The organism is Pandoraea sp. XY-2, assembly GCF_004193915.1.
In the GTDB taxonomy this organism is placed as follows: domain Bacteria; phylum Pseudomonadota; class Gammaproteobacteria; order Burkholderiales; family Burkholderiaceae; genus Pandoraea; species Pandoraea cepalis.
The window spans coordinates 2994629-3456001 of the sequence record NZ_CP030849.1 but is presented as its reverse complement, the minus strand read 5'-3'; the positions used below and the strand labels follow the sequence as shown (position 1 = coordinate 3456001).

The 461373-nt window shown below is 63.2% G+C and carries 356 protein-coding genes, 10 tRNA genes, 45 pseudogenes and 1 riboswitch (2 of these 412 only partly in view); of the genes and pseudogenes, 226 read left to right on the top strand and 185 right to left on the bottom strand.

Translation table 11 applies throughout. The features are described 5' to 3' along the window. The 3 genes and pseudogenes from xdhC to xdhA all read right to left on the bottom strand — a co-directional run. Window positions 1-234: pseudogene (gene xdhC, locus DRB87_RS15545) on the bottom strand (xanthine dehydrogenase accessory protein XdhC); it reaches 845 nt to the left of the window's first position. Beyond that, window positions 234-2582, bottom strand: coding sequence for a xanthine dehydrogenase molybdopterin binding subunit (xdhB, locus tag DRB87_RS15540; protein WP_130026542.1), 2349 nt, complete (start codon window positions 2580-2582; stop codon window positions 234-236). The pseudogene xdhC and the gene xdhB overlap by 1 nt, the downstream one beginning before the upstream one ends. Window positions 2583-2594: 12 nt before the next feature. Next, window positions 2595-4066, bottom strand: a pseudogene (xdhA, locus tag DRB87_RS15535) (xanthine dehydrogenase small subunit). Between the two features lie 190 nt (window positions 4067-4256). On the opposite strand from xdhA, the gene DRB87_RS15530 reads away from it, so the two are divergent. Next, window positions 4257-5222: a LysR substrate-binding domain-containing protein gene (locus DRB87_RS15530; RefSeq protein ID WP_130026541.1), complete on the top strand. Its 966-nt coding sequence runs from the start codon at window positions 4257-4259 to the stop codon at window positions 5220-5222. Between the two features lie 95 nt (window positions 5223-5317). Here the strand turns inward: DRB87_RS15530 and DRB87_RS15525 are convergent, their stop codons facing one another. From DRB87_RS15525 to DRB87_RS15510, 4 genes and pseudogenes are all read right to left on the bottom strand, one after another. Continuing rightward, window positions 5318-5830 carry a disulfide bond formation protein B gene (locus tag DRB87_RS15525; protein ID WP_130026540.1) on the bottom strand — a complete coding sequence of 171 codons (513 nt, stop codon included), beginning with the start codon at window positions 5828-5830 and terminating at the stop codon, window positions 5318-5320. A gap of 221 nt (window positions 5831-6051) precedes the next feature. Further along, window positions 6052-7436 (bottom strand): annotated as a pseudogene (locus tag DRB87_RS15520) (amidase). A 2-nt stretch (window positions 7437-7438) separates the two neighbouring features. Next, a complete protein-coding gene (locus DRB87_RS15515) occupies window positions 7439-8206 on the bottom strand; it encodes a GntR family transcriptional regulator (protein WP_240756014.1) in 768 nt (255 codons plus the stop codon). A gap of 85 nt (window positions 8207-8291) precedes the next feature. After that, window positions 8292-8978: a DUF2848 domain-containing protein gene (locus DRB87_RS15510; protein ID WP_130026538.1), complete on the bottom strand. Its 687-nt coding sequence runs from the start codon at window positions 8976-8978 to the stop codon at window positions 8292-8294. An 86-nt stretch (window positions 8979-9064) separates the two neighbouring features. Between DRB87_RS15510 and DRB87_RS15505 the strand changes: the two genes are divergently transcribed. Both DRB87_RS15505 and DRB87_RS15500 read left to right on the top strand, forming a co-directional pair. Further along, complete coding sequence (locus DRB87_RS15505) at window positions 9065-9388, top strand: hypothetical protein (protein ID WP_130026537.1); 324 nt, start codon at window positions 9065-9067, stop codon at window positions 9386-9388. 63 nt (window positions 9389-9451) lie between these two features. Continuing rightward, entirely contained in the window at window positions 9452-11233 is a 1782-nt protein-coding gene (locus DRB87_RS15500; protein ID WP_130026536.1) for a cation:proton antiporter, read from the top strand. Window positions 11234-11339: 106 nt separating this feature from the next. On the opposite strand, the gene DRB87_RS15495 is transcribed toward DRB87_RS15500, so the two are convergent. The 3 genes from DRB87_RS15495 to DRB87_RS15485 form a co-directional block, all read right to left on the bottom strand. Further along, window positions 11340-11906 (bottom strand): PaaI family thioesterase, encoded by a 567-nt coding sequence (locus DRB87_RS15495; protein WP_130026535.1) that lies wholly within the window; start codon window positions 11904-11906, stop codon window positions 11340-11342. A gap of 188 nt (window positions 11907-12094) precedes the next feature. Next, window positions 12095-12838, bottom strand: coding sequence for a 3,4-dihydroxy-2-butanone-4-phosphate synthase (ribB, locus tag DRB87_RS15490; RefSeq protein WP_130026534.1), 744 nt, complete (start codon window positions 12836-12838; stop codon window positions 12095-12097). 97 nt (window positions 12839-12935) lie between these two features. Continuing rightward, window positions 12936-13115, bottom strand: a riboswitch (FMN riboswitch). A 228-nt stretch (window positions 13116-13343) separates the two neighbouring features. Further along, window positions 13344-13544 carry a heavy-metal-associated domain-containing protein gene (locus DRB87_RS15485; RefSeq protein ID WP_130026533.1) on the bottom strand — a complete coding sequence of 67 codons (201 nt, stop codon included), beginning with the start codon at window positions 13542-13544 and terminating at the stop codon, window positions 13344-13346. A 271-nt stretch (window positions 13545-13815) separates the two neighbouring features. On the opposite strand from DRB87_RS15485, the gene DRB87_RS15480 reads away from it, so the two are divergent. The 4 genes and pseudogenes from DRB87_RS15480 (at window position 13816) to DRB87_RS15465 (ending at window position 18367) form a co-directional block, all read left to right on the top strand. Then, window positions 13816-16362 (top strand): heavy metal translocating P-type ATPase, encoded by a 2547-nt coding sequence (locus DRB87_RS15480; RefSeq protein WP_130026532.1) that lies wholly within the window; start codon window positions 13816-13818, stop codon window positions 16360-16362. Window positions 16363-16537: 175 nt separating this feature from the next. Next, window positions 16538-17299: an endonuclease/exonuclease/phosphatase family protein gene (locus DRB87_RS15475; RefSeq protein WP_370363097.1), complete on the top strand. Its 762-nt coding sequence runs from the start codon at window positions 16538-16540 to the stop codon at window positions 17297-17299. Window positions 17300-17351: 52 nt separating this feature from the next. Further along, window positions 17352-17741 (top strand): annotated as a pseudogene (gene cueR, locus DRB87_RS15470) (Cu(I)-responsive transcriptional regulator); the annotation flags it as partial. Window positions 17742-18226: 485 nt separating this feature from the next. After that, window positions 18227-18367 (top strand): DUF3563 family protein, encoded by a 141-nt coding sequence (locus DRB87_RS15465; RefSeq protein WP_017234185.1) that lies wholly within the window; start codon window positions 18227-18229, stop codon window positions 18365-18367. Between the two features lie 243 nt (window positions 18368-18610). Here the strand turns inward: DRB87_RS15465 and DRB87_RS15460 are convergent, their stop codons facing one another. The 4 genes from DRB87_RS15460 to DRB87_RS15445 form a co-directional block, all read right to left on the bottom strand. Beyond that, window positions 18611-19075, bottom strand: a complete 465-nt coding sequence (locus tag DRB87_RS15460; RefSeq protein WP_130026530.1) for a DUF995 domain-containing protein — start codon at window positions 19073-19075, stop codon at window positions 18611-18613. Between the two features lie 233 nt (window positions 19076-19308). Next, the gene (locus DRB87_RS15455) at window positions 19309-19974 is read right to left on the bottom strand and encodes a DUF799 domain-containing protein (RefSeq protein ID WP_130026529.1); all 666 of its coding nucleotides are present in this window, start codon (window positions 19972-19974) and stop codon (window positions 19309-19311) included. Then, the gene (locus DRB87_RS15450; RefSeq protein WP_130026528.1) at window positions 19971-20342 is read right to left on the bottom strand and encodes a DUF4810 domain-containing protein; all 372 of its coding nucleotides are present in this window, start codon (window positions 20340-20342) and stop codon (window positions 19971-19973) included. The genes DRB87_RS15455 and DRB87_RS15450 overlap by 4 nt, the downstream gene beginning before the upstream one ends. 123 nt (window positions 20343-20465) lie before the next feature. After that, complete coding sequence (locus DRB87_RS15445) at window positions 20466-21107, bottom strand: CsgG/HfaB family protein (RefSeq protein WP_130027897.1); 642 nt, start codon at window positions 21105-21107, stop codon at window positions 20466-20468. Between the two features lie 295 nt (window positions 21108-21402). Between DRB87_RS15445 and DRB87_RS15440 the strand changes: the two genes are divergently transcribed. Further along, entirely contained in the window at window positions 21403-21879 is a 477-nt protein-coding gene (locus DRB87_RS15440; protein WP_017234183.1) for a nuclear transport factor 2 family protein, read from the top strand. A 58-nt stretch (window positions 21880-21937) separates the two neighbouring features. Here the strand turns inward: DRB87_RS15440 and DRB87_RS15435 are convergent, their stop codons facing one another. Beyond that, window positions 21938-23248, bottom strand: coding sequence for an Nramp family divalent metal transporter (locus DRB87_RS15435; protein ID WP_130026527.1), 1311 nt, complete (start codon window positions 23246-23248; stop codon window positions 21938-21940). 19 nt (window positions 23249-23267) lie between these two features. On the opposite strand from DRB87_RS15435, the gene imuA reads away from it, so the two are divergent. The 5 genes and pseudogenes from imuA (at window position 23268) to DRB87_RS15410 (ending at window position 29844) form a co-directional block, all read left to right on the top strand. Continuing rightward, the gene (gene imuA / locus DRB87_RS15430) at window positions 23268-24053 is read left to right on the top strand and encodes a translesion DNA synthesis-associated protein ImuA (RefSeq protein ID WP_165385333.1); all 786 of its coding nucleotides are present in this window, start codon (window positions 23268-23270) and stop codon (window positions 24051-24053) included. Window positions 24054-24194: 141 nt separating this feature from the next. After that, window positions 24195-25568, top strand: a complete 1374-nt coding sequence (locus DRB87_RS15425; protein ID WP_165385332.1) for a DNA polymerase Y family protein — start codon at window positions 24195-24197, stop codon at window positions 25566-25568. 184 nt (window positions 25569-25752) lie between these two features. Then, a pseudogene (locus tag DRB87_RS15420) lies at window positions 25753-29060 on the top strand (error-prone DNA polymerase). A gap of 127 nt (window positions 29061-29187) precedes the next feature. Continuing rightward, window positions 29188-29469, top strand: coding sequence for a type II toxin-antitoxin system RelE/ParE family toxin (locus DRB87_RS15415; protein WP_281352581.1), 282 nt, complete (start codon window positions 29188-29190; stop codon window positions 29467-29469). 63 nt (window positions 29470-29532) lie between these two features. Further along, window positions 29533-29844 (top strand): HigA family addiction module antitoxin, encoded by a 312-nt coding sequence (locus tag DRB87_RS15410; protein WP_130026523.1) that lies wholly within the window; start codon window positions 29533-29535, stop codon window positions 29842-29844. A gap of 61 nt (window positions 29845-29905) precedes the next feature. Here the strand turns inward: DRB87_RS15410 and DRB87_RS15405 are convergent, their stop codons facing one another. From DRB87_RS15405 to DRB87_RS15385, 5 genes are all read right to left on the bottom strand, one after another. Beyond that, window positions 29906-31276 (bottom strand): nucleobase:cation symporter-2 family protein, encoded by a 1371-nt coding sequence (locus DRB87_RS15405; protein WP_017231792.1) that lies wholly within the window; start codon window positions 31274-31276, stop codon window positions 29906-29908. Window positions 31277-31707: 431 nt separating this feature from the next. Beyond that, window positions 31708-33216 (bottom strand): HDOD domain-containing protein, encoded by a 1509-nt coding sequence (locus DRB87_RS15400; protein ID WP_130026522.1) that lies wholly within the window; start codon window positions 33214-33216, stop codon window positions 31708-31710. Window positions 33217-33234: 18 nt separating this feature from the next. Continuing rightward, entirely contained in the window at window positions 33235-34689 is a 1455-nt protein-coding gene (locus DRB87_RS15395) for a bifunctional diguanylate cyclase/phosphodiesterase (RefSeq protein WP_130026521.1), read from the bottom strand. Then, window positions 34668-35051 (bottom strand): hypothetical protein, encoded by a 384-nt coding sequence (locus DRB87_RS15390; RefSeq protein ID WP_130026520.1) that lies wholly within the window; start codon window positions 35049-35051, stop codon window positions 34668-34670. The genes DRB87_RS15395 and DRB87_RS15390 overlap by 22 nt, the downstream gene beginning before the upstream one ends. A gap of 258 nt (window positions 35052-35309) precedes the next feature. Further along, on the bottom strand, window positions 35310-35882 hold the full coding sequence (locus tag DRB87_RS15385; RefSeq protein WP_240756013.1) for an aspartate/glutamate racemase family protein: 573 nt from the start codon (window positions 35880-35882) through the stop codon (window positions 35310-35312). Between the two features lie 53 nt (window positions 35883-35935). Here DRB87_RS15385 and DRB87_RS23685 point away from each other — a divergent pair, with 53 nt between their 5' ends. Then, entirely contained in the window at window positions 35936-36148 is a 213-nt protein-coding gene (locus DRB87_RS23685; RefSeq protein WP_240756012.1) for a hypothetical protein, read from the top strand. On the opposite strand, the gene DRB87_RS15375 is transcribed toward DRB87_RS23685, so the two are convergent. Together DRB87_RS15375 and DRB87_RS15370 are read right to left on the bottom strand one after the other, a co-directional pair. After that, a complete protein-coding gene (locus DRB87_RS15375) occupies window positions 36139-37041 on the bottom strand; it encodes a transporter substrate-binding domain-containing protein (RefSeq protein WP_017231796.1) in 903 nt (300 codons plus the stop codon). The genes DRB87_RS23685 and DRB87_RS15375 overlap by 10 nt on opposite strands. Before the next feature lie 191 nt (window positions 37042-37232). Continuing rightward, a complete protein-coding gene (locus tag DRB87_RS15370; RefSeq protein ID WP_130026517.1) occupies window positions 37233-38489 on the bottom strand; it encodes a D-amino acid dehydrogenase in 1257 nt (418 codons plus the stop codon). Window positions 38490-38708: 219 nt separating this feature from the next. Between DRB87_RS15370 and DRB87_RS15365 the strand changes: the two genes are divergently transcribed. Further along, window positions 38709-39668: a LysR family transcriptional regulator gene (locus tag DRB87_RS15365; protein WP_130026516.1), complete on the top strand. Its 960-nt coding sequence runs from the start codon at window positions 38709-38711 to the stop codon at window positions 39666-39668. 15 nt (window positions 39669-39683) lie between these two features. Here DRB87_RS15365 and DRB87_RS15360 read toward each other — a convergent pair whose 3' ends face one another. Both DRB87_RS15360 and dbpA read right to left on the bottom strand, forming a co-directional pair. Then, complete coding sequence (locus tag DRB87_RS15360) at window positions 39684-40295, bottom strand: hypothetical protein (protein ID WP_017231799.1); 612 nt, start codon at window positions 40293-40295, stop codon at window positions 39684-39686. 75 nt (window positions 40296-40370) lie between these two features. Continuing rightward, window positions 40371-41783 (bottom strand): ATP-dependent RNA helicase DbpA, encoded by a 1413-nt coding sequence (gene dbpA / locus DRB87_RS15355; protein WP_026131565.1) that lies wholly within the window; start codon window positions 41781-41783, stop codon window positions 40371-40373. Between the two features lie 141 nt (window positions 41784-41924). Between dbpA and DRB87_RS15350 the strand changes: the two genes are divergently transcribed. Beyond that, on the top strand, window positions 41925-46985 hold the full coding sequence (locus tag DRB87_RS15350; protein WP_130026515.1) for an NAD-glutamate dehydrogenase: 5061 nt from the start codon (window positions 41925-41927) through the stop codon (window positions 46983-46985). A 236-nt stretch (window positions 46986-47221) separates the two neighbouring features. Continuing rightward, window positions 47222-48441: pseudogene (locus DRB87_RS15345) on the top strand (MFS transporter). Window positions 48442-48456: 15 nt separating this feature from the next. Here DRB87_RS15345 and DRB87_RS15340 read toward each other — a convergent pair. Continuing rightward, the gene (locus DRB87_RS15340) at window positions 48457-50067 is read right to left on the bottom strand and encodes a PLP-dependent aminotransferase family protein (protein WP_240756011.1); all 1611 of its coding nucleotides are present in this window, start codon (window positions 50065-50067) and stop codon (window positions 48457-48459) included. A 261-nt stretch (window positions 50068-50328) separates the two neighbouring features. On the opposite strand from DRB87_RS15340, the pseudogene DRB87_RS15335 reads away from it, so the two are divergent. Then, window positions 50329-51053 (top strand): annotated as a pseudogene (locus tag DRB87_RS15335) (GNAT family N-acetyltransferase). Between the two features lie 186 nt (window positions 51054-51239). Here DRB87_RS15335 and DRB87_RS15330 read toward each other — a convergent pair. The 3 genes from DRB87_RS15330 to DRB87_RS15320 form a co-directional block, all read right to left on the bottom strand. Next, complete coding sequence (locus DRB87_RS15330) at window positions 51240-52532, bottom strand: NCS2 family permease (RefSeq protein ID WP_130026514.1); 1293 nt, start codon at window positions 52530-52532, stop codon at window positions 51240-51242. Between the two features lie 91 nt (window positions 52533-52623). Further along, the gene (locus DRB87_RS15325) at window positions 52624-53664 is read right to left on the bottom strand and encodes a porin (protein ID WP_130026513.1); all 1041 of its coding nucleotides are present in this window, start codon (window positions 53662-53664) and stop codon (window positions 52624-52626) included. Between the two features lie 1116 nt (window positions 53665-54780). After that, window positions 54781-55620: a metal-dependent hydrolase gene (locus tag DRB87_RS15320; protein ID WP_130026512.1), complete on the bottom strand. Its 840-nt coding sequence runs from the start codon at window positions 55618-55620 to the stop codon at window positions 54781-54783. Window positions 55621-55776: 156 nt separating this feature from the next. On the opposite strand from DRB87_RS15320, the gene DRB87_RS15315 reads away from it, so the two are divergent. Continuing rightward, entirely contained in the window at window positions 55777-56427 is a 651-nt protein-coding gene (locus tag DRB87_RS15315; protein WP_240756010.1) for a TetR/AcrR family transcriptional regulator, read from the top strand. Window positions 56428-56536: 109 nt separating this feature from the next. Here the strand turns inward: DRB87_RS15315 and DRB87_RS15310 are convergent, their stop codons facing one another. The 5 genes and pseudogenes from DRB87_RS15310 to DRB87_RS15290 form a co-directional block, all read right to left on the bottom strand. Beyond that, window positions 56537-58777, bottom strand: coding sequence for an NADP-dependent isocitrate dehydrogenase (locus tag DRB87_RS15310; protein WP_130026511.1), 2241 nt, complete (start codon window positions 58775-58777; stop codon window positions 56537-56539). A 706-nt stretch (window positions 58778-59483) separates the two neighbouring features. Next, window positions 59484-59558 (bottom strand) — tRNA-Val (locus DRB87_RS15305). Window positions 59559-59815: 257 nt separating this feature from the next. Then, window positions 59816-60555: pseudogene (dnaQ, locus tag DRB87_RS15300) on the bottom strand (DNA polymerase III subunit epsilon). Window positions 60556-60667: 112 nt separating this feature from the next. Continuing rightward, window positions 60668-61117 carry a ribonuclease HI gene (rnhA, locus tag DRB87_RS15295; protein ID WP_017231812.1) on the bottom strand — a complete coding sequence of 150 codons (450 nt, stop codon included), beginning with the start codon at window positions 61115-61117 and terminating at the stop codon, window positions 60668-60670. Window positions 61118-61128: 11 nt separating this feature from the next. Next, complete coding sequence (locus DRB87_RS15290; protein ID WP_017231813.1) at window positions 61129-61989, bottom strand: methyltransferase domain-containing protein; 861 nt, start codon at window positions 61987-61989, stop codon at window positions 61129-61131. 59 nt (window positions 61990-62048) lie between these two features. On the opposite strand from DRB87_RS15290, the gene gloB reads away from it, so the two are divergent. The 3 genes from gloB to DRB87_RS15275 all read left to right on the top strand — a co-directional run bounded on the left by gloB (window position 62049) and on the right by DRB87_RS15275 (window position 67149). Further along, the gene (gene gloB, locus DRB87_RS15285; protein WP_240756009.1) at window positions 62049-62831 is read left to right on the top strand and encodes a hydroxyacylglutathione hydrolase; all 783 of its coding nucleotides are present in this window, start codon (window positions 62049-62051) and stop codon (window positions 62829-62831) included. A gap of 325 nt (window positions 62832-63156) precedes the next feature. Further along, complete coding sequence (locus DRB87_RS15280) at window positions 63157-64839, top strand: transglycosylase SLT domain-containing protein (protein ID WP_130026509.1); 1683 nt, start codon at window positions 63157-63159, stop codon at window positions 64837-64839. Window positions 64840-65247: 408 nt separating this feature from the next. Next, window positions 65248-67149, top strand: coding sequence for a propionate--CoA ligase (locus DRB87_RS15275; RefSeq protein WP_130026508.1), 1902 nt, complete (start codon window positions 65248-65250; stop codon window positions 67147-67149). A 217-nt stretch (window positions 67150-67366) separates the two neighbouring features. Here DRB87_RS15275 and DRB87_RS15265 read toward each other — a convergent pair whose 3' ends face one another. After that, window positions 67367-68284, bottom strand: coding sequence for a LysR family transcriptional regulator (locus tag DRB87_RS15265; protein ID WP_130026507.1), 918 nt, complete (start codon window positions 68282-68284; stop codon window positions 67367-67369). Window positions 68285-68501: 217 nt separating this feature from the next. On the opposite strand from DRB87_RS15265, the pseudogene DRB87_RS15260 reads away from it, so the two are divergent. Further along, a pseudogene (locus DRB87_RS15260) lies at window positions 68502-69898 on the top strand (M20 family metallopeptidase). Next, window positions 69895-71249, top strand: a pseudogene (locus DRB87_RS15255) (MFS transporter). Before DRB87_RS15260 ends, DRB87_RS15255 begins: the two co-directional pseudogenes overlap by 4 nt. A gap of 254 nt (window positions 71250-71503) precedes the next feature. Here the strand turns inward: DRB87_RS15255 and DRB87_RS15250 are convergent. The 11 genes from DRB87_RS15250 to DRB87_RS23080 form a co-directional block, all read right to left on the bottom strand. After that, entirely contained in the window at window positions 71504-72094 is a 591-nt protein-coding gene (locus tag DRB87_RS15250) for a hypothetical protein (RefSeq protein ID WP_130026505.1), read from the bottom strand. Window positions 72095-72380: 286 nt separating this feature from the next. Continuing rightward, complete coding sequence (locus tag DRB87_RS15245) at window positions 72381-72632, bottom strand: hypothetical protein (RefSeq protein ID WP_130026504.1); 252 nt, start codon at window positions 72630-72632, stop codon at window positions 72381-72383. Then, window positions 72607-75087: a hemagglutinin repeat-containing protein gene (locus tag DRB87_RS15240; RefSeq protein ID WP_130026503.1), complete on the bottom strand. Its 2481-nt coding sequence runs from the start codon at window positions 75085-75087 to the stop codon at window positions 72607-72609. The genes DRB87_RS15245 and DRB87_RS15240 overlap by 26 nt, the downstream gene beginning before the upstream one ends. A gap of 65 nt (window positions 75088-75152) precedes the next feature. Then, window positions 75153-75608: a hypothetical protein gene (locus tag DRB87_RS15235; protein WP_130026502.1), complete on the bottom strand. Its 456-nt coding sequence runs from the start codon at window positions 75606-75608 to the stop codon at window positions 75153-75155. Then, window positions 75608-76027, bottom strand: a complete 420-nt coding sequence (locus DRB87_RS15230) for a GIY-YIG nuclease family protein (protein ID WP_130026501.1) — start codon at window positions 76025-76027, stop codon at window positions 75608-75610. Before DRB87_RS15230 ends, DRB87_RS15235 begins: the two co-directional genes overlap by 1 nt. Then, a complete protein-coding gene (locus tag DRB87_RS15225; protein WP_130026500.1) occupies window positions 76024-77361 on the bottom strand; it encodes a hypothetical protein in 1338 nt (445 codons plus the stop codon). Before DRB87_RS15225 ends, DRB87_RS15230 begins: the two co-directional genes overlap by 4 nt. Next, window positions 77256-80522: a hemagglutinin repeat-containing protein gene (locus tag DRB87_RS15220; RefSeq protein WP_240756321.1), complete on the bottom strand. Its 3267-nt coding sequence runs from the start codon at window positions 80520-80522 to the stop codon at window positions 77256-77258. The genes DRB87_RS15225 and DRB87_RS15220 overlap by 106 nt, the downstream gene beginning before the upstream one ends. Window positions 80523-80710: 188 nt before the next feature. Continuing rightward, entirely contained in the window at window positions 80711-84856 is a 4146-nt protein-coding gene (locus DRB87_RS15215; protein WP_165385329.1) for a hypothetical protein, read from the bottom strand. Beyond that, window positions 84853-86370: a filamentous hemagglutinin N-terminal domain-containing protein gene (locus tag DRB87_RS15210; protein ID WP_130026497.1), complete on the bottom strand. Its 1518-nt coding sequence runs from the start codon at window positions 86368-86370 to the stop codon at window positions 84853-84855. Before DRB87_RS15210 ends, DRB87_RS15215 begins: the two co-directional genes overlap by 4 nt. A 9-nt stretch (window positions 86371-86379) precedes the next feature. Beyond that, window positions 86380-88053, bottom strand: a complete 1674-nt coding sequence (locus DRB87_RS15205) for a ShlB/FhaC/HecB family hemolysin secretion/activation protein (RefSeq protein WP_165385328.1) — start codon at window positions 88051-88053, stop codon at window positions 86380-86382. 131 nt (window positions 88054-88184) lie between these two features. Then, window positions 88185-88382: a hypothetical protein gene (locus tag DRB87_RS23080; RefSeq protein ID WP_165385327.1), complete on the bottom strand. Its 198-nt coding sequence runs from the start codon at window positions 88380-88382 to the stop codon at window positions 88185-88187. Window positions 88383-88695: 313 nt separating this feature from the next. Between DRB87_RS23080 and DRB87_RS15200 the strand changes: the two genes are divergently transcribed. The 9 genes from DRB87_RS15200 to mctP all read left to right on the top strand — a co-directional run bounded on the left by DRB87_RS15200 (window position 88696) and on the right by mctP (window position 98624). Next, window positions 88696-91038: a bifunctional salicylyl-CoA 5-hydroxylase/oxidoreductase gene (locus tag DRB87_RS15200; protein WP_130026495.1), complete on the top strand. Its 2343-nt coding sequence runs from the start codon at window positions 88696-88698 to the stop codon at window positions 91036-91038. Between the two features lie 9 nt (window positions 91039-91047). Then, window positions 91048-91860, top strand: coding sequence for an SDR family NAD(P)-dependent oxidoreductase (locus tag DRB87_RS15195; RefSeq protein WP_130026494.1), 813 nt, complete (start codon window positions 91048-91050; stop codon window positions 91858-91860). A 35-nt stretch (window positions 91861-91895) separates the two neighbouring features. Further along, the gene (locus tag DRB87_RS15190; protein ID WP_130026493.1) at window positions 91896-92759 is read left to right on the top strand and encodes an enoyl-CoA hydratase family protein; all 864 of its coding nucleotides are present in this window, start codon (window positions 91896-91898) and stop codon (window positions 92757-92759) included. A 13-nt stretch (window positions 92760-92772) separates the two neighbouring features. After that, the gene (locus DRB87_RS15185) at window positions 92773-93957 is read left to right on the top strand and encodes an acyl-CoA dehydrogenase family protein (protein ID WP_130026492.1); all 1185 of its coding nucleotides are present in this window, start codon (window positions 92773-92775) and stop codon (window positions 93955-93957) included. Window positions 93958-94016: 59 nt separating this feature from the next. Next, a complete protein-coding gene (locus DRB87_RS15180; RefSeq protein ID WP_130026491.1) occupies window positions 94017-95660 on the top strand; it encodes an AMP-binding protein in 1644 nt (547 codons plus the stop codon). Window positions 95661-95756: 96 nt separating this feature from the next. Further along, window positions 95757-96227, top strand: coding sequence for a thioesterase family protein (locus DRB87_RS15175; RefSeq protein WP_017231831.1), 471 nt, complete (start codon window positions 95757-95759; stop codon window positions 96225-96227). 2 nt (window positions 96228-96229) lie between these two features. Continuing rightward, window positions 96230-96637, top strand: coding sequence for a RidA family protein (locus DRB87_RS15170; protein ID WP_026131573.1), 408 nt, complete (start codon window positions 96230-96232; stop codon window positions 96635-96637). Window positions 96638-96846: 209 nt separating this feature from the next. Further along, window positions 96847-97077, top strand: a complete 231-nt coding sequence (locus tag DRB87_RS15165; protein WP_130026490.1) for a DUF3311 domain-containing protein — start codon at window positions 96847-96849, stop codon at window positions 97075-97077. Beyond that, a complete protein-coding gene (gene mctP, locus DRB87_RS15160; protein ID WP_130026489.1) occupies window positions 97074-98624 on the top strand; it encodes a monocarboxylate uptake permease MctP in 1551 nt (516 codons plus the stop codon). The genes DRB87_RS15165 and mctP overlap by 4 nt, the downstream gene beginning before the upstream one ends. A gap of 574 nt (window positions 98625-99198) precedes the next feature. Here the strand turns inward: mctP and DRB87_RS15155 are convergent. The 3 genes from DRB87_RS15155 to DRB87_RS15145 all read right to left on the bottom strand — a co-directional run bounded on the left by DRB87_RS15155 (window position 99199) and on the right by DRB87_RS15145 (window position 102247). Then, on the bottom strand, window positions 99199-99732 hold the full coding sequence (locus tag DRB87_RS15155) for an ureidoglycolate lyase (RefSeq protein WP_130025838.1): 534 nt from the start codon (window positions 99730-99732) through the stop codon (window positions 99199-99201). A 78-nt stretch (window positions 99733-99810) separates the two neighbouring features. Then, window positions 99811-100833, bottom strand: a complete 1023-nt coding sequence (gene alc, locus DRB87_RS15150) for an allantoicase (RefSeq protein WP_130025837.1) — start codon at window positions 100831-100833, stop codon at window positions 99811-99813. An 82-nt stretch (window positions 100834-100915) separates the two neighbouring features. After that, window positions 100916-102247: a C4-dicarboxylate transporter DctA gene (locus tag DRB87_RS15145; RefSeq protein WP_130026488.1), complete on the bottom strand. Its 1332-nt coding sequence runs from the start codon at window positions 102245-102247 to the stop codon at window positions 100916-100918. A gap of 438 nt (window positions 102248-102685) precedes the next feature. On the opposite strand from DRB87_RS15145, the gene DRB87_RS15140 reads away from it, so the two are divergent. The 8 genes and pseudogenes from DRB87_RS15140 (at window position 102686) to DRB87_RS15105 (ending at window position 112523) form a co-directional block, all read left to right on the top strand. Beyond that, window positions 102686-103447 carry an SDR family NAD(P)-dependent oxidoreductase gene (locus tag DRB87_RS15140; protein ID WP_206100029.1) on the top strand — a complete coding sequence of 254 codons (762 nt, stop codon included), beginning with the start codon at window positions 102686-102688 and terminating at the stop codon, window positions 103445-103447. Continuing rightward, window positions 103444-105087, top strand: coding sequence for an alpha,alpha-trehalase TreF (treF, locus tag DRB87_RS15135; RefSeq protein ID WP_130026486.1), 1644 nt, complete (start codon window positions 103444-103446; stop codon window positions 105085-105087). The genes DRB87_RS15140 and treF overlap by 4 nt, the downstream gene beginning before the upstream one ends. 144 nt (window positions 105088-105231) lie before the next feature. Continuing rightward, window positions 105232-105992: pseudogene (locus tag DRB87_RS15130) on the top strand (FadR/GntR family transcriptional regulator). Window positions 105993-106187: 195 nt separating this feature from the next. Beyond that, complete coding sequence (gene carA, locus DRB87_RS15125; RefSeq protein ID WP_130026485.1) at window positions 106188-107333, top strand: glutamine-hydrolyzing carbamoyl-phosphate synthase small subunit; 1146 nt, start codon at window positions 106188-106190, stop codon at window positions 107331-107333. A gap of 39 nt (window positions 107334-107372) precedes the next feature. Then, window positions 107373-108041: a leucine efflux protein LeuE gene (leuE, locus tag DRB87_RS15120; protein WP_130026484.1), complete on the top strand. Its 669-nt coding sequence runs from the start codon at window positions 107373-107375 to the stop codon at window positions 108039-108041. 18 nt (window positions 108042-108059) lie between these two features. After that, window positions 108060-111301, top strand: a pseudogene (carB, locus tag DRB87_RS15115) (carbamoyl-phosphate synthase large subunit). Window positions 111302-111547: 246 nt separating this feature from the next. Then, complete coding sequence (gene greA, locus DRB87_RS15110) at window positions 111548-112024, top strand: transcription elongation factor GreA (RefSeq protein WP_017231907.1); 477 nt, start codon at window positions 111548-111550, stop codon at window positions 112022-112024. Further along, a complete protein-coding gene (locus tag DRB87_RS15105; protein WP_130026483.1) occupies window positions 112008-112523 on the top strand; it encodes a DUF4149 domain-containing protein in 516 nt (171 codons plus the stop codon). Before greA ends, DRB87_RS15105 begins: the two co-directional genes overlap by 17 nt. Window positions 112524-112643: 120 nt before the next feature. Here the strand turns inward: DRB87_RS15105 and yhbY are convergent, their stop codons facing one another. Then, window positions 112644-113144: a ribosome assembly RNA-binding protein YhbY gene (gene yhbY / locus DRB87_RS15100; RefSeq protein WP_130026482.1), complete on the bottom strand. Its 501-nt coding sequence runs from the start codon at window positions 113142-113144 to the stop codon at window positions 112644-112646. A 139-nt stretch (window positions 113145-113283) separates the two neighbouring features. Here yhbY and DRB87_RS15095 point away from each other — a divergent pair, with 139 nt between their 5' ends. The 11 genes and pseudogenes from DRB87_RS15095 to phoR all read left to right on the top strand — a co-directional run bounded on the left by DRB87_RS15095 (window position 113284) and on the right by phoR (window position 125977). Next, window positions 113284-113934 carry an RlmE family RNA methyltransferase gene (locus DRB87_RS15095; protein ID WP_017231904.1) on the top strand — a complete coding sequence of 217 codons (651 nt, stop codon included), beginning with the start codon at window positions 113284-113286 and terminating at the stop codon, window positions 113932-113934. 119 nt (window positions 113935-114053) lie between these two features. Further along, a complete protein-coding gene (ftsH, locus tag DRB87_RS15090; protein WP_130026481.1) occupies window positions 114054-115928 on the top strand; it encodes an ATP-dependent zinc metalloprotease FtsH in 1875 nt (624 codons plus the stop codon). Window positions 115929-116387: 459 nt separating this feature from the next. Next, a complete protein-coding gene (folP, locus tag DRB87_RS15085; RefSeq protein ID WP_240756319.1) occupies window positions 116388-117167 on the top strand; it encodes a dihydropteroate synthase in 780 nt (259 codons plus the stop codon). 190 nt (window positions 117168-117357) lie between these two features. After that, a complete protein-coding gene (gene glmM, locus DRB87_RS15080; RefSeq protein ID WP_130026480.1) occupies window positions 117358-118701 on the top strand; it encodes a phosphoglucosamine mutase in 1344 nt (447 codons plus the stop codon). 491 nt (window positions 118702-119192) lie between these two features. Further along, window positions 119193-120227 (top strand): phosphate ABC transporter substrate-binding protein PstS, encoded by a 1035-nt coding sequence (gene pstS / locus DRB87_RS15075; RefSeq protein WP_130026479.1) that lies wholly within the window; start codon window positions 119193-119195, stop codon window positions 120225-120227. Window positions 120228-120363: 136 nt separating this feature from the next. Then, entirely contained in the window at window positions 120364-121338 is a 975-nt protein-coding gene (pstC, locus tag DRB87_RS15070; protein WP_130026478.1) for a phosphate ABC transporter permease PstC, read from the top strand. Continuing rightward, window positions 121338-122233: pseudogene (gene pstA, locus DRB87_RS15065) on the top strand (phosphate ABC transporter permease PstA). The gene pstC and the pseudogene pstA overlap by 1 nt, the downstream one beginning before the upstream one ends. 60 nt (window positions 122234-122293) lie before the next feature. Next, window positions 122294-123076, top strand: a complete 783-nt coding sequence (gene pstB, locus DRB87_RS15060) for a phosphate ABC transporter ATP-binding protein PstB (protein WP_130026477.1) — start codon at window positions 122294-122296, stop codon at window positions 123074-123076. Between the two features lie 20 nt (window positions 123077-123096). After that, window positions 123097-123804 (top strand): phosphate signaling complex protein PhoU, encoded by a 708-nt coding sequence (gene phoU, locus DRB87_RS15055; protein ID WP_017231896.1) that lies wholly within the window; start codon window positions 123097-123099, stop codon window positions 123802-123804. A 36-nt stretch (window positions 123805-123840) separates the two neighbouring features. After that, on the top strand, window positions 123841-124542 hold the full coding sequence (gene phoB / locus DRB87_RS15050) for a phosphate regulon transcriptional regulator PhoB (protein ID WP_130026476.1): 702 nt from the start codon (window positions 123841-123843) through the stop codon (window positions 124540-124542). 91 nt (window positions 124543-124633) lie between these two features. Continuing rightward, window positions 124634-125977 (top strand): phosphate regulon sensor histidine kinase PhoR, encoded by a 1344-nt coding sequence (phoR, locus tag DRB87_RS15045; protein WP_130026475.1) that lies wholly within the window; start codon window positions 124634-124636, stop codon window positions 125975-125977. A gap of 57 nt (window positions 125978-126034) precedes the next feature. On the opposite strand, the gene ppk1 is transcribed toward phoR, so the two are convergent. Continuing rightward, the gene (ppk1, locus tag DRB87_RS15040) at window positions 126035-128155 is read right to left on the bottom strand and encodes a polyphosphate kinase 1 (protein WP_130026474.1); all 2121 of its coding nucleotides are present in this window, start codon (window positions 128153-128155) and stop codon (window positions 126035-126037) included. Between the two features lie 152 nt (window positions 128156-128307). Here ppk1 and ppx point away from each other — a divergent pair, with 152 nt between their 5' ends. After that, window positions 128308-129852: an exopolyphosphatase gene (ppx, locus tag DRB87_RS15035; protein ID WP_130026473.1), complete on the top strand. Its 1545-nt coding sequence runs from the start codon at window positions 128308-128310 to the stop codon at window positions 129850-129852. Between the two features lie 115 nt (window positions 129853-129967). Here the strand turns inward: ppx and DRB87_RS15030 are convergent, their stop codons facing one another. Continuing rightward, a complete protein-coding gene (locus tag DRB87_RS15030; protein ID WP_130027893.1) occupies window positions 129968-130795 on the bottom strand; it encodes a GNAT family N-acetyltransferase in 828 nt (275 codons plus the stop codon). 184 nt (window positions 130796-130979) lie between these two features. Further along, window positions 130980-131456: a histidine phosphatase family protein gene (locus DRB87_RS15025; protein WP_130027892.1), complete on the bottom strand. Its 477-nt coding sequence runs from the start codon at window positions 131454-131456 to the stop codon at window positions 130980-130982. Between the two features lie 177 nt (window positions 131457-131633). Between DRB87_RS15025 and DRB87_RS15020 the strand changes: the two genes are divergently transcribed. The 5 genes from DRB87_RS15020 (at window position 131634) to DRB87_RS15000 (ending at window position 135798) form a co-directional block, all read left to right on the top strand. Next, a tRNA-Pro gene (locus tag DRB87_RS15020) sits at window positions 131634-131710 on the top strand. A gap of 495 nt (window positions 131711-132205) precedes the next feature. Then, window positions 132206-134035, top strand: coding sequence for a DEAD/DEAH box helicase (locus tag DRB87_RS15015; protein WP_206100028.1), 1830 nt, complete (start codon window positions 132206-132208; stop codon window positions 134033-134035). A gap of 197 nt (window positions 134036-134232) precedes the next feature. Continuing rightward, a complete protein-coding gene (locus DRB87_RS15010) occupies window positions 134233-134589 on the top strand; it encodes a hypothetical protein (protein WP_130026472.1) in 357 nt (118 codons plus the stop codon). 367 nt (window positions 134590-134956) lie between these two features. After that, window positions 134957-135169: a 30S ribosomal protein S21 gene (gene rpsU, locus DRB87_RS15005; RefSeq protein ID WP_017231887.1), complete on the top strand. Its 213-nt coding sequence runs from the start codon at window positions 134957-134959 to the stop codon at window positions 135167-135169. A gap of 155 nt (window positions 135170-135324) precedes the next feature. Then, window positions 135325-135798, top strand: coding sequence for a WbuC family cupin fold metalloprotein (locus DRB87_RS15000; protein WP_130026471.1), 474 nt, complete (start codon window positions 135325-135327; stop codon window positions 135796-135798). 35 nt (window positions 135799-135833) lie between these two features. Here DRB87_RS15000 and DRB87_RS14995 read toward each other — a convergent pair whose 3' ends face one another. The 4 genes from DRB87_RS14995 to DRB87_RS14980 form a co-directional block, all read right to left on the bottom strand. Beyond that, window positions 135834-136469 (bottom strand): hypothetical protein, encoded by a 636-nt coding sequence (locus DRB87_RS14995; RefSeq protein WP_130026470.1) that lies wholly within the window; start codon window positions 136467-136469, stop codon window positions 135834-135836. A 197-nt stretch (window positions 136470-136666) separates the two neighbouring features. Further along, entirely contained in the window at window positions 136667-137827 is a 1161-nt protein-coding gene (locus DRB87_RS14990) for a DNA adenine methylase (protein ID WP_130027890.1), read from the bottom strand. Between the two features lie 5 nt (window positions 137828-137832). Next, entirely contained in the window at window positions 137833-139116 is a 1284-nt protein-coding gene (locus DRB87_RS14985) for a hypothetical protein (protein ID WP_130026469.1), read from the bottom strand. After that, entirely contained in the window at window positions 139113-140711 is a 1599-nt protein-coding gene (locus tag DRB87_RS14980) for a DGQHR domain-containing protein (RefSeq protein WP_240756008.1), read from the bottom strand. Before DRB87_RS14980 ends, DRB87_RS14985 begins: the two co-directional genes overlap by 4 nt. A 217-nt stretch (window positions 140712-140928) precedes the next feature. Here DRB87_RS14980 and DRB87_RS14975 point away from each other — a divergent pair, with 217 nt between their 5' ends. Then, the gene (locus DRB87_RS14975) at window positions 140929-141228 is read left to right on the top strand and encodes a hypothetical protein (protein WP_130026468.1); all 300 of its coding nucleotides are present in this window, start codon (window positions 140929-140931) and stop codon (window positions 141226-141228) included. A 228-nt stretch (window positions 141229-141456) separates the two neighbouring features. Here DRB87_RS14975 and DRB87_RS14970 read toward each other — a convergent pair whose 3' ends face one another. From DRB87_RS14970 to DRB87_RS14915, 9 genes are all read right to left on the bottom strand, one after another. Continuing rightward, window positions 141457-144261, bottom strand: coding sequence for a toprim domain-containing protein (locus DRB87_RS14970; protein WP_240756007.1), 2805 nt, complete (start codon window positions 144259-144261; stop codon window positions 141457-141459). Window positions 144262-144269: 8 nt separating this feature from the next. Beyond that, window positions 144270-144620, bottom strand: a complete 351-nt coding sequence (locus DRB87_RS14965) for a DUF1484 family protein (protein ID WP_165385326.1) — start codon at window positions 144618-144620, stop codon at window positions 144270-144272. Beyond that, window positions 144613-144789: a hypothetical protein gene (locus DRB87_RS23075; RefSeq protein WP_165385445.1), complete on the bottom strand. Its 177-nt coding sequence runs from the start codon at window positions 144787-144789 to the stop codon at window positions 144613-144615. Before DRB87_RS23075 ends, DRB87_RS14965 begins: the two co-directional genes overlap by 8 nt. A gap of 849 nt (window positions 144790-145638) precedes the next feature. After that, a complete protein-coding gene (locus tag DRB87_RS14950; protein ID WP_130026465.1) occupies window positions 145639-146364 on the bottom strand; it encodes a hypothetical protein in 726 nt (241 codons plus the stop codon). Between the two features lie 8 nt (window positions 146365-146372). Beyond that, window positions 146373-146546: an AlpA family transcriptional regulator gene (locus tag DRB87_RS14945; RefSeq protein ID WP_240756006.1), complete on the bottom strand. Its 174-nt coding sequence runs from the start codon at window positions 146544-146546 to the stop codon at window positions 146373-146375. Window positions 146547-147816: 1270 nt separating this feature from the next. Further along, on the bottom strand, window positions 147817-148566 hold the full coding sequence (locus DRB87_RS14930) for a hypothetical protein (protein ID WP_130026463.1): 750 nt from the start codon (window positions 148564-148566) through the stop codon (window positions 147817-147819). Window positions 148567-148760: 194 nt separating this feature from the next. Next, window positions 148761-149981 carry an integrase arm-type DNA-binding domain-containing protein gene (locus DRB87_RS14925; protein ID WP_130026462.1) on the bottom strand — a complete coding sequence of 407 codons (1221 nt, stop codon included), beginning with the start codon at window positions 149979-149981 and terminating at the stop codon, window positions 148761-148763. A 163-nt stretch (window positions 149982-150144) separates the two neighbouring features. After that, window positions 150145-150219, bottom strand: a tRNA-Arg gene (locus DRB87_RS14920). A gap of 158 nt (window positions 150220-150377) precedes the next feature. Then, window positions 150378-151601, bottom strand: coding sequence for a CaiB/BaiF CoA-transferase family protein (locus DRB87_RS14915; protein WP_130026461.1), 1224 nt, complete (start codon window positions 151599-151601; stop codon window positions 150378-150380). A gap of 239 nt (window positions 151602-151840) precedes the next feature. On the opposite strand from DRB87_RS14915, the gene alaS reads away from it, so the two are divergent. From alaS to DRB87_RS14890, 5 genes and pseudogenes are all read left to right on the top strand, one after another. Further along, window positions 151841-154465 (top strand): alanine--tRNA ligase, encoded by a 2625-nt coding sequence (gene alaS, locus DRB87_RS14910; RefSeq protein WP_130026460.1) that lies wholly within the window; start codon window positions 151841-151843, stop codon window positions 154463-154465. Window positions 154466-154934: 469 nt separating this feature from the next. Further along, window positions 154935-156198: pseudogene (locus tag DRB87_RS14905) on the top strand (YbfB/YjiJ family MFS transporter). A 55-nt stretch (window positions 156199-156253) separates the two neighbouring features. Continuing rightward, the gene (locus tag DRB87_RS14900; protein ID WP_130026459.1) at window positions 156254-157024 is read left to right on the top strand and encodes a class II aldolase/adducin family protein; all 771 of its coding nucleotides are present in this window, start codon (window positions 156254-156256) and stop codon (window positions 157022-157024) included. Between the two features lie 107 nt (window positions 157025-157131). Continuing rightward, window positions 157132-157332: a 4-oxalocrotonate tautomerase gene (locus DRB87_RS14895; RefSeq protein ID WP_017231880.1), complete on the top strand. Its 201-nt coding sequence runs from the start codon at window positions 157132-157134 to the stop codon at window positions 157330-157332. A 226-nt stretch (window positions 157333-157558) separates the two neighbouring features. Next, on the top strand, window positions 157559-158551 hold the full coding sequence (locus DRB87_RS14890; protein WP_240756005.1) for a low specificity L-threonine aldolase: 993 nt from the start codon (window positions 157559-157561) through the stop codon (window positions 158549-158551). A 42-nt stretch (window positions 158552-158593) separates the two neighbouring features. Here DRB87_RS14890 and DRB87_RS14885 read toward each other — a convergent pair whose 3' ends face one another. Beyond that, window positions 158594-159838, bottom strand: a complete 1245-nt coding sequence (locus tag DRB87_RS14885) for a chloride channel protein (protein WP_370363096.1) — start codon at window positions 159836-159838, stop codon at window positions 158594-158596. 286 nt (window positions 159839-160124) lie between these two features. On the opposite strand from DRB87_RS14885, the gene DRB87_RS14880 reads away from it, so the two are divergent. Both DRB87_RS14880 and DRB87_RS14875 read left to right on the top strand, forming a co-directional pair. Then, window positions 160125-160655: an NUDIX domain-containing protein gene (locus DRB87_RS14880; protein ID WP_130026457.1), complete on the top strand. Its 531-nt coding sequence runs from the start codon at window positions 160125-160127 to the stop codon at window positions 160653-160655. A 99-nt stretch (window positions 160656-160754) separates the two neighbouring features. Continuing rightward, window positions 160755-160982, top strand: a complete 228-nt coding sequence (locus DRB87_RS14875) for a sulfurtransferase TusA family protein (protein ID WP_017231876.1) — start codon at window positions 160755-160757, stop codon at window positions 160980-160982. Window positions 160983-161098: 116 nt separating this feature from the next. On the opposite strand, the gene galU is transcribed toward DRB87_RS14875, so the two are convergent. Both galU and DRB87_RS14865 read right to left on the bottom strand, forming a co-directional pair. Then, on the bottom strand, window positions 161099-161983 hold the full coding sequence (gene galU / locus DRB87_RS14870; protein ID WP_130026456.1) for a UTP--glucose-1-phosphate uridylyltransferase GalU: 885 nt from the start codon (window positions 161981-161983) through the stop codon (window positions 161099-161101). A 29-nt stretch (window positions 161984-162012) separates the two neighbouring features. After that, window positions 162013-164874, bottom strand: a complete 2862-nt coding sequence (locus DRB87_RS14865) for a valine--tRNA ligase (protein ID WP_130026455.1) — start codon at window positions 164872-164874, stop codon at window positions 162013-162015. Between the two features lie 111 nt (window positions 164875-164985). Here DRB87_RS14865 and DRB87_RS14860 point away from each other — a divergent pair. Next, window positions 164986-167305: pseudogene (locus DRB87_RS14860) on the top strand (UvrD-helicase domain-containing protein). Between the two features lie 90 nt (window positions 167306-167395). Here the strand turns inward: DRB87_RS14860 and DRB87_RS14855 are convergent. From DRB87_RS14855 to DRB87_RS14845, 3 genes are all read right to left on the bottom strand, one after another. Beyond that, window positions 167396-168205: a BPSS1780 family membrane protein gene (locus DRB87_RS14855; RefSeq protein ID WP_130026454.1), complete on the bottom strand. Its 810-nt coding sequence runs from the start codon at window positions 168203-168205 to the stop codon at window positions 167396-167398. 31 nt (window positions 168206-168236) lie between these two features. Beyond that, the gene (locus DRB87_RS14850; protein WP_130026453.1) at window positions 168237-169208 is read right to left on the bottom strand and encodes a homoserine kinase; all 972 of its coding nucleotides are present in this window, start codon (window positions 169206-169208) and stop codon (window positions 168237-168239) included. A gap of 128 nt (window positions 169209-169336) precedes the next feature. After that, window positions 169337-169708, bottom strand: a complete 372-nt coding sequence (locus tag DRB87_RS14845) for a hypothetical protein (protein ID WP_150610586.1) — start codon at window positions 169706-169708, stop codon at window positions 169337-169339. 352 nt (window positions 169709-170060) lie between these two features. Here DRB87_RS14845 and DRB87_RS14840 point away from each other — a divergent pair, with 352 nt between their 5' ends. Next, window positions 170061-171296, top strand: a complete 1236-nt coding sequence (locus tag DRB87_RS14840; protein ID WP_130026451.1) for a YeeE/YedE family protein — start codon at window positions 170061-170063, stop codon at window positions 171294-171296. A 116-nt stretch (window positions 171297-171412) separates the two neighbouring features. On the opposite strand, the gene DRB87_RS14835 is transcribed toward DRB87_RS14840, so the two are convergent. Then, window positions 171413-172147 carry a TIGR00730 family Rossman fold protein gene (locus DRB87_RS14835; protein ID WP_130026450.1) on the bottom strand — a complete coding sequence of 245 codons (735 nt, stop codon included), beginning with the start codon at window positions 172145-172147 and terminating at the stop codon, window positions 171413-171415. Between DRB87_RS14835 and polA the strand changes: the two genes are divergently transcribed. From polA to DRB87_RS14815, 4 genes are all read left to right on the top strand, one after another. Beyond that, a complete protein-coding gene (gene polA / locus DRB87_RS14830; RefSeq protein WP_130026449.1) occupies window positions 172148-174886 on the top strand; it encodes a DNA polymerase I in 2739 nt (912 codons plus the stop codon). 214 nt (window positions 174887-175100) lie between these two features. Beyond that, a complete protein-coding gene (locus DRB87_RS14825) occupies window positions 175101-176492 on the top strand; it encodes an NAD(P)/FAD-dependent oxidoreductase (RefSeq protein WP_165385444.1) in 1392 nt (463 codons plus the stop codon). 265 nt (window positions 176493-176757) lie between these two features. Further along, window positions 176758-177633 (top strand): dienelactone hydrolase family protein, encoded by an 876-nt coding sequence (locus DRB87_RS14820; protein WP_130026447.1) that lies wholly within the window; start codon window positions 176758-176760, stop codon window positions 177631-177633. Between the two features lie 186 nt (window positions 177634-177819). Then, complete coding sequence (locus DRB87_RS14815; RefSeq protein ID WP_240756004.1) at window positions 177820-178689, top strand: ZIP family metal transporter; 870 nt, start codon at window positions 177820-177822, stop codon at window positions 178687-178689. On the opposite strand, the gene DRB87_RS14810 is transcribed toward DRB87_RS14815, so the two are convergent. The 3 genes from DRB87_RS14810 to DRB87_RS14800 form a co-directional block, all read right to left on the bottom strand. Then, window positions 178620-179504: a sulfurtransferase gene (locus tag DRB87_RS14810; RefSeq protein WP_130026446.1), complete on the bottom strand. Its 885-nt coding sequence runs from the start codon at window positions 179502-179504 to the stop codon at window positions 178620-178622. The two genes, DRB87_RS14815 and DRB87_RS14810, sit on opposite strands and share 70 nt — an antisense overlap. A 51-nt stretch (window positions 179505-179555) precedes the next feature. Continuing rightward, on the bottom strand, window positions 179556-180410 hold the full coding sequence (locus tag DRB87_RS14805; protein WP_130026445.1) for a DMT family transporter: 855 nt from the start codon (window positions 180408-180410) through the stop codon (window positions 179556-179558). A 270-nt stretch (window positions 180411-180680) separates the two neighbouring features. Next, on the bottom strand, window positions 180681-181796 hold the full coding sequence (locus DRB87_RS14800) for an aromatic ring-hydroxylating dioxygenase subunit alpha (protein ID WP_130026444.1): 1116 nt from the start codon (window positions 181794-181796) through the stop codon (window positions 180681-180683). 228 nt (window positions 181797-182024) lie between these two features. On the opposite strand from DRB87_RS14800, the gene DRB87_RS14795 reads away from it, so the two are divergent. The 4 genes from DRB87_RS14795 (at window position 182025) to folE2 (ending at window position 186438) form a co-directional block, all read left to right on the top strand. Next, window positions 182025-182294, top strand: a complete 270-nt coding sequence (locus tag DRB87_RS14795) for an exodeoxyribonuclease VII small subunit (protein ID WP_130026443.1) — start codon at window positions 182025-182027, stop codon at window positions 182292-182294. Window positions 182295-182408: 114 nt separating this feature from the next. Beyond that, on the top strand, window positions 182409-183314 hold the full coding sequence (locus DRB87_RS14790) for a polyprenyl synthetase family protein (protein ID WP_130026442.1): 906 nt from the start codon (window positions 182409-182411) through the stop codon (window positions 183312-183314). 198 nt (window positions 183315-183512) lie between these two features. Continuing rightward, a complete protein-coding gene (gene dxs, locus DRB87_RS14785; protein WP_130026441.1) occupies window positions 183513-185429 on the top strand; it encodes a 1-deoxy-D-xylulose-5-phosphate synthase in 1917 nt (638 codons plus the stop codon). Between the two features lie 199 nt (window positions 185430-185628). Further along, on the top strand, window positions 185629-186438 hold the full coding sequence (gene folE2 / locus DRB87_RS14780) for a GTP cyclohydrolase FolE2 (protein ID WP_130026440.1): 810 nt from the start codon (window positions 185629-185631) through the stop codon (window positions 186436-186438). An 82-nt stretch (window positions 186439-186520) separates the two neighbouring features. Here the strand turns inward: folE2 and tsaD are convergent, their stop codons facing one another. After that, window positions 186521-187552: a tRNA (adenosine(37)-N6)-threonylcarbamoyltransferase complex transferase subunit TsaD gene (gene tsaD, locus DRB87_RS14775; RefSeq protein ID WP_017231856.1), complete on the bottom strand. Its 1032-nt coding sequence runs from the start codon at window positions 187550-187552 to the stop codon at window positions 186521-186523. A 92-nt stretch (window positions 187553-187644) separates the two neighbouring features. Between tsaD and DRB87_RS14770 the strand changes: the two genes are divergently transcribed. From DRB87_RS14770 to DRB87_RS14750, 5 genes are all read left to right on the top strand, one after another. Beyond that, complete coding sequence (locus tag DRB87_RS14770; protein ID WP_130026439.1) at window positions 187645-188895, top strand: NAD(P)/FAD-dependent oxidoreductase; 1251 nt, start codon at window positions 187645-187647, stop codon at window positions 188893-188895. 261 nt (window positions 188896-189156) lie between these two features. Further along, a complete protein-coding gene (locus DRB87_RS14765; RefSeq protein WP_130026438.1) occupies window positions 189157-189603 on the top strand; it encodes a GatB/YqeY domain-containing protein in 447 nt (148 codons plus the stop codon). Between the two features lie 67 nt (window positions 189604-189670). Continuing rightward, window positions 189671-191554 (top strand): DNA primase, encoded by a 1884-nt coding sequence (gene dnaG, locus DRB87_RS14760; protein WP_130027884.1) that lies wholly within the window; start codon window positions 189671-189673, stop codon window positions 191552-191554. A gap of 191 nt (window positions 191555-191745) precedes the next feature. Then, entirely contained in the window at window positions 191746-194247 is a 2502-nt protein-coding gene (gene rpoD / locus DRB87_RS14755; protein WP_240756003.1) for an RNA polymerase sigma factor RpoD, read from the top strand. Window positions 194248-194275: 28 nt separating this feature from the next. Beyond that, a tRNA-Ile gene (locus DRB87_RS14750) sits at window positions 194276-194351 on the top strand. A 152-nt stretch (window positions 194352-194503) separates the two neighbouring features. Here the strand turns inward: DRB87_RS14750 and DRB87_RS14745 are convergent. Continuing rightward, window positions 194504-195624, bottom strand: a protein-coding gene (locus tag DRB87_RS14745; RefSeq protein WP_130026437.1) for an IS3-like element IS407 family transposase whose coding sequence is annotated in 2 segments (ribosomal slippage) — window positions 194504-195366 and window positions 195366-195624 — 1122 coding nt in all. Because the reading frame shifts where the segments join, the coding sequence is not laid out codon by codon here. Window positions 195625-195976: 352 nt separating this feature from the next. On the opposite strand from DRB87_RS14745, the gene DRB87_RS14735 reads away from it, so the two are divergent. Further along, the gene (locus tag DRB87_RS14735) at window positions 195977-197299 is read left to right on the top strand and encodes an IS5 family transposase (protein ID WP_130024442.1); all 1323 of its coding nucleotides are present in this window, start codon (window positions 195977-195979) and stop codon (window positions 197297-197299) included. A gap of 1697 nt (window positions 197300-198996) precedes the next feature. On the opposite strand, the gene DRB87_RS14730 is transcribed toward DRB87_RS14735, so the two are convergent. From DRB87_RS14730 to DRB87_RS14705, 6 genes and pseudogenes are all read right to left on the bottom strand, one after another. Continuing rightward, complete coding sequence (locus DRB87_RS14730) at window positions 198997-199452, bottom strand: carboxymuconolactone decarboxylase family protein (protein ID WP_130026436.1); 456 nt, start codon at window positions 199450-199452, stop codon at window positions 198997-198999. 24 nt (window positions 199453-199476) lie between these two features. Beyond that, window positions 199477-199893, bottom strand: a complete 417-nt coding sequence (locus tag DRB87_RS14725) for a cupin domain-containing protein (protein ID WP_130027882.1) — start codon at window positions 199891-199893, stop codon at window positions 199477-199479. Window positions 199894-200013: 120 nt separating this feature from the next. Continuing rightward, entirely contained in the window at window positions 200014-201438 is a 1425-nt protein-coding gene (locus DRB87_RS14720; RefSeq protein WP_130026435.1) for a PLP-dependent aminotransferase family protein, read from the bottom strand. A 124-nt stretch (window positions 201439-201562) separates the two neighbouring features. Beyond that, window positions 201563-201942: pseudogene (locus DRB87_RS14715) on the bottom strand (transposase); the annotation flags it as partial. Window positions 201943-202156: 214 nt separating this feature from the next. Next, window positions 202157-203389 (bottom strand): FAD-binding oxidoreductase, encoded by a 1233-nt coding sequence (locus DRB87_RS14710; RefSeq protein ID WP_130026434.1) that lies wholly within the window; start codon window positions 203387-203389, stop codon window positions 202157-202159. Window positions 203390-203537: 148 nt separating this feature from the next. After that, window positions 203538-203891: a RidA family protein gene (locus DRB87_RS14705; RefSeq protein WP_130026433.1), complete on the bottom strand. Its 354-nt coding sequence runs from the start codon at window positions 203889-203891 to the stop codon at window positions 203538-203540. A gap of 184 nt (window positions 203892-204075) precedes the next feature. Between DRB87_RS14705 and DRB87_RS14700 the strand changes: the two genes are divergently transcribed. After that, a complete protein-coding gene (locus tag DRB87_RS14700) occupies window positions 204076-204732 on the top strand; it encodes a helix-turn-helix domain-containing protein (protein WP_130026432.1) in 657 nt (218 codons plus the stop codon). Window positions 204733-204975: 243 nt separating this feature from the next. Here DRB87_RS14700 and DRB87_RS14695 read toward each other — a convergent pair whose 3' ends face one another. From DRB87_RS14695 to DRB87_RS14685, 3 genes are all read right to left on the bottom strand, one after another. After that, entirely contained in the window at window positions 204976-205206 is a 231-nt protein-coding gene (locus DRB87_RS14695; protein WP_130026431.1) for a hypothetical protein, read from the bottom strand. Window positions 205207-205410: 204 nt separating this feature from the next. Continuing rightward, window positions 205411-205614: a cold-shock protein gene (locus tag DRB87_RS14690; RefSeq protein WP_017231945.1), complete on the bottom strand. Its 204-nt coding sequence runs from the start codon at window positions 205612-205614 to the stop codon at window positions 205411-205413. A gap of 314 nt (window positions 205615-205928) precedes the next feature. After that, window positions 205929-206639 (bottom strand): IclR family transcriptional regulator, encoded by a 711-nt coding sequence (locus DRB87_RS14685; RefSeq protein ID WP_130026430.1) that lies wholly within the window; start codon window positions 206637-206639, stop codon window positions 205929-205931. Window positions 206640-206800: 161 nt separating this feature from the next. Here DRB87_RS14685 and DRB87_RS14680 point away from each other — a divergent pair, with 161 nt between their 5' ends. The 7 genes and pseudogenes from DRB87_RS14680 to DRB87_RS14650 all read left to right on the top strand — a co-directional run bounded on the left by DRB87_RS14680 (window position 206801) and on the right by DRB87_RS14650 (window position 214713). Continuing rightward, window positions 206801-207499: an RraA family protein gene (locus DRB87_RS14680; RefSeq protein ID WP_017231947.1), complete on the top strand. Its 699-nt coding sequence runs from the start codon at window positions 206801-206803 to the stop codon at window positions 207497-207499. Continuing rightward, window positions 207499-208446 (top strand): NAD(P)-dependent oxidoreductase, encoded by a 948-nt coding sequence (locus tag DRB87_RS14675; RefSeq protein ID WP_130026429.1) that lies wholly within the window; start codon window positions 207499-207501, stop codon window positions 208444-208446. The genes DRB87_RS14680 and DRB87_RS14675 overlap by 1 nt, the downstream gene beginning before the upstream one ends. Before the next feature lie 23 nt (window positions 208447-208469). Next, window positions 208470-209399 (top strand): SMP-30/gluconolactonase/LRE family protein, encoded by a 930-nt coding sequence (locus tag DRB87_RS14670; protein ID WP_130026428.1) that lies wholly within the window; start codon window positions 208470-208472, stop codon window positions 209397-209399. A gap of 79 nt (window positions 209400-209478) precedes the next feature. Further along, entirely contained in the window at window positions 209479-210897 is a 1419-nt protein-coding gene (locus DRB87_RS14665) for an MFS transporter (protein ID WP_130026427.1), read from the top strand. Between the two features lie 13 nt (window positions 210898-210910). After that, window positions 210911-211956: pseudogene (locus DRB87_RS14660) on the top strand (amidohydrolase). A gap of 38 nt (window positions 211957-211994) precedes the next feature. Then, window positions 211995-213233, top strand: coding sequence for an MFS transporter (locus tag DRB87_RS14655; RefSeq protein ID WP_240756318.1), 1239 nt, complete (start codon window positions 211995-211997; stop codon window positions 213231-213233). Between the two features lie 154 nt (window positions 213234-213387). Then, the gene (locus DRB87_RS14650) at window positions 213388-214713 is read left to right on the top strand and encodes an MFS transporter (RefSeq protein WP_130026425.1); all 1326 of its coding nucleotides are present in this window, start codon (window positions 213388-213390) and stop codon (window positions 214711-214713) included. A 476-nt stretch (window positions 214714-215189) separates the two neighbouring features. Here the strand turns inward: DRB87_RS14650 and DRB87_RS14645 are convergent, their stop codons facing one another. Further along, complete coding sequence (locus DRB87_RS14645) at window positions 215190-216545, bottom strand: MFS transporter (RefSeq protein ID WP_130026424.1); 1356 nt, start codon at window positions 216543-216545, stop codon at window positions 215190-215192. 112 nt (window positions 216546-216657) lie between these two features. Between DRB87_RS14645 and DRB87_RS14640 the strand changes: the two genes are divergently transcribed. Beyond that, window positions 216658-217668 (top strand): asparaginase, encoded by a 1011-nt coding sequence (locus tag DRB87_RS14640; protein WP_130026423.1) that lies wholly within the window; start codon window positions 216658-216660, stop codon window positions 217666-217668. Window positions 217669-217716: 48 nt separating this feature from the next. Further along, window positions 217717-218442, top strand: a complete 726-nt coding sequence (locus DRB87_RS14635) for a GntR family transcriptional regulator (protein ID WP_130026422.1) — start codon at window positions 217717-217719, stop codon at window positions 218440-218442. Window positions 218443-218778: 336 nt separating this feature from the next. On the opposite strand, the gene DRB87_RS14630 is transcribed toward DRB87_RS14635, so the two are convergent. Then, entirely contained in the window at window positions 218779-220275 is a 1497-nt protein-coding gene (locus DRB87_RS14630) for an acetyl-CoA hydrolase/transferase family protein (RefSeq protein ID WP_130027881.1), read from the bottom strand. Between the two features lie 195 nt (window positions 220276-220470). Here DRB87_RS14630 and DRB87_RS23280 point away from each other — a divergent pair, with 195 nt between their 5' ends. Together DRB87_RS23280 and DRB87_RS14625 are read left to right on the top strand one after the other, a co-directional pair. Then, window positions 220471-220686: a LysR family transcriptional regulator gene (locus DRB87_RS23280; protein WP_206100027.1), complete on the top strand. Its 216-nt coding sequence runs from the start codon at window positions 220471-220473 to the stop codon at window positions 220684-220686. A 26-nt stretch (window positions 220687-220712) separates the two neighbouring features. After that, window positions 220713-221387, top strand: a complete 675-nt coding sequence (locus DRB87_RS14625; RefSeq protein WP_206100026.1) for a LysR substrate-binding domain-containing protein — start codon at window positions 220713-220715, stop codon at window positions 221385-221387. A 34-nt stretch (window positions 221388-221421) separates the two neighbouring features. Here DRB87_RS14625 and DRB87_RS14620 read toward each other — a convergent pair whose 3' ends face one another. After that, window positions 221422-221835, bottom strand: coding sequence for a hypothetical protein (locus DRB87_RS14620; RefSeq protein WP_130026421.1), 414 nt, complete (start codon window positions 221833-221835; stop codon window positions 221422-221424). Window positions 221836-222273: 438 nt separating this feature from the next. On the opposite strand from DRB87_RS14620, the gene DRB87_RS14615 reads away from it, so the two are divergent. The 4 genes from DRB87_RS14615 to DRB87_RS14600 all read left to right on the top strand — a co-directional run bounded on the left by DRB87_RS14615 (window position 222274) and on the right by DRB87_RS14600 (window position 225870). Continuing rightward, the gene (locus DRB87_RS14615; RefSeq protein ID WP_130026420.1) at window positions 222274-222537 is read left to right on the top strand and encodes a hypothetical protein; all 264 of its coding nucleotides are present in this window, start codon (window positions 222274-222276) and stop codon (window positions 222535-222537) included. Between the two features lie 589 nt (window positions 222538-223126). Beyond that, on the top strand, window positions 223127-224482 hold the full coding sequence (locus DRB87_RS14610; RefSeq protein ID WP_130026419.1) for an MFS transporter: 1356 nt from the start codon (window positions 223127-223129) through the stop codon (window positions 224480-224482). Between the two features lie 174 nt (window positions 224483-224656). Further along, a complete protein-coding gene (locus tag DRB87_RS14605) occupies window positions 224657-225280 on the top strand; it encodes an MFS transporter (protein ID WP_165385324.1) in 624 nt (207 codons plus the stop codon). Next, a complete protein-coding gene (locus DRB87_RS14600; RefSeq protein WP_130026417.1) occupies window positions 225280-225870 on the top strand; it encodes a hypothetical protein in 591 nt (196 codons plus the stop codon). The genes DRB87_RS14605 and DRB87_RS14600 overlap by 1 nt, the downstream gene beginning before the upstream one ends. Before the next feature lie 34 nt (window positions 225871-225904). Here the strand turns inward: DRB87_RS14600 and DRB87_RS14595 are convergent, their stop codons facing one another. Beyond that, on the bottom strand, window positions 225905-228259 hold the full coding sequence (locus DRB87_RS14595; protein ID WP_130026416.1) for a cytochrome P450/oxidoreductase: 2355 nt from the start codon (window positions 228257-228259) through the stop codon (window positions 225905-225907). 230 nt (window positions 228260-228489) lie between these two features. Between DRB87_RS14595 and DRB87_RS14590 the strand changes: the two genes are divergently transcribed. The 6 genes from DRB87_RS14590 (at window position 228490) to DRB87_RS23070 (ending at window position 233856) form a co-directional block, all read left to right on the top strand. Next, window positions 228490-229413, top strand: a complete 924-nt coding sequence (locus tag DRB87_RS14590; RefSeq protein ID WP_240756002.1) for an IclR family transcriptional regulator — start codon at window positions 228490-228492, stop codon at window positions 229411-229413. 150 nt (window positions 229414-229563) lie between these two features. Continuing rightward, on the top strand, window positions 229564-231168 hold the full coding sequence (locus tag DRB87_RS14585; RefSeq protein ID WP_130026414.1) for an ABC transporter substrate-binding protein: 1605 nt from the start codon (window positions 229564-229566) through the stop codon (window positions 231166-231168). A gap of 387 nt (window positions 231169-231555) precedes the next feature. Further along, on the top strand, window positions 231556-231681 hold the full coding sequence (locus tag DRB87_RS23965) for a hypothetical protein (protein WP_255501240.1): 126 nt from the start codon (window positions 231556-231558) through the stop codon (window positions 231679-231681). 60 nt (window positions 231682-231741) lie between these two features. Then, entirely contained in the window at window positions 231742-232344 is a 603-nt protein-coding gene (locus DRB87_RS23275) for a hypothetical protein (RefSeq protein WP_206100126.1), read from the top strand. Between the two features lie 418 nt (window positions 232345-232762). Continuing rightward, window positions 232763-233572 carry a MetQ/NlpA family ABC transporter substrate-binding protein gene (locus DRB87_RS14575; protein WP_130026413.1) on the top strand — a complete coding sequence of 270 codons (810 nt, stop codon included), beginning with the start codon at window positions 232763-232765 and terminating at the stop codon, window positions 233570-233572. Between the two features lie 122 nt (window positions 233573-233694). Continuing rightward, window positions 233695-233856: a hypothetical protein gene (locus DRB87_RS23070; protein ID WP_165385323.1), complete on the top strand. Its 162-nt coding sequence runs from the start codon at window positions 233695-233697 to the stop codon at window positions 233854-233856. A gap of 28 nt (window positions 233857-233884) precedes the next feature. On the opposite strand, the gene DRB87_RS23675 is transcribed toward DRB87_RS23070, so the two are convergent. Together DRB87_RS23675 and prpR are read right to left on the bottom strand one after the other, a co-directional pair. Next, on the bottom strand, window positions 233885-233983 hold the full coding sequence (locus tag DRB87_RS23675; protein ID WP_240756001.1) for a helix-turn-helix domain-containing protein: 99 nt from the start codon (window positions 233981-233983) through the stop codon (window positions 233885-233887). Window positions 233984-234033: 50 nt separating this feature from the next. After that, on the bottom strand, window positions 234034-236019 hold the full coding sequence (prpR, locus tag DRB87_RS14570) for a propionate catabolism operon regulatory protein PrpR (protein WP_240756000.1): 1986 nt from the start codon (window positions 236017-236019) through the stop codon (window positions 234034-234036). Between the two features lie 353 nt (window positions 236020-236372). Between prpR and prpB the strand changes: the two genes are divergently transcribed. The 5 genes from prpB to DRB87_RS14545 all read left to right on the top strand — a co-directional run bounded on the left by prpB (window position 236373) and on the right by DRB87_RS14545 (window position 244040). After that, the gene (prpB, locus tag DRB87_RS14565) at window positions 236373-237263 is read left to right on the top strand and encodes a methylisocitrate lyase (RefSeq protein ID WP_130026412.1); all 891 of its coding nucleotides are present in this window, start codon (window positions 236373-236375) and stop codon (window positions 237261-237263) included. 28 nt (window positions 237264-237291) lie between these two features. Beyond that, window positions 237292-238443, top strand: coding sequence for a 2-methylcitrate synthase (gene prpC, locus DRB87_RS14560; RefSeq protein ID WP_130026411.1), 1152 nt, complete (start codon window positions 237292-237294; stop codon window positions 238441-238443). Window positions 238444-238614: 171 nt separating this feature from the next. Then, window positions 238615-241224, top strand: coding sequence for a Fe/S-dependent 2-methylisocitrate dehydratase AcnD (gene acnD, locus DRB87_RS14555; protein WP_130027880.1), 2610 nt, complete (start codon window positions 238615-238617; stop codon window positions 241222-241224). 20 nt (window positions 241225-241244) lie between these two features. Then, window positions 241245-242435: a 2-methylaconitate cis-trans isomerase PrpF gene (gene prpF, locus DRB87_RS14550; protein WP_130026410.1), complete on the top strand. Its 1191-nt coding sequence runs from the start codon at window positions 241245-241247 to the stop codon at window positions 242433-242435. Between the two features lie 156 nt (window positions 242436-242591). Continuing rightward, window positions 242592-244040 (top strand): bifunctional 2-methylcitrate dehydratase/aconitate hydratase, encoded by a 1449-nt coding sequence (locus tag DRB87_RS14545; RefSeq protein ID WP_130026409.1) that lies wholly within the window; start codon window positions 242592-242594, stop codon window positions 244038-244040. 49 nt (window positions 244041-244089) lie between these two features. Here the strand turns inward: DRB87_RS14545 and DRB87_RS14540 are convergent, their stop codons facing one another. Then, complete coding sequence (locus DRB87_RS14540) at window positions 244090-245334, bottom strand: MFS transporter (RefSeq protein WP_240755999.1); 1245 nt, start codon at window positions 245332-245334, stop codon at window positions 244090-244092. 169 nt (window positions 245335-245503) lie between these two features. Here DRB87_RS14540 and DRB87_RS14535 point away from each other — a divergent pair, with 169 nt between their 5' ends. Further along, window positions 245504-246391 (top strand): LysR family transcriptional regulator, encoded by an 888-nt coding sequence (locus DRB87_RS14535; protein ID WP_240755998.1) that lies wholly within the window; start codon window positions 245504-245506, stop codon window positions 246389-246391. A 99-nt stretch (window positions 246392-246490) separates the two neighbouring features. Here the strand turns inward: DRB87_RS14535 and DRB87_RS14530 are convergent. Further along, window positions 246491-247641, bottom strand: a pseudogene (locus DRB87_RS14530) (glycerate kinase). Between the two features lie 385 nt (window positions 247642-248026). On the opposite strand from DRB87_RS14530, the gene DRB87_RS14525 reads away from it, so the two are divergent. From DRB87_RS14525 to glpK, 4 genes and pseudogenes are all read left to right on the top strand, one after another. After that, entirely contained in the window at window positions 248027-248539 is a 513-nt protein-coding gene (locus tag DRB87_RS14525; protein ID WP_130026407.1) for a hypothetical protein, read from the top strand. Between the two features lie 130 nt (window positions 248540-248669). Continuing rightward, window positions 248670-249494, top strand: coding sequence for a DeoR/GlpR family DNA-binding transcription regulator (locus DRB87_RS14520; RefSeq protein ID WP_130026406.1), 825 nt, complete (start codon window positions 248670-248672; stop codon window positions 249492-249494). Between the two features lie 176 nt (window positions 249495-249670). After that, window positions 249671-251208, top strand: a pseudogene (glpD, locus tag DRB87_RS14515) (glycerol-3-phosphate dehydrogenase). Window positions 251209-251238: 30 nt separating this feature from the next. Next, window positions 251239-252749 (top strand): annotated as a pseudogene (gene glpK / locus DRB87_RS14510) (glycerol kinase GlpK). 738 nt (window positions 252750-253487) lie between these two features. On the opposite strand, the gene DRB87_RS14505 reads toward glpK, so the two are convergent. Both DRB87_RS14505 and DRB87_RS14500 read right to left on the bottom strand, forming a co-directional pair. Further along, the gene (locus DRB87_RS14505) at window positions 253488-254192 is read right to left on the bottom strand and encodes a fumarylacetoacetate hydrolase family protein (protein WP_130026405.1); all 705 of its coding nucleotides are present in this window, start codon (window positions 254190-254192) and stop codon (window positions 253488-253490) included. A gap of 110 nt (window positions 254193-254302) precedes the next feature. Then, window positions 254303-254722 carry a VOC family protein gene (locus DRB87_RS14500; protein WP_130026404.1) on the bottom strand — a complete coding sequence of 140 codons (420 nt, stop codon included), beginning with the start codon at window positions 254720-254722 and terminating at the stop codon, window positions 254303-254305. 179 nt (window positions 254723-254901) lie between these two features. Here DRB87_RS14500 and DRB87_RS14495 point away from each other — a divergent pair, with 179 nt between their 5' ends. Continuing rightward, window positions 254902-255831, top strand: coding sequence for a LysR family transcriptional regulator (locus tag DRB87_RS14495; protein WP_130026403.1), 930 nt, complete (start codon window positions 254902-254904; stop codon window positions 255829-255831). Here the strand turns inward: DRB87_RS14495 and DRB87_RS14490 are convergent. The 4 genes from DRB87_RS14490 to DRB87_RS14475 all read right to left on the bottom strand — a co-directional run bounded on the left by DRB87_RS14490 (window position 255804) and on the right by DRB87_RS14475 (window position 260415). Next, entirely contained in the window at window positions 255804-257324 is a 1521-nt protein-coding gene (locus tag DRB87_RS14490; protein ID WP_130026402.1) for an efflux transporter outer membrane subunit, read from the bottom strand. The two genes, DRB87_RS14495 and DRB87_RS14490, sit on opposite strands and share 28 nt — an antisense overlap. A 7-nt stretch (window positions 257325-257331) precedes the next feature. Then, window positions 257332-258474 (bottom strand): ABC transporter permease, encoded by a 1143-nt coding sequence (locus tag DRB87_RS14485; protein ID WP_130026401.1) that lies wholly within the window; start codon window positions 258472-258474, stop codon window positions 257332-257334. After that, window positions 258471-259382, bottom strand: a complete 912-nt coding sequence (locus tag DRB87_RS14480) for an ABC transporter ATP-binding protein (RefSeq protein ID WP_370363095.1) — start codon at window positions 259380-259382, stop codon at window positions 258471-258473. Before DRB87_RS14480 ends, DRB87_RS14485 begins: the two co-directional genes overlap by 4 nt. 67 nt (window positions 259383-259449) lie before the next feature. Beyond that, on the bottom strand, window positions 259450-260415 hold the full coding sequence (locus DRB87_RS14475; RefSeq protein ID WP_240755997.1) for an HlyD family secretion protein: 966 nt from the start codon (window positions 260413-260415) through the stop codon (window positions 259450-259452). Between the two features lie 182 nt (window positions 260416-260597). On the opposite strand from DRB87_RS14475, the gene folE reads away from it, so the two are divergent. Then, window positions 260598-261164 carry a GTP cyclohydrolase I FolE gene (gene folE / locus DRB87_RS14470; protein ID WP_130026399.1) on the top strand — a complete coding sequence of 189 codons (567 nt, stop codon included), beginning with the start codon at window positions 260598-260600 and terminating at the stop codon, window positions 261162-261164. 75 nt (window positions 261165-261239) lie between these two features. On the opposite strand, the gene DRB87_RS14465 is transcribed toward folE, so the two are convergent. The 5 genes from DRB87_RS14465 to DRB87_RS14445 all read right to left on the bottom strand — a co-directional run bounded on the left by DRB87_RS14465 (window position 261240) and on the right by DRB87_RS14445 (window position 265181). Then, window positions 261240-261614, bottom strand: coding sequence for a YbhB/YbcL family Raf kinase inhibitor-like protein (locus DRB87_RS14465; RefSeq protein ID WP_240755996.1), 375 nt, complete (start codon window positions 261612-261614; stop codon window positions 261240-261242). Between the two features lie 11 nt (window positions 261615-261625). Beyond that, the gene (locus DRB87_RS14460) at window positions 261626-261811 is read right to left on the bottom strand and encodes a hypothetical protein (protein ID WP_130026398.1); all 186 of its coding nucleotides are present in this window, start codon (window positions 261809-261811) and stop codon (window positions 261626-261628) included. Next, window positions 261795-262793: a cytochrome d ubiquinol oxidase subunit II gene (gene cydB / locus DRB87_RS14455; protein WP_130026397.1), complete on the bottom strand. Its 999-nt coding sequence runs from the start codon at window positions 262791-262793 to the stop codon at window positions 261795-261797. The genes DRB87_RS14460 and cydB overlap by 17 nt, the downstream gene beginning before the upstream one ends. Before the next feature lie 40 nt (window positions 262794-262833). Continuing rightward, window positions 262834-264279, bottom strand: coding sequence for a cytochrome ubiquinol oxidase subunit I (locus DRB87_RS14450; RefSeq protein ID WP_130026396.1), 1446 nt, complete (start codon window positions 264277-264279; stop codon window positions 262834-262836). 230 nt (window positions 264280-264509) lie between these two features. Continuing rightward, a complete protein-coding gene (locus DRB87_RS14445) occupies window positions 264510-265181 on the bottom strand; it encodes a DUF1345 domain-containing protein (RefSeq protein WP_130026395.1) in 672 nt (223 codons plus the stop codon). A 471-nt stretch (window positions 265182-265652) separates the two neighbouring features. Here DRB87_RS14445 and DRB87_RS14440 point away from each other — a divergent pair, with 471 nt between their 5' ends. Beyond that, entirely contained in the window at window positions 265653-267041 is a 1389-nt protein-coding gene (locus DRB87_RS14440; protein WP_130026394.1) for an MFS transporter, read from the top strand. A gap of 166 nt (window positions 267042-267207) precedes the next feature. Here the strand turns inward: DRB87_RS14440 and DRB87_RS14435 are convergent, their stop codons facing one another. Then, window positions 267208-268032: an oxaloacetate decarboxylase gene (locus DRB87_RS14435; RefSeq protein WP_130026393.1), complete on the bottom strand. Its 825-nt coding sequence runs from the start codon at window positions 268030-268032 to the stop codon at window positions 267208-267210. Window positions 268033-268337: 305 nt separating this feature from the next. Here DRB87_RS14435 and DRB87_RS14430 point away from each other — a divergent pair, with 305 nt between their 5' ends. From DRB87_RS14430 to mnmH, 4 genes are read left to right on the top strand one after another with little or no spacing between them, the layout of a single operon-like run. After that, window positions 268338-268919, top strand: a complete 582-nt coding sequence (locus tag DRB87_RS14430; protein WP_130026392.1) for a cytochrome b — start codon at window positions 268338-268340, stop codon at window positions 268917-268919. Next, the gene (locus DRB87_RS14425) at window positions 268916-270421 is read left to right on the top strand and encodes a glycosyltransferase (protein WP_206100025.1); all 1506 of its coding nucleotides are present in this window, start codon (window positions 268916-268918) and stop codon (window positions 270419-270421) included. Before DRB87_RS14430 ends, DRB87_RS14425 begins: the two co-directional genes overlap by 4 nt. A gap of 23 nt (window positions 270422-270444) precedes the next feature. Continuing rightward, complete coding sequence (locus DRB87_RS14420; RefSeq protein ID WP_130026391.1) at window positions 270445-271089, top strand: lipopolysaccharide assembly protein LapB; 645 nt, start codon at window positions 270445-270447, stop codon at window positions 271087-271089. Beyond that, complete coding sequence (gene mnmH / locus DRB87_RS14415; RefSeq protein WP_130026390.1) at window positions 271086-272141, top strand: tRNA 2-selenouridine(34) synthase MnmH; 1056 nt, start codon at window positions 271086-271088, stop codon at window positions 272139-272141. Before DRB87_RS14420 ends, mnmH begins: the two co-directional genes overlap by 4 nt. A gap of 144 nt (window positions 272142-272285) precedes the next feature. Here the strand turns inward: mnmH and DRB87_RS14410 are convergent, their stop codons facing one another. Beyond that, window positions 272286-273176: a LysR substrate-binding domain-containing protein gene (locus DRB87_RS14410; protein ID WP_150610382.1), complete on the bottom strand. Its 891-nt coding sequence runs from the start codon at window positions 273174-273176 to the stop codon at window positions 272286-272288. A 173-nt stretch (window positions 273177-273349) separates the two neighbouring features. Here DRB87_RS14410 and DRB87_RS14405 point away from each other — a divergent pair, with 173 nt between their 5' ends. The 8 genes and pseudogenes from DRB87_RS14405 to DRB87_RS14370 all read left to right on the top strand — a co-directional run bounded on the left by DRB87_RS14405 (window position 273350) and on the right by DRB87_RS14370 (window position 280515). After that, window positions 273350-274417 carry an ABC transporter substrate-binding protein gene (locus DRB87_RS14405; protein WP_017233413.1) on the top strand — a complete coding sequence of 356 codons (1068 nt, stop codon included), beginning with the start codon at window positions 273350-273352 and terminating at the stop codon, window positions 274415-274417. A 23-nt stretch (window positions 274418-274440) separates the two neighbouring features. Next, window positions 274441-275519: pseudogene (locus tag DRB87_RS14400) on the top strand (ABC transporter ATP-binding protein). After that, window positions 275516-276454 carry an ABC transporter permease gene (locus tag DRB87_RS14395; protein ID WP_370363094.1) on the top strand — a complete coding sequence of 313 codons (939 nt, stop codon included), beginning with the start codon at window positions 275516-275518 and terminating at the stop codon, window positions 276452-276454. Before DRB87_RS14400 ends, DRB87_RS14395 begins: the two are co-directional and overlap by 4 nt. Window positions 276455-276465: 11 nt before the next feature. Then, window positions 276466-277281 carry an ABC transporter permease gene (locus DRB87_RS14390; RefSeq protein WP_039830192.1) on the top strand — a complete coding sequence of 272 codons (816 nt, stop codon included), beginning with the start codon at window positions 276466-276468 and terminating at the stop codon, window positions 277279-277281. Next, window positions 277282-278384 (top strand): annotated as a pseudogene (locus DRB87_RS14385) (NAD(P)/FAD-dependent oxidoreductase). It begins immediately after the preceding gene. After that, a complete protein-coding gene (locus DRB87_RS14380) occupies window positions 278362-278670 on the top strand; it encodes a (2Fe-2S)-binding protein (RefSeq protein ID WP_130026388.1) in 309 nt (102 codons plus the stop codon). Before DRB87_RS14385 ends, DRB87_RS14380 begins: the two are co-directional and overlap by 23 nt. Next, window positions 278667-280100 carry an NAD(P)/FAD-dependent oxidoreductase gene (locus tag DRB87_RS14375; RefSeq protein WP_130026387.1) on the top strand — a complete coding sequence of 478 codons (1434 nt, stop codon included), beginning with the start codon at window positions 278667-278669 and terminating at the stop codon, window positions 280098-280100. The genes DRB87_RS14380 and DRB87_RS14375 overlap by 4 nt, the downstream gene beginning before the upstream one ends. Window positions 280101-280158: 58 nt before the next feature. Beyond that, window positions 280159-280515, top strand: coding sequence for a RidA family protein (locus DRB87_RS14370; RefSeq protein WP_017233420.1), 357 nt, complete (start codon window positions 280159-280161; stop codon window positions 280513-280515). A gap of 107 nt (window positions 280516-280622) precedes the next feature. Here the strand turns inward: DRB87_RS14370 and DRB87_RS14365 are convergent, their stop codons facing one another. Next, window positions 280623-281294 (bottom strand): Crp/Fnr family transcriptional regulator, encoded by a 672-nt coding sequence (locus DRB87_RS14365; protein WP_130026386.1) that lies wholly within the window; start codon window positions 281292-281294, stop codon window positions 280623-280625. Window positions 281295-281628: 334 nt separating this feature from the next. On the opposite strand from DRB87_RS14365, the gene DRB87_RS14360 reads away from it, so the two are divergent. From DRB87_RS14360 to DRB87_RS14330, 7 genes and pseudogenes are all read left to right on the top strand, one after another. Beyond that, a complete protein-coding gene (locus DRB87_RS14360) occupies window positions 281629-283602 on the top strand; it encodes a long-chain fatty acid--CoA ligase (RefSeq protein ID WP_130026385.1) in 1974 nt (657 codons plus the stop codon). A gap of 66 nt (window positions 283603-283668) precedes the next feature. Further along, complete coding sequence (locus DRB87_RS14355) at window positions 283669-284475, top strand: ABC transporter ATP-binding protein (RefSeq protein WP_130026384.1); 807 nt, start codon at window positions 283669-283671, stop codon at window positions 284473-284475. A gap of 52 nt (window positions 284476-284527) precedes the next feature. Continuing rightward, on the top strand, window positions 284528-285442 hold the full coding sequence (locus tag DRB87_RS14350; protein ID WP_130026383.1) for a branched-chain amino acid ABC transporter permease: 915 nt from the start codon (window positions 284528-284530) through the stop codon (window positions 285440-285442). A 55-nt stretch (window positions 285443-285497) separates the two neighbouring features. Then, entirely contained in the window at window positions 285498-286574 is a 1077-nt protein-coding gene (locus DRB87_RS14345) for a branched-chain amino acid ABC transporter permease (RefSeq protein WP_130026382.1), read from the top strand. 115 nt (window positions 286575-286689) lie between these two features. Further along, window positions 286690-287982 (top strand): ABC transporter substrate-binding protein, encoded by a 1293-nt coding sequence (locus DRB87_RS14340; RefSeq protein WP_240756317.1) that lies wholly within the window; start codon window positions 286690-286692, stop codon window positions 287980-287982. Window positions 287983-288062: 80 nt separating this feature from the next. Continuing rightward, window positions 288063-288873 (top strand): annotated as a pseudogene (locus DRB87_RS14335) (ABC transporter ATP-binding protein). Window positions 288874-288933: 60 nt separating this feature from the next. After that, window positions 288934-290172, top strand: a complete 1239-nt coding sequence (locus tag DRB87_RS14330) for a phenylacetate--CoA ligase family protein (protein ID WP_130026380.1) — start codon at window positions 288934-288936, stop codon at window positions 290170-290172. A 65-nt stretch (window positions 290173-290237) separates the two neighbouring features. Here the strand turns inward: DRB87_RS14330 and DRB87_RS14325 are convergent, their stop codons facing one another. The 3 genes and pseudogenes from DRB87_RS14325 to DRB87_RS14315 all read right to left on the bottom strand — a co-directional run bounded on the left by DRB87_RS14325 (window position 290238) and on the right by DRB87_RS14315 (window position 294588). Next, window positions 290238-291554, bottom strand: a complete 1317-nt coding sequence (locus DRB87_RS14325) for an MFS transporter (protein WP_130026379.1) — start codon at window positions 291552-291554, stop codon at window positions 290238-290240. A gap of 93 nt (window positions 291555-291647) precedes the next feature. Beyond that, window positions 291648-292837, bottom strand: a pseudogene (locus DRB87_RS14320) (CaiB/BaiF CoA transferase family protein). After that, window positions 292834-294588 (bottom strand): acyl-CoA dehydrogenase family protein, encoded by a 1755-nt coding sequence (locus tag DRB87_RS14315; protein ID WP_130026378.1) that lies wholly within the window; start codon window positions 294586-294588, stop codon window positions 292834-292836. Before DRB87_RS14315 ends, DRB87_RS14320 begins: the two are co-directional and overlap by 4 nt. A 142-nt stretch (window positions 294589-294730) precedes the next feature. On the opposite strand from DRB87_RS14315, the gene DRB87_RS14310 reads away from it, so the two are divergent. The 10 genes from DRB87_RS14310 (at window position 294731) to DRB87_RS14265 (ending at window position 305263) form a co-directional block, all read left to right on the top strand. After that, on the top strand, window positions 294731-295624 hold the full coding sequence (locus DRB87_RS14310; RefSeq protein ID WP_130026377.1) for a LysR family transcriptional regulator: 894 nt from the start codon (window positions 294731-294733) through the stop codon (window positions 295622-295624). A gap of 185 nt (window positions 295625-295809) precedes the next feature. Then, a complete protein-coding gene (locus tag DRB87_RS14305) occupies window positions 295810-296319 on the top strand; it encodes a MaoC family dehydratase (RefSeq protein ID WP_130026376.1) in 510 nt (169 codons plus the stop codon). A gap of 112 nt (window positions 296320-296431) precedes the next feature. Continuing rightward, window positions 296432-296755: a hypothetical protein gene (locus DRB87_RS14300; protein ID WP_130026375.1), complete on the top strand. Its 324-nt coding sequence runs from the start codon at window positions 296432-296434 to the stop codon at window positions 296753-296755. Beyond that, window positions 296736-298259 (top strand): amidase, encoded by a 1524-nt coding sequence (locus DRB87_RS14295; RefSeq protein ID WP_130026374.1) that lies wholly within the window; start codon window positions 296736-296738, stop codon window positions 298257-298259. Before DRB87_RS14300 ends, DRB87_RS14295 begins: the two co-directional genes overlap by 20 nt. A gap of 105 nt (window positions 298260-298364) precedes the next feature. After that, the gene (locus DRB87_RS14290) at window positions 298365-299762 is read left to right on the top strand and encodes an MFS transporter (protein ID WP_130026373.1); all 1398 of its coding nucleotides are present in this window, start codon (window positions 298365-298367) and stop codon (window positions 299760-299762) included. A 36-nt stretch (window positions 299763-299798) separates the two neighbouring features. Next, window positions 299799-301232, top strand: a complete 1434-nt coding sequence (locus DRB87_RS14285; protein WP_130026372.1) for an MmgE/PrpD family protein — start codon at window positions 299799-299801, stop codon at window positions 301230-301232. 29 nt (window positions 301233-301261) lie between these two features. Then, window positions 301262-302434 carry an acyl-CoA dehydrogenase family protein gene (locus DRB87_RS14280; protein ID WP_130026371.1) on the top strand — a complete coding sequence of 391 codons (1173 nt, stop codon included), beginning with the start codon at window positions 301262-301264 and terminating at the stop codon, window positions 302432-302434. Further along, window positions 302431-303621 (top strand): CaiB/BaiF CoA-transferase family protein, encoded by a 1191-nt coding sequence (locus DRB87_RS14275; protein WP_130026370.1) that lies wholly within the window; start codon window positions 302431-302433, stop codon window positions 303619-303621. The genes DRB87_RS14280 and DRB87_RS14275 overlap by 4 nt, the downstream gene beginning before the upstream one ends. Before the next feature lie 36 nt (window positions 303622-303657). Further along, window positions 303658-304407, top strand: coding sequence for a GntR family transcriptional regulator (locus DRB87_RS14270; protein WP_130026369.1), 750 nt, complete (start codon window positions 303658-303660; stop codon window positions 304405-304407). A 46-nt stretch (window positions 304408-304453) separates the two neighbouring features. Continuing rightward, window positions 304454-305263, top strand: coding sequence for a CoA ester lyase (locus tag DRB87_RS14265; protein WP_130026368.1), 810 nt, complete (start codon window positions 304454-304456; stop codon window positions 305261-305263). A 95-nt stretch (window positions 305264-305358) separates the two neighbouring features. Here the strand turns inward: DRB87_RS14265 and DRB87_RS14260 are convergent, their stop codons facing one another. Next, on the bottom strand, window positions 305359-306276 hold the full coding sequence (locus DRB87_RS14260) for a LysR family transcriptional regulator (RefSeq protein WP_130026367.1): 918 nt from the start codon (window positions 306274-306276) through the stop codon (window positions 305359-305361). Between the two features lie 137 nt (window positions 306277-306413). Between DRB87_RS14260 and DRB87_RS14255 the strand changes: the two are divergent. Further along, window positions 306414-307681: pseudogene (locus DRB87_RS14255) on the top strand (MFS transporter). A 60-nt stretch (window positions 307682-307741) separates the two neighbouring features. After that, window positions 307742-309244, top strand: coding sequence for a M81 family metallopeptidase (locus DRB87_RS14250; protein WP_240755993.1), 1503 nt, complete (start codon window positions 307742-307744; stop codon window positions 309242-309244). A gap of 140 nt (window positions 309245-309384) precedes the next feature. Here the strand turns inward: DRB87_RS14250 and DRB87_RS14245 are convergent, their stop codons facing one another. Continuing rightward, window positions 309385-309663, bottom strand: a complete 279-nt coding sequence (locus tag DRB87_RS14245) for a hypothetical protein (RefSeq protein WP_130026366.1) — start codon at window positions 309661-309663, stop codon at window positions 309385-309387. A gap of 28 nt (window positions 309664-309691) precedes the next feature. Beyond that, window positions 309692-310861, bottom strand: a complete 1170-nt coding sequence (locus DRB87_RS14240; RefSeq protein ID WP_130026365.1) for an HPP family protein — start codon at window positions 310859-310861, stop codon at window positions 309692-309694. Between the two features lie 155 nt (window positions 310862-311016). Here DRB87_RS14240 and cynR point away from each other — a divergent pair, with 155 nt between their 5' ends. Further along, window positions 311017-311877 carry a transcriptional regulator CynR gene (cynR, locus tag DRB87_RS14235; protein WP_206100024.1) on the top strand — a complete coding sequence of 287 codons (861 nt, stop codon included), beginning with the start codon at window positions 311017-311019 and terminating at the stop codon, window positions 311875-311877. Window positions 311878-311952: 75 nt separating this feature from the next. Here cynR and DRB87_RS14230 read toward each other — a convergent pair whose 3' ends face one another. From DRB87_RS14230 to DRB87_RS14165, 14 genes and pseudogenes are all read right to left on the bottom strand, one after another. Next, a complete protein-coding gene (locus DRB87_RS14230) occupies window positions 311953-312582 on the bottom strand; it encodes an isoprenylcysteine carboxylmethyltransferase family protein (RefSeq protein ID WP_165385441.1) in 630 nt (209 codons plus the stop codon). A gap of 213 nt (window positions 312583-312795) precedes the next feature. Beyond that, a complete protein-coding gene (locus DRB87_RS14225; RefSeq protein WP_130026364.1) occupies window positions 312796-313767 on the bottom strand; it encodes a type II secretion system F family protein in 972 nt (323 codons plus the stop codon). A gap of 22 nt (window positions 313768-313789) precedes the next feature. Beyond that, a pseudogene (locus DRB87_RS14220) lies at window positions 313790-314766 on the bottom strand (type II secretion system F family protein). Window positions 314767-314808: 42 nt separating this feature from the next. Beyond that, window positions 314809-316119 (bottom strand): CpaF family protein, encoded by a 1311-nt coding sequence (locus DRB87_RS14215; protein WP_240756316.1) that lies wholly within the window; start codon window positions 316117-316119, stop codon window positions 314809-314811. Between the two features lie 87 nt (window positions 316120-316206). Next, window positions 316207-317415: an AAA family ATPase gene (locus DRB87_RS14210; RefSeq protein ID WP_130026362.1), complete on the bottom strand. Its 1209-nt coding sequence runs from the start codon at window positions 317413-317415 to the stop codon at window positions 316207-316209. Between the two features lie 28 nt (window positions 317416-317443). Next, window positions 317444-317884 (bottom strand): TadE/TadG family type IV pilus assembly protein, encoded by a 441-nt coding sequence (locus tag DRB87_RS14205; protein WP_130026361.1) that lies wholly within the window; start codon window positions 317882-317884, stop codon window positions 317444-317446. Beyond that, on the bottom strand, window positions 317881-318402 hold the full coding sequence (locus DRB87_RS14200; RefSeq protein ID WP_130026360.1) for a TadE/TadG family type IV pilus assembly protein: 522 nt from the start codon (window positions 318400-318402) through the stop codon (window positions 317881-317883). Before DRB87_RS14200 ends, DRB87_RS14205 begins: the two co-directional genes overlap by 4 nt. Window positions 318403-318411: 9 nt before the next feature. Continuing rightward, complete coding sequence (locus DRB87_RS14195) at window positions 318412-319644, bottom strand: pilus assembly protein TadG-related protein (protein WP_130026359.1); 1233 nt, start codon at window positions 319642-319644, stop codon at window positions 318412-318414. Window positions 319645-319798: 154 nt separating this feature from the next. Next, on the bottom strand, window positions 319799-320131 hold the full coding sequence (locus DRB87_RS14190) for a hypothetical protein (protein WP_165385322.1): 333 nt from the start codon (window positions 320129-320131) through the stop codon (window positions 319799-319801). Window positions 320132-320155: 24 nt separating this feature from the next. Continuing rightward, window positions 320156-321931 (bottom strand): type II and III secretion system protein family protein, encoded by a 1776-nt coding sequence (locus tag DRB87_RS14185; RefSeq protein WP_130026358.1) that lies wholly within the window; start codon window positions 321929-321931, stop codon window positions 320156-320158. 82 nt (window positions 321932-322013) lie between these two features. Then, complete coding sequence (gene cpaB / locus DRB87_RS14180; protein ID WP_130026357.1) at window positions 322014-322853, bottom strand: Flp pilus assembly protein CpaB; 840 nt, start codon at window positions 322851-322853, stop codon at window positions 322014-322016. A 12-nt stretch (window positions 322854-322865) separates the two neighbouring features. Next, window positions 322866-324299, bottom strand: coding sequence for an ATP-binding protein (locus DRB87_RS14175; protein ID WP_130026356.1), 1434 nt, complete (start codon window positions 324297-324299; stop codon window positions 322866-322868). Window positions 324300-324330: 31 nt separating this feature from the next. Beyond that, a complete protein-coding gene (locus tag DRB87_RS14170) occupies window positions 324331-324870 on the bottom strand; it encodes a prepilin peptidase (protein WP_130026355.1) in 540 nt (179 codons plus the stop codon). A 116-nt stretch (window positions 324871-324986) separates the two neighbouring features. After that, the gene (locus DRB87_RS14165) at window positions 324987-325172 is read right to left on the bottom strand and encodes a Flp family type IVb pilin (RefSeq protein WP_130026354.1); all 186 of its coding nucleotides are present in this window, start codon (window positions 325170-325172) and stop codon (window positions 324987-324989) included. A gap of 1213 nt (window positions 325173-326385) precedes the next feature. Between DRB87_RS14165 and DRB87_RS14160 the strand changes: the two genes are divergently transcribed. Genes DRB87_RS14160 through DRB87_RS14150 form a run of 3 tightly spaced genes read left to right on the top strand, consistent with a single transcriptional unit; the run spans window position 326386 to window position 329667 of the window. Further along, a complete protein-coding gene (locus tag DRB87_RS14160) occupies window positions 326386-327681 on the top strand; it encodes a glycosyltransferase family 87 protein (RefSeq protein ID WP_240755992.1) in 1296 nt (431 codons plus the stop codon). After that, complete coding sequence (locus DRB87_RS14155; RefSeq protein WP_130026352.1) at window positions 327678-328625, top strand: phosphatase PAP2 family protein; 948 nt, start codon at window positions 327678-327680, stop codon at window positions 328623-328625. The genes DRB87_RS14160 and DRB87_RS14155 overlap by 4 nt, the downstream gene beginning before the upstream one ends. Continuing rightward, a complete protein-coding gene (locus DRB87_RS14150) occupies window positions 328606-329667 on the top strand; it encodes a glycosyltransferase family 2 protein (protein ID WP_130026351.1) in 1062 nt (353 codons plus the stop codon). Before DRB87_RS14155 ends, DRB87_RS14150 begins: the two co-directional genes overlap by 20 nt. Window positions 329668-329671: 4 nt before the next feature. On the opposite strand, the pseudogene DRB87_RS14145 reads toward DRB87_RS14150, so the two are convergent. From DRB87_RS14145 to DRB87_RS14130, 4 genes and pseudogenes are all read right to left on the bottom strand, one after another. Next, window positions 329672-330045, bottom strand: a pseudogene (locus tag DRB87_RS14145) (GtrA family protein). 3 nt (window positions 330046-330048) lie between these two features. Then, window positions 330049-330785 (bottom strand): annotated as a pseudogene (locus DRB87_RS14140) (class I SAM-dependent methyltransferase). Between the two features lie 178 nt (window positions 330786-330963). Continuing rightward, window positions 330964-331389: a cupin domain-containing protein gene (locus tag DRB87_RS14135; RefSeq protein ID WP_130026350.1), complete on the bottom strand. Its 426-nt coding sequence runs from the start codon at window positions 331387-331389 to the stop codon at window positions 330964-330966. A gap of 77 nt (window positions 331390-331466) precedes the next feature. Next, complete coding sequence (locus DRB87_RS14130) at window positions 331467-332294, bottom strand: AraC family transcriptional regulator (RefSeq protein WP_130026349.1); 828 nt, start codon at window positions 332292-332294, stop codon at window positions 331467-331469. Between the two features lie 209 nt (window positions 332295-332503). Between DRB87_RS14130 and DRB87_RS14125 the strand changes: the two genes are divergently transcribed. Beyond that, window positions 332504-333841 (top strand): DEAD/DEAH box helicase, encoded by a 1338-nt coding sequence (locus DRB87_RS14125; RefSeq protein WP_130026348.1) that lies wholly within the window; start codon window positions 332504-332506, stop codon window positions 333839-333841. 262 nt (window positions 333842-334103) lie between these two features. On the opposite strand, the gene DRB87_RS14120 is transcribed toward DRB87_RS14125, so the two are convergent. Further along, window positions 334104-335123 carry an AraC family transcriptional regulator gene (locus DRB87_RS14120; RefSeq protein WP_165385321.1) on the bottom strand — a complete coding sequence of 340 codons (1020 nt, stop codon included), beginning with the start codon at window positions 335121-335123 and terminating at the stop codon, window positions 334104-334106. A 177-nt stretch (window positions 335124-335300) separates the two neighbouring features. Here DRB87_RS14120 and DRB87_RS14115 point away from each other — a divergent pair, with 177 nt between their 5' ends. The 15 genes and pseudogenes from DRB87_RS14115 (at window position 335301) to DRB87_RS14045 (ending at window position 352754) form a co-directional block, all read left to right on the top strand. Continuing rightward, window positions 335301-336281, top strand: a complete 981-nt coding sequence (locus DRB87_RS14115; RefSeq protein WP_130026346.1) for a quinone oxidoreductase — start codon at window positions 335301-335303, stop codon at window positions 336279-336281. 25 nt (window positions 336282-336306) lie between these two features. Further along, window positions 336307-337154 (top strand): annotated as a pseudogene (locus DRB87_RS14110) (TauD/TfdA dioxygenase family protein). Between the two features lie 31 nt (window positions 337155-337185). After that, complete coding sequence (locus DRB87_RS14105) at window positions 337186-338241, top strand: 3-keto-5-aminohexanoate cleavage protein (RefSeq protein WP_130026345.1); 1056 nt, start codon at window positions 337186-337188, stop codon at window positions 338239-338241. A 91-nt stretch (window positions 338242-338332) separates the two neighbouring features. Then, the gene (locus DRB87_RS14100) at window positions 338333-339700 is read left to right on the top strand and encodes an MFS transporter (protein ID WP_130026344.1); all 1368 of its coding nucleotides are present in this window, start codon (window positions 338333-338335) and stop codon (window positions 339698-339700) included. Window positions 339701-339734: 34 nt separating this feature from the next. Then, the gene (locus DRB87_RS14095) at window positions 339735-340298 is read left to right on the top strand and encodes an alpha/beta hydrolase (RefSeq protein ID WP_130026343.1); all 564 of its coding nucleotides are present in this window, start codon (window positions 339735-339737) and stop codon (window positions 340296-340298) included. Between the two features lie 151 nt (window positions 340299-340449). Continuing rightward, window positions 340450-341121 carry a DsbA family oxidoreductase gene (locus tag DRB87_RS14090; protein ID WP_130026342.1) on the top strand — a complete coding sequence of 224 codons (672 nt, stop codon included), beginning with the start codon at window positions 340450-340452 and terminating at the stop codon, window positions 341119-341121. Window positions 341122-341124: 3 nt separating this feature from the next. Next, window positions 341125-341424, top strand: coding sequence for a DUF1289 domain-containing protein (locus DRB87_RS24280; protein ID WP_370363093.1), 300 nt, complete (start codon window positions 341125-341127; stop codon window positions 341422-341424). After that, window positions 341421-343058: a 3-(methylthio)propionyl-CoA ligase gene (locus tag DRB87_RS14080; protein ID WP_130026341.1), complete on the top strand. Its 1638-nt coding sequence runs from the start codon at window positions 341421-341423 to the stop codon at window positions 343056-343058. The genes DRB87_RS24280 and DRB87_RS14080 overlap by 4 nt, the downstream gene beginning before the upstream one ends. Window positions 343059-343140: 82 nt before the next feature. After that, on the top strand, window positions 343141-344268 hold the full coding sequence (locus tag DRB87_RS14075; RefSeq protein ID WP_130026340.1) for a porin: 1128 nt from the start codon (window positions 343141-343143) through the stop codon (window positions 344266-344268). Between the two features lie 76 nt (window positions 344269-344344). Then, entirely contained in the window at window positions 344345-345976 is a 1632-nt protein-coding gene (locus DRB87_RS24040) for a methyl-accepting chemotaxis protein (protein ID WP_130026339.1), read from the top strand. Further along, entirely contained in the window at window positions 345946-346992 is a 1047-nt protein-coding gene (locus tag DRB87_RS14065) for an AraC family transcriptional regulator (protein ID WP_240756314.1), read from the top strand. Before DRB87_RS24040 ends, DRB87_RS14065 begins: the two co-directional genes overlap by 31 nt. A 152-nt stretch (window positions 346993-347144) precedes the next feature. After that, window positions 347145-348935, top strand: coding sequence for an acyl-CoA dehydrogenase (locus tag DRB87_RS14060; protein ID WP_130026338.1), 1791 nt, complete (start codon window positions 347145-347147; stop codon window positions 348933-348935). A gap of 14 nt (window positions 348936-348949) precedes the next feature. After that, a pseudogene (locus tag DRB87_RS14055) lies at window positions 348950-350621 on the top strand (electron transfer flavoprotein-ubiquinone oxidoreductase). 42 nt (window positions 350622-350663) lie between these two features. Further along, window positions 350664-351872 (top strand): beta-ketothiolase BktB, encoded by a 1209-nt coding sequence (bktB, locus tag DRB87_RS14050; protein ID WP_370363990.1) that lies wholly within the window; start codon window positions 350664-350666, stop codon window positions 351870-351872. Window positions 351873-351902: 30 nt separating this feature from the next. Next, a complete protein-coding gene (locus tag DRB87_RS14045) occupies window positions 351903-352754 on the top strand; it encodes a 3-hydroxybutyryl-CoA dehydrogenase (RefSeq protein WP_130026336.1) in 852 nt (283 codons plus the stop codon). Window positions 352755-352984: 230 nt separating this feature from the next. Here DRB87_RS14045 and DRB87_RS14040 read toward each other — a convergent pair. The 9 genes and pseudogenes from DRB87_RS14040 to DRB87_RS14005 form a co-directional block, all read right to left on the bottom strand. Beyond that, window positions 352985-354363, bottom strand: a pseudogene (locus DRB87_RS14040) (MFS transporter). 72 nt (window positions 354364-354435) lie between these two features. Then, window positions 354436-355587 (bottom strand): FAD-dependent monooxygenase, encoded by a 1152-nt coding sequence (locus DRB87_RS14035; RefSeq protein ID WP_130026335.1) that lies wholly within the window; start codon window positions 355585-355587, stop codon window positions 354436-354438. A 41-nt stretch (window positions 355588-355628) separates the two neighbouring features. Further along, a complete protein-coding gene (locus tag DRB87_RS14030) occupies window positions 355629-356408 on the bottom strand; it encodes an Asp/Glu racemase (protein ID WP_130026334.1) in 780 nt (259 codons plus the stop codon). Then, a complete protein-coding gene (locus DRB87_RS14025) occupies window positions 356405-356893 on the bottom strand; it encodes a thioesterase family protein (RefSeq protein ID WP_130026333.1) in 489 nt (162 codons plus the stop codon). Before DRB87_RS14025 ends, DRB87_RS14030 begins: the two co-directional genes overlap by 4 nt. Continuing rightward, window positions 356890-358599 carry an AMP-binding protein gene (locus tag DRB87_RS14020; protein WP_130026332.1) on the bottom strand — a complete coding sequence of 570 codons (1710 nt, stop codon included), beginning with the start codon at window positions 358597-358599 and terminating at the stop codon, window positions 356890-356892. The genes DRB87_RS14025 and DRB87_RS14020 overlap by 4 nt, the downstream gene beginning before the upstream one ends. Before the next feature lie 29 nt (window positions 358600-358628). Beyond that, the gene (locus DRB87_RS24275; RefSeq protein WP_130026331.1) at window positions 358629-358907 is read right to left on the bottom strand and encodes a hypothetical protein; all 279 of its coding nucleotides are present in this window, start codon (window positions 358905-358907) and stop codon (window positions 358629-358631) included. Further along, window positions 358904-359299 (bottom strand): VOC family protein, encoded by a 396-nt coding sequence (locus DRB87_RS24270; protein WP_370363092.1) that lies wholly within the window; start codon window positions 359297-359299, stop codon window positions 358904-358906. Before DRB87_RS24270 ends, DRB87_RS24275 begins: the two co-directional genes overlap by 4 nt. A 137-nt stretch (window positions 359300-359436) precedes the next feature. Continuing rightward, window positions 359437-359550: pseudogene (locus tag DRB87_RS24265) on the bottom strand (VOC family protein); the annotation flags it as partial. Between the two features lie 52 nt (window positions 359551-359602). After that, window positions 359603-360889, bottom strand: a complete 1287-nt coding sequence (locus DRB87_RS14005) for an alpha/beta hydrolase (protein WP_130026330.1) — start codon at window positions 360887-360889, stop codon at window positions 359603-359605. Window positions 360890-360987: 98 nt separating this feature from the next. Between DRB87_RS14005 and DRB87_RS14000 the strand changes: the two genes are divergently transcribed. Then, window positions 360988-361758, top strand: a complete 771-nt coding sequence (locus DRB87_RS14000) for a TetR/AcrR family transcriptional regulator (RefSeq protein ID WP_240755990.1) — start codon at window positions 360988-360990, stop codon at window positions 361756-361758. A gap of 327 nt (window positions 361759-362085) precedes the next feature. Here DRB87_RS14000 and DRB87_RS13995 read toward each other — a convergent pair whose 3' ends face one another. Beyond that, the gene (locus DRB87_RS13995) at window positions 362086-362538 is read right to left on the bottom strand and encodes an Rrf2 family transcriptional regulator (protein WP_130026328.1); all 453 of its coding nucleotides are present in this window, start codon (window positions 362536-362538) and stop codon (window positions 362086-362088) included. 101 nt (window positions 362539-362639) lie between these two features. On the opposite strand from DRB87_RS13995, the gene DRB87_RS13990 reads away from it, so the two are divergent. Next, window positions 362640-363545, top strand: a complete 906-nt coding sequence (locus DRB87_RS13990) for an NAD(P)/FAD-dependent oxidoreductase (protein WP_130027869.1) — start codon at window positions 362640-362642, stop codon at window positions 363543-363545. A 334-nt stretch (window positions 363546-363879) separates the two neighbouring features. On the opposite strand, the gene DRB87_RS13985 is transcribed toward DRB87_RS13990, so the two are convergent. Then, window positions 363880-364842, bottom strand: a complete 963-nt coding sequence (locus DRB87_RS13985; protein WP_130026327.1) for a LysR family transcriptional regulator — start codon at window positions 364840-364842, stop codon at window positions 363880-363882. On the opposite strand from DRB87_RS13985, the gene DRB87_RS13980 reads away from it, so the two are divergent. Then, window positions 364841-365659, top strand: a complete 819-nt coding sequence (locus tag DRB87_RS13980; protein ID WP_240756313.1) for an SDR family oxidoreductase — start codon at window positions 364841-364843, stop codon at window positions 365657-365659. The genes DRB87_RS13985 and DRB87_RS13980 overlap by 2 nt on opposite strands. Before the next feature lie 245 nt (window positions 365660-365904). Here the strand turns inward: DRB87_RS13980 and DRB87_RS13975 are convergent, their stop codons facing one another. Further along, window positions 365905-366561, bottom strand: a complete 657-nt coding sequence (locus tag DRB87_RS13975; protein WP_130026326.1) for a hypothetical protein — start codon at window positions 366559-366561, stop codon at window positions 365905-365907. Between the two features lie 79 nt (window positions 366562-366640). Next, window positions 366641-367537, bottom strand: a pseudogene (locus DRB87_RS13970) (IS3 family transposase); the annotation flags it as partial. 67 nt (window positions 367538-367604) lie between these two features. Here DRB87_RS13970 and DRB87_RS23270 point away from each other — a divergent pair. Beyond that, window positions 367605-367850: a hypothetical protein gene (locus DRB87_RS23270; protein WP_206100023.1), complete on the top strand. Its 246-nt coding sequence runs from the start codon at window positions 367605-367607 to the stop codon at window positions 367848-367850. Next, window positions 367823-368647, top strand: a complete 825-nt coding sequence (locus DRB87_RS13965; RefSeq protein WP_240755989.1) for an IS110 family transposase — start codon at window positions 367823-367825, stop codon at window positions 368645-368647. Before DRB87_RS23270 ends, DRB87_RS13965 begins: the two co-directional genes overlap by 28 nt. 253 nt (window positions 368648-368900) lie before the next feature. On the opposite strand, the pseudogene DRB87_RS13960 reads toward DRB87_RS13965, so the two are convergent. Continuing rightward, window positions 368901-369143, bottom strand: a pseudogene (locus DRB87_RS13960) (transposase); the annotation flags it as partial. A gap of 122 nt (window positions 369144-369265) precedes the next feature. Between DRB87_RS13960 and DRB87_RS13955 the strand changes: the two are divergent. From DRB87_RS13955 to DRB87_RS13945, 3 genes are all read left to right on the top strand, one after another. Continuing rightward, window positions 369266-369910 (top strand): hypothetical protein, encoded by a 645-nt coding sequence (locus DRB87_RS13955; RefSeq protein WP_130026325.1) that lies wholly within the window; start codon window positions 369266-369268, stop codon window positions 369908-369910. A 392-nt stretch (window positions 369911-370302) separates the two neighbouring features. Next, the gene (locus tag DRB87_RS13950) at window positions 370303-370767 is read left to right on the top strand and encodes a hypothetical protein (RefSeq protein WP_130026324.1); all 465 of its coding nucleotides are present in this window, start codon (window positions 370303-370305) and stop codon (window positions 370765-370767) included. Window positions 370768-370814: 47 nt separating this feature from the next. After that, window positions 370815-371822: an FRG domain-containing protein gene (locus DRB87_RS13945; RefSeq protein WP_165385320.1), complete on the top strand. Its 1008-nt coding sequence runs from the start codon at window positions 370815-370817 to the stop codon at window positions 371820-371822. A 339-nt stretch (window positions 371823-372161) separates the two neighbouring features. Here DRB87_RS13945 and DRB87_RS13940 read toward each other — a convergent pair. Next, window positions 372162-372251: transfer RNA gene (locus DRB87_RS13940), tRNA-Ser, on the bottom strand. 314 nt (window positions 372252-372565) lie between these two features. On the opposite strand from DRB87_RS13940, the gene DRB87_RS13935 reads away from it, so the two are divergent. Further along, window positions 372566-374290, top strand: coding sequence for an acyl-CoA synthetase (locus tag DRB87_RS13935; RefSeq protein ID WP_130026322.1), 1725 nt, complete (start codon window positions 372566-372568; stop codon window positions 374288-374290). A gap of 18 nt (window positions 374291-374308) precedes the next feature. Here DRB87_RS13935 and hemW read toward each other — a convergent pair. From hemW to rph, 3 genes and pseudogenes are all read right to left on the bottom strand, one after another. Beyond that, a pseudogene (gene hemW / locus DRB87_RS13930) lies at window positions 374309-375537 on the bottom strand (radical SAM family heme chaperone HemW). Then, window positions 375534-376151: an RdgB/HAM1 family non-canonical purine NTP pyrophosphatase gene (gene rdgB / locus DRB87_RS13925; RefSeq protein ID WP_130026321.1), complete on the bottom strand. Its 618-nt coding sequence runs from the start codon at window positions 376149-376151 to the stop codon at window positions 375534-375536. The pseudogene hemW and the gene rdgB overlap by 4 nt, the downstream one beginning before the upstream one ends. A 2-nt stretch (window positions 376152-376153) precedes the next feature. After that, entirely contained in the window at window positions 376154-376882 is a 729-nt protein-coding gene (rph, locus tag DRB87_RS13920; protein ID WP_130026320.1) for a ribonuclease PH, read from the bottom strand. Window positions 376883-377093: 211 nt separating this feature from the next. Between rph and DRB87_RS13915 the strand changes: the two genes are divergently transcribed. From DRB87_RS13915 to DRB87_RS13900, 4 genes are all read left to right on the top strand, one after another. Next, window positions 377094-378023, top strand: a complete 930-nt coding sequence (locus DRB87_RS13915; protein ID WP_165385319.1) for a YicC/YloC family endoribonuclease — start codon at window positions 377094-377096, stop codon at window positions 378021-378023. A gap of 5 nt (window positions 378024-378028) precedes the next feature. After that, window positions 378029-378706 (top strand): guanylate kinase, encoded by a 678-nt coding sequence (gene gmk / locus DRB87_RS13910; protein WP_130026319.1) that lies wholly within the window; start codon window positions 378029-378031, stop codon window positions 378704-378706. Between the two features lie 90 nt (window positions 378707-378796). Further along, window positions 378797-379003, top strand: coding sequence for a DNA-directed RNA polymerase subunit omega (gene rpoZ / locus DRB87_RS13905; protein WP_017233499.1), 207 nt, complete (start codon window positions 378797-378799; stop codon window positions 379001-379003). A 60-nt stretch (window positions 379004-379063) separates the two neighbouring features. Next, on the top strand, window positions 379064-381487 hold the full coding sequence (locus DRB87_RS13900) for a bifunctional (p)ppGpp synthetase/guanosine-3',5'-bis(diphosphate) 3'-pyrophosphohydrolase (RefSeq protein WP_130026318.1): 2424 nt from the start codon (window positions 379064-379066) through the stop codon (window positions 381485-381487). A gap of 66 nt (window positions 381488-381553) precedes the next feature. Here DRB87_RS13900 and greB read toward each other — a convergent pair whose 3' ends face one another. Next, window positions 381554-382117, bottom strand: a complete 564-nt coding sequence (greB, locus tag DRB87_RS13895) for a transcription elongation factor GreB (protein WP_130026317.1) — start codon at window positions 382115-382117, stop codon at window positions 381554-381556. 199 nt (window positions 382118-382316) lie between these two features. On the opposite strand from greB, the gene DRB87_RS13890 reads away from it, so the two are divergent. After that, window positions 382317-383216 carry a pirin family protein gene (locus DRB87_RS13890; RefSeq protein WP_130026316.1) on the top strand — a complete coding sequence of 300 codons (900 nt, stop codon included), beginning with the start codon at window positions 382317-382319 and terminating at the stop codon, window positions 383214-383216. 100 nt (window positions 383217-383316) lie between these two features. On the opposite strand, the gene DRB87_RS13885 is transcribed toward DRB87_RS13890, so the two are convergent. Both DRB87_RS13885 and DRB87_RS13880 read right to left on the bottom strand, forming a co-directional pair. Then, a complete protein-coding gene (locus tag DRB87_RS13885) occupies window positions 383317-384027 on the bottom strand; it encodes a universal stress protein (RefSeq protein ID WP_165385318.1) in 711 nt (236 codons plus the stop codon). Beyond that, window positions 384024-385757 carry a cation:proton antiporter gene (locus tag DRB87_RS13880; RefSeq protein ID WP_240755988.1) on the bottom strand — a complete coding sequence of 578 codons (1734 nt, stop codon included), beginning with the start codon at window positions 385755-385757 and terminating at the stop codon, window positions 384024-384026. Before DRB87_RS13880 ends, DRB87_RS13885 begins: the two co-directional genes overlap by 4 nt. Window positions 385758-386029: 272 nt before the next feature. Between DRB87_RS13880 and trxA the strand changes: the two genes are divergently transcribed. The 14 genes and pseudogenes from trxA to DRB87_RS13810 all read left to right on the top strand — a co-directional run bounded on the left by trxA (window position 386030) and on the right by DRB87_RS13810 (window position 402377). Further along, window positions 386030-386881 (top strand): thioredoxin, encoded by an 852-nt coding sequence (gene trxA, locus DRB87_RS13875; RefSeq protein WP_130027866.1) that lies wholly within the window; start codon window positions 386030-386032, stop codon window positions 386879-386881. A gap of 32 nt (window positions 386882-386913) precedes the next feature. Continuing rightward, window positions 386914-387291: a cupin domain-containing protein gene (locus DRB87_RS13870; RefSeq protein ID WP_130026313.1), complete on the top strand. Its 378-nt coding sequence runs from the start codon at window positions 386914-386916 to the stop codon at window positions 387289-387291. Beyond that, window positions 387288-387875, top strand: coding sequence for an AAA family ATPase (locus DRB87_RS13865; protein WP_130026312.1), 588 nt, complete (start codon window positions 387288-387290; stop codon window positions 387873-387875). The genes DRB87_RS13870 and DRB87_RS13865 overlap by 4 nt, the downstream gene beginning before the upstream one ends. Before the next feature lie 251 nt (window positions 387876-388126). Continuing rightward, window positions 388127-389116 (top strand): amino acid ABC transporter substrate-binding protein, encoded by a 990-nt coding sequence (locus DRB87_RS13860; protein WP_165385317.1) that lies wholly within the window; start codon window positions 388127-388129, stop codon window positions 389114-389116. Between the two features lie 308 nt (window positions 389117-389424). Next, the gene (gene kdpF, locus DRB87_RS13855) at window positions 389425-389517 is read left to right on the top strand and encodes a K(+)-transporting ATPase subunit F (RefSeq protein WP_017231679.1); all 93 of its coding nucleotides are present in this window, start codon (window positions 389425-389427) and stop codon (window positions 389515-389517) included. Next, the gene (gene kdpA / locus DRB87_RS13850; protein WP_130026310.1) at window positions 389514-391319 is read left to right on the top strand and encodes a potassium-transporting ATPase subunit KdpA; all 1806 of its coding nucleotides are present in this window, start codon (window positions 389514-389516) and stop codon (window positions 391317-391319) included. Before kdpF ends, kdpA begins: the two co-directional genes overlap by 4 nt. Window positions 391320-391416: 97 nt before the next feature. Next, the gene (gene kdpB, locus DRB87_RS13845; protein ID WP_240756312.1) at window positions 391417-393474 is read left to right on the top strand and encodes a potassium-transporting ATPase subunit KdpB; all 2058 of its coding nucleotides are present in this window, start codon (window positions 391417-391419) and stop codon (window positions 393472-393474) included. Window positions 393475-393551: 77 nt separating this feature from the next. Continuing rightward, window positions 393552-394136, top strand: a complete 585-nt coding sequence (gene kdpC, locus DRB87_RS13840) for a potassium-transporting ATPase subunit KdpC (protein WP_130026308.1) — start codon at window positions 393552-393554, stop codon at window positions 394134-394136. A 183-nt stretch (window positions 394137-394319) separates the two neighbouring features. Then, window positions 394320-397136: a sensor histidine kinase KdpD gene (locus tag DRB87_RS13835; protein ID WP_130026307.1), complete on the top strand. Its 2817-nt coding sequence runs from the start codon at window positions 394320-394322 to the stop codon at window positions 397134-397136. Next, a complete protein-coding gene (kdpE, locus tag DRB87_RS13830) occupies window positions 397129-397839 on the top strand; it encodes a two-component system response regulator KdpE (RefSeq protein ID WP_130026306.1) in 711 nt (236 codons plus the stop codon). The genes DRB87_RS13835 and kdpE overlap by 8 nt, the downstream gene beginning before the upstream one ends. Window positions 397840-398125: 286 nt before the next feature. After that, the gene (gene sugE / locus DRB87_RS13825; protein ID WP_017231395.1) at window positions 398126-398443 is read left to right on the top strand and encodes a quaternary ammonium compound efflux SMR transporter SugE; all 318 of its coding nucleotides are present in this window, start codon (window positions 398126-398128) and stop codon (window positions 398441-398443) included. A gap of 280 nt (window positions 398444-398723) precedes the next feature. Beyond that, on the top strand, window positions 398724-399299 hold the full coding sequence (locus DRB87_RS13820) for a DUF4126 domain-containing protein (RefSeq protein ID WP_370363091.1): 576 nt from the start codon (window positions 398724-398726) through the stop codon (window positions 399297-399299). Window positions 399300-399305: 6 nt separating this feature from the next. Beyond that, window positions 399306-401854: pseudogene (locus DRB87_RS13815) on the top strand (ABC transporter permease). Window positions 401855-401933: 79 nt separating this feature from the next. Next, window positions 401934-402377 carry a group II truncated hemoglobin gene (locus tag DRB87_RS13810; RefSeq protein WP_130026305.1) on the top strand — a complete coding sequence of 148 codons (444 nt, stop codon included), beginning with the start codon at window positions 401934-401936 and terminating at the stop codon, window positions 402375-402377. A gap of 280 nt (window positions 402378-402657) precedes the next feature. Here DRB87_RS13810 and DRB87_RS13805 read toward each other — a convergent pair whose 3' ends face one another. The 4 genes from DRB87_RS13805 to DRB87_RS13790 all read right to left on the bottom strand — a co-directional run bounded on the left by DRB87_RS13805 (window position 402658) and on the right by DRB87_RS13790 (window position 405557). Beyond that, a complete protein-coding gene (locus DRB87_RS13805) occupies window positions 402658-403368 on the bottom strand; it encodes a hypothetical protein (protein ID WP_130026304.1) in 711 nt (236 codons plus the stop codon). 22 nt (window positions 403369-403390) lie between these two features. Further along, on the bottom strand, window positions 403391-403798 hold the full coding sequence (locus DRB87_RS13800) for a hypothetical protein (protein ID WP_130026303.1): 408 nt from the start codon (window positions 403796-403798) through the stop codon (window positions 403391-403393). Window positions 403799-404094: 296 nt separating this feature from the next. Further along, window positions 404095-405108, bottom strand: coding sequence for a hypothetical protein (locus DRB87_RS13795; protein ID WP_165385316.1), 1014 nt, complete (start codon window positions 405106-405108; stop codon window positions 404095-404097). Between the two features lie 38 nt (window positions 405109-405146). Next, the gene (locus DRB87_RS13790; protein WP_130026301.1) at window positions 405147-405557 is read right to left on the bottom strand and encodes a M48 family metallopeptidase; all 411 of its coding nucleotides are present in this window, start codon (window positions 405555-405557) and stop codon (window positions 405147-405149) included. A gap of 396 nt (window positions 405558-405953) precedes the next feature. Here DRB87_RS13790 and DRB87_RS13785 point away from each other — a divergent pair, with 396 nt between their 5' ends. Beyond that, on the top strand, window positions 405954-406685 hold the full coding sequence (locus DRB87_RS13785; RefSeq protein WP_017233272.1) for an alanyl-tRNA editing protein: 732 nt from the start codon (window positions 405954-405956) through the stop codon (window positions 406683-406685). 55 nt (window positions 406686-406740) lie between these two features. Continuing rightward, a pseudogene (locus tag DRB87_RS13780) lies at window positions 406741-407351 on the top strand (DUF924 family protein). Window positions 407352-407371: 20 nt separating this feature from the next. On the opposite strand, the gene DRB87_RS13775 reads toward DRB87_RS13780, so the two are convergent. The 11 genes and pseudogenes from DRB87_RS13775 to DRB87_RS13725 form a co-directional block, all read right to left on the bottom strand. Beyond that, a complete protein-coding gene (locus DRB87_RS13775) occupies window positions 407372-407905 on the bottom strand; it encodes a DUF2062 domain-containing protein (protein WP_165385315.1) in 534 nt (177 codons plus the stop codon). Between the two features lie 267 nt (window positions 407906-408172). Beyond that, window positions 408173-408769: a TIGR00730 family Rossman fold protein gene (locus DRB87_RS13770; protein ID WP_130026299.1), complete on the bottom strand. Its 597-nt coding sequence runs from the start codon at window positions 408767-408769 to the stop codon at window positions 408173-408175. 3 nt (window positions 408770-408772) lie between these two features. Further along, window positions 408773-409441, bottom strand: coding sequence for a TetR/AcrR family transcriptional regulator (locus DRB87_RS13765; protein ID WP_130026298.1), 669 nt, complete (start codon window positions 409439-409441; stop codon window positions 408773-408775). A 142-nt stretch (window positions 409442-409583) separates the two neighbouring features. Continuing rightward, window positions 409584-409979: pseudogene (locus DRB87_RS13760) on the bottom strand (diacylglycerol kinase); the annotation flags it as partial. A gap of 77 nt (window positions 409980-410056) precedes the next feature. Continuing rightward, complete coding sequence (locus DRB87_RS13755) at window positions 410057-411091, bottom strand: glycosyltransferase family 1 protein (protein ID WP_130026296.1); 1035 nt, start codon at window positions 411089-411091, stop codon at window positions 410057-410059. 205 nt (window positions 411092-411296) lie between these two features. Then, window positions 411297-412070: pseudogene (locus tag DRB87_RS13750) on the bottom strand (UDP-2,3-diacylglucosamine diphosphatase); the annotation flags it as partial. Window positions 412071-412387: 317 nt separating this feature from the next. Further along, window positions 412388-413344 carry a triacylglycerol lipase gene (locus DRB87_RS13745; protein WP_130026294.1) on the bottom strand — a complete coding sequence of 319 codons (957 nt, stop codon included), beginning with the start codon at window positions 413342-413344 and terminating at the stop codon, window positions 412388-412390. Next, entirely contained in the window at window positions 413341-413913 is a 573-nt protein-coding gene (locus tag DRB87_RS13740; RefSeq protein WP_130026293.1) for an RDD family protein, read from the bottom strand. Before DRB87_RS13740 ends, DRB87_RS13745 begins: the two co-directional genes overlap by 4 nt. 216 nt (window positions 413914-414129) lie before the next feature. Further along, complete coding sequence (locus DRB87_RS13735; RefSeq protein ID WP_130026292.1) at window positions 414130-414963, bottom strand: DUF3106 domain-containing protein; 834 nt, start codon at window positions 414961-414963, stop codon at window positions 414130-414132. 21 nt (window positions 414964-414984) lie between these two features. Then, window positions 414985-415413 (bottom strand): DUF3619 family protein, encoded by a 429-nt coding sequence (locus DRB87_RS13730; RefSeq protein ID WP_017233283.1) that lies wholly within the window; start codon window positions 415411-415413, stop codon window positions 414985-414987. Next, a complete protein-coding gene (locus DRB87_RS13725; protein WP_130026291.1) occupies window positions 415410-415982 on the bottom strand; it encodes an RNA polymerase sigma factor in 573 nt (190 codons plus the stop codon). Before DRB87_RS13725 ends, DRB87_RS13730 begins: the two co-directional genes overlap by 4 nt. Window positions 415983-416431: 449 nt before the next feature. On the opposite strand from DRB87_RS13725, the gene DRB87_RS13720 reads away from it, so the two are divergent. From DRB87_RS13720 to lysM, 6 genes and pseudogenes are all read left to right on the top strand, one after another. Further along, window positions 416432-418201, top strand: coding sequence for an acetolactate synthase 3 catalytic subunit (locus DRB87_RS13720; RefSeq protein WP_130026290.1), 1770 nt, complete (start codon window positions 416432-416434; stop codon window positions 418199-418201). 82 nt (window positions 418202-418283) lie between these two features. Further along, the gene (ilvN, locus tag DRB87_RS13715) at window positions 418284-418775 is read left to right on the top strand and encodes an acetolactate synthase small subunit (protein ID WP_130026289.1); all 492 of its coding nucleotides are present in this window, start codon (window positions 418284-418286) and stop codon (window positions 418773-418775) included. A gap of 78 nt (window positions 418776-418853) precedes the next feature. Continuing rightward, the gene (gene ilvC, locus DRB87_RS13710; protein WP_017233287.1) at window positions 418854-419870 is read left to right on the top strand and encodes a ketol-acid reductoisomerase; all 1017 of its coding nucleotides are present in this window, start codon (window positions 418854-418856) and stop codon (window positions 419868-419870) included. Between the two features lie 377 nt (window positions 419871-420247). Next, window positions 420248-420883 carry a phosphatidylserine decarboxylase gene (locus tag DRB87_RS13705; protein ID WP_026131823.1) on the top strand — a complete coding sequence of 212 codons (636 nt, stop codon included), beginning with the start codon at window positions 420248-420250 and terminating at the stop codon, window positions 420881-420883. Between the two features lie 157 nt (window positions 420884-421040). Beyond that, window positions 421041-421919, top strand: a complete 879-nt coding sequence (gene pssA / locus DRB87_RS13700; RefSeq protein WP_130026288.1) for a CDP-diacylglycerol--serine O-phosphatidyltransferase — start codon at window positions 421041-421043, stop codon at window positions 421917-421919. Window positions 421920-422112: 193 nt separating this feature from the next. Then, window positions 422113-422597: pseudogene (lysM, locus tag DRB87_RS13695) on the top strand (peptidoglycan-binding protein LysM). Window positions 422598-422750: 153 nt separating this feature from the next. Here lysM and DRB87_RS13690 read toward each other — a convergent pair. Then, entirely contained in the window at window positions 422751-423029 is a 279-nt protein-coding gene (locus DRB87_RS13690) for a hypothetical protein (RefSeq protein WP_165385314.1), read from the bottom strand. On the opposite strand from DRB87_RS13690, the gene DRB87_RS13685 reads away from it, so the two are divergent. Further along, a complete protein-coding gene (locus DRB87_RS13685; RefSeq protein ID WP_017233291.1) occupies window positions 423028-424572 on the top strand; it encodes a 2-isopropylmalate synthase in 1545 nt (514 codons plus the stop codon). The genes DRB87_RS13690 and DRB87_RS13685 overlap by 2 nt on opposite strands. Before the next feature lie 105 nt (window positions 424573-424677). Here DRB87_RS13685 and DRB87_RS13680 read toward each other — a convergent pair whose 3' ends face one another. Continuing rightward, window positions 424678-425202 (bottom strand): hypothetical protein, encoded by a 525-nt coding sequence (locus DRB87_RS13680; RefSeq protein WP_240755987.1) that lies wholly within the window; start codon window positions 425200-425202, stop codon window positions 424678-424680. A 199-nt stretch (window positions 425203-425401) separates the two neighbouring features. On the opposite strand from DRB87_RS13680, the gene DRB87_RS13675 reads away from it, so the two are divergent. The 7 genes and pseudogenes from DRB87_RS13675 to DRB87_RS13645 all read left to right on the top strand — a co-directional run bounded on the left by DRB87_RS13675 (window position 425402) and on the right by DRB87_RS13645 (window position 430596). Next, entirely contained in the window at window positions 425402-426676 is a 1275-nt protein-coding gene (locus DRB87_RS13675; RefSeq protein ID WP_130026286.1) for a branched-chain amino acid ABC transporter substrate-binding protein, read from the top strand. A 304-nt stretch (window positions 426677-426980) separates the two neighbouring features. Next, window positions 426981-427250: a 30S ribosomal protein S15 gene (gene rpsO / locus DRB87_RS13670; protein ID WP_017233294.1), complete on the top strand. Its 270-nt coding sequence runs from the start codon at window positions 426981-426983 to the stop codon at window positions 427248-427250. 341 nt (window positions 427251-427591) lie between these two features. After that, window positions 427592-429747, top strand: a pseudogene (gene pnp / locus DRB87_RS13665) (polyribonucleotide nucleotidyltransferase). 183 nt (window positions 429748-429930) lie between these two features. Then, window positions 429931-430006, top strand: a tRNA-Ala gene (locus DRB87_RS13660). A 163-nt stretch (window positions 430007-430169) separates the two neighbouring features. Further along, window positions 430170-430245: transfer RNA gene (locus DRB87_RS13655), tRNA-Glu, on the top strand. A 98-nt stretch (window positions 430246-430343) separates the two neighbouring features. Continuing rightward, window positions 430344-430420, top strand: a tRNA-Asp gene (locus tag DRB87_RS13650). Window positions 430421-430519: 99 nt separating this feature from the next. After that, window positions 430520-430596 (top strand) — tRNA-Asp (locus tag DRB87_RS13645). Between the two features lie 253 nt (window positions 430597-430849). Here DRB87_RS13645 and DRB87_RS13640 read toward each other — a convergent pair. From DRB87_RS13640 to wrbA, 9 genes are all read right to left on the bottom strand, one after another. After that, window positions 430850-432199, bottom strand: a complete 1350-nt coding sequence (locus tag DRB87_RS13640; RefSeq protein ID WP_130026285.1) for an MATE family efflux transporter — start codon at window positions 432197-432199, stop codon at window positions 430850-430852. Window positions 432200-432237: 38 nt separating this feature from the next. Continuing rightward, entirely contained in the window at window positions 432238-433968 is a 1731-nt protein-coding gene (locus DRB87_RS13635; RefSeq protein ID WP_130026284.1) for a glycosyltransferase family 39 protein, read from the bottom strand. Between the two features lie 306 nt (window positions 433969-434274). Beyond that, the gene (locus DRB87_RS13630; protein WP_017233299.1) at window positions 434275-434541 is read right to left on the bottom strand and encodes a type B 50S ribosomal protein L31; all 267 of its coding nucleotides are present in this window, start codon (window positions 434539-434541) and stop codon (window positions 434275-434277) included. Between the two features lie 186 nt (window positions 434542-434727). After that, on the bottom strand, window positions 434728-435579 hold the full coding sequence (locus tag DRB87_RS13625; protein WP_130026283.1) for a zinc-dependent peptidase: 852 nt from the start codon (window positions 435577-435579) through the stop codon (window positions 434728-434730). A gap of 73 nt (window positions 435580-435652) precedes the next feature. Then, window positions 435653-437167 (bottom strand): MFS transporter, encoded by a 1515-nt coding sequence (locus DRB87_RS13620; RefSeq protein WP_165385313.1) that lies wholly within the window; start codon window positions 437165-437167, stop codon window positions 435653-435655. A gap of 86 nt (window positions 437168-437253) precedes the next feature. Next, window positions 437254-437775 carry a MerR family transcriptional regulator gene (locus tag DRB87_RS13615; protein ID WP_130026281.1) on the bottom strand — a complete coding sequence of 174 codons (522 nt, stop codon included), beginning with the start codon at window positions 437773-437775 and terminating at the stop codon, window positions 437254-437256. A 199-nt stretch (window positions 437776-437974) separates the two neighbouring features. After that, window positions 437975-439396 carry an FAD-binding oxidoreductase gene (locus DRB87_RS13610; RefSeq protein ID WP_130026280.1) on the bottom strand — a complete coding sequence of 474 codons (1422 nt, stop codon included), beginning with the start codon at window positions 439394-439396 and terminating at the stop codon, window positions 437975-437977. A gap of 65 nt (window positions 439397-439461) precedes the next feature. Continuing rightward, entirely contained in the window at window positions 439462-439797 is a 336-nt protein-coding gene (locus DRB87_RS13605; RefSeq protein WP_130026279.1) for a DUF2069 domain-containing protein, read from the bottom strand. 209 nt (window positions 439798-440006) lie between these two features. After that, complete coding sequence (gene wrbA / locus DRB87_RS13600) at window positions 440007-440594, bottom strand: NAD(P)H:quinone oxidoreductase (RefSeq protein WP_130026278.1); 588 nt, start codon at window positions 440592-440594, stop codon at window positions 440007-440009. A gap of 371 nt (window positions 440595-440965) precedes the next feature. Between wrbA and DRB87_RS13595 the strand changes: the two genes are divergently transcribed. Next, window positions 440966-442282 carry a YihY family inner membrane protein gene (locus tag DRB87_RS13595; RefSeq protein ID WP_130026277.1) on the top strand — a complete coding sequence of 439 codons (1317 nt, stop codon included), beginning with the start codon at window positions 440966-440968 and terminating at the stop codon, window positions 442280-442282. Here DRB87_RS13595 and DRB87_RS13590 read toward each other — a convergent pair. From DRB87_RS13590 to DRB87_RS13580, 3 genes and pseudogenes are all read right to left on the bottom strand, one after another. Continuing rightward, window positions 442272-442595: a DUF962 domain-containing protein gene (locus DRB87_RS13590; protein ID WP_130026276.1), complete on the bottom strand. Its 324-nt coding sequence runs from the start codon at window positions 442593-442595 to the stop codon at window positions 442272-442274. The two genes, DRB87_RS13595 and DRB87_RS13590, sit on opposite strands and share 11 nt — an antisense overlap. 32 nt (window positions 442596-442627) lie before the next feature. Continuing rightward, a complete protein-coding gene (locus DRB87_RS13585; protein ID WP_130026275.1) occupies window positions 442628-443443 on the bottom strand; it encodes an alpha/beta fold hydrolase in 816 nt (271 codons plus the stop codon). After that, a pseudogene (locus tag DRB87_RS13580) lies at window positions 443440-444746 on the bottom strand (O-acetylhomoserine aminocarboxypropyltransferase). The gene DRB87_RS13585 and the pseudogene DRB87_RS13580 overlap by 4 nt, the downstream one beginning before the upstream one ends. Before the next feature lie 411 nt (window positions 444747-445157). On the opposite strand from DRB87_RS13580, the gene DRB87_RS13575 reads away from it, so the two are divergent. The 3 genes and pseudogenes from DRB87_RS13575 (at window position 445158) to aroC (ending at window position 448811) form a co-directional block, all read left to right on the top strand. Beyond that, window positions 445158-445613: a CBS domain-containing protein gene (locus tag DRB87_RS13575; RefSeq protein WP_130026274.1), complete on the top strand. Its 456-nt coding sequence runs from the start codon at window positions 445158-445160 to the stop codon at window positions 445611-445613. A 101-nt stretch (window positions 445614-445714) separates the two neighbouring features. Then, window positions 445715-447528 (top strand): annotated as a pseudogene (locus DRB87_RS13570) (MFS transporter). Between the two features lie 179 nt (window positions 447529-447707). After that, window positions 447708-448811 carry a chorismate synthase gene (gene aroC, locus DRB87_RS13565; protein ID WP_130026273.1) on the top strand — a complete coding sequence of 368 codons (1104 nt, stop codon included), beginning with the start codon at window positions 447708-447710 and terminating at the stop codon, window positions 448809-448811. 87 nt (window positions 448812-448898) lie between these two features. Here the strand turns inward: aroC and DRB87_RS13560 are convergent. Continuing rightward, a pseudogene (locus DRB87_RS13560) lies at window positions 448899-450568 on the bottom strand (electron transfer flavoprotein-ubiquinone oxidoreductase). A gap of 178 nt (window positions 450569-450746) precedes the next feature. Between DRB87_RS13560 and DRB87_RS13555 the strand changes: the two are divergent. The 3 genes from DRB87_RS13555 to DRB87_RS13545 all read left to right on the top strand — a co-directional run bounded on the left by DRB87_RS13555 (window position 450747) and on the right by DRB87_RS13545 (window position 453363). Then, complete coding sequence (locus tag DRB87_RS13555; RefSeq protein ID WP_130026272.1) at window positions 450747-451523, top strand: SDR family oxidoreductase; 777 nt, start codon at window positions 450747-450749, stop codon at window positions 451521-451523. A 179-nt stretch (window positions 451524-451702) separates the two neighbouring features. Next, window positions 451703-452767 (top strand): TRAP transporter substrate-binding protein DctP, encoded by a 1065-nt coding sequence (dctP, locus tag DRB87_RS13550; protein WP_130026271.1) that lies wholly within the window; start codon window positions 451703-451705, stop codon window positions 452765-452767. A gap of 212 nt (window positions 452768-452979) precedes the next feature. Then, on the top strand, window positions 452980-453363 hold the full coding sequence (locus DRB87_RS13545; protein ID WP_130026270.1) for a thioesterase family protein: 384 nt from the start codon (window positions 452980-452982) through the stop codon (window positions 453361-453363). A 50-nt stretch (window positions 453364-453413) separates the two neighbouring features. Here the strand turns inward: DRB87_RS13545 and DRB87_RS13540 are convergent, their stop codons facing one another. Further along, window positions 453414-453959 carry a PAS and helix-turn-helix domain-containing protein gene (locus DRB87_RS13540; RefSeq protein ID WP_130026269.1) on the bottom strand — a complete coding sequence of 182 codons (546 nt, stop codon included), beginning with the start codon at window positions 453957-453959 and terminating at the stop codon, window positions 453414-453416. Between the two features lie 228 nt (window positions 453960-454187). Here DRB87_RS13540 and DRB87_RS13535 point away from each other — a divergent pair, with 228 nt between their 5' ends. The 7 genes and pseudogenes from DRB87_RS13535 to thrS all read left to right on the top strand — a co-directional run. Then, entirely contained in the window at window positions 454188-454886 is a 699-nt protein-coding gene (locus DRB87_RS13535) for a CoA transferase subunit A (RefSeq protein WP_017233315.1), read from the top strand. 23 nt (window positions 454887-454909) lie between these two features. Next, entirely contained in the window at window positions 454910-455548 is a 639-nt protein-coding gene (locus DRB87_RS13530; RefSeq protein ID WP_017233316.1) for a CoA transferase subunit B, read from the top strand. A gap of 275 nt (window positions 455549-455823) precedes the next feature. Further along, complete coding sequence (locus tag DRB87_RS13525; protein ID WP_130026268.1) at window positions 455824-456702, top strand: alpha/beta fold hydrolase; 879 nt, start codon at window positions 455824-455826, stop codon at window positions 456700-456702. Between the two features lie 66 nt (window positions 456703-456768). Next, window positions 456769-457125, top strand: coding sequence for a RidA family protein (locus DRB87_RS13520; protein ID WP_017233318.1), 357 nt, complete (start codon window positions 456769-456771; stop codon window positions 457123-457125). A 48-nt stretch (window positions 457126-457173) separates the two neighbouring features. After that, window positions 457174-459470, top strand: a pseudogene (locus DRB87_RS13515) (bifunctional (p)ppGpp synthetase/guanosine-3',5'-bis(diphosphate) 3'-pyrophosphohydrolase). Between the two features lie 74 nt (window positions 459471-459544). Beyond that, a tRNA-Val gene (locus DRB87_RS13510) sits at window positions 459545-459620 on the top strand. Window positions 459621-459857: 237 nt separating this feature from the next. Continuing rightward, window positions 459858-461373, top strand: partial view of a threonine--tRNA ligase gene (gene thrS, locus DRB87_RS13505; protein WP_130026267.1) — the 5' portion only. Its footprint extends 392 nt past the window's final position; 1516 of the gene's 1908 nt are visible here — the first part of the coding sequence; it begins with the start codon at window positions 459858-459860; the stop codon falls past the right edge of the window.

The following is a 461373-nucleotide window of genomic DNA, read 5'->3' as shown; positions in this document are numbered from 1 at the left end:
CTCGACGTGCCGCGCGCCTTGCTGTCCGTATTGGCGCAGCAACTGGCGCGCGACGTCCATCGCTCGCCATTCGAGATGGCCGCCGCCGATGGTCTCCCACACGTGCTCGCGGGTCACAAGCAGGTGCGTGCCCGCTTCGCGCGGCGCGGAGCCTTCCACGCGCGCGATCGTGACCAGCACCGCGGCCTCGCCGCGGACCAGCAGCTTGTGAGCGGCGTCGACCCAGCGATGCATCAGGCGGTGCTCCGCGTGCGCAGCTCGGTAATCGCCGTGAGCAGCGCCTCGGACGTTGCCGGCGCATTGAGCACCGGCTCGTCCCGATAGTCGTTCACGCTCGCCACGGCGTCGCGCAACGCGTTGAATACCGAGAACGGCAGCAGCAGCGGCGGCTCGCCCACGGCCTTGGAGCGATGGATGGAGTCCGACACGTTCGTGTTCTCGAACAGCGCCACGCGGAAATCCGTTGGGCAATCGCTGATGCCGGGGATCTTGTACGTGGACGGCGCATGCGTCATGAGCTTGCCCTCCTGATTCCACCACAGTTCTTCGGTCGTTAGCCAGCCCATGCCTTGAATGAACGCCCCTTCCACCTGCCCGATGTCGAGCGCGGGGTTGATCGATTTTCCCGCGTCGTGAAGCACGTCGGCGCGCAGCAGACGCCATTCGCCGGTGAGCGTGTCGAGCACCACTTCGGAGACGGCCGCGCCGTAGGCGAAGTAGAAGAATGGGTTGCCGTTCATGGTCGCGGCGTCCCACGACAGGCCCGGCGTGGCATAGAAGCCGTCGGACCACAATTGCACGCGGGCCCAGTAAGCCGCTTCCACCAGATCGGGGAAGGGGATGTCGTGGCCGTTTGCACTCACCACATCGTTGGCGAACTGCACGTCGTCGGGCGCACCGCCGTACTTCTGCGCGGCAAACGCGGCCAGACGTTGGCGGATCTGCCATGCGGCGTTCTGCGCGGCCTTGCCGTTCAGGTCGGCGCCCGTCGAAGCTGCGGTGGCCGACGTGTTCGCCACCTTGCTGGTGTCGGTCGCCGTCACGCGCACATGCGAGAGATCGACGCCCAGTTCGTGCGCCACGACCTGCGCAACCTTCGTGTTCAGGCCCTGGCCCATCTCGGTGCCGCCGTGATTGACCAGCATCGAACCGTCACGATAGATGTGCACCAGCGCGCCCGCCTGATTGAAGGCCTGCACGTTGAACGAAATGCCGAACTTGAGCGGGGTGAGCGCGAGGCCCTTGCGCAGCACGGGACTCGTGCGGTTGAACGCGCGCACGGCGTCGCGCCGCGCGCGGTAATCGCTCGTCTGCTCCAGTTGCGCGACGAGTTCGTGAATGACGTTGTCCTTGACGACCTGCCCGTACGGCGTGACGTTGCGCTCGGTCTTGCCATAGAAGTTCACGCGACGCACGTCGAGTGCGTCTTTGCCCAGGCGCCGTGCGATGGCGTCCTGCACGACTTCCATGATGAGCGCGCCTTGCGGGCCGCCGAAACCGCGAAACGCCGTGTTCGATTGCGTGTTCGTCTTGCCGCACAGCGCGCGCAGGTCGGCGTCCGGCACGAAGTAGGCATTGTCGAAGTGGCAGATGGCGCGCGTGGCGACCGGTCCAGACAGGTCGGCCGAGAAACCGGCGCGCAGCGTCATGTCGACCTTCGCGCCCGTGATACGGCCGTCGTCGTCGAAGCCGACGTCGTATTCGAAGTAAAAGCCGTGACGCTTGCCGGTCATCATGAAATCGTCGTCACGATCCAGGCGCAGCTTCACGGGGCGTTTCAGACGCGTGGCGCACAACGCGGCGACACAGGCAAACAGCCCCGATTGCGATTCCTTGCCGCCGAAGCCGCCGCCCATGCGACGGCATTCGACCTGCACCTGATGGCTGTGCCAGCCCAGCGCGTGCGAGACGAGTGCTTGCATCTCGGTTGGGTGCTGCGTCGAGCAGTAGACGTGAATGCCGTCGTTTTCCTTCGGAATCGCGTACGAAATCTGTCCTTCGAGATAGAACTGCTCCTGCCCATTGCACTCGAACGTGCCGCTCACACGGTGCGGCGCGGCTTGCAGCGCGGCGTCGGCGTCGCCACGGCGCAGTTGATAGGGCGGCAGCACGCTGGCCCCCGCTGCCTTGGCGGCCTGTGGCGTGAGAATGGCGGGCAGGTCTTCGTATTCGCCCTTGGCCAGACGCGCCGCGCGGCGGGCCGCGTCATGCGATTCGGCCACCACGGCGAACATCGGCTGACCGATGTACTGGACGAGGCCGTTCGCGAGAATCGGGTCGTCGTGAATGACCGGACCGCAATCGTTCACGCCGGGGATGTCGGCGGCGGTGAGCACCGCAACCACGCCCGGCGCCCGACGCACGGCGTCGAGATCGAGCGAGAGCACGCGTGCGTGCGCCTTGGGCGACGCTCCGAGCGCGCAGTGCAGCGTGCCTTGCAGTTCGGGGATGTCGTCGGTGTAGGTGGCTTCGCCGGCCACGTGGAGTTCGGCCGACTCGTGGGGCCGCGAGCGGCCCACCTGTGCGCTGGCGCCTGCCGCGGCACCGGTCTGCGTCATGAAGCCTTCGACTTGCGTGTTCATGGGCAACTCCGGTTAGACGTTGGCGAACGCGTTGACTTCGTGTGCCGCAAGCGGCGCATCGAGGCGCGTCTCCAGGAAAAAACGATACAGCAGATTCTGCGCGCCGGCGAGCCGGTAGGCGCGGGTCGCGCGCATGTCCGAGAGCGGCTGGTAGTCAGCGGGCAAGGCCGCCATCGCAGCGCGCACGGTGGCGTCGGTCCAGGGCTGGTGGATCAGGGCCGCTTCGATGGCGCTGCCGCGCTTGGGCGTGGCCGCCATGCCGCCGAAGGCCACGCGAGCCGAGCGCACGATCTCGCCGTCGAGTTCGACCGCGAAGGCCGCGCACACCGCCGAGATGTCCTGATCGAAACGTTTGGCCAGCTTGTAGGTGCGAAAGCGCTGGGCCGCCCCGGCAGCGGTACGCGGATGCCCTGCACGAATTCGCCCGCTTCGAGCGCGTTCTTCTGATAAGCGACGTAAAAGTCTTCGAGCGGCATTTCACGCACGACCCCGTCGCGATGCAGCACGATGCGCGTGCCGAGCACGATCAACGCGGGCATCGAATCGCCGATGGGCGAGCCGTTCGCGACGTTGCCGCCCAGCGTTCCGGCGTTGCGGATCGGGAACGAGGCGAAGCGCTGACGCAGCTCGGCCAGATCCGGATAGTGGGTGATGAGCGCATCGAACGCATCGTTGAGCAGCGCCCCCGCACCGATGTAGAGGCCGTTCGGACCCTCCGAAATCTCGCGCAGTTCCGCCACCTGTCCGATATAGATCAGGTGCTTCAACTCGCGGAATTGCTTGGTGACCCACAGACCGACGTCGGTGCTGCCGGCCAGAAGGCGCGCGTCCGGGTACGCGGCGCGCAGGCGGCCCATCTCGGCCAGCGTGCGCGGGGCGTGGAAGACCTGGCCGTCGTGCGAATACGACAGTGTGTCGTCGCGCTGCAATGCCTGGAGCTGCTTGGCCAGCGCCGCGCGGTCGAATTCCTGGCGCGGCAGGTCGAACATCTGCTGGGCGGCGTCGACGATCGGACGATAGCCGGTGCAGCGGCACAGATTGCCGGAGAGCACGTCGTCGATCTCGCGGCGGGTCGGGCATCCGGCCTGCTCGGGGCGGTTCACGTACATGGCCCACAGCGACATCACGAAGCCCGGCGTGCAGAAGCCGCATTGCGAGGCGTGGCAGTCCACCAGCGCCTGCTGCACCGGATGCAGCGCGCCGTTGGGCGCGCGCAGATCCTCGACCGTGAAGAGCGCGCGGCCGTCGAGTGTGGGCAGGAACTGGATGCAGGCGTTGACCGCGCGCAGCGCCACGTTGCCATCGTCGGCCAGTTCGCCGATCACGACGGTGCAGGCGCCGCAGTCGCCCTCGGCGCACCCTTCCTTGGTGCCGGTGCAGTGCAGGTCTTCGCGCGTGTACTGAAGCACGGTACGGGTCGTGGCTTCGCCAGTGACCTCGTGCACCTTGCCGCGGTAATAGAAGCGGATGGCTTGTGTCTCCATGGTTCTCAGTGTAGTGCAGTGGGATTGCGGGCGCGCCGGGACATGGCCGGCGTGGGAATGAGCCGAAGATAGCACCGGCGGCGGGGGTAAATATTTCGCGGCCATGATGATGGCTATTCGGTCGCCCCGATGACGTGGCATTGTCATAAACTATGGCTCGACCCCAAGCCTCGCAGAGCGCGCCCGCCCCATGCAAAGACCCCGCGAACAGATCGACGCGTACCTGCTGCGGGTACTGCACACACTGCTCACCGAGCAGAGTGTCTCACGCGCTGCGCTCAAGCTCGGCCAGTCGCAGCCGGCCATCAGCAACTCGCTGCGCCGCCTGCGCGAGATCACGGGCGACGCCATCCTGGTGCGCGGCAAGAGCGGCATGGTGGCGACCGAGCGTGGCCGGGAGTTGCTGGGCTACGCCACCGACGCGCTCGCCGCCATCGAGCGCATCACCCATCCTGCTACGGAATTCGCGCCTCAGACCACCACGCGGGCGTTTCGCCTCGGTGCCCCCGATTACCTGGACGCCGTCTTCCTGCCCAACATCGCCGAAATGCTGCGCCGTGACGCCCCCTCGGCGCGGCTGCACGTGCAGCCGATCAACTCCGCCTTCGACTACGCGGGCGCGTTGGAGAACGGTTCGCTCGACGTGGTGATCGGCAATTGGCTGGAGCCGCCGCCGCAACTGCACATGTCCCGGCTGTTCGACGACGAAGTGGTTTGCATGTTGGGCGCGCAGCATCCGCTCGCGAACAAGGGCATTTCGCTTAAGCATTATCTGGAATTGCCGCATCTGGCACCGACGCCTTACGTGGCTGAGCGCCAGAGTTTTATCGACGGATGTCTGGCCGAGCAGGGCCTGCGCCGCAATATCCAGATGACGATGCCGTACTTCGGACTCGTGCCGTACGTGCTGATGCGCACCGATCTGGTGTTCACAACCGGGCGGCAGTTTGCGCAGCACTATGCCCGCTATCTGCCGATTCGCGTGTTGCCGTCGCCCTTTGCCTTTCCGCCGATGCGCTTCTATCAGCTATGGCACGAGCGCACGCATGCCGCACCGGAGGTGACGTGGCTGCGCCGGCGCGTGGCGGAGGTGGCAACGGAGCTCGATGCCGCGAACGGCGGCGGGACGCCGGCGCCCGTGCTGGCGCGACCTTGATGGCGGGGGACGGACGTTCGAACGGCCGGACGTCTAACGGGGCGGTGAGACGAGGCCGCCGCCCGGAGGCAGGCGGCCCGGGAGAGGCTTGACGCTCAGCGCAGCGAAATTGCGCGACGCGGACGATGCAACACCAGCGAGAGGAAGATCACGACAAACGCGGCGAGCGACCACATCGGCAGGGTGAGACCGAGGATGGGCGGGTACATCGTCTGACACATCCCCTGAACCTGGAAGACTTGCGGCAGCAGGCGCGACGTCGGCAACGCATCGACGAATGCCTCGACCACGTCGTACCCGCAGCTCACCAGCGGATTGGCCTGCACATAGATCAGATACCCCGACGCCGCCATGCCGCCGATCGCCGACAAGGCGGCGAGCACACGTGCGAACTGAATACCCGCCCAGCCACGCGAGACCGCGCCGGCCAGCCCGAAGATCGCGATCAGCACAAGCGCGTAACGCGCCAGAATGCACAGCGGGCAAGGGTCTTCGTGACGCACGTATTGGAAGTACAGCGCGCCGCCCAGCAGGGCGAGACAGACGACGGTGAGCAGGAGGTACCGCAGGCGTTCGCGGCGCAGGGCCGGGTCGATTTGAGCGTTCATTTCACTTCGGGCGGTGGGCCATCACGAATCCCGCTCAACCCCGCATGACGCCGGGCAGCAGGCACTTGGGCAGGCATTGTAACCCCTGCCCGAGGCCTGCGTGAGTCGAAAAATTACGGAACTTTCTGTCAGAAAATCAGACGTTTGCGCGCGCTGCACCAGCGTTCATGGCCCCGTGTTGCGACGCAGCGCGAGCGATGCCGCCGCCCGCGCGGTCGACATCATCCGCCCAAGCCCGCCGAGCGCAGGGCATGCTCAATGGCGCGCCCGACCGGGAACAGGCGGGCGTCGTCGCCCCCGCGGCGCTGACCATCAGGCCGATGGGCGCTTCGCCTTCGGCCTGGCACGGCAGCGAGAACGCGCAACCGTCGATCATGTTGATGGCCGTCGGGTTGCGCAGCACCAGCGCGTTGGTGGCCGTGAACGTGTCGTCGTTCGCCTCGAGCGGTGCGATGGCCGGAGGCGTGAGTGGCACGGTCGGGCACAGCACCGCGTCGAAGCCCTGCCAGACAGGGGTCGCCGCCGCGATGAGCGCGGCGCGCGCGTTCAGCAGGTCGATATAGTCGGCGGCGCTGGCCGGTTCTCCCTTTCGGATGCGCACCAGCACACGCGGATCGTAGTCCTGCGCACGCTCGGCCAGCAGCCTGCGATGCCACGCATAGGCCTCGATGGGAGAAAAGCCGAAGCGGTTGATGGTGGGCAACTGTTCGAACGGCGTGAATTGGAATTCCACCAGCGTCGCTCCCGCCTTGGCGAGCGTGGCGAGCGCGCGCTCGTAGATGGCGATGGCGGCGGGTTCCGCGCCGTCCAGCACGAAGTTCGTCAAGACGCCCAAGCGCATGCCGCGAACGCTGCGTGGTGCCGGCAGCGTGTCGACGACCGCATGGCCTGAGAGGATCGCATCGACCCAGGCGCAGCAATCGACCGAGCGGCCGATGGGACCGACGGAGTCCAGAGACGTCGACAGCGGCAGGGCACCTTCGCGCGGCGTGCGCGTGGCGGTCGGCTTGAAGCCGGTCAAGCCGCAGAAGGCCGCGGGAATGCGGATCGATCCGCCCGTATCGGTGCCGAGTCCGACCGCGGCCATGCCATCGGCCACCGACGCGGCCGCGCCCGACGACGATCCCCCGGCGATGTGCCCGGCCTGACGCTGCCACGGCGAGCGCGGCGTGCCGTAATGCGGGTTCAGGCCGAGGCCGGAAAAAGCGAATTCGGTCATGTTGGTGCGGCCGATGATGACGGCGCCGGCCTGACGCAGACGCGCCACGGCGAGGGCGTCGTGCTTGGCCGGGGCGGCGTCCGACAGGACTTTGGACCCTGCGCGCGTGACTTGTCCCGCCACGTCGAACAAATCCTTCACCGACACGGGAACGCCCATCAGCGGCGACAGACGTGCACCGGCCCGGCGCAGGGCGTCGAGGCCGTCGGCGGCGCTGCGCGCGGCCTGTGCATCGACTTGCGTGAAGACGACGTTGCCCTGACCCGCCGGATCGGCGATGCGCGCGAGCGCCTGCTCGGTCAGTGCGCGGCTGCTGGTGCGCCCGGCGTCGAGCGCGGCGGCGAGATCGGACAGGGGGCGTTGAAGATCGATGGCGTCGGTGCTCATGGTCAGATCGCTTTCAGGATATGGGTGCGGAATTCTTCGATATGCCGGGCGATGGCCCGGCGGGCGCGTTCGGCATCGTGCGCGGCAAGCGCTTCAAATAGTTCGAGGTGCTCCTCGTAGACGTCTTCCAGATGGCTGGGCGTCGACAGGGCGAGAAACCAGAAACGCAGCGAGCGCTCGTGCAGGCCGCGCAGAAGCTCGGCGAGCGTCTGGTTGCGCGAGGCGCGCGAGATGGCCAGATGGAAGTCGCGGTCGATGCGCATCATCGCCGCTACGTCGCGTGCTGCGATGGCCGCCTGAGACCGTGCCAGCACGGCTTCGATGACGGCGAGGTCGTCCGGCGTGGCGGCGCGCGCGGCCAGCGCCGCGCAATACGTCTCGTTGATCATGCGCACGTCGATGATCTCGAGCGCATCGTTGAGCGAGACCGGCGCGACCATCGCCCCCTTGCGCGGCAGGATCACCACCCACCCTTCGAGGGCAAGGCGGTGCATCGCCTGATGCACCGGGGTGCGTCCGAGTCCCGTCGACTGCATCAACTGCGCTTCGTTGAGCGTCTCGCCCGGGCGTAGACGCAGCGTGATGATGTCGTGCTTGATCGCGTCGTACGCGCGCTCGGTCAGGCTGCGGCCATCGGCGGCGGCCTGCGGTGCGGCGGTAGCGGCCACATCCGAGATAGCGGCCACATCCGAGATAGCGGAGGCATCGGAGGCATCGGAGGCAGTCATGCGGGGCGCGAGCAGGGTGTCGTCTTGGGTGTCGTTGGGCATCGGGCAGGTCGGTTCGGTCGGCCGGAATCGATGGCGCTCGGCGCTTCGGTGGACTCCGGTCGGCCTCAATCAGCGCTAATCGGCTTCAGTCGGCAATCGCCAGCGCCTGCGTGGCGTAGCGGTGCCGGATCGTGCGGCCGAGCACCGGGTCATGCAGTTCGATTTCGAACTGCTCGCCGCCGGCCACGCCGCCGATGGCAGCGAGTGTGCCACAGAACATGGCGGTGCCCGCCGGCAGGCCGTCTGACCCGAGCTTTTCCATCAGATCCTGCGGCGAGAGCAGGCTGGACACGGTTCCTTCCTGATAAAGGCGCCGTGCGCCGTCGCACGTCACCCAGGAGCGCAGCATCAGCTGATCCCAGTGCGCGGCGACATCGGCAAAGCGCCACGCGTCGCGTGCCACCGGCTTCGCGCAGATCTGCTTCGAGACGGTCACGCCATAGGCTTCGACTTCGCGGTCGGTGTGATCCGAGCCGACGCTCACGAGCAAATCGCCTCCGTGGCGCACGAGCACGCATTCGGCTTCGCCGCTGCTCGTCTGGCCGACGACGTCGATGGTGTCATCTTGCGCGAGCAACGCGGGCGCAAGTCGGTAGAAGCACGGTGTGCTCGACGGGCGGCGCACGCCCAATGCGGCCAACTCGGCAATGTGGTGCTCAACGGCGTGGCGATCGCGCCCGGCCCAGCCGGCGATGATCAACGTGTCGACGGACACGTCGACGCACGGATGGGGGCCGTCGCCGGACACCCTGAAGGACAGATGGGAACGCATACGTGACCACTCCTGTAAAATTCTATTGATATTTGTGTGATATTTCACAAGGTCGGAAGACAAAAAGCAAGCGGAAAAATTTCGTCGTGCGCGACGAATATCGGGAATTTTTTATGAAAAGCCCCGTCAATCCTGGGTTGCGCGCGTGTTCGCCCATCGCGTATATTGAATCGGCGTCGGTATTGGGTTGGATATTCGGGTCGGATATTCGTCTGATTTTTGCCGAAACGGTCGCGGAGGCCGAAACCCCTCAGGGGGATCGGCGGCGCAGCGGCCCGGCGGCCAATGCCCGAGTGACAACCGGGCGAACGAGCGCAACGTCAATCAAGTCGGCAGCACACAGCCGGCTTCCCACCTTCATCAAGCATCACGTTCTGCATCGTCGCGGCGGCCCGTCAGGGAAGCGGTGAGCGGCTGGCGTGACATCAAAAACAGCAAAATCGGCGCAACGCGCCGCGGGGAGAACGTATCGGATGCATCACGCCATCGACTTCATTCAGGACCTGGCCGTCATCATGCTGCTGGCAGGCATCGTGACGGTCATCTTCAACCGGTTCCGGCAGCCGGTCGTGCTCGGCTATATCGTGGCGGGCGTGATCATTGGCCCGTATACCCCGCCGTTTGCGCTGATACATGACGAGAAGACGATCGGCATCCTGGCCGAACTCGGTGTCGTATTCCTGATGTTTTCGCTGGGGCTGGAGTTCAGCTTGCGCAAGCTCGCGCGAGTGGGCGTGACGGCATTCGTGGCGGCGATCACCGAGATTGTGCTGATGCTCTGGCTCGGCTACGAGATCGGCCGCTTCTTCGGTTGGAAGGCGATGGACTCGATTTTCCTTGGCGCGATGCTCGCCGTCTCGTCGACCACCATCATCGTCAAGGCGCTCGACGAACTCGGCATGAAGCGGGAGCGATTCGCCCAGCTCATTTTCGGCGTGCTGATCGTGGAAGACGTGCTCGCCATCGGCATGATCGCGCTGCTCTCGGGCATTGCCATCAGCGGCTCGGTCGACGCCGGCGAGGCCACCTTTACGCTGGGCAAGCTGCTGCTGTTCATGGTGGTGTCGCTTGTCGTGGGCATTCTGCTCGTGCCGCGCATTCTCGCGTACGTGGCGAAATTCAAGAGCGACGAGATGCTGCTGGTCGTCGTGCTCGGCCTGTGCTTCGGCTTCTGCCTGCTGGTGATCCAGATGGGTTACAGCGTGGCGCTCGGCGCGTTCCTGATCGGCGCGATCATGGCCGAGGCGCGAGAGCTGCATACCATCGAGCGCTTGGTTGCACCGCTGCGCGACATGTTCAGCGCCGTGTTCTTCGTCACGATCGGGCTGCTGCTCGATCCGCACGTGCTGGCGACCTACATCTGGCCGATTCTCGTGATCACCCTCGCCGTTGTGATCGGCAAGATCGTCTCGTGCGGACTGGGGGCGTACCTTTCGGGGCAGGACGGCCGGACGTCGATGCGCGTGGGCATGGGGCTGTCGCAAATTGGCGAGTTCTCGTTCATCATTGCGTCGCTTGGGTTGTCGCTCAAGGTGACGAGCGACTTCCTGTACCCGATTGCGGTCGCCGTCTCGGTCATTACGACACTGCTCACGCCGTACCTGATCAAGAGCGCCGATCCGTTCACCGGATGGCTCGGCCGCATGATGCCCGGGCGTCTGTCATACGTGCTGCGTCAGTACACGCAGTGGTTGCAGAGCATTCATCTGACGGGCGATAGCGCGGCGCTCGTCGGCATCGTGCGTCGCATCGTGATGAGCGTGGCGATCAATCTTGCGCTCGTGGTGACGATTTTCCTCGGCGGCGCCTTCTTCTATCGGCGTTTGGCGGCGCTGATGTCGCCGTGGGTGCGCGACCCGAGCCTGCAAAGTGCTGTGGTGTGGGGCGTGGCACTCGTGCTGTCGCTGCCGTTCCTGATCGCGGTGTACCGCAAGCTCAAGTCGCTCTCGCTCCTGCTTGTGGAGTTGTCGGTGCCGCCGAGCCTGACCGGACGCTACACATACCAGGTACGCCGCGTGGTGGCCGAGATTCTGCCGATTGCCGCCATGGTCGGGGTGATCCTGCTGGTGGCGGCCTTGTCGGCGAGTATCCTGCCGTCCACGGAGATGGTCGTGCTGATCGTGGCGGGAACGGTGGTGCTGGCGATCGTCATGCGGAGCTGGTTCGTGCGCATGCACGCCAAGCTGCAGATCGCACTCAAGGAGACGCTGGAACACCAGCCCGATAGCGAGCAGGGCGGCGGCTCCCCGCATTGATCGACGCGCGAGCCGTGGCGACGTCCTGACGACGGCGCGCAGCGGCACAAAAGCCCGCCGGTGGATTTGCTTCCCCGGCGGGCTTTTTCATGGCGCGTCGCTGCCCTTATGACTTGCGCGGCGGCAAGTCGAAGATCAGGCACGTCGTCGTGGCGTGCGCATACAGGGTCCCATCCGGACCGACGATGCGGCCCTCGGCGATGCCGACCTGACGCCCGACCTGGATGACTTCGCCTTCCGCACGCACGCAAGGCACGTCGCGCGTGAGGGCGCGCAACATATTGGTCTTGAGTTCGAGCGTGGTGTAGCTGCGTCCCGCGGGTAGCGTGGAGTGCACCGCGCAGGCGAGCGCGGAGTCGAGCAGCGTGGCGAACCAGCCGCCGTGTATGGCACCGAGCGGGTTGTAATAGGGCAACGCCGGGCGGCCCTGAAAGACCGCGCGGCCGTTCGCGGCTTCGATGGCGATGAAGCCCAGTGTCTCGCTGATCGGCGGCAGCGGCAGCCTGCCGTCGAACATCGCTTCAAATATTTCCGTGCCCGACAGGCCGATCACTTCGGACGGCGTTGCCACGCCGTAGCGTAGCGGACCGCTACGTGTGAGCCGTTCACGCACGGCGGCTTCGTCGGCTTCCCATTGCGCCAGTACGGCGGCGGCATCCGGTCGGGTATTCATGGCGTTTTCCTCGTAACTTTTATCAGGCAAGCGATGGCGCGAGATTATAAAAGTCGCGGTGCGCCCCGGGGGTTTCGGCGTTAGAGGGAAGCGTCGAGACCGAATCACGGCAACGGTGGCTCTCGCCGTCGCCGCGATTCGGGTTGTCGCCGGTACCTCGGAAGGAGGGCGCTGGCCGCGCCGCCGGCTCAGGCCGCTTGGGCGCGGCTGCGACGATACTGGGCCAATTCGTCGATGGTCAGGATCGGCAGGCCATGTTGCTCGGCAAAGCGCTCGATGTCGGCGCCGCGCGTCATCGTGCCATCTGGATTCATCAATTCGCACAGCACGGCGGCAGGTTTCAGACCGGCAAGCACCGCCAGATCGACCGAGCCCTCCGTGTGACCGCGACGCGTCAGCACGCCGCCCGGCTGTGCACGCAGGGGGAAGACATGGCCCGGGCGGGACAGGTCGGCGGGCTGGGCATCGTCGGCGATGGCGGCGCGAATCGTGGTCACGCGGTCGGCGGCGCTCACGCCGGTGCTCACGCCCTGACGCGCCTCGATTGTCACGGTGAAGGCCGTGCCATGGCGGCTCTGATTCTGCTCGACCATCGGCGGCAGATCGAGACGGCGCAATGTCTCGTCAGGCAGACACAGGCACACGATGCCGCTGCATTCGCGGATCAGCATGGCCATGGTGGCCGGCGTGATTTTCTCGGCGGCGACGATCAGATCGGCCTCGTTCTCGCGGTCCAGGTCGTCCATCAGAATGACCGGACGGCCTTCGCGCATGGCGTCGAGCGCGGCTGGCAGACGGACGTCGACCGATGCCAGGTTGGCGAACGCCGGGTAGGCATGCAGATCGTCGGTTGTGCGGGGCGCATCGGCCCTGTGCGCTGTGGATGTAACGGCTTGCGATACGGCTTGAGTGGTGCTTTGGGTAACGGACATGAAACGCTCCTCGCGTAAATCAATCGGGCGAAAAACGTTTTCGGGGCATGCGAACGGACGCCTCCATGGAACGGCGTCCCATGGCGCGCGGGTATCGACGCATCTTCTCTCATCCGGACTATGACCGTCGGCTCTGGCCTTGCACCAGATCTGCTGACCCTGCCAGTGTCACGTAAGCGACGGTGGCAGGCGCTCGCGGGCTCATGACACACGCAGCTTGCACTGCGCGGCGTCACATACCGCCGGTGGGGACTTTCACCCCGCCCTGAAGACGTGTATGCCGCACGCAGCGCACCTCGCGGTCACTGATCGCGTGGCGTGGTTGCGTAGTCGGCGAGAGAGAGCGTAGCACAGGGTGTTGCGGCGCTGCAGGGAAGACTGCGCCGCGCACGTGGGAATGATGGTGGGTGATTGGGTCGACGTCGGCTCGGGAGGAGGGCCGGCGCGGATGTCGCGCCGGCCGCCGACGTGAGCGTTGCGCGACGTCGGACGTGCCGGGTGATGCTCAGGCGTGGGTGCCCTTGACGGTATAGCCGGCGTCGCCGATGGCGGCGCTGACCTCAGTGGGCGAGAGTCGGCTTTCGACATCGACGCGACCCGAGTCCAGATCCACATTGACCTTGGCGGCGGGATCGCGCTCGGTGATCGCACGCGTGACGGCTTTGACGCAATGACCGCAGCTCATCCCTTCGACTTGCACTTGCATGTTGCACTCCTTGAAAGCGGTTTCGGTGACGGTGATCAGACAAATCGATAATAGACCTTCCTACGACAGGAAGCTCAAGCGCTATTTTCAGTGTATTCGCTGGATCGCCCAGACGCAGCCCAAACCCGAGTGGTTCCGGGCGCGCTATCGTAATAAATGACGAGACTGGCATGGCAAGGCGTGCGGCAGATTGACGCTGGCGGCTTGACCTTCCCTTCATGGAAAGGTCTATGCTTCGACGCACGATGACAATGCTCCTGGAGACCCTGAAATGATTCGGAACTGGTCGGTCGGTATCGAAGGTATGACCTGCGCCTCGTGTGTGACACGGGTCGAGAAGGCATTGCGGCGCGCGCCGGGTGTGGCCAGCGCCAACGTCAATCTCGCGACCGAGACGGCGGCCGTGGAAGCTGCACCTGGCGTGACGCCCGCGGCTCTGCTTGGCGCGGTCGAGACGGCCGTCAACGACGCGGGATACCGGGTGGCGGAGCAATCGTTCGAGTTGGCGATTGGCGGCATGACCTGCGCATCGTGCGTGGGGCGTGTGGAGAAGGCCCTTCGCCAGGTGCCCGGTGTGGTCGAGGCAAACGTGAACCTGGCGACGGAGCGTGCCGCCGTGCGCGGGGTGCGTGGCGTGCTCGACGTGGCGGCGCTCACCGCTGCCGTGGAGCAGGCGGGATACGAGGCGTCGCCAGTCACGGACCCCGCGCAGGCGGCCGCATCCCACGAAGGTCCGGCGTGGTGGCCGGTTGCCGTGGCGGCGGTCTTGTCCCTGCCGTTGTTGCTGCCAATGCTGCTCGAACCCTTCGGCATTCATCTGATGCTGCCGCCGTGGGTGCAATGGTTGCTCGCCACACCCGTGCAGTTCTGGTTGGGGGCGCGCTTCTATCGGGCGGGGTACAAAGCGGTGCGCGCCGGTAGCGGCAATATGGATTTGCTGGTGGCATTGGGCACGTCGGCCGCCTACGGGCTGAGTCTTTACGAATGGTGGCGTGCCCCGGCGCACGGCATGGCGCACCTGTATTTCGAAGCGGCGGCCGTGGTCATCACGCTGGTGCTGCTCGGCAAGTGGCTGGAAGCGCGGGCAAAGCGTCGCACCGTGGAAGCGATTCGTGCGCTGGCGGCCTTGCGTCCCGAGACCGCGCGCGTGTTGCGCGATCCGCAGGGCGCGGCGAGCGAGGTGACGGTGCCGTTGGGCCAGGTGAAAGTCGGCGACTGGGTGGTGGTGCGCGCCGGTGAACGGGTGCCCGTCGATGGCGTCATTCGCGAGGGGGCGAGCCAGCTCGACGAGTCGTTGCTGACCGGCGAACCGTTGCCGATCGAAAAAGCAGGCGGCGACAAGGTCGTTGGCGGCTCGATCAACGGCGCCGGTACGCTGCGGGTGGAGACGACGGCGGTCGGCGCCGATACGGCGCTGGCCCGCATCATTCGCATGGTCGAAGATGCGCAGGCGGGCAAGGCGCCGATCCAGCGCGCCGTCGATCGGGTGGCCGCGGTGTTCGTGCCGGTGGTGGTGCTGGTCGCCGTCGTGACGCTGGTCGTTGGCTGGGGGCTCGGCATCGGCCTGGAGACAGCGCTGCTCAATGCGGTGGCAGTGCTGGTCATCGCGTGCCCTTGTGCGCTGGGTCTTGCAACGCCTGCCGCGATCATGGTGGGCACCGGGGCGGCGGCACGGCAGGGCATTCTGATCAAGGATGCCGAAGCGCTCGAACTGGCGCACCGCATCCGCGTCGTGGCGTTCGACAAGACGGGCACGTTGACCGAGGGCAAGCCGCGCCTCGTGGCCCACCTGCCGGCGATGGGGGTGCGTGCCGATACCTTGCTGCGATGGGCCGCGGCGGTGCAGTCGGGCAGTTCGCATCCGCTGGCGAAGGCGGTCACGACCGCCGCCGCGCAAGCCGGGGTGACCTCGGCGGTGCCGACGGCATTCGACATTGCTGCGCTGCCGGGGAGAGGGATGCGGGCACGTATCGAGGAAGTTGGGGAGGGCGAGGGGGTTGGGGGCGTCGAGAACGCGGGCGCCTCGCGCAACGGTCATACGCTGCAGTTGGGGAACGCGCGGTTGCTTGAGGAGTTGGGGGTCTCGGAAGGGGCACTGGCTCACGAGGCAGCGCGTCTGGCGGCCGAGGGACGTACCGTCTCGTGGCTGGTCGAGACTGCGGGGGAAGGCGCAAATGACGACGCGCCGGCGCGCTTGCTGGGTCTGTTGGCGTTCGGTGACACGCTCAAGGCCACGGCGCGGCCGGCGGTCGAGCGCTTGCATGCGCTGGGCGTGCGTTGCGTGATGGTGACCGGCGACAACGCAGGGAGCGCCAAGGCGGTCGCCGACGCGTTGGGACTCGACGAAGTGCATGCCAACGTGCTGCCGGAGCACAAGGCGGCGGTGATCGCGCAACTCAAGCGCGACGGCGCGGTCGTAGCGATGGTGGGCGACGGCATTAACGACGCCCCGGCGTTGGCAGCGGCCGACGTCGGCATCGCGATGGGCTCGGGTACCGACGTGGCCATGCAGACGGCGGGCATCACGCTCATGCGCGGCGATCCGCTGCGGGTGGCCGATGCCATCGATGTGTCGCGTCGCACCTGGTCGAAGATTCGCCAGAACCTCTTTTGGGCGTTCGCGTACAACGTGGTCGGGATTCCGCTGGCGGCGTTTGGGCTCTTGAGCCCGGTGATTGCGGGGGCGGCGATGGCGCTCAGCAGCGTGAGTGTAGTGAGCAACGCGTTGCTGCTGCGGCGCTGGCGTTCATCGGCGACGCAAGACGTCAGTGCCGGCGCTGCCGCCAAGATTGGCGAGGCCCGCAGCGCCAGTGCTTGAGGGCGGTTTGCCCGGGCACAAGGCGAACGGCGCATAATGAATTCGTTAGGGGGGGCGCGCGGTCGGCGACCGCCCGATGCGGTGCCTGAATTTTTAACTGACTTGAAATTCGTCGAAAGCGGCATCATTTGACTGATATCGTCTGCCTTCCGGCGCGGAATGAATCCTGCCGAACATGAATAGCCTCCATATTGCGAGTTACAACATCCACAAGGGCTTTTCCGCATTCAACCGTCTGCGTGTTCACGAACTGCGTGCCGGCTTGGAAGGGCTTGCGCCGGATCTGGTCTTCCTGCAGGAAGTGCAGGGCCTGCATCAGGGGCATGCGGTGCGTCACAGGAATTGGCCGGTGCAGCCGCAGCACGAGTTTCTGGCCGGCGCCATGTGGCGCGATCACGCGTATGGGCGCAATGTCGTCTATGAACAGGGGCATCATGGCAATGCGATTCTGAGCCGTTATCCGATCGTCAGGTCGGACAACCACGACATCACAACCTATAGTTTTGAGAAGCGCGGCATGCTTCACTGCGAGATTGCCGTGCCGGGTTTGAAACAGCCGCTGCATGCCCTGTGTGTGCATTTGTCGCTGGCCGGACGCGGTCGCCGTCGCCAGTTCGAGATGTTGACGGAGCGTGTGGCCGACGCCATTCCCGCCGATGCGCCGTTGATTATCGCGGGTGACTTCAATGACTGGAGCAATCAGGCGGACCGGTTGCTGGCGGAACGCTTGGCGCTGACCGAGGTGTTTCAGAACCGCGGGGGCGTCCGGCGCGCAGTTTTCCGAGCGGATTGCCGCTTTTACGACTTGACCGCATTTACGCACGAGGCTTTCATATCGAAGGGGCGCAGGTTTTACACGGGCGTCCCTGGTCACGGATTTCCGATCATTCACCAATCAGCGCCCGACTTGTGCCGTCGGACGCCGACAAGACGATGAACGGTTCCTCCACCCCCGTCGTTCAACCCTCGTTCCCCCCAGTGAGGCAGCCATGAACATCGGACAAGCGGCGCAGGCCAGCGGCGTGACGGCCAAGATGATCCGGTACTACGAAAGTATCGGCCTGATGCCCCCGAGTCCCCGCTCCGAGGCAGGTTACCGGCGATACGGCGAGCAGGATCTGCATCTGCTTCGCTTCATTCGTCAGGCGAGGCGGCTGGGTTTTGGGATCGATCAAATCCGTCAACTGCTGGCACTATGGCAGGATCGAGACCGAACCAGCGCGCAGGTGAAGGCGTTGGCGCAAACCCATGTCGATGAACTCAACCAGCGCATCGGTGAATTGGTGGCCATGCGCGACACGCTTTCTCATCTCGCCATGCACTGTCACGGTGATGATCGTCCAGACTGCCCGATACTCGAGGGGATCGCTGCCGCTGAACTTCCCGGCGACCTGGGCGGCAAGGGGGCGCGTTTCGCGAGCGCGAAAGCGTCGTGCGGTCCGGCGCAGTCGGCCACAGCCTCAGACGCCGCGACCGGCACCGATGCCCCGGCGTCGGCAGGCGGCTCGGTTAGTGACAGCGAGGGGCAGATCCGTCACGTCCCCCAGCCCTAACACATGAAGCCGACATGACCGGCTGACGCCCGATATCCCCTATGACGCGCCGCAATGACGGCGCTTTTTTTGTTTCCTGAATTTTGATTCGCCCGCTGCGACAGCATGCCGCAGCGGGGTGTTGCGTTACGTAGACAACTGCATATGTATATGATTTTAAATAAAATTTTCATGAATTGACTGTATTTGAAGTGAGCCTCTAGCAGATTTTTGATGTTTTTTGCAAATAGGGGCTAACCCTTAACGGGAAAACCCTATACAATGCGAAGCACTGCTGCGATGCAGCACACTAAATGAATTGGAGAAACATCATGGTTGCCGCCCTGTTTGAAGTCGTGAACACTTGGTTTGAAACGGCTGAGCGTCGTCGTCGCGAAGCGTTCCTGGCTGAGTCGAAGGACATCATTGAACTGGAACAACGTATCCGCGCGCTCGAAACCGCCGGTTACTAAGCAAGTTTGTAGCAAGTCCCTCCGGACGAACGGTCGTCGCTGGCGCAAGCAGGCAAGTCAATCGTCACAACGGGCGATCCCCGTCATCCATGCGATGGCGTGCGACGGCGCCCAACCGTGAGTCCGGATGCCAATCCCTGCGGTTTCGGGGTTGGCGAGTGCAAGCCCGCCACTTTGGCGGGCTTTGTCGTTAATGTCCTGCCCTTTCGTCCTTCGCTTTCGCCGTACCCCGGCGGAACGTGTCTATTTCTCGATCCTGAACTCGGTGGCGAGCGCCGCGCCGTTGGCGAGCGAGGTCACACCGTAGTACTTGTCACCGACCTTGAACATGAAGCGGCACCAGTTCTCGGTCATCGCGCGCCATTCGAGGTTCACGCAGTACGATCCGTTGTCGTTGACCGACCACGTGCCGGTGGCGTGAGCAACCTGATTCGCGCGGCTACCCGACCCGATGCTGCCCTTGTTGTCGCTCGTGGCATTGAGCGACCCATTGGTGTCGTTGATCCATTTGCGCGTACTGCCGTTGTTGGCGAGGTGGGTGATGTGCGCGCCGGGCATGAGCGAACGCAATTCGTCGACACTGAGTTGCTGACCGTTGGCACTCTTGATATCGGAGAGATGCATCGGGTCCGCGTGGGCGAACGACGATAGTGCGAGCAGGCCGGTGGCAAGCAATGCCGTGGCGGGGGATGTGAAGCGGCGGACCATGATGACTCCCGGACGAAGCCTGCCGATGTCGCATGCAGGCCGACGGTACGCGCGCCGCGATCGGTCGTGCGTGCCGTCAGACGTTATCGTCCCGCATTGAGACGCGGTGTCGCTATCGGTCCAGATGATGCGCTACTACTATAGGCGACAAGCGGGCGTCTGCACAGACGCGTGCCGCCCGGGGGCGCGCGGTGAGCGACCCACCGCCTCGTCCCGGGGCACATGAGGTGGCCTCAGTCGGTGCCGTACTTCGGAGACCGTGGGCCATAGAGCAGCCCATTGGCATGCCCGGCCGACAGCAGACGTGCGTTGGCGGTGCCCGCGACCGTGTAACCGGCGTTCGACACACTGTTCACGATCTGCTTGACCGCTGCCGTGATCAGCATGCCGATCAGACCGCCGCCGCTGTTGTTGTTCCCCTCGTTGTTCGACGCGCTGGCCACCCCGCTCCACAACTTGGCACCGTTGCGTAGATCGATGAGGTCGGCCGAGACCGTCACCACCGTGGCGCTGTCGAGCACCATGTACTTCGTGCCGTACTGCGTGATCTTGAGGTAGAGCGCGGCGTCGGCCCCGAAGATCTCGCGCAGCTTGGCCGGACTGACCTGATGGATGTCGCCGGCCACGGTCAGGCCGTTCTGGCGAAACGACTCGTCAACCAGGGCGACGGGCATCACATAGTAGCCAGCCTCACCCAGCGGCACCGTGACCTGCGAGAGCACACTGTAGGTTGCATCGATGTCGGGCGAGTCGTTCAGCGGCGGCAACACCAGAATCGACTTCGGGCGGCTTTCCTTGAACGCGGTGTAATCGTACGGTTTGGCTTGATGAACCGCACAACCGGTCATGAGGGCGGCCAGCGCCGCTACCGTCATCCATTGGCAGAGTCGAACGATCATTGCTTGGCCTCCGGGGTCTTGTGCTTGAGGAGAAAGTCGATGTAACCGGCCGACTCGGGGAACAATTGCTTCTCGGTCTGGAATTCCTCGACCATCTTGTCGGACTTGCCCACCGATGCGTAGAGCAGACCCAGGTGAGCGTGATAGCCCGGCGGCACGGCGCGATTGGCGGCCTTGATCTTCTCGAGATCGCGCTCGAGCGCGATGATCTGCGCTTCCTTCGATTCACCCTTGAAGTATTCGTAGACTTGCGGCTGATAGCTTTCCCAGTCGTACAGAGGCTTGGGCGGCGTGACGCAGCCCGTGAGCAGCGTGCCACCGAGGATGGCCAGCGCGGCGGCACGGGCGGACGAGAACTTGCGATTCATGGCGATAGAGATCCTGACAGGCAGGCGGCGGGCGAAGGCATCGCGCCCGCCTGCACGTGACGTGCGAGGCCCGGCGCATCGCGAACGATACGCCGCGCATGCGACAACTAAGGCGTTTCGGGTTTACTTGCCGGGCTTCCAGGCACCGCTCTCGATGCCTGCGACCAGGTTGTTGACGGCTTCGCGCATGGCGAGGTCAAGGACCTTGCCGTTGAGCGTCGAGTCGTAGCCCGCGGTGCCGCCGAAGCCGATCACTTCGCGATTGGACAGCGCGAACTCTCCTGCACCGCCGCTCGAGAAAACGACTTCCGAGGTGGCGATATCGACCACGTTCAGGTTGACCTTGGCGTAGGCGATTTGCTCGCGGCCCCGGCCGAGAATACCGAAGAGTTGCTTGTCGCCCACTTCCTTGCGGCCGAATTCGACGACGTCGCCGGTGATCACGTAGTCGGCGCCCTTGAGCGTTTGCTGGGTCTTCTTGATGTCGGCTTCCTGACGAATCTCGGCCATGTTGTCGCGGTCGAGCACGTTGAAACGGTTGGTCTGCTGCAGATGGGTGATCAGGATGGTCTTGGCCTGACTGCCGAGGCGGTCGACATTATCGGAAAAAACGCCACGCATGTACGCGGAACGGTTGTCGAACTTGCCGACGGCGATCGGTGTGCGCACCCCGACGTAGGGACGGCTGGCACTTTCGACCTTGGCGACTTGCAAGGTGCGCGAGCTTTCGGTGGCGCAACCGCCGAGCGCGCCGGCGGCGAGCATGACGGCGCTGAGCAGCGCAATGCTGGACTTGCTTTTCTGCACGGTGATACCCCTGTATGTATTGTTACCCGGCGGGCGAGGCGCGGTGGCATCGATCCGTGACGGGCATCTGGTTCCCTTGCCGCTCGGTTGGCTTTGCTTTTTTCGAATTTGGTAAGGGGTGCTGATCTTAGCATGCAGCATTGTCGTGTTAGTGCGTCGACGGAGGTATGCGCGCCCCTGCGCCAAGCGCCAAGTGCAGCTTGGCGATACACTCGCACGGCCTTCCCCTCATACTTTCGATAGGAGTGTTGTCATGGCCGACAGTGAAGCCCGCCCGCCGTTTCCGCCATTCACGCGTGAGACTGCAATTCAGAAGATTCGTATGGCCGAGGACGGCTGGAACTCGCGCGATCCTGCGCGGGTTGCGTTGGCCTATACGGTCGACAGCCGCTGGCGCAATCGGGCCGAATTTCCGCGTGGCCGTGAGCAGATCGTCGAATTCCTGACGCGTAAATGGCAACGCGAACTCGACTACCGGCTAATCAAGGAACTGTGGGCGTTTACCGAGAATCGCATCGCGGTGCGGTTCGCTTACGAATGGCGAGACGATTCGGGTAGTTGGTTCCGTTCATATGGCAACGAAAACTGGGCGTTCGACGCGCAAGGGCTCATGGCCGAGCGCCATGCCAGCATCAACGACTCGCGCATCACCGAAGGCGAGCGCCTGTTCCATTGGCCGCAGGGACGCCGTCCCGACGATCATCCGGGATTGACCGAACTCGGGCTGTAAAGCCGGCGGGCATGGCGACGATGACGCTGACGCGCGTCGCGTCGCCGTTTGCGCGACCTCAGTCCAGCCCAACGATGAGCAGCAGGTTGGTGGCGGTGATGACCGCGAAGAGGCCCCACGCGAGCGCCTGTGCGGGACGCCCGAGCGTGTTGCCGTTCATCACGCGCGGGTCGCTCACCGAGCGGATGAGCGGCCACATGGCGAACGGCAGTTGCAGACTGAGCAGCACCTGACTCCACACCAGCAGCTTGCCCACGGCGCCGTCGCCGAGCCACAGCACGCCGATCAGCGCGGGCACGAGCGCCAGCCCGCGCGTGATCAGACGACGTTGATAGCAGGGGATCCGGGCGTGCAGAAAGCCGTCCATGATGACCTGCCCGGCGATGGTCCCCGTGAGCGTGGAACTTTGTCCCGACGCAAGCAGGGCGATGCCGAACAGGAAGGCCGCGGCGCCGCCCGCGAGCGGCGTGATGAGCCGATATGCCTGCTCGATATCGGTGACGTTGGTCTGGCCGCTGGCGTGAAATACCGAACCCGCCAGTATCAGAATGGCCGCATTCACGCACATGGCGAGCGCGAGCGAGACCCATGTGTCGATGCGCACCAGCGCGAGGGTGTCGCGCACGTCGCCGCGTTTGCCGCCGACCACCCGCCGCGTCTGCACGACCGACGAGTGCAGGTACAGATTGTGCGGCATGATCGTGGCGCCGACGATGCCGAGCGCCAGCACGAGGGCATCGTGCCGGTCGTGGCTGGGCGCACCCGGCACAAGACCGGCGACCACCGCATGCCAATCGGGCGGCACCATGGCCACTTGCGCGACGAAGCACAGCGCCATCGTGCCGATCAAGCCGAAGACGATGGCTTCGATCTGACGGAAGCCTTTGCCCTGCAGGCCGAGCACGATCATCGTGTCGAGCGCGGTGAGGACGATGCCCCAGGCGATCGGCACCCCCAGCAACAGCTTGAAGGCGAGCGCACAGCCCAGGACTTCGGCGATATCGCAGGCGACGATCGAGATCTCGGCGGTGATCCACTGGACGAGTCGTCCCGCCCGCCCGTAGCGCTCGTAGCTCGCCTGCGCGAGGTCGCGCCCGGCGACCAGTCCCAGCCGGGCAGCGAGCATCTGGAGAAAGATGGCGGCAAGGCTGGAGAGCGCCACCACCCAGAGCAGTGAATAGCCGAATTGCGATCCGGCCTGGATGTCCGTCGCCCAGTTGCCGGGGTCCATATAGCCGATGGCGACGAGCAGGCCTGGGCCGGCAAAACGCTTGAGTTTGATCCAGCGGGGTTCGCGCGCGTCGATGACGATGCTGCCTTTGACTTCGGAAGGGCAGAAGGGCGCAGTGGCGGTGGTCGGCAGCGGCATGAGGAAAGGAGATCGGTCGATGACGCCAACGGTAGCCGGGCCGGCGCCTGCCGGCAAGCGCGATCATGGCGGCGGCAAGGTCACGGATATCGCGGCGGTGGCAGATGAACTGCTATACTGTACATTCATACAGTATTTTGGGTGCGCGATGACCCTGCCACTTTCCTCTTTGCCTGCCGGGCTGTGGCGCGCCAGTGAACTGGCGCATTGCCACCGTGCTGGCCACACCACGGGTTTTGCCGCGCTGGACGCCGAGCTGCCCGGCGCCGGGTGGCCGCATGGTGCGGTGACGGAGTTGCTGAGCGAGCGCCCGGGCATCGGTGAATGGCGGTTGCTGGCCCCGGCGCTACGCGATCTCACGCAGGCAGGCCAGCCGGTGATGGTGATTGCCCCGCCGATGCTGCCATATGCCCCGGCACTGGCGGGATGGGGCATCGATCTGCGCTGGCTCAGTGTCGTGATGCGTTCGGTGAGCCCGGCACGTCAGGCGCCTCGGGCGCGCGGCACACGCGGCCTGAAGGCGGAGGATCGCGACATGCTCTGGTGTGCCGAGCAGGCCCTCAAAAGCGCGTGCTGCGGGGCGGTGCTCACCTGGCTTCCGGCCGCGACGCCCGAGCAGATCCGGCGGCTTCAGGTCGCGGCCGGTGGCGGCGAGACGCTGGCCTGGGTGGTGCGAGGGCCCGCCGCCGTCGCGACCGCCTCGGCGGCACCGTTGCGACTGGGGCTTGCCGTTGGGCCGGGGAGTCGCCTCGGCGTGCAGTTTCACAAGCGGCGGGGCCGCCGCGTCTCGAGCCGCTCTGGCTGACGTTGCCCGCGCCGTATGCGCATGTCTCGCAACCGGTGACGGGCGCGGCCGACGATGCGCGGCCGGGGCCTGTCGGGCCCGGTCCGGCACCTTCGTCCACACCGTCCACGGTGCCTTTGGTTTCTGTTTCCGGAGTCTCGCATGGCTTGCTGGATCGCCCTGCATCTGCCCTATCTGGCGCTCGAGATCGCCTCTCCGCTCACACCGGCTGACACGCTGACCGACACGACGGTCGTGCTGGCGCAGTCGCGTGTCTGGCAGGCGAGTGAGGCGGCGCAGGCAGCCGGCGTGCAACCCGGCATGCGCCGTGGCGGCGTGCTGGCGCTATTGCCGCAGGCACGATTCCACGATCGCGACGAAGCGGCCGAGACGGTCGCGCTCGAAGCGCTGGCGCTGGCCTTGCTGCGCTTCGGCCCCGACGTTGCGATCGCCTCGCCACAATGCGTGCTGATCGACGTGGCACCGAGCCTGCGTCTGTTTGGCGGTCTGGCATCGCTGGCGGCGCAGGTGTTTGAGAGTGCCGAGGCGCTCGGGCACCGGGCGTCGTTGGGCCTTGCCGCCACGGCCAGCGCGGCGGCGTTGCTCGCGCGTGCCGGTGCTCCTGGTGGGCCGCCGCGGTTGCCATCGACACCACCGACGCCGATGACGCTGCCGCAATCCCTCGATTCCCGCTCGGTCGCCTTGTTGCCCGAGGCGCAGCCGTGGCTCGACTGGCTCGCGCAAATCGGTTGTGCGACGTTGGGCGAACTGCGCGCGCTGCCTGCGGCGGGCGTGAGGCGCCGCTGCGGTGCGGAACTACCCGCTGCGCTTTCCCGGGCCTATGGCGAGACGCCGGAAGCCCCCGCCTGGTATCGCGCCCCGCCCCATTTCGAGGCGGTGCTGCCGCTGCCGTCGCTCACGCATGACGTGGACGTGCTGCTCTTCGGTCTGCGCCGTCTGCTCGCCCAACTCACGGGATGGCTGGCCGCCGGGCAACTGGCCACGCGCGCGCTCGCGCTGGTGCTCGAGCATGAGCCGCTTGGGCGGCAAACGCTGGCACCGACGCGTTTCGACATCCGTCTTGCCGAAGCGAGTGCGGCGCCCGCGCACTTGCTGTCGTTGTGCAAGGAGCGGCTGGCCCGCTCGCCACTGGTGGCCCCGGTGCTGACGTTGCGGCTCGATGTCACGCAGACGGCGCCCCATGTTCCGCAAAGCGGCTCGCTCCTGCCGGAGCCGGGCCGCGCCCGGCAGGATTTTGTGCAACTGATGGAGCGTGTGGCGGCGCGGCTGGGCGACGAGCACGTGCGGCGTTTGCAGGTGCGTGGCGATCACCGGCCCGAGGCGGCATTCGTCAGCGTGCCGTATGGGGTGTCCGGCAATCCTTCCCATGCCTCCCACGTCACAATGTCCGGCGCGGTCCGTCATCGGCCCGATGGCGAGTCCCTGTTGCCGCCGCGCCCGGCGTGGCTGCTCGATGTGCCGCAGCGCCTCGGCGTACGTCAGGAGCGCCCGTGGCGGCAGGGCCGCTACAACTGATGAGCGGTCCTGAGCGTATCGAAGCCGGCTGGTGGGAGCCAGGCACCGTCACGCGCGACTACTTCATTGCGGCCGATATCACGGGGCGTTGCTGTGGGTGTTTCGCGAGCGGCCCGTGAATGGGGCGGATGCCGCGTGGTACTTGCATGGCCTGTTCGGCTGAGTCCGGCGGGTCCGCTGTGCGATGAATTTCGACGATTTCCTACCGTGGCAAGGCCCGACCGAAGGGCTGGCCGCCAATGATGAGCGTGCCGACGCGGCCGGCGCCGATCCGGCGGCGCCCCCCGATCCGCGTGCTGCCGACGACGGCAGCCTGCCTGCCTATGCCGAACTGCACTGCCTGTCGAATTTCTCGTTCCAGCGTGGCGCGTCGCATCCGGAGGAACTGATCGCGCGGGCCGCGCACCTGGGCTACACCGCGCTGGCGATGACCGACGAGTGCTCGCTGGCCGGTGTCGTTCGCGCACTGGCCGAGGCGGTGCAGCATCCGTCGGTGTCGTTGATCGTGGGCAGCGAGTTTCGTCTGACGCCCGAGGACAGCGCAGCCGCGCTGGGCAGTGTGCATCTGGTCGCGCTTGCGCAGCACCGCGAAGGCTACGGCAATCTTTCCGAGATGATTACACTCGGTCGCATGCGCGGCCCGAAGCGCGGTTATCGGTTGCACGCGCGAGACTTCAGCGCGCCGGCAACCGGGCAGGCGCATCTGCGGGGTCTGCCGGGGTGCCTGATGATCCTGGTGCCGGAGACCGGCGCGAGTCCCGAGCGCACGCTGGCCCAAACCCGCTGGGCGGCACAGACGTTCGGCGAAGGACGCGTGTGGCTCGCGCTCGAACGTCGTCACCGAGCCGACGACGACGCGCATCTGGCCCGGTTGCGGGCGATCTCCGCCGAGTGCGACGTGCCGCTCGTCGCCACCGGCCATGTCCTCATGCATGTGCGCTCGCGCAAGCCGTTGCAGGACACGCTCACCGCCATTGGACTGGGCAAGCCGGTGCAGGCTTGCGGATTGGCGCTCGCCGCCAATGCGGAGCAGCATCTACGCACGCGGTTGCGGCTCGCGTGGCTCTATCCGCCGGACGCCCTGGCGCAAACGGTTGCGATCGCCTCGCGTTGCCATTTCGATCTGCGCAGCCTGCGTTACGAGTATCCCGAGGAACTGGTGCCCGCCGGGCATACGCCGGTGACGTATTTGCATCAGGAAGTCGAGGCCGGCGCGGCGCGGCGCTATCCGAACGGGGTACCGCAGAAGGTGCGTCGTCTCATCGAAAGCGAACTGACGCTGATCCGGGAGCTGGCGTACGAGCCGTATTTCCTGACGGTCTACGACATCGTGCGGTTCGCCCGCAGCCAGAACATCCTGTGCCAGGGGCGCGGGTCGGCGGCCAACTCGGCGGTGTGCTATTGCCTGGGAATCACGGCGGTCAATCCTGACGAGGTGCAGGTGCTGTTCGGGCGTTTTCTGTCGAAGGAGCGCAACGAGCCGCCCGATATCGATGTGGACTTCGAGCATCAGCGGCGCGAAGAGGTGATCCAGTACATCTACGACAAGTACGGCACCGACCGGGCGGCGCTGGCCGCGACGGTGATTTCGTATCGCATGCGCAGTGCGGTGCGCGACACGGGGCGGGCGCTGGGCATCGATCTGTCGATTGTCGAGCAGGTCGCGCAGAGTCAGCAATGGTGGGATGGTCGCGAGAATCTGCTCGCGCGCATGGCGGCACAAGGGTTGTCGCCCGACGCCCCGACCACGCGGCTATGGGCCGATCTGGTCGCCCGGCTGATCGGCTTTCCCCGGCATTTGTCGCAGCACGTGGGCGGTTTCGTGATTTCGCGCGACAAGCTCTCGCGCCTGGTGCCGATTGCGCCGGCGGCGATGGACAAGCGTTACGTCATTCAGTGGGACAAGGACGATATCGAGACGCTCAAGCTGCTCAAGGTCGACGTGCTGGCGCTCGGCATGCTGAGCGCGTTGCGCCGCACGCTCGATCTGCTGGGGGAATGGCGCGGTGAGCCGATCTCGCTGGCGGACATTCCGCGCGACGATCCGGCGACGTACGGCATGATTCGTCGCGCCGATACCGTGGGTGTCTTCCAGATCGAGTCGCGTGCGCAGATGAGCATGTTGCCGCGCTTGAAGCCGGACAAGTTCTACGACCTGGTGATCGAGGTGGCGATCGTGCGGCCGGGGCCGATTCAGGGCGGGATGGTGCATCCGTATCTGCGTCGCAAACAAGGCAAGGAGGACGTGGTCTATCCGCGCGAGGAGATCAAGGCGGCGCTCGAGCGCACGCTGGGCGTGCCGATCTTTCAGGAGCAGGTGATGCAGATCGCGATGATCGCCGCCGATTTCTCGGCCGGCGACGCCGATCAGTTGCGCCGTTCGATGGCAGCCTGGAAACGCAAGGGCGGGCTCGAGAAATTCCAGACCCGCATTATCGACGGGATGCTGAAAAACGGCTATCCGCGCGAGTTTGCCGAGGCCATCTGCCGCCAGATCGAGGGCTTTGGCGAGTACGGTTTTCCGGAGAGTCATGCGGCAAGCTTCGCGCTGCTCGCCTATGCGAGTGCGTGGCTCAAGTGTCATGCGCCGGAGATGTTCCTGTGCGGGTTGCTCAACAGTTTGCCGATGGGATTCTATTCGGCGTCGCAGTTGGTGCAGGATGCGCGACGACATCATGTCGAGGTGCGCGCGATCGACGTTTGTGTGAGCGATGTCGAGTCGCGTCCCGAGGCGCGCATCGGGCGGTACGGCAATGCCCGACGACCGGCGGTGCGGCTGGGGCTGTCGCTGGTCAAGGGCTTGTCCGACGGTGGGGCGCATGCGATCGAGCGTGCGCGTCGGCAGCGGCCGTTGACGGATATCGACGATCTGACCGCGCGGGCCGCGTTGTCACGTCGGGATCTCGATGCCCTGGCGGCCGCCGACGCGCTGTCGGCGTTGCTCGGCGGTCGGCGGCAGGCGCGCTGGGCGGTCGCCGCATGGCAGCCCCCCACGCCGCTGCTGGGGCGACGCTCTTGCGCGACGCGGTGCCGGGCAGTGCCGACGAGCAAGTGGCGCTGCCGCCGATGGCCGAGGGGCAGGACATCGTGGCCGATTACGCGAGCACGGGGCTGACGCTGCGGCGTCACCCGCTGCTGCTGTTGCGCGAGACGCTCACCCGGATGCGGGTGCGAACGGCGAGGGATTTGCAGGCCGAGGGCGTGCACGGACGCCGGGTGCGCACGGCGGGCATTGTGACGGGACGGCAGCGCCCGGGCACGGCCAATGGCACGGTCTTTGTCTCGCTGGAAGACGAAACGGGCGTCATCAACGTGATCGTCTGGCCCGATCTGGTCGAGTCGCAGCGCAAGGCGTTGCTGGCATCGTCCTTGTTGGGGGTGGAAGGGGTCTGGCAACGTGAGGAGCGTGTGACCCATCTGGTGGCGCATCGCCTGGTCGATCTCTCGTCGATGCTCGGCGAACTCACGATCTCGAGTCGGAACTTTCACTAAGGGGACTTCGATAGGATGAGGTGTCTCCGGCCCCCTGCCATGCGTGGATCTCGCCTCTTCTTTGTTGACGTGACTGGCGCCTCGCTTTACTATTGGCGCCATGCGTTAATAACGTGTTGCGTTATTAATTGTGATCGAAAATTTCAAATGCAGGGATACGGCGTTGTTATTCAACGGATGCCGGGTGAGGCGCTGGCGCGCAGTCGAAGGGGCCGCGATGCGCAGACTTCAGCAATTGCATGCCGCCGCGACACTCGGTTTCTTGCGCGCACCGCCGGGTAACCGACTCGAGGCACTGCGAGGAAATCGCCTGGGGCAGTACAGCATTCGTATCAACGATCAGTGGCGCTTGTGTTTCCGCTTCGACGCGGGCAACGCTTCTGACGTCGAGATCGTGGATTACCACTGATCCGATAGGCGGGCGCGTTCCGATATTTCTGCGGATTTTGCTACAGGTCGACGGAGGCCAAAAATGACCCGACAAGTACCACTGGCAACGCCGGGCGAAATTCTCGCGCAGGACTGGCTGGGCCCGATGGGGCTTTCTCAATATGCGCTGGCGAGGGCCATTGACGTGCCGCCTCGCCGCATCAACGAAATTGTTCTGGGCAAGCGTGCGATTACCGTCGATACGGCGCTGCGCCTGGGAGCGTTCTTCGGCGTGGATGCACAGAGCTGGCTCAATCTGCAAAACCAGTACGATGCCGAGATCGCACGCGCCAACATGGCCGACGTGCTGCGCGACATCAAGCGACGTGCCCGGGATCTTCTCGCTGCGGCGTGATGCTCCCCCCAACGACACGTCAGCCGTTGCCGTCGCGCGTCGACGGATGTCATGCCATTGCTCAATGCGCGGCGTCGGCCTGCTTGCCGGCCGCCTGCGCGAGGGCGCTCGCTTCGGCTTCGCTGCGCAAGCCGTTGAAGTGCGCGTTGAGCAGCACCGCGCTGATCGACGCGAGCAGAATGCCGCTGTGGAAGAACGGGGCGAGCGCATGCGGCAGTTTCATGAAGAACTTGTCCGACGCCACCGGAATCATCCCCACGCCAATACTGATTGCGATGATGTACAGGTTGTAACGATTCTTCGACAGGTCCACCGTCGAGAGAATCTTCACCCCCGTGGCCGTCACCATGCCGAACATCACGATGCCCGCGCCCCCCAGCACGAACTGCGGCACCGACGCCACTACGTGTGCCACCTTCGGAAACAAGCCCAGCGCGATCAGGATCAGGCCCCCCATGGCACACACCCAGCGGCTCTTCACACCGGTCACGCCGACCAACCCCACGTTCTGCGAAAACGAGGTGTAGGGGAACGTGTTGAAGATGCCGCCGATCATCGTGCCCAGCCCATCGACGCGCAAGCCGCGCACCAGCGTCTTCCTGTCGACCGGACGGCCGACAATGTCGCCCACCGCCAGGAACATGCCGGTCGATTCGATGAACGTCACGAGCATGACCAGCGTCATCGTCGCAATGGCAACCGGATCGAAGCGTGGCACGCCGAAATGAAACGGCATGACGAAGCCGAACCACGGCGCGTCGGATACGCCCGCGAACGATACTTTGCCCAGCGCCATCGCCACGATCGTGCCGAACAGAATGCCCAGCAGCACCGCGATGTTGGCGAAGAAGCCGCGCACGTACTTGGTGATGAACAGAATGCACAGGAGCACGGCGAACGACACGCCCAGATAGAGCGGATTGCCGTAATCGGGATTGCCGAAGCCGCCTGCCGCCCAGTTGATGCCCACGCCCATGAGCGAGATGCCGATCACCGTGATGACGGTCCCGGTCACCACCGGTGGGAACAGCCGCAGCAGCTTGCCGATGAGCGGCGCCATCAGAATGCCGATCAGGCCCGAGGCAATGGTCGCGCCATAGATATCGAGCAACCCGAGATCGGGATTCGTGCCGATGGCGATCATCGGCGTGACGGCGGTAAACGTCACCCCCATCATGATGGGTAGACGCAAGCCGAAGATCCACAGGCCGAGTGTCTGGATCAAGGTGGCGATCCCGCAGGCGAACAGATCGGCGTTGATCAGAAACGCGACTTGATCGACCGACATGTGGAGCGCACCGCCGACGATCAACGGTACCGCCACCGCCCCCGCATACATCACCAGTACGTGTTGCAGTCCCAGCGTGAACAACTTGGGGAGCGGCAGGCGCTCGTCGACCGGATGCACCGGTGCAGCAGCAGATTGCGTCATGTCTTCTCCTGGTCCGACGGTACGAATCGATTTACATGGTGGAACCGAGCGTAAATTTTTTACCGAGGCGCAGCGAGTGCCGTCAAAAATGCAGAGCGGATGGTCGGGGGTGCGTCGTGATTGCCCCCCGGCGGGGCGTCATGGGGAAAAATTGAGGCATCGCGACAGGGTACGCCGGTTGGCGCCGCAGCGGGCGACTTCCCGGAAAGCCTTATGCCGTATGGTCGCGACGTCGCAGGGGAGTGACTGGCGGGAGAGGGCGGAACGCGATCGGATGTGTGCGAATCGTACCGCACCGTGCGGCAGACGTTGGCCGCGCGCCGAGGATCATATCGAATCCGCAATACTAAAGATTGCAACTGGCGTATGAATCTCGGCGACAGTGAGATGCCGGGATATCGCCCCGCCGCAACGCCGTCAGGCTGCGCGGCTCAGCGTGTGCCGGTTGTGCCGGACGCCTTGCGGGCGAGCATGTCGCTGGCATTGGCGGTATTGCCCGCGCCGCCGCTTTGCTGTGCCACGCTATCGAGCTTGCTGGAGATCTCGTTGCCCATGTGCTGCAGGAATTCCAGCTCCTTCGCGCCGATGCCTCCCGCGCACAGCGTGCCGCCCCAGTCGCCGTAAAGCAGCGCCACGGTCTGGTTACGTTGGCGAACTGGCAGCAGGAAGAACGACTTCACGTTCGAGAAATGCTCACGGTGCCACATCGGAATACGTGGCACGATACGCGGCTCGCGAGCGTTGTCGATCAGAATCGCGCGGCCGTTGGTCAGTGCCAGATGGAAGACGTCCGGTTCGAAGGCTTCGGGGAACGACAGGCCCAGCACGGGCTGCACGTCGCGGCCGATGCCGAAGCGCAGCTCGAACGACTTGCCCGCCGGCACGCGCACGAAGGCCGCGCAGTTGGCGAAACCCAGCGACTGCATGATCGCTTCGAGCGTCAGGTTGAGCAGACCGACCGCGTCGGTCTCGCCCGTGGCGGCCCGAACTTCCGAGAGACCGTCTGCCAGACGTCGCGCCGAGTCCAGCGGCTTGCCCGCCGGCGGCTGGCGCGTGCCCGATGCCTTGGTGCTGATCGCAATGAATTCCTGGTGGCTCGTGTCGCGCACCATTTCTTCGCCCACGGACACCACGTCTCGCACGTCCAGCGCGAGACGCTCGGCATAGCGCTCCGCCAATTCGGCCAGACGCTCCGGGTCGGCCCCGCGCGTGAGTTCCGTCACCATCTCGTTGGACATGTTCGCCACCGCGCACAGCCAGTCGCTATGCGAGAGCGGGGTGTCGCCCTCCAGATCGATCGGGCGCATGCTCGTCGCGATCGATTCCGGCAAGCCCCACTTGCGGGCCGCCGCTTCGGCCAACTCCGGGAACGAGATGGCGAGCACCTGCTCGCAGGCGTCGCTGTCGCTGATGCCTTGCGCTGCGGCGAGGGTCTGGATTTCCCCCCATTCGGCCGGGAAGCAATAGGTCACGAGCAGTCGTGCGACATGGTGCAGCAAGGTACAGACTACGGCTTCCTCGCCGTCGCGAATGCCATTCTTGGCGGTGATGTCACGGGCGAACGCCCCGGCGAGCGTGGCGCGCGCAAGTTCGCGGGCCATGTCGTCGCGCTGTGCGGCGACCTCGCCGAAACCCTCGAGCAGTTTCAGGCTCAGGGCGAGGTGGCCGATCGTGTCGACACCGAGAATCATGATGGCGCGCGAGACCGTCGTCACGTTGCAGCCGAACGGCGCATACATGGCGGAGTTGGCCAGGCGGATCACTTTCTGGGTGAGGGCGAAGTCGGAGAGCACCGACGCCGCCAGGTCGGCCGTGCTCGTGTTCTCGCTTTGCATGGCGCTCACGATGCCGCTGACGGAGCGCTGCAGCGACGGAAACTCGCCGCGCTCAGCCAGGCGCTGCCACAATAATTCGAGCGTTTTTTCTTTGGTCAGGCTCATGGTAGCGGGGTTATCCGGTCAGTGGCCGGCATCCACATTGAGACGCCCGCTCGCAAAGGCCGCCTCCAGTTCTCCCGCAGGCAGGGCCTTCGACACCAGCCAGCCCTGGATGGAATGGCAGCCGCGCTCGATCAGCATCTGCCGTTGTTCTTCTGTCTCGACCCCTTCGGCGACCGCCGACAGCCCCAGCTCACGCGCCAGTCCCAGGACTGCCGTCACAATCGTACGGTCATTCGATGACGTGGGCATGTCTTTCACGAAGCTGCGGTCGATCTTGAGCGCGGAGAGCGGGAAACGCTTGAGGTATCCCAGGCTCGAGTAGCCCGCGCCGAAATCGTCGACGGAGAAGCGCACGCCCAGCGTTTGCAACTCGCGCAGCACCAGATTGGCCTGTTCCGGGTCGCGCATCAGTACGCTCTCGGTAATTTCGAGCACCAGCCGGTGCCCTTCCACGCCCGAATCGGCAATCGCTTGCCAGACCAGGCTCGGGAACGACGGATGGTGAAATTGCTGTGCCGAGACGTTGACCGACATGTACAGCCCGTCGAGCCGGGTGCGATCCCAGCGCGCGAGCTGCATGCAGGCGGCGCGTAATGCCCAGCCGCCCAGCAGGTTGATCAGGCCATTGGCCTCGGCCAGCGGAATGAATTCGGCCGGTGAAACCGGGCCGAGCGCGGGATGCCAGCGCATGAGCGCCTCGACACCCTTCACGTTCAGCGAGATCGGATCGCAGATCGGCTGGTAGTGCAGGCTGAATTCGCCATTGTGAATCGCCTCGAACATCGCCGATTCGAGCGAAAACGCCTTGCGGTGCAGGTCGCCGAGATCGTCTGTATAGACGAACAGGCCGTTGCGGCCACGATCCTTGGCGCAGTACATGGCGGCGTCGGCGTGCCTGATGAGCAGGCCGGCCGAGTCGCCATGGTGGGGATAAAACGACACGCCGATGCTCGTGGTGAGGTGCAGCAACTGGTCGCCAACCTGGAACGGTTGCTGCACCGCCGAGAGCAGGCGCTTCATGATGCCGCCAAGCGCCTGTTCGTCGTCGCAGCCGGGCAGCACGAGCACGAACTCGTCGCCGCCCATGCGCGCGGCCATGTCCGTCTCGCGGATCTGTGCGATCAGGCGTTGGCCGGCGTCGCACAGGAGCTGATCGCCCACGTCGTGGCCGAGCGAGTCGTTGACCTTCTTGAAGCCGTCCAGGTCGAGCAGGGCGACGGCAAAGTTCGGCCCGCCTTCACGCGCGTGCTGGATGGCTTCGGTAATGCATTGATGAATGTACTGACGATTCCCCAGCCCGGTCACCGCATCGCGCACCGCCAGATCGGACAGGCGTGCTTCGTTTTCCTTGAACGCGGTGATGTCCTCGCCGTGCACGACGAACGTTGCGCTCGTTCCGGCGATACGGGGCGTGTACTGGGCAATGCGCAGACGCATCCAGACCCGGTCCGTCAGACCGCGGAGCAGGCGCACGGTGCACTGCTGGGGCCGAGCATCTGGGCGGCGGAGAAGGCATCCTGCAGCGTCGGCACATCTTCGATACCGGTCAGCTCGAACAGCGTGGCGTGATCGGTGTACTCGCGCGAATATTCCAGCAGGCGCAGGGAGGCTTCGGCAATGAAAAGGAAACGGCCGTCGGCAGCAACGTGCGCCGAGAGTCCGCCGGTCAGCTCGACCAGCGCCCGGGACAATGCCGGGGCCGGCACCGCGGCGTGAGCCTCGGCGATTGCCGATGCCAGGGTCGAAGGTTCGACCAAAGAGACGCCGGCGGGGAGTCGATCTGAACTCATTGTTGTTGTCTGTGCATGCATCACGTCGAGCGCGCTGCGACCCATGTGCTTCCCCGTTCAGGCAAACGCGCTCATGGCCGAACCTTGGTCCGGCAGGTGTCCGATGGATTGTGGGCCATTATAGCTAAAGACGCCAGCGAATTTGGTAGCGGGAATCCCCGATTCATGCCACTTTCCACACGTTTTCTCGCGTAGGTTTTTTTCTGACAAGGCGATCGGGGATTATTCCTGCACGGCGGCTGGCCTGTCGCCAGTATTTGCTTGGAATTGCCCGTCAGATGGCACTTCCGCACATCGGGACATTCACTGGCGCGATTTTCCCGTGGGCGTCTCGTGCGCAAGCGACCAGGCGATGCAGGCGCGCGCGAGGGCGGCCGAGGCGTCCAGGCCGAAGCGGCCCAGCGGTGTTTCACAGGTGGCCAGCGCCACCGGGATTTCCGTACACCCGAGAATGACGCGTTGCGCGCCGGCCGACAGCAGGGTCTCCATCGCCATGGCGAGGGCCTCGCCGCCGCGACGATTCTCCCCAGCCTTGGTCAGCCGGATGCCTTCGTTCACGAGCGCCTGGTGCGCAAGCGGTTCGGCAACCTGAACGAAGCGATAGCCCAGCGCTTCGAGCCGTGGCCGGTAGACGTTGGCGTGATGGGTGCCTTCGGTGGCCATCAGGCCGATGAGCGCGCCCGGCGCGACGCATTGGGCCAGCTCGCCCGCGACGGCTTCGACCACATCGAGCACCGGCAGCCGGGTGCGATGACGCAGTGCGTCAAGCCAGGCATGGGCCGTGTTGCAGGCAATGGCAATGCAGCCAACGCCAGACTGCTCCAGCGCGTGAACGCCGTCGAGCATGCCGTCCAGCGGTGAAGCACCGTCGCGCAATAGCGCCTCGGTGCGGTCGGGATCTGGGGAACCGAGTAGAGAATGAACGGGATGTGATCCTGATCGCGGTGGGCCGGATGTTGATCGACGATCTTGCGGCAGAGGTCGATGCCGGCGGCGGGGCCCATGCCGCCGAGGATGCCGAGCGTGGCGTGCGAGTTCATGGTGATGACCATCATTCAACGGGAACGGCAAACATCGGGATCGCGCGCGAGGGCAGGGGCCGTGGCCCCGCCCCGCACGGCGTCCGACAGGATCAGTCGTAAGCCTTGGTGATCGGATCCTTGAACATGGCACGCATTTCCGCCGTCATCGGATAGTGCATATTCTGGTTCTTCGGCGGCACCGGTTCCATGAACCACTTGTTGTACAGCTTCTCCATCTCGCCGGACTTCTCCATCTTGGCGATGACCGTGTCCACGACCTTCGTGAACGCCGGATCGTCATGGCGCAGCATGCAGGCATAGTTTTCGAACTGGAGGTTCGGACCGACGACTTCGTAGCCCTTGGCTTCGTCGGCCGACAGGGCGGCGCGCTGGCCGTAGAGCAGCGGCTCGTCCATCACGAAGGCCACCGAGCGGCCTTGCTTGACGGTCAGGAAGCCGTCCGAGTGATCCTTCGTCTGAATCAGGTTGAAGCCGACCTCGCCCTTCTTGCCCGAGAGAATCCGATCGGCGGTCGTGCCGGCGGTCGTCGCGATCGTCTTGCCCTTCAGGCTGTTCAGATCGGTGATGCCCGAGCCCGACTTGGCGATCATCTTGATCGAGTACAGGAAGATGTTGTGCGAGAAGCCCACTTGCTTCTCGCGCTCGAACGTGTGCGTGGTCGAGCCGCATTCCAGGTCGATCGTGCCGTTCTGCACCAGCGCGATACGGTTCTGCGAGGTGATCGGCGTCTCCGTGACCTTCAGGTTCGGCAGGTTCAGGTCTTTCTTGACGGCGTCGACGATCTTGAGCGCGATTTCCTGCGAGTAGCCGATCGTCTTGCCGGCGTTGTCCGTGTACGAGAACGGAATCGACGACTCCCGCACCCCGAGCGCGATCACGCCGGTGTCCTTGATCTTCTTGAGCGTGCCGGTCAGTTCCTGCGCGCTCGCGGTGTGCGCGAACAGGGCGGCGGCGGCGCTGACGAGCAGCAGGGGAGCAAACAGCTTCTTCATGGTCTCTGTCCTATCGGAAGTGAATGGCACGGTGGTCCGCGCCGTTGGTATGTCAACTGCCAAAAACACTGATACAACCCGACACGTCCTTCCGCTGTTCCCCACGGAAACGACGCCCCGCAATACCCCGTAACGCCCCGTGTCATGACGGCGATCGACCCGGGAGGCCGGCTATGTTCGATCAACGCGATTCACGCGGCCAGCCGGGCAAACCCTGCCAGATCGACCGCGGGACGCTTGCCGCCGATGGCATCGGCAATCACGCGCGCCGCGCCCATCGACAACGTGAAGCCCAACCCGCCATGGCCGACGTTCAGCCACAAATTGTCCAACGTATCCGCGCGCTGGAGGATCGGGCGGCCGTGCGGCGTGGCCGGTCGCATACCGGTCCATTCCAGCGGGGCCCGCTCGCCGGCCAATGCGGGAAACAACGCCGCCGAGAGCGTGCGCAGCGCCTGGATGCGCCGGGCCGCGATGCGATAGTCGTACCCCACGAGGTCGGCCATGCCCGCCACTCGCAGATGCTCGCCGAGGCTGGCGTAGACGACCTTGTTGTCGGCGTCCGTCACCGATACCTGCGGACGCGCGTCGACCGGGGCGTGGCGATACGTCAGGCTGTAGCCCTTGAGCGGGTAAAGCGACACCGACTCGCCGACCTTGTGCAGCAACGGCATCGCCGCCAGGCCATTGGCGACGACACAGGCATCGACGGCCACGTCGCCCATGCGTGTGCGAATCGACCGCACCGTGCCGCCATGCACATCGAAGCCGGTCGCTTCGCGTTCATACAGCAACCTGCCGTCGGCGTGCGCACCGACGATCCGCGCCAGTTCCATGCATAACGACTGGCAGTCGCCGGTGCCTTCGCCCGGCGTGTGAATTCCGCCGGCCAGCTCACCGGCGATCGTCTCCAGGGCGGGCTCCAGCATGGCGCATGTCGCGGCGTCGACCCGTCGCTGTGTGTAGCCGAGTCCGTTGGCCAGTTCGAGCGAGCGTTCGGCGGCGGCGAGCTTGTCCGCATCGCGGTACACGACGAGCTTGCCGCTCAGACGGTAATCGAACGACACCGATTCCCGCGCCAGAAATTCCTGCATCACCGCACGGCTGTGCAGGCCGAGCGAGAGCAAACGCAACGTGGAGCTGGCGTTCGCCTGCGCATTGCAATGCTTGACGAATGCGATCGACCAGCGCCAGAAGTCCGGATCGAACGACGGCTTGATTCTCAGCGGTCCGGTGCGAGAGAACAGCAGCGAGGGCAATTGCGAAAGTACGCCGGGGGCGGCCAGTGGCGACACGTACCCGTAGCTCAGTTGGCCACCGTTGGCGAAACTTGTCGCCAGACCCGGACCGCGTCCGGCGTCGATGACCGTGACCGCATGGCCTGCGCGCAGCAGTTCATACGCGCTGGCGAGGCCTACGATGCCCGCCCCGATGACTCCAATGTGCATAGCGATGAATGACAACCAAAAACGTCAGGGAATGCAAGGCGGGAAAATATTCGGCGTGGGAGGGTGGGGCCTCGCGGCCGTGTTTCCCCCACCTTTGCTACGCAGTGTAGGGCGAGAAAATTCGGTAACCTATGCGGATTTGAGGCAGCATATGTCTTTTGGCTATAGGGTCGGCACCGCCGCCGATCCACTTTCCGCGACACGGGGACGACGTCAGGCATGAAATTGCGGCATATCGAGACGTTTCGCGCAGTGGTACTGACGGGCTCGGCCAGCGGCGCCGCGCAATTGCTCAACGTCTCGCAACCCGTCGTCTCGCGCGTGTTGCAGCATGCCGAACAGCAACTCGGCTTCAAGCTGTTCGACCGCGTCAAGGGTCGGCTCGTGCCGACGGCCGAAGCACGTCGCCTCTACCCCGATGTCGAACGCATCTTCAGCGATCTGGAACGCCTGCGTACCACGTCGCGCAATCTGCGCCAGCATGGCGTGGGTCATCTACGCATTGCTGCGACACCGAGTCTTGCGCAGAGCCTGTTGCCTGCCGCCATCGAGCGCATGCGGCGCGCGCATCCAGACGTGGTCTTCGAACTCATTACACACCACACGACCGAGATGATCACGGCGATCCTCACCTCGTCGGTCGACGTGGGCATCGTGTCGGCCCCGCCGATGGCGGCCGGCATCGTGAGCCGTCCGGTGGCGCAGGGGCATATTGTGCTGGCGGTGCCCGCGGCGTGGCCGAAGCTCTCGCGACGCGGGCCGGCCAGTGCCGATGCGCTCGCTGGGCGCGATCTCATCAAGCTGCACGACGACACACCGCTCGGTGCCCTGATCACCGAGCGTCTGGAGCAGACCGAGTTGTTGCAGGACGCCGAAGTGATGGTGCAGACCTATTCGCTCGCGGCGGCGCTTGTCGAGCACGGTCTGGGCTACGCGCTGCTCGATCAATTCACGGCGGCCAGTGCCCATGAGCAGGCGCAGCGCCTGTATCGCGTGGCTCCGGCCATCGAATTTCCGGTCGAGATGTTGCGACCGTCGCATGAACCCGAGTCGGTGCTTGCCGACACCCTGCGGCGGCATCTGGCGGACGTGGCCAGCGAACTCAGCGCGCGGGCCGAGGCGTTGTGCGAAGGGCGCGAGATCGTCCTGGCGCCGGGCAAGGACGTCGACGAGCAGTAAGCGTGCCGGCAGGACTCACCGGCAGCCGGGCTCGCTCTTCACTTCGAAATAGGTAAACGGTTGCGGCTGGAGCTTGCCGGCCAGCGACGGATAGTTCGCCTGCACGAAGCGCCGCGCACCGGCCATGTCGAATTCGGTGCGCAGCCAGAGCTTGCCGTCGTGGCTATCGAGCATCAGCGTGCCCGCGTAGATCACATCGCCCCGCTGAACCTGCACCGTTGGCACCTTGCGGCCCTTGCAATAGCGAAAGCGATAACTCTTGTCGGCCGGCGTGAATTCCATCGGACCGAAGCGCTCGTTGCGCATGAGCGGCGAGACGCGCATGGCCACGAAGCCACGCGTCGGCGGATTGCTGTTGAGTGTGCGCGTGACCTTGCCGCCGACGATGCCATTCACTGTCTGTGAGAAGTCCGAGTAATTCCACGGGCCCCAGGTGCTTTGCAGTGGCGTGTCGAGGCCAACGATGACGATCGCGTACTCGTCGAGCGTGTCTTCGGTGAGGACAGGGTTGGGCGGCACGCCCTGGGTGCTGCAGGCCGTCAGCCAGCCTGCGGCAAGCGCGGCGAGTGCCGAACATCGCGCACGGCGCGCGACAGGAGAGAACCAAAGGGTACGCAGTGACCTCATTGCAGCCTCCTTGCCGCGCGCGGCGCGCAGGGGACGATCCGAAAACGGCGGCGGATGTCGGGGTCTGACCCGCCCTTAATCCTGCAGGAATCTTACCTTGACCTTGCGGCCCTTGACGCGGCCGTCGGACAACTTGCGCAACGCCACCGGGGCGATGTCGCGCTCCACCGCAATATACGTGAAGTTATCCAGAACGTTGATTTTTCCGATCTGGCTGGCGGCAAAGCCGGCTTCGCCGGTGAGGGCGCCGAGTACGTCGCCCGGCCGGATCTTGTCTTTCTTGCCGCCCAGCATCTGGAGCGTGACCATTGGCGGCAGCAGGTGCCCGCCGCCTGACGGCGTGAGTTCCTCGAGCTTGTGCCACGGCACTTCGTGGCCCAGCGCCGCTTCGAGGTTACCCACGCGGCCCATCTCGTTCATGCTTGCCAGGCTGAAGGCCCAGCCCGCTTCGTCGGCGCGGCCCGTGCGGCCGATGCGGTGCACATACACCTCGGGGTCGGGCGTCACATCGACGTTGATCACGGCTTCGAGTTGCGTGATGTCCAGCCCGCGAGCGGCCACGTCGGTGGCGACCAGCACCGAGCAACTGCGGTTCGCGAACTGGATCAGCACGAGGTCGCGCTCGCGCTGCTCCAGCTCGCCGTGCAGCGTCAGGGCGTGAAAACCTTCAGCGCGCAGCACGTCGGTCAGATCGCGGCATTGCGCTCGCGTATTACAGAACGCGATGGTGCTGACCGGCCGGAAATGATCGAGCAACTGGCCCACGGCGTGCAGACGTTCCTCTTCGCGCACTTCGTAGAAGCGTTGGCGAATCTTGCTGGCGTCGTGCTTCTCTGTCAGACGAATTTCGCGCGGCGTGCGCAGCAGGCGCTGTGCGAGCTTCGCGATGCCCTCCGGGTAGGTGGCGGAGAAGAGCAGCGTCTGGCGCGAGGCGGGCGTTTGACGTGCGACCGTGGCGATGTCGTCGAAAAAGCCCATGTCGAGCATGCGATCGGCTTCGTCGAGCACCAACGTCTTGATCCCGGCGAGCGAGAGCGTGCCGCGCTCCAGGTGATCCATGATGCGGCCCGGCGTGCCGACGACCACGTGCGCGCCGTGGGCGAGGCTTTCCGCCTGCGGACGCAGCGGTGCGCCGCCGCAAAGCGTCAGGATCTTGATGTTGTCTTCGGCGCGCGCGATGCGTCGCACTTCCTGCGCCACCTGCTCGGCGAGTTCTCGCGTGGGGCAGAGCACGGCGGCCTGCACCGCGAAATCGCGGGCATCGACACGCTGGAGCAGGCCGAGCGAGAATGCGGCGGTCTTGCCGCTGCCGGTCTTGGCCTGAGCAATGAGGTCGTGCCCGGCGAGCATATCGGGGAGCGACGCCTGCTGGATGGGCGTCATCGAGACGTAACCCAGCCGTGCGAGGTTCTCCTGCATGGCAGGCGAGAGCGGCAGGCTCGAGAAGGGGGCGCTGTCGGTGCGCGAATCGGTGGCTTTTGAGTTCATGCGCAATTATACCGGGCCGACCGGGGCCGCCGGGGTTGGCGCCGACGCGGGGTTAGGGATCCCGCCGTTGCCAGTCCGGGGCCGCCGGGCGTAGCATGGCTTTGCTTGTCGATGTCTCGTCCATTCCCGCAGAGGTTGCCCATGCCTGTGAATCCGGAAGAGAAAGTCCGCCAGCATATGGCGGAAGTCGTCGCGATGGCCCGTGAGCGTGCGCCCGACGTGGTCGCGCTGTTCGAGCCCTTCGTGCGGCATTACTACGGTCTGGCCGATGCCGAGGACGTTGTCTCGCGCAGTGTCGACGACCTGTATGGCGCGGCGATGGCGCATTGGCAACTCGGCCAGAAGTTCGTCAGCGGCGAGCCGCGCATCCGCATCTACAACCCCACGCTCGATCAGCATGGCTGGCATTGCAGCCATACGGTCGTCGAGATCGTCAACGACGACATGCCGTTTCTCGTCGATTCGGTGACGATGGAGATCAACCGGCAGGGGCTCGCACTGCACTCCGCGTTTCACCCGGTCTATCGCATCAAGCGCGACGGCGCGGGCAAGCGCCTCGCCGTGTCGCCAGGCGGTGGCCTTGGGCAGCCGGTGTCCGCGGGCGAGCGGGTGACGGGCGATCACGGTGATGGCGGCGATAGCGGCAGTAAAGGGGAGAACGGCGTGAACGGCGGCGACGTCGGGGCGCTGCTGGCGTCGGGCGCGACGGCGCAACGGGCGGGCGATGCGAGCGCCGACAGCGGCCGCTTCGAGTCGTATATCCACATCGAAGTCGACCGATTTTCCGAGCCGGACCGCATTCAGGCACTGGCTGACGGATTGCAGCGCGTGCTTGGCGACGTACGCGCGGCGGTCGAAGACTGGCGAGCGATGCAGGCGGCCGCGCATGCGGCCATCGAGTCCCTTCGGCAGCGGGCCGGGCAAACGAGCGTGAGCCCGCCGGAGCGCGTGGAGATTGACGAAGCGCAGGCGTTTCTCGACTGGATGCTTGCCCGGCATTTCACGTTCCTCGGTTATCGCGATTACGCGCTGGTCGTGCGCGACGGCGAGCACTACCTGCAAGGCGTGGCGGGTACGGGGCTTGGCGTATTGCGCGAGGCCCGCCGCGATGCCAGCACCCCCGACGAGACGCGCCTGTCGCCCGGGGCCATTGGCGTGGCCCAGACGAGTACGCCGATCTTTCTGACCAAGGCCAATTCGCGGGCGAGTGTCCATCGTCCCGGCTATCTCGATTACGTAGGCGTCAAATGCTTCGATGCGCAGGGGCGCGTGTGCGGTGAGCGGCGCTTCCTCGGGCTGTACACGTCGAACGTCTACATGGTGCCCGCCGACGAAATTCCGCTCGTGCGACGCAAGGTGGCCGAAGTGATCGGGCGCACCGGCTTCCTGCCGAACGGGCATCTGGCCAAGACGCTCGCGACGATCCTCGAACAATATCCGCGCGACGAACTCTTTCAGATCGACGTCGATCCCCTGGCCAATATCGCGCTGGGCATTCTGCGATTGCAGGAGCGTCAGCGCACGCGCCTGTTCGTGCGGCGCGACCGCTTCGATCGCTTCGTCTCGTGCCTGGTCTTCGTGCCGCGCGAGAAATTCAACACCGATTTGCGCGTGCGCGTGCAGAACTTGTTGCAGGCGGCGTATCACGGGACCAGTGTTGAATTCACGCCGCAGCTCTCCGAGTCGATGCTCGCGCGCATTCACATCACCGTGCGGACCGAGCCGGGCAATGTGCCGGATGTCGATGTCAACGAACTGGAAGCGCGCATCGTCGAGGCGACCCGCCGCTGGCAGGACGATCTGTCCGACGCGCTGCGCGAGCAGTTCGGCGAAGAGCGCGGCACGCGCGCACTGCGGCGGTACGCGCAGGCGTTCCCCGCGGCGTATCGAGAAGACTACGCCGCGCGCATGGCGGTGCGCGACGTCGAGTTGATCGAGCCGCTGTTGAGCGTCGGACACGCGGTGCCGGCCGGATCTCCCGACGCCACGGCGCTGGCCATGCAGCTCTACCGGCCGCTGGAGGCCGCGCCCGGCACGCTGCGCTTCAAGATCTACCAGGCGGGCGAGCCCATCGCACTCTCGCGCAGCCTGCCGATGCTCGAACACCTCGGCGTGCGCGTCAACGACGAGCGCCCCTATCGAATCGAGCCGGCCGACACCGGCGTTGTCTGGATGCACGACTTCGGCATGACCAGCCTCGACGGCGCGGATGTCGACCTGGAGAATGCCCGCCTGCGCTTCGAGGAGGCGTTCGCGCGCATCTGGGCGGGCGACGTCGAGAACGATGACCTTAATCGGCTGGTATTACGCGCCGGGCTGACCTGGCGTGAAGTCCGCATTTTGCGCGCCTACGCGAAGTACATCCGCCAGGTGGGCTCGACCTTCAGCAATGCGTACATTGAGAACGCGCTGACCGGTAATCCGTCGATTTCGGGCATGCTCGTGCGGTTGTTCCTGGCCCGCTTCGATCCGGGGCTGGCGGCGCAGGTTCGTGCGTCGCAGGCGGAGCGGCTACGGGCGCAAATTCACGCGGCGCTCGAAGATGTTCCCAACCTCGACGAGGATCGCATCCTGCGTCAATTTCTTGGCGTGCTCGAAGCGACCTTGCGCACCAATTACTTCCAGACCGGCAAGGACGGCGTAACGCAGAAGACCTATCTGTCGTTCAAGTTCGATCCATCGAAGGTACCGGGCTTGCCGGAGCCCAAGCCAATGTTCGAGATCTGGGTGTATTCGCCCCGCGTGGAGGGCGTGCATTTGCGTGGAGGGCGTGTGGCGCGTGGTGGCTTGCGCTGGTCGGATCGCCGCGAAGACTTCCGCACCGAGGTGCTGGGTCTCGTCAAGGCGCAGATGGTGAAGAACACTGTCATCGTGCCGGTCGGTTCGAAGGGCGGGTTCGTGGTGAAGCAACCGCCATCGCCAGGCGACCGGGATGCTTATCTGGCCGAGGGGGTGGCGTGCTACCAGACATTCCTGCGCGGGCTGCTGGATCTGACCGACAACTACGTCGACGGCCAACTGGTGCCTCCGTTGCAGACCGTGCGCATCGACGGCGACGATCCGTATCTCGTCGTCGCGGCCGACAAAGGGACGGCGACTTTTTCCGATTACGCCAACGCCATTTCGGCGGAGTACGGATTCTGGCTCGGCGATGCCTTTGCGTCCGGCGGCTCGGTCGGCTACGACCACAAGAAGATGGCCATCACGGCGCGCGGCGCGTGGGAGTCCGTCAAGCGGCATTTCAGCGAGATGGGCGTCGACACACAGACGCAGGACTTCACCGTGGTGGGTATCGGCGATATGTCGGGCGATGTCTTCGGCAACGGCATGTTGCTCTCGAAGCACATCCGGCTCGTGGCTGCGTTCGACCATCGACACATCTTCCTCGACCCCACGCCCGATGCTGCAACGTCGTTTGCCGAGCGCGAGCGCCTGTTCCAATTGCCGCGTTCCAGCTGGGCCGACTATGACACGCGGTTGATTTCGGCGGGCGGCGGCGTGTTCCCGCGCACGGCCAAAGCCATTGCGGTCTCTGCGCCGGTGAGGGAGCTGATCGGCACCGAGGCCACGGAGATGGCACCGAACGACCTGTTGCGGGCGTTGCTGAAAGCGCCGGTCGATCTGCTCTACAACGGCGGCATTGGCACGTACGTGAAAGCGAGCGCCGAGACGCACGCGCAGGTGGGCGATCGTGCCAACGACGGCTTGCGCGTGAATGGCGCGGAACTGCGTTGCAAGGTCGTGGCCGAGGGCGGCAACCTTGGGCTGACGCAGCTCGGGCGCATCGAATACGCGCAGCATGGCGGTCGCATCAATACCGACGCCATCGACAATTCGGCCGGTGTCGATTGTTCCGATCACGAGGTCAACATCAAGATTCTCTTGGGCCTGGTGGTGACGGACGGCGAGATGACACTGAAGCAGCGCAACACGTTGCTCGCGGAGATGACCGAGGAAGTCGGCACTCTTGTGTTGCGCGACAACTATTTGCAGACGCAGGCGCTTTCACTGGGCCGCTTGCGAGCGGTGGCGTCGCTCGACGACGAGACGCGCTTCATGCGGTACCTGGAGCGGGCGCAGCGGCTCTCGCGCACCATCGAGTTCCTGCCCGACGACGAAACACTTGACGCGCGGCGTGCGTCCGGCGCGGGGCTGACCTCCCCCGAACGCGCGGTCCTCATGGCCTACAGCAAGATGTGGCTCTACGACCTGCTGCTGGCAAGCGACCTGCCCGACGCCGATTTCGTTGCCGACGAACTGCCGTCGTACTTTCCCAAGCCGCTCACGAGCCGATGCGGCGCGGCGATGTGGCGTCATCCGCTCAAGCGGGAAATTCTCGCGACGATGCAGGCCAATGCGCTCGTCAACCGGGCGGGGGTCACGTTTGTGCATCGACTCAGCGAGGAAACCGGCGCTGAGCCGGCCGACGTCGTGCGGGCCAGTCTGGCAGCGCGCGGGGCCTACGACCTCGACACGTTGTGGGGCGAGATCGATGCGCTTGACGCGCGCGTCTCGCACGAAACGCAGGCCTCGCTCTTTGCCGCGATTGCGCAGTGGCACGAACACGCCACCCTATGGTTCTTGCGGCGGCGTGTGGCCGACGTGCCACAGACGCTCGAGCGTCTGCGCGCCGTGCTCACGCCCATCCTGCCGACGCTGGACACCCTGGTCAGCGGCGCGGCCGCCGATGACGCGCGGGCCAGATGCCAGACCATGATCGATGCGGGCGTGCCGCCGGTGCTTGCACAAACGGCCGCGGGCGTCGGCGCGCGGGTGGCATTGCTCGACATTGCCGAAGTGGCGAGCAGCAGCGGGTGCGAACCGTCGCTGGCCGCGCAGGTGTATTTCGCCCTCGACGCACCGCTTGGCTACGGTTGGCTCCAGGCGGGGGTGCTCGGCCTGCCGATGCAGACGCACTGGCAGCGCCTCGCGCGGGCCACCTTGCTGGAAGAATTGTCGGTATTGCGGCGACGCCTGACGGCGAGCGTGCTGGCGGGCGGCGAGGCGGTGCGCGATCCGGGTAATGCCGGCGAGCCAGCCGACGCAAGCTCGGCGGGCAAGCGCGTCGCCCACTGGGAGACGTTGCATGCGGACGCACTCGCGCGCTACCACCGTGTGCTGGCCGATCAGGTCGCGGCCGGTAACGCCGACCTGGCCATGTTGTCCGTGAGCCTGAAAGCGCTGGCGGAAGTCGACCGCTGAGCCGACCAGGACGGCCACCCCCGGGCATCCTGGGAGCCGTCCGTGCGGTCGCGGGCCGGTAGGCGACGGGCTGTCGTCGGACGCCGTCGCGGGGGTATTTTTAAGCGTTTACACAAAAGACATGAAACCGCGTATGATCCGGGAAAACCCTAGGATTGAGTTGACCTGCGCGGATGCTTGCCCGTCGCGTGGGGTGGCGCGTCCTGGGGTTTCGTCGATTCCTGAACTCCTGCGCAATGCCCAACGACACCCGCCCTGCGAACCCACCGTTCGCCACGACGCTGCAGATCGTCTCCACCGTGTTCTTCACGTTCCTCTGCTATCTGACGATCGGATTGCCGCTCGCGGTGTTGCCGTCGTTCGTGCACGTCGATCTCGCTTACAGCTCGGTCATTGCCGGGTTGGCCATCAGCGTTCAGTACCTTGCGACGTTGCTCTCGCGCCCTTACGCAGGGCGGACTGCCGACGCCTGGGGCCCGAAACGCACCGTGTTATGCGGGTTGGTGGCTTGCGGCGCCTCCGGGTTGCTCGTGGCCTTGGGCGGTGTGTTTTCCGGCGTGCCGTGGCTGGCGCTCCTCACGCTGATTCTTGGACGTCTTGTGCTTGGCTTTGGTGAGAGCTGGGTGTCGACGGGCGCGATCATGTGGGGCATTGGCCAGGTGGGTCCGTCGCACACTGCACGCGTCATCTCATGGAACGGCGTGGCAACCTACGGCGCGCTTGCGCTGGGCGCGCCGCTTGGCGTTGCACTCGACAATGCGTATGGCATCCAAGTACTTGGCGCGGCGATCGCGCTGGCGGGCGTCGCTGGTCTGCTGCTCGCGCGCATGAAGCGTGCGACGCCGGTCATCCATGGAGAACGTCTTGCATTCCGCGCCGTGCTCGGTCGCGTGTTGCCGTTCGGCATGGGGCTTGCGCTGGGCTCCATCGGTTTTGGTGCCATCTCCACGTTCATTACGCTTTACTACGCAAGCCATCACTGGGACAACGCGGCGCTGGCGTTGACGGCGTTTGGCGTGTGCTTCATGGGCGTACGACTGCTCTTCGGCAGCAGCATCGGGCGCTTCGGCGGCTACCGTGTGGCCATGACGTCATTCACGCTCGAGGCGTTCGGCCTGATCGTGCTCGGGATCGCGCCCACGGGATTCACGGCGTTGCTCGGCGCGGCACTCTCGGGCGCGGGGTTCTCGCTCGTGTTCCCGTCGTTGGGCGTGGCGGCCGTCAATCTGGTTCCGGCACAGAACCGGGGTGCGGCACTGGGGCGTACTCCGTCTTCCTCGATGTTGCGCTTGGCGTGACCGGACCGGTGGCGGGCCTGATCGTCGGGGCTTACGGCTATGCCGAGGTCTACCTGTGTGCATCAGTGGCTGCGGTGGCGGCCGTCTTGCTCACGCTATGGATGGCGCGAGCCGAGCAAGCGCGCGACGCCGACAAGAAAGCCGTGCAGACGGCGTAAACGCTGGCGGCGGGGTCAGTCGGCCGCCACTGACGCCAACGTCGCCCGCTGCTGCGCCGCGACAATCGCGGCGAGCCGCTGGATCAGGCCGGGGATGCGTGCCGCGTCCGTATCGCCGTAGCCGATCACCAGACCGTTATCCGCGGGTTGCGGATCGAGTGCAAAGCTCGACAGGGCGCGGGGGCCGATGCCTTCGCGCTGCGCAGCGGCCACGATTGCCTTGTCCGGGAATGCGGGATCGAGCCGCACCGTCAGGTGCAGGCCGCAGCGCTCGCCAATCACCGCATACGCCGGGTCGAAGTGCGTAGCCAGTGCGTTGCGCAAAGCCGTCTGACGTTCCCGATACAGCCGTCGCATGCGACCCAGATGCCGTGCAAACTGGCCGCTGCGGATGAATTCCGCCAGTGCCAGTTGTTCGAAGCGGTGACCGCCGCGCAAGAGTTCGTCGAGGGCGTCGCGGGCTTGCGCGGCGAGCGCGGTCGGAAGAATCAGAAAGCCCAGGCGCAGCGCGGGAAACATCGTCTTGCTGAACGTCCCCACATAGACAACGGGGGCGTTGGCCACCATCCCCTGCATCGCGGCGATCGGTTCGCCTTGATGGCGAAACTCGCTGTCGTAATCATCTTCCAGAATCCAGGCGCCGTGGCGCCGCGCCTGCGCGATCAGATCGAGGCGGCGCGAGGCCGACAGCACACTGCCGAGCGGATACTGATGCGACGGCGTGACATACACCAGTCGCGGCGGCGAGCGTTCCCACTGTCCTTCCGGAATCACGATCCCCTCATCGTCGACGCGCAGTGCGTGAAGTCGAACATCGGCCGAATGGAAAGCGGCCTTCGCGCCGCGATAGCCTGGGTCTTCCATCCACACCGTATCGCCGGGATCCGTGAGCAGGCGGCCGCAGAGAATCAGCGCCTCGTGGGCGCCTTCCGTGATCACGACTTGCGACGCATCGCAACGCACGCCGCGCGAGATCCGCAAGTGCGCGGCAATGGCGTCTCGCAGCGCGGGTTCGCCGAGGGGATCGCCGTAGTGATAGTGACGGGGTTGGGCTTCACGCATGACGCGTTCGAGCGTGCGTCGCCAGGTACTGATGGGAAAGCGCGTGAGTGCGGGAACCCCGGGCGTAAACGGCAGGGGCGTCTCGTCGGCGCGGGCGGCGTGGCGCGTTGCGGGCAAGCGTTGGATGCGGCGTGAGGCGAGTGGTGTTGGGGGATCGTCGGGGGCGTTTGGGGGCGTCGCCCCTGGGTCTGTTGCTTTCGGCGTCCTGGCGCTGGCGGTACGTGCGGCGTTGGCGGCGAAGTGTGGATCGAGAGGGAGTTGGGCGACGCGGGTGCCGAGCCGGTGGGGCACGATAAAGCCTTCGGCGGCCAGTTGGTCGTAGACGATCGAGACCGTGTTGCGTGAAATGGCGAGATCTTCGGCGAGCGTGCGCGAGGCGGGCAGACGGGCGCCGGCGGGCAGGCGGCCTTCGAGAATGGCGTGTTTGAGGCGGGAGAGGAGTTGTTTCTGAAGCGAGGTGCCAGCGCGCCCGAGTCCGGTCGTCAGGGGGCTGTCGAACAGTGCGGCGACGTTCTCCGGAGCAGGATCGAGGGTGCCGGGACGGGATTTCGGGAAGGCGGGCATGGCGAGAGAGGGGGAGAAGGGGTGTTCAGGGATGACCGTGGGCGTGTGTGGCCGGACCGGCGCCCCGTCCCGCTGCGAGTTGGGTCACTGTCTGAGTGGCGGGGCGGGGTGCCGGTCTGGCTTACCGAGCGGTGGAGTGAGTATGTGGCGCCATGAGATTATCAACGTGTGGTGCTTTTCATCGTACCACTGAGGCGATACTTTAGACGTCATGACTTGCGTGTTGCGCCAACTTCCGGAGATGAGCGAGAGATGAGCGAGATGACTGACGCCCCGAATTTCAACGAATACGACCAGCCTATCGGTGCGGCGCTGCCGGACTGGAAGTCGAGAGCGCAGCCGCCGCGTGCGCCGATCGATGGGCGTTACTGCCGGATCGAGCCGATCGACGTGGAGCGTCATGCGAATGACCTGTACGAGGCGTACGCCAGTGCCGCGGACGGTCGCGACTGGACATACATGAGTGGGGGCCGTTTCCGGATTTCGACAGCTACTACGCGTACGCGACCAGGATGGCGGCGTCCAGCGACCCGTTGCATTACGCGGTCATCGATCGGGAGACGGGGCGGGCGGTGGGGACGTTGGCGCTCATGCGCATCGACGCGGCGAACGGTGTGATTGAAGTCGGGCACGTGGCGTACTCGCCGTTGCTCAAGCGCACGCGTGCTGGCACGGAGGCGCAATACTTGCTGATGCGTCGGGCGTTCGACGAGTTGGGGTATCGCCGATACGAGTGGAAATGCGACGCGCTCAATGCCCCGTCGCGGCGGGCGGCGGCACGTTACGGGTTCACGTTCGAGGGCATATTCCGTCAGGCGATCGTCTACCGGGGTCGCAGTCGCGACACGGCGTGGTTCTCGATCACGGATGGCGAATGGCCGGCCGTCAGCCGGGGGTTCGAACAATGGCTTTCGCCGGAGAACTTCGACGCGCAGGGCCGCCATCGTACGGGGCTTGCCGAATTGATTTCGGCGGCGAGGGCGTGAGCGGCAGGTGAGGTGGGTAGCGCGAGGCGGGCGACAGCGGGAGCCGCGCGAACGCCAGCAACTGCGACAACTGCCGCGACGGTGGCGACTGCGGTGACCGCCCCCCTTCATTCATTGGCATCCAAAAGCAAACGGCCCGCCGGGGATGCTCCGGCGGGCCGTCACGCTATCGGGACATCGTCTCGATCAGCTCGGGAAGAACGCGTACTTCAGCACGAAGAGTACGGCGATCACCCAGGCGGCCGGGTGGACATCCTTCGCACGGCCCGTGAAGAGCTTGAGCACGGCGTACGAGATGAAGCCGAAAGCCAGACCGGTGGCGATCGAATACGTGAACGGCATGGCGAGGGCGGTCAGGGCGGCCGGGGTGGCTTCCGTGATGTCGTCCCACTCCACGTCGAGCAGCTCGCGCAGCATCAACCCGGCCACGTAGAGCAATGCCGGTGCGGCCGCGTAGGCGGGCACCGAACCGGCCAGCGGCGCGATGAACAGGGCGAGGATGAAGAGCGCGGCAATCGTGAGCGCGGTGAGGCCGGTGCGTCCGCCCGCCTGCACACCCGAGGCGCTTTCCACGTAGGCCGTCGTGCTGCTCGTGCCCAACAGCGAACCGAAGAAAATCGCAATCGAATCGGCGAAGAGCGCGCGGCCGAGGCCCTTGTAGTGCGTACCTTCGAGCAGGCCGGCTCGCTTTGCCACGCCCATCAGCGTGCCCGTTGCGTCAAACACTTCCACCAGCACGAAGGCCAGAATGACGTGAGCGAAGCCTGCATGCAATGCGCCCGGGATGTCGAGTTTGAGGAACGTCGGGGCGAGGCTCGGCGGCATGGCGAAAACGCCCTGGAACTGATTCAGTCCCAACACCATCGAGAGCACCGTCACGGCCAGAATGCCGATCAGGATCGCGCCGCGAACGCGCAGGGCGTCGAGCACGGCAATCAGGAAGAAGCCGAAAATCGCGAGCAGGGCTTGCGGGGCGTGGAGATCGCCCAGGCCGATCTTCGTTGCCGGATTGGCGACGACCACGCCGGCGTTACCGAGCGCGATGATGGCGAGGAACAGACCGATACCGGCGGCGATGGCGCATCGCAACGATTTGGGTACCCCGGCAATCAGCCAGGAGCGTATGCCCGTCACCGTCAGAATGATGAACAAACAGCCTGAGATGAACACTGCCCCCAGGGCTTGCTGCCACGTGTAGCCCATCGCGCCCACGACCGTGAAGGCGAAGAAGGCGTTCAGCCCCATGCCCGGCGCCATGCCGATCGGGTAGTTGGCGATGAAGGCCATCACCACCGAGCCGATCGCGGCTGCGAGACACGTCGCCACGAACACGGCGCTCTTGTCCATGCCCGTCGTGCCGAGAATATTGGGGTTGACGAAGATGATGTACGACATGGTCAGGAAGGTCGTGAGACCCGCCACCATTTCGGTGCGTACGTTGGAGCCATGCTCCTGGAGTTTGAAGAATTTGGTCAGCAACGTGCTCTCCTTGTGCCTTTGTTATGCCGTTGTCCGTGTGCCGCGGGGGCGCGCGCATTGTACTGTGCGCGAGTCCGTGCAGCGGAGTTTCTCAGAACTTGGTTCGCATGCCCAGCCCAAAAGTATTCCCGGCCTCCAGCCCGGATACCTTGTCGTTCAGGTAGGCCACATAAAGATCGGTGCGCTTCGAGACGTTGTAGTCATAACCGACGGCCCAGGTATTCCGGCTGACGTCGTTCTGGCCAGAATTCTTCGTATAGGCGTACGACGCGATCGCGCTGCCTGCGCCGAGCGGCACCGACACCCCGAACTGAGCGCCGTTCGACGTCAGATTGCCCCCGGTGATCGTGTTCTTGATGTACTGATATTGCCCGTAGAGTTTGACGACGTGAAAATCGTAAGTCAGGCCAGCCTGGAGCGCTTGCTGATTGCGAAAGCCGGTGATGCCGGCCTGATCGTCGGGCGTTGAATCGAACTTCACTTGCTGATACGCGAGCGTGGCGGCGAGCGGGCCGTGAAAATACATCGCGGCGGCGCTCCACTTGTTCTGCCCGGTCTCGCCGGCTTTGTTGCCGAAGGCATAAGACACGCTGGCCCCGAGCCCCTTGTAATCCGGCGTGGCGTACATCACGGCGTTGTTCCATCCCGAATCACCGACGATGCCTTGACCGGCGAGGCCAAGGAACGTGTGATAGACCATCGGGCTGAACGTATACGAGTCAACGAAGGGGTTGAACAGAATCGTCGAGACGAAATACGACGTGGTAAGTCGGCCCATCGTGACCGTACCGAGCGTATTCGACTGTAGGCCGACGTAGGCATTGCGGGAAAAGAAACTGTCGCCGGTGAAGCGTCCGTAATGTCCGGTTTGCGGCAGGAAGAAGTCTTCCAGCGCAAAGATCGCCTTGAGACCGTCGCCGAGATCTTCCGTGCCCTTCATCCCCCAGTACGACGTGGACATCCCGCCGCCGGCCTGCGTCCAGGCGCGTTCGCCGCCGGGCGTTTTGACCGCACCGGCCCAGGCGTCGACCTGACCGTAAAGCGATACATTCGATTGCGCGTGGGCGACGCCCGCGGCTCCGCAAACCGCGAGGGCAAGCGCGCCCCGCAGCCAACCTGCTGCCTTGCTCATGACTGTGTCTCCGTCTCGTTTTGATTTATGCGTGCCTCTGAACTTCGCTTCTCACCGAAGGGTGCAAGGGGCACGCCTGAGTCATTGACACACTGACTTCACGTTGCGCGGATATCGGTGCTGCTTTGAGGTGTGATTATTATTATCAAGATGCCGCTTGTGGCATATCACTCGGCGTTGATACTCGGTATTCCGTTGTTGGGGTGACGCTTCACCCTCGCACCCGGCTGCGGTCGGTCGTCGGGCCGGTACCCGTTTTCGTCGCTCCACGAAATTCGCTTTGGAAAACGGGTACCGGCCCGACGACTCGAAACAAGCCAATCCATCGTCGCAACCTCCCCATCCACCCACCCCGCCACCATCGCCAACCCCACCGTCACGACGACACCGCCGCTTCATGCGCGCAGGGTCTCGCCGACCGTCCCCACGTGCTGCGCATCTGCTGGTGACGGTCGGCGAGACCCTCGACATCGCATCAGTACCTCGCCTCGCCCTGTCCACAACGGCCATGGCTACCGACGACGCTGCAACACAATGCGTCCAACCAGCCCATGCTTCAATTCGTGCCGACATCGCATTACCAGGTGCGGTTAAGTGATTCGGTGTGGGCCTGATCAGGGAGAGAAACAGCGCGCGGAGACGACATCACGGTACCCGGCGTGGCCAAGTGTTTCAGAGTGGGCCTACTCAGGGCGAGAAAGAACTCACGACGAAGACATCACGATGCGGGCGTGGCGAGGTGCTCTGGACGCATCCAGACGGAGCGTGAAACATTTCGCGACGACGTCACGAAACTGGGCGTAGGGAAGTGCTTGGGGGATGGCGAGGCTCTCGACGATCGTCACCAGCAGATGCGCAGCACGTGGGGACGGTCGGCGAGAGCCTGGGCGCATGAGAAGACGGTGTCATCGTGACGACGAGGTGGGGAAATGCGGCGAGGTGGGGGCGTGGGGGAGGGGGCGACGATGCGTGGGCGCGTTTCGAGCTGTCGGGCCGGTGCCCGTTTTCCAAAGCGAATTTCGTGGAGCGACGAAAACGGGCACCGGCCCGGCGGCCGACCGCAGAGGGATACGAGGGTGAAGCGCCCGGCAGCAGGAACCGAGCATCGAGTAAAAATCAGCGAACCGCTCGCCAGTTGGCCTGATGCGCCGCCAGCCACTTTTCGGCGAGCGACGGATCGCCGTGTCGGTTCGGATGAAACGAAGGCGCGAGGTACTTGAGCATTGGTCCGGTGCTACGCCAGACGACACCATCGCGGCCGAAGAACATCGTGGCGAAACCCCACCACGTGCGGGGCTTGAAGAGGGTGCCGTCATGCCAGAGATTATTGATCGTCTGCGCGTGGCTCTCTACTGCAAACATGAACAGCACGTAGAGATACGTGAGGACGCGTTGGCGTTCGCTGCCGCCTAGAGCGCGATAGAGGTCGAACGCCACCGCCTTGTGCTCCGTTTCCTCGGCCGCGTGCCAGCGCCACATCAGGCGCATCTTCGGTTCGGCCTTCGCGAGCCAACGGTCGTAACGAAGGGCCCCGTCGCCGAATACCGCCGTGCAGTGCTCGTAGGCGGCCGTCACGGCCAGCATGTACATCGGCGAGAGCTTGCGGCGGCGCGCCCACTGAATGCGTGTCGTCGCCCAGTTCTCCCAGTGATTGATCAGTCCCTGCTTCGCCAATTGTGCGTTGTACTGACCATGCAGGTGCCGATGCGTCGCTTCCTGTCCGATGAACTGGGCGATGTCTGCCCGAAGCGTGTCGTAGCTCGCATCGTCGGGCAGGCGATCCATCGTGTCGCGCACCGAGTCGATGAACGATTGCTCGCCGACCGGGAAGCTCATCGACAGCGCGTTGTAATACATGGTGCGGTAGGCGTCGCCGCTGTGCCAATGACGCTCGAAGCCATCGGCCAGATCGACAGTCAGTTTGCGTACGGTCAGGGCAGAAAGGTCGTGGCCCATGGTGTCTTGCCTCCGCGGCGATGTTGAGGGATTCGCGGCGCCTGAGTGGCGCGGCAGGCGTGTTGCGTTGCCTTCTCTTGAGTTTTTCGGCGAATGTGAGCATTATTCATTTTTCAGGCGCTTTGCCGCAACTCGCTTCCCGCTCAGGTTTTCAATATGGCCACACCCAAGCCGCCCGCGACCCAAAACGCCCCGTCCGCCATGCGAAAGCGGCCGATGCAGGCACGGGCGCAACACACCGTCGAGACCATTTTCGAGGCCACCGCTCAGGTTCTCGACGAAGAAGGCGAGGCGGCGCTCACGACCAATCGCATTGCCCGCAAGGCCGGCTTCTCCATCGGTACCCTGTACCAGTACTTCCCGACCAAGGAAGCGATCCTGCTCGCAATGATTGCGCGCGAACGGCGCCGGGTGATGGACGAACTCAACGAGCGCATCGCCCGTGCCGCAGAAGAGGGCGCCGACCCGGAACGCGTGATTCGCGAGCGATTGCGGGTGCTCATCGATGCCTTCGGCGCAGGCGGGCGCGTGAAACGCTCGCTCATCAAGATGGCGTGGCAGCTCGATCACCATGAGAACATCATGCAAGCCATGCGCGAGGCGGCCGAACATATCGCCGTCGCCATGTCGCGGCGCGACGCGCCCGAAATGCGTCCACCCACCGCCGCCACCGTCTTCGTGCTCACACGGGCCGTCATGGGCACGCTGCGCTCGGCCGCACTGGAAGATTCCCCCTTGCTTGGCACGCCGGAGTTCGAGGACGAACTTTACCGGCTGTGCTGGGGATTGTTGCGCGCCGAGGGCTAAGGCAAAAAAAGCTGGCATATGCCAGCTTTTTTGTGAGGACTGCCGGGCGATCCTTGCAGACCGCCCGTCGTTTGACCTAACTCGTCGTTACGTCGTGGTTACGTCCTCATTACGCCTTCGCGACGCTTTCCAGCGCGGCGTTGAACGTCTTGCTCGGACGCATGACCTGCTCGAGCTTCTCGAAGTCCGGCTTGTAGTAGCCGCCGATGTCCGTCGGCTTGCCCTGCACGTCGGCGAGTTCGCCCACGATGGCCTTCTCGTTCTCGGTCAGTTGCTTGGCGAGCGGTGCGAAGTGCTTGGCCAGATCGGCGTCGTCCTTCTGTGCAGCCAATTCCTGCGCCCAGTACATCGCCAGATAGAACTGGCTGCCGCGGTTGTCCAACTGACCGGTCTTCGGCGACGGGCCCTTGTTGTTGTCGAGCAAGGTGCCCGTAGCCGCGTCGAGCGTCTTGGCAAGGATCTTGGCGCGCGGGTTACCCGTCTTGATACCCAGGTCTTCCAGCGAGACTGCCAGTGCCAGGAATTCACCCAGCGAGTCCCAGCGCAGGTGGTTCTCTTCCACCAATTGCTTGACGTGCTTCGGTGCCGAGCCGCCGGCACCCGTTTCGTACATGCCGCCACCGGCCATGAGCGGCACGATCGACAGCATCTTGGCGCTGGTGCCCAGTTCCATGATCGGGAACAGGTCGGTCAGGTAGTCGCGCAGAATGTTGCCGGTCACCGAGATGGTGTCCAGACCGCGAATCACGCGCTCGAGCGTGTAACGCATGGCGCGCACTTGCGACATGATCTGAATGTCGAGACCGTTGGTGTCGTAATCCTTCAGGTACGTTTCGACCTTCTTGATCAACTCGGCTTCGTGCGGACGGTACGGGTCGAGCCAGAACACGGCCGGCATGCCCGAGTTGCGCACGCGGTTCACGGCAAGCTTCACCCAGTCACGGATCGGCGCGTCCTTGACCTGGCACATACGCCAGATGTCGCCGGCTTCCACGTTCTGCGAGAGCAGCACTTCGCCCGTGGCGATGTCGACGATGTTCGCCACACCGTCTTCGGCGATTTCGAAGGTCTTGTCGTGTGAGCCGTACTCTTCCGCTTTCTGAGCCATCAGGCCGACGTTCGGCACCGTACCCATGGTGGTCGGGTCGAAGTTGCCGTTGGTCTTGCAGAAGTTGATGATTTCCTGATAGATGCGCGCGAACGTGCTCTCCGGGATCACGGCCTTGGTGTCCTTCGGACGGCCGTCGGCGCCCCACATCTTGCCGCCGATGCGGATCATGGCCGGCATCGAGGCGTCGACGATCACGTCGTTCGGCGCGTGCAGGTTCGAGATGCCCTTGGCGGAGTCGACCATCGCCAGTTCCGGGCGATGCTCATGGCAAGCGTGCAGGTCGCGGATGATTTCTTCACGCTGCGTGCTCGGCAGCGATTCGATCTTCTCGTACAGGTTCACGAGGCCGTTGTTGACGTTCACGCCCAGTTCGTCGAACAGCTTGCCATGCTTCTCGAAGGCTTCCTTGTAGAAGATCTTCACGGCGTGGCCGAACACGATCGGGTGCGAGACCTTCATCATGGTGGCCTTCACGTGCAGCGAGAGCATCACGCCGGTCTTGCGCGCGTCTTCCATCTGCTCTTCATAGAAGTCGCACAGCGCCTTCTTGCTCATGAACATGCTGTCGATGATTTCGCCGTCGAGCAGCGCGACCTTCGGCTTGAGCACGATCGTCTTGCCGCTCTTGGTGACGAGTTCCATCTTGACGTCACGGGCGCGGTCGAGCGTCATCGACTTTTCGCCATGGTAGAAGTCGCCATGCTTCATGTGCGCCACGTGCGTGCGCGATGCCATGCTCCACTCGCCCATGCTGTGGGGGTGCTTCTTGGCGTAGTTCTTGACGGCGAGCGGGGCGCGACGATCCGAGTTGCCTTCGCGCAGCACCGGGTTGACAGCCGAACCGAGGCACTTCGAGTAACGCTTCTGGATGGCCTTCTCTTCGTCGGTCTTCGGATCTTCCGGATAGTCCGGCACCTTGTAGCCCTTCGATTGCAGTTCCTTGATCGCGCTCTGGAGCTGGAACACCGAGGCGCTGATGTTCGGCAGCTTGATGATGTTCGTATCCGGATCTTGCGTCAGACGGCCCAGTTCGGCGAGGTTGTCCGGCACGCGCTGCGCTTCCGTCAGAAACTCGGGGAATTCTCCGAGGATACGGGCCGCGACCGAGATGTCGCTCGTCTCGACCGACACGCCGGCCGGTGCCGTGAACGTGCGAATGATCGGGAGGAAAGCGCTGGTGGCCAGAAGCGGTGCTTCGTCGGTCAGGGTGTAGATGATGCTGGGTTGCTGCGTACTCATCGCTGGTCTCGGATTCAAGAAGCAGGGAACGGTGGGGGAGCGCTGGCGACTGGGGTAACAGTCAGCTAGCTATGACGAATTTTTCCGATTGTGACACGGGTCGGGGGCAAAACTGAAATGCCTTTTCGTAATGTGAATGCTTGAGTCTTATATAAGACTGGCACTGAAGCTCCCATGAATTCGTGGAAAACCCCGCAGGATGGGGCGCTGCTTCCCCGAAGCAGGGCGATGCGGTGCAGAGGATGCGGGTTAATTCAGATGAATTTTTATTTTCAATAGAAATAATCTATCAAAATTCGCTCCGAAACGCGGATGGGTGACCGGGATTCCGTGGGGGGGAGGGCGCGACTTGCAGCGTTGCGCGCCGCGAGGTCGGGCGGGCGCCCAGCTTGTTGTGGCCGGAGGTGCATGCGCTGGTGTGGCTTGTCCGTTCTCGGCGAAAACGGGAAGCACGCGCCGACCGGAGCCTCGGTGATCAATGAGGAGGGGGCGATTATTCGGTAGCGAGGCGAGGCGTAAAGCTCACGGCTGCGGCGGTGCGTTTGAGGTGCAGGCGGGAAGGTGCGCCAGTCGCGAAGCGGCGAGGCTTGAGGAAGAACGGAGGACGCTTTTTCGCCAATGCGGCGACCACGACGCGCTAGGCATTCCGCCTTCGATTCGGACGCCAAATGCAAAAAGGGCCGACGCATCGTCGGCCCTTCGAATCTGGTGGGTGGTACAGGGATTGAACCTGTGACCCCTGCCGTGTGAAGGCAGTGCTCTACCGCTGAGCTAACCACCCAAATCATTAACTAAATCAATGATTTAGTGCTGATTGCTGAAGCTTTTGATTCGCAATCAGGAGCAGAACTTTAACTGTTTTCGTAGAAGTCTGCAACTTTTCTTTTGTTCTTTTTTGCTGCCGCCGTGACGATATCTCTCGATCACTTCACGCCGTTTCTCGCGATGACTCGCAAGCAGCAAAGACCGCGATTATAGGGATGTTTTTCGTGCTTGGGAAGGCCTTCGTGCGAATTTTCCGTGTGGCTCGTTGCGAACTCACGCCGTGGGTGCGGTGTCGCCTTCCGGGAGCGCCGGTTCGGTACGCCACACGCACGTCCCCTTCATCCCCTTGTCGATGTCGTTCAGCACACCGGCATGCTGAGCTACCTCGTCATCTGCTGCCGCGATCACGGGAAGATCGAACTGGCGCAACGAAATCTTTTCGCGCTGGGTGCCCACATCGCCCCCATCGCCATCGCCGATCTCGATGACGAGACTCTCCTGGCCGCGCGTCATGGCGAGGTACACGTCGGCGAGCAATTCCGCGTCGAGCAAGGCGCCGTGCAGCGTACGGTGCGCGTTGTTCACGCCGAGACGCTCACAAAGGGCGTCCAGCGAATTGCGTCGACCGGGGAACATCTCCCGGGCACGCAGCAGCGTGTCGATCAGACTCGAGCAATGCTGCATGAACGGCGGCCAGCCGAGGCGGGCGAATTCCATATCCAGGAAGCCCAGGTCGAACGCCGCGTTGTGAATGATGATTTCGGCGTCGCGGCAGTACTCGCGCAACTCTTCCGCAATCTCGGCGAATTTGGGTTTGTCGGAAAGGAATTCCGTTGTGAGTCCGTGCACCGCCAATGCGCCCGGATCGCTGTCGCGCTCGGGTTGATGTAGAAGTGCAGGTTGTTGCCGGTCAGGCGGCGATTGACCAGTTCGACGCAACCGATTTCCAGCAGACGGTCCCCCGTCTTCGCATTCAGGCCGGTGGTTTCCGTATCGAGGATCAGTTGTCGCATGCTGTTCGTTGAATTTAGTGTGCTTCGTGTGCTTTCGGAATTGACGCGCCGCGGGCCGTGATCCCTCACGCAATGCGCGGATACTGCTCAAGCTGCGGCGATGGCCGCCGGCTCACTGGCCGCGACGCAGACTCTCCACGCCGCGGTTGGCCAACTGGTCGGCGGCTTCGTTGCCGTCGTGGCCGGCATGACCTTTCACCCAACGCCAGTCGATTTCGTGTTTCTGCGAGACGGCGTCGAGTGTCTGCCACAGGTCGGCGTTCTTCACCGGCGCCTTGGCTGCGGTTTTCCAGCCACGGGCCTTCCAGCCGTGAATCCACTCGCTGATGCCTTTCTGCACATACTGCGAGTCGGTGTGCAGCACCACGCTGCAGGGCTTGTTCAGGGCTTCGAGCGCGCGAATGACGGCCAGAAGCTCCATGCGGTTGTTGGTCGTGTTGGCTTCGCCGCCGAACATTTCCTTGCGGTGTTTGCCCGCGACGAGCAGGGCGCCCCAGCCGCCGGGGCCAGGATTGCCTTTGCAGGCACCGTCGGTGTAGATCTCAACTTGCGGCAAGGTCATCTCTCAAACGATCAATCGGGCGCGTCGGCCGCTTCCGCCATCTGGCGATGCGTGGTGTTGGGTGTTGCCACGGGGGCCGCCGCCGGCTGGAGGCCGAGTATACGCTTGCGCACTTTGCCGACCAAGCGCATGCCTCGCACGCGCTTGACCGCGCGCACCGCATAGAGTGCCCCGAAGATTGGCCACCAACGGTCGCCGGCCGGTTCCATGAACTCGAAGCGCTGCAGCCAGTGCTCGCCGCGCAGGGGCGGGCGGTAGCAGCCGAAGCGGCCGCGATCGATATCGAAGGAGAGCAGCTTGAGCCAGTCCTTCAGACGCGTGAAGGCGATGAGATCGGCGCCAGGCGGCAGGAACGGCGTGCCGGCGAGTCGCCCCAGCTCTTCGCGCGCGCCCCACAGGCTCAGATTGTTGAAGCCGGTGATGATGACCTGCCCCTCGGGCACGAGAATGCGTTCGACTTCGCGCAGGATGTCATGCGGATTCTCGGCAAACTCGAGCACGTGCGGCAGGACCACGAGATCGGTGCTCGCCGTGGCGATAGGCAACTCGTCGAAGCGGCTCACGAGGATGTCGCGTGGGATCATGTCGGCCGCGCCCGCGTGGCACGACGGCGTGCCACTGGTTGTGTCGCTGGCGGCCTTGGTCACGAGCGGCGAGGCGTCGGGGCCGCGCGCAGCCGTCAGGACGAGACCGCGATAGGGCATGCGGTTTTCGCGCAGCGTATCCAGTTCGGGGCGGCCGAGTTGCAGCGCGTGATAGCCGAACAGATCCCCGACCCATTGGTCGAAAAGGGCCTGTTCCCATGCGAGCGCGTAGCGGCCTGGTGGTGAGACGAGCCAGAGGGGCCAGTCTATAATCGGACGTTCTGACATGGTGGCGAGTATATATGGATGCGCACGCAGATGCGGTAAGTGAGGCGTCGGCCGGAACAATGACCGTCTTCCCCGTCCCCGCGTTCCAGGACAATTATCTCTGGGTCGTCGATAACGGCAAAGATGCCGTGGTGGTCGACCCGGGCGACGCCGCACCGGTGCTCGCCTATCTCGAATCGCGTCATCTCACGCTGCGCGCCATTCTCATCACGCACAAACATGCCGATCACATCGGCGGTGTCGATGCGCTGCTCGGGCGTTTCAACGTTCCCGTGCACGGCCCGGCCGGCGAAGCCATCGCCTGCGTCGATCATCCGCATCGCGGCGGCGAGACCGTTCACATCGCCGCCCCGCTCATGACGCTGGACGTGATCGACGTGCCCGGCCACACCGCGGGGCATATCGCATATTTCCTTGGCGCCGGGGCCGCAGGCGCGCCGCACCTCTTCTGCGGCGATACACTGTTCTCGTGCGGCTGCGGACGCCTGTTCGAGGGCACGCCCGCACAGATGCTCGCGTCGCTGGATGCGCTCGCGGCGCTGCCGCCCGCCACGCTCGTGCATTGCGCGCACGAATACACGCTGTCGAACATTCGTTTCGCGCTGGCGGTCGATCCGGATAACGCGGCGCTTCACGCGTGGCATCGTGAGGCAACGGCGCTTCGCGCGGCCGGCCGTCCGACATTGCCCACGACGCTCGCCCAGGAGCGCGTGACCAACCCCTTCCTGCGCAGCGACGCACCGGCCGTCATCGCGGCTGCGCAACGCCATGCAGGGCGCGCGTCGCTCTCTCGCGAGGCGGTATTTGCCACGGTGCGTAGCTGGAAAGACAGCTTCCGTTGATCGTGTCTCTGCCACGCTGTCAACAGCGTGGCATGGCATGACATTGTCACAAAACGGGCGTTGACACGTTCGCCCGCGCCTGCTCAGCCTTGTCGCGTCTCCGCCCTTCGATGTTTCGGTCTCTTATCGATCCTATCGAGCCCGCTGTCCGGGCGTCTCGTTTCAGCCACATCACGACCGTCCAAGATCGGGGATAACCCTCAAATTTGGGGTCTTTTTGCGTAAATTTTGCAAAAAAAATAAGCAGAATGGTTGACGCATCTGAAGGGTTTCCTTACCATTCTTGCCAATTTCATGAAGATGCAACCCAATTCGAGCCCGATCAATGCGACTTATCGTTAGCTTGCTACTGACGCTGCTTCTGGCGGCGTGTGCCGGCACAGCACCGACCAACGGTGCATTGAGTTCCACGCCGACTGCGCAAGGCCAATCGCCTCTCGTCACGACGGCCAAAGGCAAGCAACGCGTCTCAAGCGATCAGACCATCGACCTGGACAGCGACTCGATCAACGATCTGGCCTACGGGAGCGACGACGCCGACCTCTGGTCGCGCATTCGTCACGGTTTCGCGATTCCCGATCTGGACACCGACCTCGCGCAGGACCGCACACAGTGGTACGCGCAGCGTCCCGAATATGTCGAGCGCATGATCGAGCGCTCGAGCAAGTATCTGTTCCACATCGTCGAAGAACTCGAGCGCCGTCATATGCCGACGGAACTCGCGCTGCTGCCGTTCGTGGAAAGCGCGTACAACCCGCAGGCGCTCTCGACGGCGAAGGCGGCCGGCATGTGGCAGTTCATTCCCAGCACGGGCAAGACGTACAACCTCAAGCAGAACATGTTCCAGGACGAGCGCCGCGACGTGCTCGCCTCGACGACGGCGGCGCTCGACTACCTCTCGAAGCTCTATGCGATGTTCGGTGACTGGCAACTGGCGCTCGCGGCCTATAACTGGGGCGAGGGCAACGTGCAGCGCGCGATCGAGCGTAATCAGGCGCAAGGGTTGCCGACCGATTACCTGAGCCTGCGCATGCCGACCGAGACGCGTTACTACGTGCCGAAGCTGCAGGCGATCAAGAACATCATTGCGCACCCGGAAATCTACAGCGTGAAGCTGCCCGAGATTCCGAATCACCCGTATTTCGTCAGCGTAACCACCAAGCGCGACATCGACGTGGCATTGGCCGCGAAGCTGGCCGACCTGCCGCTCGACGAATTCCGCGCGCTCAATCCGTCGTTCCGCAAGCCGGTGATTCTTGGCGCGGCACAGCCGAAAATTCTCCTGCCGTTCGATAGCGCCGAAGTGTTTCAGCGTCGTCTGAAGGGCTATGACAAGCCGCTATCGAGCTGGACGACCTACACGTCCGCATCGCGTGAGCGGCCGGAAGACGTCGCGCGCAAGCTGGGTGTCGACGCCGCGGTCATCCGGTCGGTCAATAACATTGCGCCGCGCATGCGCCTCAAGGCGGGCTCGACGTTGCTGGTACCGCGCTCGGACGACATTGACCAGGACATCAGCGCGTCGGTGGCACGCAATGCCGTGCTTGCGCTGGAGCCGGATATTCCCGATACGCGCAAGGTGATGGTGCGCGCTCGCAAGCATGACACGCTCGCCCGCGTGGCCCAGCGCAGTGGCGTGAGCGTTGCGCAGATCAAGAGCTGGAATCGTCTGCGTCGCGATACGCTCACGTCGGGCCAACTGCTGGTGCTTCACGTACCGGTCAAGGACGCCTTGCGCGTGGCAGCTGCGTCCGAGGCCCCGGCGGCCTCGGGGGACGGCGAAGCCCCGCGCACGCGTCTGGTGCGCGGCAAGCACGGCAAGATGATTCGCGTGGTGGAGCGTCGGCCGGCGGTCAGCCAGGCCAAGACAACCAAGGCGGCTGCATCCGGCGGCAAGACGGCCCGGACCAAGGTTGCGGCGAAGGCGCCAGCCAAGACGGTGGCCAGGACGGCCGCGAAGCCGGCGGCCAAGACATCCTCGAAGGTCACCCGCACGGCACAGCGCTGAGCGGCGGCATCGACCGCGCTGGACGATCGTCAGATCGTAGAAGCACCGCGCATGACCTAACGCCCGTGACGATGCCCCGTCACGGGCGTTTGTCTTTTTCGGTCGCGAGTGTCTCGCCGCGCCGTCCCGCCGTCACCGTTCCTGCTTGACCTCGCGTAATCCCCTAGCGCTTTCGACCGCGGGTCGGCCCATCCGGTAAGCCTTCCGTAAGCGTCAACGCGCACACTGAGCGCGAGGCACGACATCCGTGTCCGACGATTTCATTGCACCGAAACGCATTGCCGGTCGACGACGACATGTCGCTCGACCTTGCCGGCCCGATCCGGCGCCGCGCCAGCTCCGTTCCCCACCGGCACTCCCGGTCGGGCACCGGGCGCGCGAGCCAATTCCTATATGCAAGGAGACACCATGACTTCGTATGCGTCGTTTCACGCCCGTTCGATTGCGCCCGATTCGCGCGCGGCCTTCTGGGAGGAGCAGGCCCGTCTGATCGACTGGGAGACCCCCTTCACCCAGGTGCTCGATTACGACAAGCCACCGTTTGCACGATGGTTCGTTGGTGGCCGAACGAATCTGTGCCACAACGCCGTCGACCGCCATTTGCCATCGCGCGGCTCGCAAAATGCGCTGATTTGGGTGTCGACGGAGACCGAGCAGGAGCGCGTCTACACGTACGACGAGCTCGCGGCGGAAGTCAATCGCATGGCGGCGTCGCTGCAATCGCTGGGCGTTGCGCGCGGCAAGCGGGTGCTGATCTACATGCCGATGGTGCCCGAAGCCCTGTTCGCGATGCTCGCCTGCACGCGGCTCGGTGCGATCCACTCGGTGGTATTTGGCGGCTTTGCATCCGTCAATCTGGCGGCGCGCATCGATGACGCGCAACCGACCGTCATCGTCTCGGCCGATGCCGGTTCGCGCAACGGCAAGGTCGTGCCCTACAAGCCACTGCTCGATGAGGGCATCGCTCTCGCGCAGCACAAGCCGTCGAATGTGCTGCTGATCGACCGGGGCCTCTCGCCGATGACACATGTGCCCGGCCGCGACGTCGACTACGCGCCGTTGCGCGAGCAGTTTTTCGATGCCGCCGTGGCTTGCGAATGGCTCGAATCGAGTGAGCCGTCGTATGTGCTCTACACCTCCGGCACGACGGGCAAGCCGAAGGGCGTACAGCGCGATACCGGCGGGTATGCGGTGGCGCTGGCTGCATCGATGCAGCACATCTTCTGCGCGAAGCCGGGTGACACGATGTTCTGCGCGTCGGATATCGGCTGGGTGGTCGGGCACAGCTACATCGTGTACGCACCGTTGCTCGCCGGCATTGCGACCGTGATGTACGAGGGCACGCCGATCCGGCCCGATGGCGGGATCTGGTGGCGCATCGTCGAGAAGTACAAGGTCACGCAGCTATTCACCGCACCCACGGCGATTCGCGTGCTCAAGAAACAAGACCCGGCCTATCTGACGCGATACGACCTGTCGTCGCTGCGGCTGATCTTCCTCGCGGGCGAGCCGCTCGACGAACCCACGGCGCGGTGGCTCACCGACGGCGTGGGCAAGCCCGTCGTCGACAACTACTGGCAGACGGAGACCGGTTGGCCGATTCTCGGCATGGCGCGCGGCGTGGAGGTTCTGCCTGGCAAGCTCGGGTCGCCGGGCAAGCCGGTGTATGGCTACGACGTGAAGCTCGTCGACGAGGTGACCGGCGAGGACTGCGGGCCGAACCAGAAGGGCGTGCTGGCCATCGAGGGGCCGCTGCCGCCGGGGTGCATGAGCACCGTCTGGGGAGACGATGCCCGCTTCGTCAAGACCTACTGGCAGACAGTGCCGGGCCGCACGCTGTATTCGAGCTTCGACTGGGGCGTGCGCGATGCGGACGGCTATTACTTCATTCTTGGACGTACCGATGACGTGATCAACGTGGCCGGCCACCGGCTGGGTTCGCGTGAGATCGAGGAGAGCATCGCGAGTCACCCGGCCGTGGCGGAAGTGGCGGTCATCGGCGCGCAGGATGCGTTGAAGGGGCAGGTGGCGATGGCGTTCGCGGTGTTGCGTCAACCGGAGTTGGTGGCCACGCCGGAGGCGCGTCTGGCACTGGAGGGCGATGTCATGAAGACGGTGGACAAGCAGTTGGGGGCCGTGGCGCGCCCGGCCCGCGTGTTCTTCGTCGCGATGCTGCCGAAGACGCGTTCCGGCAAGCTGTTGCGTCGCGCGATCCAGGCCATCTGCGAAGGCCGCGAAACCGGGGATCTGATTACATTGGAAGATCCGGCCGCGCTCGATCAGGTGCGCGACGCGGTGAAGGGCGTGTAGTTCGCACCGTCAAGGGCACGGCGCACGCGCGTGCCCTTGACGGCGCATCGCCCTCGACGCGGCCTCACCTAATTCGCCCGATTAGCCCGATTCATCTGATTCATCCGATGCAGCCGATGCAGCCGATGCAGCCGATGCAGCCGATGCAGCCGATGCAGCCGATGCAGCCGATGCAACTGATGCAACTGATGCCGTTGATGCAGTTGATTCAGCGGCGTCAACCGAAGGGTTTGTCGAGAATTTCGGGTGCGCGGATGGCATCGATCAGCAGGCCGAGAAAGGCTTCGACAGGGGCGGGCAGGGTGCGTCCGGCCATCGTTTGCACTTGCAGTGAGCGTTGGTGCAGCGCCGGATTTCGAATCGGGATGGCAACGAGCCCTTCCGGGGCGAGCCGGCTGCGTACCGTAAGCAGACCGGTGAGCGTCACCGCATTGCCTGAGCGCACGAAGCTGTGCAGCGCCGCGTGATAGTTGCTCACGAAGACGGGTTCGAACAGCAGGCCTTCGAGAATGCAGCACAGGTCGAACATCTGGCGGATGGTCACGCCGGCATTCGATAGCGCCATCGGGTAGGGCAGCAAGTCGGCAAGCGCGATGTCGCGTCGTTTGGCGAGTGGGTGTTTCTTGGCCATCAAGGCATAGATCGGCGCCGGCTGCGTGTGAACGACCTGCACCCCTTTTTCCGGAGCGACGCTGAAGCACACGGCGATATCCGCTTCGCCGTCGCGTACGCGCTCCGTGGCGACGAACGGCGAGACAACATCGAGCAGAAAGTGCGCGCCAGGGTAGGTTTCGCGAAAGCGTGCGAAGACCTGCGGCAGGAAATCCCGCGCGACACCCTCCGCACTGGCGATGCGAATCGTCGCGCGTCCCACCTCCGTCAGCCCCCGGATTTCTGACGTGACACGCTCCGCATCGAGCAGCATGCGACGCGCATGATCGGCAAGCAACGCGCCCGCCTCACTCAACACCATGCCGCGCGGACGACGTTCGAACAGCGGCGTACCGAGATCTTCCTCAAGTTTCGCGATCTGTCGGCTCAGGGCGGAAACGGCCACGTGCAGACGCTCGGACGCGCGACTGAGCGAGCCGGTACGAGCGACTTCGAGAAAGTAGCGTAGCGCGTGTGTTTGCATGGACGGATGGGCGGATGGCGCCGCCGGTTGCGTGGGGATTGGCACTGATTTCAGCTTTGCCGAAACGGCAACGAAACCTTCGAAATATTATCATTGTTGTCAAAAATACCCGCTCCTAGAATGGCCTGAACGGTTGCGTTGCAGCGTGCCACCGACACGCGTGGCCGTGTGTGCGAGCCAGGCAGCCGTGCCCTCGAAAGCCATCTGGAGACAAGCAGTGACACGTAGCGCAGCCATTACCCAAGCCACCGCCCAATACGATTCGGGCGCGTTCCTCGATACGCTCAACCGCCGCATCGCCTACAAGACCGAGAGTCAGGAGCCGAACAGCGGCGACGTCCTTAATGCTTATCTCGCTGACGAAATGACGCCCGCGCTGGCGGCGCTCGGCTTTACGTCGCGCATCGTGCCCAACCCGGTGCCGGGCGGCGGCCCGTTCCTGATTGCGCAACGACACGAGAGCGACGATGCCCCCACGGTCCTCACCTACGGTCACGGCGACGTGGTGCGAGGCTACGACGCGCAATGGCGCGACGGACTGAAGCCCTGGGAGATCGTGGTGGAAGGTGATCGCTGGTACGGGCGTGGCACCGCCGACAACAAGGGGCAGCACACGATCAACCTGTCGGCGTTGGCGGAGGTGTTGGCGTTGCGTGGCGGCAAGCTCGGCTACAACGTGAAGATGATCGTGGAGATGGGCGAGGAGATGGGCTCGCCGGGGCTGCACGCGATTTGCGAGCAACTGCGTGACGAACTGCGGGCCGATGTGCTGATCGCCTCTGACGGGCCGCGACTGGCGGCGCAACGTCCGACGGTGTTTCTCGGCTCGCGCGGCTTGGTCAACTTCAAGCTCAGTCTGAATTTGCGCGACGGCGGGCATCACTCGGGCAACTGGGGCGGACTGTTGCGCAATCCAGGCGTCGTGCTCGCGAACGCGATTGCATCGATTGTCGATGGCAACGGCAAGATTCTTGTCGACGGGTTGCGTCCGCCCGAGGTGCCGGCGTCGGTGCGTCGCGCGCTTGCTGGGCTGGAGGTGGGCGGCGGACCGAACGATCCCGAGGTCGACGTCGATTATGGCGAGCCGGGATTGACGCCGACGGAGCGCGTGATCGGCTGGAACAACATCGAGGTGCTGGCGTTCAAGACCGGCAATCCGGAAAAGCCGGTCAACGCGATTCCCCCGTATGCCTATGCGCACATGCAAATTCGCTTCGTCGTCGGCACCGACTGGGAGCGGCTGGGCGAGATCTTGCGCGCGCATCTCGACGCGCACGGTTTCCCGATGGTCGAGGTGGAGGTCGAGCGCGGCGTGATGGCGACGCGTCTCGATCCGGAAGATCCGTGGGTGCTGTGGGCGTTGACGTCGATGCGCGAGACGACGGGCAAGCCGCCGGTGCTGCTGCCGAATCTGGGGGCACGCTGCCGAACGATGTGTTCGCGGACGTTCTGGGGCTGCCGACGCTGTGGGTGCCGCACTCGTACCCGGCCTGTTCGCAGCACGCGCCGGACGAGCATCTGCTGGGATCGGTGGCGCGCGAGGCGTTGCAGATCATGGCGGGTCTGTTCTGGGATCTGGGGGAAGTCGATCTGAAAGAGGGGAAGCCGCGATGAATAGCTCAGTGACCGCCGCCGGGGCGGATCAAGCGAATGGCGCGTTGAGCGCCGGCAGTGAGGGCGCGCATGCGGGCGTGCCCGTCTACAAGTTGATTGTCGCGACGTCGATCGGCAATGCGCTCGAGTGGTATGACCTGATCGTCTATGGCTACTTTGCCGTGACGATCTCCAAGTTGTTCTTTCCTGCGCACGATGCGACGGTGTCGCTGCTCATGGCGCTGGGGACATTCGCGTTGTCTTATCTTGCGCGACCGCTGGGGGCGTTTGTGCTGGGCGCGTACGCGGACCGCAGCGGGCGTCGCGCGTCGTTGATGTTGTCGATTGCGATGATGACCTTGGGCACCGGGCTGATCGCGTTCATGCCGACATACGCGGCGATTGGTGTTTGGGCGCCGATCGGCATTTTCTTGTCGCGCTTGTTGCAGGGATTTTCGGCGGGCGGCGAGTTTGGTAGCTCGACGGCATTTCTCGTTGAGCATGTACCGAACCGGCCGGGCTTCATGTCGAGCTGGCAGTTTGCGAGCCAGGGGGCGAGCACGTTGCTGGCGTCGGCGTTCGGGGCGGTGCTGACCGGGGCGCTGACCCAGCCGCAACTGGAGTCGTGGGGATGGCGGATTCCGTTCCTGTTCGGGATGCTGGTCGGGCCGATCGGGCTTTACATCCGGAAGTACGTGGACGAGACGCCGGCGTTCGAGCATGACGTGGCGCGCAAGCGTCAGGCGCAGGTGGCTGGCGACGACGCGGGCCAATCGCCGGTGCGAGAGGTGTTGGCAACGCAGAAGTCGCGTCTGCTGGTGTCGATTGGGGCGCTGGTGCTGACGACGACGGCCAACTACATGATCTTGTACATGCCGACTTACGCGACGAAACAGTTGGGTTTGCCGCCGGCGCAGGGCTACATTGCGACGCTGGTGACGGGCTTCGTCATCATGACGCTGACGCCGTTCGTCGGTCATTGGTCGGACAAGGTGGGGCGTATTCGCATCATGCTGGCAGCGGGGACACTGTTCTTCTGTACGGTGTATCCGGCGTTTGCATACATGAATGCGCATGCGTCGTTGCTGACGATGATGGTCGTGATGCTGTGGGTGGGCACGTTGAAGGCAGTGTACTTCGCACCGATTCCGGCGTTGATTTCGTCGTTGTTCCCGACACGAACACGGGCGACGGGCATGGCGGTCGGCTACAACCTTGGTACGACGATCTTTGGCGGCTTCACTCCGCTGGCGGTGGCGTGGCTGATTGCGTCGACGGGCAACAAGCTGGCGCCGGGGCTGTATTTGATGGTGGGGCGGTGGTGAGTCTGACGACGCTAGTGATCGCCAAAACGCGGATGGGCGTGCGCTGAAGCGAGACGATTGGTTGTGGAATGAAGAGGCGCCCGGCGGCGTCGCGTGTGAGGGATGCATGCGAGGCGGTCGTGGCGCCTTTTTGGTTTGTCGGCAGTTCCCCTGCCGGAATGTATGCGTTTTGCGATGCATCCGGAATTTCGGTGTGCGGTGCGGTGAATCGGGCGGTGCGCTGTGTTCGTTTGAGGCATCTAGCCAGCAGTGTCGTTTTGCAACGTGACGCGCTATTCAAATTGGGGGGCGTCCGAATGTCCTAGTCGATCTCAATGGGACTTGATAGTACTGTTCCTTGCTGATTACGGATTTCGAAAACCATAACCGAGCATTGGCGCCCATTTCTGTAGGAGCCGACTTCGTAGTCTTTTCCTGCTTCAGGTACGAAGCTAACAATCTGGCTTGAGCAACTCACTGAATTCTTTATCATTGCGATGGATCCTCCCGGCCTATGATGAAAATGGCCTAGTTCGATAAATGCATTTCTGACCTGCAATTTACGCCCCGCAGGAATGACAAATTTTCGATAAAAAACCTTGGAAAGCAGGCTTCCACGCGGTTGAATGTTTTTTGTATTCTCGGTTTCGCTAATGCCGATGCTTTCATTCTTGGTTGTTCCTAGAAAAGAGCTAAATGCATCCCCTGCACTGCCGCCAACAGTCACTTCAATAGTTTTTCTCTCGGACACTTCGACAATCATGAAAGACGGCTTTCCATTCTGTCCGAATAAACGGATGCGCGCAGAGTTGGATGGGTCGTACTGTTGACTGATGGCCGGTAAATGTGTGGTGGCGCAAGCCGACAATAATAAAGCCACTGCTGCAGCAACCAGGCTCTTTTGACTCATCATGCTTCTTTAATATCCATAAAGTAAGGGGATCTTCTTGTCGAAGTTGTTGGCAAGCGCGCCGCTGCTGTCCCTGTGCGAGGACCCGTTGAGGTCGATGCCAGCCACTGTATCTTCTGTCGGCTGATTGCATCGTGTTTCTCCTCGCTCATATATCTGTAGTTTTTATTCATTACAACACCCGACATAATTCACTGCGTTGAATTTGAAATTTTATGATAAATTTGCTTGGTGGATCGTAATAATAGAAATAATGAAAAAAGTTTGGTTGCTTTCTTGCAGTATTGAGTCATTCTTGTTTCCTTTTCGTTTCATTTATTTTTGCCGAAATCCAAATCCCGACTCCTGTTGGTGTGCCGGCGGAGATTCCGGCTTTTAGGGAGAACAATACATCCTCTATATCTATATTCAGATAACCAATTTTGCTGATGAAGGTTGCTGCGATTAACAGGCTGATGACGGCTGTCATGCAGGTAAATAGAGTTGTATAAAGAAATACTAGAATGAAAAGCATTTTAATTGTTGCTGGTTGTGGTTTCATCTTTTTCCGTTGCAAGATTCTTGTCGATTCGATTGGTTACAACTTCCGTGGTAAGTGCGGCGCCGATTGATCCAGCGATTTCGGATGTGAGAACGTTGTTTATTAATGGTGCAATACTTCTGGAGATCATATTGGCGACTCCAGTGCCAACAACGCTTCCCGCACCAGCGGAAGTTGCCGCTTCGATTGGATTTGTCCCCTTAATGGTCGCGCCAAGGGCCGCACCACTCGCAGTCGTGGCCGTGGTCGCGACAATGCCCCGACCTTGAGTTGCCGCTCCGGTCGCAATTGCAACAAGGACGTCGACGGTGCTCATTTCTTGCTCTCCATTGAGTGTTTGCTGGACCATGGCGTTAGTTGTGCCACCAATAGCCGCACCCGCCGCCACCCCGGCCAAGGTCGCAGTGGTGCCACCAGCGATGGACGGCGCTGCCGCCATGAGCATTGCCCAACTTTTCAACAACTCCGTCGCGGGCTGAGCCGCATCCGTCCCCAATCCGCGAAGCAAGTCTGTCTGAGCTTGCTGAATTTCTTCAGCGGATGCGCCGTTCTTCGCCATGAATTCGCCCAACGACGTTGACGCAGCTCCGGCCCTTACGATTCCCTGCGGAAGCTCGAATTGGTTGTTCTCCAGCTCTAGCCTTGACGCGATGCTCGCTGCGGTGGCATCCCCACCCGCTGCGGCCGTGACGCCGGCGACGAGCGATTCAATCAGGTTCATTCGAGCTTCCTTCTCGGGCTGCGAGAGCCCGTCGTTGCGGGTATCCGCGACGGCGTTAAGCAAATTGCCGAGAACCACACTCGCCGCTCCACCCATCGCCCCCGCGCCACAGTTGCTCCCGACCGCAGCCGCACCGGTACAGCCAACGATCCCATGCAAGGCGGTGCGTGCCGTTTCGCTCTTGAGCTCGTCGGCGATCTCCTTGACCTTTTCCACCGCGAGCGTTTGCAGATAGCTCACCGCGGCACGCTGCAGGAATTCGCCTGTGCCTGCTGTGACGTTCCCGCCGGCAGCCGCTGCGATCACCGTGACGATCTGGCGATATCGACCGCCTGGCGCCCACTTCGCTGCGTCGACAAGCTGTCGGTCCAACTCCGCTAGCTTTGTCGGGTCGGTCTCGTTCTTGCGTGCCGCCTTTAGCGCCTCGTATTCCTTGGCCCGATTCCCCACAAACGTCCCCACCTCGCGCTGCAGCGTCCGCATGATCTCGAAGCTGGTTTCGATCTGCTCCTTGTCGAATTTATTGGCGAGTGTGCCGCTGCCGTCCTTGTCCGATGACACGTCGCGGTTGACGGCAGCTACGGTTTCCTCGGCCGTCTTGCCGGTTCGTTCCCGTTGGCTGGCTTCGTCGGTGATCTCGATCACCCCCGCACTGATGCCGCTGCGCGTCGTGCTCGATGCGCTATCGCCAGCGGCCACCACCACCGGCGGCTTAATGCTCACCGGACCGGTTTTCGGCAACTCGCTGCCGGGTGTGGCGTTCGCACCGGTTTGCGCATCCCCCTTCTGGTCCGTGCCGACCTTGGCGTTGTCTCCGAAGCCCATGCTGACACCGCCCCCCAGGCTGATGCCGAAGGCGTCGTACTCTGCGTGGTTTTCCACATCACGGGTCGTCAAAGAGCCGGTTTTCAGACGGTTCCTATCCTCGTCGGCCGCCTTATCGGTCGACGCGATGATGGCGCCGGTCAGATCGGTGTTGCCCTTGACGGTGACATCGAAACCTCCATCGCCCGCCTTGATTCCCGACTGCTCCGTGACGCTGGCGAAATCGCTGTTGACCTGCTGATGGCTGACGTTGATGCTGCCGGACGCACCACCCAACCCGACCGTGACAGTGCCCCCGATCGACTGATCCTTGGATGCGTAGACGCTGGTGTCTTGCAGGCTCTCGATGTTCAAATCGCCGCCGACATTGGCAATGACTCGTTCGCCGACAATCGTCCCGCCTCGAATGTTCGTGTCGCCACCCGAGGCGATCTCCGCCACGCCGCCCGCCGAGATATGGCTGTTGCGTTGGGTAACGTCCTTGCCGTCCGCCTTGCCGCGCGACGCGCTGGCGTTGGCCGTCACCCCCATCGTCATGCCATTGGCGCCCATGGAGATGCCCAGCCCGATGCCGCCCGACACGCCGGTGGATCTGCGGTGGTGTTCCGAGGTGTCCTTGGCCGCGAGGATGTCGAGCGTGCCGTCGGATGTGAGCTTGGCGTCCTGCCCCGCGTCGATCTCGCTGCCGCGTACGAGCAACGACGACTGATCGCCATCGCCGGTGGCCGCAATGGTGACGTTGCCACCCGCACGTACGTTGGAGCCATTGGCCGTTGTGCTGTCGTTGGTCTCGCGGCTTTCGTGCTTGGATCCGCCGACGGTGACCGAGATACTGACGTTGGCCGCATCCTTGAGGTTCTTGACGGTGTCGGCGGCTGTCAACGGCGGGCTAGCGACGACAGCGGTCAACCCCGCCTGCTTGCCTTCCTACTCATTTCTTATGCATTTCTCTCCGGAATCGAATTGCGCTTGCGTTAGCGAGGGTCTTTCTCGGGGAGCCACCCATCTTCGATGCGCTTTATCAGCAGCGTGTCATTCCATGCTGCGAGGATCGGTAATTTTCGTTGCTCATTGCTGATAACGCCAACCTTCCATTCTTTTTCTCCGTCCCAGAACCACCAATTAGTGACCTTGCCAGTGGTGCTATTTGCAACGCCATTCCTAAATAGGGGGAAGGTCGATGAGTGATCCGGAATGGGTGCGTGAAGAACTTTTTCGATAATGCCCTGCTTCTCTGCGGCGGAAACGGGAAAGAATATCCAAAAATTTGTTTGGGAATTTATGAGATCTTTGATTTCATCTTCCTGGAGATTGAACCTGTTTGGAAATACTCTTATGAGTGACCCCATAAGTTTGTCTCTCTTTGTGAATTGGAAGTACGCGAATCCGAATTTGGTTTTTATTCTAAATACATCACCTAATTTGGCCATTATTCAAATCCTTCGTAACCGATTGTTTTGAGAATTGATGCTCCCCTTGCAAGGGAGGTCGCATATTCTGGGTTTTTTCTCGCGATGCTGTTTATCTTGTTAAGTAAGGTTCCCTTGTCTTTTCCAAGTCCGTTGAATTCAATTAAAACCTGTTCGATTGCGCGCGCGTCTTCGCGGGAGATGTTGCGTAATCCTGTTATCGGGGTGATTTCAATTTCTTTTTGTCGCAAATGAGCGGCGTATCGCGATTTGAAGTTATCGGTAATTCCGACATATTGAGTAGTGCCGTCCTCCGAAGTCGAGATGTAGACGGTGGTCTTGCCGGGCAACGGGGCCACATCGTCCCGGTCGGCCATCAGCATCGGATCAAATACCAGCGGCCCTTCATTCGGCGTCGCTGTAATGATCGGGCCCTTCACGTCTTGGTCCGGAGTTGAAATGATTGTAGCGCCGCGCTCCCCCTGATCCGGCGTACCAATGATCGTTGGCCCTTTCTCCCCGTGTCCGGCGTTCCTGTGACGGTGACGCCGCGTGGGCCTTCGTTGGGCGTTCCCATGACGTTATCGTCGTTCGCGCCGTCGCCGATGACTCGTGCGACGATACCTTCAACGATCAACTGATTCGAGCAAGCCAGTCCCGAGATTGCGCACGCGGCCTTGGTCAGAGCATCCTTCAACTTGTCAGCGACGTTTCCGCTTGCGGAGGCTGTGGTGGCACGGCCAGCCAACGTCGGATCGATGTCATCGCCGTCACGCCCGCCGCGCTTGCGTCCCTGTGGGCCTAGTGGCCCGCCGGTATCACGAGGCGGCGGCGGGGCGACTCTGATCCCCAAGGTGTTGTTCTCCGCCTCGGTCTTTGCACTGATCGACGCAGTGGCAACGTCCCCACCCACACCCGCAGTTACCCCAGCCACGATGGATGTGATCAGATTGACCCGCGCCTCACGCTCGGATTGGGAGAGGTCCTGCCCGGATTTGTCGCCTGCCGCAAGCAGGCTGCCCAACAGCGATCCAGCGGCGGCACCCATCGCACCTGCACCGCAGTTCCCACTGGAGGCCGCGCCACCCGCGCAACCTGTCACTGCATGCAATGCGGCTTTCGATGCGGGATCGAGGTTTTCGCCGAGCGCCTTGATCTCCTTCGCTGCAAGACCTTGCAGGTAGTTCACCGTGGCACGCGTTGCCATCTCTCCGGCCGCGCCGGTGACATTGCCGCTGATGCCCGCTGTGATGGCGCTGACGATCAGGCGGTAGTCGCCACCGGGCCCCCATTTCTTTGCGTCGGCCAGTTGCTGATTTAGCGCCGCGCGTTGTTCGGGATCGGTGGCTTTCTTCAACTTAGCCTCAATCGCATCAGCCTCCTTAGCCCGATTCTCTACAAACGTCCCCACCTCGCGCTGAAGCGTCCGCATGATCTCGAAGCTGGTTTCGATCTGCTCCTTGTCGAATTTATTGGCGAGTGTGCCGCTGCCGTCCTTGTCTGACGACACGTCGCGGTTGACGGCAGCTACAGTTTCCTTGGCCGTCTTGCCAGTTCGTTCCAGTTGGCTGGCTTCGTCGGTGATCTCGATCACCCCCGCACTGATGCCGCTGCGCGTCGTGCTCGATGCGCTATCGCCCGCCGCCACCACAACCGGCGGCTTAATGCTCACCGGCCCCGTCTTCGGCAACTCGCTGCCGTGTGTGGCGTTCGCACCGGTTTGCGCATCCCCCTTCTGGTCCGTGCCGACCTTGGCGTTGTCTCCGAAGCCCATGCTGACACCGCCCCCAGGCTGATGCCGAAGGCGTCGTACTCTGCGTGGTTTTCCACATCACGGGTCGTCAAAGAGCCGGTTTTCAGACGGTTCCTATCCTCGTCGGCCGCCTTATCGGTCGACGCGATGATGGCGCCGGTCAGATCGGTGTTGCCCTTGACGGTGACATCGAAACCTCCATCGCCCGCCTTGATTCCCGACTGCTCCGTGACGCTGGCGAAATCGCTGTTGACCTGCTGATGGCTGACGTTGATGCTGCCGGACGCACCACCCAACCCGACCGTGACAGTGCCCCCGATCGACTGATCCTTGGATGCGTAGACGCTGGTGTCTTGCAGGCTCTCGATGTTCAAGTCGCCGCCGACATTGGCAATGACTCGTTCGCCGACCACCGTCCCGCCTCTAATGTTCGTGTCGCCACCAGAGACGATCTCGGCCACGCCGCCCGCCGAGATATGGCTGTTGCGTTGGGTAACGTCCTTGCCGTCCGCCTTGCCACGCGACGCGCTGGCCTTGGCCGTCACCCCCATCGACATGCCATTGGTGCCCATGGAAATGCCCAGCCCGATGCCGCCCGACACCCCGGTCGATCTGCGGTGGTGCTCCGAGGTGTCCTTGGCCGCAAGGATGTCGAGCGTGCCATCGGAGGTGAGCTTGGCGTCCTGCCCCGCGTCGATTTCGCTGCCGCGTACGAGCAACGACGACTGATCCCCATCGCTGGTGGCCGCAACGGTGACGTTGCCACCAGCACGCACGCTTGAGCCATTGGCCGTCGCGCTGTCGTTGGTCTCGCGGCTTTCGTGCTTGGATCCGCCGACGGTGACCGAGATACTGACGTTGGCCGCATCCTTGAGATTCTTGACGGTATCGGCGGCATTCTTCACCGCGAGTCCGCCGGCGGCGACACCGAGCGCCTTCATGCGCGGGTCCTTGACCTTGCTGACCGCCTTGCCCATCTGACCGACGGACTCCGCGGCATCCAGCAGCGGGCTGGAGACGGCAACGGTCAATCCTGCCTGCTCGACTTCCCGTTCATGCACGCTCTGCTCGCTGTCTTCACTCTCGACAATGGCAACGCGCTTACCCGCAATCGTCACGTCACCGTCGCGGGCAACCACCGTGCTGCCTTCCTGCCGGTAGTCGTTGCCCGCCTGAACGCTGATGTCCCCGGTCACTGAGCCGACGACACTCCCCGTTTGATCGACCTGCTCGCGTCGCTGCTTTTCCTTCTCCGAGCGGCTGCCGATGGTGAAGCCCATTCCACTGCCAAAAACGCCACTGGTCTGCTTCTCCGTAACGCTCAGCGAGTTGCTGCGGTCTTCCGCGGACGTGATCGTCACGTTCCGCTTCGCCCCGATCGTCATGTCGTCATCGGCCACCACCTGCGACCCGGTGATCGTGACGTCGCGCCCCGCCGCGACCGTGACGCCATCGCCCGACAACGTGCTGCCCGTCGTGCGCGTGCCGTGCGATTCGCGCAAATGTTCTTCAGTCGTGGAGGAGAGGAGGCCCTGCTGGGTCCTTCGCGACCAACGGGTGTCGTCGTAACGGGCTGAAACGCCGCCGATGGTCACATCGCCGGTCGCGACGACGGTGACGTCGGACTTGCCCGCCTTGGCCGACGTCGATGCCGATGCCTTGGCCGATGTCGATGTCGATGCCTTGGCCGATGTCGATGCCGATGCCGCCCCCGATGGTGTGCCATCGGCAGACCCACCGCTCAGATACGAGCCGAGTATTTTCACTTCACCGGTCGTCGCGTCCCCCGACGTCACATACGCGGTGACGCCTCGCTCATCGAGCAGCCGCTCGACAGCCGCGGCTTGCCCGGCGGCGACGGTGATCCCGCTGCCGCCCTGAACTTGACTACCGCGCACGGTTTCTTCATACGAGTCCACCGACGCGGCATAGGTGTCGCTGTTCACACGACCCGAGTCCGTGACGCTGCCGATGGCCGCGCCAATCTCCACGTCGCGGGCCGCGGCAATGACGACTGTCTTGCCCGCGTCGATGCGGGTGCCTGCGGTGGACGCGTCGCGTCCCGCCACGACGGTCACGTTGCCGCCCGTGTTGACGGTGGCCGTCAGTTGGTCCGTGACCTGCGTGTAATTGTGGTTATCTCCCGATCCGCCGCCGAATTCGCGGTTCAACGCCACCGCGCCCAGCGAGATGTCGCGTCCGGCGGCCAAGCCGGCGTCGCCACCGGCGTCGATTTCCGCACCGTTGACCGAGAGATCTCGCCCCGCTGTGATCACCAGCGAATCCAGTGCACCGATGCGCCCCTGCGATTCGACAGTAATTGCCGAACCGGACTGCGATCCGTTCACCCACTCGCTCGTATGGGGCTGACTGGCGACGACAACGTCTCGTCCAGCGGTGACATTGACCTGATTGCCCGCGATTTCGCCGCCGATGTTGCGCACATCGCGTTCGGCAACCACTTCCACCTGACCAACACTGCCCAAGCCGCTCGTGCCGCCGATCACGCCGCGATTGTCGACGTCTCTCGCATGGACCCGAGTGCTCGTGTCGCCGACGATCTGGCCGCTATTGTTGAGGTCGTTCGTTGCCTCGACAACGACGTCCCGGCCAGTGACCAGTGCGCCGCCCGGTTGCATGACGACGCGTTTGCCATGTGCCAGATACACCGTGGGCACCAGCACGGTCGTCGTGCTGCCGTCCGGCAAGGTGACCGTTTGGCGAACCAGCCAGACGATGTCGTCGGTGAGGGCCCGCATTTGCTCGGGCGTGAGTCGAATGCCCACGCGCAGTTCGAGTTCGCGACCGGCGCGGGCACCTTGCGCCAGCAGCGTGCGGAACTCGGCGTCGGCATTCGCCGTGCCGCCACCCTCTTGGTTGCCCAGCGCCGCGCGTCCCGTCAGGGTCAGCACCTGCTCGCGCACCAGCTTCGCCTCGTAGAAGCCATCCCCGATACGACGCTCGATGCCGGCCGGGTCGACGCCGAGCAACTCGAGCTGGTAGTTGCTGGAGACGAACACACCGTAATCGGTGAACCGCGAATCGGTCTCGACGAGATACGGCTGGTCAGGGGCCGTCACGACCTTGAACAGGGCGCTGCGCGGAAGCTTGAGGTCGGGAATGCCGCCGGAGACGCTATCCAGCGTCTGAATTGCACCCGAGACGTCTGCCGTCGCTGGCACCGCGGTCAAGGGATCGACGCCTGCCGGCGTGCCGGTCGCAACGGTCGTCGTGTCCGTGTCGACGGCAACGCGCGTCGATGTGCCGACCGCACTCTCCGTTTGCCGGCTGCCGATGATCGTTCCGTCGACGGTGCCGGTCTCGATGGTGACGTCGCGGCCGCGAAGGCTGGTCGTCTGGTTCGACGTGATCAGACTGGGCAGCCCCCGACGATGGAGCGCCGTTCCGTCACGTCGAGATCGACCGTCGTGAACCAGCTATCGCTGTTGCCGCTCTTCTCGTGCCAATACAGATCGGACGATTGCGCGATGCGCTCCACGTGCTCAAGCCCGACGCTGCGGCTCGTGATTTGCCCGCCGTTGCCGCGAACCTGCAGGTCGCCGCCGGCGCTGATCGTCGACGCATGATTCAACGCGGTGCCGTTGTCCACGTTCAGGCGTATCGTGCCCTGCGACGTGATGACGCTCGGCGCGGCAACGTCACCCAGGACATCGGTCGTGCTGCGAACGGTAACGCGGCGACGGTATTCGTTGGTGTCGCGGCCGTCCTCGATGCCGTGTCCACGGCGGAAGATCCGCACGCCTTCCTCTGAATCCCCGGTAATGGTCTGACGGGACTGGTCGACGACGGTGGGCCGGATGTGCTCGCCGGGATCGTAGTCGGGCCAGAACTGGATGACCCAATTGCCGTTGCCGTCGTCCGCGATCGACTCGAAATGCTGAACGGCGCGTTGGGTGATGTTGCGGGAGCTGTAATCTTTCGAGAAGAAGTTCCGCTTGTACAACTCGATGATGGGGTGCTCCAGAGAGAACGTCTTCTTGTCGGTGTCGAGCGCCGTCACCCCGCGCTTGGCGATCGTGACGCTGATGGGGCTGTTCACTACGTGGAGCTTCTCTGCTGAGAGTGCCGCGCGCGCTTCACGTCCCCAACGCCACTGCGTAAAGGCTTGGTTGCGCGGATTCGGGATCAGGCGTGTTTGTCGCACGACTTTGCCGAACGGGTTGGTCTCTTCGTAGGTCTCCTCGATCATCGCCGGTTCGCCGTTCACGCTCAGGCTATGGCTCGTATGCTCGGTCGGCAATTCTTCGCACACGGATGCCTCGCCGGCGGCGCATCGTGCCCGGCTGCCCGATTCCCTCGGCAGCGCCACGTAGCCGGCGATCCAGACGTCGCGCACCGTCTGTGTCTCGCCCGCGTCGCTGGCTCGCACAATGTTGATGTAGCTGCGCTCGTTCACGAACTCGCGCGTCGCGATGTCGACATCGCCACCCGCTTCGAGGACGGCCGATCGGTTGATGAAGCTACCGGTTTGCTGCGTCAGGTAGCCCTGCGCATCGCGCGTCTCGCCCGCGGCGACACGCAGGGTGCCCAGGCTGTAGAGCGTCGCGCCGTTCTCGTTGAGGAGATTGCCGGAGACGAAGAGATCCAATTGCTGCGTTGCCGCCAGCACGGCGCGCTCGCCCGTGTTGACGAAGCTGGCGCCGTCGAATCGGATGCGGCCGCCGATGACGGCGCCGGTGTTCGTGAAGCGGGCGCCGATGAGGCTGACCTCGTCGCCATCGATGCGTGTGTCGTTGGTGATGTCGTCCGCCACGTTGACGAACACCGAGCCGGCGCGCAAGCGGCCTTGCGCCGTGTTGACGACGCGGGCCGCGTTCACCGTGAGTTGCTTCATGGCCCCGAGCGCGCCGTGAACGCGCAACAAGCCGCCGACGTCGAGCTTGAGACTGCCGTTCGCTTGCCAGGCGTGGTCGACGCCATAGGTAAAGTCGCCCGGCAACGAGACGTGCAGATCGTTGCCCGCCCGTAATCGCGCACTGCCGCGCAGGCGCTCGGTGTGCAGGATCAGATTCTGATTGACGGCGATTTCGCCGGCGTGGTGGGCCAGTTCGGCCACGGCGACGGACGCATCGCGACGCGCATGAACCGTCCCGGTGTTCTCGAACGACCGCGTTCGTTGCGTATCGCGCCACATCACGCCGAGATCGGCGCCCGAGAACAGGCTCCCACCATTGCCGAGGGTGTCGCGCACGCTCAGCGATAGGTCCGCGCCGGCACTGATCAGCGCGTTCGGGCCATTCATCAGCGCGAACGTGGTGATGGAGACGCGACCGTTACCGCCCAACAGTCCGACCGGACGATTCGCCGACGAAGGGCGGGTCAGCGCATTCGTGATCGCGTTCGCCGTGAGGGTCATGTCGCCGCGCGTGCCGTTGACGATCCGGCCGTCGGTGTTGTCGAGCGTGACGGAGGCGAGGGTGAGCGCTTCGTCGCCGCCAGTCGACGGATCGCCTGCGGTCTCCATGCTTCCGCGCGTGTTGTCGAGCTTGCCGCCCGCCGCGACGTAGAGCGCCTTGCCGGCATGCATCACGCCATCCGCGTTCGTGATGTTTTCATCCGCTGTCGTGGTCAACGGGCCATGTGCTTGCAGCCGCCCGAAGCGATTGTCGATGTCTCGGGTCGAGGTGAGCTTGAGCGATCCGCCGGCGGCGATCCATGCACCCTCGAGGTTGTCGATACCATTGGCCGACACGTTGACGGCACCGTTGCCGGCAATGCTGCCGACGGACTTCGCCGTGTTTCCGGCAGAGGCGCGATTGCGTAGCCGTTCGCGCAGGACGATGTCGACGGCACCGGTGCCAGCGTTCGCGACGCGGCCACCGGCGTTGTCCAGTTGTCGCCCGGACAAGCGCAAGTATCCATAGGGCGCACTGACGTCGAATGTCCCCAACCCGTTGTCGAGGTTGCCGGTGGCCGCGATGCGCAGGGCGTCGCGTGCGCTCACGTGGCCGGCGCGGTTGACGATGCTGCCACCGGCGACGATGTCGAGACGCTCGCCCGCAGTGAGGTAGCCTGCCGCGTTGAGTAGATCCGAGGCGGTCGTCAGCGCAAGGGACTTGCCCGCATGCAGCCGACCCCCAGTGTTGTCGAAGCTGCCCGCCGTGACGGTGAGGTCCGCATTGGCCGCGATTCGGCCGCCTTCCGTGTTGGTCAACTTATCTTGAACGGCCAGGGTCGTGGGTGCTTGGCCGCTGTTGAGCAGGGCCCCCGCCGCGTTGTCGACATTGCGAGCCTCCACCCGTAGCGCATCGCTGGCTTCTACCGAACCCGCGCGGTTAGCTAGCGTCTCGCCGACCTCCAGCGTCACGGACTTCCCCGACAACTGCCCCGACGCGTTGTTCAAGCTCGCGTCGACGTTTGCGCGCAAGTGTCGTAGTGCCGTCATGCGGCCGTGGGCATTCGTCAGCGACGTTACACGCAACAAGAAGTCCCCGTTCGTGCCAACGCGACCCTCGCGATTGTCGAGAGACTGCCCCTTGATGGACAACTTGCCGTACCCGGCATGCGCCACGGTGCCACCCGTGTTGTCGAATTCGGTGGCGTCCAGGTTGGCGTCACCGGCGGCGAAGTGGATCTCGCCCTCGCGATTTTGAAGACGCCCGCCGATGCTCAATAGTGCCGAGTGATCGGCGCCGGTGCCTGTCTGGCGGATCGCCCCGACGCCGTTGTCCAGGTGCTGGGCGTTCACCGCAAGCGAAGTCGCCTGTATCTGCCCGCGCGTGTTGCCGATCGTGTCGGCATGCAGGCTCAATGCCTCGCCCGCGCTCAAGATGCCGCTGGCGTTGTCGAACAGGCCGCGAACAGCAAGGGTGACGTGATGCCGTGCAACGATGCGCCCGCCTGCGTTCAGCAAGGGGCCCGCGGCATTGGCGACGAGCGACCCTTGCGCCGTCCATGTCCCGCTATTGGAGAGCGATGCGCCTGAGAGCGTCACGTCGCCGCGCCCGGCAATTTGCCCCTGGGTATCGCCCAGACGTGCGTTGTCTATGCGCGTCTCGGCGTGCAGGCGAAGGTCGGCATTGCCCAGCGCCAGCAACCGTCCGCCGCGGTTCTCGATGGTGTCCGCCCGCAGCGAAAACACGCCCCCGGATTGCATCAGCCCGCCTGTGTTCGTCATCAGGCCGAGTAGTCCGGCCGTCAGGGAACGTTTCGCCGAGACGGTGCCGTCATCGTTGCGCCAGGTGCTCGCGTCGATGGACAGGGCGCCGTTGGTGGCGAGCGTCCCGCGCGTGTTGTCGACACCCCCGCTGGCAACGCGGAAGTCGCCCGCGCCGGCGTGCTCGATCTTGCCCGACGTGTTGTCGATCTGCCCGGATGTCAGCGAGAAGTCACTGCCGTTGGCATGTATCTGCCCGTCGCGATTGCGCAGCAGGCCGGACAGCGAGATTCGGAGCGGGGACACGCCCCATTGCGAGAGGTGCCCGCCGCGATTGCTCAGTCCGGAAGCCTCGACGACGAGGCCGGACGTTCTGAGCGTTGCCCCATCGTGGATCACATCGTGCTGCGCCTTAATTTTCGTGGCGCCCCGACGTGTGTTGTCGCGCGCGTCATCGTGACGGCGCCATTGCGCGCGTGCATCCGCAGCCCGCGCAAGGTGGTCGATGTCGCGCCGGTGAAATCGAGGGCGTCGCCGATCAAGGCGATGTCGCCGGTGGCCGAATGGGTACCCCCGGCCTGCATCAGGCCCGCGGTGGCGAGCGACAGGTTGCCTGTTTCCCCGTGGGTGCCGTCGGCGTTGGCACCGGCAGCCATCGCGCCAGAGGACGCCACGGCCGCCGCATTGGCGACCAGATGCCGCCCTGCCGACACGGTGCCGGTATGGCGCCACGTGCCGCCGGCATCGAGCGTCACGTCACGCGCTCCGCGCAGGGTGCCCGAACTGACGAGGTCGCGCGTGCTTCGCAGCGTCAGTGCGCCTTCGGCTACCGTCTCGCCACGGATGGACAAGTCATCGGCAGCGGTGGCGTGCAGGTCCTCGCGCGCGCTCAGCCGTCCGCCAATCTGAAGTTGCCCCGCGCTGTTCAGCACCAGCGACCCCTGGTTGGCGGTGATGTGCCCGTCTACGTTGACGCCCACGCCGGCTTCGGTGCCAATGAGCCGGATTTTCCCGGCATACATGCCGCCCAGACGAGAGACGTCGAGCGCGAAGGGCGGCGCGCCGCTCGTGGACACGACGCTGCTGTTCACACCGAACGTCGCCGCGTCGATCTCGTTCAGGCCCGCGATGACATCCAGTTGTTGCGCGTGAACGGCGGCGTTCACCTCGACGGCGCGGGCCAGCAAGGCGGCGTGCGTCAGGTTGCTGGCGTTCAGGCCGCTGCCGGTAATGAGCAGGCGCCCGTCGGTCACGCGAAACGCTTCGAGCGAGCCGGTGCCGCCAAACACCGGCAGGCCGGTAGTGAGTACGCCACGATCGGTGTTGATGAAACCGCAGCCGTCGCAGGTGAGCCCATTGGGGTTGCTGACGATGACTTCGGCCCGTTGCCCGGCCACTTCGAGATAGCCGGCGAGGCGCGATGGCAGCGCCCCGGTGACCTGGTTGACGATGATTCGCGCTGGTGCGCCCGCGAGGTTGGGGTTGCCGGGCACGAGACCGCCGATTTGCGTCTGCACAATGGAGCGCGAGTTGTTGAGAATCGCCCCTTGCGTGGGAACGTCGAACTGCTGGTACTGGTTTTGCGAAACGCCCGCTGCGCTGGGTGCCGTGATGTTGACGAGCGGCAAGCCGTTCGGCGTGGTGCTGACGCCGGGCGCATGAGGGCCGGGGGTGGCAACGATTTGCGATGCCGCAGTGATCGGGAAGCCGAGGGCGAGCAGCGCGGGCACGAGCGCAGAACGAAGCGGATGCAGGACGTGGTGCCGCGGCGCTACCGCAGGCGTAGCGCCCGGCTGGTGACGACGCGAATTGCGCCCGCATCCGGGCGTTCGGCCGCGCCGAACGTTCTCGCCGACCGCGACCCACTGGCGTTGGACATGGCTGAAGATCAGATGGAAGCAACGTGTGTTCATGGTCGGGACTCAGTAGCGAAGGGCGATCGAGATGCCGGCAACGGCGGCGTTGACGGGAAACCGGGCAGGGCGGAGGAGGGGTTTGGCGATGAACACGTCGTAGCTGGCGTTGCCCCACGGGCCGCCGTACGTGCCGATTTGTCCGCGCAGGCCGATGACCGCGCCGGCCAGTTGGGTGCCGGGAAGGTAGCGGGCGCTCGGGCCGAACACCCGGCCGTAGTCCACACCCACGTACGCGGCGTGCGCACTCGTCGCGATTGGCACGTGCAATTCGTTGCGAAGGAAGAAGCCGCGCTCGGCGCTCAGGGTCTGGTCGCCGGTGAAGCCGCGCACGCTGTACCGGCCGCCGATGGCGATCTGGTCGACGGCCCACAAGGCGTTGGCGGTGGTCTGTGCGTGGAGCGTGCCGACATACCGGATGGGGAAACGCTCCACGGGGAGTGGTACGGACCACTGCACGTCCAGCGTGAACATGCGGTACCGATACGTCTGCTTCGTCGGCTGGCGGGTGACGGGATCGCGCAGGTCGTCCTGTGCGCCGAACCAAGGCATGCCTTGTCGGTAGCTCAGCGCTAGGTCCGCCTGCGCCGCACCGAAGTAATGCCGGTGCGTGGTCCCGATTTGCAGATAGGTGTTGTTCCGATACTGCTGCGAGATCTCGAAGTCTTCGATGAAGCTCTTGCCGAAACGGCGTCCCAGCCGGGCGTCGAGTGCCGTCTTGCCACGGCTGTCGCGATGGACCACGCGCTCCAGCCGCAGTTCGACCGTCTGGTTGCGCCCGCTCGACACGAACGATTCGTTGGCCCCCGCAATGCGTTGGAAGTAAGCGCGCGTGCTGCCGAAGACCGAGACGGTGTGGTAACCCCAGGGCACCGAATAACTGGCGCTCGCGCCCCGGGTGCCGAACCGGTCGTCGCCGGTCGACAGGTCGTGCTGGACGGCAACATCGAGAAGGTCGTTCAGGCCGAGCGGGTTATCGACGCCGATCGCCAGTTGACCCTGCAAGCGCCCGGTGTCGCGCGTACCGCTGTTATCGACGGAGGCCAGCAGACGCCACGGCCGTTGCCGTTGCACGTCGATCAGGACCTCGCTAGATCCGGGCGTGTCACCGGGCTCGATGCGAATATCGGCATCCTGGCTCGGCAGGCGCTTGAGTTGTTCGAGTCCCTGCTCCAGTGCGCTCAGCGAGAGCAAGTCACCGTCGCGCAAGGGGACTGCGGACCGCCAGGTGCCGCGTGTGGCCGGATCCGAGAAGCGCATCGCCGAGACGGTGCCGGGGATGACCTGGAGCGTCAGATGCCCATCGGCCATATCCTGCTCGGGAACGATCACGCGTGTGGTGACCCAGCCCTCGGCCAGGATCGCTTGGGTGGCCACTGCGGCAACCCGGGCCACCCCGTTCGTGCCGGCGCACTGTCCGACGAACGGCACGATCGCTGCTTCGACAGACGCGAAGGGCGCTGGCAGCGGGGCGCCGCCCAGGCCCGTGAGCGTGACGCTGCGCAGCGCAACGCAGGGCGATTCGGCGGGAAGCCGCAGGTTGTCTTGCGCGGCCAGTGCGCCGTCGGGGAGGGCGGGCAGGCGAACGTCGGGCGCGTCGGCGCGTTGTTCGCGCTCGTCGGCCTCCCGGCGCTGGCGCTCCAGTTGTTCGTCCTGCACGCCTTGCCGCACGGCGTCGTGCAACGCGGACGGGTGGCCTTGCGCGATACCGGTCGGGCACTGAAGCGCGAGCCCACACGCCAGCAGGCTCGCGCGCAGGACGGCCGGTGTGCAAAGGACGTGGGGGACGCGAGGAGCGCAAGGGAGGTAAGGGACTACGGCGCCAAGGCGGCGATGCAGCGATGCGATGAAGACCGGACGGTCACGATGTACCACGGATGATGTTGCCCTTTTTTGTAGTCGAAACGGGGCATCGCGACATCACGCGCACGCCGGAATCCGCCATGGCGGATTCCGGCGCGCACGCAGACGCGAATGCGCAAAAAGGGCGCAACAGTGAGCACGGTGAACATGCAGCAGCCGGGGGGGCTTACACCCTGGCGTCTGGCCAGAGGTTGGAAGGAACCGTGAGTGACACGACGGCGAGAATTCTGGCAGACGGGCATTGCCAAGTATTTCGGTTTTGGACCCATTGGCAAAATTTCGGAATCGTCCGATGGTCGCCTCAGACGATTCCCCTTCTAAGGGCTTTCCCGACCCGTTGAACATCAGGGTCTGACCACCTTGCCGGCCGCATTTTTTTTCGCTAGTATTTTAGGTATAAACTATTTACGATTTAACAAAGATCGGCGAATGCGGCGCGATCTGTGAATCCGGAGGCTGGAGATGAATATCGTCTGTATCGGTGGCGGTCCTGCGGGCCTGTATTTCGGGTTGTTGATGAAGCTGCGCGATCCGTCGCATCGTGTGGTGGTGGTCGAACGGAATCGGCCCTACGACACGTTCGGCTGGGGCGTCGTGTTCTCCGATGCCACCATGGACAACCTTCAGGAGGCCGATCCGGAGAGTGCCGCGCAGATCAACGCCGCCTTCAACCGGTGGGATGACATCGACATCCACTTCGAAGGCCGCACGATCACCTCGGGCGGTCACGGCTTCATCGGCATCGGCCGCAAGAAGCTGCTCAACATCTTGCAGGCGCGCTGCGAAGCGCTCGGCGTCGAACTGGTTTTCGAGACCGACGTGGCCGACGATGACGAGATCGCCCGCCGCTATCAGGCCGACCTGGTGATCGCCTCCGACGGCCTGAACAGTCGCATCCGTACCCGTTACGCCGACACGTATCGCCCGGACATCGATACGCGGCAGAACCGTTTCGTCTGGCTCGGTACGCATCAACGCTTCGACGCCTTCACGTTCGCCTTCGAGAAGACCGAGCACGGCTGGTTTCAGGCGCACGCCTATCAGTTCGATGCCGACACGTCGACGTTCATCGTCGAGACGCCCGAGGAAGTCTGGCGCGCCCACGGCATCGATCAGATGAGCCAGGAAGAGGGCGTGAAGTTCTGCGAAAACCTCTTCGCGAAGTACCTCGGCGGCCATGAACTCATGAGCAACGCCAAGCACCTGCGCGGCTCGGCCATCTGGATCCGCTTCCCGCGCGTGATCTGCGAACACTGGGTGCACTGGCGCGATGTCGACGGCAAACGGGTGCCTGTTGTCCTCATGGGCGACGCCGCCCACACCGCGCACTTCTCGATCGGCTCGGGCACCAAGCTCGCGCTGGAAGACGCCATCGCCCTCGCCGACGGTCTGCGCAGCGAGGGCATCGATGCCCTGCCGCGCGTGCTGGCCGACTACGAAGCCGCGCGCGGCGTCGAAGTGCTCAAGATTCAGAACGCCGCCCGGAACTCGACGGAGTGGTTCGAAACCGTCGATCGCTATGCTCGCTTCGCGCCGGAGCAATTCGCTTACTCGCTGCTCACGCGCTCGCAACGGATTTCTCACGAGAACCTGCGCGTGCGCGACCCTGCCTATGTCGAAGGCTTCGAAGACTGGCTCGCCAAGCGTTCCGGCGTGACGCGCGCCGACGGCCAGCAGGCGATTCCGCCGATGTTCACCCCGTACCGGGCGCGCGAACTCACGCTCAAGAACCGAATCGTGATGTCGCCGATGGCCATGTACTCGTCGGTCGACGGTGTGCCGGGCGACTTCCACCTCGTACACCTGGGCAGCCGCGCGCTGGGCGGTGCGGGCATGATCGTCGCGGAGATGACCTGCGTGTCGCCCGACGCACGCATCACGCCGGGGTGCCCCGGCCTGTGGAACGACACGCAACGCGACGCGTGGAAGCGCATCGTCGACTTCGTGCACGCGGGCAGCGACGCCAGGATCGCCATGCAGATCGGCCACGCCGGTCGCAAGGGCTCGACGCGGCTGGCCTGGGACGGCATCGACCAGCCGCTCGACGAGGGTAACTGGCCGCTGATCTCGGCCTCGCCGCTGCCTTACATCGAGGGCGTGTCGCAGACGCCGCGCGAGATGACCCGCGCCGACATGGACCGCGTCAAGGACGACTTCGTGCACGCCGCCCGTCGCGCTGCCGAGGCGGGGTTCGACTGGCTCGAACTGCACTGTGCTCACGGCTATCTGCTCTCGAGCTTCATCTCTCCGCTCACGAACCAGCGTCAGGACGCGTACGGCGGCTCGCTGGAGAACCGGCTGCGTTATCCGCTGGAAGTCTTCCATGCGGTGCGCGATGTCTGGCCGGCGGCCAAGCCGATGTCGGTGCGGATTTCTGCGCATGACTGGGTCGAAGGCGGCATCACGCCAGACGACGCCGTGACGATTGCGCGCGCCTTCAAGGACGCTGGTGCGGATCTCATCGACTGCTCGTCGGGCCAGGTCAGCAAGGACGAGAAGCCGGTCTACGGGCGCATGTTCCAGACGCCGTTTGCCGACCGTGTGCGCAACGAGGCCGGCATTCCGACGATGGCGGTGGGCGCGATTTTCGAGGCGGATCACGTGAACAGCATCATCGCGTCGGGCCGTGCCGATCTGTGCGCGCTGGCGCGACCGCACCTCGCCGATCCGTTCTGGACGCTGCACGAAGCCGCGAAGATCGGCTACAAGGATCTGCCGTGGCCGTCACAGTACTATGCGGGCAAGCGGCAGTACGAGACCAATCTGGAGCGTGCGGCCGCCTACGCTCAACAGATCGGTAAATAAGGACAGTTCATGACGTCAACGACAATCTCGGCTGGCGCATCGCCCGCATCGCTCGCGGGTGTGCATGCGCTGGTGACGGGCGGCGCGCGCGGTATCGGTGAGGCCGTGGCCCGGTCACTGCTGGCGCAGGGCGCACGGGTGACGCTGCTCGGACGCAATCAAGCCACGCTCGCGAGCGGCGCACACGCGTTGGCCGCGCATGGCAAGGTGGCCTGGGTCAGTGCGGATATCTCGGACGCCTCCGCCGTCGCCGCGGCCTTTGCCGGCGCGGCCGGGCGCTTCGGCCCGGTGCAGGTGCTGGTGAACAACGCGGGGCAAGCACTCAGCGCGCCATTCGGCAAGACGGACAGTGCGCTCTGGCAACAAATGATCGACGTCAACCTGACGGGGACGTTCCACTGTATTTCCGCCGCGCTGCCCTCGATGCTGTCGGCCGGGTGGGGCCGCATCGTGAACGTGGCGAGTACCGCCGGGCTGATCGGGTATCCGTATGTCACTGCGTATTGCGCGGCCAAGCACGGCGTGGTCGGGCTCACGCGCGCACTGGCGCTCGAAGTGGCGAAGAAAGGGGTGACGGTGAATGCCGTTTGCCCGGGGTATACGGAAACGGATATCGTGCGCGACGCGGTGGCGAATATCGTCGCGAAGACCGGTCGCAGTGAAGACGATGCGCGCGCCGAGTTGGCCCGCCGCAATCCGCAGGGCCGTCTCGTGCAACCGCAAGAGGTGGCCGACGCCGTGCTGTGGCTCTGCCAGCCGGGCGCCGGTGCCGTGACAGGACAATCGATCGCGGTGGCGGGCGGCGAAGTGACCGTCGGCTAAGCGCCCATGCACACACTATTTGAGGAGATCGGCCAATGAGCGACGTGAAATTGACGATGGCGCATCACAAGCGCCCGTTCGCGAACTATGAAGCCCAGCACTTTCTGTGGTCGGTGTCGAACGACGCGCAAGGGCGCGCGAGCGTGGGCACGATCACGCTGAATCGTCCCGACAAGAAGAATCCGCTGACGTTCGACTCGTATGCGGAGTTGCGCGATCTGTTTCGAGGTCTGGTCTACGCCACGGATATCAAGACGGTCGTCGTGACGGGCGCGGGCGGCAATTTTTGCTCGGGCGGCGACGTTCACGAAATCATCGGCCCGCTCACGCAGATGAGCATGCCTGAGCTGCTCGACTTCACGCGCATGACGGGCGATCTGGTCAAGGCGATGCGAGCCTGTCCGCAGCCGATCGTCAGCGCCATCGACGGGATTTGTGCCGGGGCTGGGGCGATGATGGCGCTCGCCTCCGACATGCGTCTGGGGACGCCGCAGGCGAAGACGGCGTTCCTGTTCGTGCGCGTGGGGCTGGCGGGTGCCGACATGGGCGCGTGCACGCTGCTGCCGCGCATGATCGGGCAGGGCCGCGCGTCGGAGTTGCTGTACACCGGTCGCGTGATGACGGCCGAGGAAGGGCTGCAATGGGGCTTTTTCAATGCCCTGCATGACGGCGGCACCGTGCTCTCGGCCGCGCAGACGCTGGCCGATCAGATCGCCTGCGGCCCGACGTTCGCGCACGGCGTGACCAAGAAACTGTTGCATCAGGAGTGGAACATGGGCGTGGACGAGGCCATCGAGGCCGAAGCCGAAGCGCAGGCCATCTGTATGCAGACGAAGGACTTCCGCCGCGCTTACGACGCTTTCGTCGCCAAGCAAAAACCGGTGTTCAAGGGCGACTGACGCGAGCGAGACGATGAGCGATATCACTCCCCACAACGCGCGCAATGGCGACTTTCTGGCGTGGCCGTTTTTCGACGAGGCGCATCGCCGGTTGGGCGCGGAACTCGACGCCTGGTGCACGCGCGAACTGAAGGTCGATCACCACGCGGATACCGACGCGACATGCGTGTCGCTGGTGCGCCAACTGGGTCGCGCGGGCTGGCTGAAGTATTGCGTGAGCGCGAGTCATGGCGGCGCGCTGGATCAATTGGATTCGCGGGCGTTGTGTGTGCTGCGCGAGACGCTCGCGCGTCACGACGGACTGGCTGACTTCGCCTTTGCGATGCAGGGATTGGGTAGCGGCGCGATCACGCTGGCGGGCAGCGAGGCGCTCAAGCAGCGCTATCTGCCGCGCGTGGCCTCGGGCGAGGCGATTGCGGCGTTTGCGCTCTCGGAGCCGAATGCCGGGTCGGATGTGGCCGCGATGGCGTGTTCGGCCACGCGCGATGGCGACGACTACCTGCTGAACGGCGAGAAGACGTGGATTTCGAATGGCGGCATCGCGGACTTCTATTGTGTCTTCGTGCGTACGGGCGAGGCGCCCGGCGCCCGCGGTATCAGCGCGTTCGTGGTGGACGCCGACACGCCGGGGCTGACGATTGCCGAGCGGATCGACGTGAGTGCGCCGCACCCGCTGGCGCGTCTGAAGTTCGAGAACTGTCGCGTACCGGCGTCGCAGCGTTTGGGCGAGGCGGGGCAGGGCTTCAAGGTGGCGATGATGACGCTGGATATTTTCCGCGCGTCGGTGGCGGCGGCGGCGCTGGGCTTTGCCCGTCGCGCGCTCGACGAAGGGCTGGCGCGAGCGAAGTCGCGCGAAATGTTCGGGCAGACGCTCGCCGATTTCCAGATCACGCAGGCGGCCTTGGGCGAGATGGCGACGTCGGTGGACGCCGCGGCGTTGCTGACGTATCGCGCGGCCTGGCAGCGTGACGTGCAGGGGCAGCGCACGACACGCGAGGCGGCGATGGCGAAAATGTTCGCGACGGAGTCGGCGCAGCAGGTGATCGACCGCGCGTTGCAGATGTTCGGCGGCGCGGGCGTGGTGTCGGGCGCGATCGTGGAGCGTCTGTACCGTGAGATTCGCTCGCTGCGAATCTACGAAGGGGCAACGGAAGTACAAAAACTGATCATCGCGCGCGAACTGCTCAAGGACGGCTGAGCGCTGTCTGTGGCGGCGCGCAGGCGTCATGCTTGATTACCGGGGGCAAGGAGAAGCACATGGAACGATCTGGACATCTCGACACTTTCGCGCGCGACAATCTGCCGCCCGTGGATCAGTGGCCCGAGTTTCTGCTGGACAATCCGGACGTGGCGTACCCGGCGCGTATCAATTGCGCCGCCGAATTGCTGGATCGCGCGATTGCGCAAGGTCGCGGCGAGGCGCCTGCGATTTATTCGGTGGAGAACGGTCAGACGACGGTCACGACGTATTTCGGTTTGCGCGAGATGGTCGACCGCATCGCGCACGTGCTGCGCAACGACATGGCGCTGGTGCCAGGCAATCGCGTGCTGTTGCGCGGACCCAATAACCTGTTCATGGCGGCGGCGTGGCTGGCGGTGATCAAGGCGGGGCTGGTGGGCGTGCCGACGATGCCGTTGTTGCGCGCGAAGGAACTCAAGCAGATCGTCGACAAGGCGGAGGTCGGTGCGGCGCTGTGCGATGGGCGTTTGAAGGATGAACTGGAGTTCAACCGCCGGGCGGACCATGAGTATTTCTGTCCCGCGTTGACGCAGGTGGTGTACTTCCACGACGTGGGTGAGGACTCACTGGAGGCGCGCATGGCCCGCCAGCCGGCGAGTTTCGAGGCTTGCGATACGGCGGTGGACGATGTCTGCCTGATTGCGTTCACGAGCGGCACGACGGGGCAGCCGAAGGGCACGATGCATTTCCATCGTGATGTGTTGGCGATGTGCGATCTGTTTCCGCGTCATGTGCTCAAGCCGGGGCCGGAGGACATTTTCTGCGGCACCCCCCCATTAGCGTTCACTTTCGGTACGGGCGGCCTGTTGACGTTCCCGTTGCGTGTCGGAGCGGCAACGGTGTTGTTGGAGAAGCTCACGCCGGACAGTCTGCTGCAGGCGATCGAGCAGTACCGCGCGACGATCTGTTTCACGGCGCCAACGTTCTATCGTCAGATGGCTGCGCTGGTGGGCAAGTACGATCTGTCGAGTCTGAAGAAGACGGTGTCGGCGGGGGAGGCGTTGCCGGATGCAACGCGTCAACTCTGGAAGCAGGCGTCGGGTATCGAGATGATCGACGGCATTGGCGGCACGGAGATGATTCATATTTTCATCTCGGCGGCGAACGGCGACGTGGTGCCGGGCGCGATCGGCAAGCCGGTGCCGGGCTATATCGCGATGATCGTTGACGAGAACATGCAGCCGCTGCCGCCGGGCAAGGTAGGCAAGCTGGCGGTGAAGGGGCCGACGGGGTGTCGATATCTTGCGGACTCGCGTCAGACGAATTATGTGAAGAATGGCTGGAATCTGCCGGGCGATACGTTCTGTTGTGACGAGGCCGGTAATTATTACTATCAGGCGCGCTCGGACGACATGATTGTGTCGGCGGGGTACAACATCGCGGGCCCTGAGGTGGAGTCGGCATTGCTGAAGCACCCGGCGGTAGCGGAGTGCGGGGTGGTCGGCGCGAGCGACGAGGCGCGCGGTCAGATTGTGAAGGCGTATGTGGTGCTCAAGGCGGGCGAGCCGCGCGACGACGCGATGGTGAGGGCGCTTCAGGAGTATGTGAAGGCTAACATCGCGCCGTACAAGTATCCGCGGGCGATTGAATTTGTCGATGCACTGCCGCGCACGGAGACGGGCAAGCTTCAGCGCTTCAAGCTGCGGCAGATGGCGCATTGAGGTGCATTGAGGTGCATTGAGGCGAGGGTGGGGCGCTCCAGTGGGCGCCCACTCACGTTGACGCGGTGTGACGACGAGACATGCGGGGGAGAGGATATGTCGGAAGCTGAGGTGGCGGCGCACGCGTTTGTGAAGCCGTTGTTGGTGCGGTTCAAGCATTGCGATCCGGCCGGGATTGTGTTCTATCCGCGCTATTTCGAGATGATGAACGATCTGGTCGAGGACTGGTGCGCCGAAGGGCTGGGTCTGTCGTTCGGCGAGATGCATTTGCGTAATGCGATGGGCGTGCCGACGGCGAACATTGAGTGTCGCTTCAGTGCGCCGAGTTTTTTGGGCGAGACGCTCCAGCGTTCGCTGGAGGTCTCGCGTCTGGGTCGTTCGTCGATGACGTTGCGCATCCGGTTTTCCGGAGCGAACGACGAGACGCGTTTGCAAGCCACGCTGGTGTTGGTCTGGGTCGCGAAGGGCGAGGGCGGCAGGCCCGCCCCGATCGCGGTGCCCGACGCCCAGCGCGCGGCGATTGTGCGCTTTGCCGCACCTGATTCTGTTATTGAAGGAGTGTCCTGATGCTGCAAGTTCTGCAACCCCCCGAATGGGCGAAGCCGCGCGGCTATGCGAATGGCATGGCTTTCGAGATGACGGCGGGCAGCCGCATTGTGTTTGTCGGCGGTCAGATCGGCTGGAATGGGCAGCAACGTTTCGAGACGGACGATTTCGCGCTGCAGGTGCGTCAGACGCTTGAGAATATTGTGGCGATTCTGGCGGAGGGCAACGCGAAGCCGGAACATATCGTTCGCATGACGTGGTATGTGAAGAATAAGCGCGAGTATGTGGAGTGTTATCGCGCGATTGGAGAGCATTATCGCGCGGTGATCGGTCGTCACTTCCCGGCGATGACGGCGGTGGAAGTGGCCGATCTGGTGGAGGACGAAGCGAAGGTGGAGATCGAGGTGACGGCGGTGGTGCCGGCGGCGTAGATGTTGGGGATGTTGGGTAGGTGAAGGGGGGAAGCAGGATGGCGGGCATGGTCTGACGACGCCGGTTTTTCCTCTCGAAATGCGGCTTATGGCGAATCCGGCTGGGTTGGGGTTTGTCCGTAAGCCGTTTTGCTTTTCAGGACATATAGTCGTTATAGGCACACGTTGCGTGAGCGATCGGTGGCGATCCCGCCGGGAGGTACGCAATCATGAATGAAAACGCGTCGCTATCGCGCGGCAGGGGTTGGCTGTGGCTGTTGTTGCTGCCTTTCGCTGGCGTTCTGTGGGTGCCGTTCTACAACCGGCTCGAGCCATCTCTCTTCGGTTTCCCGTTTTTCTATTGGTATCAATTTGCGTGGGTGTTGGTGACTGCGCTGCTTACGGCGTGGGTGCACCGACGCACGGCGCCAACTGACGCTGCGACGGGAGGTCGATCATGAACTGGACGGCTACGGTGGTTTTTGTCGCGCTGTTTGTGTTTGTCACGATCGTGGGGTTCGTGGCGGCGCACTGGCGACGCGGGGATCTCGCGCAACTCGACGAGTGGGGGCTGGCAGGGCGCCGCTTCGGCACGATTGTCAGTTGGTTTTTGCTCGGCGGCGATTTGTATACGGCTTATACGTTTATCGCTGTGCCGGCGTTGGTGTTCGGCGCCGGCGCGCTGGGGTTCTTCGCGTTGCCGTACACGATTCTGGTTTTCCCGTTTGCGTTTGTGGTCTTTCCGAAGCTTTGGCAGGTGTCGCGAAAGCACGGCTATGTGACCGCTGCGGATTTTGTAAGCGCTCGCTACGGCAGCGGTTGGCTAGGGCTGGCGATCGCGGTCACGGGGATCGTGGCAACGATGCCGTACATTGCCCTGCAACTGGTGGGGATCGAGGTGGTGATCGGTGCCCTGGGCTTTCACGCGACAGGCTGGCTCGGCGATTTGCCACTGATTATCGCGTTCGTGATTCTCGCCGCTTACACGTACACCAGTGGTTTGCGCGCACCGGCATTGATCGCGATTGTGAAGGACACGCTGATTTATCTGACGATTATCGCGGCGTTGATCGTGATTCCGATTCGCCTGGGCGGAATGTCGCATGTGTTCGCGGCAGTCCCCGCAGGGAATCTGCTGCTGAAACCGCCATCAGGAGGTTCGCTCGCAGGCTACAGCGCTTATGCAACGTTGGCATTGGGCTCGGCGTTCGCACTGTTCTTGTACCCGCACTCGATTACGGCGCTGCTCAGCGCAAAGAGCGGTAATACGATTCGACGCAATATGGCGCTGTTGCCCGCTTATACGCTGCTGCTCGGGTTGATCGCCTTGCTCGGGTACATGGCGTTGGCCTCCGGGGTGAAGTCGATGCCTCAGTTCGCACCGTATTTCGCGCAATATGGGACGAATTTCGCCGTGCCGGCGCTGTTTCTCTACGCCTTCCCTTCGTGGTTTGTCGGCGTGGCATTCGCCGCTATCGCCATCGGTGCATTGGTCCCCGCCGCCATTATGTCGATCGCCGCCGCGAATCTCTATACACGTAATGTGCATAAGGAATTCCTGAATAGATCGGTGTCCGCCGCGCAGGAGACGCTGATCGCAAAACGTGTCTCGCTCGTGGTGAAGCTCGGCGCGCTGTTCTTCGTGCTGTTCTTGCCGCTTCAATACGCGATTCAGCTTCAACTGCTCGGCGGCATCTGGATCATTCAGACGCTTCCCGCAATCGTGCTCGGGCTTTATACCCGTTGGCTCGATCATCGCGGCCTGCTGGTCGGTTGGTTCGCCGGTATCGCCGTCGGTACGTGGATGGCCGCTTCTACAGGCTTCAAGTCGTCTGTCTTCGCTCTGCACATCGGCTCGCTCACGATGCCCGGCTATGCCGCACTCTATTCGCTCTTCATCAATCTGGTTGTCGCCGTTCTAGTGACGGCGCTCGTCAAGGTGCTCGGCATGCAACCACGCTCTGATGCCACCCGGCCAGAGGATTATTCAGACGCAGTCCATTCTTGAGGAGGGTGTTTTGCTGGCGGATCGGGGCCTCAACACCGATCCCCTGGACGGACCGGGGCCTGAGCACCGCTCCCCTAGACGGATCGGGGCCTCAACACCACTCCCCTAGACGGATCGGGGCCTCAGCACCGCTCCTCTAGACGGACCGGGGCCTCAACACCGCTCCCCTAGACGGACCGGGGCCCCTTTCCGCCTCTCAAACATAAACCCAACTCGCTGCAGAAAGGGGCCCCGGTCCGTCCCCCTCCACGCCCCCAGTCCCCCCACCGACACCGCCCGCTTCTCACGCCTCCCCCACACCGCCCCAGTCCCGTCGACACCGCCCGCCTCCATCGCCATCGCGACGCCGCACCCGCCCCGCGCGTGCTCCGCATCTGCCGCAGGACGGCCGCGTCGTCGCCCACACCTCTCCTGTCCCTCTTCTCCTCCTACCTCCTTCTATCTCCTCCTAGCGCCTCCTAGCGCCTCCTCTCGCTCTCCTCCCTCCCTCGCTTTTTCATCCCCCCATATGCAAAACGCCGGGCTCTCCCCGGCGTCTTCGCTGTCCCGCACCTGTCTTTCGCTACCGCTCTGCTTATGCAGCCTTTCTTGCTGAACGCACCGCCTCCAACGCCGCTCGCGTCAACACATACGTGCCCGGCAAATCCTGCTCGTCACAGTTGTGACCCTCTCCACCCCGATCCACCACCACGAAGTCGCTCACCTCATCCAACGCCAACAACGGGTGATGCCACACGCCACGCGCATAGTTCACCCCCTGCCACCCCTCCGAAACAAACGCCCTCATCTGACTCACATCCAATTCGCCCGCCGGCGCTACCACCACCAAGTACGGCGTCGTCTTCAACGGAATGAACGCCTGACTCCCCAACGGATGCCGCTCCAACATCGTCACTTCATACGGCAACTGCCTCGGCTGGCCACGAAACACATTGACTAAGGTGCGGCCGCCCTCCGGCCCCAAATCTACCGTCGCCAAATCGTGAAACCGCTCCGTCGTCCCGCCATTGATCCCGAAATGCTTCGCCCCCGACAACTCGATCACATCGCCAAACGGCGCAAACGCCTCTCGCGTCAATCGCTCGATCTTCAACGCCGCTCCCGCCATGTCACTCTCCTTTTTTCCCTTTTTTCATTTCCCCCCCTCTCGCACGCCCTGCCGGGCGCGAGAGGGATTCATTCACGCTTACGCTTTCTTTTCGCTCAACCGGCCCCACAACCGCAAACGCGATACACCCCCGTCCGGAATGATGTTGAAGCGAATGTGCGTGATCGCCCCCAGCTTCTGTACCTGCTCCTCAAAGCCGAATTGCTTGTCCATGGCCAATTTCTGCTCCGGCAACAGCTCGGGCCAGAACATCGACTGCGTAATCAAGGACTGCTCGGTGCCACCCGTCACATACGCCGCCTGAATGGAACAACGGTCCGGGAAGTTGCCCTTGAAGTGCGCCGTGTCCACTTCGATCTTGGCAATCTCGCCCGGCTGCGCCAGCGCAATGATCGCCCAGTCGTTACCCGGCTCACGACGTCGACGTGTCTCCCACCCATCCCCCATGTTCACCCCTCGGCCCGGCATCAACAGGTTCGACGCCATGCCGAAATGCTGGTTGTTCGCCGCCACGACGTAACCGCCATTCTCCATCGCGATCAGGTCGATCAACTCGTCACGCGAGCGTCGCGCCCAATCGCTCTGCGGCAAGCCATACACGCGCAAACGCGCCAGACCACCATCGGGGTACAGGTTCACTCGCACATGGGTCACCGCACGCGACTGCGTGATCGCATGGTAGTGGTGCGCATTGCCCTGCAAGCTAGTCGACGCCAGCAATTCGAACCACTCGGCCGACTCGCCCGGGGCGCCGTCCGGGCTGTGGCAACCCTCGAGCGACGCGGCCGGCGGAAAGTTGCCGGTGAAGTGGCTGGTGTCGAGGTCAACGCCAAACAACACGCCCGGTCGCGCCAGCTTGACCACGCACCAGTCGTAGCCGTTCACACGCTTGCGACGTGTCTCCCAACCATCCATCCACTTGCCGTTGTCGTCGTATTTGCCCGGGATGAAGACGGCCGGCTCTGGATTGAGCATGCGCTCCTTGGCGGCGAAGAATTCGTCGCTGGCCTCCAACGCCTGCGCACCCAGGCGCGGATCAGCCAAGTTCACGTAACGGCGCACAAATTCCGGTGCGTTCGGGTCTTGCGGGGCGAGGGCCATGTTGCGTTTGACTCCAGGAGTAGCTGCCGACGCCTCGCGTCGGCATTGGGTTCGTTGGTTTCGTTTAACTTGTTGTTGATGTTCAGCGTGTCAGTGCCACGTTGGCCGGCGTGCCAGCGTCGGCCGCGTCGCCCACGGTCACCGCAACGGGCTCGTAAGGCAGCACGCCATTAAGCACTTTGTGGGCTCTCGCAAAGTCGACGTCTTTTTCCCACGCGGCCACGACTAGGGTCGCGACGCAGTTGCCCAGCAGGTTGGTCACAGCCCGTGCAATGCCCACGAACCAGTCGACCGGCAGAATCAGCACGAGGCCAATGACCGGGATGGCGGGAATGGCGGTGAGCGTCGCCGCCAGAATCACGATGGCCGAACCCGGAATGCCATGCGCACCCTTGGACGTCAGCAGCGAGACGAGGATGACGAGGATCAGGTCATGGATGGACAGCGGGGTGTTGGTCGCCTGTGCAATGAAGATGACCGCGAGCGTAAGGTAGATGGAGAAGCCATCGAGGTTGAAGGAGTAACCCGTGGGGATCACCAGGCCGACCGTGGATTTCTTGATGCCCATCCACTCGAGCTTGCGCATGATCTGGGGCAGCACCGCATCTGACGACGCCGTGCCCAACACGATGGATAACTCTTCACGGAAGTATTTGATGAACTTGAAGATGTTGAAACCCGCCAGACGCAATACGGTGCCCAGTACCACGGTGACGAAGACGAAGCAGCTCACGTAGAACACGAGCACGAGCATGCCAAGCTGCTTGAGCGACGACGCGCCATATTTGCCGGTGGTAAACGCCACGGCACCCAATACGCCCAGCGGCGCGAGTCGGATGATGAACGCCATCACTCGGAAGAAGACGTGGCTCAGGTCTTCGATGAAGCGCGCGACCGGACGCCCACGCTCACCAAGGGCGGCCAACGCACAGCCAAACATGACGGAGAAGACGAGAATCTGCAGGATGTCGCCCTTGGCAAACGCGTCGAAAACGGTGTCAGGGATGATTTTCAACAGGAAACCCGCCGTGTCTTTCAATCCCTTGGCATGCTCGGTGTACGCCGCCATCGCGCTCGGATTGAGGCTGCGAACGTCGATGTTCATGCCCACGCCCGGATGCGTCGCCCAAGCCAGCAGAGCACCAATGATCAGCGCGAAGGTGGTGATGACTTCGAAGTACAAAACGGCCTTGACGCCAACCCGGCCGACTTTGCGCAAATCACCCGCACTCGCCATGCCACTGACCACCACGCAGAAGACGATCGGTCCAATGACCATCTTGATGAGCTTCAGAAAGCCATCGCCCAACGGGCTCAATGACTCTCCCAAGTGCGGAAACCAAATGCCAAGCGCCACGCCAACGATCAGCGCAATGACGACTCGGCCAAACAACGAACGAAACAGCTTGGGCATGGTTTGTCTCCTCTGCCTGCAAAATCACTCTCTCGGATTTCGCAATCTCTACGCCTGACGGACTGCGCTCTCTGGGGCTAATGTTCTCTACCGCAACCACATTTCGAATCAACACCCATCCATGTATCCAGACAAGTCATACCGGTCTGACCAGTGGTGTTATGGAGAATATTAGAAAGCCAATATGGTGGGGTCAAGACGTGTTTTCTGAGGGGATTCCCTAGGGCAGGGCGATGCCCCACGCAGCTTGGGCCAGGGGCGGCGATTCGCTCGTATTCGCCGGTTTTGTTGGGCGAATCCTCTGCAGTTTGTGTGAACTTCGCTTTGGGACGGGCGGTCGCACTTGCGTAGGGTGCGCTGCCTCGACGCCCGGTGAAAGCCGCAAGGCAGTGTGCGCAGATCCCGCAATTTGTGCAGAAATAGGGGGGCGCCATGCGAATGAAGGACACAGTGGTATTGGTTACCGGCAGTGCTCAGGGCATCGGACGCGCCATCGCGATCCGTCTCGCGCAGGAGGGCGCACGCATCGTGGTGGAAGATCGGCAGCACAACGCGATGGCCGAACAGACGCTCGACGCGGTGCGCGCGGCCGGTAGCGACGGCTGCGTGATCGCGGGAGATGTGGGTGTCGCCGCGGACGACCGCGCGGTGATTGCGCAAGCCGTCGAGGCCTTGGGACGGGTCGATGTTCTGGTCAATAACGCGGGCGTGGAGCGGCGGGCGCCCTTTCTGGATGTAACGGAAGCGGACTACGACCTGGTGATGAATGTGAACCTGAAGGGGGCTTTCTTTCTCACGCAGGCGTTTGTGCGGCACCTGCGCGACACGAAGCGCGGCGGGCGCATCGTCAACGTCAGCTCGGTTCACGAGGAGCTGCCGTTTCCGCATTTCACCAGTTACTGCGCCAGCAAGGGCGGCCTGAAGATGATGATGCGCAATCTCGCGATCGAACTCGCCCCGCTCGGCATTGCGGTCAACAACGTCGCGCCCGGCGCGGTCGGCACCGCGATCAATCATCAACTCCTCGCCAATAAGGCGGAGCGCGACGCGCTGATCGCCAACATCCCCCTCGGGCGTCTCGCCGATCCGAGCGAAGTCGCCAACGCCGTGCTGTTCCTCGCCTCGCCGGACGCCAGTTATGTCACGGGCACTACGCTGTTCGTCGACGGCGGCCTGCTCTGGCGTTACGCGGAGCAATGACGATGACGGACACCGCACAACGCTCGCTGGCCGCCGGCGGCATGACGCCGGACGTCGCACATTCGGCACCGTCTGACGTGCTCACCCCCGCCGATCGCTATCAGCAGTTGTTTGTCGACGTGCAGACGCAGCGCATTTTTCCCGACAGCAAGACGTTCGTGGACTGCGTGCCCACGCTGGCTCCGGACGAGATCCTGCGCCGCTATCGCGACGACGTCGCGAAACCCGGCTTCGACCTTGCGCGCTTCGTGGCGTCGTATTTCACCCTCGAACGCCCACCCGCCAGTCACTATGTCTCTGACCCAGGCCAGGGGCTCGTCGAGCATATCGACGGACTCTGGGATGTCCTCACGCGCTTGCCCGAAGCGCACCCGGCCTACAGCTCGCTGTTGCCACTCCCCCGGCCATATGTGGTGCCGGGCGGACGCTTCCACGAGCTTTATTACTGGGACTCGTATTTCACGATGCTTGGCCTGGCTTGTAGCGCCCGCCACGACTTGCTGGTGAGCATGGCCGATAATTTTTCTTTTCTCATCGACACTTACGGCCACATCCCGAACGGCAATCGCACTTATTACCTGAGCCGCTCGCAGCCGCCGATGTATGGACTGATGGTGGCGCTGTTCGAGTCGCACGGCGTGGCACGGGCGATCCGGTATCTGCCCCACTTGCGTCGCGAGTACGACTTCTGGATGGACGGGGAGGCGTCGCTCGCCCCCGGCGATGCCTATCGCCATGTCGTGTGCCTGCCCGACGGCTCACGCCTCAATCGCTACTGGGACGAACGCGATACGCCGCGCGAGGAAGGTTATCTGGAAGATGTGAATACGGCGCTTCATGCGCCGGATCGTCCCGCTGCGCAGGTGTATCGCGATCTGCGCGCCGGCGCAGCCTCGGGCTGGGACTTCAGCTCGCGCTGGCTGGACGACGTTACCAACCTCGGTTCGATCCGCACGACCGCCTTCGTGCCCGTGGACCTGAATAGCTTCCTGTTCGCTTCTGAAGTGCAGATTTCCGGGCTGAGCGAGGCCAATGGCGACACGGAAAACGCCCGAGCCTTTGCCGTGCGTGCGCAAGCCCGGCGCGAGGCGATGACGCGCTATCTCTGGTGCGACGATGAGGGCGCATTCCTCGATTACGACTGGCAACGCAGTGAGCCGCACCGGCGGTTGTCGGCCGCGCTCGCCACGCCACTCTTTGTTGGATTGGCCTCGCGTGAGCAAGCACGCCGCTCGGCGCAGACGATCGAGGATCGTCTCCTGGCCCCGGGAGGGCTGCGCACGACGCAGGCGTCGAGCCTGCAGCAATGGGATCCGCCGAATGGCTGGGCGCCGCTGCAATGGATCGCCATTCACGGGCTTCGTCAGTACGGTGAGCACCGGCTCGCGAACGATATCGCCCACCGCTGGCTCTCGACGGTCAGCGCGCTCTATGCTCGCGAAAGCAAGCTCGTCGAGAAGTATTCGCTGCATGCGAGCGATGCAATGTCGGCAAGCGGTGGGGGAGGCGGGGAGTACCCGCTTCAGGACGGCTTCGGCTGGACCAATGGGGTCGTGCGTCGCCTCCTCGGCGATCATCCCGAACACCCCGCCCACCAGGCGACGGCGCAAGGCCGCGCGCGCGGGGGCACGCGTCGATAGCGCCTGCCCCGCGCCCGTGCGCCGGGCGAACGGAAAGTCCCCACGCCGCGCGGGTTTGCTCGCGCGTTGCCGGCTGAGCGCCTGGGGAGATATTTGGCGTCGTACAATGCGAGATACGTATACCCGCATTCCCTGTGAGGCCTCATGAAGCATTCGGCGCATGCCGTAACCGACGCCGCCGTCGCCATCATCCGCGAGCGCATCGAACGTCAGGTCTATCCGGCCGGCGCGATGCTCCCGTCACAACGCCAACTCGCCGAAGAGCTGACGATCAGTCGCGCCTCGCTGCGTGAGGCCCTGTCGACGCTCGAAGCGCTCGGCATGGTCGCGATCCGCCCCGGTAAAGGCGTTTATGTGAACGACGCGTCGGCGCGCCTGGGCGTCGCCTGGCGCTTCGCCGACCAGATCTCGCTCGCCGACACGTATCAGTTGCGCTATGCGCTCGAAGGCTTCTCCGCCCGCCTCGCCGCCCACGCGGCGAGTCATGGCGAGATCGAGTGGCTCACGGACAACGTGGAAGCGATGAAGGTCGCACTGGTCGACGGCGACGTCGATACGGCCGCCCAACTGGACTTTGCCTTCCACCTGCGCATCGTGGGACTCGCCGGAAACGGGGCCATCGCCGATATTCTGCGCGGCAGCACGGAGATTGTGATGGAAAGCCAGCGTTTGCCGTTCTATCAGCGCGAACTGGTGCTCTCCACCTATCATGAACATCTGGAGATCCTCGACGCCCTGCGCCGCCGCGATGGCGCCGTCGCCGGGCCGCAATGGAGCGCCATATCGTGCTGGCGGCCCAGCGGGCGGGCATCCATTTCCCTATCCCCTCTGCGTATCCGTCCCCGAACAGCCTCACCCCCAGGGAGAACGCAGAGCGTACTGGTGTTCCACATGTTCAGCTTTGAGATGATTGGGATTTGCGCTATACTTTGAAGGTTTTAGTCATTTAACCCTCACCCTAGCGCCTACCCGCCTGACATCTCGTCCGTAGCCCGAGCCTCCGCTGTGCGCATATTCCGCGCAATTCCGGTGCCCGCGCAAGTGTCATCGCGAGCGGACGATGGGGCTGGCAGCCGGGGTGAAACCTCCAGGAGTTTCCCGTGCTGCCGTCATTCCCACCCGCCATTCTCGCGCTCGCTGACGGCACGGTCTTTCGTGGGTACGCCATCGGCGCTGCCGGTCACACCATCGGTGAAGTGGTTTTCAATACCGCCATCACCGGCTATCAGGAAATCCTCACCGACCCCAGCTATGCGCGTCAGATCGTCACGTTGACGTATCCGCACATTGGCAATACGGGCGTCAACGGTGAAGACGTCGAAGCCACGAAAGTCCATGCCGCAGGCCTGATCATCAAGGATCTGCCGATCCTCGAGTCGAATTTCCGCGCCGACAAGACGCTGTCGCAATATCTGAAGGACGAGGGCGTTGTCGCGATCGCCGGTATCGACACGCGCCGCCTCACCCGTATTCTGCGCGAGAAGGGCGCCCAGAACGGCTGCATCCTCGCCGGAGAAGGTGCTGACGCGGCCAAGGCCATTGCGCTTGCCCAATCGTTCCCGGGCCTCGCCGGAATGGATCTTGCCAAGGTCGTCTCGACCACGGAGCCGTATTCTTGGACGGAAACGGAGTGGCGCCTGGGCGAAGGCTACGGTGAACAGAAGGATCCGAAATTCCATGTGGTCGCACTGGACTACGGCGTCAAGCGCAACATCCTGCGCATGCTCGCCCAGCGCGGTTGCAAGGTCACGGTGCTACCGGCGCAAAGCTCGGCCGACGACGTATTCGCGCTGAACCCGGACGGTGTGTTCCTCTCGAACGGCCCCGGCGACCCGGAGCCTTGCGATTACGCCATCGCCGCCACGAAGACGTTCCTCGAGCGCCGCATCCCGACCTTCGGTATCTGCCTCGGCCACCAGATCATGGGTCTCGCCGTCGGCGCGAAGACGCTGAAGATGAAGACCGGTCACCACGGCGCCAACCACCCGGTCAAGGACCTCGCGACCGGCCGTGTGGTCATCACGTCGCAAAACCATGGCTTCGCCGTGGATGCCAATAGCCTGCCGGCCAACGCGCGCGTCTCGCACGTGTCGCTGTTCGATGGCACGCTGCAAGGCTTCGAGCTGACGGATCGCCCGGCATTTTGCTTCCAGGGACACCCGGAAGCCTCGCCCGGCCCGCACGACATCGGCTATCTGTTCGACCGCTTCGTGCAGTCGATGGTCGACGCGAAGCAGCCCGCGTAAGGCCTGGCACGACGAGATACGGATAAGGGAACGCTCAACATGCTCGGAAACTCGATCGGCATCGTCAATCTCTGGACCTACCTGGCCGGGGTGGTGGTGATCATTCTGCTGCCAGGACCGAACTCGCTCTATGTGCTGTCGGTGGCAGCGCAGCGCGGTGTTCGCCAGGGCTACGCAGGCGCATGCGGCGTGTTCCTCGGCGACACGATCCTCATGACCCTGTCGGCCGCCGGCGTGGCGTCGCTGCTGCATGCGCAGCCGGCGCTTTTCTTCGTGGTGAAGTATCTCGGCGCCGCCTATCTTTGCTGGATGGGCGTGAACATGCTGCGCGGCGCCATCGCCAACGCGCGGGCCGCACGAGCCAACGCCGGGACGGCAGTCGCCGCGCCCAAGCCAGTCGACGCGGATCACCCGTTCAAGCGGGCGCTGTTCATCAGCCTGCTCAACCCGAAGGCGATCCTGTTCTGCGTGTCGTTTTTCATCCAGTTCGTCGATCCGGGCTATGCCCACCCCGCCGTGTCGTTTGCGGTGCTGGGCGCGATCGTGCAGACCTGCAGTTTCCTGTACCTGAGCACGCTGATCCTGGCCGGTTACCGCCTGGCCGAGCACTTCCGGCAACGTCGCCGGTTGAGCGCCGGGGCAACCGGCGGCGTGGGCGCGCTGTTCGTCGGCTTCGGTGTGAAGCTCGCGAGCGCGACGCTGAGTTAAATTTTTGTTGAGAACGTTATGCCAAAGCGCACAGACATCAAGAGCATCCTCATCATCGGCGCCGGTCCGATCATCATCGGTCAGGCATGCGAATTCGACTATTCCGGCGCACAGGCCTGCAAGGCGCTGCGCGAGGAAGGCTTCAAGGTCATCCTGATCAACAGCAATCCCGCCACGATCATGACCGACCCGGATACGGCCGATGTGACCTACATCGAACCGATTACCTGGGAAGTCGTCGAGCGCATCATCGCCAAGGAACGCCCGGATGCCATCCTGCCGACCATGGGGGCCAGACCGCGCTGAACTGCGCGCTCGACCTGCACAAGCATGGCGTGCTCGATAAGTACAAGGTCGAGCTGATCGGCGCGTCGCCGGAAGCCATCGACAAGGCCGAAGACCGCCTGAAATTCAAGGACGCGATGACCAAGATCGGTCTCGGGTCGGCCAAGTCGGGCATCGCCCATTCCATGGAAGATGCGCTCGCCGTGCAGGCGCAGATCATGGCCGAGATCGGCGGCAGCGGTTATCCGATGGTGATCCGTCCGTCATTTACGCTCGGCGGCTCGGGCGGCGGCATCGCCTACAACCGCGAAGAGTTCGAAGAGATCTGCAAGCGCGGTCTCGACCTCTCGCCCACGCGCGAACTGCTCATCGAAGAGTCGCTGCTGGGCTGGAAGGAGTACGAGATGGAAGTCGTGCGCGACCGCGCCGACAACTGCATCATCGTCTGCTCGATCGAGAACCTCGACCCGATGGGCGTGCACACCGGCGATTCGATTACCGTGGCACCTGCCCAGACGTTGACCGATAAGGAATACCAACTGCTGCGTAACGCGTCGCTGGCCGTGCTGCGCGAAATCGGCGTGGAGACGGGCGGCTCGAACGTCCAGTTCTCGATCAACCCGAAGGACGGCCGCATGGTCGTCATCGAAATGAACCCGCGCGTGTCGCGCTCTTCGGCTCTGGCATCGAAGGCGACCGGCTTCCCGATCGCCAAGATCGCCGCCAAGCTGGCCGTCGGCTACACGCTCGACGAACTGCGCAACGAGATCACCGGCGGTGCGACACCGGCCTCGTTCGAGCCGACCATCGACTATGTCGTGACCAAGGTGCCGCGCTTTGCCTTCGAGAAGTTCCGCGAAGCCGACGCGCGCCTGACCACGCAGATGAAGTCGGTCGGCGAAGTGATGGCCATGGGTCGCACGTTCCAGGAATCGTTCCAGAAGGCCATGCGTGGCCTGGAAGTCGGTGTGGACGGTCTGGACGAAAAGTCGACCGACCGCGACGAGATCGTGGCCGAGATCGGCGAGCCGGGCCCCGACCGCATCTGGTACGTGGGCGACGCGTTCCGTCTGGGCATGAGCCTGGAAGAGGTGTACGCCGAGACGGCCATCGACCCGTGGTTCCTCGCCCAGCTCGAAGCCATCGTCAAGAAGGAACAGGCGTTGGCCGGCCGCACGCTGGAGAGCCTGTCGACCGACGAGCTGCGCTTCCTCAAGCAAAGCGGCTTCTCGGATCGCCGCCTCGCCAAGCTGCTCGGCACCGACCAGACGGCCGTGCGCCAAGCCCGTATCGCACAAAAGGTGCGCCCGGTCTACAAGCGCGTGGACACCTGCGCCGCCGAATTCTCGACGGACACGGCCTACATGTACTCGACCTATGAGGAAGAGTGCGAAGCCCAGCCGACCAACAAGAAGAAGGTCATGGTGCTGGGCGGTGGTCCGAACCGTATCGGCCAGGGGATCGAGTTCGATTACTGCTGCGTGCACGCGGCGCTCGCACTGCGTGAAGACGGCTACGAGACCATCATGGTCAACTGCAACCCGGAAACGGTGTCGACGGACTACGACACGTCGGATCGTCTGTACTTCGAACCGGTGACGCTGGAAGACGTGCTCGAAATCGTCGACCTCGAAAAGCCGGTCGGCGTGATCGTGCAGTACGGCGGTCAGACCCCGCTCAAGCTCGCCCTCGATCTCGAAGCGAACGGTGTGCCCATCGTCGGCACCAGCCCCGACATGATCGACGCGGCCGAAGACCGCGAGCGCTTCCAGAAGCTTTTGCAGGACCTGGGCCTGCGCCAGCCGCCGAACCGCACGGCACGCGCCGAGGACGAAGCGCTCAAGCTCGCCGCCGAGATCGGCTATCCGCTGGTGGTGCGTCCCTCGTATGTGCTGGGTGGGCGTGCGATGGAAATCGTCCACGAGCCGCGTGACCTCGAGCGCTACATGCGCGAAGCCGTCAAGGTCAGCCACGACAGCCCGGTGCTGCTCGATCGCTTCCTCGACGACGCTATCGAATGCGACGTGGATTGCATCTCCGACGGCACGGACGTCTACATCGGCGGCGTGATGGAACACATCGAACAGGCTGGCGTCCACTCGGGCGACTCGGCTTGCTCGCTGCCCCCGTACACGCTCTCGGCGCCGACTGTGGCCGAACTCAAGCGTCAGACGGCCGCCATGGCCCGCGCCCTCAACGTGATCGGCCTGATGAATGTGCAGTTCGCGATCCAGCAGGGCAACGGGGTCGACACGATCTACGTGCTCGAAGTGAATCCGCGCGCCTCGCGTACGGTGCCCTACGTATCGAAGGCGACCGGCCGTCAACTGGCCAAGATCGCCGCGCGTGCCATGGTCGGTCAGTCGCTCAAGTCGCAAAACGTGACGAGCGAAGTCGTGCCGCCGTACTTCAGCGTCAAGGAAGCCGTATTCCCGTTCGTGAAGTTCCCGGGCGTCGACCCGGTGCTTGGACCGGAAATGCGCTCGACGGGCGAAGTGATGGGCGTGGGCCGCACGTTTGGCGAGGCGCTCTTCAAGTCGCAACTGGCGGCGGGCTCGCGCCTGCCGGCCTCGGGCACGGTGCTGCTCACGGTGAAGGACGCGGACAAGCCGCGCGCGGTTGAAGTGGCCCGCATGCTGCACGCGCTGGGTTACCCGATCGTGGCCACGCGTGGCACCGCCGCCGCTATCGACGCGGCAGGCATCCCGGTGCGCGTGGTCAACAAGGTGAAGGACGGCCGTCCGCACATTGTCGACATGATCAAGAACGGCGAGATCGCGCTGGTGTTCACCACGGTGGATGAGACGCGCACGGCGATTGCCGATTCCCGCTCGATCCGCATGTCGGCGCAAGCGCACAAGGTTACGTACTACACGACGATCTCGGGTGCCCGTGCCGCCGTGGAAGGCCTGAAGTATCTGCAGAATCTCGAGGTCTACGATCTGCAGGGCCTGCACGCCTTGCTGCCGGCCTGATTGCGCAAGGCCTGAGCGGTTACGCTGCAAGAAATGGCGCGCTCGGCAGGGAACCGATCCCCGTCGGACGCGCCAAATGGTGCATAGGTGTTGCGATATCGTGCAGCCGGCCCTGCGCTTGGCAGCCTCGACAACTCTGCTACACTAACGCCACATAGGTGTCACAGCCGCGGTCAAGCGGCGTTCGCAAACCAGTGCGAATGCGGCTTTGCTGCGGCAATTTTTTTGTCTTTCGGAACAACGCGTATGAGTACCATTCCTCTGACCAAGCGGGGCGCCGAGCTGCTCAAAGAAGAGCTGCACCGCCTGAAGACCGTCGAACGTCCGGCCGTGATCACTGCGATTGCTGAAGCCCGTGCGCAGGGCGATCTGTCGGAAAATGCGGAATACGACGCCGCCAAGGAAAAGCAGGGCTTTATCGAGGGGCGTATCGCCGATCTCGAATCCAAGCTCTCCGCCGCGCAGATCATCGACCCGTCGTTGCTCGACGCCGAGGGGCGCGTGGTGTTTGCCGCCACCGTCGAACTCGAAGACCTCGACAACGGCGGCACGGTGCTGTACCAGATCGTCGGCGACGACGAAGCCGATCTGGAACACGGCAAGATCTCGGTGAGTTCGCCGATCGCACGTGCCCTCATTGGCAAGTACGCTGGCGATGTGGCCGAAGTGCAGGCCCCGAGCGGCGTGCGTGAGTACGAGATCATCGATGTCCGCTACGTCTGACGTGACGTCCCCCAGCGGCGCGCCACGGCTGGAACGGCTGTTCCGCCTGATCGCGACCCTGTGGTGCGGTAGTCAGTGGGCGATCGGCTATGTCGTGGCGCCCACGCTCTTCGCAGTGCTGGAATCGCGCACCATGGCCGGAACGGTCGCCGGTCGCCTGTTTCACACGCAAGCCTGGATAAGTCTCGTCTGCGGCGTGCTGCTGGTCTGGCTGGCGACGGCGCTGATCGCGCGTGCGGGCGACGCCCAAGCGGCACGCAGCTATCGCGGACTGCGGTGGCTGGCGGTGGCGATGATGGTCTGTGTGCTGATCGCCTCGTTCGGCCTCCAGCCGTTGATGGCGGATCTGCGCGCGCAGGCGGAGGCGGCGGGCGTGGAGATCGGCCAGTCGGCGTTTGCTGCACGTTTTGGCATGCTTCACGGTATTTCGAGCGGCATCTACCTGCTGCAAAGCCTGCTCGGCTTGGCGCTGATCTGGCGTCAGCCGGTGCGTGGCTGAGTGTCGCAGGGGGGGGCAGCGACGCTGGCTTCGCAGCCAATCCGATCGTGGCATCCATAAAAAAACGCGCCTGTTGTCCGGGCGCGTTTTTTCGAGAACTGGCGGCGGTGTGCCGTTCGCTCAGTCGTTGCGTTGGCGCTTGACGCTGGTCTGGCGCTTTTTGGCCTTCTTGACGATGCCGCCAGCGGTCATGCGTTCGTTGCCGCGAACGGTCACTTTCTTGACGGTCGGACGGCGTCCCGCGTTGGTGCTGGTCTTGACGACGGTGACAGTGCGCGGGGCACGGCCCTTGACTGTCGCACCCGTACCACCGGTCCGGGAGCGAACCGGCGCTTCCGTTTCGTCCGGCGTCGGGCGGTACAGAACAAGCAGCTTGCCGATGTGTTGTACCGGCGCTGCGCCGAGTTGATCGCAGATGGCTTCGTAGATGGTCACGCGTGCATCGCGTTCGTCGCCGAACACACGTACCTTGATCAGTTCGTGAGCCTTCAGGGCGCCGTCAATTTCCTTGAGCACCGCCGGCGTCAAGCCGTCGGCGCCAATCAGTACAACGGGATTCAGCGCATGGGCGGTGGAGCGCAAGTCGGCGCGTTGCGCCGGGGTCAGGGTCAGGGCGGGCATAGAGGACAGACGAGACAAACGAGTTAGGATGCACCCGTACGCGGCGGCCGGCGCACCTGCAAATACCAGAGGCCGGCTCGCGCATTTTGGGCGCGCAAGGGCCTATTATCCTGCAAAATCGCAGCGTTTTTGAAGAATTATGGCAAAAAACCGTTTCAGCCACGCCTGGCTGCACGATCACATCAACGATCCCTACGTCAAAATGGCGCAGCGTGAGGGCTATCGTGCCCGCGCGGCCTACAAACTCAAGGAGATCGACGAGCAGGACCGGCTGATCAAGCCCGGTCAGGTCATTGTCGACCTGGGCGCGACGCCCGGGAGCTGGAGTCAGTACGCGCGCAACAAGCTCGCGGGCGGCAAGCGCACGGAAGGGGGTATCGACGGCACGATCATCGCGCTGGACATCCTGCCGATGGCGCCGATCGCCGACGTCACCTTCCTGCAGGGTGACTTCCGCGAGGACAGCGTGCTCGTGCAGCTCGAAGAAATCCTCGCCGGACGCAAAGTCGACCTTGTAGTTTCCGATATGGCCCCCAACTTGTCGGGGGTAGCGTCTGCCGATGCAGCGCGGATCGAGCATTTGTGCGATCTGGCGATGGATTTTGCTCAGCGACACCTGAAACCGGAGGGTGCATTGCTGGTCAAATGTTTTCACGGCAGTGGCTACAGCCAGATTGTCGAAAAATTCAAGCACCAGTTCAAAACCGTGGCGCCGCGCAAGCCAAAGGCGTCCCGAGATAAATCTTCCGAAACGTTCATTTTGGGACGAGGATTGAAAAATCCGGCTTGATGCCCGTCAAACCAGCGCTCTGGCGCTATGGCGGCGGTAAAGAATCACTATGGCGGTGCGCCTGCGAGTGGATTAGAATGAATTCCTGGCGCGAAGCGATTTCATGAAGGAGCAACGCTTTGAACAATAATATGTTTTCCAAAGCGGCGGTGTGGTTGGTCATCGCGCTGGTCTTGTTTACTGTGTTTAAACAGTTCGACAAGCCGCACGTCCAGGAAGGCGTGACGTACTCCCAGTTCATGGACGATGCCAAGAATGGCAAGGTCAAGAACGTGATAGTGCAGGGGCGCAGCCTTCAGGTGACGCCCAGCGACGGCCAGAAATACACCATCGTGTCGCCCGGCGACATCTGGATGGTGGGCGATCTCATGAAGTATGGCGTTCAAGTTTCGGGCAAAGCCGATGACGAACCGAACGCGCTCATGTCCGTGCTCTACTACCTCGGACCCACGTTGCTGATCATCGGCTTCTGGTTCTACATGATGCGGCAGATGCAGGGCGGGGGTAAGGGCGGTGCCTTTTCCTTCGGTAAATCCCGTGCGCGCCTCATCGACGAGAATGCCAATCCCGTGACCTTTGCCGACGTCGCCGGTTGCGACGAAGCCAAATACGAAGTTGGCGAGTTGGTCGACTTCCTGAAAGACCCTCAGAAATTCCAGAAGCTCGGTGGTCGTATTCCGCGCGGTGTGCTGCTCGTCGGCCCGCCGGGGACTGGTAAGACGCTGCTCGCCCGCGCCATCGCTGGCGAAGCGAAGGTGCCGTTCTTCAGCATTTCGGGTTCCGACTTCGTGGAAATGTTCGTCGGCGTCGGCGCGGCCCGCGTTCGAGACATGTTTGAAAACGCGAAGAAGCAATCGCCCTGTATCGTGTTCATCGACGAAATCGATGCGGTCGGCCGCCATCGTGGCGCCGGCATGGGCGGCGGTAACGACGAACGCGAGCAAACGCTGAACCAGATGCTCGTCGAGATGGATGGCTTCGAAGCCAACTCGGGCGTGATCGTGATCGCCGCGACGAACCGGTCGGACGTGCTCGACAAGGCGCTGCTGCGCCCGGGCCGCTTCGACCGTCAGGTCTACGTCGGTCTGCCGGATATCCGTGGCCGTGAGCAGATCCTGAAGGTGCACCTGCGCAAGGTGCCGATTTCGAACGACGTCGATGCGTCGGTCATCGCGCGCGGAACGCCGGGCATGTCGGGCGCCGATCTGGCGAACCTCGTGAACGAAGCCGCCCTGTTCGCGGCGCGCCGTAACAAGCGCATCGTCGAAATGCTCGACTTCGAAGACGCGAAGGACAAGATCTTCATGGGCCCGGAGCGCAAGTCGGCAGTGATGCGCGACGAAGAGCGACGTGCCACGGCGTACCACGAGTCGGGCCACGCGGTGGTGGCGATGCTGCTGCCGGAAGCCGACCCGGTGCACAAGGTGACGATTATCCCGCGGGGTTGGGCACTTGGCCTGACGATGCAGTTGCCGGAGCACGACAAGTACTCGGAGTATCGCGATACGATGCTCACGCAGATCGCCATCCTGTTTGGCGGTCGTGCGGCTGAGGAAGTGTTCATCAACAAGATGTCGACGGGCGCTTCGAACGATTTCGAGCGTGCCACCAAGCTGGCTCGCGACATGGTGACCCGCTACGGGATGTCGGACGCGCTGGGACCGATGGTCTATGTCGACACGGAGCAGGATTCCATGTTCGGCCGGATGTCCGCCAAGTCGGTCTCGGAGGCCACGCAGCAGAAGGTCGACGGGGAAGTTCGCCGCATTCTCGACGAGCAATACGCGCTGGCCCGGAAGCTGCTGGAAGACAACCGCGACAAGGTCGAGTCGATGACTCAGGCCCTGATGGAGTGGGAAACGATCGACGGCGAGCAGATCGGCGACATCATGGAAGGCCGTCCGCCGCGTCCGCCGAAGAACGGTCCGACCAACGGTGGCGCATCGGGTGGCAATCCGCCGCTCAAGCCCAGCAGCACACCGGCGACCGTCTAAACACGCAAGCCCTGGTAGCTCCCAAAGCGCTGCCATCCCAGAAAGGCCGGCATTGCGCCGGCCTTTTTGCGTTTCGAGGCGATGACGCTGCCCGGTGCCGGGTATCGATGGCCGCTACCACGCACCAGCCGCGAGGAAAATCGGTGTTACCGAGTGTTTCTATGGTCGATGTGGCAGGCGAATCCGGTAACATTACGGCCATGCAAAGCGTCCGGTATCCCTATCCCGGGCGCGCGGATCCGGTCCCGGCCAACGGACCGCTAAACTGGTTTTACTGAGCTGAGCGTCCGAATGTCCTCCGAGTCGTCGCAATCCCTGCCTTCCATGTCCCCGGTCGAAACCGATGCCACTGACGCCGCCGACATCGTCGCGTCCGGCGTGGCACCCGGTGCCCCGGACAAGCCCGCCACGCTGGCATTCGGCCCGCGCTTCCAGCTCGATGCCCACCGGGTGCACGTTATGGGTATCCTGAACGTGACGCCCGACTCATTTTCCGACGGCGGCAAGTTTGTCGCGCGCGACGCCGCCCTGCGCCATGCCGAGCAGTTGATTGCCGACGGCGTCGACATTCTCGATATCGGCGGGGAATCGACCCGTCCGGGCGCTGAAGCGTTGTCGGAAGCCGCCGAACTGGACCGCGTCGTGCCGATTGTCGAAGCGTTGCGCGACTGTGGCGTACCGCTTTCGGTGGATACCTATAAGCCGGGCGTGATGCGCGCGGTGCTCGCGGCCGGCGCGGACATGATCAACGACATCTGGGGGTTCCAGCAGCCCGGTGCCATCGACGCGGTGCGCGAGAGCGAAGCCGCACTGTGCGTCATGCACATGCTGCACGACCCGAAGACCATGCAGGACGCACCGATCTACACCGACGTTGTCACCGAGGTCGCCGCCTTCCTCGACGGCAGGGTGGACGCGCTGCTCTCGGCCGGTGTTGCGCCGTCGCGTCTGTACCTCGACCCGGGATTCGGCTTCGGTAAGAATCTCGCCCATAATCTCGCACTGCTCAAACACTTGCGTGTGCTGTCGCGCGATGGATTGCCGTTGCTCGTCGGCATGTCGCGAAAGCGGATGCTGGGCGAAATTACCGGGCGTCAGGCGCCATTGGAGCGACGAGTAGCCAGCGTCGCCGCAGCGATGTGTGCCGCGCAGCAGGGCGCGGCCATCGTGCGCGTGCACGACGTCGCCGAGACGGTCGATGCATTCAAGGTCTGGCACGCCGTGCGCGACGCCGAATAACCCTGCCGCGGGCAACCCGCCGGAGGGCCCCAGCGCCGCAAGCCAATGGGGACCCAGCGGGGACGCGCGCCAGCGATAATGGCGGGGGCGGTGGCCCCCCACCGTCTGAGCGCGGCACCTATAAAGATTGAACGACGCGCGCGTCCGGTCTCTCATCCGGCGCAGCGCCTCAACTGGGAACGATGCAACGATGAAACGACGCTATTTTGGAACCGATGGGATTCGCGGCACGGTGGGCGAAAGCCCGATCACGCCAGAGTTCGTGCTGCGACTCGGTTACGCCGCGGGTCGCGTGCTGGCCGGCAACCAAACGCTGGGCCGTCCGACGGTATTGATCGGCAAGGACACGCGCGTCTCCGGCTATATGCTCGAAGCCGCGCTGGAAGCCGGCTTTGCGGCAGCCGGCGTCGACACTATGATGGCGGGCCCGATGCCCACGCCCGCCGTAGCCTACCTCACCCGGGCGCTGCGCCTGGCGGCTGGCGTGGTGATCAGCGCGTCGCACAACCCGTACCACGACAACGGCATCAAATTCTTCTCGGCGGATGGTAACAAGCTGCCGGACCAGACCGAACTGGCCATCGAAGCCGAACTCGACAATCCGATGACCTGCGTGCGCTCCGAGCAACTCGGCAAGGCGCGTCGTCTGGACGATGCCGCAGGCCGCTACATCGAGTTCTGCAAGAGCACGTTCCCGAACGACTTCGACTTGCGCGGCATGAAGATCGTGGTCGATTGCGCCAACGGCGCCGCGTATCACATCGCGCCCCATGTGTTCCACGAGTTGGGCGCCGAGGTTATCGCGATCGGCAACCAGCCGAACGGTTTCAACATCAACGAGGACTGCGGGGCGACAGCGCCGGATGCGCTCATGCGCGCCGTGCGTGCGAATCACGCGGATCTCGGCGTGGCGCTCGATGGCGACGCTGACCGCCTGCAGATCGTCGACGGTGCGGGCCGTCTCTACAACGGCGACGAGCTGCTGTATCTGTTGGTGAAGGACCGCCTGGACAACGGAGGGGTGCCGGGTGCCGTGGGTACGTTGATGACCAATATGGCCGTCGAAGTCGCCCTCAAGGGCCTAGGGGTGCCATTCGTGCGCGCCAAGGTCGGCGACCGTTACGTGCTCGAGCAACTGCACAAGCACGGTTGGCAGATTGGCGCGGAGGGTTCCGGCCACATTTTGTGTCTGGACAAGCACACGACGGGCGACGGTATCATCTCGGCCCTGCAAGTGCTCGCGGCAATCCGTCGCGCGGGCAACCCGCCGCTGGCGAAGCTGCTCGACGGCGTGCGTCTGTTCCCGCAGCAAATGATCAACGTCCGTACGCCGGCCGGCTACGACTGGCAGAGCGATGCGCGCCTGTCCGACGAGCGCACCGCCGTCGAGTCTCAATTGGGAGATACGGGGCGCGTGCTCATTCGCGCATCGGGCACCGAGCCCGTGCTGCGCGTGATGGTGGAAGCCCGCGAAGCCGCCCAAGCCACGTCCTTCGCCCAGCATCTGGCCGACGTCGTCAAATCGGCCGCCTGAGCGTTCACTGAACGCCCGGTCTGCCATCCATCCTGGCAGGGCCGTGCCCCCCCCGAGTGGGGCGGCACGGCGGACAACGCCGAATCCCCTCATCGAAGTCAATCCCCCGGGCGCAAGCGCCGGTCAACGCGTTGCCGCATACCTGCGTTTCAGGCTTCCCATCATGGCAATCGGTTCAACCCGATATTTCCATTTGTGACACGGTGGCCTAGGATGGTTAGACGGTTTGCACCCGTGTCACGGTGCTGACATGTGTCCCGAATTGGGCGTTTTGCGCGATGGCATGTGCTTGGAGATACCCTAAACCATTGCCAGACAAGGATTTTTGGCCGCCAACGAGAGGCGGGAGATGCGTCTGGCAACGTGACGATCCCGAGTCAACTTTATGACGCCGATGTTGTGAGCTTTCACACATGACACATGATTGTCACATTCGGACTCTATTCTTCGAGCCAACCACACGCTGTATCCACACCAACTCGGAGAAATCCATGAAGCTGATGAAGACTGCGATTGCCGGCATGGCTGGCATTCTGTTTGCCGCTGGCGCGATTGCGGGCGAAATTACGGGTGCAGGCAGCACGTTCGCCGCGCCGATCTACACGAAGTGGGCTGACGCCTACCAGAAGGCGACCTCGAACAAGGTCAACTATCAGGGCATCGGTTCGTCGGGTGGCATCAAGCAAATCCAGGCCAAGACTGTCGATTTCGCAGGTTCGGACGCTCCGCTGACGGACGAAGAACTGGCCAAGCAAGGCCTGTTCCAGTTCCCGACGGTGGTCGGCGGCATCGTGCCGGTGGTCAACGTACCGGGCGTCAAGCCGGGCGAGCTGGTCCTGTCGGGCCCGGTGCTGGGCGACATCTATCTGGGCAAGATCAAGAAGTGGAACGATCCGGCCATCGCCAAGCTGAACCCGAAGGTCAAGCTGCCGGATACCGATATCGCCGTGGTTCGCCGCGCCGACGGGTCGGGCACGAGCTTCGTGTTCACGAACTATCTGTCGAAGGTCAACGCCGAGTGGAAGAGCAAGGTTGGCGAAGGCACCACGGTGAACTGGCCGACGGGTACGGGCGGCAAGGGTAACGACGGCGTCGCCGCTTTCGTGCAACGCCTGCCGGGCGCGATCGGTTATGTCGAGTCGGCCTACGCCACGCAAAACAAGCTGACGTACACGGCACTGACGAACGCCGACGGCAAGACCGTCGAGCCGACCACGGAAACGTTCGCTGCGGCAGCTGCCAAGGCCGAATGGTCGAAGACGTTCTACCAGATCCTGACCAACGAGAAGGGCGACAAGTCGTGGCCGATCGTGGCTGCCACCTTCGTGCTGGTGCACCAGAAGGCTGACGCCGGCAAGGAAGCGCAAGGCGCCGACGTGCTGAAGTTCTTCGACTGGTCGTTCAAGAATGGCGAGAAGACCGCCAAGGAACTGGACTACATCCCGCTGCCGGAAGCGGTGCTGAAGCAAATCCGTGCAGGTTGGAAGGCGAAGGTTGCCGAGTCGGCCCACAAGGCCGGCATCTAAAGCAGCCTTGCTGGCCCCGGGCAATGCACGGTTGCATTGCCCGGGGCCTCAACCCGGCATTATCCGCGCCGCCTGTTCCGAAGCCCGACCTCTGATCTGGCAACGGCAGGCGGCGCGCTCACGCTGAGACGACATCATGGCAGAAGCCACCCGACCCCTCGCAACAGCAGGCGCGCAGCGCGCTCCGTCTTCCGTTGGCGACATTCTTTTCGCGCTGCTCACCCGCGCGGCCGCCCTCATTACGCTGCTCTTGCTCGGTGGCATCATCGTGTCGCTGATGTACAGCGCACTGCCGTCGATTCAGAAATTTGGCTTCGCCTTCCTGTGGACGAAGGAATGGGATCCGCCCGCCGAGCACTTCGGCGCGCTCGTGCCGATCTACGGCACACTCGTCACGTCGCTCATCGCGCTCATTATCGCGGTGCCGGTCAGCTTCGGCATTGCGCTGTTCTTGACTGAACTCTCGCCCGTATGGCTGCGCCGCCCGCTCGGTACGGCCATCGAGCTGCTCGCCGCTATCCCGAGCATTGTCTACGGGATGTGGGGTCTGCTGATCTTCGCCCCGATCTTCAGCCAGTACTTCCAGAAGCCGCTGCAGACGCTGCTCGGCAACGTTCCGGTCATCGGTGCACTGTTCCAGGGGCCGCCGCTGGGCATCGGTATCCTGCCCGCCGGTGTGATCCTCGCGATCATGATCATTCCGTACATCGCCTCGGTCATGCGCGACGTGTTCGAAGTCACGCCCGTGCTCCTCAAGGAGTCGGCCTACGGCATTGGCTGCACCACCTGGGAGGTGATGTGGCGCGTGGTGCTGCCCTTCACGAAGACGGGGGTGATCGGTGGCGTCATGTTGGGGCTGGGCCGCGCGCTTGGCGAGACCATGGCCGTCACCTTCGTGATCGGCAACACGAATCTGCTCGACAACGTATCGCTCTATTCGCCGGGCAACAGCATTACCTCGGCGCTCGCCAACGAGTTCGCCGAAGCCGGCCCGGGGCTGCATACGGCCGCCCTGATGGAGCTCGGCCTGATTCTGTTCTTCATCACCTTTGTGGTGCTGGCGCTGTCCAAGCTCATGCTGCTGCGCCTTGAGAAAAGCGAAGGTAAATAATGACTCAACAAGCGCTCGAACTGGAAACCCCAGCCGTGAAGCCGACCGACGCCGTGACCCGCGTGCGGCTGCAAGCTTACCGCCGCCGCAAGAACATTTTTGCGATCGCGATGTCGCTCGCGGCCATGGCCTTCGGCCTGATCTGGCTGCTGTGGATTCTCTACACCACGCTCTCGCTGGGCATCGGCGGTCTGTCGCTGTCGCTGTTCACCGAAATGACGCCGCCGCCGAACACCGCCGGCGGGGGGCTCGCCAATGCCATCGCGGGCAGTGTCGTGATGGTCGGTGTGGCCACGTTCCTCGGCACGCCGCTGGGTATTCTGGCCGGGGTCTACCTGGCCGAGTACGGTCAGAAGTCGTGGCTCGCGAGCCTCACCCGCTTCATCAACGACATTCTGCTCTCGGCGCCGTCGATCGTGATCGGCCTGTTCGTGTACGCGCTGGTCGTGGCACAGATGGGGCACTTTTCGGCGTGGGCCGGCATTGTGTCGCTCGCGCTGCTGCAGATCCCGATCGTGATCCGCACGACCGAGAACATGCTCAAGCTCGTGCCGAACAACTTGCGTGAGGCCGCGTTTGCCCTGGGCACGCCGAAGTGGCGCATCATCGTCAAGATTACGCTGAAGGCGTCGATCGCCGGTATCGTGACAGGCGTGCTGCTCGCCGTGGCGCGTATCGCGGGCGAGACGGCACCGCTGCTGTTCACGGCGCTGTCGAACCAGTTCTGGTCGATGAACCTGAATCAGCCGATGGCCAACCTGCCGGTCACGATCTTCAAATTTGCCATGAGCCCGTTTGCGGAGTGGCAGTCACTCGCCTGGGCGGGCGTGTTCATCATCACCCTCGGGTGCTGCTGCTGAACATCCTGGCGCGCACGCTGTTTGCCAAGAAGTAAGCGGCAACGCGAGACGACACAACGCGACGACACCACGCATACCTGACGGTTAAGACGACCATGACGAATCCGACGCAAGACATCAAACTGCCCTCGAAGATTGAAGTCAATAACCTGAACTTCTTCTACGACAAATATCACGCGCTCAAGAACATCAATCTGCGCATTCCCGACCGCAAGGTCACGGCCTTCATCGGCCCATCGGGCTGCGGCAAATCGACGCTGCTGCGCACGTTCAACAAGATGTATGCGCTGTACCCGGAGCAACGCGCCGAGGGCGAGATCAACATGGACGGTGAAAACCTGCTGACCTCGAAGCAGGACATTGCGCTGCTGCGCGCGAAGGTCGGCATGGTGTTCCAGAAGCCGACGCCGTTCCCGATGTCGATCTACGACAACATCGCCTTCGGTGTGCGCCTGTTCGAAAAGCTCTCGCGCTCGGAAATGGACGACCGCGTGGAGTGGGCGCTGACCAAGGCGGCGCTGTGGGGCGAAGTCAAGGACAAGCTGCAACAGTCGGGCTACGGCCTGTCCGGCGGTCAGCAACAGCGACTGTGCATTGCGCGCGGCATTGCGATCCGCCCGGAAGTGCTGCTGCTCGACGAGCCGTGCTCGGCGCTCGACCCGATCTCCACGGGCCGTATCGAAGAGCTGATCGCCGAACTCAAGGACGACTACACCGTGGTGATCGTCACGCACAACATGCAGCAGGCGGCACGTTGCTCGGACTTCACCGCCTATATGTATCTGGGCGAATTGATCGAGTTCGGGGAAACGGAGAAGATCTTCATCAAGCCGGACCGTAAAGAGACCGAAGACTACATCACCGGCCGTTTCGGTTGATGCCCACGAGGAATTTCGACATGAACGACAAACACCTTTCCAGCCAGTTCGACTCGGACCTGAATCAGCTTTGCTCGCGGGTTCTTGAAATGGGCGGCCTGGTCGAATCGCAGCTCGTGACGGCCATGCGGGGGCTCAACACGTTCGACCGTGCCTTGGTCGACGAAGTGATCGCCACCGAGCAGCGCCTGAACACCATGGAAGTCGAGATCGACGAAGAGTGCAGCAAGATCATTGCCCGTCGTCAGCCGACCGCGCGCGATCTTCGCCTGCTGCTCTCGATCTCGAAGTCGATCACCAACCTCGAGCGCGCAGGCGACGAGGCCGAGAAGATCGCCAAGCGGACCCGTCACCTCCTGGAAGACGGCGCGGCGCAAACCGTGAACTTCGCCGAGATCAAACTCTCGGGCGACATGGCCGCCCAGTTGTTGCGCCGAACGCTCGACGCGTTCGCGCGTCTCGACATCGTGGCCGCGGCCGAGATCGTGCGCGACGATAAGGCCATCGACAACGAATTCCGTGGCTTCGTGCGCAAGCTGGTGACCTACATGATGGAAGATCCGCGCACCATCTCGGCGGGCCTGGAATTCCTGTTCATTGCCAAGGCGATCGAGCGCATCGGCGATCACGCGAAGAACATCGCGGAATTCATCATTTACATTGTCAAGGGCACCGACGTCCGGCACATTTCGCGCGAAGACCTGCAGCGCCAAGTGCAAGGCGAATGAACGGCCCGACATTATTGAAGGTTTGAGAGGAAACCGATGCCCAGCAGCATTCTGATCGTGGAAGACGAGCCGGCGATTTCCGAGCTGATCTCCGTTAATCTGCAACACGCGGGTCACTATCCGATTCGGGCCTACAACGCCGAGCAGGCACTCACGCTGATCAGTGACGTGCTGCCCGACCTGGTGCTGCTTGACTGGATGCTGCCAGGCAAGTCAGGCGTGACGTTCGCACGTGAGCTTCGGGCGAACGAGCGGACCAAGCACGTGCCGATCATCATGCTCACCGCGCGCAGCGAAGAGCAGGACAAGGTGATGGGCCTGGAGATCGGCGCGGACGATTACGTCACCAAGCCGTTCTCGCCGAAGGAGCTGATGGCGCGGATCAAGGCCGTGCTGCGACGCCGTGCGCCGCAGTTGACCGAAGACGCGGTGAGCGTGAATGGCCTGAAGCTCGATCCGGCCACGCATCGCGTCACGAGCCACCAGTCAAGCGGCGACATCAAGCTGGACTTGGGGCCGACGGAATTCCGTCTGCTGCACTTCTTCATGACGCATCCGGAGCGCGTGCACAGCCGCTCGCAGTTGCTCGATCAGGTGTGGGGCGATCACGTGTTCGTGGAAGAGCGCACGGTGGACGTGCACATCAAGCGTCTGCGTGCCGCGCTCAAGCCGGCCGGCCACGATGCTATGATCGAGACCGTACGCGGCAGCGGCTATCGCTTGACGAAGTCGGCTTGAGGCATCGCGCCTCGCCTTCGGGCGAGGCCTGCCGTGCCAATGCCGCCCTTGTCCCATGGGTCGCGGGCGGCAAAACCCCTGTGCATCGTCTATGAATATCATCTGGGCCCGTGCGCTGACGTTCCTGATCCTGCAAGCCGCCGTCTCGACGGCTGTCGGCGGGTTCTTTGGCGCAAGCGTGGGCTACATTACGGCCATCGTCCTGCTGGTCACGCAAGTCCTCTTCAACGTCTACCACGCCCAACGCCTCTGGCGTCTTCTCGACGCCCCGGTCTACGGTGAGGTGCCGAGTGCACTCGGGTTGTGGGGGGAAATCTATTACCGGCTGCACAAGCTGGCCAAGCGCTGGCATAACCAGGTCAAGCAGGTGGAACAACAGCACGCTCGCTTCATCCAGGCGATCCAGGCATCGCCCAACGGCGTGATCATGCTCGACGAGCACAACCAGATCGAATGGTGCAATGCGATCGCCGAGTCGCATTTCGGTATCGATGCCAAGCGTGATCTGCGTCAGCAAATCACGCATCTCCTGCGCACACCGGCCTTTGTGCACTACCTGTCCTCGGAGCGCTACGACGAGGCGCTGCTCATGCACCACATGGGCGAGAAGCGCAACAACGTGCTTTCCATGCAGGTGTTCCCGTATGGCGACCACCGCAAGCTCATGATTTCGCTCGACGTGACCGATCTCGAACGCACCGACTCGATGCGTCGCGACTTCGTGGCCAACGTCTCGCATGAACTCAAGACGCCACTGACCGTGCTCTCCGGATTTCTGGAGACGGTCGGCGAGCTGCCACTCTCCCCTGAGGAGATCCAGCGCTATATCGAGATCATGCGACAGCAGGCCTCGCGTATGCAGAACATCGTGAACGATCTGCTCACGCTGGCGAAGCTCGAAGGCAGCGGCAAGCCGCCGCCGGACGAGCGTATCGATATGGGCATGCAGATGCGCTCGCTACGCAGCGACGCAGAAGGGCTCTCGCAGGGGCAGCATGTGATCGAAGTCACGCAGGCCGACGGACTCGATTTGCGTGGTGCCGAAGGCGAACTCCACAGCGCGTTCAGTAATCTCGTCAGCAATGCGGTGCGCTATACGCCGCCGGGCGGCAAGATCCGCATCGAATGGGGGCCGACGGACGACGGCGGTGCCCGCTTCGCCGTGACCGACTCGGGGTTGGGGATTCCGGCGGAGCATATTCCTCGGCTCACCGAGCGCTTCTACCGTATCGACCGCAGCCGATCGCGCGATACGGGCGGCACCGGCCTCGGCCTCGCGATCGTCAAGCACGTGCTGACGCGCCATCAGGCCGATCTGAAGGTGACGAGCGAGGTGGGGCACGGCAGCACGTTCGCCATCCAGTTTCCGCCCACGCGCGTGGCGCAGCGCGCGCCGGTCGACGCCATCCCGCCACGATTGACCGTAGACGGCTAAGCCTGGGCGACTCGGCGCGCACGGTACACGCGCACGGCTGACCGATGACCGGCCAGGTCAGCCGCGAGTGCCGATCTGTACCTGCTGTGCGAGTTCCTGCATCAGTGCCATCTGGCTGTTGAACGGCGTCTTGCCCGGCTTGCGACGCACGTAGGTGCCGTCCGGACGCATCAACCATGCGGCGGTGTTGTCACGCAGGTTCACCATGAGACCCTCGCGAATCACGCGGGCCTTCAGGCGCTTGTCTTGTACCGGAAAAGCCACCTCCACGCGTCGGAAGAAGTTGCGCTCCATCCAGTCGGCGCTTGAAAGCATGACTTTTTCGTCGCCGTTCGCATAGAAGTAATAGATGCGATGGTGTTCGAGAAAGCGCCCGACAAGCGAGCGCACGGTGATGTTCTCGGAAAGGCCCGGTACACCGGCGCGCAGCGAGCACACGCCGCGCACGATCAAATCGATTTTCACTCCCGCACGCGACGCTTTGTAAAGCTCGGCAATGATCGTCGGTTCGAGCAGCGCGTTCATTTTCGCGATGATGCGGGCTTTCTTGCCTGCAGCCGCTGCTTCCGTTTCTCGACGGATCGCCTCGAGCAGATGCGTATGCATCGTGAACGGCGATTGCCACAGGCCCTGCAACTGGGTCTGCCGACCGATGCCCGTCAGTTGCTGGAAGACGACGTGGACGTCGGCGCACAGCGCCTCGTCGGCGGTCATCAGGCCGAAGTCCGTGTACAGACGGGCCGTGCGCGGGTGATAGTTGCCGGTGCCGAGATGGACGTAGCGTTTGAGGAACGTCTTCTTGCCCTGGTGCGCGCGACGCACCACGAGCAGCATCTTCGCGTGGCACTTGTGGCCGACCACGCCGTAGACGACGTGCGCGCCGACCGCTTCGAGCTGCGCTGCCCAGTTGATGTTGGTCTCCTCGTCGAAGCGTGCCAGCAGTTCCACCACGACCGTGACTTCCTTGCCGTTGCGGGCCGCCTCCATCAGGGCGTCCATCAGTGCGGATTCGTTGCCGGTACGGTAGATCGTCTGCTTGATGGCCACCACGTCAGGGTCGCGAGCCGCTTGCAGCAGCAGCTCCAGCACGGGCTGGAAGCTGTCATACGGGTGATGCAGCAGCAGGTCGCCCTGGTCGATGACGTCGAAGATGGACGGCGACGCGCTCATGCGCTTGGGCAGCGCCGGCACGAACGGCGCGAACTTGAGGTCCGGACGGTCGACCATCTCGGGCAGGGGCATCAGGCGCACGAGGTTGACGGGGCCCTTGACGCGGTAGCAGTCCGAGTCGCCCAGGCCGCACTCCGTCTGGAGGCGCCGCACGAGGCGCGATGGTGTACCGGCATCGACTTCGAGGCGTACGGCGTCGCCGAGATGGCGGGCCGGGAGTTCGCCTTGCAGCGCGGTGCGCAGGTTGGTGATTTCGTCCTCGTCGACGAACAGATCGCTGTTGCGTGTGACGCGGAACTGATGGCAGCCTTTGGCCGTGAGTCCTGGGAACAGTTCACTGGCGAAGCGCAGCATGAGCGAGCTGAGCAGCACGAAGCTGTTGGGCAGGGGGGCGAGCGCCGCAGGCATGGGGACCAGCCGGGGCAGGGCACGCGGGGCCTGAACGATGGCGAGTTCGGCGTCGCGGCCGAAGGCGTCTTTGCCTTCGAGTTCGACGGCGAAGTTCAGGCTCTTGTTGAGCACGCGCGGGAATGGGTGCGCCGGATCGAGCCCGATCGGTGTGAGGACTGGCACGAGTTCGCGCTGGAAATAGTCGCGGGCCCACTCGACCTGAGCGTCGTTCCACTGACCGGACGGGTGAAACGCGATGCCTTCGGTTTCGAGACGCGGCAGCAGGCTGTCGAACATTGCGTACTGCTTTTCCACCAGCGCCTGTGCCCGGGCGCAGACTTGCGTGTAAACTTGCTGGAACGTCATGCCGTCGGGCGTGAGCATGCCCGGATTTTCGCGCATCTGCTCCTTCAGTCCGGCGACGCGGATTTCGAAAAATTCATCCAGATTGCTACTCACGATACAGACGAAGCGAAGGCGTTCCAGCAGCGGCGTGGCCGGATCCGCCGCCTGGGCAAGCACGCGTTCGTTGAACGCCAGGATGCCCAGCTCGCGGTTGAGCAGCGGATAATTCATGGTGACCGTGCGAAAGACATGGGATTGGTGTGAATTCTTCATCCGTATTGTTACCGTTATATGACGTTCACATTTGTCAACGACGTGTCATATTCCATTTGTAGCGTATTCGTCATTTATTTGTCGAGTGCGCGTCATGCTTTTTGTGCGACACGTTCTCCACTCCGGCACTCTTCGCTCAGGCGCATCCCGACATGAGTACTCCCTCGCCCTTGTTAGCGGCCGTCGATCTCGGCTCGAACAGTTTTCGCCTGATCATCGGCCGCGTGGAGGAAACGTCCGCCGGCACGCAGATCTATCAGGTCGATGCGCTGCGCGAGCCGGTTCGGCTGGCGGCGGGCCTGAACGACGAGAAGTACCTCGATCATCCGTCGCAGCAACGCGGCTGGGACGTTCTCAAGCGTTTCGGCGAGCGGCTGCGGGGATTTCATCCCGACAAGGTCCGCGCGGTGGCCACGAATACGCTGCGTGTCGCCAAGAACGCGGACGATTTCCTCGGTGAGGCACAGCACGCGCTCGGGTTTCCCATCGAAGTCATTGCCGGGCGGGAAGAGGCGCGGCTGATCTATGCGGGCGCCGCACACTCCGTGCCGACGTGCCAGGGTAACCGGCTTGTCGTGGACATTGGAGGGGGGTCCACCGAATTCATCATCGGGCAGGATTACGAGCCGCTCATCATGGAGAGCCTGTATATCGGCTGCGTGAGTCATAGCCGGCAGTTCTTTCCCAGCGGCAACGTCGATGAATACGCGATGAAGCAGGCCGAACTGGCCGCCCGTCGCGAGATCCAGATCATTGCGGCGACGTATCGTGACGCCGCCTGGTCGCAGGCGATCGGCTCGTCGGGAACGGCACGTGCGCTGGCCGAATTGCTCGAAGCCAATGGGTTCAACGACGGCGGTTTGCACGGCCTCACGCGCGGTGGGCTCGAGCGCCTCAAGCGCGCGCTCATCAAGGCAGAGAACGCCAACCGCCTCAAGCTGGCGGGGCTCAAGCAGGATCGAATTCCGGTGCTGCCGGGCGGCCTGTCCATCATGTTGTCCGTCTTCAATGAACTCGAGGTCGAGCATATGGAGACGACCGACGCCGCGCTGCGGCTTGGCGTGATGTACGACTTGCTGGGGCGTACGCAGCATCAGGATATGCGGGCGGTGACCGTCGAGCAGTTCGTGCGCCGGTATGGCGTGGACCGTGCCCAGGCCGAGCGTGTAGGACGCCTGGCGATTCGGCTGTATCGCCAGTTGCCGGTCGAGGCGGTCGAGGTGCTTGAGGACGACGGCGCGGCGGGGAACCTGGACGACGGTCGCGGGGAAGGCGAGGCGTTGCTCAACTGGGCGTCGTCGCTTCACGAGATGGGGTTGTCGATCTCGCACAGCGCGTACCACAAACATTCGGCGTACATCGGCAGCAATGCGGATATGCCGGGCTTTTCGCGCCCCGATCAGGCGCGGCTGGCCGAGTTGCTGCTGGGGCATGTCGGCAAGCTGGGCAAGTTGGCATCGCAGGCGCAGCAGGTCGATTGGCAACTGTTGTTCTGTCTGCGCCTGGCGGTATTGTTTTGTCGCCGCCGCACGGATGCGTTGCCGGACGCCATCGAGGTCAAACGGCTTGGCGATGGCTTCATGGTGTCGGTGCCGCGTGCGTGGATCGACGCCAATCCGCTGACCGACTACAGCCTGCAGCGTGAGGCGCAGGAGTGGGAGAAGATCGGCATGCGCTACAAGGTCGTGTACGCCTGACGCATGAGGGCCAGCTCGCCTCTTGAAGGCGGGGGCAAACGACGAAGCCCGGCATCTGCCGGGCTTTTTCGTGCCCGTTGGCGAGACGGACGACTTGCGAGGAGGCGGCAGGCGATCAGGCCTGTTTGAGCTTGTTCAGCAGTTCCGCGCCAAGAAAATGGCGTGCGTAGCGCGGGTTGATATCAGACAGGCGGAATAGTGTGAGGAAGTCGGCAGTGTTGAAGTCGGGGTCCCAGGCCGGGGCGCCGCAAATACGGGCGCCAAGGCGCAGGTATCCCTTGACCAGAGCGGGCGGCTCGACCTCCAGCGTCGATTGCAGCTCGCTCACCGGCAGCGCGATGCGCGGCACGGCGTGATACTCGGCCGGCGCCATGGCGGTGTCCTGCAGCTTGCGATACAGACTGGCGGCGTAGTGGCCGCCGTCGGCCATCGGCACGCTGGCGCAACCGAGCATCGTCTCCAGGCCGTTGCGCAGCATGTACTCGGCCAGACCGCTCCAGAGCGCCATGATGACGGCGCCGTTGCGGTATTCCGCATGCACGCATGAGCGGCCGGTTTCGAGCATCTTCGGGCGCAGATGGTCCAGCCGCGAGAGATCGAATTCCCCTTCGGAGTACAAACGGCCAAGGCGTTTGGCCTGGTCCGGGGGCAGTACGCGGTAGGTACCGACAACCTTGAGCGAATCCTGGTCGCGCACGATCAAGTGGTCGCAGTATTGGTCGTACTCGTCGACATCCAGGCCTGCGGGGCCCTTGACCGACGCGCCCATTTCTTCGGCGAAGACGTGGTATCTCAGGCGCTGGGCTTCCCGAAGCTCGCTTTCGTCGCGTGCCCACGCCACACCCAGATTCGGCTTGACAGGCGTTTCAGGGCGAGGAAGACGCCTCCGCGAGGTGGGGGTCAACGAAGAGAGCGGCATGGTGGGGTTCGGCAGGTCGCGCATAAAGGCCCTTTGTTTGACGGTCGCGTTGCGACGTACTTTAAAAAGCATCAATGTCGATTCCGTGAACGGTGAGTGACAATTCTATGACAAAACTTTCGGTGTCACGCTGTCAGGGCGCATTTTGGGCGCCTTGCGCCAGCCAATTCACGGGGGGCGGAGAGGGGGCGTCGCCGTCGCGTGCGCTTCAGAGCAGGTCAGGATTGACGACGGCGCGCACGACCACCTGGCTTTCCTCTTCGCGGCGGCGTGAGGAGAGCCACCAGATGCCGGCCTTCTTGATCGTCCAGTAGGCTTCCTGGCCGGTCAGCAGCAGGGCGGCGAGTTGGCCGAGGACGGGTTGGTGGCCGACGAGCACGACCGTCTGGACGTTGCCGGGCCAGCCGATGGTCCCCAGCAGCGTCATGGCGTTCGCACCGGGGGCGAGATCGCGCACGATGCGCGGTGTGGGGGTGAGCGCCTGAGCGGTCTGGACGGCCCGCAACGCGGGGCTGGAGAGGATGAGCGCATCTTCGGGGAGGCGCGGGCGCAGCCATTGGGCGGCCTTTTCAGCCTGTTTGCGGCCACGGTCGGTGAGCTCGCGGGCCAGATCGGCCTGGGCACTGAGGGCGAGGGAGGCTGGCAGGTTTTCGGCGTCGGCGTGACGCCAGAGAATCAGGTTCATCGACACAGGTTCGGACATGGTGAACCTCCCACTATGACGGGGTTTCGTGGCGACGGCATGACCGTCGGCGAGCCGCTGCGAGACAACTATTGTGCCAGCGGTGGATGGAAAAATGCCGACGCGGAGCACATTGATTTGACGCGGTGCGCCGAACCCACTAGAATGCGTGCTCTTCGTCGGAGCGTAGCGCAGCCTGGTAGCGCATCTGATTTGGGATCAGAGGGTCGTAGGTTCGAATCCTATCGCTCCGACCACTAAATTCAAGGGGTTGGGACAGGCAACATCTATTGTCCCTAATCTCTGCCCTTGTAATTTCCCAACGACTTTAGCGACAACGTCTTGCGCGTGTGCATGTGCCGCGTGGTTCGCTGTGCGTGTCCGCTGCGGCGCGCTGGGCATGCCATTTGCGTGCCATGACGGTCTCTTGCCTCCATGTTGATTAGTAGACCAATGTAAGTTGGCGCGGCGGTCGTGGACGCGCATCGCGTATCTCGCATTGTCGAACGGCTTAACCGCCGAGCGAGACTTCCGGTTGGGATGTATCCGATATTCATACGAACGGGCTAATTGGCTCGTCGCGTCCGCGCTAGACGCGCGACCGCCTCGGGGCGACCTGTGACGACGGTGTGCATACGTTCTTGGCGTTTCGATGAGACGCGCTGGCCTTGCAAACGATAACGAAAGCCGGATAACTTGAAAAAAGACACATCGATTCTTTGACGGCTGAATTCGTTAGATTTTGGAGGCGCATGGCAACGATCATTCCCTCTCTGTCCTCATGCGCGGGCAGAATGCAGCCCGGCGAACGCAGACTCGCCGAGCGGCTGGAGCAGAAGCTCGAAGACGACTATTTGATCTGGTATGACGTTCCCGTCGCCACGATGCAGTCGTACCCGGACTTTGTGGTGCTGCACCCTCAGCGTGGGTTGCTCATACTCGAAGTCAAGGATTGGAAGATTACGACCGTCCTGCGTGCCGATCGCGGCGACTGGCAAATTCTGGGCTGCAACGGCCCCAAAACCGTCATCAGTCCGCTTGAGCAGGCGCGTCGATATACGCTCGAAATCGTCAACGCGCTTGAGCGGGATCCGCAACTGGTGAATCCGCCAGGGCACGCCTACGAGGGGAAATTGCGGCTGCCCTGGACGTTCGGCGTTGTGCTGCCGAATATGACGCGCAAGCAATTCACGGATGGCGGTTTGGGGCATGCACTCGAGCCTTCGAGAGTCATTTGCGCTGACGAAATGACCGAGTCTGTCGACGCGGAAGCGTTTCAGACCCGGTTGTGGCAAATGTTCAAGTTCCAGTTCCGCGAAAAACTGACGTTGCCGCAGATCGATCGATTTCGATGGATACTTTTCCCGGAAGTGCGCGTGCAAGGCACCCAGCTCGACCTGCTGTCGGATCAGATCGAATTGCCCGACATCATGGCCGTCATGGACGTGCAGCAGGAGCAGTTGGCACGTAGCCTGGGCGATGGTCACCGCGTCATTCACGGCGTGGCAGGGTCGGGAAAGACGATGATCCTCGGTTATCGCGCCGAATATCTGGCGACGCAATCGGACAAGCCCGTGTTGGTGCTTTGTTTCAGCGAGCCACTTTCCCGAAAGATCCAATCGGTAATGGAGGCCAAGGGCTTGTCGGCCAAGGTCATCGTCCGACATTTTCACGGCTGGTGTTCGGATCAATTGAACGCCTATCACGTCACGCGCCCGAAAGGGGCGGGTGAACGGTTTTTTGCGGAACTCGTTCAGTGCGTGATCAACGCCGTTGATCGAGGCAGTATTCCCGCGGCGCAGTACGCCGCCGTGCTGATCGACGAGGGCCACGACTTCGAGCCGTCGTGGTTCAAGCTGGTCGTGCAAATGGTCTCGCCGGAATGCCGTCATTTGCTCGTGCTGTATGACGACGCGCAATCGATCTTCAATCGTTCCGAGCGGCAGGGATTCAGCTTCAAGAGCGTTGGCGTGCAGGCGCAGGGACGCACGACAATTCTCAAGATCAACTATCGGAATACGCGGCAAATACTCGCGCTTGCCGCGAGCGTGGCCGAGGACATTCTGGACGCGAAGGCCACTGACGACGATGGGGTGCCTTTGATTCGTCCGATCAGCTGTGGGCGAGAGGGGCCGCAACCCATGCTGATCAAACTTCCGTCGATTGCCGATGAGGCCGAAGCCATTTCGAAGCAAATGGGCCAGGCGCATCAGCAAGGCACGGCGTGGCAGGACATGGCGATCGTCTATCGGACATGGAGTGTCGGCCAGGCGTGCGTTGACGCGCTGGCGAAGGCGCGAATCCCCTACCAGTGGCAACAGCGAGATCGCAAGCGGTTCTCTCCCAGTGCGGACGCGGTCACCTTATTGACCATGCACGCCAGCAAAGGCCTGGAGTATCCGTTCGTGGCCGTGCCAGGCGTCGGAGCGATGTCGCTGGATGACGCCGATCTGAAGCAAGAGGCTCGCCTCTTTTACATTGCGGCGACACGCGCGACTCACCGGCTCCTTGTCACTGGTAGCGGGGATTCTCTGTTCATGCGCAAGCTGTTTCCTGAGAATGCGTTGCCAGTCACTTCCTGAGCGCGGATCGGGCGCGTAGTGAATGTGCGGCGGAAAGTGGCCCGTCGCCTCCGTCGCTCACGCGAACCTTCCGCGTCGATCGCCTGCCTGTGGGTATGCAGATTGCGTCGTGGTACGATCGGATTCATTCACGTCATTCAGATCGTGGTTTCGATCCGGTCCGGGCCCGTCGCAAGGCGGGTACATCAGGGGGCAATATGTCTGCCGAGCAAAAGACGCCTTATCGCGGGTTCATCATCGTTACCGTTCTCGAACGTCTGCCCAAGGGGCGCGCGCGACTCTCGGCCAAGGTGCTTGCCGACGATGCGGATCACAAGCGGCGTCTTGGCGGAAAGAAGCTCCTGCAGGCCAAGCGTTGGTTCGATCATTTTGCCGACGATCTGGCCGCACCCATCATCGAAGGGCTCAAGCGTACGATCGACCTCGAATTGGCGGCGGCAGCGAAGGCGGCCAAGTCTCTCAAACCTGGAAAGGCGGCGATTGGTGTGAAGTCCGTCAGGACGACAAAGCCCAAGGTCGTGAAAGTGCCTGCGGTCGCCGCTGTCGATCGCTGACAATCCAATCATGTACATTTTCAGAGATTTGTGTGTATAATCCCGACCTTGTCCAAAACTTGGGCATCGAGGGAGGCGGTTCTCATTGACGAACGATGAGTGTGTCGCTTTGCCATCAATCAACCGTTCAGCCAGTCTGGAAGGCGCAATGCGGGGTTCGCGGTAAGCGAGCCGGGCGTTGAAAGCCAATCGGGAGATCGCAGAGGAGGTGATTCGCGGTCCCGCCGGATGTGGTGTAGTGCAGTCCGTGGCAAATCCGTTCGTCGTGCCTGGCAGGGGATGTCTCTTGCAGGGCGGGGAAGGGTGCTTTTGCCCGGTAAGTTAAATTTGCGGCTCTCGCGAGCCAATTCACTATACGAGCTATTGCATGACCAAGATTCTGATTAAAGACGGTGAACCCGTTGAAGTCGCACTGCGTCGTTTCCGCCGCGCCATCGATGGCACGGGCCTGATCAAGGAAGTCAAGGCACGTGCGGCTTACGAAAAGCCGACGGCCGAGCGCAAGCGCAAGAAGGCTGCTGCCGTGGCCCGTCTGCGTAAGCGTCTGCGCAGCCAGACCCTGAAGAAGAAGATGTACTAAGCACGCGCCCTTCGGGTGCGGTGAAGTGTGAAGTGAAAAACCCGCCGACAGGCGGGTTTTTTTATGGACGAGCGGCGATCATCGATTTGCTACACTCGTGGCCGTCGCCGCGATGCCGCGAAGGCTTCATTCCCCAGACTCCCCATGATTCCCCTATGAAAACGTTGACTTTTGCCGCGCTCGACGCGCTGACCCAGCAAGCCGAGCAGTCGCCGCGTGCACGTATGAACCAGAACTTGCACGCGTCGCTGGACGATCCGATTCAGCGCCTGGCCATCGCGATGGAGCCTGCTACGTACATTCGCCCGCATTTGCATCGTTACACATGGGAACTGCTCACGGCGCTGCGCGGGTGCTTTGTCGTTCTGACGTTTGACGAGGCAGGCGTTGTTACGGACCGCAAGGTGCTGGGCGAGGACACGAGCGTAACGGAGACAGCGCAGGGCACCTTCCACACGGTGCTTTCGCTGGACCCGGGGGCCGTGATTTTCGAGGTAAAGCACGGCCCGTATCGGCCGTTCGTCGAGTCGGACTACGCGGGTTGGTCGGCGCCGGCAGACACGCCCGAGGCGGCCGCGTTCATGGAATGGGTCAAGACGGCGCAGGTGGGCGACCGCTGGGCCGCCTGACGGACGGAGGTGTCGCTGCGGCACACTTTCGGCGGTTAGCGCGTCCAGCCTTGAAACCCGGCGGCCATGGCGAGCAGTGCCTGGGTCGCCGCGTCGATGGCGCTGTGCCAATCATCTCCGGCGAAGCGTGGGTGAAGGTCGCGCGCATCGGTGACGCCCTCGGGGCTGACAGATGGTTCGCGTCGGGCTTCGTTGCCGAACGACGTGGTCGCCGCGGCATGCAACCGCCAGACCGGCACGCCCAAACCCGTGGCCAAGTGCGCGTGTGTGGTGTCTAAAGAAATCACCAGATCCAGATTGTCGATGAGCGAGGCCTCGTCGGCCAGATCATCGCAGTCGGCGCGCCAGTCGATCCAGTCGACGGTTTCGGGCGGAATAGCGTGGGACGTGTCGCCTGCGGGCCGACCCAGGGGTACCCAGGAAACGCCCGGTACGCGGAGCAGCGGTGCAAGCGTAGTGAATCGGGCGGTGCCACGTGCCACGGGCGCTTGGGCTTCGGCGTCGAAGACATGCAATCCCGCGACGCCGACGCAGAGTCCGTGCTGCGCGGTCGCTGCCAGCCGATCGCGCCAATGCCGCGCTGGGGTGGCGGGAACGCCGGCATGATCATCGCATCGGGCGGAGGCAAAAAATGCCCCGGCGAGCCCGGCTACGCGGGGCATTTCGGCCATTCTTGGGATGCGCCAAATGCGTATTTGGTCCCCCGACAGAATTCACATTACCTTGCTAGGGCGTTGTTTTATTTGGCATTGTATTAATTTTTATTTTAACGTACCCCAAAAGTACCCCCTTTTGTCGAGTGCTAGGTCAAAGAATGACGAAATTGAACCGGCACCAAGAGGGGGGCTATGGTAGGGGCAATTATTCCTCAAGGTCTAAAGCAAACAATGCTCTCCGTGCACGCTTGCCGGCCGTCGCGATTCGCCCCGTTGCCGCCTAGAGTGCTAAACGTCGAACTCACTTCCTGCACATCGATAGAGGAGAACTTGCCGGTGCCAAAGCGAACGAAGTCGGATGTACTAAGACCATTGCTCGCCTTCGCTAACGGAAACGTCAAGACTAAGCTGACCTCTTTTGTGCTGCATGCGTCTATCAATGCCTGTGCAGCCCTATGGGCTTCTCCTCTTCGACTAAATGACGAGCCTGGCCTGTCCGCTAACGGAGGATATCGACCGACACCTGATACCGACACTGCGCTGCCGCGCGCGAGCGTCTCCAGCACATGATAAAAGCGACTGTAGTGGACGTCTGAGTATGGGGGATCTGCAAATACTAGGTCACCAGGCTCAAGTCGATTTATTAGCTCAATGCAATCGCCCTTGAATGCCGCCCCCTTAACTTGGGCGTGGACTGACGCGATTGAGAATATCGCGTTCTTAACCGTGTCCCACACGTCCTTGTTCCAAGCCTCGATGATAAATTTTGCGGCAGTCGGCGTAGGCTGAAACGGTTGTGCTGTGTGTCCGGGGGCAGCCGCGCAACGGCTTGCTGCATCCACCAGGGCTGCCACGCACGCTTGGGTTACTCCCTCATCGTCAGGGATAGTGTTTCGCAGGGCGTCGAGCTCTATAGCCTGAAGCGGTGAGAAGTAGTGCCCTCCGTATGCAAGCGTCATAGGGAAGTTGCCGCCCATTTTTGCGAGGACAGGGGGCATTATGGATTCGCAGAAAGAGCGTGACCGTTCAACAACCGCTCGTATTTCCTCCGCGTCTACGAACTCGGGATGGACTGATCTCGACGCGTTTGGAAACTGCATTACGATGCTTTCAACCACGCTACGGGCGGATGCAAACCAACTTGTGATTAGTTCGCCAGCATCAAACGTTCGCGTGCGTTCCACCACGGCAGCTGCTCGTGCGACTGCAAACGACTGCAAGTCGCCAGATATGACAGATTTACTAGTCTTCTCAGCTAAAAACCACGATACGGCTCCCGAGCCGCAAAAGGGGTCAGCAATCCGGTTAGCGTGGGCGCTCTCAGCCTTAAGAACTTCCCCCAAAATCGGCAGCAATTTCCCCTTATGCCCCATGTACTTCATGCAACCAAACTCCAAGCTATACACGCATCAGGGCGCGCGATTCGCATAATATGCGTTGAATTTTCGCCCTGCCACAATGTTGCGGGAAGAGGGCGAGCGACCTCAAGGTCGGATACCGCGTCCCTGTAATCAATTTCGATGTCGAGCAAATCCATTCCGGTGCCTGCGGACCATATGCCGGCATGCTCAAGCCAGTTCTCAAGCCACTTCTTCGCGGTTTCCGGGATGGAGGGGAGTGAGAGGCTCGTTTTCATCGCAAGCAGCGCCATTCTAAGCAAAAGGAATGATCTGCACAGAACATTCTGAGGCTTGGTGTCGGCGGATGCCGCGAGAAGGAACGGGCGCGATGAATATAGTGTCGGATCAAGTCGCCGCAAAACATCGTCAACGGGCAGGCCAGTGTTGTTCGAAATGTGTTGCGCAATGTTCAAACGGATATCGTCGCGCGATTTGCCCGCGATGATGTGCGTTCGTTCAACTGCTTGCTCTGCAAAATGGCTGCAGAGCGATGAGTCGAATCCGAGGCTCGAGCCATCGGACAGCAACAACTGCCACAACTCCCGCACAATCTCCGCTTCCTCTTCCTTCATCTGGGATAGCGGTGTGTCGATCCACGTTGCGTTGTAGCTTGCCGCATTTCGGGCGGCGTGATCATCGGAAATGTTGAGCAGGTCAGCTCCCCATGACTTTAGTGCTTGTCCAGGCTGGGCAAAGTTGATCGCTTTCACAACCTTGTCGAAAGTAATCGCCGGGTGAAGCTTGATCGATTGCGAGAGCAGCGTCTTGATATCTGGTCTCGTGACCCACTCGTTCCATAGCGCCCAAATACCGGTGTGCGTGGGAGGGTTAGTGGCTGCTGGCAACTGTTTCGTACCGTTACTATCCAAATAGTAATATCCGTGCCACTTCGCTCTAATTCCGCTCCAGGCGAAGAGGGACATAGCTGCACGTAGCTCAGCATAATAGGCAAGGTGTGTGGCAGCGGCGTTCGCATGCGTCAGGTATGCGGACGTAGCGGCGGACGCGTAGCGCCAACCTTCAACTAAGTGAATAATTTGTTCTGCGGCCAGTACGCATTGGGGGTTCTGATTTGTTGCCGCTGTCAGCAACAGATCTTGAGGCGTCGTAAGCGGACCCAGCAGTGCTAGACCCAGAGCGGTACCTTTGCCATTGGCATTTGCACATATGGCTCGGCTCCACAGTTGCTCTTTACTTAACGGGGCCGTCTTCTTGGGCGTGTGGCCAACGTTCTGCTTTTTTTTATGTAATGGTTTGCTCATCTTCCGAGCATCCCTGCCGCTACGGCGGCGGCCTCTGAAACACGTTGATCGGATGACAACTTGAGGCTGTCAAAGCAGCGCGCCTGGAGTTGGACATAACCGCTGCTTCCGCGATATACCCCCTGTGCATTACGCTCACTTTCATTGAGCCCGGGAGCAGATGAAGTGCGCCAGTCCACGTTGTTCACGAGATTCTCGGCGATAGCGGCTAGAAATGAGTTTGCCTTTTTTATATGAGAAAACTCAATAAGAGCTTCGGATACATCGTCATCTTCCGGCACTTCGGAAACTCGTTCCGATTCCCACTGTTCGAGGCCTAGGCTCGAATACGCAACCTGATTCAGAGCATTAAAAACTACGAGAATTGCTCGCGTTCCTTGATCTGTTCCCAAAAGTGAATGCGGTCCGGCAAAAGCCGGATGCAATGCTTCTCCATCGTCGAATAAATTGATCGCGCTTCCCTTGGAAAGGACCTTCACCCAATGAGCACTCGACGTGTTAGTCGCGTCGCTGATGTGTCGCCAACATGCAATCAGAAAGGCGGCTTGCTGCGATCGCTTCCAGGGCAAAACACGTTCGCCACGTGACGTCCCAATTGTTCCGAACAATCCTCCGATCTTGTTTTCCTTTCCCCACTTTCGAACGAAGCTGACCATCAGAGAGCGAATGAATGCCGCATTCGAGACATGCCCGTCCACGCGTTGTCCATGAAGCTCGATTCGTCCACGCCATGGGCTACGCTCATGACGCCACAGAACTTCGGTGAGCTCTTGCGCACGATGCTCTTGATAGACTCGGATGCCTTCGCCGCGTTGCAACCAACTTTGATTTCTAAGTTCGGGATACAGATCATATGCAAGACTGGGGTTGATTTTTTTAGGCTCAACGTTAATAACCCAGAAAAGATATGCTTGCCACGATGGTGTTAATTTATCAAACAGAACCACTGGGACTTGATAGTCATCAAGATCGGCGTCCCCATTCAACTCGTCAACTGCAAATAGGCGATGCTGCCCGTCGATAATCTCGAGTGGCTCCACTGACGTTGCGGGAAGCCTGAACGAGGCGGCTTCGGCTGCGGCAGGAATGCTCAGAAAATGCGCGCCTCGGTCTTCTTCAATCGTAGCCACGCAATCTCGATCGACGCTTCGATCCTCTCCAGCCCGTACTCGAGTTTCATCAGCTCCGACCACGTTCACCAAAATTGATGTTGGCAACCACCCGGGGTGAATCAAGTTTCGGTGTTCGTCTACGTCCAACGACGACTCGTTGGAAATAGGAAAGCCGTACTTCAGGTAACGAGCAATGCTACGTGATCGTTGAGGCTGATGGGCACGCTGATACCCAGCTCCTTGCTTACCATCTAGGCGCTCAGCAACTTGGCGTTTGCTGACGCCGGCAAGCCTTCGCAGCATGGCCAAGGGGATCGACGCAATATAAAAATAATGGTCCGGCTCTGGCAGATGATCGGACCATTCGGCTTCATTCCATGAATTCAGCCACTGTTTCACACGCAGCACTGGTATCCGCACGTTATCGGTCATATAGTTTTTTTCATTTTGACGGACGAGAAGAACGCCCTGTGAGCGAATCATACTATGTCGTCCAAACTAGAAGGGAGGGCCAGAGCAAGGCAGCATCGCGGCTCCAATTTTTGAGGGGACGCATGGTACAGGGCAGCGCCCCTCTCCGATGAGGAAAATCGCGTGGTTCCGTGGCACCGCCTGAATCGGCGTATTCGATTGCAATGAAATCAAAGGCTTAGCTATCAAGAAAGTGCCACGGTTTTGGGTGTGGCGTGGCAAAAATTCCGTGGCTCAAAAAATAGGCAACTCGCCAAAACCGTGGCACGTGTCAGGCCTTTATTTTTTTCTGCTCTTCTTCTCTTTCTCTTTGATTTTAAAAAGAAAAGAAGAAAGTAAGGAGGGGGCGACGGAAAAACAGGGTGTGGCAAGAAAAGCCGAAGCTGTGGCATTTTTAAGCAAAACCGTGGCAGGAAGTTTGAATAAATTCAATGAGTTACAGACGATTGCCACGGAACCACGGTTTTTTTCTCGCCACCTAGTACCCAACGGACGGATATGGGGCGGCATCGGCCGTGTGCGTATATAGATCGAGAGACTGGGTTTGTGGCAGGGGGTACCAGTCCGGTAATCCCTTGGCCGGTTGTTCGGCGACACGGCGCCGTATCAGGGTCGCGCCGAGGACGGCCCCGGAAAGCGTGTGCTGGTACGAGAGAGGTGGTAGGGCACCGCCAGACCGGCGGTGCCTATTGGGAGGGGCTGAGAGAGGGGGCGTGTCGCGGAGGGGGTAAAGGCGCTAATGAAACGCCAGGCGGGTTCAGGTACTGCCGTAACTGGCCGGAACATCGGGTGATGCGTACAGCCCGAGCTGCTCGAGCTTTGAGAGACGAATGGCCGTCAGGTGAGCATGTCTGCGTCCGCTGATGCGTCGCTCCACATCGTCAAGCGGTTTGCCACCGCATATTGGCACGACGCCGGACTGGAGAAGCTGCTGTTTGAATACCCGCCCGGTCTTGATTGGCAGCGCGTCAAACTTGGCCCGCAGGTGCGGAGCTGTCGACAGGTGATCCATGACGTGATTCGGACGCAGAAAGAGTGCCAATTCACGCTTGCCATCAACCAGGATTTCGTCCCAGGCAAACGGATGCTCAAATCGCTTGGCCTCAAGCTCCGACAACAGAATTTCCATGATCCAGACCCACGGCAGGCGAGTGCCGTTAGTGTCGGCGATGTGTGCGTTCATCTCGGCCAGGAGATCGTCGACGAAGTGGCCCTCGTTACTATCGAGATCCGCGAATTCGCTGAGCAGGCCCCACGCCGTCATGACCGCCGCATAGTTTTCGACCATACGCCGCGCCGTCGCGTCGCCCTTTTCGGCACGGCTGCGCTGCTGAGCTTGTGTGACGTACGTGGCGTGCAAATCGCGGATTCGTGCGGGATCGAGTCCGGCAAGGAACTGCAACCACTCCCACACAGGAAACTGCGGCAGGTTGTGCGCAATCATGTCGCCCTGTTTCGCCACCGACAGAGACGTGCGGCACAGCTTGGATTGCAGACTTTCAACGTCGACCTCTTCCCCGGCCAGCAGCACGGGCGCACACATCAGGTAAGGCGTGAGCGAACTGCCCACACGGGTGAATTCGAAGCGGTAGGTTGCTTGCAGCAAGCCGTCGATGGCGGTCAGGATGGACTTGGGTAGCTTGGAAAATTCGTCCCAGCCCACCGGATGCGATGTCCACGAAACCGATGCACGGCGGCGGTGATCCGTCTTGAGCATCTGACCCGATAGCACCTGAAACGCCAGCGTCGCTTGCAGACTTTCCAGCAGCCTGGATTTGCCGGAACCCTTTTCCGCCTGCATCTGCAAATGCGGGTAGAAGCCAAGCACGGCCTTAAGGTGCGCGCCGAGTGCCCACACGAGGGCTATGGCGGCCGCGTTACTCGTGAACGTCTTTTGGTATGCCCGGATGACTTCGCGGGCGTTGTGCGCGGTTCCTCGCGGGAAGGCCATATTCGCGTACAGGCATTGCTTCTGAGGCTCGACAAAATAGCAGTCACCGCCCTGCATCGCGGCGAGTTGGCCATCGCGCCAGGCGAGGCCAACAAAGTTCACCACGTCGCGCGCCTGTAAGTCAGCGGTGCGCTCGAAGATGTTGACCATGCGGCTGAACTGCGCGGGCAACCAGATCGCGCCGAATTGGCTGCGCCACCATTCCAGGTTGTAGAGCTTGTCATTGCCGACAACCTGGCGCTGTAGTTTTGAGCCGTGACGCGGGACCTGTGCGCTGATGCCAAACACCGTCTCAGGCTGGTTGTCAGGCGTGCCGTTGATCGTGGCCAAATGGCTTTGGATGCTGAGCCGGGAAATGCCTGCAACGCGAAAGGAGCAGAGGTCAGTCAGCTCTTCGCTTCGGTCGCGCGGGTTCTCCTCTCCATCGGCATCCTTCCACTTGCTGACGTATTGCGTGAAATCATCTTTGACGCGAAAGCGCCAATACACACCGAAATCGTGCGATGGCAGGAAGATGCGGCGAGTGCCTGCGAGACGCTGCCCACCACCCGGCATACCGGGGATCATCCACGCTTCGAGGCGACGCAGCCGCGCCGACAGCGCGTCTGCACCATGCTTCTTGAGCACGTCGTTGATGTCCTCGCCGTCGTCCCAGTCCTGCATGTCAACAAACAGCGAGCCGATGTCCAATGCCGTGAGGGTGTCCGACAAATGCCATGCGGCCGCCAGGCCTGCGCGCTTGCCGGTCTTTTCGTTAATGGGGTCGGTATGGTCGAGAGCGATGCGCACGTGTCGCTTTCCCTTGAGAAACGACCAGTCAATTTTCTCGACGTTGCTGGTGCCGCGCACGGCGAATGCCGCAACGTTTCCGGGCAGGGTGCAGCACTCCACTGAGAGCGCATTGATAGGGCTTTCAACGATGTACGCCGTGTCGGCACGTCGGAGGCGGTCCAGATCGCTTGTCCAGCCATACCCGAGCTTGGCACCATGGCATTGCGTCTTGACTCCGCCATTTAGTGCGGGATCTGCGTAGCGCATGTCGACGGCCACCACACGCGAAGTATCGAGCGCGCGCACGACAAAGGCGGCAGCGGGGCCGCCATAGCTTTTCTCGCCCGGTGGCACACTCTTGTTGTGCCACGTGTTCCAGCCGAGGCTGCTGCATTTGATGGCATGCCGGATCACCGATTCGTCAATGCCTCTGCCACTTAGGTACGTCACAACGGGATCTGGCGCGGCCAGGACCCCCTTGGCGATGTATTCTTCTTTGCTCTCGAGGGCTGTGGGTATCGGCTCACACGACTTAGGCAACGGGATACCCTGCATTTCACTGAGCAACTTCGCGGCGTCCATCACCGATTCCACGCCCGGTGCGAAGTGCATCAGAAAGTCGATGCAACTGCCGCCGCGATCCGCCGACCAGTCTTTGAATGCGTGGCCGTCGTCGAAAACAGAGACGGACGCATTGCGGTCGTCGTGGTGTGGGCTGTGGTAGTTGCCCTTGTCGCCGTCCCGGCGAAGACCTAGCTTCTCGGCCAGTTCATTGATGTCGACCTTGCGCTTCACATCGCGAAACCACGTGGCCATTGCATTGTCGTTCGTGTGTTGCATGGCTGGCCTCAAAGCATCGTTGAAACGTTGTGGAACGACTCGTCCAACTGGCGCTTGAGCGGTGCGAGCAGGGCGTGCAGTCCATCGGGATCGATCGGCTTGCGATCAGCACCAGCGAGGTCAAGCAGCTTGAGAAAGGTTTCAAGGCCGGAACTGACGGCGTAGAGGTCGATAACGGTCTGCTGAATAGTCGCCTCGAACCCTTCGCCGATCGTTGCCAACTCGGACTGAATGTCATGAGCTGCCTTGATCGAGCGTTTGCGGCCATCGGAGAGGAGCCACCGTAGATCGCTGAGCTTGCGTCGATGGAGGTCTAGCGCGAGTTGGCACGAGAAGTCGGTGGGCATCGGCTTAGCCATGACGCACCTCCGTTTCGACAACACGGGCAATTGCGACGAGCGCGTCACCGGCGGCGTCGAGCGACGCATCATCTGTCGGTGCGTTGACGGCTGCGCGCAATGCGGCGCGAGCGATCGACAGGATTTCAGTGAGGGCGGATTGCTCGTGACGAGCGACGGCATTAGCCATTGCGGGCTCCTTGGGGTAATTGGAGGCCCGCCGCTCATTCTCACGTGAGGGGTGGCGGGCCCGACAGCGGGGGTGAGAAACCGGTACCCAAGGAAACCGGCCAGCCCGAAGGCTGCCCCGCCCGGCCCGCCATAGAAGAGATGGACGTGCGCGAACGCAACGGACGAAAAAAATGCCGCGAAGCGGCTGTCCGCCTTGGAGTATTTCGGGTTCTCACACCCGACCACCGTTGTCTCGGCGGCAAGAGAATTGTTGGTCATCTTTACATCAAAGTCAAGCGAGCACTGTGGCTCGCGAGTTCTCGCACACGAATATCGAGCAGCCCACCGCCATAACGGGGGCTGCTCGACCTCAAATACCCACCGGCTCCGATGCGGCGGAGCGACCGGCCAACTGCTTGGCAATCTCGGGGTTCGGGATGCTGCTGGGTGACAACGTCCGAACGACTTCTACAAGACTCATAAACGTGTGTCCGCATTCGAGTTTTGTGCATTGGCAGTACAACTCTCGCGTCATGCGTGACAGTGGTCGACTTGATCGAATGTTTGCGACCGAGTCGCAGTGTGGGCAGACCAATTTCATCGTGAGACTCCGTCAGAGATATTTGTTCGATCTATGAGGCGCAGGGCCGCACGATTGGACTAACAGTCGGTCGTGATCTTGTAGTCTTGTCGACCGTTGCTCGTGAAAATTTCCACGTGATCAGACCTTCGTCCCAACGGAACAGAAAAGCGATGTCGACACGATCCGTTAATGCATTGAAACGTGGCTTCCGCTGCTGCGTTGGGCAGTGCGCGGAACGACTCCGCAGGCGTTTCGGCGCGGCATTTTGGGCAATCGTGGATCATGTCATCGTCCTCCTTGTGTGCCTGCAGCGCGGGCATCGTTAGCTACGGCGAGCTGGTTCCCTTTCTCGATCCGAAATCTCATGCTTGGCGACATGGGGTCGTATCGTTCGCGCCCTGTCGGACGAACTACGGCATCAACGACGCGGTCTTGCTTTGCGTCATCGGCTGTTGCGTCATAGGTGCTTTCAATAACGCTGAAGACCTCGCGAAGCATCGCTTCTTTGAGCGAGACAAACCCGGTCATGGCCCACGGTGCCCCAGGACCGTCCAGGTGCATACTGCGTTCAACTAGTGCTATCGCCTGAATCACGGGCTGCAAGTTTTCGGGCAGTGCTGCGAGTTGCTCGTCACGGCGTGACGCGACGATGTGGGCGAAGCACTCGCGCTCGACTTTCTTCGCGTCGCCCGCTTCCACCTTCGCCGCGGCAAACAAGGTCTCGACCTCTGCTGCAATCGACCGGTAGTCCTCAGCAAGCGTGTACGCCGCGCGCTCTTGAGCCTTCAGTTCGTGGATCTTCTTGGTCGACGGGTTGCCATCGCGAATCAGTGCTCTCACTGACTCTCGAGCGGAATTTGCCTCGGCATCGGCGGCGGCCGCTGCCTTCTGGTGCGTTTCGAGCTCTGCCGCAAGTCGGTCGGCATCGTCTCGCAACGTCTCGAACGCGATGCGTGCGTCGTTATGCTTGGTGATAGCCGCTTGGACGGCTAATGAGTGTTTGGTAGTCATATCGATTCTCAGAGTTGGCGCGCCGCGATGCGGGCCTCCATCCAATGGCGAATTTCACTGGCGAGCCAGGCAACGTTCTTGCCGGTCAGTGGCACCGGCTTCGGAAAGTCGCCACGACGAACGCCGTCATAAACGGTGGACATCGGCAGGCCGCAGACGGCCATGACTTCGGGCAACCGCATGAATCGCTCGGGCTCGGATTGCCCTGCCTGATTCAAACGGATGCCGGGTGTTTCGCAATGGTTGGATGTCCCTACGTGCGAACGTGACATCGGGTTTCCTCGTTGGGTTGGCGGTGAGCGCGTGCGCTCGGTATTGCTCGCTGGCGCTCAGTGGCGCTCGGTATTGCTCGGAGCAGGTGCAGTGTCCGGCGTCGTTCGCTGATGGCGCAATCGCTCGGTGTTGTATACGTCGCGAGCACAACGAAACGGGTGGTGTCGAAGGGACTGCCAAGTCGCAAGCCCCTTTGGTGGGCGGCATCGCTGGGATGCGCGGCCGGGTTTTCCGGAGACCTGCACGGGGTGTCCCCCGGCGCTGGTCGGGCAGGCAGGTACTGCTGATTCCCGGGTGATCGCGCTTCCAGGCTGACACTTCGGCGTTGATGAATTCGACATGCAAGATCTCCGGTGCACAGGAGCGCTGTAGGCGCTCCACAGCGCGTTCGGTGAAAGGGGGCGATGTGGGTGCGGGCGGGCCGTTGCAGGCCGATGTGCGGCCGGATGGGGGCTTGCAGGGGCACTAGCGGTGGATGTTCCGAGCCCCTCAAACCCCAGCGCGCGCAGTCATGACCCCGCCACGCCTGCGCACTTGATGCAACACTTTTCATGCACCTTTTCGCCAGCCGTCGAGGCCCGCCAGTATTGGCGGGAATAGGCATTTGCGGGTGCATGAAACGTGTGCACTTTCATGCGCCAAGCTCATGCACTTAGGCGTCTCTGGGCTGAACGACCTTGAGCGGCGTTTTTGACGTGGTAGTTGAGCGGGTCAGCGATCCAGGCATGTACCTGGCTGAAGTCGTAGAGGGTGCAGCGCTCAGTGAGGCGAATCGGCGCGGGGGCTTTACCTGCCAAAGTCAGTTGACGCCATTTTTCGCGCCCAATTCCAACGAACGGTGCGATATCAGCCCAGCGACCACGGCCTGTGGTCGGAAGCTGAGGATTGGATGAGGGTATTGCGTGGGTTCGGGAGCGCATAGTCATCTACGGGAACATGTAGCCCCAAATGGGCGTTTTCCAAAATCGATGACTCGAGCCTAAGTTATCAACCGCGCATCAACCGAAGCCAAATAGCCCGGGCCTATAGTGTGGGCGACGGCGGCGTGTTGCTAAATACGGGGTGCAACTTGCGAAACACCTTATCAACGGCGTTTGTAATTCCAAACGGATGTGGCGCTACCGCCAGTGCGTTCTTGGCTCTCCGCCCTCTTGAGTAGAGTACTGATGCGCTGGGGTGTTACCCCGTTGGATGCTGCGAGTTCTGCGACCTTTGCGCCTTCTCTGCGAGCGTCGAGCAGCACTTGTAAGTCATGACGTGTCCAATGACGCCCGTTGCGGCTTCCCGGGGAATGCAATATCCGCGTCTGCGATTCTCGGGGGAGGTGTTACGTTGGGCTGACGTGTCGGACAGTTGATCGCGAAGCGTAGCGACTTGTGATGTGGCCGCGGCCAACTCGTGGGTGAGTCGCTTCACTTCAAGCTCCATCGCTTGCAGTCTCGAATAGAGAGCATGCGTGCCGGTGTTATTCTCGCGTGACCGAACAGCGTGCCAGTCATCTAGCCAGAAAGACGGAACGTCGTCGTCATTAGTGAATCTGGAAAACCACTCTACCGTGATATCCGCGCCATGGTCCAAGACAAAGCGCCAGAACTCGTCTTTTCCAAAGCAAAGGCGAGTCCCTATGCGATAGGCGGCAGCATTCACGGGGTGGTTACTCCCTGGCTCCGCGACCGCGCGCAGAATTGTCTCTGGTGATATTTCGGGGAATTCCGGACTGCCGGTGAACACACCAAAACCTATGCCATAGGGTGTAGGTGCTTCAGACTGCGGGTCGTAAAAGGTGAGGTGCAAGTGCGCTTCTTTTTCAAGTAGCCAGCGCGCAGCAAAATCTTCGGGAACCTCCTCAGTCATTGCCAAAAGTTCTAACGCGGACGTCAGCGAAACGTATTCGATGGCGACTTTGTTGTACTCGTCATTGATTCCCATGCTCGAACCTTGCCGTGATCTTCTATTGCGAAAGCGGTGTGTGATTGTTCGCGGCGTCTCGAGTCGCTGCGCTCCACGCGGGTTCGCGGTGTTTAGATGTATGTCAACCGAGCCAGAGATGCGTTACGTCTGGTGGACTCGGGTTGTTGTGCTGGACATTCATGCGATGAATTTGCCATACACAGACGCTGCGGTTATGCAGCAGTTTCAAACTTGCCGGGTATCACCTTCGCCCCTTTTCGAGCAGCGTCTATGTAATCCGCCCAGTGTTGCATCATTTTGCGGCGATCCTGTAGATACTCCGCGTGAACGTACGCCGCAGTAACTTGATTTCTCTCGGCATGTGCAAGCTGTCGGTCCACCAAGTCGCGTGTGTACCCCATCTCTCGGAGTGTCGTCGCGGCCAGGCCGCGAAAGCCGTGACCGGTCATCCGTGATTTGTAGCCCATCCGATATAGGGCATACAGCATGGTGTTGTTAGATATTGGCTTTCGACCTTGGGGGCTGTGAAAGACGAACTCTCGCGCACCGTTGATTTGGCGAAGTTGCTCTAGGACGGATATAGCTTGCCGAGTCAGTGGCACGATGTGCGGCGTTCTCATCTTCATGCGTGACGCTGGGATGCGCCACTCTTTGGCATCTTCGTCAAATTCCTGCCACGTCGCCCCGATCAATTCTGCTGTGCGGACGAAAGTCAGGGCCATAAGTTCAAGTGCAAGGCGCGTGACCGGCTCGCCTTCATAGGCGGCGATGTCCCGCATTAATGTCGGGAGTTCCAACGGCCTAATTCGCGCCATGTGCTGCACAGCGGGTCCTTTTTTCAGGATTACCTGTGCATCCACGTCACTGGCTGGGTTGCGCATACATCGACCTGTCATGATCCCGTACTGGAACACCGCGCGTGTGCGCTGGAGTATTCGTTTCGCGGTCTCGCGCACACCACGCGCTTCGACCGCGCGCAGCACCCCAACAAGCGTGTGCGCCTCGATGTCAGCGATTGGCATATTTCCCAGGGTCGGGAAAACGTCTCCCTCAAGAGAACCAATGACTTTCTCAGCGTACCCGGCGCTCCAGCCTTCGCGCTGACTCTCAAACCATTCTCGCGCGACTGCCTCGAATGACGTTGCGGCACTGAGCATTGCTAGCCGCTTAACTTCTTTTCGTTGTGCGCTCGGGTCGGTGCCGTGCGCAAGGCTGTCTCTCGCTTCTTCCCTCTTTTTGCGCGCGGCCGCGAGACTGACTTCGGGATACACGCCTAAGGCCAACAGTTTCTCTTTGCCGCTGTGTCGGTACTTGAGGCGCCAGTACTTTTGATTTGAGGGAGTAATCAGTAGGAACAGGCCGCCACCGTCGAATAGCTTATATGCCTTGTCAGAGGGCCTTGCGTTCTTGATGGCAATGTCTGTTAGGGCCATTGGGGGTATCTCGTAGCTGGGGGTATTTCGTACCCCCAAAGGTACCCCCAATGTACCCCCGCTGTCGATGGGCAATCGCGGCTATCCGTGGGCATAAAAAAACCGCGAAGCCTTGGGCTGTCGCGGTTTTGTGGGCAATGCTGGGAATCGTTAGGCAGTAAGCTGGTCCCCCCGACAGGAATCGAACCTGTATCTAGCGCTTAGGAGGCACTCGTTCTATCCATTGAACTACAGGGAGGGCGCGATGACGGTTTGACGCAGGCATCCTACAGTCTCGCGAGCGCAAGAGTATAACAAAAACATCTTGCGCGACACCGTCAAAACAGCGATCGCGATTTGGCTCATGCCGCTGACGCGTCGTCGAACGCGTCGGTTGTGTATGCGGGCGTGGCCGCGTCAAACCACACCCTCGGCGCGCAACCGCGCGATCCTGGCGTCGTCGAATCCGAGGCGTTCGCGCAGGATGTCGTCGCTGTGCTGTCCCAGCGTGGGCGGTGCGGAGCGCGCAAGCGGCGGCGTCTCGCTCATCTTCATGGGACTCGCGACCACCCGAGCGACACCCCCCAACGCATGCGGCAACGACACCTCCATGCCGCGCGCCTTCACCTGCGGATTCGCGAACACCTCCGGCAACGTGTTGATCGGCCCACAAGGCACGCCTGCGGCTTCCAGCTTGTCGATCCAGACATCCTTGCCGAACTTGCGCACCATCTCGGCGAGCATCGGCACCAGCACTTCCCGTTGCCGCACGCGCGATGGATTCGTCGCAAAACGCGCGTCGTCCGCCAGTGCCGCTTCGCCGCCCGCCTCCACGAACTTGCGGAACTGGCCGTCGTTGCCCACCGCCACGATGATCCAGCCGTCGTCCGCCGTCTGGAATGTCTGATACGGCACGATGTTCGGATGCGCGTTGCCCCAACGCACTGGTGCCTCGCCGCTTGCGAGATAGTTCGTATTCATGTTCGCCAACATCGCCACCTGCGTGTCCAGCAGCGCCATGTCGATGTATTGACCCACGCCCGTGCGGTCACGATGCGTGAGGGCCGCCATGATGGCGATGGTCGCGTACATCCCGGTCATCAGATCGGCGATCGCGACGCCCGCCTTCTGTGGGCCGCCGCCGGGCAGGCCGTCACGCTCGCCCGTAATGCTCATGAAACCGCCGATGCCCTGCACGATGAAGTCGTAGCCCGCGCGCGACGCATAGGGACCATCCTGGCCGAAGCCGGTCACCGAGCAATAGACGAGGTCGGGCTTGATCGCGCGCAACGACGTGTAATCCAACCCGTATTTCGCCAACTGTCCAACCTTGTAGTTCTCGACGACCACGTCGCTCTGCGCGGCCAGTGCCTTGACGATGGCCTGCCCTTCGACAGAGGCGATATCCAACGTGAGCGAGCGTTTGTTGCGATTTGCGGCGAGGTAGTAGGCGGCTTCGCCCGTCTCGCGTGCGTCGGCGTCGCGCTGATAAGGCGGCCCCCATCGGCGCGTGTCGTCCCCGACACCGGGACGCTCGACCTTGATCACGTCCGCGCCCAGATCGGCCAGATTCTGTGTGGCCCACGGGCCGGCCAACACGCGCGAAAGGTCCAGCACCCGGATATGACTCAGCGCACCCATCGTCCTCTCTCTCCTCGGTTTCGTTTGATCGCTGTCCCGATGTTGCATGCGGAACATTGTTTTGCATTGCGGAACTTGCGAGAGGAAGTTTACGGTGCGCAACGGGCCGCTGACCAGCGCCGTTTCGCAGTGCGGTTGTTGGCTGGGCGCCGTGGGGGGCTGATTTCCCGTATAATCAAAAGTTTGCAAAATACCCCGCCCAGCTTGACTGGCCCGGTCCCCACGCTCCTTCGCACGCTATGAAAGTCGCAGACATTCGGGAAAAATTCCTCACCTTCTTCGAGTCGAAGGGGCACACCATCGTGCGCTCGTCGAGCCTCGTGCCGTCCAACGACCCCACGCTGCTGTTCACGAACTCCGGCATGGTGCAGTTCAAGGACGTCTTCCTCGGTCTCGAAACGCGCCCCTACAAGCGCGCGACCACGGCCCAGCGCAGCGTGCGCGCGGGCGGCAAGCACAACGACCTCGAGAACGTCGGCTACACGGCTCGCCATCACACGTTCTTCGAAATGCTGGGCAACTTCTCGTTCGGCGATTACTTCAAGCGCGAAGCCATTCAATACGCTTGGGAACTGCTGACGAACGTCTACAAACTGCCCAAGGACAAGCTCTGGGTGACCGTCTACCAGGAAGACGACGAAGCCTACGACATCTGGGCGAAGGAAGTCGGCGTGCCGACCGAGCGCATCATCCGCATCGGCGACAACAAGGGCGCGCGTTACGCGTCGGACAACTTCTGGCAGATGGCAGACACGGGTCCGTGCGGCCCGTGCTCGGAAATTTTCTTCGACCACGGCGCAGACGTGTGGGGCGGCCCGCCCGGATCGCCGGAAGAAGACGGCGACCGCTATATCGAAGTCTGGAACCTCGTGTTCATGCAGTTCAACCGCGACGAGCAGGGCAACATGACGCCGCTGCCCAAGCCGTGCGTGGATACCGGTATGGGGCTGGAGCGTATCGCGGCCGTGCTGCAACATGTACACAGCAACTACGAGATCGACCTGTTCCAGCATCTGATCAAGGCGGCCGGCCGTGAGACCGGCGTGACCGATCTCGCCGCGAACTCGCTCAAGGTGATCGCCGATCACATCCGCGCGTGCGCATTCCTGATCGTCGACGGCGTGATTCCGGGCAATGAAGGCCGCGGCTATGTGCTGCGCCGAATCATCCGCCGTGCGATCCGCCACGGTTACAAGCTCGGCTGCAAGACGCCATTCTTCTACAAGCTCGTGCCCGACCTGGTCGCCGAGATGGGCGCGGCCTATCCGGAACTGGCACAGGCGCAGCAGCGCGTGACCGACGTGCTCAAGCAGGAAGAGGAACGCTTTGGCGAGACCATCGAGAACGGCATGGAGATTCTCGACGGCGCCCTGGCCGATCTGGCCAAGCGCGGCGTGACCACGCTCGACGGCGAACTCGCCTTCAAACTGCACGATACGTACGGCTTCCCGCTCGACCTGACGGCGGACGTCTGCCGCGAGCGCAGCATCACCGTGGACGAAGCGAGCTTCGACGCCGCCATGGCGCGTCAACGTGAACAGGCGCGCGCCGCCGGCAAGTTCAAGATGGCGACGGCCCTCGAATACAACGGCGACAAGACGCGCTTCCAGGGCTACGACAAGCTCGCACTCGACGGTGCGAAGGTCACGGCGCTCTACGTCGACGGCACGAGCGTGAACAAGCTCGCCGCCGGGCAGCAGGGCATCGTGGTGCTCGACACCACGCCGTTCTACGCCGAGTCGGGCGGCCAGGTGGGCGATCAAGGGCTGATTACGGCGGGCGGCGCCCGCTTCGGTGTGTCGGACACGCAGAAGATTCAGGCCGACGTCTTCGGTCACTACGGCAAGCTGGAATCGGGTGAATTGACGGTGGGCGCGGCGGTCACGGCGCAGGTCGATGCCGTGCGTCGCGCACGCACCGTTCGCAACCACTCCGCAACGCACCTGATGCACAAGGCGCTGCGCGAAGTGCTGGGCGGCCACGTGCAACAGAAGGGCTCGCTCGTCGACGCCGACAAGACACGTTTCGACTTCGCCCACAATGCCGCGATGACTGCCGACGACATCCGTCGTGTGGAGGACATCGTCAATGCCGAAGTGCTGGCCAATGCACCGACGCAGGCTGCCGTGATGTCGTTTGACGACGCGGTGAAGGGCGGCGCGATGGCGCTTTTCGGTGAGAAGTACGGCGACGAAGTGCGGGTGCTCGATATCGGCACGTCGCGCGAGCTGTGCGGTGGTACGCACGTGGCGCGCACGGGCGACATCGGCCTGTTCAAGATCGTGATGGAAGGGGGCGTGGCCGCCGGTATTCGCCGCGTGGAAGCGATCACCGGCGACAACTCGGTGCGTTTCGTGCAGAAGCTCGACGATCAGGTCAACGAAGCGGCTGCGGCGCTCAAGACCCAGCCGGCCGAACTGACGCCGCGCATCGCGCAGGTGCAGGAACAGCTCAAGTCGCTGGAGAAGGAACTGGCGGCGCTCAAGTCGAAGCTGGCGTCGAGCCAGGGCGACGAATTGCTCGAGAAGGCCGTCGATGTGAGCGGTCTGAAGGTGCTGGCCGCGCAACTCGAAGGCGCCGACGTCAAGTCGCTGCGCGAGACGATGGACAAGCTCAAGGACAAGCTGGGCAGCGCAGCGATCGTGCTCGCGGCGGTCGAGGGCGGCAAGGTCAGCCTGATCGCCGGCGTGACGGCCGACGCCACCAGCAAGGTCAAGGCGGGTGAGCTGGTCAACTTCGTTGCGCAACAGGTCGGCGGCAAGGGCGGTGGTCGTCCCGACATGGCGCAGGCCGGTGGTACCGATCCGTCGCAATTGTCGCAGGCGCTGGCCGGCGTGCAGAGCTGGGTGGCTGGCAAGCTGTAACGGTGAGGCGAGCGCGGCGGCGTCCGTCGCGGCTCGCCGTGGGACCTGACAGCCCCGGTAGCGCATTGTGATCGCGCTTGCCGCACGCAAGTTGCACAGAACCCCAAGCGTTGGATCGCGATCCGACCCTTGGGGTTTTTTCATCATGACCGGCTCAGGCGACCCTCGACGGGCGACAGTCGGCCAGCGCTTCAAGCGCGATGTCGTGCAGCAGGGGCGCGCGTCGTCGAATGCTGCCGAAGCGCGTCATGTGGCCTGATACCCCAGCGGTACAGTTTCGGTATTCGAAAGGATCGGTAAGCCGCAGAGGTCAGTGTTTCGCGAGAGAAAGGATCCAGGCGGACGCGCACGGAAAATGCGGCGCATTGCCCCTGATGCCACAGGGGAACCCCCGCTTGTCCTGATGGTTTGCATGTAAAGTATTCGGCAGAGCTCGCGTGCCTTCGCGCGATTATCCTCCGCTACCGTTATGCCCGCCACCTTCACCGAATCCGACCGCGCCATCTCGTCGCGCCAGCCGTCGCCTGAGCGCGCGGCGTGGCGCATTGCGCTGTCCTGCATGCTCGCGCTCGCCATTGCCATGGGGATTGGCCGCTTCGCGTTCACGCCGATGCTGCCGCTGATGCTGCATGAGCACCTCACCGACATTCAACACGGTAGTTGGCTCGCGTCGCTCAACTATGCGGGCTACTTCGTCGGCGCGCTGTCGTGCATGTGGCTGCGCTTTACCCCGACGCGCATCGTGCGTTTCGCACTGGCGCTCACGGTCGTGCTGACGCTCGCCATGGGCCTGCTCGATTCGTTCGCCGTGTGGGCCGTCGTGCGTACGCTGGCGGGGATCATGAGTGCCTGGGCGATGGTGTTTTCGGCCGGCTGGGCCTTCAGAAAGCTCGGTGAGCTACACATGCCGAGTCTGGGGGCGTGATTTTCGCGGGCCCCGGCGCCGGCATCGTGGTGACGGGGCTGCTCGCGAGCCTGAACAGCTCGCTCGCGTGGCCTGCGCGCGGTGGTTGGCTGCTGTGCGGGGGCTGGCGCTGGCGCTGCTCGCGTTGATCTGGCGCACCTTCGAGCCGGATGGCCCCGCACCCGCGACGGCGGCTGGCGCGGCAAACCCCGGGCACGCTACGCACGCCGCACTGGCGCAGCCCGCGGCGCATGCCGTCAATCATGGCAGCGGCGAGACGGTGATTCCCGTCACGGTGCTCTACGGGTTTGCCGGCTTCGGCTACATCATCACCGCCACCTTCCTTCCGGTGATTGCGCGACAGGCGCTGCCTGGTTCGCCGTGGCCGGATCTCTTCTTTCCGTTGCTCGGCCTCATGGTGATGCCCGGCGCGATCATCGGTGCACGGGCGCCACAGGCCTGGGACAATCGTCTACTGCTCGCGGCATGCTATGTCACGCAAGGGTTGGGCGTCGGCATCGGCATCGTGCTACCAAACGTCGTGGGGTTCGCGGTGGGTAGCGTGCTGGTCGGACTGCCGTTCACGGCGATTACCGTATACGCGGTGCGTGAGTGCCGACGCCTGCGTGGGGACAATGCCAATGGTCTGATCGGCCTGGTGACGGCATCCTACGGGATCGGGCAGATCGTTGGACCGCTGGTCGCGGCGCCTCTGGTCGCGGCGACCGGTAACTTCACGGCAGCACTGCTATGTGCGAGTGGCGCGCTGGTGCTCGGGGCGATCGGCTTCGTATGCGACTGGCGACGCTCGCTCGAGCGCGCACCTTGATGCGCCCGGGGCGCCAAGGCGCCGCGGCGACACTTCCATCCCCTTGGAACTTGCTATGTCTTTTACTCTGCAGGCGGGCAGAAAAGCCGCCGCGGCCATCAGCGACGCCGAGCGCCAGATGCGTGTCGACCTCGCGGCGTGTTACCGGCTCGTTGCGCTGTATGGCTGGGACGATCTCATCTACACCCATATCTCGGCGATGGTGCCGGGCGAGCCGGGGCATTTCCTCATCAATCCGTTCGGTCTGGCGTTCGATGAAGTGACGGCGTCGAACCTGGTGAAGATCACGGTGACCGGCGAGATCGTGGGCGCGAGCGAACATCCGGTGAACGTGACCGGGTTCGCGCTGCATGGCGCGGTGCATGCGGCGCGCCCGGATGCCGTATGCGTCATGCATCTGCACAACACGGCCGGCATCGCGGTGTCGATCCAGCCGCATGGCTTGCTGCCGATCTCGCAGCACGCGCTGCGCTTTCACGAGCGCATCGGCTATCACGATTACGAGGGGCTGGCGTTCTCGCCATCCGAGGGTGAGCGGCTCGTTGCGTCGCTCGGGGCGCACTCGGCCATGCTGCTGCGCAATCACGGCACGCTCACGACCGGGCGCTCGGTCGCCGAGGCCTTCGTGCTGATGGCCACGCTCGTCAAGGCGTGCGAGATCCAGTTGCAGGCGTTGGCGGGCGGCACGGCGCCCCATCTGCCGAGTCCGGCCGTGCAGGACAAGACCGCGTTTCAGCTCGAAGATGGCGGCGCCATCGAAGGCGTGCTCGAGTGGCCTGCACTGCTGCGCAAACTGGATAGAATAGACGCCTCGTTTCGCGATTGACCGCCGCGCAGGGGCAACATCGGGAGCGAGCGGCAAGCCCGCAAGCCTTGATTGTGAGCGCGGGCGGCGTTGCCGATTTTGATAACGACACAAGGAGAGGGACTGCAATGCCAACGTTTCACGTCGAGATGTTCGAGGGACGATCGATCGAGCAAAAGCGCGCATTCGTCAAAGCGGTCACGGAAGCGGCCGTCGCGACGATCGGTTGCACGCCGGAATCCGTCGACATCATCATTACCGACGTCAAGCCCGAGAACTGGGCCACCGCCGGTGCGCTGTGGTCGGATCCGCGCCCCGAGTCAGTCTGAAGGTGCCGGTGGTCTCCCGCAGGGGCGCCACCGGTAGGTCGAAGGCAGGGGGCTCGCAGGATCCCTGCCGCATTGATGAGGTTGTCATGTCGCAAGTCCCGTCTGCATCGAACATTCCCGCTTCCGCCCTCACGAACGCTCCGTCCCTGACGGCCGCCGATGGCGAGGGGCCCAAACGCCACAACATTTCGCCTCGGACAACTACGCCGGGATTTGTCCCGAGGCGTTGCATTATCTGATTGAGGCCAATGCCAGCGGCCATGAAGTCGCTTATGGCGACGATACCTGGACGCAGCGTGTCTGCGACGGTATTCGCAAACTGTTCGATACGGATTGCGACGTCTTCTTCGTCTTCAACGGCACGGCGGCAAATTCACTGGCGCTGGCCTCGTTGTCGCAGTCGTATCACTCGGTGATCTGCCATGAACTGGCCCACGTCGAGACCGACGAGTGCGGCGGTCCCGAATTTTTCTCCAACGGCGCGAAGCTGCTTACCGCCCGCGGCCGCGAGAACAACGGCAAGCTCACCCCGGACGCCATCGAGTCCGTCATCAATCGACGCTCCGACATTCACTTCCCGAAGCCCAAGGTCGTCACGCTGACGCAGGCCACGGAGGTCGGCACGGTCTACTCGGTCGACGAAGTCAAGGCGATTTCGGCGTTGGCCAAACGGCGCAACTTGCGCGTGCATATGGACGGCGCGCGCTTTGCCAATGCGGTCGCGACGCTGGGCTGTCATCCGGGCGACGTGACGTGGCGGGCCGGCGTGGACGTGCTTTGCTTCGGCGGTACGAAGAATGGGTTGCCGGTCGGCGAGGCGGTGGTGTTCTTCAACCGCGCGCTGTCGGAAGACTTCGCGTATCGGGTAAAGCAGGCGGGGCAACTGGCCTCGAAGATGCGCTTCATTTCCGCGCCCTGGCTTGGCATGCTGGAGAACGACACATGGCTGCGCAACGCGCGTCACGCGAATGCGATGGCGCAGTTGCTCGCGCAACGCATTCGCGACGTGCCGGGGGTGTCGATCATGTTCGAGACGCAAGCCAATGCCGTATTCGCGGAACTGCCGCTGCATGTGATCGAAGCGCTGCGAGCCAAGGGCTGGCGCTTCTATACGTTCATCGGCGCGGGCGGTTGCCGCCTGATGTGCGCGTGGGACACCCGCCCGGAGACGGTCGAGCGTCTGGCGGCGGATATTCGGGCGCTGAGCGCGAACCGGTAACGCACACGTCATCGATCCCGGCGCGGCAGTCCGTCGCGCGATTTATGCCTGTCGCGGCGTGGGCACCGTGGGGGTGAGAAATCGATGCGCCAGCGCGTGATAGAACGACGGCGCGATCGTTTTCGACACCTGGGTCGAGAGCAGGGCCACGGCCATGAGTGGGATCACCATCTGGTGGCCGTCGATCATCTCCATGACGATCACGAACGACGTGATCGGTGATTGCGTGACCGCCGCCAGATACCCGACCATACACAACGCGGCAATGGCCGGGAGCGGCACCACGGAAGTCAGATGGGCCATCACATTACCCAGTCCGGCTCCGATGGCGAGCGACGGTGCAAAAATGCCGCCCGGAATGCCCGACAGATAGGACACACACAATGCCGCGAACTTCAGCAGTGCATAGAGCGGCGACAGTGCGACATGCGACTCCAGCAGGCCGCGCGCCTCCGCGTAGCCGCTGCCGAAGGTCGTGCCCCCCGAGACCAGCCCGATGATGGCGATGGCCAGACCACACAGAAACGCGAAGCGCACCGGGTGCGCACGACGCATGCCGACCAGCGGCGCGGGCATCCAGCGAGGCACGTTGAGCATCAGCCAGCCGAACAGTCCTCCGGCCACGCCGGTCAGCAGGCTGGCAGCAACGAGCACCGGGATCAGCGTCCAGTGAAACTCGCTGAGCGCCTTGATCTGTCCGAAGTACAGGTAGTTGCCCTGTAGACCGAGTGCCACGACGCCGGAAAAGATGATGGCTGTGATGAGCGTGCCGGAGCTGCGAGCGACGAAGCTGCGGCTCAGTTCCTCAATGGCGAATACCACGCCCGCGAGCGGCGTGTTGAACGCCGCCGCGAGGCCGGCGGCCGCGCCGGCCAGCGTCAGCTGACGCTCGATATGGACACTGCTGCGCCGATACCCGCGCCGCATGGCATACATGAGCGACGCGCCGATCTGCACCGTCGGCCCTTCGCGACCGATGGTGAAGCCGCAGAGAATGCCGAGAAACGAGACCGCGATCTTGCCGAGCATGATGCGCATCGACAGCAACGATCTCGACAGGCGCGACTCCTGAAGTGTCGCAATCACCTGTGGAATCCCGCTCCCCTCCGAGCCCTGGAAGAACTTCTGCGTCAGCCAGATCGCCAGCGTGGCGCCGAGCGGCGTCACGATCAGCGGTAACCAGATACTCCGCGCAAGCATTTGCTGGAACAACTCGAAGCCGAAGTCGATCAGCTTGGAGTACACCACCGAAACCAGGCCGACGAGCACCGCGCCCAGCCAGAACACGCCGTAGTTGTGCCATAGACGACGAGAGCGATGGATGCCACGTCTGGCCAGCCGCTTCGATAACGTGAGCGACGCAGGCGACGCAGGCGGTGAGGGCGGTGCGGGCGGTGTTGAGGAGGTGTTTGAAGAGAGATCTGACACGGGATCGTTAGCGAAGACTGAGAACGGTTTGGACGATTATACGTCTCGTCCCCAATGGGCTCGGTCTACATGTGTCTCGGAATCTACCGAATGTGCAGTGCGTCATGAGTTCATTTAAGATATTCGAATTCGCCAACGAACGATCATGAACGAACTCATTTTCTGTCCCCGCTGTGCCTCGCCGCTCGATTCGCGCGAGGTCGCCGGGCGCATTCGCCGCGCCTGTCCCGACGCGGCTTGCGGTTTCGTCCACTGGGACAATCCGCTGCCGGTCGTGGCCGGACTCGTGGAGTACCGCGGCCAGATCCTGCTGGCGCGCAATGCCGCCTGGACCGAAGGCATGTTTGCGCTCATCACGGGCTTTCTCGAGCGCGACGAAACGCCTGAAGACGGCATCCGGCGCGAGATCAAGGAAGAAACCAATCTGGATGCTCGCGCGATGTCGCTGCTCGGCGTCTACGAATTCATGCGCAAGAACGAGCTGATCATCGCGTATCACGCGGTCTGCGATGGGGACATTCGTCTGTCGGACGAACTCGCCGAGTTCCGGCTCGTCGAGCCCGAGCGGGTGCGTCCGTGGCGCGCCGGCACCGGGCACGCGGTGGCCGAGTGGCTGCGGCGGCGCAATCTGCCGGTCGAATACGTCGAATCGGCCCGGCTATCCATTGCCGGCTGACAAGCGGGCGCGAGGACTGCGGTAGAATCGCAGCTTGCGGGCCAACCCCCGGTACACGATCAGAACGAGTCGGATCCAAGGGACATCAGGAACATGAGCATGGAATTTCAGAAAGAAGTCGACGCAAGCGGACTGAACTGCCCGCTGCCGATCCTGCGCGCCAAGAAAGCGCTCGCCGACATGCAGAGCGGCGAAGTGCTGCACATCATTGCCACCGATCCGGGCTCGGCGCGCGACTTCAGCGCGTTTGCCAAACAAACCGGCAACGAACTTATCGAATCGCGCGAAGAGGGCAAGACGTTTCACTTCCTGATGCGCCGCCGCTGATCGCGCGGCGGCATCTCGCCGAACCCGCGCGCCGGTGCGTGATGCGCGGCGCGGCGGGCACAAAAAAGCCGACGGACAACTGCCGTCGGCTTTTTCTTTGGCACAAGTCCTGGCGCTTATGCCAGATCGAGTTGCGTCTCGCGCAGGTATTCGCGGAAGGCATCCTTGAGTTCCGGATGGCGCAGCGCGAACTCCACGGTGGCTTTCAAGTAGCCGAGCTTGCTGCCGCAATCGAAGCGCTTGCCCTGGTAGCGATACGCCAGCACGACTTCATCCTGCATCAGCTTCTGGATGGCGTCGGTCAACTGAATCTCGCCGCCCGAGCCCGGATCGATTTCGCGGATGCAATCGAAAATGCGCGGGCGCAGCACATAACGGCCGACCACGCCCAGATTCGACGGGGCATCTTCCGGCGCCGGCTTTTCGACGATATTCGTGAGCTTGACGATGTCCTTCTCGCCCCACTCGTTGCCCGCGACGATCCCGTACGAGCGGCTTTGCTCGATGGGGATCTCTTCCACGCCGATGATCGAGTTGTGATATTGGTTGTACAGGTCGACCATCTGCTTGAGCACCGGCGGCTCGCCGTCGAGCAAGTCGTCGGCGAGGATGACCGCGAACGGTTCGTCGCCCACGAGTTTCTCGGCACACAGCACCGCATGACCCAATCCCAGTGCCTTGGGTTGGCGCACGTAGAAGCAGTCGATATGCGGCGGCTTGATCGAATGCACGACGTCAAGCAGTGCCTGCTTGTTCTTGGCCTCCAGTTCCGCTTCGAGTTCGAAGGCCGTGTCGAAGTGATCTTCGATCGCGCGCTTGTTGCGCCCCGTCACGAAGATCATCTCCGTAATACCGGCGGCCGCCGCTTCTTCCACCGCGTACTGAATCAGCGGCTTGTCCACGACGGGCAGCATTTCCTTGGGGCTCGCCTTGGTGGCCGGGAGGAATCGGGTGCCGAGGCCCGCAACGGGGAACACGGCTTTGGTCACAACGGCTTTCATTGGTATCTCCCTGATCATGTGAGGGCGTCTCAGGCGGGCAGGCGGGCGAGCTGGGCCTGCAATTTGCCGAGAACCGCTTCAAAGTCGACCAATCGTTGCTTCTCGAGTTCCACCACATTGGCGGGCGCACGTGCCACGAAGCTCTCGTTGGAAAGCTTGCCGTGGCATTTGGCGATCTCGCCTTCGAGGCGCTTCACTTCCTTGCCGAGTCGCTCGCGCTCCGCGGCGACGTCGACTTCCACCTTCAGCGCCAGCTTGTTCGCCCCCACGACGGCGAGCGGCGCACCGGCCGCTTGCGCGTCGAGCGTCGCTTCGTCTGTCAGCACTTGCACTTCAGAGAGCTTGGCGAGCGTTTGCAGATACGGCGCAATCGACGTGAGGAATTCCACGTCGCCCGCGACCAGCAGCGGCACGCGTTGCGCCGGCGAGAGGTTCATTTCGCCGCGCAGGTTGCGGCAGGCGTCGACGGCGGTCTTCAACTGCTGCATCCAGGCTTCATCGCCTTCGTCGATCTTGCTCGCGTCGGCCACCGGATACGGCTGCACCATGAGACTGGCTTCGCCCGCCGCCTTGTCTGCCGGATAGCGGCCAGCCAGCGGTGCCACCTTCTGCCACAACGCTTCGGTGATGAACGGAATGATCGGATGCGCCAGACGCAGCACCGTTTCGAGCACGCGCAGCAAGGTGCGACGCGTGGCGCGCTGTTGCGCCGGGGTGCCGTTCTGAATTTGCCACTTGGCCAGTTCAACGTACCAGTCGCAGTACTCGTCCCAGACGAACTTGTAGATCGCGCTGGCGATGTTGTCGAAGCGATAGTCGGCAAAGCCCTTCGCAACATCGGCTTCCACGCGCTGCAGCAGCGACACGATCCAGCGGTCGGCGCGCGAGAAGTCGAGCTGGCCGTCGGGGCCGCAATCGCCCACGCACGGCGCGAGGCCGCAGTCGTGGCCTTCGCAGTTCATCAGCACGAAGCGCGTGGCGTTCCACAGCTTGTTGCAGAAGTTGCGATAGCCTTCGCAGCGCGCCAGATCGAAGTTGATGTTCCGGCCAAGCGTGGCCATCGAGGCGAACGTGAAGCGCAGGGCGTCGGTGCCGAACGGCGCAATGCCGTCCGGGAATTCCTTGCGCGTCTTCTTCTCGATGCTCGCTGCCTGCTTCGGATTCATGAGACCCGTCGTGCGCTTGGCGAGCAGGGCGTCGAGCGACACGCCGTCGACGATGTCGATCGGATCGAGCGTGTTGCCCTTCGACTTGGACATCTTCTGACCTTCGGCGTCGCGCACCAGACCGTGCACGTAGACCGTCTTGAACGGTACCTTGCCGGTGAAGTGCGTGGTCATCATGACCATGCGCGCCACCCAGAAGAAGATAATGTCGAAACCGGTCACGAGCACCGACGACGGCAGGAAATGCTTGAGTTCGGGCGTTTCTTGCGGCCAACCGAGCGACGAGAACGGCACCAGCGCCGACGAGAACCACGTGTCGAGCACGTCTTCGTCGCGCTTGAGCGCGCCGGTGTAGCCCGCGGCACGGGCCTTCTCGGCGGCTTCCTCTTCCGTGCGGGCGACGTACACGTTGCCGGCGTCGTCATACCAGGCCGGAATCTGGTGGCCCCACCAGAGCTGACGCGAGATACACCAGTCCTGGATGTTCTCGAGCCACTGGTTGTATGTGGTCGTCCAGTTCTCCGGGACGAACTTGATCTCGCCGCTGCGCACGACGTCGAGCGCAGTTTCGGTGATCGACTTGCCCGGATGGAACGTGCCTTCCGGGGCCGGTTTGCTCATCGCCACGAACCATTGGTCGGTGAGCATCGGCTCGATGATCGTGCCGGTGCGGTCGCTGCGCGGCACCATCAGCTTGTGCGGCTTGACGGATTCGAGCAGGCCGAGCGCGTCGAGATCGGCCACGATCTGCTTGCGCGCGTCGAAACGATCCAGCCCGCGGTACTTTTCCGGAGCGTTCTCGTTGATCTTCGCGTCGAGCGTGAGAATGTTGATCTGCGGCAGGTTGTGGCGCTGACCGACGGCGTAGTCGTTGAAGTCGTGTGCCGGCGTGACTTTCACCACGCCCGTGCCGAATTCGAGATCGACGTAATCGTCGGCAATGATCGGGATTTCACGATCGCACAGCGGCAGCCTGGCCGTCTTGCCGATCAGGTGCTTGTAGCGCTCGTCTTCCGGATGGACCATCAACGCGGTGTCGCCGAGCATCGTTTCCGGACGCGTGGTCGCCACCGTGAGTGAGCCCGAGCCGTCGGCGAGCGGGTAGCGGATGTGCCACAGCGAGCCGTCTTCTTCCTCGCTCACCACTTCCAGGTCGGACACGGCCGTGAGCAGGGTCGATTCCCAGTTCACGAGACGCTTGCCCCGATAGATCAGTCCTTGCTCGTGGAGCGTGACGAACACGTCGCGCACGGCGCGCGACATCTTCTCGTCCATCGTGAAGTATTCACGGCTCCAGTCGATCGACGCGCCCAGGCGGCGCACCTGGCGCGTGATCGTGCTGCCCGATTCTTCCTTCCATTCCCAGACGCGCTCGACGAATTTCTCGCGGCCGAGGTCGTGGCGCGAGACTTTCTGGGCATCGAGCTGACGCTCGACGACGATCTGCGTGGCGATGCCCGCGTGGTCGGTGCCCGGCACCCAGAGGGTGTTGGCGCCTTTCATGCGGTGATAGCGGGTGAGGCCATCCATGATCGTCTGGTTGAACGCGTGACCCATGTGCAGCGTGCCGGTCACGTTCGGCGGCGGCAACTGGATGCTGAAATCTTCGCGGGCGTCGTCGAAGGTCGGCCGGGCATAGCCGCGGCGCTCCCATTCGGGGCCCCAGTGGGCTTCGACGTCCTGCGGCTCGAAGCTCTTGGCAAGCGTATTGTCGCTGTCGCTCATGGATTGGATGGACCGTGTAATGCGTGAAACCCTGAATTATAAAAGATTCGGTGGCATTTCCGCGCCGCAGCAGGATTTATAATCGAGCTTCACTCGAATTTCCTTCCCGACATGCCCGATCTGCTCGCCAACCTGAACCCCGAACAACTGGCCGCCGTGACCCTCCCGGACGAGCCGGCCCTCATTCTGGCGGGCGCGGGTTCCGGCAAGACGCGCGTGCTGACCACGCGTATTGCCTGGCTGATCCAGCATGGGCACGTGGGGCCGGCCGGGATTCTGGCCGTCACCTTCACCAACAAGGCGGCCAAGGAAATGCAGGCCCGTCTGGGCGCGATGCTGCCGATCAGCACGCGCGCCATGTGGATCGGCACCTTCCACGGGTTGTGCAACCGTATGCTGCGCGCGCATTTTCGCGACGCCGGGCTGCCGCAGAGCTTCCAGATCCTCGACCAGGCCGACCAGCTCTCCGCTATCAAGCGTCTGCTGAAGGCGTCGAATGTCGACGACGAGAAGTATCCGCCGAAAAACCTGCAATATTTCATCAACAACGCCAAGGAACAGGGCCTGCGCCCGCACGAGGTCGAGGCCAACGACGCCTTCAACCAGAAGTTCGTCGAGCTGTATGCCGCCTATCAGGCGCAATGCCAGCGTGAAGGCGTGGTCGATTTCGCCGAACTGCTGTTGCGCTGTTACGAGCTGCTCAAGCACAACGAGCCGTTGCGCGTGCACTACCAGTCGCGCTTCCGGCACGTTCTGGTCGATGAGTTCCAGGATACGAACAAGCTCCAGTACGCGTGGCTCAAGATGCTCGCGGGATCTAACGCCGCGGTATTCGCGGTGGGCGACGACGACCAGAGTATTTATGCGTTTCGTGGCGCCAACGTCGGTAATATGGCCGACTTCGAACGTGAATTCCGCGTGCGCCACCTGATCAAGCTGGAGCAGAACTACCGCTCGCACGGCAATATCCTCGACGCGGCCAACGCGTTGATTTCCAACAATGCGCGGCGTCTGGGCAAGAATTTGCGCACCGACGCGGGGCACGGCGAGCCGATCCGTGTCTATGAGGCGGCGACCGACCTGCAGGAAGCGAGCTGGCTCGTCGAAGAGATCAAGGCCCTCGTCGCGCAGGGGCTCTCGCGGCAGGACGTCGCCATTCTCTATCGCAGCAACGCCCAGTCGCGGGTGATGGAGCACGCGCTCGTGGGTGCGGGCATCGCCTACCGGGTGTATGGCGGTTTGCGCTTTTTCGAGCGCCAGGAAGTCAAGCATGCGCTGGCGTATCTACGCCTGATCGAGAATCCGAACGACGATACGGCGTTCGCGCGGGTCGTGAATTTCCCGACGCGGGGAATTGGCGCGCGTTCGTTGGAGCAACTGGCCGACGCGGCGCGACTCTACAACTGCTCGATGTACGCCGCAGTGCCCTATATGACCGGCAAGGCGGGCACGAATCTGACGGCATTCGTGCGGCTCGTGGAGCAGATGCGCCATGATACCGAGCGGCTCACGCTGCCGGAGGTCGTGGCGCGCGTTATCGACGCCAGTGGGTTGATCGCGCATTATCAGACCGAGAAGGAAGGCCAGGATCGCATCGAGAACTTGCAGGAATTGGTGCATGCGGCCACGGCATTCGTTGCCGAGGAAGGGTATGGGCTCGATGCCCCGGCGCGGTTGATCGCCATGCGTCCTGCGCTGCCGGGCGCGCCCGACGTGCTGGCCTCGCCCGACGGCGTGGTCGACGCCGATACGCCGGTGGAGATGACGCCGCTTGCCGGCTTCCTGTCGCACGCGTCGCTCGAAGCGGGAGACAATCAGGCCGAGGCGGGGCAAGACGCCGTGCAATTGATGACGGTTCACGCGGCCAAGGGCCTTGAATTTACGGCGGTGTTCGTCACCGGTCTCGAAGAGGGACTCTTCCCGCACGAGAACAGTGCGCTCGAACTCGACGGTCTCGAAGAAGAGCGGCGGCTGATGTACGTGGCCATTACGCGTGCCAAGGAACGGCTGTATCTGTCGTTCACGCAAAGCCGCATGCTGCACGGGCAGACGCGTTACAACGTGCGCTCGCGCTTCTTCGACGAAATCCCCGAGACGGTGTTGAAGTTCCTGACACCGCGCTCACAGCCGGGCGCGCGGCTGGGGCAGGCCGAGCCGGCCTGGGGCGCGATTGGTTCGGGCGTGGCAAGACGAGTGCGCCGAAGCCGGAAGAATGGGTGGCCACCAAGTCGGAGCAGGCGCTGGCCGACCGTTCGCGCGCGTCGGAGACGGGCTTCAAGTTGGGGCAGGGCGTTTTTCACACCAAGTTCGGCGAAGGCAAGATCATCGGCCTGGAGGGCGCGGGGCGGAAGCCCGCGCCCACGTGAAATTCGGCCGACATGGGGAGAAGTGGCTGGCGCTGGCTGTCGCGAAGCTTCAGCCGATCGAGTAACGGCGCGGCCCCGTCATCGTCACCCACGACAAAGGGCACCCGAGGGTGCCCTTTTTTTTGCGCGTCGGTCGTTGACGCCGCCGTTCCCGCTTACGCTTCCGGCGGGGCGACGTTCGGATCGATGGCGCCGATCTCCTGCACGCCGAAGCAACCGCGATAGCTCGCGTAGAACGAGCAATACAGCACGGCCGTGAACAGGATCGAGTAAGGCATCAGCAAGAGCATCGCGTATTGATGAATGCCCATCGCAGCCATCGCCAGCGTCACGATCAGCGGCAACACGGTGGCGACGACCGCCGTGCACAGGCCGTAGACGACGAACGCACGGAAGTTGCGCACGCAGGCCGTCCAACTGAAGAACAGCGCCTTGATGGGCGGGATGTCGTGCCAGGCGACGAGCACCGGCGCGAACCAGAACATCATCGCCACCGGTATGTAGGCCACCGCCACCGCCAGCATCGCCTGGCCCATCGAGCCGTTGGTGAGCGACTCTTCGCTGATGCGGCCATCGAAGAGCATCTTGTTGACCAGGTCGCCGCCGTCGAACAGCGCCGAGAACAGGAACACGACGGTCATCGCCACGATGTAGTAACCGCCGAGTATGAGCAGCCGGCGCGAGACCTCCTTGCCGTGGCCGCGAAAGCCGTCGAGCAATACGTGGGGCAACACCTGCTTGTTCTTGATGATGTCGCGACAGGCCGCCATGAAACCGACTGACAGGCCCGGGATGAACAGCAGCGGCAGGAAGGCGCCCACGACCGGCAGGATCGAAAGCAACATCACCCCGAACAGATAGGCGAAGAGCAGCGTCAGAATGGCGAGCGGGTTCTTGCGGAACAGCCAGATGCCTTGGCGCAGCCACACATATCCACTCTTCGGCGGGACTTCAAGCAATTGCATAGGGTTCGAATGACTCCGATAGGATGTCGAGTTACCGCCAGGGGATGGAATGGGCTTCGATGCGTTGGCGCAGGATTCGTTCGAAATGCCCCGGATCGTGCGGCTTGAGCATTTCGGCCGCCCGTGGCAGGTGAAAATCATACAGGCGCGACAGCCAGAAGCGCAGCGCGGCGGCGCGCAACATGTCGCGCCAGTGCGACGCTTCGATGTCGGTCAGTGGGCGCACCGTCTCGTAAGCGCGCAACATGGCATGCACACGCGCCTCGTCCAGCACGCCGGTCGACAGGTCGCAGCACCAGTCGTTGACCGTCACGGCCAGATCGAACAGCCATTTGTCGCAGCCCGCGAAGTAGAAATCGAAGAATCCGCCCAATCGTGGCGAACCGTCTTCGGCCTTGTCGAACAGCACATTGTCACGGAACAGATCGCAGTGGCACGGACCTGCCTGCATGGCACGATAGTCATTCGACGCGAAGAACGCGGTCTGATGCGCCATCTCGCTATCCAGTAGCGCGCGTTCGGCGGCGCTCAGGAACGGCGTGACCTCGGGGGCGGCCTCGCGCCACCAGGGCAGGCTGCGCAGATTGGCTTGCTCCAGCGTGAAGTCGCGTCCGGCCAGATGCATGCGTGCCAGCATCGCCCCGACATGCGCACAGTGTTCGGGCGCGGGGGCCAGCTCGGAGCGTCCGGCCAGCTTGGTGACAATGGTGGCGGGCTTGCCGTTCAACTCGCTCAGAATCTCGCCCGTGCGATCGGGCATCGGATCGGGCACCGGCACGCCGTGATGGGCGAGATGGCCCATCAACTGGAGGTAAAACGGCAACTGCGTGGCCGTGAGCTTCTCGAACAGGGTAAGCACGAACTCGCCGCGCTCGGTCGTCAGGAAGTAGTTGGTGTTCTCGATGCCGGAGCTGATGCCCCGAAAATCGAGAACGTTCCCCAGATCGTAGCGTTGCAGCCATGCCTGGAGCTGCTCGGGCGAGACGGTAGTGAAAACAGCCATGCGTGCGTTAAGTGGAGATGTCTCAGACAAACGGCCCGCGCACGTGCAGCGGGCCGCTGGTGTGAAACAGACAGGATGCAGGCGCACCGCTGGGCGGTGCGCGGAGGTGACTCAGATTACCAGAGACGTCAGAACTTCAGGCCGACGGACGGCAAACGGTCGTTTTGCGACGTGTTGTCGCGTGTACGCGGTGCGTTGTCCGGCGGCGTGGTCAATTGGTAATTGGTGCCGAAACGCGAGTGGACATCGACCTCCGTGGGTTTGCCGCGGTCGCGGAACTCGGTCACGGTGGTGCCTTGGTCGTTGACGTAGTAGCTCGGCTTGCGCTCCTGGTTGACGTCGACCGACGATTTGCTGGTGGCGGCGGCGCGGGCGTCGGCCTCGCGTTTGGCGGCCTGCGCGGAGGTCTCCTGACCATTCTGGGCGAAGGCATGGCCCGCGAACAGCAGGCCCGCACCGATCATCAGGGGCAGGGCACGGGAAAAGCGCGTTGTCATCATTATTCTCCGAGGGCGGGAACGCATTCGCGGCGCATGAGGCAAGCCTGGCCGTCGCAACGGGTTCCAATGCTTCCATTCTATCAAACGTCCCCCGCTTCGCATCGTGAAATCGCGTCGAATATGCCGTAGTTGCTTGCCTCGCGAGGGATGCCATGCCTTGGACTCGCATTTTGTCTCGTCATCGGCGCAGGGTTAAGCGATTCGATTGCGTACCCTTAGCGTCTTTATATTGCTTTTGGTTATAAATAAATCGCAAGGCAATCGTTTTCGTTGAAGTCATCTTCTGGCATTCTGCGTCATTGTCTTGATGGGCGGCCGTGTGTCGCCCATCTGCATTCTGGAGTCCCAAATCATGTCGTTATCCGCCGCCTCGGCCGCCGTCAAAACGGCCCCGCCTTCGCCGTCCTCCTATAACGCCCGGCCGCTCGCCATCGCGCTGGTGCTGATTGTTCTGGGCATCGCCTACGTGCAGGCCACCGTAGGGCCGAAGCAGGCCGCACTGGCCGGTATCGGCGCCTTGCTCGGCGTGACGCTTTACCACGCCGCATTCGGCTTCACGTCGGCTTGGCGCGTGTTCATCGCCGACCGGCGCGGTGCGGGTCTGCGCGCACAGATGGTCATGCTCGCCGTTGGTGTCGTGCTGTTCTTTCCCGCGCTGGCGGATGGCGTGCTCTTCGGCAACAAGGTTGCCGGCTTCGTCTCGCCGGTTGGCGTGTCGGTGGCGTTCGGCGCCTTCATGTTCGGTGTCGGCATGCAACTCGGCGGCGGTTGCGCGTCGGGCACGCTCTATACCGTGGGGGGCGGCAGCACGCGCATGATCGTGACGCTCGCGGCGTTTGTGGTGGGGTCGGTGGTGGCAACGGCGCATCTGCCGTGGTGGGAGGCACTGCCGCATATCAAGCCGGTCTCGCTGGTCAAGACGTGGGGCTTGTGGCCTGCGCTCGTCGCCAACCTGGCGTTGTTCGCCGCGATCGGTGGCTTGACGCTATGGGCGGAGAAGCGTCGTCACGGCCGTGTCGTAGGGGTGCCGATGACGCGCAGCGCAAAGGGCACGCCCGCGTTGCTGCGTGGCCCCTGGCCGCTGGTGTGGGGTGCGCTGGCGCTCGTGCTGCTCAATTACGCCACGCTGGCATTGGCCGGCCGTCCGTGGGGCGTGACATCGGCGTTCGCGTTGTGGGGCGCCAAGGCATTCATGGCGCTGGGCATCGACGTGGCCTCGTGGCCGTACTGGGCGAAGCAGGCCAATGCGCTGAACGCGCCGATCGCACAGGACGTCACCACCGTCATGGACATCGGGATCATTCTCGGCGCGCTCGCTGCCGCGTCCATCGCGGGCAAGTTTGCCCCCGTGTGGAAGATACCGGTGCGCTCGCTGCTCGCGGCGGTTATCGGCGGATTGCTGCTCGGTTACGGCGCACGTCTGGCGTACGGCTGCAATATCGGTGCGTACTTCAGCGGCATCGTCTCGGGCAGCCTGCACGGTTGGCTGTGGTTGGCGGCGGCGTTTGCGGGCAATGTGTTCGGCACACGCCTGCGTCGGCTGTTCGGTCTGGCCGTGGAAACCACGCCACGCGACAGCGGCTGCTGATCGACATCCCTCCGCCGGCAGATCTTCCGTCTGCCACACAAAAATACGGCGCCTGCGATCACTCGCGGCGCCGTATTGACTTTGGATGATGACGCTTGGGCGGCTGCCCGTCGCGATCACAGGTAGAACATCTTCTCGCTGCTTTCCGTTTCGGGCTCGATGTGGCCGTCGTAGAACGCGAACACCGCTTTGAGGATGTCGTCGGGGTCGTCCATGACCTGCACCAGGTCGAGATCCTTTTCGCCGATGAGGCCCATCGGCAGCATCGTCGAGCGCACCCATTCGAGTAGCCCCTTCCAGAATTCCGTGCCGACGAGGATCACGGGCACATGGCGCGACTTCTGCGTCTGGATGAGCGTGAGGACTTCGGACAGTTCGTCGAGCGTGCCAAAGCCGCCCGGCATGATGACGAACGCGTCCGAGTTCTTCACGAACGTGACCTTGCGCGTGAAGAAGTGTCGGAAACGCAGTGAGATGTCCTGGTACTGATTGCCCTTTTGTTCGTGCGGCAGTTCGATGTTCAGGCCGACGGTCGGCGAGGCGCCACCGTGCGCGCCCTTATTGGCGGCTTCCATGATGCCGGGCCCGCCGCCGGAGATGACGGCAAAGCCGTTGTCGGAGAATTTGCGGGCGATGGTCATCGTCAGTTTGTAAAACGGCGATTTCGGCTTGATGCGCGCGCTGCCGTAGATGCTGACGGCCGGCCGGATCTCGGACAGGTACTCGGTCGCCTCGATGAACTCTGCCATAATCGTGAACATCTGCCACGACGCGCGCGCCTTTTTTGCGGTGGCGCGCTCATGGTCTGCCAGCATGCGCAGACTCGGTATTTCTTTTCTTCTCTTGGTCATATGTCGGAACAGCAAAGTCTGGAAGGTAAGACGCTCTTATTGGTCGATGGTTCGAGTTATCTCTATCGAGCCTATCACGCCCTGCCGGATTTGCGCGGTCCCAATGGCGAGCCGACGGGGGCGCTTCACGGCATCGTCAATATGCTGCGCCGCATGCGTAAAGACGTCCACGCAGAGTATAGCGCCTGCGTTTTCGATGCCAAGGGCAAGACGTTCCGGGACGATTGGTACCCCGAATACAAAGCGAATCGTCCGTCGATGCCGGAAGATCTGCGCGCGCAGATCGAGCCGATTCACGAGGCGGTGCGCGCCATGGGCTGGCCGCTGTTGATGATCGATGGCGTGGAGGCCGATGACGTCATCGGCACGCTGGCAAGGCAGGCGGCCGAGCGCGGCATGCGCGTGGTCGTCTCCACCGGCGACAAGGATCTGGCGCAACTCGTGAACGACCGCGTGACACTGGTCAACACAATGACGAACGAAACGCTCGATGCCGCCGGCGTCGCCGCGAAATTCGGCGTGCCGCCCGAGCGCATCGTCGATTACCTCACGCTTGTCGGCGACACGGTCGATAACGTGCCGGGCGTGGACAAATGCGGGCCGAAGACGGCCGTCAAGTGGCTCACGCAATACGGAGATCTCGACAATCTTGTTGCGAACGCCGCGGAGGTGAAAGGGGCGGCGGGCGAAAACCTGCGCCGCGCGCTCGACTGGCTGCCGATGGGGCGCAAGCTGGTGACAGTCGCGCTCGATTGCGATCTCGCACCACAGGTCACCTCCATCGACGCGAGCCTGCAATCGCAGCCTGAAGATGTCGAAACGCTGCGCGATTTCTTCGTGCGTCACGGCTTCAAGACCTTGCTGCGCGAAGCGCAGGCCGCCGTTGCCACGCAGGCCGGTGAGCCGGCGCCGGCACCTGTGGCCGACACGATCGCGCGAGAATACGAAGCCGTGCTGACGTGGGCGCAGTTCGACGCATGGCTGAAGATCATCGAGTCGGCCGAGTTGACGGCATTCGATACCGAGACCACCTCGCTCGACGCAATGCAGGCGCAACTGGTTGGCCTGTCGTTGTCCTGCGAACCGGGACGCGCCGCCTACATTCCGGTGGCCCATCGCGCGCCGGGCGATGTCGACCAATTGCCGCGAGACGAAGTGCTGGCGCGTCTGAAGCATTGGCTCGAAAGTCCTGACCACAAGAAGGTCGGACAGAACCTCAAGTACGATGCCCACGTGCTGGAGAACTACGGCATCGTGTTGCGCGGCATTGCGCACGACACGATGCTTCAGTCGTATGTGCTCGAATCGCACCGCGGCCATGACATGGACGGCCTGGCCTCGCGCCATCTCGGCGTGACGACGATCAAGTACGAAGAGGTATGCGGCAAGGGCGCCAAGCAGATCGGCTTCGACGAAGTCACCGTCGAGCGCGCGACCGCCTACGCCGCCGAAGACGCCGACATCACGCTACGACTGCACCGCGCGATCTATCCCGACGTGGCGCGTGAAGCCACGCTGGAGTTCGTCTACCGAGACATCGAAATGCCCACGGCGCGCGTGCTGCAGCGCATGGAGCGCAACGGCGTGCTTGTCGACACGGCCCGTCTGGCCGCGCAGAGCGACGAGATCGGCCAGAAGCTGGTCGCGCTCGAAGCCGAAGCGTACACACTGGCCGGGCAGCAGTTCAATCTGAATTCGCCCAAGCAGATCGGCGACATTTTCTTCACGCAGCTGCAACTGCCGATCGTCAAGAAGACGGCGAGCGGTGCCCCGTCGACCGACGAGGAAGTGCTGCAGAAGCTCGCCGAAGACTATCCGTTGCCGAAGGTGCTGCTCGATTACCGTGGCCTTGCCAAGCTCAAGTCGACGTACACCGACAAGTTGCCGAAGATGGTCAATGCCTCGACCGGCCGCGTGCACACGAACTATGCGCAGGCCGTGGCGATCACCGGGCGCCTGGCGTCGAACGATCCGAATTTGCAGAACATTCCCGTGCGCACGGCCGAGGGTCGCCGCATTCGCGAGGCATTCATTGCACCTCAGGGCAGCCAACTGGTGTCGGCGGACTACTCGCAGATCGAGCTGCGCATCATGGCGCATATCTCGGGCGACGAAAGCCTGCTGCGCGCATTCGCCAACGGCGAGGACATTCACCGCGCCACGGCGGCGGAAATCTTCGCCGTCACGCCGATCGAGGTGTCGACCGAACAACGTCGCTACGCCAAGGTCATCAACTTCGGTCTGATCTACGGCATGAGCGCGTTCGGGCTGGCCGCGAACCTCGGTATCGAACGCGACGCCGCCAAGCAGTACATCGACCGCTATTTCATGCGCTACCCCGGCGTGGCGCGTTACATGGACGAGACGCGCAAGAGTGCGAAGGCGCGCGGCTATGTCGAAACGGTCTTCGGACGCCGTCTGTGGCTACCGGACATCAATGGCGGCAACGGACCGCGCCGCCAGGCCGCCGAGCGTGCCGCCATCAATGCCCCGATGCAGGGCACGGCCGCCGATCTCATCAAACTCTCGATGATCGCCGTGCAGCGCTGGTTGGACGACAGCGGCCTGCAGACGCGTCAGATCATGCAGGTGCACGATGAACTGGTGCTCGAAGTGCCCGACCATGAACTGGCCGAGGTTCGCAAGCGTTTGCCGGAACTGATGTGCGGCGTGGCGAAGTTGCGCGTGCCCCTCGTGGCCGAAGTCGGCGTGGGCGAGAATTGGGAACAGGCCCACTGAACGGCGTTGGGTTGACACCTAAAGTGAGCGCGTCGCGCGGGCGGCCCGCGCCTTGGCTGACGCCGCTGTCGGCCCGTATCGCATGGCTCAATAGCGGGAATAGGGTGACAGCCATACCCGAACTCCGCACTCTGCGGTAAGGTAATCGCTATCGCCGGCGCGGCAAATGCCGACCGGCCGGACGGTTTTCCAAGCACGGGGAGTTATTGTGAGTGTGCATCGTATCGTTGTGGTCGGCGGCGGCGCCGGCGGTCTGGAGCTTGTCACCCGCCTGGGCGACAAGTACGGGCGTGGGAAGGACGTTCAGGTGACGCTGGTCGACCGTTCCTTGTCGCACATCTGGAAGCCGCTGTTGCACGAGGTCGCTGCCGGTGTCATGGACACCGCAACGCATCAGCTCTCGTATGTCGCTCAGGCCAACTGGCATCGTTTCGAGTTTGCGGCCGGCGAGATGATCGGTCTGGATCGCGCGAACCGGACGATCCGGCTGGCGGCGGTGCCTGCGGCAGCCGACGAAGGCGAGGGCGATTTGCTGCCCGAGCGCACACTGGCGTATGACACGCTCGTGCTCGCCATCGGCAGCACGACCAACTTCTTCGGGGTGGCCGGTGCCCAGGAAAATACCATCGCACTCGATACCGTCGAGCAGGCGGAGCGCTTCCGTCGTCGGCTGATGGCCGCCTGCGTGCGCGCGCAGAATGAAGCCGAAGCGCCGTTGCCGAGCGCGCTGGCGGCGCCGGTCGCGCAAGGCGTTCATGAGGTGCCCCCTGATACGGCGGCTGCGCCCGCCCCCAAGGTCGAAGGCCGCCCCAAGGTCAACCTCGTCATCGTGGGCGCGGGCGCGACGGGTGTCGAACTGTCGGCAGAGCTGCGCAACACGGCGGAAGTGTTGCGTTCCTACGGGTTGAAGCTCGATCCGCGCAAGGATGTACGCATCACCATCATCGAATCGAGTCCTCGCATTCTGAAGGCGTTGCCGGAGCGCGTATCGGGAGCGGTGGCCGGATTGCTGGGCAAGCTCGACGTCGACATCCTGTGTGGCGATTCGGTCGCCGAGGTGCGCAAGAATGAAGTCACGACGACCGGGGGGCGTGTGCTGCCGGCCGACATCACGGTCTGGTCGGCGGGCATTACGGCGCCGCCGGTGTTGGGACAACTGGGGCTTGCCGTCAATCGTCTGAACCAGATCGAAGTGTTGCCGACGCTACAAAGCAAGTCGGATCCGGACATCTTCGCGTTCGGCGACTGCGCGAGTTGCGAATGGCCGGAGCACGGCTTCGTGCCGCCGCGGGCGCAAGCGGCGCACCAGCAGGCGAGCTTCCTGGTCAAGGCGATTGACGCCCGGCTCAAAGGGCAAAGCCTGCCGACGTTCACTTATCGCGATTTCGGTTCGCTTGTCTCGTTAGGCAAGTTCAGCGCGGTGGGCAATCTGATGGGCGGGCTCATCGGCGGCAGCATGTTCATCGAAGGGCTGTTTGCGCGGGTGATGTATACGTCGCTCTACCGCATGCACGTGGCGGCGCTGCATGGGGGCTGGCGCATGATGCTCGATACTGTTGCCAATCGCCTGCGTCGTTCGACCGTGCCGCGCGTGAAGCTGCACTGACGCTCAGCTGACATTGGGTTCACGTTTTGCCGCTGGTCAGGCCGCACGGGTTTCGCGGCCTGACCGGGTGTCAGGCAGCCTGCGCTGTGGCGGTGGGCACCCGTTTCGGAGGGTTCCGATCGCCGTCGCGCCGGTGTCCGAGTGCAAGCGCATCTTCACTCTAGTAAGATCCCAACGTCCGGCCCCGGGGCGGAGGCGCATCCCGACGTTTCCGTTGGCGGTCTCCCCGGCATGCCTTTACTGACGTGTTTCCCTGGAGTACGACATGTCGCAAGCGGATCTGGATAGTCTTGTGCCCGAAGTGGCGCCGAGCAACCGGCGCGAATTTCTGAAGACCGCCGTCGGTTCGGCGTTTGCGCTGGCCGTGCTGCCGGTGGCGGCCGAAACCATCACGACCGATGCGCAAGGGCTGGACGCGGGCGAAACCCTGCTCGACGTGCCCGACATCAAAATGCCGGTCTACTACGCGAAACCTGCGGGCAAGACGCATCTGCCGACCATCGTCGTGGTTTCGGAGATCTTCGGCGTGCATCAGCATATTGCCGATATCTGCCGACGTTTCGCCAAACTCGGGTATCTGGCGGTCGCGCCGGAGCTATTCGCGCGCGCGGGCGATCCGCAGTCGCTGGGCACGGTTGCCGAGATTCAGTCGCAGATCGTCGCCAAGACACCGGACGAACAGGTGATGCGCGACATCGACGCCACGCTCAAGTGGGCGCTGGCCAATGGCGGAGACGAGAAGCGTATCGCCATTACCGGCTTCTGCTGGGGCGGCCGCGTCGCCTGGCTCTACGACGCGCACAATCCCAATGTGAAGGCGGCGGTGGCCTGGTACGGGCGCATCGTCGGTGACAGGAGCCCCGATTTCCCAAGGCAGCCGATCGATATCGCGGGCAAGCTGCACGGGCCGCTGCTCGGCCTGTACGGCGGCAAGGACCAAGGCATTCCCGTGACAAGCGTGGAACAGGCACGTGAGGCCCTTGCGCGCGGCGATGCGGCGTCGAGAGCCTCGAAGCTGAAGGTATTCCCGAATTCGGGGCACGCATTCTTCGCAGATTACCGGTCGAGCTATGTCGAAGCCGACGCGAAGGAAGGTTGGACATTGGCATTGGACTGGCTGCACAAGCACGGCGTGGCGTGAGCCGCCGATGTCGCGGGCCGGCTGGCGAGGGCATTGAGCCCGTCGGTGGGGGGTACGCCACTGTGCTTCGCGAGCCGACGGTTTGCCTGTGACGGGAAAAGCTGGTTAAATCGCCGCCTTGCCTGCGGGAGAATCACCATCGACGCCATCTTTCTTTTTATCGTCATCGCCACGCTGGCTTCCGGCGTGTTGAGCCTTGCTGGCGCGGCGTCGCTGTCGCTTGGCCTGCTCTCGAAGCTCATTGACAAGATGGTCAGCTTTTCGGCGGGCGTGCTGCTTGGCACGGCGCTGCTGCACCTGCTGCCGGAAAGCCTCGAGTCGCATGTCGATGCGCACGTCATCACCGGTTGGCTGCTGGGCGGATTGCTTGGATTCTTCCTGCTGGAAAAGCTGGCGTTGTTGCGCCACAGCCATCATCACGAGGGCGACGGGCATCACCATGAGCACGGGCACGACGCCCATGAAGCAGGCAAAGGCGGCTGGATGATTCTGGTCGGAAGCGCGATTCACAACTTTGCCGATGGTGTCGTGATCGCGGCGGCGTTCCTCACCGATCCGCGCCTCGGGGTTGCGGCAACGGTGTCCATCACGGTCCACGAGGTGGCGCACAAGCTCGGCGACTTCATGGTGCTGCTCAACGCCGGTTTTCCGCGTCGCAAGGCGTTGGTGCTGACGCTGGCCTCGAGCCTGACGGCGCTGGCCGGCGGTGTGCTCGGTTACTTCATGCTCGACCGTCTTCAGAGCCTGATCCCGTATTTGCTGGCGCTGGCGGCAAGCAGCTTCATCTATATCGCCGTGTCGGACCTGATGCCGCAGATGCAGCGCCGCACGTCGCCGCGCGACGCGCTGCCCCAGATCCTGCTGATCGCGGTGGGACTGGCGCTGGTGGTATGGCTCAACGGCCACGATCATGAGCACGCCCACGGTCGCGACCATGACGCCCCCCGCAGCGCCCTGGCGATGTCGTTGGCAGGTGTCGGCGGGGCTTACGGCTGGGCGCCGGTGGCGACCGGACGGCGCTTGTCCGCACACCACTCGCTCCACGACCCCGCATAGAGGCTGGCCCCATGAAGGCCCGCGACCTCCATCGCCAGCAGATTGTGGCAAGCCGTCACGCCTGAGCCGCATTGCGAGATGACGCGCTCGGGCAGGCGATCCTTGCCGATGACCTGCGCGAAGGCTTCGCGCAGGGCGGCGGCGGGTTTGAAGCGCCCATCCGGGCCGAGGTTGTCCTTGAAGAAGTGATTGACTGCACCGGGAATGTGGCCGCCGATCGGATCGAGCGTTTCGTTCTCGCCGCGATACCGATCCGGTGACCGTGCATCGACGATCAGACGCTCGTGCGACGTCAGGTTGCGCTCGATGGCCGCCGCGTCGGCGGTGGTGGCGAGCGGCTCGCCTGCGGTGAAATCACCCGGTGGCGGCGCTTCGGGCGGGGCGGCGTCGAGCGTGAAGCCGGCCGCTTCCCAGGCCTGCAGGCCGCCGTCGAGCACGGCAACAGACTCGTGGCCCAGCCAGCGCAGCAGCCACCACAGGCGGGCGGCATAGACGCCACCTTGCGCGTCGTAGGCGACGACTTGCTGGCCCTTCGACAACCCGCATGCGGCGAGTTGGCGGGCGAGGGTGTCGCGCTCGGGCAGCGGATGGCGACCGTTCCTGCCTGTCGTCTTTCCCGACAGGTCGCGTTCGAGGTGGGTGTAGAAGGCGCCGAAGAGGTGGCCGTCGACATACGCCGTTTCGCCGGCCGTCGGATTCGCGAGATCGAATCGGCAATCGAAGAGGATCACCGGGGCACCGCCGTCGGCGGCGGTTTGCATCAGCGCGTCAAGATTTTGCGGGCTGATGAGCGTGGTGAAGTGCGTGTGAATCATGGCGTCTCCGCAGGCGGGCGTGGGGGAACGGGTGGCGGGAACCACCCGGCATCAGGCCGTGGCCGACGGTCGGCGCAGTGCGGTCATGCCGCTCGCCACAATGAGCAGCATGCCGATCCAGCCGGCCAGCGCGGGCCAATCGTCCCAGACAAGCATGCTGACCAGTGTAGCGAAGATTACGCCGGAATATTGCAGATTCGCAGTGACCAGCGTGTTGCCCAAACTGAAGGCGCGGGTGAGTGCCGTTTGGGCGACGAGCGCCGCGATTCCGACTCCGAGCATGAGGCCGGCGCTGCGCCAGGTCAGCGCGTGCATGCCGTCGATGGCGACCCAGCCGAGGCCCAGCAGTACCCCACCCAGCGAGAAATAGAAGACGATGCGCCAATCGGGTTCGCCCGCCGCGCCAAGGTCCTTGACCTGCATGTACGCGATGGCCGAGAACACGCCCGAGACGACGCCCGCCACGCCGGCGGTCCACGCCTGGCTGTCGATCGTCGGCTGGAGCAACAGGGCAACACCGACGAATCCCGCGAAGATCGCGGCAACCAGGCGGAAGTCGGCTCGCAGGCTGCCGCGCATGGCGGCCGTCGCCATCACGATCAGGGAGATCCAGATCGGCGACATGTAATTGAGGGTCATCGCCGTGGAAAGCGGCAGTTGCGTGAGGGAATAGAACCACAGGCCGAGGGAGATCACGCCGGCAGTACTGCGTTTGACGTGCGCGCCGAGGTGGCGTGTTCGAATCGAATGACCGCGTGCGCGCGCCAACACCAGCAAAACGACGACACCGATAAGGCTGCGGTAGAGAATGATTTCGCCGGTGTTGTATTCGTTTGCCGCCAGCTTGATGAATAGCCCCATCAACGTGAACATGAAGGCGGAGACCAACATCCAGAGCGATTGCATGGCGAATGGGGGCCGATTGACGGCGAAGAAGCGAGCTGAGGCGCTGTGAACCGAGCGCGGGCAACGCGTGCGGCAGATGGAGTGCGCGCGCGGTCATGTCGAGAACGTTGCGACGATTCTAACGAAAACGGCGGGCCGATGGCCCGCCGTTCTCCGAAATTTCGGCAAATATTTAATTCGGTCTCGCGGGCGCCACATTGGCCGTCCGGTGGTGTCTCAACCCGGCACTTCAACCGTCTCAACTCGTGAGACGGGCTGGCGTGCCAGCGCTCAGAAATCGCCCATCTGGCGGCGCAAGAACTCATGGAAGTGCTGCATACCGTCTTCCATCGGGCTTTGATATGGACCGACTTCCGACACGCCGCGCTCGAACAATGCACGGCGGCCGGCGTCCATGCGCTCGGCGATCTCGTCGTCTTCGCGGGCGGTTTCCATATACGCGGCCCGCTCGGCCTCGATGAATTCGCGTTCGAAGAGCGCGATTTCCTCGGGGTAATAGAATTCGACGATGTTCGTCGTTTTCTGCGGTCCGCGCGGAATCAGCCAGGACACCACCAGCACGTGCGGATACCACTCGATCATCAGATGCGGGTAGTACACCATCCAGATCGCGCCGAAGTCCGGCGGCACGCCTTCGCGGTACCGCATCAGCACGTCGTGCCACTGTCGATAGATCGGGCTGCCCGGCTTGGCGAGACCTTCGTGCACGCCGACCGTCTGAACGCTATACCAGTCGCCGAATTCCCAGCTCAGGTCTTCGCAGGAAACGAAGCTGCCCAGCCCGGGATGGAACGGTACGACGTGATAGTCCTCGAGATAAACCTCGATGAACGTCTTCCAGTTGTAATTGCATTCATGCACTTCAACGTGATCGAACATGAAGTTCGAAAAGTCGAGATGATGCTTGACGCCCAGGCGGGCAAGATCGGCCTGAACGTCGCGGCCCTGCGCTTCGAACAGCAGTCCGTTCCAGCGTTGCAGCGGGAACTTGCCGAGGTTCAGGCAGGGCTTTTCCGGGAAATGCGGCGCGCCGAGTAGTTCGCCCTTCGTGTCGTAAGTCCAGCGATGGAGCGGGCACACGATGTTGCGCGCATTGCCACGGCCGCCCAGCATGATCGCCTGACGATGGCGGCAGACGTTCGAGAGCAGTTCGATGCCGCCATGCTGGCCCGCGCCATTGCGCACCAGCATGCGACCTTCCTGTTCGGCAGGCAGCGCAAAATAGTCGCCGGCGTCGGGCACCATCAGCTCATGGCCTACGTACCGAGGACCGTGTTCGAAGAGGACTTCACGTTCGCGGGCGAGGAGCGCCTCGTCGAAATACGTGTAGACCGGCAGTTGGCTCGAGGCCGGTTTGAGTTGCAAAGCGCTGCTTAGATTGGACATTCCCACTCCCGACTAGCTTGAAAGCAGTGAACAACCCAACCATCGAAAAATCGATTTAGGGGAACCGAGAATTATACCTTGTCTGGGCTGATGAGGGCCGCTAAGTCCATGATTTGCGTTAAATAATGTCCGAAAATTGTCAGTGCGATCGGTTTTGAGGCAATTTACGCTCTGCGAGCCGATGCGCTTTTGCCGTAAAATGGAACATTCGACCCGAATTTTGCGTTTATGGCCAAGACTGCAAAGTCGCAAGACGCGGCACCCGACGTGCCGCAGGACCTGCCCGAGACCTATGAGGCTGCGCTCGCCGAGCTCGAAAAGCTTGTGGGGCGTATGGAAGGCGGTGAGCTGGGGCTGGAGGAGTCGCTTGGCGCCTACCGGCGTGGTGCCGTGCTGGTGAAATACTGCCAGGGCCTGCTCGAGAAGGTGGAGCAGCAGGTCAAGGTGCTCGAGGGAGAGGCGCTCAAGCCGCTCGAGCCGGTGCGCGACGAGTTTTGAGCGGCGCCGGGTGATACGGCAAGCCGACCTGCGACATGTGACGCATGAGCGAAGACGTCCCAACGCGGCGTGGGGCGACTCAATAACACGCACGGCCCAACGGGCACGTGCAGGATGAAGACGATGGCGGATCAGAATATCAAGGCCTGGATGCAGGCAGTACAGGCCCGTGTGGAACAATCGCTCGACGCCGCGCTGCCCAAGGCTACCGATGGCGGCTCGGCACGACTGAATGAATCGATGCGCTACGCCGTGCTCGGCGGCGGCAAGCGTGTGCGTCCGCTGCTGTGCTTTGCCGCCGGCGAGGTGACCCAGGCAAGCGAGACGGCCCTGGATCGTGCCGCGTGCGCCGTGGAAATGATCCACGCCTATTCGCTGGTGCATGACGATCTGCCGTGCATGGACGACGACGCTCTGCGCCGCGGCAAGCCGACGGTGCATGTGCAATACGACGAAGCGACCGGCCTGCTCGCGGGCGACGCGCTGCAAACGCAAGCGTTTGTGCTGCTCGGCGAAGCCACGGGCGACCTGAGCGCCGCACAGTCGCTTGCGCTGGTGCGCGAACTGGCGCTGGCCTCGGGGGCGCTGGGCATGGCCGGCGGGCAGGCGATCGATCTGGAGAGCGTCGGCATCAAGCTGAACCAGTCGCAACTGGAAAACATGCATCGACTGAAGACGGGGGCCTTGTTGCGCGCGTCGCTGCGCATGGGCGCCATCTGCGGCCGTGCATTGTCGGACGATGAAACGCGCGCGCTGGACGCCTACGCGGCGGCCGTCGGCCTGGCCTTCCAGGTCGTGGACGACATTCTCGATACCACGGCCGATTCGGCCACGCTCGGCAAGACGGCCGGCAAGGACGCGGCCAACGACAAGCCGACCTACGTATCGCTGATGGGCCTCGACGGCGCGCGCGGCTACGCGGAGAAGCTGCGGGCCGATGCTCACGCGGCGAGTGCGACGCTCGGCAATGCGGATCGGCTGCGTGCCCTGGCCGATTACGTGGTCGATCGCATCAACTGACCGGCGAATCGCCGGACAGGCAAATTTCGAGGCGACCCAAGCGGCAAAGGATCGCGTGATCCGGGGGCGTTTGCAGTAGAAACAGGCAAGGGGCAATGAGGGTCGGCGCGGATCTCCCCACAGAACGCACCGGCAGGAGATCGGGGCCGGCTCGCCAGGCAGGGCTGCCCGACCAGAACGCCTACATATGGAATGACGATGTACGAACTGCTAAATACCATCGATGACCCGGCCGCGTTGCGGCGTTTGGAGCGTCGCCAACTCGCGCCGTTGGCCGAAGAGCTGCGTGCCTTCGTGCTCGAGAGCGTGTCGCGCACGGGCGGTCACCTGTCGTCCAATCTCGGCACGGTCGAGCTGACGATTGCACTGCACTACGTGTTCAACACGCCGGAGGATCGCATTGTCTGGGACGTGGGGCACCAGAGCTATCCGCACAAGATCCTGACGGGTCGCCGCGACGCCATGGCTTCGCTGCGTCAGCTCGGCGGTATTTCGGGCTTCCCGAAGCGCGATGAATCGCCGTATGACACGTTCGGCACGGCGCATTCGAGCACATCGATTTCAGCGGCGCTGGGCATGGCGCTTGGTGCGCGCACGAAGGGCGAGCATCGCTTCGGCATCGCGGTGATCGGCGATGGCGCCATGACCGCCGGTATGGCGTTCGAGGCGATGAACAATGCGGGGGTGCATGAAGACGTGCCGCTGCTGGTCATCCTTAACGACAACGACATGTCGATCTCGCCGCCGGTCGGTGCCCTCAATCGCTATCTTGCCCGCCTGATGTCGGGTCGCTTCTATGCTGCGGCGAAGAAGGGCGTAGAGAAGGTGCTGAGCGTGGCGCCGCCGGTGCTGGAGCTGGCGCGCAAGTTCGAAGAGCATGCCAAGGGCATGGTCGTGCCGGCGACGATGTTCGAAGAGTTCGGCTTCAACTACATCGGCCCGATCGACGGTCATGACCTCGATTCGCTGATTCCGACGCTCGAGAACATCAAGAATCTGAAGGGGCCGCAATTCCTGCACGTGGTCACGCGCAAGGGATACGGCTACAAGTTGGCCGAAGCCGATCCGGTGCTGTATCACGGTCCGGGCAAGTTCAACCCGGCCGAAGGGATCAAGCCGAGCGCGAGCAGCAAGAAGACCTACACGCAAGTGTTCGGCGACTGGCTCTGCGATATGGCCGAAGCCGACAAGCGAGTCGTGGGGATCACCCCGGCCATGCGCGAAGGCTCGGGCATGGTGGAGTTCGAGAAGCGTTTCCCGACGCGTTACTACGACGTGGGCATTGCCGAGCAACACGCCGTGACGTTCGCCGGCGGTATGGCGACCGAGGGCCTCAAGCCCGTGGTCGCGATCTACTCGACGTTCCTGCAGCGCGGTTACGATCAGCTGATTCACGACGTTGCGCTGCAAAATCTGCCGGTCGTGTTCGCGCTCGATCGGTCGGGCCTGGTCGGCGCAGACGGTGCAACGCACGCGGGCGCATACGACATCGCCTATTTGCGCTGCATTCCGAATATGGTCGTGATGGCGCCGTCGGATGAGAACGAATGCCGTCAGATGCTCTATACCGGTGTGCAGATCGACGGCCCGTCGGCCGTGCGTTATCCGCGCGGTGCCGGCACGGGCGCGGCGATCGAATCGACGATGAGCGCACTGCCGATCGGTAAGGGTGTTGTGCGACGCGAGGGACACGCCGAGGCTGGACGCCGTGTGGCAATTCTTGCGTTCGGCAGCATGGTGGCCCCGGCGCTTGCCGCAGCCGAGGAACTCGACGCCACCGTGGCCGACATGCGCTTCGTCAAGCCGATCGACGAGGCATTGATCGCACGACTGGCGCAAACGCACGACTATCTGGTCACGGTGGAAGAGGGCAGCATCATGGGCGGTGCGGGGTCGGCCGTGGCGGAATCCCTGCTTGCCGGTGGGGAGATTCGGCCTGTACTACAATTGGGCCTGCCCGATCGCTTCATCGATCATGGCGACCCGGCGCTGCTGCTGGCTGCCGTGGGGCTCGATGCGGCGGGTATCGCGAAGTCCGTCCGTGCCCGCTTCGACCTGCCGCTGATGCAGGCGTCGCAAGCCGCTGGCAAGGTCACGACCAAGCTCGTCGCCTGAGCGTCCGGTAGTCCTGAACCTCCGAACGATCCGGCTTACATGCCGGATCGTTTCGTTTTGAATCGCCCTTTCCCGATACCGTGCCGGGGTCTCCGGCACGATTCCGACGACAACTGTCAGCGGCTGGTGAGCCAGGCGTCGGAAACGTTTGCCCATTGCCTCCCCCAAGTCGGCTTGCCGGCAAAGAAGGAAGAATTAGATGAATCAGATGAACCCCGCTTTCGTCATGCCCGACGTGCAAAGCACCGTCGATACCCGGCAGATCCCGATTCAGCGCGTGGGTGTGCGCGGTGTGCGTCATCCGCTGTCAGTGCGTCTGGCCGATGGGGAGGCGCAGGCCACCGTGGGCTTGTTCAATCTCGACGTGCATCTGCCTGCCGATCAGAAGGGCACGCACATGTCGCGCTTCGTGGCGCTGCTCGAAGCGCATCGCGCGCCGCTGGACGTGGCGGGTTTTCGCGCCATGCTCGACAGCATGCTGGAAAAACTCGAAGCCGATGCCGGTCGAATTGAAGTGACGTTTCCGTATTTCATCAACAAGACGGCACCGGTCTCGGGCGTGCAAAGCTTGCTGGACTACGAAGTGACGCTCACCGGCGACGTGCGCAATGGTCAGACGCGCGTGTGGCTCAAGGTGCTCGTGCCGGTCACGAGCCTTTGCCCGTGCTCGAAGAAGATCTCGCAGTACGGCGCGCACAATCAGCGCTCGCACATCACGATCGACGCCGAAATCGCGGGCGATATCGCCGTCGAGGAACTGGTGCGCATGGCGGAGGAGGAGGCGTCCTGCGAGTTGTGGGGGCTGCTCAAGCGTCCGGATGAGAAGTACGTGACCGAGCGGGCCTATGAGAATCCGAAGTTCGTCGAGGATCTGGTGCGCGACGTGGCAACGCGGCTTAACAATGAGCCGCGCGTCGCGGCCTACGCGCTTCAAGCGGAGAATTTCGAGTCGATCCATAATCACAGCGCTTACGCCGTGATCGAACGCGACAAGCGCGTGGCGGCCTGATCTTGCTGCGCCTCGCGCGGCGCATGCAATGAAAAACCGCTCCTTGGAGCGGTTTTTTCTTGGGCGTTTGCCGTGCGATGCGCTAGACGCCGCGCACGATGTCGGCCAGATCCCAGCGCGGGCGGACCGTGTAGGCGTATTCGCTGTCCGCTTCATCCGGCCAGTACTTGAGCCGCATGGCGCCGGCGAAGGCGATCATGGCGCCGTTATCCGTGCAGAAAGCCAGGTCCGGATAGTGCACGCGATAGCCACGGCGGCGAGCGGCTTCATTGAGTCCTTCGCGAAGCTGGGTGTTGGCACCCACGCCCCCTGCCACGACCAGCGTTTTCATGCCTGTCTGCTTGAGCGCGGCCATCGACTTGGCGACGAGCACGTCGACGATGGCGTCGACGAAGCCTCGCGCGAGATCCGCCTTTTCCTGGTCGCATACGTTGCCGCCGAGATTGCGCACCTGCGTGAGCACGGCGGTTTTCAATCCGCTGAAACTGAAGTCAAGGTTGCCCGAATGCTTCATCGGACGCGGCAAGTCGTAGCGTCCCGGCGTACCGAACTCGGCCAGGCGCGAGATGGCCGGCCCGCCCGGGTAGCCGAGTCCCAGCAACTTGGCGGTCTTGTCGAAGGCTTCGCCGGCGGCGTCGTCCAGTGTTTCGCCGAGCATGGCGTACTGGCCGAAGGCGCGGACTTCCATCAACTGCGTGTGGCCGCCAGAGACCAGCAAAGCGACGAACGGGAAATCGGGGGCATCCGGTGCGAGCAGCGGAGAGAGCAGATGGCCCTCCAGATGGTGCACGCCCACGACTGGACGCCCGAGCGCAAACGCGAGGGCGTTCGCGACGCTGGCGCCCACCAGCAGTGCCCCGGCGAGTCCGGGGCCTTGCGTGTAGGCGATTGCATCGACCGCGCTGAGTGGCTTGCCAGCTTGCGCAAGCACGGCTTCTGTCAGGGGCAGCGCACGGCGGATGTGGTCGCGCGACGCCAGTTCGGGCACCACGCCACCGTATTCGCGGTGCATGGCAATCTGAGAATGCAGCGCGTGCGAAAGCAGGCCGGCCTCGGTGTCGTAAAGGGCGAGCCCGGTTTCGTCGCAGGAGCTTTCAATGCCTAAAACCAGCATGGGCGGAAGGGGGAGACGTGCGGCGTCAAGGTAACGAGATAACCGAGAAGTATACCAGTCGCCCCTAAGCCCTGCCGGGTACAATGCGCGCCATGGAAAAGTTCGATGTAGCAATCGTGGGGGCTGGCGCGGCCGGCCTGATGTGCGCGGCGGTGGCCGGGCAGCTTGGGCTGCGCGTGGTGCTCATCGATCACGCGACGCGTCTGGCGGAGAAGATCCGGATTTCAGGCGGCGGGCGCTGCAATTTCACCAATATCAACGCCGGACCGGCCAACTACCTGTCCGAGAACCCGAGATTCTGCCGCTCGGCCCTGGCGCGCTATACGCCGCGCGATTTTCTGGATCTGCTGGGGCGTCACCGCATTGCCTGGCACGAAAAGCATCGCGGACAGCTGTTTTGCGACAACAGTGCCGAGGACATCATCGATATGCTCCGCAAGGAGTGTGCGACGGGGCACGTGCATTGGCGCATGCCGTGCACTGTACACACCGTTGCCCATACGTCCTCAGGCGGCGCGCATCCGTATCACTTGACGACAGATGCGGGTCATATCGCGGCCAAACGACTGGTGATCGCCACGGGTGGCCTGTCGATTCCCAAAATCGGCGCGACGGACTGGGGTTATCGGATCGCGCGTCAATTCGGGCTGGAGATCGTCGAGCCGCGTCCCGCGCTGGTGCCGCTCATGTTCGACGCGTCGACCTGGGCGCCGTTTGCGGGGCTATCTGGTTTGTCGCTGGAAGTCGAGGTGAGCGCGGGCAAGGGAAAGGACGCCGGTCGTTTCGTTGAGGATCTCTTGTTTACGCACCGCGGGTTGTCCGGTCCGGCCATCCTGCAAATTTCCAGCTTCTGGACGCCGGGGCAGTCAATCACCCTGGATCTGGCGCCATCGTCTGACATCGAGGTGGCATTGTTCGAGGCGAAGGCGACATCGAAGCGGCAGTTGGCCAACCTGTTGGCGCAATGGGTGCCGGCCCGTTTGGCCGACGCCTGGGTTGCGAACAGCGGGCTTTCGCCGCAGGCGCGCGTGCAGGAATTGCCGGACAAGGCGTTGCGCTCGCTCGCCCAGGCGTTTTCCAGTTGGACGCTCAAGCCGTGCGGGTCTGAAGGCTGGCGCAAGGCCGAAGTCACGCGGGGTGGGGTCGATACGAAGGCACTGTCTTCCGCCACCCTGGAGGCGCGCGCACAACCGGGGCTGCATTTCGTCGGGGAAGTGGTCGACGTGACCGGGTGGCTGGGTGGCTATAACTTCCAGTGGGCGTGGGCGTCTGCCGTGGCGTGCGCGCAGGCAATGTCCGAAAGCGTGAGGGCGGAGCGGGCGGGGGGCGACGCGCTGTCGTAGACGGCGACTTCTGTGCTGTGATAATCTCTCCCCTTCGTGGAGACGACGCACCGAGGGCGGAGCAGAGTCTCCTGCGAGCCCGCTTGTGATCGCGTGTGTGATCGTTTCCTCAAGCGGGTTTTTGTGCTTTCTGCGCTCGCTCACGCCGGCGCCTAGCCATCGGCTGCGGACGCACGCGGCAAGTGCCTGACGACAGTCGTCCTTTCCTTTGGGGCGGCATGCACTACACTGAAACGTATTCGAAATCCGGAACCCCTGCTCATGAGTCTGAAAGAACGCATTACCGAAGATATGAAGACGGCCATGCGTGCCAAGGCCGCGGAACGACTGGGGACCATCCGGCTGCTGCTCGCGGCAATCAAACAAAAGGAAGTCGACGAGCGCATCTCTCTCGATGACACGGCGATCGTGGCCGTCGTCGACAAGCTGATCAAACAACGCAAGGATTCCATCAGCCAGTTTCAGGCGGCCGGTCGCACCGATCTGGCCGACAAGGAGGCCGCCGAACTCGACGTGCTCATGGTCTATATGCCCCAGCAACTCTCGGCTGACGAGGTCGAGCAGGCGGTCAAGGCAGCCGTGGCGCAAACGGGCGCGGCGGGTCCGCAGGACATGGGCAAGGTGATGGGCGTGCTCAAAGGCCAGTTGGCCGGTCGCGCCGACATGACGGCCGTGTCCGCGCAGGTGAAGGCGGCGTTGGCTGCGTAATTGAGTGGTGCGGTGAGTTGCCGTCGCAAGCGACGGCACGGTGCCGTGCCGCGATGGTATCGATCCAGTGATCCCCCAGTCGTTCCTGCAGGACTTGCTCAACCGCGTCGATATCGTCGAGGTGGTGGGCCGCTACGTGCAGTTGAAGAAAGGCGGGGCGAACTTCATGGGGCTGTGCCCCTTTCATAACGAGAAGTCGCCCTCATTTACCGTAAGTCCCACCAAGCAGTTCTATCACTGCTTCGGGTGTGGCGCGCACGGCAGCGCGATCAGCTTCCTGATGGAGCATGCCGGACTCGGATTTGTCGAAGCTGTCGAGGACCTGGCCCGCAATGTTGGGCTGGATGTGCCGCGTGAGGCGCCGTTGCCGGGCGCGCCGGCACCTGCCGCGCAGCGTGCGCAAACCCTCGGTCTGGTCGACGTCATGACGCGTGCCTGCGACTACTACCGCAAGCAATTGCGTAGTGCGCCGACCGCCATCGAGTATTTGAAGCGACGAGGATTGACGGGCGAAATCGCCGCGCATTTTGGACTAGGCTACGCGCCAGATGGGTGGCAGAACCTCGACGCCGCGTTTCAGGACTACCGCGACGATCAGTTGCTCGACGCGGGTCTCGTCATCGAGAGCGAGAAGGGCGAGGCGGGCAGCGCGAAGCGTCGTTATGACCGTTTTCGCGACCGGATCATGTTCCCGATCCGAAACACGAAAGGGCAGGTGATTGCGTTCGGCGGGCGCGTGCTGGACAAGGGCGAGCCCAAGTATCTGAATTCGCCCGAGACGCCGCTGTTCAGCAAGGGCAGCGAACTGTATGGGCTGTTCGAGGCGCGCACGGGGATTCGCGACGCGGGTTATGTGCTCGTGGTCGAAGGGTATATGGACGTGGTGGCGCTGGCGCAGCTCGGCTTTCCACAGGCGGTGGCCACGTTGGGCACTGCCTGTACGCCGATGCACGTGCAGAAGCTGTTGCGCCAGACCGAGACGGTGGTGTTCAGCTTTGACGGCGATGCGGCCGGCCGGCGGGCGGCCCGCCGGGCGCTCGAGGCGTGTTTGCCGCATGCCGACGACAACCGGAGCTTCAAGTTCCTGTTCTTGCCGAGCGAGCACGATCCCGACAGCTATGTGCGTGAGCACGGCGCTGACGCGTTTGCCGATGAGGTATCGCGTGCCATGCCGCTGTCGCAGTTCCTGATCGGAGAAGTGACGGCAGGCAAGGAGATGCATCAGCCCGAAGGGCGGGCGCGTGCGCTGTTTGAGGCGAAGCCGTTGTTGCAGCAGATGCCGGCAAACGCGTTGCGAGGGCAGATCCTGCATGCACTGGCCGAGCGGGTGGAAAGTTCGGTCGAAGAAGTGGCCGGGTTGTGCGAGTTGTCGATCGGCGCGGCACGCCGTCAGAACACTTGGGATAAGGCGCCGGCCAAGCGCGAGAAGCGCCGCGTAGTGGGAACCGAGCATCGGGCGCTGCAGAACCTGCTCATGTTTCCGGCACTGGGGAATGAATTAACCGACGAAGAAGCCAAGATTTTGCAGGAAGGGCCCCATCACGCCGAGATTTTCTCGGAAGTGCTGGCGCATTGCCGCGAAATGGGGGCGCAGGCCGACTTTCGTTTCATGTCGGATCGGCTGCGGGTGTCGCCGAACTGGGCGAGTTTCGACGATATTCTTCGCGAAATTCTCTCGTTCGAAGAGAATGCCCGCGACCTGTTGTTGTTCGACCCGGAGGATGAGACCCAGGTCGAGCGTCGGGAGGAGCAGATCGCGCTGCGGCTTGCGGAACTGAGAAGCGCGATCCGGCGCTTGCAGTACGACGGTCTGTGCGACGCCTTGGAGACGATTTTCAAGCGGACGTCGCTGACGTCCGATGAATTGCGCCACGCTCAAGCGCTGTCGCGGCAACGCGATGAATTGAAGCGGCTGCTGGCTCCGGCCGGCACAGGAGGCACGCGAAGTTGAGGTAAGCCCGCGTGCTACAATGGAAGGTTTTCAGTGGGCTGTTTTCTGGCAAGCGAGATCGCTATGGCAAAGATGACAACGACCAGCGGAAAAAAGACGGTTATCCCTGCACCGAAGGCAAAGCGCGCGACCAGCGCGGCGGCGGCATCCGGTGGGAGGGGGCGTCTCGTTCTGCAAAAGCTGGCGTTGCCGTGAAAGCCGATGCGGTAGGTCGAGCCACGAAGAAAACGGCCAGCCAGGCAAGTTCGGCGAAACGTACCACGCAAGTAAAGGCAGCCGCCGGCGCATCGAAGACGACCGGCAAGACGGCTGCGAAGGTGACCGATGTCACCAAGCGCAAGAGTGCGACCGCCGCGACGGTGGGGGCTGCGAAGGCAGCCAGGCCGACGGTGAAGTCCGAGCCGCCCGTCAGGGCGACGAAGGCGGCAACGACCGTGAAGGCGACGGCCGGCGGGAAACCGCAGGCCCGACAACCCGCTGAAAAAAGCGCCAAGAGCGCAACTACCGCCAAGGCATCGACCCTGGCGGGCCGCAGTAAACCTGCGACGCAAGCCCCACGCAAGACTGGGGCTTCCAGCAAACCCGAGGCTGTGGAGGTCGTGTCGGCAGCAAGTGAGTCGCTCGTCCCCAGGACGCGCGGCAAGGCCGCGAAGACCGCCGCCTCGGTGGCGCAGAGCGTCGCAGCGGATACTAGTGATCAACCCGTGAACGAAGATCAGACCAAAGTGGAAAAGCAGAAGGCGCGTGATCGCCGGGCAAAAGAGAAAGCACTGCTCAAGGACGCATTTTCCTCGCACCAGCCCGGTACGGCCGAGGAACTTGAGGAGCGTCGTGGCAAGCTGCGGGCACTGATCAAGCTGGGTAAGGAACGAGGCTTCCTGACCTTTGCAGAGATCAACGACCACCTGCCCGACGACGTGGTGGAGGGCGACGCGCTGGAAGGCGTGATCGCTACGTTTAACGACATGGGCGTTGCCGTGTACGAGCAGGCACCCGATGCCGAAACGCTGTTGCTCAACGACAATGCGCCGAACGCCGCAACGGATGACGAAGTCGAGGAGCAAGCGGAAGCGGCCCTGTCGACGGTCGACTCCGAGTTTGGCCGCACGACCGATCCGGTGCGTATGTACATGCGCGAGATGGGCACGGTCGAGTTGCTGACGCGCGAGGGCGAAATCGAGATCGCCAAGCGGATCGAGGAAGGCCTGAAGCACATGGTGCAGGCGATTTCCGCGTGCCCGACGACGATTGCCGAAATTCTGGCGATGGCCGAGAAGGTCGAGCGCGAAGAAATGCGCATCGACGAGGTGGTCGACGGCCTGATCGATCCGAATGCCGAAGCGGTTGCCGCAGCGGCGGCGGCAGCGGCCGAAGACGAAGACTTCGACGCGGATGCGGACGCGGAAGAGGAAGAAGCGGAAGAGGCGGCTGACGAGGACGACGACAGCAGCGGCGGCGGGGCGTCGGCCGCGCAGGTCGAGCAGCTCAAGCGTGACGCGTTGGCCAAGTTCGCCGAGATCGCCGACTGGTTTGGCAAGATGCGTCGCGCGTTCGAGAAGGAAGGCTACCAGTCGAAGTCGTACGTGAAGGCTGGCGAGGCGATCCAGGCGGAACTGATGACGATCCGCTTCACGGCGCGCACGGTTGAGCGTCTGTGCGACACGCTGCGTTCGCAAGTCGACGAAGTGCGCAACATCGAGCGCGCTATCCTGAATATCGTGGTCGACAAGTGCGGCATGCCGCGTGCGGATTTCGTGTCGCGTTTCCCGGGCAACGAAACCAATCTCGACTGGATCTACACGGTCGTGGCGGACAACAAGGCGTACAGCTCGGTGGTTGAGCGTAATGTCCCTGCGGTGCGTGAATTGCAGCAGAAGCTGATCGACTTGCAGGCGCGCGTGGTGTTGCCGCTTACCGAGTTGAAGGACGTCAATCGCAAGATGTCGGAAGGCGAGCGCCGTGCACGCAAGGCCAAGCGCGAGATGACCGAAGCGAACTTGCGTCTGGTGATTTCGATTGCGAAGAAATACACGAACCGTGGCCTGCAGTTCCTGGATCTGATTCAGGAGGGCAACATTGGCCTGATGAAGGCGGTGGACAAGTTCGAATACCGTCGTGGTTACAAGTTCTCGACGTATGCGACGTGGTGGATTCGTCAGGCCATTACGCGTTCGATCGCGGACCAGGCACGTACCATCCGTATTCCGGTGCACATGATCGAGACGATCAACAAGATGAACCGGATTTCGCGTCAGATTCTGCAGGAGACCGGTGTCGAGCCGGATCCGGCGACGCTGGCCGAGAAGATGGAGATGCCGGAGGACAAGATCCGCAAGATCATGAAGATCGCGAAGGAGCCGATCTCCATGGAAACGCCGATCGGTGACGACGACGATTCGCATCTGGGCGATTTCATCGAAGACACGGGCACGGTTGCCCCTGCGGACGCCGCGTTGCATGGTAGTATGCGCGACGTCGTGAAGGATGTGCTCGATTCGCTGACGCCGCGCGAGGCCAAGGTGTTGCGCATGCGGTTTGGTATCGAGATGAGCACGGACCATACGCTCGAGGAAGTGGGCAAACAATTTGACGTGACGCGTGAGCGTATTCGTCAGATCGAAGCCAAGGCGCTGCGCAAGCTGCGTCACCCGAGCCGTTCCGACAAGCTCAAGTCGTTCCTCGAAGGCAATTGATTGCAGCTGAGCGAGCGCCGGTAGTTGAGGGCCGTTAGCTCAGTGGTTAGAGCAGGGGACTCATAATCCCTTGGTCGCTGGTTCGAACCCAGCACGGCCTACCAAAGAAGTAAAAAAGCCCCTGACGGTGACGTCAGGGGCTTTTTGTTTTGAAATCAATGATTTGTGCGGGGATTTTTCTGTCGAAATGTAGTGGTCTAATCTCCCCGTGACCTGCCCCCTTCAATAGGGCCAATGGGCTTCTAGCAAAGTCCCGTTAAACCAGCTCCTGGAAAGCGGCAGGAGCATCCGCGGTTGCTCGATGTTTCGCCGCAAACTCTGACGGCGCAAGGTAGTTCAGTGCGCTGTACGGCCTTTGCTCGTTGTAGTCCTGACGCCATGCCGCGATGACAGCCCGAGCGTGCGCGAGCGTCGTGAACCAGTGCTCGTTAAGGCATTCGTCGCGGAACTTGCCGTTGAACGATTCGATGTACGCATTCTGCGTTGGCTTGCCCGCCTGAATCAACTTCAGCGTGACGCCGTTTGCATACGCCCACTGGTCAAGCGCGCGGCTCGTAAATTCGGGTCCCTGGTCTGTGCGCACCGCCTTGGGATAGCCACGGAAGCGAGCTGCACGCTCCAATGCCCGAGCGACATACAAACCTGAGATGCCATGGTCGACGACAATGTCGACAGCCTCTTTCGTGAAGTCATCGACCACGGTCAGGCACTTCACGCGCCGGCCATTGGACAGCGCATCCATCACGAAATCGATTGACCACACCTCGTTGGGCGCGCCCGGCAATGCCAGTCGCTCGCGCTCAATCATGACGCCGTGGCGCTTGCGACGGCGCCGCACAGCCAACCCTGCCTCACGGTACAGGCGGTAGATGCGCTTGTGATTGGCGTGCATGCCTTCGCGTTCCACCAGGGCATGCAGCCGGCGGTAGCCGAATCGACGACGTTCGTGCGCCAACTCCACCAGACGCGCCGCTAGCACCTCATTCTCGTGGTCCGACTTCGCGTCGTAATGCAGCACGCTGCGAGAAAGCCCGACAAGCCGGCAGGCGCGGCGCTCGGAGATGTTGACCTTCTCCCGAATCGCCGACACTGCTTCGCGTTTGGCTTGCGGGCTCAGGGCTTTCCCTTGACGACGACCTTCAACGCTTCCATATCGAGCATTGCTTCGGCCAGCAGTTTCTTCAGCCGGGCATTCTCCACCTCGAGGTCCTTGAGCCGGCGCGCTTCCGAGACTTCCATGCCGCCGAACTTTGCGCGCCAGGTGTAGAACGACGCGTCACTGAACCCGTGCTTCCTGCACAGTTCCTTGACCGGCATGCCGGCTTCAGCTTCCTTCAGAAACCCGATGATTTGCTGTTCCGTAAATCGCTTCTTCATGTTCGTCTTCTTCTCCGAAAACGAACTTTACTAGACTCCGGCTGGCCCTGTTTGTAGGGGGCAGGTCAACGAAAGCTTTTGTTTAGAACCTTTTGTGTTTCGCGGCCCAGACGCAGCCCGCGCGGGACGAAAGCATGATCGGTTGCTCGCAGTTTCAGTCCAGATCACTAATGTCGCTACGAGCGATCCCGCGTCTCCATTGGAACCGAAGGTCGTTCGACGCTAACGCAGTCGGACCTGAATAATCGTGCGAGGCGTATGCAGTAAGGCTGTGAAGCCGAAACGGTGTTGTTGGATTTGCAAGAAGCGGGCATATTGATGCGTGAATCCTGCAAATCCTGACGAGGTGTGGATGGGTCCGAAGACGCTGGTGCCAGAGGGAGATTTCTTCCGCCAACCGCTGCGCGAGCAGATCAACTTGAAGCATCCGTTGGTTCGCCTTGCCGATCTGATCGACTGGGAGCGGTTGAACGCGGCGATGAGTGCGAGCTTCGTGTCGCATCGCGGGCGACCGGCAACGTCGCCGCGTTTGATTGCAGGGCTGCTGTACTTGCAGCACGCGTTCGATCTGTCGGATGAAGAGGTGGTATGGCAATGGCTTGAGAACCCGTACTGGCAAGTGTTCACCGGCGAGACGTACCTGCAGACGCAGCCGCCGATTGATCCGTCGAGCCTGACGCGCTGGAGGAAGCGTCTGGGCGAGGCTGGTGTTGAGGAACTGCTCGCCGAGACCATCGAGGCGGCCAAACGAGGGAACGTCATCAAGACGTCGAGCCTGAAGCGGGTAATCGTTGATACGACGGTCATGGAGAAGGCGATCGCGCATCCCACTGATTCGCGCCTGCTCGAACGTTGCCGGGAACATCTGGTGAAGGCTGCTGAGCGGCATGGGCTGAAGCTGCGGCAGAACTACAACCGCGAAGCGCCACGACTGGCAGGCCAGATCGGTCGCTACGCCCATGCGAAGCAGTACAAGCGGATGAAGAAAGCGCTGCGCACGTTGCGTTCGCGAGTGGGACGCGTGATGCGCGACGTCGAGCGGCAACTGGACGACGTTGCACAGCCAAGCCGGGCGTCGCTGGAAGATCTGATTGGCCGCACGAAGCGCATTCTCACGCAGAAGCAGAAGGACAAGAACAAGCTGTACGCGCTGCATGCGCCGGAAGTGGAGTGCTTGGCCAAGGGCAAAGCTCGTAAGCCGTACGAGTTCGGCGTGAAGGTGTCGATCACGACGACGCACAAGGAAGGTCTCGTAATCGGCGCGCGCTCGATGCCGGGTAATCCGTACGACGGGCACACGTTGGCCGAAGCGTTGGAGCAGGCGGCGATCTTGAGCGACGTTCAGCCGCAGATCGCCGTCGTCGATCGCGGCTACAAGGGTGTCGCCATTGACGGTGTGAAGGTCTATCACCCGGGGCTGCGACGCGGTATCACGCGAGGCTTGCGCGCGATGATCCGGCGGCGCAGCGCGATCGAGCCAGCCATCGGACACATGAAGGCAGATGGAAAACTCGATCGCAATTGGCTCAAGGGTGCGCTCGGTGATGCAATGCACGCGGTGCTGTGCGGCGCAGGCCACAATCTGCGGATGATCCTGCGCAAGCTGCGGCTTTTTTACGCCCTGATTCTCGTCGCTTTGCTTGGCTTCGAAACCGCTACGCCGTCGGCAGCGTGAACTCATTTGCCGAGCAAAATGAATTGTTCAGGGCCGACTAACGCAGACTGTTTGATTCGATCGGCGTCGCGAATCGTGCGGGCGATAGGTCTGGGGGCTCGTTGTCAGATGGCATCGTCCGTAGACGCACAACTGAGGTATGACCGAAATGTTTGCACCTCCAAATTGGTTTCTGTATTCGTCGTATACGCCAGCGGATACAGCAAAATTCCTCTCCGTCGTATCCATTGCTTACGCAATTGGATTGGGCCAAAGGAGCGTGGCAACGACGTTGGCTCAGCACGGCCGCGTTGGCCGGTGGATCTGCCAACGCACCACTGATGATCGCAAACCGGCCAACTGAGCGGTCTCGATCGAAACGCGGAGCGAGGGGGCCTTAAAATTCTTACAGGAGCAAAAAATGCTCGCCCTTTCAGTACAGGCCATTACCGCAGCACTTCAGCGCATCGCTGAAAAAAGCCCTCATCAACCATCGGATGCAGTCATCAACGCTTTACTCGCTCGCGAGTTGATACATCGAGTTGGAATGCGCTTTGAGCCAACCCAGTTTGGCCGCTCGTATTTCCGCCACGCGTACACCGTCCGGCCGGCGTGGTAAGCAATAGCATCAAAATTCGGGGAGTGTGTCACTCGGGAGACGTGCATGACTCGGCCGGAATTTTCATCCCAAGCGTGGCATAAACACCGAGCAATTGTCTGAGTGCCGCAGAAATGGAGTGTCCGTTATTTTGCTATTCGTAAGTCTCGACTTCTTCGTCCATTAGAACTCTCTCAATGAGAGAATTATTTTCCTGATCCCGTTGACTATTCGAGGGGATTGTTGGAGGTGCGGCAATGTGGGAAATAGTCGAGAAAAATTTTAATGGTTTCGAGATATGGATTAATCTAAATAAACATATTGACGATATTGAGGTTGCGATATACGCGTACGTCGGCTTATTTCGCGAGCATGATGCGAATTATGATGATTTTCAATCATTTAGGCCCGAGGTCGGCGTTCGCTTTAGCGACAGAGAAATGGCAATCGAGGCGTGCTTAGCCACAGGGAAATGCATGATCGGCCGGCGGATTTGTTAGTGAATCGTGCCGGGATTCATGGAGGCGGATTGGTTGAAGTTAATGCAGTGACGTGCATGGGACGAAGCGCAAAACTGGCGTATCAGTTGATGAGCGTTTATTCTAGACGCCGGTGAAACTGGCGACTCATGGGCGGCGGTGCGGTTACGTAGGGGAACGCCTAAAGGCCAAGTTGCGTGATGTCGATAGTCGTGTTTTTTCCGGTTCTCGGCATGCACCGTTCAATGGGCGAAACAAGCCTCATCGCGGTGACCAGAAATGCGTCAACGGCTGCCGGGGTCGACGCTCGGATCTGCTGCGACAATGATTAAATTCGGTACAGTCCAGGTACACCCATAAAGTTCGCCAAACTTTTAAAAACTTCGCTAACCTATTGTCGCGTAAACATTTTTCGATGTTTCTGCTTACGGTCGCCTTCCTTTAATTTTCCTAGGCATCCACAGTTAGCTGCAAACTCATAATCCCTTGGTCGCTGGTTCGAACCCAGCACGGCCTACCAAAGAAGTAAAAAAGCCCCTGACGGTGACGTCAGGGGCTTTTTTTGGGGGGAATCAATGGTTTGTGCAGGGCTTATTGTCTGCGTGCCTTCGTTTTCTCTATGCGACGAGCGTGTCGACGCTTCACTGCTCAGTGACGGCCTGAGGCGTGTTCCGGAAGCTGATCGCCATACGGTTATAGGTATTCATCAGGCTGATGGCGATGGTCAGGTCAACCAGCTCGCGTTCATTGAACACTGCGCGGGCAGCGTCGTAGGTCGTGTCCGGTACGCCAGTCTGGGCAACCAGCGTGACCGATTCGGCCCACTCGAGTGCAGCACGCTCACGGTCGTCGAACAGACGCCCCGCTTCCCTCCATGCCTGCACGAGCGCCAGCTTTTCGACCGCCACGCCTTTTTTCAGCAAGTCGCGGGTATGCATGTCCAGGCAATAGGCACAGTTGTTGATCTGCGAGACGCGCAAGTAGACCAGGTCGACGAGCACCGGCGACAGGTCGCTCTGCATGACGTAGCCGTAGACGCCGCCAAGGGCTTTGACGCCCGCGGGCGCAATCTGGATGTAGTCGAGGCGCTTGCTCATGGGGTAACTCCTTGAAGGGGTGATCTACTTGATGGGGGTGGTCAAGGTTTTGTCGCTGCTGTCCGCGACAAACACGGCGAGCAACTTGGCAGGCCTTGTTTCGCTCGCGTTGCGGCTGATGCGGTGGACCGCGCCGGGCGCTTCGAAGAAGCTCTCGCCGGCCTGATAGACGCGCTTCGGACCGTCATCGACCTGCGACTCGATCTCGCCCGATAAGACGTAGGCGTAAATAAAAGCGGAGCCCGCATGCCTATGCGCGGGCGACGCTGCACCCGGTGCGTAGTCGACGACGACGGCGGTCAACGATTTACCCGGAATGTTGGGAATGGCGTGCCGAAAGTTCGGTGTGACGGTCTCGGCCGCGCCATGCGCTGCGGCCGATACGGCGATGCCCAGAGTCACGGCTGTGCAGGCGGCTCCTACGATGGATCGAATGTTCATGGATGTCGGGCTCCGTTTGTGTTCCTGCATTGTCGTGTGACACGCGGGCACGCGAAAGCACCAGGAATGAACAGTTTGGATGTACCAAGAAGCAATGACGGAGCGTGTCCCACCGGTCCGTCAGTGGCGCCCGAGAACGAGCTCCAGCAGGCGTGAGCAGTTGGCCGTCAGCGTTCTGTCTTGCAGATTCGTCACGCCGAGCAGCAGCCCCTGCTGCCCCGGATTGCCCGTGTACCAGGGTGAGAGAGGAACCGGGGCGAGCCCGAAAGCTCGCGCCCGCAAAGCGATATCGATATCCGATACCGATCGTGGAAGCGCGACCACGACCGTCATGCCGGCGGAGGCCTGCACTTTGATTGAATCCGAGGCCAGCTGCTTCAGACAGCGAACCAGGGCGTCTTGTCGGGCAGTGTAAAGGCGCTTCATGCGCCGCAGATGGCGAAGATAGTGTCCATCGTGCATGAACTCGGTGACGGCGTGTTGCACGGATGCCGCCGGGGCGGGCGAAAGGCATGCCGTGATATCGCCGAAGCGGCGTGCCAGGTCCGGCGGGACAACGAGAAATCCCAAGCGCAGCGCCGGGCTGATTGTCTTGCTGAAGGTTCCAATGTGCAGAATCCGGCCGTCCTGATCGAGCGAGGCCAGGGCCGGTGCGGCCCGACCTTTCAACTGCAATTCGCCGAGATAATCGTCCTCGATAATCCAGGCGTCGTGTTGTTTGGCCCAGGCGAGCAGTGAAATCCGTCGAGGGAGCGACATCGTCATCCCGAGCGGTGCCTGCTGACCGGGTGTTACCACTGCGAGGGCGGCGCTGGGCGCGATCCGCATGCCAGCCTCTATATCGAGCCCGTCCGCGTCTACCGGTACACCTGCCACCGTCATGCCGGCCAGCCCGAGCGCCGTACGCGTGAGCGGAAAGCCAGGCTCCTCCATCCAGGCTTGTCTGCCTTCCACGCGCAGGCCGCGAATCGCCAGATTGAGCGCGCCGGAGAAACCTGCCGTGACGAAGACCTGGGAGGGACTGCATCGAAGCCCGCGAGCGACGCCAAGATACGCCGCGATCTCCTGTCGCAAATCTGGATCGCCGCGGGGATCGGGGTATCCGACTGGAGCCGCGGCCGCTCTGCGCGCCGCGCGTCCCTGAATGCGTGACCAGAGCTTGAACGGAAAGGCGTCTTGAGAAGGCACACCCATCTGAAACGCCAACGGCACCGTGCTGAAGTCGTTGAACAAATCCGGCAGCGGCGGCGCTTCCGGCGACCATGTGGTCGTCGTTGGCAAGGGCCGGGCGGCGATCCGGGTGCCGGCCGCGCCAAGGCCGATCGCGAACTGCTCATCGATCAGACGTTCATAGGCGGCACGCACGGTACCCCGGGACACACCTAGCTGCGCGGCCAAATCCGACCACGAGGGCAGCCGCGCGCCCGCAGCAAGCTGGCCCGACTCGATCGCATTTCGAATCGAGCTGTAAATTTGCACCGACAGCGAGATACGTGCGGCGCGATCGAGGCCAATGGAAAGGGGGGCATGAACGCGATAGTACATTGGGATTTGTCGAGAATGGACCTTTTCCCTGAACCATGGGAAGCGTAACTTTCTCGGTGTAATGCCGCCAGTCAGTGCCGGCGCCAAATCGGGCGTCCGTCTGGGGCGGTCCGGAAATGACGTGAAGCATGCCGTGCCAGTCGCCTTGCAGGCGCTGGGCAATCGATTTCAACGCAGCCAACCCACTACCTTGAGCCTAATGCATCCATTGTTCCCACGCTTTCTGAGCACGGACGGGGCGTTCGGTAGAACAGAACCACAGGCGCTTGAGTTTGTCGCGTAGTAAATAGACGCACAACAAGGGCTGATTAGCTTGCATTAGCTCGCTCAGATGCACGGATTGTTCCGGACGTGGAACAGGTCGTAGACGATTCCAGTCTGCGGACAGTTCGCCTTGCTTTCAAGCTCGTAGGCCGTTTTCATGTCGATCGCGACGGCCTCAATACGTTAGGCAACGCCCTCGGGGAGTTGCTCAAAAAATGCTCGGGCGGTTTCCCGGGAGCGGTCATTCCACCCACTCAACTCGATACCCGCTCCAGCAATCCCGCGCTTGCAGTGCTTTGCGATCCAGCAATTTGTTCTCAGAACACCGTCCTTATTGGCGTCAGATGATCAATTACCCGGAAAACCTCCGCGGTTCTCCACGACGAACCTTTTGATGTCTGACGTGCCGCCGAGCTGCGGAACATATCGAGCGGAGCCGCTAAGGGATACCGGGTCAGAAGCGATCGGCGCGAAATGGAGACGGGTCGACCAACGTCGGCGCGCCAGTAAGCATCTCGGCAATCAGACGCCCGGTCACGGGGCCGAGCGTCAGACCGTGATGTGCGTGACCGAATGCAAACCAAAGGTCACGATGGTTGGGGGCCGGACCAATGATTGGGAGCATATCCGGAGTGCAAGGTCGACACCCCATCCACGGCTCGGATTCGACCGGCTTTCCCAGCGGGAACAGCCGTCTCGCCAGGGGTTCGACGGCCGCTAGCTGAACCGGCGTCCGAGGTGCGTCGCGCAGCGCAAGTTCGACGCCCGTTGTCAGACGAATTCCCTGGTTCATCGGCGCCAGCAAAAAGCCGCTCTCGGCATCCAATACCGGTTGATTCAGTTGTGCGCCGGTGTCGGGCAAAAAGTGCCGGTGATAGCCGCGCTTGACCGCCAGCGGCAGCCGGTAACCCAGCGCACGCGTAATGGTGTCGGACCAAGGCCCCATTGCCACGACGGCGTGCCGACCTTCGATTTCCCCCTCGAGGGTCTGTACGCGCCAATGCGGCTTCAACGTGGTCGCATCGCCGCGCATGATGTGCCCACCTATCGATGTGAAGTACTGCGCGTAGCGGGCAACCAATTCGCCGGGATCGCGAATCGAACTCGATGCCGTATGTCGAATGGCCCCGATGAGCGTTGCCGAGAGCGACGGCTCATCCCTCTGCAGTTGCGCTGCGTCGAGTCGTTCGAAGGGCACACCGTACTCACGTTGCCAGCGCTCGGTATCGAGAAGCGCCGCGTCGAACGCATCACGCCGATGGAAGACCTTTAGCCACCCACCTTCGCGTAGCAGATCGTCCGCACCCGCACGTTTGATGAGTGCCTGGTGCTCGGTCAAGCAATGCTCGATCAGTGTGCTGTATTGACGGGCGATGCGGGCATGGCGTTGCGGCGCGGAGTGATGCCAATACCGTACGAGAAATGGGGCGATGCTCGGCAGCGCCGACGGGTGATAGCGCACATCCGTGGATTGATTTCGCGCATAGTGAAGCAGCGTTCCGATGTCGCGAGGAAACGCGTACGGATACACGCCTTCACGCTGTATCAATCCGGCGTTGCCAAATGACGTTTCCCGACCGGGCGTGCTACGGTCGATGAGCGCGGTCGCAAGGCCACGACTCTGCAAATGGAAAGCCGTCGAGACGCCGACGATCCCAGCCCCGAGTACCAGAACATCGTATGTCATGATGGAGACACTGTCGTTATCCCATTGTTGTGGCTAGCCGCGTGGTCGCGTCGCAACGCCACAGTGGGCGGTTTGAATAGGTCAACCGATTCCCAATGGCGTCGTGAACGCCCAATCGTAGATGTCACCTGGCAAATGCCGCACGGACCTAGGCCAACGCCGTCACGGCAACTTCCACGTCGCAGCCGGCTCGCATCAACAGTGATTGAACACACGCGCGCGTTGGTGCATGTCCCTGCGGAATCCAGGCGTCCCATACGCGGTTGAACTCGTCAAAATAACGAGCATCGGAAAGCCAGATGTTCGCCGTCAGAAGACGAGTTTTGTCGACGCCCGCCTCGGCGAGTAGCCCATCGATTCGCGTCAAGACTTCGTTCGTCTGCTCGGGAATCGTGGCGTATTGCGTAATCGGCACTTGCCCGGCCAGATACACAACACCCCCCGCAATGACCACCTGACTCATGCGGACATTGGTATGCAAACGCGTGATTTCTTTGTTCATTTTTTGGCTCGGAGAAGAATGACGATACGGCGGTCAACGCAGACGCAAGGCATCCGTGACTGTTCCGGTTATCATATATGAGAATTTACGTTCTCGTATACGAGAAAATGCTAAGAAATCAATGCAATCGGTTTTATGTGTTCGGTTCGTATTGTCTGGAACGTGCACGCTCAGTGAAAGTCCTATGACGCCACCTACACCCAAGAAGCCTGCGTCGTCAGGCAAGCACAAGCGCGACGACGGCCAAGTCAGTCATGAAACAGTGGGCGCCCGACTGCGAAGCGCGCGCAAGGAGAACGGGCTGACACTCAAGACGTTGAGCGAGCGCTCAGGCGTCGCTGTATCGACCATCTCAAAGGCGGAGCGCGGCGACATTGCGCTCACCTACGATAAGTTTGGCGCGCTTGCCCGTGCACTCGGCCTGGATTACTCGGCCATTTTCGGGCATGGCAACAACGAACTCAGCGCAGGGATGAGTCCATCGTTCACTGAAGCGGGAAAGCAAACGATATACGAGACCCCCAACTATCGCTATGGCATGATCGCTTCCGACCTTGCCAATAAGCGCATGGTGCCGATGCGTGCACACATCCGCGCGCGCAAGCTGGAAGATTTTCCTGACTATATTCGCCACGCGGGCGAAGAGTTCGTGTTCGTTTTGTCAGGCAGTTTGTTGCTGCGGTTTGAAAATGGCAGCGAATTCCGGCTGGCGCCAGGCGATAGTCTTTATTTCGACAGTGGCGTGGGGCACGTCTATCTGAGCGAGCACGATTCTGGCGTCGACGCCATCGTCTGCTGTGTAGACATGCATGTTCCGCCCGCAATGTCGCGCTCGCGATGAGGGTCGACAGGGACTCGCCACTCGTTGTTGAGTCGGACGTGCCGGCCGGATGGAGCGAGCCTTTTCCGGTGGATCTCCACGATTTTGTGGACGCCTATCGTCGGGGGCCGGTCATCTGGGACTTCTGGGCGCTTGACTCGGTGTCGGGTATCCAGGCGGTGAAACGAAGTCAGTGAGCCCGCGACGGTGACGTCAATGGCTTTTTTCTTTTTGACTCAATCCGCTGCGACATCGCAATTCCGTCTAGCCGCGATTGTCGACCCAGTCACGCGCCCACGTGGTGGCGTGTCCCAGGGCCTGCGTTTCGTTGTCGAAATAGTCGAGCGCGTAGAAATTGTACGAAACCGGATCGGCGTCCAGGGGACCGCCTCTGACGAGCAGGAGGTTGGCAGCAAACCAGCCGTCCGAGAGTTGGTGCGCGGACGGGGCAATTGAATAGCCGTTGTATTGGTGGTGATGTTCGATATTTTGCATTAGCGATTGTCGAGCGCACACATGGCATTCGCGCCATACAAGCAAGACAATTTGAAAGTTGGGGGAAGACGGGGTGTGTCTAAACGACAAACGATGCACACGTTGAGGTGTGGCGATCGGATCGGGGGGGGAGCGTCGCTGCGCGAGGAAGCGCGCGCGTGAGGCAGACAAGCGAAGGGCCGGAAGACCGGCCCTTGAAATACGTTACAGCGGGGTGATATTCGAGGCTTGCATGCCCTTCGGGCCACGCTTCGTCTCGTAGCTCACCTTCTGGTTCTCCGCGAGCGTCTTGAATCCATCGCCACGAACTTCCGAGAAGTGAGCGAAGAGATCATCGCCGCCAGCGTCAGGAGTAATGAAGCCAAAGCCCTTGCTATCGTTGAACCACTTAACAGTACCGGTATCCATATTGAATCCTTGAAATAAAAAATACAGCTCCACTGCGGAGCGACAAAAACTTCAAGGAAGAGGAGAGGACAACGAGTACCGCGCAGACAAGGCGGAAAATGGTGATCAGCAATCGAGCTTCTTGAATATTTCGAAGCCCAGAATACAGGGGCGGATCGGGAATGTCAAAGCATATCGTGATCCGCGCCCACTATCGGGCAATACATTGTTTCGCGTAAGTCGTGCGCCAGAAAGGAGGCGGGCATCCACCGGCACCGCACACGCGCATTTGATTCCGCTGTCGGCGCCAACCAGGATCCCACGTCCCACCGCGCTCATACGCCGTAGAACCGCTCGCAAAACGCGGCACTCGCCCCGAGCTTCCGGGACAAATCGGCTGCGGCGCGCAATTGCGGGACCACCAGCTCGCCGGATTCATGCGCAGCATTCAGTCTCGACGCCGGACCGGAGAGCGTGAGTGCCGCCATGAACTTGTCATCGGTACCGAACACCGGCGTCGCAAACGCCGCGGTATGCACGTCGCGCGCACCCGACGTGAAAATGGGGATCGTCGGCGGTTGCTCGTACAGCGGCTCGTTCAACCCCCAGACCCGAATGACCTGGCCGATGGCCGTGTCGTCCAGCGGCAGCGACGTGCCCGGAAGGCGCGTCTCACGCAGCCCCTCGGACGGCTCAACCCGGAACAGGCAAAGCCGGTTGCCATTCTCGTGCACGTAGTACGATGCGCTTTCCTTCGCCAGCGCAGCCAGATCAAACAACACCGGCTCGACCACCGTCGACAGGTGAAACGATTGCTCGAACAGCTTGCCCAGATATAGCAGTCGATGGCCGAGCGCATAGTTGCCCGATGACGAGCGCACCACATAGCCCATTCGTTCAAGCGAGTTCATCAGTCGGTACACGGTCGTCTTGTGCATCCCGGTCGCCTGCGAAAGCGTACCGAGAGAATGCGATTCCGCACCCGGCTTGAAACAGTCGAGCAGCGATAGCGCTTTCTCGACCGCGGCGACCCCGTCGTTCCCCATCCCGATCCCCCGTCAAATAGATGCCATTGTACATCGTACAGCATCAATTCACCTAGTAAAAGGGTAAACGCTAGTGCCGATCATGCGTCGCCTGTCTTATAGTTATTTCACTCTGTACATTAGCTCTGTACATAGTACAGCGCGTCATTTGAGGTCAAATTATGAGCACGACTCCCGCAGGCACTTCCATTCAACGAAACATCGAGCGCGTCTCGCCCGAGCTTGTCGAGGCGGCAGCCAAGTATCAGGCCGCCATTCTTGCCGACGTCGCCGGCCGTCGCGGCACGGTGCACGGGCGGGTGAAGCCGCTGTCCCCAAAGATGAAAGTCGCGGGTCCGGCCATTACTGTCGAAGTCCGCCAGGGCGATAATCTGGCTATCCATGCCGCGCTGGCGATCGCCCAGCCGGGCGACGTCATCGTGGTCGACGGCAAGGGCGACGTGAGCTGCGCGCTGCTCGGCGAAATCATGGCCACTCAGGCAAAGGCGACCGGCATCGCGGGCATCATCATCGACGCTGCCGTGCGCGACGCGCACGAACTCGCCAACGGCGACTACCCGATTTTCTCGGCAGGCCTGAATCCGTGCGGCCCGACCAAGAGCGTGGCCGGCTTGGTGAACTCGCCCATCTCGCTGGGCGGCACCGCGGTGAATCCTGGTGACCTCGTGGTCGGCGATGCCGATGGCGTTGTCGTCATTGCACGGCAGGACGTGGCGCGCATCATCGATCTGGCGCAAAAGAAGCTCGAAGCAGAAACGGCGCGCATCGACGGCATTCTGCGCGGCGAGCAGTTGCGTCCGGCGTGGGTCGAGAAGGAATTGCGGGCCGCCGGCATGCTGGCCGAAGGTGAGACGCTGTAATGACTGCCGTGACGCAAAAGCCGGTTCTGCTGGTCACCGCCGCTGACCTCGCCCCCGAAGCCATCGCCATGCTCGACGCCTTCGAGCTGATCTTCGCGGGAAAGCAGCCCACGGAAGACGACATCGTCGCCCTGTGTGAACACCACAAGCCCGTTGCCATCATCGTGCGCTACGGGAAGATCAATGCCCGGATCATGGACGCGGCAGCGAATCTGCGCGTGATCTCCAAGCACGGCAGCGGCATCGACGTCATCGACCAAGCGGCGGCAAAGGAGCGGGGTATCGCCGTGCTGGCCGCCGTCGGGGCGAACGCCGCGGCCGTCGCCGAGCATGCCTGGGCGCTCATCCTCGCTTGCGCCAAGGCGGTCCCCCATCTGGACGCTCGCCTGCGAGCTGGCCATTGGGACAAGGCCACGCACAAGTCGGTCGAACTGGAGGGCCGCACGCTCGGTCTCGTGGGCTTGGGGGCCATTGGGCGCCGGGTCGCCGCCGTGGGCTTGTCATTCGGGATGACGGTCGTGGCATTCGACCCGTATGCGAAAGAGGCACCGCAAGGCGTCAAGCTCGTGTCGCTCGAGGCACTGTATGCGGCGTCGGACGTCGTGTCGCTGCACTGTCCGCTCACCGCTGAGAACCGTCAGATGCTCAACCGCGAAACGCTCAGCCGCTTCAAGCCGGGTGCCATTCTCGTCAACACGGCGCGCGGTGGCCTCATCGACGAAGCGGCGCTCGCGCAGGCACTCGCCAGCGGGCAACTGCGTGCGGCGGGTCTCGATAGTTTCGATGTCGAGCCGATGGCCATGCCCCATCCGTTCCAGGGCATTCCCAACGTCATCTTGTCCCCGCACATCGGCGGCGTGAGCGACGCGGCCTACGTGAACATGGGGAAGGGCGCGGCCGCCAACGTGCTTGCCGTCGTCAACGCGCCGGCACGCAACGCCGCCTAGCGTTCGAATCCAGGGGGCAGAGCATGTTCTTTCTCACAACACCCGAAGTGCGCGAAGCGGACGTCTTCACGCGCATGCCGGCGCGGTTCCGCAAGCCCGATGTCCAGACCGACTGGGCGCTGGCGAATCGCGCCGGCATGGCCACCGACTCGTTCCTGGAAGGACCCGTCTGGGATCCGGCCGGCTACCTGTTCGTGACCGACATTCCGCACGGGCGCATTTTCCGTATTTCGTCCTCGGGCGAATGGGATCTCGTCGTGCAGTACGACGGTGAACCGAACGGGATGAAGCGTTTCGACGACGCGCATCTGCTCATCACCGACTATCGCAATGGCCTGATGCTGCTCGATATCGCGCGCGGTGAGGTTCGTCCGTACCTCGAGCGTCGCAATACCGAGCGCTTCCGCGGTGTGAACGATCTCACCTTCGATTCACGCGGCAACCTGTACTTCACCGATCAGGGACAGACCGGCCTGCACGATCCCACGGGCCGCGTCTATCGCCTCTCGCCAGACGGCAAGCTGGACACGCTGCTGAGCCAGTGCCCGAGTCCCAACGGGCTGGTGCTCTCGCCGGACGAAAAGGTCCTCTTCGTCGCCATGACGCGGGGCAACTGCGTCTGGCGCGTGCCATTGCAGTCCGACGGCTCGGTCAGCAAGGTCGGCCAGTTCTTCACCTCTTACGGCCCCAGTGGGCCTGATGGCCTGACGGTCGACGTCAGCGGGCGGCTCTTCATCGCGAATCCGGGCCTCGGTCGCGCATGGGTGCTCAACCACCGCGCCGAGCCGGAGGTCATACTCACCAGCCCGGAAGGGGCGTCGCTCACGAATCTGTGCTTCGGTGGCCCCGACATGCAAACGCTGTTCATGACGGAGTCGGTCACGGGCACCGTGCTCAAAGCCGAGATGACGATTCCCGGGCCGCTGCCCAAACAGGCGAAGACGAAGTCCTGACGTTTGATCACCGGGTGGTCTGCCCGGTGCCCCCTATAAATGGAAATCGCACCATAAGTAGTGCGGTGGAGGAGCAAGCATGACCCTTTCGCAAACCATCACCGCCGCGCCCGCCGCCACCGGGCGCGACACGCCGCACAGTCAGCCCTTCGCGAGCGACGAGTATGCCGCGAGCGAGCGAACGCTTGCCAAGGCGTTCTGGCGGATTCTGCCTTTCATCTTTCTCTGCTATGTCGTGAGCTACCTCGACAGAACCAACGTCGGCTTCGCCGCGTTAACGATGAACAAGGATCTCGGGCTGACCGCAGAACAGTTTGGCCTTGGCGCAGGGTTGTTCTTCATCGGGTATTTCCTCTTCGAAATCCCGAGCAATCTCATCATGCAGAAGGTCGGCGCGCGCGTGTGGATCGCGCGCATCATGATTACCTGGGGCTTGTTCTCGATGGCCACGGCCTTCGTCGTCGGCCCCAAGAGCTTCGCGGCCGCGCGCTTTCTTCTCGGCCTCGCCGAAGCGGGCTTCACGCCCGGCATTTATCTCTATTTCACGCACTGGTTCCCGGGGAAATGGCGCGCGAAGGTCACCGCCGCGTTCCTCGTCGGCATTCCCGTCGCGAACATGTTCGGCTCGCCGATTTCGGGGGCGTTGCTGCAACTGGGCGGCCTGCACGGTCTGCGCAGTTGGCAATGGCTGCTGCTCATGGAAGGCCTGCCGGCGGTGGTCCTCGGTGTGGTTTGCCTCTTCGTGCTGGCCGACCGGCCGGCGAAAGCGAAGTGGCTGACGCAGGCCGAGCGAACGCTCCTGGAGCGGCGCATCGCGCACGAGCAGCGCGACATCGGGACCAAGCATGGCAGCAGCCTGCGTGACGCCATGACGAACTGGCGGGTCTTCGTGCTGGCGTTCATCAACTTCTGCGGCATCGTGGGCTCGCTGGGCGTCGGCCTCTGGATGCCGCAAATCATCAATCACTTTGGCGTTGCGCACTCGGTGGTGGGCTGGCTGACCTCGATTCCGTACGCCATCGGTGCGGTCGTCATGATCGTGTGGGCACGCGTCGCGAATCGTGCGAAGCACCGCATTCCGTATGTCGCCGGCGCCCTGGGCGTCGCGGCAGTGGCGCTTTGCATCAGCACGTTCGTCGACGCGCCGGTGCTCAAGCTGATTGCGTTGAGCTTTACCGTCAGCGGCATTCTCGCGTTCCAGGCGACTTACTGGGCCATTCCGTCTGGCTTCCTCACCGGACGCGCCGCCGCCGGTGGCCTCGCGTTGATCGTCTCGGTCGGAAATCTCGGTGGGTTTGTCGGACCCTCGATGATCGGTGCGCTCAAGCACTTCTCGGGCGGCTTCACCGCACCGTTGATTGCTGTGTCGGCCTTCTTGCTGGTGGGCGCACTGACCACGGCATGGCTGGGCGACCCCGGGGCGAACGCTGGCGAAGCGGTGTCCGATCCGGGACACGATGGGGTCGACGCCGCAAACGGCATGCGCTCGAACGGCTGACGGGGACCGCGCCATGCAAATCGTCCATGCGCCTCACCTGCCGGTTCGCGAAGCATGGCTGGCCTTGCGCGAAGAAGCCGCGCTCGAACCGGCGCTGCCCATCGTCGACGCGCATCACCATCTCTGGGACCGTCAAACCGGGCGGTATCTCGCCGATGAATTCGGCAAGGATGTCGCGAGCGGGCACCGAATTGTGTCGACGGTCTACGTCCAGTGTCGATCGATGCTCCGACGCGATGGTCCGGAGCTGATGAAACCGCTCGGAGAAGTCGAGTTCGCCAACGGTGTCGCGGCGATGTTCGACAGTGGGGCTTACGGGCCGACGAGGGTCTGCCAGGCCATCGTCGGGGGCGCGGACCTGACGCTGGGGCGGGATCTGGAGAGCGTACTCGAGGCCATGCTGCAGGCGTCCGGGGGCAGGCTGCGCGGGATTCGCAATCCGCTCGCGTGGCACGAGAGTCCTGCGGTCAGCTCCAGCCCCGTCACGCCGCCGCGCGACCTCATGGAGAACCCGGCGTTTCAGCAAGGCGTGCGAACCCTCGCGAAGCACCGCCTGTCGCTCGATGCCTGGGTTTATCACACGCAACTCGATCAGTTGTATGCGCTGGCGCTGAGTGCACCGGAGGTGACTGTCGTCATCGATCACTTTGGCGGCCCCCTGGGCGTCGGACCTCACGCCAACGCCGCAGAGGACGTTCGGGCGCGCTGGACGCGCGGGCTGGCGCGACTGGCCAGTCTGCCGAACACCGTGATCAAGTTGGGGGGGCGGGCCTGAGCGTGTTCGGTTTCGGGTTCGCCGCAAACGAATTGCCCCCGTCGTCCGACATGCTCGCCGCCGCATGGCGGCCGTATTTCGACACCTGCCTCGACCTCTTCGGTGCGAACCGCTGCCTGTTCGAGAGCAATTTCCCCGTCGACAAGGGGATGTTCAGCTACGGCGTTCTGTGGAATGCCTTCAAAAGATTGGCGAGTGCGATGTCGGCCGATGAAAAGGCGGCGCTGTTCAGCCGCACGGCCGCGTCGGTCTATCGCTTAGATATGTCAGGAGACAAAGAATGAAGACTAGTGCAAGCCTCTCCGAGGCAAGCCTCACCGATATGGGACACGCGAGCGGCTACAAGGCCATCACCAAGGGCGAATGGCGCTCGCTCTCGCTGGCTGGCCTGGGATGGACGTTCGAGAGCTACGACTCGTTCCTGCTCTCGCTTTTGCTGCCGACACTGGCCCTTCAGTTTGGATTGAGCAAGGCGCAGCTCGGCCTGTTCACCAGCATCACGGCGGCCGGACAGATCGTCGGCGGCATTCTTTTCGGCTACGTCTCCGACCGCTTGGGACGCGTGCGCACGGCGCTGCTGTGCATTGGCATCTACTCGCTGTTTTCCGGCTTGCTGGCGTTCGCGCCCAACGAGCATTGGTTTGCGACGCTGCGCTTCTTCGGGGCGTTGGGCATGGGCGGGACATGGACTGCCGGTGCAGCCCTCATTGCGGAGACCTGGCATGCGAGCCGTCGCGGCAAGGGTGGGGCGCTTATGCAGATGGGGCTGCCCATCGGCGCCATTCTCGCGATTGCGATTTCCGGCATCGTGAGCGCCGCGTACGGTGGTCTTGTCGACAGCGGTTGGCGTCTGCTTTTCCTGATTGGCGCGCTGCCGTTCTTCATCCTCTTCTGGGTGGCACGCAAGACGCCTGAGTCGCCTATCTGGCTCGATCGGCGGCAGGCGAGCGCAACGCCCGCGAGCGGCACCCAGGCGAGCGACGAGAAGCTCAACGTTCGCGGTCTTCTGCTCGCGTTCACGTTCATCTTCTTCCTGCAATACCTCTACTGGGGGGTGTTCACCTGGACGCCGACATTCCTCGTCACGGTGAAACACCTCGACTTCGTCCATAGCCTGAAGTTTGTGCTCTCGCTTCAGTTCGGCGCCATCACGGGGTTCCTGCTGTTCTCGGCCTTTGTCGACCGCCTCGGTCGCCGTCCGATGTTCCTGGCCTATCTGCTGGTGGGCGCGGGGGCTGTGCTCGTGTACATCGTGTCGGCGAATGCGGCGCTGCTCATGGTGGCGATATTCTTCACGGGCTTCAGCGTCAACGGGATTTTCGCCGGCGCCGGGCCGTTCCTCGCGGAGATCATCGGGAACACGTCAAAGCGGGGGTTCCTCATGGGACTCGCCTACAACGGCGGACGACTCGGCGGCTTTATCGCACCGTTGGTCATTGGCGCCCTGGCGTCGACGTCGGGTGGTTTCGTCCTCGGCCTGTCGACGACGATTGTCGCCTTCATTGCCGCGGCGATCGTCGTCTTGTTCGCACCGGAAACCCGGGGAAAGACGCTTGCGTGAGGGCGTCGCACGCGCCGGGCGTGTGCATCGCCTGCGCGGCGATGGCCGCCATATGGGGCCCGAGGGGCGCCGTGTCGGCAGCCGGGGTCAGGTCCGAAATCGCCCGATATCGCCCGGCAACGATTCAGAGAACATAATAAATTTGGAGACAACGATGCAACTCGCGGGTGTCACGGAGCAATCCGAAATTGAGCGCCAGACCCTACGCAAGGTCGTATGGCGACTCGTGCCATTTTTGATGGTGTGTTATCTGCTCGCTTTCATCGACCGGGGCAACGTCGGCATGGCTTCGCTCCAGATGAATCACGATCTGGGCATGTCGGCCCGTGTATTCGGATTCGGCAGCAGCCTGTTCTTCATCTCCTACTTCTTCTGCGAAGTGCCTAGCAACCTGGCGCTTCAGAAGTATGGCGCGCGCCTCTGGATCGCTCGCATCATGATCACGTGGGGCATCGTGTCGGCGGCGATGGCGCTGGTGCACAACGCGACGAGCTTCTACATCCTTCGATTCCTGCTGGGCGCGGCCGAAGCGGGCTTCTTTCCAGGGGTTCTGCTGTACCTCTCGTACTGGATTCCCACGTCGTATCGCGCGCGCATCGTGGCCACGTTCATGGTCGCCATTCCGGCGGCAAGCTTCATCGGCTCGCCGATTTCCGCGTTGCTGCTCCAGATGGACGGTGTCGCTGGGCTGCGCGGTTGGCACTGGCTCTTCATCCTGGAGGGCGTGCCCACGATCCTGCTCGGCATCGCCTGCCTGTTCCTCCTGACCAACAAGCCGAAAGACGCGAAATGGCTCAACGAGGACGAACGGACATGGCTCGCGAACACGCTCGCCGCCGAGCACAAGGCGCCGAAGAAGGTCGCGTCGATGCCGTTGACGAAGCTCTTCCGCAACCGGTACGTGCTGTGCCTGGCGCTCGTCGACACCTGCGCCTCGGCCGCGGGCAGCACGTTGTCCGTCTGGCAACCGCAGTTACTGAAATCGTTTGGCCTCACGGTCATGCAGACCGGTTTGTTGAACGCCGTGCCCTATGCGCTGTCGTCGGTGTTGATGGTGTATTGGGGCCGCCGGTCGGACCGGCTGGGAGAACGCCGCTGGCATACCGTCGTGCCGATGCTGCTGATTGGTCTCGGTTTGTTTGGCACGTCGCTGAGCGGGTCGCTGGCGCCGACGCTCTGCATGCTCTGCGCGGTGTTGGTTGGCGCCTACTCGTTCAAGGGCCCGTTCTGGGCGCTTGCGACCGACATGCTGTCGAACAGCGCGGTCGCGGCCGGTCTCGCCACGGTCAACGCCATCGCTAACCTGCTGGGCGGCGGACTGATGGTAAATGTCTACGGGTGGGTCAAGGCGGCGACGGGCAGCTATGCGCTCGCGCTGATGCCGCTCGCGGTGCTGACCCTCGTGAGCGTGGCCACGCTGCTGCTCCTGACGCGCAAGGGCGGCGAATCACAGCTGACCGGCAAGACGGAGGCGGCTTGAGTATGAAGCCCGAACCCGAATCCGGACGCGAGTGCCGGCATCCCTTGCCGCCCACGCGGCCCTAGCGGCCCTCGCAATAGGCCGGGGTGTTCATCCCGGCCGGATCGAGGAGAGATGATTTGCGCTGCCGGCGCGATCAGGCGTCACGGGTGCGGGGATGGGGACATCCCTGTCACCCGGCGGCTTGCGAGCACTGCAAAGGGTAGAATGGCGATACATTTTGCGATTCTGGTATCCCGTTCCGAATCCTCACCCGGAGATCCCCCAAATGCGCAAGCTCACGTTTCTACTTCTGGCCACGACCGTACTGCTGGCGAGTTGTGCCGTCTATCTTCCCGATGATGGCGGTTACGGCGGACGTGGCGGCCCGGGTAACGGCTTCTGCCCCCCGGGGCAGGCGAAAAAGGGGAACTGCTAAGCGCCGAGGGAGGCGAAGCGCCCGCCCGCATATCGGCCGGCGGGCGCTTCGCACGGAATCAGGCCGACGCCGCCCTGGCATCGCGCCGCCCCACATCCGGCCCAACCCCCGGCCGAACCTGCAGCATCGCAAACACACCCACCGCCGTCGCCACCGCCGTCGCGACGAACATCGACGAGTAGCCATATTTGGCGGACAGAATGCCGGCCAACGTCGGTGCGAGTACCGACGCGATGTTCGCAATGAAGTGCATCAGCCCGCTGAACGTGCCCACGCGCGTCGGTGCCGTGTCGATCACCACCGCCCAATACACCGAGTTCGGCAGCGCGTTGAGCGCATTGCCCAGCGTCATCAGCGCGATCACCGTCCACACGCTCTGTGCCTGCGACACCAACAGGAAGCACAACGTAGTGCACGTGAGGGCCGCCGCCGCGAACCAGCTCCGCGCTACCACCAGCTTGCCCGTCTTGCGATACAGCCAGTCGGAAATGCGTCCCCCGACCAGCACGGTCACGCACGCGCCCGTCCACGGAATCATGCCGATATACCAGAGCGACGACAGCGTGAAATGAAACTCGTCGGCGAGATATTTCGGCGTCCAGGTCAACAGCATGAAGTTGACATAGATGAACGCGAAGTAGCCTATCGAGTTGAAGACCAGCGTCTTGCTCCTGAAGAAGCTCCACCATGGCAAAGCGCTGGCCGCCGCTGCCGCCAACGCGTTCTGGGCCGGACGCCCCGCCTGAATCTGCGCCAACTCGGCGGCGTTCACGCGCGGGTTGTCCTCGGGGCGATTCGTATAGACGCGCGCAAACAATGCGATCAGCACGAAACCCGCCGCGCCGAGCACGATATACATCGTTCGCCAGCTATCGGTGAGCAGCAGCAATCCCACCGCGACCGGGGCCGTCAGCAGGGCGCCAAGCGGGGTGCTCAGCAGTCCGATGGACACCGCGAAGCCGCGCTCCGACGGCGATGCCCATGCGGACATCGTCTTGTTGATGATGGAGTAGGCCGGTCCCTCGGCAAACCCGAACAGCACGCGAATCGTTGCGAACCCGGTCAGGGCCGACCCGCCAAAGACCGCGATCCCGATGTCGCCCGCCCAGATCATGGCGATGGCAAACGCCGACCATGCGATGCCCGCAATCACCCACACCCGCTTCGCGCCCAGCCGGTCGGCCAGCGCACCGCCGAACAGCGCGCCAAACATATAGCCGTAGCCGAAATAGCCGAGGACCGCGCCCCAGCCCGCGCGGTCGAAGCCGTATTCGGACGTGATCTGCGCCGCCGAGTACGAAATCGCGCCGCGGTCAATGTAGTTCACGAGGGCAATCACCACGATCAATGCGAATACCGCAAACCGGTATCGCGTCGCCCCGGCGGCCGCATGGCCCACAGTGCTTGCTTGCATGACGTCTCCTAAGTGTTGGGTTCCCTGCGAAGCGCCCGATGCCCTTCGCAAACGATTGTCGATTATATATAATGCACAATGCATATCAACTGAAATCAAAAACCGGTCCACCATGTCCAACTCGCTTCCCGTGGTTGCTGTCGCCTCGCTTGGCGGCACGATCAGCATGACCCCGTCAGACGCCGCAGGCGGCGTCGTCCCGACGCTCGACGCCGCGCAACTGGCCCGTTCGGTGCCGGGTTTGTCGGACGTCGCGACTATGACTACCGCATCGCTTCGCCAACTGCCGAGCGCTTCGCTACGGTATGACGATTTGATGGAGGCGCTCGCCTGGGCCGAGCAGCAGGTCGCGGCGGGAGCGTGCGGCGTCGTGCTGACGCAGGGCACCGATACGCTAGAGGAAACGGCGTTCCTGCTGGACTTGTACTGGACGCTGCCCGCACCGCTGGTCATCACCGGTGCGATGCGCGCCCCGCAGGCCGCCGGCGCGGATGGTCCTGCGAATCTGCTGGCGGCGGTCAAGGTGGCGGTTCATCCGGAAAGCGCCGGACGCGGCGTGCTCGTCGTGATGAACGACACCGCGCACTACGCGCGGTGGGTAAGCAAGGGCGACGCGCTCGCGGTGCAGGCCTTTGTGTCGCGTGACGGCGGCGTTGCCGCGCGTCTCGTCGAGGGATATCCCGCGTTCTTCCATGCGTGCCCGGCGCGTTCGCAACGTCTGGCGCGGCCCGTGCGTGCGTGGCCGAAGGTCGCGCTGGTGACGGCCGTGCTGGGCGACGACGGCGAACTGGCGGAGCTGGCGGTGAAGGGCGGCTACGAGGCCGTCGTGATTGCCGGGCAGGGCGCGGGACACGTCTCCTTCGCATTCGCCGAGCGCATTGGCGGGTTGGCCGGGCAAGTGCCGGTGGTGATCGCCAGTCGCGCAGCAGGTGGCTCGACGGCGTTTCATACCTATGGGTATGTCGGTGCTGAAATCGACCTGGCCCGGCGCGGCGCGCACATGGCCGGTTGGCTCTCGGCGCTCAAGGCCCGGCTGCTGGTGGCGGCGCTTCTCGCGTCGGGTGTTGCGCCCGGCGCAGTGGGGGAGGCGCTGGCGAATTGGAGTAAACTCTCGCGTCAATAATCCCTACACGGCACCCCTTTGAAAAGCGCGCCCTCCGCATCGGCCAGCATGTCCAGCGAATCCAGCGTGTCCGGCGTGTCCGGCGCATCCGGTCTGTCCGGCACGTCGGGCCGTCGCCGGCTCACGGCCTACCAATATGCCATCGAGACGTTGCGTACCGAGATTCTGCAAGGCAAGTTGAAGGCGGGCGACCGGCTTCGGCAGGACGATCTCGCGCGCCGTCTGGAGATGTCGACGACGCCCGTACGTGAAGCGCTACGCACGCTGGTGTCCGAGGGGCTGGTGTTTTTTGACGTCCACCGCGGTGCCGTGGTGCGCGGTCTGACGATCGACGACGTCAACGAGCTGTATCGTCTGCGCAAGACCCTCGAACCGATGATGGCCGAACAAGCGATGGCCACGCTTCGGGAGGCCGACATCGCCAATGCGCAGGCGCTGCACGCCGAGATGCGCGAAACGTCCGATGTCGCCAAATGGACCGAGTTGAATCAGGCGTTTCACGCGGCGTTGTGGGCATCGCAGGACAACTCCCGTTTGGCGCACCTGATCAAGACCCTGCGCGACGCGTCGGGTCCGTACATCGCGCTGTCGCTCCATATGCGTCCCGTGCATATCGGTGTGAGCAATCGGGAACACCAGAAGATGCTCGCCGAGTACCGCGCGCGTGACATAGCCGCCGCCCGGCAGCACACGGCGGATCACCTCGACGCCACGCTGCGCATCATCGTCAAGGCCATCGAGCAGACCGAGGCCGAGGCGGCGGCGAACGAGTGACGTTTGCGGGTGGCGTTTTCCTGTGACGCGGGCGCGATAGCCACCGCGAATCGTCTGTTCGCTGGCGTTGGGCGCAGGAAAAGCCGATGCATATCGTTTCAACCAACACATCGTTCGCGGGCAAATAAAAAGCGGCTCGCCTGCGCACGCCGGCGAGCCGCGAATGCCTGAACGCGCGCATCGGCGTTCGGCCCACAGGACCGCATGCGTCCCATGTTCTTCCCCGGCGTCGACAATGCGCGTCGGCGCCATCGCAATGGTTGAGCCCGTCGCATCCATCGCAACGGTCGCCGCATCCGGTCGCCCGCCCGTCGGCGTTGGCGACCGTCGGCGATGTCATCTGCCCGCTAGCATCGAGCCCCGCTCACGCAAGTTGACGTGCATGTCGAACGCGTGTTCCAGCGCGTGCGGCGTCTGCCCGCCATAGCGCAGGGCGTCGCGATAGTAGTCGCGCAACACTTCCCGGTAGCTCGGGTGCGCGCAATGATCGATCACCCGGTTCACGCGCTCGCGCGGGGCGAGCGTGCGCAGATCGGCCAGGCCTTGCTCCGTCACGAGGATGTCCACGTCGTGCTCGTTGTGGTCGACGTGCGGCACCATCGGCACGATGCTCGAGATCTTTCCGTCCTTGGCAATCGACTTGGTGGCGAAGATCGCGATGCGCGCATTGCGAGCGAAGTCGCCCGAGCCGCCGATGCCGTTCATCATGTGCGTGCCGCCGACGTGCGTGGAATTCACGTTGCCGTAAATGTCCGCTTCGAGCGCGGTGTTGAGTGCGATCAACCCCAGCCGTCGAATGACTTCAGGATGGTTGCTGACCTCCTGCGGACGCAGCACGAGCTTGTCGCGATAGCGCTCGAGATGCTTGAAAACACGATCCTGCACGGCTTGCGACACCGTGATCGACGACCCCGACGCGAACACCATCTTGCCCGCATCCATGAGTTCGAACGTCGAGTCCTGGAGCACCTCCGAATACATCGTGAGGTCCTCGAACGGCGAGTCGATGAAGCCCGTGAGCACCGCATTGGCAATGGTGCCGATGCCCGACTGAATCGCAGGCAGCGTGCGCGGCAGGCGGCCGCGCGAGACTTCGTGCTGGAAAAATTCGATGAGGTGGCCGGCGATGTTCTGCGTGTCCGCATCGGGCGGCAGCGCGTTGGAGGCGCTGTCCGGCGTGTCGGTGATAACGATGGCGGCGATCTTCTCCGGCGCAATCTTCACCACGTTCGTGCCGACGCGATCGCGCACATCGACGATGGGCAACGGCGCGCGATGCGGACGCTGGCCCGGAATCCAGATGTCGTGCATGCCTTCGAAGGCGAGCGGTTGCGCGAGGTTGATCTCGACAATCACTTTGTCCGCGAGGATCGCAAAGCTCGCCGAATTGCCGACCGACGAACTCGGTACGAGGCCGCCGTCTTCCGTGATGGCGACCGCCTCGATCACGGCCACATCGAGCGCGCCGAACTGTCCGGTGCGCAGGAATTCGACGGTCTCCGACAAATGCTGATCAACAAACATCACGTCGCCGCGATTGATCGCGCCGCGCAGCGTCGTGTCGACCTGGAAAGGCAGACGCTTTGCCAGCACGCCCGCTTCGGTCAGCGTCTTGTCGGAATCGTGTCCGAGCGACGCCCCCGTGATCAGCGTGATCTTCATCGGGTGGGCCTTGGCCCGCTTGGCCAGCGCAATGGGCATGTCCTTGGCGTCGCCGGCGCGGGTGAACCCGCTCATGCCGACCACCATGCCGTCTCGCACCAACATCGCCGCTTCGTCGGCACTCATCACCCGGTCGCGCAGCGACGCCAGGCGGATGCGGTCTTCAAACATCTTCAGGCTCCTCGTCTCTCTTATTCGAATCCCTTGATCTCTCGGCGTGGCCGCTAAGGGCAAGCTCGTCCGCGCCTGATTCGCAGTGTATTGACCCATCGGTCACATTTCCAATATATTCAAGACGCCATTTGAATACTTTTTATGTATGAATGACGGAAACCCCAATGGGGCCGGGCAGACAGAGGAGCAGTCATGGAATTGCGGCATTTGCAATATTTCATTGCGGTCGCCGAGGAGCGTCATTTCACGCGGGCGGCGGCGCGTGTCGGCATTCAGCAGCCGCCGTTGAGCTTGCAGATTCGGCAACTCGAGGCCGAATTGGGCGGCCCGTTGTTCGTGCGTCTGCCGCGCGATGTCGTGCTCACGGAGCTGGGGAGGCGTTCCTGCCGGAAGCGCGGCACGTGCTAGAGCGAGTAGCGCGCGTCAAACGCCGGATGCAGCAGATCTCACGCGGCGAGGCGGGGCAGATCCGCATCGGGTTTGCGGGCGCGACATACTTCGAGCCCCGCATTCCTGCGTGGATCCGTGACTTTCGCGCACGCTACCCGGACGTGCAACTGCATCCGCAACAGAGCAACACGGCCAGTCTGCTCACGGCGCTGGTCGACGAGGCGGTCGACGTGGCGTTTGTGCGCACGCCGTTCGAGGTGCCGTCCGGAATCGTCATGGTGCCGGTCGTCGACGAGCCAATGGTGCTGGTGTTGCCGCTTGGCCACGCGATGTGCGCGCGCAAGCGCGTGCCGCTGGCCGCGCTCGCCCGCGACGAGTTCATCCTGCTGCCGCGCGAGATCAGTCCCGCGCTGTATGACCGCACGATTGCGGCCTGCGAATCGGCCGGATTTCACCCGAAGCTCGGACAGGAGGCGCCGCAGATCACGTCGATCGTGCCGATGGTGGCGGCGGGGTTCGGGGTGTCGCTGGTGCCGGCGTCGGTGAGTCAGATTCGTACGCCCGGCATGGGGTTCTGGCCGATCGAGGGTGACGTGCCGCTCGCGCCGATCAGTCTCGCTTATCGCGCCGAACACGCCTCGGCGGCGATCGATCGATTCATTGCGATGTCGCCGCAGGCCTTGCCTGACACTGACGACAACGTAACGTCGTCCGTCTGATCGCCTCGGTGGCGTCCGGGCACGGCTTGTCGCGTTACGCCGACGACTCGCCATCGTTGGCGGCAGGGCGGGGCGTCGCGGGGAGGGGACGACCGGCGTCAGCGCGCCGCAAGGCCGGCGCATCGCCGTACACGTCGTAGCCGCGCTGGCGTGGGCTGGGCACGGCAGCGTCGCGCGTGGGCAGCCAGCCATTGGCGCGCAGCTTGCCGATGAGCAGCGGATGAATCATCAGCGAGTAGAACAGGCAGGTGGCGGGCAGCGAAAACGCTAACGCCGAATCCTTCCAGATCAACGCGGGTCCGATGGCGAGGACGGTCCAGGCGAGCGCATGCCACGTGAATCCGTAGGCCATGAGGTAAAGCGGACCGAGGAAGAAGGCCGCGACACACGACAGACGCGTGATCTCGACGACATCTCCGTTCGCCGGATTGCGAAATTTGAGCGTCATGGCGAGGTCGTGAGAAGGAGGACGGGGAGCCTAACGTTACCGTACCGCCGACCCCATTTCGTCCCCCTGTTTTACGGTATCGGCTTGCCGGATTGCCGAGCGTCGGCGGGCGACGGTGGCCGATGCGCTCCCTTCCGAGGACACAACGAGCGAGCGTGACAGTCACGCTTCGGGAACGACGTTGCGATGTCGACGGCGGACAAACTATTTACGCCGGATCCGGAGAACTACCGAGAATAGCGACAGTGATTCGGGGCTAGAGTGGAGTTGCCGTGGCTCAGATGTGCCCCCGACCTCCACGGACTATCCGGCTCGCCGATCAGGCGGGCCGCTTTTTTTTCGACCGTTTGTCGAGATTCCTTAACATGCTAGGATTTCCTGAAAAACTGCATCGGTCGGCAGCGTGATCGCTGCCGCTGGATTGAAGGGGGACATGTGATGCAATCTTTTCGGTTTTCCTGGCACTACGTCAGCCACACGCCGCCGGGGCGCCCGTTCGACTTGGAGGGCGCGGTCACGCCGCGTACCGACGAACGTTTTGATGGTGCCGTCGATGCCTATTGTGAGGGGCACTACATCGGACGTTGCGAATTTTCGAGCATCGATGCCCGTGATGTGTCCGAGGCGGCGGCAATGGTCCGAAAGCGGATCGAGCGCAGCATCGAAGATCGCGTCGCGCACGAGAGTCAGACATCCCACTGAATGCCCTGTAAGGGCAGGATCGGCGAGCAAAAAAAAACGGCCAGCAAGTTGCTGGCCGTGAAATCCACCAGGAGGAGGTGGAGGAGACAGGTGTAACTATATCAGGGAAATCCCTAGACGGGTTAACCTTCGCAAGAAAATTTGTAGAAAAACGCCAACTGCGACAATTCGTCGCTTTTCGTCGCATCCATCGCCCAATTCCCCCGCCTGTATAGCCCGCTGGCATTTTGCCGGGGCGGCTCCCATCGTTCCGATGGAGAAAAACCACAAAGCTGAGCGCCATGTCCGTGAGCCGAGGTTCCACCGATCTCGCCCGGATTCCTGCACCCATCGCGTTTGCATGTCCTGAAAATGTCAGTGTTAACACTAGGCATTAATTTACGTTTGGCGAGATAAACTTCCGCAAAGCGTAATTTAGTGTGCGCCGGAATTAGGGGGATTCGCCGTTCGATCCGGCGCATGACATGCCTTGGTTGCTGGATTCGGGCAACGAGGCGCCTGGGACGAGGCCGCGATGGGAATAGGCCGTCGCCAGCGCCTCGACCGGGAACGCAATGCCACGAAGTTGCAAAAAACGTTGGGAGACAAAATGAAAGCAGCAGAAGTGAATGTGGGCGCACTGATCGACGAGAGTCGTCTGGGCGCGTATCAGTGGTGGGTGATCGCCTTGTGCGCAATGTGCCTGGTGGTCGATGGCTTCGATGTCCAGGCGATGGGGTATGTCGCGCCGGTGGTGATTCGGGAATGGGGCATTGCCAAGGAAACCCTCTCGCCGGTATTCGGCGCGGGGCTGTTCGGCATGCTGGTCGGCTCGCTTACCTTTTCGGCGCTGGCCGACAAGCTGGGCCGTCGCCCGGTGCTCATTGGCGCGACCCTGTGCTTCTCGGCGTGCATGATCGTCACCGGTTTCGCCAATACGATTACAGAACTGGTCGTCTGGCGCTTTGCGGCCGGGCTGGGCCTGGGTTGCATCATGCCGAACGCGATGGCGCTTGCCGGCGAGTACAGCCCGCGCCGCATTCGCGTGTCGCTCATGATGATCGTGTCGTGTGGCTTCACGCTGGGCGGTGTGCTCGGCGGCCTCATCACGGCGGCGATCATTCCGAGCCTGGGCTGGCGCGCGGTGTTCTACATCGGTGGTGCCATTCCGTTGGTGCTCGGTGTGCTGATGTGGATCTCGCTGCCGGAGTCGATCCAGTTCCTGATGTTCGGCAAACGCGACAACGCACACATTCGCAAGCAACTGCTGCGCGTGGCACCCGGCGCCAACGTGCCGGTCGACGCGCGCTTCGTGCTTGACGAGCAAAAGGCGAAAGGCGTGCCGTTCGTCGAGCTGTTCAAGGACGGCCGCGCACGGGTGACGCTGCTGCTCTGGGTAGTGAACTTCGCAAACTTGCTCGACATGTACTTCCTGTCGAACTGGTTGCCGACGGTGATTCGCGATGCGGGCTATTCGACACAGGTCGCCGTGATGGCGGGTACCGCGCTGTGGGCAGGCGGTGTGATCGGCACGCTACTGCTCGGCCGCGTGATCGATCGCGTCGGCTTCACGAGCGTGCTGGCCGTGACGTTCCTCATCGCGATGGCGGCGACGGCGGCGATCGGCAATCCGATGGTCATGGTGTCGATGGTCGCGGTGTTCATCGCCATCTTCTTCGCGGGCTTCTCGATCATCGGCGGGCAACCGGCGCTCAACGCACTCGCCGCGACGTATTACCCCACGTCGTTGCGTTCCACCGGCATTGGCTGGAGCCTCGGTATCGGCCGCATCGGTTCGGTGCTCGGTCCGGTGCTGGGCGGCGCGCTGATGCATTTGCAATGGTCGTCGTCGTCGCTGTTCCTGGCGGCGGCGGTGCCTGCGTGCGTTTCGTTGATCGGCGTGCTGGCGATTGCCCGCACGCAGCGCAGCGACGGCGGCAGCCTGCAGGCGGCAACGGCCGGATGAGGTGGCGAGGCCAAGAGGTACGAGACCCGAACGCTGCGCCATAAGCATCGGTTTGGGATCCGATAACCATCGAGTATGAAAGTGCGACGCCCGCCAGCGTTATCATGGCGGGCGTCGTTTTTTGCGGCGTCTCCCGCGGCGCGACAGCCATTGCGCCGACTCATCAGAGCGACCATGACATCGACGTCCGAACTCTCTCCTGCGTTGCCTTCCGAGCGTGTGTTGCTCGGCATTCTCGGCCTGTTCATGATGATCGCGCCCGCCTCCACGGACATGTATCTGCCGGGACTCGTGACGTTGCGACACGAACTGGGTGCGAGTGTCGCGACCACGCAGCTCACGCTCTCCTACTTTTTCCTGGGGTTCGCCTTCGGGCAGCTCCTGTGGGGGCCGCTCGCGGACCGATTTGGGCGTCGTCGGGCGATGGCGGCGGGGATCGCGCTGTACATCTTCGGCAGCATCGGCTGTGCGTTTGCCGACACCATCGATCACATGATGGTCTGGCGCTTCGTGCAGGCGCTCGGTGGATGTGCCATGCCCGTGATTGCGCAAGCGATCGTGCGTGACGTCTACGGGCCGCGCCACAGTGCGCGCGCCTTTTCGATCATGCTGCTGGTGATGAGCGTTGCACCGATCGTGGCGCCGCTCGTTGGCGGACAGATGCTGCGCGTCACGACGTGGCGCGCGATCTTCGGCATTCTCGCGGTGTTCGGCGCGGTGGCGATGCTGGCCCTGTGGCGTTTGCCGGAGACCGGGGCGGTGCACGCGCGTCAGTCGGGGGGCCGCGTGCCGTCCTGATGTCCTATTGGCATCTGTTGCGCGACGCGCATTTCGTCGGCTACATGCTGGCGGGCGGCGCGGTCTTTGGCGCGTCGTTCACCTACATTACCGGCACGCCGCTGGTGTACATGGAGTACTTCCATGTGTCGCCGCAGTTTTTCGGGGTGCTCTTCGGCATCAATATCGTCGGCATGGCGGCGATGACCATGTTCAACTCGCGCCGTGTGGGGCAGTTCGGCGCAGATCGCCTGATGCGTGCCGGCATTGTGGGCTGTGCGATCGTCACGACCGTGTTGTGCGCGAGCGCGTGGCTGGGGGTCGCGCGGCTGCCGTTGATGGTGGCGCTACTGTTTCTGTTCATGTCGCTGCGCGGCATCATCACGGCGAATTCGGTGGCAGGGGCGCTCGCCAATCACCCGACGCGCTCCGGCGCGGCGGCGGCGCTCGTGGGCAGTGTCCAGTATGGTTTCGGCTTCGCGGCGGGCGGGCTGCTCGGCGTGCTCAACGATGGCTCCCCGCGTCCGCTCGCAACGGTCATGTGCGGTTTCGCATGGCTCGCGCTCGTCGCGCTGTTGGCGATGCTGCGCAAGCCGCAGCACGCCCACTGAACCCACCGGGCGCGCCGGGCGCCGACGCGGCGACCTACAACGCCAGCACCAGCGATTTGCCGCAGGCGCGCGAGCAGCATGACATCATCTTCGTGTTTGCGTCGCGCTCGGCGCGTGTAAGCACCACATCGCGGTGATCCACGTCACCCGCCAGCACCTGCACCTCGCAGGAACCGCACAGTCCTTCCTCGCAGTCGCTCTGGACGTCGATGTTCGCCGCGCGCAGCGCCGTGAGCAGCGTCTGATCGGCCGGCACCGTCACCGTGATGCCGGAATCCTTGAGCGTGACGTCGAATGCATGCTCCTTCGCGGGATCGAGCGTGCCCAGTTGCGACTGGAAGTGTTCAACGCGCAGCGTGTCGTCCGGCCAGGGCGCACAACATTGCGCGAGGGCGTCGAGCATTCGTAGCGGGCCGCAGGCATACACTTGCGTGCCGTCTTGCGGCGTGGCGAGCAGGCTGGCGTAGTCGGCGCGCTGGCCCTCGTCTTTCACCCACAAATGCAGACGCTCGCCATGCAGCGCGTGGAGTTCGTCGATCAGCGCCATCGTGCGGCGGCTGCGGCCGCTGTAATGGATTTCGTAGTCGATGCCCAGTGCTTTCGCGCGCCGCGCCATGGCGGCAATCGGCGTCACGCCAATGCCGCCCGCAACGAAGATGGCACGACGCGTCGTTTCATCGAGCCGGAAGTGATTGCGCGGACCGCGAATGCGCAGGCGGTCACCGGCTTTCACTTGCGTATGAACCCAGTGTGAACCGCCACGGCCTTGCGGTTCGTGCAGCACGGCGATTTCCAGCGCGCCGGTGTCGGTCGGATCGCCGCACAGCGAATACTGACGCGACAGCCCCGTGTCGCCGCACTCGATGTCGATGTGCGAGCCCGGGGCCCAGCGCGGCATGGCGCGGCCGTCCGGGGCGACCAGGCGTAGCTTCACGATGCCGTCGGCCACCGGTAGCACGGACTCGACCACGACCGGACGCGTCACGCTGTGTCCCGAGGGTTCGCCAATGCGCACGGGCGAATGACGCGTGAGCACGGCGGGGTCGCGGCGCTCGGGGTTCTGCGCCGGATCCCACTCGACCCACACATGCTCCGGGCCGCGGAACGAGGTGTTCGGCACATACGTGAACGTCTGCTGTGCCAGCGTCATGTGCGGCAGCCGGCGCGTGAATTCCTCGAGGAAGATCTGCATTTCCATGCGGGCGAGATTCTTGCCCATGCATTGGTGCGAGCCGTAGCCGAACGTCAACTGATCGCTCGCGTTTTCGCGGCGAATGTCGAACAGGTCGGCGTCGGCGAAGTGCGCTTCATCATGGTTGGCGGACGAGGTCACGATCAGCAGCTTCGCGCCCGCGGCAATGTCGATGCCGCCAATGTTGACGTCCCGAGTGACCAGCCGGCGCCATGCGGCGACCGAGCCGTTATGACGCAGACACTCTTCGACGGCGTTCGGAATCAGCGATGGGTCGTCGCAGATCTCGCGCCAGACGTCCGGATGCTGGAGCAGCAGCTTCATGGCGTTCGCGGTGGCGTTGGCCGTCGTCTCGTGCGCGGCCACGATGCCCGCCATCATCATCGAATGCAGATACGAATCGGTGACGACGTCGGGATAATCCTTCTGCTTGCGAATGCCGTACTGCATCCAGCCCGACCCCTCGGGGTGCTGGCGCATCTTGTCGAGAATCTTGCCCGCCAGTTGCCAGAAATTGCCCACGGCGTGGGCCACGGCCACCTGCTCTTCGGGCTTGGGGCGTCCCCACGTGTTGACCGTGTGCGCGATGGAATACTCGCGCAGCTTGTCCATGTCTTCCTCCGGCACGCCGAGGAAGTGCAGCGCCACCGTGAGCGGCACTTCCCACAGCATCTGGTCGACGAGATCGGCGCGGCCGTCGTTGATGAAGCGGTCCACGTAGTCGCGTGCGAGTTGGCGCACCAGCGGCTCGTGATGCTTGAGATGCTCGGGCGTGAACGGCTCCATCAACACGCGACGACGCGGCATGTGGGCGGGTTCGTCTTCGTTCACCAGCGTGCGGTTGAGCGCAAAGCCGTAGGAGGCGAGCACGGCATTCGCCTCCTGTCCGGTCGGCGTGATCTTTTCCAGCGCAATCGACGGGCTGAACGTGAGGTTGTCACGGAAGATCGCCTTGATGTCGTCGTAGCGCGTGACAACCCAGTAGCCGAGCTTCGGGCTGTAGAACACCGGCTCTTGCTCGCGCGCCCAGCGCACGTACTCGGGCGGGTCTTGCTGGTAGCCGTCTTCGAACGGGTCAAAGTCCGCGGCACGGGCGCTCACCGGGCATCCGTTGGGGGCTGTGGCGGCAGGCGTCCGATGAAAGGGGCAGCCGCCGGCGGCGGCCGTGTCGGGGGTGGGGGTAATCGGTTGGCTCATCCGTTCACGCTCTGTGGGTCCGGTGTGACGAGCGCCGCGTTGGGCTCGCGACGACACGCGCAATATAGAACAAGTGTAGAGGAGCGATCACGCGATCGGGCGGTGCGCCTCTCTTCCCTGGAATTTATTAAGCGTAAATATAATACGCATTGCGTAATTTGGTGGACTGGGGTTAACCTCTAGCCTCGCCGATGCCGGACAATATCGCTTTGCATCATAAAATCTCGGCGATGACGACAAGCAAACGACCCACCGCAGGCCTCCCGCGCAGCGCCGATACGCCTGCGCGCGCGACGACCGGCCTCACGCCATCGCGCGCCGATGCCCCTCATGACGACGATGTCACCGGCGCGCCCCGCGAGCGCGGTCGCCGTCAACGCGTGCAGTCGGCCGAGACCGGCATGGTCGTGCTCAAGGGGCTGGCCCGGCTGGGCGGTCGCGCGAGCCTGACCGCGCTCGCCCAGCATGTGCAGCAAAGTCCGGCCAAAGTGCATCGGTATCTGATGAGTCTCGTGGAGGAGGGCCTCGTCGCGCAGGATACCGACTCGCAGCACTACCATCTCGGACTCGAAGCGATGCTCATCGGCGTGGCGGCCATGCGGCAGGCCGACCCGGTGCGTGCGGCCGAACCGGCGCTCGTGCGCTTGCGCGAAGCCTTCGATGTCACCTGCTTCATCGCCGTCATGGGCAACAAGGGACCGACCATCGTGCGTTTCGAGGAGCCGGGCCTGCCCGTGACGATCAACGTGCGCATCGGGTCGGTCATGTCGATGCTCTGGTCGGCCGCCGGCCGCGTTTTTCTCGGATGCCTGGACGATCCGCAAGTGATGGCGATGGCCGAAGCCGAGTTGGCCCATGCCTCGCCGGAGCAACGCGCCCAGCTCGATGCGTCAGACCCCATCGGCGCGCTGCGTGCCGAGGTGCGCGCCGCGCAGGGGGCAAGCGTTCGCGACACCAACCTGACGGGGATCAGCGCGCTGGCCGCGCCGGTCTTCAACTACGATGGCCGCTTGGTCGGGGTCGTCACGGCGCTGGGTGCCACGGGCGGGTTCGACGCGCGCATGGACGGCCCGATTGGCGAGGCGGTGCGCCGCGAAGCCTTGTCCGCAAGCCATGCGCTGGGCTATCGTCCGAAGCTGCCGTCCGGCGCCTGATGGGGCGGCGTTTCGCAGAACTGACGATCAGTTTCGGGATTCGGGACAGCGAGTGTCGGCGCGGGGCCCAACGCAAGGGCGATTGGCCTGAATTTGCGCTATTCTGACCCGCTGTTTTTCACCGTCATCGACTTCCTGGAGGAGACACCCATGCGTCGTCGCTCGCGCCGTATTTTCGCTGCCGCTCTGACGGCCCTGTCGCTGCCGATGGTGCCGCTCGCCGCGCATGCCAAGGCGCTCACCGTATGCACCGAAGCCAGCCCCGAAGGCTTCGACGTCGTGCGCTACAACTCGCTGACGACGACCAATGCATCGGCCGACCCGGTGTTCAATCGGTTGGTCGAGTTCGATGCGTCGCAACGCAAGGTCGTGCCCAGCCTGGCGACCCAGTGGAGCGTCAGCCCCGACGGCCTGACCTACACGTTCACGCTGCGCCCGAACGTGAGCTTCCACAGCAACAGCCTGTTCAAGCCGACCCGCGCGTTCAATGCCAACGACGTCGTCTTCACGTTCGAGCGCATGCTCGACGACAAGGCGCCCTGGCACAAGCTCACGCCGTCGGGCTTCCCGCATGCGCAATCGCTCTCGCTGGGCAAGCTGATCAAATCGGTGCAGAAGGTCGACGACCGCACCGTTCGCTTCACGTTGTCCGAGCCCGATGCCGTGTTCCTGTCGATGCTCTCGATGGGCTTCGCGTCGATCTATTCGGCCGAGTACGCCGACAAGCTCATCGCGATCAACAAGCCGGGCGAGATGAACGCGCGGCCCATCGGCACGGGCCCGTTTGTCTTCCGTAGCTATCAGAAGGACAGCGTCGTGCGGTACGACGCCAACAAATCGTACTTCGGCGGCGCGCCGGCCTCGGATCGTCTCATCTACACGATTGTGCCGGACGCAGCCGTGCGCGCGCAGAAGGTGAAGGTGGGCGAATGCCAGATCGCGCTCTCGCCCAAACCGGTCGACGTGCAGGCGGCGCGCAGCGACAAGGCGCTCCGAGTGGTCGAGACGCCGGCCTTCATGACGGCGTTCGTCGCGATCAACACGCAACACAAACCGCTCGACGACAGGCGAGTCCGTCAGGCGCTGAACATGGCGTTCGACCGCGCGAACTACGTCAAGCAGGTGTTCGAAGGGGCCGCAACGCCCGCCACCAACGTGTATCCGCCCAACACGTGGAGCTTCGCGAGGAATGTGGCCGCGTATCCGCTGGACATCGCCAAAGCGAAGAAGCTGCTCGCCGATGCGGGCTTCCCGCAAGGGTTCGAGACGACCATCTGGACGCGCCCGACGGGCAGCCTGTTGAACCCGAACCCGCGCCTGAGCGCCGAGATGCTGCAAAACGACCTCGCCAGGATTGGCGTTCGGGCGCGGATCAAGACCGTGGAGTGGGGCGAGCTGATTCGTCGCGGCAAGGCGGGAGAACATGACTTGCTCTTCATGGGCTGGTCGGGCGACAACGGCGACCCCGATAACTTTCTGACGCCGCAGTTCAGTTGCGCGGCCGTGCAATCAGGCACCAATTTTGCGCGCTTTTGCGACAAAGACCTCGACCAGTTGATCAGCGAAGGCAAACGCTCTCATGATCTCGCCGCGCGAACCGTGAAGTATCAGGTCGCGCAGCGCATGATCAAGGACGATGCGCTCTGGATTCCATTGGCGCATCCGATTGCAGCGGTCATCACGCGCGCGGACGTGACCGGATACGAGGTGAGTCCGTTCGGCCGTCAGGACTTCTCCGCCGTGCAAGTCAAGTAAGCCCCACGCCGATGGTTCGACCATGCCCGCCGTCGGGGCATGGTCGAGCCGTCGGTCCTTAAGGGCATTGTCGCGACATCCCCCTCTGGCGAGCACTCTGCTTCGCCAAACTGCACATCTGAAACCTTTCTGAATTCCGCCATGGCGCGTTGCGCGGCATCCGGGCGTTCGTTGACGCGAGCCGCTCATCATGCGCGCCTCATGCACCGCTCAACCTTGCCTCATGAACCGATCGTCCATGCGGTGGATTGCCGCAATGATGGGGCGTGTTGTAAGCGTTTCAGGAACGATACGTTTTCAGCGCACCCCTTCTCGATGTCTCGCGAATTGAGGTATTAGTTTGTTTTAAATCAACTGGTTACAGTGATTGGCACGGAAATCGCGTATATGAATCGCGTATGGCGAAGCGCCAACCCGAAATTCCAGCAGGCTGTTGGCGAGGTACTCCTGTGCTCGCGTGCATGGGACGGCCAGCTATTGCCCGCGATTTTCGCTGACGTGCTCACGCCGTAACGCAGCCTATGTTGGCCGAGGGGTGCGTGTGTCGAAGTGAGTGTGCGCGGGGAGGGAACCATGAACGGGTTCAAGGCGACTTTGGTGACGGCAGCCGCAGCGGTTGTGCTGTGCGGCATTTCGATCAACGCATTACATGCGGCGGGAGGTGGTGGGCACGGTGGTGGCGGTGGCATGGGCTTTGGTGGCGGCAGTAGCGGCGGGCTGGGTGCCTTTGGTGGCCCCGGAGGATTTGGGAATGGCTTTGGCGCCGGTGCCGGCATAGGTGGCGCAGGCGGCTGCGGTTGCGGCGGTCACAGTGGCGGAGGCGGTGGGCCCGGCGGTGGTGGAGGCGGTGGGCCCGGCGGTGGCGGAGGCGGGGGCCCCGGTGGTGGCGGCGGCGGCGGTGGCGGCGGCGGCGGCGGTGGCGGTGGCGGCGGCGGTGGCGGTGGCGGTGGCGGCGGCGGCGGTGGTGGCGGTGGCGGCGGTGGTGGTGGCAACGCCCCCGGCGGCAGTGCCGGCGCCAGCAGCGGTGGAGGCGTGGGGGCTTCCGGGCCGGGCGGTCGTGGCATCGGTGGCGCGGCCGGCGGAAACGGGCTTGCCGCGTTCGGCGGCCCCAGCGGTTTTGGCGGTGGCGGTGGATGTTCGATGAACGGCTTGAATGGTGAGGAGACGTGCCCCTGAGTCAGTCACGCGCGGGCCGTCTGCGTTCGGCACAACGCGGGCGGGCGCTTGCCTGCGGCATTTGCCCCTGCCTGCCAACGTGCGTTGCAAGTTTATCGTCGGTTCCTGATGCGACCGGCCGACGGCCTCGCCGTCAGCCGTGCCACCCCCCCGGCCCGTGATCAGGCAGTTCTCCCGGCGACACGCCCCTTCGGATGACCGAAGGGGCGTTTTTTTATGCGACCGATGAATCGACACGCGCGGGGGATATCGAAATGCCGATTGTGTATTTCGCGTAAACCCGTATCTGTGGCAGCATCCCGGGTCTGGGCCGTGCAAGGGCGTTGCCGTCCCCTGTGCGACCGTTGTGGACCCATCAAGTCCGCCCCATCGAACGGGCGCTCAACAGGCGCCAAATGAGCAATAGGAGAAATCGCACATGCTGTCCCGTCAACTGATTCACGCGTTCCTCGGCGCCACGTTTGCGCTGGCCTCTCTCGGCGCCACGGCCCAGACGGCCGCCAAGCCCCTGAAGGTCGGCACCATGGCCGGCTCGGATGCGCAGATCTTCGAAGTCGTCAAGAAGGTCGCCCATCAGCACGGCCTCGAGATCAAGATCATCGAGTTCAGTGACTACGCACAGCCGAACGCCGCGCTCGACGCCGGCGACCTGGACGCCAACGGCTTCCAGCACAAGCCGTTCCTCGACAGTCAGGTCAAGGATCGCGGCTACAAGATCGTAAGCGCCGGTCTCACGTACGTCTCGCCGCTGGGCTACTACTCGAAGAAGTACAAATCGCTGAAGGATCTGCCGAATGGCGCCAAGGTCGGTATTCAGAACGACCCGTCCAACGGTAACCGTGCGTTGCTCCTGCTGCAGAAGGAAGGCCTGATCAAGCTGCGTGCCGGTGCCGGTGTCAATGGCAAGAACGCGACCCCGCTGGACATCGCCGAGAACCCGAAGAAGCTGAAGATCGTGGAACTGGAAGCGGCGCAACTACCGCGTGCGCTGCCGGATCTGGACGCCGCCTCGATCAACACCAACTTCGCAGCACAAGCCGGTCTCGTGCCGAAGCGCGACGCGATCGCCATCGAAGATCTGAAGGGGCCTTACGCCAACCTGATTGCCGTGCGCGCACAAGACCTGAACAAGCCGTGGGTCAAGCAACTGGTCGACGCTTACCACTCCGACGAAGTGAAGGCATTCATCGAGACGCAGTTCAAGGGCGCGCTGATTCCGACGTGGTAATCGTCGGCGTTCCGTGCGATGCGCATTGCGCGCGTCGTTCGTCGCGACGGACAAATGGCAACGCAGGCATGACATCGTTTGACTAGAATGGAAAGTGAGATTCGGACCGACGGGAGGTCGCCATGTCCATGCTCAACCTTTCGATGATGCTTGTGGCGCTGCTTGTCGGCTTCGCCATCGGTATGTTCTTCGACCATTTCTGGGTAACGCATCACGACGAGCCCTCCCAGCACAGGCGCCTGGACTGGCACGAGATGTGGGACCGCATCCGTCACCAGCACTGACGAGCGGGCCGCATCTGAAGCGCAAGCCTCAGCCGTCGACTGTGTCGCGCAGTTTGCGCCAGAGCGTGGAGCGGCTGATGCCGAGTGCCTCGCAAGCGGCGCCGCGGTCGCCACCGCACGCCGCCAACGTGGCGTGAATGCGGGCAAGGTCTTCGGCTGCGCGACGGGCACGACCTGTCAGCGGCGCTGACGCTGAGTGTGATGTTTCGACGCCCGCGCCGGGGCGCGGGCGCGATGGGTCTCGTGCGCGCCAAATTCGCGTCCGTTGTTCGTGTTGATGACATCGGGCGGCATCGGCGTGTTCAGCCCATCGGTCATCGCGCCCAACTCCGGCGCAATCTCGACCAACCTTGCACGGCTGATCTCGTGTGCGTCGACGACATCCGCGCATACGACGGCAATACGTTCCAGCAGGTTTTCCAGTTCGCGGACATTGCCCGGCCAGCGATAGGTCGCGAGCAGCGGCATGAGCGACGCCTGCAACGCCTCGACGCTCATGCGCGCTCCCGCGCGGGCGAGTGCGCGTTCGAGAAAGAGGGGCGTGAGGCGCGGCAAGTCCTCCATGCGTTCGCGCAGTGCCGGCAGCACCATGCGCAGGATGTTGAGCCGATAGTACAAGTCTTCGCGGAACCCCCCGGCGGCCACGCGCTGGCGAAGATCGCGGTGAGTGGCCGCAATCACGCGCACGTCGCAGGGCACGGGCTCGGTCGCGCCAAGTCGCAGCACCTCGCGCTCCTGCAGCACCCGCAATAGACGCGTTTGCAGCGGCATCGGCATTTCACCGATTTCGTCGAGAAAAATGGTGCCGTTGTGCGCCGTCTCGAACAACCCCGCCTTGCCGCCGCGCCGCGCGCCCGAGAAGGCGCCGTCCTCATAGCCGAACAGTTCGCTCTCGAGCAGCGTTTCCGGAAACGCCGCGCAGTTGATGGCGACGAACGGATAGTCGCGCCGTCGGCTGGCATTGTGAATGCCTTGTGCGAGCAGCTCCTTGCCGGTGCCGCTCTCGCCGTGGACGAGTACGGTCGAGTCGGTCTGGGCGTAGCGGCGTGCCAATGCACGCACCTGCGACATCGCGTCGGAATCGCCGATCAGATCGTCGAGGCGATAGCGCGCTACGAGATGGCGTGGGCGATGGCGCGAGCGTAGCGAGCGATCGACGCGCGCAAACGACTGCGAGTCCTGGCACGTCAGCAGCGCGCCCGTGAGCGTGCCCTGGTCGAGCAAGGGAATGCGATTGATGACCCACGTCTTGCCGGCCATCGAGACAATGGCCTCGAGTTCGGCGCTCGCGCTCTCCAGCGTGCGCGCGATGTCGAGCGCCGGGGCGATGGCATCGAGCGGACGGCCGACCGCATCGGCAACGCTCACCCCGAGCATGCCCGCCATCGGGGCGTTGATCGCTTCGATGCGCCCGTTCAGATCGACAGCCGCGACCCCTTCATGCAAGTGTCGCAGCACGGTATCGAGCCGCTCGCGGCGTTGCGCTTCGATGCGCCCGAAGCGCGCGACGTCGAGTGCCGTGTCGAACGCGGCGCGCACCGAATCCTGCGAATAGAGAAAGACGCCCGCGAGCCCGGCTCGCTCGGCCAGTTCAGTCACCAGCCCGGGGCCGACGATGACCTCGATGCCTTCGTCGCGCAGCCGGTGCACAAGGTCTTCCGCATCTTGGCGGTCGAAATAGGCGTGTTGCGAGATGTCGAGGTGGAACGCGCTTTTGAAGCGCTCGAATTCTGGCGCGGGGCGGGCATACGACACCAGCGCGATACGCGACGCGGGCGAGGGGGCAGGCCGCGCGCGGCGCGCCCGTGCCAGCGCATGCATCACGTCGAAGCCCGTCACTTTCACGAGCACCACGGGCAGGGCAAGGCGCTCGCGCAGGAAGGCACCGTTCGAGCCGGCGGCGACAATGCCGTCAACACTGCCCGCGGGCAGGCGCTCCAACGCTTCGATGACGGCTTCATAGCCTTTATCGATGATCTGCACCTCGGCTTGCGCGGCGTAATCCGGCACGATGTCGCGGTACAACTCGCCGAGCTTGCTGATGCCCACGGCCCAGATCACCGGTTTTCGAACGGCGGTGACCGGTTGTGCAAACCCCGCGCGCACGGCGCTCGGCGCCGCCGTCGACAGGCGAGGGGGTAACGCGGGGGAGAGATTGGGCATGACCGGGCTCATCGATAAATGCGGGCGAGGGCGCAGCGCACGGACGCGTGCCCCCGCAGGAGACTGACTCGAATCGTAGCATATTGCAATGATATGTTTCATTTTTTGTTTCAACATGAAACATCGTGAAACGAACGCCCGGCGCAAAGCGACGCGTTCGACTTGACGCGCGCGTCACATCCGAGAAGAATTTCCGCTGCGAAATGAACGTCTTAGCGACGCGACGGTGCCGTTGGCGCGCGTCGGGATAGCGGGCTGGCACGGCCATTGCTAAGTACCTTGCCATCACTCAACCCATGTGCGATTTGGCAGCTTCCACCGCCGGCCGCACACGACACGATCGAGGCACTCACGTGACGCAAACCCATCGTTCGGCCGGCGCCGCTTTTCGCGAGGCCGTCAAGACCGAGCAACCCTTGCAGGTTGTCGGCGCCATTAACGCGAACCACGCCTTGCTGGCCAAGGCGGCGGGTTTCAAGGCGATCTATCTCTCCGGCGGCGGTGTCGCTGCGGGGTCGCTTGGCCTGCCCGATCTGGGCATCTCCACGCTCGACGACGTGCTTACCGACGTGCGCCGCATCACCGACGTATGCGATCTGCCGTTGCTCGTCGACGTCGATACCGGCTTCGGGCCGTCGGCGTTCAACATCGCGCGCACGGTGCAGTCGCTCATCAAGTTTGGCGCAGGCGCCATGCACATCGAGGATCAGGTCGGCGCGAAACGTTGCGGCCATCGTCCGGGCAAGGCCATTGTGAGTCAGCAGGAAATGGTCGATCGCATCAAGGCGGCGGTCGACGCCCGCACCGACGAGAACTTCGTCATCATGGCGCGCACCGATGCGCTGGCCGTGGAAGGTCTGCAGGGCGCCATCGACCGGGCCTGCGCCTGCGTCGAAGCCGGCGCCGACATGATCTTCCCGGAAGCGATGACCGAGTTGCCGATGTACCGCCAGTTCTCCGATGCCGTGAAAGTGCCGGTGCTCGCGAACATCACCGAGTTCGGCGCGACGCCGCTGTTCACTGTGGAAGAACTCAAGAGCGCGCAGGTCGGGCTCGTGCTGTATCCGCTCTCGGCCTTCCGTGCCATGAACAAGGCGGCGCAGAACGTCTATCAGACGATTCGCCGCGACGGCACGCAAAAGGCCGTGCTCGACACGATGCAAACCCGTGCCGAACTCTATGAGAGCATCGGCTACCACGCTTACGAACAGAAGCTCGACGCGCTGTTCGCCCAACAGAAATAACTGAATCCCTGATCCTGGAGGAATGAGCATGAGCGAGACGACTGCCACCGGCTTCAAGCCAAAGAAATCCGTCGCCCTGTCGGGGGTGACCGCGGGCAACACCGCGCTGTGTACGGTGGGCCGTTCGGGCAACGATCTGCACTACCGCGGCTACGATATTCTGGATCTGGCCCAGACCTCGGAGTTCGAGGAAATCGCGTACCTGCTCGTCTACGGCAAGCTGCCGAGCGTGGCGGAGCTGCGCGGCTACAAGGCCAAGCTCAAGGCGCTGCGCGGCCTGCCGGCCGCCGTCAAGGACGCGCTCGAGACCGTACCGGCCGCCGCTCACCCGATGGACGTGATGCGCACGGGCGTGTCGGTGCTGGGCACCGTGTTGCCGGAGAAGGACGACCACAACGTGCCGGGCGCGCGCGACATCGCCGACCGTCTGATGGCCAGCTTCGGCTCGATGCTGCTGTACTGGTACCACTTCAGCCACAACGGCGTGCGCATCGATGTGGAGACCGACGACGACAGCATCGGCGGCCACTTTCTGCACCTGCTTCACGGCGAAAAGCCGTCGGACCTGTGGGTGCGCGCCATGCATACGTCGCTGATCCTGTACGCGGAGCACGAATTCAACGCGTCCACGTTCACCGCGCGCGTCATCGCGGGCACGGGCTCGGACATGCACTCCGCCATCACCGGCGCCATCGGCGCCCTGCGCGGCCCGAAGCACGGCGGCGCGAACGAAGTGGCGTTCGAGATCCAGAAGCGCTATGACTCGCCCGACGACGCCGAAGCCGATATCCGCCGCCGCGTCGAGAACAAGGAAGTGATCATCGGCTTCGGTCACCCGGTCTACACCGTGAGCGATCCGCGCAACAAGGTCATCAAGGAAGTCGCGCACGAATTGTCGAAGGCTCAACAGAACACGAAGATGTACGACATTGCCGAGCGTCTGGAATCGGTGATGTGGGACGTCAAGAAGATGTTCCCGAACCTGGACTGGTTCAGCGCCGTGAGCTACCACATGATGGGCGTGCCGACCGCGATGTTCACGCCGCTGTTCGTGATTGCGCGCACGTCGGGCTGGAGCGCCCACGTCATCGAGCAGCGCATCGACAACAAGATCATTCGTCCGAGCGCCAATTACACCGGTCCGGAAGATCAGCAGTTCGTGCCGATCGAGAAGCGCTGATCTGGCTGAGCCTGCCCCGGTTCGACTGAGGCAGGCCAAGCCAGGCGACCTTGCCAGGAAGGCACGGGGCAGTGGCATTGCCGCCGCTGCCGCCCCGGCATCCGGCATCCCAAGATGTCTTCTGCACACGCTTCACGCTGCCATCCACCGGGCCGACACCGTCCTCACATGATGAATACCGAATACCGCAAATCCCTGCCCGGGACGTCACTCGATTACTTCGACGCCCGCGCCGCTGTCGAGGCCATTGCGCCGGGCGCCTACGACACGCTGCCCTACACGTCGCGCGTGCTGGCCGAGAACCTCGTGCGCCGCTGCGACCCGGCGGCGCTCACCGATTCCCTCAGGCAACTGATCGAGCGACGCCGCGATCTCGATTTCCCCTGGTTTCCTGCCCGCGTGGTGTGTCACGATATTCTCGGCCAGACCGCGCTGGTCGATCTCGCCGGGCTGCGCGACGCCATCGCGGCGCAAGGCGGCGACCCCGCGCTCGTCAATCCGGTCGTGCCGACGCAACTCGTCGTCGATCACTCGCTCGCCGTCGAGTGCGGCGGCTTCGATCCCGACGCGTTCGCCAAGAACCGCGCCATCGAAGATCGTCGCAATGAAGACCGTTTCGACTTCATCAACTGGACGAAGCAGGCGTTTCGCAACGTCGATGTGATTCCGCCGGGCAATGGCATCCTGCACCAGATCAATCTTGAGCGCATGAGTCCGGTGGTCCAGGTCTCGGACGGCGTGGCTTATCCGGACACGCTCGTGGGCACCGACTCGCATACGCCGATGGTCGATGCGCTGGGCGTGATCGCCGTCGGTGTGGGCGGTCTGGAAGCCGAGAGCGTGATGCTCGGGCGCGCGTCGTGGATGCGTCTGCCGGATATCGTCGGCGTGGCACTGACGGGCAAGCCGCAGCCGGGGATCACGGCGACGGATATCGTGTTGGCGCTCACCGAATTCCTGCGCAAGGAGAAAGTGGTGTCCGCCTACCTGGAGTTCTATGGCGACGGGGCGGCGAACCTCACGCTGGGCGACCGCGCCACGATCTCGAACATGGCGCCCGAGTTCGGCGCCACGGCGGCGATGTTCTACATCGACGCGCAAACGATCAAGTATCTGAAGCTCACCGGTCGCGAGGATGCCCAGGTCGCGCTGGTCGAGACCTATGCGAAGCAGACCGGCCTCTGGGCCGACACGCTGACGCACGCGCAATACGAGCGCGTGCTCACGTTCGACCTGTCGAGTGTGGTGCGCAACATCGCCGGCCCGTCGAATCCGCACAAGCGCGTGCCGACGAGTGAGCTGGCCGCGCGCGGCATCAGCGGCAAGGTCGAGAACGAGCCGGGCCGGATGCCCGACGGCGCGGTCATCATCGCCGCGATCACGAGCTGCACAAATACCAACAACCCGCGCAACATGATTGCGGCGGGATTGTTCGCGCGCAACGCCAATCGCGCGGGCCTCACGCGCAAGCCGTGGGTGAAGAGTTCGCTCGCCCCCGGGTCGAAGGCCGTCACGCTGTATCTGGAGGCCGCCGGGTTGCTGCCGGAACTGGAGGCCCTCGGCTTCGGCGTGGTGGCCTATGCGTGTACGTCATGCAACGGCATGTCGGGCGCGCTCGACCCGGTCATCCAGCAGGAGATCATCGAGCGCGACCTCTATGCCACGGCCGTGCTCTCGGGTAACCGTAATTTCGACGGTCGCATTCATCCGTACGCGAAGCAGGCGTTTCTCGCGTCGCCGCCGCTGGTGGTGGCCTATGCCATCGCCGGGACGATCCGTTTCGACATCGAGAAGGATGTGCTCGGGGTCGATGCCAGCGGCAAGCCGGTGCGCTTGGCCGACCTTTGGCCGAGCGACGAAGAGATCGACGCGATCATCGAGCGCAGCGTCAAGCCGGAGCAATTCCGTCGCGTGTACGAGCCGATGTTTGCCGCGTCGGTCCACGCGGGGGAGACGGCCGATCCGCTGTACGACTGGCGCGAGATGAGCACCTATATCCGTCGTCCGCCCTATTGGGAAGGCGCGCTCGCGGGTGAGCGTACGTTGCGCGGCATGCGCGCGTTGGCGGTGCTGGGCGACAACATCACGACCGACCACCTCTCGCCGTCGAACGCGATCATGGCCGACAGCGCGGCCGGCGAATACCTCGCGAAGATGGGCCTGCCGGAAGAGGACTTCAATTCCTACGCCACGCACCGCGGCGATCACCTGACGGCGCAGCGCGCCACGTTTGCCAACCCGACGCTCAAGAACGAGATGGTCGTGGTCGACGGGCAGGTCAAGGCGGGGTCGCTCGCGCGCATCGAGCCGGAAGGCAAGATCACCCGCATGTGGGAAGCGATCGAGACGTACATGGCGCGCAAACAGCCGCTCATCGTCATTGCCGGGGCCGATTACGGCCAGGGTTCGTCGCGCGACTGGGCGGCCAAGGGGGTGCGACTGGCGGGCACTGAAGCCATCGTGGCCGAAGGATTCGAGCGCATTCACCGCACCAATCTGGTCGGCATGGGCGTCTTGCCGCTCGAATTCAAGCCGGGCACGAACCGCAAGACGCTCGGCATCGACGGCAGCGAAACCTTCGACGTGATGGGTGAGCGCACGCCGCGCGCCGATCTCACGCTGGTCATCCATCGCCATAAGCAGGACGGAAGCAGCGAGCGCGTGGAAGTGCCGGTGACCTGCCGTCTCGATACGGCCGAGGAAGTCTCGATTTACGAGGCGGGTGGGGTGCTGCAGCGCTTCGCGCAAGACTTTCTGGAATCGTCACAGGCGGCTGCCTGACCTGCCCGAGGAGAGACGTGATGGCGCATCAGCCACAAATTCGAATTCCCGCCACCTACATGCGTGGCGGCACCAGCAAGGGCGTGTTCTTTCGCCTGCAAGACCTGCCCGCTTCGGCACAGGTGGCAGGCGCGGCGCGCGACGCGCTGCTCATGCGCGTGATCGGCAGCCCGGACCCCTACGGCAAGCAGATCGACGGCATGGGCGGGGCGACGTCGAGCACGAGCAAGACGGTCATCCTCGCGAAGAGCGAGCGGCCGGAGCACGATGTGGATTATCTGTTCGGGCAGGTGTCGATCGATCAGACGTTCGTCGACTGGAGCGGCAACTGCGGCAATCTGTCGGCGGCCGTCGGCCCGTTCGCGATCAGCGGCGGGCTGGTCGATCCGGCGCGGGTGCCGCGCGATGGCGTGGCCGTCGTGCGTATCTGGCAGGCCAACATCGGCAAGACGATCATTGCGCACGTGCCGATGACGGACGGTGCGGTGCAGGAGACGGGGGATTTCGAACTCGACGGCGTGACGTTCCCGGCCGCCGAAGTCCAGCTCGAATTCCTCGATCCGGCCGCCGAGGACGACGGTGAGGGCGGAGCCATGTTCCCGACCGGCAATCTCGTCGACGATCTGGAAGTCCCCGGCGTGGGCACCTTCAAGGCGACGATGATCAACGCCGGCATTCCCACCATCTTCCTCAATGCCGAGGACATCGGCTACCGGGGCACTGAGTTGCAGGACGCCATCAACGGCGATCCGAAGGCGCTGGCGATGTTCGAGACGATCCGCGCGCACGGTGCGATCCGCATGGGACTGATCAAGGACGTGTCGGAAGCCGCGACGCGTCAGCACACACCGAAGGTCGCGTTCGTGGCGAAGCCGGCGGGTTATACGGCCTCGAGCGGCAAGCAGGTGAACGCGGCCGATGTCGATCTGCTGGTGCGCGCGCTGTCGATGGGCAAGCTGCATCACGCGATGATGGGCACGGCAGCCGTTTGCATTGGTGCGGCCGCGGCGATACCGGGCACGCTCGTCAATCTCGCGGCCGGCGGCGGTGTGCGCGACGCCGTGCGCTTCGGGCATCCGTCGGGCACGTTGCGCGTGGGCGCGCAAGCGACGCAGGAGGGCGGCGAGTGGACGGTCACCAAGGCCCTCATGAGCCGAAGCGCCCGGGTATTGATGGAAGGATGGGTGCGCATTCCGGGCGACGCGTTCTGATCACATGACGTTCGCCGCGCGATGACGGCGGGGCGGTGAGGCGATTCCGGCGGCCGGCGAGCATTGCGCTCTCCGGCCGCTTATCATTGGAGGTCTCGGAGAGCCGCTTCGCCTTGGCGTGATGGCGGCTTTCGTCAACGTCACAGGAGGCCGCCCATGTCCGCAGGCATCTCGAATGTGCGTCCCGCACCCGACAAGGTGCTGACCGATATTGTCGACTACGTTCTCACCTATGAGATCCGCAGCGATCTCGCCTTTGAAACCGCTCGCCACTGTCTGATCGACACCCTCGGGTGCGGCTTCGAGGCGCTCTCCTATCCCGCGTGTACCAAGCTGCTCGGCCCCATTGTGCCGGGTACGGTCGTGCCGAACGGGGCAAAGGTTCCCGGCACACCGTATCAGCTCGACCCTGTGCAGGCGGCGTTCAACCTGGGCGCGATGATTCGCTGGCTCGACTTCAACGACACGTGGCTCGCGGCCGAATGGGGGCATCCATCCGATAATCTCGGCGGTATTCTCATGACGGCAGACTGGCTCTCGCGCACGGCGGTGGCGCAGGGGCAGTCGCCGCTGACGATGCGCCATGTGCTCGCCGCAATGATCAAGGCGCATGAGATTCAGGGCTGCCTGGCGCTGGAGAACTCGTTCAATCAGGTCGGACTCGATCACGTGGTGCTGGTGAAAGTCGCGTCGACGGCGGTTGTTGGGGAAATGCTCGGGCTTTCGCGCGATGAGCTGATCAACGCGCTCTCGCTCGCGTTCGTGGACGGGCAGAGCCTGCGCACCTATCGTCACGCGCCGAACACGGGCAGCCGCAAGTCATGGGCGGCGGGCGACGCCACCAGCCGTGCCGTGCGACTGGCCCTCATGGCACGCTCGGGCGAGATGGGCTACCCGTCGGTGCTGACCGCCAAGACGTGGGGCTTCTACGACGTCTCGTTCAAAGGCAGGCCATTCGCGTTCCAGCGGCCATATGGCGAATACGTGATGGAAAACGTGCTGTTCAAGATTTCATTCCCTGCGGAGTTCCACGCGCAGACGGCGGCAGAGGCGGCGATGACGTTGCACGGGCAATTGCAGGCGATGGGGCGCGGCGCGCAGGACATCCGGTCGGTGAAGATTCGCACGCACGCGGCGGCGATTCGTATCATCGACAAGCAGGGGCCGCTCGCCAATCCGGCGGACCGCGATCATTGCATTCAGTACATGGTGGCGGTGCCGTTGCTGTTCGGGCGACTGACCGCGGGCGACTACGAGGATGCCGTCGCGACGGATCCTCGCATCGACGCGCTGCGTGCCAAGATCGTCTGCGAGGAAGACCCGCAATTCACCCGGGATTATCACGATCCCGACAAGCGATCGATTGCCAACGGGCTGAGCGTCACCGTGAGCGACGGGACGACGCTCGACGAAGTGCTGGTCGAATACCCCATTGGCCACAAGCGACGCCGTGACGAGGGGATTCCGCTGCTCGTGGAGAAATTCAAGACGAATCTGGCGCGGCGCTTCGCGGCGCGCGCGCAGGCCCGCATTCTCGACGTTGCGCTCGATCAGCAGCGGCTTGAGGCGATGCCCGTGCACCAGTTTGTGGACTTGATGGTGTGATCTGGCGTTCCGGCACCCGGCGCCGCCGAACGGCCCGGATGTCGGCAAATTACCGAGCGGCGCTACCTTCGCCCGGCGCGGCTGAATTGCTGCGTGGTGTCCCCAGCCAGTGAAGCGCCGACGCGAGCATGCCGAGGGCGATGCCGAACCCGGCGATGCCGGCCCATCCGAAGCGCGTCATCAGCCAGCCGCTTATCGTGGCGCCCACCGCGCCGCCGAAGAATGTGGCGGTCATGTAAAGACTATTGATCCGGCCCTGCGCTTTCGGGTCGACCGCGAAGGCGCGTGTCTGATTAGCCACGAGTCCTGCCTGCACACCGATGTCGAGCACGACCACACCGATCACCAGCAGCGCCAGCGACGTATCTGCGCCCGTCAGCAGCACGTACGCCATGGTAACGATGCCGATGCTCGCCGCAATCACGCCGCGCGGTCCGAGGCGGTCGGTGGCGCGTCCGCCGAAGGATGCCGCGAAGGCTCCCGCCGCGCCAATGATGCCAAAGCCCCCCGCCCATGCGCTCCCCAAATGCCACGGGCCTTGCGCCAGTAACGCCGCCAGATTCACCCAGAATGCATTGAAGCAGGCCCACAGCAGCCCCTGAATCATCATCGATTCGCGGATCGGGCGATGGTCGCGCGCGAGCGGCCAGAGCGAGGCGAGCAGGCGCGGGTACGAGAGGTCGGTGCTCGGCCGCCCCTTGGGCAGCAACGACGCCGCGGCAATCCAGATCGGCACCATGAAGGCGGCCTCCATGCCGTACACCGCGCGCCAGCCGAAGTGCTCGCCAACCACACCGGCAATCGTCCGTCCCAGCAAAATGCCGACCATGATGCCGCTCACCACTGTGCCGACGGAGCGCCCGCGCTGACTGGGCAGCGACATCACGGCGGCGAAGGGCACAAGCTGTTGCGGCACACAACTCACGATGCCCAGTCCGAACGACGCGGCAATCAGTGCCCAGATGCCGGGCGCGAACGCAGCGGCCATCGCAAAGGCGAACGCCAGCGCGATCTGGGTGAGCACCAGCTTGCGACGGTCATAGCGGTCGCCCAACGGCAACAGCAACGCAAGGCCGGTCGAGAAGCCCAACAGTGCCGCAGCGGCGACGAGATCTACGGTCCCGAGGTCGATTTGCAGGCTCGCGGCAATCAGCGGCAGGATGGGCTGCGTGCAATAAATGTTGGTGACGACCGCGCCCGCAATGATCGCCATCATGACGATCTTGCCGCGAGATGCGACGTCATGCGTTGTCGGCGAGGGCTGAGGCGGGAGAGTGGAGGGAGATGTGCTCACGATGGACTCCAGTGATGTCGGTATTGAAAGATCGGCGAGGCGACGACACCGCTGGGGGGGCTCGCCGCTTAGTGACCGACATTACGCGGTTGCATCCACGTAGAGAATCCGTCAAGATCAGGAATCATCTTTCCAAAATTTGGTAGGGTCCGTGAATCGGCTCGAATCCATGTCCATTCTGATTGCCGTCGTCGATGCTGGCAGCCTGTCGGCGGCGGCGCGCCGTCTGGGAATGCCGTTGGCCACGGTCAGCCGGAAGGTGGGGGATCTGGAGGCGCATCTGAAAACGCGCTTGCTGCACCGGACGACGCGGCAACTGTCGCTGACCGAAGCCGGGAGTTCCTACGTGGCCGCGTGCCGACGGATTCTCGAAGAGGTTGGCGAGGCCGAGCGGGCGGCCACGGGGGAATATGCGACCCCGAAGGGAGAACTGGTGCTTACGGCGCCGGTGGTGTTCGGGCGTCTGCACGTCTTGCCGGTCGTCGCGCAATTTCTCGCACAGTATCCGGAAATCGACATCAACCTCGTGCTCACCGATCGCGTGGTGCATTTGATGGACGAGCACACGGATGTGGCGCTGCGCATTGGCGACTTGCCGGACAGCACCCTGGTGGCGACTGGCATCGGCGAGGTGCGCCGTGTTATTTGCGGCAGTCCCGGGTATTTCGGCGTGCATGGTGTTCCGTCTACGCCGGGCGACCTTTCCGGGCACGCATGCATTACCTTCGAGGTGCTGGCGTCGCGGCGTGCGTGGGTCTTCGGTGCGGGACGCGGCGAACAATCGGTGCCCATCCGCTCGCGGCTGACCGTCAACACGGCGGAGGCAGCGATTTCGGCGGCCGTGCTAGGCGTCGGTCTGGTGCGAGTGCTGTCCTATCAGGTTGCGCAGGCGTTGCAGGACGACACCTTGCGCGTTGTGCTCGACAACTTCGAAGCGGCGCCATTGCCCGTGTATCTGGTGCACAAAGGACAGGCGCCGTTGCCGCTCAAGCTGCGCGCATTTCTCGATTTCGCCACACCGCGACTGCGCGCGCGGATCTCCCACGGTGCGCACTGACGGGCACGGACAGGTTCGAGCGCTTACTGCAACGATGGCACCTCTCGCGTGACGAGGCGGCGTTTGCCGCTCTCGCCGTGATGGGATCTCGCGTGCGTCTCAGCGCTTGTGCGTGTAACGCAGGCGCGTCATTTGTTCCGCGCTGTCGGCCAACAGCCCAGCGGCGTCGGCAATCGCCTTCTCCAGCGTGGTCGGGCCGAACGTCAGAGAGAAACATCCCGAGAACACGCGCGAGAGGCTATCGAGCGCGCTGCGGTCGATGGCGCCCGAGAGCAACGAGGCCGTCGCCCCGGCCTTGATCGCCACCTGCGCGGCAATCATCGGGGTCTTGCCGGAGAGCGTCTGACCGTCGCTGCGGCCCTCGCCGGTGATGAGCCAGTCGGCCCCTTCCACCGCTTGCGGCAGCCCGACACACTCGGCCACCACCTCAGCACCGGAACGGAACTTCGCGCCCAGCAGGTGCAGCGCAAAACCCAGACCGCCCGCCGCCCCGCGCCCGCGCGGCTGGCGGCTTCATTGGCGTTGAACGCGCGGTGTGCATGGCCGGCGAAATGCGCGATGGCACGGTCGAGCGGCTCGACCTGTGCGTCGCTCACACCCTTCTGCGGCCCGAAAATCGCCGTGGCGCCTTGCGGGCCGTTGAGCGGATTGTTCACGTCTGACATGGCGATCAGTTCGCAGTCCTTCAGGCGGGCGTCGAGGCCGTTCAGATCGATCGACGCCACGCGATGCAGCGCGGCGGGCACCGGCGGCACCGCTTCGCCCGACGCGTCGAGCAAGCGTGCACCGAGGCCGACGAGCAGGCCGGCACCCCCGTCGTTGGTGCTGCTGCCGCCCAGACCGATGAGCACGCGGCGTGCGCCGGTATCGAGCAAGGCGCGCAGCAGTTCGCCCAGGCCGACCGTCGAGCGCTCGGCCACGGGCGTTTGCATTCCGACCGGGTCGGTGATGCTCACCACGTTGGCGCTTTCCAGCACACCCGTGCCGTCGGGCATGATGCCGTACTCGGCCATGACCGATGCCTGTCCGGCGCCACGCACCGAGAGCGGCACACGGCGTCCGCCCGCGGAGAGCAGGGCGTCGAGCGTGCCTTCGCCGCCATCTGCCATCGGACGCAAGCGCAGGTCCGCCTGCGGCAGTACCCGCGCAATGCCGGATGCGATGGCGCGCGCCACTTCCGGGGCACTCAGCGAACCTTTGAACGAATCGGGGGCGATGACGATGATTGGGGCTTGCGCATTGCTGGACATGGAAATCGGGACAGTCGCAAAAAGGTATACGGGTTGGCGGGATTCACGTGCGCGTCATGCCCGCGAGTTGTTATCGCTTATGACTTACCGGCCGGACGGTTGATCCTGGGCCCGGTAGACGGGATGGCACGTCGGCTCGCAGCAGGATGGGGCGCGAGACGATGCGACGCAGTGTGACAGAAACCAGCAATATACGCGATTCGGGCCAGCGCGCATTGCGCGAATTGCCATGCTATGAATAACGCGGGTAAGATGAGCGCCAACTGAGCGTGCGTCGCCCGAAAGGCCACGCGGCCCGTGCAAGCCGGCGCCGATGCCTGGCTTGTTGCGGCAGAAGAACGACAAGGCGTGTGCGACAGCCATTTTGCGAGCGTGGAGCGGGGGCATGAACCGGGGCAAAGACAGGAATTCGGGCACGTCGCGCGTGTCGCGGCGTGGGGTGGCGCGCGCAGCGGCCGCATCGGCCGCTGCGAGTATCGGGCTTGCCGTGTTGCTGGCCGGGTGTGCGCAGACGACGCCGGTCGTCGCGCGAGACGATCCGCCGGTGGGCAGCGTGGCCGACGTTGCACCGGAAAATGTAAAAGTCGAGACGTTCCCCGCCTATCGCGACACCGTCGCGGATGCCCGTGGCAATGGTGCCGTCTGGCAAGGATCGTCGAAGAAGACCACCGTTCGCGTGAGTACCTGCACGGCGCGTCTGTGGAAGCGGCAAATGCCGCATGCACGGGTGCAACGCTCGAAAGCAGGCGCGGGCCAGACACTTGAACTCTCCTCCAGCAACGACGGCGTGCTCGCCGTGCTTGATCTGGCGCCGCACAAGCCGGGTAGCGAAGGCACGTTGTATCTCGGTTCGACCGGCTCCCAATCGCTCGCCGATGCCGTGCGTCGGTGCCTCTGACGGCGTCGCGCCACGCGTCGAGGCAGGCGCTCATGCGGCGCTCACGAGAACGTCATACCCCGTCGGGGTATCATGACGGCGAACGCGTGGCCGGCCGGGCCGCGCGAAGGCTTTTACTGCGTGCGTGCCGATGTCTCATACTGAACCGATCGACGTCTCCGAGGCGCAAACGAATGCCGGCGATGCCGAGCAGGCGTCGCTGAATCCGCGCCAACAGGCACTTTTCGACGCCGTTCGTCGCGATGGCTTTCTCACGGTCGATGAACTCGCCGCACGCTTCGAAGTCACGCCGCAGACGATCCGGCGGGACATCAACTTCCTGGCCGAACGCAAGTGGGTGCGTCGCTACCACGGCGGCGTCGGGTTGCCGGGCGGGGCCGAGAACGACGCCTACGATGCCCGTCAGACCCAGTTGGCCGACGAGAAGCGCCGCATCGCCGTACGTCTTGCCGAACAAATTCCCGATCACGCCTCGCTCTTCATCAATCTGGGCACCACGACGGAAGCCGTGGCCCGCGCATTGTCGCGTCATCGTGGGTTGCGCGTCATTACCAACAATCTGCACGTCGCTGCCATGATGAGCGGCTATGCGGACGCCGAAGTCATCATTGCCGGCGGCGTGGTGCGCGCACGCGATCAGGGCGTGACGGGCGAAGCGACGCTCGATTTCATCCGTCAGTTCACGGTCGATTTCGGTATCGTCGGTATCTCCGCCATCGACGCCGACGGCACGCTGCGCGACTTCGACTACCGCGAAGTGCGCGTGGCCGAGGCAATCATTGCGCACTCCCGTACCGTCTTTCTGGCCGCCGATCACAGCAAGTTCGGGCGCCCGGCGCTCGTTCGCCTGGGGCACCTGTCACAGGTTGATGCCCTGTTTACCGATCGCCCGGTGCCCGCCGGCATGGCCGACGTGATCGCAGAGGCCGGTACGCTGGTACACGTCGCGGACTGACGAGGGGGCATCAACCCCGTCAGACGCGTATTCGCGCATCGGGACCGCAGAATGCGCGAATTCGAAGCTCCAGCACGCTAATCTGTTAGAATTCGAACATCAATGTTCGTAAACGAATATAAATCGAACATTTTCGAACTTTTCCTGATTTGACGCTCAACCCCCGGAGTGACGACGTGCAGACACCCGCTCAATCGCCATCGGACAACACACGGCCTCCCTACGACCTGCTGGTCGTGGGCGGTGGGATCAACGGAACGGGCATTGCGCGCGACGCGGCCGGTCGCGGGCTGCGCGTGTTGCTCGTCGAGCAGGACGATCTGGCGTCCCACACGTCATCCGCGAGTACCAAGCTGATTCACGGGGGCTGCGCTATCTCGAGTATTACGAGTTCGGCCTGGTGCGCAAGGCGTTGCAGGAGCGCGAGGTGCTGCTGCGTGCCGCGCCGCACATCATGTGGCCGCTGCGCTTCGTGATGCCACATATGCCGAACCTGCGACCGGCGTGGATGATTCGCGCGGGGTTGTTTCTCTACGATCACCTCGCCCGGCGTGAAATCCTGCCCGGCTCGCGCGGTATCGATTTGCGTCAGCATCCGGCCGGCGCGCCGCTGCGTCGCGACTTGACGCGCGGCTTCGTCTACTCGGACGGCTGGGTGCAGGACGCGCGTCTGGTCGTGCTCAATGCGCAGGACGCGGCCGAGCGCGGCGCGACGATTCTCACGCGCACGCGGCTCACCGGCGCCGAGCGTGGCGAGCGCCTGTGGACGGCCCAACTCGAGACGTCCGAAGGGGCGCGCCAGACCGTGCTTGCGCGCGCCATCGTCAACGCGGCCGGGCCGTGGGTCGGTCACTTGCTTGGTGACGTGTTGCGCCAGCAGGCCACGCATCGCGTGCGCATGGTCAAGGGCAGCCACATCGTGACACGCAAGCTGTTCGATCACGATCATGCCTACATCTTCCAGAATCCCGACAAGCGCATCATCTTCGCGATCCCCTACGAACGCGACTTCACCCTGATCGGCACGACTGACATCGAATATCACGGCGATCCGGCGAACGTCGCGATCAACGACGACGAGATTGCCTATCTTTGCCAGTCCGCCAGCCAGTACTTCACCCGACAGATCGTGCCTGCGGACGTGGTCTGGACTTACGCGGGCGTGCGCCCACTGATGGAGGAGGAAGTCTCCAACCCGTCGGCGGTCACGCGCGATTACAAGCTGGAACTGGACGCGCCCGGCACGCGCGCTCCGCTGTTGTCGGTGTTCGGCGGCAAGATCACGACATACCGCCGTCTCGCGGAAGAGGCGATGCTGCATTTGCACGGCCCGCTGGGTTTCGCGCATGGCGATTGGACGGCGGGCGCGCCGCTGCCGGGCGGCGATATGGCCGAGCCGGATGCCGGTGCGTTCGAAACATCACTGCGCGCGCAGACGCCGTGGTTGCCGCCGGCGCTCGCGCATCGATACGCACGCACCTACGGCACGCGCACGCATGTGCTGCTTGGCGAGGCAAATTCGCTCGACGGACTGGGGCGGCGCATCTGCGGCGATCTCTACGAGGCCGAGTTGCGCTATCTTGCGCAATACGAGTGGGCGCGCACGGCGCAAGACGTGCTGTGGCGCCGGACCAAACTCGGTCTGCATCTCGGGAAGGACGGCGAAGCGAGTGTGCAACAGTGGTTTGCCCAGCAGGCAGAAATGGCGGCCTGAGTTCCGCTGAAAAAACAGGAGACAACGGCAATGTCAGGAGGCGCGTACATCCTCGCGTTCGATCAGGGCACGACCAGCTCGCGAGCGTTGCTGTTCCACCGCGATGGCCACGTCGTGGCGACCGCGCAGAAGGAATTCCGTCAGATTTATCCGCATCCGGGCTGGGTCGAGCACGACCCGCGCGACATTTGGGCGACGCAGGCCGGGGTCGCGGCCGAGGCGCTGACGCATGCCGGTGTCGGGGGCGCGACATTGCGGCCATCGGCATTACGAACCAGCGCGAGACGACGCTCGTATGGGACCGTCGTACGGGCGAGCCGGTGTACAACGCCATCGTCTGGCAGGACCGCCGCACGGCGGATTTCTGCGATGCGCTGCGTGTGCAAGGGCACGACGATCTTGTCGCAAGCCGCACCGGGCTTCGGCTCGACGCCTATTTCTCGGGCAGCAAGATCCGCTGGATTCTCGATAACGTGGCCGGTGCGCGCGACGCCGCCAACGCCGGGCACCTGGCCTTCGGCACCGTCGATAGCTGGCTCGTGTGGCATCTGACCGGTGGCAAGTTGCATGTGACCGACGTGTCGAACGCGTCGCGCACGATGCTGTTCAACATCCACACGCTCGACTGGGACGACGAACTGCTCGCGCTGCTCGATGTGCCGCGCAGCCTGTTGCCGGAGGTTCGCTCATCGAGTGAGGTGTACGGCCACACGGCCACGTCGCTGTTCTCCGTGCCGGTGCCGATCGCGGGCATCGCGGGCGATCAGCAGGCAGCGCTCTTCGGGCAGATGTGCCTCTCGCCCGGTATGGTGAAGAACACATATGGCACGGGTTGCTTCATGGTGATGAACACCGGCGACAAGCCGCACGCGTCGCGCCATAACCTGCTCACGACGGTGGCCTGGAAGATCGGAGACCGCGTCGACTATGCACTCGAGGGCAGCATCTTCATCGGTGGCGCGGTCGTGCAGTGGTTGCGCGACGGGCTGGGCATCATTCGCCATTCGCGCGATGTCGAGGCGCTCGCGACGCGCGTGCCCGACGCCGATGGTGTCGTGCTGGTGCCCGCGTTCGCCGGATTGGGCGCGCCGCACTGGCAACCGCGCGCGCGTGGCACGCTGTTCGGCGCAACGCGTGGCACGACGGCGGCGCACGTGGCCCGTGCCGCGCTGGACAGTATCGGATTCCAGACGCTCGATGTCTTGCGCGCGATGGAGGCCGACGCGGGGCTGCATGTGTCGGAGCTGCGTGTCGACGGCGGCGCCGCGGCCAACGATCTGCTGATGCAATGGCAAGCGGATTTGTTGGGCGCGAACGTGGTGCGCCCCAAGGTCATCGAAACGACGGCGGCCGGCGCCGCTTATCTGGCAGGGCTGGCCGTCGGCTTTTGGCCGGACATCGACACGTTGGCGCACCAATGGGAATTGCAGCAAAGTTTTTCCCGCAAGCTGTCGCCGCAAGACGTCAGTCGTGCCGTGAGCGGCTGGCAACGCGCGGTGCGCGCGGCGAAGTTCTGGGCGGAAGACGGCGAGGCCCCCTGACGAGGGCGGGCCTCAGCGCAATGCCCGCCCGGGCGCAACGTGGCGGCGATCTCCGGCGGCGTCGTGTCGCCGATGCCGCCAGCTCGCACACCGCTCGCGCGGATGACGGCGGGCCGATTTGGCAGGACTCGCGGGTGCGAGCGATCTGACGCAGGGACTTAGGGCGCAAGGCCCCGTACGGCGCATTTGCATGATCCCCTCCCTGACTATTTCCCATCGTCTGAACCGAATCGATCATCGGTGCAATCCGCCCGCGCTCGGGCGCTCCCGGCGAGGGATAGGCATCGGGCGTGCCGGGGCCATGTGGCGTGCATGGCGTGATTCCCGAGGCAGTTGGCCCTGGCGATGAGGCTTCCCCGAGGGCGGACGGCTTGCCCTGTCGTTGATGCGAGAAGCGTGCCAGTGGTAACAAAGCCTTGAATCAAAAGGGAAGTTGATCGCTCGACGCGGGGCACATGTCGTCGTCCGATGAAAAACGTTTCAGGAATGAACGGCAGGGCGGGGAGGGCGTGCTGAATGTTGCACCGGCGGGCGGGTACCCGTTGGGAGGCCCGGCGCCGCAGCGGTGACGGCAAATTAGGCAATGCACTTGACACCTAATGCCGGCGGGCGTTTGCGACGTCGGCGGGACACTTATGCAGAGGGTTATCAACAGTTGCTGTGGATATCCCGGCAGACGTATCCCGGCCGACGCACCGGCGCACCGGCGCAGCATGCGAATCGATCGAACGACTTGCGTCAGGCGGCGGGCTTCTGGCCGATGGCGAAGGCAATCTCGCCCACACCGGCCACACCGGCGCTGATCTTGTCGCCGGGTTCGAGCGGCCCGACACCGGCGGGGGTGCCGGTAAAGATCAGGTCGCCCGCGGCGAGCTTCACGCTGCGCGAGATCTCGGCAATCAGATCGGGGACCGACCAGATCAGTTCGTTGAGATCACCGGTCTGGCGGTTCTCGCCGTTCACGTCAAGCCACACGCGGCCTTCCTTCGGATGGCCGACCTCGGCCACGGCGTGCAGCGGGCCGCATGGGGCCGACGCATCGAACGCTTTGCCCCAGTCCCACGGACGGCGCGTGTCCTTGGCTTGCTGTTGCAGGTCGCGACGGGTCAGATCGACGCCAACGCCATACCCCCACACCAGCGAGAGCGCCTGATCCGCATCGACGTTCTCGCCATCGGCGCCGATGGCGACCACCAGTTCAATTTCGTGGTGCAGTTCGCTCGTGAGCGGCGGGTAGGGCAGCGTGCCGTTGGCGGCCACGACAGCGTCGGCCGGCTTCATGAAAAAGAACGGCGGCTCGCGATCCGGATTGCTGCCCATCTCGCGCGCGTGCGCAGCATAGTTGCGGCCGACGCAGAACACGCGACGCACGGGGAAACGGGCATCGCTGCCCGCCACGGCGACCGACGCCTGGGGCGGCGCCGAAATAACGAATTGGCTCATGAGAAGACTCTCGGCTGATACGAAACAATGACGGATAGACACAGGCGCCGACACGAGGCGGCGCCTTGCATGCCGTCGCGCCTGACTGCGCGAACGACGGCGCAACAGTATTACTTGGCAAAGACCTGCGACATATCTGCGAACGCCTTGAACTCCAGCGCGTTGCCGGCCGGGTCGTAGAAGAAGAGCGTCGCTTGCTCGCCCACCTGCCCGGCGAAGCGAATATGCGGTTCGATCACGAACCGGGTGCCCGCGGCACGCAGGCGATCGGCCAGCGCGTGCCATGCCGGCATGTCAAGGATAACGCCGAAATGCGGGACGGGAACCTCATCGCCGTCGACCGGGTTCGTGATCCGCCGGCCGGCGTCTTCCGGCGAGAGATGGGCCACCAGTTGATGACCGAAGAAGTCGAAGTCGATCCAGTGATCCGAACTGCGGCCTTCGGTACAGCCCATCACGTCGCCATAGAAGCGGCGGGCCGCATCGAGATTGTCGACAGGGAACGCGAGATGAAAGAGTGGTGTTGCCATAGGAAACTCCAATGCCATGCGGTGAGAAGCGAGCACCGAATCCGGCGAGTGCTATCGGAAATGCTGTCCTGGGTCATCGGTGGGGTGAACGGCGTCACTGATTTGCGGTAAATTCTATCCATCGATAAAAACAATCCAAAACGAATAATTCGAACGCTCAGGCAGAAAATTTTCGATCCATGATCCGCTATCTCAAAACCTTCGTTACGGCCGCCGAAACCGCATCGTTCTCGGCGGCGGGGGCGCGACTCGGATTGACCCAGTCGGCCGTGAGTGCGCAGATTCAGCGACTTGAAGACGATCTCGGTGTGCGACTCTTCGAGCGCACTGCCCGCGCCGTGACCTTGTCCGACGATGGTCGTCGATTGCTCGCTCAGGCGCAGGGAGTGATTGCCGGCTATCAGGCCATGCGCGGCGAGGCGGGCGGATACGGCGGGCAGGCGGCGCTCGCGCCGATCCACGTGGGCGCGATCCTCACGGCGCAACTCGGTCTCCTGCCCGGCGCAATGTCGCGCTGGACCGCGCTCGGCGCGATGCCGCATCTGAACATCGTGCCGGGCATGTCCGTGCAGTTGCTCGCGCAACTCGATGCCAAGGAACTCGATCTGGCGGTGATGATCCGCCCGCGTATCGGCGTGCCGGCCGATATGAAATGGCTCACCCTCATGCAGGAGCCGTACGTGGCGATCGCGCCCAAAGGCACGGGCGGAACCGTGGCCGACTGGGCGCAAGCCCTGCCGTTCGTGCGTTACAACCGGCGCTCGTATGGTGGCGACCTCGTCGAGCGTTACCTGCGACGTCACCGGCTCTGGGTGCGCGAGGGCGTGGAGCTTGACGAGCCCGAAGTCATCTTGCGCATGGTGCGGGCGCGGCTGGGATGGTCGATCGTGCCTGCGACGCTCATCGGTTTGCCGGTTGGCGGCAACGTGGGGGCGAAGCTTGCCAAGGGCGGCGCAACGGGCGTGCAGGTTCTCCCACTCAGCGGCGCGCCGCTCACGCGCGAGTTGGGGGTGTTGGTGCGTCAGCCAGCGCTTGGCCGCCCACCGGTCGCCACGCTGATGAAGTGTCTGGCGGACGAGGCTCAGTCGCGCGGCCAGGGCGTCGCCTGAACACGGGATGGCTCGACTATCGCCCCGCCCAACGCTTGCCACAATGCGGCCGTGTCCGTCAGGCGAGCCCCTTGCGCGTCGAGTCGGGCGCGTGTTGCGTCGAGCGCCTGACGCTGCACGTCGAGCCACGCGAGATGACTGATGCCGCCCACCCGATATCGCTCGCTTGCGATCCGGAGCGCGGATTCCGCTCGCCGGGCCGCGTCGGCGCGTGCGGCCAGGGTGTCGGCATCGGAGGCCAGCGCGCGCATGGCATCGGCGACCTGCGCGAGGCCGAGCAGCACGGTGTCCTGATACGACGCGAGTGCGGCGTCGTATGCCGCGATGGCCGAGCGCCGTTGCGCCTGCAACGCGCCGCCGCGAAACAGCGGCTGCAGCAGGTTCATCCCGAGGTTCCAGATATTGATGCCATCGCCAAGATCGGCCAGTCGCATGCGCTGCGTGCCGAAGCTGCCGGAAAGTGTGAACTGGGGGTAGAGGCTCGCTGTGGCGACGCCGACATCGGCACTCGCCTTGTGCAACAACGCTTCGGCGGCGCGGATATCCGGTCGGCGCCGGGCCAGCGTCGACGGCAGCGAGACGGGAACCGTCCGCGGTAATCGCAGGGTATCGAGATCGATGACGGGCGACGCGAACGCGCCCGGCGGCTGACCGGTCAAGCGCGCCAACTGGTGATCGTATTGCGCAATTTGCGTGCGCAACGCGGGCAGTTGGGCTTCGGTCTGGGCGACGAGCGCCGCCTGATTCTCGACGTCGAGCGTCGATACGCCCCCCAAGCGCTCGCGTGAGCGTGTGATATCGAGCTGCGCCCGTTGAGCCGTCACGATACCTTCGAGTGCTGAGAGTTGCGCCCGGGCACTGGCCTGGCGCAGGGCGGCTGTCACTACGTTGCCCGCGAGCGAGAGCCTGGCCGCGTCCAGCGTGAAGTGTTGATAGTCGATCTGAGCGGCGAGCCCTTCCAGCGCGCGGCGATTGGCGCCGAACACGTCGAGCGTGTAGGACACGTCGACGCTGGCGTTATACAAGGTGAACGGCCCGGGACTCGGCAAGCTGGTGATGCCGAACGACGCCGGATCGACCCGTTCGCGCGTACCGGAGAGCTTCAGATTCGCCGAGGGCAGGGAGCGCGCGCCGTCCTGAGCACGAAAGTCTTCCTGCGCCTGACGCAGTTTCGCCTCGGCCTGGCGTAGCGTTGGACTGTCGGTCAACGCCTGCGCGACGAGGGTGTTGAGCGCGGGCGAGCCGAAGCGGGTCCACCAGGCGGACGGCACGTCCTCGCCGGCGACGAAGGTCTGCGCGGCGCTTTGCGCACCCGCCGCCCCGGCCGTCGTCGAGGGTTGTGTGCCCGTGGTGTATTGCGCGACATGCGTAGCGTCGGGGGCGCGCCAGTCCGGACCGAGCGCGCAGGCGGCGAGCATCGCGCTCAGCCCGAGCGCCAGCCACCGCGACCCGTAGGCGAGGCGGCGGCGATGCGCAAGTTGGGCAAGTCGCATGAGCGCCTCAGTCGAGGGTACGTTTGTAGAACTTCACGGCCACCATCATGAGAATGGCGGAGAAGGCCAGCAGCGGCCACAGATCGTGCCACGCATCGGCCCAGCCGTTGCCCTTGAGCAGAATGCCGCGAATGAGCCGGTTGAAATACGTCAGCGGCAGCAGGTTGCCGATGGCCTGTGCCCACGCGGGCATGCCGCCAAACGGGAACATGAAGCCCGAGAGCAGCATGCTCGGCAGAAAGTAGAACACGGTGAGCTGCATGGCCTGCAACTGGTTCTGTGCAAACGACGATAACGCGATCCCGACGATCAGGTTGGCCGCGATAAACACCAGCGCGGCGAGATAGATCGCGACGACGCTGCCTTCGAACGGCACATTAAAGGCGAAGCGCGCGGCGATCAGGATGATGGTCGCCTGAAGCAACCCAATGGCGACGTACGGCACGATCTTGCCGGTCATGACTTCGATGGGCAATACCGGCGTGGCGAGCAGGTTCTCCATCGTGCCGCGCTCGCGCTCGCGCACGATGGCAATGCCGGTCATCATCGCAAGTGTCATTGTCAGAATCACCCCCATCAGGCCGGGAATGATGTTGTATTGCGTGATGCCCTCCGCGTTATAGAGACGATGCACCTGCACGTCGAACGCCGCCTGCGAGCCGGCCAGATTCGCAAGCGGCCCCGTCAGGTCCTTTTGCGCGACGGACTGGGCGATGGCTGGCAAGGCGCCGAGCGCGGAGGCCATTGCCATCGGATCCGTCGCATCGGCCTCGATGAGCACGGCGGGCCGCTCGCCGCGCAACAGCCGGCGAGTGAAATCGGCAGGAATGTTCAGCACGAACTGCGCGCGTCCCTGCGCGAGAGCGGCGCGTCCGGCATCTTCGCTGGTCAACGCCTCGGTAAAGCGAAAGTATCCCGAATGTTCCATCGCGGCCATAAAGCTGCGCGTGAACTCGCTGTCGTCGGCCACGAGCGTCGCGGTCGGCATATGCTTGGGATCGGAGTTGATGGCGAAGCCGAAGAGCGCCAGTTGCACAAGCGGCACACCCACGATCATCGCAAACGTCACGCGGTCGCGGCGCAGCTGCAGGAACTCCTTGCACACAATGCTCCACCACCGGGCGATCGAGAACCCGAGCGGCGCGCTCATGCCTTGTCTCCGAAGTTGTCTTTCGCGTGGCTCATCAGGTAAATGAACACGTCTTCCAGGCTCGTGTCGATGGGCGCGACCCGCAGCCCGCGTTCGCTGGCCAGATCATGCAGCAACTTGTCCAGGGCGGTGGCATCCCGCCCGCTGACATGCAGCGTATCGCCAAAGGCGACCGTCTGTGCCACGACGGGTTGCGCGCGCAGTTCGCGCGCCAGATCGATGAGGTTCTTGCCGTGCACCCGCCACGTCGACAGATGCTGGCGAGCGGTGACCTCGGCGGCCGTGCCTTGCGCGAGCAGTTCGCCATACGAGATGTAGGCGAGCTTGTGACAGCGCTCGGCCTCGTCCATGTAATGCGTGCTCACGAGAACCGAGATGCCACGCGAGGCCAACTCGTGCAATTCCTCCCAGAAGTCGCGCCGGGCGGTCGGGTCGACGCCGGCGGTCGGCTCGTCGAGCAGCAGCACCTGCGGCTCGTGCAGCATGCACGCCGCGAGCGCCAGGCGCTGCTTCCAGCCGCCGGAGAGCGACCCGGTCAGTTGCTTTGCGCGGCCCGTCAGGCCGAGCCGCTCAATGGCCCGCTCGACGGCGTCTCGCCGGTTCGGCATGCCATACACGCGTGCCACGAAGTCGAGGTTCTCGCGAATGGTCAGGTCTTCCCAGTACGAGAAGCGTTGCGTCATGTAGCCCACGTGACGCTTGATCTGCGCGCTCTCGCGCACGATATCGAAACCGAGGCACGTGCCGCTGCCCGAGTCGGGGGTGAGCAAGCCGCACATCATGCGGATGCAGGTTGTCTTGCCGCTGCCGTTCGGCCCGAGAAAGCCGAAGATTTCGCCGCGCTGCACTTGCAGCGACACATCCTTGACAACGTGCTTGTCGCCGAAGCGTTTGTTCAGACCCTTCACATCGATCGCGAGACGGCCCTCGTCGGCCGGGGGGCGACGATCTCACGCGGGCGCGCATCGCGGCCGTTCATGGTCGCGTCACCTGCACCGGCTGCCCGGGATTGAGTGTGACGGCGTCTGCCGCGGCGGGATGCGCTTCGATCATGTAGACGAGCTTGTCGCGCGTGTCGTTGCTGTAGATAACGGGCGGCGTGTACTCGGCCTGATGGGCGACGTACGTGATGCGGGCGGGTACGCCTGCGCCACATCCGTCGCAGGCGATGTGCACGGTCTGCCCCGCGCTCAGGCTGCCCAAGGCGGTCTCCGGCACGAAGAAGCGCACCTTGATGTTGCCCGGCGGCAGCAGTCGCACGACGGGGCTGCCCGCCGCGACCCATTCGCCGATGCGGTACATCGTGTCGTACACGCGCCCGGCGGCGCTCGCGACGGGATGCTTCTGAGCGAGTTGCCAGTCGGCCTGCGCAAGCGCCGCGCGTGCCACATCGACCTGAGCGGCCTGCGCCTGGCGCTGCGCTTCGCGGCCCGGCAGTCGCGCGACCGCCAGACTGCTCTGCAACTCCTGCACGCGGGCGTTGCTGCTACGGGCGTCGGCGCGGCTGGCGTCGAGTTGTTCGCGGGAAATTCCGCCGGCGGCATATTGCGCCTGATCGCGGTCGAACTGCGCAAGCGACTTGTCGCGCACGGCGATGGCTTGCTTGAGTTGTGCGGCAGCGACGGCGATCTCGTCGGGGCGCTTGCCGGTTTCGAGATCGCGCAACTGGGCCTCGGCGCTGGCGAGTGTCTCGCGCGCGTGGGCCTGTGCGGCCAGTTCGTAAGTGGAGTCGAGATCGAAGAGAGCATCTCCCGCCTTGACCTCCTGGCCGCGCGACACCGACAGCGTAGTCAGGGTTCCGGCCTGCGACGAGGCAACATAGACGAATTCGCCCTCCACATAGCCTTGCCACGGCCGGGCGGAGTGGTCGCCGCAGCCAGCCAGCGCGGCCATGGCGGCAAGGGTGATCGCGTTAGTGCACATGCGGGGGCTTGCCGGCATGACGCGCCTCGTGCGTTGCGGTTGTTCGCTGCCACCTTAGCGCAAAAGCGGGGCAACGGGCAATCCGTCGCCATGCGCGGGCAGGGACTCTCTGCTATTGTGCGCACATGTCCGGCGGCGCACGGGGCGCGCGAACCTTAACAGCGCAGCGCACCGGACCTCATGCAAGGAGCTTGATTGATATGTCTCACGACACGTTCGACGAAAACGACTGGAAGCGATTCCTGGAACACATCGGCGAAGACCCGAATCGCCCCGGTCTACACGAAACGCCGTCGCGCGTTCAAAAGGCCTGGCGTCAATGGACGTCCGGCTACGGCCAGGATCCGGCCGAAGTGCTCAAGGTCTTCGAAGACGGCGCCGAGCAATACAACGAACTGATCGTCGTACGAGGGATTCCCGTCTACAGCCATTGCGAGCACCATCTCGCCCCGTTCTTCGGCAAGGCGACCATCGGCTACCTGCCCAACGGCAAGATCGTCGGATTGTCGAAGCTCACGCGTCTGGTCGACTGTTTTGCGCGCCGCCTGCAAGTCCAGGAGCGTCTGACCACGCAGATCGCCGAAGCGCTGATGACGCATCTGCAACCGAAGGCCGTCGGGGTGGTGGTGTCGTGTCGTCACATGTGCATGGAAAGCCGTGGTATTCGCACGGCCGGGGAAGAGACCGTGACGTCGGCGATGCTCGGTGAGTTGCAGCCGAACCTGGCGTTGCGCACGGAGTTTCTCGCGCTCGCTCGCGACAAATAGTCGCAGGACGGCGTACCAACGAAAAGCGCTGGCGGGGAAGTCCCTCCAGCGCTTTTTTTGCTATACGACAAGCGCTTATCGGCCGTATCGCGCCACGAGGGTCGAGCCGTTCAGCGTGTGGCCGGCCAACGCGGTCGTCAGACCGTTGGCGTCGAGCCCCGGCGGCAGACGGCCCGGTTCCAGATCGGTGGCCGTCACCGTAATGATGTAGTGGTGCGGCGAATCGCCGACCGGCGGACACGCGCCGCGATAGGCCATTGCACCGCTGACGTTCTTGCCCAGCCCGGCGTGGATCGCGGGCAGCATGCCGCCGTCAGCGAACGCGCTCGACGACACGCTCATGCCTTCGGCACAGGCCACCCCGGCGCCGGTGGCGAGCGTCACGGCCACGGCTGCCGCGCCGGCGATTCGCAACGATTGCTTTCCCGCAGCGGATGAACGTCGATTCATAAGCACGCCTCCTATTTGGCAGATGCAATGATGAGCTTGAATGGTAGTGCAAGCAGGGCGGTGCCGGCCACACCGGCGCACCAGAGCGCGACGAACCATCCCCAGCCAATCAAGCGCGCCTGCCAGGCGGGGTGGGCGGCGGCTCGCTCGCGCCGCTGGCGCACGGCGGGCCGCACGAGGTCAGTGATAGTGCGCATCGTGAGCCACCTTGCCGCGAAATACCCAGTAGGCCAGCATCGTATAGCCGAGGATCACCGGAATAATGAAGGCCGCGCCCCATAGCGTGAACGACAGACTCGACTGCGGGGCGGCGGCGTCCCACAGCGTGATGCCTGGGAGAATCGCGTACGGATACGCGCTGATCAGCAGCCCGCTGTACCCCAGAAACACGAGTCCGATGGCGAGCCAGAAGGGCGTGGCATCGTGCGAGCGGCGCAGCACGCGGCGCATGACGAGCGTGGCGCCCGCCACGAGGAACGGCACCGGCAGGCAGCGCCAGAACCACTGGTCGGCGAACCAGCGATCGGCCACGAGCGGCACACGCAGCGGCGTCCACAGCGACACGACGGCCATTGTGGCCACGAGCGCCAGCGTCAGCGGCCAGGCGAGCACACGCAAGCGGCGCTGCAGATCGCCCTCGGTCTTGCCGATCAGCCAGCAGGCGCCGAGCAGTGCGTACGTCACGACCAGGCCCAGCCCGGTGAACAGGTTGAACGCGGTGACCCAGGCGAAGGCGTCGCCCGCGAACTGACCGTTCTCGACCGGAATGCCCGAGAGATACGCGCCGAGCGAGACGCCCTGAAAGAACGTTGCGCCGGCCGAGCCACCGATGAATGCGAGATCCCACCACGGCCGGGTGCGATGCGACTTGCCGCGAATCTCGAACGCCACGCCTCGGAAGATCAGGCACACGAGCATGAGCACGAGCGGAAGATACAGCGCCGAGAGGAGTACCGAATACACCATTGGGAACGCGGCGAGCAATCCGGCGCCCCCGAGTACGAGCCATGTTTCGTTGCCGTCCCAGACGGGGGCGACGGAGTGCATCATCGTGTCGCGTTCGCGCGCGTCGGGGAAGAACGGAAAAAGAATGCCGATGCCGAGGTCGAAGCCGTCGAGCACCACGTAGAGAAACAGGCCGAGCGCGATGATGGCGGCCCACGCCAAAGTCAGATCCATGATAAATCTCGGTAACGTCGAAGTCGTGATGGGGCGCCGATCAGGTCGCGTGTGCGCCGTCGGTGTCCATTCGTCCGGATAGCCCGGACAGGGCGGGGGCGGTTTGCGCCGCGAGGTGGCCGCGTGGCGACGAGTGATCGCTGCCGGACGCCGCCGACGGCTCGCCGGGCAACACCGGACCGACGCGCAGCCACTTGAGCAGGTAATAGATGCCCGTGCCGAACACGAGGCAGTAGGTGAGCACGAGCACCAGCAGCGAGACCTGCACCTGTTGGGCGCTCACCGGCGACACGGCGTGCGCGGTGCGCATCACCCCGTAGACGACCCACGGCTGGCGTCCGGCTTCGGTGGTGACCCAACCTGCCAGCAACGCAACGAAGCCGGTCGGCGAGAGGACGAGCATGGCGCGGGCAAAGCGGCGCGACGTGAAGAGCGTGCCGCGACGGCGCAGCCATACGGCGGCCAGCGCGGCGGCGATCATCGCGAGGCCGAGGCCGACCATGATGCGAAAACTCCAGAACACGAGCGGCACGTTGGGGCGTTCGTCTTTCGGGAATTCCTTCAGACCACGAATCTCGCCGTCCCAGCGATGCGTGAGGATGAGGCTACCCAGGTGCGGCACTTCAAGCGCATAACGCGTGGTCTCGGCGGCCATGTCGGGCCAGCCGAACAGGTTGAGCGGCGTGCCGCCGGTCTTCGTCTCCCAAAGCCCTTCGATGGCGGCGAGCTTGGCCGGTTGGTACTCACGCGTGTTCAGACCATGAAGATCGCCAACGACGGCCTGCAGCGGCGCGAAGATCAGCAGCAGCCACATGGCCATGGAAAACATGGTCTTGACGGCCGGGTCGCGGCGCCCGCGCAGCAGGTGCCATGCGCCGGTGCCCGCCACGACGAGCGCGGCCACGACGAACGCCGCGATGCTCATGTGCGCCAGCCGATACGGGAAGGACGGGTTGAAGATCACGTCCCACCACGACTGCACGACCACGCGGCCGTCGACGATCTCGACACCCTGCGGCGTTTGCATCCAGCTATTCGACGCGAGAATCCAGAACGTTGAAATCAACGTGCCGACGGCCACGCACAAGGTCGCGGCGAAGTGCGCACGCTCGCTGACGCGGTTCCAACCGAACAGCATGATGCCGAGGAAGCCCGCTTCGAGGAAGAACGCGGTCATCACCTCGTAAGTGAGCAGCGGGCCGGTGACCGCGCCGGCGAAACTCGAAAAGCCCGACCAGTTGGTGCCGAACTGATAGGCCATCACCACGCCGGAGACGACGCCCATGCCGAAGCACACCGCGAAGGCCTTCGACCAGAAGCGACACAGATCGAGATAGTGCGGCTGACGTGTTTTGAGCCAGAGACCTTCCAGCACGGCGATGAAGCTCGCCAGACCAATGGAGACGGCGGGAAATACGATGTGAAACGAGACCGTGAACGCGAATTGCAGGCGCGCGAGGTCAACAGCTTCTGGAGCGGCAGTCATGTCGTGATCAATGTAGGCAAACCAACCCTGTCTATAGGGCGACCCTCACTGCCGATCGCCCCTTGTTTGCCTGCATGGTAGGGCGTGCTGCACCGCAGCACGCGTGACAAGACGTCACATGCGGCGCATTGACGCGGCATCAATTGCCGCGTCGATTTGCGCTAATGGCCTGTTTTTGTGGGGATTCGCGTCCTCGCCGGGTGCGACCTCATGTCACACGCGGACGGGCGCTACGCGAGCAATCCGGCGCCGATATTGATCGACAGGCCGAGCACGGCGAGATTGAAGAAGAACGAGAGGACGGCCTGCGCAAGCGCGGTGCGCCGCATGCGGCGCGATGTCAGCGCGATGTCCGCGGTTTGCGAGGCGACGGCGATGGTGAACGAGAAATACAGGAAATCCCAGTAATCCGGATCGCAGTCGCGCTCGGGCCAGGCCAGCGCGAAGGGCGATTCCGTATCGGTGAAGTACAGCCGCGCGTAATGCAGCGTGTAGATCGTCGGCACGAGGAACCATCCGGCGATCAGCGTGGCGGCCGCGAACAGCACATGCTCCGAGGCCTGATGCGGGGCGCCGGTCTTGGCGCTCGCCAGCACGTGGATGATGGCGGCCACACTGGCGATGGCCGACAGGCTGACCACGGTGAGCACAATGGCCGCGCTCTGGTCTTCCTGCTCGGCAAAGCGCTCGATGCTGCGCTTGGGGGCGGTGACCATCATGAGCCAGATCATCGCGAGATAGGACCAGGCGCCTGTGTTCCAGCCGATCAATATGCGCGTTACCGTGCTGAACTCCCCGCTCACGAAGACCTGGACGAAGAGTCCGGCAAGCACGCCGAGAACGATGGCGATGAGCAGTCGCGGATGGAAGCGAAGCAGATGCGGGAAAAGCTTGGCGTTCATGAGCAATGTCTGGACGGTGGCGATAGGCGGTTCGATTATCCACCAACCCGGTCATTCACCGGTCGTGGGCGGAAATGCGGCCTTCTCGGCAGGCTGGCGGCACAGTTGTGGTGCGCCGCCGCATCGCGATGCGGCATCGTGCCCGTTGCGGTGTCACCGGGGGCGTCGCGCGCACAACGCCGCGCGGCCGATTGCGCGATTTTCCTGATGACCTCGACATCCTGCCTCGCCTTGTCCCGCGGGGCTCTGCCCAGTCGCGAGCCAATTCTTGCAAGCACATGGCACGCCACTTGCTAAGCAGTAGGCAAGGCCAACGACGGCCGAGCGAAGACAAGCGAATTTTCTGCACCGCATGCATGACTTCCGCGCGAGCGCGGACTTCGGGGCAACGGCGTCCCGAAGCCATAGGCCTGTTCACAGGCATACGGCTTCGGGGCGCTTTTTTTTTGGCATATGAACACGAGGGTATCCATGAGCACGCTCACGCAATCGTTGAAAAGTGGCAACTGGCGCGCGCTGGTTGCGTGTTTTCTCTACTTCGACACGGGTTTCACCGTCTGGGTGATGCTCGGCCCTCTGGCGCCGTTCATCAGCAAGGACATTGCGATGACGCCCGCACAAACGGGCTTTCTCGTGGCGGTGCCGGTGCTGGGCGCGGCGATTCTGCGCGTCACGCTGGGCAACCTATACCAGGCCTACGACGGTCGCAAGATCGCGTTGATGGGGATCACCTTGTCGGCGATTCCGTCAGTCGTGCTGCTGCTGATGCCGGGTGCGCCGTCGTACACGCTGCTGCTCGTACTCGGTGTGCTCCTCGGCATCGGCGGCGCGAGTTTCGCCGTGGCGTTGCCGATGGCAGGCAGCAACTATCCGCCGAAGGTACAGGGGCTGGTGTTGGGTCTCGCCGCGGCGGGCAACATTGGCGCGGTGCTCGATGGCTTCATGTTCCCGGGACTGGCCGAGCACTACGGCTGGGCACGTGCGGCCGGTGCCGCCCTGCCGCTGCTCGCGCTTGCCGCGCTGGCGCTGGTGTTCTGGGCAAAGGATCAGGGTGTTAAGTCGGGCAGCGCGCCGCGCGCGTTCACGAGCTTCTTCATTACCGTGTTCGGTCTTATCGCGCTCGTGTTGTGCGTGCATGCCGGCGCATTCGGCGAAGGCAAGGCCGGTGTGTTGCTGCTGCCGGTGCTGGGCGCGTTGCTGGCGATTGCCGTGTTGCCGCGTCACTATCGCGGCGTGCTCGGCGAACGGGACACGTGGGTCATCATGCTGGTCTACAGCATCACGTTCGGAGGTTTTGTCGGCATGTCGTCGTATGTGACCACGCTGCTCATCTCGCTGTACAGCATGCCGCGCATCGAGGCGGGGCTGTTCATGTCGCTGCTCGCGTTCCTCGGTGCGCTGGTGCGTCCCATCGGCGGAATGGTGGCCGACCGGATCTCTGGCGTGCGCGCGCTGGTGCTGCTGCTCGCGGCGATTTCGGTCATCGATTTTGTCTTTGCCGCGTGGATGCCCCCGCAAGGTGCCGGTGTCACTCTGCTGGTGCTGATCTACCTGTGCTTCGGTCTCGGTAACGGCGCCACGTTCCAGCTCGTGCCGCAACGCTGGCAAGGCAAGACGGGGCTGATGTCGGGCATCATCGGCGCGGCCGGTGGCATTGGCGGCTTCTACCTGCCGGTCATCATGGGCATAGCCAAGGAATCGACGGGCAGCTACCAGATGGGCTTCGCCACGTTCGGCGCACTGGCGGCGCTGGCGTTCTTGCTGGTTGTCGCCCTGCGCACGCGCTGGATGTCGTGGGCACTGCCCGCGGAGATGGTCGGCGGCGCGGTCCTCGCAGGCGGCGTGGCGCACGTCGAGTAAGCGAAACGCGTTCGCGCACTCGCGGCCCGTCGATGCTTCGGCACGACGGGCCGTTTGGCTTTCTGGCGCAGCTTCGTGCTCAATGTCTCAATCCGAACCGGCCGGTGCGTTTCCCCATGCATCGGGACCCGTAGCTCAATGGCACCGCGGCTGTGCGCCAGAAGCATCACACGCCCTGCCGGAACAGTCCGTTGAGCGTGGCGCCGCTGGCGGCGCCGTCGAACCCGTCGAAGCGCCCTTGGGCGAGCGCCTGCGTGGCGTGCATGAAGCCTCCCCATGCCGCGCGAGCCAGTGCACCGCCCACGCTCACGCGCCGCACGCCAAGCTCGGCAAGCGCCTGCAGTGTCATCGGTGACGACGCGCCAATCAGCACGTTCACCGGTTTGGGCGCCACGGCCGTGACGACGGCCTGGATTTGCTCGACCGATTGAATACCCGGTGCGTAGAGGCAGTCGGCACCCGCCTCCGCATAGGCTTGGAGGCGTGCAATGGCGTCGTCGAGATCGGGCACGCCCGCGAAGAAATTCTCTGCACGACCGATGAGGAGGGTGTCGCCGCCGGTCGCGTCGATCGCTCGGCGCGCGGCTTTCATGCGCGCGACAGCCTCGTCGAGCGGGAAGAGCGGCGCGTTGACGTCGCCCGTCGAGTCTTCGATGGACAAGCCGGCCACGCCTGTTGCCACGGCCATCTTGACGCTGTGCGCGACTTCTTCGGGCGTGCTGCCGAAGCCGCTTTCGAAGTCGGCATTGACGGGCAGATCGGTGGCGTCAACGAGCGTGCGCAAATGCGCGAGGACGGTATCGCGTGTCACGCCATTGTCGGGTTGCCCGGTCGACCAGGCGAAGCCCGAACTGGTCGAGGCAATCGCCTTGAAGCCCGCGTGTTCGAGATACCTCGCGCTGCCCGCGTCCCAGGGGTTCGGGATGACAAAGCAGCCGGCGAGGTGGAGTTCGCGAAAGGCGACGCGTTTTTCGGCGGTACTACGTGACATGGTGTGTCTCCTGTAGGGGGCGCAGCTCCGCTCACGCTGCGCACGCAAGCCCGATCATCGCGGTTTTGCGCTGGCCTCGCAAGGCAGCCCCGAGGCGATTCAAGGCATAATATCGACCGCCAGATGTTTTTATCTCATGCACCCGCGCGCAGCGTGTAATCCCGTGTAACACGTTTTTCGGGGGAACTTCAGGAATAAGCGCGATTCCATTGGCGTTATGTAATCATCCTCTTCTGTATTTTCAGGATCACCGACGTGAATTCTCAGCCCCCCTCCGCGACGTCCGCGTCGGCCCCCCGCGCGGCGTGGCCTTGCACGACGACGCCAAGTACACCCGTGTGGCGATGGTGTTGCACTGGGCGGTCGCCTTGCTGATGCTCGGCAACATCGCGATCGGCCAGACGATTGCCTTGCTGTCCGACGCCACGCTCGAAAAAATCGACGTGCGCTTCTGGATCGATCTGCACAAGTCCATGGGCATTACCGTGCTGGGGCTCGCGATTCTGCGCGTGCTGTGGCGCGCGACACATCGTCCGCCCGCGCTCTCGCACGTGTTTGCATCATGGGAGCGCACGGCGGCGCATCTCGCGCATTGGCTGCTTTATGTCTTGATCGTCGTGCTGCCGCTCACGGGCTGGGCGCACGATTCGGCGTGGGTCGCCGCCTCGACCCATCCGCTGGTGCTGTTCGGCATCGTGCCGTTCCCGCGCATGGGTTTTCTGATGGCGTTGAGCGATGCGAGCAAGGACTACTGGCACACCTTGCTGGGTAACGTCCATACCTACTGTGCTTATGTCTTGTACGTGCTGCTGGCGTTGCACATTGGCGGGGCGCTCAAGCATCAGTGGATCGACCGCCACCCGGTGCTTGGCCGGATGCTGCCGTGAGCGCGGAAACAACGGGGAAGGCGTCGCGGCTCGAAGTGGCCCGCGAGCGTCACTCACCGCGCTTCACGCGACCGCCGACGCCGCTGGCCAGTTGGCTGGTGCATACGGGCGTGGCGGCGCTGTGGTGTCTGTTGTTCGCGCAGGCATTCTTTCTCAAGGGCGTGTTCGCGTGGGGCACCGGGGTCGCCTATGTCGCGTACGACACGGTGCTGCTGGCATTCGTATTCTGGCAAGCGTGGCGCCTGATGCGCCCCGACCCCGACGAGACTTCCTCCGACGCAGGTCATGAAGGCGCCGCCGTTCGATTGACGCTCGGCGTGGTGGTCGCGGCGCACAACGAGGCGGCGGCGTTGCCGGTCACGTTGCGCGCGCTGATGGCGGGGCGACGGGTTCCGGACGCCATTGTCATTGCCGACGACGGCTCGCGCGATGGCACGTTCGCATTGCTCACGGGCGAGTATGGGCTCATCGACCCCGGCGAAGGCGGGCTGAGCGCACCGAGTGCGCGCTATCCGAATCTGAAATGGCTGCGTGTGCCGCACGGGGGCAAGGCGCGTGCGCTCAACGCGGCGCTCGTGGATATCGATACGGACATCGTGATGACGGTCGACGCCGACACGTTGCTCGATGCCGAGGCTTGCGCCGCGATGCACGCCGCGTTTGCGCGTCGACCCGGGCTCGTGGCCGCGACTGGCGTGCTCACGCCGGTGTGCGGCCGCACGGCGAGCGCGCGCGTGTTGCAGCTTTTCCAGACGTACGAGTACATCCGAAACTTCATTTCGCGCTATGCCTGGATGCACGCCGACGGCCTGCTGCTGATTTCGGGCGCGTTCGCGTGTTTCCGGCGCGAGGCGGTGCTGGCCGTTGGCGGATTCGATCCGGCTTGTCTTGTCGAGGATTACGAACTGATCCATCGCCTGCGTCGCTATTCGGCCACGCATGGGCTTGGGTGGGAGGTGCGCGTGGTGGGCGGTGCGCAAGCCATCACCGATGCGCCGAGCACGCTCACGAGCTTCCTGCGTCAGCGTCGCCGCTGGTTTGCGGGGTTTCTCCAGACGCAATACTGGTATCGCGATATGGTCGGCAACGGCCGCTATGGCAATCTCGGACGCTGGATGTTGCCGGTAAAGGCATTCGATACGCTTCAGCCGATCTACGGGCTCACCGCGTTCGCGCTGCTCGTCTCGTTCGCCTTCGACGGTCATGTCGGCGTGCTGCTGCCGGTCTCGGGCATCATTCTTGGCAAGATCGGCATCGATCTCGGCTTTCATCTCTGGTCGGTACATGCGTACCGGCGCTGGACTGGACACAACACCGGTACGAGCTTCGGATGGGCGCTTGTCGCGGCAGTATTGGAGCCGTTTTCGTTCCAACTGATGCGGCACACGGGCGCCGCGCTGGGCTGGGGGCACTTCCTGACCGGGCGCCAGCGTTGGGGCGTTCAGGTGCGACGCGGTATCCTGTCGGGCGAGCGCGGGACGGGGGTGTCCCGCGACGAATGATTTTCCGGCAGTGTTTTCATCAAATGATTCGATTTTCAACGTGGTGGGTGATGGGATGCGCGCTCAGCGGCCTGTTGAGCGTGGCCGGGTGTAGCGTCCCCGAGCGCAAGCCGTTCGGTCCCGACTACGCTGCGCTGGGGGGCGCGGCCGAGGTGCGCGGCGACTGGGACGGCGCACGCCGGGCCTTCGGGCAGGCGGTGCTTGTGGCGGACCAGTCGGGCTGGCCGGCGTCGCATCGCGCGGCCATGCACTTCGACTATGGCCGGGCGCTGGGGGTGACCTGCTACTACCCCGAAGCCGAACGCGAGCTGAGCCTCGCGTACGATCTCGATATCCTCACCGGGCACGTCCGGTATCCGGCGTTGATCGAGTTGGCGCGACTGTCGCTGGTTCAGCGGCAGTACGCGGCGTCGGTGAAGTACTTCGGCCGGGCGGTGGACGCGCTCGATCGCATGGAGGCGGCCCGCAAGGTGCCGTTCGCCTACGCCGAGGTGCTCGACGACTACGCGCTGGCCCTGGGGGGCGCGGGCGATGCCGACGCCGCCACACACATCATCGATCGCGCCGCGAAAGTGCGCGCCGGCCTGGACGAGGCCGTGCGTGCGCAGGCGACATCTCGCACCCCGTACGGTAAGCACTGCGGGCAACTGGCGGCGGGGACACGATGAACCCGATGCGCGTTTGCCTGGAAAGCGCGGGCGACTTTGACGAGATCATTGACGTTCGCACACCGCTCGAATTTGCCGACGACCACATTCCCGGGGCGATCAACGCGCCGGTGCTCAGCAATGAAGAGCGCGTCATCGTCGGTACGATGTACAAGCAGGTATCGCCATTCGATGCCTCGCGCGTGGGGGCCGCCATGGTCGCGCGCAACATCGCCGCCCATCTCGATACGACGTTCGCCGACCGGCCGCGCAATTGGCGGCCGCTCATCTATTGTTGGCGGGGCGGCAAGCGATCCGAGTCGATGACGCTCATCATGAACATGATCGGCTGGCGTGCGCGCCAGCTCGACGGCGGGTACAAGGCTTACCGGCGCGACGTTGTGGCGTCGCTCGGCACACTGCCCTCGACGCTCGATTACATCGTGCTGGCCGGGCACACGGGCAGCGGCAAGACCCGTCTGCTGCACGCGCTGGCCGGCGTGGGTGCTCAAACGCTCGATCTCGAGGCGCTGGCGAAGCATCGCGGGTCACTGCTTGGGGCAATGCCGGGCGTCGCGCAGCCGTCGCAGAAGTCGTTCGATACTTCGCTGATCGGCGCGTTGCGCGGGCTCGATCCGACGCGGCCGGTGTTTGTCGAAGCGGAGAGCCGCCGGATCGGACTGATTACGCTGCCCGAGTCGTTGATGTCGTCGCTGCGCGGGGCCACGAAGTGTGTCGAGGTTCGCGTGGCGCTCGACGCACGGGTCGACCTGTTGATGCAGGAGTACGGCCATTTGCTGGCGCGGCCGGAGGACTTTCGCACGCAGCTTCTCCGGCTGGTGCCGCTGCATGGACGGGCGGTCATCGACCAATGGCTGACGTTGCTCGACGAGGGGCGGCAACGCGAACTCTCGGAGGTGCTCATTACGCGGCACTACGATCCGGCGTATTCGCGAAGCTCGCGCAAGATGTTGCAGGGAGTGCGCAACACCCTCCCGTTTCCGTTTCATCCGACGGCGCAAGATCTGGGCGAGCAGGCGCGGGCGTTGCTTGCGCAGTGCGGGATGGCTTGACCCCACCGTATCGAATTCGTGATAAGCCTTGGCAACCGAGGCCCAGTTTGGCATAGAGCGTGCCATTCGGCCGGAGGGCATTGCGCATGGGTGAGTCTCGCGTTGCGAATCAGGCTTTGCAGTGTCTCCCGGGGCGAGGATCGCTCAATCCCCGAACGCTTCGATCATGCGCTGTTTCGTGAACTCGACGAAAGCCTTCGCGAGTTGCGAGGGCGGGTGCTGGTTCGACGTGACCAGCGAGAAGCCCGACACGACCGATGGCTCGAACGGCTTGACGATGACGCGTCCCGCCGCGTACCGGGCCGTCACCTGGTCGATGATCGACACGCCCGCGCCGTGCTGCACAAGCACGCAAATCGCCGCGGACAGTTGCGACTCCGCGCTCATCACCCGATCGATCCGTCGCTCGGCAAAGATCTGGTCGATATACATCCGCCCATCGAACTCCTTCGGGTACGACACGAACGATTCGCCGCGCAAATCCTCAGGATGGATCACGTCGCGATCCGCGAGTCGATGTCCGTGCGGCAGGATGCAGCGCATGGGGGCGCGGTGCAGCGTTTCAATGTTCACGCCGGCATGCGTGATCGGGTGCGCGATGAACCCGACATCGCAACGCCGCCCGACCACCATATCGATAACGGTGCTCGACGCGTGAATCAGCAACGTCGTACTGATGCCCGGATGCTCGCGCATGAACCCCGTCATCGTGGTGGGCAGGAACTCCAGCGCGAGCGCGGGAGCGCCAGCGACATGCAGCGAGCCGCGCCGTAGCGACTTGATCTGCTCGGCCGTCTGCGCAATGCGATCGATGCCCGCAAACGAGCGCTCAACCTCCTCGAACAGCACCATCGCTTCGGGCGTCGGGTTCAGTCGGCCGTTGCTCCGGTCGAATAAGGAAAACCCTATATCCGCCTCGAGATCGTTGATCAGACGGGTGACCGCCGGTTGCGAAACGTGAAGCATGTCCGCCGCCCGAGTGACCGTCTGGCGCAGGATCAGCGCGCGAAATGCCTCCAACTGCCGGATCTTCATGGAAACCTCATCCCCTCGCGCCATAACATTTATGTATGGGCGGGCGAAAAAATGTGATTTGACGGTGCTTGCGTCGAAAATGAACCTACGCAAACCACGCAGCAGGTTGTGGGTTTTTTGAAATTGCCGGGCCATAACATCACATAACCCTACTTCACGCAAGGAGCCTATCGATGAAGACTGTCGTTCCCCAAACGCTTCGCAAGCTTGCCCGCGCCGCGGCCATTTCGGTCGGTGTCGCCGGAACGGTATTCGGCGCCAGCGCTGCCTACGCCGACACCACGTTGTACGTCGGCGCTTACGGTGGTTCGTTTGAACAGATGCTCAAGAAGGACGTCATTCCCAGTTTCGAGCAGGCGAACCCCGGCACGAAGGTGGTGATCGTGCCCGGCGATTCGACGACCAACCTCGCGAAGTTGCAGGCGCAAAAAGGCAAGGCCGGCATGGATGTCGTCTTCCTCGATGACGGCCCCATGTACCAGGCCCTCCAGATGGGCTTTTGCGGCAAGCTCGCCGACGCGCCCGTCTATCACGATCTGTACGACATCGCGAAGTTCAAGGGCGGCAACGCCGTGGCGGCCGGCCTGATCGCCACAGGCATCGCCTACAACACGCGAGTGTTCCAGGCGAAGGGCTGGCCCGCGCCGACGTCGTGGCAGGACCTGTCGGATCCGAAGTACAAGGGCAGGCTCGTGATGCCGAGCATCAAGAACACGTATGGCCTGCACGGGCTGCTGGTCGAATCGAAGATCAACGGCGGCAGCGACAGCAACATCGAACCGGGCTTCCGCGCGATGGAGAAGATCGCACCGAACGTGCTGTCGTTCGATCCGTCGCCGGGCAAGATCGCCGAGCTGTTCCAATCGGATGAGGTCGCCATCGCCGTGTGGGGCAACGGCCGCGTTCAGGCGTTGCGCCAACAGGGCATTCCGGCCGAGTTCGTGTATCCGAAGGAAGGGGCGGTGGCGCTTGCCATGGGCATGTGCGTGGTAGACAAGTCCGCCAACGAAGCGCTGGCGCAGAAGTTCGTCCAAATGATTCTCTCGCCGCAAGCCCAGGCCATTCTTGCCGAAAGCGCAGGTGTCGCGCCGTCGAACAAGAAGACGCAACTCTCCATGGCGGTGGCTGCGCGCGTGCCGTCGCCCGCACAGATCGACAAGCTCATCCGTGTCGACTGGGATGTCGTCAACGCGAAGCGTGCTGAATGGACGCAGCGCTGGAACCGTCAGATCGAGCGTTAAGTCGCACGGAGACCCTAAGCGTCATGAGCACTCCATATTTGCGTCTCGAGCAACTCGGCAAGCGCTTCGGTGAGACCGTCGCGGTCGAGGGCGTCGATCTTTCGATTGAACAGGGCGAATTCATCTCCCTGTTGGGCCCGTCCGGCTGCGGCAAGACCACCACGTTGCAGATGATCGCCGGATTCGTCGCCCCCAGCAGCGGCCGTATTCTGCTGGAGGGCCGCGACCTCACGCCGGTGCCGCCGGAAAAGCGCGGACTCGGGATCGTGTTCCAGAGTTACGCGCTGTTCCCCCACATGACCGTGGCGCAGAACGTTGCGTTCGGTCTGGACATGCGCCGCGTGGACCCCGGGCAGAAGCAGCGCCGCGTGCAGGACGCGCTGGAGCTGGTGCATCTCGGCCAGCACGCGCAGCGTTATCCGCGCGAACTCTCAGGCGGCCAGCGTCAGCGCGTGGCGTTGGCCCGGGCGCTGGTGATCGCACCGCCCGTGCTGTTGCTCGACGAACCGCTCTCGAATCTCGACGCCAAGCTGCGTGAGCAGATGCAGGACGAGTTGCGCGCGATTCAACGCAAGGTCGGCACGACCACCGTCATGGTGACGCACGATCAGGCCGAGGCGCTTGCGATCAGCGATCGCGTGGTGTTGCTCAACGCTGGGCGTGTGGTGCGCATCGATACGCCACATGAGATCTATGAAGACCCGCGCGCCACGTTCGCCGCGCATTTCATCGGGCAGACCAATCTCATCTCCGGTCAACTCGATGTGCGCGGCGGCGTGCCGGTGCTCGACGCACAAGGGCACCGGCTCGCCGTGTCGCCCGCGCATGCGGGACAGGCGCCGGCGGCGGGGGGAATGGCCCCGCGACATTCAGTCTGCGGCCCGAACGCATTCGCCTGACGTCGGCGACGGCGGGGCGGCTCGCGGGCCGAGTGGGCCAGCGCAGCTTCCACGGCAACCATTGGGTGCTGACCGTATCGACGGCCCTGGGCGAGCTGCGTGTGCTCGTGTCCAACGATGGCGTGGTGGCAGCCAACGACGGCGAGGCTGTGGGGCTCGACTGGGCCGACGATGCGTTGCGTCTCGTGCAGGAGGGGGCATGAATGCTGCGACGTCTACGCCACCGGAGGCATCGGCCATGCCGGAAATGAAAGCGACGGCGGCCATTTCACCGGAAATCGCCAGCCAGCGCCGCGCGGCCTGGGCGCTCGTCACGCCGGCGACGCTGTACTTCCTCGTGCTGCTCGCGGTGCCGCTCGTCCTGACGTTCGTGTTGAGCCTGCATGGCTTCGACGCGAACCTGGGCGGCGTGCTGCCGACGATCTCGCTGCAGCACTATGCCGACATTCTCACGGACAGTTATTTCTACGAGATCTTCCTGCGCACCTTGCTGCTCTCGGTCGGCGTGACGCTGCTCTGCGTGCTGGTGGGTGTGCCCGAAGCGTACTTCCTGTTCCGCATGCGCGATCCGTGGCGCTCGCTCTGCCTGGTGCTCGTGCTCGGGCCGCTGCTCATCTCGGTCGTTGTGCGAACGCTGGGTTGGTCGATCCTGCTGGGCCGCGAGGGGCTGGTGAACACGGTGCTCGTGAAGCTCGGGTTGATCGGACATCCCTTGCAGATGCTCTTCACGATGGGCGCGGTGACGGTGGCGCTGGTGCATGTGCTGGTGCCGCTCATGGTGCTCTCGGTGTGGACATCGCTCACCCGGCTCGATCCGGCGGTCGCACATGCGGCGCGCTCGCTCGGGGCAGGGCGTGCGACGGTGATGTGGCGCGTGGTGTTGCCGCAGATCACGCCGGGCATTCTCTCCGGCAGTCTGATCGTCTTTGCGTTGACGGCAAGCGCCTTTGCAACGCCGGCGCTGATCGGTGGCCGTCGCCTCAAAGTGGTCGCGACCACGGCTTACGACGAGTTCCTCGGTTCGCTGAACTGGCCGCTGGGGGCCGCGATTGCCATCGTCCTGCTGGTCGTGAATGTGGCCATCATCACCGGGTACAACCGCGCCATCGAGCGGCGCATCACGCGCCGTCTGGGCTGAGGGGAAAGCAGATGAATCAACAAGACTCTCGGTACGACCGCAATGGCGTGGGGGCGATCGCGTTTCACGTCGTGTTTCTCGTCTTCATCCTCGCGCCGCTGGTCGTGGTGTGTCTGGTCGCCTTCACGCCGGACGACTTCCTGTCCATTCCGACGCGGCACTTTTCGTTGCGCTGGTTCGCGTCGCTCATGAACGATGAAGACTTTCTGTCGGCGCTGCGCACGAGTTTGTGGCTGGGGGTGACGTCGGCCACCGTGTCGACGGTGTTGGCAGTCCCGGCGGCGATGGGGCTGGCGCGCTACCGCTTTCCGGGGCGCGCCGCGATCAACTCGTTCCTGCTCTCGCCGCTGATGATTCCGCCGGTGGTGCTCGGCATTGCGTTCCTGCGACTGTTCACGCTGATGAACATGGGCGGCTCGTTCGTGAGCCTCGTCGCTTGCCACGCGCTGCTGATCTTCCCGTATGCCCTGCGTCTGATCATGGCGGCGCTCGTGGGGCAGGCCGACGAAAGCGAACGTGCGGCGCGCTCGCTCGGCGCCGGACGCTGGACGACGTTTCGCCGCATCACGCTACCGGCGATCCTGCCGGGGCTGGCGGGCGGATGGGTGCTCGCTTTCATCAACAGTTTCGACGAACTGACGGCCACGATCTTCGTGACGGCGCCCACCACGATCACGTTGCCGGTGCGCATCTACATGAACATGAGCGAGACAGTGGACCCGAGTGTGGCCGCCATCTCCACGCTGCTCATCGGGCTGACGTTGGCGGTGATGCTGATCCTCGATCGCGTCTACGGGCTGAACAAGGTTCTGATCGGAAATCACTAAATCATGCAAAAAACATACGATATCGCCGTCATCGGCGGCGGCCTGGTCGGCATGGCGATTGCCTACGGGCTTGCCAAGCGCGGGCAACGCGTCGTCGTGTGCGATGGCGAAGACAACTCGCTGCGTGCCGCTCGCGGCAACTTCGGGCTGGTCTGGGTCCAAGGCAAAGGCGGCACCTGCACGAACTATGCCCGCTGGTCGCTGCACTCCGCCAACCTGTGGCAGAACCTGGCTGACGAGCTGTTCGCACGCACCGGCGTTTCCATCGGCTTTCAACGTCCCGGCGGGTTCAACATCGCCCAGACACCGGAGGAGCTGGCGAGCAAGGTCGAGAACATGCGCAAGCTGCAGGAGGCCGAACCGACCCTCGGGTACGAAGTGCTCGATCACAAGGCGCTTGCCGAGCGTCTGCCGGCCATCGGCCCCGACGTGGTGGGCGCCATCTATTCTCCGAACGACGGTCACGTCAGCCCGCTGTATACGCTGCGTGCACTGTTTGCCGCGTTCGAGCAGGCGGGCGGCGAGTATGCACCGAACCTGCGTGTGACCGATATTCGTCAGACGGGCAGCGCGTTTCGCGTAAGCATGGGCGATGTGTCGCTGGAAGCCGGCCGCGTCGTGCTCGCGGCCGGTCTGGGCAATCGCGATCTCGCGCCGATGGTAGGTCTACGCGCGCCAGTCAAACCGTTGCGCGGCCAGATCATCGTGACCGAGCGCGTCAAGCCGTTTCTCGACTATCCGACGATCTACGTGCGTCAGACCGTCGAGGGCTCGGTCATGCTCGGCGACTCGGCCGAAGACGTGGGCTTCAACGACGGTGTGACGCCCGACGTGCTCGCCGACATCGCCCGGCGCGGTATTGCACCGTTCCCGCTGCTCAAGAACGTGCGCGTGGTGCGTGCGTGGGGGCGTTGCGGGTGATGACGGACGACGGTCTGCCGATTTACGAGGCCTCCGAGGCCTGCCCGGGCGCGTTCCTCGCGACCTGTCACAGCGGCGTGACGCTCGCCGCTGCGCATTGTGAAATCCTCGCGCCGTGGATTCTCGGCGCGCCGCGTCCTGCGCTTCTGGATCATTTCTATGCCAAACGTTTCGCTGCTTAAGTCGCTGGCGCGCAAGGATGGCGCGACGGTGAAAGTCTTTATCGAGGGCACGCCGGTCGACGTGCCGAGCGACATGAATGTGGCGGCCGCGCTGCTCTTCGCTGGCGTGACAGCGTGTCGGACCACACCGGTCACCGGCAGCGATCGCGCGCCGTTCTGCATGATGGGGGTGTGCTTCGATTGTCTCGTCGAGATCGACGGCGTGCCCAACCGGCAGGGGTGCATGACACCGGTGCGCGAAGGCATGCAGGTGCGTCGAATGAACGGTGCGAGGAGTGTGGCATGAGCACGAAAGTCGTGGATTTGTTGGTCGTCGGGGCTGGGCCTGCGGGATTGGCGGCGGCGCTCGAAGCGAAGCGTCATGGGCTCGAGCCGCTCGTCGTCGATGAGAACGGTTTGCCCGGCGGACAGATTTATCGCAGCGTGAGCCGCTCGCCGCTGGCCGACCCGGGCGTGCTCGGGCCGGACTATCTTCGTGGGCGTGGGCTCGTCGAAGCCTTTACGTCGGCCGGCATCGCCTATTGGCCGCAGACGCTCGCGTGGCAGATCGGCGCGGACAGACGCGTGTCGGTCACGCGCCAGGGCGCGGGCGGCGGAACGCTGCAGATCGAAGCCGGCGCCATCGTGCTCGCTGGCGGCGCGCAAGAACGACCGTTCCCGATTCCCGGCTGGACGGTGCCCGGCGTGATGGGCGTGGGGGCGGCGCAAACGTTGCTCAAGGCGTCGGCGCTGGTGCCCGACTCCCCGGCGGTGCTCGCCGGCTGCGGCCCGTTGCTCTATCTGTTTGCCTGGCAGCTCATCAATGCCGGCGTGCCGGTACGTGCCATTCTCGACACGGCCGAGGCCAGCGGGCGTCGCGAGGCGTTGCGTCACGCGGGTGGGGCGTTGCGCGCGCCGTCGTATCTGATGAAGGGCTTCAAGCTGCTGCGGGCCATTCGTGCGGCGGGCGTGCGGCACGTCAAACATGTCGAAGCGCTGCGCGTGCTTGGAACCACGCACGCAGAGGGCATCGAGTATGTCGTGGACGGGCGTACCGAGCGCATCGACACGTCGCTGGTGTTGCTGCATCAAGGGGTGATTCCGAACACGCAGGTCACGCGCTCGATCGGGTGCGAGCATGCATGGGACGACGCGCAACTGTGTTGGTATCCGAAGACGGACGCCTGGGGCGAGACGAGCCTGCCGGGCATTTTCGTCGCGGGAGACGGAGCGGGTATCGCCGGTGCGCTTGCCGCCGAACCGTCGGGACGACTCGCTGCCTTGCAGGCCGCGGTGAAGCTCGGCAAGCTCGACGCCGCGAAGCGCGACTCGCGCGCGCTGTCTCTGCGCCGTGAGCTGGCGGCCCATACGGCGATCCGCCCGTTCCTCGATGCGCTGTACCGGCCGGCCGAGGCGTTTCGCATACCGGCCGACGACAGCACCATCGTGTGCCGCTGCGAGGAGGTGACGGCGGGCGACGTGCGGCGCATGGCGGGCTTGGGCTGTGTCGGTCCGAATCAGACGAAGAGTTTTTCGCGTTGCGGCATGGGGCCATGTCAAGGCCGGTTCTGCGGCTTGACCGTGGCCGAACTGCTGGCGCAATCGCAGGGCTGTGCGGTGCCGGAGGTCGGGTACTATCGCATCCGTCCTCCGATCAAGCCGGTGACGTTGGGCGAGTTGGCCACCGCGGTCGACGGCGCCGACGTCCTGAGCGAACGTGCAGGCTTTCCCAAGTAGGTGAGGGGACTCGCGCCTCCCGCCCGCTACTTTTTTGAATCTTTTGGAGATGTGGTTAATGAGCGATATTCAACGCCATCACACGAACGCACGGATGAGCCGTGTCGTGGTGCATAACGGGACGGTCTACATCGGTGGCCAAACGGCGGACGATCGCAGTCAGGACATCACCGGGCAGACGCAACAAGTGCTCGCAAAGATCGATGGCTATCTGAAAGATGCCGGCATCGACAAGTCGCGCCTGCTCTCGGCGCAGGTCTGGGTGAAGGACATCGAGGCCGACTTCGCCGGCATGAACGCCGTGTGGGATGCGTGGACGAGCCCGGGCAATACCCCGACGCGCGCTACGGTGGAGGCGCGTCTGGCAGCCCCCGATCTGCTCGTCGAAATTGCCGTGATCGCCGCTGCCAAGTAATCGGCGCAACCTTAACGTGTACGAATCGAGGGCCCGCGAATGTGCGCGGGCTTCTTTTTCATCGTCAGTGGTCGATGCGCGGCGCCGTGATGCCATGTCGGCGCCGCTTACATCCCGAATTCGCGTAGCCCTTCGAGGTCGAGGATCGTCAACACGCCGTAGTCGACCTTGACGAGCCTGGCCTGCTCCAGCACCTTGAGCGCCAGGTTGACGCGCTGCCGTGAAACGCCGGCGAGATAGCTCAGCTCTTCCTGTGAAATCTGTACGGTGGTGTCGACGGACGGATAGAGCGTCGGGTTGAACATCGACGACAGGGAGCGCGCAACGCGCGCGTCGGTGTCGAGTAATCGTTCGTGCTCGACCGCCGCGATGAACTGGCCCAGCCGCTCATTGAGCTGAAGCGTGAGAAAGCGATTGAAGGGAATGCTCGTGTCGAGCAACCAGTCGAACGTGGCAATCGGCATATGGGCAAGGACGGAATCGCGCAGTGCCATCACATCGTATTTTCGGTTCTCGCGCTTGAGCACCGAACCTTCCCCGAACCATGCCCCCGCAGGCACGCCCGTGAACGTGACGGACTTCCCGCTGGCCGATGCCGTCGCGATCTTCACCAGTCCGTCGATGACGCCAAACCAGGCGTGCGACGGGTCTCCCTTGCGGCACACATAGCCACCGTTCTCGACCGGCCGCACCTGAATGTCGGCCGCGACACGTTCGCGTTGCGCTGGCGTTAGTCCTTGCGCCCATACGCTGCGTTGCAACAGGGTTTCGAGCGACATATAGGGACTTTCCCTTGATTGTCATCCGGGTGACAAATCCGTCGTGATCCATGAGGTATCGTCGCCTTGCCTGAGAACGTCGCGACAAGTCTTCACGGCGATTCGTGCACGACGCCGAAGTGCCAGTATAGAAGCTGCCTGTTGCCAGCGATAGTCGTCGCCGCTCCATGGTGCCGACGATCGAAAGCCATCGCGAATGACGCAGTGCCACTGAAAATGACGTCCGTCAGAGACGTTGCTAGCTGTAGAGAGCGTGCCATACGCACGCGCGCCGACCGAGCCACGCCACGCCCCTCGACACAAGTCGAATCGTGGCGAGACACAGGAGACAGGCATGCAGGAGCGGACCACTTTCCCGCGTTTGTTGTTGGCCCACGCGGCCACACGCGGCACCCGCACGGCATATCGGGAAAAAGATCTGGGGATCTGGCAATGCTGGACCTGGCAGGCTGCCGCGCAAGAAGTCCGGACGCTGGCGTGCGCGCTGGCCGCCGCGGGCTTCAAGCGTGGAGATAACCTCGCCATTGTCGGTAATAACCGCGTTCGCCTGTATTGGGCAATGACGGCCGCGCAAGCGCTTGGCGGCGTCGCCGTGCCGCTCTATCAGGACGCCGTGGCAGCGGAAATGGCGCATGTGCTCGACGAGGCCGAAATCGATTTCGCCATCGTCGAAGATCAGGAGCAGGTCGACAAGCTGTTGGCGTTGCGCGCCCAGGTGCCGCGGCTATCCCACATCATTTACGAAGATTCGCGAGGCCTGCGGGGCTACGACGCCGCAGGACTGCAGTCATATGCGTCGGCCATCGAGCAGGGGCGCGAGTTCGACGCCAGGCATCCGCGCTACTTTGACGATGCCGTGGCTGCCGGCGAGCCCGACGATACGGCGACCATCCTTTATACCTCCGGCACGACGGGCAAGCCCAAGGGCGTATGCCATTCGCACGCGGGGCTGATTGGCGCAGCCTTTCACGGAAGTGCCTTCGATCGCCTCGGCCCCGGCGACGAAGTGCTGTCATACCTGCCGATGGCTTGGGTGGGTGATCATCTGTTTTCTTACGCGCAGGCACTGGTGGCGGGATTCACCGTCAACTGTCCGGAGTCGCCCGAAACCATCGCCACCGATATGCGCGAGATCGGGCCCACCTATTACTTTGCGCCGCCTCGCGTCTACGAGAATGTGCTCACGCAAGTGATGATTCGCATGGAAGATGCGAGTCGGGTCAAGCGCGTAATGTTCGCGCACTTCATGAACGTGGCGAACCGGTGCGGCGCGGCGGTGCTCGACGGTCGTGCGGTGTCGTGGCTCGATCGGGTGCAGTACGCGCTCGGGAATCTTTGTGTGTACGGTCCGCTGCGCAACACACTCGGCATGAGCCGGATTCGCACGGCATACACCGCTGGCGAGGCGATTGGCCCGGATCTGTTCCGGTTCTATCGCGCAATCGGTATCAATCTGAAGCAGTTCTACGGGCAGACGGAGACGTGCGCATATGTCTGCCTGCAACCGGATCGCGAGGTGCGATTCGACAGCGTGGGGCCGGTCGCGCCCGGAATGGACATCAAGATCGCCGACAACGGGGAAGTGCTGGTGCGCGGGGTGGGCTTGCTCAAGGCGTACTACAAGCGGCCCGATGCCACGCGCGAAGCCCTCGACGAGGCTGGCTATTTCCGCACGGGCGACGCCGGCATCATCGATGCCGATGGTCATCTGCGCATCATCGATCGGGCCAAGGATGTCGGCAAACTGGCCTGTGGGTCGTTGTTCGCGCCTAAGTTCATCGAGAACAAGCTCAAGTTCTTCGCGTACATCAAGGAGGCGGTGGCATTCGGCGACGGTCGCGACGGGGTGTGTGCCTTCATCAACATCGACATGGATGCCGTGGGGAACTGGGCGGAGCGGCAGAACCTCGCATACGCCGGGTATGTGGACCTGGCCTGCCATCCGCGCGTCGCCGAACTGATTCTGGGTTGCGTGGAGACCGTGAATGCGGATCTCGCCAAGGAGAGCGCCTTTTCAGCCGCGCAGATTCAGCGCTTCGTCATTCTGCACAAGGAGCTGGATCCGGATGACGACGAACTGACGCGCACGCGCAAGGTGCGCCGCACGTTCATCGCGCAGAAATACGAGGTGCTGGTCGATGCCTTCTATTCAGGCAAGACGGTGCAATTCATCGAAACGCGCGTGAAGTTCGAGGACGGACGCGAAGGCAGCGTGAGTGCCACGCTCACGATACATCCGGCGCGTGTGATCGGTGCGCGCGAATCGGCAGACGACCCTGCGCCTGCGGCATTGCGCTGCGCCGCCTGAGCGTCGCATCGACCAGCGCATCGACCTCAACATTGGCACTCAGCCAGGCACTCAGCGGGAGAAGGCATGCACGACAACCGGACATTTGGCGAAGTCCTGCTCGATTTGCAGCACATCAGCCTGTCGTTTGGCGGCGTGAAGGCATTGACGGATATCTCGTTCGACGTTCGCGAGCACGAGATCCGCGCGATCATCGGCCCCAATGGCGCGGGCAAAAGTTCCATGCTCAACGTGATCAACGGCGTCTACCACCCGCAGCAGGGCGCGATTGTCTTCCGTGGGCAGTTGCGACAGCGAATGCATCCGACGTCGGCGGCGCGCCAGGGCGTGGCGCGCACGTTCCAGAACATCGCGCTGTTCAAGGGCATGACGGTGCTCGACAACATCATGACGGGCCGTAACACCCGAATGCGCTCGGGCCTGCTGGCCAGCGCGCTTTGGTGGGGCCGCGCGCGGGAAGAGGAAATGGCGAATCGCGTCAAGGTTGAAGAGATCATCGACTTTCTCGAAATTCAGCACATCCGGAAGACGCCGGTCGGACGTCTGCCTTACGGTCTGCAAAAGCGTGTCGAGTTGGCGCGCGCGCTTGCCGCCGAACCGGGGCTGCTGTTGCTCGACGAGCCGATGGCCGGCATGAATCTCGAAGAGAAGCGCGACATGTGCCGCTTCATCCTGGACGTCAACGAAGCGTTCGGCACGACGATTGTGTTGATCGAACACGACATGGGCGTTGTGATGGATATCTCCGATCGGGTCGTGGTGCTCGATTACGGCAAGAAGATCGGTGACGGAACCCCCGCTGAAGTCAGGGCGGACCCCGAGGTCATACGTGCCTATCTGGGAGTAGCGCACGGAATGCCCGCCGCCGAATGACGGCCTGGCGATAGACGATTGCCGGCAACGCGTTGGCAACTGGGAGACATCGATGCAGTTCTTTATGGAAATCCTGATCGGCGGGCTGCTCTCCGGGGTGATGTATTCCCTCGTCGCGCTCGGCTTCGTGCTGATCTTCAAGGCATCCGGCGTTTTCAACTTTGCCCAGGGTGCGATGGTGTATTTTGCGGCGCTGTCGGTGGTCGGCCTGATGGAGCACGGCTTGCCGCTGTGGCTGGCCGCGATTGGCGCATTCGGCGTCATGGTGTTGATGAGCCTGGCGACGGAGCGCTTCGTGCTGCGAAAGCTGGTGAATCAGTCGCCTATCACGTTGTTCATGGCGACGATCGGGCTGTCGTTCTTCCTCGAAGGCCTCGCGCCTTTGTTGTGGGGCAATGAGGTGCGTCCGCTGTCGCTGGGCATCGTCGACGAACCCATCGCATCGATCATGGACTCGACGGGCGTGCTCGTAAGCCGCTTCGATCTGGCCGCGGCCGGCATTGCCGCCGTGCTGGTGGCATTGCTGGCGTTGTTCTTCAAGGCCACGCGCATCGGCCGCGCGCTTCGTGCCGTGGCCGACGATCACCAGGCGGCGCTCTCGCTGGGTATTCCGTTGCAGCGCATCTGGGTCGTGGTGTGGAGCGTCTCGGGGTTCGTTGCGCTCGTTGCCGGCATGCTCTGGGGATCGCGCAACGGCGTGCAGTTCGCGCTGACGATGACCGCGCTCAAGGCGCTGCCGGTGCTGATCCTGGGTGGCTTCACGTCGATTCCGGGGGCGATTGTCGGGGGATTGATCATCGGCGCGGCGGAAAAGCTCGCAGAGATCTACGTGCCGCAACTGCTGGAAAGTCAGTTCAGTGGCAATTTCGGGGGCATCGAGGGCTGGTTCCCTTATGTCTTTGCCCTGCTGTTCCTGCTGGTTCGCCCGGAAGGACTGTTTGGCGAGCGGCATATCGATCGGGTCTGAGCCGACGGCTGTCAACTCGAAACGAACGTACAAGCATTTACCGCAGAGGCCATCCATGTTCTATCGCGAAGCCGGGCAGTTCAAGACCTCTTACGAAGCCGATAGCCAGATCTTCCCGATCCGCCAGGATCGGTTCGCCGTCTGCGCTTTACTTGCCGTCGCGTTCGGCGTGCTGCCGTGGGTGGCCTCCGAATACTGGCTTACGGCGATTCTCGTGCCGTTTCTCGTGTTTTCGCTCGCGGCGCTGGGCCTCAACATCCTGACGGGCTATGCGGGGCAGTTGTCTCTGGGAACGGCGGCGTTCATGGCGGTGGGCGCCTACGCGTCGTACAACTTCCAGTTGCGCATCGAAGGCATGCCGATTCTTGCTTCGTTCGCGCTGGGCGGCGTTTGCGCCGCGCTCGTGGGCGTGGCGTTCGGCTTGCCATCGCTTCGCATCAAGGGCTTCTACCTGGCGGTCGCCACGCTGGCAGCGCAGTTCTTTGTGCTCTGGGTGCTGACGAAGTTTCCATGGCTCTCGAACCACAGTTCGTCCGGGGTGATCACCGCGCAGAAGATCTCGATGCTCGGTGTCGACGTTGACACGCCGGTACGCAAATACCTGTTCGTGCTCGGCGTCGTCACGGTGATGGCGTTCGTGGCGAAGAACCTGGTGCGATCACACATCGGTCGCGCGTGGATGGCGGTACGCGACATGGACGTCGCTGCCGAGGTGATCGGTATTCCGCTGATGCGCGTCAAATTGCTCGCCTTCGCGGTCAGCTCTTTCTATTGCGGTGTGGCTGGCGCGCTGTATGCCTACTGTTACCTAGGTTCCGTCGAGCCGGACGGCTTTTCGCTCGATCTATCCTTTCGCATCCTGTTCATGATCATTATCGGCGGCGTCGGCAGCGTTCTGGGGAGCTTTCTGGGCGCTGCATTCATTCTGCTGTTGCCGATTCTGCTCGATAGCGTGTTGCCGGCGATGGCCACGCTTATGCATCTGCCGTTCACCAATGCGACCGTTTCGCACATTCAGTTGATGGTGTTTGGCGGGCTCATCATCTTCTTCCTGATTGTCGAGCCGCATGGGCTGGCGCGGCTTTGGCAAATCGCCAAGGAGAAGTTGCGCATCTGGCCCTTCCCGCATTGAGGTTGGACACGGTGGCGCACGGTGCGTCGTGCGGTGCCGCGGCAGCGTTTGCCATGAAAAAAACCACAGACGGAGACACAGTATGAACACGAAACAATTGACGGCATCGTTAGGCATGGCGCTCGTGCTTGGCATGGGGATCACCGGCGCGTCGTTTGCGCAGTCGAACGATCAGTTCATCGCACTTGCCGACTACCGGGTCGGCCCGTACGGGGCGAACGGACAGTCCTTCTATGGCGGCTTTATCGACTATCTGCAATACGTGAATCTCAAGCATGGCGGTGTCAACGGCGTGAAGTTGACATGGGAGGAGTGCGAGACCGAGTACAACAACGCCAAGGGCGTGGAGTGCTACGAGCGTCTCAAGGGAAAGAACCTGGTCACCAAGGGCACGGCGTACCACGTGATGGCGACGGGCATTTCGTACGCGCTGATCGACAAGACAGCGACGGACAAGGTGCCGCTCGTGATGATGGGTTACGGCCGTACCGATGCGGTGGATGGTTCGGTATTCCCGTGGGCGTTCCCGCTGGTCACGACGTACCAGATGCAAGCGTCGGCCATTATCAAGTTCCTGGCCGACAAGAACCATGGCTCGTTGAACGGGAAGAAGATCGTCTACCTGTATCACGACTCGGCGTATGGCAAGGAGCCGATTGTCGCCTTGCAGGCCGAATCGAAGATCCACAAATTCAACCTGGTCGAGATTCCGGTGGCGCATCCGGGGAACGAGCAGGGCGCGCAATGGTTGCGAATCCGGCAGGAAAACCCCGACTACGTCGTGTTCTGGGGCTGGGGCGTGATGAACCAGACCGCGCTCAAGGCGGCGCAAAAGGTCGGTTATCCGCGCGACAGGATCGTCGGCAGCTGGTGGGCCGGCTCCGAGGAAGACACGATTCCGGCGGGCCCGGCGGCCAAGGGGTACATGAGCGCTACCTGGAACGTGGCGGGCAAGCAGGTGCCGCTGATCGCGGACATCGAGAAGGTGGTCTATGGCGCAGGCAAGGGCAATCTGCAAGATTCGTCGAAGGTTGGCTCCGTGCTCTACAACCGCGGCGTGTCTGCGGCGGTCGCCACGGTCGAGGCGCTCAATACCGCCCAGAACAAGTTCGGCAAGGGCCGGGTCATGACGCCGGAGCAGGTGCGTTGGGCGCTCGAGAATCTGAATATCGACGCGGCCCGCCTGAAGACCCTGGGCGCCACGGGACTGCTGCCCGACATCAAGACGAGCTGTGAGGATCACGAGGGCTCAGGCAAGGTGCGCATCCAGCAATGGGATGGGGCCAAGTGGGTGATGGTATCCGACTGGATCGAAGGCAATCGGCGTCTGATTCACCCGCTGTTCGAAGCGTCGGCCAAGCAGTATGCGAAAGAAAAGGGGATGACACCCGCCTGCTACAAGATGTGATCGACGCCGTCGTCCGCATGGCGAAGTGCAGTGCGGACGACGGTCGACGACCCACAGTCGCATCGATTCTGGAGTCACGCATGGAAGCGAGTTTGAGCGTCAACAATATCGAAGTCATCTACGACCACGTCATTCTCGTGCTCAAGGGCGTGTCGCTGACGGTGCCCGAGGGCAAGATCGTTGCATTGCTCGGGCCAATGGGGCTGGCAAGAGTACGACGCTCAAGGCGATTTCGAATCTGCTGCAGGCCGAGCGCGGCGAAGTGACGAAAGGCACGATCGACTATCGCGGCGAGCGCGTCGAGAAGCTTACGCCGAACGGCCTCGTCACACGGGGCGTGATCCAGGTGATGGAGGGACGCCATTGCTTCGCGCACCTGACCATTGAAGAAAATCTGCTGACGGGAGGCTATGTGCGTCACGCGTCACGTAGCGCGCAACAACATGCGCTGGAGCGCATCTACGCCTATTTTCCGCGCTTGAAGACGCGACGCAAATCACAGGCGGGCTACACCTCGGGGGCGAGCAACAGATGTGCGCGATCGGGCGCGCGATGATGGCGCAGCCGTCGATGGTGCTGCTCGATGAGCCGTCGATGGGGCTTGCACCGCAGATCGTCGAAGAGATCTTTGCGATCGTGCGTGATTTGAATCAGCGGGAGAACGTCAGTTTTCTGCTGGCAGAGCAGAACACGATGGTGGCGCTGCGCTATGCGGACTACGGCTACATCCTTGAGAACGGGCGCGTGGTGATGGACGGTGACGCGGCATCGCTGCGCGATAACGAGGACGTCAAGGAGTTCTATCTTGGCATCGCCAAGGACGGGGACAACAGTGCGGGGAGCTTCCGCAACGTCAAGAGCTATCGACGACGCAAGCGCTGGATTGCGTGAGCGCTTGCCCGTGTGGACGACTGTGCACCGATCGTTAATCCTCAACGTATTTCCGTCACTATGAACGATTACTTCGACAAGCTGGAAACCCGCGCGCCGGAGGTTCGCGAAAAGGCGCTGTTAGCGGCGTTGCCGACGCAGGTCGGACACGCTCGGGCGCACACGGCGTACTTTGCGCAGGCGCTCGGGGCGGTGGACGCGCGCGAGATCGTTTCGCGCGATGCACTGGCGGGTCTGCCGGTGACGCGCAAGTCCGACCTGACGGCGTTCCAGGTGCGCCATCCGCCGCTGGGGGGCTTGAATGCCACGCCTGTCGGCGCCCTGGCGCACGTCTATCAATCGCCCGGGCCGATCTATGAGCCGGACGGGCGCGGCAGCGACTGGTGGCGGTTTGCGCGCGCGATGTTTGCGGCGGGACTGCGCGCCGGTGATCTGGTCTACAACACTTACTCGTATCACTTCACGCCGGCCGGGATGATGATCGAGACCGGTGCGGCGCGGTTGGGCTGCTGCGTATTTCCCGCGGGCGTCGGGCAGACCGAATTGCAGCTCGAGGCGATTCGTCATTTGCGACCGGTCGCCTATGCAGGCACGCCGTCATTCCTGAAGATCCTGATGGAGAAGAGCGAATCGGTCGGTGCGGATGTCGGCAGTATTCGACGCGCTACCGTGTCCGGCGAGTCGCTGCCGCCTTCGTTGCGCGAGTGGTTCCGTGCGCGTGGCGTGACGGCACGGCAGTCGTATGGCACGGCGGATTTAGGATTGATTGCGTTCGAGAGCGACGCGCAGGCGGGCTTGATCGTTGACGAAAACGTGCTCGTCGAGCTGGTGGAGCCGGGCGGCACGAAGCCGGTGCCCGAGGGCGAAATTGGCGAAGTGGTTGTCACGAATTTCAATCCGGACTATCCGCTGATTCGGTTTGCGACGGGGGATTTGTCCGCCGTGGAGGCGGGGATCAGCCCTTGCGGGCGCACCAATATGCGGCTCAAGGGCTGGCTCGGACGCGCCGACCAGACGGTGAAGGTGCGCGGTATGTTCGTTCATCCGGGGCAGATTGGCGAGATTGCCAAGCGCTATCCGGAATTGGTGCGCCTGAGGCTAAGGGTAGAGGGGCGTGTCGGCGAGGATCGGATGCGCCTGATTTGCGAGACGAACACTGCGCCGCCGGAAGGCTTGGCCGCACGGGTGCAGCAAACGTTGCGCGACGTGACGCGACTGCGCGGGGACGTCGATTTCGTCGCCGCCGGAACACTGCCGGCCGATGGGACGTGGGTCGAAGATGCGAGAGCTTACGATTGAGTGTCGTGCCGCGGCAACGCCGATCGTCACACCGACCGACGTTGCCGCCCGAATCTGCCGAGGGCTTATTCCGGCACCGCCATCGACGCCGGTGCGCGATAGATGGACTTCTTCCATTGCAGCCCGATCAGGCAAACCAGCGACACGGCGGCGAGGGCGCTATAGAACAGTGCCAGCGGCCACCACTGTCCCGGCCACGCGTGGGCCAGCACGGTGCCGATCAATGGCGTCAGACCGCCGGCGATCGCCGCGCAGCACTGGTACGACAGCGAAATGGCGGAGTAGCGATAGCGTACGTCAAACGCTTCGGTCATGAGCCCAGCCATCACGGCATACGACCCCGACATGCACACCACCGCAATCCCGATGCCGATGACGATGGCCACGGGCCGCCCCGTCGACACCAGGGCGAACATGGGGTACGGCGAGAGCATCGCGAGCCCGGCGGCCCACGCGAGAAACTTGACCGGCCCGACACGCTGCGCGATCCACCCGGAAAAGAGCTGGTTGAAGAAGTGAACGAACGCCACCACGAACAGGCAGTCCAGAATCATCTCGCGGCTCAGCCCAAGCGTCTGGGTGGTGAAGCTGAGCATGAACGTGTTGAGGAACCATGCGCCGGCCACGCCGATCACGTTCGCGCCGAGGCAAAGCAGTACGGTGCCCCATGCGTTGCGCAGCACGTCGACGATCGGAAGGCGCGCAGGCTTCTCGCGTTCGATCGCTGCCGTGAACTCCGGGGACTCCGATACGCTCGCGCGGATGAATACACCAATGACGAGCAGCACCGCGCTGGCCAGGAAGGGCAAGCGCCAGCCCCAGCCCATTAGCGTTTCGCGCGGAAGATGTCCCACCGTCTTGAAGGCGAGCAGCGCGAGAATCAATCCGGCCGGGCTGCCGAGCTGAGCGAATGACGCAAGGAAGGTGCGCTTGCGTTGCGGCGCATGCTCGCCCGCCATCAGCACCGCGCCGCCCCATTCGCCGCCGATCGCAATGCCCTGGGCGATGCGCAGCACGACGAGGAGCGTGGGCGCCAGTACCCCGACGCTCGCATAAGTCGGCAGGAAGCCGATGCCGACGGTGCCGATCCCCATGATCGCCAGCGTGGCGACCAAGGCTTTCTTTCGGCCGATCCGGTCGCCGATGTGACCGAAGATCAAGCCCCCGAACGGACGCGCGAAGAACCCGACCGCAAACGTGCCGAACGATGCCAGCGTGGCGTAGAACGGATCGCCTTGCGGGAAGAAAAGCTTGTTGAAAATGAGCGCCGACGCCATCGCATAGATATAGAAGTCATACCATTCGATGGTGGTGCCGACGAAAGCGGCGAAGGCGGCACGGCCCGGCTGACGCGCCGGGCTGCCCTGAGCGTGGTTCTGCATGGAATGTCTCCAGGTGAGGATGGCCGGTCTCGATCGCCGGCTTGTTTCGAATGGGGGCTTCGACTGCGTGTTTCGGATGATCGGTAAGCGCGTTCAGCCTTTGAGCACCCCGGCGTCGAACAACCGCTGCTGCGTTGTTGCGTCCACACCGAGTGCGTCAAGCACGGCGCGGGTATCGCCGCCGAGGGAGGGCGGGGGCGTGCGATACGTCGCTGGCGTTCGCGAGAGCTTGATCGGAGTGCCGGTGCCGCGGTACGCGCCGATTTCGACGATCAGTTGGCGGTGGCGCGTATGCGGGTGCCGGGCGACGGCGTCGACGGTTTGCACGGGCCCGCACGGCACGCCGCCACGAATCAGCTCGGCCGCGAGCGGCTCGCATGCATGGGCTTGCAGAAGCGTTTCCAGGATCTCCTTCAGCTCGCGGCGATGTTCGCAACGACTGCGGTTGTCCGCGAAACGCGCGTCTTCGGCGAGTTCGGGCGCGTTCAGATGCGACACCAGCTTCGCGAATTGCCGGTCGTTGCCGACAGCGAGAAAGATGGGCTCGGTCGCGGTTCGGTAGCTGTCGTACGGCGTGATGTTCGGATGCGCATTGCCGCTGCGTTGCGGCGTGCGGCCGTTGCCGAAGTAGTTGGGCAAGTGCGGATGCAACAACGAGACGGCACAGTCGTACAGCGCGATATCGAGCGACTGACCCCGACCGCTCTTTTCGCGTTCCGCGAGCGCCAGCAGAATGCCCGACAGCGCATTGAGCCCGGTGACCATGTCCACCACCGGAAGACCGACGCGCAGCGCGGGTCCTTCACTTTCGCCATTCACGCTCATCAACCCGCCATCGCCTGAATGGCCGCGTCGTAGCCGGGCAGGCCGCCGAAGGTGCCGTCCGGCCCGAAGCCCGAGATCGCGCAGTGAATCAAGCGCGGATAGCGCTCGGCGAGCCTGGCGTATTCCATCCCCCAACGCTCGAGCGTGCCGGGTTTGAAGTTCTCCACGAGCACGTCGGCGCCGTCGAGTAGCTGCCACAGCACTTCGCGACCTTCCTCGCGGGACAGGTCGACGCAAATCCCTTGTTTATTCCGGTTGACGCCCACGAAGTACGAGGCCGTCTCGCCGACGAAGGGCGGGCCCCAGCCGCGCGTTTCGTCGCCGCCCGGGGGTTCGAGCTTGATCACTTGGGCGCCGTGGTCAGCGAGCGCCTGCGTGCAGTACGGGCCGCCCAGCACCCGGCTCAGGTCGATGACGCGAAGTCCCTGAAGGGCGCCAGTCACACGAGCGGCGCTCATCGCGCACCGCCTTCATGCGTGGGCATGAGCGACATCGCGGCGTCGAGGGAGACCGGCGTCTCATCGACCAACTGACGAAGCAACGGCGCATCGTCACGGACATCCTTCGGCGCGAGCGGGTCGCGCGGCAGCAGCTTGTGTTCGACGATGAGGAGGGCAAGGGCAAGCCGGCGAAAGTCGGGGGCGAGGCGCGCCGCTTCCGTCGCCATGAACACTGCCGTGGTCGCGTTGTACACGGCGCTTGCCACCTCGCGCACGTTTTCGTCGCGACCGCACTCCGCCACGCTGTCGAGCGCGGCGCTGGCGCGCTCGAATACGCCGCGCAGCAACGCGACCGTGGCCGGCGGCAATGCCGCATCGTCGAGCAGCGTATGAACGTACTGGCCGAGCGATGCCAGCGCGCCTTCGCGTCGTGTTGCCCGTGCCACGTCCAGCGCAACGATGTTGCTCGTACCCTCCCAGATGGAGCCCAGATGCGCATCGCGCACGAGTCGCGGGTCGGCCCACTCCTCGATATATCCCACGCCACCCCGCACTTCCATCGCATCGCCCGTTGCCTTGCGAGCGTCTCGGCACGCGCGCAGCTTCACGAGCGGCGTGAGGATACGCACGCATTTGGCCGCCAGCGCTTCGCCGCGGTCGGCGCGGGGAAGGAGCGTCGCGATTTGCATGAACATCGATCGCGCCTGTTCCGCCGGCAACATGATCTTCATCAACTGGCGCTGCATCAGCGGCATCTCGATGAGCTTTCGACCGAAGGCCGAACGATGTCTCGCCACATGAAGCGCTTCGGTGAGGGCGCGGCGCATCAGGCCGGCCGCACGTACGCCATTGGACAGCCGCGACATGTTGATCATGTCCGCCATCTGCTGGAAGCCACGGCCCACTTCGCCGATGAGATAGGCCTCGGCGCCGTCGAGCACGATTTCGCCGCTTGCCATCGAGCGGCTGCCGAGTTTGTCTTTCAGCCGAACGATCTCATAACGGTTGCGCGTGCCGTCTTCAAGCACCTTCGGGAGCAGGAACAGCGCCAGTCCCTTCATGCCTTCGGGCGCGTCGTCCGGACGGGCGAGGACCATGGCCAAATCGGCATCGGCGTTCGAGCAGAACCACTTGTCGCCGGTCAGCTTCCAGACCTCGTTGCCGTCGGCATCGACGCCGCGCGTCGCGCGCGTCACAGTGCGTCCGGTATCGGAGCCTGCCGCCTGCTCAGTCATGAACATCGCGCCCTGGAAGAGCGTGTCGAAGTCCTGCGACACGAGCCTCGGCAGATAGCGGTCCACGAGCGCCTTCGACCCGAACTTGCGCAGCGTGCGCGTGAGCGAATCGGTCATGCTGACCGGGCAGCAGAGGCCGAATTCGGCCTGGACGAACAGGAACGTGAGCGCGTACTTGACGAGCGGTGGCGGCGCGTCGCTGCGATGACTCATCGAGGCGAGGCCGAGTTCGCTGTATGCCACGCGTTCGAGCGAGACGTAATCCGGGTGTTTCTCGATGTACTGGATCGCCTCGCCGCGGCGCGTGCGCGGGCGAAGCATGGGCGGATGGTGGTCGGCGGTCGTCGCCCATGCGTCGAGTTCGTCGGACGCGCGTTGTCCCAGTGCGACGAGTCTGTCGTGGACCCCATGGAACACCGTCTCGCCCAGGTAGCTCTTGAGCAGCGCGCCGAACGATGGGTCGCTAAGGAAGAAATTGATGCCGCGGCTATCGGGGATGTTAGACGTCTCGGGCGTTTGCCGAAGTTCGAGCATTCACTGTCTCCTGGATTATCGTGCGGCGCCTCGGCACCGTACCTTCTTGGAGACCAGCGTACGTTTCGGTCCGATAATCGTCCAATACAATTGATGGCACGTACGATAAGATCTATTTATCGTTATCCGGGGGAGCGCTTTCATGGAACTGAGGCAACTCAGATACTTCGTCGCCGTCGCGGAGGAATTGCATTTCGGCCGGGCGGCGCGTCGGCTCTTCATTTCGCAACCCGCACTGAGCTTCGACATTCGCCGCTTTGAGGAACAACTCGGGGTCAAGCTGCTTGAGCGGAGCAACAAATCGGTGGCGCTGACCAATGCGGGGCAAGTGCTCCTGGGCGAAGCCCGGCGGCTGTTGGAGCAGGCGGAGGACGTGGCCAAGGTCACGCTGCAGTCCGCGCACGGGCTCGCGGGACGCCTGCGCATTGGGTTCGTCAACTCGATGCTCTACCGGGGGCTACCCGAAGCCGTGCAACAGTTCGAATCGGCGCATTCGTCGGTGGAGATTGTGCTCAAGGAGATGAACACGGCGGAGCAGGTGCGAGCGTTGCAGCAGTTGCAGATCGACCTGGGCTTTGCCCACTGGGGGCACTTTCCGGCTGAAGTCGAGACGCAGGTGTGGATGTCGGAGGCGTTGCTTTGTTGCCTGCCCGTCGATCATAAGCTGGCGAAGCGGCGGCGCATCGACTTGCGTCAACTCTCGGACGAGCCGTTCATCCTGTTCCCGCGCACGGTGTCTCCGCATTACCACGACCAGATCATTGCCACATGTGTCGAGGCGGGGTTCAGTCCCCAGATCCGACACGAAGCACGGCTATGGCAAACGGTCGTGACGATGGTCGAATTTCAGATGGGGGTCGCGCTGGTGCCGGAAGCCTTGGCGCGCACCCGGTCTCAGCGGGCCGTCTTCATTCCGCTCGCACGAAACACGTTCTCCTCGCAAATTCTGCGGTTGACGCGGTCCGGAAGCCAACTGGATCTGACCGAACGCTTTCTCGCCGCGCTCACGACGGACGATCGAGCAAGGGCGCGCTGAATCTGCACCCCCAACGGATAGGCGACGGCCAACCCGTTGGATCGGTTATAGGCCCCCACCTCTAAGGGTTTCCCATCATCTTGACTTCGGCTTTTCTTTCGCCAATACTTTGTCCGTACAAAGTAATAAACACCGAACAAAGTCGGCGTACCCAGCGAAGTGATCGAATTCAGGAGGAGGGAGACATGGACGCACTGCAACCCCAGACGGAGACCACGCGCCGCATTCGTGCGAGCTACGGGCGCTATCTCGAGGAGTTCGAGGTTGGCGATATCTATGAGCACCGCCCCGGGCGCACCATCACCGAGGCCGACAACATTCACTTCTCGCTGCTGACGATGAACTTCCATCCGATGCATTGCGATGCCGCCCACGCGGCCAAGAGCGAATTCGGTCAACTGCTCGTCAATAGCGGACTGACGGTCGCCATCGTCCTCGGCATGACCGTCAACGACGTGAGCGGCAAGGCCATCGCCAATCTCGGCTGGAAAGAGATCAAGCTCACCGCCCCGGTGTTCTGCGGCGATACGCTTTACGCCGAATCGCAGGTCCTGGAGAAGCGCGAATCGCGCTCGCGTCCCACGCAAGGCATTGTCACCGTGCACACCCGCGCCTTTAACCAGAACGGCGTGCAGGTCATGGAATTCGTGCGCAGTGCACTGATTCCGAAACGCGGCCACGGCGTCGGCGACTGAGCCGGGCAGCGCGGCTCACACGGTACGTTCCAATCGACATCACGCGGGCTGCGCCGAGACGCTCTGCACCCGCGGTACGGCTCGCCGTGATGGCACGGCGATGGAGGCAAGGATGCAAGGCAACATCCGGCAAGGCGGTGCAGCAGCGATACCCGACTCGCTCGGTCATCCCCGAGACGTCAGCCCGACCGCAAGCTATTCCGTCCCCCCCGCCGAGGGATCCCGGCATGTCGACGCCGCCAGCGCCGCGCGCTGGGTCGATCAGTTCGGCTCGGCACCGCTGAGCCCGGTGCATGCAGTCGCGCTCGCCAACGCCGCACACGGCATCACCGAGGCCGCCGCCGTGGCTGCGCGCGCGCTCGACTGGCTCACGCCCGATGCCTTCAACGTTACGCTGCGCCAGCAGGAGATAAGCGATGCGAACCCTGCACGCTGAGACAAACGACTCGGCAAAAGGCTCGGCAACGGACGCAGTTCCGGGGCGCGACATGTTCGGCGCCACGTGCGTCGAACGCACGGCCGTCGCGCTCGACGCAGCGGGGGCCGCCGGCCTTGCGGGCGGCTTCGTGCGTCTGCGCGGCGATGCCGCGCTCGAACAGGCACGTGCCGTCGACCACGCGATCCGCGACGATGTCACGCTGCCCAACAGCCGCGTGTTGGGCGCGACCCTCGCACACAAGGACATGTTTTTCCGCGCCGGCGAACTGACCGAATGTGGTAGCCGCATCCTCGCCGGGCATCGGCCGTCACAGACGGCCACGGTGCTCGCGCGCCTCGATGCCGCAGGCGCCGTGGATCTTGGTGCCCTGCACATGGCGGAGTTCGCCATGAGCCCGACAGGCTTCAACGCGCACCTCGGGCATGGCCGCAACGCCTGGTCGCCGGAGCACGTCAGTGGCGGGTCGTCCAGCGGCAGCGGCGTGGCCGTCGCGCGGGGTCTTGCGTTCGCCGCCCTCGGTTCCGATACCGGGGGCTCCGTCCGTATTCCCGCCGCCGTCAATGGCGTCACCGGCATCAAGCCGACCCAGCACGCGGTCTCCACGTACGGCGTGATGCCGCTGTCGCCGAGCCTCGATTGTGTCGGCGTGCTGGCGCGTACCGCGGCCGACGCGGCGGCGGTGCTCGAAACCGTCTGGGGGGCGGACACCAACGATCCCCATTGCCTGGTCAGCCAAGCCCGCGATTTCAATAGCGAGTTGGCACGGCCGTTGGGCGAGCACGATGTTGTCGCGGTGCCCGAATTCGACGCCACGGCCCTGATCTCCGACGAAATCCGTGCTGCCGTTGCACGGGTGACGCAAGCGCTCGAAGCCTGCGGCGCGACCGTTCGCAAAGTCCCGCTGCCCGATCTGCGCGAAGCCGGCGCGCTTGCCACGCTGATGCTCGGCGCCGAGGCCGCGTCGATTCACGGTCCGTGGCTGCGTGAGCGCCGCGACGCGTACGGCGAGCAGGTGTTGCGCCGGCTGGAGCGCGGCCTGCTGTATCCGGCCACACGCTACGTCGACGCGCTGCGCCTGCGAACCGGCTACACGCAGTCGTTCGTCGAGCGCTATCTGGCAGGGGCGCAGGCGCTGCTGCTGCCCACGTTGCCGTATGCGGTGCCGACCATCGCCGAGACGCTCGACGGCGATGCCGACGAGATCGAACGGCGCTTCGGCGACTTCTCCTACTGGACACGTGGCATCAACTACTTGGGCCTGCCGGCGGTTGCCGTGCCGGCCGGACGCACGCAGAACGGATTGCCGACCGGGGTGCAGCTGATCGGTCGCGCCTGGCGCGAAGATGTGTTGCTGCGTCTCGCACATCAGTTACAGCAACATACAGACTGGCACCTGCCGTCGGTGGACCGTATCGGGCCGCTCGACCGAGCAGCAAGGCCGGCGTGTCTTGATACGACGAGATCGTTAGCGTCGCAGTCAGCGATGGACAGGAAGAGGTAACGCAAGCCGAGAACGATGACGCCATCGTTCTCCGCAGGTCAATTTTTGCTCGCATCACGTTCGCTTCAGACGAACGGATGCCGCCAACGTTCAGGAGACAACCGTATGAACGCAACCTCCGTCAACGCTGGGGCCCGGCTCGACCGGCTTCCCCTGGCGAGGTTTCACTGGAAGATTCTCGGACTCATCAGTGGTGGCGCGCTACTCGACGCCTTCGATGTCTACCTCGCAGCCGGCGTGCTCGCGGCGCTGGTCAAGAGTGGCTTCTCGACGCTGCAGCTCAACGCGGCCTTCATCTCGGCCACCTTCTTCGGCATGCTGATCGGCTCTGCGCTGGCCGGCTATGTCGGCGATCGCTTCGGTCGACGCTATTCCTACCAGATCAACCTCGCCGTATTCGGCATCGCGTCGCTGTTCGCGTGCTTCGCCCCGAACATGGCCACGCTGATCGTGCTGCGTTTCGTCATGGGCCTGGGCCTCGGTGCGGAGCTTGTCGTGGCCGCCGGCACGCTGTGCGAGTTCGTGCCGCCGGCCTACCGAGGACGCTGGATCTCGTTGATGGGGCTCATCATCAACTCGGGTCTGCTGATCGCCACGAGTGTCGGGTACATCGTGATCCCGAACCTCGGCTGGCGCTGGATGTTCGCCATCGCAGGCGCGGGGGCACTCGCCATCTGGATCATGCGCAAGCGCATGCCGGAATCGCCGCGCTGGCTCGAATCGGTGGGTCGCACCCAGGAAGCGGAAGCCACGCTCGCCGAGATCGAGGGCCAGGTGAAGCGTCAGTTCGGCGCGCTGCCGCCGGTGCCGCCCGCGCAGCCGGTGATGGCGCGCAATGTGCCCCTGTCGGTGCTGTTCTCCAAGCCCGTGATCGGCCGCACGCTCACCGCCGCGCTCACCTGTATCGCGATCAATGTGGCCGTGTATGGCTTCGTGGCCTGGCTGCCGACCTTCTTCGTCAAGCAGGGACTGACGGTGGTGCAGTCGCTCGGATTTACCACGCTGATGGCCTTTGGCGCCCCGGGCGGTGCGTTGGTCGGTTACCTGCTGGGCGATCGCCTTGGACGTCAGCGCGGCCTCGTTCTGTTCTCGGCGGCCACGATCGTGCTCGGCTTCCTGTATCCGCAAATGCGTGATGCGGTGTCGATCTCGGTGGTCGGCTTCTGCCTGGTCACATCGATCTATACGGTCGTTACGCTCGGTCTGTATGGCTATATCCCCGAGTTGTTCCCGACGGCGTTCCGGTTGCGTGGCACAGGCTTTGCCGGTGTGTGTGGCCGTGCGGCGTCGATGAGCACGCCGTATCTGGCTGTCGCCCTGTTCCAGCACTTCGGCATCTCCGGTGTATTGGCGATGGTGAGCGGCGTGCTGGGCCTGCTGATCGTCGCGCTGCTGGTGCTGCGCGTGGAAACCAATCAACAGTCGCTCGAAGATATCAGCGTGGCCAACGACGTCGGTCTCGGTGGCACCGCGACAACCCGCGCCATGCATGTAGAGCACTAGCCCCAACACCTTGTATTCGGACAGGAAGGAGACAGCATGACTTCAGAAGTGAACCACACGCCCAAGGGGATCTCGGCGACGCTGGCCTCGTTCGCTCTGGGCCTTTCGCTCGACGCGGTGCCGATGGTTGTGCGCGAACGCGCCAAGCATTTGCTGCTCGACGCGATCGGCCTGGCCTACGCGTCGCAGCCGGCCGACTTCACCCGGGTTGCGCTCGAAGGTCTCACGGCCCTGAGCGCCGGAGACAAACCGGGCGCGACGGTGATCGGCCGTGGCCATCGCCTCAACACACGCGACGCGATGGTCATGAACGGCGTGCTCGTGCACGGCCTCGACTTCGACGACACGCATTCGCGCGGCGTGATCCATGCCACCGCGAGCGTGCTGCCGTGCGTGTTCGGCGTGTCGGAACTGCGCGGTGTCGATGGCGCGCAGACGCTGGCGGCCTACATCGCCGGCATGGAAGCGGCAACGCGCATCGGCTCGGTGGCGAAGGGGGGATTCCATCAGGTGGGATTCCATCCGACCGGAGTCGTGGGGATCTTCGGCTGCACGCTGGCGGCCTCACGCCTGCTGGGCTTGAACGCGCAACAGACTGCAATGGCGCAGGGCATTGCGCTGTCGATGGCCAGCGGCAGCCTCGAATTCCTGCAAGACGGCGCTTGGACCAAACGCTTGCATCCGGGCTGGGCAGCGCAGTCGGCGTTCACCGCGGCGACCATGGCCGCGCACGGCTACATCGGCGCATCCGCACCGTATGAAGGGCGCTTCGGCCTGTTTTCGAGCTACCTCGGCGAACAGCGCGGCAATGCCGATCTGGCGCTCGCGACGGAAGGCCTTGGCGAGCAATGGCAGATCGAGGAAGTCGCGATCAAGCCGGTGCCGGCCTGCCATTTCACGCACGCATTCGCCGACGCTGGCACGGCGTTGCACAAGGTATGGCAGCAACGAGGCGCAAAGATCAACGAACTGGGCGATCAGGTCGAGCGCATTCGCGTGAAGGTGCCCGAGGCGGTCGTCAAAACGGTGTGCGAGCCGGTGGCCAACAAGCGCCGTCCGGCCAACAGCTACGACGCGCAGTTCAGCGTACCTTATGTGGTATCGAGTGCCTTGATCAAAGGCCACTTCACGCTCGACGAACTCGAACCGGCGGCGCTGCGCAACGACGCGGTACTCGCGCTGGCCGCGAAGGTCGAGTACGAGATCGACCCGGCCAGCACCTTCCCGCGCCACTATACGGGGGAAGTCGTGCTGGAACTGCGCGACGGCAGCACGCTCGCGCATCGCGAGGCGATCAATCGCGGTAGCGCGGATCGTCCGCTCAGCAATGAGGAAATCGTGGAGAAATACGTCGCCAATGCCGCGCGTGTACTGCCGCAGGCACGCGTTGACAAGGTGCGCGAGACCGTGCTCGCTCTCGACCGCCTGCCGGCGGGCGCCCTGCACGCCGTGCTCGGCGAGGCGGTCTAGGCCGCGATTGAATGTCTGGAGATAGTGAGATGACGCAAGTGGAAAACAACACCGCAGGGCAAGGCGAGGACGATACCCTGATCCTCGACATGCTCGACCGCTTCCTCAAGGTGGAGGTCAAGCCCTATGTGCATGCCCTGGAGAAAGCCGACGAGTATCCCGCCGAGATCGTCGAGCAAATGAAGGAGATGGGGCTGTTCGGCTGCCTGATCGCGCCCGAGTACGGCGGATTGGGACTCTCGACCCGCACCTACGCGCGCATGATCGAGCGCATGTCGGCGGTGTGGATGTCGCTCAGCGGCATCGTCAATTCGCATCTGATCATGGCGATGACGGTGCAGCGCAACGGTACACCGGACCAGAAGGCAGCCTTCCTGCCGCGCTTCGCGACCGGCGAGTTGCGCGGCGGCATCGGCCTGACCGAGCCGGATTGTGGCACCGATCTGCAGGCGATCCGCACGACCGCCACGCGCGACGGCGATCATTACGTGGTCAATGGCGCGAAGACCTGGATTACCAACAGCTTGTACGGCAATTGCCTGGTGCTGCTGGTCAAGACCGATACGACGGCACAGCCGCGCCATCGCGGCATGAGCCTGCTCATAGCGGAGAAGGGGCCGGGCTTCGAAGTGAGCCGCAAGCTGGAAAAGCTCGGTTACAAGGGCATCGATACTTGCGAACTCAACTTCGATAACTACCGCGTGTCGGTCGACCGCCTGATCGGCGGAGAGGAGGGGCGCGGCCTGAAGCAGATCCTGAGCGGGCTGGAGCTGGGTCGCATCAACGTCGCGGCACGCGGTCTGGGCATCGCGGTGGCGGCACTCGACGCGTCGGTGGCCTACAGTCAGCAACGCAGGACCTTCGGCAAGCCGATCTGCGAGCATCAGGCGATTCAGCTCAAGCTCGGCGAGATGGCGACACGCGTGCATGCCTCGCGGTTGCTCGTCGATGCGGCGGCGCAGGCGTATGACCGCGGCGAGCGCTGCGACATGGAAGCGGGCATGGCGAAGTACTTCGCCACCGAGGCCGGCGTCGAGAACAGCACCGAGGCGATGCGCATCCACGGCGCCTACGGTTATTCGAAGGAATTCGACATCGAGCGTCTGTATCGCGATGCGCCGCTGCTCGTGATCGGCGAGGGGACCAACGAGCTGCAACGCATCATCATCGCAAAGCAATTGATCGAGAGGAATCCGGTATGAGCCTGCCACTGTCCGGACTGCGGGTGATCGCAGTCGAGCAATACGGTGCCGGTCCGTTCGCCACGCAGCATCTGGCCGATCTCGGCGCCGACATCATCAAGATCGAGAACGCGAAGGACGGCGGCGACGTCGGCCGCGCGGTCGGCCCGCACTTCTTCGGCGAGGGCGACAGCCACTTCTACGAAGCGTTCAATCGCAACAAGCGCAGCATGGCGCTCGACCTCAAGAGCGCGGAAGGCCGGGAGATCCTGCTCAAGCTGGTCGAGTCCGCGGACGCCGTGTTCGACAATCTGCGCGGCGACCTCCCCGTCAAGCTCGGCCTCGACTATGCGTCGCTGGCGCGCGCGAACCCCGCGCTGGTATGCGTGCACTTGTCGGCTTACGGCCGCACCGGTTCGCGCAAGGCGTGGCCCGGCTACGACTACCTGATGCAGGCCGAGGCCGGCTATCTGTCGCTCACCGGCGAGCCGGACGGTCCGCCCGCGCGCTTCGGCCTGTCGATCATCGACTTGATGACCGGCACGACCGCCTCGATGGCGTTGCTCGCCGGGGTGCTCGAAGCGCGCAAGACGGGCACGGGGCGCGACCTCGATGTCAGTCTGTTCGACGTGGCGCTGCATAACCTGGCCTATGTGGCCACGTGGTACCTGAACGGCGGACACATGACGCGGCGCGAACCGCGTTCGAGCCATCCGTCGCTCACGCCCAGCGAGTTGTACCGCACGCGCGACGGCTGGATCTTCCTGATGTGCAACAAGGAGAAGTTCTGGGGCGTGCTGGCGCAGGAGATCGGCAAGCCGGAATGGATCACCGACCCCGAGCTTTGCAACTATGCGGCGCGCCTGAAGCATCGCAACCGTGTGCGCCGCGAACTCGACGACGTGTTGATGGCCGAGGACACGGCGACGTGGATGCAGCGCTTCGCGGGCAAGGTGCCGGCGGCGCCGGTGCATGATGTTGCGCAGGCGCTCGACAATCCATTCGTGGCCGAGCAGGCGCGTGTGATGGACTTCGAGCACCCGGAGCATGGCCCGATCAAGGGCGTGGCGTCGCCGGTGCGCATCGACACGCCGCTGCCGGCACGCGCGGCGCCGCGAATGGGCGAGCATACGGACGAGGTGCTGCGTGAAGCCGGGTTCGGCGACGACGCGATCGCTTGGCTGCGCGAACAAGCTGTGGTGCAATGACACCATTACTCCTCACCGGCAACGCCGATCACGCGCATGACCCCATTGCTTAACCAGCAGCCACGCTATCTTCAGCTCGCGCAGACGCTGATCCATGAGATCCGCGACGGCCGGTACGCGGTCGGTGACTTCCTGCCGACCGAATTCGATCTGTGCGAGCAGTTCGGTGCCAGCCGCTTCACGGTGCGCGAGGCGGTCAAGCGCCTGGTGCAGATGGGGCTGGTGGATCGCCAGCCCGGTGTCGGCACGCGCGTGTTGGCGCGCGAGGCGGTCAGCGGCTACCAGCAGGTGATGCGGCAACTGGGCGACTTGCAGCAATACACGGCCGACACCGAGCTGGAGATCCTGGCGCGCGATCTGGTCGAAGTCGACGAGACACTGGCGCCGGTGCTGCGCGCCGGTAATGGTGAGTCGTGGCTGCATCTGTCGGCGCTGCGGCGCAGTGGCGGCGAGCCGGACCCCATTTGTGTCAGCGACATCTATATCCATCCGGCGTTTCGTTCGCTGGAGGGGATCGCGGACAGTTCGCACGTGCCGATCTACACGCTGATCGAAGAGCAGTTCGGTGAGAAGATCGCGGCGGTGCAGCAGGAGATTCGGGCCACGCTTATCACGCCGGCGCAGGCGCGCTGGCTCAACGTGAAGCCGAAGTCGGCGGCCTTGTGGATTTGCCGGCGGTATCTGAATCGCCGCGAGGAAATCGTCGAGGCGGCGATCAGCATTCACCCGGCCGACCGCTTCAGTTATTCGGAAACATTTCAACGCGACTGGCGCGCCGCCTCCTGACACCCCGTCAAAGCGTCGGGAAGGGCGCCCGCGCAAAGGGGCACCCATGAACGCTGTATCCACGTATTTGTTCGTTCCCGGCGACCGTCCGGATCGCTTCGACAAGGCGCTCGCCACCGACGCGGCACGCGTGATCCTCGATCTCGAGGACGCCGTTTCTCCCGATAACAAACAGACGGCGCGCGACGCGCTTTTTCAATGGCTGGCGCAGCACGGCGAAGACTCGCGCGTGTTGGTGCGCATCAACGGCGTAAATACGCCCTGGCATGCCGACGATCTGCGATTGACGGAAATGCCGGGCGTCGCGGGGATCATGTTGCCAAAGGCGGAGCGGGCCGACGAGATGCAGGCGTTGCGCGCCTGCTTGCGCGAGTCGCAGACGCTTTATGCGCTGATCGAGACGGTGGATGCGGTGGTGAATTTGCGCGAAATCGCGGGGGCGCCGGGGGTGACGCGCCTGGCATTCGGTACGGTCGACTTCTGCGCGGACGCCGGCATTGGCGACGACGGTGCCGCGCTCGATGCGATTCGCACGCAGTTCGTGATCGAGTCACGCTATGCGCGGTTGCCGGCGCCCATCGACGGGGTGACCGTCGCGATCGGCGACGACGATGCGTTGCGTGCCGACGTGCGCCATTCGCGCGCGTTTGGTTTCGGGGCAAAGCTTTGTATTCACCCGAGGCAAGTCGGGATCGTGCGCGACGGCTTCCTGCCGACGCAACAGGAAGCCGAGTGGGCGATGCGGGTGCTCGATGCGGTCGCCACGGGAGGCGCAGGCGCGATCGCCGTGGACGGCAAACTCGTTGATCGGCCAGTCGTGGAGCGGGCCAAGGCGATCGTGGGACAGCTTGTTTAGGGGCACTCCGGGGGAGACTCGGTGCTCCGAGTATTCGCCGGACTTTCGTTCCATTGAGCACGGGGTCGCGCCAACGGCGCCACTTGCTCTCAAGTTCAATGGCTCTCCGAAAACATCGTCATGCGCTTCAGAATCCACGTCAGCAACGTTTCTGCCGCCGGGGAAAGCGGACGACGAGACTTCACCAGCACCCGAGCCTTCGCTGCTTCGAAGAGGGGATGTGCAATGGGCAGTGCAACGAGTTCGCCGGCATCGATTTCTCGGTATACGGAGAAGGCGCCGATCAGCGTCGCGCCTTCTCCGCGAGTGACGAAGTGGCGTAGTACCTGAAGCGAGTTTGTGGTCAGCATTCGGCGGATGTCGACGTTTTCCGTGTAAGCCAGCATCTCGACAACCTGACCAAGCCCGAATGCGGGTGGCATCAACGCCAACGGAAATTGCAGCATTTCGTCGATGGTGACGGTTCCGCCTCGCAGTGCGAGCGGATGCCGGGTATTGACGAGCAGCACGATCGGCTGTGACGACGTTGCGCGGAATTCAATCTCCGGGTGGGCGGGCGGGTTATAGGCCAGACCGATGTGCGCACGGCTCTGCGCCACCTCCTCCAGCACGTTGTTGACCGGCAGGATATCGACGATCACGTCGAGTCCGGGGAACTGCATGCAGAAGTCGTTGAGCACCTCTTCCATCAGGCCGTCGATGTAACCCTCGCTGATCGCGAGCCGGACATTGCCCCGCTTCAACCCGCGCAGCGCCTCAAGCCGATCTTCGAACTGCTCCTGTTGAGACTGGCACCCCCGCCAATATTCGAGGAGGTGCATGGCCGCTTCGGTCGGCCGGACACCCCGCGCACGCCGCTCGAAAAGCGGGGCGCCAATCTCGTCCTCGAGCAGCCGGATTTGCCGAGTGATCACCGACGCCGCCGTATTGAGGCTGTCGGCTGCCGCGCGGATCGAGCCGTGCGTAAGCACTTCGTGAAAATACCGCAAACGCCGTTGATTCAGTTCACGCACCGTGTCCGTCCTCGGTTAAGTGTTGCCAAATGAGCAACGATAACCGACTTAGGTTGCTCTTGCTCTTCGGTTTTTGGCTGTTAATGATGAATTCATCCTACGTACACCGGAGAACGCTCTTGTCCGCTATTCCTTCCATGCCTCTCACTGAACGGCACGCGGCGCTTTATCGCAAGCTGAACTGGCGGCTGCTTCCGTTTCTGCTGCTTTGCTACACGTTCGCGTACCTCGACCGGGTGAATATTGGCTTCGCGAAGCTTCAGATGCAAAGCGATCTGGGCTTCTCCGACGCCGTGTACGGTCTCGGCGCGGGTATTTTCTTCCTCGGCTATGTGTTGTTCGAAGTTCCCAGCAATCTCCTCTTGCCGAAGGTTGGCGCGCGCAAAACCATTAGCCGGATCATGGTGTTGTGGGGGGTGACGTCGGCGGCGATGGTGTTCGTGCGTTCGGAGCCGATGTTCTACACGATGAGGTTCCTGCTCGGCGTCTTCGAGGCGGGATTCGCACCCGGCATGATCTTCTACCTGACCTATTGGTACGGTCGCGCGCGCATGGCGCAGGTCATGGCGATCGTCATGCTGGCCGGTCCGATTGGGGGCATGTTGGGTGGCCCCTGTCGACGTGGATCATGACGGCGTTCTCCGGCGCGCACGGCCTTGACGGCTGGCAGTGGATGTTCTTGATCGAGGGATTGCCGTGCGTGGTGTTCGGCGTGCTCGCGCTGTTTGTGCTCGACGACCGGCCTGCCGACGCACGTTGGCTGAGCGCCGACGAGAAGCGCCTGCTCGCGTCGGAACTCGATGCCCGGGGCGGCTCACATCATTCGTTCGCGGAGGTCGCGAAGGATCCGCGGGTCTATTGGCTCGCGTTGCCATACTTCTGCTTTATCTGCGGAATCTACGCAGTGAGCTTCTGGCTGCCGTCGATCATCAAGGCGGCCGGCGTGCGAGACACCCTGCAGATTGGCTTTTACTCGGCGATACCTTACGTCGCGGCGGCCGTCGCGATGCTGCTCGTCGGCCGCAGTTCCGACCGGCGCGGCGAGCGCCGCTATCACAGCGCAGTGCCCGCACTCATCGGTTCGGCGACGCTGGCGCTCGCCACGCTCTTCAGCAGCGATCTCGCGCTCTCGCTGACCTGCATGACGATTGCGACCGCCATGATGTGGGTCGCCTATACCGTGTTCTGGGCAATGCCGTCCGAGTACCTCAAGGGCGACGCCGCATCGGGCGGCATTGCGCTCATTAACACCATCGGGCTGATGGGCGGTTTCCTGAGTCCGACGATCATCGGCTGGGCGCAGGGTGCGACCGGCAGTCTGCACGCCGGGCTGTACGTGATGGTCGCGCTGCTGGCCATCGGCGCAATCGTATTGATCGCGATGCGTCCGGCACGCACCGCTTGACGTCTGCGATGCCTGTGACGCCCGATCCCGCCCCCCCACAATCTCACCAGAGGTCTGATTTTGTCCCGTACTCCTCCGACCATTTTGATCGCCGGTTTCCAACACGAAACCAATACCTTTGCGCCGTCGAAAGCCGCTTACGAGAACTTCGAGCGTGGCGAAGGTTTTCCGTCGATGTCGCGCGGCAGCGACGTACTCGCGCTGCGCGACGTCAACATTCCCGCCGGCGGCTTCATTCGAGCGGCGGAGGCTGCCGGATATGTGCTCTCGCCGGTCATCTGGGCAGGCGCGAGTCCGTCGGCGCACGTGACGCGCGACGCATTCGAGCGGATCGCGGGCGAGATCGTGGAGGCGGCGCGCACGCAGCGGTTCGATGCGGTGTATCTCGACCTGCATGGGGCGATGGTTGCCGAACATGTCGACGATGGGGAAGGCGAGCTGCTTGCGCGCGTACGCGAGGTCGTCGGCCCGAGCGTGCCCATTGTCGCGTCGCTCGACCTGCACGCGAACGTCACCGAACGAATGTTGGGCAGCGCGAATGCACTCGTCGCGTATCGCACGTATCCGCACGTGGATATGGCCGAGACGGGGGCGCGTGCCGCCGATCTGCTTGCGCGGTTGATATCGGGGGAAGGGCTGCATCGCGCGTCGCGGCGATTGCCCTTTCTCATTCCGATCAATGGCATGTGTACGCTGCTCGAACCATCGCGCGGGATGTACCATCGCGTCGGCGAGGCGGAAGTGGGCGATGTCGTATCGGCATCGTTCGCACCTGGGTTTCCGGCAGCGGATTTTCCTGAATGCGGTCCGGTGATTTGGGCGTACGGACATGCGGCCGACGCCACGCAAGCGGCCGTCGATGCGCTTTACCGGCGCATGATCGACGAGGAGTCTGCGTGGCGCGTCACGTTCCTGTCCCCCGATGCCGCAGTGCAAGAAGCGATGCGATTATCCGAAGGGGCGAGTCGTCCGGTCGTCATTGCCGATACGCAGGACAATCCCGGGGCCGGTGGCGATGCCAACACGATGGAGATGCTGCGAGCCCTTGTTCGTCATGGGGCGAAGCGTGCTGCTATCGGCCTGATATACGATCCGGAGGCTGCGGCGTTAGCGCATCGCGCGGGCATAGGCGTGCAGATCGAGACGTCGTTGGGCGGGCAGTCGGGCGTGCCTGGCGACCAACCGTTCGTCGGCAAGTTCGAAGTCACGTTCCTCTCCGAGGGGCGGTGCCGCTATGACGGCCCCATGATGAACGGCATGCAAGCGGAACTTGGCCAGGTCGCGTGCTTGCGCATCGACGATGTGTTGATTGCAATCAGTTCCAGCAAGGCGCAGATGCTGGACCGCAATCTGTATCGCGTGGCGGGAATCCAGCCGGAGGAGATGCGCATCCTCGTGAACAAGAGCTCGGTTCATTTTCGCGCGGACTTCGAGCCAATCGCCGAGGCGGTGTTGGTGGCGAAGGCGCCAGGCCCCATGACCGCCGATCCCGCCGATTTGCCCTGGACGCGTCTCGCACCCGGCATGCGCACCCGGCCCGGCGGTGAGCCTTTTCGCGGGTAGCGTCGGTGCTGCACATCGAATACCAGGACGGCTGGGCGGACGGCGCCATGCACGACACCGTCGTTAGGCCAGCCTGACGGAGAAATAGGCGCGAGGCATAGGGAAGAGGGATCGTCGCCCGTCCCGGACTACCGCTCGCCCTACGGCATCCGGGGCGACGGCCCCGGCGCCCAGTGAACCCGTCTTGGATCTTCGGTGGCGTCGCCGCGCCGAATCATCTCGTCAATTTCGGCACGCAACTGCCTGACGAGGACATCTACCGCCTCAAAGCATTTTCCGACCGAGGGAGCCACTTGCCGGTGGGCAATCATCCTGCGCCTATCGCGATAGCGTATCCACGCGATGTACCCGTGATGCTCAAGCTCGAGCGCAGCCTCGATGTGGACGGACCGATAGGTCTCGATGGTTCTCAGGTTCATGCCCCCTCCTGGTAAATGCCGGGAAGATCTACGCGGCTTCGAGCTGGTGAATTTGCGTTCCCGCGTGAAGTCCCGCAATCAAGTCGCTCTCCGTAATCATGCCGATGACACGATTGCCGTCATCAACCACTGGAATATGGTGGTGCCCGGTCGTGGAGAACGTGGGCAGCAAGTCGAGAATGGAATCTGAGCCCTTTGCGGTGCACACCTTGGTCGTCATCACCGAGCCGACCGATCGGGTGTTGTCCTTCCCGGGGAGAAGCCAACCGAGCGCGTTGCCAATGCTTTGCGGTCCTGCCGCACGTCCAAGCTCGCGATGGATGTCATACCGCGTCACGATGCCGACGATCTGATGATCGGCGTCGCGTACCGGAAGGGCCTTGATGGCGTGACGCTCCAGCAACTTGAGCGCCACCGAGCAATCCGTCTCCTTGAGCACCGTCAATGGCGACTTCGTCATGATGTCCTCGCACGTCAGGCCGTGAAATGTTCGGCGGCAGGCGGCGAGCTGGGTTTCTCGCAGGAGCGCCTCCAGGTCGTCGATGTCCACGTCGATGAATTCATTTCGGCGCGCCAGCACGGCTTCCAGATCTTTACGCGTGAATCCGCCGCCGGCTTGTATCGAAGCATCCGCCGACTCCGTCGCCTTGACCTTTACCACGCGATGCGGATAGCGGTGCCCCGTGAGCGAGTGATAAATGATGGCGAGCGACACCAGCACCGTCGACTGCAGGGCAACGGGGGCAATGGCGAAGGCATAGCCCATTTCATGGATGCCGGCCCCGCCGAACACGGCGGTCAGTGCCACGGCACCGGCGGGCGGATGCACGCAACGCGCCGCAAACATCGCCAGAATGGCCACGGAAACGGCGATCGCGCCGGCAATCGGCACATTCGTAATGACGATGCCGCACGTGACGCCGACGATGGCGGCGATGACGTTGCCGCCAATCACCGACCACGGTTGAGCGAGTGGGCTCGCGGGTACGGCAAAGAGCAGCACCGAAGAGGCTCCCATCGGGGCGATCAGCAACGGAAAGCGGCTGGAGAACCCGGGGAGTCGATGGATGATCAGTCCGGCGATCGTCAGCGCTGTTGCTGCGCCCAGGCCAGAACGCAGGCGTTCCCGTGTACGCAGGCCTGTGGCGTTCGGCAGGAACGCGCCTAACCACGCTTGCAACTGCTTTTGAGTCAACATAACCTTTCGAATTGTTATGGTGTAAAAGAAAAAGCGACTCGCCGCACGAGTGACTTTGATCGGCGGGCCGTCCATGATTCTGCCTCTGCGCGTCGATTGAGTCCAAGACGTGGTTGCAATGGTCCCGATAAGTTCAAGTTATGGAGAGCCGCGCCGTGGTTCCACGTCAGATTCGATATTTGCTCGCTGTTGCAGAGCACAAGAACTTCACGCGTGCTGCCGACGCGTTAGGTGTTTCCCAGCCTGGGTTGTCGCAGCAGATCAAGCAGCTCGAGGACTACCTCGGCACGACGTTGTTTGATCGATCCGGACGGTCGATCCGACTCACCGATGCCGGTGAGACATACGTTGCGCATGCGCGCAAGGCGCTGTTCGAGCTTGAAGCCGGGTGGCGAGCGTTGCAGGAGGTGGAGGATTTGTCGCGCGGGGTGCTTCGCGTGGCGTGTACGCCTTCATTTACCGAATCGCTGATGCCGAAATGGGTGCACTCGTTTCACGAGCACTATCCGAACGTCCACGTGTATTTGTCGGAAATGTCGCTCGACGCCATCGAAGACGCGTTGTGCGCGGATGAAAGCGACATTGGCGTTGGATTCACCGATGTTCGAACCGAAGGCATCCAGGTGACGCCCCTATTCGAGGAGCGGGCAACGCTTGTCGTCAGTTCGGCGCATCCACTGCGCTGCGCGGGGGGTGCCATCACATCGGCGCAATTTGCGAGCCTGCCGCTTGTGATGCTCGTCGAAGGTTTTGCCGCTAGGACGTATGCGGATGCGTACTTCCGAGCGCACAAAATCGCGCCGAACATCGAGATCGAGGCCAACTCGATCAGCGCGGTACTGAGAATTGTCCAGCTTGGGGGATGGCCACCGTATTGCCCCAGGTCAGCGGGGACGTGCCGACAGGGCTCTCGCATCTCGATTTGCCGGAGCCCATCACGAGCCGTACCGTGGCCATTCTCGAGCGGCAGCGGGTCCACCGAACCGCCGCCGCAAAGGCCTTTGCGAACATCGTGATGTCGTCGACGCGTCAGCTTGGGCTTGCGTCGTCATTCATCGACGACGACCTTCGTCGGCCCGACGGCACTGTCGTCAGAACACCCCGGGGATGACGCGGTAACGCACGATCGCTCGATAAGCGCGATATTCCGGGTCGTGGGACAAGAGCCGTTCTTCCCGAAGCAGACGTCCAATCTGAAGGACGTACAAGCCGACATAGACGAGGAGATTGCGCCAACCGAAGTTCGTCGACAGGAAGCCCATGTCCGTGATGAAGTAGCCGAGATAGATCGGATGCCGGACAAGACGATAGGCGCCGCGGGTCACGATGCCCCGGTTTGCCGGCAAGATGCCGAACGACCGGCGCAACGACGCCTTGGCGAGCAGTTGCCACAGAATGCCCGCACAACACAGGGTTGCACCCACCTGCTCCGGGATAAGCCGGATCCCTGGCGCCAGCTCGATAGCCAGGAAGTAGAACGTGCCGCCGACCGACAGCGCAATGCTCAGCGGTCGCCAGTCGCGCTTCTCGGGAATGCGGGCAAACAGCGACAGACCGACGGTCAACGACGACGCAAGCGCAAGCAGCAGCACCGTCAGACGGGCCGGGTCCAGGCGCCATTGCAGGATGGCCGAATACGCAAAGATGCTCAGCAGCAGCGCTGAGCACACGCGCACCGATATCTCCACCGCCATTTCACGCCAGTGGGGTCGAGACTGCATGCCCGGTTCGTCACGGGACAACGCACCGTCCAGGGGCAGATCCACGTAGTTTTTGCTTTCCATGATCCAGGTCCTTGATGCTGGTCACGTCGGCACCTCGCGTGCCGGTCGTTTTTGCTCTGTCCCCGCGCCGCGAACAACGCCTTGTATTGCCGTCAAGCGATGCCGGTGTAGTTCCGGCACAGGCGTCATCGTGGCAATGCCATGCCGGCGCTAATGGATCGAACCGGAAAGCGAAGGCAGCAACACCCGGTAGATCTGAAGGAACGCCGGGCCAAGCAGCACCAGCAGCAATGTCGGGAAGATGAAGAAGATCAGCGGGAACAGCAGTTTCAGCGCGATTTTGGCCGCGCGCTCCTCGGCTCGTAGCCGCCGCTTCATTCGCAAGGTCTCCGACAACACCCGCAACGACGCCCCGATGCTGGTCCCGAAGCGCTCGGCCTGGATCAGCATCGACACGAACGTATCGATATCCTCGACGCCCGTTCGCAGGCTCAGATTGCGCAAGGCACGCTCCTTGGAATAGCCCGACCGGAGTTCGAGCAACATCAAGTCGAATTCGTGCGCGAGCACCGCGCTGCGAACGTGAATTTCCTTCGCGACACGCGCCAGCGCCGCATCGAGGCTCAACCCCGCTTCGACACACACGGTCAACAGATCGAGTGCGTCCGGAAAATCCTCGAAAATCACGCGTTGGCGCCAGGCGATTCGGCGCGTCAGAATGCCGTTCGGCAAATAGTAGCCGATCGCACCGAGCAACAACAGAACGCTCAGGAGCAGCGTGCGGTTGATCGTCGTGTGGTGCGTGCTCGCAACGTAGTAGCCGATCAACGGCAGCACCAGCGCCAGCAATGTCTTGGCCGCAAAGTAGAGCGCGGGCGCCGACGCATCGCGCCAGCCGGCGTTCATGAACTGCACCCGCAGGACGGAATGCTCCCACCCCTCTTTGGGCAACGAGAGTTTCGAGATCGGTTGCGACCATTCGGCGAGGCGCTCGATCCACTCGCGTGTACCGGTCGGCTCGCCGGGCGCGTCCGCCGACGCGCCGGCGCCGAGGGCCCCCACGCGAGCGCGCGCTTTCGCTTTCTGGGGCCAGAACCAGATCGCTGCGACCAGCGCAATGCTGAACGAGATCACGAAGACGCCGACCAGCAGGACCATTTGGCCTTGATTGAGTTGTGGCATGACAGTTCCCCGCCGTCGCCGTTCACACGCGGATACGAATAATCATGCGCATCCACACCATTCCCAACGCCATCAGCACCAGCGCCACCACGGCCAGCTTGATGCCGGCGGGGTCGTGCCAGAGAATTTCAAGAAACGCCGGGTTGACCACCATGATGATGCCGGCGGCGCCGAACGGCAGCACCTCCAGAATATTGGCGGACAGACGTCCTTCGGCCGACAGCACCTTGACCTTTTCATACAGCTTGAGCCGCTCTCGCGTGAGCTCGGCGATGTTGCCCATGATCTCGGCGAGATTGCCGCCGCTCTCGCGCTGAATCATCACCGCAATGATGAAGTAGCGTAGATCGGCAACCGGCACGCGTGTCGCGAGGTTCAGCAGGGCGTCGTTGAGGCTGACGCCGTAGTTGATTTCGTCGAACATGATGTGGAACTCGCCACCGATAGGGGCCGACATTTCATCGCCGACCATCTCGATCGCCCCCGTGAACGCATGCCCTGCGCGCAACGCGCGGGCGATCATGTCGGCCGCTTCCGGCAACTGGCGTTCGAGCTGCGCAAGTCGACGTCTGCGACGACGCATCACATACAGGACCGGCAAGCATGCCGCCAGAGGCCCTGCGATCAGCGCCAGGCGCCACGGCAGCGGCAACATCAGCACCAGGATCACTGCCCCGGCGCCCAGTAGCAGGATGAACGTCAGCAGGCGGCTCACCGACCACGATAGCCCGACTGCAGGATGAACAGATCGAGGCTGTGCACACGGGGCATGCGCATCAGAAGCTGTTCCAGTCTCGGCGAATCGCTCAGCATCCGCGTCTTCAGGATCGACGTGTGCTCCCGGTCGACATGGCCGCCGGCCGAGAGCGAACGAATGCGCGACTCGATCCGTTTGGCGGCTGCGCTGTGCTGGTTGCTCCACCACTGATAGACGGCTTCGATGGCCAGTACCACGGCCGCGAAGAGCAGAATCGCGAAAATGTAGAAGTACGGACTCATCGTTTCCTCCCACTGCGGGACGCCCGTCGGGCGGGGGTATCGTCACACTTCCAACCGGCGCGACGGATCGTAGATGGCATCCGGCAAAGCGACGCCGAATGCCTGAAGGCGCTCGGAGAACTTCGGACGTACACCGCTGGCGACGAAATGACCTTTCACTTCGCCATTGCCGCCGACCCCGGTCCGCTTGAACGTGAAAATCTCCTGCATGGAGATGATGTCGCCTTCCATCCCCGTGATTTCCTGCAGGCTGACCAGCCGACGACGTCCATCCGTGAGGCGCGCCGTCTGCACGATCACGGTGATGGCAGAAGCGATCTGCTGACGCATCGCCTTGGGCGGCAGTTGCAGGCCCGACATGCTGATCATGTTTTCCATGCGGGTCAGGGCATCGCGCGGGGTATTCGCGTGGATCGTGGCGAGCGACCCCTCGTGACCGGTATTCATGGCATTGAGCATGTCGAGCGCTTCCGCGCCGCGCACTTCGCCAAGGATGATGCGGTCGGGGCGCATCCGCAACGCGTTGCGGACCAGCGTGCGCTGCGTGATTTCGCCCTTGCCCTCGATGTTCGGCGGACGCGTTTCGAGCCGCAGCACATGCAGCTGGTGCAACTGTAGTTCCGCGGCATCTTCGATGGTCACGATGCGTTCGTTGTCCGGGATGAAGCTCGAGAGGATATTGAGCAAGGTTGTCTTGCCGCTGCCCGTGCCGCCTGAGATCAGCATGTTGACCTTGGCGTGAGTCAGCGCGGACAGTACTTCGGCCATCGGCTCCGTGAGTGTGCCGAGCCGGACGAGGTCGGCCATCTGCAATGCGGTGGTGCCGAAGCGGCGAATCGACAGCAGCGGACCGTCAATCGCCGACGGGGGAATGATGGCGTTGATACGCGAGCCGTCCGGCAGGCGGGCATCGACCATCGGACTCGACTCGTCGATGCGGCGCCCCACGCGCGAGACGATCTTCTCGATGATCTTCATCAGGTGCGCGTCGTCGTAGAACGTCACGGCCGTCGATTCGAGCTTGCCGAAGCGCTCGACATACGTGCGCTTGTGCGTGTTGACGAGAATGTCGGAGATGGTCGGATCGCGCAACAGCGCTTCGAGCGGCCCCAGGCCGAACATCTCGTCGTAGATGTCGCCGGCGAGCTGCCGGCGCTCCGCGTCGTTGACGAGCACGTTCTGCTCGCCCACGACACGATCGATCAACTGTACGAGTTCGTGTTTGACTTGCGTGTCCGACAGGCGTGCGAGTTTTTCCAGCTCGACGCGTGCCAGCACCATCTCGTGCATCTTGCGCTTGAGCTCACCGTAATGCGGACCGATGCCGGAGGCGACCTGGAGCGGTGCAGCCATGCGCTCCGACGACGTGGCCGGACTCAGCAAAGACGGGGCATCGAGGATTGGCGACATGATGATCTCCCAGAGGCAAAGTTTCGACGATCAAACGAGGGTGGGCCGCCCGGCCGACGCCTTGCGGAAGAGCTTGCCGATGAACGAACCGTGGTTCGCCGGCGCGATGCCTGCGCTCGCGTGGGCGCCCACCATGCTCGATGCCAGACCACCCAGCGCCCGGGTCAGGGCACTGCGCTTGAACAACGTGAGCACCGGTACGCCTTGGCTGGTGGCGGCGGCAGCGACCGCGTCCTCGTCGGGCAAGACTGCCAACGCCGGCTTGCCGATGACCTTCGCCACCTCCTTGACCGCGACAGCATCGTGCCGTCCGGCCCGATTGAGCACGTAGTGGACCGTGTCCATGGCGACCCCCTGGCGGCGCAGCAAGTCGAACAGCCGACGACTCGCCCGCAGGAATGGCATGTTCGCCCGCAGGACTACGTAGATGTGATCGCTGCGCTGCAATGCATAGAGGGAGAGCGGGTTGAGGATCTGGCCGATGTCGAACACCACCAGGTCGTAGCGGCTTGCGGCTGCCGTGAGAATGCGCTTCAGGCTGGCTTCCGTCACACCGAGCGCGGCGACCGGATCGCCCGCGCCGGCCAGGACATCGAAGCCGTCGTCGACGTGCGTCACGCACCCTTCGAGGAACGAGGCGTCGATGCGATCGGCTTGCGCGCAAACGTCCGGCAGGGTCGTTGGCGGCGTCTTGTCGCTTATCAGGAACGCCGCGTCGCCGAACTCCTGGGCGAGATCAATCAGCAGCACGCGGCTGCCGGTCTGCACCGCAAATTGATAGGACGCATTGCTCGCCACGAAGCTGGTGCCGGCGCCGCCCTTGCACGACATGAACGAGACGGCGCGCATCGGGTGCGGCGCATCGTGCCCGTGCTGCATCGACGCCCGGGCGAGGGCGTCGGTCAGCGCGTGTTGATCGACCGGCCAGGGCAGCACGTCGCGGGCGCCGGCGCGCATCGCCGAAATCAGCAAGGCGGGCGACGATTCGGCCGACACGAGGATGCAAATCAGTTTCGGCAACTGCTGGCAGAGCATTTGAATGTCGTGCAGTTCGCCCTGTTGCATGCCTGGCAAATCGATCACCGCGACATCGTGTTCGCTCAGCCGTGCGGCCGACGTGAGCAATTGGGCCGGCGTGGCGAGCAGCGTCGAGCAATCGTACTCGGGGCGGTCGCGCGCGAGGCGGGCGATCAACGCCAAACGGTCCGATGCTTGCGAAACGAGCAATACTTTCAGCATGATGGCCTCGTCTGTCTTTTTGCGATGTTCAACTGCATACGTTCCCACCGGACGCGCTGCTCAGGCTTTCGCGCGGCAACGTCGTGGTGAATGGAGGCAACGTGACCGAAATCGGGACAAAGGGAATGAAGGTGTTGACGGTTAGCCCTGTGTAGCTGACCGTGACGAGCGAGCAACTGCTCGTGTCGCAACCCGGCGGCGTGTACGCCACCTGGATATTGGCCGTGGCGAGTTGTGGCATGAGGCTGATCATCTTGCTCTGCACCGCGCTCGCGCCCACATCGCAGACGACCGCTACGCGTGCCCCCAATCGCGCCGCTTCAGCTGCGGTATTCCAATAGAAGAGAATGCGCGCAAACTCCATCAGGCCGATCAGCAAGGTAATGAACAAGGCCGAGACAATGGCGAATTCGACGGCGGCCGCACCGCGCTGGGCGGCGCGCCGACACGATAGGCGAGGGGGCTTCATAGCACTTGCCTCATGACGGTCTTGATATCGCCGAACGTCAGACCGGAGAAGTTCAGGATCGCCTGGATCGGCGAGTACTGATATCCCGAAATTTTGACCGACACCAGATTGATGGTGCCGACCGATGTGCCCGCGTTGCTGTTGTTGGTGGCGTCGTACACCATGTAATTGGCGTATGTCAGGTCCTGGCAGCTTGGCGCGGTGGTGCTGCTGCGATCGCAGACCACCACGTTCGATGTCGTCAGATTGCCGATCAGCGGCGTTCCGGTACAGCCGGTATTGCCGTACACGGCCAGGCATTTGGCCCCTGCGAGGGGGTAGTTCGGGTCTATCGGCGAGAATTCGGACAGATAGCGCGTGGCGTTGCGAACCGATTTCGTCAGGGTGTCGTACTGGTAGATGGCGTGTCCCATCTCGACCATCCCGCCGAACAGCCCGAGCAGCACGGGCAGCACGAGACCGAACTCCACCGCGACCACACCGCGCTGATTTCCGTGACGATGACGCAGGGGTGTCATGGTCGCCTCCTATTGCACGAGAACCGGCACCAGCGGCCCGACGGCGCCGACCGACCCAGGCGTGCCTTGCGTCGCGCACGGGCTGCCGACATCGCTCGCTTTCCCGCGATACTCGAGATGAACCGAATCGATATTGCCGCCCTGTTGCATCGGATCGAGCATCAGCACGCACACCCAGCCCGTGAGGGTGAAGATGGCCCCGCCGCTGCCTGTGCCGGGGTTCGAGCAGTCGACCATTGGCGCAATCGGCAGCCGCCGGTCCGCGCCCGCCTGATACACCGACTTCGCCGCCGCGGTCCCTTTGGTCTTCAGGCCCGCGGCCGTATCGCCCTGATACGGCGCGTTGTTTTTGCGCTGCGTCACGAAATCGTTGTAGGCGTTGGCCTGCGCGCTCCACGTCGTGGCGTCATACGCGAAGCCGGTGAAGTCCGTGATCGACGTGCCGTCATTGGGCGGTGTCCCTCCCGGGTAAATGCCGAAGCGCGTGTTGTAGGCGGTATCGAGCGACGCTTTGTTGCCCGCCGTGCCGACGGTGGTGCCTACAACGGGCAGGTTGCATTGCCCCGACCCTGTGAGCTCGCCCGAAAGCGATGGCGTGCCGCTGTTGCCGCTGCCGGTGAGATTCGCCCATCCGAAATCCCCGCCCGCATAAGTCCCCGTGGAGCTGTCGCCCTTGCCAACCAGCCATTGGCCGATGCTGTAGCTGCTTGCCGGCGAGAATTTCGATGGATCGCAAACGAAGACGGGGATCGCACATGTCGTCTGCGCCGAGGTCGTGGTCGCCACCGCGCGTGCCGACACAGAACCGGGGCCGATGCTGACACCCGGCAGCACGTTGAGTACCTCGATGAGCCAGTTGGCGATGCCGCTCATCGCGGTGGTGCACTGCACGTACTTGATGCTGGCCAACGATCCGGTCACGCTGCCCTTGTCGACATAGGCGCCGGTCGCCGTCGTGCTGTACGTCACGCTGCTATCCACCGTCATGGTCACGGGGGTCGACTGGAACAGGGCGGTATTGATATGCCCGGCGGCAATGCCGGCGGCTTCGGACACTGACAGCGGGGTTGCGCCAGTCAGGTCTCGCGCGGCCGACAGCGCGCAGGCATCGGCGCTGTTTTGCAGTTCGCTGCGCGTGACATAGAGCTTGCCGAGATCAAGCGCGAGACCGGCGAAACCGATCAGGACCGCCAGCATCAGCCCCACGACAATCGCGATGGCGCCGCCTTCGCGTCGCGGCATCCGACCTCGGGCACGGCGTCGAGTGTGGAGGGTTCGCATGATGAGCATGCCTCGCTTGAGCGTCAGGGTGATGGAGTGGCGGGCGACGGTCGCGCCTGTCGCGCCCGCCGCACACGCAGCGTTACGAGTGCGTCGGGAACGTGTTTCGGACGCGCTACTGACCGGTATCCCCGGACGGCGCCGACATGGGCGAGCCGCCGCTGCTTACGCCGATGACGAACGGGCTGGCCGTCGGCGTTGGCGAGCGCAGCGACTTGTCGTAGTTTTTCATCGCGGCCACGGCGGCACGACCGTCTGTGCCGCGCGCGTCGTCATCCGTCGGCGGCCCGGGATGAATGATCTGAGCGTGCATGACATTTCTCACCGACTCGCCCATATGCGCGTCCCATATCGGCGATGAACTCATGCAGCCGGCAAGCGTGAGGCAAACCGCAGTGCTCGCGCCGATGGCGGCGCTGCGCAACATCATCGTGGTGACTGTTTTCATGATGGTTCCCCAGGATCACGGGTCTCAATGGGTGTAAAGCTGGCGCATCGGATCGATCGACGCGGTGTGTTGGGGCATGCCGGCCTCGGGCGCGATGCTCACGTCACTGCGCACGGCGTTCGGCGCCGGCTTGGCCGGGACACTCGACAACGAAGCATCGCGCGCCGCGTTCACCGACGGATTGACGCCATCGGCGGGCCGGGTGACGGGCGTCGGTTGCAGGCTCGACGGCGGCACGCCCGGTTGCGGCGGCGGTGCGGCGGGCGTGTCTTGTGCCGGGGATTGCGCCGGGGCAGGGGCCTGGACGGGCGCCACTTTGCGACGTCCTTCCATATTGCCGGTCGCGTAGACGTCGATGGCGCTGGGCGTGGTGAAGCTGTCCGTCGGCAATGGCGGAGTTGTCGCCGTGCGCAGGGGTTTCACGAGATGCGGCGTGATGATGAACACCAGTTCGGTCAGGTCGTTCTGGAACGACGTGCTGCGCATCAGCGCGCCGAGCACGGGGACTTCGCCGAGACCGGGGAACGCTTTGAGCGCACCGCTCACGTTGTTTTGCAGCAGACCGCCGATGGCGAATGTCTCGCCGTCGCGCATCTGCACGGTCGTGGATGCGCGGCGTGTCGTGATCAGCGGCAGGATGTTCACGCCGCTGACATTGGTGGACGTGAGCGTCACGCCCGTCGGCGACAGCTCGGAGACTTCCGGCGCCACCTTCAGGTTGATGCGGTCGCCGTCAAGCACGGTCGGCAGGAACCGCAGGGCCACACCGAACTCTTCTTGCTGAAGCGTGATCGTGGTGGTGCCGTTGGAACTGCTCTGTGGCACCGGAATGAAAATCTTCCCGCCGGACAGGAAGCTGGCTTCTTGTCCAGACAGCGTCACCAGATTCGGTTCCGCGAGAATCTTCACGAGGTTGTCCGTCTTCTGGGCATCCAGTTGCATACTCAGCGGGAGCCGGTTCGATTTGGACGCTGACAGGAGCGTCCCCGCGCCCGAGAGCAGGCTGCTCACGATCCCACCGGTCCAACTCCCGAAGCCGCCCTGCAGGTTCAGTGCCGACCCCATCTGGTTGATGAGGGTCTTGGAGACCTCCGCGACCTTGACTTCCAGCATGACCTGTTGCGGCGCGTCGACCGCCATCATGTTCAGGACATGCCCTTCCGTCTTGCCGCGCTTGGCATACGCCTGTGCGATCTCGACCACTTGCTGGGCGGACGCCGCACTCGAGACGCGTCCGGCCAGGACCAGGTCACCGCCCGCGCTTGTCACGCGCACGTTCCGTTCGTCGGGCATCAACTGCGAAATCGACGACTGCAGGCCGCCGGCATCGCTGTTGACGGCGACATTGATCACATCGCAGCCGCCGCTGCGTCCCTGCACGATCATGTTGGTCGTGCCGACCGCGAGACCGAGCAGGTACATGGTCTTGGGCGCCACCATCGCGGCCTGTACTACCGTCGGATCGCCGAGCGTGCGGTTGCGCACCGGCTCGTCGAGCTGAAGTATCGTCGACTTCCCGATCGGTACGGTGACGTCGCGTGTGCTCCGCAGATTTCCCGTGCAGTTGGGGCCGCGCACGTTCACGGCCGGTTGTACCGGGGCAGTCGGCGCCATGCTGATCGTCATCTGCACCGGCCCGCCGGCGGCGACCCGTTTGCCCGGCGACGAAGTGCCGTTGGCAATGACACCGTACTCCGCAGCGGTCTGCGCCCCGGCGTGCGACATCGCGACGAGCGCGCAACAAGCGAGCGCAGCGATCGCCATGGGGCGTGCCTGACAGGTTTTGCGAATGTTTTTCATGATGTTCCCCGGGGTAGCACGCCTTGGCGCGCAGTTCGGCATTGCCGTGTGACTCGTGACAGCGTTGACAGGCCTGTTGTAATTAGAAGCACTCCACGCCGCCGTGCGCGCCCGACAGCACGCCCACGCAGTCGCCCGAGCGGGCCGGCGCGGGCCGCGAAGGCTTGCGTATCACCGCGGCACGCACGGGCTCACGGGCGGCGACGGGCGGTGCCGCCGGTTCGTTCAGCAGCGTCATCTTGGTCGCGCCTGTGGTCGCCAATGCCGCGCCGTCGACCTGGTTGCGCAGTACCAGCGACAACGTGCCGACACTTCGCGCGAGGTCGAGCTTTTCGGCTTGCTCGGGCGTGACTTCGAGCGTTACGGCGTTGACCACCTTCGGCGCGGTATCGTCGCGGCTGACTTGCTGTGCCACGGCAAGCACCAGGATCTTCTCCAGCACGATCTTGGAAATGCTCTGATCGGTCGGCCCTTTGCGCTCGGTCTCGCTGGTGTTGACGATGACGTCGACGTAGTTGCCGGGCAGCGCGAAGCCGGCCACGCCGACCACGTCGTTGACTCTCACCGTGATGGCTCGCTTGCCCTCCCCGATGACCGCCGACAGACCGCCCTTGGTCCCCAGCGGTGCGAGCTTCGATTCGAGAATCGGCTCGCCGCGCTGCATGCCGACGCGCGCGACGCGGCCGTCGAGCAGCTTCGGATCGTGGAACGCCCCTTGCGGGATGCTGTCGGCGGGCCAGTTGGTCATCCTGATGAGTTCGGTATTGAGGGGCTGGCCGAGGCTGACATCGCCGGCGGCCACGGCAACGGAGGTCACCGAGGCCGCGGACTGACGCGACAGCCATTGGGCGGCAAACACCACCGAGGCCAACCCGGCCACGATGGCGATCAGCAACATCGATAACGCCTTCGGGTTTTTCATGATCGTTGCTCCTCAGTGATGATCGAACGGTGTGGCGAAAGGGGCGTCGCCAAGCGAGCGCATGCCATCGTCCTGCCAACTTCGACGTCCCCGGTGATTCATGTCGAAGTAACGGCGCCATGCATCGTCGAGCAGGTCCGCGGTGACCGTCATCGCGCTTTCCATATAGCGACACTCAGCTTCGACCTGCAGCAGCAAGTCGCGCGGGTAGCAGGCCATCAGCGGCGTGGCGGACATGCCATGAAGCTTTTGCGTCAGGTAGTCGAAGGCGTCGTCTCCTGCGGCGAGCCCAAGGCGCCGGCATTCGGCATCGAAGATGCGGCGGTAGGCGTCGGGCTCCATCGCGCCCACGTAAAGCTTGCAACCCAGCCTGCGCAGGAAGGGTTCGTCGCAAAGCTCCCACGGATTGAGGTTCGACGAGAACACCGGCCATACGTCGAATGGCACGATGAAGCGGCGTCCGGTGTGGAGCGTGTGGACATCGATGTTGCGATCCAGCGGCACGATCCAGCGATTGGCGAGCGCCTGGGGCGGCGCCATCTGACGGCCGAAGTCGTCGATGATGTAGATGCCGCCATTCGCTTTCATGTGCGGGGGCGCCTGATAGAAGCCGGTGGAGGCGTCGTAGCAGACCTCCAGCATGTCGAGCGTCAGCTCGCCGCCCGAAATCACGAGCGGGCGCTCGCACCAAAGCCAGCGGCGGTCCCGCAGGTGCGGCTGGCCGACAACACTCGCGTCGGCCACCGGCACGTGCACGAGCGGATCGAACACCTGGATGACCTCGCCCGACACCGAGATGGCGAAGGGAATCGGCGCCGCGCCCTGAAGCAGCGTGCCCAGGCGCTCGGCCAGGTAGGTCTTGCCGCTGCCTGCCGGGCCGAACAGCATCAGAGGGCGTGCGGCGTTGAGCGACGACGCGATCTCATCGAGCAAGCGAGAATCCAGCGTCGTGCCCTTGAAAGCTTGTTTGACAAATGTTCTCTTGACCTGCAACTTGCGCACGGAGTGGGCCTTGACCGACGTTACATAGGCGTCGAGCGTCACCGGTGCCGGTCCGACATAGCTGCACAGGTTCATCGCTTCGCGCGCTCGCGTATGTCCCGCATCGGTCAGCCGGACATGGACGTCCGCGTCCAGGGCGCCCCGGTGGGTGATCTCCATCAGATGTTCGCGCACGGTGAAGGCGATCAGCTCGTCGAGCACGCTCAGCGGTAGCTTGAGACCGTCCATCAGTGCCAGCAGCGTTGTCTTGCCGCTGACGAAGCAGGATTTACTGACGAGATCGACGAGAAACGACATGTCGAGTCCCGTGTCCGCCACCGACCGGAGTGCTGGCGCTGTGTTGGCGCCTGCCTCGTGGCCGTTCGCAAGATGCGATGGCGTCAATGGCGACATGCCGTCTTTGCCTTGCGGCGTCGTCGAATCGGTTACGCTGTGTTGATCCATGATGCGTACCCCGTGACTGTTTCCGTGGAGTTCAGGCCTGCGCGAACAGGACGCCAATCGTGCCCAGCGCGATCGCCAGTCCGTAAGGAATGGCGCCAACCGATGCGGCAGCCCTCCTTGACGCCGGCGCGTCGTAACCGCGCGGCCCCCATTGGCTGACGATGGCGCGGGTATTGCTGAACAGTTGCGCGGCGTTTCCGCGCAGGAGCGACAATCCGACGCTCCAGATGCCGCCGAGCATGAAGGTGGCGATTGCCACGTCGAAGGCCTGATGTGCGCCGATCCATGCGCCGACGGCCATCATCAGCTTCACATCGCCGGCGGCCATGCCGCGCAGCAGATAGAACGGCAGGAACATCGCCAAACCGGTCAGCCAGCCCAGCGCCCATGCGGCGCTCCCGTCAAGCCAACCGTGGACCCAAATCTGCATCGCCAGCGCGGTAAGCCATGCGCTTCCGACCAGGCGATTGGGAATGCGTCGGGATTGCAAGTCGCAGGCGGCGGCCGCGACGACCAGGGTCACCGTGCCGAATGCGCTCAGGTTCGGTGCCATGATGGTTGCTTCATGCATGATCGTTACCTCGCCTATCGTTCGGAATTCGCGTCTCGCACTCGCGGGGGAGAGTGCGGGTGGCCGGGGGGGAGCGGGGTTCGCTCCTTGAGGCCACCCGCTTTGGCATCGTTCGCTCAACCGTTCGCCGACGTCAGCGCGGAACCGATCTTGCTGAACGTCGAGTTGAGCTGCGTGCCGACGATCGTCACCGAAGCGAGGATCACGACGGCGATCAACGCGGCGATGAGTCCGTACTCCACGGCGGTGACACCGCTTTCGTCCTGGATGAAACGTTGGCCAAACTTGACGATGGTTTTCATGACAATCTCCTTGCACTTGAGGTGGCGAAATATCCTTCGTTGGCACGACGGATGGGGGAGGAAGAACGGCTCGATGTTTTGCGGCCGCCCTTCGAAAGGGGGTACGTGTCGGCACGGCATCGACCCATGCGAGCGATGGACGACGTCGTGACTTGACGGGTGACGGGAGCTGGGAGCGTGGCGGGTCGCGTGGCGCGGCACGCATGCCGCCGTACGCAACAAGGCAGGCTCGCCGAAGGCGCGGGGCTTGCGTGCCCGAGCGGGCGCCCTCGGCGATCTGCTGAGAAGCATGGATCTGGTCCACACATTTTTTTATACCCCTATCGGGCGACCGCATGGCTTGATGACTTCGCCTGCGGCTATTCGCCGGCGCCGCCCCATCCTGCGAGATCCTCATCTCGCTCGGACCGCCGAGATCTGCCGCGTACGGCTACGATCTTCAACCGGTCCGCCCCGTGATTGAGCGGCACGCCAGGGACTGTGCAAGAGACGGGCCAGCTTCCCCCGAACGCTGATCGGGCGGCCTTCTCACGGCCACCTCGCGTTGGCGCCGGGCTGCCAGCCTAGGAATGTTTCGCGAAAAACGTTTCAGAACTGAAACGTGCAAGCGCAAACCCTGCCGTCGTTACGCCTTTTTCGCTAACCCGGAGAAACGTCATCTTTTAATTTTTCACTGGTGAAAACCCTTTGGTTGCATACCAAAAGTAAGGGGGATCACGAATCGGGAAACCAATTAAATATATTCACCGATGCTTGCCATGGATAAGGGGTATCACTAACAAAAAACGATGCTAATGAGCCGAGCGAATAGTTCTAAAAAAATCTGCGAAAGCCAATGCGCAAGCCAATCTTCACCACATCGAATGTTTAGCGAAAATCTTGATTAAATGCTGTGATTCGCTATTCGTGTGATGTCGAGGAGCTTCGCTTCTTCGCCAATAATGTGGAAGGTAAGAAGTCACGGAAAAATGAAGCAAATTTGAAACGTCGGGTCTTTGTTTGACCTAAGTGCCGGATTGTTTAGGAGAAACACTGACTTGAAATTTAGTTAGGAAACCGCAAACAATGGTTTTCACAAAGCGCACGATATCCCGAGCCGTCAGCAACGACACGCGTCACGACATGCACTGTGACGACGCACTGTCAGATGAAAATTGAGGCGGCAAGGGTTTCACGCAACCGTTGCGTTGATGTGATCTTTCGGGGATACACCATGAAGGCCAGACGCCGGACGGACGTTCATCGTGCGCGCTCGCTCATGCGGACCGGCATCCGGACGTCCGCACATGGCGGCGGCGATGCGCCGCCTCACTGGCTCGATGTACGACGCTTGCGGCTGTACCCCCTCGCTGCCCTGATTTGCTATGTCATCCTGGCGATCGGATGGGTCGTTCGTCGCACCGTCCTGCACCAACCGGAGGTGCCGCCGCTCGCCCTCGACTTTCTGCCGTTCTGGAGTGCTTCCTATCTCGGGCTGAACGGGCACGCGCTCGACGCCTACGACGTGATCAAACTGACGCGGGTTGAGATCCTGGTCGAGCCGTACATGCGCGACCTGAACGGCATCATGCCGTGGTTGTATCCGCCGACCATGCTGCTGTTCGTGCTGCCGCTCGCGTTGCTGCCATTCTGGGTGGCGTATGGGGTCTTCGCGTTCGGCGCGCTGCTGCTGTTCGTGCGCGTCGTGCGCATGATCGCGCCATGGCCGCAGGCGATTTGGCCAATCCTCGGGTTCCCCGGCATTGCGTTGGTACTCGTCGCTGGGCAAGCCGCCTGTCTCACCGCCGGGCTCGCCGGGCTTTCGCTCTGTCTGCTGCGTAGACACGCCGGATGGGCTGGGGTCTGTGCGGGCCTGCTGTTCGTGAAGCCACATCTCGCGATTCTTTTTCCGCTGGCATTTCTTTGCTGTCGCGCCTGGCGCGCGCTCGCGGCATGCCTCGCAACCGCGCTGACGTCCTGGCTGCTCAGTCTCGTTGCGTTCGGTCCGGAAACCCTGCTGGGGTTCCTGCACGGCGCGCAGGCGGCACAGGGCACCGTTGCCGAGGGCCAAGCGCATTTGTTCAGAATGCCTACTGTTTTTATCATGGCCCGCATGATGCATGCGCCGATATTAGTCGCTTATGCCTTGCATGCCACGGCGGCGCTAGCGGCGGCTGCGGTCGTCGCGAACGCCTGGCGCAAGCCGTGCGCCTATCCGTTGCGCGCCGCCGCGCTCGTGACCGCCAGCCTGCTGATCAGTCCCTATCTCTATGACTACGACATGGTGTGGCTGGGGCTCGTGATTGCATGGCTATGTGTTCATGGTGTGGCGCGCGGCTGGCGCGCCGGCGAACGCGAGTGGCTGGTGTTGCTCTGGCTTACGCCCTTGCTGGGCCTTGTTGTGGTGGATTTTGTCGGCTTCCAGTTCCTGCCGTTCGTCACATTGACGACCCTCGTCGGCATCCATCGCAAGATCCGTTTCGAAGCACGGGCAGTCCTTACACAACCGATCTGCGAGGCGGCAACATGAACTGGCTGTGGATCAACGTCGGCATTGCCTTGGCCGCCGCCATCGGATTGGCCGTGCTGCGGATCGGTATCGCCCCCGTTAGCCTTGTCATGCCGGCACTGGCCTGCGTCACGCTTGCCGGCGTGTGGCTTGTCTACACGCGTTATCGCCCGGACGAACGGATCCGCACCGCGTGTTCCCAGGTCATCCTCCTGATTGTCTTCAGTCATGTCGCGGCACTGCTCAGCTATGTAGTGGTCGCGACCGATGCCCCGCTTGTCGATGTCACCCTCGTGAGAATGGATGCCTGGCTGCATTTCGACTGGCCGACCTGGCATGCGTTTGTGCGTGCCCATCGGCCGCTGTCACTGGCATTCGCGCTCGCTTATGCCAGCGGCATGCTGCAGATCGCTTTCGTGGTGGTGTTCCTGTCGCTGACCGGACGTTTGGTCGAGGTGCGCGTGTTCTCGACGGCCATGGTGTTGTCTTGTCTGGTGACGATCGCCGTCTCGGGCATTGTGCCGGCGGCCGGCGCCTTCGTGCATTTCGGCGGGGACCCGGCGAAGCTCGCCGATCTGACCCATTTCGACGCGCTTCGACAGCATCGACTCGCGGTCGTCGATCTCGGGCAACTTCAGGGGCTGATTTCAATACCGTCCTATCACGCGGTGCTGTCGGTCCTGCTCATCCAGGCAGCCCGTGGATCTCGGCGGCTCGCTCGGGTGTTCCTGCCCTTGAACCTGCTGGTGATTGTGTCTGCCATCAGCGAGGGCGGTCACTATCTGGTCGATATTCTTGCCGGCATTGGCGTCGCTGTCCTTGCCATCCTCGTCGCGCGTCGTCTCCTTGGCGTCGTGCCGGAAGCCACGATGGCGACGCGTCATGTCCTCGCGGGCTCAAGCGGCGCCGTGCCGCCCATCGCCTCTTCGGAACAGGGAGTCCCTCATGTCCAAATCCACGGATAAAAAGCGGATATCGCTCGTCGTGCCGTGCTTCAACGAGAGCGAAGCCATCGACCCGTTCTTCCGAAGCATTGTGCCGATTCTGGAGCGCATGACATCGATTACGTTCGAGATCGTTTTCGTCAACGACGGCAGCCACGACGACACGCTGGAGCGACTCCTGGCCTATCGTAGACGCGACGCTCGTATACGCGTCATTGACCTGACGAGAAACTTCGGCAAGGAAGCCGCGCTCACCGCCGGCATCAGCGAAGCGACCGGCGATGCGGTCATCCCGATCGACGTCGATCTGCAGGACCCGCCGGAGTTGATGGTGCGGATGGTGGCGTTGTGGCGGGAGGGCGCCGACGTGGTCCTCGCCAAACGGGCGAACCGCGCATGCGACCCCTACCTCAAACGGGTCACGGCGGGCATGTACTACCGTGTCCACAACTGGCTTTCCGACGTGAAGTTGCCGGAGAACGTGGGTGACTATCGTTTGATGGACCGTCGTGTGGTGAACGCGCTCAAACGTTTGCCCGAGCGACGCCGGTTCATGAAGGGATTGTTTGCATGGGTCGGATATCGCACTGCCGTCATCGAGTATGAACGGCTGCCTCGCAGCGCGGGCCAATCAAAGTTTTCCGGATGGCGTTTGTGGAACTTCGCGCTTGAGGGCATCACGAGCTTCAGCACCTGGCCACTGCGAAGCTGGACCTACGCGGGGCTTTCGATTGCCCTCGTCGCCTTTTTGTATGGATCGTTCATCATCCTTCGCACGTTCATTCTCGGTATCGATGTGCCAGGCTATGCGTCGTTACTGAGCGTGCTCCTGTTCATGGGCGGCATCCAACTGATCGGCATCGGTGTCGTGGGCGAATACGTGGGCCGCATTTACGACGAATCCAAAGGGCGGCCGGTGTATCTGGTGCGGCACCGGTATCAGGGCAGCGGCAAGGTGAGTCAGCTTCCCACGCAGGCGCTGCCGCGCGCTCGCCAAGCGACGACACGTTTGCGTGAACATCGCTCGCACACGGTCGCGGCGAGGCACTGGGGCGCGCACTGAGCGTTTAGCGATACGTCCAGTGGCGATGCATCAGGTACGTGACGGGCGGCACTGTCGCGACGACCGTGGTAATGCCGAGCCATGCGGCCCCCCCATTGCGGCCACGGCGTGCGCAATCGCCGTGGTCATGCTCAGCCCGACCAGTGACACCAACGCGAAGCGGACGACGTTGGCGTGATCGATGCGCGATGAGAAGCTCCACAAGGTGTTGAGCAAATAGGAGCAGATCGTTGCGATGCAAAACGCGGCGGCGTTCGCGAACGTTGGTCCGACCGGTGTCGTCGCCAGCAACGTCGTTGCCGCAGCCACGTGCACGCCGGTGGATGCCACGCCCGACACGCCGAAACGAACGAAACGTCCCTGCGTCCGCGAGGCCATGGGCTAGGGCTTCGCGCGGAGCACCGCCAGCAGCGACACGCCGAACGGCAGGTCGACATGGGGCAGGACCCAACGCTCCGCGCTGAAGATCCGATAGAGCGAGGTGTTGAGCCACGATGGGGGAGGGTGGTGCCGGAGGCGACCGATGCGTGAAGCAGTCGGTCTTTCATGCGCGCGACGACAGCCAGGGGGAACAGCGCCGTGTTGAAGTAAGTTAGGCGCTCGATGGCGAGCCCGGCGGACTCGACGGTCTTCGTCAACGTCTGCCGGCTATAGCGCCGATGGTGGTGCAGCATCACGTCGTGCTGGCTCCACATCCACGCATTCGCCGGCACGGACACCAGTACGGCGCCGCCCGGCGCGAGTCGATCGCGAACACAGCGTAGCGAAGCGACATCGGGTCCGATGTGTTCCAGACAGTCGAAGAGGCAGACCAGATCGTAGTGGGAGCCGTCGAAAGGCATATCGTCGGGGCAGTGCCCTTGTCGAATGTCGAAACGTCCGCCGGTTTTTTTGCGGGCGATGGCACAGGCGTCGGTATCCATCTCGACGGCATGAACACGGCCGTGGGCGGCAAGCATGTCGAGGTTGCCGCCGGTGCCGGAACCGATTTCCAGAATCGCGGCATCCGTGGGCAAGGACAAGCGGCGGATGACATCGCCGAGAATGCGTCTGCGCCCTTGGAACCACCAGTGATGGTCTTCGGTGCCGGCCATATCGAGATAGGCTTCAGGCGACATGGCGCTATTCTCCCCCCGTAGTCACCACTGCGCCGCAGGATCGACGGCAGCGTGCGTTCAGTATAGGCAGGCGGCGCGATCGAAGCCAGACGGTATCGGGTAATCCTGAGTCGATGCCGGCAGGCTTGATGCACAGAAGTTCCAATTTCTTGATCTGACCAGTGCGCCGGAGGCCGCTTTAAATCCATTGATCGTTCTCGACGGTACGCTCGCCCGTCGCGCCCTCGCCTGTGTTCACCACACCTCGTGGTTCGATCAGCAGCAGTTTCACTTCTGCATTTGCACTGGGCTTGTGCTCGACGCCTTTGGGCACCACCGCCATTTGACCGGCATGCAGCACGATCGAACCGTCGCCCGAAGGCCCGGTACGAAAATCGATACGCAACTCGCCTTCGAGCACAATAAACGTTTCGTCGGTATCGGCATGCCGGTGCCAGAGGAACTCGCCTTCAACCTTTACGACTTTGAACTGATAGTCGTTCATTTCAGCGACGACGCGCGGTTGCCAGTGACCGTCGATCTGCGCAATCTTGCCGATCAGGTCGATGGTCTGGCACTGGCCGCGCTCGGCAGGCGCGGCGATGCGGTTCGAGGATTGGGACATCGTTCTCTCCATTCATGGGTCAATGCGCCGAGGGTACGCATGTTCCTTGCGGCCGTATTGAACGATCGTGGATGTCGTCAACCGTGCACGACACCACCCGCGATCTGGAGCCAGCGCCCCGGCGTGAGCCCGAACGTCTTCGCGAAATGTCGCGTCATGTGGCTCTGGTCTGCAAAACCTGCGGCCACAGCGGCGTGAGCAAGCGAGGTGCCGGCAAGCAGCATGCGGCGTACCATATCGAGGCGCCGCATTGTCAGATAACGATAAGGGCTCGTACCGTAGAACGCGCGAAAGTCGTGCGACAAGCTCCAGCGATCACGGCCCGTCGCCACTTCGAGTTCATCCAGCGTGACGACGCGCAGGCAGTTTGTGTGCAGGTAGTCGCGTGCGCGCCGCGCTGCGAGGAAGTCGCCTTTCACGCGTTGCGCGGGCATGCGCGCAACGGCGGAAAGTGCGTGTGCCAGTTCGGCGAGCGCATCGCTCTGTTCGAGCGGTTCGAGCGTCGCGCCGACGTGCTGCAGCAACGTTGTGGTTGCCGCAGCAAGGCGCGGATCGGTCGTCACGCCGCCTTCGATGAACGGCAGCGCGCGTCCGCCGAGTACGGCCTGAAAGAACGCAGGCTCGACGTAGATCATCCGGTAATGGAATCCTTCGTCGGTGCCCGCCTGGCCATCGTGGGCCTCGTCGGGATGCAACACCATCGTGTTGCCGGGCAGGCTGTTTCGCTGGTCGCGCCTATAGTTGAAACGCTGAACACCGGCGAGGGTGCGGCCAATCGCATAAGTGTCGTGGCGGTGCATGGCATACGCCTTGCCGTGAAACCGTGCTTCGATGCGCTCGACGCCATCTGTCGGCTCGGCGCGCCTCACCCAGTCGGGGTGTGAGCGCGATGATGATCGGTTCATGATGTATGGCCTTGGATGGCCTGAGGTGTCGCGAGGCGGTGCGGGCGCTCAGGCGCGGTACGGTGTTCAGCCGCTCCCTGAATTGTCGCATGAGACAGCACACGCGCGACGACACGCTATGGTCGACGCCGATCCATATGACCACGGACCTGCGAGATGCAACCCGCGCGGTAACCGCTAGAATTACGGTTTTAGCCCGGAATACGTCCATGTCTTTTGCCTCGCTTGGTCTGATCGATCCGCTGCTGCGTAATGTGCAGGGCCTCCATTACGAGACCCCTACACCGGTGCAGGTCAAGGCAATTCCCGCTGTACTCAGTGGCAAGGACGTCATGGCTGAAGCACAGACCGGCACTGGTAAAACCGCTGCTTTTGCGCTGCCGCTGTTGCAACGACTGGTGCAGCACGGCTCGGTGGTGTCGAGCAACCGTGCGCGTGTTCTTGTTCTGGTGCCCACGCGTGAATTGGCTGAGCAACTGCTGCAAAGCTTCATCGCTTACGGCGAAGGCCTCGACTTACGATTTCTGGCTGCCTATGGCGGTGTGAGCCTCAACCCGCAGATGATGAAATTGCGCAAAGGCGTCGATGTGCTTGTCGCCACGCCTGGCCGTTTGCTCGATCTCAATCGCCAGAACGCGGTGCAGTTTGATCAAGTACAAACGCTGGTGCTCGATGAAGCCGATCGCATGCTGGATCTGGGCTTTGCGCGCGAACTCAACGCCGTCTTTGCGGCCTTGCCCGCTCAGCGCCAGACACTGCTGTTTTCCGCCACGTTTACCGATGACATCCGCGCCATGGCGGCGAGCGTTCTGCGCGGCCCGATCAATATCAGCGTCAGCCCGCCCAACGCCACGGCCAGCAAGATCAAGCAGTGGGTGGTGACGGTGGATAAAAAGAACAAGCCCGACCTCTTCATGCATCTTGTGGCGGAGAACCACTGGGAGCATGCGCTGGTGTTTGTTAAAACTCGCAACGGGGTGGATTATCTGGCGGCCATGCTGGATGAAGCGGGCTATGCGGTCGACACCATCCACGGTGACAAACCCCAACCCGCGCGCTTGCGTGCGCTGGAGCGCTTCAAGACGGGCGACGTTCAAATGCTCGTAGCCACCGATGTGGCTGCGCGCGGGCTGGATATCGACGACCTGCCGCTGGTGATCAACGTCGATCTGCCTATCGTTGCGCAAGACTACGTGCATCGTATCGGCCGTACCGGTCGCGCGGGCGCGAGCGGCGTGGCGGTGTCCCTCGTGTGTGCCGATGAAGCGCCGCAATTGGCCGCGATTGAAGCACTGATCCGGCAAACCCTGCGCCGTGAAGAAGCGCCGGGTTTTGAAGCCGAACATCGTGTGCCGCAAACCAGCGCGACGGGCCAGATCATCAAGAAACCCAAGAAGCCCAAGAAGCCCAAAGTGCCGTTGGCCGCGCCGGTTACGGTGCAGGCGCTCAGCAAAAAGCCGCGCACCAAGCCCGCCGGCAAACCTGCTACGGGTTCGCGCAAACCCACCGGCAAACTCGCGGGTGGTCGCGGCAAACGCCAACCCTGACGTCTGCCTTTGCGGCGCAACCCCGGAAAAATTGCGGGGCACCGGTCACAACGGTCAGTCACCACAACCGGTAAGCATTACGAAAGCTGGCAGAGGGGGGCTCGCTTCCCCCGGCTCTGAAACCACTCCATCGCCAAACGCTCATCACGGAACTTCTTATGTGGGGAAACGCTTATAAAGCGGAGGCGCTAAATTTCAGGGGGCGGGGCGCCTTCACGACGCTGCCCTGACGATAGCAATATCAGTTGGCGCCTTACCCGTTCTAATCAGGGTGCGACTCAGTGCTCGATGGGGAAGCGCGCCAACGGGTTGGCGAGCGGCCGTATTCGCCTTTGAACCAGCGCGCAAATGCGCTCTGGCTTGTGTACCCAAGTAGCGTGGCAACATGCTCGATGGAGTACCGCTTGTTCATCAGGTACTGTGCGGCCAGATCACGTCGTAGCGCGCCCACAAGATCGGAGAATTGCTGCGCCTCGTCGTCAAGACGACGTTGCAAGGTTCTCACGCTCATATGAAGATGGTCCGCCACCTGGTTGATGGATGCACGGCCAACAGGGAGGAGCAGCACGATCGCTCGCTGTACCGAAAGGGTCACCGAGTCGCGGTCGACTTCAAGCCGCGACTGAATGCTTCGCTCAAGCTGCTCGACCATGAATGGATCAGCGAGCGGGTTCAAGCCATCGAGATCGCGACTGAAACACGTGAAACCGTTGAGCTCGCTGTCGAACACCACTTCGCATCCGAACACCCGCTCATGGAACATCAGTTCCGTTGGAGGCGAGTGCGTAAAGTGTATCGAAAGGGGGCGCCATTTTGCTCCGAGCAGCAGTCGGCACGCGTTAACCAAAACGCCCATGGCAAGCTCCGTCGCCTGACGTGAGTAGTGTCCTGTTACGGGCATGACCTCCTGACGAATAAACACGACATTGCCGTTGTCGGTGATGTCGGTGACCAACATCGCATTGAGCAATTGCCGGTATTCGATCAGCGTCTCGATCGCGTCGCGCAACGTGCGTCGATGCGGAAGCAGCATACCGACAACCCCCATTCCGGAGGCTTTTCGTTGGTCTGCCATGCGCAGCCCGAAATTGATCTTCCCCGTCTGCACCGCGGACTCTTCGATCAGCCAAACCATCGCTTTGGCGGAAATCAACTGTTCCGGCGTCGCCAAGACGGCGGGATCTATTCCGGCCTTGCGCAGCAGTTCATGCGGACTGAAGTGAAGCGCCTGGGCAACCTCGAGATAGCCGCTGAACGTGGCCGCGCGAATCTGCAAATCCATCAGAAAGCTCCGTCGCCCAACACACCGTCGCTGCGATGCAATCAACGAGTTGTGGCGTGAAATGTTTAATGAATGGCGTAAGAAGTATAACCATTTTCTGTCAATCCCATAAGCTGGCAAAAAATCGCTGCCGTAAGTTTCCCGCATGGTGGCCCAGGGATAGTCAAAGGAAATAGCATGGCTCAGATTGTTCGCTTTCACGAAACAGGTGGTCCAGAGGTCTTGCGCGTCGAGGCGCTTGAAATTGGGGAACCGGGGCCGGATGAGGTCCGGTTGCGTCACGTTGCGGTCGGCCTGAACTTTGCCGACATTTACTTCCGCACCGGGCTCTATCCGGCACCGTTGCCATCAGGCCTGGGGACTGAGGCCGCAGGCATCGTCGAAGCCGTTGGCAAGAACGTGACGAATGTTGCCGTTGGCGATCGTGTGACCTACACGGGTGCGTATAACACCTTGGGCGCGTACAGCACCGAGCGTCTAATTTCAGCCGCGCCGCTGATCAAGCTGCCAGACGCGATTACATGCGAGACAGCGGCTGCGATGACGATGCGAGGTCTCACGTCGGCCTACCTTTTGCGACGCATCTACGACTTTAAGGAAGGGGACGTCATCCTGCTGCACGCTGCCGCTGGTGGTGTCGGGTTGATCGTCTCTCAGTGGGCCAAGCTGCTCGGTCTTACGGTGATTGGCACCGTTTCGAGCGAAGCCAAGGCCGAAATTGCCCGCGCTCATGGTTGCGATCATACGATCAACTACAGCCTTGAGGACGTCGCAAAGCGTGTTCGTGAACTGACCGGGGGAGTCGGTGTGAGCGTGGTGTTCGACAGCGTTGGCAAGGATACCTTTGATGCGTCGCTCGATTCGCTCCAACGCCGCGGGTTGATGGTCTGCGTAGGAACCGCGTCGGGTCCGATCGCCCCGTTTAACCCACAGATACTGGCCATGAAAGGCTCACTCTTCCTCACGCGGCCGGCCTTGGCGGACTACATCTCCGATCCGACCGAAAAGGCTGCGCTTGCGCGGGAGCTGTTCGATCACGTCGGCGCTGGCCGTATCAAGATCGAGGTCAACCAACAGTACGCGCTTCAGGACGCCGCGCACGCGCATCGCGACCTGGAATCGCGCAAGACCACTGGTTCGTCGATTTTCGTGATCTGAGCTCACCACGAGGAATGAGTGAACCATGCAAATTGAGCAACTGACGTATTCGATTGGTGCCGAGTTGACCGGCGTCAAGCTGGCCGACGCCGTTCACGACGACGGCCTGTTCGACGAAATCCGCACCGCCCTCGTCAAACATCGGGTGTTGTTCCTGCGCGACCAGGATTTTACGCGCGCCGAACACGTCGCCTTCGCGCGCCGGTTTGGCGATCTTGAAGATCACCCTGTGGCAGGCAGCGACCCTGAGCACCCCGGGCTCGTGCGGATCTACAAGTCGCCCGAGCAGCCCAACGACCGCTATGAAAATGCCTGGCATACCGATGCGACATGGCGAAATGCGCCTCCGTTCGGATGCGTGTTGCGTTGTGTCGAATGTCCCCCGTCGGCGGCGACACGATGTGGGCGAACATGGTGCTGGCTTACGAAAAGCTCCCCGGCGACATCAAGCACCAGATAGCTGATCTGCGCGCACGTCACAGTATCGAGGCCAGTTTTGGTGCCGCCATGCCGATTGAAAAGCGACTCGAACTGAAAGCGCGCTTTCCGGATGCAGAACACCCCGTTGTGCGCATTCATCCGGATACCGGCGAAAAGATCTTGTTCGTCAACGCATTCACGACACACTTCACGAACTACCACACGGCGGCCAGAGTGCGCTTTGGGCAGGACGCCAACCCCGGCGCCGCACAGTTGCTCAGCTACCTGATCAGCCAAGCTTACATCCCTGAATTCCAGGTGCGCTGGCGCTGGAAGCCAAACAGCGTCGCCATCTGGGACAACCGGAGTACGCAGCACTATGCCGTTATGGACTACCCGCCGAGCCACCGAAAGATGGAACGCGCGGGAATCATCGGCGATATTCCTTTCTGACCTTCGAACAGGCAAGCACCAGGAGTAGAAGATGCAATTTTTTGACGATTCCCTGCACCCAGAGAACCAGGAAAAGGTGGTCATCACCGTCGCGCCATACGGCCCTGAGTGGATGCCTGCCGATTTTCCGGAAGATATTCCGGTGACGATGGACGAGCAGATCCAGAAGGCCGTCGATTGCTACGAGGCCGGTGCCACCGTGCTCCATTTGCATGTGCGCGAACTCGACGGTAAAGGCTCCAAGCGCCTGTCGAAGTTCAACGAACTGATCGCGGGCGTGCGCGCTGCCGTGCCCGACATGATCATTCAGGTCGGCGGATCGATTTCGTTTGCGCCCGAAGACGACGGGCAGGCCGCGAAGTGGCTGTCCGACGATACCCGTCACATGCTGGCCGATCTCGATCCGAAGCCGGATCAGGTGACCGTGGCGATCAACACCACGCAGATGAACATCATGGAGCTCCTGTATCCGGAATACCTGGAAGGAACTTCGCTGGCCCACCCTGCGCTCATGGCAGCCTACAGCGAAATGACCGTGCCCGCAGGGCCGGCCTGGGTGGAGGAACATCTGCGTCGTCTTCAGGCCTCGGGCATCCAGCCTCACTTCCAACTGACCGGCATCCACGCGTTCGAGACACTCGAACGCCTTGTGCGCAAGGGCGTCTACAAGGGGCCGCTGAACCTGACGTGGATCGGCATCGGCGGCGGATTCGACGGGCCGAATCCGTTCAACTTCTTCAACTTCGTGCATCGAGCACCGGACGGCTGCACGCTGACGGCCGAATCGCTGCTGAAAAACGTGCTGCCGTTCAACATGATGGCAATGGCCATGGGGCTTCATCCGCGGTGCGGCATTGAAGACACCATCATCGATCAGCACGGCAAACGCATGACCTCCGTGCAGCAGATCGCGCAATGTGTCCGCGTTGCACACGAGTTGGGGCGGGAAGTGGCCAACGGCATGGACGCGCGCAAGATCTACAAGATTGGCGAGCAATACCAGACGGCCGATGAAACGTTGGTCAAGCTTGGCATGTCGCCCAACCGTACGCCTGGTGTGAAAGGCGTGCCGATGCGTTTGAACTGAGCTTGGTAGTACCGGGTGCGGCCGAAGTTGCCGCTTGACTGAATGACTCCCCTGGCGCGCACAGGAAGCGATCCGCTGCACTCGTACGCAGATGAGAAAGCCCGGCCGCTGGGACCTGGAGGAGACAATCTTGGACGTCCATTGCTTTGACACCGCCGTGAGCGGTGTTCCTGCGACTCCCACCGTCGGTCGTACCTATGCGTGGGTCGTATTCGCGCTGACATTTGGTCTGCTGCTGTCGGACTACATGTCGCGTCAGGTGTTGAACGCGGTTTTCCCGTTGCTGAAGAGTGCGTGGGGACTCTCGGATACCCGGCTCGGCTCGCTGAGCGGTATCGTGGCCTTGATCGTCGGTTTATTGACCTTCCCGCTTTCGGTGATCGCCGATCGATTGGGGCGCGTCAGAAGCATTGTCGTGATGGCAACGGTCTGGAGTCTTGCGACGCTGGGTTGCGCCCTGGCGACGAACTTTGGTGAACTGTTTGTCGCACGCGCGTTCGTCGGGCTTGGCGAAGCCGCCTACGGCAGCGTGGGCGTTGCCCTGATCCTGAGTATCTTTCCTGCCCACCTGCGTTCCACCCTGACCGCAGCGTTCATGGCGGGCGGCGCTTTCGGCTCCGTGCTCGGTATGTCGCTCGGCGGTGCTGTCGCCGTACATCTGGGCTGGCGGTGGTCGTTCGGCACGATGGCGCTCCTGGGTATTCTGCTGACCACGGCATTCTGGCTGGTCGTCACCGAGAAGCGGATCGGAACCGATGCTCGTGGACTTCGCCAGCAACGATCGAATGTTCAAGGTATCGGCACCAGTCTTCGTGTGCTGATCAATGGGCTCTTTTCTACCGTCTCCGTAGTCTGTGCCTATGTCGGGAGCGGGCTGCAGCTGTTCATTCTCGGCTCGCTGTTCGTCTGGATGCCAAGTTACCTGAACCGCTACTACGACATGGCGCCCGATAAGGCCGGTACTGCCGCGGCGGCATTCGTCATGATCGGCGCGATCGGCATGGTGTTGTGCGGCATGGTGACCGATCGTGTGAGCCGTCAGGAACCGTCCCGCAAGTGGGTGAGCGCAATCGCCTATTGCCTCATCTCGTTCGTCTTGCTGGGGATTGGCTTTCACGTGAAGCCCGGCGCATTGCAGCTCGTATTGATTGGCGTTGGCATGCTGGTCGTGGCCGGGACATCCGGGCCCGCCGGGGCGATGGTGGCCAATCTCACGCCGACAACCATTCACGCCTCGGCATTTGCCACGTTGACGCTTGCGAACAACCTGCTTGGCCTGGCACCTGGACCCTTCCTCACAGGCGTGGTTGCCGACAAGGTAGGCCTGCACGGGGCATTGCAATTGATTCCGTTTATGGCGCTGCTTGCCGCGGTGGCGTTTTCGGTCGGCAAGGCGAGCTACGCAAACGATCTACGTCGCCTCAATGAGTTGCGCAGCGCCGCGAAGCGTGAATGCTGACTGCCGCGCTCTACAAAATCAACAGAGAATCCCGATGAATACCGTGGTGTCGTCTCCAACCGTCTTGATTGTCCCAGGCCTGCGGGATTACGTTGCCGACCACTGGCAAACGCATCTGGCGTGCAGACTGCCCAATGCCCGTGCGGTGCCGCCGCTGGAACATGACAAGTTGTCGTTGGCAGCGCGGGTTGCGGTGCTCGATGCAACGCTTGCGTCGATCGAGGGACCGGTCATCCTGGTTGCCCACAGTGCGGGCGTGATGATCGTGGCGCATTGGGCGATACGCCACAACCGAGCCATCCTCGGCGCGCTGCTGGCAACCCCGCCCGACCTCGAAGCGCCAATGCCCGACGGCTACCCGCGCCTGGACGACCTTCGTGCACAGGGCTGGCTCCCGATACCACGCCGGAAATTGCCCTTCCCGAGCATCGTCGCGGCAAGCACGAATGATCCGCTCGCGCGGGTCGAGCGTGTTGCGGAGTTGGCTCAAGTATGGGGTAGCCGATTCGTTGATCTCGGTTCCGTGGGGCACTTGAACCCGGCGGGCGGTTACGGCGTGTGGCCGCGTGCCACCGAGCTTATCGCCGAACTGTCCTGAATCTCGTGTTGTTGACGTAGCGTCCACACCCCGTGCATTCGGCAACGGGCCGGAGGGCTCGCGTGCGTATCCCGGCGGGAGTGACGTCGAACGCTGATGCGTGGACGTTAATTGAGTTTTCGGCATTCGTGTTGCCAAGGCGGAAAGGGGTATGAAACAAGCGCTGAACATTGATGTTTTTTTTGATCTGGTTTGCCCTTGGTGTTTGATTGGTAAACGGAATTTGGCCGTCGCGCGGGACAGCTTTGCAGTGCTTCATCCCGAAGTGCACGTGTCTGTGAAATGGCACCCGCACCGCTTGCTACCCGACATGCCGCGCGAGGGCGTGCCTTTCGAGGCTTTCTACCTTGCGCGGCTGGGAAGTCAGGAAGCCGTTGCGATGCGTCGGGAGCAAGTACGGCGGGCAGGAACTGCCGCTGGCATCTCGTTTGCGTTTGATCGAATTCAGATGATGCCGAACACGCACGCAGCCCATCGCCTGATCAACTTTGCGCAGCGCTTCGGCACGCCCAAACAACACGAGAGGCTCATCGAGCGACTGTTCGTCGGGTACTTCCTGCTGGGGGAAAACATCGGCGATACGGCGACGTTGGCACGTATTGCACTTGAATGCGGCTTCACCGGCGCGTCCAAAGCTTACCTCGATGTCTCGACTGAACGCGGGAGTATTGCCAGCTCCGAACGGACGTACGAAATGCCACCGGGCAGCGGTGTGCCGTACTTCGTTTTCGATCGGCGCCAGGCGTTGTCCGGCGCCCAGCAACCGCAAACGCTCTTGACCGCCATGCAGACCATGGTTTGCGCTGACCGGTTGGAGCGCTGAGCGATGGAGCCGCCGAACGAGGCGTTGCCGATGACTGATGTGTTGCAAGGTGTTGCCGACGCGGACGCAACGTGCAGCGATCCTCCCATTGCCAATCCATGTATCAACATTTGCCGAATGGATCTGAGCGGCAAGTTCTGTCAAGGGTGTCGGCGCACCGCGGTCGAAATCGGGCTATGGGATCGCATGTCTGCGTCGCAAAAGATGGAAATTGTTTGCCGCATCGAGCGCCGCGGACACGTTCAGAAGCGTGGCGGCAACGCGACCTTGGGTCCTTCAATAGAAAGTGGAATGCGAAAATGAACGGATTGATGCTTGAAAGGCAGTTACTGATCTCCTCGTTGATCGCGCACGCCGATCGTCACCACGGCGATACGGAGATCGTGTCGCGACGCGTGGAGGGTGACATCCATCGCTATACCTTCCGAGACTGCCACCGCCGCGCACGTCAGATGGCCAATGCGCTTACCCGCCTGGGCGTAAGTGCATCCGAGCGCGTTGGCACGCTGGCATGGAACGGTTATCGGCACATGGAGCTGTACTACGGTATCTCCGGCATGGGTGCGGTCATGCACACGATTAACCCGAGATTACACGTTGACCAGATCACGTACATCGCCAATCACGCACAAGACCAGTACATCTTCTTCGATCTCAGCTTTCTGCCGTTGATCGAGGAGATCGCCGGTCGTTGTGAGTCGGTCAAGGCATTTGTCGCCATGACCGACCGCGCGCACATGCCGCAAGCCGCCCGCATTGCGAACCTGCTGTGTTACGAAGACCTGATCGACGAGAGCTCAGCTGACTACACCTGGCCGGAATTTGACGAACATAGTGCATGCGCGCTGTGCTACACGTCGGGCACCACCGGCAATCCTAAGGGCGTCCTTTACTCTCACCGATCCTCGTTGCTCCATACGTATGCCGCCGCATTGCCGGATGCGCTGAACTGCTCCGCGAAAGACGTGCTCCTGCCGGTGGTGCCGATGTTTCACGTGAATGCTTGGGGCATTCCGTACGTCGCGTGCATGGTCGGTGCCAAGCTGGTGTTCCCCGGCCCGGGGTTGGACGGGAAATCGCTGTACGAACTCATCGAAGCGGAACAAGTGACGTTCGCGGCTGGCGTCCCGACAGTTTGGCAAGGCCTGCTAAACCATGTAGGCGGGGGTGATCTGACATTCTCGACCTTCAAGCGCACCGTCATTGGCGGAGCGGCGTGCCCGTCGTCCATGCTTCGTACTTTCCAGGAAGCGCATGGCATCGAGGTCGTGCACGCATGGGGAATGACCGAACTGAGCCCGATCGGCACCGTTGGCGCGATGAAGGCGAAACACCGGGAAACGTCACCCGAAGATCGTTACGCCACACAAGCGAAGCAAGGTCGAGCTGTATTTGGCGTCGACATGAAAATCGTTGACGGACTCGGAGACGAGCTTGCGTGGGACGGTGTGACGGCGGGCGATTTGCTGGTGCGCGGGCCGTGGATTGCGAGCGACTACTTCCTCAACCAGGGCGACAGCCCATTGGTGCGCGATGCCGCCGGACAGGGTTGGTTCCCCACCGGCGACGTTGCGACGATCGACGCCGATGGCTTCATGCAGATCACCGACCGCAGCAAGGACGTGATCAAGTCCGGCGGTGAATGGATCAGTTCGATCGAGATCGAGAACATCGCCGTATCGCATCCCGCCATCGAGAGCGCCGCATGCATTGCCGCCAGGCATCCGAAGTGGGACGAGCGACCGCTTCTCCTCGTTGTAAAGCGCGCGGGTGAACCACTGACGGCCGACGAAGTGCTGACATACCTGCGGGGACGAATTGCGAAGTGGTGGACGCCGGACGCTGTTGTGTTTATTGACGCGCTGCCGATCGGTGCCACCGGCAAGGTATTGAAGAACAGGCTGCGAGAAGCATTCCAGGATTACCTGCTGAGGTAGTGAATCGGCCGGCGGCGAGCATGCCATCGGCGTGTGTTGGATTGGCGCTTTGAAATTTTACAAAAAATAGATTGGAGGAGACATGAAGTTGAAGTGGATTGCAGTGGCCGCGCTGGCCGCAACGGGGCATGTGGCTTACGCACAATCGTCGGTAACGCTGTACGGTAACGTCGATACAGGGATGTTGTATCAAAGTACCTCCGCGGCGACGTTCAACCCTGCGTCGGCCAACCTTGGCAAGGTCTATCGCGCCAAGGATGGCGGCATCTACGCCAGTAATTGGGGCATCAGGGGCACCGAAGACATTGGCGGTGGTTATCACGTGAACTTCAAGCTGCAAGGCACGTTCGATACCACCAGCGGAAAGTTGGGCCTTGCGGACACAACCGGCGGCACGGCGATCTTCAATCAGCAGGCCAACGTCGGTATTTCGGGGCCGTTCGGCAGCGTGACCGCTGGGCGTCAAATTGTGCCAATGGCCTGGGCAATGGCGGAAACGGACGTTCGCTCGGCACAGTACTTTGGCAGCATTTTGACCGCGTGGTTGGGTATGAACCAAGCCGCGGGTTGGCCCGGCACCAATACCAACGCGCCCATCGGCGCGCTATACGACAGTAGCGCGATCGTTTATGAATCACCAAAGTTCGGCGGCGTCTCCGCCGTCCTCGAATATGCGCCGGGCGGTTCGCCGGGCAGTTTTCAGGGCGGCACGCGCGAGTCGGCCGTACTCAAGTACTCGAACTACGGACTTGCCGTCTCGGCCGTGTATTACAACGGGCACGATACGAATCCGATGCCCGGTGCTTCCGCAACTGGCGTCGACAACAACCGCTTTGTCTATCTGGGCGCGAAATATACCTTCAGCAACGGCCTTTCGGCATCCGCGTCATACAGCAATGGCAGGAATCCATCGAATTCCGGAGCCGTCAATATCGATATGTATTCAGCGGGGTTGGGCTATCGGATCACGCCCGCGTTGCAGCTCACCAGCGCCGTTTATTACCTGAGGGACAAAAACAACTCGACCAACCACTCGACCGAGTTCGCAGCGGGGGCGGAATATCACCTCTCCAAAACGACCATGGTCTATGGACAGTACGGGTATGTGAACAACAAGGGCACCATGACCACCACGATTACCTACGGTCAGCCGGTCGCGCCTGCCACGGCGACAACGGCGGTCATGCTGGGTATGCGGCACTCCTTCTAATCGCGCCGCGCGGGGCTCGCATGTGCCGGGCGCGTGCGAGCCCCCGCCGCTTGGTCAATCACTCCCCGATTCCCGGATGAATAACTTCAGCATCAAGACCCGTTTGGTTCTGTTGGTGACTGCACTGCTTGCCTTATTTTTACTCGTCGCCAGTCAGAGTGTGCTTCGACTTCACAATGCCAATGCGTCGATCGAAATCCTCTACAACGATCGCGTTCTGCCGCTTGGCGAGCTCAAAGTGGTATCGGATGGATATACGCGGAACATTGCGGGTGCGGCGCGCAAGGTAAGGGATGGCACCCTGCCGGCCACCGACGCCATCAAGGTAATCGATGAGGCACGAGCGCGCATGGATAAAGCGTGGACGAACTACGCGGCGACGCAACTGACTGCGGATGAAAAGCAGCTTGTCAACGAGGCGGCACTGCTCAGAGACCGGGGCGACTTGGCCGTCGCCCGTTTGAGGGAGCTGTTGCGCGCAGACGACAAGGACGGCTTGAGAGAATTCGTCGACAGTGAAATGTCTCCGGCGATCGAACCGATGACGCGTCTGCTTGACCGGTTGGTCAAAGTTCAGATGGATGCCGCACGCCAGGCGTATGAGCAGGCCGATGCGACCTATCGACGCGTGGTGTGGACAAACGTCATCGGAACCACACTCATTGTCGGCATGTTCGGGTTTATCTGCTGGGCGCTGATTCGCTCCATCTCTCGACCGCTTGCGGAAGCGGTACGCATTGCGGAGACGGTTTCGGCGGGTGACCTGACTTCTCGCATCGAGGCGTCGGGGCGCGACGAAACAAGTCATTTGTTGGTTGCGCTCAAGTGCATGAACGACAACCTCGTTGGCATCGTCAGTGGCGTTCGCACGAGCGGTGAGTCAATCGGGACGGCGACGCGTCAGATCGCGGCGGGCAATATCGACTTATCTTCACGCACCGAACAACAGGCGGCGTCGCTCGAACAGACGTCAGCGACCATGGACGAGTTGACGGGCACGGTGCAGCAAAACGCTGAAAATGCCCGGAAGGCGAGCGTGCTGGCGGCCAACGCAGCGGAAATCGCCAATCGCGGAAATGCGTCTGTAGCCCGTGTCGTGGACACCATGGGGGAGATCAGTGAGAGCGCGTCCAGGATCGTTGACATCATCGGCCTGATCGAAGACATCGCGTTTCAAACGAACATTCTGGCACTCAACGCAGCGGTAGAAGCCGCGCGTGCCAGCGAGCACGGGCGCGGTTTTGCGGTCGTTGCCGGCGAGGTCAGGGTGTTGGCGCAACGTACGTCAAGTGCATCAAAGGAAATCAAGGGGTTGATCAACGCGTCGGTCGCTCGCGTCGCAGTCGGTACGGAACTCGCGAATCGAGCCGGTCACACCATGTGCGAAATCGATCTGGCCGTCTCCAGAGTCACGAACATCATGGGCGAGATCGCAGCGGCTTCGGACGAGCAGAGCCGGGGAATTGAGCAGGTCGGGCGGGCCATAGCGCAGATGGACAGTGTGACCCAACAGAACGCCGCGCTAGTCGAGGAGGCGGCGGCAGCCGCACAGTCGCTCGAACAGCAGGCGACAACGCTCATCTCGGCCGTGACCTTGTTCAAGCTGGACGACGTTGTTTCCAGGCCTCTGCCTGTGACGATCGCCAAACGACACCGCAGCCCCCGCCAGATTCCGCGATTGCGCAGTGTGTTGGCACAAAACCATTGAATCCGCTTTCGGCTACCGTTCCCGTCTCGCTCGTGAACAGCATTCTTGTCGGTGCTGCTCGGAGCGAAATCGAGCACCTGGCCGGCCACGCGGGCATTTCTTGCGAATTGCTCCGCGAGCCCGGCGCCCGTCTGACGGAAGAGCAATTCGCAATACTCTACCGGATGCGTGCCCATGCGCTGGACGACGAAATGCCGGGCATCTTCGGCCGGCCGTTGCGCAACGGCACCTTGAAATACCTCAGCTTGAGCCTACTCGATGCACCGAATTTAGAAGTTGCGATGCATCGGTTTGGCCAGTTTCTGCGTTTGCTCATCGACGAGTTCAGCGTCAAGACGCGACGCGAAGGGAATTTCTGCAGTATCGAACTCGTCGCCAAGCACGATGGTTCCACCTCGAGCAGGCTTGGTAGGGAACTGATACTCAAGCTCGCTCACGGCTTGGCGTCGTGGCTGATTGGTCAACGGATCCCGCTGCTCGGCGTAGATTTCGATTTTCCGCGTCCGCCGCATGCAGTTGACTACCGCTATCTGTTCCCGGGGCCAGTTCGCTTCGATTGTTCGCGAACGCTTATGCGTTTCGACGTCAACTTTCTCGACATGGTTATCCGGCGGCAGAAGTCGGATTTACGGGTGTTCCTGGCACATGCGCCAAAGGACTGGCTCTTCGTGTCGTCGGCGGAGCCAATGGCGTGCCATCGGGTTCGCGACCACCTGAATGCATGTCTGCCGACGGTGCCGACTATCGAGATCGTGGCGCGGGATCTGCATCTCTCCGTGCGCACCCTATGCCGCCGACTTTCGGCCGAAGGGACCACCTTCCAAGCCATCAAGGACGAGTTACGGCGTGATCTCGCGATTCACCGCCTGACGCGCTCGGCGGACGCCATTGCGGCCATCGCCTACGACATTGGCTTCGACGATCCCAGCGCGTTTCACCGGGCGTTTCGGCATTGGACGGGAAGCACGCCGCAAGCCTACCGAAAGGCAGGGCCGCGCACGCCGCCAGCGCGATGAAACATGGCACGTTTTGTCAATGAAAGGGCGGCGTTTGGCATTGGTGTTCAAGCGGCAGATCGCTACGATGGCTCGTCTGGGTCGAGCCGCCACGGGATCACGTCCGTGCGCTGGCATCCCATTTCGCAAAGATCACACAGGAAGGACGCGCGATGAGCTACGCCGCACCATTGAAGGACATGCTGTTCGTCATGAAGGAGCTTGCCGGAATCGACGACGTGGCGACGTTGCCGGGCTTCGAGGAGGCCAATCTTGAAACAGCGCAGGCAGTGCTGGGAGAGGCGGCAAAGCTATGCAGCGACGTGCTGGCGCCATTGAATGCGCAAGGGGACCGCAACCCAAGCACATGGAACGACGGTAGCGTGAGCGCATCACCTGGCTTTGCGCAGGCATTTCGTCAATTTGCAGAAGGGGGGTGGCAGGGTTTGCAACACCCGGTCGCCTATGACGGCCAGGGGTTGCCCAAGCTGATCTCGACGCCCTGTGTGGAAATGCTGAATGCGTCGAACCTCTCGTTTTCGCTGTGTCCGCTCCTGACCGACGGTGCGATCGACGCCTTGCTCACGGCAGGCTCCGACACGCTGAAGCAGACCTATGTGCCGAAGCTTGTCTCAGGCGAGTGGACCGGCACGATGAACTTGACCGAGCCGCAGGCGGGCTCGGATCTTGCGCTGTTGCGCGCTCGCGCAGAGCGGCAGGAAGACGGCAATTACCGCGTGTTCGGGACGAAGATCTTTATTACGTGGGGCGAGCACGACATGGCCCGGAACATCGTGCATCTCGTCCTTGCGCGCACACCGGATGCGCCGGAAGGCATCAAGGGCATCTCGCTGTTCGTCGTGCCGAAGTTTCTCGTCTGCGCCGACGGCTCGCTTGGTGAGCGCAACGATGTGGATTGCGTGTCCATTGAGCACAAGCTGGGCATCAAGGCGAGCCCGACGGCCGTGCTGCAATTTGGCGATCATGGCGGGGCGATTGGCCATCTGGTCGGAGAGGAGAATCGCGGCCTCGAGTACATGTTCATCATGATGAACGCCGCACGCTTCGGTGTGGGCATCCAGGGCATCGGCGTGTCCGATCGCGCGTATCAGCAGGCGGCCGCCTACGCCAAAGAGCGCGTGCAGAGCCGCCCGGTCGACGGTTCGGCCCGCAAATCTGTGACGATCATTCACCACCCGGACGTGCGTCGCATGCTGGCGTCGATGCGAGCGGCAACCGAAGCCGCGCGTGCGCTCGCCTATGTCGCGGCAGCGCATTCTGACATCGCACATGCGCACCCGGACGAACTCACGCGTGCCCAGCACAAGGCTCGGTACGAATTTTTGGTGCCAATCGTGAAGGGATGGAGCACGGAGACATCCGTCGATGTGACCAGCCTCGGCATACAGGTCCATGGTGGTATGGGCTACATCGAGGAGACGGGGGCCGCTCAGCTTTACCGCGACGCTCGCATTTTGCCGATCTATGAAGGCACGACCGCGATTCAGGCAAACGACCTGATCGGCCGAAAGACGTTGCTCGACGGCGGCGCAGCGGTACGGTCCGTGCTCCGTGATGTCGCGGCAACGCTCGCGCAGATCGAACAGCGGGACGGGCTGGCGTTCCGATCGACACAGCGCTATTTGAGGCAAGGTCTGCGCTCGCTGGAGGGCGCGGTGGCATTCGTGCTCGACAATGCCAAACAGAGCCCGAACGCGGTGTATGCGGGGGGCGTCGCTTACCTGAAGCTTGCGGGCGTTGTCCTCGGTGGTTGGCAGATGGCGCGAGCGCTGATCGTCGCGACCGACAAGCTCGACGAAGACCCCGCCTTCCATGGCGCAAAGATTGCGACGGCGCAATGCTACGCAGAACACATCCTGCCACAAGCCTCGGCGCTGGAGGCCGCGATTGTCTGCGCCCGGGAGAATGAAGGGCTGCTTGGCTTGTCCGAAGATCAGTTTTAAGGCCGCGGCTATCTATGTCTCCCGAACACCTGCTTGAAAAATTTGGTCCCCGCGAGTCAATGCATTACGACGTGGTCGTGGTTGGCGGGGGCCCGCGGGGTTGTCTGCCGCGATTCAGTTGAAGAAACGGGCACTGGCGCTGGGCCGAGAGATCAGCGTTTGCGTGCTGGAGAAGGGTTCGGAAATTGGCGCCCACATCCTCTCGGGGGCGGTGATGGATCCACGCGCGCTTGATGAGTTGATTCCTGACTGGAAGGCACGTGGCGCACCGCTGAATGTCCCGGTCACGGAGGATCGCTTCCTGTTTTTGAGGGAGGGGGGCGCAAACGCGGTCCCCAACTGGGCATTGCCCGACAATTTCAAGAATCACGGCAACTATGTCGTCAGTCTGGCTAACGTTACCCGTTGGCTCGGGCGGCAAGCCGAGGCGATGGGTGTCGAGATGTTCCCCGGATTTCCCGCGGCCGATGTCATTTATCTCGACGATGGTGCGGTGAAGGGCGTGGTGACCGGTGACATGGGACTCGGCAAGGACGGTGAACCCACCGCCAACTTCCAGCTTGGCATCGCGCTGCATGCCAAGTACACGTTGTTCGCCGAAGGGGCGCGCGGTCATCTTGGCCGAGAGCTTCAAGATCGCTTTGCGTTGCGTAACGGCGTCGATCCGCAGGTTCACGGCATTGGCATCAAAGAGCTGTGGGAGATCGCCCCGGAAGCGCACCAACCCGGTCTCGTCATCCACACTGCGGGATGGCCGCTGCGAAGCGACACCTACGGCGGATCGTTTCTCTACCATCTGGACAATCGCCAGGTAATGGTGGGGTTCGTGGTGGGTTTAGGCTATCAGAACCCCTATCTATCGCCTTTCGACGAATTCCAACGCTACAAGACACATCCGTCGATCCGAAAATACCTCGAAGGCGGCAAGCGCTTGTCCTACGGCGCACGAGCCATCACAGCAGGCGGTTTGGTGTCATTGCCGAAGCTGACATTTCCGGGAGGGGCGCTGATCGGCGATGATGCCGGGTTCCTCAACGCCTCACGCATCAAGGGCAGTCATGCCGCGATCAAGACCGGCATGCTCGCGGCGGACGCGGCGTTCGACGCGGTGCAAGGCGGGCGCCAATCGGACGAGTTGCTCGCTTACCCGGAGGCCTTCCGGAAATCGTGGCTGTACACCGAGCTTCGCCGAGCGCGCAATTTCAAGCAATGGATGGGCAAGGGTCTCTATTTGGGCGCCTTGATGGTCGGCGTCGAGCAGAAGCTGCTAGGCGGCAAGATGCCCTGGACGCTGCGCCATAAGCACGCCGATCACGAGACGCTTAAACCGGCTGCTCGGTGCAAGCCGATTGCATATCCGAAGCCAGACGGCAAGTTGACGTTCGACAGGCTCTCATCCGTGTTCGTTTCCAACACGAATCACGAGGAAAACCAGCCATCTCACTTGAGGCTGAAAGACGCCGCCATACCGGTCGGCATCAACCTGCGCACATACGACGGTCCTGAAAGCCGCTACTGCCCCGCAGGGGTGTACGAATTTACGAAGCACGACGACGGTGCGCAGCGATTGACGATCAACGCCCAGAATTGTGTGCATTGCAAGACCTGCGACATCAAGGACCCTACGCAGAACATTATCTGGACGCCCCCGGAAGGCGGCGGGGGCCGAACTATCCAAATATGTGAATTGCCGTGCGAGGCCAATGAGCTGGCGCACTTGGCCGATAAATCGAGGAGCGTGACGTGAAAAAAGAAGTCGTGGTGATAAGTGGCGTGCGAACGGCAATTGGGAAGTTCGGCGGCAGCCTGAAAGCGTTTGCCCCAACCGAATTGGGCGCACGGGTCGTGCGAGAAGTGCTGGCACGCGCAACGGTCGGCGGGGATGAAGTCGGGCATGTCGTATTTGGCAACGTACTTGCCACCGAGCCCAAGGATCTGTATTTGGCGCGCGTTGCCGCAGTCAATGGCGGTGTTGCGGCAGCCACGCCAGCCCTGACGGTCAATCGGCTGTGTGGTTCTGGCTTACAGGCAATCATATCGGCGGCACAAACGATCCTGCTCGGCGACGCCGACATCGCCATCGGCGGCGGGGCCGAGAACATGAGCCGCGCCCCCTACATCACGCCTGACGCACGGTTCGGTGCTCGCATGGGCGATGCTCGTTTGATCGATATGTTGCTTGGTGCGTTAGACGACCCGTTTCACAGCGTTCCAATGGGAGTCACAGCGGAGAACGTTGCTCGCAAGTACACAATCCACCGGGAGCAGCAGGATGCCCTGGCCGTCGAATCGCACCGGCGCGCTGCACGAGCGATCGACGAGGGACGGTTCAAGACGCAGATCCTGCCCATCAGCCGCAATGTGAAAGGGCAGGTGCTCACGTTCGACACGGACGAGCACGTTCGTCGACAGCTTGATCCGAGCGAGCTTTCCGGACTGCGGCCGGTGTTCCAGAAGGACGGGGGCACGGTCACGGCGGGTAACGCCTCAGGCATCAACGATGCGGCGGCGGCGGTCCTCATGATGTCCCGGGACGCCGCCGAGGCGCGTGGTGTGAAGGCAATGGCGCGTCTGGTGTCCTATGCGCACGCTGGCGTTGATCCGCAGTACATGGGGATTGGCCCGGTCCCCGCCACCCGCATTGCACTTCAGCGCGCAGGGCTGGAAATCTCGGACCTGGATGTCATCGAGGCCAATGAAGCGTTTGCGGCACAGGCATGCGCGGTAATGCAAGCGTTGCAACTCGATCCGGCCAAGGTGAATCCAAACGGGTCAGGTATTTCGCTCGGCCATCCAATCGGTGCCACCGGCGCACTTATTACCGTCAAGGCGTTATACGAGTTGCAGCGAATCAATGGCCGCTACGCCTTGGTCACCATGTGCATTGGCGGCGGGCAAGGCATTGCTGCCGTGTTTGAGAACCTTCAACAAGTGTAATTTGGCAAGTTGATGACAATGGAAGTCCCAATGACAATTGAATCCGTAGGCATCGTTGGTGCTGGTGCGATGGGCAGCGGCATCGCACAGATCATTGCCACCGCCGGCCTGAACACCGTCCTGATCGACATTAACGAATACGCACTCGCTTGCGGGATTGAATCGTTGGCCGCCAGCCTTGACCGAATGGTGGCCAAAGGCAAGCTTGACGAGGCACAGCGAGCCGTCGCCATTTCGAGGGTTCAAGCATCGACAGATTATCGGCGACTTGCGGACGTTGATCTGATCATCGAGGCCGCGACCGAAAATCGCGAACTCAAGACGCGCATCTTGACCCAGATTGAGTCGATTGTCCGCCCCAGGGCAATCATCGCTTCAAATACCTCGTCGATCTCGATCACTGCGCTTGGTGCGGCGATGTCGGACCCATCGCGCTTTATCGGTATGCATTTCTTCAACCCGGTGCCATTGCTACCGCTTGTCGAAGTCATTAAAGGTGTTCAGACAAACGCCGAAACCGCGCGCGCGGTGCACGAGTTAGCGCTACGGCTAAGCAAAGTGCCTATCAACGTGAAGAATTCGCCGGGTTTCGTAGTCAACCGGATTCTGGTGCCGATGATCAACGAGGCGTTTTTTGTGTTGGCGGAGGGCATTGCAAGCGCAGAAGAAATCGACGCGGGAATGCGGCTTGGCGCCAATCATCCGCTCGGACCGCTGGCGCTTGCCGACCTGGTCGGGCTCGACGTATGCCTGTCGGTCATGGACGTCTTCTCGAAAGACTTCGGTGACCCTAAGTACCGAGCTTGTCCGTTACTGCGCGAGTTAGTGGCCGCGGGGCGCTTGGGCAGAAAGTCGGGATATGGTGTGTATCGCTACACATAGACATCGCGACTGAAGCTGCAACGGAGCATCGCTGCGGTTGCGTGGCACGGTCGATTCTGTCGCCGCCAAGATGCTTTCGACCGATGGAAAACTGGTTGGGGACGCGCGGGATTAGAATTGACCTTCCGCCCGCCAGCAAGACATTGAGCGCGGCGCGTTGTGCCGCATTCACGAACTGGCCTAACGGAAGCCAACGACGTCCGTCGCTACCGCAGGCCGGTTCGCCATCCTCAAATCTTCGAAAGCGACGCAGGCGGCTGGGTGGTGACGGCCTCACTCACCACGGCTCGCCCATGCTTTGCACCCGCGAGCAGAATCCCCAGCGCGGCCAGCACTGCCGGTATCGCGAGAATCATGAACAGTCCGGCATTGCTCCAACCCGCCGCGAGCAGCACGGCGCCCCCGAGCGATCCTGCCACCGCCCCGATGCGGCCGATGCCGAGCGCCCACGCCACGCCGGTCGCGCGATTGGATGTCGGGTAATAGGCGGACGCGATCACGTTCGCGCAGACCTGCGATCCGCTCACACAGAATCCCGTCACGAAGATGCCCAGCGCCAGCCATATCGCATTGTCGGCCATCGCCAGAGAGGCCAGCGCGAGCGCACCCAGGACATAGGCGGCGGCGACCACTTTGTAAGGATGGAACCGGTCGATCAGCACGCCCAGCACAAGCGCACCGAGCACGCCGCCGCCTTGCAACAGTCCGGCAAACATCGACGCCTGCTTGAGCGTCAGCCCGCTGCGCTCGGCCAGGATCGGCAGCCAGTTGATGAGCAGGTACAGCAACAGCAGGCTCATGAAGAATGCGAGCCAGAGCAGCAGCGTACCGCGCCGGTAGTCGCGATGGAACAGTTGCACGACGGGCGAGGACGGGAGGCGATCGTCGGCCGCGGTGTACGCCTGACCGACAACAACCCGTTGCGGTGCGACGCGCGCCAGAATCGAGACGATCTGCGTTTGCGTGCCGCCTCGGATTGCCAAATAGCGCACCGACTCCGGTAGCGTGAACCACAGCACCGGCACGAGCGCCAGCGGCAGCAGGCCGCCAACGGCGAGCAAGCCACGCCAGCCGATCCCCGCCACGAGGTAGGCCGTCACTACGCCGCCGAGCGCCGAGCCGAGGGAGAAGCCGCAAAACATCAGCGTGAGCAGAGTGCCGCGACGTCGCTCGGGACTGAATTCCGATGTCAGCGTGATGGCGTTGGGCATGGCACCGCCCAATCCGAGGCCGGTCAGGAAGCGAAGCGCGATCAGCCATTGGACGTTCGGCGCAAACGCAGCCCCTACACTTGCCGCACCGAACCCTGCGACAGACAGGATCAAGACTCGGCGGCGTCCGATACGGTCTGCCATCGGCCCACTACAGAACGCACCCACCATCAGCCCCAGCAATCCGGCGCTGAACAGGGGGCCGAGCGAGACCATCGACAACTGCCATTCTGCGCGGATGTGGGGGCGATGAAGCCGATGATCGCGATGTCGAACCCGTCCAGCGCCACGATCAGGAAGCACATTGCGCTGATCATGACCTGGAAGCGCGACACTGGGTTCGCGTTGATGAAGTCCCGCACGTCGATTGACGTGTGCCGGGGGGCGTGCTTGTCCATGAGAGTGTCTCCTGTCTCGATGCGGCGATACGATGTCGCCCTTTATGTGGATGCGCTGGATGATGCTGGCGGCTATGCGGCGTGTCCGTGCAACGGGGCGGCGGCATTGGCCTCCACTTGTGCGATGAACGCTGGATCTCGCTCACGAAGGTCGTCGTGACAGACGCGTCCCGTGCGCAGCATGTAGTCGTATGCGAAGCTCACGGGATCGAGGTGCATGCGCTGGCCGACAGACTCGTACCAGTCGAGGCTCCGTCTGGCGGCGTCCTGAAAACGGTCCGAGGCACTGCGGCGGCTTTGCTCGAACGAAGCGAACGCTGCTGGCACGTCGTTCCGATGGGCCGAGAGCGCCTCGAACAAGGCGATGGCATCCTGCATGGCCATGCGCGTGCCCGATCCGAGGGAGAAGTGCACACTGCGCAGGGCGTCGCCAAGCAGAACCACGTTGCCGTGCGACCAGCGCGCATTGCTGACCACCCGTGCCTGAAACCAGTTCGACCGGTTGGTCAGCAGCGAATGACCTTGCAGGTCGTCGGCAAAGATCTGCTCGCAGAACGCGCGGCTCTCGTCCTCGGCGGCGGTGTCGAGGCCGCAGCGCTGCCATGTCTCGGGATCGACCTCCACGAGGAACGTTGAGCGATCGGGACTGTATTGATACGCGTGCGCCATGAACACGCCGTGCGGCGTCTGACGGAAGATCAAAGAAACCGGGTGGAAAAGTTGTGCCGTGCCGTACCACGCGAACTTGTTGCGACGCTCGTCGAAGCTCGGCATGAAGTGTTCGGCCAGATGGGTGCGCACTTCGCTGTTCACGCCGTCGGCGGCGACGATCACGTCGGCGTCCGGTAGTTGGGCCGGATCGGTGACGTGGCTCTGATAGCGTACATCGACACCTGCTTCGGCACAGGCTTGCTGAAGTACGCGCAGCATATCGATGCGGGCCGTGCGCGAAAAGTGATTGTTGCTCAAGCGGACCGGCACGCTCTGATGCACGATCTCCATGTAATCGCAGCGGGTATGGTGCGCCGTGAACTTGCGGAAGAATGCTTCGTCCGCCTCCTTCAGGAACGCAAGTGCAATGTCGGAGAAGACAACACCCCAGCCATATGTGGCATTGGCGGCGTTGCGCTCGTGCACGACGATCTCGTCTTGCGGATGACGCTGTTTCATCAACAGCGAGAAGTACAGGCCGGCAGGCCCGCCACCGATGACGGCGATTCTCATGATGGGCTCCTTGATTGTTGGCTGGCGAGGATGGCGGGGCGTCAGGCGAACCGTGTCAGCGGTCGTGTGTTCGGTACGGCCAGCAGGGCGCCGGCGTCGGGCACCACGGGGGCCAGATTGAGGTGATCGAGCATCTGGCGCACGGTGCTCACGGCGGTCGACGTCACGGGCAAGCCGAGCCGGTCCTGCGCGATCTGGATCGCAGGCAGCGACGGCATCTGCACGCAGGCGGAAAGCACTACGACGTCGGCATTGGCCGTATTGAGCCGCTTGACGTCGTCGAGCAACTGCATGGGGTCGCGGCGTCCGACCTCAAGGTTGTCGGGAATTTCGAACGACAGGGCGTCGAGCACCTCGATGCCCTCGTGCTCGATATACTCGACCACGGCTTGCGTCAGCGGCTTCATATACGGCGCCATCAGCGCGATCTTGCGCGCGCCCAGCGTCTTCAACCCCGCGACGAGTGCACCGGCCGACGTCATGACGGCGGCTGCGCTGTGGTTCTCGCGGGCGACGCGGCGCAGGTCTTCCTCGACCTGTCGGTGGTAGCCCGGGCCCATCGCCATGATGGCAACGAGGCAAGCGGTACTCATGACATCCACGCGTGCGTCGGCGAGTTCGGCGGCACAGCGCAGGCCCTCGGCGTTCATCGCCTCGAGTTCTTCCTTGACCACGCGATGCATGCGCATGCGACTCGAATGGAAGGTGAAGCGCTCGGGCAGGACCTGCTCACGCGCGCGCAGCATGGCGGGAATCTCGGTCTCCATCGTGGTGTTGGAGCTGGGCACGATCTGCCCGATGCGAAATGGGGTAGGCGTCATAGGGTGATATCTCCGGCGAGTGAGGGGGCGGCGGCGTGCTCGCTGCGAGTTCGGTATTGTTCAAGCGCCGCGCGCAATATCGATGGCATCTCGATCGACTCGCGCGCGCCGCGCTGGATGCAGATTGGCGTGAGTCGTGCAATGAAGGCGATGTCGTTGTGGGCTTTGCGCGCCGTCATCGACAAGGTGAAGGTTCTGGTGCGAACTTCGGCGACTTCCACGGTGACGTCGAACGCGTCGTCCGGCCAGAGCGAGCGGCGAAAGTCGAATGTCAGCGCGCGCGTGGGGGTGCCGAATCCGTGTCGGTTCTTGACGGTCTGTGGTGTGCCGCCGAAGAGCGATCCATAGAACAATTCGGCGATGGAGATGACATAGTCGGAAAAGGTTGCGGTGTAGACGACGCCAGCGGGGTCGCACTCGCCCCAACGCACCTGACGGCGCACAACAAAGGGCTGCTCGCTCACCACGTATTCGGTGCTGATCATGCGTCCGCCTTTGCCGTCTGGGCGGTAGTGGTACGCGCGGTTTCGGCGGCAAGGCGTTCGGCGATGGCCGCCCGCAGCGATGCCTTGTCTACCTTGCCGACGCGGGTCACCGGAAATTCGTCGATCGTCTCGATACGTTCCGGGCACTTGAACTTCGCCAACCCTTGGCCGACGAGGAAAGCGGCAAGTTCGGTGACGGAGGGGGTGACATGCCCGGGGCGCAAGATGAGATAGACACAACCCCGCTCGCCGTAAAGCGGATCGGGCATGGCGACCAGCTTGGCGTCGGCAACGGCCGGGTGATGGCTGACGAATGCTTCGACCTCTTCACAGCCGATCTTTTCGCCACCGCGATTGATGTTGTCACGCAGACGCCCTTCGAAGGCGAAGCAGCGCACGCCGTCGATGACTTTTTCCGTGACCATGTCGCCGGTGCGCACGAAGCCGTCCGGTGTCAGCGTCTGCGCCGTTGCGTCGTGCGCCTTGTAGTAGCCGCGCAGGCTCGATGGTCCACGAAAGCAGAGTTCGCCTGCGGAGCCTTCCTCAGCGGGCGAATCCGAGCCCGGAAGCAGCACACGAATATCGTCGTGCTCGCACCCTGACAGCCCTTGCGTGTGGTGACGCACGGCCGATGGCAGATGCGCGCCAGCCCCCATGAGCAGGCCTTCGGTCGTGCCATAGAGGTTGAAGCAGGGCACGCCGAGGTGGGCTTCGAGCGAGTCGGCACGACTCATCGTGCCGAAGAGTTGCAGCGACGAAAGATCGTGTTTGCCAACATCCTTGTACGCGATCATTTGCGGTGCGACTGGCCCGATGGAGAGGCCATGCGTGACGCGGTGCATCTCGATAAGTGTGAGCATGCGGGCGATGTCGACACGCGGCATCAGCACGGTCGTCATGCCGGTTGCCACGGTGGACGCCAGCGCGTAGAGCTGACCGGCGTTGTGCAGCAATGGCAGTGACCAGATCATGCGGCTGTGTTCGGACATGCCGATATGGCGCATCCATGTCAATGAGTGACCGATGTACTCCGCATGAAAGCGTGGGATGATCTTCGGCACGCCGGTTGTGCCGCCCGAGAGTTGGAAGCTCAGCACGTCCTCGCTGCCGATGCGAAGTTTACCCAGCACCTCGCGCGCGCGCGCGAGTGGCATCGCGTCGATGAGACGCTCGATGGCGTGATGGCCGGTGCCGGCGCGATCATCCTGCTTCCCGCGCGCCACCAGCAGATGCTCCAGCGACGCGTGCCGCGCCATCATCTGACGCGCAAACCCGACGAGATCGAACGCAGAGAAATCGGCTTGTACGAAGTAGCCGCGCGCCTCGGACTGTGAAACCAATTGGCCGACTTCCACTTCGCGGTATTGCGGCACGGCACATACGGGGACGACGCCTGCCTTGTAGGCCCCCATCAGCGCGACGACAGTGTCGACAGTGGTGCCCATTTGGAAGACTGCCCGGTCGCCCGGGCGCAGGCCCAGTTCGATGAGCGCCGCGCCAAGCCGTTCGCTGCGCGAGTCGAGCTCGACGAAAGTCAGAGTGGCCTCGTCACTGACGTAGGCCGAGCGTGCCGGCACACGCGTGGCGGTCGCCCGCAACGCGTCGCCGAGGGTGGTGTCGACCCAGGCGTTCGACGCAAAATAGCGCTGCGCCAGGTCCGGCGGACAGTACGTCACGCCGTCGATACGGTGATAGATACCGCTCATAGTGTCTCCTGCACGTTCCGGTGGCGACGTTATGCGCGCGGGGCGATCCGCACGATGTCGCGTTCATAGCTTTCGATTCGGCCGTCTAGGCCACCCGTGAACAATCCGTACCAGACCGCCGGCTTCAGGCCCAGTGCGCGACGCTCGAACGCAATCGGTACGTCGCTGGAAATCACGGTGTAGTCGCCGTGGGCTTCGACGCGGCACGACGGCAACTGTCGTGCGGCGTCGGTCAACGACGCAAATTCCGGCACATTAAGGACGAAAATCCGCAGCGGCTGGCGAGGCTGAGGCGTTTGAGTTTTCATGACTGACGCTCCCCGTTAAGCCGTTGGCCGAGCCGCTGAGCCTTGCGCTGCCACACGGTATCGATGCAGGTGAAGCGGGCGCCTCCCGCGCGGGCCTCGTCTTCGATTTCCATGGCGGCCTCGAGCGTGGCCGACGCGTCGCGCGCATCGATGCCTTCCAGCGCGCGCAGCTTGCGGGTGATCTCGATGAAGTAGCCATTCGGGTCGCGAAAATAGATCGACTCGATTACCTCGTGCGCCGTCTCGGTCGAGACTTCGACGCCCCGCGCTTCTAACCGGGTCTTCCAGGCCCGCAGGGCCGCTGGGCTGTCGACCAACCATGCGGTGTGCGTGGCGTCGAATACGTGGTCGTCGGGCAACGGTGCCCGGCCAGGACGATTGGCAAGGGACACCGGTTCCTCACTGCCGAGATAGTAGAAGAAGGCGATCGTGCTGCCGTGGCCGCTATCGAAGAAGAAGTGCAGGAAGTCGGGGTGTGTTGCCGGCCCCAGCCGCGGGCGGAAATCGTGTGAATCAGCGGCAGGCCGAGAATGTCGCGATAGAACTCGACCGTTTGCCGCAGTCGCCAGGTCGGCCGCGCCGTGTGATCCACACCGTGCAGATGCAAGGCGAGATCGGCTGCGGGGATGTCGTTCAACTTCATGTCGGGTCTCCCGAAGTTCGGTAGTGCATTTGGGGGGTAGGGGCAGGGCGTGTCATTGCGGGAAGGTCTCGCGCAGCCAGTCCTGCAGCAGGCGACCGGCGATGTAGCGTCCGGCTTCTTCGCCATCGGCCAGCGCGCGGCCGTGGTGGTCGCCGCGTACACGCCGGTGCGACTTCTGCGTCGAGCCGAGACTGGCGTAGATGTCGGCGACGACGCTGGGAAAGCAGGCCTGATCGCCCGTGTACTCGATGAGCAGCGTAGGCTGCACGATGGCCGGTGCGGTTTTCGACAGCAAGGCGTTCGAGGACAACCCCGACCATGTGGAGAGCCAGGCCTCGGGAGAGCAAACGCGGCCGAAACCGACCGAACCGTAGTTCGAGGTGAACGGATCGCTGCCCCAGAGTGAGCCGTAACGCCGGTCGGACGGGTCCAGGGTCAGGTCGAAGCAGCGCAGGTCGGCATCGGTTCGCCAGATGGTCATCACGGGCGTGTGCGCTGCCATGCGGCGCAGGCGGGCGTCGGCCGGGTCCGAGTCGCGTTTGAGGCGCTCGCGTGCACCTTGTCGCGCCGCAATCAGATCGCGCGCCATGGCGTCGAGACGCGCCACACGAGCGGCTTGAGCGGCACGATAGCGTGCCACGAAGTCGGCGTCGTAACGCGTCGCGGGGGCGGTCCCCGACGGTCGCGGCGAGAACCCGTTGGCCGGGTCGAACGGGTCGAGCGTCGGATCGACGGACAGGGCATCTTGCTCGTTGGTCACCGACGGATCGATGCAGGTTTGCAGCAAGGCACCTTGTCCCGGGTGCGGGGCGACGAAGACCACACCGTCGACGGCCGGCATGTCGAGCGAGGCCAGTTTCGTCGGACGTCCGCCCGGGGTGCGCTCGATTCGCGTTTCCGGGGCCAGCCCGGATTGCTGCGCGTAAAGGGCGTAGAGGCCACTGCCGCCCGAGTTACCAAGCAGGATGACGCGTTTGAACCCCGCCTCGCGCAGGAATCGCATGCTGGCGGCGACGTCATAGAGTGCGAACTCGTGTTCCAGCCGCATGTCGTTGCCGACCGAGCGCGGTGCCTGTGTCCACGCCGCATAGCCTGCATTCACGATATCCGGGATCAGGTAATGACACGCCATGAATTCACGCGGATGCATGATGCAGACAACAGTATCGGGCGAACCTGCGGAATACAGGGCGCCGCTCGTTGCCGCGCCGTCCGCGGTGCGAAGGACGACATTACGTGTCGTCGCGCCCAATGGCAGATCTCGCGGGTTCCAGTCCGTGTTGAGAAATCCCGCCGTCGCGCCGTGACCGACGTTACGACCTTGCAGTTGTTGACTCATCTCTCCACCTCCTTTTTTACATATTAGTCCAGTTTTTTACGAATGAGTAAACATTCGTGTGAAAATTTGACGGGGATGTAAAAAAAGTCTGGGGCGAAGTGCTTGCGGGGCTTTGCGCTACAAGGGAATTTGGTTATCGTTGGGGTTTTCTGACGCCTGCGTCAAAAGAGGAACTGAGGGTCGTCATGAGCAAAACACAGACAAAGAGCGACGCGTTGCGGGAGAACATTCTGGAGGTCGCGACGCGGCTATTTATCGAGCGGGGTTTCGACGGGACGAGCTTCAACGACATTGCGGATGTCGTGGGCGTGAGTCGTCCAGCGCTGTACTACTACTTCAAGAGCAAGGAAGCGATTCTCGAAGTGTTGACCACGGTAGTCACTCGCGCCGCGGGGGAGTTGGCCTCCGAGGCGTTACCGGGGGATTTGCGGCAACCGGCCGCGATGTTGCGGCATCTAGTGTTGCGGCATGCCCATCTGATCCTCACACATCCGTTGCAATTTCGTGTGGTGGAGCGCAATGAGGACAACCTGCCGCTCAAGCAGAGGAAGCTCGCCGAGCAATCGCGGCGCGCGGTGCTTGAACAGTTTCGGCAGGCGATTGAGTTGGGTATCGAACGCGGTCAGTTTCGCATGATGGATGCTAAGGTCGCCGCGTTTTCGATCATCGGCATGTGCAACTGGACAGCCTGGTGGTTCGCGCCGTCGGGCCCGCGTAAGGTTGACGAGATCGCGGAGCAGATCGCCGACATGGCGCTGCGCTCGGTCGAGCAAGATGCGGGGCGGCAGCTCAGCGAGCAAAGTGTGGCGGGCGTGTTGAAGCTGTTGCGTGACGATATTGATTTGCTCGAGCGACATGTCAAGCCGTGAGCGCGTTGTAGTGCTTGCGCACGTAAGTCATGTCGCCGCACGAAACTGGTTCGATGCATGAACCTCGAAATGACGGTTGCGATGGTTCGGGATATCGATCCGACTGACGTCCCTGACCTCCCCCGAAAATCTCCAGCCCAAGGTGCTCGGTTAAGCGGGGGGAGGTCATCACCAATACCGGTCGAGGATTGACCGGTTGAATCCACAGCGAGTTGCCGTCACTAGCCCGTCCCGCAAAACTGCCATTTAAACGGCGGGTTCGCATCCCAAACCTGCCAATCGCCTACGTGTGCATCGCGCAACCGGACGGGCCGCATACGACGACCGCTATTTATTCCCTGCGCGAGACGATTTCGACCGCAACGCCGAAGTTTCAACGTCGCCTGCAAGCATCGCAATGGTGACCCTCTCGAATTTTTTCAGCAGGACAGCCTCGGCTTCGAGAAGCGTCGCCGAAAGATGGGCATTCACAGCTTGTTCGACACGACATTGCGGATGATCCTCCGAAACAAGATGTGAGAAAAGCGAAGGTTCACCGACCGCACGGTAGACGTCCAGTAGCGTGATGTTTTCGAGGGGTTCGGCCAGCACCCAGCCGCCTCCGTGCCCTTTCTCCGAAGTGACGTATCCAATATCGCGCAGACCGCTGAACAAACGCCTCACGACAACGGCGTTCGTGCACAGCATTTCACCGAGCGCTTCGGAGGTGAGCGGACCATCCGCATGCTTCATGTGAATCAACGCGTGCAAGACGCGAGACATGCGGCTATCAGTCTTCATCGTGGGCGCCCATTTCAAGAAACTTTTTAAGTTGCATAAAAGTTTAACACGGCGCTATCATGCAACTCACGACGTTACGTGATGATCTGGGGAGGGAACGTATGGACGAGCACTACGATGTCATCGTGATCGGCGGCAGCTTCGCCGGTCTTTCAGCCGCAATGCAGCTGGCGCGCGCGCGACGGCGTGTGCTTGTGCTCGATAGTAGAAGGCCACGCAATCGATTCGCATCGCACGCTCATGGTTTTCTCGGGCAGGATGGCAAGGCGCCCGGCGAGATTATCGATGAGGCGACGGCGCAACTCTCGGCGTATCCGACGGCGCACGTCGCGACTGGAGAAGCACGCACGGCGGAGCGTGTTGATGATTGCTTTATCGTCACGCAAAGCAGCGGGAGCAACGCAAGCGCGGACCGATTGATCCTTGCGACGGGCGTTCGAGACGAACTGCCTTCGCTCCCCGGCTTGGATGAACGGTGGGGTATCAGCGCGCTGCATTGTCCGTATTGTCACGGTTACGAAGTTGCGGACAAACGGCTCGGCGTCCTGGCAACGCATTCACTATCGATTCATCAGGCGATGCTCGTTCCTGACTGGGGACCGACAACCTGGTTTACGCAAGGAATAGTCCAGCCATCGCCCGAAGAGACTGCGTTGCTCGAAGCTCGCAATGTGCGGATCGAACGGGCGCCAGTCGTGGAAGTGCTTGGCGACGTACCCAACATGACGGGGTTGCGTCTCGCCGACGGCCGCGCCATCGAAATCGATGCACTGTTTGTGGGGCCGCGCACCCAGATGGCAAGTCCGCTCGCAGAGCAGCTCGGATGCGAGTTCGACGAAGGTCCGATAGGTCCCGTTATCCGCGTGGACGACTGGAAGCAGACCACCGTTCCGGGAGTGTTTGCCGCTGGCGATGCGGCGAGCGCATGGTCCAACGCGACGTTCGCCTCGGCGGCCGGGGTTGCAGCGGGCGTTGCAGCACATCGCTCGCTCATTTTTGGCTTGTAATCGATCGTGGAAGTGGCCGCGCCCTGGCAGCGGGCTCTAACGCGTCGAGTGCATCAAACGGCTATCCGCGAGGCTCGCATTCGTCCGAGGTTGCCACGGGGCGGTCCGATCGATCATTCCTACGCCTTGGTTCTTCCCACGAGCAGGTAAAGGCCATTGAGCCGGAAACCCTTCGGCCAATTGCCGTCGTGGGCATCCTGGGTTTGGGCAAGTCAACAACGATACGCTTCGTTTAAAAGAACCTCCAGGATTCGGGGCGGCTCGCATTGCTGTTACATGGTAGGACTGAGCCCGAATACTGTGGGGCGGATGCTGAACAACGTTGCATCGAACGTTAAGCAATTTTCGAGGAGTCCGCTGCTGCCACAGGCCAGCGCCGAGTAGCGTTCTGCTCCTCTTTAATCAGTTCGATGAATGCCCTTAGTGGAGCGGACGTAAATCGGCTCGAGAAGTACAGTTGCGGCCCTTCGAATTCACGCCACCAGTCATGCAAGACAGGGAGTAGCTCACCGCTTTCCAGATATGGGGTTAGCCAGTTTTCGAAGGTGCCGATGACGCCGCGTCCGTCGCGCGCGAATCTAATTGCTGCCGAAGCACCATCCACGCCGACGATGAGGCGGCCCGGCGGATCGACCCTGACTGTTTCCTGTCCACGCTCGAATAGCCACTCGACGAGAGCACCGCTCGAAAAACGCAACCGGATACATTCGTGATTCAGCAGGTCGCTCGGGTGTTTGGGAATACCGCGCGCAGCGAGGTATCCGGGTGCAGCGGCCCATGCGATTCGCTGATGACGCGGTCCAATTGGCACCGCTATGGTGTCTTGTGCCAAATGCTCTCCGTATCGGATCCCAGCGTCGCAACCAGCTGCCACGATATCGACGAGTCGGTCATCCACCATGATTTCAACGCGAACTTGCGGATGCGCTTCCATGAAGCGGTCGATGATCGGCGGCAGGATATCGACCATAACCGCGCCCGTCACATTGATCTTCAGAAGCCCACGTACGACGCTCTGCGAACTGGCGGCGTCACGCAACGCGGCACGCGTTTCTGCCATTAGCGGCGAAATACGGGTGGCAAGTGTGCGCCCCGTTTCTGTGGGCATGACGCTGCGTGTGGTGCGGATCAGCAACGGGACGCCCAATTGCGCCTCAAGTTGTGCGATCCGCTCGCTTACTGTCGAAGGAGACAGGCGCAGCCGTTGGGCAGCGGCCCGAAAACCTCCGGTATCTAGCACAGCGAGGAATACCGCGAGCAGATCCAGATTGGAGTCGTCATCATTATTGTTCGGCATGGCGATCAGTCTATTCGATTTTTACATCATTATCAAAAATCGCCGAACGAAATATAGTGACCGCAAGCTCATTCTTGAGGACGAAAACATGAATACCACTAAGACTGTTTTGGTCACAGGCGCTAACAAGGGCATCGGCTACGAAACGGCTCGACAACTCGGTCGGCTGGGACATCGCATCTGGCTCGGCGGCCGTGATGCCGCACGCGGCGAGACAGCGATGAAGTCTCTGGTGGCGGAGGGGCATGATGTTCGGTTTTTGCCAATCGACGTGACGCGGGACGAAAGCGTACGTGCCGCTGCTGCACGTGTACAGGACGAAGACGGTCGCCTTGATGTGCTGATCAACAACGCGGGCATTCCAGGCGGGCCTCACACGGCGCCCAGCAAGCAACCGATCGACAGCATCCGCGCTGTATTCGAGACAAACGTTTTCGGTCCGATCCGCGTGACTCAGGCGTTTGTGCCGTTGTTGAAATCTGCTGGTCAAGGTACCGTCGTGATGGTAAGCAGCGGGCTCGGATCTCTCGGCTGGCTGTCTGATCCGGCGAACCAGTTCTATGGCGTGAATATCCTTGGCTACAACAGTTCCAAGTCGGCCCTCAACGCTGTTGCGCTGGCTTTTGCAAAGGAGTTAGCGTCGGTCGGCATCAAGGTTGACGCTGTCGATCCAGGCTATACCGCCACCGATTTCAACAACCACTCGGGTCCCCGCACGGTGGAACAGGCAGCCGAAGGCATCGTCTGGCTTGCGACCCAGGACCCGGCCGGGCCGTCAGGACGCTTCTACTTCGAGCAGAACCAGATTCCTTGGTGATAGGTCCTCTGTGCGTGCGCCCGGCGCCTTTGCGCCACAGTAGCGCCGGAGCGGTCCGGAGGAGTCGAGAGCACAGGCGAATCAAGGAGAGCATGAGATTTGAGAGATCTCGTTGGTGGCGACGTCTCCCCCGATTTGAGTAGCGCGGCGATTTAGAGTCCAATCACGTGGTCAGGAGATTGGACATGAAGAAGCGATTCACCAAACAACCCACCATTGCGGCCCGAGGTCTGGCGAGCGCGCTCCTAAAGTTGTTTTGCAGCATTTCGGGAATCGTCCAGGAGCTTCTTCGCGGTCTCACGAGCTTCATCAAGCCTCCGCTGATACGAGTTTTCGTTAATGGGAAATCCCAACTCCTTGCGGAGGGCCAGTAACGTGCGGGTCTGATAAGGCGCCATCTCGGTGATCATAGCCTCCCAAGCAGCATGAGCTTCCAGCGCTTCGCCCCTGAGAGTTTCATGCAGTTGATCCCGCTGCTCCATCCACCCAGTAAGCATTTGCTGGTGCAGCTTCCATTGTCCCTGGATTTTTTTCTCTTGGTCCAGGGAAGCGTTTCCCAAATTGTTCGCCTTCATCATCTCTACCAGAGCATTACCATTCTGGATTTCGCGGTCCACAACACCAGCGACAGCTTTCAGATCAGCACTGCGTTTCAACATCTTTGCGCGCAATATCTCCATGCGCGTAAGCAGGGTGCCGATCTGCGTGCCAAGGTCAATTGCGTTTTCCAAAGTCTCCGTCGAGGCGACAACATGAAGAGCGTTTATCGCCTTGACAATCTTGGCTCCCTCCGCGGTTATCTCTTCTTGCTTAGTCTCCGGGTTTAGCATCTTTGCGGAGACGACTATTGCGGCTGCAGCTCCTTCCGCTGCCGGCAAAAACACATCCCGTCGCAATTCCATGGCACGCTTAAATTCTGCCTGCCGTTCAGCACTTTCGAGCTGGAGGCGAACAATCTTCCGCGAGTTCCGATTGTAGTGGTCAACTGATCCCGGACACTGCGTTAAGTTTTTCTTCTGCGACTGCTGGCGCCACACCGTTATTGAATTGATGTGGTCGAATCCAGTTGTACCGCTGCATCAGGTAATGGCTGATATCCCGATGGGCTTCTCCAGCACTCATGTATCCAGTGCTCGGCACCCATTCCGTTTTCAAGCTTCGGAACAGGCGTTCCATCGGGCTGTTATCCCAACAATTTCCACGCCGACTCATGCTCTGCTTGATTCGATAGCGCCATAGTCTCTGACGGAATTTCCTGCTGACATATTGGCCGCCCTGGTCGCTGTGGAACATCAAGTCCGTAGGCCGACCGCGTTGCTCGAATGCCATATCTAATGCCTTCACCACCAGGTCGGCGTCGGGGCTCGTCGAGAATGACCAGCCGACAACGCGGCGAGTGAACAGGTCCAACACCACGGCCAAATAATGCCAGCGCCCCTGCGCCCATAAATACGTGATGTCGCCGCACCAGACTTGATTCGTTGCCGCCACATCGAACTCGCGATTCAAGACGTTCGGAATGTCGATGCGCTCCACCGTAGCGCGCTTGTATGCGTGGTTGCCAGGTTGCTTGCAAATCAAGCCGAGCTCGTCCATCAGACGGCTGACCTTAAAGCGCCCAATCGTCGCGCCTTGCTCGCGCAGCATGCCCATGATGCTGCGGCTGCCTGCCGAACTTCGGCTTTCGACAAACAACTCGTGCACGCGACTGCGCAGTGCGATTCGTGCTGCGTCAACTCGCTCTCGACGATGTCTGTATGCGTAAAAGCACGACCGAGGTATATCGAACAACTCACACAACATGGCTACCGGCACGCCGTGGCCGACCTGGTCGATTATTTCGTACGTTCTATCCCTTCCGACATCAGTAGCGCAGTAGCTTAATGGGATGGTCTGCCCCACCTCCTGCGCGATACTGTGCGCGTCCACCTCAAGGAGAGCGACCATGAGCGAGCACCACGTCCACGTCATCGGCATTGATCTCGGCAAGAACTGGTTTCACGTGGTTGCCATCGATGAGCGTGGCAATGAGCTATTTCGCAAGAAACTCAACCGCGCCCAACTCGCAGAGTTCTCGGTGACTGCGCCGCCGTGTGTGATTGCGATGGAGGCGTGCCCGGGATCTCAATTTTGGGGAGGCGCTTCCACGAAGCGGGCCACGAGTTGCGCATCATTCCTGCGCAGTTCGTGAAGCCCTATTTGAAGTCGAACAAAAATGATTTCAATGATGCCCAGGCGATTGCCGAAGCCGCCAGTCGCGGGAGCATGCGCTGCGTACCATTGAAGACAACCGACCAGCTCGAACTTCAAGCGCTACATCGGGTGCGACAGCGCTTTATCGTCGAGCGAACGGCGGTCGTCAACCAAATGAGAGCGCTGCTTCTCGAACACGGCATTGCTATACCGGTGGGGCGCGCGCTGTTCGCCCGACGAATGCCAGCAGTATTGATCGATGCAGACAACGGCTTGTCACCGAGATTGCGCCAGCTCTTGGCTCGGCTGCGGCAACGATGGCAATTGCTCGATGAAGAGATCGAAGTGGCTTCGACGGAAATCACTCAAATCGCGCGTGAGTCAGAGCTATGCCGCCGTGTGAGTACTGTGCCAGGCGTCGGCCCCATCGTCTCGACCGCGCTCATAGCCGCAGTGGGTAACGGCGTTGCGTTCAAAAGTGCTCGAGATATGTCGGCCTGGTTGGGACTCGTGCCCAGGCAGTATTCGACCGGCGGCAAATCAAACCTGGGCGGCATCAGCAAGCGCGGGAACGCCTACCTGCGAATGATGATGATCCAGGGTGCACGGGCCTTGATGATCCATATGAAGCGCGATCAATCTCGAATGGGCTTGTGGCTTCGTGAACTAGAGCAGCGAAGTCATCCGCACGTCGCGCTCATTGCGCTAGCCAACAAGATCGTCCGAATCTGCTGGAAGGTATTGACGAGCCAAGTGCCATATCGACAATTTCCAGACGCACCCGTAGTCGCCTGAGAACAAAGAAGTGTCGAAGTCCTGTTTTGCGAGCCCTGATTAACTGATGACACAGAACCGTTGACCGGCATGCCAAGAGCCCGGCTAAAAAAGCAGTCTTCCATGACTGAACGCTTTATTGGGTTTGGTGTGCGCGGATTCCATCATGGCCAGCAGTCATGCGCTGCGCGAACAGGCCGGATACATTGACGCAAACGTTGTTCTGTCGAAGCGGAAAACCAGCGACTTGCAAATCCGGGGCAGACCATACATTTTTTAGAATGTCGCGTTCCTCGGTCACGCGTTTGAGCTCGGCCTTCAGACGCCGTACCTCGGCACTCTGGTCTAGCTCCGCTTTCCGCAAGACATCCGGCTTATCGAACTTCGCTTTCCAAGCATACAGACTATGAGTCGTGATGCCCAGTCGCTGCGCCACATCCGCTACCGAATGACCTCGCTCGGTGACTTGCTTGACTGCCTCGATCTTAAACTCATCCGTGTACCGCTTGCCGCTCATACTGACCTCCTCGGTTGCCATAAATTATGGCTCGAAGATGTCTACGAAAGGCTGGCCGGTCCAAGGGTTGCGGCTCCCATATTAGATAATGCGCTATCTGCGTATACCTTTTGGGAGGAGGTATGTTGGATCCGGTTGCGCTTACAGTCTCGGTCCTTGCACTTGCCGTGTCGGCGACGACGGCTTGGCTAACACTTTTTCGACGCGGCACGGTGCGTATGACGCAGCCTACCGTGATTTTCTTCGGGCCCGATGTGCCTCGCCCCGGTAGACGAGCGCCTTTGCCGAAGATCTATTTGCGGACGCTGCTATTCTCGACATCTAAACGCGGGCGAATCATCGAGAGCATGCACGTGGCCATTCATCGCAACGAAACACACCAAAACTTCAACATATGGGTGCATGGCGACGAAAAGCTCGTAAGGGGCAGCGGCCTGTTCATTGGTGAGTCCGGAGTCGGAGCAAACCACCACTTTCTCACCCCGGAGGACGGGAGTGACTTTAGGTTCAACGCCGGGCGCTATCGCCTGGAGGTCTTTGCTCGGATACTCGGTGACCGACGCTCAAAGCTGCTGTTTACTCAGGAACTCGAGATCACATTGCAAATTGCGGCCTCATTAGAAACGTCGAAGGCGGGCTTGTATTTCGACTGGGGCGCCGACTCGGCGACCTACCTTCCACACGTCGAAACCCACAAACCTTCCGATCTAGATGCGATGCAAGCGTTGCTGTCGCAGCTCGCGACGGACCGTGAATCCAAACCGTGACCCCATTGGATAAAGATGCCCGGACTTTATGTCGGCTTCTAGGCGTCCGGATTCATGTCGTGGATTTCCACTTCGGGATGTGGATTCAAGCGGTCGTTCATGGGCGGTGCCGGAAGGACTGCTCTACATTTCGAAGCAGCCATTTGCAAAAGGCCGGTCGACTTCCGCAAAGGGTCGGCTACGGACGTTCGCGGCCGATGTGCAGTTCATTGACCGGTTGAATCCACATCGGCAATCCGTCGTTCTATTACAAATGATCGACGACGTGCTACAGCAGGTCTTCGAAATGCCCGCGAAGGAAGCAGGCACCTCCCGCGAAGTACCTCTGTCGGGCATAATTCACCCGAAGATGCGAATAAAGGCGAAAATCATCGACACTTTACGAGGCCGGAATGAACCTCAGCTCAGTAGCCTTGCCCGCAATTCTTGCTGCGCTCGCGTCCGGCCTCTTCGCACTGGTGGGAGTGATCGTTACATCTGCCCTTGCGCAACGGCGCGAACATGAAGCAGATTGGCGGCAGACAAAGGTCGATCACTATCAGGAATACGTGACGGCACTGTCGAATATCGTTTCAGCCCGTTCCACACCCGCAGCGCAAGAACGCTACGCTGACGCCGTGAATGCGCTGGCTCTCGTTGCATCGCCCGCAGTGTTGGATGCCGTTAACGCGTTTCAGCGAGAGATTTCATATCGCAACACCGAGCGGAGCGATGAGCGGCACGACATGCTGTTGAGCGAGGTCATGCGTGCGATGCGCAAAGACGTGCAGCCGCGCCGCATCAAAGATCGCCGTCGGGAATTCCGTTTTCTTGCCCCACCGCCGCTACCCATCGAGGCAAAAGCGGATCACAGGTAGATGTAATAACCTGCATGCGATCACTAAAAGATATAGGGAGCCCTATCATGCAGATTGTCCCGGCCTCAGCTCTCATCGAAATATCTAAGGGCTATCTCGGTCATCGATCGCGCCGTGAGGACAGTTGGATTTGGCACTCGGGGGACGAGAACGGAAAGGGCAGTGCGATCCCGTTCGCGGTTTCGACCCTATATAGAGGGCAAAATACGCGTCATACGCCGATGCTCGCGTCGATCGCCAGAGGTCTGCAGTCTACGGACATCCTCAAAATTTTCGAAACCCCAATCCCTGACCAAGCCAAGATAGTTCTTAGGCTGGCTCAATCATGGTGGTTTGCGAAAGAGCTGACTCGGCACCCGATCTTTAGTCATGCGGCGAGCCAGAATCTGGATTTGAATGAAATCGCACTCGCACAACACTATGGTATTTCGACAGGCTACCTAGATCTTTCCGATGACTTTAATGTCAGCGCATTCTTCGCCACTTGCCGCAAAACCACTGAAGGCTGGCAACCTGCCGACTCAGGTGTTGGCGTAATTTATAGAGTTAACCTGAGCAACATAAAGAATACGTGTGAAAGCTACATTCCGCTTGGACCACAGAGATTGCCGAGACCGTATGAGCAATGCGCGTGGGTCGTTGAAATGCCTTTTTGCAGTGGATTTGAAGGTTGGCCAGGAGTCGAGATGCTGTTATTCCACCATGATCGTCATGTTGGGGAGCATTTTCTCGAAATGTTTGAAGGAGGTACCCAACTGTTTCCACCGGATCCCCTAGCAGATGTTGCGGAAGAGATTCTTTCTTGCGGTGAGATTCCAATTGACCTTGTTGATGCGGTATTGAAGTCGTTTTCTAGTGACCCTTGTGGAATTCTGGCGAGCGACCTGTCTGCGGTGCGCAAGGAACTTTCCTTGCTGGTCAGTCAGATAGGATATCGCCAGCTTTTGACAGACCTGCATGTCGGCCCATTGCTCGCTGAGCAGGAGTGGGTCGAAAAGATGCTTGGTACGGTCACAGCAAGAGCTGTTGCAGTGCGTCGCGTGAAAATTCCATGAGGTGGTGCGGCCAAATCCGAGCACGGCCTCACCCCTTGAGACCCACCCAAGCATATAGAGTGGAAGTCACCGTGGGCATACGCTGACCACCAAAGGTATCCGGGTTGCCCCGTCGGATGACCGGTGCACTTCATGAAGCAGCCTTCGAAGTCACGCCGGATCGAAAGATCACAGCGGGTCGCAAACCGCCAGTGATTGTGCCAAGGTGCACTAGTCATTCCCGCGCCCGAACGATATGTTCCAAGGCCCAATTTCCTGCTTTTGCGGAGCAACCCCGAAAAAATTGCGGAGCACCGCCCACAAAAGTCAGTAGCCACTACCGGGAAAACCTAGGAAAACTGGCGGAGGCGGTGAGATTCGAACTCACGGAAGGGTTACCCCTTCGCTGGTTTTCAAGACCAGTCCATTAAACCACTCTGGCACGCCTCCGAGGCGTTGCGCACGACCGGGTGTCGTGGCGGGGGAGGTCGTCTTGTGCGACGACTTGGGATGCGTGCGGTCCGGGAGAATCGGCGTCGGAACCCCAACGCAGACCGGTACCGCACGGCAGCCGGCATTATACCTGCTCATCCCGCCGTGTGAAGCCTTCATTCCACCCAAATCGCCTCACACCCCGCCCAAACGCTCACGCTTGCCTCGTCCCCCTCTTGTTTTGTGCCCCTCCGGCATGCATCATGCTTGAAGACGTACGGTGAACGCCCCTCGCGTCACCGTGCGAGGCCTGACATGACCCGGAGACACTCATGGATGCCGACACCTCCCGCGATTCCGCCCACGAGACGTCAAATGACGCCAGCGGCGAGCGCGTGACCGACACCCCGACGGCCAACGCCTTCACCTGGCAGATTCCGATCCTGTTCAACATCGGTGTCGACGTTTGCGACAAGTGGGCCGATGGCACCAACCGGCTCGCCCTCATCCACGAAAGCGCCGATGGCTCGCACGTGCGACTCACGTTCGATGTCCTGAAACAACTCTCGAATCAGCTCGCCAACGAATGGCGCGCCCACGGCGTCAAGGCCGGCGACCGCGTCGGCATCTTCCTGCCGCAATCGCCCGCCACCCTCGTCGCCCACGTCGCCGCCTATAAACTCGGCGCCATCGCCGTCCCGCTCTTCACGCTCTTCGGCCCCGAGGCACTCGCCTATCGTCTGCAAAACTCCGGCGCCGCCGTGCTGGTCACCGACCTCGCGAGCGTCGCGAAGATCGACGACATTCGTGCCGAATTGCCCGACCTGCGCCTCGTATATGTCGTCCACGACGACCTCCCCGAAGCCCATCATCACGTCGCCGACGACCAGGACTGGGGCGTCGCCGAAGACGGCCTGCTCGCGCTCTGGCCCGCCATTGCATCGCGCGACACCCATTTTGAACCCGTCCAGACCCGCGCCGATGCCCCCGCGCTGATCATCTACACCTCCGGCACCACCGGTAAACCCAAGGGCGCACTGCATGCGCACCGTGTGCTGCTCGGCCACCTGCCCGGCGTGGAGACGTCGCACAACGGCTTTCCACAAGATGGCGACCTGATCTGGACGCCCGCCGACTGGGCCTGGATTGGCGGGCTGCTGGACGTTCTGCTCCCCGCGCTGCATCACGGCGTGCCCGTGCTCTCGCGACGCTTCGAGAAGTTCGATCCGGTCGCCGCGTTCGATCTGATGGCCCGCCACGGCGTGCGCAATACCTTCCTGCCGCCCACCGCGCTCAAGATGCTGCGCACCGTCCCGTCGCCGCGCGAACACTGGCCGCTGCAACTTCGTTCCGTCGCGAGCGGTGGCGAGTCGCTCGGCCCCGAACTGCTGGCCTGGGGGCGCGAGCACCTCGGCGTCGATATCAATGAGTTCTACGGGCAGACGGAGTGCAATATGGTCGTCTCGTCATGCGCGGCGGAATTTCCGGCGTTGCCCGGCGCTATCGGACGCGCCGTTCGCGGCCATGACGTGACCATCGTCGACGACGACGGCACGCCGCTGCCGGTGGGCACCGTCGGCAACATCGCGATTGCAAGACCCAACCCGGTCATGTTCCTCGGCTACTGGCATAACCCGGAAGCCACGATGGACAAGTATCGCGGCGACTTCCTGCTCACGGGGGACTCGGGATTCGTCGATGCGCAGGGCTACATTACGTTCACCGGACGCTCGGACGATGTGATCACCAGCGCCGGATACCGTATCGGCCCCGGGCCCATCGAAGACTGCTTGATCCGACATCCGTCGGTGCAGTTCGCCGCTGTCATCGGTGAGCCGGATGAACTCCGCACGGAGATCGTCAAGGCCTTCGTCGTGCTGCGCGAAGGGTATGAGCCGTCCGCCGCACTGGCCAAGGAAATTCAGGATTTCGTGAAGCACCGTCTGGCAGCCCACGAGTACCCGCGCAAGGTGGTGTTCCTGCCGGAATTGCCAATGACCGTCACCGGCAAGATCATCCGCAAGGCGCTGCGCGAGATGGGCACCGTGCTGGGGTAACGCAGCGGTGCCAGGCCGTCACTTCGCGTCGCGCTCGAGGAACATTCCCTGAAGGTCGTTCAGGAAGCGCTGCCCCAGCTCGGTTGGGGCGATGCGCAGCGGGTCGTCGACGAGCAATCCCTTCTCGACACCGGCCGCCAGCGCCTTGGCAAGCCGCGCCATCGGCAAGCCGGTGCGATCGGCGAACAGCTCGCTCTTCACGCCTTCGGTCAGCCGCAAGGCGTTGAGCATGAACTCGAACGGCAAGTCGCGCACGTCGACCTCGTTTTCCTCCTGCACCGCGTTGCCTGCCGCCGCCGCATCCATGAAGCGCTGCGGATGCTTGTGGCGGATCTGTCTCAGCACCCGGTGCGGGAACGAGATCTTGCTGTGCGCGCCCGCGCCGATGCCAAGATAGTCGCCAAACTCCCAGTAATTGAGGTTGTGCTTGGCCCGACGGTGCGGCTGCGCATAGGCCGACACCTCGTAATGACCATACCCGGCCAGCGCGGTGCGCTCGGCAATCCAGTCCTGCATGTCGGCGGCCGTGTCGTCGTCGGGCACGGTGGGCGGGTATTTGTGGAACTGTGTGTTCGGCTCCAGCGTGAGGTGATACAGCGACAAGTGCGGTGGCGCGAACGACAACGCCGTCTCCACATCCTGCTGGCACTGCGCCAAGGTCTGGTTCGGCAACGCGAACATCAGATCGAGGTTGAAATTATCGAAATTCGCCTGCGCGATCTCGATGGCATGACGCGCTTCGTCGCCATCGTGAATGCGCCCGAGCGCTTTCAGATGCTCGCTATTGAAGCTCTGAATGCCGATCGACAAACGGTTGATGCCGCTCGCGCGGAAACTGCGGAACTTGTCCGCCTCAAACGTGCCGGGGTTCGCTTCCATGGTGATTTCAGCGTCGGCGTCGAGCGGCAGCAGGGCGCGCAGATCCGAAAGCAGACGGTCCAGACCGGCGGCCGACAACAGGCTCGGCGTGCCGCCCCCAATGAAGACCGTGTGCACCGGACGTCCCCACACCAGCGGCAACGCCTGCTCCAGGTCCTGGCGCAAGGCGTCGAGATAAGCTTGCTCGGGAACGCTTGCGCGCCGCCCTCGCCACGCCACTCATGCGAGTTGAAGTCGCAATACGGACACTTGCGCACGCACCACGGAAAGTGCACGTACAACGACATCGGCGGTAGCGCCGGCAGACTGATCTTGCCGGGGCGCAGGAAGTTCTGCACGGGCAACTCGGATTGACTCATGCCGTTCATGCCTCCCGGCCCAGCTTTTCCAACAACACGCGCAGCGCGCGCGCCCGATGGCTGTGAGCATTCTTCACGGCGGGATCGAGTTCGGCCGCCGTCTGATTCAACGCGCGGATGAGAAAGTGCGGATCGTAGCCGAAGCCATGTGCGCCGCGCGGCGTGTCGACAATCTCGCCATCCCAGCGACCTTCGGCAATGATCGGCTGCGGATCTTCGGCGTGACGCACCAGCGCGAGCGCGGCGAAGTAGTACGCGTCGCGATAACCGGGGGTGTCGGCGTGCGGCGCGAGTTGCTCGATCAAGTGGCGATTGTTCGCGGCATCCGACTTCTCGCGCCCGGCGCGTGCCGCGTAGCGCGCGGAATACACGCCCGGCGCGCCGCCGAGGATCGGCACACACAGACCGGAGTCGTCCGCCAGCGCCGGCAGTCCCGTTGCGGCCGACGCATGACGCGCCTTCGCCAGCGCATTCTCGATGAAGGTCACATGGGGCTCGTCGGCTTCGGACACGCCGAGCATCCCCTGCGGTACCAGCTCGATGCCGAGCGGCGCGAACAATGACGCGAACTCGCGCAACTTGCCTGGGTTGTTCGACGCCAGCACGATCTTCTGCATGCCCATCCTCAGACTCCGAGCGCGCGCTTCTGGGCGTCGATCAACTGACGAATGCCGGCGTCCGCCAGGTCGAGCAGCACGTTGCTTTGCGCCCGCGTGAACGGCGCGCCTTCGGCCGTCCCCTGAATTTCCACGAAACCGCCCTCGCTCGTCATGATGACGTTCATGTCGGTGTCGCACGCGGAATCTTCGACGTAGTTCAGATCGAGCACCGGAGCGCCCTGATACAGCCCGACCGAGACGGCGGCGACATGCGCGCGAATGGGCGACGTTTCGAGTTTGCCGTCGGCGAGGAGTTTCGAAACCGCGTCGTGGGCGGCGACGAAAGCGCCGGTGATCGAGGCGCAACGCGTGCCGCCGTCGGCCTGGATGACGTCGCAATCGATCTGGATGGTGCGCGGGCCGAAGGCCTCGAGGTCGAACACGGCGCGCAGCGAGCGGCCGATCAGGCGCTGGATCTCCTGTGTGCGCCCGCTCTGCTTGCCGCGCGCGGCCTCACGATCGCCGCGGGTGTGCGTGGCGCGCGGCAGCATGCCGTACTCGGCCGTGAGCCAACCCTGGCCGGAGTCGCGCAGGAAGCCCGGGACCCTCTCTTCAACGCTGGCGGTGCAGATGACCTTGGTATCGCCGCATTCGATCAGCACCGAACCTTCGGCGTAGCGGGTGTATTGGCGGGTGATGCGCACGGGGCGCAATGCGTCGTGCGCACGGCCGTCCGGGCGGGGAATTTGCGTCATGAGTGAGTGTCCTGCAAGGTGAATGGGTGCGGCAATACCCGAATGGTATCGCTAAACGCCGCAGGCTTGGCGGCGCGGCCCGGTAGCGCGGTCCGATTCGGGAGCGCAGTGCCGGAAAGTGCGATAATCGCGTTTCATCCATGCATGCGAATCCGGTTGCTGCATTGCCTCGCGACAATACTGCCGCGCGGCTGTGGTTCCGGTCACCCCGATGAAAGACAATAATATTTTCAGTATGACCGGCTACGCCAGCGTCACGCGCGACATTGCGCATGCCGATGGTGCCGCAGGCGCGAGCGTGTCGGTCGAATTACGCACGGTCAACTCGCGTTTCCTCGATCTGGCATTCCGTATGCCCGAAGAAGCGCGTGCCTGCGAACCGGTACTGCGCGAAGCGCTCACCGGCAAGCTCTCGCGCGGCAAGGTCGACATCCGTATCAACGTGCAGCGCCCCGAAAACGGCACGAACGGTGCCCTCAATCTCGATGCCGTCAAACAGCTCGCAGATCTTGAACGGCAAGTGCTTGCGTGCTTCCCGGATGCCGAGCGCATGCGCACCGGTGAGATTCTGCGCTGGCCGGGCGTGCTCGGCGAAGAGTCGGTCACGGCCGACGCGCTGCGTGATGCAGTGATCGACGCCGGACGTGCCGCCATAGGCGACCTCGTCGACGTGCGCAAGCGCGAAGGCGCTCAGCTCAAGGCAAGCCTCATCGAGCGCATCGAGTTCATGGAGAAGATCCTCGTGGGCCTGCAGCCGATGGTGCCGGAGTTGATCGCACGTCATCAACAGAAGATCGTCGATCGTCTTCTGGAAGCGCTGGGTCTTGTGGTGCCGGAAGGTTCCGCCGCGCCGAGCAAGGACGAAATCGCCGAGCGCATTCGTCAGGAAGTCACGATTTACGGCGTGCGCATCGACGTCGCGGAAGAACTTACCCGACTCGACGCCCACCTGAAGGAAACCCGCCATATCCTCGACAAGGGGGGCTTGGTAGGCAAACGGCTGGACTTCATGATGCAGGAGCTCAATCGCGAAGCGAACACGCTCGGCTCGAAGGCCGCCTCGAAGGAACTCGCCGATGCCTCGATGGCGCTCAAGCTGTACATCGAGCAGATGCGCGAGCAAGTGCAGAATCTGGAGTAAGCCGCATGTCCGCGTCATCGCAAATCCCGCACGCTACCCTGCACGCCGAGTATCCCGGCAATCTGTTCATGGTGGTCGCCCCCTCGGGGGCGGGCAAGTCCACGCTCGTCAACGCGCTGCTCGCGCAGGACGCCGACATCTGCCTGTCGATCTCCAGCACCACGCGCGCGCCGCGTCCGAACGAGGAAGAGGGCGTGCATTACCACTTCATTTCGGTCGAGCAGTTCCTAGCAAGCCGGAAAGCCGGCGAGTTCCTGGAAAGCGCCGAAGTGCACGGCAACTATTACGGCACGTCGCGCGTATGGATCGAGGATCAGATGCGCGAAGGTCGCGACGTGTTGCTCGAAATCGACTGGCAAGGCGCGCAGCAGGTGCGCAAGCGCTTTGCGAACGCGGTCGGAATCTTCATCCTGCCGCCGTCCATCGCGGCGCTCGAGGAGCGTCTGAAGAAGCGTGGGACGGACGAGCCCAACGTCATTGCGCGTCGTCTGTTGGCGGCCGGCGGCGAAATCGCCCACGCGCCCGAAGCGGATTTCATCATCATCAACGACGAATTCCAGCGCGCGCTCGATCAACTGCAATCGGTGTTCACCGCCGTGCGTCTGCGCTTCGCCTCGCAGTATGCGCGGCACCGAACCTTGTTCACCGACCTGGACATTCACGCACCGAACGATCCCTCGTAACACCCTCGCATTCGCCGACCGCGCTGGCGTTTTTCGCGAGCGTGGCGCGGCTGCGATAGAATACGCCTCATATCAAGAAGGAAACTCCTTATGGCCCGAATTACCGTTGAAGATTGCCTGAAACGAATCCCCAATCGCTTTGAGCTGGCGCTCGCCGCGACGTACCGCGCGCGTCAGTTGGCGCAAGGTCACACGCCGAAGCTCGAGAACAACAAAGACAAGCCGACCGTTGTCGCGCTGCGCGAAATCGCGGCGGGTCAGGTGGGCGTCGAGATGCTCAAGAAAGTGCCGCTCTGATCGGGAGACAGCACTGATGCGATGTGACGTTCCGGGCCGCTCGACGATGCAGGTACACGTATGAGTCATGCAAAATCACCGGCCGCGTCCATCGCTGCGGATGAACCCAAAGCGGGGGAGCCGAAGCCCGAGCGTAAAAAGAAAAAGGGCGAAAGCGCCACGCGGCAGTACATCGACGCGCTGCTCGAGCAGTCGTATCGGCACCTCTTCGGTCCGACGGCGACGCCAGAGCAGCCGCGCAAGCATGAGGTCGTCTCGATCGCCCGTCTGAAGGGCATGCTTGGGGAGTACCTCAAGGAGAGCGACCTCGCGCAAATCAAGGAAGCCTTCCAGTTCAGCGACGAAGCCCACCTGGGCCAGTATCGCCAGAGCGGGCAACCGTACATCACCCATCCCGTCGCCGTTGCCGAGATCTGTGCCGAGTGGAAGCTCGACGCGCAGTCGATCATGGCCGCCTTGTTGCACGACGTGATGGAAGACCAGGGCGTGACCAAGGCCGAACTCGCCGAGCGATTCGGCCCGAAAGTCGCGGAACTGGTCGACGGTCTGTCGAAACTCGACAAGATGGAGTTCAGCAGCCGCGAAGAGGCGCAAGCCGAGAGTTTCCGCAAGATGCTGCTGGCGATGGCGCGCGACGTTCGCGTCATTCTCGTCAAGCTCGCGGACCGGCTGCACAACATGCGCACGCTGGGCGTCACGTCGACGGAGAAGCAGCGCCGCGTGGCGCGCGAGACGCTCGATATCTACGCGCCCATCGCGCACCGCCTGGGCCTGAACAATACCTACCGCGAGCTCCAGGATCTGAGCTTCGCGAATTACCATCCGCGTCGCTACGCCGTGCTCGACAAGGCCGTGAAGGCCGCGCGCGGCAACCGGCGCGAAGTGGTCGGCAAGATTCTCGACGCCGTCGAGAAAGCGCTCACGGAAGGTGAGGTGAGTGCCGACGTTTTCGGTCGCGAGAAGACGCTCTTCAGCATCTACAACAAGATGCAGGAGAAGCAATTGTCGTTCTCGCAGGTGCTCGACGTGTACGGCTTCCGCGTCGTCGTCGAGTCCAATGCGCAGTGCTACCTTGCGCTCGGCGTATTGCACGCGCTCTACAAGCCGGTGCCGGGCAAGTTCAAGGACTACATCGCGATCCCGAAGGTCAACGGCTATCAGTCGCTGCATACGACGCTCGTCGGCCCCTTCGGCACCCCGATCGAATTCCAGATCCGTACGCGCCGCATGCATGAAATTGCGGAAGCGGGCGTAGCCGCTCACTGGCTTTACAAGAACGGCGGCGCGGACATGAACGATGTGCAGAAGCACGCGCATCGTTGGCTGCAATCGCTGCTCGACATCCAGAGCGAGACCGGCGATTCGACCGAATTCCTCGAACACGTCAAGATCGACCTGTTTCCCGATGCCGTCTACGTCTTCACGCCGAAGGCGCGCATCATGGCGCTGCCGCGCGGTGCCACGGCGCTCGACTTCGCGTATTCGGTCCACAGCGACCTGGGCAACCAGTGTGTCGCCGTCAAGATCAACAACGAACTGCTGCCGCTGCGCACCGAACTGAAGAACGGCGACATCGTGGAAGTCATCACGGCGCCGTATTCGAAGCCGAACCCCGTCTGGCTCGGGTTCGTGCGCACCGGCAAGGCGCGCTCGGCGATTCGTCATTACCTCAAGACGATGCGCTTCGCCGAGTCGGTGCAACTGGGCGAACGGCTGGTGGAGCAAGCGCTCAAGGGCTACGGCCTGACGATGAGCGAAATCTCGCCGGAGATCTGGGACAAGCTCGCGCAGTGGACGGGCAACAAGGATCAAGAAGACATCTTCGCGGACATTGGTCTGGGCCGCCGCGTCGCGGCGGTCATGGCCAAGCGCCTCGCGGTGCTCTCGTCGGGCAAGGAAAGCGAGAACGATACCGATAGCCCGGACGATCCGGACTCCCCGCGTAACGGCGACGAGACGGTCGGGCCGCCGGTGCTCATTACTGGCACGGAAGGCATGTCGGTGCAGTTCTCGGCGTGCTGCCGCCCGATTCCCGGCGACGCGATCATGGGGTATATCGGCATCGGGCTGGGTATGGCGATCCATACGACCGATTGCCCGGTCGCGCGTCGCATTCACCGCAAGGACCGAACCCGCTGGATCGATGTGGCGTGGTCCCCGCAGCCGGGGCGTCTGTTCGATGTGGGCATCAAGGTGCTCGTGCGTCACAATCGCGGCGTGTTTTCGCGAGTGGCGGCCGACATTACCGCCTCGGACGCGAACATCGTGCACATTGGCATGGATGAAGTGGTGCCCGACGAATCGGCAACGCTGCGCTTCCTCATTCAGGTGAGCGACCGCGTGCATCTCGCCAACGTCATGCGCCGCATTCGCGTCAATCCGGATGTGATGCGCGTGGCGCGCGAGCGACCGAGCGAGCGCCACCAGGAAGAGCTGCACGCCAACCAGGCCATGCGGATCACGCGCGAGCGCGGCGACTACTGACGCGCGGGCCGGTGCCCCCGTCGAACGGGCGCGCGCCGTCACACGCCGCCCGGATTGCCTGATTCGCTAGCCTTCCGACGGCGGGTAGTGCACGTCCAGTATCTCGATCTGTTCGAGCCCGGCCGGCGTGCGCAGCGGCACGGTGTCGCCGACTTTCGCTTTGGTGATCGCGCGGGCCATCGGCGAAATCCAGCTCACATACCCCCGGTCGAGATCGACCTCGTCGATGCCGACGATCGTGATCGTGTGCTCGTCGCCCTTGCCGTCGGCATAGGTCACTTGGGCCCCGAAAAACACCTGATCGAGGTTCTCCTGACGGCGCGTGTCGACCACCTCGGCGTTATCGAGGCGTCGCGTGAGAAAGCGGATACGCCGATCGATCTCGCGCAAGCGCCGCTTGCCGTAGATGTAATCGCCGTTCTCCGAGCGGTCGCCGTTGGACGCCGCCCATGACACGATCTTCACCACCTCGGGGCGTTGATTGTCGATGAGGTCGAGCAATTCGTTCTTCAGACGTCGATAGCCCGTCGGCGTGATGTAGTTCTTGGTGCCCGCGGGAATGTCCGGGGTGCCGGCGTCGAGATCGTCATCGTCGTCGCCACTGTCTTCCTTGACAAAGGCTTTGTTCATAAGTCGATGCACGCGCTGCGCGCGTGTGGGGAGCGTTTCGGGATCCCTGCATTATAGGAGCGATGTGCATCGTCCATGGGCGCAGGCGCGAAAGGCCGCTCGGCAATCATGCGCAGGTGTCATGGAGCGAGCCGGCAATGTCCTCTACAATCGGTTCACATTCGCCCCATTGCCCATCCGAACGCAGGAGAGCCGCACCATGACCGATTCCACCAGCCCGTTCCTCGCCGTGCTCAAGCCGCACCTGAGCGACATCGGCGCCTTTACCGTGCAGCGCAGTCTGCCCAGTCTGCCGTTCAAGACGGTCGGGCCGTTCATTTTCTTCGACCACATGGGCCCGGCCACGCTGTCGCCGGGCCAGGGCATGGACGTTCGTCCGCACCCGCACATTGGGCTGGCGACGGTCACGTATCTGTTCGACGGCGAGATCTGGCATCGCGACAGTCTTGGCAGCGATCAGCGCATCACCCCGGGCGCGGTGAACTGGATGACGGCGGGGCGCGGCATCGTCCATTCCGAACGCACGCCGCACGATGTGCGCGAGCGCGGCGGCGACGTTCACGGGATTCAGACGTGGGTGGCCCTGCCGCAGGCCGACGAGGAAACCGAACCGTCGTTTGCGCATCACGAGGCGTCGTCGCTGCCCGACATCTTCCTGCCCGGCGTGCATATGCGCCTGATTCTCGGCCAGGCGTTTGGCCAGACGGCGCCGGTGAAGGTGTTTTCGCCGATCTTCTATCTGGCCGTCGATATGGCCCCGTGCTCGGCGTTCGTGCTGCCGCCCGAGTACGCGGAGCGCGCCGTATACACCGTGCAGGGCGAGGTGACAGTAAACGACGAGGTGCTGCCCGAACATCGTATGGGCGTGCTCGCCCAGGGCGCGGATATGCGCATTGTGGCAGGCGACCAACCGGCGCGGTTGATGCTGCTCGGCGGCGCGCCGCTCGACGGTGATCGATTCATCTTCTGGAACTTCGTATCATCGAGTCGCGAGCGCATCGAACGGGCCAAGGCCGCCTGGACGGCGCAGCAGATGGGCACCGTGCCCGGCGAGACGGACTGGATTGCGCTGCCGGAGCGAAAGCCGTCGGCGAATTAAGGTCCGCCGGCGCGCGTCGACGCCGGTTGCCGAAACGCTCGGCCGCCGGCATTTCTATTCGGAGACGTGGGCACTGGTGGGCGATGCCCCACGGCCCACCTCACGCGCTCAGCACGATGACCGAGCACCGGCGGTCTTCCAGCAGACGGTGCGAGACGGCGCCGAAGTTGAGGCGGTCGCCAAAGCGAGGTTGCACGCCGAGCACGAGCAGATTGTGTTTGCCGTGATGGATCTGGTGCAGCACGGCTTCGTCGACCTTGCCGCCGGCGAGCAGGCGGGTGCGAAGCTTCACACCGTTGCGCTTGGCCAGCGCGTGTAGGTTCTCCATCATGGCGGCTTCGGCGGCGTCAGGCTTCAGTACGCGCGGGCGCCAGCGCCGATGCAGCATGCCGGGCGCAACCCGCGCGGACACGTGGAGCGCCGTGACGGGCGCGTTCGCCGCGCGCGCCAGCGTTATCGCGAGTTCGGCCGCGTGCCGCGAGTAGTCGGTGCCCGATACGGGCACGAGGATGTTGAGCGGCGCATCGGGCTTGCGCGCATGCTCGCCGTGGGCCAGCACAATGCCGATCGCGCCATCGAACGCCTTGGTGAGCGGCAGCACGCCCGTGGGCAAGGGCAGCGGCGGGACGTCGGAATCCGTCTCCTCGCCCGGGGCGTCGAATCCGGCGATCACGAAGCCGTAGCCCTTGGCGATTTCGTCGGAAATGCGGTTGGCTTCGTGGCTGCGGTCGGGTTGCAACGCTTCGTGCTCGCGCGCCGCGTCCGACGGATCGCTCGCCACGAACGCGCCTGTCTCGGTGGCGTTGCTCACGCGCTTGTCGTCGTGCGCTTCACCCACCGGTTCATGCTTCGGCGCGCCATGATCGTTCGACGCGTCTGCCGATGGCACCTTGCCGGCGCTCTCCTTGACAGGCCCATGCGGCAATTCCGGCGTCTTCTGCGGCGCCTTGCCCGTGCGCTCGCGCAGCACCAGACGCGCCGCCTCGCGCGCCTTGTCCGCGCCTGAATCGTCTTCGACCCCCGGCGTGCCGGGGCGCGTGGCGCCGCCAGTGTGGCGGCAGCGAGCGCGATATCGTAGGCGTCGCGCCCGTCGCTTTCGCCGTCGGCCGCGTGGGCGCGTGTCTCCTGGCCGGCTTGCTTGTCCGAGGCTTCAGAGAGCGCGCTGGTGTCGCGCGCCGCCGCGCCGTCGTTCGTCTTGGTGGGCGACGGGGCGAGTACGGTCGTCAGTGTGCCGCGCACGCCGGCCGTCAGCCCGGCGATCCATGCGGCGAAGCGCCCGTTGGCGCTGCCGTCCACGGCGGCCAGAATTCGTTCGACGTTCGGCAGGAAGTCCTTCTCCTCGGCCGCCTCTTTCTCGAGCCGCGCTTTCTCCTGCGCCGAGAGCGGAATGCGCACGAGTGCCCGTCGCAGCACAGGCGGCATGATGAGTGTGGTGATCAGCGCCATGACGACGACCATGGTGAACAGGTCCTGGCTGAGCACGCCCAGCGAAAGCCCGATGCTCGCCACGATGATCTCGGTGGAGCCGCGCGCGTTCATGCCGGTCGCAAGTGCCAGCGCTTCGGCCGACGACATGCCGCCCAGGCGCGCGCCAGCGAAGCCGCCGGTGAATTTTCCCACGCTCGCGATCAGGATCAATCCGGCGACCAGACCGAGCATGCGCCAGTCGAGCAGGATCGTCAGATCCACCGACAGGCCCGCAACCCCGAAGAACACCGGAGCGAAGAGCGCAACGATCAACCCGCGTAGCTGTGCCTCGATCTGTTCGGTGAGAATCGGCGACTGCCCGATCATGACGCCCGCCATGAACGCGCCCAGGGCGGTATGCACGCCGAGCTTGTCGGTGGCGAGCGCCAGCACGAAGGTGATGACGAGAATCGCGCTGAGCGCGGGCATTTCGGCGGTGAAGCGATCGTTGGTCCAGCGAATGGCGACAGCTACGGCACGTTTGCCCACGGTAAAGCACAGCACGATGAACAGCAACGTGCCCCCCAGGCTGATCGACAGATGGCCGAGATCGATCGAGCCGCTCGCCCCCAGGCCGGCGATGGCAGCGATGATGATCCAGCCGGTGGTGTCGTCGAGAATGGCGGCCGCCAGGATGATCTGGCCGATGTTGCGGCGTAGATAGTCGACTTCGCGGATGACCGTCGCCACGACTTTGACGGACGAGATCGACAGCGCGGTGCCGAGGAAGAGGGAGGTGACCAGCCGGGCCTCGGGATGCGGCAGGAGATTGTCGGGTAGATGCCAGCCAAGCGCAAAGCCGCAGGCGAAGGGGACTACCATGCCGCCGGCCGACGCGAAGATCGCCATTCGCTTCATGCGGCGAACGAGGCCCAGATCGGTTTCCAGCCCGGTGGACAGCAGCAGTAGCAGCACGCCCAGTTCGGCGACCGCGTCGAGCATCCTTTTCTGCGCTTCGGTATCGGGAAAGACGGCGTGCTGCCAGGCGGGCATCAGGGCGCCGAAGACGGACGGGCCGAGCAGCACGCCGGCCAGCAACTGCCCCATGACCGCCGGCTGGCGCAGGCGCTGCATAACCTCGCCCAGCAATCTGCCGACAAGGACCAAGAGGAGCAGTTGGGTGAAGAAAATTGCCGTGCCATGGCCTGCGTGCATGTGCCTCCCTGCAAGTCGTGCGACAGGTGGGACGACGCACCGCCGGGTCGGGAACCCGGCGCGCGCGTGCGCGTCCGTACCGATTTGCCCAGTTTTGCGATTAACATGCTTACCATGCGTCAAGCGGGCGGCTGCATTCGATGAGTGACGGCCACCGTCCACGCAATTTACCACGCTCGATAGGACCTATGATCGATACCCATCTCGCCAGTTTCGATGCCGACGTGCTGGCCGTCTCGCATCAAGTGCCGGTGCTCGCCGATTTTTGGGCGCCGTGGTGCGGCCCGTGCAACGTGCTCGGGCCGTTGTTGGAAAAGCTGGAAGCCGAAGCGCAGGGCCGCATTCGTCTCGTGAAGATCAACGCCGATGAGAACGCGCAGCTTTGCGCGGAGTATGGCGTGCGCAGCCTGCCGACGGTGGTCGCCTTCGTCGACGGCGAGCCGGTCGACCAGTTCGTGGGCGCCTTGCCCGAGGGACAGTTGCGCGCGTTCATCGATCGGATCGTGCCGAATCCGGCGGACGTGGCGCGCCGCGTGGCGCGCGAGGCGTTGACGGCGGGCAAGCCCGAGGTCGCGCGCGACGCGTTGCAGGCTGCGCTGGCGCTGGATCCCGCGCATGACGAAGTGCGTCTCGATCTGGTCGACGTGCTGCTCGGCATGGGCGAGGTCGACGGCGCGCGCGCCGAGCTGACGCTGCTCTCGCCGCGCACGGCGGCCAGTGGCGACGCTCGCATCGCCGCGCTGAACACGCGCATTGCCGCTGCCGAGCAGGCGAGTCATCTGCCGTCGGCGCAGGCGTTGCTTGCGCGCGTGCAAGCGGATCCTGACAATCTGCAGGCGCGGCTCGATCTTGCCAACCGCTATCTGGCGGATCGCACCTACGAACCGGCATTGCAGGCGTTGCTGGACATCGTGCAGCGCGACCGCGCGTTTGGCGACGACGCCGCACGCAAGTCGATGCTGGCCATCTTCGATGCGCTCTCGGAGACGGACCCGGCCACGGTGGCCGCGTGGCGCCGCAAGCTGAGCGCGGCGCTCAATTGAGCCCACTTTGTTGACATTTTTCCCTCACGCTGATGACTGCTCCCGCTCTGATCACTTTCGCACCCGCCCAGGCGGGTGAAGCCATCTTCGACCATCCCGCGCAAGCGCGTCGCCTCGAAGGCAATCCGCAACGGGTGACGCGGCCGTTCTACACGGACGCGCTGGGCGAGTTCGATTGCGGCGAATGGACGTGCGAACCCGGCGCGTGGCGCATTGCCTTTGGTCCGCATCGTCAGGAATTTTTTTCGGTGATCGAAGGACGTATTCGCATCAGCGACCTCGACGGCAACGCGTCGGAGTTCGGGCCGGGGGACGCCTGTGTGATTCCGGCGGGCTTCGAGGGCGTGTTCGAGGTTGTCGAACCGGTGCGCAAACACTTCGTGATGTTCGAGCGCAAGGCGCAATCATGACGCGCCTCATTTTTTTCTGCGGCCACGCCGGGGCGGGCAAGACGACGCTGGCGAAGCGCCTGATCGGCCCGCTGATTGCGCGCAGTGGGGAAGCGTTCTGTCTGCTCGATAAAGACACGCTTTATGGTGCTTACAGTGCTTCGGTGATGGGCGCGTTGACGGGCAATCCGAACGACCGCGACAGCCCACTGTATTTGCAGACGTTGCGCGATCCGGAGTACGCGGGACTGCTGGACACAGCGCGCGAGAATTTGCGTCTCGGGGTGAACGTGCTGGTGGTCGGGCCGTTCTCGCGCGAGTTGCGCGAAGGGCGGTTGTTCGACCGCGCGTGGCTGGGTGTCGATGACGACGTGGGCGTGCATGTGGTCTGGGTCGAACTCGACGAGGCACAGGCGAAGGCGCGCATCGTGGCTCGCGGCAATCCGAACGACGCATACAAGCTCGCGCACTGGGACGAGTACCGGCTGCGTCGGTTCTCGCCGTCCGCCGCGGCGTTCCCGGCACTCGCGCGCTACGACAATACCGCGCCGACAGCGGAAGACGACGAGCGTCTGCTGCAAACGTTGCTGGCGCAGACTCGCTGATATTCGAAATACGTTCGTAGGGAATTGTCCGAAAAGGGATTCCCGCGAGGAAGATCGGGGCAGGGCGTTGCTAAGGTACGGACACTTTTCTCTCTGTCCCCGCCTCGATCATGTTCCTGCCACCTTGCTGGTTGACATCGTCTGCGGCCCGTGTCGCAGGTCGCCTCCGCGCATGCTTGCTTCGTGTGTTGACGGCTTCGGCCGGGTTGGCGGTCGTTATCCCGATCGTGGCCCATGCAGGCGCGCCGCCCGTGCCCGGACTGCCACGGGTGAATATGGCGGCGATCCCGTGGTCGTTGGCGGAGTCCGCCTATGGCGACGACGCTTCGGCGCTGGCCTCGATGTCAGATGTCGTCTCCCCGACGATGGCACGCATTCGCGAACGCGGACGCATCGTGCTGGGCTATCGGCAAACGGCGGTTCCATTTTCGTACGTGGATGCCAAGGATCAGCCAATGGGGCTGGCGTGGGCGCTGTGCCAACGCGTTGTGCAAGCGTTGCAACGCGAGATGGCGATGCCCGACCTGCGCATTACCCCTGTGCGCGTGATCGAGCAGATGCGCGGGCCGCTGATCAAGGGGGATGCCATCGACATCGATTGCGCGCCGTCGACCGTCACGGCCGCGCGCGAGCGGCAGGTGGCCTTCAGTCTGCCGTATTACGCCGCGAATGTCCGCCTCATGGTTCGGCAGGGCGCCGGGATTCATTCGATCGACGATATGCGAGGATTGCGACTGGCCGTGGTGCAAGGCACGACCGCCGAGCGGCTGGTGCGCGCCCGGCACGCGCGGGCAGGCTTTCAGCTCTTGATGGCACGCGACTACGACGACGCGTTTCGTATGCTGCGCGAACATCGCGCCCAAGCGCTCGCGCTCGACGACGTGCTGCTCGAAGGCCTGCGGGCCACCAGCAAGTCGCCTGACGCCTTCCATATCGTCGGACCGCCGTTGGCGACTCAGCCCGAGTACTACGCCCTCGCCCTGCCCAAGGACGATCCGGCGTTCAAGACGCGTGTCGACGCCGCGCTCGCCGAGATCTTCCGCACCGGAGTTATGCGCCAGCTCCAACGCGAGTCGTTCCAGAGCGCCGTGCCGCCTTTCGGGCATGTCCTTCAGGTCGTGCCGTCGCCCGACGTGCTCGCGATTTGGGAAGCCGGGGCGCGTTACGGGGCAACCTCTGACGGCAACGCTAACGCCCCGGAGCACGACACCTCGGCTGCGTCTTCCTCCCCACGTAGCTGACTCGCCTCGCGCCCCCCCAACCGGAAGCCCGCCGATAGCGATGTCGGTGGGTTTTTTGCATTGTCGGGGCGCTGTTTTTACGCGTTGTTTACACCCCGTTTATCCCTTTTATCTCCGTCTTTACGCGTCGATCCGTATCGTTCATTGCACGGCTGGTATGCGCATGCAAGGGCGCGTCGCGTCCGTGGCGTGCCAGCCGCCACACGATAGGGAGTTGTCATGGACTGGCTATATCTCGGCGTCATCGCGGTGTTTGCTGCCTCGACCGTCGGCTTTGTCGCGTTTTGCGCGTCGGTGGGAGGGCAGCAATGACCGCCATGTATTGGCTGAGCGGCGGACTCACGATCGCGCTGCTCGCTTATCTCGTCTACGCGCTCTTTAAGCCGGAGGATCTGGCATGACGCTCAACGCCTGGATTCAGCTCGGCGTTTTCCTCGTCGTGCTGCTGGTGCTGGCACGCCCGCTCGGCCGCTTCATGGCCGACGTGCTCGCCGGCGAATCTCGTGTGAACCGCTGGTTCGCGCCCCTGGAACGCGCGCTCTACCGCCTGTGCGGCATCGATCCGGAAAAGGAAATGCACTGGCGCGCCTACGCGATCGCGCTCGTTGGTTTCAACGCGCTCGGCGCCTTGGCGGTCTACGCCCTGCAACGCTGGCAAGTCTGGCTGCCGTTCAATCCGCAAGGGTTGGGGGCCGTTACCCCGGACTCGTCGATGAATACGGCCGTGAGCTTTGTGTCCAATACCAACTGGCAAGGCTACAGCGGTGAGTCGACCATGAGCTATCTCACGCAGATGCTCGGTCTGGCGGTGCAAAACTTCATGTCGGCCGCCACCGGGATTGCCGTGGTGGTCGCGCTCATTCGCGGCTTTGCCCGTCACACGGCACAAACGATCGGCAACTTCTGGGTCGATATGACCCGCATTACGCTTTACATTCTGGTGCCGCTTTCGGTCTTGCTGGCAGCGGCTTTCATGAGTCAGGGCGTGATTCAGAACTTCAGCGCTTATCAGGATGTCACCACGCCGCAAGCCACGCATTACGACAATCCGGTGCTTGGCCCGGACGGTCAGCCGAAGCTCGACGCCGCCGGCAAGCCGGTGACAACGCCGGCCGTGACGCAGACGCAAACCCTGCCGATGGGCCCGGTCGCCTCGCAGGAAGCGATCAAGATGCTCGGCACGAACGGTGGCGGCTTCTTCAATGCGAATTCGGCGCACCCGTTCGAAAACCCGACGCCGCTGTCGAGCTTCCTTCAGATTCTGGCGATCTTCCTGATCCCGGCAGCGCTGTGTCATATGTTCGGACGCATGGTCGGCGATCGTCGCCAGGGCCTGGCGCTGCTCGCCGCGATGACGATTGCGTTCTCGATTGCCGCCGTGGCCACGGTGTCGGCCGAGCAGGCGGGCAATCCGGTGCTGACCACGCTCGGTGTCGATCAGCAAGCGAGCGCCACGCAGGCGGGCGGCAACATGGAAGGCAAGGAAACGCGCTTCGGTATCGCGGCCTCGGGCATTTTCGCCACGGTGACGACGGCGGCGTCGTGCGGCGCGGTCAACGCGATGCACGATTCGCTCACGCCGCTGGGCGGACTGGTGCCGATGCTGCTGATGCAGTTGGGCGAGGTGATCTTCGGTGGGGTGGGCTCGGGCCTGTACGGCATGCTCGTCTTCGCGATGCTCGCGGTGTTCGTGGCCGGGCTGATGATCGGCCGCACGCCGGAGTACCTCGGCAAGAAGATCGAGGCGTTCGAGATGAAGATGGTCGCCGTGGCCGTGCTCATGACGCCGCTGCTGGTGTTGCTCGGCACCGCGCTTGCGGTACTCGTGCCGGCAGGGCAGGCGGGCGTGGCGAATCCGGCGACGCACGGCTTCTCGGAAATTCTCTACGCCTATAGTTCGGCCGCAAACAATAACGGCAGCGCGTTTGCCGGGCTGTCGGCCAACACGCCGTTTTACAACAGCACGCTGGCGATCGCGATGTGGTTCGGCCGCTTCTGGGTGATTGTGCCGGTGCTGGCGATTGCCGGTGCCCTCGCACGCAAGAAGCGCATTGCCGCGACCTCGGGCACGTTGCCCACGCATGGTCCGCTGTTCGTCGTGCTGCTGCTCGGTACGGTGCTGCTGGTGGGCGCGCTGACGTATATGCCCGCGCTCGCACTCGGTCCGGTCGCCGAACATCTGACGATGATCGGCGCGCATTGAATATTGAAATGAGGCATTCGAGGCACTCATGAATCAACCCTCAGGAAATACCGTCACCCGGCCGGCGGGCAAAGGGCACACGTCGACGTCACTGTCGATGTTCGACCCCGCGATCGTCAAGCCGGCCATTGTCGACTCGTTCCGCAAGCTGCACCCGTTCACGCAAGCCCGAAACCCGGTGATGTTCGTGGTGTACGTGGGCAGCCTGCTCACGACGGTGCTGTTCGGCATGGCCGTGGCGGGCCACGCCGAAGCGAGCGCGCCGTTCATCCTTGCCATCACGCTATGGCTGTGGTTCACGGTCTTGTTCGCGAATTTTGCCGAAGCCCTGGCCGAAGGCCGCAGCAAGGCGCAGGCCGCCTCGTTGCGCCAGGCCAAGAAGAACGTGCCGGCCAAGCAATTGCGCTCGGCCCGGCGCGACGCGGAGTGTCTGGTCATCGATAGTGCCAGTCTGCGTCGCGGGGATTTCGTGCTGGTCGAGGCGGGCGATGTGGTCCCTGCCGACGGCGAAGTGGTGGAAGGCGTGGCGTCGGTCGACGAATCGGCTATCACAGGCGAATCCGCGCCCGTGATTCGTGAGTCGGGCGGCGATTTTTCGGCCGTCACCGGTGGCACGCGCGTGCTCTCGGACTGGCTGGTCATGCGCGTGACGGTCAACCCGGGCGAGGCATTCCTCGACCGCATGATCGCCATGGTGGAAGGCGCGAAGCGGCAGAAGACGCCGAATGAAATCGCGCTCACGATCCTGCTCGTCGCGCTTACGCTGGTGCTGCTGCTCGCCACGGCGACGCTGCTGCCGTATTCGATCTACAGCGTGTTCGTCACGCAAGCGGGGCATCCGGTCACGATTACCGTACTCGTCGCGCTGCTGGTGTGTCTGATTCCGACGACGATCGGCGGGCTGCTCTCGGCCATCGGCGTGGCCGGCATGAGCCGCATGATGCAAGCGAACGTGATCGCCACGTCGGGGCGGGCCGTGGAAGCCGCGGGCGACGTGGATGTGCTGCTGCTCGACAAGACCGGCACGATTACGCTGGGCAACCGTCAGGCATCTCAATTCGTGCCGGCCCCGGGCGTGGACGAGCGCACGCTGGCCGACGCCGCGCAACTCGCCTCGCTGGCCGACGAGACGCCGGAAGGGCGCAGCATCGCCGTGCTCGCCAAGCAGCGTTTCAATCTCCGTGAGCGCGAAATGGGCGGTCTGCACGCGCTGTTCATCCCGTTCTCGGCGCAAACGCGCATGAGCGGTGTGGACCTTGCGGACAAGCAGATCCGCAAGGGGGCAGCGGACGCGCTCAAGCGCTACGTGGAATCGGCCGGCGGCGTATGGCCGGTGGCACTGGCCAGCGCGGTCGACGAGATTGCGCGTCGCGGCAGCACGCCCCTGGTGGTGGCCGAGCAAGACGCACTCGGGACCCGCGCGCTGGGCGTGATCGAGCTCAAGGACGTGGTCAAGGGCGGCATCAAGGAGCGCTTCGCCGAACTTCGCCAGATGGGCATCACGACGCTGATGGTGACGGGCGACAACCGTTTGACGGCGGCAGCCATTGCGGCCGAAGCCGGGGTCGACGATTTCCTCGCCGAAGCCACGCCGGAAGCGAAGCTCGCGACGATTCGCAAGTACCAGGCCGAAGGCAAGCTGGTGGCGATGACGGGCGACGGCACGAACGACGCCCCGGCGCTCGCCCAGGCGGATGTGGCGGTGGCGATGAACTCGGGAACGCAAGCCGCGAAAGAAGCGGGCAACATGGTCGACCTGGATTCGAATCCGACCAAGCTGATCGAGATCGTCGAGATCGGCAAGCAGATGCTCATGACGCGCGGCAGCCTCACCACGTTCTCGATTGCGAACGACGTGGCGAAGTACTTCGCGATTATTCCGGCGGCGTTTGCCACGACGTATCCGCAACTCGATGCGCTCAACGTGATGCGCCTGGCGAGCCCGTCGTCGGCGATTCTGTCGGCCGTGATCTTCAACGCGCTGATCATCGTGGTGCTGATTCCGCTGGCGCTCAAGGGGGTGAAGTATCGCCCGGTCGGGGCCGCGACGCTGCTGCGCCGCAACCTTCTGATTTACGGTCTGGGCGGGATCCTGGTGCCGTTCGTCGGCATCAAGGTCATCGACATGTTCATTGCCGCGATGGGCTGGGCCTGATCGCGCGGCGCCCGAACGCAATGGCCGATGGGTCGTGCGTTCGGGCCACATTGCTGAAACTTCAAGGAATCGATGTCATGAAATCCCTTTTGCGTCCGATGCTCAGTTTGTTCGTCGTGCTGTCGGTCATTACGGGGCTGGTGTATCCGCTGGTCGTGACCGGCATCGGCCGCGCGGCATTTTCTCGCGAAGCCGCCGGCAGCCTCATCTACAAAGACGGTAGGGCGGTCGGCTCCTCGCTGATTGGCCAGCATTTCGACGAACCGAAGTACTTCTGGGGACGTTTGTCGGCCACCGCGCCGATGCCCAATAACGGCGTGTCCTCGGGGGGCTCGAACTTCGGCCCGCTCAACCCCGCCCTCGCCGACGCCGTCAAGGCACGCATCGCCGCGTTGCGCGCGGCGGATCCGAGCGCAACCCTGCCTGTGCCGGTCGATCTGGTCACGGCCTCGGCCAGCGGTCTCGATCCGGCCATCAGCCCGGCGGCCGCCGAGTATCAGGTCACGCGCGTGGCGAAGGCGCGTGGCCTCGCCCCCGACGCCGTGCGCGCGCTGGTTGCGCGATACACGCAAGGCCGTCAGTGGGGCATATTCGGAGAGCCCCGGGTGAATGTTCTGGCGCTGAACCTCGCGTTGGACGCCTTGACGCACGGCAGCGTCTGAAATGGGTATCCACCGTGCGAGGCAGACCGGAGAATGGCTGGTCTTGCCTCGCCGCCTGCGGTAGATTGGCGGCACGCCCGGCGCGCATTGCCTTTTGACGTCAGCGGGCAACCGATGCATCGACACGAGCCTCGCCTGATGGCGAGGCGCTCGCTTTTCTGATGGATGAATTCGATGGCTGGCATGGAACGCCCTGATCCCGATGAACTGCTCGGCAAGCTGCAACGCGAGGAGGCCCGCGAGCAGCGTGGCCGGCTGAAGATTTTCTTCGGCGCGTCCGCCGGGGTGGGCAAGACGTTCGCGATGTTGCAGGCGGCACGCAAGCTCAGCGAGGAGGGTACCGACGTGGTGGTCGGTGTGCTGGAGACGCATGGCCGCGACGAAACGGCGCGCCTGTTGGCGGGACTGGAAGTCCTGCCGCAGAAGTCGGTCGACTACCGCGGCCGCGTGCTGAGCGAATTCGATCTCGACGGCATGCTGGCGCGCAAACCGGCGGTGGCGCTGATCGACGAACTCGCCCATGCAAACGTGCCGGGCATGCGTCACCTGAAGCGCTGGCAGGACGTGCAGGAATTGCTCGCCGCCGGCATCGACGTATACACCACGCTCAATGTGCAGCATCTGGAGCGACTCAATGACGTGGTTGGACAAATCACCGGTATTCGTGTGTGGGAGACGGTGCCCGATCGCATCTTCGACCTGGCCGACGAAGTGAAGTTGGTCGACCTGCCGCCGGACGAACTACTCGAGCGCATGCGCGAGGGCAAGGTGTACATGGCCGCGCAGGCCGAGCGCGCGGTGCGCAACTTCTTCCGCAAGGGCAATCTCATCGCGTTGCGCGAACTCGCGCTGCGTCGCACGGCCGATCGCGTCGATGCGCAAATGCGCGAGTACCGCGCCGATCAATCGATCAGCCAGGTGTGGCAAGCCCGTGAGCGGCTGCTCGTCGCTATTGGTCCGGGCCCGGAGGGCGTGGCGCTCGCCCGCGCGGCCGCGCGGCTCGCCGCGAGCCTGCGCGCCGACTGGCTGGCCGTACATGTCGAGACGCCCGCCATCCTGCGGCAATCGCCGGCGCGTCGAGAAAGCACCTACGCAACGCTCAAACTGGCGCAGGAACTAGGGGCTGAAACGCTCACGCTCGATGGCGCGGACGCGGCGACCACGCTGCTCGCCTACGCCCAGATGCGCAACGTCTCGAGATTGGTGGTGGGCGCGAGCGGCGCACGGCGCGGGTGGACTGCGCGCACGCCGCTGCACGAGCAGCTTTTGCGGCGCGCGCGCGGCGTGGACGTCGTGTTGATCGGGCCGGCGGCAGGCGATGCCGCGGCCGACAGGCGCGTGGTGCGCGGCGACTGGCGCGACTGGTTCGAAACGGCACCGGAGTTGGGGCTCGTGGGCGGACCCTGGCGTGCCTATGCATGGGCCGTCGGTATCTGCGGCGCCGTGTCACTTGTTGCCGCGGAACTCACGTCATTCCTGGATCTGGCCAATATCTCCATGTTGTACCTGCTCGGCGTGATCCTGGTGGCCATGCGGCTGGGGCGGGGGCCGGGGGTGCTTGCCTCTTTTCTGTCGGTGCTGGCGTTCGACTTCCTTTTCGTGCCGCCAAAGTTTTCGCTGTCGGTGTCGGACACCCAGTACCTGCTGACGTTCGCCGTCATGCTCACCGTCGCCCTGGTCATCAGCCATCTGACAACCAGCCTGCGGTTCCAGGCGCGGCTGGCCACGTGGCGTGAGCGTCGCACGGGCGCGGTGTACGCCATGGCCCGCGAACTGGCGGCGGCGCTCACTACGCCACAGATCGTGGAAATCGGGTCGCGCCACGTGCGCGAAGTGTTCCAGGCGCGCGTGGCGCTGCTGCTGCCCGACAGCCAGGGCAGTGTGCGCCAGCCGGTCGAGAACGCGCAGTCGGAAACCATGCCGGCGCATATCGATACCGATGTCGCCCAGTGGGTGTATGACCGTCAGCAAGCGGCGGGGCGGGGCACCAACACGTTGCCCGCGTCGCACGCTTACTATCTCCCGCTTCGCGCGCCGATGCGAACGCGAGGTGTGCTGGTGGTCGCCCCGGCGCCGGAGGGCGGCGGCGCCATCGGCACGCCGGATCAGCAGCGTTTGCTCGATACGTTTGCGGCGCAGATCGCGCTCGCGCTCGAGCGTGTGCATTACGTCGAAATCGCGCAGGATGCACTGGTGACGATGGAGTCCGAGCGGCTACGCAATTCCCTGCTCTCGGCGATTTCGCACGATCTGCGAACACCATTGACATCCATCGTGGGTTTCGCCAGCATGCTGAGCCGCAATGCCCAGACGCCCGGGCCGTTGCGCACCGAACTCGTCGAGGCCATTCACGAGGAGGCGCAGCGCATGACGGGGCTCGTGACCAATCTGCTCGACATGGCGAAGTTGCAAGCGGGCGGCGTGCAGCTCAATCGTCAGTGGCAGATGCTCGAGGAAGTGGTGGGTACGTCGTTGCGCGCCTGCCGCCGGTCGCTCGCCGGGCATGAGGTGAGCACGCGGCTGCCGGCCGACTTGCCGTTGCTGCGCTTCGATGCCGTGCTGATGGAGCGGTTGTTCACCAACCTGCTGGAGAATGCCGCGAAATATTCGCCAGCGGGCTCGCATATCGAAATCGCCGCATGCGTGCAGGGCGACGAGGTCGAAGTGAGCGTAAGCGATGACGGGCCAGGTCTGCCCCCGGGCATGGAAGGGCGTATCTTCGAAAAGTTCATGCGCGGGGAGAAGGAGTCCGCCAAGCCCGGCATCGGACTCGGACTAGCGATCTGTCGCGCCATCGTGGAAGCGCACGGCGGTAGAATTCACGCCACCAACGGACCTGACGGTCGCGGCGCGCGCTTCATCTTCACGTTGCCGATCGAAACGCCGCCGATGGCGCCGGAGAGTCTGGAGGGCCCGGAAGACGTCCATGCGGATTTGCCCGCCGACTCGCCGCAGATATCCCGTACCCCCGACGCCAACGCGACCCAACAACATGAGTGAACCGACCATCACCGTCGTGGTGATTGAAGACGAACGACAGATCCGCCGGTTTCTGCGCACCTCGCTTGAGGCCGAAGGCATGGTCGTGCACGAGGCGGAAACGGGGCGGCAGGGCATGGTCGAGGCGGCGACGCGCAAGCCGGATCTGCTCATCGTCGATCTGGGGCTGCCGGATATCGACGGCGTGGAGGTCATTCGCGAAGTGCGGAGCTGGACCGATATGCCGATCATCGTGCTGTCCGCTCGCAACGAGGAGGCAGAGAAGGTCGTGGCGCTCGATGTCGGTGCGGACGACTACCTCACCAAACCGTTCGGGGTGTCGGAACTGCTCGCGCGGATACGGGCGCAACTGCGACGTCATCATCGTGGCGGCAATTCGGAAACGCTCGACGAAGCGTTCTCGTTCGGCGACATCCACATCGATCTGGCGAGACGCAAGGTCACGCGCGCGGGAGACCCGGTGCATCTGACACCGATTGAGTACCGGCTGCTGATCACGCTGGTGCGCCATGCGGGGCGCGTGTTGACGCACCGGCAATTGCTCAAGGAGGTGTGGGGGCCGTCGCACGTCGAGAGCCATCACTACCTGCGCATCTACATGGGACACCTGCGGCAGAAACTGGAGGTCGATCCGGCACAGCCGCAACACATTCTCACGGAAACGGGGGTCGGCTACCGGCTCGAAATCGACGCCATCGGCTGAGTGCTTGCGGAGAATGCCGCAAGGGCGAGTTCGCGTAGCGGTGCGATGCCGGAGGCCTGGGCACCGGTGCAAGGGGTGACCGCGGCGCGCGAGCTTTGCTAAAATCGTGCGGTTCCCTGAGCGATGTCCGGCGATCACCCTGGCGGTGAGATGCCAAGTTGCAGCTTCGCGACGTTGGCGTTCTGCCATGTCATTCGACATCCAAAGGAACCCCGTGACGGGACGACCCGTTACGAGGATCGCTTGTCTTCCGGGGACGACCCCGATTTTTCTATCGGAGTCAGTCATGGCGTGGATGCTATTGGTTATTGCCGGTTTGCTGGAAGTGGCGTGGGCCGTCGGCCTCAAGTACACGCAGGGTTTTTCGCGTCTCTGGCCGTCGGTGTTCACGATTGGCGCAATGATCGGCAGTGTCTGGCTGCTCGCATTGGCCGTGCGTTCGCTGCCATTGGGCACGGCATACGCGATCTGGACCGGTATTGGCGCCGTCGGTGCGTTCGTGCTGGGCATTATGCTGTTCGGCGAGTCGGCCTCCGCCGCCCGGATTGCCAGCGTGACGCTGATTCTGGCGGGCCTGGTCGGGTTGAAGTTGACCGCAGCCTGACGGGCGCCTGCCGTTTGCGCCGGCCACGCCAAATCCTCAATGTCCGGCACCGGTGGTGCGTTGCCCCAGCGCGCGGCATAATGACGCGGTAGCGGTCGAGTTTGCGTCCGGTGGCCGTTCGACGACGGTCGTTCGCCGCCTGTAGGCCACCGATGCATCCCCTGTGAGGTCAGTCCGGCGGGTAGGGGCGGTTCGCATCCTGCCCGGTGGCCGTTGCCGCGTCGGCAGTACACGACGCGTGATCGTGCGACGCCGTCATGTCGGCGGCAGTGAGGTCGCCATGCTTGAATCGATTGCACTGGGTGCGGGGCTGTCTTGGGGCAGTGGCCTGCGGTTGTACCTGACGGTGTTTTGCGCGGGAATGGCTGCGCGTCTGGGCTGGTTGCATCTGCCGCCCTCGCTGGTGGTGCTGACGTCGACGTGGGTGATGGCCACGGCCGGCGTGCTGGCGGCCATCGAGTTCTTCGCCGATAAAATTCCCTTTGTCGACAGTGCCTGGGACGCCGTCCACACGTTCATCCGCATTCCGGCTGGAATCCTGCTGGGCGCTGCAGCGCTGGGACAAATGGATCCGACCGTCACGGTGTTGGCCGGGCTGGCGGGCGGTGCGCTGGCAGGCACGGCCCATTTGGCAAAGGCGGGTAGCCGGGCGCTGATCAACACGTCGCCGGAACCTTTCTCCAATGTCGCGGCCTCAGCCGGCGAAGATGTGTCGACGGTGGGCGGACTGGCGCTGGCGTTTTTCCTTCCCGCCGTTTTTCTCGTGATGTTATTGATCTTCGTCGTGCTGGCGTGGTGGTGGCTGCCCGCGTGTGGCGAGGTTGGCGCTCATTGCTGGCGCGGGTCAAAGGATTGAAAAACGATGGGGTTCACTGACGTTGCCCGCCAGGCATGGCGGATGTTTCTGCGCGATTGGCGCGCAGGCGAGTTGCATCTGCTTCTCGTGGCGTTGTTGCTGGCGGTCGGTGCACTCTCCAGCGTGGGGTTTCTCTCGGATCGGATGCAGGGCGGGCTTGAACGCGACGCCCGCCAGATGCTCGCCGCCGACCTCGTCGTGCGCAGCGATGCTCCCCTGTCGCCGGCATTTGCGCGTCAGGCGCAGGCCGATGGGCTGGTCACCGCCGTCGTCGCCAACTTTCCCAGCATGGCCAGCGTCCCGGGCGAACACGGGCAAGTCGGCGCGAGCCGTCTATCGTCGCTCAAGGCCGTGAGCGACGGCTATCCATTGCGCGGGCGAGTGCGCACCGCCGCCGATGCCGGCGCCGATACGCCGGATGCGCCCGCCGCGGCCATCCCGGCGCCAGGCACCGTATGGGTCGACGCCGCGTTGCTCGATGCCCTGCACGTCAAGCCCGGCGAGTCCATTCGCGTGGGCAACCGCACGTTGCGCATCGCCGCCGTCATCACGCGAGAAATGGATCGCGGTTTCGGCTTCGGATCGCTGGCCCCACGCGTCATGATGCGCTTCGACGAACTGCCGTCGACGGGGCTGGTGCAGTTCGGCAGCCGCATCACCTACCGGCTGCTGGTGGCGGGCACGGACGCACAGGTCGCCAGATTCGCCGCGTGGGCGCGGCCGACCGCCGAACAGGCGCGCGGCGTGCATCTCGAATCGCTGGAGGAAGGGCAGCCGCAGGTGCGCCAGACGCTCGATCGCGCCGACCGCTTCCTCTCGCTGGTGGCCTTGCTCGCCGCCGTGCTGGCGGCGGTGGCGGTGGGCATCGCGTCGCGTCGGTACAGCGAGCGCCATCTCGATGCCTGCGCCGTCATGCGTTGCCTGGGCTTGTCGCGCCGCGCGTTGCGCGGGATGGTGACGCTTGAATTCATCGGGCTTGGCCTAATCGGTGGCATGTTGGGCATCGCGCTCGGCTACGCGGCGCATTGGGTGCTGCTCGCCCAGTTGGGGGACGTGATCCCGGCGGGGTTGCCGGCGCCGACGTGGCGACCGGCGGTCGTCGGTCTGGCGAGTGCGCTGGTCATGCTGCTCGGTTTCGCGTTGCCGCCGCTGCTGCCGCTCTCTGAAGTCGCGCCCCTGCATGTGTTGCGTCGCGATGTCGTGGGTGGGGCGCGCAGGCAAGGGTGGCTGGCGTATGGCGCAAGTGCGCTGGCCTTCGGCGCGCTGTTGCTGTTCGCGGCGCGAGACCTGCGTCTCGGGGCGATGGTGGCGGGGGCTTCGTGGCGGGCGCGGTGGTGTTCGGCGTGCTCGCCTGGCTCGCCATTCGCCTGCTGGCCGCCTGGGCCAGGCGTCGCGGTGCGGCGGGCGGGGCGATGGGCGGCATCGGATGGCGCTACGCCGTGGCGGGATTGCGTCGCCGCGGGCTCGGCAGTGCGCTGCAAGTGGTGGCGCTCGGGCTCGGGTTGATGGCGCTGTTGCTGCTTGCCGTCACGCGTAACGACCTGGTCGCGGGCTGGCGTCAGTCGAGCCCGCCCGACGCGCCGAACCGCTTCGTCATCGATATTCAGCCGGGGCAGGACGCGCCGGTGTTGGCTCAGTTGCGCGCGGCGGGACTGCCGAACGTGCAGCTCTCGCCGATGATTCGTGCGCGTCTGACGGCCATCAACGGCAAGCCGGTGACGGGAGATAGCTACACGGACGCGCGGGCGCGGCGTCTCGCGGAGCGTGAGTTCAACCTGTCGTACACGGCGGTGCTGCCCGAAGGCAATCGCGTGACGGCCGGACAGTGGTACGGCGATGCCTCGACGCCCCAGGTCTCCATGGAAGAGGGCATCGCAAAGACGCTCGGGCTGGCGCTTGGCGACACGCTGCGTTTCGAAGTCGCGGGCCAGCACATCGACGCTCCGATCACGAGTCTTCGCAAGCTGGACTGGGGATCGATGCGCGTGAATTTCTTCGTGGTGATGCCGCCCGCCGCGCTGCGCGATTTTCCGATGACGTGGATCACGTCGTTCCATCTCGCGCCAAAGCAACAGGGCGTGGCCGATGCCTTGGTGCGCCAGTTCCCCAATGTGACGGTGATCGACACGGGCGCCTTGCTCGCGCAGATCCAGCAAATCCTGTCGCAGGTCATCGACGCCGTGCAAGCGCTCTTTGTCTTTACGCTCGCGGCGGGCGTGCTGGTGCTGTATGCGGCGCTTGCGGGCACGCGAGACGAGCGCATGCGCGAGAGCGGCATCTTGCGCGCGTTGGGGGCGTCCTCGCGGCAGCTTCGCGATGTGCATCTGGCGGAACTGGTGACCGTGGGCGCGTTGGCCGGGCTGCTGGCCGCGTTGGGCGCCGGCGCGCTCGGATGGGCACTGGCACGCTACGTCTTCGAGTTCGCGCTGCACTTCAATCCGTGGCTGCCGGCGCTGGGCGTCGGGGCGGGTGTGCTGTGCGCGCTGATCGGCGGATGGAGCGGTCTGCGGGCGGTGCTGCGTCAATCCGCGCTGCGCACGTTGCGCGAGGCCTGACGCCCGTCAGGGGAGGTGCGGCATCGTGCCGCTCGCGCAGGCGTGGCAGACGCGATGGGCCTGGGGCACAATAGCGGGCATGACGACTGAAAACACTCCGCAAACCCCGCAGACGGACGACGACGCGCAGGACGCTCCTGCGCAACCGACGGCCTTTACCCTGCTCGGCGGCGAGGATCGCGTGCGCGAACTCGTCGACCGCTTCTACGACCTGATGGACCTCGAGTCAGAGTTCGCGGGCATTCGTAGCCTGCACCCAGAGTCGCTTGGCGATTCGCGCGACAAGCTCTTCTGGTTCCTGTGCGGATGGCTGGGCGGGCCGAATCACTACATCGAACGGTTCGGCCATCCGATGTTGCGAGCCCGCCATCTGCCGTTCCCGATTGCCTCGAGCGAGCGCGACCAATGGTTGCGCTGCATGGCATGGGCCATGCAGGACATCGGTGTGGAAGCGTCGCTGCAGGAACGGCTGATGCAGGCGTTCCATGGCACGGCGGACTGGATGCGCAATCGGGCGGGTTGAGGCCACAACCGGTCGCGCCTGGGCAGGCACCGCTTGCCCCCGTCGCGGCGACGGGGGGCGATCGGGATGTGTCAGACGTTCGTGACGCGATCGGGCAGGGCGGCACGGGCGTGTGACGACGGCCGGTCCGGATCGGTCGCGCCAGCGTGTTGCGTTGACTGTCCGAATTCGGACGTGTCCGATCGGTATCGGCCTTCCTGTCCGAACGGGCTCTCATAATTCAACTGATGCTCGACGAGATCCAGCGATCGACGCGCCTCCATCGCCGTCATCCACTCGATCAGCCCTTCGGTGGCGATGCCCCGAACGCGCGATAAGCGGCCGCCGAAAACCCCATGCAGGATTGCAGCGAGTCGATGTCGAGCGTGTCGCCGGGCGGCGCTTCGGACGGGGCGGCAGACGGCGTTGGCCCGACACGCTGAGATAGCTCGGCCATGGCGTGATGCTCACCGGCGATTCTGCCGGCCTGATTGAAGAACACCATCATCGAGGCGCCCAGCAAGGTCGTCTGGTATTTGGCCCCATACCGCTCGAGGTGTTTCGACCCCAGAAGGGCACCCGCCGAGGTCAGCCAGGCGGTGTTCTTGATGTCAGCCGTCGTCGTCGAGGGCGTGCAGTACTTGCCAATGGCGACCGTCAAATCCATCAGGCTGGACAACGTCGCCAGGGATGCCGTTGCGAGCGTCACGTTGTGGGCGGTCGCCAACGCACTGTCGTCGTAGATCTCCTTGATGTTGTTCAGGCTGGCCACGCTTAACGATGCCAGGCTGAGTCCGAAATTTCCCACGTGTTGCATCAAGGCGGTAAAGCGGCCAACGGTGGACGGCGACGGCCGCAGTCGATGCGACGAGTGCGTGTCGTCTTGCATCGCGCCGAGGGCGATTCGCACTTCGCCCGCAAGCGATGCTTCGTTCGTCGCAGTGGCCGACGTGTTGGCGGGGGCAGGGTGGGAGACGTAGTGGGGCGTGGGCAGGGCGTCAAGTCTGGGCATGAATGGGCTCCGAGGGATAGGGTCAGAGGGCGTCGATCAGACGCGTCAGCTTGTCGTGCAGATCAGCGGGGCGGCCGGTCCGACGCACCATGTCCAGCGCATCGCCGGCCATGTCGCGGGCGGTGTCGACATCGCCATTGCGCTGCATGCACACGGCGGCGAAATACAAGGGCTCGGGATCGCCATAGTCCCGCGCAACCGCGATCATCAAGGGGGCGACGGCGTGTCGATAATCGCCGAGCTGACAAAGCACGTAGCCGAACGCCTTGTAGGCATCCGTGCGTTCCGGGTAGGCGAGGCAGAGGTCGGCAAAGGCGCGTGCGGCACCGACGAAGTCGTTGGCCGCGCACAGGGCATACGCATGAGAGAAGGCTTGCGACGCGATCGGCGAATCGATCCACGACGTGGCCGGTGAAGTGGTCGGCGACACGTTGGGTGAAGCCGCGTCGGTGGCGCAACGCTGGGCGCCGTCGGTTCGTGGGGCGGGATGCGCTTGGCCGTTAGGCACGATGCGGCCGACGCGGAGGTCGGTTTCACCGGTGGCGTGGGGGCTGAATATCGCTGCATGGAACGTCGTTCCTCCAAAGGGTTACGGCATGGATCCGGCTGCGGCACGCGCGTGCCCGCGGCGCGAAGGGGGGCGTGTGCGCCCCGTTTAGCCCTGTCGGCGCGCGCGCGCCCGCGTTTCATCCTGGACCGCGCAGGCGCAGTCCGTTGCGATGACGCTTAAGGGCGCGAACCGACGTCAGGTGTGACGGTGTCCAGCGCATCGTGAAAGGCGTCGTTCGACAGATCGGAGACGACCGAATGCAAATCCGACTCGGCATCGAAGAACTCGTCGTCGATGCCGGTCGCGAGTGACTGGATGTCCGCGTTGTCGCCCGGGATGGCCGGTGGCGCCGGGATGGACGAGATGGACGCGAGCGCCGAGTCGTCCCGCGACAGTCTCGGGACGACGGTCACCCCCTCGAGTTCGTAGTCGAGCCGCGGGCGGGGGGCCATGTGCACGTAGTCGCGTTCGCCGTCCAGCACGACGTAGTTCACGGTGGTCTCCGCCGCCGTGACTCTGTCCACGGACGCGCGCCGCTCTCGGCCATCGATGATCGTGCCAAGCACGCGGTTTTGCAGAAAATCGGTCGCAGTCGCCACCCCGTCGGCGATGGCCGAACTCGCATCGTCAATGGCGGCGTCTTTCAGCCATGCCGGCACGGGGATGCCCAGCGTCTCGAGCAACGGTGCGGCGCCATTGTGGACGGCGCCAAACACCAGCGGACCGTTGGTGATCGCCAAATTGACCACCCCGCCGTACTCCCGCAGGAGGTCGATGCCGGTCCACTGGCCGATGGTCTGGAAGAAGTTGGTGTCGCGAATCTCGGCGCCCGGGATGTCGTCAGGGCCGTGCCAGAACTTGCTGGCTGCGAGCACCAGGCTCGCGATTTCCGTGGATGCCGCCAGCACATGGAGGGGGATGTCGATGTATCCCTTCCAGTCGTCGTCCATCGTGGCGATCGCGAAGCCCAGTGCGGTGCTCTTGGCGATGGCGTTGACGACGTGTCCGATGAGGGCCGCGTTGCGCGCGCCGCGATGCGTTTGAATGGCGCTTTGAAACTGCTCCCAGCACCCTGCCATCAGATCCTTCGGCGGCTCCGGCATCGCAATGTGTACTTGCGGATTCGCGCCGACATTGCTGGCGTTCGAGAGGGACTGTAGGGGCGTCGGCAGAGGGGGAGACGAGGGCATACCTATCGTCATGGGGGGCTCCCGGGAATGAATGGGCGTTAAATCGTGGCGAGAAAACGTTCGGCGCGCGCACCGATGTCGGCATGCGCCGCGTTCTGCCGAGAGGTCTCGAGCGCCTGCATGGCGAGATCGCGAGCGAGCGCGCCGTCGCCCAACTTCGCCAGGCAATGCGCGCAAATCAGCATCGGTTCGGGGTCGTCGGGCGTGAACAGCGTCGCCGAGCTGAGCGGCACCAGCGCGAGCGCATAGTCTTCGCGCCCGAAATGCGCGTAGCCGATCAGCTTGTTCACGCTGACGTCCAGCGGAAGTTCCTTGAGCAGGGGGTAGAGCACATGCAGTGCCCTTTCGTAATCGGCGGCGAGGTACGCGTCGCGCGCTTGCTGGTAACGCCGGGGCGCGCTGTCGCCGGCGTCGGGCAGCAGGCGCCCGGTGACATCGTGGCGGGGCAAAGCGGGGGGAGGGTGCGTGACATGCATGAGAGGATGGGGGCCGGTTGACAACGTTTCGGATTTTTCCGGGCGCCATAGATGGGGCGCTTGGGCGGATCCTACGGTTGACGCGGTATCCGTCTCTTTCGATTCGAGGACAAAGCTGTCGTCCGGTCGCTCAGTGGGCGCGCATTGGGAAAAGCATGGCGTCCTGTACGCCGCGTATGCCCAATTGGGTGGTGTTGGGTCGATGCCGCGAAACCTTCACCCGGGGGCAATGTCGGCAGTGCGCCGCTCCGACGGTGACGTCTGCGCAAAGGCGCTCATCGACCGTACTGGCGCTACGGCGCCGGATTGTCCCTTGTCACTCAGGCCCGGTTCGCGCGACCATGGCGGATCACCTACGGAGACGCCCCAATGACCACTGAAGCCCTTTTTCGACAGGACGCCTATCTGCGCCAGTGCGAGGCGCGCATCACGCATATCGACGAGACCGGCATCAGGCTCGATCGCACCGTCTTCTATCCGCTGGGCGGCGGACAAGCGGGCGATGCCGGTGAGTTGGTGCTGGTGGACGGCACGCGCCTCGCCATTGCCGACACGCGCAAGTCGAAACATGAGGGCGCGACGCCCGACGATGCGGTCCATGTGCCCGGCGAGGGCCAGCACGATGTGCTGGCGCGACTCTCGGTCGGCGATATCGTGCAGGCGGAGATCGACTGGGCGCGACGCTTTCGTCACATGCGCTTTCACACGGCGTCGCATCTGATGTGTGCCGTGTTGCCGCATCCGGTGGATGGGTGCAGCATCACCACGGAGTACGCTCGGCTCGATTTCGTGACGAATGAGCCGATCGAGCGGGAGACCGTCGAAGCCGGGTTGGCGGCGCTCGTGGCGGCTGCACGGCCGGTGGCCATAGACAGCATCAGCGACGACGAGATGGCGGCGCGGCCCGAGTTGGTGCGCACCATGAGCGTGAAGCCGCCCGTGGGGCTGGGGCGCGTGCGTCTGGTGCGCATCGAGGGCATCGATTTGCAGCCGTGCGGCGGCACGCACGTGGCCAATACCGCTGAAATCGGCGCGCTGCGCGTGGCCAAGATCGAGAAGAAGACGTCGCGCACACGCCGCGTGGTGTTGGCCTTTGCGTGAGTCTGGCATCATGCGAGTCACCCCTCCCACGCACGCTCACCTTTCAGGATGATGGATGACGACACCCGCAGGAGCACCTTCTTCGCAAGTCCCCCCGTGGCAAACGGTGCTCGATTTCTGGTTCGGCCGTCCGGACGCTCCCGAGTATGGGATGGAGCGGCCCGAGTGGTTCCGTAAGTCGGACGCGTACGACGCATCGATCCGTACCCACTTCGGCGCGCTGCACGCGCAGGCGCTGGACGGGGAACTCGACGACTGGGCGCAGACGCCGCTCGGGGCGTGCGCGCTGATCGTGGTGCTCGACCAGTTCTCTCGCAATCTCTTTCGGGGGCACGCGAAGGCCTTTGCGGGCGATGCACGGGCGTTGGCCGTGGCGCGGCGTCTGGTCGAGGCGGGCGACGATCAGCGTCTACCCACACCGCAGCATCGCGTATTCGTCTATCTGCCGTTCGAACACGACGAATCGCTGGAGAGCCAGCACCTTTCGCTGGCCCTGTACGAACCCTTGGCGAAGGCGTTCGGGCTGGTCGATAACCTCGATTACGCGCGCAAGCATGCGGTCATCATCGAGCGTTTTGGGCGATACCCCACCGCAACCAGGCCTTGGGACGGACATCGACGCCAGAGGAAATCGCGTTTCTGAAGACGCCCGGATCGTCGTTCTGACGACGGCGATGTCGTGGCGCTCAGTCCCGGGGGGCGTCAGACGCACTCACCGTTGTCCCGACGCGGCGCCGTTGGTGCCAACGGATCGCGCAGAAGCCGATCACGTAGGCGAGCGCTCCGCCGGCCGCCGCACAGGCGGCGAGGCCAGTCGCGAGATGCAGCGTCGCCGTACCGAAATCAAGGTTCGTCAACTGAGTCCACAAGCTCTCTCTCGCCTGTGTCGCGGCGGCCACCGTCGCTTCGATCTCGGTCTGCGGTGGCCACTCGAACATCCAGCGGCCCAGACGATGCGCGCCCCAATAAACGAAGGGCGCCGTCAGCGGATTGGTCACCAGCGTGCCGACCGCCGCGAGGAATAGATTTCCGCGTAACAGCGCTGCGGCGAGTATCGCCACGAGCATCTGGCCGACGGGAATCAGAATCCCGAAAAAAACACCACATGCCAGCCCGATGGCCACGCCTCGCGGCGTGGCTCGCCACAAGGCGCGCCGCAGCAGCAAGCCGGCGTGTGGCCGCAGCCAGCGTGAACGCAGCAGTCGCATCGGGCGAAGCATCTTTAACATCATAGGCAGGTTGCGCGTCGAGGAAAGCGTTGACCCAGGCGGGCATGGGGCGGGCGCGCACGCGGTGATCCGCATGCAACGGATGTCTGAGTCCCGGGGGCGGCAGGAGTTCAATGACGCCGTGGGCGACGGCGTGCTGAGCGGGTGCGGTCCCGTGTCTGGCACGAAGCGCGGGCAACGGGTGACGGGGAGGGCTGAAGCGCGAGGGGAACCGACACTGCGCAGCCGATGGACTGCGCAGCGATGACGCGGCTGCGCTCAGATCTGTGAACGCTGGTGGGACCAGCGATCGATTTGCGACGGCGTGAAGTGCCGCAGGGTATCGAGCAACGCTTCGGGCGACGCACTGATCTGCAACTGGTCCAACTGCGGCTCCTTGAGGAACTGCTCCGTCACCATCGATTTGAGGAACACGATCAGCGGATCGTAATACTGCTCGACATTGAGCAGACCGATCGGTTTCGCGTGATAGCCGATCTGCAGCCACGTAAAGACTTCGAACAGTTCTTCGCACGTGCCGATGCCGCCGGGCATGGCAATGAAAGCATCCGACAGATCGGCCATCATCTGCTTGCGCTGGTGCATGTTCTCGACAACATGCAATTGCGTCAGCCCGGTGTGACCGACTTCCCGTTCCATCAGGGCCTTCGGGATGATGCCGATCACTTCGCCGCCGTGGGCCAGCACGGCGTCGGCAATGATGCCCATCAGTCCGACCTTGCCGCCGCCATACACGAGACGAATGTCCGCTTGCGCCATGCGACGGCCCAGGTCACGCGCCGCCTCGGCGTAGGCAGGACGTACCCCCGTGGCGGCACCGCAGTAAATACAGATCGATTTGACGTCCGACGCCATGTCTTATTGCGCTCCCTTAGCCGACGATTCTCGCGCCATCCTGTCGTACATCTCGCGCGAGCTGCCTTTCAGATACGGCGCCATTTGCGAGAGGATGTGATAGCTCGATTGGTGCAACCCGGCACCGATCTCCGCCGGGTCGTTGTACTTGCGCGGATTCATCACGAACTGGTAGGACAACCAATAGGTGGAGATCACCACCATGTTGGTCGTGACCACCTCGATCTGCTCGGGCGTGATTTCCATTTCGCCCTCGGCCACGAGCAGGTCGCACATTTCGCGCGCGAACCGCTTCTTGTGGCCGACGATCACCTTGAAGTGCGTCTCCAGCGTGCGGTTGCGCGCAAGCAGGTCGTTGAGGTCGCGGTAAAGAAAACGGAAGCGCCACAGAAATTCGGACATGTATTGCAGGTACGTCCAGACTTCGTCGAGCTTGGGCTTGTGATCGTCAGGCAGCCGCAGTCGCCGTTCGATTTCCTGCTCGAACTGGGCGAAGATGCTGTTGATGATGTCGTCTTTATTGCGGAAGTGATAGTACAGATTGCCGGGGCTGATTTTCATCTCCTCGGCAATCGTGGTGGTCGTGACGTTAGGTTCGCCGATGTCGTTGAAGAGCCGGAGTGACACCTCAAGAATTCGTTCGCGGGTACGGCGCGGCGGCTTTGCTTCCATGTCTGTCGGCCCCGGTAAGCGGCAAGCGTGGCGAACGATGTTCTCCGCTTGCGTCTATGAGTTGAATATCAGGTATACGGCGACCGATTATACCCGGCAGCCGCGCACTGCCAAGCATGAGGGAGGAAGGCGGCGAACGTTATCAGAAAAACGCTGTACGTACCCGTTCGACAATGACGGGCCCGGCGAGCAAGGCCCAGGTGAGCAGGCAAAGGCCGAGCGCGATGAGGACGGCCGCGCTGCCGAAATCCTTGGCACGTTTGGACAGTTCGTGCCGCTCCAGCGAAATGCGGTCGATGGCCGCCTCGATGCTGGAGTTGACCAGCTCGATGATGAGCACGAGCAGCACCGAGCCGATGAGCAGCACGCGCTCGACAGAGGTCACGGGCAGGAAGACCGCCGCCGGCAAGAGGATGGCGGCGAGCGCCAGTTCCTGCCGGAAGGCGCTCTCTTCGAACACGGCGAACTTGAAGCCGGACAAGGAGTATTTCAGGGCGCGCCAGGCACGCATGATGCCCCGATTGCCCTTGTACGGATTCGGTTGTTTGTCGCGTGGCGGCGGGTGATCGATGAACAAGCGTCGGGTTCCTCGCCGCAACGGGCTCTGGAGGTGGATCAGACCGCGCTCGCGAGCGACAGCTCGGGCTTGCGCGGATGCAGATGCGAGGCGAACTCTTCGGAGGCCGCCTGCCATGAGAACCGCTCGGCCCAGGCACGTGCACTCGGGCGCGAGACCTTGAGCGCATCGAGACAAGCCTCGCGCAAGTCCTCTCGCAGTGCGCCGCCTTCGCCTTCCGGGCAGCCGTCGAGGACATCGACCGGGCCGGTCACCGGGAAGGCCGCGACCGGCAGGCCGCAAGCCATCGCTTCGAGCAGCACCAGGCCGAAGGTGTCGGTACGGCTGGGAAAGACGAACACGTCGGCCGACGCGTAGACCTTCGCCAGTTCGGGCTGCGAAAGCATACCGAGATAATTCACATCGGGGTAGCGCGAGCGCAGTTCGGCCAGTTGCGGCCCTTCGCCCGCGACCCATTTCGAGCCCGGCAAATCCAGTTTCAGGAAAGCCTCGATGTTCTTCTCCACGGCGACACGCCCCACGTAGAGGAAAATCGGATGTGCCGAATTTAGCACATGTGCGTCTTGCACACGGAAGATGTCAAGGTCGACGCCACGTGTCCAAAGCACCACATTCTGGAAGCCGTTCGCTTCGAGATCGCGCTTGACCACCGGCGTGGGTGCCATCACGGCGTGCGACGCCTTGTGGAACCAGCGCAGAAAGCGGTAGGTTGTCGAGAGCGCAAAGCCGAAGCGCGCCTGCACATACTCCGGGAAGCGCGTGTGATAGGCCGTGGTGAACGGGAAGTCGTTGCGCAGGGCCCATTTGCGCGCGGCCATGCCCAGCGGGCCTTCGGTGGCGATGTGAAGGGCGTCCGGCGCGAAATCTTCGATGCGCCGTTTCACGCGTGCGCCGGCGAAGAACGCGAGACGGATTTCCGGGTAGGTCGGGCACGGCATCGTGCGGAATTCCTGCGGCGTGAGCAGCTCGACACGATGGCCGGCCGCCTCCAGCTGAGCGCGCGTGTTCTTCAACGTGCGGACCACGCCGTTGATCTGCGGATCCCAGGCGTCGGTGACGATCATGATTTTCATCGGGCGCTCCTTCGCGCACATGGCGCGCTTCGGTGACACGCGCGAACTCGCGCGTGAGTGCGCACGTACGACAGCACAGTGCCGTGCGTGCGCGGGGTTAACGGGGTGAAATCGGGCAAGTGTCCTGGGCCAGCGTCTCGGACTGGCGTCTCCCGAGGTGTGGCGATCGTGGCGGCGCGAGGCCGGCCAGGGTCACGGTGCGGGCTCAAGTGCCGACCGTCGCGGTTTTCGCGCGGGCGCGCACGTTGCGCTTTTGCGTCCAGTGGATGATGCGCAGCTCGCCCTCGGTCGTCTCGACCAGCGCCGAGAGGCTCTCCACCCAGTCGCCGTCGTTGCAGTAGAGCAAGCCGTCGATCTCGCGAATCTCGGGTTTGTGGATGTGTCCGCACACCACGCCGTCGCAGCCACGGCGGCGCGCTTCGTCGGCCATCACGTGCTCGAAGGCCGAAATGAAGTTCACGGCGTTTTTCACCTGGTGTTTCAGATACTGCGACAGCGACCAGTACGGGAAGCCGAAGCGCGTGCGCACGCGATTGAACCAGCGGTTGAGCAGCAGGGTGAGGGTGTAGAGCGAGTCGCCCAGATACGCGAGCCACTTGGCGTGCTGAATCACGCCGTCGAACAGATCGCCGTGGGTGACCCACAGACGTTTGCCCGACAGTGTGGTGTGGAACGCCTCGTCGCGCACCGCAATGTCGCCGAACGCCAACCCGCAGAACTGGCGTGCCGCTTCGTCGTGATTGCCGGGTACGTAGATCACCTGCGTCCCCTTGCGTGCGCGGCGCAGCATTTTCTGCACAACATCGTTGTGCGCCTGCGGCCAGTGCCAGCCGCGTCGCAGATGCCAGCCGTCGATGATGTCGCCGACCAGATACAGGTAGTCGGACTCGTGATGACGCAGGAAGTCGAGCAGGTAGTCTGCCTGACACCCTTGGGTGCCGAGGTGGATGTCCGAGAGCCAGATCGTACGGTAGCGGGTGATGCCGTCGGGGGGCGGGTCGAAGGGATCGGGCGTGTCGGGCGGCAGTTCGATCGTGTCGGGCGGGCTGATGGGCGGGGCGGCGGGGCGGCCTGGCGGGGTGTCTGCGAAGTGACCGGCGCGAGCCGCAGACGTTGGGATCGGCAACTCAAAGGTGGGGGTCGTCGTCATACCGGCTCGCACGTCGCGTTGAACATGCGTGCATTGCGCCACGATTTCGTGAAGCGACGATGACAGTCACGATCATGTCGCGAAAGTGGCGTCCAACGTCGCGACGACGCGACAGCGGGACCCGCACCCGCCCGGGATGCCTCGGATCAGACGCCGCGCGGCAATCCCTGGGCCACGCGCTCGAGCGTCTCGAGCACGTGGGCGCGCGCACGTGGATGCGTGCCCAGCGACACATGTCCGAGCCGGTCGAGCGCGATGTTGTGGGCACCGGGCAGCACGCAAGTGCGCACCGGATAGACGACGTTGTCGTGAAACGTGTAAATCGACGTGATGCGAGCACGTTGCGTTTGCGTTTCGCGACTCGCGAGCGCCGCGAGCCATTCGCTGCCGACACTCATCTGGCGAGCGTTGGTGCCGAGGCCATGGCGCGCATGCAGGGTGCCGAAGTGCGGCGAGCCGAGCGTGATGGTGTGAGCGACCGGCAGGGTGGGCGCGTGGCGCAGGCAGGCACGCGCCGCGAGTCCGCCCATGCTGTGGCCGATGATGACGACGGGCAGCCGGGTGCGTTCGGCAAGGGCGCGCGTGGCATTGGCAATCGTGGGGGCGTAATCGTCGATGTCGCCGAACATCGGGCCAAGATTGACGGCGTCGCAGTCGTAGCCCGCGTCGGCGAGATGGCGCGAGAAACGCAGCCAGAACGCGCGATTACAGCCGTAACCATGCAACAGCAATACCGAGACGGGGCGCGCCGGGCCACGCGGTGGCGGCAGACGGGCGGTGCTGAGCCACGGTTGGCAGAGATCGAGCAGGAAGATCGACGCCGCGCATTCGTAGGCCCATACGGCCGCATGGGTGCCGGCGGTGGCGCGCCGCTCCGGCGACGGGTCGCCCTGGGCGGCCATGACGAAGCCGGCCGCAAGGCCGATGGCATGGGAGACGGGCAACCATAGCACCGTCCATAGCAAAGTCGTCCAGGGGCTATGCCAAACGGTCCACGTGGCGACGGCGACGATGAGCGATAGCCCGATTTCGATGCCACCGTAGATCAGGTGGGCGCGCGAGGCGCGCGGTGCAGGGCGGGCAGCGGGGGGCGTTGTGGTCATTTGCCCAGCACGCTCACGAGACGCGTGCCGGCGAGCCGGTCATGAATGAACTGGTGATCCGGCATCACGCGCATGGCCAAGGCCCAGAGCACGACCCAGCCGGTGAGCAACGCCACGCTGCCCCAGCCTGTGATTCCGAGTCCCGAGTCGAGCGCCATGGCCGGCAGCACCCACAACCATGCGAGCGCGTAACGCGCGACAGCGCGGGCGGTGTGCACCGGTTGTCCATGCGCGTCGACCAGACGGATCTTCCACGTCTTCATCGCCAGCGTCTGGCCACCGTGGGTCCAGAACCAGACGAAGTACGCGCCAAGTACAAGAAACAGCCAGGCTTGCATGGCATGCCGGTGCATCAGGCCGCTGCGCTGCTGGGTGAGGGCGCTGAACAGGTAGCCGGCAAGGAACAGCACGCCGAAGAGCAGCAGCGATTCGTAGAGCATCGAGAGCAGGCGGCGGCGTAGCGTCGGCACAGCGTAGCCATCCGGTTCGATGCCGGACGGCACGTCTGGCGAAGGTGCGGCGTCGGGCGAGCGGTGCGGCGTGGCGGGCTGGGTGGCGGAGTCGGTCATCGCGGCGTGGTCTGGGATTTTTGTCGGGTGCCTGGCGCCCGTGCCGGCATGGGGCAGTGGCGGCGGGCATGTCGCGTCCTGTGCCGCACATTATGCGCAAGAATGTGCCAGCGAGCCAGCCGGTCGGCGGGGCGTTTCGAACGCATAAAGACAAACGGCCGCCCCGGGGGCGGCCGTTGCGGCATGACGATGACCCGGAGTGGCTGGCGTCAGGCGTCAGTTGTGATGATAAATCTCGGCGTTGAAGACGGCGTCGCCATTCTTGTCACCGTTTGCCGTGTCGGCGCTCGCCGGCGTGGCTCCCGGCGACGGTGCGGCAGAAGTCGGCATCGATTGCCCGGTCGTCGGTGCTGCCGCGCCCGATGCCACCGGCGCCGGCAGCGCGCCATTCTTGCCCGGGGTGCCGGCCTCCTTGCGATGCACAGCAGCATACGGATTCTTCACGCCCGGGCGGCCCGATGGCGGCGCGCTGACCACGTTCGGACGGTTGGCCTGCTTTCGGTCGTCCGCGGCAAGGCGCTTCTTCTGTTCTTCGGTGAGTTGCTGATACTGCTGCCACATCTGCGCTTTTCGCTCGGGCGGCAGCGTCTTGGCGTTCTGATAGCTCTCGCGCGCCAGCTTGCGCTGCTCGGGCGTCAGGCGCACCCAGTCCGCCATGCGGTCATGCAGGCGCTTACGGCTCTCCGGTGACAGCGTATGAAAGCGCTTGGCAATCTCGATCCACTTCTCGCGCTGACGCTCGCTCATGCGATTCCAGTCCTGGGCGAGCGGCGCGAGCGCCTCTCGCTGGCCGGCCGTGAGCTTGGCCCAGTAACCGCCGGGCGATGCAACAGATGTCGCCGCAGCGCCGCTCGCGGTCCCACCGCTGGCCGTCAGATTGCCGACCGGCCCATTGGTGGGGGTGGCGCCGCCGGGGGCAGATGCGCCGGCAATGACCGGAGGCACGTCGGACACCGCTTCAGGCGCGTGCGTGCGGCGCAGCGCGGCCGTGCCGGCGAGCGCGGCCGCGATCAGCGCGGCGAGCAGAAGAAATACATTGCGTCGCGTCACGGGGGGACTTGGGTAGGGGGGCTACTGGGCACGCTTCACATAGGCGTTGAAGCCATGGTCGGCATAGGCCGACAACGGGAGTTCGTCGCTCAATACGGCGGCATCGATGTCTGCCAGGTCCTGAATGTGTTGCTGATGCTCCCAGTACGCGAGCCCCGCCAGGCCGATCACCAATGCGGCGAGCGGCCAGAGCAGCCCGAGACGGCGCAGCTTGTCGAATGTGCGGCGCGGGCCGCCGGCTTCCGACGATGGCATGGCGCCGACACCGGCGAGCACCAGCGCCGGTTGCACAATGGCCACCGGTTCGGGCTTTTTGCGCGCGAGCGCCTCCTGGCGAGCGGCGGCCAGCCGGGCCGCGATATTCGGCGACGGCGCGTCGGACGCTTCGTCCAGCGCACGTCGCACGCGATGTGCGAAGCGGAGTTCCCTCGTTTCCAGATCGTGACTCATAACCTGATCCCTTTTGCCTTCAACGCCTGCGCCAACGCATGGGTGGCGCGCGAGCAGTGCGTCTTGACGCTGCCCTCCGAGCACCCCATCGTGGCGGCCGTCTCGGCAACGTCCATATCTTCCCAGTAACGCATGAGGAAGGCTTCTCGTTGACGTGTCGGCAGTTTCTGTATTTCCGCGTCGATGAGCGAGAGGATTTCGGCGCGCGAAACGGCCTCTTCGCTGCTCTCGGTCTGCACAGACCCATCCTCGGCCAATAAGGTTTCCAGAGGATCGAAGTCGTCGCGTTCGTCGTCGCCCGGGCCCGCGAGATTCGAGAATAGCGTGACCCAGGTGTTACGCACCTTTTGCCGACGGAAATAGTCGTGAATGGCGTTCTGGAGAATGCGCGTGAACAGCAACGGCAGGTCGGCCGGCGGCTTGTCGCCGTATTTCTCGGCCAGGCGGATCATCGCATCCTGAACGATATCGAGGGCGGCCTCGTCGTCGCGTACGGCATAGACGGCCTGCTTGAAGGCGCGCCGTTCGATGCCCGCGAGAAAATCCGCCAGTTCCTTGTCAGATGCCATCCGGTGGGGTGCACGCAGCGTTGCGCGCTGCGCCTTTGAAATGCCATGTAAGCGTAAAGGCCACGTAAAGATTCATGTAGCCGGTGCGGATGCTACCAAAAACGCGCTGTGCTGTAACCGCTTTTGCTTGCGGTGGTGCCGGTTTGCGACGGCGCCGGGCTCGCCAGCTTCCTATCGTGTGAAGATTGTGCACCGGCTTGGGGCGACGTGGGGCATGGCGTGGGGATTCTGCGAGGTCCACTTTGCAGTCATGCTGCAAATGCATAAACCTGCTTGACCATTTTGCTGCAAACCGGTAATGTTGCCAGTTCGCAATATCTGTGATTGTCTCAATATCGGCACGCCTATCCGGGGTGTCCATCATTCAGACGCGCAGCTTGAGCCCGAACCACAAGTTCGCGGGGAGAGCACCCGATCAAAATTTTTGCCGAAACTTTGAAAGGTCGACGATGAATATGCCAAGCGCGGAATTCTCCGAGGCGGAAGCTACACGCCACCAAAATACTTCCGAAGACATGATTGGCGCCGAGATTCTCGTGCGCTCGCTTCAGGAAGAAGGGGTCGAACATCTGTGGGGTTATCCCGGCGGTTCGGTTCTCTACATCTACGACGAACTCTACAAGCAGGACAAGATCCAGCACATCCTGGTGCGCCATGAGCAAGCCGCCGTGCATGCGGCCGACGCTTATTCGCGTTCCACCGACAAGGTTGGTGTATGTCTCGTGACGTCCGGCCCCGGCGTGACCAATGCGGTTACCGGGATCGCCACGGCGTACATGGATTCGATCCCGCTCGTCATCATCACCGGGCAGGTGCCCACGGCCGCCATCGGCCAGGACGCCTTCCAGGAATGCGACACGGTCGGTATTACCCGTCCGTGCGTCAAGCACAACTTCCTCGTGAAGGACGTGCGCGATCTCGCCGCGACCATCAAGAAAGCCTTCTATATCGCCAAGACGGGCCGTCCGGGCCCGGTGCTGGTCGATATTCCGAAGGACGTGTCCAAGACGCGCTGCCGCTTCGAATATCCGAAGTCGGTGTCGCTGCGCTCGTACAACCCGGTCACGAAGGGCCACTCGGGTCAGATCCGCAAGGCGATGAGCCTGCTGCTCTCGGCCAAGCGCCCCTATATCTATACGGGCGGCGGCATCATTCTGGCCGACGCGTCGAAGGAACTGAACCAGTTCTGCGACCTGCTCGGCTATCCGGTGACCAACACGCTCATGGGCCTTGGCGGGTATCGTGCGAGCGATCCCAAGTTCCTCGGCATGCTGGGCATGCACGGCACGTACGAAGCCAACATGGCCATGCAGCACTGCGACGTGCTCATCGCCATCGGCGCACGCTTCGACGACCGTGTGATCGGCAATCCGGAGCACTTCTCCTCGACCGCACGCAAGATCATCCACGTCGATATCGACCCGTCGTCGATTTCCAAACGTGTCAAGGTCGATATCCCGATCGTCGGCGACGTGAAGGAAGTGCTGCGCGAGATGATCGAGAACCTGCAGACGGCGGAACACGGTCCGGACACCGAGGCGCTGGCCGACTGGTGGAAGCAGATCGAGGAATGGCGCTCGCGCGATTGCCTCGCGTTCGATCGAGAGAGCGAGATCATCAAGCCGCAACATGTGGTCGAGACGTACTGGAAGCTCACCGATGGTGAAGCCTTCGTGTGCTCGGACGTCGGCCAGCACCAGATGTGGGCGGCGCAGTACTACCGCTTCAACAAGCCGCGCCGCTGGATCAACTCGGGCGGCCTGGGCACGATGGGCTTCGGCCTGCCGGCGGCCATGGGCGTGAAGATGGCGCACCCGGATGCCGAAGTCGCCTGCATTACCGGCGAAGGCTCGATCCAGATGTGCATCCAGGAACTCTCGACGTGCCTGCAATACCGCACGCCGATCAAGATTCTGTCGCTCAACAACCGCTATCTGGGCATGGTTCGCCAGTGGCAGCAGATCGAATACAGCAAGCGCTACTCCAGTTCGTACATGGACGCGCTGCCCGACTTCGTGAAGCTTGCCGAGGCGTACGGTCATGTGGGCATTCGCATCGAGAAGTCGTCGGACGTCGAGCCCGCACTGCGCGAGGCGTTGCGCCTGAAGGATCGTACGGTATTCATGGATTTCCAAACGGATCCCACCGAAAACGTCTGGCCGATGGTCCAGGCGGGCAAGGGCATCAGCGAGATGCTGCTCGGTTCGGAAGATCTGTAAGCCGAGGCGCGCGCCGACCGTCGCCGCCGTCAAGGCCGGCGCGGGCGCGACGTCCCCACACTAGGACAATCCGGGATACACCATGAGGCATATTATTTCTGTTTTGCTCGAGAACGAGCCGGGCGCGCTGTCGCGCGTGGTCGGCCTGTTTTCGGCGCGTGGCTACAATATCGAGACCCTCACCGTCGCGCCGACCGAAGATCGGTCGCTCTCACGCATGACGGTGGTCACGACGGGCTCCGACGACGTCATCGAACAGATCACCAAGCACCTGAACCGGCTCATCGAGGTGGTGAAGGTGGTCGATCTGACCGAAGGGGCGCATATCGAACGTGAGCTGATGCTCATCAAGGTGCGCGCCGTGGGCAAGGAGCGAGAAGAGATGAAGCGGATGTCGGATATTTTCCGCGGCCGCATCATTGACGTTACTGAAAAGACCTATACGATCGAACTGACCGGGAATTCGGCAAAACTCGACGCCTTCATCGACGGGCTCGATCGTACGGCGATTCTCGAGACGGTTCGTACCGGTGGCTCGGGCATCGGGCGCGGTGAGCGCATCCTGAAAGTCTGATCGGTAGCGGCAACGCGGTAAGCGGATTTCGATCCATTCTGATTTGAGTAATTTTTTGGCATTACGGGACAATTCCAAATGAAAGTTTTCTACGACAAAGACGCCGACCTCTCCCTCATCAAGGGCAAGCAAGTGACGATCATCGGCTATGGCTCGCAAGGCCATGCCCACGCCCAGAACCTGAAGGACAGCGGTGTGAACGTGACGGTCGGTCTGCGCAAGAATGGCGCTTCGTGGAACAAGGCGGTCGGCGCCGGCCTGAACACCAAGGAAGTGGCGGAAGCCGTGAAGTCGGCCGACATCGTCATGATGCTGCTGCCGGACGAGCAGATCGGCGACGTGTACAAGAACGAAGTGCATGGCAACATCAAGGAAGGCGCCGCCCTGGCCTTCGCGCACGGCTTCAACGTGCATTACGGCTGCGTGATTCCGCGCGCTGACCTCGACGTCATCATGATCGCCCCGAAGGCCCCGGGCCACACGGTGCGCTCGACGTACTCGCAAGGCGGCGGCGTGCCCCACCTGATCGCCGTGGCACAGGACAAGTCGGGCGCCGCGCGCGACATCGCCCTGTCGTACGCAGCCGCGAACGGCGGCGGCCGTGCCGGTATCATCGAAACGAACTTCCGCGAAGAGACGGAAACCGACCTGTTCGGCGAGCAAGCCGTGCTGTGCGGCGGTACCGTCGAGCTGATCAAGGCCGGTTTCGAAACGCTGGTCGAAGCCGGTTATGCGCCGGAAATGGCCTACTTCGAGTGCCTGCACGAACTCAAGCTGATCGTCGACCTGATCTATGAAGGCGGCATCGCCAACATGAACTACTCGATCTCGAACAACGCTGAGTACGGTGAGTACGTCACCGGCCCGCGCGTCGTGACCGAAGAGACGAAGAAGGCGATGAAGCAATGCCTGACCGATATCCAGACCGGCGAGTACGCCAAGTCGTTCATCCTGGAAAACAAGGCGGGTGCCCCGACCCTGATCTCGCGTCGTCGCATCACGGCCGAGCACCAAATCGAGCAAGTGGGCGGCAAGCTGCGCGCAATGATGCCGTGGATCGCCAAGAACAAGCTCGTCGACCAGTCGAAGAACTAAGTACGACGCGCCGCAAGATGCGTACGCCCGGCAGCGTGTGGGCGTCGCACTGGCGGCGCACGGCAGGCGGCTTGGGCGCGTCAAGCGCATCGCGCGTTTGAGCGCCGGAACCGCCGCGCCTGGCCGTCCGTTTTGCTGTAGCTGTCGCTATGGCAAGGCGGACGGCTTTTTTCGTTTCCTCTCCCCCGCATCGACCGTGAACCGGCGCCGTGGCGCCTCGATGTGGCCGGCTTTGCGGTGGCGACGCCGATCGGTCGATTGGGGAAAAAGTGTCGCCGCGCCGCGCGCATTGCTACAATGCCGCCACGTCACGGTTTGGCCCAACGCAGGCCGACCCGCTCACTCAACCGTTTTACCAAGGACGCGAGTTCAATCGCATGAATTATCCTCACCCGATCATTGCCCGCGAGGGCTGGCCCTTCCTGGGTATCGCCGTCGCCGTGGCGCTCGTCGTGCACTTCATGGCCGGCGTGCTGTGGGCCGCGCCGTTCTGGGTGATCGCCCTGTTTGTCCTGCAGTTCTTCCGTGATCCGCCGCGGCAGGTGCCGCAGCAGGCCGGCGCCGTACTTTCGCCCGCCGACGGCCGCATCGTGGCCATCGAAACCACGCAAGATCCGTACGCTGGCCGTGAAGCGCTGAAGATCAGCGTGTTCATGAACGTTTTCAACGTGCACTCGAATCGTGCCCCGGTTGACGGCACGGTGACCAAGGTGGAATATTTCCCGGGACGTTTCTTCAACGCCGATCTCGACAAGGCATCGCTCGAAAACGAGCGCAATGCGCTGGTGATCGACGTGGGGGGGCAGATCGTCACGAGCGTGCAGGTCGCGGGACTCATCGCGCGCCGGATTTTGTGCTACGTGAAGGTGGGCGATACGCTTTCGCGCGGTCAGCGTTACGGTTTCATTCGTTTCGGTTCGCGGGTCGACGTGTACCTGCCGCTGGGCTCGCGTCCGCGCGTGACCATCGGCGAGAAGGTGTCGGCGACCTCGACGATCCTGGCCGAGCTGTAAGCCACGCGAGCCCACGGACCACGGCCGTGTGCGGCCGCGCGACCTCCGGTCGTGCGTCACCGTGTCGCGACCTGCAACTGCTTTCGCTTCTTGCGTTCCAATCGCGGTGATCCGTTGCGGGATCGCCCGCTGTCATAGCATCGTCAAGGAGGTCCGCATGCCGGAAAACCATCGCGGCCGCTTGCGCAATAATGTCAGGCATCTCTCGGCGTTCAGCCGTCACAACCCTTCATCCGCAGAGCCATTGATGAACGAAGACCACGACCACGGTGTGGAGGACGATCTGCCGGTGCGCCCGCGCAATCGCGGCATCTATCTGTTGCCGAACGCCTTTACGACCGCCGCGCTGTTCTGCGGCTTCTTCGCGATCGTGCAGGCCATGAACGATCGTTTCGAGCAGGCCGCCATCGCGATCTTCTTCGCCATGGTGCTCGATGGCATGGACGGGCGCGTGGCACGTATGACCAACACGCAGAGCGCGTTCGGCGAGCAATACGATTCGCTCTCGGACATGACCTCGTTCGGCGTAGCGCCGGCGTTGGTGATGTACGAATGGATTCTCCATGAGATCGGCAAGTGGGGCTGGCTCGCCGCGTTCGTCTACGTGGCCTGCGCGGCTTTGCGGCTGGCGCGCTTCAATACGAACATCGGCGTGGTCGACAAGCGCTTCTTTCAGGGCTTGGCGAGTCCGGCGGCCGCGGCGCTTATTGCCGGTTTCGTGTGGATTACGATCGACAACAAATTACCGGTCAACGTTTTCTGGATGCCCTGGGTGGCGTTCGGGCTGACGATTTACGCGGGGATGTCGATGGTATCGAATGCGCCGTTCTATAGCGGCAAGGCGCTCGATGTGCGTCAGCGGGTGTCGTTCGGCGTGGTGCTGCTCTTCATGGTCGGCTTCATTCTCGTGTCGTCCGACCCGCCGCTGGTGCTCTTCGGCATGTTCTGTCTGTACAGCGTTTCCGGCTATGTGCTCTGGGCCTTCCGCTTTCTGAAGGGGCGCCGGCAGCGCATTTTCGGCGACGTCGACGAATAACGTGGCAAAACAAGGGGCGTCTCGGTGCGCCCCTTGTCACATTCGCCTGTCAGGCTTGTCGGGCGATCGTTTGCGGTGCGATGTTGTAGTCTTGCGAATGCAGGCCGGAAGTTTTCCCTGGCCCGGGCAGGTCGTGGCAACGCTGAGCCGACCCGGTGCCGATTCGATGGTTCGACGTGACGAAGGAGCAAGCATGGGCATTCTGGACTTTGTGAAAGAAGCCGGCGAGGCACTGTTGGGCGGCCAGGCGCAAGCCGCAGAGGCGCCCCGCCGGGGCCTGACGCGGACGAAGCCAACCGCAACGCGGCTGACGCCATCGAGGCGTACATCAAAACGCAGAACCTCGACGCGACCGGCCTGACCGTCACGTTCGACGGCGCGTCGCGCACGGTGACGGTGTTCGGCGTGGCCCCGGATCAAGCGACCAAGGAAAAGATCCTGCTGTGCTGCGGCAATGTGAAGGGCGTCGAGAAGGTGGACGACCGGATGTCGGTGTCGACGGCGTCGGCCGAGGCGACGTTTCACACCGTGGAGAAGGGCGATACGTTGTCGGCGATCTCGAAGAAGGTCTACGGTGACGCCAACCGATACAACGCCATCTTCGAGGCCAACAAGCCGATGCTTTCCAGCCCGGACCGAATCTATCCGGGACAGGTGCTGCGCATTCCGGTGGCCTGATCGTCGTTTGTCTCGTGATATCCAGCCCGGCGCCGTGCCGGGCTGTTCATTGGTGGCGCAGGCAGGATCGCGGGCTCGCGAGCGCCTGTCTGCATGCGGCTTGCAGCCCGCGCCGCGCGTTGCGAAATCACCCGATTGCGACTATATTGGCGCTCATGATTTCAGGCGCCGCCCCGGCTTCGGACCTTCCTCTCGCACCGCCAACGCTATGCCATGCTCCCGTCCGCGGGCCGGCCATGCCTGCGCGCGTCGCGCGCTGATTTCCTCCCGGTAGTTGCCCGCCCGTTCGACGATCCGCCCGCCCGTGTTGCCTGTTGCCTGCTGCGTGAGCACAGTGTCGTGGGCGGCCAGGCGTCCTACGGCTTGCGAATGCGCCGCCCCGGACATCAAGAACAAACTGAACCCTACAAGATCCCCACTGGAGAAAGTCATGGCCGACAAGCTGATCATTTTCGATACGACCTTGCGCGACGGTGAGCAGTCGCCCGGCGCGTCGATGACGCGCGATGAGAAGATTCGCATCGCCCGCCAGCTGGAGCGTCTGCGCGTGGACGTGATCGAAGCCGGCTTCGCCGCCAGCTCGAACGGCGACTTCGAGGCCATCCGGGCCATCGCCGGCATCATCAAGGACAGTACCGTCTGCTCGCTTGCGCGTGCCAACGACCGCGATATCGCCCGTGCCGCCGAGGCCCTCAAGGGCGCGAACTCGTCGCGTATCCATACGTTCATCGCCACGTCGCCGCTGCACATGGAGAAGAAGCTGCGCATGAGCCCGGATCAGGTGCTCGAGCAGGCGAAACTCGCCGTGCGGTATGCGCGTCAGTTCACCGACAATATCGAATTCTCACCGGAAGACGGCAGCCGCTCGGAGCTGGATTTCCTTTGCCGCGTGCTGGAAGCCGTCATCAACGAAGGCGCGACGACCATCAACGTGGCCGATACCGTGGGTTACGGCGTGCCGGAACTTTACGGCCAGCTCGTGCGCACGCTGCGCGAGCGTGTGCCGAATTCGGACAAGGCGGTCTGGTCGGTGCACTGCCACAACGATCTGGGCATGGCCGTCGCGAACTCGTTGGCCGGGGTGCAGTTGGGGGGCGCGCGTCAGATCGAATGTACGATCAACGGTCTGGGCGAGCGCGCGGGTAATACGGCACTCGAAGAAGTCGTGATGGCGATTAAGACCCGCAAGGATTACTTCGGTCTGGAACTCGGCATCGATACGACGCAAATCGTGCCGGCCTCGAAGCTCGTCTCGCAGATCACCGGCTTCAGCGTTCAGCCGAACAAGGCGGTGGTGGGCGCCAACGCGTTCGCGCACGCCTCGGGCATCCACCAGGACGGCGTGCTCAAGGCGCGCGACACCTACGAGATCATGCGGGCGGAAGATGTGGGCTGGACCGCCAACAAGATCGTGCTCGGCAAGCTCTCGGGCCGCAACGCCTTCAAGCAGCGCCTTCAGGAGCTGGGCATCGAGATGGCGTCGGAGCAGGACGTGAATGCCGCGTTCGCCCGCTTCAAGGAGCTGGCTGACCAGAAGGCTGAAATCTTCGACGAGGACATTCTGGCGATCGTCTCGAATGAAGCGCAGGCCGACAGCAGCGAGCATTTCCATCTCGTGTCGATGGCGCAACATTCCGAGACGGGCGAGCGCCCGAGCGCCCGCGTGGTCTTCACCGCGCAGGGTAAGGAACTCATGGGAGACGCCGAGGGTAACGGCCCGGTCGACGCCGTGCTCAATGCCATTGAATCGCAGGTGCAAAGCGGCGCCGAGCAACTGCTGTATTCGGTGAACGCGATCACGACGGGTACGCAATCGCAGGGTGAGGTGACGGTGCGACTGTCGAAGGGCGGGCGCATCGTGAATGGCGTGGGCACAGATCCCGATATCGTCGCGGCGTCTGCCAAGGCGTATCTGTCCGCGCTCAACAAGCTGTATTCGAAGGCCGAGAAGCTCAACCCGCAACTGACGCCGTAAGCGAGGGCGCACTGGCGCCGTTGACGACCGATCCATGGCACGACACGCCCGCCTCCGGACATCCGGTAGGCGGGCGTTTTGCTGGTGGTGGGGCTCGCCATGCGATCAGAACAGGTCGTGATCGAACTTCTCGTGTAGCGGATCGGGGCTGATCTGGGTCGTCTTGACGATGCCGTCCGCATCGAAATAGAAGTTCATCATCGAGTACCAGACGTCGTCCTGCTTGAAGCGATAAGTCCAGACTTCACGCTTCATGAGGGGGAAGTACGACGTTTCGACCGGTTCGCCGAAGTGATGCAGCACGTCGGTTTTCGTCCACTTGTCGATCTCGACCTTGTTGAACTCCGGCATCGAGAGCACTTGCGCGGTACCCAGCAGGCGGCCTTGAGCGTCGAAATCGGCGGCGATCGTCTCTTCGCCGAACGGCTTGGTCGGATAGAGCCAGCGGGTCACGCCGGGCGTGAGCGGATAGACTTCCCTGGGTTTGCCCAGCCTTGCTTGCACCTCGGCCTGCGAGGCGTTGGGGGAAATGGTTTGCCACGGGGGCGTGTAGCAGGCGCTCAGCGATAGCGCGAGTGCGCCGCCCAGGAGCCAGCGCAGTGCCGCGGCGGGGCGTGAAGCGCCGGGCAAGGCGGCGGCTGTGTTCGGGGGGCGATGCCCGCGCGCGCCCGAGTCGAATCAGTCATGAATGGCCTCGCGTCAGAGGAAGACGGCCGCAGAGCGGCATGTCGATAGCATACCGCCGTGTCGCGTGTTCCGGGGCGGGGCGGCTTGCCGGGGGCGGGTGGGGGGCGTTATGATGCGCGCCGACACAGTCTCAGAGGCCTCGATGAAATTTCATGTCTTGCTGGCGCGCTTGAGCGCGGTGTTGTGCGCCGCCGGCCTGCTGGCCGCGACCAGCCTTGCCCACGCGGCACCGCCGATCCGGCTGGCGCTCATCGAGGGGATGAGCGGCCCCTTCGGCAATGCGGGCGCCATGGTCGAGCGCAATTTGCGCTTCGCGATCGAGCGCGTGAATGCGCGCGGCGGCGTGAAGTTGCGTGACGGCGCCCATCCGTTCGAGTTGACGGTGTTCGACAGCAAGGGCGGCGTCGAAGACAGCCTGGTGCAACTCAAGGCTGCCGGCGATCTGGGCATCCCATTCGTCTTCCAGGGCAACAGTTCGGCCGTTGCGTCGGCGTTGATCGATGCCATCAACAAACGCAATGCGCGCGAGCCCGGGCAGCGCATGCTGTTCTTCAATTACTCGGCCGTCGACACGGCGCTCACCAACGAGCAGTGCAGTTTCTGGCATTTCGCCTTCGACGCCAATGCCGCCATGCGCATGCAGGCGTTGACCGAGGCCATCAAACAAGATCCGAGCATCCAGAAGGTCTACCTGCTCAACCAGGACTACAGCTTCGGCCGGCAGGTCGCCGGGCTCGCCCGACAGATGATTGGCGCCAAGCGCCCGGACGTGCAGATCGTGGGTGAGCAGTTCAGCCCGGTGGGGCGCGTGAAGGACTTCACGCCCTATCTTGCGCGCATTCGCGCGGCAGGTGCCGATACGGTGGTGACGGGGAGTTGGGGCAACGACCTGACCTTGCTCGTCAAGGCCGCACGCGAACAGGGGATGGAGCTCAAGTTCTACACGTTCTATGGCAACGCCCTCGGCGCACCGGCAGCACTGGGCGAGGCGGGGGTTGGCCGCGTGTACGCCGTGGCCGAATGGCACCCGAACGTGGGCGGCGAGGCGTCGGATGCTTTCTACAAGGCGTTCCGTGCGCGTTATCCGGAGGCGCGCGACGACTATGCGCTGCTGCGCATGAGCGTGATGATCGACATGATTGCCGCGGCGCTCGAGCAGGCCGGCACCACCGATGTGACGACCGTGGCGCGGGCGCTGCAGAACCGCCGGATTCGCGAGGCGCCGGTCGACGCATGGATGCGTCCGAACGACCACCAGCTGATCGAGCCGTTGTACGTGTCGGTCATGCGCCGCGCGGGCGAGCCGGGGGTGAAGTTCGACAACGAAGGCTCGGGCTTTGGGTTCAAGACAGTGCTCGAGCTGCCCGCCAGCAAGGTGGCGTTGCCGAGTACTTGCCGCATGGCCCGCCAACGGTGATCAGCCGGGAAGGGCGCAAGGGTTGGGGCGGGCTGGCGCGATGGAAAAAATAATTGGTCGAGATTTTCCGGATAATCCATCGAAATGGTCCGGATTGTTTGGCGGGATGCCCGACTTTCAGCGCTCAAACCGTTCGCTCGGCCCCGTCCGAGGTGGCGTGGCGAGGAAAAGTATGGCGTCCGGGGGCAACTCCCGTATAATCGCGCACTTGCAGTTTTGTTTATGTGCGGCAATGCCGCGCATGTTTTTGTAAGTTCACGGCACGGCCATTCTTCCGTGACCGCGTGTATCCAAAGGAAAGCAAATGACTACCGCAATGACCAAGAAGTCGGACGTCGTGGCGCAATTCGCCCGTGCCGCTAACGATACCGGCTCCCCCGAAGTGCAAGTTGCGCTGCTCACCACGCGCATCAACGAACTGACGCCGCACTTCAAGGCGCACATGAAGGATCACCACAGCCGCCGCGGTCTGCTGCGCATGGTGAGCCGTCGCCGCAAGCTGCTCGATTACCTCAAGGGCAAGGACGCAGATCGTTACCGCGCCCTGATCGAGAAGCTGGGCCTGCGTAAGTAAGCGATTGCGATTACGACGAGATGCCTGTATCAGCGTGCTGATGCAGGCATTTTGTTTTTGGGCGCGCCCTGACGGATGTCCTGAGGATGTCCGGCCGGTCGCGAACCTCACCGTTGGGCTGGGTTCTCCCCGGTTCCAGCAGTTCCTGTAGTTCCCACTTTATGGGGCCTCGTCGATAAGCAGGGCTTGTGTCATTCCAGCGTCGCCCGAGCGATGCCAATGTCTGCGCACCAAGGTGCCGGGCAACGCTGGAATGGCATAACACTCCCCCCTGCGAAGCGTCGGGATCACCCCGGCAGCGATATCGCGCCGCTGCTGCATTCGCGCGATTCGATATAGGAGTGCAAATGTTCAATAAAGTCGTCAAGTCTTTCCAATGGGGACAAAACACGGTTCGCATGGAGACGGGTGAGATTGCTCGCCAGGCATCCGGTGCCGTGCTCGTCGACATGGACGATACGGTCGTGCTGGCCACGGTCGTGGGTGCGAAGAGCGCCAAGTCGGGCCAGGATTTCTTCCCGCTGACCGTTGACTATCTGGAAAAGACTTACGCCGCCGGCAAGATCCCGGGGGCTTCTTCAAGCGTGAAGGCCGTCCGTCGGAAAACGAAACGCTGACGTCGCGCCTGATCGACCGCCCGATCCGCCCGCTCTTCCCGGAAGGCTTCTACAACGAAGTCCAGGTTGTGGTGCAGGTCGTTTCGCTGAACCCGGAAGTGCCGGCGGATATCCCGGCCCTGATCGGCGCATCGGCAGCGCTGTCGATCTCCGGTCTGCCGTTCAACGGCCCGGTAGGCGCCGCGCGCGTGGCCTACGTTGACGGTCAGTACGTGCTGAACCCGTCGCGTGAGCAGATCGCCCAGTCGAAGCTCGACCTCGTCGTTGCCGGTACGGAGCAAGCCGTGCTGATGGTCGAATCGGAAGCGAAAGAGCTGCCGGAAGACGTGATGCTGGGCGCCGTGGTGTTCGGTCACGATCAAATGCAAACGGCGATCAACGCCATTCACGATCTGGTGCGCGACGCAGGCAAGGCCGAGTGGGATTGGGCCCCGGCCGCGAAGAATGAGGCGCTGATCGCACAAGTGTCGGCACTGGCGGACGCCTCGCTGCGCGCCGCTTACCAGACGCGCGAAAAGCAAGCGCGTACGCAACAACTGCGCGCCGTGACCAGCGACGTCATCGCCAAGCTGGGCGAAGCGGCGAGCGCCAAGGGCGAAGCCGCGCCGGACAGCATCGAAGTGGGCAACATCCTGTTCGATCTGGAAGCCAAGATCGTGCGTAGCCAGATTCTGGCTGGCGAGCCGCGTATCGACGGCCGCGACACGCGCACCGTGCGCCCGATCTCGATCCGCACCGGCGTGCTGCCGCGTGCCCACGGTTCGGCGCTGTTCACGCGTGGCGAAACGCAGGCCCTCGTGGTGGCCACGCTCGGCACCAAGAGCGACGAGCAGATCATCGACGCGCTGCAAGGCGAGTACCGCGATCGCTTCATGCTGCACTACAACTTCCCGCCGTTCTCGACGGGTGAAACGGGTCGCGTGGGTTCGCCCAAGCGCCGCGAAATCGGTCACGGCCGTCTGGCCAAGCGCGCTTTGGTGGCGTGTCTGCCGGGCGCCGACGATTTCGGTTACACCGTGCGTGTGGTGTCGGAAATCACCGAATCGAACGGTTCGTCGTCGATGGCCTCGGTGTGCGGGGGCAGCCTCGCCATGCTGGACGCCGGTGTGCCGCTGACGGCACCGGTCGCCGGTATCGCGATGGGCCTGATCCTCGAAGGCAACAAGTTTGCCGTGCTGACCGATATTCTCGGCGACGAAGATCACCTGGGCGACATGGACTTCAAGGTGGCGGGTACGTCGAACGGCGTCACCGCGCTGCAGATGGACATCAAGATCCAGGGCATCACGAAGGAAATCATGCAGGTCGCCCTGGCGCAAGCCAAGGAAGGCCGTCTGCATATTCTTGACAAGATGGCGCAAGCGCAGTCGGGCGTGCGTACGGAGCTGTCGGAATTCGCGCCGCGCATGGTCACCATCAAGATCAACCCGGAAAAGATCCGCGACGTGATCGGCAAGGGCGGTTCGGTGATCCGTGCACTGACGGAAGAGACCGGCACGAGCATCGATATTTCGGACGACGGCGTGGTGACGATTGCCAGCCCGAGCGCCGAAGGCATTGCGGAAGCGAAGCGTCGTATCGAGCTGATCACCGTGGAAGTCGAAGTGGGCCAGGTGTACGACGGTACCGTGCTGAAGCTGCTCGAGTTTGGCGCGATCGTGTCGGTGCTGCCGGGCAAGGATGGTCTGCTGCACATCTCCGAAATCGCCAACGAGCGCATCAAGGACATCAACGAGTACCTCAAGGAAGGCCAGGCGGTGCGCGTGAAGGTGATCCAGCAGGACGACAAGGGTCGTCTGCGTCTGTCGCACAAGGCGCTGACGGACGAAGAAAAGCAGGGTAGCCCGGCGCTGGTCAAGCGCGAAGGCGACGCCCAGTAATTCCGATGTCGGTATGAGGCTTGGCGGCGCGCGTTGGCGCGTCGCTGTGCCAATGAAAACGGCGACGCTTGCGCGTCGCCGTTTTTTTATCCGTCGCACGGATCGGCAAAATAATGCGGAAAAAATGCGAGAGGGGTATTTACAGAAAATGGGTTTGTCTTTAGAATCTCATTTCTCTGTTCGGGGGGTATAGCTCAGCTGGGAGAGCGCTTGCATGGCATGCAAGAGGTCAGCGGTTCGATCCCGCTTACCTCCACCACGGATTCCGAAGCTTGATTTTCAGGCGCATCGAACAAGCAAGATTCTTGCGAAAACGATGCAAATCACTTGAAAATAAAGCTTCACAAGCGAAGAAATGTTGTTTAGAATAGCGTTCTTCGCGAAATGCAGTAAAGCGAAACAGACAAGATTGTGACGATTTTGTCCCCTTCGTCTAGAGGCCTAGGACATCACCCTTTCACGGTGAGTACAGGGGTTCGAATCCCCTAGGGGACGCCAGAATTGGTGCCGGTAGCGAGTCGGTATCAGTTTAAAAATGCCACGCAGTGGGTGGCGTAAAGCCCGCTGGAAGTTTGGCGGGTTTTTTTGTCGGTTTTGGAGCGGTAGTTCAGTTGGTTAGAATACCGGCCTGTCACGCCGGGGGTCGCGGGTTCGAGCCCCGTCCGCTCCGCCAAAACCTACGTAGTTCGGCAATCTGCGCGTAACAACGCTGCAGTGTCGAATCGCTAGCAGGAAAGCAAAGTGAATCACATCACAATGCTGCAGCAAGTTTGGAGCGGTAGTTCAGTTGGTTAGAATACCGGCCTGTCACGCCGGGGGTCGCGGGTTCGAGCCCCGTCCGCTCCGCCAAACGAAGAAAGCCCAGGCTGATGCCTGGGCTTTTTTTATCGCTCGACGTTCATGATTTCGAGTCCTGCAACGGGGCTTTCAGGGCGTTTCGATACTATTTTCTTCCTATGCCTGTCGCCCTGAAATTGCGTGCGGATTTTTCGCGTAGTTTCGCGAAAATGTGCAAATCATGCGCATTGATGATGCGCGTTGATCGCGCGCGGTAAGCCGTCGGGCCGTGGTGATGTTCCGAGTCGGCCCGAGGCGCGAGCGATCAGCCTTTGACGCGTACGATCCAGCGCAGATAAAGCAGCAAGCCGAAGGCGGCGACCGCCAGGCTCGCGCTGTTGGCGAACCAGAATCCTGCGGCGCCATGCAGCCACACCGGGGACAGCCCGCCGACGTCGAAGCCCAACACATAGCCACCCCCCAGTCCGACGCCCCAGAGTGATACGGCATAGATGACGGTCGGGATCACCGCAACCTTCCACGCACGCAACACGAAGACGGCACTTACCTGCAAGGCATCGAATACGTGATAGCCGGCGACGATGGCGAGTAATGGCATCGCGACCGCCGCGACCAGCGGATCCGACGTATAAGCCGCCAAAACCCACGGCCGGCAGAGTCCCATGACGCTCGCCAGCAACACGCCCAGCAGGCCAGCAAACTCGACGCCGCGGCGCCCGACCCGGCGCGCCAAGCGAAAGTCGCGCTTACCGATGGCCTGCGCGGTGAGCGTCGCTGTCGCAATCGCAATCGACATCGGCAGCATATACATGAGCGCGCCGAGGTTCGCGGCAATCTGGTGACCGGCGAGCGTCACGTCGCCCAGGCGAGCGATGAAGATGGCCATGAACGAGAACGCCGTCACTTCGATCAGGTAGCTCAGTCCCATGGGTATGCCGAGCTTGAGCAGCGCACGAATCGCCGGCCAGTGCGGCCAGCAGAATCGGGAGAAGATGGCGAAGTCACGCAACTTCGCGTGACGTGCCATCAGTGTGAGGCCGAGCGCACACGAGACCCAGTTGATGGCGGTCGTGGCAATGGCGCAGCCGGTGCTGCCGAGCGCGGGAATACCCAGCCGTTCTAAGCCGTAAATCAGTGCCAGATTCAGCGGGACTTTCAAGGTCAGTCCCGTGACCTGAATGGCCATGACGATGCGAGGCTGCGCCACGGCGGTGGATAGCGAGGAGTACACACGAAAGAGCAGCGCGGCGGGCAGGCCGAACGCGAGCATCTGGAGATAGGCGCTCGCGCGCGCTTCGAGTTCGGGGGACGCTTCGGAGAGTCGCAGAATGAACTGCGGATGCGACAGCAGCAGGACACCCGGCACGGCGAGGAACCCGGCGAGCCAGAACGCCTGACGCACTTCCTCGCCGATGCTTTCGCGCTCTCCTGCCCCGAAGCGTTGCGCGGCGACCGGGGAGAGCGCCACGAGCACGCCCATCAGGCCGACATACACCGTGATGTAGATCGACCCACCGAGGGCGAGCGATGCGAGATCGAACGCCGAGGCGCGACCGACCATCGCCGTGTCCATCACCCCGAAGGCGATGACGGCCAACTGGCCGATGAGCACCGGCCAGGCCAGTTCGGCAATGCGTTTGATGTCGTGCCACATGGCGTTGCGTGAGCGTCGCTAGCGATGGAGGGGGGAGGTTAGCGCGGACGCGCCCCGCGCCGCCCCGGACGCTCCTGCAATACATAGAGGCGGAAGCGCTCGTCGCGGTCGGCCGCGCGGCGGCCTTCCCAGAGCTGACGCCATTCGTAGGGCGCCAGCGACAACGGTTCGCTGTAGTCCTGCGAGTCTTGGCGCAGCAGCACGTCGCAATCGTCGTTGGCCGTGCCGAAGCGCATCTTGCCGAAGTAGGCGAACGACGCGAGCTGCGCGTCGCCGACGCGGGCCGTGCGAATGCACGTGTAATCGGCGGGCAGATGGGCGGCGATCTGTGCGGCCACGTCGCGATAGGTTCTGCCGTAGTTCACGACGGGCAGCCACAGCGTCATGAGCAATACCCACATGAGGGTTGTGCCGCCGGACGACAGCACCACGCTGCGCCACAGGACTTTCGGGCTGCGCGACACGCGCCACGCCACCAGCGCGACCCAGGCGCCGGTCACGATCAGGGCGCTGATCAGCGTGACCCAGCTGAACTCGGGGACGAAGCCCGGGACCAGGCGCCGCAGATTGCGCGCCGTGGAGACCGGGAAGCCGGTGATGCCGGCGAGCCAGACGATCCAGACGAAACCTGCCAGCACGGTAAACGACAGCACGGCGAACCAGTCGATGGCGTTGACCGTGCCGCGCTTGAGCGTGGGCAGGCCGAAGGCGGCGATGATCGACAGCGCGGGCAGTGCCAGCATGAAGAGCTGATTGCCCTGATGCGCCTGCAGCACGATCAGGACAAGAATCACGACGGCAAAGGCAAGCGCAATCGCGATGTGGGGCGCGCGCCGCATGCCGCGCCACGAGTAAAGCGACCACGCGGCGAGCGGCCATGCGGGCCAGGCAAACAGCGCCAGATTCTTGGCGATGTAGCTCAGCGAGGCGAGCGTCGGGCCGCTGAAGGTGTCCATGCCGATATCCGTCCACTCGCCGAGCCATTGGCGTGCGCCACTGGCAAACTTGAGCGCCGCGAGCGGCCACGTGCAGGCAATGAGCAGCGTCACCGGCGTGGAGATCAGCAGCAGCATGCGCAAGGGCAGGGCGCGGCAGACAATGGCTGCGGCAATGCCTGCGAACCAAAGCGAGAGCGTCATCAGCGGCGAGGACGCGAGCGCCATGCCGCCCAGGGCGAGGCCGAACCAGACGGCGCCCTGACGCGGCTTGTCGAGGCTGCGCACGAGGCCGTAAATCGCCATCGAGATGAGTGTGAGCTGTCCGACGGCGGCCGTTGTCTCGTGTCCACGCTCGGCCAGACCGAAGCAGGCCAGAAGAATCAACAGGGCGCCGTCCGCGAGCGTGCGTCCATAGTCGCGCGGTTCTGGCTCGCCACCAAAGGCATATTTGAACGGTTGCACTTCGGGGCGGCGACCGAGCAGATAGGTGCCATACCAGATGAACGTGCAGGTGGCGTAGAAGCACAGTCCGGTGACAATGCGCGCGGCGTCGGGGGCGTCGAGCCACGAGAAGGCGCGTATGGCGAGCGCACCGAGCCATGAGACGAGCGGGCCGGTGTCGTAAATGGGTTTGCCCGCGATGTTCGGCAGCAGCCAGTCGGACAAGTGACCGTGCGCCATCGTCCACATGACGCCGAAACCTGCGGCGTCTTCGTTTTTCCACGGATCGCGACCGAACAACCCCGCCAGCACATAGATGACACAAATGGCGATCAGCAGCGAACGCGGTAGCGCGCTGGTGGCGGAGGCGGTGATGCGAACTCGTTTCATAGGCCGGACGACTGGATCGGCACGGCGGCCGGATCGGGGAGACTCAGAGGGCGAGCCGGAACGGGCTCGAAGGTGAAACTCGGGGTGCTGCTCAGGGCAAAACCAAGGGAAAACTCGGACAAATCGGAAAAGCCGACAGTATGACAGTAAGCCGTGCGGTGGCGCAGACCAGACCCAAGAAAAAAGGGCAGCCTGAGCTGCCCCTTTCCAATGCTTTCCACAACGCCGGGGTATTGCCCCAAGGTGCTGGCCCGCCAGTCTCTGCCGGGCCCCGCAGCGCGTTGTGTGGCGCGTCGCCGATAAAACTTAGGCGATCTTGCCGCCGGCGCGGTTGCCGAACTTCTGGCGGAACTTGTCGACGCGGCCAGCCGTGTCCATGATGCGTTGTTCGCCGGTGTAGAAGTTGTGCGAAGCCGACGACGTTTCGATCTTCACGAGCGGGTAGCTCTTGCCATCCTTCTCGGCCGTTTCCTTGGTGTGGATCGTCGAGCGGGTGATGAATTCGAAGTCGACGCCGGGCGTCATGTCGCGGAACAGGACTTCGCGGTATTCGGGGTGAATGCCTTCTTTCATGATGTACCTTGGGTTAAGTCGGTAGCCAGTCTGCGCGGGAGGAGATTCGCCCGAGGTCGTTACCCCGGGAGGCACGCCGTTGGCCCGCTAACGCCATCGTCGTCATGCGACGGGAGGGACGTCAACCACTTTCCGGGTGAGTAAAACGCGCATTATGCCATGAAAACAATGACTTTCGCAAAGTTTTCACGGGTCGCTGGCGGGCGTGGATGCCGCTGTGTCGGGCGTGGCGTCGCCGGTGCCGGCGCTCACCGCCGGATCTTGCAGGAAATAGCGCGAGAACAGGGCGTACAAGGCGGGATAGGCGTCGCGGAAGGCCTCCGGGGCCACGAAGAATGCCTCGGCGCAGACGGCGAAGAACTCCGATTCGTGTTCGGTGGCGTAGGGGTCGAGCAGCGACGACGAGGCAAACGCGTCCCAGTGGGCATCCGGAACGTTGGACACATCGTGGCAGAACGCCTCGTATGCGGGATCGAAGACATCGCACCAGGCTTCGGGCGTGAGGTCGCCATGCACGCGCCGCAGCATCGGCGGCACGCCGTCGGCCTCGCCGCCTTCCATGTCGATCTTGTGGACGAACTCGTGAATCACCACGTTGTATGCCAGCACGTCGCGCGCCTGCACGTCTTGCCATGACAGGACGACGGGGCCACCCTCCCAGGCTTCACCGCTAGCCTCCTGCGTGACGTCATGCACCACGCCCGCTTCGTCCTGCACGGTTTTGCGAATCAGGAACTCGCCGGGATACAGCACGATGCCCGTCCAACCGCGATACAGCGCGCTCGGCAGATGGAGAATCGGCAAGCAGGCCTGCGCGGCCACCGAGACGCACATCGCTTCGGTCAATGGCAGGTCGTGCGCTGTCGAAAACTGTTTGGTGCCCAGGAAATCGGTGGCGAGCCCCCGGAGCTTGTCCAGGTCGGCTGGGCTGCGACGTGCGAGGAACGGCAGGGCGCCCACGACTTCGTGCCAGACAGCATCGTCGATCATGGGGCGTGGATGGGAGTGCCGTAGGCGGGCGAGCAGAGACTTGAGCATGGAGAGCGAGGCCGGAAGTTGGGCACAACCACGGTGGCGTACGGTACCGTCGCACACCGACGACGCATCGATTCTAATTTAGCTGCTTTTGGGCGGCCGCAAAGATGGCGCCGCACAGCGCGACGATGGCGATGAAGTGGAAGCCGTCGATGAACGTCAGGAATGACGCTTGGCGCTGAATCATCCCGGCAATTTGCGCTAGCGCGGCGCCGTGGGCCTGCGAGGCGGCTACCCCAGCACGCGTGAAGCCATCGGCGAGCGCATCGAGTGTCTGCGTGAATCGCGGGTTGAACGGATTGGCGACTTCGGTCAGGCGAGTGCGGTGCAGCGCTTCACGGTGCTGTTCGAACGCGACAATCGTGGAGACGGCGAACGAGCCGGAGAGCTGGCGCAGGATGTTCTTGAGCCGGTAGCCATGCACGAAGCTCTCGTGATCGAAAGTACGGAAGGTCAGATTGGCCACGGGCAGCACGGTAAAGATGCCGAACACGGCCTTGAGGGCTAGCACGCCATACAGTTGCGACTGGCCCGCATCGGGTGGCATGGCGGCGAGCCACAGGCTGGTGGCGATCGTCATCACGAACCCGCTCACGATCAGTAATTTCTTGTGTGTAATGAATTTCGCGACGCGAAAGTACGCCAATAGCAAGCCTACGGTGAGCAGCGCCGAATAGCCGAGCAATTGCCCAGTTCGCTCGACCGTGAAGCCCAGCCCCTGCTCGAGCATGCGCGGCATGAGGTAGCTCTGCGTGTTCGCCAGGTAGTAGTACGCCGCGTACAGCAACAGTCCGACCTGAAACTCCCGTCGACGAAGCGATTGCAGGCGAATGAAGGGCGCCGGATGTTGCCACTGGTGATAGCCGAACCACACGAGCGAGCCCACGCCGGCGACGGTCAGCAACGGCAACCATGGGGTTTGCAGCCACAGCGTGTAGCGCATTTCCTGCAGCACGACTTGAAGCGCGCCCATCGCCAATGCGAAGGCCATGAAGGGCGCGAACGGATAGCGGCTATCGGTGGCGCGTTCGCGCAGGCGGCCGACGTCGGGTACCGAGAACCAGGCGAGTCCCGCGAGCAGCACGGCGGGCGGCGCAGTGCACAGGAACAGCGTACGCCACGTGTATTCGGAAACGAGCAGCCCGCCGATCAGTGGCGCAGCGGCCGAGCCGGTGAAGAGCAGCAGCGCGAACGTCTGCACCGTTTTGCCGCGGCGCTGTGCCGGCACGCTCACTTGCGCCAGGATGCGGCACGAACTCATCCAACTGCCCGCGCAAAAACCCTGGCAGGCCCGCGCGATCACGAGCTGGGTCACGCTTTCGCTGGTGCCCGCGAACAGCGCGCCGCACGCGTAGAGCAGCAGGGACGCTGTCAAATAGCGACGATAGCCGACGCGCTCGACGAACCATTGCTGCTTGAGGATCGCCAGGACCGAGGCAATGCCGTACGCCGTCGTCATCCATACGAACTCTTTGGGGGAGGCGTCGACGCCGCCGGAGATGTAGACGGCGAAGTAGACGAGCAGCGCGTTCTCGAAGAATTCGAGCCCCGGGATCAGGCCAAGCGCGTAGCGGTAGGCTTCGACGCGCATCGGTCGCCGCGGGGCGTCAGGGCCGGTCGGCGGGGCGGCGGATGTCATGGCAGGCGACGGGGAGCGAAGTCCAATCTCGGACGCGGTCAGTGCGAACGAGGCTTGCGGTGTTTTGCCGCACGTTCTGCCAGCAGTTCGTCGGCGGGCACACCACGAAGGCGCTGTTCGATGTACTGGAGGTCATGGGCGATCTGCGTTTCGAGCGTCTCCGCCTCACGCAATTCGCGGCGCACTTGTGCCGTGCGCTCGCGCAATGTGCCCAGCTGGGCGTGCAGGGCGTCGCGCACGACTTGCAGGTCCTCCTCGTTCATGCGGGATTTGCCGGATTCGACCAGGCGCATCGGGCGTTTGAGCATCTCCGTGATCGCGGCCACCGAAAAGCCGAGCGAGCGCATGCGCAGAATGCGGCCAAATGTCGCGAGATCCGACGCGGTGTACATGCGATAACGTCCACCGCTACGGGCAGGCACGACGAGGTTCAGTTCCTCGTAATACTTCAACGTCCGGGCTGTCACGCCAAGCGCGGCGGCGGCTTGGCCGACGCTCAGCAGGTGAGCATCGTCAGACGGCGTGTCCGTGGTTGGCGAGGGCGCGAGATCTGTGGGCATCCGATTGCCTCCGATCAGAAGATGAGCAACATGCTAGCACAACATGTACGTGAACGTATAGGTTTAGGTGGTGGACGAGAAGGTGCCGACGCCCGGGCGAGGAGGTAACGCAGACGCAAACATGGATCGCTCCGGCTGGCATCGACGCGTGGGCGCCCGTGCTGGCCGGGTCGGGCCGAAGGGGGGGGCGCGGCGGCGCTCAGTCGGGCAGCACTTTGCCCGGATTCATCAGCCCAAGCGGGTCGAACGCCGTCTTCAGTGTGCGCATCAGCGCGAGTTCCACCGGCGACTTGTAATGCGCCGAAGCCTCTCGTTTGAGTTGCCCGAGGCCATGCTCCGCACTGATGCTGCCGTGATGGGCATGCACGCTGTCATGCACGGCGGCGGTGACCGCCGTCTGATGCCGATGAAGGAATTGGGCGGGATCGACGCCTTCGGGCGCCATCACGTTGTAGTGCAGATTCCCGTCGCCCAGATGGCCGAAGGTGACCATGCGGGCGCCGGGCGCCACACGCTGCACGATCGGATCGGTGGCTTTGAGAAACGCGGGCACCCGGGACACCGGCACGGCGATGTCGTGCTTGATATTGAGCCCGGTAGCCGACTGGGCCAACGGAATGCTTTCGCGCAAGTGCCAGAGCGCATTCGATTGCGCCAGGCTGTTCGCGACAATGGCGTCGTGCACGATACCCTGATCGACGGCCGCGTTCAGCAAGCGCTCCAGCAGATCGCGCGCGTGCGCTTCACTCTCGTTGTCCGAGAGTTCAAGCAGCACGGTCTGGGCATGAGGTTGCGTGAACGGATAACGCTGCTGCGGGAAAACTTGCGCCACGAGTTGGAGGCAGAAGTGGGACATCAACTCGAAGCCCGTGAGCAGTGGACCTGCCATGCGTTGCGCCAGATTCAGCAGGGCCAGGGCCTGTGTCGGGCTGTCGAGCGCGGCGAGCGCCGTCATGCGCGCGACGGGTTGTGCAAAGAGCTTGAGCGTTGCTGCGGTAATCAGTCCGAGCGTGCCTTCCGCGCCGATAAACAAATCGCGCAGGTCGTAGCCGGTGTTGTCCTTGCGTAGCCCGCGCAACCCCTCCCACAACTCACCCTGAGGGGTGATCACCTCGAGGCCGAGGCACAGTTCGCGTGTGTTGCCATAACGCAAGACGGCGGTGCCGCCGGCATTCGTCGCGAGATTGCCGCCGATCGTGCAACTGCCCTCGGCGGCCAGACTCAGCGGGAAGAGGCGCCCGGCGCTGGCGGCCGCTGCCTGCACGTTCGCCAGCAGACAGCCGGCCTCAGCGGTCAGGGTCATGTTCTCGGCATCCACCTGTCGGATGCGATCGAGACGGCGCAAGCTGATGAGCACCTGACGCCCGCTCGTGTCGGGCGTCGCGCCGCCGGCGAGGCCCGTGTTGCCGCCTTGCGGCACCATCGGCACGCCGTGTCGGACACACAGGCGCACGAGGGCCGCGACCTGTACGGCGTCGGCGGGGCGAAGCACGGCGAGGGCGCGTCCGGTATAGCGTTTGCGTTGATCGGTGAGGTAGGCGCCCGTGTCGGCGGCCTCGAGCAGAACGTGGTCACGGCCCAGCAGGTCACGGCACGCGGTGAGGAAGGAGGAGTCGTTCATGTCAGGGGGGGCGTCTCACGATTCGCGCGATCCAAGGGGGTAATGCTGAGTCTCCAGGGCAGGCGCTAACGCGCGGCTGCGGCGCGGGCTTTCGCGGCGCGCTTGTAGGGCCGCAGATAAAAGATCGTCGAGAAGAAGAAGACGACGGACAGCGCCGTCTCGATCCACGCGAGCGAGGCCGATGCCCCCGTGTCCGTCATGCCGCGCACGACGCCTTCGGCAAGAAACAGCAGGATGAACATGCTGGACCACTGCAGCGTATACAGGTTGCCGCGCAGCACGCCGCGCAGCGGCAGCAGCAACAGCAACGCCTTGAGAACCAGCCACGATCCACCGGGGCGCAGCGGCGCGAGCCATAACTCCCAGGCGAGCGACAGTGCAATCAACGCCAGCAGGCTCATCACACTGATCAGGCGCAGCCCACGAGCCCGCCGGAGGCGGCGGGCATCGGCGGTGGCGTGCGTGGGGGCTGCGCGTGCGCACGCCGGGTATCGGTGTTTTGGGGCATGTCGGGCGGTGTAGCGGTCATGGGCTTGTCGTGAGGGCCGGCGTTACTGCAGGAGAGCCAATCGCTGCGCGCCGCGGACGGCGTGTTGCGCGGCGCAAACCCTCATTCTGCCAGCTTGTGCGCCGCGCGGGCGAGTCGCGCGCCGAGCGCCGACGCCAACTGACGCTCGTCGGCCGAGAGCGGATTACCGTCATGCGCGAAATGGGTGGCGCCGTAGGGCGAGCCGCCGGTGCGTGTGCTGGAGAGCGCGGGTTCGGAATAGGGCAGCCCCATCAGCAACATGCCGTGGTGCAGCAACGGGATCATCATCGACAGCAGCGTGCTTTCCTGGCCGCCGTGCAGGCTGGCGCTCGACGTGAACACGCAGCCCGGTTTCCCGGCAAGGGCGCCCGAGAGCCACTGCGGCGTGGTGCCGTCGAGAAAGTATTTCAGCGCGGACGCCATGTTGCCGAAGCGGGTCGGCGACCCGAGCGCGAGTCCCGCGCATTCTTCCAGATCGCGCAATTCGACGTAGGGTGGGCCGCTGTCGGGAATGTCCGGTGCACTCGCTTCACATACCGTGGAAACGGCGGGGACGGTGCGCACGCGCGCCTGCGCGCCGGGCACGCTGTCGATACCGGCCGCGATGCATTGGGCGAGTTGTGCCGTGGTGCCGTGGCGGCTGTAGTACAGGACGAGGATTTCAGTCATGAAGTCGAATCGGCGGGTCGGTGGTGGCGGGCAGATCGATGTCGGGGCGTCGACACGAGGTAGCGAGATCAAGCGGTCTGGCTGCGCGTTGTGTCGTTGCAGGTCGACCCGTATGACGGGAGCGCCGGCGTGAGACGTAAGGCGGAAAACCTGCCCGAGCCTTGGGCCTTGGGTGAAAGCCGGGTGAAAAAGGAACGAAAAAGGAACGAAAAAGGAACGAAAAAGGAACGAAAAAGGAACGGAAAAGTGCGGGTATTATAGGGCGTTCCTATTGGCGTAACGGCTTAACCGCTTAACCGCGAGGCCCCGTAACGGCTCGCGTGGGATGAACGGTTGTCAGCCGCGCCAGCCCTTCCCCTTAGGAGCCCGATTTGCTCAGACTGTCCCGCATCAACTGGAACAACGTTCGCCAACTGCTGCGATACGCGCTTGCGCGGGCGCAGGACGACCGGATTCCGCAGGTGGCGGCGAGCCTGACGTTTACCTCGATCCTGTCGATCGTGCCGCTGTTCGCGGTGACATTCGCGCTGTTCACCGCCTTTCCGATTTTCAATACGTTTCGCGACGCCTTGCAGGGCTTCCTGATCGAGCACCTGATGCCCGAGAGCGTCAATGCCCAGATTTTCAATTACCTGAACCAATTCGCATCGAAGGCGAAAGGCCTGACGGCGTTCGGTTTGATCGGCTTGCTGGTGACGGCCGTGCTCACGTTAATGACGATCGAGTCGGCGTTCAACGTGATCTGGCGTGTGCGACGTCCGCGACCGATCGCACAGCGTCTGCTGATTTACTGGAGTCTGCTCACGCTTGGGCCGCTGTTGATCGGTGTGAGTCTGTCAATCAGTTCGTACGTCTTCACGCAATCGATGTCGCTGGTAAGCACGCTGCCGCCCGTGGTCACCTCGTTGCTCAGCCTGATTCCGCCGGCGCTGACCAGCGTGGTGTTCATGCTGATGTATCTCTACATGCCGAATTGCAAGGTGGACTGGCGCGACGCGCTGGTTGGCGGTGTCGTGGCGGCGCTGGCGTTCGACCTGACCAAGCGAGGCTTCGGCATGTACATCCGGCAGTTTCCGACCTATACGGCCGTATATGGCGCATTCGCGGCGGTGCCGATCTTCTTGCTCTGGATCTACCTGTCGTGGCTGGTGGCGCTGATCGGCGCGACGATCACGTCGGTCTTGCCCGCGCTGCGTCTCGGGCATTTCCAATACCCCCGCTTTCCGGGGAGTGATCTGCTCGACGGCCTGACGCTGATCCACTTGCTCAATCTGGACCGGGAAGCCGGCGGTAGCGGTCGCACGATGGCGCAACTGGCGAGTACGATGCGCACGAGCCTCGATCATGCCGGTGACCTGCTCGCTCGGCTTGAGCGCATGGGTTGGGTCGGACGGCTGACAATGCAGCCACCGGTGGAGCGTTGGCTGCTGCTCGCTAACCCGCGTACGACGACCCTGGCGCCACTGGTCGCGCAACTGGCCCTCAACGTTGACGAGCTGGCGCGGCAAATGGAGCGTCACGCGCTCGATGGCGCGCATGTTGCCGACATTCTGCGCGAAGGGAAATGGGACGTGCCCCTGGCCGACGCGCTACCGCGCGATGTCGCGCCGGACGACGGCGGTGGCGACGCGTCGTGTCTTGACGTGGATCACAAGGGTCACGAGCCCAAAGCAGGCGCTAGAGCTTGATGCGGCCGAGACAGATATCCCGAAACATGACCCAGTCGCCCATCAGGCTGTAGATCGGATGGCGGAAGGTGGCGGGCCGGTTCTTCTCGAAAAAGAAATGGCCGACCCACGCGAACGCATAACCACAGACGATTGCCGCGAGCAGCCACCATGGGTTGCCTGTCAGGGCAAGCGCCGCCAGAAAGGCGATCACGCCCCACGAGCCGACGAAATGCAGACGGCGGCAGACGGCGTTGCGGTGCTCGCCGAGATAGAAGGGGTAAAAGTCCGCAAACCGGTGAAACGCCGGCGACTCATCGTGCCCAGGTGTCATGGCAAACCTCCTGCATTGGGAAGTTGATGCGTTCAGTCTCGCATGAATTGCACAAGCGCATCGAGCAGCGCGTCGGGCTGCTCCGTCATGATCGCGTGGCCGGCATTGACGACCTTGACCGAAACGGGGGCACCGGCGTCGCGCAACGCATCGAGCAGGGCTTGCGCTGCGCGGGGCGGCGTCATCTGATCGCGTTGCCCCAACACCGCGAGTACCGGACATCGAACCTGCGAGGCCGCCGCCATCCCCCGATCGTAGCGATTGCACGCCTCGAAGTCGGTAAGAAACACCTTGGCGGGATTGCGTTGCGACACGCGCTCCATCAAGCGTTGATTGATGCCCCATGTCCAGAAACCCGGGCCGGGCGCCGAGGGCTTGGCGGCCAGCGTGCTGTGCGACCAGGCGTTGACGAGGGCGATCGCCTCCGGCTCACGTTCGTCGGCAGCTTCGAGGAGGACGTCGGAGACTTTCATTGGGTAAGCGGTGCCCACCAGGGCGATACGGGACACCCGCTCGGGATAGCGGGCGGCGGCGTCCAGCGCAATCAGCGACCCCATGCTGTGCCCGACCCAGGTCGCGTTTCCGATGCCGGCGGCATCGAGCACGGCGACCACGCGATCGGTCATCGCTTCAATGGTCGTCAATGGGGCGCCCGTGCTGCGGTGATGTCCGGGCAGATCGAGCGCGAGTACGTTCATGCCGTGATGGGCGAGGTACCGGCTCTGCAACCCCCACACGCTGTGATCGTGCTGTGCGCCATGCAGGAAGACGACTGTCGGCAGCGCGGGATCCATCGATTTGCCGGCGGTGTAGGCGTAGACGTTGTTGCCGTTGATGTCGAACTTCATCGTGCTTGTCCCTTGGCCGTGGATTTGACTGCCGCCTTCAGGCCGCGTTTGAGATCCTGGATCAGGTCGTCCGGGTCTTCCAGGCCGATCGACAGGCGTACGGTGCCCTCTCCGATACCGGCTGCCGCGAGCGCCGCGGCGTCCATGCGGAAATGCGTGGTGGAGGCAGGGTGAATGACCAGGGAGCGTGCGTCGCCGACATTGGCCAGATGCGAGAAGAGCTGCAGCGATTCGATGAAACGACGCCCGGCCTCCCGGTCGCCCTTCAGATTGAAGCTGAAGACGGCACCCGCGCCGCGCGGGAGCAGTCGCTTGGCCAGTGCGTAGTCGGGATGCGACGCCAGTTCCGGATAGGCGACGCTTGCCACCGCCTCGTGCTCCGCCAAGAACGCCACCACCCGACGTGCGTTGTCGACGTGCCGCGCCATGCGAAGTGGCAGCGTTTCGAGGCCTTGCAGCAGTTGCCATGCCGCCTGCGGATGCAGGCATGCGCCAAAGTCGCGCAAGCCCTCGCGTCGCGCGCGCAACAGGAATGGCGCGACCGAGCTTTCCTCGGCGAAGACCATGCCGTGGAAGCCGTCGTACGGCTCGGTCAGTTCGGGAAATTTGCCGCTTCGCTCGTAGTCGAACGTGCCCCGTCGATCAGAATGCCGCCGATGGTCGTGCCATGTCCTCCGAGGAACTTGGTGGCCGAGTGATAGACGATATCGGCGCCATGATCGAACGGCTGGATGAGCCACGGTGTGGTGAACGTGCTGTCCACCATCAGGGGCACGCCTGCGTCATGAGCGATCTCGGCGACCTGGGCGATGTCGAGGACGTCGAGCCCCGGATTGCCGAGCGTTTCGCCAAAGAACAGCCGGGTTTCGGGGCGCACGGCGGCGCGCCAGCCGTTCAGGTCGCCAGGACGCACGAAGGTGGTCTCGATGCCGAAGCGGCGCAGCGTGTAATGCAGCAGATTGTGCGAACCGCCGTACAGCGCGCTGGACGCCACGATGTGCGAACCCGCGCCCATCAGGGTAGCGATGGCCAGGTGCAGCGCGGCCTGGCCGCTTGCCGTGGAAATGGCGCCGACGCCGTTTTCCAGTGCGGCCATGCGCTCTTCGAAGACGGCATTGGTCGGGTTGGAGATGCGCGAATAGACATGGCCGGCGCGTTCCATGTTGAAAAGCGCGGCTGCCTGATCGGCATCGGAGAAGACAAACGACGTGGTCTGGTAGATCGGCGTGGCGCGCGCCCCGGTGGCGGGGTCGGGGGCGGCCCCGGCGTGCAGGGCAAGCGTGTCGAAGTGCGGGACTGACATGTCGGAGAGGGCCTCTCGGTTGGCTTGACGTTGAGTGGGCGGCGATTTGGCGCTGGCGTGTGATGCGGACATCACGTATGCGGCAATCCTAGCACCACCGCCATGCATCTCGACAGGCGCTGCCGCCCCCATTGGCAAAATGCCGGTGCTGTCCGATGTCTGAGGTGCGGCGATGCCCGATCGATCCTCGGAATCGGCCGAAAACCCTCGTCGCACGGACATTGGCGCGTCTTGTTCCTTTCCTTTTCAGACGCTTTCCGATAGCATCTTTCGAACATGATCCAATCACAATAACGAGGGGACAGCGGCGCGCGCGCCGGCGATCCGTCTCGAACGCCGAAGTCTGGCAAATGCGTCCGGTGGCATCGTCCTGCCGCGGTTGCCCGAGCATCTCAATGAGGAGTGTGTGCCATGCGTGTGTCTGACATCCTGAAAGTAAAGGGCAACACCCTTTTCACCGTGACCCCGGAGACGTTGCTGGCCCAAGCCGTCGACACGATGGCGGAGCACGACATTGGTTCGCTCGTCGTGATGGAGTTCGGCGATCTCGTGGGGATGCTCACGTTCCGCGAAATCATCAATACGATCAGCGAGAACGGCGGTACGGTCGGCAGTTCCACAATTCGCAAAGTCATGGACGACCATCCGCTCACCTGCACGCCGGAGACGGATGTCGACGAAGTCCGGCGCATGATGCTTGAGCGTCACGCCCGATATTTGCCGGTCATGGACAATCGCACGCTCATGGGCGTGATTTCCTTCTACGATGTGGCGCGTGCCGTCGTCGAGGAGCAATCCTTTGAAAATCGCATGCTCAAGGCCTACATTCGCGACTGGCCGGCCGAGGAAGCGGAAAACACCAAGTGAGTGAGGCCAGCCAGCGCGGGGCACGCGGCGAGGGCCACCAATCACGACTGTTGAAAGAGCGGCGCTTTGCGCCGTTCTTCTGGACCCAGTTTCTGGGTGCGATGAACGACAACGTGTTCAAAATCGCATTCACGTCGCTCGTCACCTATCACGCATCGCTTTTTCAGAACGTCGACGGCAAGACGGCAGCATTCCTAATCTCGGCCATCTTCATCGCGCCGTTCCTGTTGTTTTCCGCGACCAGCGGGCAAATTGCCGATAAGTGGGACAAGGCGCGCCTGATCCGTTTCGTCAAAACGCTGGAGATCGCGATCATGGCGCTCGGCGCGGCCGGCTTTCTCTGGGCGAGCGCGCCGCTGCTGTTCGTGTGCACCTTCCTGATGGGGCTTCACTCCACGCTCTTTGGGCCGGTCAAGTACGCCTATCTGCCTCAGCACCTGGCCACGCGCGAACTGGTGGGGGGAAACGGTCTGGTCGAAATGGGCACGTTCGTGGCCATCCTGATCGGCACGATTGTCGGCGGCGAACTGGCTGGCGCCGGGGCGAGCTCGCTGCCATGGATCGGCGGCGTTTGCCTGGGACTGGCCTTGTTGGGCCGGCTGGTGTCGACGTGGGTGCCGCAAACGCCCGCGGCGCAGCCGGATCTGCGCATCAATTGGAATCCGTTGACCGAGACGTGGAGAAATCTGTGCATCGCGCGTAAGGACCGCGCGGTCTTCCAGAGTCTGCTCGGAATCTCGTGGCTTTGGTTTCTTGGGGCTACCTTTCTCGCGTCGTTTTTCAATTTCGCGCATGACGTGCTCGGCGCCGGTCCGGGTGTCGTCACGCTGCTGCTGGCCATGTTCTCCCTGGGCATCGGGATTGGGTCGCTGTTGTGCGAGCGGCTTTCGGGCGGCAAGGTGGAAATCGGACTCGTGCCGTTCGGCTCGATCGGCATGACGGTGTTCGCGGTCGATCTTTATTTTGCGAGTCGGGGCGGCGCTCACGGCGCGGCCTTGCAGACGGTGGCGCAGTTCGCTTCACAACCGGCCCATTGGCGCGTGCTGGCGGACCTGTTCCTGCTGGCGATGTTCGGCGGCTTCTACAGCGTGCCGTTGTACGCGTTGATCCAGAGCCGTAGCGCACCGTCGCATCGCGCGCGCATCATCGCCGCGAACAACATCCTCAACGCGTTGTTCATGGTCGTGTCGGCCCTCATGGCGATGGCGCTCACGAAAGTCGGGTTCACCATCGACCAGTTGTATCTCGTCACCGGCATTCTCAACGCGCTGGTGGCCGTCTATCTATACCTGCGACTCCCGGAATTCCTGATTCGCTTCGCGATGTGGCTGCTGTTGCACACCCTCTATCGCATCGACGTCAAAGGGGCGGATCAGATTCCGGACGACGGGCCATGCCTGCTGGTCTGCAACCACGTCAGCTTTGCCGATGCCGTGGTGATTGGGGCGTCGATCCGGCGTCCGGTTCGCTTTGTGATGGACCACCGCATTTTCCGCATCCCGGTGCTGTCGTGGTTCTTCCGTACGGTCGGCGCCATTCCCATTGCCCCGGCACACGAAGACGCAGCCGCGCTCGACCGTGCCTACCAGTTGATCGCAGACGCGCTGGCGGCGGGCGACGTCGTTTGCCTCTTTCCTGAGGGTAAGCTCACGGCATCCGGCGAGCTGCAGGTCTTCCGTCAAGGGTGCAGCACATCGTCGAGCGCACGCCCGTGCCGGTAGTGCCGATGGCGCTTCGCGGGTTGTGGGGAAGTTTCTTTTCGCGACATGGTGGCGCGGCAATGTCACGGCCGTTCAAGCGTGGCATTCTGAACCGGCTCGAGCTTGTCATCGGGGCGCCGGTGTCGCCTGCGCAGGCAACGCCGGAAACCCTGCGCGACAAGGTGCTCAAGCTGCGCGGCCCCTGGCCGGTGTGAAGGGCGTCTCCTCGTGAATCGCGGCCGTGGCTCGGAAGTCTCCGACGCCACGCCCAAAAAGCGCCCAAAATGCCGCCGGCCGGTCGTTTAGCGTCATCAACCGTCGCACAGGGCGGCGCGGTGTGGCGGGATCGCTGGCATAATAGGGCCTTCCCGTCCTCCCCGAACCCGATCCCCGTATGTCTGGCAATACGCTTGGAACTCTGTTTACCGTCACCACTTTCGGCGAATCGCATGGCCCGGCCATTGGCTGCGTGATCGATGGCTGTCCGCCGGGAATGGCGCTCACGGAAGCCGACATCCAGGGGGAGCTGGATCGCCGCCGTCCTGGCACGTCGCGCCACGTTACGCAGCGCAACGAACCGGACGCCGTCGAGATCCTCTCCGGTGTGTTCGAGGGCGTAACGACGGGGACGCCCATCGCACTGCTGATCCGCAATACCGATCAACGCAGCAAAGATTACGGCAACATCGTCCAGACGTTCCGCCCCGGACATGCCGATTACACCTATCTGCAAAAGTACGGCGTGCGCGATTACCGCGGTGGCGGACGCTCGTCCGCACGGCTCACGGCGCCCGTCGTTGCCGCCGGCGCCGTCGCCAAGAAGTGGCTGGCCGAGAAATTTGGCGTGCAGGTGTACGGATGCATGACGCAACTCGGCGACATCGAGATTGCACAGACGGATTGGTCGCAGGTGTCGAAGAATCCGTTCTTCGCCGCCAACGCGGAAGTCGTCCCGCAACTGGAAGCGTATATGGATGACCTTCGCAAGGCGGGCGATTCGGTCGGGGCGAAGCTGCGCGTTGTGGCGACCGGCGTTCCGGTGGGCCTTGGAGAGCCGCTGTTCGATCGCCTGGATGCCGATATCGCCCACGCGATGATGGGCCTGAATGCCGTCAAGGGCGTGGAGATCGGTGCGGGTTTCCGCAGCGTCACGCAAAAGGGGTCGGAGCACGGCGACGAACTGACGCCGGAGGGCTTCGTCGGGAACAACGCCGGCGGCATTCTGGGCGGCATTTCGACCGGTCAGGATATCGACGTGTCGATCGCAATCAAGCCCACGTCGAGCATTCGTACACCGCGTCGCTCGATCGATGTTGCCGGTCACGCGTCGACGGTGGAAACGTTCGGGCGGCATGACCCTTGCGTGGGAATTCGCGCGACGCCGATTGCCGAAGCGCTGCTCGCGCTCGTGTTGATCGATCACGCGTTGCGTCACCGCGCGCAGTGTGGCGATGTGCAAGTCAACACGCCAGTCATTGCGGCGCGCGTGCCGGAATGACGCCGCTGGACTGACGAGGCGCAAGGCGCACGCCGGGCGTCGTCAGCCGCAGTGAAGGCCGCCGGGCGAACCGGCGGCGATACCGCATTACATATTCGGGTAGTTCGGCCCGCCCCCTCCTTCCGGCGTAACCCACACGATATTCTGCGTCGGGTCCTTGATGTCGCAAGTCTTGCAATGCACGCAGTTCTGCGCGTTGATTTGCAACCGCTCGGACTCGTCCTCGTTCTTCACGAACTCATACACGCCTGCCGGGCAATAGCGCTGCTCAGGCCCCGCGTATTCGGACAGATTGATGCCAACCGGCACGCTCGGATCCTTGAGCGTGAGGTGCGCCGGTTGGTTCTCCTCGTGGTTGGTGTTCGAGATGAAGACCGACGACAGACGATCGAACGTGAGCTTCCCATCCGGCTTGGGGTAGGCGATCGGTTGGCATTGCGCGGCCGGCAGCAGGCACTCATGATCGGCCTTCTTGCGGTGAATCGTCCATGGCATCTTGCCGCCGAGCAGCTTTTGCTCGATGCCGGTCATGATCGTGGCCACGGTCAGGCCCTTCTTGAACCACTGCTTGAAGTTGCGCGCCTTGTTCAGCTCTTCGTGCAGCCACGATTGCTCGAACGCGGCCGGGTAGGCGCTGAGTTCGTCACGCTGGCGCTCGGCAACCAGCGCGTCGAAGGCGGCATCGGCTGCCATCATGCCGCTCTTGATAGCGGCGTGGCTGCCCTTGATCCGGCTGACATTGAGGAAGCCCGCTTCGCACCCGACCAGCGCACCGCCCTTGAAAACGAGCTTCGGCAGGGCCAGCAGACCGCCCGCTGTAATGGCGCGTGCACCGTATGAAATGCGCTTGCCCCTTCGAGGAAGTGCCGGATCGACGGATGCGTCTTGTAGCGCTGGAACTCCTCGAACGGCGACAGGTATGGATTGCCGTAGTCGAGCCCAACGATGAAACCGACCGCCACCTGATGATTTGGCAGGTGGTAGAGGAACGAGCCACCGTAGGTTTGCGCGTTGAGCGGCCAGCCGGCCGTGTGGATGACGAGACCTTCCTTATGCTTGGCCGGGTCGATTTCCCACAGTTCCTTGATGCCCAGGCCGTAGGCCTGCGGATCGCGGCCTTCGTCGAGATTGAACTTGCGCATCAATTGGCGACCCAGGCTGCCCCGCGCGCCTTCCGAGAAGATCGTGTACTTGGCGTGCAGTTCCATGCCCAGTTGGAAGTTCTCGGTCGGTTCGCCGTCCTTGCCGACGCCCATGTTGCCGGTCGCCACGCCCATGACCGCGCCGTTCTCGTCGTACAGGATCTCGGCGGCCGGGAAACCCGGGAAGATTTCGACGCCCAGCGCTTCGGCTTGTTGTCCGAGCCAGCGCACGACATTGCCCAGGCTGATGACATAGTTGCCGTGATTCTGGAAGCAGGCGGGCAGCAGCCACGACGGCGTGGGGGTCGCGCCGGTCTCGTTCAGGAACAGGAAGCGATCTTCAACGACCGGGGTGTCGAGCGGTGCACCAAGGGCTTTCCAGTCGGGGATGAGTTCGGTCAGCGCTTGCGGATCCATGACCGCGCCGGACAGGATGTGCGCCCCGATTTCCGAGCCTTTTTCCAGGACACATACGGAAATCTCCTTCCCAGCCTCCTGCGCGCGCTGCTTCAAACGGATTGCCGTGGACAGGCCGGCCGGACCGCCGCCAACCACGACGACGTCATACTCCATCGACTCCCTCGGGCCGTACTGCTCAAGCAGCTTGGGATCCATTGATGCTCCTGTTATAAACGTTAGAATTCGTGGGTGCGGCCATTTTCCGGGAATGGGGGGCACCTCGCAACCGCATATTAATAGCACGATCGTTCGGTATGGTAGGTAAGCAACTCTAGCGGCAGGCCAAGCGGCGCTGCCGTTGGTCAATGGGTGTCCAGGCTCGAGGGAGAAGACGATGGGGCGTTCGCTGAATCTCGAAGGGAAAGTGGCGATGGTGACGGGGGCCTCGAGCGGACTTGGCATGCAGTTTGCCAAGGTGCTGGCCCAGGCCGGGGCAAAGGTCGTGCTGGCCAGCCGGCGTGTCGAGCGGCTCAAGGAATTGAGGGCGGAGATCGAGGCGCAAGGCGGTGCGGCGCACGTCGTTCCCCTCGATGTGACCGACTACGACAGCATTCGCGCCGGGGTGGCCCATGCCGAGACCGAGGCGGGGGCCATTGATATTCTGATCAACAACTCCGGTGTGTCGACCCAGCAGCGTCTGGTCGACGTTACGCCCCAGGACTACGACTACGTCCTGAACACCAACACGCGCGGCACCTTTTTCGTGGCGCAGGAAGTCGCCAAGCGCATGATTCGGCGGGCAAAGGGCGACCCGCAGCGCCAGCACCGGATCATCAATGTGGCGTCGGTGGCCGGGCAGCGCGCGATTTCCATGCTCGGCGTGTACTGCGTGAGCAAGGCGGCGGTCATCCACATGACCCGCGCGATGGCACTCGAATGGGGGCGTTACAACATCAATGTCAATGCGTTGTGTCCGGGCTATATCGACACCGAGATCAACCACGAACATTGGCAGACCGACGCCGGTCGCAAGCTCGTTCAGATGCTGCCCCGCCAACGCGTCGGCGAACCGAGCGATCTGGACGGGCTGATTCTGCTTCTCGCCTCAGACGATTCCAGGTTTATCAACGGGTCGATCATGACGATCGACGATGGGCTGGCAGTCGGCTGAGCCTCGTCAGGCCTTGTGCCACGGCGATTTGGGGAATTGGGCAGGCGCGCTGCAATGCGGCAATCCGGGATTGTCCGAGGCAGTCAGCGTAGCGGAGACAAGCGCATAATTCTCGGGTGCTAATGGGGTCTTGAAGGACGTCGCGTTGACGTCGGATCCCGAAACATCTTGAGGACATCATGTTGAATCAAGGCTGGCGGGCGCTCGTCGGCGTCGCGCTCGCCCTCGCCGCAATCGCGCTGCCGGTGGCCGCGCAGCCCTACAAGGCTGAATACTCGCTGTCGATCATGCCCGATGCCGGCACGCCCTGGGGCAAAGGCACGCAACTTTGGGCGGACATGGTGCGCGAGCGTACGCGTGGGCGCATCAACATTCGACTGCACACAGGCGCCTCGCTCGTGGGCGGCGACCAGACGCGCGAATTCTCCGCATTGCGTCAGGGCGTGATCGACATGGCGGTCGGCTCGACGATCAACTGGTCGTCCGCGATACCCGAATTCAATGTTTTCTCCCTGCCATTCCTGCTGCGTGGCTGTCGTTCTCTTGATGCCCTGACGCAGGGCGACGTCGGGCGCGAGCTGTTTCGCCGCGTGGAAGAGCAGGGCGTTGTACCTCTGGCGTGGGGCGAGAATGGCTTTCGGCAACTGAGCAACTCTCGCCGGTCGATCCGTGCGCCGGAGGACATGCGCGGCCTGCGTTTCCGTGTTGTCGGGTCATTGCTGTTCAACGACATCTTCACGGCATTGGGCGCCGTGCCGACTCAGATGACGTGGAACGATGCGGTGCGCGCGCTGCGCGCACGCAAGATCGACGGCCAGGAAAATCCGATCACGGTCTTCAACAATGTGCGGCTCGATACGTTGGGACAGCGCTTCATCACGGTGTGGGATTACGTCGCCGATCCCATCGTGTTCTCCGTCAACCGACAGGTCTGGGATAGCTGGTCGCCGCAGGATCGCGACATCGTTCGCGACGCAGCGATCGAGGCAGCGCGATTCGAAGTGACGCTCGCAAGAGAAGACGCGATGCGCGGCGAGAATGCCGCGTGGGACGATCTGGCAGCGCGCGGCGTGAAGGTCACGCGACTCACGCCGGAACAACGCCAGCGCTTTGTCGACGCGACGCGCCCCGTCTATGCGAAATGGAAAGTGCTGGTCGGACGCGATCTGGTCGACAAGGCCGAAGCCGCCGTGAAAGACGAGGCAACGATCGCCAAGACGCACGACGCCGGCGCGCGCAAGTAGTTGTCCCGGCTCGCGTCGGAAATGTCTGTGGCGGTGGTCTCACGCGATTCTGAAATGGCAGCCGCTCGTCGCTATTCGCCGAGGGTTGACGCACACCGAACGCTCCGACGCGCTACACTTTCTCCCCATGACGTCCTGTCACTACGCGGCAGGGCGTCGATTTTCAATATGGGGAATTTGCAGTGTCGTCAGAATACAAAGAAGTCTTTCGGATGAGCATGCCCATTCGCTGGGGCGATATGGATGCTTTCGGGCATGTGAATAACACCGTCTACTTCCGCTACATGGAGCAGGTCCGTATCTCGTGGCTGGAGTCGCTCGACATCGCGTCGGAAGAAAGCTCGACGGGCGAGGGGCCGGTGATCATCAACGCGAACATGACGTTCTTGCGTCAGTTGCGCTATCCCGGCGATATCGATTGCCGCATGTCGGTGGGCGCGCTGGGCCGAAGCAGCGTCGACACACGTTTTGAGCTGCGCTGCGCCGATACGCCGGATGTCCTGGTCGCCGAGGGCGGTGCGAAGATCGTTTGGGTCAACTACAAAGCGGAAAAGTCGGTGCCGCTGCCGGAAGCGGTGCGCGCGCTGATGGCTTGAGGCTTGTTTCGGTGAAGCGGGAAGGGGGCGCGGCCTGCCCCTGGCGTTGCTCAGTTGCCGAGGAGTCGCTGAACGAGTTCGGTCGCCGTGCCGGCGCCGTACTTCTGCATCAGGCGGGCGCGGTAGATGTCGACGGTACGCGGGCTGATGTCGAGAATCTTGCCGATCTGCTTGCTCGTCTTGCCCTGCACGAGTTGTGCCGCGATTTCGCGCTCGCGAGCGGTCAGTGCCACGGCGACGCGACGTGTGGCCGACATGTCCTCAAAGGTCCAGAGGCCGGCGGCGTGCGGGTCTTTCACATCGAGCGAGCGACCCGTCACGTGGCACCAGAAAAGCTCGCCGCTGGCCCGGCGCATGATGCGCTCGTCAGCATAGACGCCCTGCGCGCTCATGATCGGCGGAATGCGCTCGCCAATGCGCTCGAACTCCTTGGGGGACGGATACAGCACCTGGAACGACTGACCGATCAGGGCCTCGGGCTCGTAGCCGAAGATCTTGCCAAGCTGTCGATTGCAGTCCTCGATGATGCGCTGGCGCGAAATGACCAGGCCGACGGGTGCGATGTGAAAAGCGGTCTGGTAGTCGAACGTCGGCATGGGGGAGCGGCGCAGATCCTGTCTGGGCGCGTGCCGGTGGATCGCGTGTTATGGCCCGGCGCGCAAGGAGATATGTAATTTCACGTATTGTGCCCGATTTGCCCGGCACCGTAAGCTCTATGATTGCATGAGGTGCGTGGCCACGGCGATTCAAGGGGCGACGCAAGCCTCGCGACGCGCAAGCGCGCGACATAATTTCAATTCTCAACCGAGGGAAAGGGACACACGATGAACAAGGTATACGCCAGCGCCAAGGAGGCGCTCGCCGATGTTGTCGCAGACGGGCAAACGCTCGCTGTCGGCGGCTTCGGCCTGTGTGGCATTCCCGAGGCCCTGATCGCCGCGTTGCGCGACTCGGGCGTCAAGGGGCTCACCTGTATCAGCAACAACGCCGGCGTGGACGGCTTCGGTCTGGGTTTGCTGCTCGAGACGCGTCAGATCAAGCGGATGATTTCGTCGTACGTTGGCGAGAACAAGGAGTTCGAGCGCCAATATCTGGCGGGCGAACTCGAGCTCGAATTCACCCCGCAGGGCACGCTGGCCGAAAAACTGCGCGCCGGTGGCGCAGGCATTCCGGCGTTCTTCACGAAGACGGGCGTGGGTACGGTAGTCGCCGAAGGCAAGGAAATCCGTGAATTCGACGGCGAGACGTACGTCATGGAGCGCTCGCTGCGCGCCGATATCGCGCTCGTGAAGGCCGCCAAAGCGGATCGCGCGGGCAACCTCGTGTTCAATCGCACCGCCCGCAACTTCAACCCGGTGGCGGCCATGGCCGGCAAGATCACCATCGTCGAAGTCGAGGAACTGGTCGACACCGGTTCGATCGACCCGGACGACGTGCACCTGCCCGGCATCTTCGTTCAGCGCATCGTGCTGAACGCGCATCCGGAAAAACGCATTGAACAACGCACGGTTCGTGCCAAGTAAGCGCCGAGATCAAGGAGATAACCATGGCATGGAATCGTGATGAAATGGCTGCGCGCGCGGCGCGAGAGCTGGAAGACGGCTTTTACGTGAACCTCGGCATCGGTTTGCCCACGCTGGTGGCGAACCATGTGCCCGACGGCATGGAAGTCTGGCTGCAATCGGAGAACGGCCTGCTCGGTATCGGCCCGTTCCCGACCGAGGACGAAGTCGATGCAGACATGATCAACGCGGGCAAGCAAACGGTGACGACGCTACCGGGTTCGTCGATCTTCTCGTCGGCGGACTCGTTCGCGATGATCCGTGGCGGCCACATCAATCTGGCAATCCTCGGGGCGATGCAGGTCAGCGAAAAAGGCGACCTCGCGAACTGGATGATCCCGGGCAAGATGATCAAGGGCATGGGCGGTGCGATGGATCTTGTCGCCGGTGTCGGTCGCGTGGTTGTGCTCATGGAGCACGTTGCCAAGGGCGACGCCCACAAGATCCTGAAGGCCTGCGATCTGCCGCTGACCGGCCTTGGCGTGGTCAACCGCATCATCACCGACCTCGGTGTGATCGATGTGACGCCGGACGGTCTGAAGGTGGTCGAGCTCGCGCCGGGCGTGACGAAGGAAGAAATTTCGCAGAAGACCGGGGCACCGCTCGACACGAGCGCTGTCTGACGCGTGGGTGACGTGGCCGTCGTCTCTTGTGGCCTGAATGCCAGGGGCGTGTGACACGCGGTATTGCTGAGGGTTGCCGTGGCCGTTGAACCCGGTGACCGATGGAAGGCGAAGCGGGCGGGGATTTCCCCGCCCGTTTTGTTTTGGCGGTGCCGGTGAGTCGGCCGCTATCCGGGTTCTGCGCGACGCCGCGCGCCGTGTTGCGGGCATCGCTGCAAAGGTAGACGGCAAGCGCGGTAGAATTCGGTTCTGGAAACCGATCCGATGAGTCTGTCATGTCGAGCTACGCGCCGCGCCTGTCGAACGTTCAGTGCCTGAGCCCTTCCGGGTTGCATCGTATGGCGTACACGGAATGGGGCGATCCGGAGAATCCGCGCGTTCTGTTGTGCGTGCATGGGCTGACGCGATGCGGTCGCGATTTTGACGTGCTGGCGAAGACGTTCGCAAACGACTACCGTGTCGTGTGTCCCGACGTGGTTGGGCGCGGACAGTCGTCGTGGCTGCGCAATCCCGCAGGCTATGTCGTGCCGCAATACGTCTCCGACATGGTGACGTTGATTGCGCGCCTGGGCGTGACGTCCGTGGACTGGTTCGGCACCTCGATGGGCGGGTTGATCGGCATGGGCCTCGCGGGCTTGCCCGATACGCCGATTCGCAATTTGTTGCTCAACGATGTCGGACCGCACATCGATGTCGCCGCGCTCGCACGCATCGGTCAATATGTCGGTACGCCGAAGCGTTTTGCATCGATCGACGAGGGGGCCGACTACCTCTGGTCGATCTCGTCGTCATTCGGTCCGCATACCCGGGAGGAATGGTGCGCATTGTGCGAGCCGCTGCTCAAGGCCGACGGCGATGGGTATGTGTTGCGTTACGATCCGTCGCTCGGAGCGGCATTTGCCGCGATTTCGCCCGAGGCCGTAGCGGCGGGAGAGGGCATGCTCTGGGCGTCGCTTGCGGCATTTTCCGGGCGCCTGTTGATTGTGCGCGGCGAGCAGTCGGATCTGCTCTCTCGCGCGACGCTCGAACAAATGCTGGCGCTCGCGCAACACGCACGCGCCGTGGAAATACCCGGCGTGGGACACGCGCCGACGTTTGTGCATGCGGATCAGATCGAGATCGCACGCCGATTTTTTGAGGGATTTGCCGACTGACACTCGCTCCGGTGGTGGGGTGTGGCGACAAGTCCGACGTTCGAAGAACACGAGGAGTCTTACATCATGGCAGTACAACGTTTCTACGTCGAAAAGCGCTGGTCGGACATGGCGGTGCACAACGGCACCGTTTATCTGGCAGGGCAGACGCCGGATGACCGCACGCAGGACATGGTCGGTCAGACGCGTCAGGTACTCGCGCATATCGACCGCCTGCTCGCCGAGGCGAATAGCGACAAGTCGCTGATTCTTTCCTGTCAGATCTATATTTCGGACATGAAGTATTTCGGCGAAATGAACCAAGTGTGGGACGAATGGGTGCCGGCGGGTAATGCACCTCCGCGTGCCACTGTGCAGGCGTTGCTCGCCGACCCTGCCATGCTTGTAGAAATCGTGGTGGTGGCGGCTCAGCGCGAAGGCTGAGTCTCACGACCCGTATCATCAGGGGCGCGCGTCGCCCCATGTTCCGACATGAACCAACATCAAGCACCGACCTCCGCTGGCACGAATTCGACAACGGCGCCCGACGCCCGGAATTCGACCCCGGGCGTGGGTGATGTGCCCCTGCCCGCCACGCTCGAGAACGCGCTCGCGTTCGCCACGACCCTGTGCGGCGAGCATGTGCTCTCGTCCGGCGAGCCGATCATGGCGCACGCACGCGGCATGCTCGCGATTCTCGATACGCTGCGCGTGGACGAGGCAACGCATCAGGCCGCGGCGCTCTTCTCCGCCGTCGAGTTCCTGCCGGATCCCCAAACCACGTTGACCCAAACCTTCGGCGCCGAAGTGGCTGCGCTCGTGATCGACGTGCGCAAGTTGCAGCGGCTCTCGGGCGCGGGCTCGCGTGCCGCGCAGGCCATGCCGACCGACGGGCGCGATCGCGACGCCGCGGCAGAGCGCAAGTCGCAGGTCGAAGGGCTGCGCAAGATGCTGCTCGCGTTTGCGCAAGACATCCGTGTGGTGATGATCCGGCTGGCGTCGCGTCTGCAATCGCTGCGCTGGTATGCGGCGCAGAAGAAGGCACCCCCTGAGGAGATGCCGCACGAGGTGCTCGAGATCTATGCGCCGCTTGCGAACCGCCTCGGCATCTGGCAACTGAAGTGGGAGCTCGAAGACCTCGCGTTCCGCTTCCTGGAGCCAGTCACTTACAAGCAGATTGCCAAGCTGCTCGAAGAGAAACGCGTCGAGCGTCAGACGTTCATCGAGGGAGCGATCCAGCGACTTCAGGACGAACTGGCGCGCGCGGGTGTCAGGGCCGAAGTGTCCGGGCGGCCGAAGCACATCTACAGTATCTGGAAGAAGATGCGCGGCAAGGCGGTCGATTTCGCCGAACTGTACGATGTGCGAGCGTTTCGCGTGATCGTCGACGATATTAAGGATTGCTACACGGTGCTGGGCATTGTCCACAACCTGTGGCAGCCGATTCCGAAAGAGTTCGACGATTACATCTCGCGTCCGAAGCCCAATGGCTACAAGTCGCTGCACACCGTGGTGATCGGCGATGACGGGCGGGCATTCGAAGTGCAGATACGCACGAATGAGATGCATCACTTTGCCGAGTATGGCATCGCGGCCCACTGGCGCTACAAGGAAGCGGGGCAGCGCGGCTACGGCGGCGCGTTTTCGGCGAACGAGGCCTACGACGAGAAGATCGCGTGGCTGCGCCAGTTGCTCGCGTGGAAAGACGATGTGGCCGATACGGTGGGCGCCGAGGGGGCCGCGCAGCCGTGGGCGCAGCTCAAGCGCGCGACGATCGACGATCATATCTACGTGCTCACGCCGCAGGCGCGCGTGATCGCGTTGCCGCAGGGGGCGACGCCGGTCGATTTTGCGTATCACCTGCACTCGGAGCTGGGGCATCGTTGCCGTGGCGCGCGTGTCGACGGCGCGATGGTGCCGCTCAATACGCCGCTGCAGAACGGGCAGACGGTCGAAATCGTGACGGTCAAGCAGGGCGGCCCGTCGCGCGATTGGCTCAACACGCAGTTGGGGTATTTGCAGAGTCATCGGGCGCGTCAGAAGGTGCGTCAGTGGTTCAATACCATCGATCTCGAAGAAACGATCGCCCATGGCCGAACGCTGATCGACAAGACGTTGCAGCGCGAGGGCAAGACGTCGGTCAATCTGGAGGAACTGGCGGCTCGGCTCGGATTCCGGACGCCGGATGACCTTTACGCGTCGATTGCCAAGGACGAGTTCAGCCTGCGACATGTCGAGCAGGCGCTGTCGGGCAACTTGCCGGGGCCGGAGCCGCGCGACGAGGACACGCTCGTCGCGAAGAAGAGCCTCGACACCAGCGTCACGCAGGGGGCCAAGAGCGGCGTGCTGGTCGTGGGCGTCGGCGCGTTGCTCACGCAACTGGCCAAGTGCTGCCGTCCGGCGCCGCCGGATCCGATCGTGGGGTTTGTCACGCGCGGCAAGGGGGTATCGATCCACCGTCAGGATTGCACGAGCTTTCACGCCATGAAGGCGCGGGCGCCGGAGCGGGTAATTCAGACCGCGTGGTCGGCCGATGTGCTCGAAGGGCGGGGCGTGGCGGCGTATCCGGTGGATATCCAGATCGAAGCGACCGATCGTCAGGGATTGCTGCGCGACATCTCCGAAGTGTTCTCACGGGAAAAGCTCAACGTCACCGGGGTCAGCACGCAGTCGCGGGGGCACAGGCGTTCATGCAGTTCACCGTGGAAGTGCGCGATGGCGGGCAGTTGCAGCGCGCGCTGGCGCAACTGGGCGGGGTGGCGGGGGTGATGTCGTCGCGGCGGCGGTGATCGGCATTTGCGGCAGGCACAATATTCGCTTGGCGACTCGCTGAAATATTGCTAGAATCTCGTTCTCTTGTAGTAGGCTCGTAGCTCAGCTGGTTAGAGCACCACCTTGACATGGTGGGGTCGTTGGTTCGAGTCCAATCGAGCCTACCAACGAATTTGATGCATGACAGTCCGCGAGACCCCGCAGACACAGACGCTGGAAAACACTCATGTTGAAGACGGCCCGAACTTTCACTGTGGTGAAGGTGCGACGTTAAGTCGAGGGTGTTTTTCGTCTGGATGCAAGGAATGAAGAGACGGCCTCGACGACAGTCGAGGCCGTTTTTTTTCGTGGTTTTGCCGCGTGGCGTTGGCCGCGCGTGATGCTTTTGCGCATGGGAGTGCGACATGATTTCGGTACGTTTGCCTGACGGCTCGCAACGCCAGTACGAAGCCCCGCTCACGGTGGCGCAAGTCGCCGGCTCGATCGGCACGGGCCTGGCCAAGGCTGCCCTGGCCGGCCGCGTCGACGGCAAGCTGGTCGATACGTCCTATCTGATCGAGCGCGATGTGAGTCTCGCCATCGTCACGGACAAGGACGCCGATGGCCTCGACGTCATTCGTCACTCGACGGCTCACTTGCTGGCCTACGCCGTCAAGGAGTTGTTCCCTGAAGCGCAGGTCACGATCGGCCCGGTCATCGAAAACGGCTTCTACTACGACTTCGCGTTCCACCGCGCCTTCACGCCGGAAGATCTCGATGCCATCGAGAAGAAGATGCACGAGCTGGCCAGGAAAGACGAGCCGGTCACGCGCGAAGTGCTCTCGCGCGACGACGCCGTGCGTCTGTTCCTGTCGATGGGTGAGAAGTACAAGGCCGAGATCATCGAATCGATTCCGGCGACGGACGAGATCGGCCTGTATCGCGAAGGCAAGTTCGTCGATCTTTGCCGGGGGCCGCATGTGCCGTCGACGGGCAAGCTCAAAGTGTTCAAGCTGATGAAGGTGGCGGGCGCCTACTGGCGCGGCGACGCCACGAAAGAGCAGCTTCAGCGCATTTACGGCACGGCCTGGACAAAAAAGGAAGACCAGGACGCCTATCTGCACATGCTCGAAGAGGCGGAAAAGCGCGATCACCGCAAGCTCGGCCGCGCGCTCGACTTCTTCCACATGCAGGAAGAGGCGCCTGGCCTCGTCTTCTGGCACCCGAAGGGCTGGACGCTCTGGCAGCAGGTCGAGCAGTACATGCGCCGCGTCTACCGCAACAACGGTTATCAGGAAGTGAAGGGTCCGCAGATTCTCGACCGTGCGCTTTGGGAGAAGTCGGGCCACTGGGAGAACTACAAGGACAACATGTTCACGACGGAATCGGAGAATCGCGCGTATGCGCTCAAACCGATGAACTGTCCGGGCCATGTGCTGATTTACAACTCGGCGCTGCACAGCTATCGCGATTTGCCGCTGCGCTACGGCGAGTTCGGCCAATGTCACCGCAATGAGCCGTCGGGCGGTTTGCACGGGCTGATGCGCGTGCGCGGCTTCACGCAGGACGACGGTCACATTTTCTGTACGGAAGATCAGATTCTCGACGAGTGCGTGAATTACACGGCGCTGCTGCATGCCGTGTACAAGGATTTCGGCTTCACCGACATGATCTACAAGGTCGCGACGCGCCCTGAGCATCGTGTGGGTTCGAACGAGAACTGGGACAAGGCTGAATTTGCGCTGATGGAGTCGCTGCGTCGTTCAAACTGCGAATTCGTGATCGCGGAGGGCGACGGGGCGTTCTATGGCCCGAAGATCGAATACACGCTCAAGGACGCGCTTGGCCGGCAATGGCAGTGCGGCACGATGCAGGTCGATTTCTCGATGCCGGAGCGCCTGGGCGCCGAATACGTGGCGGAGGACAACGGCCGCCGTCGTC

Coding starts and splice junctions, on each gene's coding strand:
- DRB87_RS14950 (WP_130026465.1), bottom strand. CDS start 146,364: ATGACTACCAAACACTCATTAGCCGTCCAAGCGGCTATCACCAAGCAT.
- DRB87_RS15485 (WP_130026533.1), bottom strand. CDS start 13,544: ATGCAAGTGCAAGTCGAAGGGATGAGCTGCGGTCATTGCGTCAAAGCC.
- DRB87_RS24280 (WP_370363093.1), top strand. CDS start 341,125: ATGGAGCCGCCGAACGAGGCGTTGCCGATGACTGATGTGTTGCAAGGT.
- DRB87_RS13605 (WP_130026279.1), bottom strand. CDS start 439,797: ATGAGCCTGCTGGCGTTGATTGCACTGTCGCTCGCCTGGGAGTTATGG.
- folE (WP_130026399.1), top strand. CDS start 260,598: ATGTCTCACGACACGTTCGACGAAAACGACTGGAAGCGATTCCTGGAA.
- DRB87_RS14965 (WP_165385326.1), bottom strand. CDS start 144,620: ATGGCTAAGCCGATGCCCACCGACTTCTCGTGCCAACTCGCGCTAGAC.
- DRB87_RS14490 (WP_130026402.1), bottom strand. CDS start 257,324: ATGCGACTTGCCCAACTTGCGCATCGCCGCCGCCTCGCCTACGGGTCG.
- DRB87_RS14160 (WP_240755992.1), top strand. CDS start 326,386: ATGAAGGCCAGACGCCGGACGGACGTTCATCGTGCGCGCTCGCTCATG.
- pstB (WP_130026477.1), top strand. CDS start 122,294: ATGACGAATCCGACGCAAGACATCAAACTGCCCTCGAAGATTGAAGTC.
- DRB87_RS14405 (WP_017233413.1), top strand. CDS start 273,350: ATGAAGACTGTCGTTCCCCAAACGCTTCGCAAGCTTGCCCGCGCCGCG.
- DRB87_RS14170 (WP_130026355.1), bottom strand. CDS start 324,870: ATGCATGAAGCAACCATCATGGCACCGAACCTGAGCGCATTCGGCACG.
- DRB87_RS13820 (WP_370363091.1), top strand. CDS start 398,724: ATGCTTGAATCGATTGCACTGGGTGCGGGGCTGTCTTGGGGCAGTGGC.
- DRB87_RS14315 (WP_130026378.1), bottom strand. CDS start 294,588: ATGCTCGAACTTCGGCAAACGCCCGAGACGTCTAACATCCCCGATAGC.
- rpoZ (WP_017233499.1), top strand. CDS start 378,797: ATGGCCCGAATTACCGTTGAAGATTGCCTGAAACGAATCCCCAATCGC.
- DRB87_RS23280 (WP_206100027.1), top strand. CDS start 220,471: ATGGAATTGCGGCATTTGCAATATTTCATTGCGGTCGCCGAGGAGCGT.
- DRB87_RS13585 (WP_130026275.1), bottom strand. CDS start 443,443: ATGAAGTTCGACATCAACGGCAACAACGTCTACGCCTACACCGCCGGC.
- DRB87_RS14730 (WP_130026436.1), bottom strand. CDS start 199,452: ATGAGCAAGCGCCTCGACTACATCCAGATTGCGCCCGCGGGCGTCAAA.
- DRB87_RS14850 (WP_130026453.1), bottom strand. CDS start 169,208: ATGGCTGTTTTCACTACCGTCTCGCCCGAGCAGCTCCAGGCATGGCTG.
- DRB87_RS14360 (WP_130026385.1), top strand. CDS start 281,629: ATGCAGGAGCGGACCACTTTCCCGCGTTTGTTGTTGGCCCACGCGGCC.
- DRB87_RS14080 (WP_130026341.1), top strand. CDS start 341,421: ATGAACGGATTGATGCTTGAAAGGCAGTTACTGATCTCCTCGTTGATC.
- DRB87_RS14155 (WP_130026352.1), top strand. CDS start 327,678: ATGAACTGGCTGTGGATCAACGTCGGCATTGCCTTGGCCGCCGCCATC.
- DRB87_RS14280 (WP_130026371.1), top strand. CDS start 301,262: ATGACGCAAGTGGAAAACAACACCGCAGGGCAAGGCGAGGACGATACC.
- mctP (WP_130026489.1), top strand. CDS start 97,074: ATGAACTGGACGGCTACGGTGGTTTTTGTCGCGCTGTTTGTGTTTGTC.
- DRB87_RS14395 (WP_370363094.1), top strand. CDS start 275,516: ATGAATGCTGCGACGTCTACGCCACCGGAGGCATCGGCCATGCCGGAA.
- sugE (WP_017231395.1), top strand. CDS start 398,126: ATGGCGTGGATGCTATTGGTTATTGCCGGTTTGCTGGAAGTGGCGTGG.
- DRB87_RS15250 (WP_130026505.1), bottom strand. CDS start 72,094: ATGATGAGTCAAAAGAGCCTGGTTGCTGCAGCAGTGGCTTTATTATTG.
- DRB87_RS14285 (WP_130026372.1), top strand. CDS start 299,799: ATGACTTCAGAAGTGAACCACACGCCCAAGGGGATCTCGGCGACGCTG.
- DRB87_RS14765 (WP_130026438.1), top strand. CDS start 189,157: ATGAGTCTGAAAGAACGCATTACCGAAGATATGAAGACGGCCATGCGT.
- DRB87_RS24040 (WP_130026339.1), top strand. CDS start 344,345: ATGAATAACTTCAGCATCAAGACCCGTTTGGTTCTGTTGGTGACTGCA.
- pssA (WP_130026288.1), top strand. CDS start 421,041: ATGCCGGAAAACCATCGCGGCCGCTTGCGCAATAATGTCAGGCATCTC.
- DRB87_RS14620 (WP_130026421.1), bottom strand. CDS start 221,835: ATGACGCTCAAATTTCGCAATCCGGCGAACGGAGATGTCGTCGAGATC.
- DRB87_RS14325 (WP_130026379.1), bottom strand. CDS start 291,554: ATGCAGAACCACGCTCAGGGCAGCCCGGCGCGTCAGCCGGGCCGTGCC.
- DRB87_RS14545 (WP_130026409.1), top strand. CDS start 242,592: ATGTCCGCAGGCATCTCGAATGTGCGTCCCGCACCCGACAAGGTGCTG.
- DRB87_RS13720 (WP_130026290.1), top strand. CDS start 416,432: ATGAATATGCCAAGCGCGGAATTCTCCGAGGCGGAAGCTACACGCCAC.
- DRB87_RS14225 (WP_130026364.1), bottom strand. CDS start 313,767: ATGCCACAACTCAATCAAGGCCAAATGGTCCTGCTGGTCGGCGTCTTC.
- DRB87_RS15440 (WP_017234183.1), top strand. CDS start 21,403: ATGGCCGACAGTGAAGCCCGCCCGCCGTTTCCGCCATTCACGCGTGAG.
- DRB87_RS13975 (WP_130026326.1), bottom strand. CDS start 366,561: ATGGAATTGCGACGGGATGTGTTTTTGCCGGCAGCGGAAGGAGCTGCA.
- DRB87_RS15325 (WP_130026513.1), bottom strand. CDS start 53,664: ATGAGCAAGGCAGCAGGTTGGCTGCGGGGCGCGCTTGCCCTCGCGGTT.
- DRB87_RS13900 (WP_130026318.1), top strand. CDS start 379,064: ATGAGTCATGCAAAATCACCGGCCGCGTCCATCGCTGCGGATGAACCC.
- DRB87_RS14025 (WP_130026333.1), bottom strand. CDS start 356,893: ATGATCAGCACCGAATACGTGGTGAGCGAGCAGCCCTTTGTTGTGCGC.
- DRB87_RS14370 (WP_017233420.1), top strand. CDS start 280,159: ATGAGCGATATTCAACGCCATCACACGAACGCACGGATGAGCCGTGTC.
- DRB87_RS15320 (WP_130026512.1), bottom strand. CDS start 55,620: ATGGGCCACGACCTTTCTGCCCTGACCGTACGCAAACTGACTGTCGAT.
- DRB87_RS15310 (WP_130026511.1), bottom strand. CDS start 58,777: ATGAGTACGCAGCAACCCAGCATCATCTACACCCTGACCGACGAAGCA.
- DRB87_RS13935 (WP_130026322.1), top strand. CDS start 372,566: ATGGATGCCGACACCTCCCGCGATTCCGCCCACGAGACGTCAAATGAC.
- DRB87_RS14845 (WP_150610586.1), bottom strand. CDS start 169,708: ATGATGACAACGCGCTTTTCCCGTGCCCTGCCCCTGATGATCGGTGCG.
- prpR (WP_240756000.1), bottom strand. CDS start 236,019: ATGCCCAATCTCTCCCCCGCGTTACCCCCTCGCCTGTCGACGGCGGCG.
- DRB87_RS14340 (WP_240756317.1), top strand. CDS start 286,690: ATGGCGCTCGTGCTTGGCATGGGGATCACCGGCGCGTCGTTTGCGCAG.
- ilvC (WP_017233287.1), top strand. CDS start 418,854: ATGAAAGTTTTCTACGACAAAGACGCCGACCTCTCCCTCATCAAGGGC.
- DRB87_RS14640 (WP_130026423.1), top strand. CDS start 216,658: ATGTCCAACTCGCTTCCCGTGGTTGCTGTCGCCTCGCTTGGCGGCACG.
- DRB87_RS15405 (WP_017231792.1), bottom strand. CDS start 31,276: ATGACGCAATCTGCTGCTGCACCGGTGCATCCGGTCGACGAGCGCCTG.
- rdgB (WP_130026321.1), bottom strand. CDS start 376,151: ATGGGCATGCAGAAGATCGTGCTGGCGTCGAACAACCCAGGCAAGTTG.
- DRB87_RS14445 (WP_130026395.1), bottom strand. CDS start 265,181: ATGAACGCCAAGCTTTTCCCGCATCTGCTTCGCTTCCATCCGCGACTG.
- DRB87_RS24275 (WP_130026331.1), bottom strand. CDS start 358,907: ATGAAAACTCAAACGCCTCAGCCTCGCCAGCCGCTGCGGATTTTCGTC.
- DRB87_RS14505 (WP_130026405.1), bottom strand. CDS start 254,192: ATGAGCCAATTCGTTATTTCGGCGCCGCCCCAGGCGTCGGTCGCCGTG.
- DRB87_RS14820 (WP_130026447.1), top strand. CDS start 176,758: ATGTCGCAAGCGGATCTGGATAGTCTTGTGCCCGAAGTGGCGCCGAGC.
- DRB87_RS15185 (WP_130026492.1), top strand. CDS start 92,773: ATGAGCGATATCACTCCCCACAACGCGCGCAATGGCGACTTTCTGGCG.
- DRB87_RS15030 (WP_130027893.1), bottom strand. CDS start 130,795: ATGCGCGACCTGCCGAACCCCACCATGCCGCTCTCTTCGTTGACCCCC.
- DRB87_RS15010 (WP_130026472.1), top strand. CDS start 134,233: ATGTCTGCCGAGCAAAAGACGCCTTATCGCGGGTTCATCATCGTTACC.
- DRB87_RS13955 (WP_130026325.1), top strand. CDS start 369,266: ATGTTGGATCCGGTTGCGCTTACAGTCTCGGTCCTTGCACTTGCCGTG.
- DRB87_RS15475 (WP_370363097.1), top strand. CDS start 16,538: ATGAATAGCCTCCATATTGCGAGTTACAACATCCACAAGGGCTTTTCC.
- DRB87_RS13520 (WP_017233318.1), top strand. CDS start 456,769: ATGGCAGTACAACGTTTCTACGTCGAAAAGCGCTGGTCGGACATGGCG.
- DRB87_RS14680 (WP_017231947.1), top strand. CDS start 206,801: ATGAGCACGACTCCCGCAGGCACTTCCATTCAACGAAACATCGAGCGC.
- DRB87_RS14290 (WP_130026373.1), top strand. CDS start 298,365: ATGAACGCAACCTCCGTCAACGCTGGGGCCCGGCTCGACCGGCTTCCC.
- DRB87_RS15425 (WP_165385332.1), top strand. CDS start 24,195: ATGGCTTGCTGGATCGCCCTGCATCTGCCCTATCTGGCGCTCGAGATC.
- kdpB (WP_240756312.1), top strand. CDS start 391,417: ATGTTCGACCCCGCGATCGTCAAGCCGGCCATTGTCGACTCGTTCCGC.
- DRB87_RS14495 (WP_130026403.1), top strand. CDS start 254,902: ATGATCCGCTATCTCAAAACCTTCGTTACGGCCGCCGAAACCGCATCG.
- DRB87_RS14345 (WP_130026382.1), top strand. CDS start 285,498: ATGTTCTATCGCGAAGCCGGGCAGTTCAAGACCTCTTACGAAGCCGAT.
- DRB87_RS14100 (WP_130026344.1), top strand. CDS start 338,333: ATGAGAAAGCCCGGCCGCTGGGACCTGGAGGAGACAATCTTGGACGTC.
- DRB87_RS14465 (WP_240755996.1), bottom strand. CDS start 261,614: ATGAATCGACGTTCATCCGCTGCGGGAAAGCAATCGTTGCGAATCGCC.
- DRB87_RS15375 (WP_017231796.1), bottom strand. CDS start 37,041: ATGAAGAAGCTGTTTGCTCCCCTGCTGCTCGTCAGCGCCGCCGCCGCC.
- DRB87_RS15435 (WP_130026527.1), bottom strand. CDS start 23,248: ATGCCGCTGCCGACCACCGCCACTGCGCCCTTCTGCCCTTCCGAAGTC.
- DRB87_RS14020 (WP_130026332.1), bottom strand. CDS start 358,599: ATGAGCGGTATCTATCACCGTATCGACGGCGTGACGTACTGTCCGCCG.
- DRB87_RS14880 (WP_130026457.1), top strand. CDS start 160,125: ATGAACGAACTCATTTTCTGTCCCCGCTGTGCCTCGCCGCTCGATTCG.
- cpaB (WP_130026357.1), bottom strand. CDS start 322,853: ATGAAAAACCCGAAGGCGTTATCGATGTTGCTGATCGCCATCGTGGCC.
- aroC (WP_130026273.1), top strand. CDS start 447,708: ATGTCTGGCAATACGCTTGGAACTCTGTTTACCGTCACCACTTTCGGC.
- DRB87_RS14625 (WP_206100026.1), top strand. CDS start 220,713: ATGCAGCAGATCTCACGCGGCGAGGCGGGGCAGATCCGCATCGGGTTT.
- DRB87_RS14440 (WP_130026394.1), top strand. CDS start 265,653: ATGAGCACGCTCACGCAATCGTTGAAAAGTGGCAACTGGCGCGCGCTG.
- DRB87_RS14615 (WP_130026420.1), top strand. CDS start 222,274: ATGCAATCTTTTCGGTTTTCCTGGCACTACGTCAGCCACACGCCGCCG.
- ribB (WP_130026534.1), bottom strand. CDS start 12,838: ATGTCCGTTACCCAAAGCACCACTCAAGCCGTATCGCAAGCCGTTACA.
- DRB87_RS14700 (WP_130026432.1), top strand. CDS start 204,076: ATGACGCCACCTACACCCAAGAAGCCTGCGTCGTCAGGCAAGCACAAG.
- DRB87_RS14735 (WP_130024442.1), top strand. CDS start 195,977: ATGGGTCCGAAGACGCTGGTGCCAGAGGGAGATTTCTTCCGCCAACCG.
- DRB87_RS13725 (WP_130026291.1), bottom strand. CDS start 415,982: ATGGCATCTGACAAGGAACTGGCGGATTTTCTCGCGGGCATCGAACGG.
- DRB87_RS14435 (WP_130026393.1), bottom strand. CDS start 268,032: ATGTCACGTAGTACCGCCGAAAAACGCGTCGCCTTTCGCGAACTCCAC.
- DRB87_RS14090 (WP_130026342.1), top strand. CDS start 340,450: ATGAAACAAGCGCTGAACATTGATGTTTTTTTTGATCTGGTTTGCCCT.
- pstS (WP_130026479.1), top strand. CDS start 119,193: ATGAAGCTGATGAAGACTGCGATTGCCGGCATGGCTGGCATTCTGTTT.
- DRB87_RS14720 (WP_130026435.1), bottom strand. CDS start 201,438: ATGTACTATCGCGTTCATGCCCCCCTTTCCATTGGCCTCGATCGCGCC.
- yhbY (WP_130026482.1), bottom strand. CDS start 113,144: ATGCCCGCCCTGACCCTGACCCCGGCGCAACGCGCCGACTTGCGCTCC.
- DRB87_RS14500 (WP_130026404.1), bottom strand. CDS start 254,722: ATGGCAACACCACTCTTTCATCTCGCGTTCCCTGTCGACAATCTCGAT.
- DRB87_RS14840 (WP_130026451.1), top strand. CDS start 170,061: ATGTCGTTATCCGCCGCCTCGGCCGCCGTCAAAACGGCCCCGCCTTCG.
- DRB87_RS14075 (WP_130026340.1), top strand. CDS start 343,141: ATGAAGTTGAAGTGGATTGCAGTGGCCGCGCTGGCCGCAACGGGGCAT.
- kdpC (WP_130026308.1), top strand. CDS start 393,552: ATGAAATCCCTTTTGCGTCCGATGCTCAGTTTGTTCGTCGTGCTGTCG.
- DRB87_RS14970 (WP_240756007.1), bottom strand. CDS start 144,261: ATGCAACACACGAACGACAATGCAATGGCCACGTGGTTTCGCGATGTG.
- DRB87_RS15105 (WP_130026483.1), top strand. CDS start 112,008: ATGTCCGCTACGTCTGACGTGACGTCCCCCAGCGGCGCGCCACGGCTG.
- DRB87_RS15015 (WP_206100028.1), top strand. CDS start 132,206: ATGGCAACGATCATTCCCTCTCTGTCCTCATGCGCGGGCAGAATGCAG.
- DRB87_RS14205 (WP_130026361.1), bottom strand. CDS start 317,884: ATGAAGCCCCCTCGCCTATCGTGTCGGCGCGCCGCCCAGCGCGGTGCG.
- phoU (WP_017231896.1), top strand. CDS start 123,097: ATGAACGACAAACACCTTTCCAGCCAGTTCGACTCGGACCTGAATCAG.
- dxs (WP_130026441.1), top strand. CDS start 183,513: ATGTACGAACTGCTAAATACCATCGATGACCCGGCCGCGTTGCGGCGT.
- DRB87_RS13870 (WP_130026313.1), top strand. CDS start 386,914: ATGACTGCTCCCGCTCTGATCACTTTCGCACCCGCCCAGGCGGGTGAA.
- DRB87_RS14900 (WP_130026459.1), top strand. CDS start 156,254: ATGTCTTTTACTCTGCAGGCGGGCAGAAAAGCCGCCGCGGCCATCAGC.
- DRB87_RS13765 (WP_130026298.1), bottom strand. CDS start 409,441: ATGGAAGCAAAGCCGCCGCGCCGTACCCGCGAACGAATTCTTGAGGTG.
- DRB87_RS14695 (WP_130026431.1), bottom strand. CDS start 205,206: ATGCAAAATATCGAACATCACCACCAATACAACGGCTATTCAATTGCC.
- DRB87_RS14060 (WP_130026338.1), top strand. CDS start 347,145: ATGAGCTACGCCGCACCATTGAAGGACATGCTGTTCGTCATGAAGGAG.
- ppx (WP_130026473.1), top strand. CDS start 128,308: ATGAGTACTCCCTCGCCCTTGTTAGCGGCCGTCGATCTCGGCTCGAAC.
- mnmH (WP_130026390.1), top strand. CDS start 271,086: ATGAACCCGATGCGCGTTTGCCTGGAAAGCGCGGGCGACTTTGACGAG.
- DRB87_RS14575 (WP_130026413.1), top strand. CDS start 232,763: ATGCTGTCCCGTCAACTGATTCACGCGTTCCTCGGCGCCACGTTTGCG.
- DRB87_RS14710 (WP_130026434.1), bottom strand. CDS start 203,389: ATGACATACGATGTTCTGGTACTCGGGGCTGGGATCGTCGGCGTCTCG.
- wrbA (WP_130026278.1), bottom strand. CDS start 440,594: ATGACTGAAATCCTCGTCCTGTACTACAGCCGCCACGGCACCACGGCA.
- DRB87_RS14130 (WP_130026349.1), bottom strand. CDS start 332,294: ATGAACCGATCATCATCGCGCTCACACCCCGACTGGGTGAGGCGCGCC.
- DRB87_RS13755 (WP_130026296.1), bottom strand. CDS start 411,091: ATGAAAATCATGATCGTCACCGACGCCTGGGATCCGCAGATCAACGGC.
- DRB87_RS14610 (WP_130026419.1), top strand. CDS start 223,127: ATGAAAGCAGCAGAAGTGAATGTGGGCGCACTGATCGACGAGAGTCGT.
- DRB87_RS15175 (WP_017231831.1), top strand. CDS start 95,757: ATGTCGGAAGCTGAGGTGGCGGCGCACGCGTTTGTGAAGCCGTTGTTG.
- DRB87_RS14810 (WP_130026446.1), bottom strand. CDS start 179,504: ATGATTCACACGCACTTCACCACGCTCATCAGCCCGCAAAATCTTGAC.
- DRB87_RS13675 (WP_130026286.1), top strand. CDS start 425,402: ATGAAATTTCATGTCTTGCTGGCGCGCTTGAGCGCGGTGTTGTGCGCC.
- kdpA (WP_130026310.1), top strand. CDS start 389,514: ATGACGCTCAACGCCTGGATTCAGCTCGGCGTTTTCCTCGTCGTGCTG.
- DRB87_RS14045 (WP_130026336.1), top strand. CDS start 351,903: ATGACAATTGAATCCGTAGGCATCGTTGGTGCTGGTGCGATGGGCAGC.
- DRB87_RS23270 (WP_206100023.1), top strand. CDS start 367,605: ATGAGCGAGCACCACGTCCACGTCATCGGCATTGATCTCGGCAAGAAC.
- DRB87_RS15465 (WP_017234185.1), top strand. CDS start 18,227: ATGGTTGCCGCCCTGTTTGAAGTCGTGAACACTTGGTTTGAAACGGCT.
- DRB87_RS13640 (WP_130026285.1), bottom strand. CDS start 432,199: ATGTGGCACGACATCAAACGCATTGCCGAACTGGCCTGGCCGGTGCTC.
- DRB87_RS13795 (WP_165385316.1), bottom strand. CDS start 405,108: ATGCCCTCGTCTCCCCCTCTGCCGACGCCCCTACAGTCCCTCTCGAAC.
- DRB87_RS15225 (WP_130026500.1), bottom strand. CDS start 77,361: ATGGGCTTCGGAGACAACGCCAAGGTCGGCACGGACCAGAAGGGGGAT.
- acnD (WP_130027880.1), top strand. CDS start 238,615: ATGAATACCGAATACCGCAAATCCCTGCCCGGGACGTCACTCGATTAC.
- DRB87_RS14675 (WP_130026429.1), top strand. CDS start 207,499: ATGACTGCCGTGACGCAAAAGCCGGTTCTGCTGGTCACCGCCGCTGAC.
- DRB87_RS15000 (WP_130026471.1), top strand. CDS start 135,325: ATGAAAACGTTGACTTTTGCCGCGCTCGACGCGCTGACCCAGCAAGCC.
- DRB87_RS14930 (WP_130026463.1), bottom strand. CDS start 148,566: ATGGGAATCAATGACGAGTACAACAAAGTCGCCATCGAATACGTTTCG.
- DRB87_RS14190 (WP_165385322.1), bottom strand. CDS start 320,131: ATGAAAACAGTCACCACGATGATGTTGCGCAGCGCCGCCATCGGCGCG.
- DRB87_RS14995 (WP_130026470.1), bottom strand. CDS start 136,469: ATGGCCGAAATGCCCCGCGTAGCCGGGCTCGCCGGGGCATTTTTTGCC.
- DRB87_RS13635 (WP_130026284.1), bottom strand. CDS start 433,968: ATGAAACGAGTTCGCATCACCGCCTCCGCCACCAGCGCGCTACCGCGT.
- DRB87_RS14195 (WP_130026359.1), bottom strand. CDS start 319,644: ATGCCGCGACGCGAAGGCGGCGCCATCGCGATTGTCGTGGGGCTGATG.
- DRB87_RS15025 (WP_130027892.1), bottom strand. CDS start 131,456: ATGAACCTGATTCTCTGGCGTCACGCCGACGCCGAAAACCTGCCAGCC.
- DRB87_RS13630 (WP_017233299.1), bottom strand. CDS start 434,541: ATGAAAGAAGGCATTCACCCCGAATACCGCGAAGTCCTGTTCCGCGAC.
- DRB87_RS13805 (WP_130026304.1), bottom strand. CDS start 403,368: ATGCCCAGACTTGACGCCCTGCCCACGCCCCACTACGTCTCCCACCCT.
- DRB87_RS14635 (WP_130026422.1), top strand. CDS start 217,717: ATGTCCAGCGAATCCAGCGTGTCCGGCGTGTCCGGCGCATCCGGTCTG.
- DRB87_RS13540 (WP_130026269.1), bottom strand. CDS start 453,959: ATGCCGACGTTCGACTACCAGACCGCTTTTCACATCGCACCCGTCGGC.
- DRB87_RS23080 (WP_165385327.1), bottom strand. CDS start 88,382: ATGTTCACCGTGCTCACTGTTGCGCCCTTTTTGCGCATTCGCGTCTGC.
- DRB87_RS14115 (WP_130026346.1), top strand. CDS start 335,301: ATGGCTCAGATTGTTCGCTTTCACGAAACAGGTGGTCCAGAGGTCTTG.
- DRB87_RS13690 (WP_165385314.1), bottom strand. CDS start 423,029: ATGACTTTCTCCAGTGGGGATCTTGTAGGGTTCAGTTTGTTCTTGATG.
- rpsU (WP_017231887.1), top strand. CDS start 134,957: ATGACCAAGATTCTGATTAAAGACGGTGAACCCGTTGAAGTCGCACTG.
- DRB87_RS14135 (WP_130026350.1), bottom strand. CDS start 331,389: ATGTCCCAATCCTCGAACCGCATCGCCGCGCCTGCCGAGCGCGGCCAG.
- DRB87_RS14705 (WP_130026433.1), bottom strand. CDS start 203,891: ATGAACAAAGAAATCACGCGTTTGCATACCAATGTCCGCATGAGTCAG.
- DRB87_RS14165 (WP_130026354.1), bottom strand. CDS start 325,172: ATGAAAACCATCGTCAAGTTTGGCCAACGTTTCATCCAGGACGAAAGC.
- DRB87_RS15235 (WP_130026502.1), bottom strand. CDS start 75,608: ATGGCCAAATTAGGTGATGTATTTAGAATAAAAACCAAATTCGGATTC.
- imuA (WP_165385333.1), top strand. CDS start 23,268: ATGACGCCAACGGTAGCCGGGCCGGCGCCTGCCGGCAAGCGCGATCAT.
- DRB87_RS23275 (WP_206100126.1), top strand. CDS start 231,742: ATGAACGGGTTCAAGGCGACTTTGGTGACGGCAGCCGCAGCGGTTGTG.
- DRB87_RS15370 (WP_130026517.1), bottom strand. CDS start 38,489: ATGCACATTGGAGTCATCGGGGCGGGCATCGTAGGCCTCGCCAGCGCG.
- tsaD (WP_017231856.1), bottom strand. CDS start 187,552: ATGCTGGTTTTAGGCATTGAAAGCTCCTGCGACGAAACCGGGCTCGCC.
- kdpF (WP_017231679.1), top strand. CDS start 389,425: ATGACCGCCATGTATTGGCTGAGCGGCGGACTCACGATCGCGCTGCTC.
- DRB87_RS14120 (WP_165385321.1), bottom strand. CDS start 335,123: ATGGATTTGCAGATTCGCGCGGCCACGTTCAGCGGCTATCTCGAGGTT.
- DRB87_RS14600 (WP_130026417.1), top strand. CDS start 225,280: ATGTCCTATTGGCATCTGTTGCGCGACGCGCATTTCGTCGGCTACATG.
- DRB87_RS13555 (WP_130026272.1), top strand. CDS start 450,747: ATGGGGCGTTCGCTGAATCTCGAAGGGAAAGTGGCGATGGTGACGGGG.
- DRB87_RS14665 (WP_130026427.1), top strand. CDS start 209,479: ATGACCCTTTCGCAAACCATCACCGCCGCGCCCGCCGCCACCGGGCGC.
- DRB87_RS13545 (WP_130026270.1), top strand. CDS start 452,980: ATGAGCATGCCCATTCGCTGGGGCGATATGGATGCTTTCGGGCATGTG.
- DRB87_RS13810 (WP_130026305.1), top strand. CDS start 401,934: ATGACGACTGAAAACACTCCGCAAACCCCGCAGACGGACGACGACGCG.
- prpF (WP_130026410.1), top strand. CDS start 241,245: ATGGCGCATCAGCCACAAATTCGAATTCCCGCCACCTACATGCGTGGC.
- DRB87_RS15400 (WP_130026522.1), bottom strand. CDS start 33,216: ATGAGCCTGACCAAAGAAAAAACGCTCGAATTATTGTGGCAGCGCCTG.
- DRB87_RS14150 (WP_130026351.1), top strand. CDS start 328,606: ATGTCCAAATCCACGGATAAAAAGCGGATATCGCTCGTCGTGCCGTGC.
- phoB (WP_130026476.1), top strand. CDS start 123,841: ATGCCCAGCAGCATTCTGATCGTGGAAGACGAGCCGGCGATTTCCGAG.
- DRB87_RS13775 (WP_165385315.1), bottom strand. CDS start 407,905: ATGCTTCGCCCGATGCGACTGCTGCGTTCACGCTGGCTGCGGCCACAC.
- DRB87_RS13730 (WP_017233283.1), bottom strand. CDS start 415,413: ATGAGTCACGATCTGGAAACGAGGGAACTCCGCTTCGCACATCGCGTG.
- DRB87_RS14230 (WP_165385441.1), bottom strand. CDS start 312,582: ATGCAGTCTCGACCCCACTGGCGTGAAATGGCGGTGGAGATATCGGTG.
- rpsO (WP_017233294.1), top strand. CDS start 426,981: ATGACTACCGCAATGACCAAGAAGTCGGACGTCGTGGCGCAATTCGCC.
- DRB87_RS14030 (WP_130026334.1), bottom strand. CDS start 356,408: ATGACGCCTACCCCATTTCGCATCGGGCAGATCGTGCCCAGCTCCAAC.
- DRB87_RS15155 (WP_130025838.1), bottom strand. CDS start 99,732: ATGGCGGGAGCGGCGTTGAAGATCGAGCGATTGACGCGAGAGGCGTTT.
- DRB87_RS14380 (WP_130026388.1), top strand. CDS start 278,362: ATGCCAAACGTTTCGCTGCTTAAGTCGCTGGCGCGCAAGGATGGCGCG.
- DRB87_RS13740 (WP_130026293.1), bottom strand. CDS start 413,913: ATGACCGACTCCGCCACCCAGCCCGCCACGCCGCACCGCTCGCCCGAC.
- DRB87_RS14460 (WP_130026398.1), bottom strand. CDS start 261,811: ATGCGCACTATCACTGACCTCGTGCGGCCCGCCGTGCGCCAGCGGCGC.
- DRB87_RS15525 (WP_130026540.1), bottom strand. CDS start 5,830: ATGAACGCTCAAATCGACCCGGCCCTGCGCCGCGAACGCCTGCGGTAC.
- alaS (WP_130026460.1), top strand. CDS start 151,841: ATGAAAGTCGCAGACATTCGGGAAAAATTCCTCACCTTCTTCGAGTCG.
- kdpE (WP_130026306.1), top strand. CDS start 397,129: ATGAGTGAACCGACCATCACCGTCGTGGTGATTGAAGACGAACGACAG.
- DRB87_RS14945 (WP_240756006.1), bottom strand. CDS start 146,546: ATGCGGTTGCCCGAAGTCATGGCCGTCTGCGGCCTGCCGATGTCCACC.
- DRB87_RS13835 (WP_130026307.1), top strand. CDS start 394,320: ATGGAACGCCCTGATCCCGATGAACTGCTCGGCAAGCTGCAACGCGAG.
- DRB87_RS14525 (WP_130026407.1), top strand. CDS start 248,027: ATGAACCGGGGCAAAGACAGGAATTCGGGCACGTCGCGCGTGTCGCGG.
- DRB87_RS13990 (WP_130027869.1), top strand. CDS start 362,640: ATGGACGAGCACTACGATGTCATCGTGATCGGCGGCAGCTTCGCCGGT.
- DRB87_RS15455 (WP_130026529.1), bottom strand. CDS start 19,974: ATGATCGTTCGACTCTGCCAATGGATGACGGTAGCGGCGCTGGCCGCC.
- DRB87_RS14595 (WP_130026416.1), bottom strand. CDS start 228,259: ATGAGCCAACCGATTACCCCCACCCCCGACACGGCCGCCGCCGGCGGC.
- leuE (WP_130026484.1), top strand. CDS start 107,373: ATGCTCGGAAACTCGATCGGCATCGTCAATCTCTGGACCTACCTGGCC.
- DRB87_RS14390 (WP_039830192.1), top strand. CDS start 276,466: ATGAATCAACAAGACTCTCGGTACGACCGCAATGGCGTGGGGGCGATC.
- DRB87_RS15530 (WP_130026541.1), top strand. CDS start 4,257: ATGCAAAGACCCCGCGAACAGATCGACGCGTACCTGCTGCGGGTACTG.
- DRB87_RS14670 (WP_130026428.1), top strand. CDS start 208,470: ATGTTCTTTCTCACAACACCCGAAGTGCGCGAAGCGGACGTCTTCACG.
- DRB87_RS23965 (WP_255501240.1), top strand. CDS start 231,556: ATGAATCGCGTATGGCGAAGCGCCAACCCGAAATTCCAGCAGGCTGTT.
- DRB87_RS14270 (WP_130026369.1), top strand. CDS start 303,658: ATGACCCCATTGCTTAACCAGCAGCCACGCTATCTTCAGCTCGCGCAG.
- DRB87_RS14410 (WP_150610382.1), bottom strand. CDS start 273,176: ATGAAGATCCGGCAGTTGGAGGCATTTCGCGCGCTGATCCTGCGCCAG.
- DRB87_RS14295 (WP_130026374.1), top strand. CDS start 296,736: ATGCGAACCCTGCACGCTGAGACAAACGACTCGGCAAAAGGCTCGGCA.
- DRB87_RS15095 (WP_017231904.1), top strand. CDS start 113,284: ATGGCAAAAAACCGTTTCAGCCACGCCTGGCTGCACGATCACATCAAC.
- DRB87_RS14865 (WP_130026455.1), bottom strand. CDS start 164,874: ATGAGCGACAGCGACAATACGCTTGCCAAGAGCTTCGAGCCGCAGGAC.
- DRB87_RS15460 (WP_130026530.1), bottom strand. CDS start 19,075: ATGGTCCGCCGCTTCACATCCCCCGCCACGGCATTGCTTGCCACCGGC.
- DRB87_RS15265 (WP_130026507.1), bottom strand. CDS start 68,284: ATGCAAACACACGCGCTACGCTACTTTCTCGAAGTCGCTCGTACCGGC.
- DRB87_RS15360 (WP_017231799.1), bottom strand. CDS start 40,295: ATGAGGTCACTGCGTACCCTTTGGTTCTCTCCTGTCGCGCGCCGTGCG.
- DRB87_RS15180 (WP_130026491.1), top strand. CDS start 94,017: ATGGAACGATCTGGACATCTCGACACTTTCGCGCGCGACAATCTGCCG.
- DRB87_RS15210 (WP_130026497.1), bottom strand. CDS start 86,370: ATGAACACACGTTGCTTCCATCTGATCTTCAGCCATGTCCAACGCCAG.
- DRB87_RS14005 (WP_130026330.1), bottom strand. CDS start 360,889: ATGAGTCAACAACTGCAAGGTCGTAACGTCGGTCACGGCGCGACGGCG.
- DRB87_RS14095 (WP_130026343.1), top strand. CDS start 339,735: ATGAATACCGTGGTGTCGTCTCCAACCGTCTTGATTGTCCCAGGCCTG.
- DRB87_RS13615 (WP_130026281.1), bottom strand. CDS start 437,775: ATGCCCACAGATCTCGCGCCCTCGCCAACCACGGACACGCCGTCTGAC.
- DRB87_RS14245 (WP_130026366.1), bottom strand. CDS start 309,663: ATGAACCTGAGAACCATCGAGACCTATCGGTCCGTCCACATCGAGGCT.
- DRB87_RS15165 (WP_130026490.1), top strand. CDS start 96,847: ATGAATGAAAACGCGTCGCTATCGCGCGGCAGGGGTTGGCTGTGGCTG.
- DRB87_RS14200 (WP_130026360.1), bottom strand. CDS start 318,402: ATGACACCCCTGCGTCATCGTCACGGAAATCAGCGCGGTGTGGTCGCG.
- DRB87_RS13865 (WP_130026312.1), top strand. CDS start 387,288: ATGACGCGCCTCATTTTTTTCTGCGGCCACGCCGGGGCGGGCAAGACG.
- DRB87_RS14185 (WP_130026358.1), bottom strand. CDS start 321,931: ATGAAAAACATTCGCAAAACCTGTCAGGCACGCCCCATGGCGATCGCT.
- DRB87_RS14475 (WP_240755997.1), bottom strand. CDS start 260,415: ATGCCGGCAAGCCCCCGCATGTGCACTAACGCGATCACCCTTGCCGCC.
- DRB87_RS13945 (WP_165385320.1), top strand. CDS start 370,815: ATGCAGATTGTCCCGGCCTCAGCTCTCATCGAAATATCTAAGGGCTAT.
- DRB87_RS13915 (WP_165385319.1), top strand. CDS start 377,094: ATGAAAGACAATAATATTTTCAGTATGACCGGCTACGCCAGCGTCACG.
- DRB87_RS14420 (WP_130026391.1), top strand. CDS start 270,445: ATGATTCGATTTTCAACGTGGTGGGTGATGGGATGCGCGCTCAGCGGC.
- folE2 (WP_130026440.1), top strand. CDS start 185,629: ATGAATCAGATGAACCCCGCTTTCGTCATGCCCGACGTGCAAAGCACC.
- phoR (WP_130026475.1), top strand. CDS start 124,634: ATGAATATCATCTGGGCCCGTGCGCTGACGTTCCTGATCCTGCAAGCC.
- galU (WP_130026456.1), bottom strand. CDS start 161,983: ATGAAAGCCGTTGTGACCAAAGCCGTGTTCCCCGTTGCGGGCCTCGGC.
- DRB87_RS15315 (WP_240756010.1), top strand. CDS start 55,777: ATGGCCACACCCAAGCCGCCCGCGACCCAAAACGCCCCGTCCGCCATG.
- DRB87_RS13575 (WP_130026274.1), top strand. CDS start 445,158: ATGCGTGTGTCTGACATCCTGAAAGTAAAGGGCAACACCCTTTTCACC.
- DRB87_RS15350 (WP_130026515.1), top strand. CDS start 41,925: ATGCCTGTGAATCCGGAAGAGAAAGTCCGCCAGCATATGGCGGAAGTC.
- DRB87_RS14630 (WP_130027881.1), bottom strand. CDS start 220,275: ATGTTTGAAGACCGCATCCGCCTGGCGTCGCTGCGCGACCGGGTGATG.
- dbpA (WP_026131565.1), bottom strand. CDS start 41,783: ATGAACTCAAAAGCCACCGATTCGCGCACCGACAGCGCCCCCTTCTCG.
- DRB87_RS14980 (WP_240756008.1), bottom strand. CDS start 140,711: ATGATTCGCTCACAGGGCGTTCTTCTCGTCCGTCAAAATGAAAAAAAC.
- ppk1 (WP_130026474.1), bottom strand. CDS start 128,155: ATGAAGAATTCACACCAATCCCATGTCTTTCGCACGGTCACCATGAAT.
- DRB87_RS13995 (WP_130026328.1), bottom strand. CDS start 362,538: ATGAAGACTGATAGCCGCATGTCTCGCGTCTTGCACGCGTTGATTCAC.
- DRB87_RS14215 (WP_240756316.1), bottom strand. CDS start 316,119: ATGGCTGCACCGCTCCAGGTCGCCTCCGGCATCGGTCCGCATTACGGT.
- DRB87_RS13525 (WP_130026268.1), top strand. CDS start 455,824: ATGTCGAGCTACGCGCCGCGCCTGTCGAACGTTCAGTGCCTGAGCCCT.
- DRB87_RS23070 (WP_165385323.1), top strand. CDS start 233,695: ATGTCCATGCTCAACCTTTCGATGATGCTTGTGGCGCTGCTTGTCGGC.
- folP (WP_240756319.1), top strand. CDS start 116,388: ATGGGTATCCTGAACGTGACGCCCGACTCATTTTCCGACGGCGGCAAG.
- DRB87_RS14655 (WP_240756318.1), top strand. CDS start 211,995: ATGGGACACGCGAGCGGCTACAAGGCCATCACCAAGGGCGAATGGCGC.
- DRB87_RS14685 (WP_130026430.1), bottom strand. CDS start 206,639: ATGGGGAACGACGGGGTCGCCGCGGTCGAGAAAGCGCTATCGCTGCTC.
- DRB87_RS14305 (WP_130026376.1), top strand. CDS start 295,810: ATGGACGCACTGCAACCCCAGACGGAGACCACGCGCCGCATTCGTGCG.
- DRB87_RS14275 (WP_130026370.1), top strand. CDS start 302,431: ATGAGCCTGCCACTGTCCGGACTGCGGGTGATCGCAGTCGAGCAATAC.
- DRB87_RS14330 (WP_130026380.1), top strand. CDS start 288,934: ATGAACGATTACTTCGACAAGCTGGAAACCCGCGCGCCGGAGGTTCGC.
- DRB87_RS13685 (WP_017233291.1), top strand. CDS start 423,028: ATGGCCGACAAGCTGATCATTTTCGATACGACCTTGCGCGACGGTGAG.
- DRB87_RS14875 (WP_017231876.1), top strand. CDS start 160,755: ATGGAATTTCAGAAAGAAGTCGACGCAAGCGGACTGAACTGCCCGCTG.
- DRB87_RS14855 (WP_130026454.1), bottom strand. CDS start 168,205: ATGCAATTGCTTGAAGTCCCGCCGAAGAGTGGATATGTGTGGCTGCGC.
- xdhB (WP_130026542.1), bottom strand. CDS start 2,582: ATGAACACGCAAGTCGAAGGCTTCATGACGCAGACCGGTGCCGCGGCA.
- DRB87_RS15390 (WP_130026520.1), bottom strand. CDS start 35,051: ATGGGTCGCAGCGCGCTCGACGTGATGCATGCACAGACAACAACAATG.
- gloB (WP_240756009.1), top strand. CDS start 62,049: ATGACCGTCTTCCCCGTCCCCGCGTTCCAGGACAATTATCTCTGGGTC.
- DRB87_RS14240 (WP_130026365.1), bottom strand. CDS start 310,861: ATGTTGACTCAAAAGCAGTTGCAAGCGTGGTTAGGCGCGTTCCTGCCG.
- DRB87_RS15410 (WP_130026523.1), top strand. CDS start 29,533: ATGACCCGACAAGTACCACTGGCAACGCCGGGCGAAATTCTCGCGCAG.
- DRB87_RS14365 (WP_130026386.1), bottom strand. CDS start 281,294: ATGTCGCTCGAAACCCTGTTGCAACGCAGCGTATGGGCGCAAGGACTA.
- DRB87_RS13745 (WP_130026294.1), bottom strand. CDS start 413,344: ATGACCACAACGCCCCCCGCTGCCCGCCCTGCACCGCGCGCCTCGCGC.
- rph (WP_130026320.1), bottom strand. CDS start 376,882: ATGACGCAAATTCCCCGCCCGGACGGCCGTGCGCACGACGCATTGCGC.
- DRB87_RS14450 (WP_130026396.1), bottom strand. CDS start 264,279: ATGACTGCCGCTCCAGAAGCTGTTGACCTCGCGCGCCTGCAATTCGCG.
- DRB87_RS15145 (WP_130026488.1), bottom strand. CDS start 102,247: ATGCCCAAGCTGTTTCGTTCGTTGTTTGGCCGAGTCGTCATTGCGCTG.
- DRB87_RS15480 (WP_130026532.1), top strand. CDS start 13,816: ATGATTCGGAACTGGTCGGTCGGTATCGAAGGTATGACCTGCGCCTCG.
- DRB87_RS15450 (WP_130026528.1), bottom strand. CDS start 20,342: ATGAATCGCAAGTTCTCGTCCGCCCGTGCCGCCGCGCTGGCCATCCTC.
- DRB87_RS13950 (WP_130026324.1), top strand. CDS start 370,303: ATGAACCTCAGCTCAGTAGCCTTGCCCGCAATTCTTGCTGCGCTCGCG.
- cydB (WP_130026397.1), bottom strand. CDS start 262,793: ATGGATCTGACTTTGGCGTGGGCCGCCATCATCGCGCTCGGCCTGTTT.
- gmk (WP_130026319.1), top strand. CDS start 378,029: ATGTCCGCGTCATCGCAAATCCCGCACGCTACCCTGCACGCCGAGTAT.
- DRB87_RS14805 (WP_130026445.1), bottom strand. CDS start 180,410: ATGCAATCGCTCTGGATGTTGGTCTCCGCCTTCATGTTCACGTTGATG.
- DRB87_RS14175 (WP_130026356.1), bottom strand. CDS start 324,299: ATGGATCAACACAGCGTAACCGATTCGACGACGCCGCAAGGCAAAGAC.
- DRB87_RS14300 (WP_130026375.1), top strand. CDS start 296,432: ATGCAAGGCAACATCCGGCAAGGCGGTGCAGCAGCGATACCCGACTCG.
- DRB87_RS14985 (WP_130026469.1), bottom strand. CDS start 139,116: ATGAGCAAACCATTACATAAAAAAAAGCAGAACGTTGGCCACACGCCC.
- DRB87_RS14645 (WP_130026424.1), bottom strand. CDS start 216,545: ATGCAAGCAAGCACTGTGGGCCATGCGGCCGCCGGGGCGACGCGATAC.
- DRB87_RS15445 (WP_130027897.1), bottom strand. CDS start 21,107: ATGCTCGCCGCCGGCGCGCTCGGCGGTTGCGCCACCGAAAGCTCGCGC.
- DRB87_RS15500 (WP_130026536.1), top strand. CDS start 9,452: ATGCATCACGCCATCGACTTCATTCAGGACCTGGCCGTCATCATGCTG.
- DRB87_RS13785 (WP_017233272.1), top strand. CDS start 405,954: ATGACCACTGAAGCCCTTTTTCGACAGGACGCCTATCTGCGCCAGTGC.
- treF (WP_130026486.1), top strand. CDS start 103,444: ATGACGATGACGGACACCGCACAACGCTCGCTGGCCGCCGGCGGCATG.
- rnhA (WP_017231812.1), bottom strand. CDS start 61,117: ATGACCTTGCCGCAAGTTGAGATCTACACCGACGGTGCCTGCAAAGGC.
- DRB87_RS14125 (WP_130026348.1), top strand. CDS start 332,504: ATGTCTTTTGCCTCGCTTGGTCTGATCGATCCGCTGCTGCGTAATGTG.
- DRB87_RS13535 (WP_017233315.1), top strand. CDS start 454,188: ATGAACAAGGTATACGCCAGCGCCAAGGAGGCGCTCGCCGATGTTGTC.
- DRB87_RS14725 (WP_130027882.1), bottom strand. CDS start 199,893: ATGAACATTCGATCCATCGTAGGAGCCGCCTGCACAGCCGTGACTCTG.
- DRB87_RS14800 (WP_130026444.1), bottom strand. CDS start 181,796: ATGTCCAATCTAAGCAGCGCTTTGCAACTCAAACCGGCCTCGAGCCAA.
- polA (WP_130026449.1), top strand. CDS start 172,148: ATGTCGGAACAGCAAAGTCTGGAAGGTAAGACGCTCTTATTGGTCGAT.
- DRB87_RS14895 (WP_017231880.1), top strand. CDS start 157,132: ATGCCAACGTTTCACGTCGAGATGTTCGAGGGACGATCGATCGAGCAA.
- DRB87_RS13980 (WP_240756313.1), top strand. CDS start 364,841: ATGGCGATCAGTCTATTCGATTTTTACATCATTATCAAAAATCGCCGA.
- DRB87_RS15340 (WP_240756011.1), bottom strand. CDS start 50,067: ATGCCCGCCTTCCCGAAATCCCGTCCCGGCACCCTCGATCCTGCTCCG.
- DRB87_RS14605 (WP_165385324.1), top strand. CDS start 224,657: ATGACATCGACGTCCGAACTCTCTCCTGCGTTGCCTTCCGAGCGTGTG.
- DRB87_RS14835 (WP_130026450.1), bottom strand. CDS start 172,147: ATGACCAAGAGAAGAAAAGAAATACCGAGTCTGCGCATGCTGGCAGAC.
- DRB87_RS23075 (WP_165385445.1), bottom strand. CDS start 144,789: ATGGCTAATGCCGTCGCTCGTCACGAGCAATCCGCCCTCACTGAAATC.
- DRB87_RS14650 (WP_130026425.1), top strand. CDS start 213,388: ATGCAACTCGCGGGTGTCACGGAGCAATCCGAAATTGAGCGCCAGACC.
- DRB87_RS15275 (WP_130026508.1), top strand. CDS start 65,248: ATGACTTCGTATGCGTCGTTTCACGCCCGTTCGATTGCGCCCGATTCG.
- DRB87_RS14375 (WP_130026387.1), top strand. CDS start 278,667: ATGAGCACGAAAGTCGTGGATTTGTTGGTCGTCGGGGCTGGGCCTGCG.
- DRB87_RS13705 (WP_026131823.1), top strand. CDS start 420,248: ATGAATTATCCTCACCCGATCATTGCCCGCGAGGGCTGGCCCTTCCTG.
- alc (WP_130025837.1), bottom strand. CDS start 100,833: ATGGCCCTCGCCCCGCAAGACCCGAACGCACCGGAATTTGTGCGCCGT.
- ilvN (WP_130026289.1), top strand. CDS start 418,284: ATGAGGCATATTATTTCTGTTTTGCTCGAGAACGAGCCGGGCGCGCTG.
- prpC (WP_130026411.1), top strand. CDS start 237,292: ATGAGCGAGACGACTGCCACCGGCTTCAAGCCAAAGAAATCCGTCGCC.
- DRB87_RS14690 (WP_017231945.1), bottom strand. CDS start 205,614: ATGGATACCGGTACTGTTAAGTGGTTCAACGATAGCAAGGGCTTTGGC.
- DRB87_RS14265 (WP_130026368.1), top strand. CDS start 304,454: ATGAACGCTGTATCCACGTATTTGTTCGTTCCCGGCGACCGTCCGGAT.
- DRB87_RS13590 (WP_130026276.1), bottom strand. CDS start 442,595: ATGACACCTGGGCACGATGAGTCGCCGGCGTTTCACCGGTTTGCGGAC.
- DRB87_RS13890 (WP_130026316.1), top strand. CDS start 382,317: ATGACCGATTCCACCAGCCCGTTCCTCGCCGTGCTCAAGCCGCACCTG.
- DRB87_RS13530 (WP_017233316.1), top strand. CDS start 454,910: ATGGCATGGAATCGTGATGAAATGGCTGCGCGCGCGGCGCGAGAGCTG.
- DRB87_RS14915 (WP_130026461.1), bottom strand. CDS start 151,601: ATGGGTGCGCTGAGTCATATCCGGGTGCTGGACCTTTCGCGCGTGTTG.
- DRB87_RS14770 (WP_130026439.1), top strand. CDS start 187,645: ATGGAAAAGTTCGATGTAGCAATCGTGGGGGCTGGCGCGGCCGGCCTG.
- DRB87_RS13625 (WP_130026283.1), bottom strand. CDS start 435,579: ATGCTCAAGTCTCTGCTCGCCCGCCTACGGCACTCCCATCCACGCCCC.
- DRB87_RS14485 (WP_130026401.1), bottom strand. CDS start 258,474: ATGAGCGCGCCGCTCGGGTTCTCGATCGCCCGGTGGTGGAGCATTGTG.
- DRB87_RS15140 (WP_206100029.1), top strand. CDS start 102,686: ATGAAGGACACAGTGGTATTGGTTACCGGCAGTGCTCAGGGCATCGGA.
- DRB87_RS14535 (WP_240755998.1), top strand. CDS start 245,504: ATGTCCATTCTGATTGCCGTCGTCGATGCTGGCAGCCTGTCGGCGGCG.
- pstC (WP_130026478.1), top strand. CDS start 120,364: ATGGCAGAAGCCACCCGACCCCTCGCAACAGCAGGCGCGCAGCGCGCT.
- DRB87_RS14925 (WP_130026462.1), bottom strand. CDS start 149,981: ATGGCCCTAACAGACATTGCCATCAAGAACGCAAGGCCCTCTGACAAG.
- DRB87_RS15365 (WP_130026516.1), top strand. CDS start 38,709: ATGAAATTGCGGCATATCGAGACGTTTCGCGCAGTGGTACTGACGGGC.
- DRB87_RS15290 (WP_017231813.1), bottom strand. CDS start 61,989: ATGTCAGAACGTCCGATTATAGACTGGCCCCTCTGGCTCGTCTCACCA.
- DRB87_RS15515 (WP_240756014.1), bottom strand. CDS start 8,206: ATGCCCAACGACACCCAAGACGACACCCTGCTCGCGCCCCGCATGACT.
- DRB87_RS15195 (WP_130026494.1), top strand. CDS start 91,048: ATGACGTCAACGACAATCTCGGCTGGCGCATCGCCCGCATCGCTCGCG.
- DRB87_RS13620 (WP_165385313.1), bottom strand. CDS start 437,167: ATGCGCGTCGAAGCCTACCGCTACGCGCTTGGCCTGATCCCGGGGCTC.
- DRB87_RS13770 (WP_130026299.1), bottom strand. CDS start 408,769: ATGGCGTCGGACGTCAAATCGATCTGTATTTACTGCGGTGCCGCCACG.
- DRB87_RS14990 (WP_130027890.1), bottom strand. CDS start 137,827: ATGGGGCATAAGGGGAAATTGCTGCCGATTTTGGGGGAAGTTCTTAAG.
- DRB87_RS15510 (WP_130026538.1), bottom strand. CDS start 8,978: ATGCGTTCCCATCTGTCCTTCAGGGTGTCCGGCGACGGCCCCCATCCG.
- DRB87_RS15245 (WP_130026504.1), bottom strand. CDS start 72,632: ATGAAACCACAACCAGCAACAATTAAAATGCTTTTCATTCTAGTATTT.
- DRB87_RS13880 (WP_240755988.1), bottom strand. CDS start 385,757: ATGCAGCGCCTGCGCCAGCCGGCGGTCATGGGGCAGTTGCTGGCCGGC.
- DRB87_RS14105 (WP_130026345.1), top strand. CDS start 337,186: ATGCAATTTTTTGACGATTCCCTGCACCCAGAGAACCAGGAAAAGGTG.
- DRB87_RS14310 (WP_130026377.1), top strand. CDS start 294,731: ATGGAACTGAGGCAACTCAGATACTTCGTCGCCGTCGCGGAGGAATTG.
- DRB87_RS14350 (WP_130026383.1), top strand. CDS start 284,528: ATGCAGTTCTTTATGGAAATCCTGATCGGCGGGCTGCTCTCCGGGGTG.
- DRB87_RS14585 (WP_130026414.1), top strand. CDS start 229,564: ATGCGTCGTCGCTCGCGCCGTATTTTCGCTGCCGCTCTGACGGCCCTG.
- DRB87_RS15280 (WP_130026509.1), top strand. CDS start 63,157: ATGCGACTTATCGTTAGCTTGCTACTGACGCTGCTTCTGGCGGCGTGT.
- DRB87_RS15200 (WP_130026495.1), top strand. CDS start 88,696: ATGAATATCGTCTGTATCGGTGGCGGTCCTGCGGGCCTGTATTTCGGG.
- DRB87_RS15495 (WP_130026535.1), bottom strand. CDS start 11,906: ATGAATACCCGACCGGATGCCGCCGCCGTACTGGCGCAATGGGAAGCC.
- DRB87_RS15190 (WP_130026493.1), top strand. CDS start 91,896: ATGAGCGACGTGAAATTGACGATGGCGCATCACAAGCGCCCGTTCGCG.
- DRB87_RS13610 (WP_130026280.1), bottom strand. CDS start 439,396: ATGAACGACTCCTCCTTCCTCACCGCGTGCCGTGACCTGCTGGGCCGT.
- glmM (WP_130026480.1), top strand. CDS start 117,358: ATGAAACGACGCTATTTTGGAACCGATGGGATTCGCGGCACGGTGGGC.
- DRB87_RS14520 (WP_130026406.1), top strand. CDS start 248,670: ATGTCTCATACTGAACCGATCGACGTCTCCGAGGCGCAAACGAATGCC.
- DRB87_RS14795 (WP_130026443.1), top strand. CDS start 182,025: ATGGCCAAGACTGCAAAGTCGCAAGACGCGGCACCCGACGTGCCGCAG.
- greA (WP_017231907.1), top strand. CDS start 111,548: ATGAGTACCATTCCTCTGACCAAGCGGGGCGCCGAGCTGCTCAAAGAA.
- DRB87_RS14210 (WP_130026362.1), bottom strand. CDS start 317,415: ATGCTGAAAGTATTGCTCGTTTCGCAAGCATCGGACCGTTTGGCGTTG.
- DRB87_RS13985 (WP_130026327.1), bottom strand. CDS start 364,842: ATGCCGAACAATAATGATGACGACTCCAATCTGGATCTGCTCGCGGTA.
- DRB87_RS14590 (WP_240756002.1), top strand. CDS start 228,490: ATGACGACAAGCAAACGACCCACCGCAGGCCTCCCGCGCAGCGCCGAT.
- DRB87_RS14355 (WP_130026384.1), top strand. CDS start 283,669: ATGCACGACAACCGGACATTTGGCGAAGTCCTGCTCGATTTGCAGCAC.
- dctP (WP_130026271.1), top strand. CDS start 451,703: ATGTTGAATCAAGGCTGGCGGGCGCTCGTCGGCGTCGCGCTCGCCCTC.
- greB (WP_130026317.1), bottom strand. CDS start 382,117: ATGAACAAAGCCTTTGTCAAGGAAGACAGTGGCGACGACGATGACGAT.
- DRB87_RS14790 (WP_130026442.1), top strand. CDS start 182,409: ATGAAGACGATGGCGGATCAGAATATCAAGGCCTGGATGCAGGCAGTA.
- DRB87_RS14035 (WP_130026335.1), bottom strand. CDS start 355,587: ATGAGAATCGCCGTCATCGGTGGCGGGCCTGCCGGCCTGTACTTCTCG.